The 461,373-nt window shown below is 55.2% G+C and carries 406 protein-coding genes, 5 pseudogenes and 1 riboswitch (2 of these 412 only partly in view); of the genes and pseudogenes, 208 read left to right on the top strand and 203 right to left on the bottom strand.

What is annotated here, in order from left to right:
* Positions 1-795, bottom strand: the beginning of a protein-coding gene (uvrB, locus tag ACJ77P_RS05705; protein WP_408999249.1) for an excinuclease ABC subunit UvrB. The gene continues 1,209 nt to the left of window position 1, outside the view; the window shows 795 of its 2,004 coding nt (coding positions 1-795); it begins with the start codon at positions 793-795; the stop codon falls past the left edge of the window.
* Positions 796-1,096: 301 nt separating this feature from the next.
* Here uvrB and ACJ77P_RS05700 point away from each other — a divergent pair, with 301 nt between their 5' ends.
* From ACJ77P_RS05700 to ACJ77P_RS05685, 4 genes are read left to right on the top strand one after another with little or no spacing between them, the layout of a single operon-like run.
* Positions 1,097-3,847: a bifunctional acetate--CoA ligase family protein/GNAT family N-acetyltransferase gene (locus ACJ77P_RS05700; RefSeq protein WP_408999248.1), complete on the top strand. Its 2,751-nt coding sequence runs from the start codon at positions 1,097-1,099 to the stop codon at positions 3,845-3,847.
* Positions 3,828-4,685, top strand: a complete 858-nt coding sequence (locus tag ACJ77P_RS05695) for a TraB/GumN family protein (protein WP_367360840.1) — start codon at positions 3,828-3,830, stop codon at positions 4,683-4,685. The genes ACJ77P_RS05700 and ACJ77P_RS05695 overlap by 20 nt, the downstream gene beginning before the upstream one ends.
* Positions 4,686-4,710: 25 nt before the next feature.
* Complete coding sequence (locus tag ACJ77P_RS05690) at positions 4,711-5,898, top strand: hypothetical protein (protein ID WP_408999247.1); 1,188 nt, start codon at positions 4,711-4,713, stop codon at positions 5,896-5,898.
* A 26-nt stretch (positions 5,899-5,924) separates the two neighbouring features.
* Positions 5,925-6,791: an amidohydrolase family protein gene (locus ACJ77P_RS05685; RefSeq protein WP_408999246.1), complete on the top strand. Its 867-nt coding sequence runs from the start codon at positions 5,925-5,927 to the stop codon at positions 6,789-6,791.
* Here ACJ77P_RS05685 and ACJ77P_RS05680 read toward each other — a convergent pair.
* Positions 6,754-9,387 carry a cation-translocating P-type ATPase gene (locus ACJ77P_RS05680; RefSeq protein WP_367360837.1) on the bottom strand — a complete coding sequence of 878 codons (2,634 nt, stop codon included), beginning with the start codon at positions 9,385-9,387 and terminating at the stop codon, positions 6,754-6,756. The genes ACJ77P_RS05685 and ACJ77P_RS05680 overlap by 38 nt on opposite strands.
* Positions 9,388-9,396: 9 nt before the next feature.
* Complete coding sequence (locus ACJ77P_RS05675; RefSeq protein ID WP_408999245.1) at positions 9,397-10,767, bottom strand: TolC family protein; 1,371 nt, start codon at positions 10,765-10,767, stop codon at positions 9,397-9,399.
* A gap of 179 nt (positions 10,768-10,946) precedes the next feature.
* On the opposite strand from ACJ77P_RS05675, the gene rpmH reads away from it, so the two are divergent.
* The 6 genes from rpmH to mnmE all read left to right on the top strand — a co-directional run bounded on the left by rpmH (position 10,947) and on the right by mnmE (position 15,676).
* Positions 10,947-11,084, top strand: a complete 138-nt coding sequence (rpmH, locus tag ACJ77P_RS05670; protein WP_367360835.1) for a 50S ribosomal protein L34 — start codon at positions 10,947-10,949, stop codon at positions 11,082-11,084.
* Between the two features lie 61 nt (positions 11,085-11,145).
* Positions 11,146-11,508 carry a ribonuclease P protein component gene (rnpA, locus tag ACJ77P_RS05665; RefSeq protein WP_408999244.1) on the top strand — a complete coding sequence of 121 codons (363 nt, stop codon included), beginning with the start codon at positions 11,146-11,148 and terminating at the stop codon, positions 11,506-11,508.
* A complete protein-coding gene (yidD, locus tag ACJ77P_RS05660; protein ID WP_408999243.1) occupies positions 11,505-11,729 on the top strand; it encodes a membrane protein insertion efficiency factor YidD in 225 nt (74 codons plus the stop codon). Before rnpA ends, yidD begins: the two co-directional genes overlap by 4 nt.
* Positions 11,730-11,784: 55 nt before the next feature.
* Complete coding sequence (gene yidC, locus ACJ77P_RS05655) at positions 11,785-13,425, top strand: membrane protein insertase YidC (protein ID WP_408999242.1); 1,641 nt, start codon at positions 11,785-11,787, stop codon at positions 13,423-13,425.
* 20 nt (positions 13,426-13,445) lie between these two features.
* Positions 13,446-14,261, top strand: a complete 816-nt coding sequence (gene jag, locus ACJ77P_RS05650; RefSeq protein ID WP_408999241.1) for an RNA-binding cell elongation regulator Jag/EloR — start codon at positions 13,446-13,448, stop codon at positions 14,259-14,261.
* Positions 14,262-14,299: 38 nt separating this feature from the next.
* Complete coding sequence (gene mnmE / locus ACJ77P_RS05645) at positions 14,300-15,676, top strand: tRNA uridine-5-carboxymethylaminomethyl(34) synthesis GTPase MnmE (protein WP_408999240.1); 1,377 nt, start codon at positions 14,300-14,302, stop codon at positions 15,674-15,676.
* A 12-nt stretch (positions 15,677-15,688) separates the two neighbouring features.
* Here mnmE and ACJ77P_RS05640 read toward each other — a convergent pair whose 3' ends face one another.
* Both ACJ77P_RS05640 and ACJ77P_RS05635 read right to left on the bottom strand, forming a co-directional pair.
* Positions 15,689-16,435, bottom strand: coding sequence for a histone deacetylase family protein (locus ACJ77P_RS05640; RefSeq protein WP_408999239.1), 747 nt, complete (start codon positions 16,433-16,435; stop codon positions 15,689-15,691).
* A 107-nt stretch (positions 16,436-16,542) separates the two neighbouring features.
* Positions 16,543-16,971 (bottom strand): NUDIX hydrolase, encoded by a 429-nt coding sequence (locus ACJ77P_RS05635; RefSeq protein WP_408999238.1) that lies wholly within the window; start codon positions 16,969-16,971, stop codon positions 16,543-16,545.
* Positions 16,972-17,382: 411 nt separating this feature from the next.
* On the opposite strand from ACJ77P_RS05635, the gene ACJ77P_RS05630 reads away from it, so the two are divergent.
* A complete protein-coding gene (locus ACJ77P_RS05630) occupies positions 17,383-18,036 on the top strand; it encodes a response regulator (protein ID WP_408999237.1) in 654 nt (217 codons plus the stop codon).
* An 8-nt stretch (positions 18,037-18,044) separates the two neighbouring features.
* Here the strand turns inward: ACJ77P_RS05630 and ACJ77P_RS05625 are convergent, their stop codons facing one another.
* Positions 18,045-18,833, bottom strand: coding sequence for an SIR2 family NAD-dependent protein deacylase (locus tag ACJ77P_RS05625; RefSeq protein ID WP_408999236.1), 789 nt, complete (start codon positions 18,831-18,833; stop codon positions 18,045-18,047).
* 513 nt (positions 18,834-19,346) lie between these two features.
* Here ACJ77P_RS05625 and ACJ77P_RS05620 point away from each other — a divergent pair.
* From ACJ77P_RS05620 to ACJ77P_RS05600, 5 genes are all read left to right on the top strand, one after another.
* Positions 19,347-20,135 carry an acyl-CoA dehydratase activase gene (locus ACJ77P_RS05620; protein ID WP_408999235.1) on the top strand — a complete coding sequence of 263 codons (789 nt, stop codon included), beginning with the start codon at positions 19,347-19,349 and terminating at the stop codon, positions 20,133-20,135.
* A 190-nt stretch (positions 20,136-20,325) separates the two neighbouring features.
* Positions 20,326-21,486 carry a 2-hydroxyacyl-CoA dehydratase subunit D gene (locus ACJ77P_RS05615; protein ID WP_408999234.1) on the top strand — a complete coding sequence of 387 codons (1,161 nt, stop codon included), beginning with the start codon at positions 20,326-20,328 and terminating at the stop codon, positions 21,484-21,486.
* 30 nt (positions 21,487-21,516) lie between these two features.
* Positions 21,517-22,920 carry a 2-hydroxyacyl-CoA dehydratase subunit D gene (locus ACJ77P_RS05610; RefSeq protein WP_408999233.1) on the top strand — a complete coding sequence of 468 codons (1,404 nt, stop codon included), beginning with the start codon at positions 21,517-21,519 and terminating at the stop codon, positions 22,918-22,920.
* Positions 22,921-22,938: 18 nt separating this feature from the next.
* Positions 22,939-23,784 carry an acyl-CoA dehydratase activase gene (locus ACJ77P_RS05605; RefSeq protein ID WP_408999232.1) on the top strand — a complete coding sequence of 282 codons (846 nt, stop codon included), beginning with the start codon at positions 22,939-22,941 and terminating at the stop codon, positions 23,782-23,784.
* A gap of 494 nt (positions 23,785-24,278) precedes the next feature.
* Positions 24,279-25,115, top strand: a complete 837-nt coding sequence (locus tag ACJ77P_RS05600) for a LamG domain-containing protein (RefSeq protein ID WP_408999231.1) — start codon at positions 24,279-24,281, stop codon at positions 25,113-25,115.
* 133 nt (positions 25,116-25,248) lie between these two features.
* Here ACJ77P_RS05600 and ACJ77P_RS05595 read toward each other — a convergent pair whose 3' ends face one another.
* Positions 25,249-25,857 (bottom strand): L,D-transpeptidase, encoded by a 609-nt coding sequence (locus ACJ77P_RS05595; RefSeq protein WP_408999230.1) that lies wholly within the window; start codon positions 25,855-25,857, stop codon positions 25,249-25,251.
* A gap of 196 nt (positions 25,858-26,053) precedes the next feature.
* Here ACJ77P_RS05595 and ACJ77P_RS05590 point away from each other — a divergent pair, with 196 nt between their 5' ends.
* Positions 26,054-26,803: an MBL fold metallo-hydrolase gene (locus ACJ77P_RS05590; protein WP_408999229.1), complete on the top strand. Its 750-nt coding sequence runs from the start codon at positions 26,054-26,056 to the stop codon at positions 26,801-26,803.
* Between the two features lie 21 nt (positions 26,804-26,824).
* Here the strand turns inward: ACJ77P_RS05590 and ACJ77P_RS05585 are convergent, their stop codons facing one another.
* Positions 26,825-28,069 (bottom strand): class I SAM-dependent RNA methyltransferase, encoded by a 1,245-nt coding sequence (locus tag ACJ77P_RS05585; protein ID WP_408999228.1) that lies wholly within the window; start codon positions 28,067-28,069, stop codon positions 26,825-26,827.
* Between the two features lie 74 nt (positions 28,070-28,143).
* A complete protein-coding gene (locus ACJ77P_RS05580; RefSeq protein ID WP_408999227.1) occupies positions 28,144-28,329 on the bottom strand; it encodes a hypothetical protein in 186 nt (61 codons plus the stop codon).
* Between ACJ77P_RS05580 and ACJ77P_RS05575 the strand changes: the two genes are divergently transcribed.
* The 4 genes from ACJ77P_RS05575 to ACJ77P_RS05560 all read left to right on the top strand — a co-directional run bounded on the left by ACJ77P_RS05575 (position 28,328) and on the right by ACJ77P_RS05560 (position 31,489).
* Positions 28,328-29,491 (top strand): TraB/GumN family protein, encoded by a 1,164-nt coding sequence (locus tag ACJ77P_RS05575; protein WP_367360817.1) that lies wholly within the window; start codon positions 28,328-28,330, stop codon positions 29,489-29,491. The two genes, ACJ77P_RS05580 and ACJ77P_RS05575, sit on opposite strands and share 2 nt — an antisense overlap.
* Before the next feature lie 22 nt (positions 29,492-29,513).
* On the top strand, positions 29,514-30,359 hold the full coding sequence (locus tag ACJ77P_RS05570) for a rhomboid family intramembrane serine protease (RefSeq protein ID WP_408999226.1): 846 nt from the start codon (positions 29,514-29,516) through the stop codon (positions 30,357-30,359).
* A gap of 110 nt (positions 30,360-30,469) precedes the next feature.
* Positions 30,470-30,895 carry a DUF3568 family protein gene (locus tag ACJ77P_RS05565; protein WP_367360815.1) on the top strand — a complete coding sequence of 142 codons (426 nt, stop codon included), beginning with the start codon at positions 30,470-30,472 and terminating at the stop codon, positions 30,893-30,895.
* Positions 30,896-30,967: 72 nt separating this feature from the next.
* Entirely contained in the window at positions 30,968-31,489 is a 522-nt protein-coding gene (locus ACJ77P_RS05560; RefSeq protein WP_367360814.1) for a LuxR family transcriptional regulator, read from the top strand.
* Between the two features lie 130 nt (positions 31,490-31,619).
* Here the strand turns inward: ACJ77P_RS05560 and ACJ77P_RS05555 are convergent, their stop codons facing one another.
* Both ACJ77P_RS05555 and bcp read right to left on the bottom strand, forming a co-directional pair.
* Positions 31,620-32,486, bottom strand: a complete 867-nt coding sequence (locus ACJ77P_RS05555; RefSeq protein ID WP_408999225.1) for an EamA family transporter — start codon at positions 32,484-32,486, stop codon at positions 31,620-31,622.
* Positions 32,487-32,505: 19 nt separating this feature from the next.
* Positions 32,506-32,973 carry a thioredoxin-dependent thiol peroxidase gene (gene bcp / locus ACJ77P_RS05550; RefSeq protein WP_367360812.1) on the bottom strand — a complete coding sequence of 156 codons (468 nt, stop codon included), beginning with the start codon at positions 32,971-32,973 and terminating at the stop codon, positions 32,506-32,508.
* Between the two features lie 229 nt (positions 32,974-33,202).
* Between bcp and ACJ77P_RS05545 the strand changes: the two genes are divergently transcribed.
* Positions 33,203-34,090, top strand: coding sequence for a patatin-like phospholipase family protein (locus ACJ77P_RS05545; protein ID WP_408999224.1), 888 nt, complete (start codon positions 33,203-33,205; stop codon positions 34,088-34,090).
* Positions 34,091-34,097: 7 nt separating this feature from the next.
* Here the strand turns inward: ACJ77P_RS05545 and ACJ77P_RS05540 are convergent, their stop codons facing one another.
* Together ACJ77P_RS05540 and ACJ77P_RS05535 are read right to left on the bottom strand one after the other, a co-directional pair.
* On the bottom strand, positions 34,098-37,706 hold the full coding sequence (locus ACJ77P_RS05540) for a PocR ligand-binding domain-containing protein (RefSeq protein WP_408999223.1): 3,609 nt from the start codon (positions 37,704-37,706) through the stop codon (positions 34,098-34,100).
* 329 nt (positions 37,707-38,035) lie between these two features.
* Positions 38,036-39,229 carry a class I SAM-dependent rRNA methyltransferase gene (locus ACJ77P_RS05535; protein ID WP_408999222.1) on the bottom strand — a complete coding sequence of 398 codons (1,194 nt, stop codon included), beginning with the start codon at positions 39,227-39,229 and terminating at the stop codon, positions 38,036-38,038.
* A gap of 260 nt (positions 39,230-39,489) precedes the next feature.
* Here ACJ77P_RS05535 and ACJ77P_RS05530 point away from each other — a divergent pair, with 260 nt between their 5' ends.
* The 6 genes from ACJ77P_RS05530 to ACJ77P_RS05505 all read left to right on the top strand — a co-directional run bounded on the left by ACJ77P_RS05530 (position 39,490) and on the right by ACJ77P_RS05505 (position 44,762).
* A complete protein-coding gene (locus ACJ77P_RS05530; protein WP_367360808.1) occupies positions 39,490-40,563 on the top strand; it encodes a mannose-1-phosphate guanylyltransferase in 1,074 nt (357 codons plus the stop codon).
* Between the two features lie 260 nt (positions 40,564-40,823).
* The gene (locus ACJ77P_RS05525) at positions 40,824-41,435 is read left to right on the top strand and encodes a nucleoside triphosphate pyrophosphatase (RefSeq protein WP_367360807.1); all 612 of its coding nucleotides are present in this window, start codon (positions 40,824-40,826) and stop codon (positions 41,433-41,435) included.
* On the top strand, positions 41,425-42,126 hold the full coding sequence (locus tag ACJ77P_RS05520; RefSeq protein WP_408999221.1) for a YggS family pyridoxal phosphate-dependent enzyme: 702 nt from the start codon (positions 41,425-41,427) through the stop codon (positions 42,124-42,126). Before ACJ77P_RS05525 ends, ACJ77P_RS05520 begins: the two co-directional genes overlap by 11 nt.
* Positions 42,127-42,185: 59 nt before the next feature.
* Positions 42,186-43,382, top strand: a complete 1,197-nt coding sequence (locus ACJ77P_RS05515) for an aspartate aminotransferase family protein (protein ID WP_367360805.1) — start codon at positions 42,186-42,188, stop codon at positions 43,380-43,382.
* 4 nt (positions 43,383-43,386) lie between these two features.
* Positions 43,387-43,773, top strand: coding sequence for a DUF2784 domain-containing protein (locus ACJ77P_RS05510; RefSeq protein WP_367360804.1), 387 nt, complete (start codon positions 43,387-43,389; stop codon positions 43,771-43,773).
* Between the two features lie 128 nt (positions 43,774-43,901).
* Positions 43,902-44,762 (top strand): damage-control phosphatase ARMT1 family protein, encoded by an 861-nt coding sequence (locus tag ACJ77P_RS05505; RefSeq protein WP_408999220.1) that lies wholly within the window; start codon positions 43,902-43,904, stop codon positions 44,760-44,762.
* Positions 44,763-44,900: 138 nt separating this feature from the next.
* On the opposite strand, the gene ACJ77P_RS05500 is transcribed toward ACJ77P_RS05505, so the two are convergent.
* The 5 genes from ACJ77P_RS05500 to thiE form a co-directional block, all read right to left on the bottom strand.
* Entirely contained in the window at positions 44,901-47,465 is a 2,565-nt protein-coding gene (locus ACJ77P_RS05500) for a response regulator (RefSeq protein ID WP_408999219.1), read from the bottom strand.
* Positions 47,466-47,762: 297 nt separating this feature from the next.
* Positions 47,763-48,380, bottom strand: coding sequence for a sulfur carrier protein ThiS adenylyltransferase ThiF (gene thiF / locus ACJ77P_RS05495; protein ID WP_367360801.1), 618 nt, complete (start codon positions 48,378-48,380; stop codon positions 47,763-47,765).
* Complete coding sequence (gene thiH, locus ACJ77P_RS05490; protein ID WP_408999218.1) at positions 48,377-49,510, bottom strand: 2-iminoacetate synthase ThiH; 1,134 nt, start codon at positions 49,508-49,510, stop codon at positions 48,377-48,379. The genes thiF and thiH overlap by 4 nt, the downstream gene beginning before the upstream one ends.
* Positions 49,503-50,279: a thiazole synthase gene (locus tag ACJ77P_RS05485; protein WP_367360799.1), complete on the bottom strand. Its 777-nt coding sequence runs from the start codon at positions 50,277-50,279 to the stop codon at positions 49,503-49,505. Before ACJ77P_RS05485 ends, thiH begins: the two co-directional genes overlap by 8 nt.
* A 2-nt stretch (positions 50,280-50,281) precedes the next feature.
* The gene (thiE, locus tag ACJ77P_RS05480; RefSeq protein WP_408999217.1) at positions 50,282-51,145 is read right to left on the bottom strand and encodes a thiamine phosphate synthase; all 864 of its coding nucleotides are present in this window, start codon (positions 51,143-51,145) and stop codon (positions 50,282-50,284) included.
* Positions 51,146-51,198: 53 nt separating this feature from the next.
* Positions 51,199-51,312, bottom strand: a riboswitch (TPP riboswitch).
* Positions 51,313-51,549: 237 nt separating this feature from the next.
* Here thiE and ACJ77P_RS05475 point away from each other — a divergent pair.
* From ACJ77P_RS05475 to ACJ77P_RS05460, 4 genes are all read left to right on the top strand, one after another.
* Positions 51,550-52,641 (top strand): Ldh family oxidoreductase, encoded by a 1,092-nt coding sequence (locus tag ACJ77P_RS05475; protein ID WP_408999216.1) that lies wholly within the window; start codon positions 51,550-51,552, stop codon positions 52,639-52,641.
* 20 nt (positions 52,642-52,661) lie between these two features.
* Entirely contained in the window at positions 52,662-53,156 is a 495-nt protein-coding gene (locus tag ACJ77P_RS05470; protein ID WP_408999215.1) for an alpha/beta hydrolase, read from the top strand.
* Positions 53,157-53,411: 255 nt separating this feature from the next.
* A complete protein-coding gene (locus ACJ77P_RS05465) occupies positions 53,412-54,641 on the top strand; it encodes a MiaB/RimO family radical SAM methylthiotransferase (protein ID WP_408999214.1) in 1,230 nt (409 codons plus the stop codon).
* A gap of 151 nt (positions 54,642-54,792) precedes the next feature.
* Entirely contained in the window at positions 54,793-55,206 is a 414-nt protein-coding gene (locus ACJ77P_RS05460; RefSeq protein ID WP_367360793.1) for a 4Fe-4S binding protein, read from the top strand.
* A gap of 60 nt (positions 55,207-55,266) precedes the next feature.
* Here ACJ77P_RS05460 and ACJ77P_RS05455 read toward each other — a convergent pair whose 3' ends face one another.
* On the bottom strand, positions 55,267-55,617 hold the full coding sequence (locus ACJ77P_RS05455; RefSeq protein WP_367360792.1) for a hypothetical protein: 351 nt from the start codon (positions 55,615-55,617) through the stop codon (positions 55,267-55,269).
* Positions 55,618-55,779: 162 nt separating this feature from the next.
* Between ACJ77P_RS05455 and mtaB the strand changes: the two genes are divergently transcribed.
* From mtaB to ACJ77P_RS05440, 3 genes are read left to right on the top strand one after another with little or no spacing between them, the layout of a single operon-like run.
* Positions 55,780-57,108, top strand: coding sequence for a tRNA (N(6)-L-threonylcarbamoyladenosine(37)-C(2))-methylthiotransferase MtaB (mtaB, locus tag ACJ77P_RS05450; protein ID WP_408999213.1), 1,329 nt, complete (start codon positions 55,780-55,782; stop codon positions 57,106-57,108).
* Positions 57,105-57,827, top strand: coding sequence for a ribonuclease III (rnc, locus tag ACJ77P_RS05445; RefSeq protein WP_408999212.1), 723 nt, complete (start codon positions 57,105-57,107; stop codon positions 57,825-57,827). Before mtaB ends, rnc begins: the two co-directional genes overlap by 4 nt.
* 5 nt (positions 57,828-57,832) lie before the next feature.
* A complete protein-coding gene (locus ACJ77P_RS05440; RefSeq protein ID WP_408999211.1) occupies positions 57,833-58,903 on the top strand; it encodes an elongator complex protein 3 in 1,071 nt (356 codons plus the stop codon).
* Here the strand turns inward: ACJ77P_RS05440 and ACJ77P_RS05435 are convergent.
* A complete protein-coding gene (locus ACJ77P_RS05435; protein WP_408999210.1) occupies positions 58,898-59,464 on the bottom strand; it encodes a phospholipase D family protein in 567 nt (188 codons plus the stop codon). The two genes, ACJ77P_RS05440 and ACJ77P_RS05435, sit on opposite strands and share 6 nt — an antisense overlap.
* Positions 59,465-59,946: 482 nt before the next feature.
* Here ACJ77P_RS05435 and ACJ77P_RS05430 point away from each other — a divergent pair, with 482 nt between their 5' ends.
* From ACJ77P_RS05430 to prsR, 50 genes are all read left to right on the top strand, one after another.
* Positions 59,947-60,147, top strand: coding sequence for a transposase (locus ACJ77P_RS05430; RefSeq protein WP_408999209.1), 201 nt, complete (start codon positions 59,947-59,949; stop codon positions 60,145-60,147).
* A gap of 442 nt (positions 60,148-60,589) precedes the next feature.
* Complete coding sequence (locus ACJ77P_RS05425) at positions 60,590-61,270, top strand: PEP-CTERM sorting domain-containing protein (protein ID WP_367360786.1); 681 nt, start codon at positions 60,590-60,592, stop codon at positions 61,268-61,270.
* A 200-nt stretch (positions 61,271-61,470) separates the two neighbouring features.
* Positions 61,471-62,358 carry a GTPase Era gene (gene era / locus ACJ77P_RS05420; RefSeq protein WP_408999208.1) on the top strand — a complete coding sequence of 296 codons (888 nt, stop codon included), beginning with the start codon at positions 61,471-61,473 and terminating at the stop codon, positions 62,356-62,358.
* Positions 62,359-62,481: 123 nt separating this feature from the next.
* On the top strand, positions 62,482-63,165 hold the full coding sequence (locus ACJ77P_RS05415; protein ID WP_408999207.1) for a thiol:disulfide interchange protein DsbA/DsbL: 684 nt from the start codon (positions 62,482-62,484) through the stop codon (positions 63,163-63,165).
* A gap of 38 nt (positions 63,166-63,203) precedes the next feature.
* Positions 63,204-63,842 carry a protein-disulfide oxidoreductase DsbI gene (dsbI, locus tag ACJ77P_RS05410; RefSeq protein WP_367360783.1) on the top strand — a complete coding sequence of 213 codons (639 nt, stop codon included), beginning with the start codon at positions 63,204-63,206 and terminating at the stop codon, positions 63,840-63,842.
* A gap of 257 nt (positions 63,843-64,099) precedes the next feature.
* Entirely contained in the window at positions 64,100-65,449 is a 1,350-nt protein-coding gene (der, locus tag ACJ77P_RS05405; RefSeq protein ID WP_367360782.1) for a ribosome biogenesis GTPase Der, read from the top strand.
* 121 nt (positions 65,450-65,570) lie between these two features.
* Positions 65,571-66,758, top strand: coding sequence for a branched-chain amino acid ABC transporter substrate-binding protein (locus ACJ77P_RS05400; RefSeq protein WP_408999206.1), 1,188 nt, complete (start codon positions 65,571-65,573; stop codon positions 66,756-66,758).
* Between the two features lie 6 nt (positions 66,759-66,764).
* Positions 66,765-67,667, top strand: a complete 903-nt coding sequence (locus ACJ77P_RS05395) for a branched-chain amino acid ABC transporter permease (RefSeq protein ID WP_408999205.1) — start codon at positions 66,765-66,767, stop codon at positions 67,665-67,667.
* A 2-nt stretch (positions 67,668-67,669) separates the two neighbouring features.
* Positions 67,670-68,866: an ABC transporter permease subunit gene (locus tag ACJ77P_RS05390; protein WP_408999204.1), complete on the top strand. Its 1,197-nt coding sequence runs from the start codon at positions 67,670-67,672 to the stop codon at positions 68,864-68,866.
* Positions 68,867-68,910: 44 nt separating this feature from the next.
* The gene (locus ACJ77P_RS05385; protein WP_408999397.1) at positions 68,911-69,660 is read left to right on the top strand and encodes an ABC transporter ATP-binding protein; all 750 of its coding nucleotides are present in this window, start codon (positions 68,911-68,913) and stop codon (positions 69,658-69,660) included.
* 2 nt (positions 69,661-69,662) lie between these two features.
* On the top strand, positions 69,663-70,370 hold the full coding sequence (locus ACJ77P_RS05380; protein WP_408999203.1) for an ABC transporter ATP-binding protein: 708 nt from the start codon (positions 69,663-69,665) through the stop codon (positions 70,368-70,370).
* A gap of 129 nt (positions 70,371-70,499) precedes the next feature.
* On the top strand, positions 70,500-72,452 hold the full coding sequence (locus ACJ77P_RS05375; protein ID WP_367360777.1) for a tetratricopeptide repeat protein: 1,953 nt from the start codon (positions 70,500-70,502) through the stop codon (positions 72,450-72,452).
* Positions 72,453-72,632: 180 nt separating this feature from the next.
* On the top strand, positions 72,633-73,208 hold the full coding sequence (locus tag ACJ77P_RS05370; RefSeq protein WP_408999202.1) for a polysaccharide biosynthesis/export family protein: 576 nt from the start codon (positions 72,633-72,635) through the stop codon (positions 73,206-73,208).
* Between the two features lie 45 nt (positions 73,209-73,253).
* Positions 73,254-74,447 carry an outer membrane beta-barrel protein gene (locus ACJ77P_RS05365; protein ID WP_408999201.1) on the top strand — a complete coding sequence of 398 codons (1,194 nt, stop codon included), beginning with the start codon at positions 73,254-73,256 and terminating at the stop codon, positions 74,445-74,447.
* A gap of 47 nt (positions 74,448-74,494) precedes the next feature.
* Positions 74,495-76,150, top strand: a complete 1,656-nt coding sequence (locus ACJ77P_RS05360; protein WP_408999200.1) for an XrtA system polysaccharide chain length determinant — start codon at positions 74,495-74,497, stop codon at positions 76,148-76,150.
* Positions 76,151-76,201: 51 nt separating this feature from the next.
* Positions 76,202-77,026 (top strand): polysaccharide biosynthesis tyrosine autokinase, encoded by an 825-nt coding sequence (locus ACJ77P_RS05355; protein WP_367360773.1) that lies wholly within the window; start codon positions 76,202-76,204, stop codon positions 77,024-77,026.
* 14 nt (positions 77,027-77,040) lie between these two features.
* Positions 77,041-78,135 (top strand): ExeA family protein, encoded by a 1,095-nt coding sequence (locus ACJ77P_RS05350; protein ID WP_408999199.1) that lies wholly within the window; start codon positions 77,041-77,043, stop codon positions 78,133-78,135.
* A 407-nt stretch (positions 78,136-78,542) separates the two neighbouring features.
* Positions 78,543-79,727: a sugar transferase gene (locus tag ACJ77P_RS05345; RefSeq protein ID WP_408999198.1), complete on the top strand. Its 1,185-nt coding sequence runs from the start codon at positions 78,543-78,545 to the stop codon at positions 79,725-79,727.
* Between the two features lie 74 nt (positions 79,728-79,801).
* Positions 79,802-80,803: a Gfo/Idh/MocA family protein gene (locus ACJ77P_RS05340; protein ID WP_408999197.1), complete on the top strand. Its 1,002-nt coding sequence runs from the start codon at positions 79,802-79,804 to the stop codon at positions 80,801-80,803.
* Positions 80,800-81,273 (top strand): acyltransferase, encoded by a 474-nt coding sequence (locus ACJ77P_RS05335; protein WP_367360769.1) that lies wholly within the window; start codon positions 80,800-80,802, stop codon positions 81,271-81,273. Before ACJ77P_RS05340 ends, ACJ77P_RS05335 begins: the two co-directional genes overlap by 4 nt.
* A gap of 41 nt (positions 81,274-81,314) precedes the next feature.
* Positions 81,315-82,424, top strand: a complete 1,110-nt coding sequence (locus tag ACJ77P_RS05330) for a DegT/DnrJ/EryC1/StrS family aminotransferase (RefSeq protein ID WP_408999196.1) — start codon at positions 81,315-81,317, stop codon at positions 82,422-82,424.
* Between the two features lie 270 nt (positions 82,425-82,694).
* A complete protein-coding gene (locus ACJ77P_RS05325) occupies positions 82,695-83,735 on the top strand; it encodes a lipid II:glycine glycyltransferase FemX (RefSeq protein WP_408999195.1) in 1,041 nt (346 codons plus the stop codon).
* Positions 83,736-83,797: 62 nt separating this feature from the next.
* Positions 83,798-84,865, top strand: coding sequence for a GNAT family N-acetyltransferase (locus ACJ77P_RS05320; protein WP_408999194.1), 1,068 nt, complete (start codon positions 83,798-83,800; stop codon positions 84,863-84,865).
* Positions 84,866-84,907: 42 nt separating this feature from the next.
* On the top strand, positions 84,908-85,426 hold the full coding sequence (locus ACJ77P_RS05315; RefSeq protein WP_408999193.1) for a hypothetical protein: 519 nt from the start codon (positions 84,908-84,910) through the stop codon (positions 85,424-85,426).
* A gap of 23 nt (positions 85,427-85,449) precedes the next feature.
* On the top strand, positions 85,450-87,432 hold the full coding sequence (locus tag ACJ77P_RS05310) for a DUF354 domain-containing protein (protein ID WP_408999192.1): 1,983 nt from the start codon (positions 85,450-85,452) through the stop codon (positions 87,430-87,432).
* A gap of 79 nt (positions 87,433-87,511) precedes the next feature.
* The gene (locus tag ACJ77P_RS05305) at positions 87,512-88,696 is read left to right on the top strand and encodes a hypothetical protein (protein ID WP_408999191.1); all 1,185 of its coding nucleotides are present in this window, start codon (positions 87,512-87,514) and stop codon (positions 88,694-88,696) included.
* Positions 88,697-88,713: 17 nt separating this feature from the next.
* Positions 88,714-89,691, top strand: coding sequence for a hypothetical protein (locus ACJ77P_RS05300; protein WP_408999190.1), 978 nt, complete (start codon positions 88,714-88,716; stop codon positions 89,689-89,691).
* Entirely contained in the window at positions 89,688-90,560 is an 873-nt protein-coding gene (locus tag ACJ77P_RS05295; protein WP_408999189.1) for a glycosyltransferase, read from the top strand. The genes ACJ77P_RS05300 and ACJ77P_RS05295 overlap by 4 nt, the downstream gene beginning before the upstream one ends.
* A 43-nt stretch (positions 90,561-90,603) precedes the next feature.
* On the top strand, positions 90,604-91,578 hold the full coding sequence (locus ACJ77P_RS05290) for a lipid II:glycine glycyltransferase FemX (RefSeq protein ID WP_408999188.1): 975 nt from the start codon (positions 90,604-90,606) through the stop codon (positions 91,576-91,578).
* A gap of 148 nt (positions 91,579-91,726) precedes the next feature.
* Positions 91,727-92,776, top strand: a complete 1,050-nt coding sequence (locus tag ACJ77P_RS05285; protein WP_408999187.1) for an NAD-dependent epimerase/dehydratase family protein — start codon at positions 91,727-91,729, stop codon at positions 92,774-92,776.
* 1 nt (position 92,777) lies between these two features.
* Positions 92,778-93,902, top strand: coding sequence for a Gfo/Idh/MocA family protein (locus tag ACJ77P_RS05280; RefSeq protein WP_408999186.1), 1,125 nt, complete (start codon positions 92,778-92,780; stop codon positions 93,900-93,902).
* A complete protein-coding gene (locus ACJ77P_RS05275; protein ID WP_408999185.1) occupies positions 93,892-95,085 on the top strand; it encodes a DegT/DnrJ/EryC1/StrS family aminotransferase in 1,194 nt (397 codons plus the stop codon). The genes ACJ77P_RS05280 and ACJ77P_RS05275 overlap by 11 nt, the downstream gene beginning before the upstream one ends.
* Complete coding sequence (locus ACJ77P_RS05270; protein WP_408999184.1) at positions 95,063-95,824, top strand: ChbG/HpnK family deacetylase; 762 nt, start codon at positions 95,063-95,065, stop codon at positions 95,822-95,824. Before ACJ77P_RS05275 ends, ACJ77P_RS05270 begins: the two co-directional genes overlap by 23 nt.
* On the top strand, positions 95,821-96,912 hold the full coding sequence (locus ACJ77P_RS05265; RefSeq protein WP_408999183.1) for a lipid II:glycine glycyltransferase FemX: 1,092 nt from the start codon (positions 95,821-95,823) through the stop codon (positions 96,910-96,912). The genes ACJ77P_RS05270 and ACJ77P_RS05265 overlap by 4 nt, the downstream gene beginning before the upstream one ends.
* Before the next feature lies 1 nt (position 96,913).
* A complete protein-coding gene (locus ACJ77P_RS05260) occupies positions 96,914-98,557 on the top strand; it encodes an MBOAT family O-acyltransferase (protein WP_408999182.1) in 1,644 nt (547 codons plus the stop codon).
* A gap of 21 nt (positions 98,558-98,578) precedes the next feature.
* Positions 98,579-99,739, top strand: coding sequence for a hypothetical protein (locus tag ACJ77P_RS05255; protein WP_408999181.1), 1,161 nt, complete (start codon positions 98,579-98,581; stop codon positions 99,737-99,739).
* A 74-nt stretch (positions 99,740-99,813) separates the two neighbouring features.
* Entirely contained in the window at positions 99,814-101,106 is a 1,293-nt protein-coding gene (locus tag ACJ77P_RS05250; RefSeq protein WP_408999180.1) for an O-antigen ligase family protein, read from the top strand.
* Positions 101,107-101,232: 126 nt separating this feature from the next.
* Positions 101,233-102,621, top strand: coding sequence for a transposase (locus tag ACJ77P_RS05245; protein ID WP_273697206.1), 1,389 nt, complete (start codon positions 101,233-101,235; stop codon positions 102,619-102,621).
* A 58-nt stretch (positions 102,622-102,679) separates the two neighbouring features.
* Positions 102,680-103,636 (top strand): acyltransferase family protein, encoded by a 957-nt coding sequence (locus ACJ77P_RS05240; protein ID WP_408999179.1) that lies wholly within the window; start codon positions 102,680-102,682, stop codon positions 103,634-103,636.
* Between the two features lie 16 nt (positions 103,637-103,652).
* Positions 103,653-104,564, top strand: coding sequence for a glycosyltransferase family 2 protein (locus ACJ77P_RS05235; protein ID WP_408999178.1), 912 nt, complete (start codon positions 103,653-103,655; stop codon positions 104,562-104,564).
* 14 nt (positions 104,565-104,578) lie between these two features.
* Entirely contained in the window at positions 104,579-104,878 is a 300-nt protein-coding gene (locus ACJ77P_RS05230; protein ID WP_408999177.1) for an ATP-grasp fold amidoligase family protein, read from the top strand.
* A 26-nt stretch (positions 104,879-104,904) separates the two neighbouring features.
* Positions 104,905-105,981 carry a hypothetical protein gene (locus ACJ77P_RS05225; protein WP_408999176.1) on the top strand — a complete coding sequence of 359 codons (1,077 nt, stop codon included), beginning with the start codon at positions 104,905-104,907 and terminating at the stop codon, positions 105,979-105,981.
* A gap of 54 nt (positions 105,982-106,035) precedes the next feature.
* On the top strand, positions 106,036-107,376 hold the full coding sequence (locus ACJ77P_RS05220; RefSeq protein ID WP_408999175.1) for an oligosaccharide flippase family protein: 1,341 nt from the start codon (positions 106,036-106,038) through the stop codon (positions 107,374-107,376).
* A 6-nt stretch (positions 107,377-107,382) separates the two neighbouring features.
* Complete coding sequence (locus tag ACJ77P_RS05215; protein ID WP_408999174.1) at positions 107,383-108,510, top strand: CapA family protein; 1,128 nt, start codon at positions 107,383-107,385, stop codon at positions 108,508-108,510.
* Between the two features lie 44 nt (positions 108,511-108,554).
* On the top strand, positions 108,555-109,505 hold the full coding sequence (locus ACJ77P_RS05210; RefSeq protein WP_408999173.1) for an ATP-grasp fold amidoligase family protein: 951 nt from the start codon (positions 108,555-108,557) through the stop codon (positions 109,503-109,505).
* A 100-nt stretch (positions 109,506-109,605) separates the two neighbouring features.
* Positions 109,606-111,252, top strand: coding sequence for an asparagine synthase-related protein (locus ACJ77P_RS05205; protein ID WP_408999172.1), 1,647 nt, complete (start codon positions 109,606-109,608; stop codon positions 111,250-111,252).
* Positions 111,253-111,348: 96 nt separating this feature from the next.
* Positions 111,349-112,770 carry a hypothetical protein gene (locus tag ACJ77P_RS05200; protein ID WP_408999171.1) on the top strand — a complete coding sequence of 474 codons (1,422 nt, stop codon included), beginning with the start codon at positions 111,349-111,351 and terminating at the stop codon, positions 112,768-112,770.
* A gap of 250 nt (positions 112,771-113,020) precedes the next feature.
* Positions 113,021-113,896, top strand: coding sequence for an exosortase/archaeosortase family protein (locus tag ACJ77P_RS05195; protein WP_408999170.1), 876 nt, complete (start codon positions 113,021-113,023; stop codon positions 113,894-113,896).
* Between the two features lie 43 nt (positions 113,897-113,939).
* Positions 113,940-116,057: an XrtA/PEP-CTERM system histidine kinase PrsK gene (prsK, locus tag ACJ77P_RS05190; protein WP_408999169.1), complete on the top strand. Its 2,118-nt coding sequence runs from the start codon at positions 113,940-113,942 to the stop codon at positions 116,055-116,057.
* Between the two features lie 34 nt (positions 116,058-116,091).
* Complete coding sequence (gene prsR / locus ACJ77P_RS05185; protein ID WP_408999168.1) at positions 116,092-117,447, top strand: PEP-CTERM-box response regulator transcription factor; 1,356 nt, start codon at positions 116,092-116,094, stop codon at positions 117,445-117,447.
* A gap of 113 nt (positions 117,448-117,560) precedes the next feature.
* On the opposite strand, the gene ACJ77P_RS05180 is transcribed toward prsR, so the two are convergent.
* The gene (locus tag ACJ77P_RS05180; RefSeq protein WP_408999167.1) at positions 117,561-118,283 is read right to left on the bottom strand and encodes a DUF4114 domain-containing protein; all 723 of its coding nucleotides are present in this window, start codon (positions 118,281-118,283) and stop codon (positions 117,561-117,563) included.
* A gap of 1,028 nt (positions 118,284-119,311) precedes the next feature.
* Between ACJ77P_RS05180 and ACJ77P_RS05175 the strand changes: the two genes are divergently transcribed.
* Positions 119,312-119,908: a PEP-CTERM sorting domain-containing protein gene (locus tag ACJ77P_RS05175; RefSeq protein WP_367361397.1), complete on the top strand. Its 597-nt coding sequence runs from the start codon at positions 119,312-119,314 to the stop codon at positions 119,906-119,908.
* A 206-nt stretch (positions 119,909-120,114) separates the two neighbouring features.
* Here the strand turns inward: ACJ77P_RS05175 and istB are convergent, their stop codons facing one another.
* A complete protein-coding gene (gene istB / locus ACJ77P_RS05170; protein WP_408998266.1) occupies positions 120,115-120,888 on the bottom strand; it encodes an IS21-like element helper ATPase IstB in 774 nt (257 codons plus the stop codon).
* 11 nt (positions 120,889-120,899) lie between these two features.
* Positions 120,900-122,531 (bottom strand): IS21 family transposase, encoded by a 1,632-nt coding sequence (gene istA / locus ACJ77P_RS05165; RefSeq protein WP_408998265.1) that lies wholly within the window; start codon positions 122,529-122,531, stop codon positions 120,900-120,902.
* 560 nt (positions 122,532-123,091) lie between these two features.
* Between istA (ACJ77P_RS05165) and ACJ77P_RS05160 the strand changes: the two genes are divergently transcribed.
* A complete protein-coding gene (locus ACJ77P_RS05160) occupies positions 123,092-124,339 on the top strand; it encodes an ATP-binding protein (RefSeq protein WP_367361396.1) in 1,248 nt (415 codons plus the stop codon).
* 52 nt (positions 124,340-124,391) lie between these two features.
* Here ACJ77P_RS05160 and ACJ77P_RS05155 read toward each other — a convergent pair whose 3' ends face one another.
* On the bottom strand, positions 124,392-125,741 hold the full coding sequence (locus tag ACJ77P_RS05155; protein WP_408999166.1) for an MBL fold metallo-hydrolase: 1,350 nt from the start codon (positions 125,739-125,741) through the stop codon (positions 124,392-124,394).
* A 568-nt stretch (positions 125,742-126,309) separates the two neighbouring features.
* Between ACJ77P_RS05155 and ACJ77P_RS05150 the strand changes: the two genes are divergently transcribed.
* The 4 genes from ACJ77P_RS05150 to ACJ77P_RS05135 all read left to right on the top strand — a co-directional run bounded on the left by ACJ77P_RS05150 (position 126,310) and on the right by ACJ77P_RS05135 (position 130,118).
* Positions 126,310-127,629, top strand: a complete 1,320-nt coding sequence (locus ACJ77P_RS05150) for a histidine kinase (RefSeq protein ID WP_367361394.1) — start codon at positions 126,310-126,312, stop codon at positions 127,627-127,629.
* Positions 127,630-127,643: 14 nt separating this feature from the next.
* Positions 127,644-128,297 (top strand): response regulator transcription factor, encoded by a 654-nt coding sequence (locus ACJ77P_RS05145; RefSeq protein ID WP_367361393.1) that lies wholly within the window; start codon positions 127,644-127,646, stop codon positions 128,295-128,297.
* 98 nt (positions 128,298-128,395) lie between these two features.
* Complete coding sequence (locus tag ACJ77P_RS05140; RefSeq protein ID WP_408999396.1) at positions 128,396-129,331, top strand: ABC transporter ATP-binding protein; 936 nt, start codon at positions 128,396-128,398, stop codon at positions 129,329-129,331.
* A gap of 4 nt (positions 129,332-129,335) precedes the next feature.
* Positions 129,336-130,118: an ABC transporter permease gene (locus ACJ77P_RS05135; protein ID WP_367361392.1), complete on the top strand. Its 783-nt coding sequence runs from the start codon at positions 129,336-129,338 to the stop codon at positions 130,116-130,118.
* Between the two features lie 48 nt (positions 130,119-130,166).
* On the opposite strand, the gene ACJ77P_RS05130 is transcribed toward ACJ77P_RS05135, so the two are convergent.
* The 16 genes from ACJ77P_RS05130 to waaF all read right to left on the bottom strand — a co-directional run bounded on the left by ACJ77P_RS05130 (position 130,167) and on the right by waaF (position 148,906).
* Complete coding sequence (locus tag ACJ77P_RS05130; RefSeq protein WP_367361391.1) at positions 130,167-130,535, bottom strand: YraN family protein; 369 nt, start codon at positions 130,533-130,535, stop codon at positions 130,167-130,169.
* 7 nt (positions 130,536-130,542) lie between these two features.
* The gene (locus tag ACJ77P_RS05125) at positions 130,543-131,169 is read right to left on the bottom strand and encodes a ribonuclease HII (RefSeq protein ID WP_367361390.1); all 627 of its coding nucleotides are present in this window, start codon (positions 131,167-131,169) and stop codon (positions 130,543-130,545) included.
* A 27-nt stretch (positions 131,170-131,196) separates the two neighbouring features.
* A complete protein-coding gene (gene rplS / locus ACJ77P_RS05120) occupies positions 131,197-131,544 on the bottom strand; it encodes a 50S ribosomal protein L19 (RefSeq protein ID WP_367361389.1) in 348 nt (115 codons plus the stop codon).
* 119 nt (positions 131,545-131,663) lie between these two features.
* On the bottom strand, positions 131,664-132,248 hold the full coding sequence (locus ACJ77P_RS05115) for an RNA methyltransferase (protein WP_408999165.1): 585 nt from the start codon (positions 132,246-132,248) through the stop codon (positions 131,664-131,666).
* On the bottom strand, positions 132,245-132,997 hold the full coding sequence (gene trmD, locus ACJ77P_RS05110) for a tRNA (guanosine(37)-N1)-methyltransferase TrmD (RefSeq protein WP_367361387.1): 753 nt from the start codon (positions 132,995-132,997) through the stop codon (positions 132,245-132,247). The genes ACJ77P_RS05115 and trmD overlap by 4 nt, the downstream gene beginning before the upstream one ends.
* A gap of 11 nt (positions 132,998-133,008) precedes the next feature.
* On the bottom strand, positions 133,009-133,509 hold the full coding sequence (gene rimM, locus ACJ77P_RS05105; RefSeq protein ID WP_367361386.1) for a ribosome maturation factor RimM: 501 nt from the start codon (positions 133,507-133,509) through the stop codon (positions 133,009-133,011).
* A gap of 7 nt (positions 133,510-133,516) precedes the next feature.
* The gene (locus ACJ77P_RS05100; protein WP_041585032.1) at positions 133,517-133,747 is read right to left on the bottom strand and encodes a KH domain-containing protein; all 231 of its coding nucleotides are present in this window, start codon (positions 133,745-133,747) and stop codon (positions 133,517-133,519) included.
* Between the two features lie 176 nt (positions 133,748-133,923).
* Positions 133,924-134,175 (bottom strand): 30S ribosomal protein S16, encoded by a 252-nt coding sequence (gene rpsP / locus ACJ77P_RS05095; protein ID WP_367361385.1) that lies wholly within the window; start codon positions 134,173-134,175, stop codon positions 133,924-133,926.
* Positions 134,176-134,251: 76 nt separating this feature from the next.
* Positions 134,252-135,586 carry a signal recognition particle protein gene (gene ffh, locus ACJ77P_RS05090; protein WP_367361384.1) on the bottom strand — a complete coding sequence of 445 codons (1,335 nt, stop codon included), beginning with the start codon at positions 135,584-135,586 and terminating at the stop codon, positions 134,252-134,254.
* A 107-nt stretch (positions 135,587-135,693) separates the two neighbouring features.
* Positions 135,694-136,686 (bottom strand): SPOR domain-containing protein, encoded by a 993-nt coding sequence (locus ACJ77P_RS05085; RefSeq protein ID WP_367361383.1) that lies wholly within the window; start codon positions 136,684-136,686, stop codon positions 135,694-135,696.
* A 39-nt stretch (positions 136,687-136,725) separates the two neighbouring features.
* A complete protein-coding gene (gene argS / locus ACJ77P_RS05080; RefSeq protein WP_367361382.1) occupies positions 136,726-138,405 on the bottom strand; it encodes an arginine--tRNA ligase in 1,680 nt (559 codons plus the stop codon).
* Between the two features lie 187 nt (positions 138,406-138,592).
* The gene (locus ACJ77P_RS05075; protein ID WP_367361381.1) at positions 138,593-138,763 is read right to left on the bottom strand and encodes a hypothetical protein; all 171 of its coding nucleotides are present in this window, start codon (positions 138,761-138,763) and stop codon (positions 138,593-138,595) included.
* A 326-nt stretch (positions 138,764-139,089) separates the two neighbouring features.
* Positions 139,090-143,976 (bottom strand): calcium-binding protein, encoded by a 4,887-nt coding sequence (locus tag ACJ77P_RS05070; protein ID WP_408999164.1) that lies wholly within the window; start codon positions 143,974-143,976, stop codon positions 139,090-139,092.
* A complete protein-coding gene (locus ACJ77P_RS05065) occupies positions 143,973-145,151 on the bottom strand; it encodes a hypothetical protein (protein WP_408999163.1) in 1,179 nt (392 codons plus the stop codon). Before ACJ77P_RS05065 ends, ACJ77P_RS05070 begins: the two co-directional genes overlap by 4 nt.
* Before the next feature lie 685 nt (positions 145,152-145,836).
* The gene (locus ACJ77P_RS05060) at positions 145,837-147,282 is read right to left on the bottom strand and encodes a tryptophanase (RefSeq protein ID WP_367361378.1); all 1,446 of its coding nucleotides are present in this window, start codon (positions 147,280-147,282) and stop codon (positions 145,837-145,839) included.
* Positions 147,283-147,772: 490 nt separating this feature from the next.
* On the bottom strand, positions 147,773-148,906 hold the full coding sequence (waaF, locus tag ACJ77P_RS05055; protein ID WP_408999162.1) for a lipopolysaccharide heptosyltransferase II: 1,134 nt from the start codon (positions 148,904-148,906) through the stop codon (positions 147,773-147,775).
* 521 nt (positions 148,907-149,427) lie between these two features.
* Here waaF and ACJ77P_RS05050 point away from each other — a divergent pair.
* The 4 genes from ACJ77P_RS05050 (at position 149,428) to ACJ77P_RS05035 (ending at position 152,271) form a co-directional block, all read left to right on the top strand.
* Entirely contained in the window at positions 149,428-150,075 is a 648-nt protein-coding gene (locus ACJ77P_RS05050) for a lysophospholipid acyltransferase family protein (protein ID WP_367361376.1), read from the top strand.
* A 257-nt stretch (positions 150,076-150,332) separates the two neighbouring features.
* Positions 150,333-150,533, top strand: a complete 201-nt coding sequence (locus ACJ77P_RS05045) for a cold-shock protein (protein WP_367361375.1) — start codon at positions 150,333-150,335, stop codon at positions 150,531-150,533.
* A gap of 198 nt (positions 150,534-150,731) precedes the next feature.
* Positions 150,732-150,899, top strand: a complete 168-nt coding sequence (locus ACJ77P_RS05040; protein WP_367361374.1) for a hypothetical protein — start codon at positions 150,732-150,734, stop codon at positions 150,897-150,899.
* Between the two features lie 100 nt (positions 150,900-150,999).
* Positions 151,000-152,271: a DEAD/DEAH box helicase gene (locus ACJ77P_RS05035; RefSeq protein WP_367361373.1), complete on the top strand. Its 1,272-nt coding sequence runs from the start codon at positions 151,000-151,002 to the stop codon at positions 152,269-152,271.
* Between the two features lie 154 nt (positions 152,272-152,425).
* On the opposite strand, the gene ACJ77P_RS05030 is transcribed toward ACJ77P_RS05035, so the two are convergent.
* Positions 152,426-152,743 carry a hypothetical protein gene (locus tag ACJ77P_RS05030; protein WP_408999161.1) on the bottom strand — a complete coding sequence of 106 codons (318 nt, stop codon included), beginning with the start codon at positions 152,741-152,743 and terminating at the stop codon, positions 152,426-152,428.
* A 533-nt stretch (positions 152,744-153,276) separates the two neighbouring features.
* On the opposite strand from ACJ77P_RS05030, the gene minC reads away from it, so the two are divergent.
* The 7 genes from minC (at position 153,277) to ACJ77P_RS04995 (ending at position 158,961) form a co-directional block, all read left to right on the top strand.
* On the top strand, positions 153,277-153,984 hold the full coding sequence (gene minC / locus ACJ77P_RS05025) for a septum site-determining protein MinC (RefSeq protein WP_367361371.1): 708 nt from the start codon (positions 153,277-153,279) through the stop codon (positions 153,982-153,984).
* Positions 153,985-154,094: 110 nt separating this feature from the next.
* Positions 154,095-154,898 (top strand): septum site-determining protein MinD, encoded by an 804-nt coding sequence (gene minD / locus ACJ77P_RS05020; protein ID WP_408999160.1) that lies wholly within the window; start codon positions 154,095-154,097, stop codon positions 154,896-154,898.
* A 1-nt stretch (position 154,899) separates the two neighbouring features.
* On the top strand, positions 154,900-155,181 hold the full coding sequence (gene minE, locus ACJ77P_RS05015) for a cell division topological specificity factor MinE (RefSeq protein ID WP_408999159.1): 282 nt from the start codon (positions 154,900-154,902) through the stop codon (positions 155,179-155,181).
* 94 nt (positions 155,182-155,275) lie between these two features.
* Positions 155,276-156,259, top strand: a complete 984-nt coding sequence (locus ACJ77P_RS05010) for a hypothetical protein (RefSeq protein ID WP_408999158.1) — start codon at positions 155,276-155,278, stop codon at positions 156,257-156,259.
* Between the two features lie 33 nt (positions 156,260-156,292).
* Positions 156,293-157,231, top strand: coding sequence for a methionyl-tRNA formyltransferase (gene fmt, locus ACJ77P_RS05005; protein ID WP_408999157.1), 939 nt, complete (start codon positions 156,293-156,295; stop codon positions 157,229-157,231).
* A gap of 1 nt (position 157,232) precedes the next feature.
* Entirely contained in the window at positions 157,233-158,588 is a 1,356-nt protein-coding gene (gene rsmB, locus ACJ77P_RS05000; RefSeq protein ID WP_367361402.1) for a 16S rRNA (cytosine(967)-C(5))-methyltransferase RsmB, read from the top strand.
* Between the two features lie 118 nt (positions 158,589-158,706).
* On the top strand, positions 158,707-158,961 hold the full coding sequence (locus ACJ77P_RS04995) for a hypothetical protein (RefSeq protein ID WP_367361366.1): 255 nt from the start codon (positions 158,707-158,709) through the stop codon (positions 158,959-158,961).
* A gap of 82 nt (positions 158,962-159,043) precedes the next feature.
* On the opposite strand, the gene ACJ77P_RS04990 is transcribed toward ACJ77P_RS04995, so the two are convergent.
* The 5 genes from ACJ77P_RS04990 to ACJ77P_RS04970 all read right to left on the bottom strand — a co-directional run bounded on the left by ACJ77P_RS04990 (position 159,044) and on the right by ACJ77P_RS04970 (position 167,070).
* Positions 159,044-159,931 (bottom strand): alpha/beta hydrolase, encoded by an 888-nt coding sequence (locus tag ACJ77P_RS04990; protein WP_408999156.1) that lies wholly within the window; start codon positions 159,929-159,931, stop codon positions 159,044-159,046.
* Positions 159,928-161,682, bottom strand: a complete 1,755-nt coding sequence (locus tag ACJ77P_RS04985; RefSeq protein WP_408999155.1) for a caspase domain-containing protein — start codon at positions 161,680-161,682, stop codon at positions 159,928-159,930. The genes ACJ77P_RS04990 and ACJ77P_RS04985 overlap by 4 nt, the downstream gene beginning before the upstream one ends.
* 47 nt (positions 161,683-161,729) lie before the next feature.
* Positions 161,730-162,428, bottom strand: coding sequence for a S8 family peptidase (locus tag ACJ77P_RS04980; protein ID WP_408999154.1), 699 nt, complete (start codon positions 162,426-162,428; stop codon positions 161,730-161,732).
* Positions 162,429-162,799: 371 nt separating this feature from the next.
* Positions 162,800-165,916: an efflux RND transporter permease subunit gene (locus ACJ77P_RS04975; protein WP_408999153.1), complete on the bottom strand. Its 3,117-nt coding sequence runs from the start codon at positions 165,914-165,916 to the stop codon at positions 162,800-162,802.
* Positions 165,913-167,070, bottom strand: coding sequence for an efflux RND transporter periplasmic adaptor subunit (locus ACJ77P_RS04970; RefSeq protein ID WP_408999152.1), 1,158 nt, complete (start codon positions 167,068-167,070; stop codon positions 165,913-165,915). Before ACJ77P_RS04970 ends, ACJ77P_RS04975 begins: the two co-directional genes overlap by 4 nt.
* Positions 167,071-167,471: 401 nt before the next feature.
* Between ACJ77P_RS04970 and ACJ77P_RS04965 the strand changes: the two genes are divergently transcribed.
* Positions 167,472-168,086, top strand: coding sequence for a pyridoxamine 5'-phosphate oxidase family protein (locus tag ACJ77P_RS04965; protein ID WP_408999151.1), 615 nt, complete (start codon positions 167,472-167,474; stop codon positions 168,084-168,086).
* Between the two features lie 66 nt (positions 168,087-168,152).
* Here ACJ77P_RS04965 and ACJ77P_RS04960 read toward each other — a convergent pair whose 3' ends face one another.
* On the bottom strand, positions 168,153-168,383 hold the full coding sequence (locus ACJ77P_RS04960; protein WP_367361359.1) for a hypothetical protein: 231 nt from the start codon (positions 168,381-168,383) through the stop codon (positions 168,153-168,155).
* An 879-nt stretch (positions 168,384-169,262) separates the two neighbouring features.
* Between ACJ77P_RS04960 and ACJ77P_RS04955 the strand changes: the two genes are divergently transcribed.
* The 3 genes from ACJ77P_RS04955 (at position 169,263) to ACJ77P_RS04945 (ending at position 171,344) form a co-directional block, all read left to right on the top strand.
* Entirely contained in the window at positions 169,263-169,856 is a 594-nt protein-coding gene (locus ACJ77P_RS04955) for a VOC family protein (protein ID WP_367361263.1), read from the top strand.
* Between the two features lie 497 nt (positions 169,857-170,353).
* Positions 170,354-170,911, top strand: coding sequence for a hypothetical protein (locus ACJ77P_RS04950; protein WP_408999150.1), 558 nt, complete (start codon positions 170,354-170,356; stop codon positions 170,909-170,911).
* 187 nt (positions 170,912-171,098) lie between these two features.
* Entirely contained in the window at positions 171,099-171,344 is a 246-nt protein-coding gene (locus ACJ77P_RS04945; RefSeq protein ID WP_367361261.1) for a hypothetical protein, read from the top strand.
* A 66-nt stretch (positions 171,345-171,410) separates the two neighbouring features.
* Here the strand turns inward: ACJ77P_RS04945 and ACJ77P_RS04940 are convergent, their stop codons facing one another.
* Positions 171,411-171,677: a rhodanese-like domain-containing protein gene (locus ACJ77P_RS04940; RefSeq protein ID WP_367361260.1), complete on the bottom strand. Its 267-nt coding sequence runs from the start codon at positions 171,675-171,677 to the stop codon at positions 171,411-171,413.
* Positions 171,678-172,115: 438 nt separating this feature from the next.
* Between ACJ77P_RS04940 and glgP the strand changes: the two genes are divergently transcribed.
* From glgP to ACJ77P_RS04905, 7 genes are all read left to right on the top strand, one after another.
* Positions 172,116-174,683 (top strand): alpha-glucan family phosphorylase, encoded by a 2,568-nt coding sequence (gene glgP / locus ACJ77P_RS04935; protein ID WP_367361259.1) that lies wholly within the window; start codon positions 172,116-172,118, stop codon positions 174,681-174,683.
* Positions 174,684-174,735: 52 nt separating this feature from the next.
* Entirely contained in the window at positions 174,736-176,640 is a 1,905-nt protein-coding gene (locus tag ACJ77P_RS04930; RefSeq protein WP_367361258.1) for a DUF4914 family protein, read from the top strand.
* A 332-nt stretch (positions 176,641-176,972) separates the two neighbouring features.
* Positions 176,973-177,179, top strand: coding sequence for a cytoplasmic protein (locus ACJ77P_RS04925; protein WP_367361257.1), 207 nt, complete (start codon positions 176,973-176,975; stop codon positions 177,177-177,179).
* Positions 177,180-177,278: 99 nt separating this feature from the next.
* Entirely contained in the window at positions 177,279-178,154 is an 876-nt protein-coding gene (locus tag ACJ77P_RS04920) for a thiamine pyrophosphate-dependent enzyme (protein ID WP_408999149.1), read from the top strand.
* Positions 178,151-179,263 (top strand): pyruvate ferredoxin oxidoreductase, encoded by a 1,113-nt coding sequence (gene porA / locus ACJ77P_RS04915; protein ID WP_408999148.1) that lies wholly within the window; start codon positions 178,151-178,153, stop codon positions 179,261-179,263. The genes ACJ77P_RS04920 and porA overlap by 4 nt, the downstream gene beginning before the upstream one ends.
* Positions 179,256-179,783, top strand: a complete 528-nt coding sequence (locus ACJ77P_RS04910) for a 2-oxoacid:acceptor oxidoreductase family protein (RefSeq protein ID WP_367361254.1) — start codon at positions 179,256-179,258, stop codon at positions 179,781-179,783. The genes porA and ACJ77P_RS04910 overlap by 8 nt, the downstream gene beginning before the upstream one ends.
* On the top strand, positions 179,780-180,028 hold the full coding sequence (locus ACJ77P_RS04905; protein WP_408999147.1) for a 4Fe-4S binding protein: 249 nt from the start codon (positions 179,780-179,782) through the stop codon (positions 180,026-180,028). The genes ACJ77P_RS04910 and ACJ77P_RS04905 overlap by 4 nt, the downstream gene beginning before the upstream one ends.
* A 7-nt stretch (positions 180,029-180,035) precedes the next feature.
* On the opposite strand, the gene ACJ77P_RS04900 is transcribed toward ACJ77P_RS04905, so the two are convergent.
* The 3 genes from ACJ77P_RS04900 to ACJ77P_RS04890 all read right to left on the bottom strand — a co-directional run bounded on the left by ACJ77P_RS04900 (position 180,036) and on the right by ACJ77P_RS04890 (position 183,236).
* Positions 180,036-180,791 (bottom strand): OmpA family protein, encoded by a 756-nt coding sequence (locus tag ACJ77P_RS04900; RefSeq protein ID WP_367361252.1) that lies wholly within the window; start codon positions 180,789-180,791, stop codon positions 180,036-180,038.
* Positions 180,788-181,621 carry a motility protein A gene (locus ACJ77P_RS04895; RefSeq protein WP_367361251.1) on the bottom strand — a complete coding sequence of 278 codons (834 nt, stop codon included), beginning with the start codon at positions 181,619-181,621 and terminating at the stop codon, positions 180,788-180,790. The genes ACJ77P_RS04900 and ACJ77P_RS04895 overlap by 4 nt, the downstream gene beginning before the upstream one ends.
* 163 nt (positions 181,622-181,784) lie before the next feature.
* Positions 181,785-183,236: a sodium:alanine symporter family protein gene (locus tag ACJ77P_RS04890; protein WP_367361250.1), complete on the bottom strand. Its 1,452-nt coding sequence runs from the start codon at positions 183,234-183,236 to the stop codon at positions 181,785-181,787.
* A gap of 231 nt (positions 183,237-183,467) precedes the next feature.
* Between ACJ77P_RS04890 and ACJ77P_RS04885 the strand changes: the two genes are divergently transcribed.
* Positions 183,468-184,256 (top strand): thioesterase family protein, encoded by a 789-nt coding sequence (locus ACJ77P_RS04885; protein WP_408999146.1) that lies wholly within the window; start codon positions 183,468-183,470, stop codon positions 184,254-184,256.
* Positions 184,257-184,335: 79 nt separating this feature from the next.
* Here ACJ77P_RS04885 and ACJ77P_RS04880 read toward each other — a convergent pair whose 3' ends face one another.
* From ACJ77P_RS04880 to ACJ77P_RS04785, 20 genes are all read right to left on the bottom strand, one after another.
* Positions 184,336-184,941, bottom strand: a complete 606-nt coding sequence (locus ACJ77P_RS04880; RefSeq protein WP_367361248.1) for a DUF2238 domain-containing protein — start codon at positions 184,939-184,941, stop codon at positions 184,336-184,338.
* A gap of 224 nt (positions 184,942-185,165) precedes the next feature.
* Entirely contained in the window at positions 185,166-186,221 is a 1,056-nt protein-coding gene (locus ACJ77P_RS04875; protein ID WP_367361247.1) for a DUF5675 family protein, read from the bottom strand.
* A 374-nt stretch (positions 186,222-186,595) separates the two neighbouring features.
* The gene (locus tag ACJ77P_RS04870; protein WP_408999145.1) at positions 186,596-188,473 is read right to left on the bottom strand and encodes a DUF4157 domain-containing protein; all 1,878 of its coding nucleotides are present in this window, start codon (positions 188,471-188,473) and stop codon (positions 186,596-186,598) included.
* A gap of 104 nt (positions 188,474-188,577) precedes the next feature.
* Positions 188,578-191,217: a hypothetical protein gene (locus tag ACJ77P_RS04865; protein WP_408999144.1), complete on the bottom strand. Its 2,640-nt coding sequence runs from the start codon at positions 191,215-191,217 to the stop codon at positions 188,578-188,580.
* A 90-nt stretch (positions 191,218-191,307) separates the two neighbouring features.
* Positions 191,308-194,361, bottom strand: coding sequence for a DUF6519 domain-containing protein (locus ACJ77P_RS04860; protein WP_408999143.1), 3,054 nt, complete (start codon positions 194,359-194,361; stop codon positions 191,308-191,310).
* A gap of 23 nt (positions 194,362-194,384) precedes the next feature.
* Positions 194,385-195,893 carry a phage tail protein gene (locus ACJ77P_RS04855; RefSeq protein ID WP_408999142.1) on the bottom strand — a complete coding sequence of 503 codons (1,509 nt, stop codon included), beginning with the start codon at positions 195,891-195,893 and terminating at the stop codon, positions 194,385-194,387.
* 131 nt (positions 195,894-196,024) lie between these two features.
* Complete coding sequence (locus ACJ77P_RS04850) at positions 196,025-198,862, bottom strand: hypothetical protein (RefSeq protein ID WP_408999141.1); 2,838 nt, start codon at positions 198,860-198,862, stop codon at positions 196,025-196,027.
* Positions 198,859-200,034, bottom strand: a complete 1,176-nt coding sequence (locus ACJ77P_RS04845; protein WP_367361241.1) for a hypothetical protein — start codon at positions 200,032-200,034, stop codon at positions 198,859-198,861. The genes ACJ77P_RS04850 and ACJ77P_RS04845 overlap by 4 nt, the downstream gene beginning before the upstream one ends.
* 4 nt (positions 200,035-200,038) lie before the next feature.
* Positions 200,039-200,413, bottom strand: a complete 375-nt coding sequence (locus ACJ77P_RS04840) for a GPW/gp25 family protein (RefSeq protein ID WP_367361240.1) — start codon at positions 200,411-200,413, stop codon at positions 200,039-200,041.
* A gap of 11 nt (positions 200,414-200,424) precedes the next feature.
* A complete protein-coding gene (locus ACJ77P_RS04835) occupies positions 200,425-201,237 on the bottom strand; it encodes a phage baseplate assembly protein V (RefSeq protein WP_408999140.1) in 813 nt (270 codons plus the stop codon).
* Positions 201,238-202,383, bottom strand: coding sequence for a phage late control D family protein (locus ACJ77P_RS04830; RefSeq protein WP_408999139.1), 1,146 nt, complete (start codon positions 202,381-202,383; stop codon positions 201,238-201,240).
* A gap of 3 nt (positions 202,384-202,386) precedes the next feature.
* Positions 202,387-202,677, bottom strand: coding sequence for a LysM peptidoglycan-binding domain-containing protein (locus ACJ77P_RS04825; protein ID WP_367361237.1), 291 nt, complete (start codon positions 202,675-202,677; stop codon positions 202,387-202,389).
* 1 nt (position 202,678) lies between these two features.
* A complete protein-coding gene (locus ACJ77P_RS04820) occupies positions 202,679-203,329 on the bottom strand; it encodes a hypothetical protein (RefSeq protein WP_408999138.1) in 651 nt (216 codons plus the stop codon).
* A gap of 3 nt (positions 203,330-203,332) precedes the next feature.
* Positions 203,333-203,566 (bottom strand): hypothetical protein, encoded by a 234-nt coding sequence (locus ACJ77P_RS04815; RefSeq protein WP_367361235.1) that lies wholly within the window; start codon positions 203,564-203,566, stop codon positions 203,333-203,335.
* Positions 203,560-204,897 carry an ATP-binding protein gene (locus tag ACJ77P_RS04810; protein WP_408999137.1) on the bottom strand — a complete coding sequence of 446 codons (1,338 nt, stop codon included), beginning with the start codon at positions 204,895-204,897 and terminating at the stop codon, positions 203,560-203,562. Before ACJ77P_RS04810 ends, ACJ77P_RS04815 begins: the two co-directional genes overlap by 7 nt.
* The gene (locus ACJ77P_RS04805; protein WP_408999136.1) at positions 204,897-205,928 is read right to left on the bottom strand and encodes a DUF4255 domain-containing protein; all 1,032 of its coding nucleotides are present in this window, start codon (positions 205,926-205,928) and stop codon (positions 204,897-204,899) included. The genes ACJ77P_RS04810 and ACJ77P_RS04805 overlap by 1 nt, the downstream gene beginning before the upstream one ends.
* A gap of 2 nt (positions 205,929-205,930) precedes the next feature.
* Entirely contained in the window at positions 205,931-207,232 is a 1,302-nt protein-coding gene (locus ACJ77P_RS04800) for a hypothetical protein (protein ID WP_408999135.1), read from the bottom strand.
* Positions 207,229-208,077: a hypothetical protein gene (locus ACJ77P_RS04795; RefSeq protein WP_367361231.1), complete on the bottom strand. Its 849-nt coding sequence runs from the start codon at positions 208,075-208,077 to the stop codon at positions 207,229-207,231. Before ACJ77P_RS04795 ends, ACJ77P_RS04800 begins: the two co-directional genes overlap by 4 nt.
* Complete coding sequence (locus ACJ77P_RS04790; RefSeq protein ID WP_367361230.1) at positions 208,077-208,586, bottom strand: phage tail protein; 510 nt, start codon at positions 208,584-208,586, stop codon at positions 208,077-208,079. The genes ACJ77P_RS04795 and ACJ77P_RS04790 overlap by 1 nt, the downstream gene beginning before the upstream one ends.
* A gap of 36 nt (positions 208,587-208,622) precedes the next feature.
* A complete protein-coding gene (locus ACJ77P_RS04785) occupies positions 208,623-210,539 on the bottom strand; it encodes a phage tail sheath C-terminal domain-containing protein (RefSeq protein ID WP_408999134.1) in 1,917 nt (638 codons plus the stop codon).
* Positions 210,540-211,315: 776 nt separating this feature from the next.
* On the opposite strand from ACJ77P_RS04785, the gene ACJ77P_RS04780 reads away from it, so the two are divergent.
* Positions 211,316-212,614 carry a radical SAM protein gene (locus tag ACJ77P_RS04780; RefSeq protein ID WP_408999133.1) on the top strand — a complete coding sequence of 433 codons (1,299 nt, stop codon included), beginning with the start codon at positions 211,316-211,318 and terminating at the stop codon, positions 212,612-212,614.
* A gap of 35 nt (positions 212,615-212,649) precedes the next feature.
* Here ACJ77P_RS04780 and ACJ77P_RS04775 read toward each other — a convergent pair whose 3' ends face one another.
* The gene (locus tag ACJ77P_RS04775; protein WP_367361226.1) at positions 212,650-213,861 is read right to left on the bottom strand and encodes a PP2C family protein-serine/threonine phosphatase; all 1,212 of its coding nucleotides are present in this window, start codon (positions 213,859-213,861) and stop codon (positions 212,650-212,652) included.
* Positions 213,862-214,428: 567 nt separating this feature from the next.
* On the opposite strand from ACJ77P_RS04775, the gene ACJ77P_RS04770 reads away from it, so the two are divergent.
* The gene (locus tag ACJ77P_RS04770; RefSeq protein ID WP_408999132.1) at positions 214,429-215,085 is read left to right on the top strand and encodes a hypothetical protein; all 657 of its coding nucleotides are present in this window, start codon (positions 214,429-214,431) and stop codon (positions 215,083-215,085) included.
* An 83-nt stretch (positions 215,086-215,168) separates the two neighbouring features.
* Positions 215,169-215,699, top strand: coding sequence for an NUDIX domain-containing protein (locus ACJ77P_RS04765; RefSeq protein WP_408999395.1), 531 nt, complete (start codon positions 215,169-215,171; stop codon positions 215,697-215,699).
* Here the strand turns inward: ACJ77P_RS04765 and ACJ77P_RS04760 are convergent.
* From ACJ77P_RS04760 to ACJ77P_RS04745, 4 genes are read right to left on the bottom strand one after another with little or no spacing between them, the layout of a single operon-like run.
* Entirely contained in the window at positions 215,696-215,875 is a 180-nt protein-coding gene (locus tag ACJ77P_RS04760; protein WP_408999131.1) for a helix-turn-helix domain-containing protein, read from the bottom strand. The genes ACJ77P_RS04765 and ACJ77P_RS04760 overlap by 4 nt on opposite strands.
* Before the next feature lie 48 nt (positions 215,876-215,923).
* Positions 215,924-216,688 carry a DUF169 domain-containing protein gene (locus ACJ77P_RS04755; RefSeq protein ID WP_408999130.1) on the bottom strand — a complete coding sequence of 255 codons (765 nt, stop codon included), beginning with the start codon at positions 216,686-216,688 and terminating at the stop codon, positions 215,924-215,926.
* A gap of 10 nt (positions 216,689-216,698) precedes the next feature.
* Positions 216,699-217,325, bottom strand: a complete 627-nt coding sequence (locus tag ACJ77P_RS04750) for an SOS response-associated peptidase (RefSeq protein ID WP_408999129.1) — start codon at positions 217,323-217,325, stop codon at positions 216,699-216,701.
* Between the two features lie 56 nt (positions 217,326-217,381).
* Positions 217,382-217,549, bottom strand: a complete 168-nt coding sequence (locus ACJ77P_RS04745) for a hypothetical protein (protein WP_408999128.1) — start codon at positions 217,547-217,549, stop codon at positions 217,382-217,384.
* Positions 217,550-217,797: 248 nt separating this feature from the next.
* Here ACJ77P_RS04745 and hisF point away from each other — a divergent pair, with 248 nt between their 5' ends.
* The 3 genes from hisF to ACJ77P_RS04730 all read left to right on the top strand — a co-directional run bounded on the left by hisF (position 217,798) and on the right by ACJ77P_RS04730 (position 220,002).
* Positions 217,798-218,562: an imidazole glycerol phosphate synthase subunit HisF gene (hisF, locus tag ACJ77P_RS04740; RefSeq protein WP_408999127.1), complete on the top strand. Its 765-nt coding sequence runs from the start codon at positions 217,798-217,800 to the stop codon at positions 218,560-218,562.
* 18 nt (positions 218,563-218,580) lie between these two features.
* Positions 218,581-219,123 carry a hypothetical protein gene (locus tag ACJ77P_RS04735; protein WP_408999126.1) on the top strand — a complete coding sequence of 181 codons (543 nt, stop codon included), beginning with the start codon at positions 218,581-218,583 and terminating at the stop codon, positions 219,121-219,123.
* A gap of 90 nt (positions 219,124-219,213) precedes the next feature.
* Positions 219,214-220,002, top strand: a complete 789-nt coding sequence (locus ACJ77P_RS04730) for an alpha/beta hydrolase (protein WP_408999125.1) — start codon at positions 219,214-219,216, stop codon at positions 220,000-220,002.
* A gap of 295 nt (positions 220,003-220,297) precedes the next feature.
* Here the strand turns inward: ACJ77P_RS04730 and ACJ77P_RS04725 are convergent, their stop codons facing one another.
* Positions 220,298-220,603 (bottom strand): PilZ domain-containing protein, encoded by a 306-nt coding sequence (locus ACJ77P_RS04725; protein WP_408999124.1) that lies wholly within the window; start codon positions 220,601-220,603, stop codon positions 220,298-220,300.
* Between the two features lie 319 nt (positions 220,604-220,922).
* On the opposite strand from ACJ77P_RS04725, the gene ACJ77P_RS04720 reads away from it, so the two are divergent.
* From ACJ77P_RS04720 to ACJ77P_RS04695, 6 genes are all read left to right on the top strand, one after another.
* Positions 220,923-221,990 (top strand): 3-isopropylmalate dehydrogenase, encoded by a 1,068-nt coding sequence (locus ACJ77P_RS04720; RefSeq protein WP_408999123.1) that lies wholly within the window; start codon positions 220,923-220,925, stop codon positions 221,988-221,990.
* 260 nt (positions 221,991-222,250) lie between these two features.
* A complete protein-coding gene (locus ACJ77P_RS04715) occupies positions 222,251-223,801 on the top strand; it encodes a 2-isopropylmalate synthase (protein ID WP_367361214.1) in 1,551 nt (516 codons plus the stop codon).
* A gap of 82 nt (positions 223,802-223,883) precedes the next feature.
* Positions 223,884-225,146 (top strand): 3-isopropylmalate dehydratase large subunit, encoded by a 1,263-nt coding sequence (leuC, locus tag ACJ77P_RS04710; protein WP_367361213.1) that lies wholly within the window; start codon positions 223,884-223,886, stop codon positions 225,144-225,146.
* Between the two features lie 87 nt (positions 225,147-225,233).
* The gene (locus tag ACJ77P_RS04705; protein ID WP_367361212.1) at positions 225,234-225,731 is read left to right on the top strand and encodes a 3-isopropylmalate dehydratase small subunit; all 498 of its coding nucleotides are present in this window, start codon (positions 225,234-225,236) and stop codon (positions 225,729-225,731) included.
* Positions 225,732-225,783: 52 nt separating this feature from the next.
* Positions 225,784-226,863: an RNA 3'-terminal phosphate cyclase gene (gene rtcA / locus ACJ77P_RS04700; protein ID WP_367361211.1), complete on the top strand. Its 1,080-nt coding sequence runs from the start codon at positions 225,784-225,786 to the stop codon at positions 226,861-226,863.
* Positions 226,864-226,879: 16 nt separating this feature from the next.
* Positions 226,880-227,542 carry a hypothetical protein gene (locus ACJ77P_RS04695; RefSeq protein WP_367361210.1) on the top strand — a complete coding sequence of 221 codons (663 nt, stop codon included), beginning with the start codon at positions 226,880-226,882 and terminating at the stop codon, positions 227,540-227,542.
* A 45-nt stretch (positions 227,543-227,587) separates the two neighbouring features.
* Here ACJ77P_RS04695 and ACJ77P_RS04690 read toward each other — a convergent pair whose 3' ends face one another.
* Positions 227,588-228,043 (bottom strand): ferritin family protein, encoded by a 456-nt coding sequence (locus ACJ77P_RS04690; protein ID WP_367361209.1) that lies wholly within the window; start codon positions 228,041-228,043, stop codon positions 227,588-227,590.
* 614 nt (positions 228,044-228,657) lie between these two features.
* Here ACJ77P_RS04690 and ACJ77P_RS04685 point away from each other — a divergent pair.
* The 4 genes from ACJ77P_RS04685 to truA (ACJ77P_RS04670) all read left to right on the top strand — a co-directional run bounded on the left by ACJ77P_RS04685 (position 228,658) and on the right by truA (ACJ77P_RS04670) (position 233,569).
* Positions 228,658-231,093, top strand: coding sequence for a homocysteine S-methyltransferase family protein (locus tag ACJ77P_RS04685; protein WP_367361208.1), 2,436 nt, complete (start codon positions 228,658-228,660; stop codon positions 231,091-231,093).
* 65 nt (positions 231,094-231,158) lie between these two features.
* The gene (gene pyrE / locus ACJ77P_RS04680) at positions 231,159-231,746 is read left to right on the top strand and encodes an orotate phosphoribosyltransferase (protein WP_367361207.1); all 588 of its coding nucleotides are present in this window, start codon (positions 231,159-231,161) and stop codon (positions 231,744-231,746) included.
* A gap of 98 nt (positions 231,747-231,844) precedes the next feature.
* The gene (locus ACJ77P_RS04675) at positions 231,845-232,564 is read left to right on the top strand and encodes a DUF3047 domain-containing protein (RefSeq protein WP_367361206.1); all 720 of its coding nucleotides are present in this window, start codon (positions 231,845-231,847) and stop codon (positions 232,562-232,564) included.
* 126 nt (positions 232,565-232,690) lie between these two features.
* The gene (gene truA / locus ACJ77P_RS04670) at positions 232,691-233,569 is read left to right on the top strand and encodes a tRNA pseudouridine(38-40) synthase TruA (RefSeq protein WP_367361205.1); all 879 of its coding nucleotides are present in this window, start codon (positions 232,691-232,693) and stop codon (positions 233,567-233,569) included.
* An 88-nt stretch (positions 233,570-233,657) separates the two neighbouring features.
* Here truA (ACJ77P_RS04670) and ACJ77P_RS04665 read toward each other — a convergent pair whose 3' ends face one another.
* Positions 233,658-234,662 carry an HD-GYP domain-containing protein gene (locus ACJ77P_RS04665; RefSeq protein ID WP_367361204.1) on the bottom strand — a complete coding sequence of 335 codons (1,005 nt, stop codon included), beginning with the start codon at positions 234,660-234,662 and terminating at the stop codon, positions 233,658-233,660.
* Between the two features lie 156 nt (positions 234,663-234,818).
* Positions 234,819-235,688 carry a ribonuclease D gene (locus tag ACJ77P_RS04660; protein ID WP_367361203.1) on the bottom strand — a complete coding sequence of 290 codons (870 nt, stop codon included), beginning with the start codon at positions 235,686-235,688 and terminating at the stop codon, positions 234,819-234,821.
* Between the two features lie 230 nt (positions 235,689-235,918).
* On the opposite strand from ACJ77P_RS04660, the gene ACJ77P_RS04655 reads away from it, so the two are divergent.
* Both ACJ77P_RS04655 and ACJ77P_RS04650 read left to right on the top strand, forming a co-directional pair.
* On the top strand, positions 235,919-237,229 hold the full coding sequence (locus tag ACJ77P_RS04655; protein WP_367361202.1) for a pyridoxal phosphate-dependent aminotransferase: 1,311 nt from the start codon (positions 235,919-235,921) through the stop codon (positions 237,227-237,229).
* 148 nt (positions 237,230-237,377) lie between these two features.
* Entirely contained in the window at positions 237,378-238,064 is a 687-nt protein-coding gene (locus tag ACJ77P_RS04650; RefSeq protein WP_408999122.1) for a PilZ domain-containing protein, read from the top strand.
* A 40-nt stretch (positions 238,065-238,104) separates the two neighbouring features.
* Here the strand turns inward: ACJ77P_RS04650 and ACJ77P_RS04645 are convergent, their stop codons facing one another.
* The 18 genes from ACJ77P_RS04645 to ACJ77P_RS04560 all read right to left on the bottom strand — a co-directional run bounded on the left by ACJ77P_RS04645 (position 238,105) and on the right by ACJ77P_RS04560 (position 261,439).
* Complete coding sequence (locus ACJ77P_RS04645) at positions 238,105-239,721, bottom strand: capsule assembly Wzi family protein (protein WP_408999121.1); 1,617 nt, start codon at positions 239,719-239,721, stop codon at positions 238,105-238,107.
* A gap of 59 nt (positions 239,722-239,780) precedes the next feature.
* Positions 239,781-243,161, bottom strand: coding sequence for an SLBB domain-containing protein (locus ACJ77P_RS04640; RefSeq protein ID WP_408999120.1), 3,381 nt, complete (start codon positions 243,159-243,161; stop codon positions 239,781-239,783).
* Positions 243,158-244,186, bottom strand: coding sequence for a Wzz/FepE/Etk N-terminal domain-containing protein (locus ACJ77P_RS04635; protein WP_408999119.1), 1,029 nt, complete (start codon positions 244,184-244,186; stop codon positions 243,158-243,160). Before ACJ77P_RS04635 ends, ACJ77P_RS04640 begins: the two co-directional genes overlap by 4 nt.
* Positions 244,187-244,498: 312 nt before the next feature.
* Positions 244,499-246,409: a polysaccharide biosynthesis protein gene (locus tag ACJ77P_RS04630; RefSeq protein WP_408999118.1), complete on the bottom strand. Its 1,911-nt coding sequence runs from the start codon at positions 246,407-246,409 to the stop codon at positions 244,499-244,501.
* Positions 246,410-246,462: 53 nt separating this feature from the next.
* The gene (locus ACJ77P_RS04625) at positions 246,463-247,650 is read right to left on the bottom strand and encodes a DegT/DnrJ/EryC1/StrS family aminotransferase (RefSeq protein WP_408999117.1); all 1,188 of its coding nucleotides are present in this window, start codon (positions 247,648-247,650) and stop codon (positions 246,463-246,465) included.
* 179 nt (positions 247,651-247,829) lie between these two features.
* Complete coding sequence (locus ACJ77P_RS04620; protein ID WP_408999116.1) at positions 247,830-248,786, bottom strand: DapH/DapD/GlmU-related protein; 957 nt, start codon at positions 248,784-248,786, stop codon at positions 247,830-247,832.
* A 2-nt stretch (positions 248,787-248,788) separates the two neighbouring features.
* The gene (locus tag ACJ77P_RS04615) at positions 248,789-249,436 is read right to left on the bottom strand and encodes a sugar transferase (protein WP_408999115.1); all 648 of its coding nucleotides are present in this window, start codon (positions 249,434-249,436) and stop codon (positions 248,789-248,791) included.
* Positions 249,437-249,441: 5 nt separating this feature from the next.
* A complete protein-coding gene (locus ACJ77P_RS04610) occupies positions 249,442-250,701 on the bottom strand; it encodes a glycosyltransferase family 4 protein (protein ID WP_408999114.1) in 1,260 nt (419 codons plus the stop codon).
* 69 nt (positions 250,702-250,770) lie between these two features.
* Positions 250,771-251,688 carry an LpxD N-terminal domain-containing protein gene (locus ACJ77P_RS04605; protein WP_408999113.1) on the bottom strand — a complete coding sequence of 306 codons (918 nt, stop codon included), beginning with the start codon at positions 251,686-251,688 and terminating at the stop codon, positions 250,771-250,773.
* A gap of 29 nt (positions 251,689-251,717) precedes the next feature.
* Positions 251,718-252,353: a PIG-L deacetylase family protein gene (locus ACJ77P_RS04600; protein ID WP_408999112.1), complete on the bottom strand. Its 636-nt coding sequence runs from the start codon at positions 252,351-252,353 to the stop codon at positions 251,718-251,720.
* A 114-nt stretch (positions 252,354-252,467) separates the two neighbouring features.
* Positions 252,468-253,346: a hypothetical protein gene (locus ACJ77P_RS04595; protein WP_408999111.1), complete on the bottom strand. Its 879-nt coding sequence runs from the start codon at positions 253,344-253,346 to the stop codon at positions 252,468-252,470.
* Between the two features lie 100 nt (positions 253,347-253,446).
* Positions 253,447-254,793, bottom strand: coding sequence for an O-antigen ligase family protein (locus ACJ77P_RS04590; protein WP_408999110.1), 1,347 nt, complete (start codon positions 254,791-254,793; stop codon positions 253,447-253,449).
* Between the two features lie 78 nt (positions 254,794-254,871).
* Positions 254,872-256,164 (bottom strand): hypothetical protein, encoded by a 1,293-nt coding sequence (locus tag ACJ77P_RS04585; protein ID WP_408999109.1) that lies wholly within the window; start codon positions 256,162-256,164, stop codon positions 254,872-254,874.
* 130 nt (positions 256,165-256,294) lie between these two features.
* On the bottom strand, positions 256,295-257,434 hold the full coding sequence (locus ACJ77P_RS04580; protein WP_408999108.1) for a glycosyltransferase family 4 protein: 1,140 nt from the start codon (positions 257,432-257,434) through the stop codon (positions 256,295-256,297).
* A 34-nt stretch (positions 257,435-257,468) separates the two neighbouring features.
* A complete protein-coding gene (locus tag ACJ77P_RS04575; protein ID WP_408999107.1) occupies positions 257,469-257,651 on the bottom strand; it encodes a hypothetical protein in 183 nt (60 codons plus the stop codon).
* A gap of 85 nt (positions 257,652-257,736) precedes the next feature.
* On the bottom strand, positions 257,737-258,900 hold the full coding sequence (locus ACJ77P_RS04570) for a DUF7033 domain-containing protein (RefSeq protein ID WP_408999106.1): 1,164 nt from the start codon (positions 258,898-258,900) through the stop codon (positions 257,737-257,739).
* A complete protein-coding gene (locus tag ACJ77P_RS04565; protein ID WP_408999105.1) occupies positions 258,894-260,216 on the bottom strand; it encodes an oligosaccharide flippase family protein in 1,323 nt (440 codons plus the stop codon). The genes ACJ77P_RS04570 and ACJ77P_RS04565 overlap by 7 nt, the downstream gene beginning before the upstream one ends.
* A 62-nt stretch (positions 260,217-260,278) precedes the next feature.
* The gene (locus tag ACJ77P_RS04560) at positions 260,279-261,439 is read right to left on the bottom strand and encodes a glycosyltransferase (protein WP_408999104.1); all 1,161 of its coding nucleotides are present in this window, start codon (positions 261,437-261,439) and stop codon (positions 260,279-260,281) included.
* A gap of 254 nt (positions 261,440-261,693) precedes the next feature.
* On the opposite strand from ACJ77P_RS04560, the gene ACJ77P_RS04555 reads away from it, so the two are divergent.
* Positions 261,694-261,921, top strand: coding sequence for a hypothetical protein (locus ACJ77P_RS04555; RefSeq protein WP_408999103.1), 228 nt, complete (start codon positions 261,694-261,696; stop codon positions 261,919-261,921).
* A gap of 139 nt (positions 261,922-262,060) precedes the next feature.
* Here ACJ77P_RS04555 and ACJ77P_RS04550 read toward each other — a convergent pair whose 3' ends face one another.
* The 9 genes from ACJ77P_RS04550 to istA (ACJ77P_RS04510) form a co-directional block, all read right to left on the bottom strand.
* Positions 262,061-263,419 (bottom strand): IS1182 family transposase, encoded by a 1,359-nt coding sequence (locus ACJ77P_RS04550; RefSeq protein ID WP_408999102.1) that lies wholly within the window; start codon positions 263,417-263,419, stop codon positions 262,061-262,063.
* Positions 263,420-263,638: 219 nt separating this feature from the next.
* Positions 263,639-264,118 (bottom strand): transposase, encoded by a 480-nt coding sequence (locus tag ACJ77P_RS04545; protein ID WP_408999101.1) that lies wholly within the window; start codon positions 264,116-264,118, stop codon positions 263,639-263,641.
* Between the two features lie 116 nt (positions 264,119-264,234).
* Positions 264,235-265,641 carry a polysaccharide deacetylase family protein gene (locus ACJ77P_RS04540; protein WP_408999100.1) on the bottom strand — a complete coding sequence of 469 codons (1,407 nt, stop codon included), beginning with the start codon at positions 265,639-265,641 and terminating at the stop codon, positions 264,235-264,237.
* A gap of 366 nt (positions 265,642-266,007) precedes the next feature.
* Complete coding sequence (locus ACJ77P_RS04535) at positions 266,008-267,099, bottom strand: N-acetyltransferase family protein (protein WP_408999099.1); 1,092 nt, start codon at positions 267,097-267,099, stop codon at positions 266,008-266,010.
* Positions 267,100-267,826: 727 nt separating this feature from the next.
* Positions 267,827-268,993 carry an IS4 family transposase gene (locus ACJ77P_RS04530; protein ID WP_408999098.1) on the bottom strand — a complete coding sequence of 389 codons (1,167 nt, stop codon included), beginning with the start codon at positions 268,991-268,993 and terminating at the stop codon, positions 267,827-267,829.
* A 278-nt stretch (positions 268,994-269,271) separates the two neighbouring features.
* Complete coding sequence (locus tag ACJ77P_RS04525) at positions 269,272-269,730, bottom strand: transposase (RefSeq protein WP_408999394.1); 459 nt, start codon at positions 269,728-269,730, stop codon at positions 269,272-269,274.
* Between the two features lie 135 nt (positions 269,731-269,865).
* Positions 269,866-271,155, bottom strand: a complete 1,290-nt coding sequence (locus ACJ77P_RS04520; protein ID WP_408997908.1) for an IS701 family transposase — start codon at positions 271,153-271,155, stop codon at positions 269,866-269,868.
* A 68-nt stretch (positions 271,156-271,223) separates the two neighbouring features.
* The gene (locus ACJ77P_RS04515; protein ID WP_408999097.1) at positions 271,224-271,481 is read right to left on the bottom strand and encodes an ATP-binding protein; all 258 of its coding nucleotides are present in this window, start codon (positions 271,479-271,481) and stop codon (positions 271,224-271,226) included.
* Between the two features lie 11 nt (positions 271,482-271,492).
* Positions 271,493-273,124, bottom strand: a complete 1,632-nt coding sequence (istA, locus tag ACJ77P_RS04510) for an IS21 family transposase (protein WP_408999096.1) — start codon at positions 273,122-273,124, stop codon at positions 271,493-271,495.
* A gap of 134 nt (positions 273,125-273,258) precedes the next feature.
* On the opposite strand from istA (ACJ77P_RS04510), the gene ACJ77P_RS04505 reads away from it, so the two are divergent.
* Entirely contained in the window at positions 273,259-273,738 is a 480-nt protein-coding gene (locus ACJ77P_RS04505) for a hypothetical protein (RefSeq protein ID WP_408999095.1), read from the top strand.
* 126 nt (positions 273,739-273,864) lie between these two features.
* On the opposite strand, the gene ACJ77P_RS04500 is transcribed toward ACJ77P_RS04505, so the two are convergent.
* The 3 genes and pseudogenes from ACJ77P_RS04500 to ACJ77P_RS04490 all read right to left on the bottom strand — a co-directional run bounded on the left by ACJ77P_RS04500 (position 273,865) and on the right by ACJ77P_RS04490 (position 276,551).
* Positions 273,865-275,154 carry an IS701 family transposase gene (locus ACJ77P_RS04500; protein WP_408997908.1) on the bottom strand — a complete coding sequence of 430 codons (1,290 nt, stop codon included), beginning with the start codon at positions 275,152-275,154 and terminating at the stop codon, positions 273,865-273,867.
* A gap of 85 nt (positions 275,155-275,239) precedes the next feature.
* Positions 275,240-276,160: pseudogene (locus ACJ77P_RS04495) on the bottom strand (transposase); the annotation flags it as partial.
* Positions 276,161-276,191: 31 nt separating this feature from the next.
* Entirely contained in the window at positions 276,192-276,551 is a 360-nt protein-coding gene (locus tag ACJ77P_RS04490; protein ID WP_408999094.1) for a transposase, read from the bottom strand.
* A gap of 112 nt (positions 276,552-276,663) precedes the next feature.
* Here ACJ77P_RS04490 and ACJ77P_RS04485 point away from each other — a divergent pair, with 112 nt between their 5' ends.
* Positions 276,664-277,878, top strand: coding sequence for an ISL3 family transposase (locus ACJ77P_RS04485; protein WP_408998692.1), 1,215 nt, complete (start codon positions 276,664-276,666; stop codon positions 277,876-277,878).
* On the opposite strand, the gene ACJ77P_RS04480 is transcribed toward ACJ77P_RS04485, so the two are convergent.
* The 12 genes from ACJ77P_RS04480 to ACJ77P_RS04425 all read right to left on the bottom strand — a co-directional run bounded on the left by ACJ77P_RS04480 (position 277,838) and on the right by ACJ77P_RS04425 (position 291,744).
* Complete coding sequence (locus tag ACJ77P_RS04480) at positions 277,838-278,635, bottom strand: transposase (protein ID WP_408999093.1); 798 nt, start codon at positions 278,633-278,635, stop codon at positions 277,838-277,840. The genes ACJ77P_RS04485 and ACJ77P_RS04480 overlap by 41 nt on opposite strands.
* Positions 278,636-278,872: 237 nt before the next feature.
* Complete coding sequence (locus ACJ77P_RS04475; protein ID WP_408999092.1) at positions 278,873-280,012, bottom strand: GNAT family N-acetyltransferase; 1,140 nt, start codon at positions 280,010-280,012, stop codon at positions 278,873-278,875.
* 23 nt (positions 280,013-280,035) lie between these two features.
* Positions 280,036-280,638: a hypothetical protein gene (locus tag ACJ77P_RS04470; RefSeq protein WP_367359467.1), complete on the bottom strand. Its 603-nt coding sequence runs from the start codon at positions 280,636-280,638 to the stop codon at positions 280,036-280,038.
* 53 nt (positions 280,639-280,691) lie between these two features.
* Entirely contained in the window at positions 280,692-281,516 is an 825-nt protein-coding gene (locus ACJ77P_RS04465; protein ID WP_408999091.1) for an amidohydrolase family protein, read from the bottom strand.
* On the bottom strand, positions 281,513-282,781 hold the full coding sequence (locus ACJ77P_RS04460) for a (Fe-S)-binding protein (protein ID WP_408999090.1): 1,269 nt from the start codon (positions 282,779-282,781) through the stop codon (positions 281,513-281,515). The genes ACJ77P_RS04465 and ACJ77P_RS04460 overlap by 4 nt, the downstream gene beginning before the upstream one ends.
* A 12-nt stretch (positions 282,782-282,793) precedes the next feature.
* Positions 282,794-283,849 carry an FAD-dependent oxidoreductase gene (locus ACJ77P_RS04455; RefSeq protein ID WP_408999089.1) on the bottom strand — a complete coding sequence of 352 codons (1,056 nt, stop codon included), beginning with the start codon at positions 283,847-283,849 and terminating at the stop codon, positions 282,794-282,796.
* Positions 283,842-284,939: a heterodisulfide reductase-related iron-sulfur binding cluster gene (locus ACJ77P_RS04450; protein ID WP_367359471.1), complete on the bottom strand. Its 1,098-nt coding sequence runs from the start codon at positions 284,937-284,939 to the stop codon at positions 283,842-283,844. Before ACJ77P_RS04450 ends, ACJ77P_RS04455 begins: the two co-directional genes overlap by 8 nt.
* Positions 284,940-284,943: 4 nt before the next feature.
* The gene (locus ACJ77P_RS04445; RefSeq protein WP_408999088.1) at positions 284,944-285,999 is read right to left on the bottom strand and encodes a 4Fe-4S dicluster domain-containing protein; all 1,056 of its coding nucleotides are present in this window, start codon (positions 285,997-285,999) and stop codon (positions 284,944-284,946) included.
* 575 nt (positions 286,000-286,574) lie between these two features.
* On the bottom strand, positions 286,575-288,182 hold the full coding sequence (locus ACJ77P_RS04440; protein ID WP_408999087.1) for a Gfo/Idh/MocA family oxidoreductase: 1,608 nt from the start codon (positions 288,180-288,182) through the stop codon (positions 286,575-286,577).
* Between the two features lie 18 nt (positions 288,183-288,200).
* The gene (locus tag ACJ77P_RS04435; protein ID WP_408999086.1) at positions 288,201-289,364 is read right to left on the bottom strand and encodes a DegT/DnrJ/EryC1/StrS family aminotransferase; all 1,164 of its coding nucleotides are present in this window, start codon (positions 289,362-289,364) and stop codon (positions 288,201-288,203) included.
* A gap of 284 nt (positions 289,365-289,648) precedes the next feature.
* Positions 289,649-291,298, bottom strand: a complete 1,650-nt coding sequence (locus ACJ77P_RS04430) for a nucleotide sugar dehydrogenase (RefSeq protein ID WP_367359475.1) — start codon at positions 291,296-291,298, stop codon at positions 289,649-289,651.
* 167 nt (positions 291,299-291,465) lie between these two features.
* The gene (locus ACJ77P_RS04425) at positions 291,466-291,744 is read right to left on the bottom strand and encodes a hypothetical protein (protein WP_367359476.1); all 279 of its coding nucleotides are present in this window, start codon (positions 291,742-291,744) and stop codon (positions 291,466-291,468) included.
* A 628-nt stretch (positions 291,745-292,372) separates the two neighbouring features.
* On the opposite strand from ACJ77P_RS04425, the gene ACJ77P_RS04420 reads away from it, so the two are divergent.
* Complete coding sequence (locus tag ACJ77P_RS04420; protein ID WP_408999085.1) at positions 292,373-292,822, top strand: hypothetical protein; 450 nt, start codon at positions 292,373-292,375, stop codon at positions 292,820-292,822.
* A 1-nt stretch (position 292,823) separates the two neighbouring features.
* Here ACJ77P_RS04420 and ACJ77P_RS04415 read toward each other — a convergent pair whose 3' ends face one another.
* The 9 genes from ACJ77P_RS04415 to ACJ77P_RS04375 form a co-directional block, all read right to left on the bottom strand.
* Positions 292,824-293,306: a flavodoxin family protein gene (locus ACJ77P_RS04415; RefSeq protein WP_408999084.1), complete on the bottom strand. Its 483-nt coding sequence runs from the start codon at positions 293,304-293,306 to the stop codon at positions 292,824-292,826.
* 86 nt (positions 293,307-293,392) lie between these two features.
* Entirely contained in the window at positions 293,393-294,670 is a 1,278-nt protein-coding gene (locus ACJ77P_RS04410; protein ID WP_408999083.1) for an amidohydrolase, read from the bottom strand.
* A 31-nt stretch (positions 294,671-294,701) separates the two neighbouring features.
* Positions 294,702-294,920 (bottom strand): hypothetical protein, encoded by a 219-nt coding sequence (locus tag ACJ77P_RS04405; RefSeq protein WP_367359480.1) that lies wholly within the window; start codon positions 294,918-294,920, stop codon positions 294,702-294,704.
* Between the two features lie 10 nt (positions 294,921-294,930).
* Positions 294,931-295,182: a DUF6868 family protein gene (locus tag ACJ77P_RS04400; RefSeq protein WP_367359481.1), complete on the bottom strand. Its 252-nt coding sequence runs from the start codon at positions 295,180-295,182 to the stop codon at positions 294,931-294,933.
* Positions 295,183-295,287: 105 nt separating this feature from the next.
* Positions 295,288-295,821: a sulfite exporter TauE/SafE family protein gene (locus ACJ77P_RS04395; RefSeq protein WP_367359482.1), complete on the bottom strand. Its 534-nt coding sequence runs from the start codon at positions 295,819-295,821 to the stop codon at positions 295,288-295,290.
* 214 nt (positions 295,822-296,035) lie between these two features.
* Positions 296,036-296,881, bottom strand: a complete 846-nt coding sequence (locus ACJ77P_RS04390) for a metal ABC transporter permease (RefSeq protein ID WP_367359483.1) — start codon at positions 296,879-296,881, stop codon at positions 296,036-296,038.
* A gap of 14 nt (positions 296,882-296,895) precedes the next feature.
* The gene (locus tag ACJ77P_RS04385) at positions 296,896-297,639 is read right to left on the bottom strand and encodes a metal ABC transporter ATP-binding protein (protein WP_408999082.1); all 744 of its coding nucleotides are present in this window, start codon (positions 297,637-297,639) and stop codon (positions 296,896-296,898) included.
* An 8-nt stretch (positions 297,640-297,647) separates the two neighbouring features.
* Positions 297,648-298,550 (bottom strand): metal ABC transporter solute-binding protein, Zn/Mn family, encoded by a 903-nt coding sequence (locus tag ACJ77P_RS04380; RefSeq protein ID WP_367359485.1) that lies wholly within the window; start codon positions 298,548-298,550, stop codon positions 297,648-297,650.
* Positions 298,551-298,642: 92 nt separating this feature from the next.
* The gene (locus ACJ77P_RS04375) at positions 298,643-298,906 is read right to left on the bottom strand and encodes a ribbon-helix-helix domain-containing protein (protein WP_367359486.1); all 264 of its coding nucleotides are present in this window, start codon (positions 298,904-298,906) and stop codon (positions 298,643-298,645) included.
* 250 nt (positions 298,907-299,156) lie between these two features.
* Here ACJ77P_RS04375 and ACJ77P_RS04370 point away from each other — a divergent pair, with 250 nt between their 5' ends.
* The 7 genes from ACJ77P_RS04370 to ACJ77P_RS04340 all read left to right on the top strand — a co-directional run bounded on the left by ACJ77P_RS04370 (position 299,157) and on the right by ACJ77P_RS04340 (position 305,132).
* Positions 299,157-300,602 (top strand): sigma-54 interaction domain-containing protein, encoded by a 1,446-nt coding sequence (locus ACJ77P_RS04370; protein ID WP_408999081.1) that lies wholly within the window; start codon positions 299,157-299,159, stop codon positions 300,600-300,602.
* A gap of 351 nt (positions 300,603-300,953) precedes the next feature.
* Positions 300,954-301,805, top strand: a complete 852-nt coding sequence (locus ACJ77P_RS04365; protein ID WP_367359720.1) for an ATP-binding protein — start codon at positions 300,954-300,956, stop codon at positions 301,803-301,805.
* Positions 301,802-302,677 carry a 4Fe-4S binding protein gene (locus tag ACJ77P_RS04360; protein WP_408999080.1) on the top strand — a complete coding sequence of 292 codons (876 nt, stop codon included), beginning with the start codon at positions 301,802-301,804 and terminating at the stop codon, positions 302,675-302,677. The genes ACJ77P_RS04365 and ACJ77P_RS04360 overlap by 4 nt, the downstream gene beginning before the upstream one ends.
* A 125-nt stretch (positions 302,678-302,802) precedes the next feature.
* Positions 302,803-303,186, top strand: a complete 384-nt coding sequence (locus tag ACJ77P_RS04355) for a NifB/NifX family molybdenum-iron cluster-binding protein (RefSeq protein ID WP_367359489.1) — start codon at positions 302,803-302,805, stop codon at positions 303,184-303,186.
* Between the two features lie 17 nt (positions 303,187-303,203).
* Positions 303,204-303,563 (top strand): NifB/NifX family molybdenum-iron cluster-binding protein, encoded by a 360-nt coding sequence (locus ACJ77P_RS04350; protein ID WP_367359490.1) that lies wholly within the window; start codon positions 303,204-303,206, stop codon positions 303,561-303,563.
* A gap of 122 nt (positions 303,564-303,685) precedes the next feature.
* A complete protein-coding gene (locus ACJ77P_RS04345) occupies positions 303,686-304,063 on the top strand; it encodes a response regulator transcription factor (RefSeq protein ID WP_367359491.1) in 378 nt (125 codons plus the stop codon).
* Positions 304,064-304,154: 91 nt separating this feature from the next.
* The gene (locus ACJ77P_RS04340; RefSeq protein WP_408999079.1) at positions 304,155-305,132 is read left to right on the top strand and encodes an arsenic resistance protein; all 978 of its coding nucleotides are present in this window, start codon (positions 304,155-304,157) and stop codon (positions 305,130-305,132) included.
* A 69-nt stretch (positions 305,133-305,201) separates the two neighbouring features.
* Here the strand turns inward: ACJ77P_RS04340 and ACJ77P_RS04335 are convergent, their stop codons facing one another.
* The 7 genes from ACJ77P_RS04335 to ACJ77P_RS04305 all read right to left on the bottom strand — a co-directional run bounded on the left by ACJ77P_RS04335 (position 305,202) and on the right by ACJ77P_RS04305 (position 310,172).
* Complete coding sequence (locus ACJ77P_RS04335; RefSeq protein ID WP_408999078.1) at positions 305,202-305,861, bottom strand: iron-sulfur cluster assembly scaffold protein; 660 nt, start codon at positions 305,859-305,861, stop codon at positions 305,202-305,204.
* A gap of 166 nt (positions 305,862-306,027) precedes the next feature.
* Positions 306,028-306,732: a putative Se/S carrier-like protein gene (locus ACJ77P_RS04330; RefSeq protein ID WP_408999077.1), complete on the bottom strand. Its 705-nt coding sequence runs from the start codon at positions 306,730-306,732 to the stop codon at positions 306,028-306,030.
* Positions 306,733-306,882: 150 nt separating this feature from the next.
* Positions 306,883-307,428 (bottom strand): pyruvoyl-dependent arginine decarboxylase, encoded by a 546-nt coding sequence (locus tag ACJ77P_RS04325; protein ID WP_367359494.1) that lies wholly within the window; start codon positions 307,426-307,428, stop codon positions 306,883-306,885.
* Positions 307,429-307,560: 132 nt separating this feature from the next.
* Positions 307,561-308,280, bottom strand: coding sequence for an MBL fold metallo-hydrolase (locus ACJ77P_RS04320; protein WP_408999076.1), 720 nt, complete (start codon positions 308,278-308,280; stop codon positions 307,561-307,563).
* A gap of 58 nt (positions 308,281-308,338) precedes the next feature.
* The gene (locus ACJ77P_RS04315; RefSeq protein WP_408999075.1) at positions 308,339-309,211 is read right to left on the bottom strand and encodes a P-loop NTPase; all 873 of its coding nucleotides are present in this window, start codon (positions 309,209-309,211) and stop codon (positions 308,339-308,341) included.
* Between the two features lie 185 nt (positions 309,212-309,396).
* A complete protein-coding gene (locus ACJ77P_RS04310) occupies positions 309,397-309,765 on the bottom strand; it encodes a NifB/NifX family molybdenum-iron cluster-binding protein (protein WP_367359497.1) in 369 nt (122 codons plus the stop codon).
* Positions 309,762-310,172 carry a NifB/NifX family molybdenum-iron cluster-binding protein gene (locus ACJ77P_RS04305; RefSeq protein WP_367359498.1) on the bottom strand — a complete coding sequence of 137 codons (411 nt, stop codon included), beginning with the start codon at positions 310,170-310,172 and terminating at the stop codon, positions 309,762-309,764. Before ACJ77P_RS04305 ends, ACJ77P_RS04310 begins: the two co-directional genes overlap by 4 nt.
* A gap of 334 nt (positions 310,173-310,506) precedes the next feature.
* Here ACJ77P_RS04305 and ACJ77P_RS04300 point away from each other — a divergent pair, with 334 nt between their 5' ends.
* Both ACJ77P_RS04300 and ACJ77P_RS04295 read left to right on the top strand, forming a co-directional pair.
* Positions 310,507-310,761, top strand: a complete 255-nt coding sequence (locus ACJ77P_RS04300; protein ID WP_367359499.1) for a cytoplasmic protein — start codon at positions 310,507-310,509, stop codon at positions 310,759-310,761.
* A gap of 94 nt (positions 310,762-310,855) precedes the next feature.
* A complete protein-coding gene (locus tag ACJ77P_RS04295) occupies positions 310,856-311,128 on the top strand; it encodes a hypothetical protein (RefSeq protein ID WP_367359500.1) in 273 nt (90 codons plus the stop codon).
* Between the two features lie 168 nt (positions 311,129-311,296).
* Here ACJ77P_RS04295 and ACJ77P_RS04290 read toward each other — a convergent pair whose 3' ends face one another.
* From ACJ77P_RS04290 to ACJ77P_RS04265, 6 genes are all read right to left on the bottom strand, one after another.
* Entirely contained in the window at positions 311,297-311,635 is a 339-nt protein-coding gene (locus ACJ77P_RS04290; protein WP_367359502.1) for a cytoplasmic protein, read from the bottom strand.
* Positions 311,636-311,687: 52 nt separating this feature from the next.
* Positions 311,688-313,061: a sigma-54-dependent Fis family transcriptional regulator gene (locus ACJ77P_RS04285; protein ID WP_367359503.1), complete on the bottom strand. Its 1,374-nt coding sequence runs from the start codon at positions 313,059-313,061 to the stop codon at positions 311,688-311,690.
* Positions 313,062-313,221: 160 nt separating this feature from the next.
* Positions 313,222-314,259 carry an ABC transporter ATP-binding protein gene (locus tag ACJ77P_RS04280; protein ID WP_367359504.1) on the bottom strand — a complete coding sequence of 346 codons (1,038 nt, stop codon included), beginning with the start codon at positions 314,257-314,259 and terminating at the stop codon, positions 313,222-313,224.
* Positions 314,256-315,041 (bottom strand): ABC transporter permease, encoded by a 786-nt coding sequence (locus ACJ77P_RS04275; protein WP_367359505.1) that lies wholly within the window; start codon positions 315,039-315,041, stop codon positions 314,256-314,258. Before ACJ77P_RS04275 ends, ACJ77P_RS04280 begins: the two co-directional genes overlap by 4 nt.
* Positions 315,042-315,054: 13 nt before the next feature.
* A complete protein-coding gene (gene wtpA, locus ACJ77P_RS04270) occupies positions 315,055-316,044 on the bottom strand; it encodes a tungstate ABC transporter substrate-binding protein WtpA (RefSeq protein ID WP_408999074.1) in 990 nt (329 codons plus the stop codon).
* Positions 316,045-316,341: 297 nt separating this feature from the next.
* The gene (locus ACJ77P_RS04265; protein WP_367359507.1) at positions 316,342-317,385 is read right to left on the bottom strand and encodes an Mrp/NBP35 family ATP-binding protein; all 1,044 of its coding nucleotides are present in this window, start codon (positions 317,383-317,385) and stop codon (positions 316,342-316,344) included.
* 449 nt (positions 317,386-317,834) lie between these two features.
* Between ACJ77P_RS04265 and ACJ77P_RS04260 the strand changes: the two genes are divergently transcribed.
* Positions 317,835-318,572 carry a DUF6125 family protein gene (locus tag ACJ77P_RS04260; RefSeq protein WP_367359508.1) on the top strand — a complete coding sequence of 246 codons (738 nt, stop codon included), beginning with the start codon at positions 317,835-317,837 and terminating at the stop codon, positions 318,570-318,572.
* Here ACJ77P_RS04260 and ACJ77P_RS04255 read toward each other — a convergent pair.
* The 14 genes from ACJ77P_RS04255 to ACJ77P_RS04190 all read right to left on the bottom strand — a co-directional run bounded on the left by ACJ77P_RS04255 (position 318,559) and on the right by ACJ77P_RS04190 (position 332,526).
* Complete coding sequence (locus ACJ77P_RS04255) at positions 318,559-319,824, bottom strand: cation diffusion facilitator family transporter (RefSeq protein WP_367359509.1); 1,266 nt, start codon at positions 319,822-319,824, stop codon at positions 318,559-318,561. The two genes, ACJ77P_RS04260 and ACJ77P_RS04255, sit on opposite strands and share 14 nt — an antisense overlap.
* Complete coding sequence (locus ACJ77P_RS04250) at positions 319,821-320,807, bottom strand: radical SAM protein (RefSeq protein WP_367359510.1); 987 nt, start codon at positions 320,805-320,807, stop codon at positions 319,821-319,823. Before ACJ77P_RS04250 ends, ACJ77P_RS04255 begins: the two co-directional genes overlap by 4 nt.
* On the bottom strand, positions 320,804-321,055 hold the full coding sequence (locus ACJ77P_RS04245) for an FmdB family zinc ribbon protein (RefSeq protein ID WP_408999073.1): 252 nt from the start codon (positions 321,053-321,055) through the stop codon (positions 320,804-320,806). The genes ACJ77P_RS04250 and ACJ77P_RS04245 overlap by 4 nt, the downstream gene beginning before the upstream one ends.
* Before the next feature lie 15 nt (positions 321,056-321,070).
* The gene (tsaA, locus tag ACJ77P_RS04240) at positions 321,071-321,622 is read right to left on the bottom strand and encodes a tRNA (N6-threonylcarbamoyladenosine(37)-N6)-methyltransferase TrmO (protein WP_408999072.1); all 552 of its coding nucleotides are present in this window, start codon (positions 321,620-321,622) and stop codon (positions 321,071-321,073) included.
* 33 nt (positions 321,623-321,655) lie between these two features.
* Positions 321,656-322,405: a DUF364 domain-containing protein gene (locus ACJ77P_RS04235; RefSeq protein WP_367359513.1), complete on the bottom strand. Its 750-nt coding sequence runs from the start codon at positions 322,403-322,405 to the stop codon at positions 321,656-321,658.
* Positions 322,406-322,478: 73 nt separating this feature from the next.
* A complete protein-coding gene (locus tag ACJ77P_RS04230; RefSeq protein WP_408999071.1) occupies positions 322,479-323,639 on the bottom strand; it encodes a (Fe-S)-binding protein in 1,161 nt (386 codons plus the stop codon).
* Positions 323,640-325,022, bottom strand: a complete 1,383-nt coding sequence (locus ACJ77P_RS04225) for an FAD-binding oxidoreductase (RefSeq protein WP_408999070.1) — start codon at positions 325,020-325,022, stop codon at positions 323,640-323,642.
* Position 325,023: 1 nt separating this feature from the next.
* Complete coding sequence (locus ACJ77P_RS04220) at positions 325,024-326,052, bottom strand: heterodisulfide reductase-related iron-sulfur binding cluster (protein ID WP_408999069.1); 1,029 nt, start codon at positions 326,050-326,052, stop codon at positions 325,024-325,026.
* A 49-nt stretch (positions 326,053-326,101) separates the two neighbouring features.
* On the bottom strand, positions 326,102-326,626 hold the full coding sequence (locus ACJ77P_RS04215) for a gamma carbonic anhydrase family protein (protein WP_408999068.1): 525 nt from the start codon (positions 326,624-326,626) through the stop codon (positions 326,102-326,104).
* A gap of 47 nt (positions 326,627-326,673) precedes the next feature.
* On the bottom strand, positions 326,674-327,675 hold the full coding sequence (gene moaA, locus ACJ77P_RS04210; RefSeq protein WP_408999067.1) for a GTP 3',8-cyclase MoaA: 1,002 nt from the start codon (positions 327,673-327,675) through the stop codon (positions 326,674-326,676).
* A gap of 159 nt (positions 327,676-327,834) precedes the next feature.
* Complete coding sequence (locus ACJ77P_RS04205) at positions 327,835-328,188, bottom strand: DUF5320 domain-containing protein (RefSeq protein WP_367359519.1); 354 nt, start codon at positions 328,186-328,188, stop codon at positions 327,835-327,837.
* 641 nt (positions 328,189-328,829) lie between these two features.
* Positions 328,830-329,294 carry a PaaI family thioesterase gene (locus tag ACJ77P_RS04200; protein WP_367359520.1) on the bottom strand — a complete coding sequence of 155 codons (465 nt, stop codon included), beginning with the start codon at positions 329,292-329,294 and terminating at the stop codon, positions 328,830-328,832.
* Between the two features lie 26 nt (positions 329,295-329,320).
* A complete protein-coding gene (locus ACJ77P_RS04195; protein WP_408999066.1) occupies positions 329,321-330,910 on the bottom strand; it encodes a peptide chain release factor 3 in 1,590 nt (529 codons plus the stop codon).
* A gap of 416 nt (positions 330,911-331,326) precedes the next feature.
* A complete protein-coding gene (locus ACJ77P_RS04190) occupies positions 331,327-332,526 on the bottom strand; it encodes a TIGR03790 family protein (protein ID WP_408999065.1) in 1,200 nt (399 codons plus the stop codon).
* A 360-nt stretch (positions 332,527-332,886) separates the two neighbouring features.
* Here ACJ77P_RS04190 and ACJ77P_RS04185 point away from each other — a divergent pair, with 360 nt between their 5' ends.
* The 7 genes from ACJ77P_RS04185 (at position 332,887) to ACJ77P_RS04155 (ending at position 341,512) form a co-directional block, all read left to right on the top strand.
* Positions 332,887-333,597 carry a CerR family C-terminal domain-containing protein gene (locus ACJ77P_RS04185; RefSeq protein WP_408999064.1) on the top strand — a complete coding sequence of 237 codons (711 nt, stop codon included), beginning with the start codon at positions 332,887-332,889 and terminating at the stop codon, positions 333,595-333,597.
* Positions 333,594-335,057, top strand: a complete 1,464-nt coding sequence (locus ACJ77P_RS04180; RefSeq protein WP_408999063.1) for an efflux transporter outer membrane subunit — start codon at positions 333,594-333,596, stop codon at positions 335,055-335,057. Before ACJ77P_RS04185 ends, ACJ77P_RS04180 begins: the two co-directional genes overlap by 4 nt.
* Positions 335,058-335,081: 24 nt before the next feature.
* A complete protein-coding gene (locus ACJ77P_RS04175; RefSeq protein ID WP_408999062.1) occupies positions 335,082-336,392 on the top strand; it encodes an efflux RND transporter periplasmic adaptor subunit in 1,311 nt (436 codons plus the stop codon).
* A complete protein-coding gene (locus ACJ77P_RS04170) occupies positions 336,389-337,102 on the top strand; it encodes an ABC transporter ATP-binding protein (protein WP_408999061.1) in 714 nt (237 codons plus the stop codon). Before ACJ77P_RS04175 ends, ACJ77P_RS04170 begins: the two co-directional genes overlap by 4 nt.
* Positions 337,102-338,307, top strand: a complete 1,206-nt coding sequence (locus tag ACJ77P_RS04165; RefSeq protein ID WP_367359527.1) for an ABC transporter permease — start codon at positions 337,102-337,104, stop codon at positions 338,305-338,307. Before ACJ77P_RS04170 ends, ACJ77P_RS04165 begins: the two co-directional genes overlap by 1 nt.
* Positions 338,308-338,531: 224 nt before the next feature.
* The gene (gene htpG / locus ACJ77P_RS04160) at positions 338,532-340,445 is read left to right on the top strand and encodes a molecular chaperone HtpG (RefSeq protein WP_408999060.1); all 1,914 of its coding nucleotides are present in this window, start codon (positions 338,532-338,534) and stop codon (positions 340,443-340,445) included.
* A gap of 254 nt (positions 340,446-340,699) precedes the next feature.
* A complete protein-coding gene (locus ACJ77P_RS04155; protein ID WP_408999059.1) occupies positions 340,700-341,512 on the top strand; it encodes a DnaJ domain-containing protein in 813 nt (270 codons plus the stop codon).
* Positions 341,513-341,801: 289 nt separating this feature from the next.
* On the opposite strand, the gene ACJ77P_RS04150 is transcribed toward ACJ77P_RS04155, so the two are convergent.
* The 3 genes from ACJ77P_RS04150 to ACJ77P_RS04140 all read right to left on the bottom strand — a co-directional run bounded on the left by ACJ77P_RS04150 (position 341,802) and on the right by ACJ77P_RS04140 (position 344,082).
* Positions 341,802-342,812: a histidinol-phosphate transaminase gene (locus tag ACJ77P_RS04150; protein ID WP_367359530.1), complete on the bottom strand. Its 1,011-nt coding sequence runs from the start codon at positions 342,810-342,812 to the stop codon at positions 341,802-341,804.
* A gap of 115 nt (positions 342,813-342,927) precedes the next feature.
* Entirely contained in the window at positions 342,928-343,377 is a 450-nt protein-coding gene (locus ACJ77P_RS04145) for an iron-sulfur cluster assembly scaffold protein (protein WP_408999058.1), read from the bottom strand.
* Between the two features lie 63 nt (positions 343,378-343,440).
* Positions 343,441-344,082: an MBL fold metallo-hydrolase gene (locus ACJ77P_RS04140; protein WP_408999057.1), complete on the bottom strand. Its 642-nt coding sequence runs from the start codon at positions 344,080-344,082 to the stop codon at positions 343,441-343,443.
* A gap of 506 nt (positions 344,083-344,588) precedes the next feature.
* On the opposite strand from ACJ77P_RS04140, the gene ACJ77P_RS04135 reads away from it, so the two are divergent.
* The 3 genes from ACJ77P_RS04135 to ACJ77P_RS04125 all read left to right on the top strand — a co-directional run bounded on the left by ACJ77P_RS04135 (position 344,589) and on the right by ACJ77P_RS04125 (position 347,712).
* On the top strand, positions 344,589-345,068 hold the full coding sequence (locus ACJ77P_RS04135; protein ID WP_408999056.1) for a flavin reductase family protein: 480 nt from the start codon (positions 344,589-344,591) through the stop codon (positions 345,066-345,068).
* Positions 345,069-345,161: 93 nt separating this feature from the next.
* On the top strand, positions 345,162-345,791 hold the full coding sequence (locus tag ACJ77P_RS04130) for an NAD(P)H-dependent oxidoreductase (RefSeq protein WP_408999055.1): 630 nt from the start codon (positions 345,162-345,164) through the stop codon (positions 345,789-345,791).
* Entirely contained in the window at positions 345,769-347,712 is a 1,944-nt protein-coding gene (locus ACJ77P_RS04125; RefSeq protein WP_408999054.1) for a monovalent cation:proton antiporter-2 (CPA2) family protein, read from the top strand. Before ACJ77P_RS04130 ends, ACJ77P_RS04125 begins: the two co-directional genes overlap by 23 nt.
* A gap of 90 nt (positions 347,713-347,802) precedes the next feature.
* Here ACJ77P_RS04125 and ACJ77P_RS04120 read toward each other — a convergent pair whose 3' ends face one another.
* Positions 347,803-349,449 (bottom strand): HDOD domain-containing protein, encoded by a 1,647-nt coding sequence (locus tag ACJ77P_RS04120; protein WP_408999053.1) that lies wholly within the window; start codon positions 349,447-349,449, stop codon positions 347,803-347,805.
* A 22-nt stretch (positions 349,450-349,471) separates the two neighbouring features.
* On the bottom strand, positions 349,472-350,530 hold the full coding sequence (locus tag ACJ77P_RS04115; RefSeq protein WP_408999052.1) for a diguanylate cyclase domain-containing protein: 1,059 nt from the start codon (positions 350,528-350,530) through the stop codon (positions 349,472-349,474).
* On the opposite strand from ACJ77P_RS04115, the gene ACJ77P_RS04110 reads away from it, so the two are divergent.
* The 3 genes from ACJ77P_RS04110 to ACJ77P_RS04100 all read left to right on the top strand — a co-directional run bounded on the left by ACJ77P_RS04110 (position 350,529) and on the right by ACJ77P_RS04100 (position 354,101).
* A complete protein-coding gene (locus tag ACJ77P_RS04110; RefSeq protein ID WP_408999051.1) occupies positions 350,529-350,798 on the top strand; it encodes a hypothetical protein in 270 nt (89 codons plus the stop codon). The two genes, ACJ77P_RS04115 and ACJ77P_RS04110, sit on opposite strands and share 2 nt — an antisense overlap.
* Before the next feature lie 81 nt (positions 350,799-350,879).
* Positions 350,880-352,112: a gephyrin-like molybdotransferase Glp gene (gene glp / locus ACJ77P_RS04105; RefSeq protein ID WP_408999050.1), complete on the top strand. Its 1,233-nt coding sequence runs from the start codon at positions 350,880-350,882 to the stop codon at positions 352,110-352,112.
* Between the two features lie 30 nt (positions 352,113-352,142).
* A complete protein-coding gene (locus ACJ77P_RS04100; RefSeq protein WP_408999049.1) occupies positions 352,143-354,101 on the top strand; it encodes a molybdopterin biosynthesis protein in 1,959 nt (652 codons plus the stop codon).
* Between the two features lie 139 nt (positions 354,102-354,240).
* On the opposite strand, the gene ACJ77P_RS04095 is transcribed toward ACJ77P_RS04100, so the two are convergent.
* Complete coding sequence (locus ACJ77P_RS04095) at positions 354,241-355,362, bottom strand: putative sulfate/molybdate transporter (protein ID WP_367359540.1); 1,122 nt, start codon at positions 355,360-355,362, stop codon at positions 354,241-354,243.
* A 265-nt stretch (positions 355,363-355,627) separates the two neighbouring features.
* Between ACJ77P_RS04095 and ACJ77P_RS04090 the strand changes: the two genes are divergently transcribed.
* The 3 genes from ACJ77P_RS04090 (at position 355,628) to arcC (ending at position 359,694) form a co-directional block, all read left to right on the top strand.
* Entirely contained in the window at positions 355,628-357,379 is a 1,752-nt protein-coding gene (locus ACJ77P_RS04090) for a TrkA family potassium uptake protein (protein ID WP_367359541.1), read from the top strand.
* Positions 357,380-357,461: 82 nt separating this feature from the next.
* Positions 357,462-358,763 (top strand): cyclic 2,3-diphosphoglycerate synthase, encoded by a 1,302-nt coding sequence (locus ACJ77P_RS04085; protein ID WP_408999393.1) that lies wholly within the window; start codon positions 357,462-357,464, stop codon positions 358,761-358,763.
* Complete coding sequence (gene arcC, locus ACJ77P_RS04080; RefSeq protein WP_367359543.1) at positions 358,753-359,694, top strand: carbamate kinase; 942 nt, start codon at positions 358,753-358,755, stop codon at positions 359,692-359,694. Before ACJ77P_RS04085 ends, arcC begins: the two co-directional genes overlap by 11 nt.
* Positions 359,695-359,871: 177 nt before the next feature.
* On the opposite strand, the gene ACJ77P_RS04075 is transcribed toward arcC, so the two are convergent.
* Positions 359,872-360,489 carry a hypothetical protein gene (locus tag ACJ77P_RS04075; RefSeq protein ID WP_408999048.1) on the bottom strand — a complete coding sequence of 206 codons (618 nt, stop codon included), beginning with the start codon at positions 360,487-360,489 and terminating at the stop codon, positions 359,872-359,874.
* A 377-nt stretch (positions 360,490-360,866) separates the two neighbouring features.
* Positions 360,867-361,451 carry a M15 family metallopeptidase gene (locus ACJ77P_RS04070; protein WP_367359545.1) on the bottom strand — a complete coding sequence of 195 codons (585 nt, stop codon included), beginning with the start codon at positions 361,449-361,451 and terminating at the stop codon, positions 360,867-360,869.
* A gap of 346 nt (positions 361,452-361,797) precedes the next feature.
* Here ACJ77P_RS04070 and ACJ77P_RS04065 point away from each other — a divergent pair, with 346 nt between their 5' ends.
* The 3 genes from ACJ77P_RS04065 to flaF all read left to right on the top strand — a co-directional run bounded on the left by ACJ77P_RS04065 (position 361,798) and on the right by flaF (position 364,294).
* On the top strand, positions 361,798-362,949 hold the full coding sequence (locus tag ACJ77P_RS04065) for a hypothetical protein (RefSeq protein WP_367359546.1): 1,152 nt from the start codon (positions 361,798-361,800) through the stop codon (positions 362,947-362,949).
* A 582-nt stretch (positions 362,950-363,531) separates the two neighbouring features.
* Positions 363,532-363,933, top strand: coding sequence for a flagellar biosynthesis repressor FlbT (locus ACJ77P_RS04060; RefSeq protein ID WP_367359547.1), 402 nt, complete (start codon positions 363,532-363,534; stop codon positions 363,931-363,933).
* Complete coding sequence (gene flaF, locus ACJ77P_RS04055; RefSeq protein WP_408999047.1) at positions 363,914-364,294, top strand: flagellar biosynthesis regulator FlaF; 381 nt, start codon at positions 363,914-363,916, stop codon at positions 364,292-364,294. Before ACJ77P_RS04060 ends, flaF begins: the two co-directional genes overlap by 20 nt.
* Before the next feature lie 12 nt (positions 364,295-364,306).
* Here the strand turns inward: flaF and ACJ77P_RS04050 are convergent, their stop codons facing one another.
* The 18 genes from ACJ77P_RS04050 to rfbG form a co-directional block, all read right to left on the bottom strand.
* Entirely contained in the window at positions 364,307-370,210 is a 5,904-nt protein-coding gene (locus ACJ77P_RS04050) for a glycosyltransferase (RefSeq protein ID WP_408999046.1), read from the bottom strand.
* Between the two features lie 61 nt (positions 370,211-370,271).
* Positions 370,272-371,408, bottom strand: a complete 1,137-nt coding sequence (locus ACJ77P_RS04045; protein WP_367359550.1) for a methyltransferase domain-containing protein — start codon at positions 371,406-371,408, stop codon at positions 370,272-370,274.
* 17 nt (positions 371,409-371,425) lie between these two features.
* Positions 371,426-372,544, bottom strand: a complete 1,119-nt coding sequence (locus ACJ77P_RS04040) for a radical SAM/SPASM domain-containing protein (protein ID WP_367359551.1) — start codon at positions 372,542-372,544, stop codon at positions 371,426-371,428.
* 13 nt (positions 372,545-372,557) lie between these two features.
* Positions 372,558-373,607: a radical SAM/SPASM domain-containing protein gene (locus tag ACJ77P_RS04035; RefSeq protein WP_408999045.1), complete on the bottom strand. Its 1,050-nt coding sequence runs from the start codon at positions 373,605-373,607 to the stop codon at positions 372,558-372,560.
* Between the two features lie 20 nt (positions 373,608-373,627).
* The gene (locus ACJ77P_RS04030) at positions 373,628-374,830 is read right to left on the bottom strand and encodes an FkbM family methyltransferase (protein ID WP_408999044.1); all 1,203 of its coding nucleotides are present in this window, start codon (positions 374,828-374,830) and stop codon (positions 373,628-373,630) included.
* A 29-nt stretch (positions 374,831-374,859) separates the two neighbouring features.
* Positions 374,860-376,050, bottom strand: coding sequence for an FkbM family methyltransferase (locus ACJ77P_RS04025; RefSeq protein WP_408999043.1), 1,191 nt, complete (start codon positions 376,048-376,050; stop codon positions 374,860-374,862).
* A gap of 15 nt (positions 376,051-376,065) precedes the next feature.
* A complete protein-coding gene (locus tag ACJ77P_RS04020; protein ID WP_408999042.1) occupies positions 376,066-377,232 on the bottom strand; it encodes an FkbM family methyltransferase in 1,167 nt (388 codons plus the stop codon).
* A gap of 15 nt (positions 377,233-377,247) precedes the next feature.
* Positions 377,248-378,423, bottom strand: coding sequence for an FkbM family methyltransferase (locus ACJ77P_RS04015; protein WP_367359556.1), 1,176 nt, complete (start codon positions 378,421-378,423; stop codon positions 377,248-377,250).
* 104 nt (positions 378,424-378,527) lie between these two features.
* On the bottom strand, positions 378,528-378,863 hold the full coding sequence (locus ACJ77P_RS04010; RefSeq protein WP_367359557.1) for a hypothetical protein: 336 nt from the start codon (positions 378,861-378,863) through the stop codon (positions 378,528-378,530).
* Positions 378,850-380,688 carry a carbamoyltransferase gene (locus ACJ77P_RS04005; RefSeq protein ID WP_367359558.1) on the bottom strand — a complete coding sequence of 613 codons (1,839 nt, stop codon included), beginning with the start codon at positions 380,686-380,688 and terminating at the stop codon, positions 378,850-378,852. Before ACJ77P_RS04005 ends, ACJ77P_RS04010 begins: the two co-directional genes overlap by 14 nt.
* Positions 380,685-381,932 carry an SGNH/GDSL hydrolase family protein gene (locus tag ACJ77P_RS04000; protein ID WP_408999041.1) on the bottom strand — a complete coding sequence of 416 codons (1,248 nt, stop codon included), beginning with the start codon at positions 381,930-381,932 and terminating at the stop codon, positions 380,685-380,687. Before ACJ77P_RS04000 ends, ACJ77P_RS04005 begins: the two co-directional genes overlap by 4 nt.
* Positions 381,933-381,958: 26 nt before the next feature.
* Positions 381,959-383,758, bottom strand: a complete 1,800-nt coding sequence (locus ACJ77P_RS03995; RefSeq protein ID WP_367359560.1) for a thiamine pyrophosphate-binding protein — start codon at positions 383,756-383,758, stop codon at positions 381,959-381,961.
* Positions 383,755-384,237 (bottom strand): KdsC family phosphatase, encoded by a 483-nt coding sequence (locus tag ACJ77P_RS03990; RefSeq protein ID WP_408999040.1) that lies wholly within the window; start codon positions 384,235-384,237, stop codon positions 383,755-383,757. Before ACJ77P_RS03990 ends, ACJ77P_RS03995 begins: the two co-directional genes overlap by 4 nt.
* A complete protein-coding gene (locus tag ACJ77P_RS03985; RefSeq protein ID WP_408999039.1) occupies positions 384,230-385,108 on the bottom strand; it encodes an N-acetylneuraminate synthase family protein in 879 nt (292 codons plus the stop codon). The genes ACJ77P_RS03990 and ACJ77P_RS03985 overlap by 8 nt, the downstream gene beginning before the upstream one ends.
* A gap of 12 nt (positions 385,109-385,120) precedes the next feature.
* On the bottom strand, positions 385,121-386,224 hold the full coding sequence (locus tag ACJ77P_RS03980) for an NAD-dependent epimerase/dehydratase family protein (RefSeq protein WP_408999038.1): 1,104 nt from the start codon (positions 386,222-386,224) through the stop codon (positions 385,121-385,123).
* A 1-nt stretch (position 386,225) separates the two neighbouring features.
* Positions 386,226-386,993: a glucose-1-phosphate cytidylyltransferase gene (gene rfbF, locus ACJ77P_RS03975; protein ID WP_367359564.1), complete on the bottom strand. Its 768-nt coding sequence runs from the start codon at positions 386,991-386,993 to the stop codon at positions 386,226-386,228.
* A 115-nt stretch (positions 386,994-387,108) separates the two neighbouring features.
* Positions 387,109-388,431 carry a lipopolysaccharide biosynthesis protein RfbH gene (gene rfbH, locus ACJ77P_RS03970; RefSeq protein WP_367359565.1) on the bottom strand — a complete coding sequence of 441 codons (1,323 nt, stop codon included), beginning with the start codon at positions 388,429-388,431 and terminating at the stop codon, positions 387,109-387,111.
* Entirely contained in the window at positions 388,428-389,567 is a 1,140-nt protein-coding gene (gene rfbG / locus ACJ77P_RS03965) for a CDP-glucose 4,6-dehydratase (protein ID WP_408999037.1), read from the bottom strand. The genes rfbH and rfbG overlap by 4 nt, the downstream gene beginning before the upstream one ends.
* Before the next feature lie 176 nt (positions 389,568-389,743).
* Between rfbG and ACJ77P_RS03960 the strand changes: the two genes are divergently transcribed.
* From ACJ77P_RS03960 to ACJ77P_RS03940, 5 genes are all read left to right on the top strand, one after another.
* Positions 389,744-390,952 (top strand): tetratricopeptide repeat protein, encoded by a 1,209-nt coding sequence (locus ACJ77P_RS03960; protein ID WP_408999036.1) that lies wholly within the window; start codon positions 389,744-389,746, stop codon positions 390,950-390,952.
* Between the two features lie 442 nt (positions 390,953-391,394).
* Entirely contained in the window at positions 391,395-391,808 is a 414-nt protein-coding gene (locus tag ACJ77P_RS03955; RefSeq protein ID WP_367359568.1) for a flagellar hook capping FlgD N-terminal domain-containing protein, read from the top strand.
* 56 nt (positions 391,809-391,864) lie between these two features.
* Positions 391,865-393,052: a flagellar hook protein FlgE gene (locus tag ACJ77P_RS03950; RefSeq protein WP_408999035.1), complete on the top strand. Its 1,188-nt coding sequence runs from the start codon at positions 391,865-391,867 to the stop codon at positions 393,050-393,052.
* Between the two features lie 52 nt (positions 393,053-393,104).
* Positions 393,105-394,478, top strand: a complete 1,374-nt coding sequence (flgK, locus tag ACJ77P_RS03945; protein ID WP_408999034.1) for a flagellar hook-associated protein FlgK — start codon at positions 393,105-393,107, stop codon at positions 394,476-394,478.
* A gap of 95 nt (positions 394,479-394,573) precedes the next feature.
* Positions 394,574-395,683: a FlgD immunoglobulin-like domain containing protein gene (locus tag ACJ77P_RS03940; RefSeq protein ID WP_408999033.1), complete on the top strand. Its 1,110-nt coding sequence runs from the start codon at positions 394,574-394,576 to the stop codon at positions 395,681-395,683.
* A gap of 3 nt (positions 395,684-395,686) precedes the next feature.
* Here the strand turns inward: ACJ77P_RS03940 and ACJ77P_RS03935 are convergent, their stop codons facing one another.
* Positions 395,687-397,804 carry an acetate--CoA ligase family protein gene (locus tag ACJ77P_RS03935; protein WP_408999032.1) on the bottom strand — a complete coding sequence of 706 codons (2,118 nt, stop codon included), beginning with the start codon at positions 397,802-397,804 and terminating at the stop codon, positions 395,687-395,689.
* A 239-nt stretch (positions 397,805-398,043) separates the two neighbouring features.
* Here ACJ77P_RS03935 and ACJ77P_RS03930 point away from each other — a divergent pair, with 239 nt between their 5' ends.
* Complete coding sequence (locus ACJ77P_RS03930; protein WP_367359573.1) at positions 398,044-398,856, top strand: N-acetylmuramoyl-L-alanine amidase-like domain-containing protein; 813 nt, start codon at positions 398,044-398,046, stop codon at positions 398,854-398,856.
* A 65-nt stretch (positions 398,857-398,921) separates the two neighbouring features.
* Here the strand turns inward: ACJ77P_RS03930 and ACJ77P_RS03925 are convergent, their stop codons facing one another.
* From ACJ77P_RS03925 to ACJ77P_RS03910, 4 genes are all read right to left on the bottom strand, one after another.
* Positions 398,922-399,263: a cupin domain-containing protein gene (locus ACJ77P_RS03925; protein ID WP_408999031.1), complete on the bottom strand. Its 342-nt coding sequence runs from the start codon at positions 399,261-399,263 to the stop codon at positions 398,922-398,924.
* Between the two features lie 94 nt (positions 399,264-399,357).
* Positions 399,358-400,050, bottom strand: a complete 693-nt coding sequence (locus ACJ77P_RS03920) for an ATP-binding protein (RefSeq protein WP_367359574.1) — start codon at positions 400,048-400,050, stop codon at positions 399,358-399,360.
* A gap of 4 nt (positions 400,051-400,054) precedes the next feature.
* Positions 400,055-401,701 carry a hydroxylamine reductase gene (hcp, locus tag ACJ77P_RS03915; protein WP_408999030.1) on the bottom strand — a complete coding sequence of 549 codons (1,647 nt, stop codon included), beginning with the start codon at positions 401,699-401,701 and terminating at the stop codon, positions 400,055-400,057.
* A 231-nt stretch (positions 401,702-401,932) separates the two neighbouring features.
* Positions 401,933-403,120 carry an anaerobic nitric oxide reductase flavorubredoxin gene (locus ACJ77P_RS03910; protein ID WP_408999029.1) on the bottom strand — a complete coding sequence of 396 codons (1,188 nt, stop codon included), beginning with the start codon at positions 403,118-403,120 and terminating at the stop codon, positions 401,933-401,935.
* Positions 403,121-403,273: 153 nt separating this feature from the next.
* Between ACJ77P_RS03910 and ACJ77P_RS03905 the strand changes: the two genes are divergently transcribed.
* Positions 403,274-403,984, top strand: coding sequence for a Crp/Fnr family transcriptional regulator (locus ACJ77P_RS03905; protein WP_367359577.1), 711 nt, complete (start codon positions 403,274-403,276; stop codon positions 403,982-403,984).
* Here ACJ77P_RS03905 and ACJ77P_RS03900 read toward each other — a convergent pair.
* Together ACJ77P_RS03900 and ACJ77P_RS03895 are read right to left on the bottom strand one after the other, a co-directional pair.
* Positions 403,960-404,979: a DUF4922 domain-containing protein gene (locus ACJ77P_RS03900; RefSeq protein ID WP_408999028.1), complete on the bottom strand. Its 1,020-nt coding sequence runs from the start codon at positions 404,977-404,979 to the stop codon at positions 403,960-403,962. The two genes, ACJ77P_RS03905 and ACJ77P_RS03900, sit on opposite strands and share 25 nt — an antisense overlap.
* Positions 404,980-405,024: 45 nt before the next feature.
* Positions 405,025-406,506: a glycosyltransferase family 2 protein gene (locus ACJ77P_RS03895; protein ID WP_408999027.1), complete on the bottom strand. Its 1,482-nt coding sequence runs from the start codon at positions 406,504-406,506 to the stop codon at positions 405,025-405,027.
* A gap of 279 nt (positions 406,507-406,785) precedes the next feature.
* On the opposite strand from ACJ77P_RS03895, the pseudogene ACJ77P_RS03890 reads away from it, so the two are divergent.
* The 11 genes and pseudogenes from ACJ77P_RS03890 to ACJ77P_RS03840 all read left to right on the top strand — a co-directional run.
* A pseudogene (locus ACJ77P_RS03890) lies at positions 406,786-407,778 on the top strand (DEAD/DEAH box helicase family protein); the annotation flags it as partial.
* A gap of 261 nt (positions 407,779-408,039) precedes the next feature.
* The gene (locus tag ACJ77P_RS03885) at positions 408,040-408,201 is read left to right on the top strand and encodes a hypothetical protein (protein ID WP_408999026.1); all 162 of its coding nucleotides are present in this window, start codon (positions 408,040-408,042) and stop codon (positions 408,199-408,201) included.
* Positions 408,188-409,609 carry an RNA-binding domain-containing protein gene (locus tag ACJ77P_RS03880; RefSeq protein WP_408999025.1) on the top strand — a complete coding sequence of 474 codons (1,422 nt, stop codon included), beginning with the start codon at positions 408,188-408,190 and terminating at the stop codon, positions 409,607-409,609. Before ACJ77P_RS03885 ends, ACJ77P_RS03880 begins: the two co-directional genes overlap by 14 nt.
* 410 nt (positions 409,610-410,019) lie before the next feature.
* Positions 410,020-410,874, top strand: a complete 855-nt coding sequence (locus tag ACJ77P_RS03875) for an HNH endonuclease (RefSeq protein ID WP_408999024.1) — start codon at positions 410,020-410,022, stop codon at positions 410,872-410,874.
* Positions 410,875-410,889: 15 nt separating this feature from the next.
* On the top strand, positions 410,890-411,237 hold the full coding sequence (locus tag ACJ77P_RS03870; protein ID WP_408999023.1) for a nucleotide pyrophosphohydrolase: 348 nt from the start codon (positions 410,890-410,892) through the stop codon (positions 411,235-411,237).
* Between the two features lie 18 nt (positions 411,238-411,255).
* Positions 411,256-412,542, top strand: a pseudogene (locus ACJ77P_RS03865) (3'-5' exonuclease); the annotation flags it as partial.
* Between the two features lie 527 nt (positions 412,543-413,069).
* A complete protein-coding gene (locus tag ACJ77P_RS03860; protein ID WP_408999022.1) occupies positions 413,070-413,873 on the top strand; it encodes a transporter in 804 nt (267 codons plus the stop codon).
* Between the two features lies 1 nt (position 413,874).
* On the top strand, positions 413,875-414,561 hold the full coding sequence (gene cbiM, locus ACJ77P_RS03855; protein ID WP_367359585.1) for a cobalt transporter CbiM: 687 nt from the start codon (positions 413,875-413,877) through the stop codon (positions 414,559-414,561).
* Position 414,562: 1 nt separating this feature from the next.
* Positions 414,563-414,898: a PDGLE domain-containing protein gene (locus ACJ77P_RS03850; protein WP_367359586.1), complete on the top strand. Its 336-nt coding sequence runs from the start codon at positions 414,563-414,565 to the stop codon at positions 414,896-414,898.
* Complete coding sequence (locus ACJ77P_RS03845; protein ID WP_408999021.1) at positions 414,888-415,817, top strand: energy-coupling factor transporter transmembrane component T family protein; 930 nt, start codon at positions 414,888-414,890, stop codon at positions 415,815-415,817. The genes ACJ77P_RS03850 and ACJ77P_RS03845 overlap by 11 nt, the downstream gene beginning before the upstream one ends.
* A gap of 9 nt (positions 415,818-415,826) precedes the next feature.
* Positions 415,827-416,651, top strand: coding sequence for an energy-coupling factor ABC transporter ATP-binding protein (locus tag ACJ77P_RS03840; RefSeq protein ID WP_408999020.1), 825 nt, complete (start codon positions 415,827-415,829; stop codon positions 416,649-416,651).
* Between the two features lie 141 nt (positions 416,652-416,792).
* Here ACJ77P_RS03840 and ACJ77P_RS03835 read toward each other — a convergent pair whose 3' ends face one another.
* From ACJ77P_RS03835 to ACJ77P_RS03800, 8 genes are all read right to left on the bottom strand, one after another.
* Complete coding sequence (locus tag ACJ77P_RS03835) at positions 416,793-417,911, bottom strand: SPASM domain-containing protein (RefSeq protein WP_408999019.1); 1,119 nt, start codon at positions 417,909-417,911, stop codon at positions 416,793-416,795.
* Between the two features lie 53 nt (positions 417,912-417,964).
* The gene (locus tag ACJ77P_RS03830) at positions 417,965-419,092 is read right to left on the bottom strand and encodes an argininosuccinate synthase domain-containing protein (RefSeq protein WP_408999018.1); all 1,128 of its coding nucleotides are present in this window, start codon (positions 419,090-419,092) and stop codon (positions 417,965-417,967) included.
* Positions 419,089-419,652: a cysteine hydrolase family protein gene (locus tag ACJ77P_RS03825; protein WP_408999017.1), complete on the bottom strand. Its 564-nt coding sequence runs from the start codon at positions 419,650-419,652 to the stop codon at positions 419,089-419,091. Before ACJ77P_RS03825 ends, ACJ77P_RS03830 begins: the two co-directional genes overlap by 4 nt.
* Positions 419,653-419,910: 258 nt before the next feature.
* Entirely contained in the window at positions 419,911-420,747 is an 837-nt protein-coding gene (locus ACJ77P_RS03820) for a hydrogenase iron-sulfur subunit (protein ID WP_367359592.1), read from the bottom strand.
* Between the two features lie 102 nt (positions 420,748-420,849).
* A complete protein-coding gene (locus ACJ77P_RS03815) occupies positions 420,850-423,921 on the bottom strand; it encodes an FAD-dependent oxidoreductase (RefSeq protein WP_367359593.1) in 3,072 nt (1,023 codons plus the stop codon).
* Positions 423,922-423,980: 59 nt separating this feature from the next.
* Positions 423,981-425,132 (bottom strand): (Fe-S)-binding protein, encoded by a 1,152-nt coding sequence (locus tag ACJ77P_RS03810; protein ID WP_367359594.1) that lies wholly within the window; start codon positions 425,130-425,132, stop codon positions 423,981-423,983.
* A gap of 139 nt (positions 425,133-425,271) precedes the next feature.
* Positions 425,272-425,811, bottom strand: coding sequence for a (4Fe-4S)-binding protein (locus tag ACJ77P_RS03805; protein ID WP_408999016.1), 540 nt, complete (start codon positions 425,809-425,811; stop codon positions 425,272-425,274).
* Positions 425,795-427,786 carry an aldehyde ferredoxin oxidoreductase N-terminal domain-containing protein gene (locus ACJ77P_RS03800; protein WP_367359596.1) on the bottom strand — a complete coding sequence of 664 codons (1,992 nt, stop codon included), beginning with the start codon at positions 427,784-427,786 and terminating at the stop codon, positions 425,795-425,797. The genes ACJ77P_RS03805 and ACJ77P_RS03800 overlap by 17 nt, the downstream gene beginning before the upstream one ends.
* 443 nt (positions 427,787-428,229) lie before the next feature.
* On the opposite strand from ACJ77P_RS03800, the gene ACJ77P_RS03795 reads away from it, so the two are divergent.
* The 3 genes from ACJ77P_RS03795 (at position 428,230) to glp (ACJ77P_RS03785) (ending at position 431,359) form a co-directional block, all read left to right on the top strand.
* On the top strand, positions 428,230-428,667 hold the full coding sequence (locus ACJ77P_RS03795) for a hypothetical protein (protein ID WP_408999015.1): 438 nt from the start codon (positions 428,230-428,232) through the stop codon (positions 428,665-428,667).
* Between the two features lie 461 nt (positions 428,668-429,128).
* On the top strand, positions 429,129-429,335 hold the full coding sequence (locus tag ACJ77P_RS03790; RefSeq protein WP_367359598.1) for a hypothetical protein: 207 nt from the start codon (positions 429,129-429,131) through the stop codon (positions 429,333-429,335).
* Positions 429,336-430,147: 812 nt separating this feature from the next.
* Complete coding sequence (gene glp / locus ACJ77P_RS03785; RefSeq protein ID WP_408999014.1) at positions 430,148-431,359, top strand: gephyrin-like molybdotransferase Glp; 1,212 nt, start codon at positions 430,148-430,150, stop codon at positions 431,357-431,359.
* 12 nt (positions 431,360-431,371) lie between these two features.
* On the opposite strand, the gene ACJ77P_RS03780 is transcribed toward glp (ACJ77P_RS03785), so the two are convergent.
* Entirely contained in the window at positions 431,372-431,815 is a 444-nt protein-coding gene (locus tag ACJ77P_RS03780) for an HIT family protein (RefSeq protein ID WP_408999013.1), read from the bottom strand.
* A 578-nt stretch (positions 431,816-432,393) separates the two neighbouring features.
* Complete coding sequence (locus ACJ77P_RS03775) at positions 432,394-433,965, bottom strand: acyl-CoA carboxylase subunit beta (RefSeq protein WP_408999012.1); 1,572 nt, start codon at positions 433,963-433,965, stop codon at positions 432,394-432,396.
* A gap of 134 nt (positions 433,966-434,099) precedes the next feature.
* Here ACJ77P_RS03775 and truA (ACJ77P_RS03770) point away from each other — a divergent pair, with 134 nt between their 5' ends.
* The 8 genes from truA (ACJ77P_RS03770) to ACJ77P_RS03735 all read left to right on the top strand — a co-directional run bounded on the left by truA (ACJ77P_RS03770) (position 434,100) and on the right by ACJ77P_RS03735 (position 444,065).
* A complete protein-coding gene (gene truA, locus ACJ77P_RS03770) occupies positions 434,100-434,840 on the top strand; it encodes a tRNA pseudouridine(38-40) synthase TruA (protein WP_367359602.1) in 741 nt (246 codons plus the stop codon).
* A gap of 67 nt (positions 434,841-434,907) precedes the next feature.
* Complete coding sequence (locus ACJ77P_RS03765; RefSeq protein WP_408999011.1) at positions 434,908-435,741, top strand: MBL fold metallo-hydrolase; 834 nt, start codon at positions 434,908-434,910, stop codon at positions 435,739-435,741.
* A gap of 144 nt (positions 435,742-435,885) precedes the next feature.
* A complete protein-coding gene (gene mutL / locus ACJ77P_RS03760) occupies positions 435,886-437,766 on the top strand; it encodes a DNA mismatch repair endonuclease MutL (RefSeq protein WP_408999010.1) in 1,881 nt (626 codons plus the stop codon).
* A 23-nt stretch (positions 437,767-437,789) separates the two neighbouring features.
* Positions 437,790-438,779, top strand: a complete 990-nt coding sequence (miaA, locus tag ACJ77P_RS03755; RefSeq protein ID WP_408999009.1) for a tRNA (adenosine(37)-N6)-dimethylallyltransferase MiaA — start codon at positions 437,790-437,792, stop codon at positions 438,777-438,779.
* 156 nt (positions 438,780-438,935) lie between these two features.
* Positions 438,936-441,599, top strand: coding sequence for a valine--tRNA ligase (locus ACJ77P_RS03750; protein ID WP_408999008.1), 2,664 nt, complete (start codon positions 438,936-438,938; stop codon positions 441,597-441,599).
* 9 nt (positions 441,600-441,608) lie between these two features.
* Positions 441,609-442,460, top strand: coding sequence for a carboxylating nicotinate-nucleotide diphosphorylase (gene nadC / locus ACJ77P_RS03745; protein ID WP_367359608.1), 852 nt, complete (start codon positions 441,609-441,611; stop codon positions 442,458-442,460).
* 3 nt (positions 442,461-442,463) lie between these two features.
* The gene (locus tag ACJ77P_RS03740) at positions 442,464-443,288 is read left to right on the top strand and encodes a biotin--[acetyl-CoA-carboxylase] ligase (protein WP_408999007.1); all 825 of its coding nucleotides are present in this window, start codon (positions 442,464-442,466) and stop codon (positions 443,286-443,288) included.
* A gap of 12 nt (positions 443,289-443,300) precedes the next feature.
* Positions 443,301-444,065, top strand: a complete 765-nt coding sequence (locus tag ACJ77P_RS03735; RefSeq protein WP_367359610.1) for a type III pantothenate kinase — start codon at positions 443,301-443,303, stop codon at positions 444,063-444,065.
* A 250-nt stretch (positions 444,066-444,315) separates the two neighbouring features.
* On the opposite strand, the gene ACJ77P_RS03730 is transcribed toward ACJ77P_RS03735, so the two are convergent.
* Entirely contained in the window at positions 444,316-444,711 is a 396-nt protein-coding gene (locus ACJ77P_RS03730; RefSeq protein ID WP_408999006.1) for a lectin-like protein, read from the bottom strand.
* Positions 444,712-445,218: 507 nt separating this feature from the next.
* On the opposite strand from ACJ77P_RS03730, the gene ACJ77P_RS03725 reads away from it, so the two are divergent.
* The 13 genes and pseudogenes from ACJ77P_RS03725 (at position 445,219) to ACJ77P_RS03665 (ending at position 460,347) form a co-directional block, all read left to right on the top strand.
* Positions 445,219-445,743 carry a Slp family lipoprotein gene (locus ACJ77P_RS03725; protein ID WP_367359612.1) on the top strand — a complete coding sequence of 175 codons (525 nt, stop codon included), beginning with the start codon at positions 445,219-445,221 and terminating at the stop codon, positions 445,741-445,743.
* Complete coding sequence (locus ACJ77P_RS03720) at positions 445,740-446,255, top strand: Slp family lipoprotein (RefSeq protein ID WP_367359613.1); 516 nt, start codon at positions 445,740-445,742, stop codon at positions 446,253-446,255. The genes ACJ77P_RS03725 and ACJ77P_RS03720 overlap by 4 nt, the downstream gene beginning before the upstream one ends.
* A 394-nt stretch (positions 446,256-446,649) precedes the next feature.
* Positions 446,650-446,874, top strand: a complete 225-nt coding sequence (locus tag ACJ77P_RS03715) for a hypothetical protein (RefSeq protein WP_408999005.1) — start codon at positions 446,650-446,652, stop codon at positions 446,872-446,874.
* 487 nt (positions 446,875-447,361) lie between these two features.
* Positions 447,362-448,051 (top strand): flavodoxin family protein, encoded by a 690-nt coding sequence (locus tag ACJ77P_RS03710; protein ID WP_367359615.1) that lies wholly within the window; start codon positions 447,362-447,364, stop codon positions 448,049-448,051.
* 26 nt (positions 448,052-448,077) lie between these two features.
* Complete coding sequence (locus tag ACJ77P_RS03705; protein ID WP_367359616.1) at positions 448,078-448,836, top strand: SagB/ThcOx family dehydrogenase; 759 nt, start codon at positions 448,078-448,080, stop codon at positions 448,834-448,836.
* Between the two features lie 58 nt (positions 448,837-448,894).
* A complete protein-coding gene (locus tag ACJ77P_RS03700) occupies positions 448,895-450,289 on the top strand; it encodes an aspartate ammonia-lyase (RefSeq protein WP_367359617.1) in 1,395 nt (464 codons plus the stop codon).
* 341 nt (positions 450,290-450,630) lie between these two features.
* The gene (locus ACJ77P_RS03695; RefSeq protein WP_367359618.1) at positions 450,631-450,882 is read left to right on the top strand and encodes a TM1266 family iron-only hydrogenase system putative regulator; all 252 of its coding nucleotides are present in this window, start codon (positions 450,631-450,633) and stop codon (positions 450,880-450,882) included.
* Positions 450,883-450,901: 19 nt separating this feature from the next.
* Positions 450,902-452,296: a [FeFe] hydrogenase H-cluster radical SAM maturase HydG gene (gene hydG, locus ACJ77P_RS03690; RefSeq protein ID WP_408999004.1), complete on the top strand. Its 1,395-nt coding sequence runs from the start codon at positions 450,902-450,904 to the stop codon at positions 452,294-452,296.
* A gap of 40 nt (positions 452,297-452,336) precedes the next feature.
* On the top strand, positions 452,337-453,365 hold the full coding sequence (hydE, locus tag ACJ77P_RS03685) for a [FeFe] hydrogenase H-cluster radical SAM maturase HydE (RefSeq protein WP_367359620.1): 1,029 nt from the start codon (positions 452,337-452,339) through the stop codon (positions 453,363-453,365).
* An 87-nt stretch (positions 453,366-453,452) separates the two neighbouring features.
* Positions 453,453-454,309, top strand: a pseudogene (locus tag ACJ77P_RS03680) (IS630 family transposase).
* A gap of 121 nt (positions 454,310-454,430) precedes the next feature.
* Positions 454,431-456,039: pseudogene (locus ACJ77P_RS03675) on the top strand (IS1634 family transposase).
* Positions 456,040-456,208: 169 nt separating this feature from the next.
* Complete coding sequence (gene fdhF, locus ACJ77P_RS03670) at positions 456,209-458,896, top strand: formate dehydrogenase subunit alpha (RefSeq protein ID WP_367359623.1); 2,688 nt, start codon at positions 456,209-456,211, stop codon at positions 458,894-458,896.
* 215 nt (positions 458,897-459,111) lie between these two features.
* Positions 459,112-460,347, top strand: a complete 1,236-nt coding sequence (locus ACJ77P_RS03665) for an OFA family MFS transporter (RefSeq protein WP_367359624.1) — start codon at positions 459,112-459,114, stop codon at positions 460,345-460,347.
* A 132-nt stretch (positions 460,348-460,479) separates the two neighbouring features.
* On the opposite strand, the gene ACJ77P_RS03660 is transcribed toward ACJ77P_RS03665, so the two are convergent.
* A complete protein-coding gene (locus tag ACJ77P_RS03660) occupies positions 460,480-460,872 on the bottom strand; it encodes a pyridoxamine 5'-phosphate oxidase family protein (RefSeq protein ID WP_408999003.1) in 393 nt (130 codons plus the stop codon).
* A 319-nt stretch (positions 460,873-461,191) separates the two neighbouring features.
* On the opposite strand from ACJ77P_RS03660, the gene ACJ77P_RS03655 reads away from it, so the two are divergent.
* Positions 461,192-461,373, top strand: the start of a protein-coding gene (locus tag ACJ77P_RS03655; protein WP_408999002.1) for a hypothetical protein. 334 nt of this gene lie beyond the right edge of the window; 182 of the gene's 516 nt are visible here — the first part of the coding sequence; its start codon is at positions 461,192-461,194; its stop codon lies off the right edge, out of view.

The following is a 461,373-nucleotide window of genomic DNA, read 5'->3' as shown; positions in this document are numbered from 1 at the left end:
CTCCTCCCGGATCGCGGCAATGGCCCGGTTGAGGTTGTCCCGGGTGGTCACATAGTGGCTCCCGGGATAAACGGCGATCCGCTCCAGGGCCTGCAGCTTTCTCCCCCGCAGCGGGTCCACGAACGACAGGGCCTCGACGGTATCGCCGAAAAATTCCACGCGAATGGCCCGCTCTTCCTCGTAAGGGGGAAAAATCTCCACCACATCGCCCCGCACGCGGAAGGTTCCCCGGTGAAAGTCCACATCGTTCCGTTCGTACTGAATATCGACGAGACGCCTCAGCATCGCCTCCCGGGACAGATCCCCGCCGGCTTCCAGCTCAAGGAGCAGGCCCTGGTAAGCCTCGGGGGAGCCCAGACCGTAGATGCAGGAGACGCTGGCCACGATGATCACATCCCGCCGTTCAAGGAGGGAATGGGTCGCCGAATGACGGAGCTTGTCGATTTCCTCGTTAATCGAGGAGTCTTTCTCGATGTAGGTATCCGTGCTTGGGATGTAGGCCTCGGGCTGGTAGTAATCGTAATAGCTGACAAAATATTCAACGGCATTCCCGGGGAAAAGGCTTTTGAATTCCCCGTAAAGCTGGGCCGCCAGGGTTTTGTTGTGGGCAATGACCAGGGCGGGCCTCTGAACCGCCTCGATCACCTTGGCAACGGTAAAGGTCTTTCCCGATCCCGTAACCCCCATCAGCACCTGATGAGGGAGCCCCCGCCGCAGCCCCTCCACCAGCTTCTCGATCGCCTGGGGCTGATCCCCCCGGGGTTCGAAGTCCGTCGTTATGCGAAAGGGTGTCATCTCTCTTCTCCAGCAGGCTCCCCTGAGGATGGAAGCCAGCTTACTGCATAGCACCAATCCGCCGCCATGACTACCTCAACTTTCGGGAGGGAAAACCCCGCCGCCGCAGGACAGGGCACCCTGGAGATGTCTACGCCAGGGCCATGACGGGGGCAGGGAACAGCAAAAAAAAAGCATTGAGAACTTGCGGATTCTTCCCTAGAATTCATGAAGTTCATCTCCTCCCGGAAGACTGTGCCGGATCCCCCGGCCAAGGGGAAAGCCGGAAACCGGGAACACGGCAGGAAAACAGAGGTCAGAAATGGCAACCCTTTCCAGCGTTTTCGACCCCCGGAGCATTGCCCTGATCGGCGCGTCAGATCAGGAGGGCTCCGTGGGCCGGATCATCCTCGACAACCTCCTGAAGGCGAAGGGCAGGAAGATCTTTCCCGTCAATCCGAGGAAGGATACCCTGCTGGATCTCCAATGCTACCCTGATATCGGCAGCGTTCCCGAACACGTGGATCTCGCGGTGATCGCCATCCCGGCCGGGGCCGTCCCCGAAGGGGTGGAAGCCTGCGGCAAAGCCGGCGTGGGCGGCGCTGTGATCATTTCCGCCGGATTCCGGGAAACCGGCGCCGAGGGGGCGCTTCTGGAAAAGCGCCTGTCCGATGCCCGGAAGCGCTACGGCATGCGGATCCTCGGCCCCAACTGCCTCGGTTTTGTGAGGCCGGACTCAGGACTCAAGGCCACATTCGTGGAGGAAATGCCCCCGCCGGGAAATATCGCCTTCATCTCCGAAAGCAACGCTCTGACCAGCGCCATCCTGAGCTGGGGACTGTACGCCGATATCGGCTTCAGCATGGTTGCCTCCCTGGGTTCAATGATCGATATCGGTTTCGGCGATCTCATTGACTTCCTCAGCAACGACTGGAAGACGACGAGTATCCTCATGTACATGGAGAGCGTGGGGAACGCGAAAAAATTCATGAGCGCGGCCCGTTCCTTCGCGCTCCGCAAGCCCATCGTCGTCCTCAAGCCGGGCAGATTTATCGACAGGACAAGCCTGGAAAGGTCGTCAACCCTTTTTGTTCCGTCCGGCAACGACGCCGTCTACGAGGCGGCCTTCAAGCGGGCCGGAGTGATGCGGGTCCGGGACATCGCAGGCTTGTTTCACGCCGCCGGGGTTCTAGATTCCAGGAAGCTTCCCAGGGGGCCGAGGCTGGCCATCGTGACCGCTGCGGGCCTGGAGTTTGCCTACGCAGGCGCCGGACTCATGGCGACAGACGCCCTGATCGAATTTGGCGGTGAACCGGCCAGATTGTCCCCGGAAACGATCAGGACGCTGAAGAACTCCCTCCCGCCTCAATGGAGCGAAGGCAATCCCGTGGATCTGCTCAGCAACACCGATACCGCCGGCTACGTGGAGGCCATCACCGCCTGCCTCAATGACCCCGGTGTCGACGGCGTCCTGGTCATCTATGTCCCCATGAACACCGCCGGGCCTGAAGTGGTTGCCCGGGCCGTCATCGAGAGCGCAGGAAAATCCTGGAAGCCGATCATTGCCGCCTGGATCGGGGGGAGCCAGGTGAGAAAAGCCCGGGATATCCTCCTTTCCGGCAATATTCCCACCTACTCGACGCCCGAAGAGGGCGTGCGGGCCTATGTCAACATGTTCAAGTACCGGAGAAGCCTGGATCTGCTCCATGAAACCCCCTCGGAATTGCCGGAGCGCCATGCCCTCTCCAGGCAGAAGCTGGTCAGCCTCATCCACAAGGCCCTTGCGGAGGGAAGAACGTCTTTGAACGATCGGGAGTCGAAAGAATTTTTCGACGGGTACGCCATCCCCTCGACGCCTTCCCGGACGGTACACACTGTTGAAGAGGCCCTTCACGAAGCGGGGGAAATCGGATACCCCGTCGTCGTTAAAGTCGTGTCTTCCCAGATCCCCTCCCCGAAGGACGCAGGCGGAGTGGTGACGGACATTGCGTCGGATGAGCGTCTCAGGGAGGCCTGGACAAAAATGCTGAAGCGGGTGAAGGAGCGCGCACCCGGAATCGCCATCGAGGGAATCGCCCTTCAGAAGATGATCGAACCTGTGGATTACAAGCTCGTTCTGGGCTCCAGAAGAGACCGGGATTTCGGCACCTTTATCTTTTTCGGGATGGGGGGGATCAACGCGGACCTCATCCGGGATTTCTCCATCGGACTGCCTCCCCTGAACAGGACGCTTGCGAAGAGGCTCATGGAAGAGACGAAGGCCTACCGGCTTATCCAGGGCTTCCGGGGCAGGCCTCCGGCGGATCTTGATTCCCTCGAGGAACTCCTCGTGAATTTCTCTCATCTCATTGCAGATTTCCCCGAGATTTCGGGAATCGAAATCAATCCCCTCGTCATCTCCAGCGGCAGGGCCCATGCCCGCGATGTCCGCATCCTTCTGGAAACATCCCCCGTTGACGACGGGCTGATCATCAATTATCATTCGCCATATCCGCACCTGATCATTTCTCCGTATCCGGGCCATCTCGTTGAAGACTGGAAGTTCAGGGACGGAACCGCCGTCGTGCTGAGGCCGATAAAGCCGGAAGACGAACCCCTGGCGCGGGAGTTTCTCTCCACCCTTTCTGAAGAGACCCTCCGGACGAGATTCTTCTCGTCCTCGACGAACATCGACCACGAATGGCTTGTCCTGATGTGCGACACGGATTATGACCGGCACCTGGCCATTGTGGCGGAGATTTCCGAAGGCGGGCGAAGGCGGATCATCGGCGTGGGTTCGCTCCATGTGGACCCGGAAAGCAATTCAGGAGAATTCGCCCTTCTCGTTCATGATGATTTTCAGAGAAAGGGGCTGGCTTCCAAGCTTCTGCGGCTGATCATCAGCAACGGCATCAAGAAGGGCCTCAACGAAATTGAAGGACAGATCATGAGTGAAAACGAAAAGATGATCGCTCTTGCCAAAAAACTGGGGTTTTCAAAAAAATGGGAGCGCGAGGGCACTCAGGTTGTCGCTCTTTCCTTAAAAGACAGGCGGGTTCACTCCGGAGCTGGACATGAAACGGATCGTACTTGAAATTTTTCTGGCCATACTGCTTTGTTCAACGGCATCCGCGCAGACCTCTGTGTGGAAGATCGAAAAGGGGCCGACCGTTTTTTTCCTGGGAGGAACCTGCCACCTGCTGCGCCCTTCGGATTTTCCCCTTCCTCCGGAATTTGACAGGGCATACCGGGCCTCCGATCTCCTGGTCTTCGAAACGGATCTCCGGCAGCTCAACAGCCCAGAAACACAGCGGAAGCTGATGTCAAAGGCGCTTTATACAGACGGCTCCACACTGGATCAGCACCTGTCGCCCCGAACCTATGAGCGGCTGAAGCGCTACTGCGGGGACAACGGCATCCCTGTCGAGCTGCTCAGAAAGTTCAAGCCCTCCATTCTCGCAGTCATGATGGAGGCTGCCGAGCTGGCCAAGCTCAACGCCACCAGCGAAGGCGTTGACCTTCACTTCTACCGCCAGGCAAAGCGGGACGGAAAGGCCGTGAAGGGACTGGAGACGGTCGATGAGCAGATCGCATTTCTCGCGGATATGGGGCGGGAAGATGAAGACGGATTTGTCCGTCATGCCCTGCAGGAAGTGGCATCGATGGGACCTTTCTACGAAAGCCTCGTGGCGGCCTGGAAACAGGGTGATACGGAACGGCTCCATGAACTCCTGATCGCCGACTTTCAGAAAACGCCGGAGCTCTACAAGAGCTTGCTGACGGACCGCAACGAGAATTGGCTGCCCAAAATCGATGCCTATGGGCAGACCCCGCAGAAGGAATTTTTCCTTGTCGGGATCGGCCACCTGGTGGGTCCCGACGGAATACTTGCGTCGCTCCGGCGGAAGGGATATAAGGTCGAAACGTTTTAAGCTCAAAGGTAAAGGAGGACTCGGCTTGACCGAGCACGAAAAACCCATGACGAAAAAAAGCAATCCCGGGCCGGCTTCCGGCATCCGAAGATCCACCACGATTCTGGCCCTTTTCCTGGTAACCCTCGTTCTTCATGCTCCGACCCAGGCTGCCCCCCTCTCGGAGGCATCCAACCCCGTTCCCGCCGCGGCCATGAAGCTCGTTCAATCCTGCATGGACCCCAAGGTCGCCCTGGACTCCCAGGCTATCGCCACCCTTGTGGATTACGTGCTCGAACCCAAGCCGAAACGGGAAGCGGATCTTCCGAAACTCTGGAAAGCCTCGGGGGCCTATTACGAATTCGACACGAGGATCGACTTTCCGAGCTTTCTAAAATACTCCTTCAGCCGGCAGATTCCATCGGTCCTCACAAGCCCGTCGTCGCTTCGGTACTCCCAATGGATCGACCAGGGGAATTCGAGAAGAATCTCGAACATTTCCGACCTGAGCCCCTCGGAAGGCCAGCCCATTGTTCTCCGGGGGCTGGAGCATGTGGGGATCACCCCGGACCTCAACACCGGGGTGTACTATCAATACGATCTCAAGAAGACCCTGATCCTTCTCAAGCACAAAGGGCGGCAGGTCCTTGTTTCCGTTTCCAAGCAGGCGGACATATCCGATGTGGGGAAAAAGGGCTTCATCCTGGGAAAGGACGACGACTGGAATTACCATTATTCCGGAGAGCCGGGTTCGGCCAAAGCCGGCCTGGGCTGGGTCAAGTCCTACATCTATGACTATTTTTCCGTCGGCGTCTACGTCTCGACGGGCTCTTCGCCGCCAGCAGTCCGATCCGGCTTTTTTTCCTGGATCCGCGCCGGATGGTCCGGCGTCAATTTCGCCGAACCCAGACACGTCCTCAAGGGACTTCAGCGCCACGCCAGAAGCTCAAAAAGCGTCCTGGAATCGCCTCGATTGCCCGCACCCAGCCAGGTGGCCTCGTCGTACCTGAAACTTTCAGCCTTGCCCCGGAATGTCCTGGCTGACCGGTACGCCGCCCTGCAGCAGGCAAGGCAGCAGCTGGCCGCCCGGAAGGGCAATGCCGGAAATGCTTCGGCAAACCGGGCAGAAACCGTTGCAAACATCCCCAGGGAGCAGATCCTTTCGGAATTGATGCTGGAATATTTCAAGACAACCCTGGGCAAGCCATCCCTGCTTGAAAGCAGGGGCATATAAAACAGGACGGGGAGGAGGACAGGAGCATGACAGACAAATCGGTCGTTGTGGATTTTCACATGCATCCCATATCCTACGAAAGCTTCCAGCCCTCGGCGCAGGGATGGATAGCAAAGATTGTCGGCCAGACGTGCAATTATGAGGAATATGCCAGGCGGTACAGTGACCCGGAAGCCTTTGTCGGCCTCCTGAAGGAAAGCGGCATCGACTACGGGGTGGTCATGGCGGAGCTGTGCCCCATCACCACAGGCATCTGCACCAATGAGTATGTCGAGGACTTCTGTTCGGGAAGACCGGAACTGATTCCCTTTGCCAGCATCAACCCCGCAACGGACCTGGCCCCGGCGGAAAGGCTGGAGGACCTGATCACCCGGCACGGCTTCCGGGGGCTGAAGCTCTATCCGACCTATCAGCAGTTCTATCCCAACGAAAGCAGGCTTTATCCTCTGTATTCCGTGGCCCAGGCGAGAGACATCCCCATCATGTTTCACACGGGGAGTTCCGTTTTCGAGGGCGCCCGCCTGAAATACGGCGATCCCCTCCACCTCGACGACGTCGCCGTGGATTTTCCCCGGCTGAAGATTCTTCTTGTCCACGGCGGACGCGGCTTCTGGTACGACCGGGCCTATTTTCTGGCCAAAATGCACGGAAACGTATTCCTGGAAATCGCGGGGCTCCCACCCCACAATCTTCTCAAATACTTCCCTGAACTGGGGAGGATTGCCCATAAGGTCATTTATGGATCGGACTGGCCGGGTGTGGCCGACCTCGCTGAAAACCTCGAGGCCGTCCGGAGCCTTCCCCTGACGCCGGAACAGAAAGACCTGATTCTGGGCGTCAACGCCCGCCGCCTCCTCAAGCTGCCGGAGCAGTGTCCGACATCCGCCGCCTGAAGAATTTTTCAATCTCCACGGCGAAAAAGACCACGGAGGACACGGCAAGAGTCAGGAGCAGCTCCTGCAGGGTCAGCGGCGTCGTCTTGAAGACGGAATTGAGAACGGGCAGGTAGACCGTCGCCATCTGCAGCAGAAAGGTGAGCAGAACCGCGCCGAGAAGGTACCGGTTGGAGAACAGCCCGATCCTGAAGAGAGACTCCCGCTCGGATCGAATGGCGAGGACGTGACCCAGCTGGGTGATGCAAAGCATCGTGAACACCATGGTCTGCCAATGCTCATTCCCGGTCCGGATCGACCAGACCTGGATACAGAGGACCAGTGCCGCCATCAGCAGACCGATCGCGATGGCATGAATTCCCAGCCCTCCGGCAAAGATGCTTTCCTTGGGGTGCCTGGGAGGCCGGTTCATGACATTTCCCTCGGGAGGCTCGACGGACAGGGCCAGGGCGGGAAGGCCGTCGGTAACGAGATTGATCCAGAGAATCTGAATGGGCAGCAGCGGAATCGGCAGCCCCAGCACCGGCGCCAGGAAAAGGGTCCAGATCTCGCCGGAGTTGGTCGTCAGGAGATACTTGATGAATTTCCGGATGTTGTCGAAGATCTTCCGGCCTTCTCTCACGGCGTTCACGATGGACGCGAAATTATCGTCCAGGAGGATCATGGAGGCCGCCTCCTTTGAAACGTCCGTTCCGGTAATTCCCATGGCGATGCCGATGTCCGCCCGCTTGAGCGCCGGCGCGTCGTTGACCCCGTCGCCGGTCATGGCGACATACTGCCCCCGGTCCTGCAGTGCTTTGACGATCTTCAGCTTCTGCTCAGGGGCCACCCGGGCGTAGACCCGGATGTGCTCGACCCGTTCCGCGAATTCCTCCGGTGAGAGCCCTTCCAATTCCCGCCCCGTAAGGACGGCGCTTCCGTCTCCGTCAAGGATCCCCAGCTTCCCGGCAATCGCCCGTGCCGTAGCGGGGTGATCACCCGTGATCATGACCGTTTTGATGCCGGCGCTGCGGCACAGGGCGACCGCCTCTCCCGCCTCTTCCCGGGGGGGGTCGATCATTCCAACCAGGCCGATCAGGGTCATCCCCTTTTCGACGTTCTCCGGAGACAGATCGTCGGGAACCCGGTCCCATCGTCTCATGGCGAAGCAGAGCACCCGCATGCCGTCTGCGGCCATCGCCTCGTTGACCCCTTTAATCTCCAGGTCATCCACGGCGGCTCGCCCTGCAGGCGCCATCACCTCGATGGATCTTTCAACGAGAACGTCGACGGCGCCCTTGGTGAAGGAAACAAACCCTCCCTCCCACTCGTGAAACGTCGTCATGCACTTCCGGTCGGAGTCGAAAGGAATTTCCGCCACCCGCCGATGCGTTGTTTCCAGGGCCCCCTTATCAAACCCGTTTTTTCTCGCGATGTCGAACAAGGCGGTTTCCGTCGGATCTCCCAGGAGGGTGTCCCCGCCGTCCCCCGACTGTGCGTCGTTGCTCAAAGCCAGGGCGCTCATAAAAATCGAGGCGGTTTCTTCATCACCCAAGCCGTCCTTGAAGTCCCTCGAACGAACCATGCAGCCGTTGAAGAACAATGATTCCACGGTCATCTTGTTCAAGGTCAGGGTGCCTGTCTTGTCCGAGCAGATATAGGTCACCGACCCGAGGGTTTCCACGGCGGGAAGTTTCCGGATCAGGGCCTTGAGATTGATGAGCTTCCTCGCCCCGAGGGCCAGGGAAATCGTGATGACGGCGGGAAGAGCCTCCGGAATGGCGGCAACGGCCAGGGAGATGGCCGTCAGGAGCATCAGCATGGGCGGCTCGCCTCTCAGAATGCCGATCCCCAGGACGACGGCGCAGATCACCAGGACCGCAACGGCCAGCTTCCGGCCGAAAACCGCCAGCCTCTTCTGGAGGGGGGTCTTCACCTCCTCCTCGTTCTGGAGCATGGCGGCGATCTTTCCGAACTCGGTCTTCATCGCCGTTTCCGCCACAACCCCGACACCCCGGCCGTACGTGACAAAGGTGCCCTTATAGGCCATGTTGTTCCGGTCCCCCAGCGGGACTTCCTCCGCCAGGGCCTCGGTCTTTTTTTCTACCGGAACCGATTCGCCGGTCAGGGCGGCTTCCTCCACCTTCAGCTGCGCCGTCTCGATAAGCCGCATGTCGGCGGGCACGATTCTTCCCGCCTCCAGGACGACCAGATCCCCGGGCACCAGTTCGGAAGCGGGAGCCGTCCCCGGTTGTCCGTCCCGAATGACCGTCGCCGTGGGGGCCGCCATCTTCTTCAGGGCCTCCATGGCCTTTTCAGCCCGGTACTCCTGAATGAAGCCGATGACGGCATTGACGATCACGATCACGACGATGGCGATCGTGTCGGAAAGATCCCCGATGAACCCCGCAATAACGGCGGCGGCAATCAGGATCAGGATCATGAAGTCCAGGAACTGATCCAGGAACATTCGGAAGGGGGACTTCTTCTTCTTTTCGGTCAGTTCGTTCGGACCCAGCCGCTTCAGCCGCTCAGCGGCCTCCCCCGAGGAGAGCCCCCGGGAGGAAGTCTTCAATTCGTTGAAAATACGGGATAAATCTTTTCGGTACCAGCCCATCGCCTCCCCCTACTCCTCATCGTACGCCGCTCCCATCGCCCGCTTCAGGCCGGCCAAAGAAATCAGGTAGTCGCTCAGAGCCCGGGTATGGTCCGAGTTCGCCCGTGTCAGCAGGGCCTGTGCGTCGATCACGTCCGTGGCGGTGGAAACCTGCTCCCGGTATCGCTCCGTAGTGATCCGATAATTTTCTTCAGCCTGAACAACGGCCTTCCGGGTAACCGATATCTGCTGTTCCGCCTCCTTGAGAAACAGCCAGGCGTTTTTCAGCTCCAGGGAAACGGCATCACGCACGTTCTCCAGCGCATCGCTCGCCTGGCGTTCCCGGCTGAGACTGGCGTCCACCCGGTATTTCGTTTTCCCCCACTCCCAGAAGTTCCAGTTGGCCATGGCCATGACATACCAGCTTTCCGAGTCCTGGTAGCGGCTGCCCGACACCCCGGGTTCGTCTCCATAGCGGGAATAATTGCCCACGAGATTGACCGACGGGTAATAGTCGCTCCTGGCCAGCTGGACGGATTTCTGGGCCTGCTCCACCCTGAGGGCATGGGTTTTGATCTCCGTTCTCCTTTCCAGGGCCGTGTTCAGGCATTCGCCGAATTCCTTTTCGTAAGGCCGGTAAGCCAGGATGTCCTCGACGGCCACCGGCGATTCCATGTTCCGCCTCAGCAGCGTGTTGAATTTCGCCTTCGCCATGTCCAAACCGTTTTCAGCACGGAGGAGCGCCTGCCGGCCGTTGGCCAGTTCCACCTCGGCATAGAGGAGATCGTTCCGCGGCACCATGCCCACTTCATAAAAATGCCGGGTCATGTCCCGATGGGCGGAGAGACGCTCCACGGACGACAGGGCCACCTCCCGCAGTTTTTCCGCCTTGACGATATTCAGGTAGGCCGTCTGGACCTCCAGAACCAGGTCTAGAACGGCGGTCCGCTCCTCCTGGCGGACGGCTTGCAGGTTGGTCCGGTACGCCTGGTAGTTTGCCAGGATTCCCCCACCGGCAAAGAGGGGCTGGTGAACTTCAACCCCCCAGTTGTAGTTGTCCTTCGTCCCGGACTGCGTTGCAAGCGGCGTGAGGCCGAGCTGTATCAGGATGGGAAGTGTGAATTCGGGAGCTTCATTCAGGCGTTTGTAGCTGTAGGACGTGCTGAACCTCGGCAGAAAGGAGGTGAAGGCCTCTCTGCGCTGCGATTCCGCCACCTGCACACCCTCCCTGGCGGAATGGAGCGTTGGGCTCTTCCTCAGAGCCTCCTCTATGCTCTCCTTCAGACTGATGGTTCCCCGGGGTTCTCCGGAAACAAGCGGCGGACATCCTATTCCTGCCGCCAGGATTCCGACGAAAAGCAACTCCCGCAGTCGAATCCGTTTCGTCGTTCTTTTTCTCATAGTGCACCACCCGCAAGGGGATCATCATCCCCGCCTTGAACTGCCTGCTATAGAATGAAGACTATGCGCTGGTTTGTCAATATAAAAACAGCCGGATACTGCTGGGGATTTTAATCTTGACAATCAACCGCCTCTATGATTTATGGATGGGCTCACAAACTTGCTCACGGGATGAACTTATGAAAATCAATTTAAGAAATACAAGCAATCTGAAGAGAAAAAGGACCCACGGGTTTCGCACCCGGATGTCCACACGGGGCGGCAGGCTTGTTTTAAGCCGAAGAAGAGCCAAGGGCAGGAAACGCCTGACGGTTTGATCTTCCCGGGAAAACAGGGAATGCCTGCGAACGCCCAGGAATGGAACCCGGTCTGCGGCAGATGAAAAAGCTGACCCTGAAAAGAAACGAGCGGATCAGGAAGAGGAAAAGATATCTTCAGATCTATCAGCGTGGAAGGCGGAGTTATTCAAAGCATTTCACCATCGTTGTCTCCGGTAATGAACTGGGAATTCCAAGGCTTGGAATCGCTGCAACCAAGAAGATCGGCAATGCCGTCACAAGAAACAGAATCAAGCGGCTGATTCGAGAATTTTTCAGACTGAATAAAGACAGGTTTAAAGCATCTTCTCAGGATATCGTTATCATTGCCAAGGGTAATACATCGTCAATGAATTATGCTGACGTCTGCAGGGAGCTGGGTGTATTGCTGACAGAAAAACCTCGGAATGTTCCTCAAGAATGACCAGGAAATTTTTCACAAAGATCTTTATTTTCCTGATCTGCATGTATCAGGTATTGATATCCCCCCTGTTTGCCCCCTGTTGCCGTTTTTATCCATCCTGTTCCGAATATGCGGTTCTCGCGCTTCGGAGACATGGTCCCCTGAAAGGTTCCTGGCTTGCGCTGCGCCGCCTGCTTAAATGCCATCCATTCCACCCGGGCGGCTACGACCCGGTTCGTTAAAAAGCGGCCGGGACATGCCGGCATACCGTAACTACGAAATTCACGGAGGTTCTTAATGGACAAAAAGGCGGTACTGGCCCTCGTCCTTTCCGCGGCGGTACTTTTGCTCTATCAGATATTTTTCTACAAACCGGTGCAGCCCTCAAAATCTCAGCCCCCCACCCAGGAGAACGGCGCAACGGCTGTTGTCCAGCCGGAATCCACGGTTACGCCCCGAGCGACCGTCAGCACCCTACCGGAATCCGGCGATCCTTCCGCCCGGAAGGACGCGCCTCTCGCCCCGAACAGCGAGGAGAAGGAGCGGGAAGTTTCCGTCGATACCCCTTTGTACAATGCCGTATTCACCACCAGGGGAGGGGCGCTTAAATCCTTTTCCCTGAAGAACTACCGCGAAACCATCGATGCCGGTTCAAAACGGATTGAACTGGTTGACGTCAAGGAGGGCATGCCCTACCCGTTGAGCATTTCCTTTCCGGCTTCCAGCATTGACGTTTCCCCGTCCTCGCTTTTTTCGGCCGATACCGTCGCCCTGGATCTGAAGTCGGCCTCGGAGCCCCGCCGTTTGACCTTTGTTCAAACCTGGCCCGGCAAGATCAAGATTGAAAAGATTTATACTTTTCATCCCCGGAAGTACGCCATCGAGCTGGAAATCCGCGCCTACAACCTTTCCAGTGTCCCCTTGAGCCAGGAAATCGCCCTCTTCTGGAACCAGTATGTCGATCCGGAAGCCAAGGAGGACAGCTACGGGCACACCGGCCCGGTATCCTACGTGGGCAAGAGCGTCGAACGGGAAAACGTGAAGAAAATGGAGGCATCCAAACTCCTGGGCCCGGATGTCTCCTGGGGCGGCTTCGAAAGCAAATACTTCCTTGCCGCCATGATCCCCCAGAACCCTTCCCTGACGAGCATGATGCTCTCCAAGGGAAGCAGCAACATGGTTTCCACGGGCCTGAAGGGGCCGAAAAACATCATACCCCCCGGTCAGGCGGGATTTTTCGGCTACACGCTCTTCCTGGGACCCAAGGATTACAATATCCTCAAGACCCTGGGAACCGACCTTGAGAACGCCATCGATTTCGGCTCATGGATGAAATGGCTGGCCATGCCGCTTCTGCTGTGCCTGAAATTTCTTTACTCCTACGTCCACAACTACGGCATCGCCATCATCATCCTGACGATCCTGATCAAAATCCTCTTCTGGCCCTTGGGAAACAAGAGTTACAAGTCCATGAAGGAAATGCAGAAACTTCAGCCGAAAATGCTGGAGCTGAGGGAAAAGTACAAGAACGACAAGCAGAGGCTGAGCCAGGAGACCATGGCCCTTTACAAGGCCTACAAAGTCAATCCCATGGGCGGGTGCCTGCCGATGATCATCCAGATCCCCGTCTTTTTCGGCCTTTACAAGACCCTTCTTTACGCCATCGAACTGCGCCACTCTCCCTTTTTCTGGTGGATTCAGGATCTGTCCGAAAAAGATCCCTATTACATCACGCCTTTAATCATGGGGGCCACGATGTTCATTCAACAGAAAATGACGCCTGTCTCTGGCGATCCCACCCAGGCGAAGATCATGCTCTGGATGCCGGTCATCTTCACCTTCCTGTTTCTGAACTTCCCGTCCGGACTCGTCATCTACTGGCTGTTCAACAACATCCTCAGCATCGGACAACAATACTACATCAATAAACGAGCATAACCAAAAGTTAGGGTACGAACATGGATACCATTGAAATTGAAGCCAAGACCATTGATGAAGCCATCGAGAAGGCCTGCGGGGAATTTAACGTCTCTCGAGAAAAACTGAATATTGAAATCATATCGGAAGGTTCATCCGGATTCCTCGGGCTGGGCTCCAAAAAGGCGAAGATCAAGGCCAGCAGATTGTCTCTTGACATTGACCTGGACGCGCCCTTTGAACTTTTAAAGGAAGAGGCGGAGCCTGCACCCCCTGTCCGCGAAGAACCGTCGGCGACTACGCCTGCGCCTGCGCCCGAACCAGCTCCCGCCGTCTCTCCAGCCCCGGAAGTTTCCGAAGCCCCCGCGGGAAAGGAAGAGCATGAACCGCTGGCACAGAGGGCGAAGAGCATCCTGGAGGGCGTCCTGCAGAGGATGCATCTTGACTTCACCGTGAGCGTCGAAGAGACCCCGGATACGATCGTTCTCACCATCAACGGCGACGGGGGCGGCCTTCTCATCGGCAAGCGGGGGCAGAATCTGGATGCCATCCAGTACATCGTCAACAAGGCGGCCACGAAAATCCGTGATGAACGCAAATTGATCATCGTGGACACGGAATCCTACCGGCAGCGGCGGGAGGACTCTCTCAACGCCCTGGCCAGGGAATTTGCCGAAAAGGTCCGGAAGACAAGAAAGCCGGTCACCGTCGGCCACATGAACGCCCACGACCGCCGGATCATTCACCTGGCGCTTCAGAATGACGACACCATCGTCACCAAGAGCAGGGGCGAGGGTGAATACCGCAAAATCGTGATTCTTCCGGCAAGGATCGCCAACCGGGAACCACGGACATAAACGGGAAACCGTTCCCTTAGTTACGCCTGAATGCCGCCATGCCGACAGACGACACCATAGCCGCCATTGCCACGCCCGCCGGCAGCGGCGGGATCGGCATCATCCGGATCAGTGGGCCCGAGGCGGAAAACATCCTGCTCCGTCTTTTTCAGCCCTCCCATCCTCTTGTCATCTTTCAGCCGCGACGCCTTTATCATGGAGATCTCGTCTGCCCGGAAACAGGGCGGGCCCTGGACGAGGTCCTGATCACCCTGATGAAGGGACCGCACTCCTTCTCCGGTGAGGACACCCTGGAGATATTCTGCCATGGGGGCATCCTGATTCTTGAATCCGTCCTCTCGTCCGTGCTCAAGGCCGGAGCCCGCCTTGCCGAACCAGGAGAATTTACCCGGCGGGCCTTTCTTCACGACAGGATTGATCTGACCCAGGCGGAAGCCATTGGCGACATGATCTCCGCCCGGACGTCCCGGGGCCTGGAAACGGCCGTCTCGCAACTGAAAGGGAAATTGAAGGGAAAAATCGATGTTCTGCGGGAGAAGCTGATCGATATTCTGGCCCGGCTGGAAACTGAGATCGATTTTTCCGAGGATGTGGCATCCCAATCCTCTTCGGAAGTCTCTTCGCAGCTCCAATCCCTTTCCGAAGATCTTGCCGCCCTGCTGCGGAGCTATGAACAGGGCAAAATCGACCGCCATGGCGCCTCGGTGGTCATCGCCGGCAAGCCCAATACGGGAAAATCAAGTCTGCTGAACGTGCTTCTGGAGGAGGAGAGGGCCATTGTCACTCCGATACCGGGGACGACCCGCGATTTTATCGAGGAGGCGGTGAACATCCGGGGGATGTCGATCCGGCTTACCGACACCGCCGGCATCCATCCCACGGAGGATATCATCGAGCAAAAGGGGATTCAGAAGGTCTGGGAAAAACTGGCCGACGCCGATGGCGTCATCCTCCTTTTCGACGGCAGCCGCCCACTGACGGACGAAGACAGGGGGATCCTGACGCGGCTTGCGGATTGCAGGGTTCTGCCGGTCATCAATAAAACCGACCTGGATCATCGCCTGGAAGAGGAGGAGATTTCCGACGCGCTCCAGGGAACGACTCCGATCTGGATATCCGCCAAATTTGGAGAAGGTATTCCGGTCCTGAAAGAGGAAATCAGCCGGTTGGTCATGGAAAGGGCTGGAATTCAGGACGGGGAAATCGTGATTTCCAGCCTGAGGCAGAAAATGGCCCTGGAGAGGACCCTCCAATTTGTAGACCAGACCCTCGCCGGTCTCCGGGAGGGCTTATCCCCGGAGTTTGCCGCACTGGACATCCGGGATGCCCTGGAAGCCCTGGGTGAAATCGGCGGGGAAACGGCCACGGAACAGATCCTGGACCGCATCTTCACGACCTTCTGCATCGGGAAATAAAGGGGAAACACTTCAGCCCCCCTCCATTCCTTCAAGAAACGCCAGGACATTTTCACCCAGAACCCGGTGGTTGTACCCCCCTTCAAGAACGGCAAAGCATCCGCATCGCTTCTTCTGCCCAGTCTCCCAGACCATGTGCCCGATGGTTTTATAATCCTCCGTCGTCAGAAGCCCGCCCCAGTCTTCCTTATGGTTGTCGAATCCGGCGGAAACGCCGATGATGTCGAAAGACGCGGAAGAAAGGCCCCTCTCGATGCCCCGGAGATACTCGTTCCTGTCAGAGGAGGAAGGGTTGTGAATGGTGACATAGCCTTTTCTTTCCATGATGTTGACCGTGCCATCTCCGAAATGGAGGTCGAAGTCCAAAAGAAAGGCCTTGACGATTTTCCGCTCCCTCTTCAACCTCTCCAGGGCGATGGCCATGTTGTTGAAATAACAGAAGCCCCAGGCGCTTCCAGCGGATGCATGGTGGCCGGGGGGACGGATCAGTGCAAAGGCCGGCTCGCTCATCCCGATTTCGGCGGCCATGATGGCCCCGCCGGCAGCGAGCGCGGCGATGTCATAGAGCCCCTCCCGTTCAACCAGAGCGATATGAGACTCGGTGTGAACATCGGAAATATCCGACTCCCCTGCAGGCTTTGCCTGAATGAAGTCGACCCGGCCGCTGATCGCCTTCACAACGGCTTCCATTCTCCCGTGAGCGGCTGCCGGATCCGTCGTGTAGCATTGACAAAAATCATCATGATAAATGACTTTCATGACGTTCGCCACCTCCTGACATCGTTCTCAAAATACGGATGATGATCAAAAACGGCAGACCACAGCCACGATTCCGCCGCGCCTGTTCCGATCCTTACAAAAACACACTACCCGTGAAATTTGATGTGCCGGAGAATTCTGACCGTACTGGCTGACAAATCGACCGTTTCCAGGTCCGCAGGAGAAAGCCACCGGACGTCAAGGGCGTCGTCGGCGGCCTTCAGATCGCCGCGGACGTAATCGGCCAGCAGATCCACAATGACGAAGTGAAAACGGATCTTTCCCTCACGGTCCTTTTCGAAGAAGTCGAAGGCATAGACGGGATGCCTTGCATGAACGACAATTCCCGTTTCTTCGAGGACTTCCCGCTCCGCTCCTTCCTTCAAGGTTTCTCCCAACTCCAGGGAGCCTCCCGGGATGGCCCACAACCCCCTGTTCGGCTCCGCGGCGCGCTGTACAAGGAGAATTCTGCCGTCCTTGACGACAACGGCGCCAACACCCACACGAGGAGAATCCGGATATTCGCGTTTCGCCATAAAATGAAAAACCTGCCTGGAAAAATAAGAGCGAATATAGCATTTTATCTCAATCGTTACAATAAGTTCTTAGCCCGAAACTTGCGAGATGCCGCCTTAGTGTTTTACTCATCCATTGGTTGAATCCAATTTCAGTAATTTTTTCCCAGGTAATAAGGCTTTCCCCTTATTGGAATAACCGTCAGACTGTAATAGAAAAAGAAATCGAGATTGTGATAAACTTCACCTTAGATGAGATCGTGACAAGTCCTGTCACCCTGTTTCCGATGGGCACCCTTTTTCCCTCAAAAGGTGGCTTTCGTTTTCCGGATTTGCCGGTCCATTTTTGTAAGCGGAAACGACGTGCGAGGATGTGATGTTTCCGTCGCGTCCGAAAAAAGAACGATAGCCAAGAATTAGGAGAAAGGGAAAATGTCTGTCAATGTTCTGCTTGCCGACGATCACAAGATTGTCCGGGACGGCCTGCGTATCCTCATTGAAAACCATGGGAATATGAACGTTGTCGCGGAGGCGGAAAATGGACAAAGGGCAATCAATCTGGCCAGAGAACTCCATCCCGAGGTCATTATCATGGACATCTCCATGCCGGACATCAACGGCATCGATGCCACAAGAAAAATCACCTCAGACTTTCCAGGAATCAAAGTCATCGCCCTGTCCATGCACACCGACCGCCATTTTGTCGTCGGCATGCTGGAAGCGGGGGCGGCAGGCTACCTTTTAAAGGACTGCGCCTTTGAAGAACTCGTCAGCGCCATTCATACCGTCCTGGACAACCACACCTATCTGAGTCCCACCATTACCGATATCGTCGTCAGAAATTATGTCAAAAAGGCGTCGAAAACCTCGGCGGTCTCCTCTGCGGAACTGACGGCCCGGGAGCGGGAACTGCTCCAGCTGCTCGCAGAAGGAATGACGGCCAAGCAGATTGCCAAGACGCTCCGTGTCAGCGTCAAAACCGTGGAGACTCACCGGCGCAGCATCGCCCAGAAACTTGGAGCCGGCTCTGTGGCCGAGTTGATTAAATATGCCATCAGGGAGGGTCTGACAACGCTGGACTCTTGAAGGATCCTCTAAGGCCGGAATCCGATTTGATTCTTTACCTCCGCCAGGATTCTCGTCATCACCTCACCGGCCGCACCCTGGAGCAGAATGTCCGCCTCTGAATCGTAAGGCGTCTCCTCTTTGTTGATGATCACCAGCCTGGCGCCGACATCCTTGGCATACCGGGGCATGAAAGCCGCCGGATAAACCACCAGGGATGAGCCGATGACCAGCATCAGATCGCAGTTGGATGCTTCGTAAGTCGCATCCCGCAGGGTCTCCTCCGGAAGGGCCTCTCCAAAAAAAATCACGTCCGGTTTCATCAGGCCCCGGCACTGCTCACAGAAGGGAAATCCCTCCATCTCTTTCAACGCCGTTTTCATGAGCATATCGGGAACGGAAATCCTCTCGCCGCAGCTCAGGCATCTCAGCCAGCGCATGTTTCCATGGAGCTCATATACCTTTTCCGGCGCATTTCCCGCCTTCTGATGAAGATTGTCAATGTTCTGGGTAATGACGCACCGCAGCTTCCCTATCTTTTCCAGTTCGGCAACGGCCAGATGCGCGCGGTTGGGCTGCGCTTCGGCGAAGGCTCCCCCTTCGATCAGGATCCTCCACTGTTTTCGCCTCGTTTTTGCACTTCGCAGAAACTTCTGGATGGTGAAGTCATCGGGATCGAACCGGTCCCATAACCCTCCCGGGCTGCGAAAATCTGGAATGCCCGATTCGGTGCTTACACCCGCCCCCGTAAAGACGACGATCCTTGCCGCCTTGCAGATCATTTCTGAGGCGGCCTTGATTTTCTCCTCTATCGTCATGTCCTTCACTTTTCTTGCCTCGCTGATTACACGGTGCTGTATGCTTCATCCTTTCCAGGATGCACTCCTTTTGTTCAGGAAAATACCTACAATAAATTATTCCCAATGACCAGATGAAACGTTCCCCGATCTCGCCGCTTCCCTTCCCGTTTCAATCCAAGGGGAAGGGGAACGGCCGGGGCGGATGTTCTCCTCCCCTGCTTTCTCACAGGGGCTGGTCTGCCTTTTTTCTATTGACACTCCCTATACTTTGTTCTAAGTCACTGCCTTATCCGCGTTTCCTGTGAACCTCAGGTAAACGTCCCTGTTGTGCTATCCAGGAAAGGCAGAGGCAGATCCGTCAGATCCCTGATAGAGTAGAGCTGAAGCAAAGCGCCTGCCGCAAACAGCGCGCGTGCACCAGATAACATTTCCCGGTAACGAAGACGGCTTTCCCATGATCCTGCTTCGGAAGAAGCACCGCAGAGCGTTTCAGGCAGCACAAACATCATAACATCACCCTGGGCAAAGACGATGGCCTTTTTTCTGGGAATCGATATCGGATCTTTTTCAGCGAAGGGAATCCTGCTGCGGGATCGATCCGTTCAGGCATCCTTTTCCTGCCTTTCCGGCGGAGATTACCGAGGCACCGCGCAGAAGGTCCGGGATGCCCTGCTGAGCGGGGCCGGGCTGAGCCCTTCGGAAATATCCCATGTCACAGCCACAGGTTATGGGGCCAAACAGGTCCTTTTTGCCGACGAGGAAAAGCCGGATATTATCTGTCAGGGCAGAGGGGTAGCCTTCCTTCTTCCCTCGGCCAGAACGGTTATCGACGTCGGCGACCTGTACAGCAAGGTTCTGCGCATGGACAGTGCCGGCCATGTCCACAACTTCATTCTCAGCGGCAAATGTGCCGGAGGCAGTGGTCGGCTGCTGCAGATCATGGCCAAGGTCCTTCGGGTCAATCTCGAAGACATCGGCCCGCTGTCCTTGAACTCCCGCAACAAAGTGGACTTCAGCACGGGGTGCGTCGTCTTTTCGGAATCCGAGGCCGTATCCCTGATTGCAGAAGGCGTTTCCCGGGAAGACCTCCTGGCGGGCGTGCATCGGGCCCTGGCGGCCCAGATTCACAGCCTGGCGGAGCGGGTGGGAATCGAAGAGGATCTGGTTCTCACAGGCGGAGGGGCAACCGATGCCGGGCTGATCATGGCACTGGAGGACAGCCTGAAGATCCCGGTTCGAGTCCCGCCGGAGCCCCTGTTTACAGCCGCCCTCGGCGCAGCGCTGCTGGCCCGGGAGAAATCCCTGACCCAAGGCGCCTGAAAAAAAAAGACAATTCCGATCCCGGACGGCTTCGGAAGGGCGACAGCAGAAGGGGGCTCCAAAAGGATTTCTTCCAGCGACGGGAACGCAACCGCGGCCGAACGCCGAAGCGAGACGGCCGGGATCGGTTAGGAAAGTACAGGCTTTGGAATTCCAAGGCCTCTTTTTGAAAAAAAGAGGAGGAAGTTTCATGAGCGACAAAGAAAAAAGCATCATGGCAGAGGTGGAAAGACAGTACGGAAATTATGGCGTTCGCACCAGGGAACTTTGCGCCGAAGGCGCAAAGGCGATCGGCTATATCTGCTCTTTTGTTCCTCTGGAATTTATTACCGCCGCCGGATGCATCCCCTTCCGAATCCGAGGGGATATCCGGGAACCCATCACCAGGGGGGATTCTCTTCTGGAGACGATCGTCTGCCCCTTTGTCCGGAGTTGCTTTGACCTCTGCGTCAAGGACCGGTACGACTTTCTGTCCGGCATCGTGATCCCCCACGGCTGCGACAGCATGGTGAGAAGCTACAGCGTTTGGAGCTATTCCCTGAATTTTCCCTACTTCCACTTTGTCAATACACCAACGGTGGTCAAGGAATCTTCCCATGAATTTTTCAAGGAAGAGCTCCGGTCCTATCAGAAGAGCCTGGAGGATTTTACAGGGAAAGCCATCACCGCGGAGGATCTTCAGAAGGCTGTCAGGCTGCATAACGATAACCGCCTCAAGACCAAAGCCCTCTACGAATTTCGCAAGGCCGATCCCCCCATCGTTTCCGCCGCGGAGCTCCACAAAATCCTCACCGTCGGCGCGAGCCTCCCCGTTGCCGAGGCCAACGCCCTCCTTGATGAAGTCCTGGCCGAACTGGGCAGACGGACGGAAGCACCGGTCAAAAAAGGCCCCAGGATCCTCCTGGACGGCGCCTGTGTGGACCATTCCGCCATTGCCGACATTGTCGCCGAAAGCGGCGGTGAAGTGGTGGTTGACACAACCTGCATGGGAACGAGGGACCTGTGGCCCCTTGCCGACGAAGACGGCGATCCCGTGGCCTCACTGGCGCGCCGCTACCTGGACCGGCTCAATTGCCCCAAGACCTACCGGGAAAACACAACGGGAACCTTCGCCGGTGATGCAGAGGCGCGCTTCGGCGACATCGGGGCGCGGGCAAAGGAGTTTACCGTAAACGGGGCCATCCTGTACCTTTACAAATACTGCGACCCCTTCGGCTTCGAGGTCCCGGCAAGAAAAGCCTACTACGAATCCCTCGACATCCCGCTTCTGTGTCTGGAAGACACCTATTCAGCGGGAACGGTCGGACAGTTGAAAACACGCATCCAGGCTTTCCTGGAAATGATCGGCTAGCGGCCTTGCCGGCATAAGGAGGACAGAACAATGACGGAAGAGAAGAAAGAAAAAAAACCGCATAAGAGAATGACCGCAACCAGGGCGGCCGCCTCCATCGGCCCCATGGTCAAGGAATTTATCGCCGGAACGAATCGGGCAAGGAAGGAAGGCACCCACAAACTGGCTTACACGTTCATCGTCTGCCACCACGAGGAAATTCTCCGCGCCATGGATGTCCTGCCGGTCTGGACCGAAAATTTCGCCGGCGTCTGCGGAGCGAAGCGTGATGCAGAACGCTTCCTGCAGCGGGCGGAATCGCTTGGGCTCTCCCGCTCCCTGTGCACCTACGCCCTGTGCGGAATCGGCTACGATCAGTGGAGAGAGGAGCTGGGGGAGACGCCCCCCGACGCGCCCTGGGGCGGCCAGGCCAGGCCCGACTTCATGATCGAAACGGGCCAGATCCTGTGCGATCCCAGGTCCAAGTGGTATCAGGCTTCGCAGCAGTTCATGCCGGACATCCCGATCTACAACATGGATCTCCCCTATCCCCTCTTCCAGAGGGACAGGGATCACAGGGAAGTTCTGGGCTATTACCACCGCTACATCGTCAAGGAGCTGCGCGGCCTCATCGCCTTCCTGGAACAGCAGACGGGGAAAAAGATGAATTACGACCGCCTGAGTGAGCTCGTGGATCTGAGCGACCGCATCTGGAACCTGGTCCACGAGACCTACGAACTGCGCCGGGCAAAGCCCAGCCCCATGGGCACCGGCGACGCGATGAACACCATGGTTCCCATGAATTTCATGATGGCCACCCAGGAATGCTATAATTTCTTCTCCGATCTCAAAAAGGAGCTGGAAGAAAAAATCGCCGGGGGAGAAGGCGAGGTCGATGAGGAAAAGTACCGGCTGATGTGGGGCGGTGGACTCCCAGCCTGGTACGCCCTGAACGATTTCAACTACTTCAACAGCAAGGGAGCGTCCTTCCCCGTGGAGACCACCTACCGCATGGTCATGCCCCTGGATGAGATGGATCTCCCCAGGACCAACGATCCCGTGGAACATCTCGCCTGGCGGTGGCTGGGCTACTGGACCTTCTGGTACGACAAGGCCCGCAGGCGCCCCGGATCCGAGCCCGACGTGGAGCGCCTGATCAACTGGGTCGAGGACTACGACATCGACGGCATCGTCGTCCATCAGGCTTTTTCCTGCCGGACCTGGCACGTGGGCCTCATCTGGCAGCTGAATCAGCTGGCGAAGATCTACAAGCCCATCCCGGTTCTGATGATCGGCACAGCAGGGCAGAAGGAAAAGACGAACCGCGAGGTGCCCTCCCTGATCCTGGAAAGCGACATCATCGATATCACGTCCTACTCTGAAATCGATACGCGCAACAAGATCGACGCCTTCATTGAAACCCTGGAATCGGTCCGGGCCAATCGGGCTGCATGATCCCGCTTCTTTCAAAAGATGGCTGAATACTTTGCAGGCATTGATATCGGTTCAACCATGACCAAGGCGGTGATCCTCGGCGAGGGGATTGCCGCCTCGGTCATCGGACCGACGGGGGCGGAACAGCGCAGGCTGGCCAATAAAGTGATGGAGGAAGCGCTCGCCCGGGCCGGCCTAGCCTTCGAGGCCATCGCCTACGTTGTCGCCACGGGTTACGGACGCATCAACGTCCCCTTTGCCGACCGACAGATCACGGAAATCACCTGCCATGCCCGGGGAATTCATTTTCTCTTTCCCGAGGCCCGGACGGTGATCGACGTGGGGGGCCAGGACAGCAAGGCCATCCGGATCGACAGCCAGGGGCGCCCTCATCACTTCATCATGAACGACAAATGCGCCGCCGGAAGCGGCCGCTTCATCGAAATCATCGCCGACACGATGAACATTTCCCTGGATGCCGTCGGCGATCTTTCCCTCCAGAGCACCTCCCCGGCAACGATCAGCAGCGTCTGCACCATCTGGGCCCAGCAGGAAGTGGCCTCGGGCCTGGCCGAGGGCATCCCCGTCCCCGATCTCCTGGCCGGGGTACACCGCTCTCTTGCGGATCGCATCAGCCGAATGGCCCACCGGCTCCGCCTGGAAAAACCCGTCGTTCTCACCGGCGGAGGATGCAAAAACAGGGGGCTCATCGCCGCACTGGAGGAGTATCTCGACTGCGAACTGCTGATCCCCGAGAACCCTCTGATTACCGGTGCTCTCGGCGCCGCGCTCATGGGGCGGGATATCGTGGAAAAGGCCCGCCAGAACAGTCTCCCCCTGGAGCCCCGCCCCCGTGTGCTGGAAGCCATCCATCTTCTCGGCTGATCCATCGAGGCTTTTTTTTCAACGAAATTCGTCGGCGGACGGAGACCCTGCAACACTTCCGCGCTTCTGTTCCGTCTGGCCATCCCCTGCGTCCGCTTCGCGGCTGCGGCCTCTTCGGGCTTCGGGCGGCGTTCTTCCGTAATCGCCTAAACCATCCCCCCCCTGGAACATCAGGCGGACGTTCGCAATCAGGTTATTGGAATCATAAAATGAGAGATTTCCTGATTGTCCTGGTTATCATAACCCGTTATTACAGGCAGAAAATACCAGGATTTCCATTTGAAAATTCCTTCCGGAAAGGACGGCGAAGGGTTCACGCACGATGCCCTTTTCCGGGACGAACGTCTTGTCTGTTTTTTTTTCAATCACGGATGTCCGCGCCGGTGACTTCCTGCTGGAAGGACGTTTGACCAAGGGGAGGTGATGTGTCGAAGACCATGTAGGAACAACTTGCAACCCGTCAAAAACAATTCAAGGATGAAGGAGATTGTCAGATGAAAAGAAGAAGGTTCTCGGAATTATTAACTTTGATAAAAAGGATTAAAGGCCGGATGGCCGCTTTCGCCGTTTTCGCGGTGTTCCCGGTCCTTGCTTTCAATGCACCCGCATACGCGGTTCTAGTCGGCAGTTACGCCTTTGAAGAGGGCTCCGGCACGATCATCCAGGACGCTTCCGGCCGCGGCAACAATGGCGCCCTGGTCAATGGGAAAGAAACCTCCTGGACGACCGGGCACTCCGGCCTCGGCCTCTACTTCCCCGGCGTCACCGGTTCCGGTTCCACGCACGTCAACCTGGGAAATCCTGCTGATTTCCAACTCTCGAACGCCTTAACCTTCACGGCCTGGGTCTATTCTGAAAACCCCAACAGCGATGCACCCATCCTCGCCAAGGAAGGCAACGGCGTCCTTTCCTACTGGTTTGGCGTGTTCCATAACCAGTTTGGTGTGCTTCTTGATCACACGGGCAACTACGCCTGGGATCTCGAACGACGCAACGTCGGTACCGTTCCCGCAAAGGAATGGCATCACCTTGCAGCCACCTGGGACGGCAGCGTCGTCCATTATTTCTTCGATGGTGTCCAGCTGGCCGAATCCGCCAACTACTCCCACACCCTGTTTAACGGAAACGCGAACCTCACCATCGGCGTCAACTCGGACTTCAACTTTACCGCGTTTCAGGGAACGCTGGATGATATCCACATCTACAACAACGCCCTCAATGCGGATCAAATCAAAGCGGATATGAATCCCGTTCCGATTCCCGGCGCCGCCTGGCTCCTCGGTTCGGGGCTGCTCGGCCTCATGGGGCTAAAGAGAAGGCTTCTCGGCTAAGGGGCAAATCCGCGGTACAGCAAGGTTCAAAGGCAGGATGATCTCACCGGTTCCTTCGGTGATCCTGCCTTTGCCGTTTTTACCGCTGTCGCCAGAACGACCGGATGAGCCCCCCGAATTTTGAGCGGAACGTTCAGGGCAGGATCATGACCTCCGTCCCAACGGAGATCGTCCTGGCCAGTTCCCGCACATCGTCATTGTACATGACAAAGCATCCCCCCGTCACCCGCCGGCCGACACGCCCCGGATTGTTGTTGCCGTGGATGCGGTAGATGGCCCCTTTCCTCGTCCGATGGGAAAGGGAGATCTTGACGGGTCCCATGTAGTTCAGGGGATGGCCCGGGGGTACAACGGGAGGCAGATGGATGCCCCTCTTGCGAAAAATCTCCCGGCAGTAAGGCGTCGGGTGCCACGAGGGATTGAAGGAAATGGCCGTCACCCGGCCCCGCCCCAGGGGATAGACATCAAGACCCCGGACAGCCGTTCCCACCCGGTATTGGCGCCGGAAGAGGCGCAGATTTTCTCCGTTGTGCTCATAGAGATTCAGAACATTCCGGCTGATGCTCACCTCAATGGCATAGCGCCTGTCCCTGGACGGGGCGGGGGATTGCTGAGATCCGGAGGCTTCAAACCGCGAACCGGCAAAAGCCATCACACAGCAGACCAGAACAAACGCCATTCCCCAGGGGCGGTGAAACCTCATTCTTGAACGCAACGGATGATCCGGTTCTTGCTGACCCACGTTTTCCCTCTTGATGCCTTCCTGTTCATACAACTCATTTCGACCTTGTCATTACAGCCCTTTGGCGGTACAAATCAAGCTTCAGATTGAACCGCAGGGAAACCGGACTGCCCGTTACCCCCCCGTTCACGAAGGGGGAATAGTCCCTGTGCCTTCATTGCCGGACAGGTTTCCTGATGAACGAGAGAGGACCCTTATGAAAGTCATTTTTCTGGGCACGAACGGCTGGTACGATACGGACACGGGAAACACCATCTGTACCCTTCTCCGTGCCGAATCCTTCGATCTGGTTCTGGATGCAGGAAACGGCTTCCACAAGCTGGACCACTTTATACACCCTGATGACGGAAAGCCCCTGTACCTCTTCCTCAGCCATTTTCACCTGGACCACATCATCGGGCTGCACACCCTCAACAAATTCTCCTTCTCCCGGGGGCTGGTGATCCTGGGGCCTGCGGACAGCCGGAAACTTCTGACCCTGTTTGTCAACCGTCCCTTTACCGCGGCGCTGTCCTCCCTGCCCTTCCCCGTGGAGATTCTCGAACTGCCCGCCTCCCTTTCCAGGCTTCCCTTCCATGTGGAGGCCCTCCCATTGAAACATCCCGTCCTCACCCTGGGTTATCGGATTTCCCTCGATGACAGGGTCGTCAGTTCCTGCACGGACACGGGCTATTGTCAAAACGCCGTGACGCTTGCCCGTTCAGCCGACCTGCTCATTTCGGAATGCGCCTACAGGCAGGGGCAGTTCAGCGATTCCTGGCCGCACCTCAATCCGGAAGCGGCCGCCCGGATTGCCTCGGAAGCCCGGGTGAAACGGCTTGCCCTGACGCACTTCGATGCCCGCCTGTACTCCAAATGGGAAGACAGGAAAGAATCCGAAACATTCGCCCGGAAGATCTTTCCCCATGCCTTCGCTGCCCGTGACGGCCTGGAAGTGGATCTATAGGATCCGCTTTTTCCCTCGGCCTCACCTCTCCAGAATGCCTACAACCTCGATATGTTTTGTCTGGGGAAACATGTCCATGGGTTGCAGCTCCGTCAACCGATAGCCGCCGTCGAGAAGACGGCGCATATCCCGGGCCTGGGTGGCGGGGTTGCAGGAAATATAGACGATCCGCAAAGGGTTCAGGCCAAGGAGACCGTCGAGGACATCCGGGCTGCAGCCGATTCGCGGAGGGTCCAGAACGGCGATATCGACCGTGTTTTTTCTTTCCAGGAAAAAGGCCCTTAACCATTCGCCGACGTCGCCGGCGAAGAACTCCCCGTTCGGCACGCCCTCTTCCCGGAGATTCTCTTCGGCGCAGCGGATGGCCTCCCGGTCCGCTTCCACCCCGAAGAGCCGCTCCACCCGCGGCGCCAGAAAAAGGGAGAAGAGGCCGGAACCGCAGTAGGCATCCAGGAGCGTTTCGGCTCCCGAAGGCGCACTGGCCTGGACCACCGCATCAACCATCGTGTCCACAAGGGTTGAGTTGGCCTGAAAAAATCCCGTAGCAGGCACACGCAGGATCTTTCCCTTGACGGAACGTAAGACCCGATTCCCGGGGGCCTGGGAGCGGCCGAATCCGGGGATTGCCTCTTCCGCACCGGACCACAGGGTTACCCTTTCCTCCTGCCTCCCGCCTCTGCCGGAGGGGGGAGAAGAATTCTCCAGGTCCTTCCGCAGCGTTGCCAGGGAGCGGTTGATGGACTCGTCGACAATTTCACACCGCGTCACCGGAACGATCCGGCTGTCCGCCGCCTCCTTGTAACCGACCAGGGGGGGCCTTCCCGGTGCGAGGCGGACATGGAAGTCCGCTTTGCACCGATAGCCATAAGGCATCGGTGAAGGGATGGGTTCACGCACGGGGGGATCCGGCACCCTTCCGAGCCGCACGAAGGTTTCCGCAACCTGCCGCCTTTTAATTTCCAGCTGGTGGCCGTAGGCGATGTGCTGATACTGGCAGCCTCCGCAGCGCCCGTAATAAGAGCATGCGGCAGCGGTCCGGAAGGGCGACGGCTCCAACATCCGGCATATGCGCCCTGTGGCGTACGCCCGCCGCACAGAGGCAATTTCAATCTCAACCGTGTCCCCATCCGCGGCGAAGGGAACAAAGATGACCAGGCGGCCGACCCTGCCGACCCCCAGACCGCCGAAGGCGACGCTGTCTATCGCCACTTCCAGACGGTCCCCGATCCCGATCTTGACCTCCCGGGTTGATTTCCTTCCCTTCAATCGATCCCCCTCATTTTTTTTCAGTCTCTGCGGATTTCAAAGATTTCCCAGGGGACCATGCCGCCATTTCCCCTTCAAAAAAATGGGCTGAAATCTCCGCAAGCCCTTTCCTCAAGCTTGAATTTTGCTTTCTTTTTTACAGGAAAAATCAGAAATCCCGAACCGGCTCCGGAAATGTCCCCCACGGCATTTCCCTTTACAAGCCCATAAAATACTGATAGGAATCTCTGCATGATCACAGAAACAAGAGTAAATACCATGCAGGACCGAAATGTCCATCATTTGTTTACCGGGGGAAAGGAAATCATCCTGGTAGGCACAGCCCACGTGTCTCGGGAAAGCGCGGACCTGGTGGAGCGGGTCATTTCCGAGGAGCATCCGGACACGGTGTGCATTGAGCTGTGCCAGGCCCGTTTTGACGCCCTGAAGAAAAAGGACCAATGGCAGGAAATGGACATTGTGAAGGTCATCAGGGATAAACGGACCTCCCTGCTCCTATCCCAGCTTCTGATGATGTCCTTCCAGAAGAAAATCGCCGAAAAATTCAATATCCATCCCGGCGAGGAAATGCTTAGGGCCATTGCCATGGCGGAAAAGCAGGGGGCAGGCATCGTTCTCGCCGATCGGGAAATCCGGGTAACGCTTCTGCGCACCTGGAGGCGGATGGGGTTCTTCAGCAAAGTCCGGCTGGCCGCGGAAATGTTTCTTTCCCTTTTCATGACGGAGGACATCGATGAACAGGACATCGAAAAGCTCAAGGAGCATGATGTCCTGGACATGACTCTCCGCCAGTTCGGGGAAAAAATGCCGGACCTGAAAACAACGCTGATTGACGAACGGGACCAGTATCTGGCCGCCTCCATTCGCTCCGCCGGCGGGGACAAGGTGGTCGCCGTCGTCGGCGCCGGTCACATTCCGGGCATTGTCCGCACTCTCGAGCAGAATCAGGAGGTCGACAAGGAGGCCATTTCGGTGATTCCTCCTCCCGGCCTCTGGGGCCAGGTGTTCGCCTGGGGATTTTCCCTGGGAATCGTAGGGATCTTTATCGCCGGATTTTTCAGTTCCGGCTTTTCAGCCAGCATGGCCATGATTTTTTCCTGGTCGGCCATCACGGCGGTCTGTGCGGCAGCGGGGGCGCTTCTTCTCCTGGCCCATCCCTTGACCATCGCCGCAGCCGCCTGTTCGGCACCCATCGCCACCCTTCACCCCCTGATCGCCACGGGCTGGGTTGCAGGCCTGACCGAGGCAACGATCCGCAAACCGAAGGTCAAGGACTTTTTGAGCCTGAAGGATGACATCCTCTCCGTTCGAGGATTTCTGAAGAACAAGATCACCCGCATCCTTCTTCTGATCGCCATCGTGAACCTGACGACCTCCATTGGTACGTTCGCCGCCATACCGGTCATGATGAGATACTTTTAACGGATCTTCCTGTTGGCAGGCCATGGTTTCTTCCGGAAAAACTTCCCTTCTCTGTCCCCGCTGCCGCAAGCTCATCAGTGCTGATGAGCCCCAGTGCCCGCACTGCGGATTGAGAAGTCCGGGATCACGCTGGCTTTCCGGATTTGTGTGGCGGCTCAACAGCGGAAGCCTCGACCCGATTCGCATCCTGATTTACTTAAACGCAGCGTTTTACCTGCTTTCACTCCTTCTGAACCTGTCCGGTACGCGAATATCCTCTAATCCCCTGGCCCTTCTTTCCCCATCCAACAGCAGCCTTTTTTCCCTGGGCGCGACAGGGGCCATCCCGATCGCCCAGTACGGGCGCTGGTGGACCCTGATCTCAGCCTCTTTTCTTCATGGAGGCATTCTCCACATTTTCTTCAACATGGCCGCTCTTTCCCAGCTTGGCTATTTCGTCCTTCGAGAATACGGATTTAACCGCTTTATCCTGATTTACGTCGCTTCGGGCATCGCCGGCTTTCTGATTTCGAGCCTGGTGGGGGTCATTTTTACTATCGGCGCCTCCGCCAGTCTGTGCGGCCTGATCGGAGCGATCCTGTTCTACGGCAAAAGCCGCGGGGGGTTTTACGGCGAGGCGATTTACCGTCAGTCTCTCGGCTGGATCGTGGGGCTGGTGATCTTCGGCCTGCTGGTGCCGGGCATCAACAACTGGGCGCACGGCGGAGGTCTCGTCGCCGGCATTCTCCTGGGATTTTTTCTGGGATATGAAGACCAGTCCGAGGAGAAGCCTCTCCATCAAGTCCTGGGAACCGGCTGCATCTTTCTGACGGCATTGATCCTCTTCTGGGCGGCCCTTCATTCCCTCTTCGCCTTTTTTGTCTCATAACCTGTAATTCTTATTGACTTAATCTCTGCTTGTTTATATGGAAAACCCATGTTCAGGAAAAAGAACCGGCACCTGGATCAGCAATAACAAAGACAAGGAGAAGACCCTTTATGCATGTGTTCAGATATTACGGACTTACCGTCGCGCTGTCGAGCCTGCTGTTCCTTTCCGGCTGTGATACCGCCGTAGTAACCAATGGAAATATCATGGGCATCCAGTCCGGCCAGTTTCTCTATACAAACGGCTACCTGCAGGCAGACTATCTCACGAACCTCGACAGCGTCTGGCAGGCCTGCGAACAGACCCTTCAGGACCTCAAGGCGACAAACATACGCAAGGACCGCAAAATCGCATCGGGAACTCTGAAGGCAGACGTCTATGACGACAAGATTGTTATAGAAATTGTCTACTCGGAAAGGGACAGGGTCACCGTTTCCGTGCTGGCAGGCATAGGCGGCAGCCAGCTGGCGGCACGGCTCATCCACGAGAGAATCGGGAAGGCGCTGCATGCAATGGGGGCAATCAAATCCTCATAAGGACTCGGTGCCTTCTTTAATCCACCCGATGATCACGAGACCACACTATTAAAAAAAGAGGGGACAAACACCATGGCTAAAGAAAATCAGGGGTCAATCGCAACCAGGGGCGAGCAGCTCCTAGAGGACCAAATCGACCTGAGCCGGGAAGCCGAGCTGGAAGCCAGCATCCAGCGCCTGGAGGAGTTGAACTCGGCCCTCAAATCCCTGCTTCGACACCGGGATCAGGACAGGCGGGATGTGGAGGAGCGGTTTCTTTCCAACGTCAAGGAGCTCGTCCTTCCCTACATCCAGAAGCTCAAGGAGACGGAGCTCGTCGGCATGCAGGCCACGTACGTGGAAATTGCAGAATCCAATCTCAACGACATCATGTCGCCCTTCCTGCAGAAGATCACCTCGCGATACCGGAACTTTACACCCAAGGAAATTCAGGTCGCCAGCCTGATCAAGGAAGGCAGGCGGACCAAGGAAATCGCCCAGATCCTGGGAATCTCGAAAAGCGCCATCGACCTTCACCGGAACAGCATCCGCAACAAGCTGGGATTGATCAATAAAAAAACAAATCTCCGCTCCTATCTGATGTCTCTTTTCTGATCCTTCCCAAGAACGGGGTGGCGCACGGCACCGTTCCAGGGATGTTCCAGCAGCCACCCCGCAGCTTGCCGCCCGGAAGGATTTGCCCGAAGCCCACATAGCCGGCAGCGCGGCATGGCATGCGGCCAGTTCAGGACTGCCCGATCTTCAGCAGAAAGAGGGACAGGACCGTCATCAGTATTCCCGTCGTATTCAACAGCGTCAGTTTTTCCCGGTAGACCAGGGCGGCAAGAACATTGGCCAGGACGAAATTCATCCCCACCACGGGAACGATGATAGACAGGGGACCTGTTTTCATGGCCGAAAGCAGGGTAAAAAAAGCCGCAAAATTGAGCAGCCCCACCGCGAAGCCGATCAAAAGGGCTTCTCCATAGTTCTTATTCGCCCCTCCCTTTTCAAATGGCCTCTGAAGCCCCAGGGAAAAGAGCATGCTGAGAGAGTAGGTCAAGGCAATGAAGGCCATGGTATTGGTGTACAGCGCGGCGAATTTGCTGGAAACCGCCGCCACGGCGCCCGTCAGGACGGCCATGACGATCAGAAAATACCCCTTGCGGGCATGCCGGTTTTCCTTTTGCTCCTCCTTGGAGAAGCGTGTCAGAGTGAGGATGACGCCGATGGCGAGAGCGATGCCGGCAGTCTGATACCCGTTCAGAGAATCCCTGAAATAGACCACGGAGAAGATGACCACCAGCACGGCGCTCATCCGGGTCATCGGATAGACGATCGTCGTGGGCAGATAGCGGAGCGCCTCAATGGTCACGACCGTATCGACAAAAAATGTCAGGCTGTTGATGAGGGCAAGGGCCAGCAGCCAGTTCAGGTTTTTCAGGGCTTCATCGGAGGAGAACCACCAGATCGAACTGAGAATTGCCACGGTGCCCATGAAGGACAGGGTGGTCCAGGCGGTATTGCAGTTCCGCTGCGCCGACACCTTGTAGAGGAAGCGCTGGATCCCGTAGAGGACGAAACAGACCATCGTCAGGAAAAACCAGTTCATGAGTCTTCCCCGGCCCGTTTCACGAAATCCCGAGAGCTCCCAGCGCCTTGGGAACCGTGTTCCCGGGGCTTACCTTGTACCAGGCCTCCAGGATCCGGCCGTCCTCATCAATCAGGAAGGATGAGCGGAGAATTCCGAAATATTTTTTTCCATAGAGAGATTTCTCACCCCAGACGCCATAGGCCTCCGCCACGGAGTGGTCCGGGTCCGACAGCAGAGGAAAGGACAGTTGAAGCTTGTCGCTGAACTTTTTTTGCAGGGCTGTTGAATCGGGGCTGATGCCCAGGGCGTCCACCCCGATTTCCTTCATTGCGGAGAGGGCATCCCTCACGGCCTCCGTCTGCCTGGTGCAACCGGAGGTTCCGGCCTTGGGGTAGAAATACAACAAGAGTTTTCTGCCCTTGAAACCGTCGAGCGTTACCGTTTTTCCGAACTGGTCGATCAGGGCGAAGCCGGGCGCCTGATCCCCTCCCTTCAATTTGTCCACCTGGCACCTCCTGAAAAGTTTCCGGTCCCGCTTTCCTTCGGCGTTCGCATCCGCATCCTCCCGTTCCGGCGGAAGAGCGGAACTTGAGAGCCACAACACCTTGGTTACTCTAGTATGACCTCCCGTGTTTTTCAACATCAGATACAAAGAAATCATCGACAAAGGGAAAATATTTCTGTAGGTTTTCTCCCGGCTGTGGCCTTTTATCAAGGAAGGGACGGAAAAAGAGATGAAAAGCAAAAGGTTCCTTTACGCCTGGATATGGATCGTCTGCATACTGCCCCTGGCGGGATGCCTGCCGAAGGAAATTCCCCCTCCACCCAGGCCCGCCACCATTGCCGTCGTGCTGGGGGCCGGCGCATCCCGGGGGTTCGCCCACGTGGGTGTCCTCAAGGTTCTGGAGAGCAGGAAGATTCCCATCTCCCTGATCGTCGGAACGAGCGCGGGAAGTTTCGTCGGATCCCTCTATGCTTCCGGAATGAGCACCTTTGAACTGCAGCGGATTGCCCTGACCCTGGAAAAAAATGACGTGGCCGATCTGATTTTCCCCGACAACGGCTTCATTCGCGGAGAAAAGCTTGAAAGCTACGTTAACCGCTCGGTCCGCCAAACATCCATCGAAAAGCTGGCGATTCCCTTTCGGGCGGTGGCAACGAACCTTCAGGACGGCTCGGAAATCGTTTTCGGGTCGGGAAACACGGGAAGGGCCGTCCGGGCAAGCTGCTCCATTCCCGGCATCTTTCAGCCGGTATGGATCGGGGGGAAGCCTTACGTCGACGGGGGCGTTGTAAGCCCCGTTCCCGTTCTGGCCGCGAAGCGGTCGGGCGCCGATGTCGTCATCGCCGTGGACATCTCCGCGGGGGTGGGGGGAGCGGTCCCCCGGGGGATAATGGACACGATCCTCCAGTCCATCGACATCATGTACAACAAGATGGCGGCGTCCCAGATCGCCTATGCCGACGTGGTCATTGCCCCCAGGGTGAGCTATATCGGCTCAGGCGACTTCGATAAGCGCCATGAGGCCATCCTCGAAGGCGAAAAGGCGGCTACCCTGGCTCTGCCCCGCATTCAGCAGATTCTGGCCCGGCTTCGCCAGGAGGGAAGGCTGCCCCGGTAATCTGACATCAGCCCAGCGCGCTTTTCAGCACACGGCTCAGATTCGCCACGCTGTAAGGCTTTTGAATAAAGCCGGCCAGTCCCTTTCCCGCGAAGCGCTGCGTCACTTCCTGTTCATTGAAGCCGCTGGACAGGATCACGGGCAAATCGTCCTGCAGATTGCGCAGTTCCTGGAAAGTCTCCTCGCCGCCCATCTCGGGCATCATGAGATCAAGGAGCACACAGGCGATCTCTCCTCTGTGGGTGCGGAACACCTGCAGGCCCTCACGGCCATTGACCGCGGTCAGGACTTCAAAGCCCAGCTTTTCCAGCATCGCCGATGCCACGGCCATGACAAAGGGGTCGTCGTCAATGACCAGGACGGTGCCCCCACCCTTCAGCGGCTCGCCCTGCTCCACCGTCCCCTGAACCGCGCCCGACTCCCGTGTTGCGGCAGGCAGCAGGATCCGGAAGGTTGTCCCCTTCCCCACCTCGCTGGAAACCTTGATGACTCCCCGATGGCCGCGCACGATGCCGAGCACCGCCGCCAGTCCCAGCCCCCTGCCGACGAACTTCGTGGTGAAGAAGGGATCAAAAATCTTTCCCTGGGTTGCGGAATCCATCCCGCATCCCGTATCCGACACCTCGATGTAGACATAGAGCCCCCCGGGGGGGTGATCGGGCAGATAGCTTTCGGACAGGTAGGCCTCATCACACTCAAGGCACCCCGTCGTAACCGTAATGACGCCTCCCGCACCTCCCAGGGCATCGGATGCGTTCGTAATCAAATTCATGATCACCTGACGGATCTGCGTTACATCCGACTCCACCTCCGGGAGATGATCAGCAAGGACATAGCGCACCGCCGATTTCTTGGACACCGAGACATCGAGTATTTTTCCCATTTCCCGGACGACTTCAGAGAGGTCGCAGCGGCTGACCACGAAGCGCCCTTTTCCGAAATAGGCGAGCATCTGCCGGCACAGATCCGCCGCCCGGTGCGAGGCCCGCATGATCTCCTCAATGTGCTGGCAGACGGGGGACGCCGGAGAGAGCGCGAGAAGGGCCAGGTCGGCGTACCCGAGGATGGCCATGAGCAGGTTGTTGAAATCGTGGGCAATTCCTCCTGCAAGGACGCCCAGGCTCTCGAGTTTCTGAACTTCCCGCATATGGGCATCAAACCTGAGGCGCTCCTCCTCCATCTGCTTCCGCTCCGTCAGATCGTTGAAGACGGCAAGGGTCTTGTTACCCATGAACGTTCGAAACAGCTCGATATTCCGAACGGATCCATCCCGGCACGTCACGTCCATCTCAATGCCGCAGGTGCTGCTTTCAAGCCTGTCAACCGTCCTTCGCAGACGCTCCACCGTCCTGCTCCGGTAGAGCGGATCGGGAAAGGCGCAGCGGAACCATTTCCCCAAGGTGGGAATGTCGTCGATCGTATAGCCGAACTTCTCGCTGAATTTCGGGTTGACGTACTCGACCCGCCCGTTCCTGTTCGCAAAGCCGATGGGCAGCGGAGAAGACTCCACCACCATCCGGAACCGTGCCTCGCTTTCAAGAAGCGCCTCCTCGGCCTGCTTGAGCTCGGTGATGTCCTGCACCGTCCCGATGCCTTTCAGGGGACGGCCTTCCGGATCAAATTCGTTCCGGCCGATTTCATGGACCCACTTGATCCGCCCGTCCTTCATCAACAGCCGGTGAGAGATTTCGTAGGCGGCCCTGTCCTCCACGCATTCGGCAAAAAGGTGTTGGACCATCTCCCGGTCGTCGGGATGGATTTGCTTCAGGAAAGCCTCGAACGAAGCGTCAAACTCGTCGGGGTCGATTTCAAAGATCTCATAAGTACCGTCGGACCATTGCAGGGTGTTTGTGATCAGATCCAGCTCCCAGTTTCCCAGTCGCGCGATATGCTGCGCCTCTCGGAGCTTTCTTTCGCTTTTCCTCAGTGCATCCTCTACCCGCTTGCGTTCCGTTATGAAGCGCGCCTGCTGGATGTTCTGATAGGCTGTCGTTGAAAGCTGGTTGGCAAGGGCAAACAGGGCGTGGGCGATCTGCTCGAACTTCTCCTGCGGCATGAAGGGCACCTGGCGATAGGCCTCGCAGAATTCCTTCTCGTCGAGACCCAGTTCGCGGCAGTATTCAAGGATTTTCTCTTCGTCCTGTCTTTCGTTGCGGACCTGACCGATCAGCCAGCTGGCGATGTGGCGGCCGCCGACGGTGATGCTGGCGCCTGCACCGCACAGCCCGGCGCTCAGGCAGGTCTGAACAACCGGTCCGGAGGGATCATACCTTCCGAGCGTCGCATCGGATATCATACATTTTCGTTTCCCCTTTTCGGTACTCCGGATGAACGTGCTGCAGAACCTGGTGAAGCTGCTCGGTTTCGTAATGGCCGTTCCGTCGGGACGTGTGATCAGCGCCGAAACGCCCCAGGTTTCCGCAAGAAGATCCTGAAGTCGTTGAAGGTCCGAAAGGTTAAAGAGGTCCTCGAAGGCGACGGTTCCGATATTTTCCAGGGGCTCCGTCAACGCGACGATTCGCCTTTCCAGCGCGTCCTCGGCCTGCTTGCGCCTGCTGATGTCCCGGCAGACGGCCAGAACGACTTTTGACCCGGCCAATTCGAGATGCTGCAGGGACACTTCCATCGGGATCAACGTTCCGTCCCGCTTCCGGTTCAGAGTCTCAAAGAGAACGTAGCCTTTCCGCCTGAGCGCCTTCATCCGCTCGTCATGTTCCGCCACCGCAGAAATGTCGATGTCCAGCGGCCTCATGGCCATAAGCTCCTCGCGGCTGTAGCCCAGGGTCTCCAGGGCGGCCTTGTTTGCATCCAGAAGGCGCTCTTCCTGGTCGAAGAGGTAAATGGCATCCTTGGCGAGATGGAACACGGCATGGAATTTCTCTTCGCTGCGCCTCAGGGCCGACTCCACCTGTTTTTGCGTCACGATTTCCCCTATGACCCTGGCGGTGGTAGCAAGGCGTTTCCTTGCAAGCTCAATCATCAGGGACGGACGGGGTTCACAGGCTTCCGCCTGCCGGCGGAGCTCCTCCAGGGGAACTCCGTAAGCCTCCGCCAGGTCGCGCAGTTTTTCCCCGTCGCGGGGAGGATCGCCATAGCCGATGGCGAGGCTTCCAACCACTTCGTCGCCGGCAAAGACCGGAACGGCAAAAATCCGGATTCCTCCACGGCAGGGCAGCTCCACGGGCTGTTTTGTTTCAATGGAGACAAGGGCAGCATCATTCCGGCAGGATTCGAAACAGGGCCCCTCGCCGGACGCCATGGCCTTCCGGCTGTCCGCTGCCCCGCAGAGCCGCCTCGATGCCTGATTCAGAAACCGGCACCAGTTGGAGGAGATGAACTTCAGCGCACAATCGCCGTTTTTTTCACAGACGGTAACGGAGGTGTCAACGAGACAGGCCAGGTCTTCGACAAGCTCGGAAAGGAGAGATTCGCCGACGAGGTCACGAATGTATCTGGAGTCCTTCAGAAAGACCAGATCGTCATAGGCCGGGATCGGTTCTTCCCGCGGCCCGGACCGGACGGCTCCCCCCGTCGAGATCCCGTTCAGTATTCCCTTGAGAGGCTGAACTGTATCTTCTTTTCCCTTCAGATTCCACACAGGCATCTTGCCGGCCATTCCGCACTCCTCAATCCATGCTTTCCGCTCGGTACTCCGGGGCGAACCTCTTTCGCCAATAGTCAGACCGGCCGGCTTCCATCCCGAAGGGGATAAAACGTTACAGAAAAAGGAGGAAAAGGAGGCTGCTTCTTGATTCCCGCGGCTCTTTTCCTCCACGTCTATATGGAAGGAACATTTTTCCTAAGGTATGGAAGTATAAAGATAAACGCTAATGGATGTCAACAAAAAAGGAGGAGCGCCCCCGGGAGGGAAACATCCCGTCAGAAGGGAAGTCCATTCTCTAATGAGGCGGTAAAGATCATTTTCAAATGCGGGTGATGGATGGTTCAGGGAAAAACCCTCAGGAGCAGGCCTTTGAGATAGCGCCCTTCCAGATGGGCAAGGCTCGTGGGATGGTCGGGACCGGGCCCGAGCACCTTCAGCAGCTGGACCTGTCTGCCCGCATCGCGGGCGGCGCCGAGCACGACCTTCTGAAAGAGCGCCTCATCCATGAAGTTCGAGCAGGAGAACGTCCACAGCAGCCCTCCGCCGCGAAGACGCTTCATGGCCTGGAGGTTGATGTCCTTGTATCCCCGCGCGGAACGGGCGACATCCTTGCGGGATTTGGCAAAGGCCGGAGGATCCAGGATGACGGCATCGAAAATCTCTTCCGTTTCCCGCAGCCATGAAAAGACATCCGCCCGAATCACCGGGTGCCGGTCCGGCGAAAAACCGTTTTTCTCCAGGTGAAAGCGCGCCATGGCATTGGCCCCTTCCGAAACATCGACGGAAATCACCTGCCGGGCTCCGCCCCCGGCGGCATAAACGGAGAAGGCCCCCGTATAGGAGAAGCAGTTCAGCACCTTGAGCCCCCGGCAAAGGGAGGCCACCCCTTCCCTGTTCGGCCTCTGATCCAGGAAAAACCCCGTCTTCTGCCCGCCGACCGCGTCCACTTCAAAGAAAAGGCCATTTTCCCTGACGGGGATCCGTCTGTCCGCCTCCATGCCGCCGTAAATCCAGCCGCTGCGCTCCTCAAGGCCCTCCAGCTTCCTGGCCCGGCCCTCGCTGCGCTCATAGATTCCCGCAGGATGGAAAAGTTCATGCAGCCCATCCAGCAGGTGATGACGATTCTTCTCCATGCCCGCCGTGGCCATCGAGCAGACCAGGTAATTCTCGTACTGGTCCACGATCAGGCCGGGCATCAGGTCCCCCTCGGCATTGACAAGACGGCAGGCCGTCGTATCCCGGGGAATGATCTGACGCCGCAGATCGGCGGCAAACCGGAGCCTTTCCCGCCAGAAGCAGGCATCCAGCCGAAGGCCGGCGTCCGCCGTGAGCAGGCGGAAGCGGATGTCTGAATGGGGGTTGAAAAAACCGAGCCCTAACGGCCTTTGTGCGAAATCCACTGCGGCCACGATGTCTCCCGGTCCGGGACGCCCTTCAACGGAAGCCACGGCCCCGGAAAAAAGCCAGGGATGGCCGTTCAGAAGAGACTTTTCCCGTCCGGGTTTGAGAAAGAGGCGGGGATAGAACGTTTTCATGGGAAATTCGGAACCCTCAGCGCTGAAGTTCCCCTGAATCTATCGATTTGCGGAAGAAAATACAAGCCCCATTGTGCGCTTTCACATCCACGACGGCGTTCCGCCCCGGCATCGCCGGCAATCTGCCGGTGTGGTACATCAATGCTTCTCCTTCCGGCCGCCGGTCCATCCTTTATAAATCACTATGGCGTTGACACGCTGGAGCGTTATCCTATACTCTATCGGCAAAGATCAACGCCTCATCTCAAGGAGAACATCCCATGTATGCCGTTATCATGGCCGGAGGAAAGGGGTCCAGATTCTGGCCGCGAAGCCGCAGGAGCAAACCGAAGCATCTCTTGGACATTGCGGGGCCGGAGACGATCATCCAGGAGACGGTCAAGCGCATCTCTCCCCTGGTCCCCCCGGATCGCACCCTGATCGTTACGGGCGCCACCCATGCCCGGGAGCTGCAGAGGCAGCTCCCGGAGATCCCCCCGGACAATATCCTGGTGGAACCCGTCGGCCGCAATACCGCCCCCTGCATCGGCCTTGCGGCAATCCACATCCGTCGGATCGCCGGAGACGCCGTCATGGCCGTTCTGCCGTCCGACCACCTGATCTCCGACAGCCGTCAATTTCTGGATACCCTGGCCATTGCCGCCGAAGCCGCCGAACGCGAGGACGTCCTGGTGACGATCGGCATCCGTCCGACCGGACCGGAAACGGGCTACGGGTATCTCGAACGGGGAAATCCCGTTGAATCGATAGGGGGCAGACTTCTTTACGATGTCTGGTCGATCCGGGAGAAGCCGCCTCTCGAACAGGCCGCCCTGTTTCTTGAGCAGGGCAACTTTTACTGGAACAGCGGCATGTTCGTCTGGAAGGCCTCTACGATTCTTCAGGCCATGGCGGCCCACCTTCCCGATCTGCACGAGGGGCTGCTCAAAATCGAAGAGGCCCTGGGGACGGGGGAGTATGAATCCGTGCTGAAAGAGGTTTACGGAGAGGCCCCTTCCGTTTCCATCGATTACGGCGTGATGGAAAAGGCGGACAAGGTCCTGCTGATTCCCGGCGACTTCGGCTGGTCGGATGTGGGCAGTTGGGACGCCCTCTGGGAGGTCTCGGAGAAAGACCCGGCCGGAATCGCCTTCCGCGGCCCGGTCGTCGCCGTCGATTCAGCCGATTCCCTCGTCCACAGTCCCCACAAACTGGTCGCCCTGGTAGGCGTCAGGGACCTGATCGTCGTGGAAACCCGGGATGCCCTGTTGATCTGCCGCAGGGGAGAATCCCAGAACGTCAAACGGATCGTTGACATCCTGGAGGAAAGGAACCTGGAGACGTATCTTGAATAGCAGCACGCCGTGGCAGAGCCTCACGGTTCGGCGAAAGCCGGCCTGCCGACCGGGGGAGTATGCCCCCTGATCCGGAAGTTCCGCCACGGGCTTCAGGCCGGCTTGACATCCTCTCCCCAATTTTCTATAAGCGTTCCACGCCCCCCGGGGCGGTGCGTTACAAAGCAGATGGATCGAACAGACTCAGAAGCCTTCAGATCGATTCGAGCTTGCAGCCTCCGTCCATGGCCTGCGAGCGGAAAGGGAGCCGCTTTTTTTTCATGTGTATCCGCCTGACGGAAAAACTCATCCTGGCCTCCGCATCGCCCCGGCGGGCCGAACTCCTCCGTCTCCTGGGTCTTGACTTTGACGTCATCCCCAGCCATATGGATGAAGCCTCGATTCATGGAGAAACGCCGCCTGAGCAGGTTCTGCGCCTTTCCCGGGAAAAAGCCGGCCGAATCGCCGACCTTTTTCCCGAGGCCATGGTGCTCGGGGCGGATACCGTCGTGGTCATTGGCGGCCGGGTGCTGGGCAAGCCGGGCACCGTGGAGGATGCGCGGGAAATGCTCGAAGCGCTCAGCGGCCGGGAGCACATTGTTTTCACCGGCTTTTCGCTGATTTCGCGGCGGTTGGAACTTCAGGTTTCCCAGGTGGTGCAATCCGCCGTCCTTTTCAAGGAAATCCCCGAAGATGAGATCTCCTGGTATGTCCATTCCGAGGAGCCCTATGACAAGGCCGGGGGCTACGCCGTCCAGGGAATGGGGGCTTTTTTCATCCGCGAGATCCGGGGCTCCTACACCAATGTCATGGGCCTTCCGCTCAGTGAAGTCGTGGAGACCTTGAAGGACCTTGGAACCCTCACCTTTTCAGGAGATTCTCATGACCGATGACGGCATAAAAAGCAAGATCCAGATCGTCCGCAGCCGCATTGCCGAGGCGGCGGCCCGGTCCGGCCGCCGGCCCTCAGAGATCCGTCTCATGGCCGTCACCAAGACGGTGGAGGAAAACCGGATCCGGCAGGCCCTTGAGGCCGGCATCGACCTGTGCGGGGAGAATTACATCCAGGAGAGCAGGATCAAGATCGAATCCATCGGACATCCTCCGCAGTGGCACATGATCGGCCATCTCCAGACCAACAAGGCCAAGTACGCCGTCCGGCTTTTCGACATGGTGGAATCCGTGGACCGCTTCGAGCTGGCGGTGGAGCTGGACCGCCGCGCCGGAGGGGCGGGACGGGTGTTGCCGATCCTGATCGAAGTGAACAGCGGCGGAGAGCTGACGAAAAGCGGTATTCCCCCGGAGGAGGCCATCGACCTGATCCGCAGGATCGCGCCCCTGGAGCATCTCGCCATATCGGGATTGATGACCATGCCGCCCTGGTTTGACGATCCTGAGGAGGCCCGGCCCTTCTTTTCCGCCCTGCGGACCCTGCGGGACCGGATTGCGGCGGAGGAATTCGACCGCGTTGCCATGACGGAGCTTTCCATGGGCATGACGGATGATTTCGAAGTGGCCGTTGAGGAAGGCGCCACCATCGTCCGCGTCGGCCGGGGAATCTTCGGGGAGCGCACCGGCCGTTGACCAAAACCGTGTTCTTTCGTTGAAATCGAATTCAGACCAGAAACCAGGAGGAGCCCCCCATGACAACGGAAAAAACCATCCAGGCGGAAGATCGGCGGATGCCGAGCTTTTTCAAAAAAATCCCCGTCTCCATCGAACGCGGAGAAGGGGTTGTCGTGTGGGATGAAGAGGACAGGCGCTTTCTCGATTTCACGGCAGGCTGGGGCGTGACCTGCCTGGGGCATGCCTCCCCGGTCATCTGCCAGGCGCTCCTGGAACAGAGCGGGAAAATTCTCCAGGGCCCCAATTCAGGACTCACCTATTCTCCCGTCCGCGCCCGGCTCCTGTCCCTGATGGCTTCGATCCTGCCGGAAAACCTGACCCGCATCTTCTTCTCCAACAGCGGTGCGGAATCCAACGATGCGGCTATCAAGCTCGCCCGCAAGGTGACGGGAAGGCCGGACATCGTCTCCGCCCTGGCGGGGTTTCATGGCCGCTTGGCCAGCACGGCGTCAGCCACCTCCCAGGCCGCCCGCCGGGAGCCGTCCGCCCCGCCTGCCCCAGGTTCCCGCTTTGTCCCCTATGGCGATATCTCCGCCCTGGAGGCGTGCCTGGACAGCCGGGTGGCGGCGGTCCTCCTGGAGCCGATCCAGAGTGAAGCGGGCGTCCGGATTCCTCCAGATTCCTACCTGAAAGAAGCGGCCCGGCTCTGCCGCGCCAATGGAGCCCTCCTGATCGTCGATGAAGTGACGACGGGATTCTGCCGCACCGGACCGATGTTCGCCATCGAACCGCTGCAGGTTGAAGTCGATTTTCTGACCATGGCCAAGGGCATTGCCGGGGGGTTCCCCTTCGGGGCCTTCGCCCTGACGGAAGCCGTCGCCTCCCGCCTCGAATACGGCGATCACGGCGGCACCTACTGCGGCAATCCCCTGGGGTGCGCCGTGGCCGCCGCGGTCATTTCCCATCTCCTGGAGGCCGACATCTCCGCCAACGTCACGGCGATGGGAGCGCTGGCCATGGCCCGGATGGGGCAATGGAAACATGCCTGGCCGGAGGCCCTTGTGGATGTCCGCGGCCGAGGCCTGCTGCTGGCCATGGAATTCCGGCAGGAGGCCATGGCCGACCGCATTTCCGATGCCTGCCTCGCCCGGGGGCTTTTCGTGCGGCCTACCCAGGGAAACATTCTCCGGATCTTCCCGGCCCTCAACATTCGGAGGGAAGAAATGGAAGAGGGCCTGGCCGTCATCGAGAAGGCCCTGGAAACCTGCCTCTAGAGAGATGATCTACCGAATCCTCGCCGATGCCGTGGTGACCCTCCACTTCGGGTTCATTCTGTTCGTCGTTTTCGGAGGGCTGCTGGCGGTCCGGAGACGCTGGATTCTCCTGCTCCATCTGCCTGCCGCAATCTGGGGCGCCTTGATCGAGTTTCAGGGGTGGCTCTGTCCCCTGACAACCCTTGAATGGAGGCTTCGCCAGGCGGGAGGGGAAGCCGCTTATGGCCGGGGCTTTATCGAACACTACCTCGTCCCCATCGTTTACCCCGACAGGCTTACTCCCGAGCTGCAGGCCGTTCTGGGGGCCGCGGTTCTCCTTATCAACGGGGCCGTGTACGGCTGGCTTTTCCGGCGCCGGAAACGCATGGATGGCGATCGCGGCATCGGGTAGCCCTTTTTCCGGACGCCGTTCGACGGCAGCCGGACAGAAGTTACCTTATTCAGCCCATTCCCCCTTCGCCGGGAATCGCGGGGATGGAACCCTCATCGTGAAGCAGAAAGGAACAGGTTCATCGGCCCATGAAGACATCCCTGGATTGCATCCCCTGCTTTCTTCGGCAGGCATTGGACGTGGCGAGGCTCTCAACGGCGGATGCCTCCATTCACGAGAGGATTCTCCGCGACGTCCTACAGTGGGCCGGTGGGATCAATCTCGATCAGCCGCCCCCACTGCTGGCTCAGCGCATTCACCGCCGCCTGCGCGAACTCACCGGGATGGAAGATCCCTACAGAGCGGCAAAAAACCGCCATAACGCCATGGCCTTGAAAATGCTTCCCCGGCTGAGGGCCGAAATAGCATCGGCATCGGATCCCCTGATCATGGCGGTCCGCCTGTCCATCGCCGGAAACATCATCGACATGGGGGTTAACGGCGGCTTTACCGAAACCGACCTACGGCGCTCTCTCGATGAGGCCCTGACCGAACCTTTCAGCGGAGATACCGACGGATTTCACCGATCCGTTGCACAGGCCGCCAACATCCTCTACCTGGCCGACAACGCCGGTGAAATTGCCTTCGACCGCCTGCTGATCGAACAGCTTCCGGCAGAGAACGTGACCGTGGCCGTGCGGGGCGCACCCGTCATCAACGATGCAACGATGGCCGACGCCCTGGCTTTGGGCCTGCAGGAGATCGCCGAAGTCATCGACAACGGCTCGGATGCCCCGGGCACGGTCCTCGCCGATTGCAGCCGGGAATTCAATCGGCATTTTGACGAGGCCGACCTCATCCTTGCCAAGGGGCAGGGCAACTTCGAAACGCTCAGCGATGAAAACCGGAACATCTATTTTCTTCTCAAGGCCAAATGCCCTGTTATCGCCTCCCACATCGGGCTGCCCATGGGGACTCACATCCTGAAGAGAGTCCGGTCGTCCGGATGATCAGTCTTTGCGAAAGCAGTCTCTGAATGCGAGCAGAAAACCGGTCCTGGAACGGTGGCGCCGACCCCCGCTTTTTTCAGACCGGACCGGAAATAATTCGCTCGAAGCGGCGGAATCCGGTTCGCAAAAAGCGGCCTGTTATCGGGAAGCGGCATATTCCGCGATGGCCTCCAGAAGCCCCGCTTTTTTGACGGGCTTGACGAGGTGCCCGTTGCAACCGGCTTCAAGGCTCTTCTGCCTGTCCTCTTTATAGGCATAGGCTGTCAGCGCGATGATCGGCGTTTCCTTGAGGCGATGCTCCCTTTCCCATGCTCGAATCTCCCGGGTCGCCGTATAGCCGTCCATCACCGGCATCTGGATGTCCATGAGGACAAGGTCGTATGTCCCCTCCCTGAACTTCTTCACGGCCACCGCCCCGTTTTCTGCGATATCCACCTGGTAAGGACACTTTTTGAGATAGGACAGCAGCAGCAGGCGGTTGTCGTCCGAGTCCTCGGCCAGGAGAATTCGGAGGGCCCTGGGCTCTCCAGGGACGGTCGGTAACGAGGCCGCGGGTTTTCGGGATGCGGCTTTTGACTTTCCCACGGCGGCCAGGATCACATTTTTAAGATCGGCCCGCTTGACCGGCTTGGTGAGGTAGGCCGCTATGCCCAGTTCGTGAAACCGCTTCGGGTCTCCCCTCCCCAGGTCCGAGGTGAGCATGACAATCGTGGCATCCTTTATCTCCGGGTCTTCCTTGACGCGCTTCGCCACATCAAAACCGTCAAGAAGGGGCATGCGGTAATCGATGAGCAGGAGATCAACGGGCGTCCCGGATTTCCCGGCCCGTTTCAGTTCAGCGATTCCCGATTCCCCGTCTTCCGCCTCCGCGGTCAGGGCGCCCCATCCGGCAAGGATCTCCCGCAAAATCATCCGGTTGGTGGCATTGTCATCGACAATGAGGGTTCGAAGCCCCTTGATCTCCACCTCCAGCTTTTCGGCCGGTTTCTTCTGCTCCTCCTGGAAGCCGAATGTCGCCGTAAAAGAGACCCGGGTCCCCCTGCCCATTTCGCTCTCAATCCAGATCCGCCCCCCCATCAGTTCGATGAGGCGCTTCGATATGGACAGCCCGAGCCCGGTGCCCCCGTACTTGCGGGTCGTGGACGAATCAACCTGGGTGAACTTTTCAAAGATCAGATCTATTTTTTCTTTGGGGATGCCGATTCCCGTATCGGAGATCCGGAACAGCAATTCCGTGTTATCGCCGTCTTCCTGCCTGTAGGCCTCAGGCTCCCCCCTGCTCACCTCGACGAGAATCTCGCCTCTCTCCGTGAATTTAACGGCATTTCCAATCAGGTTGATCAGGATCTGCCGCAGACGGATCGGATCCCCGATCAGGTTGACCGGTACATCGGGCAGGATGTGGCAGATCAGCTCAATCCCCTTGTCATGGGCGCGGATGGCCAGCACTTCACCAGTCTTTTCAACGAGTTCGGCAAGATCGAACTCCTCATACTCGAGTTCAAGATGTCCGGCCTCCACTTTTGACAGGTCAAGAATGTCGTTGATGACGTTCAGGAGGTTTTCTCCCGCATTCTGGAACACCTCGACATACTTCTCCTGCTCGGGAGTAAGCGGCGTCTCCGACAGGAGCTCCGCCATGCCGAGAATGGCATGCATCGGCGTGCGGATTTCATGGCTCATGCTGGCCAGAAAATCGCTCTTGGCGCGGTTTGCAGCTTCGGCCTCTTCCTTGGCCTTCCGTAATGCCTCCTCGGCATTTTTTCGCTCGGTGATGTCCTCTATGACCCCATCGACCCACTTGACCCTGCCGTCGGCATCATACAGCGCCTTTGCCGTGGCTGAAGCCCAGATCGGCGTGCCGTCCTTTTTCCTCAGCTGAAGCTCCTCATCCTTCACAAAGCCGCATTGCCGGATTTTTCTTCCAAACCGGCGCATCTCCTCCGGGTCCTGGTAGGCTTGCGAAACGGGCAGCTCCATAAAGTCGCTCATGGAGTCATAGCCAAAAATCTTCACGATGGCAGGGTTCACCTGGACAAAACGCCCCTGCTGCCCGGCTGTGACCCTGTACACGCCGATATTGACATTTTCGACGAGCGTTCGATACCTCTCTTCACTTTCCTGGAGCGCCGCCTCCCGCTCGGACAGCTTTTTCAATATTTCGTTGATTGCCTTGAGCTGCCGGGTGCGCTCCGCAATTCTCTCCCGAAGCTGCTCATTGAGCTTGTAGACCTCCCGTTCGGCCTGCTTGCGTTCCGATATGTCCATGAAGGATAGAACGCTCTTTGTTGTTCCTGGAATGATGGCGACCGTCATGAAGATGTCCCTGAGCTGACCCGCCCTGTTTTGAAACCGGATTTCATAATTCCTCGGGGCCGCGTCGGGATCGAGAATCCGCAGTGCGGAATAGCGCCTCATCTTTTTTTCATCGTTTTTCTCGATGAAGCCGATCCAGCTTCTCCTGCCCTCCAGTTCCCCCCTGCCATAGCCCGAAAGCTTTTCAAATTCCGCATTTGCCAGGGAGATGGTGAAGTCCTCCCCGCCTATGATCGTGGCGCAGCCGGTATTCTCGAAGATGGTCCGGTATTCGGCCTCCGATGCCCCCGTCAGGCCCCCTTCCCCGGCCTCCCGCTCAGCCGCCTTCCGGCGCAATTCCCTGAGCTCGGAAAGGAGCTGCTCTCTGGTTTTATCCTCATCGTTCATGCGACAATCCACTCATCACGGGGAATCCTGCAGAGTCGGATTTCGGCCGATCCTGCCGGGGAGAACATCCTTCAGCGCCTCTTCATGGAAGCCGCCAGAGCCGGATCGCTTCACTTCCCGAAAGTCCGAAAGGTTCGGCCGCTCCCGGGCCGCCGGACGTGCCCCGGGAAAGGCGGCGGGGGAGTTTCATCTGGAGATTTTCAGAAAAGGCTTGGATTTACGTAGGGAAAGTATAGGGAAACGGCGGGTTCCTGTCAACGGATTAGCGGATGCGGGGGCCGGCAAAGCCCTGTCCCTTCAATCCCCGGACAGCACGTGCTCCAGGATCACGTCGGCCTGCTTGGCGGCGGCAATGGAAACCCTCGGGGAAATCGCGGGCCGGAAGGCGATATCGGATTGCAGATCCCCGATGAGGACGAAGTTCTCCCGGACGGGATGCAGCCGGATGGCATCGCTTGATCCGTAGCCGCCAAGCCCGGAAACCGCCACCACGAATTTCTTCAGCATGAGCAGTTCGGAAACGAGGAGGCTTTTGTCTTCGGGGCGGTCCAGGCACTCCGCCACCACGGCGCAATCGGAGAACAGGGCGCCTACCGAATCTTTCTCGATTTTCCGGTCCTCGATCTCCAGTTCCAGGTCGGAGGCGATCCGAAGGAGGTTCTGGCGGAGGGCCTCGACCTTCCGCATCCCCACCTGGTCGGCGAAGTAAAACTGGCGGTCCAGGTTTCCCGCCTCGACCACGTCGAAATCAACCAGCTTCAGGCTGCGGAATCCGACCCGCACGAGGTGGGCGGCACAGTTCGACCCCAGGCCGCCGGCCCCGGCGATGCCGACCCGGATCGTCCGGAGCCGGTCGAATTTTTCCCGGCCGATCTTCCCGATGAGATGCTCGTGAAACGCTTCGATAATCGTCATAATCCAAAAATCCAGTCCTTTAACACCGGATCGTAGCCCTTTTCGCGAAGCCGGGCCATCATCTCCGGAATGCTCCGTGAATCGGCAATCTCGAACTGCGCAAAGGCGTCTTCCGCCTCGTCCGGAACGGTGTAGCCGCCGACGCTGGTGCAGGAGCCGGCCGACATCCGGGTAATGCCCAGGGGAATCAGGGAATCGCGGAAACAGGAGTCCTCCCGGGTGGAAAGGGCGATGCCCAGCCGGGGCAGAAAGAGCCGCAGGGCCAGAATCGCCTGAACGATGTTCCGGTCGCCGACTTCGCACGAGCCCTGAAAGGCGCCGGCAAAGGGCCTCAGCCTTGGCACGGAGGCCCCGATCTCGACCTCGGGGAACCGGTCCTGGAGGTAACGGGCGTGGAGCCCGACCATCAGGATCTCCCTTCGCCAATCCGCCAGTCCGAGAAGAGCCCCGATATTGACCTGCCTCATCCGGGCCGCGGCGCCCCGCTCCGGCGCCTCCAGGCGATAGCGGAAATTCCGCTTCGGCCCAGCGGGGTGGAGAACCCGGTACAGACTTTCGTCATAGGTTTCCTGGTAAAGGGTCAAGCCGTCGACGCCCTCCGCCACCAGGCCGGCATAGTCTTCCTCCGACAGGGGGTAAACCTCGATGGCCACCGAAGAAAAATGCCTTCTGAGAACATTCACGCAATCCCGGAGATAACCCACAGGGCTTTCCTTCTTCGATTCCCCCGTCAGCAGAAGAATGTGCTGCAACCCCGTGCCGGCAATAAAGGCCGCCTCGCGATCGATCTCCTCCAGGCTCAGTTTTTTCCGTTTGCGCCGGTTTCTCGAACTGAAGCTGCAGTAGAGGCAGGAGTTTTCGCAGTAATCCGACACGTAGATGGGCGCGTACAGCTGGATCGTCCGTCCGAAATACCTCAGCGTCAGCGCCCGGGCCTTCTGCGCCATCGACTCCAGGTGGGCTTCGGCGGCCGGGGAAAGGAGGGCGAGAAAATCGGAAAAGGAAAGATGCACCCGCCGAAGGGCCTGTTCGACATCCGCCCCGGAAGCGGCGGCAAGGGCTTCGCCCCAGTCCCGTTCCCGGCAAGCAAGGTAGGTATCGTAAAAGCTTTTTGACAGAAACTCAGTCATGATCCCTCAAAAAACCCGTCAGGGGTGAAGAGGCCCTGGCCTCGGCGGCGCTTCCGGGCATCCCGGTCCGGTAGGCCAGTCTGCCCGCCTTCACCGCCAGGCTGAAGGCCCTGGCGAATTCCACGGGATCCGGGGCAACGGCAACGGCGGTATTGACCATCACGGCGGCGCATCCCATCTCCATGCACTGGCATGCGTCGGAGGGCTTCCCCAGCCCCGCATCGACGATAATCGGCACCGAAATCTCCCGGATCAGAATTTCCACCAGTTCCCGGGTCCTCACCCCCCGGTTCGTGCCGATGGGCGAGCCCAGGGGCATCACGGCCGCCGCGCCGCAGTCGGCCATCCGCCGGGCCATGGAGAGGTCCGGGCTCATGTAGGGAAAGGTGATAAAGCCTTCCTTGACGAGAGTTTCCGTCGCTTTCAGGGTTTCCAGATTGTCGGGAAGGAGATACCTGCTGTCGGCGATGACCTCGATCTTGATCCAGTCTCCCGCCCCGGAGGCCCTGGCCAGCCGGGCGATGCGAACCGCTTCGGCGGCATTCCGGGCGCCGGAGGTGTTGATCATGACGGTGCAGGACGGCGGAATATAATCAAGGATGCTCTCCGCCATCGCACCGCTCTCCACCCTTCGCAGGGCGACGGTGACCACATCGGCCTGCGCGGCCAGCAGGGCCTCGCGCATCTGCGCGTTGCCGGCGTATTTGCCCGTCCCCAGGAAAAGGCGGCAGGCGATCTTCTTTCCTCCGATCTCCAGCAGATCTTCCATTCCTATCCCCCTCCGACAAAGCTGACCAGTTCCACCGAATCCTCCGCCTGCAGGGAGACCGTCGGCCAGTGTTCGCGGGGGATGACTTCGAGGTTCAGCTCGACCACAACCCGCTCCGGAACCAACCCCCGGGTCTCCACCAGCTCCTGCAGCGTCACGTTCCCATCCGGAAGGCTCTCCTCCCGACCGTTGACTCTCACCTTCACGCGCCCCCTCCCTGCGCCCTTTTTCAGGCGATCCTTGTACCACCGCGTCCGGGACGCGACATCCTCCGCCTGCATGATGTCGCGGATCAGAGCGACGGAAGAGGCCCCTTCCGACAGCAGGAGATCCAGGTTGGACGTATTGACGCCCCCGATCAAGACCACGGGTGTCGAAGCGATGCGCAGGACTTCCGCCACGTCCCCCGTCCCGATGGAATAGTCCTTGGTCCGGGTGGGAAAGATGGGGCCGAAGGCGAGATAATCGGCGTCCAGTTCACAGGCCCGGCGGAACTGCTCAAGGGAATGGGTGGAAAGGCCGAGAATCCGATCCTTTCCGATGATTTTCCGCGCCGTGTCCACGGAATACGTCTGAAGATCCTCCTGCCCCAGGTGGACCCCGTCGGCGTCCAGTTCAGCGGCAAGGAAGGGATCGTCGTTGACGATGAAGGTCACCCCGCTCTTCCGGCAGAGCGCGGCTAGTCCGCTTCCCAGTTGGAGAAGATCGGATCGCGGCCTGGATTTCTCCCGCATCTGGAGGATATCGACCCCCCCGGCTATCGCCTCTTCGGCAACGGACATCAGGGGCCTGCCGGTTCCGTACTCCTCGGTGAGGACAAGATAGAGATGGCGATCCGTCAGATCGCGCGTGTTTCTTCCGTTCATGTTCAGCCTCGAATAAAAAAGCCCTTATGCTTGAAAATCGAGGCATAAGGGCTCCATGTTCTCTTGCACTCCCTCCGCCGGCATTACCCGGATCAGGTTGTGAGGGTCTTCCGCTCTGCACCTGCGGAACTCTCAGGCCGAAGTTACGGCCTCCCCTTATGCGCTATGAATGGACAAGGATGAAATCACATTATCCCGTTTCTGTCAAGGCGTGAAGCGTTGAAGGTTCGACTTCTCCGGGGTGCCTGAATCCACTTGATAATATCCGAAATCTCAGGTAGTTTGACGGGCAATTTTCCTGAAGACCGCTTCTTCGTTTCCGGCCCCCGGCCGGTAATCCGCGAGATCCAGCAGGAAACCGGGGAGACGGACAGAAGCCGAAAAAAAATGAAGAGGATTCCCCAATGACCCGATATGTCAACGATTCGGACTTGCTGCAATTCGTTCAGGATGTGTTCTCCAGCTTCGGAATCAGCCGGGAGAATGCCCTCATCTGCGCCGACAACCTCGTCCTCGCCGATCTGCGAGGCGTTTCATCCCATGGCGTGGCGCGCCTTCGCCGTTATGTGGACGGCATGACCAACGGCACCATCCTGCCCCACAGCGAGCCCTGGGTGGTGCGCGAAGCCCCGTCCACCGCCACGGTCGACGGCCGGGCGGGCCTGGGGCAGATCACAGGGCATTTCTCAACCGGGATGGCGATTGAAAAAGCCAAAAAAACCGGCGTCGGCATTGTCGCGGTGCGCAATTCAAATCACTACGGCATCGCGGGCTACTATACGCAGATGATGCTGGAAGCAGGCCTCCTGGGAATCTCCATGACCAATACGGCGCCCCTGGTCGTGCCGACCTTCGGGAGGAAGATGATCATCGGCACGAATCCCATCAGCCTCACCGCACCGACGAAGCGCAACCGGCCCTTTTTCCTGGACATGGCCACCTCGGTGGTGCCCCGCGGAAAGCTGGAGGTCTACGACCGGATGGACAGGGACATGCCCGCGGGATGGGCCGTGGACTCCAGAGGCCTGACGACGACGGATGCCACGGAGGTTTTGAAGAATATGGTCGCCCGCCTGGGCGGGGGCATTCTTCCCCTCGGCGGCGAAGGGGAGCTTTACGGAGGCCACAAGGGGTACGGAATCGCCCTTCTGGTGGACATTCTCTGCGGCGTCCTTTCAGGGGGTGCCTATGCCGACATGGTCGACGTCAAAGGTCCCGGCGGCAAAGGTCAGCCTGCCCGGGTCGCTCACTTCTTCATGGCCCTGAACATCGAGAATTTCGTGGAACTGGACGTTTTTCAGGAAAAAATGGACGACCTCATCGACCGCCTCAAGGAATCGGAAAAGGCCGAAGGCCAGGAGCGGATCTATATCCACGGAGAGAAGGAATACGAACTCTACGAAAAACACAAATCATCGGGCGTCCCTCTGGAAGAACCTGTATTCGACAGCCTGAAGGCTATCGCCCTGGAGCGCGGAGTGCCCTTCGAACTCTGAGGTGGAAAGGAAAATCCGTCATGACGCGCGTTTTTATCCACGGCCTGGAAAGCAGCAGCCAGGGTGACAAAGGCCGCTATTTCCGGGAACGTTATCCCGACATGATCATTGAAGATTATTTCGGGTCCCTGGAGGAACGAATGGAGACCCTGAGGAAGCGGCTGGAAGGAAAAGCGGACCTGATCCTGGTGGGATCGAGTTACGGCGGGCTGATGGCCACGATCTTCGCCTGCGAACAGGAGGAGCGGGTTCGTAAGCTCGTCCTGCTGGCGCCGGCCCTGAGTCTTCCCGGATTTGCCCCTTACCTGAACCGGCGCCTCTGTGTCCCGACGGCCCTCTTTCACGGCAGCGGGGACGACGTCGTCCCCCCGGAACCGGTGCGGGAGATCGCCGAACAGGTTTTTCTCAACCTGAGTTATAACCGGGTTGTTGACGACCATTCCCTCCATGAGACCTTCTCTTCCATGGCCTGGGATTCCCTGATCAACATCAAACAGGATGGCACGTATCAATAAGGATGGTCATGGTAAAGCCCGCGATGACACCGTCCATGGAGCGTCTTTGGTGACCGGTCACGTATGGACAGATGCGGCTTTCAAAATCCAATTTAAATGACTCTATTATGGTTCGACTACGTTTGGTGGCTTAAAATATGCTAATGCACTTCATGATTGGGCATTGTTCCGCCGTTTGTTGATCCGGCCAGATTTTCCTGCCCTAATCAGGACATAACTCTCCCATATTTAAAACTCATTCTGATAAAAGTGATTATGAACGACAAAGATCAATCTACCAGAAGTGCAGTGTTTTTAACAAACGGGTGCCCTGAAAATCGGCTTGACGCTGCCAGTATGCTGGAATTGTGGCGCAGTCAAGGTCGGGATGTTTCTTCAGATGTCTCCAATGCCGATTTAATCCTTTTCAACGCTTGCGGCCTGACGGATGCCAACGAAATGACATCTCTAGAAATCATCAAAGATATAAGAAAGAAAAAGAAGAAAAGTTGTCGTCTTATTGTCTGCGGCTGCCTTCCAAGAATTAACCCCGCAGCTCTTGAAGGGATCTATGAGGATATTACGTTCGGATCGGATGATATTAAATCTTTTTCAAAATTGATAAATGCCGATCAATCAAGGAATTATCCTTGTGCTAATTATTTGCTTCCAATCACCACCTATGAAAATATCAGTATCAAAAGTATTAATCGATTCAATAAGCTAATTGATCCATATTTTACGTTGTATCATCTTTTGCTTAATAAACGATATTCCAGGTATGGGCGTGAAAGAGATATCTCCAATCCCCGCCATTATTTCATCAAAATCGCTACAGGTTGCGTACATCGTTGCTCCTACTGCGCCGTGAGACTATCACGAGGGCCTATTCACAGCAAGCCGATAGAAAACATTTTACAGGAGGTAAGAAAGGGCTTGATGGATGGCTACTCAGATATTGCGCTTCTAGCAACGGATTCGGGCAGCTATGGTGTTGATCGTAACGCCACGTTTGTGGATCTCTTGAATGAAATTCTTTCCATCCCCGGAGACTTTCGTATTCGGCTTAGAAATGTCCATCCGCAGTTCTTGACGTTCAAGTTGCCAGACTTGGTTTCCATTTTTAAAACAGGCAGAATTGTACATATGACTTCGGCGATTCAATCCGGTAACAACAGAATTCTAAAACTGATGAATAGAAATTATACAGTCGAATCCTGTTGTGCCGCCTATGATGCGCTTAAGAAGGCATGTCCCTCTCTACAGATTCGATCCCAGATCATTGTGGGTTTTCCAGGTGAGACAGAAGCCGAATTTCAAGATAGTCTCAAAGTGATAGATACAGGATTATTTGATTTTATGGAGGTTTACCAATTCTCTCCCCGAATAAACACACCGGCTGCAGCGTTGGCAAACAATTTGTCATCGAGTGTTGTATCGAATCGTTACTATCGCCTGGTGAAAAAAATTGTGGAACAGATCGAGAGCGGAAGGAAAACTCGGTGATTAACATTCACGTAGATTGATGTGCCTCAGTCGAAACCGGCCTTATCAATCTCAAATTTTACATGCCGTAAGGCCATGCATTTCTTGACAAGCCGAAGAAAGTAGTCGATAAGAAAGGCCTTGTATCACATTCGGAAAGAGGCTTGAAAGCATGTATTCCAAAAAGGTCATTGTCCACTATTCCGCCGGCATTGTCGAACAGCCGATCATCTACCAGCTGGTCAAAAAGTATGATCTGATCTTCAACATCCTCAAGGCCAGGATCTTCCCCCGGCGGGAAGGCGTCATCGTCCTGGAGCTGAGCGGTGAAAAGGACAACTTTGATGCGGGGGTCCGCTTTCTCCAGGAAAAGGGCCTGCGGGTCGAACCCCTGTCCAAGAGTGTCAGTCACAACACGGAAAAATGCGTGCACTGCGGCGCCTGCACCTCCTTCTGCCCCACCGGCGCCCTGTCCATGGACCCGGTCACCATGAAGGTCTCCTTCGATCCGGAAGTCTGCAACGGCTGCGGCCTCTGTGTGACCGCCTGCCCGGCGAGGGCGATGGAGATCAACCTGGGGTTCTGACCGGGGACCGGAACGTCCCCCCCCCCGACGAATGCCCGCCGCGGCTTGAGACGTTCTCATTTACCTGCTCGGCTGTTTCTCTTTCTCCTTTCCCGTCAGGGAATCCATGCCCTCGGTAAACTTCCTCCCCTTCTCGTAGACAACCTTTCCCGTTTCGTACGTTTTTTTGCCGGTCTCCACGATTTTTTCCGCCTTCACCCTGGTCTTCTGCCAGAATTCCCCCACGTCCTTCGAAGACCGGCCCGGCTCCTTCAGGTAGTGATATCCTGCGATGGCCAGAACGATAAGGACGCAGAACAGGGCGAGCTTGATCAGCCGATTGAAGATGAAGTAGCAGATCAGAACCGCCGCGGCAAGAATCAGCATCAAGGCGGTATGATGGGACGAAAGGTAAGCTAACAGGGAATCCATGGCCATCTCCAAAAGCAGAATCGCTTCATCTTAAAAGTTCTCCTTGATCCTCGCATTGTGATTACCGCGCTTTTGTAATAAAATCCAGCTCTCCTTTCGTCTTGACAAACTCTTTCAGGATGATAAGAGTCCATCCGGATCGAATCCGGAAAGGAGCAGGAATTGAAATCGGAACGCCCGTTGTCCAGGGTCGCAATCGCCACACTGGGCTGCAAAGTGAACCAGTACGAATCGGCGGGAATCGGGGAGGCCCTGGCGCGTTCAGGCCATGCCCTCGTCCCCTTTTCGGAAACAGCGGATTGCTACATCATCAACACCTGCACCGTAACGGCCCGGACCAACTACCAGTCCCGGCAGATCATCCGGCAGGCGATCCGGAAAAATCCCGAGGCCCTCATCGTGGTCACCGGATGCTACGCCCAGACCGCGCCGGGTGAAATTGCCGAAATCCCCGGCGTTTCCCTGATTGCAGGTCATGGAGAGAAGGATCGGATCCCCGATCTGCTCGGCAGCCTGGAAAAAAACGGCCGGGAAATCCGTGTCGGGGACATTTCTCCGGTCCGGCCCTTTGCTTCCCTGCCTGTGAGCCGCTTTCAGGATCACACCCGGGCCTTCCTGAAGATCCAGGACGGCTGCAACGCCTGGTGCCGCTACTGCATCATTCCATCCGCCAGGGGAAGAAGCCGGAGCCTCTCGCAGGACGGGGTCCTGGAGCAGCTGAATCTCCTCGGCCGGGCGGGATACCGGGAGGCCGTCCTGACTGGAATTCACCTCGGGGCTTACGGGCAGGATCTCTCGCCGGAAACCTCCCTTGTCGACCTTCTGAAGCGGATCGTAGGGGAAAGGCCGGTGGAGCGCCTCCGCCTGAGTTCCATTGAGCCCACCGAAATTTCGGATGACCTCATTTCGCTGCTGCGGGAATCCACCCTGATCTGCCCCCATCTCCACATCCCGCTCCAGAGCGGCGACGACGCCATCCTCTCCGGGATGGGACGCCAGTATTCCGCCGCCTTCTATAAAGCCCTGCTGGTGGATCTCGAAGGGGCGATCCCCGATCTGGCCATCGGCATCGACGTCATCGCCGGCTTTCCCGGAGAGGATCGGGCGTCCTTCGAAAACACCCTGGAGCTGATCGAATCCCTGCCCGTGGCCTATCTCCATGTCTTCCCCTATTCGCCCCGTCCGGGGACCCCCGCTGCGGATATGCCCGATCAGGTCCCCCCGGACGAGAAGAAAAGGCGCGCGGAAATGCTGCGCGACCTTGGAGCACGGAAGCGGGAAGCCTTTGCCCGGCGTTTCCAGGGGCGCACCCTCCAGGTTCTCGTAGAGGAGCGGATTGACCGCATCAGCGGCCTGAGAAAGGGGTTTTCCGGCAACTATCTTCCGGTCCACCTGATCAACAGCAGGGCCTCCCAGGTCAACTCCCTGGTCACGGTCCGGCTTGAAGGCTTCGAGGGCACAAGAATCCTGGGGAGGGTCCTTCCGCCATGACCGAAGAGCGCCATCAAGCCCTGAAGAACCTGGGAACGGCTCTTTCCCACCCCTTCGCCGACCTTTCCCTGCTGGATCATGCCCTCGTCCACCGCTCCTATGTCAACGAGAATCCGGCATGCTCCTTCGGCGACAACGAACGGATGGAATTTCTGGGGGATGCCGTTCTCGAACTGTGCATCACCGATCTGCTGATGAAAACCTTCCCGGACTATTCGGAGGGTCAGCTGTCCAAACTGCGGGCCTCCGTCGTCAACGAGCAGCCCCTGGCCGATCTCGCCAGGAAACTCGAGATCGGTCGCTACCTCCTCCTGGGCAAAGGGGAGGAAAGCTCCGGCGGCCGCTCCAAAACCTCCATCCTGGCCGATACCCTTGAAGCCGTCATCGCCGCCGTTTACCTGGATGGGGGCTTTGACCGGGCCTGCGAAGTGGTCCGCGGACTTTTCAGCCTCCTGATCGTAGAAGGAAGCCGCAACCTGACCTACCGGGACTACAAGACGGCCCTCCAGGAGTACAGCCAGAACCGGTTCAAGGACATTCCCAGCTATGCGCTCATCGGGGAATATGGCCCGGACCATGACAAAATCTTCGAGAGCCGCCTTTCCCTTTCCGGGATCCTGGAAACAACGGGCAGGGGGAAAAGCAAAAAGGAGGCGGAACAGAACGCCGCCCATGCCGCCCTGGATGCCCTGATGCAGAATTCCGATGAGCAAGGCTGAGCTTCATGGCCGCCCCCCGGATCATTCCGATCTTTCTGCCCTACCAGGGATGTCGCCAACGCTGCATCTACTGCAACGAAAGGATCGCGACGGGCGTGGCGCCGGGAGCCCTCTCCGAAGAGACTCTGCAAAAGATCATGGCGCTTTCCTCCGGCCGCTCAAAACCGGACCGCCGGCCGGTTCAGATCGCCTTCTACGGAGGGACCTTCACCGGAATGGCGGCAGAGGAACAGACCCGCCTGCTGAGGATGGTCCAGCCCTTTCTGCGGGAAGGCCGGGTCGACAGCCTCCGGATTTCCACGAGGCCCGACGAGATTGACGAGGATAACCTCGATCTCCTGCGCCGTCATGGCGTAAAGACCGTGGAAATCGGCGCCCAGTCTCTCGTTGAGGACGTCCTTCGCCGATCCCGGAGGGGCCACACCGTGGAAGATGTGCTCTCCGCCGTGAAACGCCTGCGCCGGAAAGGATTCGAGATCGGAATACACCTGATGGCCGGCCTTCCGGGCGACAGCCGGCAGTCCTTCGCCACCACCATCGACCGAACCTGCATCCTCCAACCGGACACGGTCCGGCTCCATCCGACTCTGGTCTTCAAGGACACGGCCCTCGAGACCCTGTATAATGAAGGGCGCTATTCGCCCCTTTCCCTCTCCGAAGCCGTCCGGCAGTCCCGCTATGCCCTGCTCCGACTGGAAAAGGCGGGCATCGCGGTCATCCGGATCGGCCTGCAGACGACTCCGGAAATGGAGATCCCGGGCAATGTCGTCGCCGGCCCTTTTTCCCCGGCGCTGCGGTCTCTCGCCAATGCCGGAATCTTCCGGGATATGGCCTCGCTCCAGCTTTCCGCCGTCGCGGCCGAGGGCCGGACCGTGGCGTTTCTTCTCTCCCAGCGGGATCTCTCGGATTTCCGGGGCAAGAAAAACGAAAACCTCGCGTTTCTCACCGAGCGGTTCGGACTGCAAGGAATCCGGATCGCCGGAAGCCCCGATTATCCCAGAGGCTGGCTGACGCTCCGGAGCGACGGCCGAACCGTCGTTCTCCATCGGACAGGCCTCCTTACCACTCTGTCATGACGGTTCGGACGGCTTCTGGTAGGCGTGGGAGTGGGCCCTGTGCGCCTCCCAGTTTTTCAGATACAGCCCGGCGATCGCCCCGTCCCGGATAATGAGCAGATTTTCCGCATTTTTCTCCTCGGCGGCCCTGGTAAAATTGAAGCTGCCGGTAATAACCGTCTGCTGATCGATCACCATGACCTTATTGTGCGCAATGGCGTGCTGATCGTCGATGAACGTCGGGATTCCCCGGTTGGTCATAAAATTCGCCGTCCCGTATTTGGTCGTTTCGGCATTGGATTTGTCCAGGATGACGTCGATCTTTACGCCCCGTTTCCGGGCATCGAGCAGCGCCCTGGCGATCGGGCGCGACGTAAAGGAATAGGCCTGCACCTTGATTTCCGAGGTCGCCCGGTTCAGCTCCTGAACGATCGCCTCGGTGCAGCCGCCGCTAGGGCTGAAGCAGACGCGGATGGCCGCCCTGTCCACGGCCTGCCCCCTCTCCTGCTGCTCACAGGCGCAGATCCCGATCAGAAGGACCGCAACAAGAAGCAGCCCCGTATAGATTCCCCTGTTTTTCACTGCTTGTAAAACCTCCCACAAGAGCCTGTCATGTCCTGTTCAGGCGCAATAAAAAGCTCCTTCTACATCCCTTTACGCCCTTTCGTCAAGAGCTGGTCAGGAAAAACTGGACAGCATAAGGGATTAAGCTGTTCTATAATTCCCCAAAGGAGGAGCAAGATATGGGCGAAAGACGCCTTTCCTGCTTCCGCCTCAATTGAAGACTGGTTGCCTGAAGGTCACCTTGCCCGCTTTGTGGTTGAAATTGTTTTTACCACTCAACCTTCGTTCTTGAAGAGACTCCTATGCCGGTCTCAGCTCGCAACCATACAACCCGGTGATGCCGACAGCGGATATTTCAGCAAGACGAAAGTCGGTGCCTGTGAGAGGCAAGGATTCACACCTTACATTGCCGTCGATCGAGAGGACGACAATGAACCCTTATGGAGCCGATTCCAGGAGCCGCCGCTGCTGCCGGACAATGACGATGCCGGTACTTAAGGATGAAACACCGGCTCCGGACATCGGCAGGAAAAGCCGTCTCTGGATTACGCAATACAACCTCGGATCCGATTTTCGGCATCATCAAGTCAGTCGTGGGATTTCGAACTTTTTCGATGCGCGGTTTTGCAAAGGCACAAGGGGAATGGATTCTTGCCTGCAAAGCCTGGATCATCAAAAGGCTGCATGCCCTGACCCGATAGATTGAAAAAGAAGATGGTTTCTCCAAGGAATAAACAGAGAATATTCAAGCCGCCTCCGATTATTATCTGAAAGAGCCAGAACAATCCGCATAAAATTGTTTTAATCTTTTACAATTCCTGAATTAATAATAAATCATAGCGATTATGAAACATTAAATCAAAATTTTTCATCTGGCATCAAATATGTTCGTCGGAAATGTTTACAACTTTCATTTAAATAAATTTTATAAATTACACATTCCACATATAAATCAAGATCTTACGTGCAAGGCACAATTAATGCTCATGCGTATAATGAAATGATGCTTAAATGGAATTGTTGGAAGTGAGAAAATATTTTAACTGGTTATGGAGCTGCGAGGACGTGGCTTTCGTTTATGTTGATAAGTGCTTATTGCAGGAAGATTTATAAAATACTACGAAAAATAGAAAGGAGAACGTAATGAAAAAGTTAATTGCACTTATGATTGTAATGGTTGCGAGTCTTATGTTATGCGGTGTCGTCATGGCGGTCCCCATAACATCCACGGTAACGGCAGGCGATAAAGATTGGGGCGCAACTCGCAGTGCCTATGATGACACGACAAACATGGACTGGTATGTTTTCAAGGCTGGAAGTGAGGTATCGGGTGCTGCAACGAACAGCAAAGGGCTCATTTCCTGGACATACAACCTGCCTTACCAGATTACGACGGCGATTTCTGGAAGTATGACGGCTAGGGTATGGGATATCGATCCGAGTGATATCATGACGGTTTATTTTGACTTTGGAAATGGGAACATTGTTAATGCTGGCCTCTTAACCGGCAGTGATGGCGGAAATATTACTACCTGGGAAACTGCTGTCGCCAATGGCACCACTGCTTCACTTGGCGGCTGGTCGACGACCACCTTTGCTCTTGATTCCGTTGCATTAGCAGCGCTTTCTGGAACGACGGGATTTAATCTTCTTCTCGCGGTAGAGAACACTGCAACTTCTTGGGCTGCAGTTATTGACTATGCCGATTTCACCCTGACCTATGAACCAGGCGCCCCCAATCCGGTTCCCGAACCCACCACGATGATGCTTCTTGGTTTTGGTTTGATCGGCTTGGCTGGAGCCTTTAGACGGTTTAGAAACTAACGAAACACACGATAAGTTTATATCGAAAGGCAGGGTCAGAAATGGTCCTGCCTTTTTTCTTGTCTTTTGATCAATGCTCTTCATTCCCCCATAAAATATCCTCCTGTTTCAGCCCTCCTGATCTGTTAGGACGTCGTTCCGGTTGCAGGGCCGATTTTTCCATGGTATGGAAAAACAAATGCAAGGGGGAATTTTCCGTCATGTTCAAATCCGGCTTTATCGGAATCATCGGCAGGCCCAATGTGGGAAAATCAACGCTGCTCAACGGCATCCTGGGCGAAAAGCTGGCCATCATCACCTCCAAACCCCAGACCACCCGGAACCGGATCCTGGGCATCTTCAACCGGGAAGACGCCCAGTTTGTCTTTGTGGATACGCCGGGAATCCACTCGCCCCGAACGCCGCTGAACCGGGCCATGGTCCGCGCAGCGACGGACACCTTCGCCGATTCCGATGTTCTTCTGCTCGTCGTGGAAGCGGGGCAGGAGATCGGCCCCGACGATCGGCTCATCCTCGAATCCCTGCAGGGGAACGCCACCCCCAAGTTCCTGGTCCTGAACAAGATCGACCTGATCCGCAGGGAGCAGCTTCTGCCGCAGATGGAGGCCTTCCGCCACCGGCATCCCTTCGCTGAAATGATCCCGGTATCCGCGCTGACCGGCGAGGGCATTCCCCTGCTTCTCGATGAGCTCTGGAAATACCTGCCGGAGGGCCCCCGGTATTTCCCGGAGGAGATGATGACGGACTCCAGCGAGCGATTCGTCGCCGCGGAAATGATCCGGGAAAAGATTCTGCTGTTGACCCATAAGGAAATCCCCTATTCCGCGGCCGTCGTCGTCGATTCCTTCAAGGAGGACGAGGCAAAAAATCTCATCCGCATCTCGGCCACGATCAACGTGGAAAAGGAATCGCAGAAGGGGATCCTCATCGGAAAGAAAGGCTCCATGCTGAAGGAAATCGGTTCAAGAGCCCGGGTGGACATGGAGAAGTTCTTTGCGGCCCGGATTTTCCTGGAGCTCTTCGTGCGGGTGAGAAAGGACTGGACGAAGGACGCCAAAAGGCTCCGTGAATTCGGCTACAGCGAATGAGCAGGGTCCGGCCCCTGTTTTTTTCCATGGGGAATCCGGTGAAAAAAAAGCCGCCTCGGGCAAAAAGGCGGTTTTGGAATTGCATTTATTTCCGAGAACAAACACAAGGGGGAAGGAAAGCTTATGACAACGTTGACGGGAAGAAAAAGGCTTTTGGCGCTCATCACGGCCATGTCTCTTCTTCTGGCGTTTTCCTTTGCGGCGCCGGCGCTGCACGCGGCCGTTCGAGAGGGCGTTGACTATGTGACCCTGGCGAAGCCCGTTGCCGGCATGGACCGGGCCGTGATCGAAGTCTTCAGCTACGACTGCACCTTCTGCTACAAGCACGACCAGATGGTCATCCCCAGCCTGGCAAAGGTCCTGGCCAGAGACGGCATCCGGTTTGTCCCCTGGCATCTCAAAACCCGGGGCCGATACGGCTCCCAGGCAAGCGAACTCTTCGCATCGCTCATGACCAGGGACGAGAAGGCCGGCTTAGGCCTTTTCGACGACCGGGCTTCCTTCAAAAAGGCCAAGTTCGCCTACTACAGAGCCTATCACGACAGCAGGGAGCGATGGGACAGGGGACCGGAGAGCTTTCTGAAAACAGGCCTGGACGCCGCCGGGATTTCCGGCGGGGAATTTCAGAAGCTTCTTCGGGAGCCGGCCACCCAGGCCCGCCTCAAAGACTGGGATGGTGCGTATGAAATCGCCAGGATCCAGGGAATTCCGGCCTTTGTCGTAAAGGGAAAATACCTGCTCTCCATGAAAAACCTCCGGTCGCTGGACGACATGGCGGCCAAGATCAGGGAACTGATGGCAAAATAGCCCTCCGCCGGGGCCATCTTCCGGTTTCATGAGAAGGCATGATGAATTGGATCGAAAAAATAGCCGCCTTGCAGGACCGCCGGATTTTATGGGTCCTGATGGCGATCATCGGCATCGGCCTTGCCCTCACCTCGTTTCTCGTCTTCCAGAGGTGGCTCTACCTGAGGCCGTGCGAACAGTGCGTCTACATCCGCTTCGCCATGGCCTGTATCGCCGTCGGCGGCGCTGTCGGCGCCGTCAATCCCAGGGTTCTCGTGCTGAAGCTTGCCGGTTACGGCGCGGCGGTCTATGGCGCGACTAAGGGGATCGACTACTCTCTGACGCTGATCCGGATCGGCGAGGCGTACCGCAGCGGCAATCTTTTCGGTGTCCAGGGCTGCAGTGCGGAGCCGGCGTTTCCCTTTCACCTGCCCTTGCACTCGTGGTTTCCCGCCACCTTTCTACCCACGGAAGACTGCGGCGTCAGCTATCCGATCATTCCCGAAGGCGCCGTTTTAAGCCCCATGCAGAAATACTTTACGGACCTGTACCGCGACGGCTGGTACCTGATCCCCTCCCGCCAGTTCATGACCATGGAGCAGTGCACGCTGCTGTGCTTCAGCCTGATCCTCACCGCCCTCCTGATTTGCCTGATTTGCTGGACGATTGTCCAGGCAGGAAACAGACGTCGCCCCTGAGAATTCAAGAAACCCTTTTTTCCCTGACGGCGGACCGGGCTGCCCGGGAAGCCCGTATTTTCCTGTTGCCCTCTTTTCCCTTGAACTGTCCGGCAAGATGTGCCAAATATCCCCTCAATTCCATGTGCGGAAATGAAGGGAATCATCCGATTTTTCGCTTTTATCTTCCTGCACGGCCCATTCTTCCGGAAGCTCCTCTTCTCCATGTCACACCGGCCGGGAAGAACAGTCTTCACCATATCAATAAGGGGTAGGTTTTGGAAAGAAACACCATTGTCGCCATCGTCGGAAGGCCCAACGTGGGCAAATCCACGCTGTTCAACCGGCTGTCCCATAAAAGCAAGGCCATCGTCATCGATGTGCCGGGAGCCACGCGGGACCGGAACTACGCGGACTGCAGCTGGTACGGACGCCGGTATACCCTGATCGACACGGGAGGCTTCGAACCCGCTTCCACGGAGACCATCCTCATCCAGATGCGCGAACAGACCCATCTGGCCATTGAAGAGGCCGACCTCGTGATCTTTCTCATGGATGGGCGGGACGGCCTGACCCCCGCCGACATCGAAATTTCGGCGATGCTGCGGGAAGCGGGGAAAACCGTCTTTTACGCCGTCAACAAGGTTGACGGCCCCCGCCATGAAGGCTTCCTGCCCGAATTCTACCGCCTCGGAGCGCCCCGGATCCATGACATCTCCGCACAGCATGGCCTGGGCATCGACGAACTGATGGATGACCTGGCGGAATATCTTCCTCCGGCAAGAAAGCCTCCCGAAGAAGGCGAAGAGGAAAAAGCGGGGGAGCGGATCCGGATCGCCCTGATCGGGAAACCCAACGTGGGCAAATCGTCCCTGCTGAATAAGATTCTCGGTTATGAGCGGACCATCGCCAACCCCACACCGGGAACGACCCGGGACGCCATCGATACCCCCTTTACCTTCAGCGGCCGGAACTATCTGCTCGTCGACACGGCCGGCATCCGGAAGAAGAGCCGCATCAGCCTTCAGCTCGAAAAGTACAGCGTCGTCCAGGCCCTGAAGACCCTGGACCGCTGCGAAATCGCCCTGCTGCTCATCGACGCGGAGGAGGGAATCACGGACCAGGACACCAAGATTGCGGGGCTCGCCTTCGAAAAGGGCCGGGCGGTCATTGTCGTGGTGAACAAATGGGATAAGATCGCCAAGGACAACAGCACGGTGGGCCGCTACGTCGAGGACATCCACGACCGGCTGAAATTCATGGATTTCGCCCCCATCATCTTCGTCTCCGCCCTGAGCGGCCAGCGTGTCATGCGGATTTTTTCCCAGGTGGAGGAGGTGTACCGGCAGTACACGGCCAGGATCGGCACGGGGGAGCTGAACCGGAAGATGACGGAGATTGTCACCCGCAATCCGCCGCCCCAGTACGCGAAAAAGGGGCACCCCTTCAACTACGTCACCCAGGTGGCCGTCAAACCGCCCACCTTCGCCTTCTTTGTCGCCAAGCCCGCGGAAATCCATTTTTCCTATGAGCGATTCCTGATCAATTCCCTGCGGGAGTCTTTCGGGTTTACAGAAGTCCCCATCCGGATCGTTTTTCGCAGGAAGCACCGGGACACCGGCTCCTGAAGGCTTGATTTCGCCTTGACTCCCTCCGACTTTTTCAGTAGTAATGCTGGGTTTTAAATTTCGGATTACCCTGTCATTTGCGCGGGATAACAAATTTACAAGCGCCCTTCAGGAGGTTGCCATGAAGCGTTTTTTACATCGTTCTTCTTCGAGCCTGATCTTTTCAGGATTCTTGATCCTGCTGCTCCTCGCATCCCTTGCCGGCTGCGCCGGGGAGGAGGGGAAATCGCCCGCCGGCGGAGAGAAAAAGGAAGCCGCTGCGGCAAACGACATCCGGATCGGCGTCGCCGGGGCTCACAGCGGCGATCTGGCCTCTTACGGACTGCCCACGGTCAAGGCGGCGGAACTGGTGGTCAAGGACATCAACGCCAAGGGGGGCATTCTGGGGCGGCAGGTCAAACTTCTTGTTGAAGACGATGCCTGCAAGCCGGAAATGGCCGCCAACACCGCGGCCAAGCTCGTCTCGGCCAAGGTCCATGCCGTCATCGGCCATATCTGCAGCGGCGCGACGAAAGCGGCCATAGGGATCTACAAGGATGCCGGGATCGTCGCGATCACCCCGTCGGCGACGAATCCCGAGCTGACCCAGAGCGGCCGGTACCCCAATTTCTTCCGGACCATCGCCCCCGATGACGCCCAGGCGAAGATGCAGGTGGATTTCGCCCTCAACCGCCTCAACGCCCGCAGGATCGCCGTTCTCCATGACAAGGGCGATTATGGGAAGGGCCTGGCTGAATTCGCCAAAAAGTTCGTTGAAGCGTCCGGAGCGGCCGAGGTCGTCCTCTTTGAAGGGGTGACGCCGGGCGCCGTGGACTATTCGGCGGTCGTCCAGAAGATCAGGGGGGCCAACGCCGATGCCGTCATTTACGGCGGCTATCATCCCGAGGCTTCCTCCATCGTCATGCAGATGCGCAAGAAGGGCATGAAAACCGCCTTCCTCTCCGATGACGGCGTCAAGGACACCACCTTCATCAAGGTTGCCGGCCCCTACGCGGAAGGCGTCTATGCCACAGGTCCCAGAGACACATCCTCCAACCCCATCGCCATAGCCGCCAATGAGGCCCACAAGAAGGCCTATGGATCCGAACCCGGCGCCTTCTTCCTGAACGCCTATGCCGCAACACAGGCGCTTCTCAACGCCATCGAAAAGGCCGGATCCACGGATTATGAAAAGGTCCGGCAGGCCCTGCGCTCCCAGGAAGTGGAAACCCCCCTTGGAAAGATCCATTTTGACGAAAAGGGCGAGGCCGTCGGAGTGGGCTTTGCCATGTACCAGGTGAAAAAGGGTGTCTACACCGAGGTTGAGTAAGACGGGATGGAGTATTTTCTGGAGCTTTTCGTCGGGGGATTGACACGGGGCAGCATCTATGCCCTCATCGCCCTCGGCTACACCATGGTGTACGGCATCATCGAACTGATCAATTTCGCCCACGGCGAGATTTACATGATTGGGGCCTTCACCGCCCTGATCGTCGCAAGCGTCCTGACCCTGAGCGGCTTCTCGGGGGTGTCCGTTCTGATCCTTGCGGCGGTTTTCGCCGTGGTGTATGCCTCCGCCTACGGCTTTACCGTGGAGAAGATCGCCTACAAACCCCTGCGCCAGGCGCCGCGCCTTTCCCCCTTGATCAGCGCCATCGGGATGTCCATCTTTCTTCAGAATTACGTGCTCCTCGCCCAGACCTCCGATTTCCTCCCCTTCCCCAATCTGCTGCCGCAGTTCGATTTCCTGGCCCCCTACGCCGCCGTCATCGGCTCGACGGAGCTCTTCATCATCGCCACCACGGCCGTTGTCATGGTTCTTCTAACCGTCCTGATCAAGTTCACCCGCATGGGCAAGGCGATGCGCGCCACCGCCCAGGACCGCACCATGGCCATGCTCACCGGCGTCAACGTCAACCGGGTGATTTCAAACACCTTCATCCTGGGTTCCGCCCTGGCCGCCCTGGGAGGAGTGCTCATCGCCTCCCACACCGGCCGGATCAACTTCTACATCGGATTTCTCGCCGGTATCAAGGCCTTCACGGCAGCCGTGCTCGGCGGCATAGGGAGCATTCCGGGCGCCGTCCTCGGCGGCCTGCTCCTGGGCTGGACGGAGAGCTTCGCTACCGGCTACGTTTCCAGCGATTACGAGGACGTCTTCGCTTTTCTGCTGCTGGTGCTCGTCCTGATCTTCCGCCCGGCGGGGCTCCTGGGCCGGACCCCTACCGGAAAGGTGTAGCCATGCTGAAAAAAGCGGCTCTCACCTCCCTCTGGTTCCTGTTTCTCACCTTTCCTCTCCTCGTCATCCGGGTGAACACGATCGAACATCTCGTGGAATGGCGCTGGAAAAACATGCTCTACGTGGGGATCGGCAGCTTCGTGCTGTCCCTTCTGTGGCAGTACCTGCTGGCCCGCCAGGCCTCGGCCCGCGGGCCCGGCGAAGGGGGAGGCTCACCGATGCGTTCCCTGTACCGCAGGATCCTGGACGATCGCCGGGTCCGGTACCCTCTTCTGGCGGCCTGCGGAGTCTTCGCCCTGGCCTTCCCCTTTCTTTTTCCCAGTTATCAGACCAGCATTCTGACGACGGCCCTGCTATACATCGTCCTCGGGCTGGGCCTGAACATCGTGGTGGGGCTTGCGGGACTCCTCAATCTGGGCTACATCGCCTTCGCCGCCGTGGGCGCCTATGCCTACGCCCTCCTGAATGTCCATTTCGGGCTGGGCTTCTGGGCGGCCCTGCCCATCGGCGCCCTGCTCGCCGCCCTCTTCGGAATTCTCCTGGGATTCCCCGTCCTGCGGCTCCGCGGCGATTACCTGGCCATCGTCACCCTGGGATTCGGCGAGATCATCCGCCTGGTCCTTGAAAACTGGAACGACTTCTCCTTCGGCCCCAGCGGCATTTCCAACATCCCCCGTCCGGGGCTGTTAGGGGTCGAACTCAACCTCCAGCAGGCTACGTCCTATACCTACTATCTCATGATCGCCCTGTGCCTCCTCACCATCCTTGTAGTCAACCGCCTCCAGGATTCGCGCATCGGCCGCGCCTGGATCGCCCTGAGGGAGGATGAACTGGCCTGCGAGGCCATGGGCGTTGACAAGACCATGGCCAAGCTGACCGCCTTCGCCCTGGGGGCCACCTGGGCGGGCATGGCCGGGGTGGTCCTGGCCGCCAAGACGACCTTCATCAACCCGGCGAGCTTCACCTTCCTCGAATCGGCCATGATTCTGTCCATCGTCGTGCTGGGGGGGATGGGCTCCATCCCCGGCGTGATCCTCGGGGCCCTGCTGCTGATGCTTCTTCCGGAATACCTGCGGGTTTTCCAGGATTACCGGATGCTCCTCTTCGGAGCCACCATGGTCCTGATGATGGTCTTCCGCCCCCAGGGCATGGTTCCCGCCATCCGGCGGTCCTATCAATACAGGAGGGATGAGCCGTGACCGTAACGGAAGCCTCCCCCGCCCTGGACGTCCAGAAACTGACCATGGACTTCGGCGGTCTGCGGGCGCTCAACGGCGCTTCCCTTCAGGTGAAGGAGGGAGACATCGTCGCCCTCATCGGCCCCAACGGCGCCGGCAAGACGACCTTCTTCAACTGCATCACCGGGCTGTACCGGCCAACGGGAGGAGACATCTTCATTTCCCCGCCCGGCGGGAAGAAGGAGCGGATATCCGGGCTGAAGGTCCATGACGTCACGAAAAGGGGGCTGGCGCGCACCTTCCAGAACATCCGCCTCTTCTCGAACATGACGGTCCTGGAAAACGTCATGCTGGGCCGCCACTGCCGCAGTTCCGCAGGCATCCTGGGAGCCGTTCTCCGCGGACCGAAAACGCGCCGGGAGGAGAAGGACATCGCCCGCCGCAGCTATGCCATCCTGGAAAAGATGGGACTGGCCGACGTGGTCAATCTGCCGGCCAAGAACCTTCCCTACGGGGCGCAGCGGCGCCTCGAGATTGCCCGGGCCCTGGCGACGGAGCCCTTTCTTCTGCTCCTGGACGAGCCGGCCGCCGGAATGAATCCCCAGGAGACCCGTGAGCTTGAAAGCCTGATCCGGCGGATCCGGGATGAGGAGCATATTTCCATCCTCCTGATCGAACATGACATGAAGCTGGTCATGAGCCTCTGCGACCGGGTCACCGTCCTGGATTACGGGCAGAAGATCGCCGAGGGCACGCCGCGGGAAATCCGGGAAAATCCCGTCGTCATCAAGGCCTACCTGGGAGAGGACATCTGAACATGCTCGAATTGAGGCAGGTTGAAACCTGGTACGGAAACATCCAGGCCCTCAAAGGGATTGACATTTCGGTCCGCCCGGGAGAGATCATCACCCTGATCGGAGCCAACGGCGCCGGGAAAAGCACGACCCTCATGACGATCTCCGGACTGGTTCCGCCCCGGAGGGGCGAGATCCTCTTCGAGGGAAAGTCCATCCATGAACGGGCGCCCGATGCCATCGTGGCCCTGGGAATCTGCCAGGTCCCGGAAGGGAGACACATCTTCCCGTCGCTGACCGTCGCCGAAAATCTCGACATGGGGGCCTTTCTGCGGCGGGACAGGCTGGCGATCCGCAACGACCTGGACTACGTCTTCGACCTCTTCCCGATCCTCGCCGAACGCCGCCACCAGCCCGGCGGAACCCTCAGCGGCGGCGAACAGCAGATGCTGGCGATTTCCCGGGCGCTCATGGCCCGGCCCAAGCTCCTTCTCCTCGACGAGCCCTCCCTGGGCCTCGCCCCCCTGGTCGTCCGCCTGATCTTCCAGATCATCCGCAAGATCAACTCGGAAAACGAGACGACCATCTTTCTCGTGGAGCAGAACGCCCACATGGCCCTCCAGGTGGCCCACCGGGGCTACGTCCTGGAAAACGGGGAGATCCTCATGGAGGGGACGGCGGACACGCTTCTCCACAACGAAGCGGTCCGCCAGGCCTACCTGGGGCTGTGAGAAAAACCGCTTTCAAGAAATGCCCTTTACAAAATTCCCGGAAAAGTTATAATCCCGCAATTGTTAAAAGATGTCGGCTCAGAGATTGCTTGTCTCATCAGCACCGGGCAATTCATGATGTTTTCATAAATGAAGGATGATTCGGCGGCTCTTAAAAAAATTATGGGAAAGGACAATGTAGAGAGGACCATGATGAAGGCGAAACGAATCGGTACAGCTGTTCTCGTGATGATGTTCCTGTGCGTTTGTCTTTCGGCCTGCGGCAGTCCTGAAGAGCGGAAGGCCAAATTTTTCAAGAACGGGGAGGAGCTTTACAAAAAGGGGGAATACGCCAAGGCGATCATCAATTATCAGAATGCCGTCAAGATCGATCCCCGCTTTGCCCTGGCCCACCAGATGATCGGCCTTTCCAATTTCCGGCTGAAGCGCTTTCAGCCGGCTTACGCCTCTCTCAATCGCGCCGTGGAGCTGAACCCGCAGCTCTGGGAGTCGCAGGTCACCCTGGGAAGCCTCCTGTTCGCGGCGGGGAAGAAAGCCGAGGCGCATGAAAAGGCGGATCTTGTCCTGGCAAAGATACCGGAGCATGAAGAAGCCCTGATGCTCAAAGTCCTCTGCCTCCTGGCGGATTCGAAGACCGAAGAAGGCGAGTCCATCCTGAAATCCCTGATCGCCCGCAACCCGAAGAAAGAAGAGCCCTACCTGCTGCTGGCGGGCCTGAAGAACCGGCAGAACCTTGGCGCCGATGCGCAGGCGATCCTGAAAAATCTCATTGCCCAGAACCCGCAGAGCAAAAAAGCCCGGCTCATGCTCATTGCAATGCTGGAAAGGCAGAAGGCCTGGCCGGAAGCGGAGAACGAATACAAGGCGCTGGCAGCCCTCGATCCGGCAGCCGATGACCCGAAGCTTCTCCTGGCGAGCTTCTATCAGCGGACAGGGCGGCCCTCGGCGGCCGAAACCATCCTGCTGGACCTGGTCAAGGGCCATCCCGACAAGCTGAACCCCCGGATCCAGCTCGCCCAGTTCTACGCGGCGGGGAAACAGTACGATTCCATGGTGGCCGTCCTTCAGAAGGCCATCCAGGATTTTCCCAAGGAGCTGGCGCCCTATGACATCCTGGCCCGGTATTACCTGACGGTCAACAACTCGAAACAGTCCATCGCCCTGCTCGAACAGTACCTGGACAAGGCGGGGAGCGCTCCCGCCGCCCTCAAGGCCAAACTCCTGCTGGCCGGCATTCTTTATCCCTCAGGGAACAAGGAAAGGGCCGAGAAGCTGGTGGAGGAAGTCATCAAGGAAAACCCCCAGGATGAGGCAGCCCATGTCATGAAAGGCGACATCCTGGCGGACAGAAAGGATTACGTCACCGCCATCGCCGAATACCGCTCCGTCCTCAAGTCGTCGCCCAATTCGATTCCCGTCCTCCTCAGGCTTGCCCGGGTTCACTCGCTGAACAAGGAGGATAAACTGGCTGAAGACACCTACAAGACCATTCTCAACCTGCAACCCAAGTCCGAAAGCGCCCTCTTCGGGCTCGCCCTGCTGGAGGAATCCCGGAAGCGGCCGGAGCAGGCACTGGCCTATTATGAAAAGATCCGCGGGTTCTACCCGCACAACGCCGGAGCGGCGATCGGCATCACCCGTATCCTGGAGGGCCGGGGAGAAATCTCCAAGGCCCGGGTCATTCATGAAGAGATGGTGTCCCGTTACCCCAACTCTCCCCTGCTCGTCAACAATCTGGCGTTCCATCTGGCCGAGTACGCGCCGACACCGGCCAACCTGAACCGGGCGGACAAGCTCCTGGCCCCCTTCATGAAAACCTACGGAAAGAATTATCACTTCGCGGATACGGCGGCCTGGATCGCATACCGGCAGGGGCGCTACGCCCAGGCCAGAGAGCTGCTGGCAGGGCTGGATGCGCAGACGCTCCGGAATCCCGCGATCAGCTACCACCTGGGCATGGTTTATCTCGCCCTGGGAAACACCGCCGAAGCCCGCTCGTACCTGAACGTTGCAGCGGCAAGCCGCGAGCCGTTCCCCGGGGACAGGGAAGCCAGGGAGGCCTTGAAAAAACTGGCCCCTTAAAGAGGCGCCGGGAATCTCTTCCCGCGCCTGGGCAAACGCCCCGCTCGGGGAGAAAAGCAAAAAATAAGGGTTTTGGAGGGGACAAATCAGGGTTTTCCTGATGGATGATCTGCGGATGTTCGCTTATGGTATCCTGCGAAGTCCGCCGACCCCAATAGATCGATTTTTGTGGAGGGAAAAATGAAAAGAATCGGAACACCCGTCATCCTTTGTCTTCTGTGCCTCCTGCTTGCCGTGACGCTTGGGGAAGCCTTCGCACAGAGCGCACAGAGCAGCTCATACCGAATCGGCGCCGGCGATGCGCTGGAGATTTCCGTGTGGAAGGATCAGAGCCTGACCCGGGAGATCGTCGTCCCGCCCGACGGCGTCATTACCTTCCCCCTCATCCAGGAGGTGAAGGTTTCCGATCTCACCGTTGCGGAACTTCGCGACATCGTGACGAAGAAAATCTCCGCCTATGTCCCTGACGCCAACGTCACGGTCATCCTGCTGCGAACCCCCAGCATGACGGCCTCCGTTGTGGGCAAGGTCAACAAGCCCGGCCAGTTTCCCATCACGCAGGAAACCGATGTCATGCAGATCCTGGCGATGGCCGGCGACCTCAACCCCTTTGCCGCCGGGGGCAGAATCCTCATCCTGCGGAAGGAAAACGGCAAGGATATAAAAATCCCCTTCGATTACAATGAAGTCAAGAAAGGGGAAAATCTCCAGCAGAATATTTTCCTCAAGCGCGGCGATGTGGTCGTGGTCCCCTGATTGAATGAAAATTTCCATGACAATTCCCCGGAAAGGAGGGACTTCATGAACGAAAACAAGCGGCTGCCGTACGTTGTTTTTTCCCTGTTGCTGCTCTTGTGCCCTTTTTTTCTTCCGTCGTCCCAGGCGGCGGAAATCACGCTCACGCCGTCGGTCGGGCTTCGAACCGAGTACGATGACAACATCGATTTCGAGCACAACGATCGGAAGCGGGACGATTTCGTCTTCACGGTCAGTCCTGGACTCCGGCTGGACTACAAAACGGAGCGGACCTACCTGGGGGCCACGGCAAAGCTGAACGTGCTGAGGTATGCGGATTACAGCGATGAAGATGTCACCAACCAGTATTACGGGCTGAACCTCTCGCACCGGCTCCTGGAAAAGCTGAGCGTCCGGGCCAACGCCGGCTACAGCCGGGACACCACCAAGGATACGTATTTCGAGGAAACCGGCCTGGTCACGAGAAAATCCGACGTGCACCGCTATTCCGGCGGCGCGGGCCTCTCCTACACCTTGAGCGAGGTTTCGGACCTGGGCTTGAATTACTCCCACTCCCAGACCGATTACACCTCTGAGGACGATGAAGACACCACCAGCGATTCCGTGAGCCTGACGTACAGCCGCGCCTTTTATGACCGCCGCTACATCCTGTCGCTCTCCCCCCTCTACACCCACTACGACTCGGACAACAGCACCGTGGATAACTACGGGCTCTCCCTGGGAGTTTCCTACCGTTTCCGGGAAACCCTGACGATCAACGCTTCGGCGGGAGCCCGGTACTCCGACGCACAATACCACAAGTCGAGATACCGCCTGCGGGAAGAAACGGACACCAACTGGAACTGGACAGCCAACGTCTCCGCGACAAAATCCTGGGAAACGGCCTCCGCCACCGTCGGCTATTCGAGAGATATGAATTTCACGAGCGAGGGCGAACCGATCAACGTCGACCGCTTTTATGCCAACGCCAGCAGAAAAATCACCGAAAAATTCGGCGCGGCTGTGAGCGGTGCGCTGTCGTTCACCAAATCGGACGATACGAAATATGAGGCCTCCGAGGAAGATTCCCGATACTATTCGATTTCACCGAGCCTCTATTACACCTTCACCAAGGATTACCGGCTGGATGTCGGGTACACCTATGCCAACGACTACGACAAAACCCTGGATCGCTACAGGACCATCGATCGCAACCGGTTCTGGATCCTTCTGACCTTTAATTTCCCCTACACCTGGTAAGGGGATGTCGTTTTACAGGACGACAGCAAACGGAGAGCATCACGATTATGGAACAGGGGCGAGTGGCCATGCAGCCGCAAAAGCAAATGGATTTCCATGAACTCAGGCAGTTGGTCAGGCGACTGCTGAGGAAACGGGGAAAAATGTTCCTGGTCACGTTTTTATCCCTTCTGCCTCTGGGGATTCTTACGGCCTTTGTCCTGCCCCCCGTTTATGTCTCCAAATCCACGATCCTCATTGAAACGCAGCAGATTCCCCAGGAGTATGTCCGGACATCGGTCACGAGCTACGCGGAGGAGCGCCTTTCAACCATTACCCAGCAGATCCTCAGCCGCGCCAGGCTTATCGAAATCATCAACCGCTTCAACCTCTATCCGGAAATGCGCAACATCTTCGCCATGGAGGAAGTGATCGCCAACATGAGGGACGACATTGCCCTGGAAACGATCAGCACGAGCGATTTCGGCAAAAGCAGGCGCCCGTCGGGAAAGGAAACGACGGTCGCCTTCACCCTCTCTTACAGTGGAAAAGATCCGGCCACGGTGCAGAAGATCGCCAATATCCTGTCCTCTCTTTACCTGGAGGAGAATTTCAAGAAGCGGGAAGAGCGGGCCGCGGGAACGGCGGAATTCCTCAATTCCCAGCTCCTTGAGCTCAAGAAGCAGATGGACGGCTATGCCAACCAGATCAGCGCCATGAAAAGCGCCCATATGGGAGAGCTGCCGGAACACGGCGTGAGCAACATGCAGGCCCTTGACCAGCTCCGCCGCGACCTTGACCAGGCCAACGCCCAGATCCGCATTGCCCAGGAAAGAAAGGTCTACCTGGAGAGCCAGCTGGCGACGGTGGATCAGTACATTACCGACAAGGGGATGGGAGACGTGGAACAGAGCCCCGCGGTCCGGCTGGAGGCCCTGCGCAGCGAGTTGATCAATCGCCAGACGACCCTGAGCGACAGGCACCCGGACATCATCCGCCTGAAGAGGGAAATCCGGGAGCTGGAGAAGCGGCTGGCCGAGGGGCACAAGGCGGGAGGCAGGGGAACCCAGCCGACGGGAAGGTCGAACATCAATCCGGCCTACACCTCCCTGAAAACCCAGCTTGAAACGGCGGCGCTGGATATCCGCTCCCTGCAGCAGCAGGCGGCCCAGATCCGGGGCCAGATGGGCGCCTACCAGGGCAAGCTGACCCGCGCCCCGATGATTGAAGCGGAATACAAGGGCCTTCTGGGCGATTACGAAAACGCCAAGAACAAATACAACGACATCATGAACAAACTCCTGGAGGCCAAAGTCGCCCAGGGGATGGAGGAAGCACAGAAGGCGGAGCGATTCACCATCATCGAACCGGCCGCTTTCCCGGAAAAGCCGGCGAAGCCGGACCGGCCCAAGATTCTCCTGGCCGGATTTTTCCTGTCTCTGTTTGCCGGGATCGCCCTGGTCGCCGCCCAGGAGTCCCTGGACCGGTCCGTCAAGACGGAGACGGATCTGAACTCGCTGGCCGGTGTTCCCGTGCTCTCGGTGATGCCTTTCATGAGCCACGCTGAAGAGAAAAAAAGCTGGAAGCTGGACCGGAAAATGCTGATGATCCTGGCGGCTTGCGCCGTTGCCGGAGTCGTGCTGCTCGTCCTGGTCCATTTCTTCCTCATACCGCTGGACATTCTCTGGATTCGCCTGCAGAGGAAATTGTTGCTGATGTTTTAAAGACGGGCCGTAAACAGGATAGGAAAACTTCATGATGAAACAGGGTATGCCATGAGCAAGATACAGAAAGCGCTGGAAAAGGCCAAGGAAATGCGGGGCGATTTCTTCGACAGGTTCACCCGTGCTCCGGAAGCCCCCGAAGACGCGGAGAGCATCCAGGGCCGCCGGCGAAGGGACAGGCGGGAGGAGGCGCAGGCGCCCGTTTACCTCCACACGCGCACCGTTTCCGCGGATTTTGAGCACCTTCTCCAGAATCACATCATCCCCGATTGCAAGGGCAGCTCGGCGGCCAACCGGGTCAAAATGCTCCGCACCCACATTCTGTCCAAAATGGCCAACGAAGGGAAAAACGCCCTGCTGATCACCAGCGCCAATCCCGGTGAAGGAAAGACGCTGACGGCCATCAACCTGGCCATCAGCATTTCCCAGGAGATGGACCGCACCACCCTGCTGGTGGATTCCGATCTCCGCAAGCCCTCCGTGCACAGCTATTTCGGCTTTGAAGCCAACCAGGGACTTTCCGACTATCTCCGCAAAGACATTCCCCTCAGCGCCCTACTGGTCTCACCCGGCATCGAAAAACTGGTCATCCTGCCCGGCGGAAGGCCTCTGACCAACTCGTCGGAGCTGCTGGGATCGCCGAAAATGGAATCCCTGGTGATGGAGCTCAAGGAGCGTTATTCGAACCGTTTCATTATCTTCGACAGCTGCTCCCTCCTGGAGTTCGCCGACCCCCTCGTCCTTGCCCGGTTTATCGACGGCATCCTGCTCGTGGTGGAAGCGGAAAAAACGACCAGGAACGATCTGAAGCGGGCCTTTGAACTGCTCAAGGACAGGCCCGTTATCGGCACCCTTCTGAACAAACTCAGAGATTAAGGAAAAAAACGCCCATGTACGAATCATTCTACGGATTGAAGGAAAACCCCTTTAACCTGACTCCGGACCCCTCCTATCTCTTCATGAGCAAAGTCCATGAGGACGCCTACACCCACCTGGAATACGCCATTGTGGAAAGCAAAGGATTCGTCGTCATCACGGGGGAAATCGGCTCCGGAAAGACGACTCTGATCAATCTGCTTCTGAACAAGATCCAACAGAACATCCAGGTGGGCGTAATCAACCAGACCCTGGTTTCCCCGACCCAGTTCCTCAAAATGGTCTGCCAGGAATTCGAGCTGCCGACGGACTCCCGGGACAAAGCGGAGCTTCTCGATCTCATTCACTCGTTTCTTCTGAAGCAGTTCTCTCGCAGAAAGCGGGTGACCCTGATCATCGATGAAGCCCAGAACCTGCCGGACAACACCGTGGAGGAGATCCGCATGCTTTCGAACCTGGAATCGGAAAAGCACCACCTCATCCAGATGATCCTCGTCGGCCAGCCGGAGCTGAAGTACAAGCTGCAGCAGAAGCGGCTGGAGCAGTTTGTTCAGCGCGTGACGGTCTACTGCCATTTGAGCGGTCTCGACCGCGATGAAGCAGCCAGCTATATCCGCCATCGCCTGTCCATTGCCGGTGCGGAGAATCCCGAGCTCTTCACGGCGGAGGCCATTGACGCCATCCACCGCTATGCCCGGGGAATTCCCCGGCTGATCAACATCCTGTGCGATGCGGCCCTTGTTTACGGCTTTGCCGATGAACTCCGCACCATCGACAAAATCGTCATTGACGAAGTCATTGCGGAAAGGAAAATCGGAGGCATCTTCCCGGAGCAGGGCGCGGAACAGGAGGCCGATCTGCCTTTGATGCCCGAGTACGGGGAACGACGGACCCCGGGGATGGAGCAGCAGTTTTCGTCCATCGAGAGCCGCCTCCAGCTTCTTGAAAGCCTCGTGGCCGACATGAACTCCCGCCTGGGAATCCTTTTCGAACGGAAAGAGCAGCAGGATGAGCGGGTGCTGCAGCTGCTGAACATGCTGAAGGAAAGCAATGAAAGCAGGGTGGCGCTGATGGCGGAGATTGCCGTCCTCAAGCAGCAGGCGGGCTGACAGATTTCAGAGCATTATTCCGAATTCTTAACCGAACTTCCCCCACGATCCCAGGATTGTACAACATTTTTTTGCCTGAACAACGAGAGACAGGAATCTTTACGACAAAGCCAAAGCATGGTATAAAGATATCAGTGGCAACGCTGATTCTCATCCGATTTATCCATGTTCCAACCTCCGTGACCGTACCTTTCCGTAGCCTGGGGACGAAACGATTCAGGTTTTTGGAAGGGGCAAATCAGGGTTTTCCCCTATTGTCGAGTTAAACCGTTTTTTCTATAACGTGTTCATCGCACAGAGGAAAGGCGCAGAACAAAGTTGTCAGGCACATTAAACTTGGATCAATGCCTGCGGTTACGTCAACGGCTTCTTGATCCATTTTTTCCGGCCACCGGCAGGGGATCATCATGACAAAGATATCAGAAGCCGAAGAGAAATCAGAATACCGTTCCTCCTCAAGCTCCGTCCGATTCTTCTCCCCGCCATCCCCGGCTGAAGAATTCTGCAGCGAAGCCGTCTTTCAGGAAAAGCTGCTCCGGGAGAGGCAGCGTACCGACCGCACGGGCCGGCCCTTCCTGCTCATGCAGATCGGTCTGGAATCCCTCCTGAAAAAAGAATCGACCAAGAGCACCAAAGACCTTGAACATCTTGAGCGCAGGCTCATCGCGGGAGTCTGCTCACCCATCCGTCAGACGGACATTGCGGGATGGTTTGCCTCCTGCTCCGTTATCGGTGTCATCTACACGGAAATCGACAAGGAAAAGCGCTTTGAGATCCGGGAAAAGCTGCTGACGCGGGTCAGGAAGCAACTGGCCGAGATCCTCGGACCGGAATTAAGCGCGGTTCACATTTCCTTTCAATGTTATCCCATGGACTTTGACCCCGAACAGGAATCGTCCTTCAAGCTCTATTTCTCCCCGGAGGCCAAACGAGAAAAAGGCGGGAAATCCCTCTCCCTGATGATCAAGCGAGTCTTTGACATTGTCGGGAGCCTCGGTGGGCTGCTGTTCTTTCTGCCGTGCTTTTTCGTTCTTCCCATCCTCATCAAGAAGACCTCCCCGGGCCCCGTATTCTTTCGCCAGACGAGACTGGGGCTGAACGGAAAGCCCTTTGTCTTCCTGAAATTCCGAAGCATGAGGGTGGACAACGACCCCACCATCCACCAGGAATTTATCAAGGCGCTCATTGAAAAGGATCCCGCCTCTTCCGATACATCCTCAATGGAACAGGAGCAGGTCTACAAGATTCAGAGCGACCCCCGCGTTACGCCGATCGGGCACTTCCTGAGGAAGACGAGCCTGGACGAAATCCCGCAGTTTCTCAACGTCCTGCGGGGCGAAATGTCCCTCATCGGCCCCAGGCCCCCGATCCCCTACGAACTGGAACATTATCAGTCCTGGCATCGTCGCAGGATTATGGAAGTCAAACCCGGAATTACCGGTCTCTGGCAGGTCAAAGGCCGCAGTTCCTGCAGTTTTGACGAAATGGTGCGGCTTGATCTTCAGTACAGCCGGGAGTGGTCTCTCTGGCTCGACCTCAAGATTCTCCTTCAAACGCCATGGGTCATGATTGCAGGGAAAGGCGCCTATTAACATTTAACCGGAACTACAACAGGCGGCAGTCCCGGGATGGACATCCGGAACTGCAGGCGGAGAGGAGATTTTGCGTGATTCGAATCGGCGTTATCGGATATGGTTACTGGGGACCCAACATTGTGCGGAATTTCAATTCGATCGAAGGGGCATGCGTGGCGGCCGTCTGCGACATGAACCCCAATGCCCTGAAGAAGGTCAACGCCGCCTGGCCGAACATCAGAACAACCACGGAAAGTACTGAAATCATTGCTGCGGGAGACATCGACGCCATCGCCGTCGTCACCCCCGTCTACACCCACTACGAACTGGCCAGGAAGGCCCTCCAGGAGGGCAAACACGTCTTCGTCGAAAAGCCCTTCACCTCCACGTCCGCCCAGGCGGCGGAGCTGAATGAACTGGCGGCCCGGAAGAATCTCACCATCATGGTGGATCATACCTTCCTCTTTACCGGGGCCGTCCGAAAGATCAAGGAACTGATGGATGAGGGAACGCTCGGCAACCTGTACTACTTCGATTCCATGCGGGTCAACCTGGGCCTCTTTCAGCATGACATCAACGTGATCTGGGATCTTGCGCCCCACGATCTTTCCATCATGGACTATCTCGTGCAGGACGCGCCCCAGGCGATTGTGGCGACCGGCACATCCCACTTCAACGGATTGGAGGATGTCGCCTACGTTTCATGCTACTTTTCCAACAACATGATCGCCCACTTCAACGTCAACTGGCTTTCCCCCGTCAAGGTGCGGACGATGCTCATCGGCGGCGACAAAAAGATGCTGGTCTGGAATGACCTGGAGGCCGACGAAAAGATCAAGATCTATGACAAGGGAGCGGACGTGCAGAACCGCGAAGGCGTTTACAATCTCCTCATCAACTACCGCTCCGGGGATGTGTGGATGCCCAAGGTGGAAGTGACGGAAGCGCTGAAGCTGGAGGCCAACTACTTTGTTGACTGCGTCTCCCACAACACCGCCCCCATCAACGACGGCCACGCGGGGATGCGGGTCGTCAAGATCCTGGAAGCCGCCAATCATTCCCTGCTGAACAAAGGAGCCATGACCTACCTATGAGCCAGTACCTGTGCATCGCCGATGACGTCCGGCTGGGAGAGAACGTCAAGTTATCGAAATTCATCAACGCCTATGGCTGCACCATCGGCGACAACACAAAAATCGGCGCCTTTGTGGAAATTCAGAAAAACGCCACCATCGGCAGGAACTGCAAGATTTCCAGCCACACCTTCATCTGCGAGGGCGTCACCATCGAGGATGAGGTCTTTGTTGGCCACAATGTTGCATTCATCAATGACACCTATCCCCGGGCGACAACGGCGGACGGCGGTCTGCAGACGGAGGCGGACTGGCAGGTGGAGCCCACCCGGGTGAAAAAGGGGGCGTCCATCGGTTCCGGCTCGACGATCCTCAGCCGGGTCACCATCGGGGAGAACGCCCTGATCGGAGCCGGCAGCGTCGTGACCCGCGACGTTCCCGATAACGCCATCGTGGCCGGCAATCCGGCAGCGTATATCAGGGACATTTGATCGACGGTATGTCGACTTTTCACAGACAGGGAGATATTCTCATGCAGGTTCCTTTTCTCGATTTGAAAGCGCAGTACAGAAGCATCAAGGAAGAAATCGATGCGGCCATGCAGGCCGTCGTGGATCAGACCGCCTTCGCCGGCGGGCCCTTTGTCGCCCGCTTCGAGGAGGCCTTTGCCAAGTTCTGCGGGTGCAAATATGCCGTCGGCGCTGGAAGCGGCACGGACGCCCTCTGGATGGCGCTGATCGCCTCCGGGGTCGGTCCGGGCGATGAAGTCATCACCGTTCCCGACACGTTTATCGCCACGGCGGAAGCCATTTCGTTCTGCGGTGCCAAGCCCGTCTTCGTGGATGTGGTGGAAAGCACCTGCAATATGGATCCGGAAAAGCTCGAAAGCGCCATTACGGAACGGACCAAGGCGGTCATCCCCGTTCACCTCTTCGGCCAGCCGGCGGACATGGATCCCATCCTGGAAATCGCCCGCAGACACGGGCTTCTGGTGATCGAAGACGCCTGCCAGGCCCATGGTTCCCAGTACAAGGGCAGGATGGCAGGCTCTCTCGGCGATGCCGGCTGCTTCAGCTTCTATCCGGGCAAAAACCTCGGGGCTTATGGGGAAGCGGGCGCTGTCGTGACCAACAGCGAGGCTCTGGCGGAAAAGATGCGCATGTTCCGGGATCATGGGCAGGCGCGCAAGTACGAACATGAAATGATCGGCTGGAACGCCCGCATGGATGGTCTGCAGGGCGCCGTCTTGTCGGTCAAGCTGAATCACCTGGAAGACTGGAACGACGCCCGGCGGCAGAATGCCCATTTCTACGATGAGCTTCTCCAAGGGGTGCCCGGCATCATTGTCCCCACGGAGGCGGACTATGCCCGCCATGTCTATCACATCTACGCCATCCGCGTGAAAAACCGCGACAAACTGATTCCCCAGTTGGCGGAGCACCAGATCTTCTGTGGAATACACTATCCGATCCCGCTTCATCTTCAGAAGGCTTATGAATCCCAGGCGATTCCGGCAGGCCGCTTCCCCATGGCAGAGCAATGCGCCTCGGAGTTTCTCTCGCTCCCCATGTACCCGGAACTGACCAGAGAGCAGATCGAGTTTGTCTGCACAACGCTCAAGACCCTGATTCCCTTGGAATAAACCTCTTGACAAAGACTGTTGTGCCTGTTTGCGGAAATATCCCTTATGCTTTAAAAATAAGGGATATTCTTTAATCCTTGTGGTAATGTAGCGTATCTTTTTTCATCATTTCATTGTAAATCCATTCCTTAATATGTGGGTTTGCCGGCGTATCCATGCAGGATTCCGATTTATACGTTTTTTTTAGCGGGTTCTGTAACTCAGGGGGCGGAGCTGTGCTCAAGGGCCGATCCGGGATCGAGAGTTCGCAGAAGGCATTAACCTGTCGTCATGAGTGAGGAAATCCGGATTGTTAACCCGCTGGACAATCCGCACTGGGACGATCTCATCCTTTCTAATCCGGCATCCTCTTTTTTCCATTCCGCAGCCTGGGCAAGGGTGCTTGTTGAATCCTATGGATACAAGCCGCTCTATTTCGCGTCCTTTTCTTCGGAACGGCTTTGCGCCTTAATGCCTGTCATGGAGGTAAACAGTTCTTTAACGGGAAACAAAGGGGTTTCCTTGCCCTTCACCGATTACAGCAATCCCATCATTGATGGAGCTGTTCAGCCCCAGGTGTTTTTAAATCGAGCGCTTGAGCATGGCCGGCAACGTCGCTGGAAGTATCTGGAACTGAGGGCGGCAAATCTGATCTTACCATCCACTCCACCCTCGCTGACTTACATAGGCCATACCCTGGATCTCAACGGAACATTGGATCGGATTTATTCTCGTTTTCGAGGCAGCACCAGGAGAAACGTCAAGAAGGCCCTGCGGGAAGGAGTGGAGATTAACATTGGCACCTCCCCGGATTTCGTAAAGGAGTTTTACCGTCTCAATTGTTTGACGAGGAGAGAACATGGTCTGCCGCCGCAGCCCTATGAATTTTTCAAGAGCATCCACAGGCATGTCCTCCTGAAAGACCTCGGATCCGTCATCCTTGCATCTTATCGAGGAAAGCCCATCGCCGGCTCAGTTTTTTTTCACTTCGGCAGGAAAGCGCTTTACAAATACGGTGCATCCGACCACACGCACCAATGGCTCCGGGCAAACAACCTCGTCATGTGGGAAGGAATAAAAGCTTATGCTGAAAAGGGATATGAAAGTATTTGCTTCGGCAGGACAGAGACGGAAAATCAGGGTCTTCTGCAGTTCAAGTCCGGATGGGGAACGAGCGAACATCTGATTCGTTATTACCGTTACGATTTCGGAAGGCAGACCTTTGTCCGTACTTCTTCAAAGGTGACGGGGTTCCACAATAAAATTTTCAAGAAAATGCCTCTCCTTCTGCTGAAAAAGTTGGGGAATGTTCTTTACCGGCATATGGGTTAAACGAATAACAGAGCGGTCAGAAACCAAGACAGGATATTTCCTGTCTGATAACGGAGATGTTTTTGGGAACGATAGCATTTATTAACCCTGAAGAGGACACCCGATGGGATCATTTCGTGGAGAACCACCCCTACGGATGGATCTGTCATCTTTCAGGATGGAAACAGGTTCTGGAAAAAAGTTTCAGCCATATGAAAGGATACTACCCGGTTCTTCTGGATGAAACGACCCTGCAAATCAAGGCGGCCATGCCGGTTTTTGCGGTAAAAAGCTGGCTGACCGGAAAAAGACTCGTCAGTATTCCTTTTGCAACCCTTTGTGATCCCTTGATTGCATCCAGCGAAGAAATGCATCAACTCTTTGATGCCGTATTGAATCTCTTCAATAAGATAGGTGCAAACTACCTTGAAATCAGAACCTTATCCTCTTCCCATCTCATTCAAAATGATCAATTGGGAAGCAGCCTCTTTTATAAGCATCATTACCTGTTACTGAATAATGAGCCGGAACTGTTGAAGAAGAAATTTCATCGCTCCTGCGTCAGGCAGAGGATTTCAAGGGCTTACGAGAGTAAGCTGACCTTGAAGACAGGCGATCACGCATCCGACCTTGATACTTTTTATCAGCTTCATATCAAAACCAGAATGAGACTTTCTCTTCCTCCACAGCCGTATGCCTTCTTCAAATCGCTCTGGGAAACTTTTTCCCCTTCGAAGAAGCTTTCTCTCCTCATCGCGGAAAAAGACGGAACAGCACTGGCCAGCCTGATCCTTTTTAAATTCCGTGATCGCGTTTCAGCCGAATTTGCCGCATCTGATGAAACCTATAGAGATCTGAGCCCGAATCATTTTCTTTTCTGGGAGGCCATCACGTCCGCTTACGAAGGTGGGTACAAGATTTTTGATTTCGGCAGGACATCACCGGACAATAAAAGTTTAATGGATTTTAAAAGACATTGGGGAACGACTCTTATCGACTTGCCTCAGTATTATTACCCAAGGCATGCAGCAGAAAAACTCGCTAATGTAGAAGAATCGCTGAGTTACAAACTAGTTAAAAAACTTTGCGAAAAGGTGCCTGACTTTGCCCTCAAGCAGATTGGGAATCTCTGTTACAAGCATTTGGGATAGCAACCCGACACGCAACCTTTAGCTATATTCAGCGGAAGAGAAATGGAAAAGGAGCAAAACAGAAATAAGCCGGCATGCCAATTGATATCCCTTCCCGAATTGAGCGAACCAACACCCCGACAGGATATATTCTGGCAGCGCCGTAATCGTGTCAAACGTATTATAAAGAGACGTTGGATTTATCTAAGAAATTTGTTCAGGGAAATGATCAATCCAAAATCTTTGCCGCTGGAGCGTGTCAATGAAATGCCCATTAAAAGAGACTTAGAACCGGGAGACAGGGTGAAGGTGCGCTCTAAGGAGGAGATACAGAAAACACTCAATCGCTGGAACCAGTTGAAGGGGTGTTCATTTATGGAAGAAATGTGGTCCTATTGTGGCAGCGAACAAATTGTGCTGAAAAAGGTGGAAAGATTTCTGGATGAGCGGGACTATCTTCTGAAAAAATGTAAAAACTTGGTCATCCTTGATGGGGTTATGTGCCAAGGAACAATTGACTTTGGATCCTGTGACCGCTCTTGTTATTTCTTCTGGCGGGAAGAGTGGCTCGAAAAAATTTAATAGACTTATCAGATATATTATCTATGTTCCGGAACAAAATTTACCCTAAATTCAGGTTCCTGATCCCCAGGCAGCTGCAGATTCAGTTGCGGAGACATTATGTTAATTCGATAAGATCTAAATATGAGAAAGATTGGCCGATCGACTATAATGCGAGCAAACCACAGGCAGGATGGACTGGATGGCCGGATGGAAAAAAATTCGCCCTCGTCCTTACACACGATGTGGAAAAAGCTGTAGGTATCAGCAAGTGCTCTTCATTGGCAGAGATCGAAGAACGTCTCGGTTTCCGGTCTTCTTTTAATTTCGTTGCTGGGGATTATCCTGTGCCGGAAGCATTGCGCCAAGACCTGATGGATCGCGGATTTGAGATCGGTGTACATGGTCTGCATCATGATCGAAACCCTTTCCAAGATGTATCAATTTTTAAAAAGCAAGCCATTGAAATAAACCGTACCCTGAAAGAATGGGGTGCCGTCGGTTTCCGCAGCCCCTGCATGTACCACGATCTCGAATTAATTCATGACCTCGATATTGAATACGACTCATCCACCTTTGATACGGATCCTTTTGAACCGCAGCCGGATGGTATGGGAACCATCTTTCCTTTTTGGGTTGCCAACGAGAACCCTCAAAAAGGATATGTCGAACTTCCTTACACCCTTCCTCAGGATTTTCTCCTCTTCATCCTCATGCAGGAGGAAAGCATCGCCATCTGGAAAAAGAAACTGGACTGGATCGCCGATCAGGGCGGTATGGTCCTGCTTGACACCCATCCGGATTATATGAGTTTTGATAAAAAACCCAACCACGAAGAGTACCCGGCAAAACATTATGAAGCATTCCTTGAATACATCAAATCAAATTATGAGGGTCAATACTGGCATGTATTGCCCAGAGATATGGCACGTTTTTGGGCAGGCCACTACGGGAGAACAGTTGAGATGGTGCGTGATTCGCTGACGAAACCCAAAAAGAAAATATGGATCGATCTGGATAATTCGCCGCATGTTCCGTTTTTCAAGCCCATCCTCGATGATTTACATAAGCGTGGCTACGACACTCTGGTGACGGCACGTGATTGCTTCCAGGTCTGCGGCCTTGCGGACCTCATCCATTTGAAATACCAGAAAATCGGCCATCATTACGGTAAGAATGTCCTCATGAAGGTGGCAGGATTATTGATAAGAGCCCTTCAGCTGATGCCCATGATCATGAAAGAAAAACCTGATCTTGCCGTGTCTCATGGTTCAAGATCCCAGGTGCTGATTGCGACGCTCCTGAATATCCCCACCGTGGTCATTGCAGACTATGAATTCACCCAGACGGTGACGAAACCCACCTATGTCATTGTTCCGGAAATGATCCCCGACAATGACGTAAAAGGCTATTCCGAATCCTTCTTCAAGTATCCTGGAATCAAGGAAGATGTCTACGTACCGGACTTCAAGCCGGATCCATCCATCTTTGAGGAATTGGGCATCAGTGAAAGCGAATTGATCGTGACCATCCGACCCCCGGCAACGGAGGCGCATTACCACAATCCGGAAAGCGAACTGCTCTTTGAGGCAACGATCAACTTTCTGGGGAAGCAGGACAATACCCGTTTGGTCATCCTGCCCAGGAACGAAAAGAAGCAGACGGCCTGGGTGAAGAACACCTGGCCTGAGTGGTGCTCTTCCCGGAAGATTATCTTCCCGGAACATGTTGTAGATGGCCTCAATCTCATCTGGCATTCCGACCTGGTGATCAGCGGAGGTGGAACGATGAATCGGGAAGCCGCCGCATTGGGCGTTCCCGTGTACAGCATCTTTAGGGGTAAAATTGGTGCAGTGGATCGATACCTGTCAGACAACGGACGACTGACGCTATTGGAAACCGTTGAAGATGTTCAGTCAAAGATTTTGCTGAACAAGAGACATCGATCCGATCAACTTGATCATTCCGACCGCACGGCCCTTGGCAAAATTGTGGACCATATTGAAAAAATAAACGCCGTGATGTAAACCGTATCACACGCAGCATAGATACCAAGTGCCCTTTATCCCCCAAAAACAATTTCCGCTTCAGGAAACAACCTTTAACTTGCTGGACTATTGCCGCCGCAACAACTGGGCTGGCTATGACCCCTTTGATGGATTAAACAGCCGCATCTTCACCAACCTGCCCCTTCTTCACAATCGGATCTCAAGACTCATTCTGACCCAGGGCATGAAACGATTCCCGATAAACTTTCGCCGCCTCCTTCTGGTGCCGAAGGGCGAAAACCCCAAGGGACTCGCCGTATTTCTTTCGGCGCTCCTGCTTCTATCCAACATGGGCTTGCTCAAGAATGATGACGATATTCATCACTTAATAAAGCGTTTGATCGAGCTAAGAAGTCCAAACACGTCCCATTTCTGCTGGGGCTATCATTTCGATTGGCAGGGGCGGGCGTTCTTTCTTCCCAAGTTTGTTCCCAATATCATCTGTACAACCTTTGCGGGCAATGCCCTGCTCGACGCTTATGCCAAATTTGGTGATGCCAACTACCTGAACATGGCCAGAAGCGCCGGGGACTTCCTTCTGGAAGGCTTGAATCTCACCAAAAGCGGGGATGAAATCTGTTTCAGCTATACCCCGATGGACAGCGGTCAGGTTCATAACGCAAACCTTCTCGGTGCCGCTTATCTATCGAGACTTTACAGCATAACAAGCGCTAAGAAATTTCTTGATCCCGCTGTCAGCGCTGTCCGCTATTCAACGCGCCGACAGAATGAAGACGGCTCCTGGGCCTACGGGGAAGACAAAACTCAGGCTTGGATTGACAATTTTCACACGGGCTACAACCTCTGCGCTTTAAGAAAAATCGGCCAGTACATGAATATGGAAGAATTTGAGCCCCATGTCCGTCTCGGTTTCGAATTTTACCGGACACACTTTTTCCGGGAAGACGGGGCGCCCAAATATTTTCATAACCGCGTCTACCCCATCGATATTCACAGTATCGCTCAAAGCATTATAACGCTTATCACCTTCATCGATCTTGATGCGAATAACAGAACTTTGGCGGATACCATTTTTCAATGGGCAATATCCAATATGTGGGATGAACACGGCTTTTTCTACTACCAGATAACTCCCTATTACAAAAATAAGATATCATACATGCGCTGGTCCCAGGCCTGGATGCTGCTGGCACTGGCAACACTTCTCAAGCATTGCAACCAGGCTGCGGCTACGTTGCCGGTCAGCTCTTCACAAATTCCTCTGCGTTTAATTTCAGCATGATTGAATGCATCTTTACCTTGGACTATGAGATTTCAGGAAACGGGGAAGGTTCACTCAAGGAACTCGTCTACGAGCCTGCGGAGAGGTTGAAGACCCTCTTTGAGAAATGGAATGCGCGTTTTGTGGCTTTTCTTGAAGTGGCTGAACTGGAGATGATTGATATCCATGACTCGGATGCTGACATCCATCTGGTAAAAAATCAGATCCGTGATTTCTACAGAAAAGGCTTTGAATTAGGACTGCATCTGCATCCTCAGTGGTACGGAGGTCGATACGAAAATGGGAAGTGGCTGCTCGATTACAGCGAATATAATCTGTGCACGCTGCCCCGGACAAGAATCGATCAAATTGCGGAGAGATCCATATCATATTTCCGAGAGATATTAGGCGTAGAAGACTTCACTCCTTTTTCCTTCCGGGCGGGCAATTGGCTGTTTAAGCCCACACAACCTGCGGCGGGTGTGCTGGTTGAACGAGGCATAAAGGTGGATTCATCGGTCTTCAAGGGGGGGCTTCGACATCAGCACCGATTGGATTACCGCCGGGCGCTTAAAAGCGGTAACTTTTGGGCATTTTCAGACCACGTAGATGTCCCTGATCCTGATGGGTCCCTGCTGGAAATTCCCATCCATACTCAGATGGTTCCTTTTTGGAAAATGATTAAACCAAAGCGCATTAACGCCCAACACATAGGTATGGGAGGTGGTCAATCCTGGCGAGATAAGCTACCGCGCCTTTTGGACTTCCTGCGCTTCTGGCACCCGTTGAAGCTCGATTTTTGTTGTATGACAATAAAAGAACTCACAGATATGGTGGATGCCGCAATCAAGAAGGACCAGCAGAATCCCACATCATTCTGGCCTGTCGTGGCAATAGGACACACAAAGGAACTTGTTGATTTCGAAACAGTCGATGCGTTCCTGTCCTACTTGAAGGATAACGGCATTGCCATAACAACACTTGAAGTGGCCGGCAAAAAAGCAAGACAACCATGATTTATGTATTAATCACACCGGCCAGAAATGAAGCTGCATTTATTGAGTTGACGATCAAATCAATGATTGCTCAAACTCACAAGCCTCTTCAGTGGATTATTGTGAGCGATGGCTCTACGGATGGCACAGATGACATTGTTAAGGATTATATTCGCAGTTATCCCTGGATTGAACTTTTGCGCAAACATGAGCGGCCTGAACGGAACTTCGCAGGTAAGGTGTTCGCTTTCAATGCCGGTTACGATAGAGTCAAGGCCGCAAAGTACGATATAATCGGAAATCTGGATGCCGACATTACCTTTGACGAAGACTACATGGAATTTTTGCTGCATCGATTCGTTGAAAACCCCCAGTTGGGGGTCGCCGGCACACCCTTCAGGGAAGATAACCAGCAATATGACTATCGATTTGCCAGTACTGATCACGTATCAGGTGCTTGTCAACTATTCCGCCGTGAATGCTTCGAAGCCATAGGAGGCTATACTCCTCTCAAAGCAGGGGGCATTGACTTAGCGGCAGTTTTAACTGCAAGGATGAAAGGGTGGCAAGCCAGAACTTTTACAGAAAAAACGAGCATTCATCATAAAAAAACCCAGACTGGAAACCATGCGAGTCTCAAAGCATTATTCCATAGCGGCTATCACGATTATATCATGGGTAGTCATCCATTGTGGCAAGTGTCTCGCTCTATATACCACATGAGCAAAAAACCTTACTTGCTAGTTGGAGCATCGCTTCTCACAGGCTATATCTGGGCGATGATAGCGAGGGCCGAACGTACGGTACCCCCTGAACTTGCTGCTTTCAGGGGCAAGGACCAAATGCGAAGGCTAAAGAATATGGTTCTGAAATATTTCGAATCAAACTAGCTGGAATCCACGACTTTGCATTAAAATAAAACGCTGTACTGATATGTTAGCAAAAAAAATAGCTATTAACTGGCATCCAGAGCTTTCAATTTATGCATCGGAACCATTTCTTAAAGCTGTCGGAGATGAATATGGCTGGCTCGGTGGTTTTGATGAAGATCAAAAACTCAGATGCATTCTTCCATATACAATTATTAAAAAGGCTTTTTTCCGTATGGTCCGTTTCCGGGTTGAAACCATTCCAATTGGTGAAGATATTTCAATTGACCAGGAAAAGGCTTTTTTGAACAGTGTAGTGGATTACTTTAGAAACCTTGGCGCTGATATGATTATCCCGGCAACTACTAACTCCATTTTCCGTACCTACCCTGACGGATCGATTGCGGCGCCTTACGGGACGTTCATCATCGACTTAACACAGCCAGAAGAAATCCTTCTTCGTTGTTTTAACTCAACACATCGCCGAAAAGTTCGTCAGGCAGCAAAACAAGGTGTTCAAATTCATAATGGAATAGAATTTCTAGAAAAGTCATATGAGCTTGTACGGGATACGTTCAAAAGATCAAATATGGGATTTATGAGCTATGAAGAATTCCGAAGTTATGTTTTCAGCCTCGACAGGAACGTTCAAATTATGGTTGCCGATTATCAGGGAATTATCCAGGGATGTATTGTGGTTCCTTTCAGTTTGCATACTGCTTATTACGTCTATGGTGGCAGCATTCAGCAGCCGCAGACTGGTGCAACCAATTTGCTTCATTGGGAAGCCATGAAGCAATTTCGCAAGTTAGGTGTCAAGCGTTATGATTTTGTTGGCGTGAGAATTAATCCGAAAGAAGGAACACGACAAGAAGGCCTGTATGCATACAAGCAGCGATTCGGCGGAAAACTCATTCAAGGCTATATGTGGAAGTATCCGATTCGTCCTTTAAAATACTTTGCATATGCACAAGCAGTTCGTTTTCAACGAGGTGGCGACATCGTTGATCAAGAACGCCATAAATTTGGAACTATCTGATTATTTTTCTTCATGTCGCTGGTTCTCATAAAAAAACGATCTCTTGTTAATGAGCAGGCACATATTAAGATGTCAATATTAACGATGGGAAAACAATCTGATTTTAATTTATTTAACGTTGTTACTATTAAAATAAAGCGAATGACAAATGCCAGCAGAAAATTGGATCATTGATAAATCAGAGCAGGTTTTGATTACAGGGGCCACTGGTTTTATTGGCCCCAGCGTGCTGGAAATGCTGCTGAACCGAGGCTTTACAAATATTTGCTGCCTCGTAAGATCCAATCGGAATCTTCAAATCCTGCATCAGGTCGCAAATACCTCAAAAGCAGATGTAGCGCTTATTCAGGGGAACCTCTTCTCCCAAGATGACTGCATCAATGCCACGAGGGATGCGGCTGTTGTATATCATCTTGCAATAGGGTCTGGAGGAAAGTCATTTCCAAATTCATTTTTAAATGCTGTCATTCCTACAAGGAACCTCCTTGAAGCTTGTTTGCTCAGCAAATCACTCAAACGATTCGTCAATGTGAGTTCTTTTGCGGTGTATTCAAACCAAGCCAATCGTTATTGGCGTTTATTGGATGAATCATGCCCGATTGAAGAACATCCGGAACTTCGAGGCGATGCCTACGGTTTCGCAAAGTTAAAGCAAGATCAACTTGTTATTGATTACGGCAATAAATGCGGTATCCCATATGTTTTAGTCCGCCCCAGTTATGTTTACGGACCGGGCAAAGAAGCCATTCCTGGTAGGGTTGGCATCGACACGTTTGGAATATTCATGCATTTAGGAGGATCGAATAAAATCGCCTTAACTTATGTCGATAATTGCGCAGAAGCAATTGTTCTGGCCGGCCTTGTCAAAGGTATAGAAGGCGAAACATTTAACATCGTCGATGACGACCTTCCATCCAGCAGGCAGTTCCTAAGTTTATACAAAAATCATGTGAAGCGCTTCAAAAGTATTTACATCCCTCATGCCATAAGTTATGTGCTGTGTTACTTTTGGGAAAAATACGCTCACATATCGAATAATCAATTGCCGCCCGTTTTTTCTCGAAAGGAATGGCATGCCTATTGGAAAAAAACAAGCTACAGTAATGAAAAAATTAAAAACCGGTTGGGATGGCAGATGAAAGTTCCAACAAAAGAAGCCCTACAGAAATATTTCGATTACTGCAGAACAAGAGAATAGAATGCTGAAAATTGCCATAGTAGGATGTGGAAAAATCGCCGACTCACACGCATCGGAGATTCAAAAAATCCCAGGTTGTAAAATCATCGCCGTATGCGACACTGAATTGCTCATGGCAAAGCAACTTTATGATAGATTCCCAGTCAAGCATTATTTCAGTGATCTTAACAAGCTTATTCATGAGACACAGCCTGACGTCGTTCATATCACAACGCCACCCCAAACTCATTTCAAACTTGGCATGCAATGCCTGGAAGCAGGATGCCATCTCTACATTGAAAAACCATTCACGCTTAATACTGCCGAGGCAGAAAAGTTGATTGCCTTTGCCAATCAGGCCAGCCTCAAAGTCACAGTCGGCCATGACGCACAGTTTAGCATCGTTGCTCAGCAGATGCGCAAACTTGTGCAGGATGGCTATTTAGGTGGCCCTTCTGTGCACCTTGAAAGTTCATGGTGCTATGACTTGGGAGACGAAACCTACGCTAAGACATTGCTCGAAGATAAGCAACACTGGGCACGCACCCTACCTGGCGGATTATTGCACAACATCATAAGCCACGGCGTATCCAAAATCGCAGAGTTCTTTACCAGCGACTCACCCCATGTAACAGCGTATGGCTTCGTAAGCCCCTTTCTCAGAAAATTGGGAGAAAACGTTCTTGTCGATGAGCTTCGGGCCATTATCAGCGAAGAAGGAGGTACGACAGCCTACTTTACATTCTCTTCACAAATGCAGCCATGTCTCCATCAATTCCGCATCTATGGTCCCAAGAACGGCATTATGATCGATGAGGACAAAAGGATTCTGATTAAATTGCAAGGCGGCAACTACAAGAGCTATGCTGAGCATTTTATTCCACCCATCAGTTTTGCCAAGCAGTATCTATCGAATTTTGTCCATAACGCCCGCCTATTCCTGGCAATGGACTTCCACATGGACGTAGGTAAGAAATATCTTATTGAATCGTTTTACCGTGCGATTACCGAAGGTTCACCCTTGCCCATACCATATCGCGAGATACTCTTGACATCCAGAATCATGGACGCCATTTTTGACCAAATCGGCACGAAAGAACCAGATCCTCCATATCGCACTTCGGGGAATTTATGCCGTGTCCGTTAAGTTCCTTTCCTGTAATGGCATCGGGCTCAGTCCACTCGATATCCTGGCCAGCTTCTTCCAATCCTCCCCCCAACTGCCGGATGGTTATGGCTTTACGGACCGCCAGGCCATCTTCACCTACCAGGGCCGTTACGCGGTTCATTTCATCTGTCGACTATTAAATATTGGACCGGGCGCGGAAGTGCTTGCACCAGCCTACAATTGCGGAGCGGAAATCGATCCCTTTGTCTGGGCCGGAGCAAAAGTGGTTTTTTACCGGGTCGATGAGCGGGGTGCCATAGACACGCAGGATATCATCCGACGGGTCACTGCATCGACAAAGCTGGTTTATGTTTCACATTTCTTTGGATGGCCTCAGGATATTGAAGCCCTTTCCCGCTGGTGCCGGGGAAATAAGCTTTTCCTTTTGGAAGATTGCGCACTCTGCCTCTTCAGCGAAGGCCCCCAAAAGACCATCGGCCGTATAGGCGATGCCGCGATTTACAGTTTTGTGAAGTCACTTCCTGTGCCGGACGGCGGCGCCCTGGTATTAAAAAACAAAGACGCCTGGAAGGGAAAAACACCATTTCGGCCGCCGCCCTTTCGTAACATTCTGCTGAACAGTTTACCACTTCTGAAAAAATGGTTCATGAACGCCAATCCGCTCTGGCAGAAGTATGACTTGACGCGCCAGCTTCTCAATAAAAGTTGGCTGAAAAAACCGATGAACCAGGACCAAGAGATCGAACGTGAAATGCCACAAAGCAATTATTTTGATCCGCAGAAAATCGAATGGTCGATTTCTCGATTGTCCAAAAGGATACTAAGCAAGACAAGCCCTCAGGAAATCATCGAGGCTAGAAGGCGCAATTATCAATACTTACATGACGCGTTGCGGAATGTCCCCTCCATAAGATTGCTGTTTGATGCACTGCCCGATGGTGTATGCCCTTTATCGTTTCCGATTTATGTAAATGACCGCAACTGCTGGGCTCAAGCCCTGGAAAATCATGGAATTCTCGTGGGCGGCTGGCCCTCGTACCACCGAGGTTTCAGTTGGAAGGATTTCCCCGAAGCCCGACATTTGAAGAATGATCTGTTGACACTCCCGCTTCATCAAGGCTTAGCGCTTCATCAGATGGCATACATTGCAGAATGCGTTCAATCGATTGCCAAGGACCATGGTCATCATTACAGCCGATGATTTCGGCAAAACCGGACATGCAACCGAAAGCATCCTTAAATGCTTTTTCAAACGGCGCATTACGTCGACCAGCGCCATGGTGTTTATGGAAGACTCGGAGCGCGCTGCCTCATTGGCCTCTCAGACCAGCCTGGAAGTCGGTCTCCATATCAATTTTACCATGCCTTTCAGCGCAGAGAGGGTATCCCCTGAGATTCTGAAACATCACAAGAGAGTTGTCTCCTATCTGACCAAAAACAAACTGGCCCAGGTAATATACAATCCCTTGCTGGCCGATTCATTTCACCATCTTTTTTCATCGCAGCAGAAAGAGTTTATTCGCCTTTATGGAAGACTTCCCGACTTTTACAATGGCCACCATCATATGCATCTCTGCGCTAATATGCTGTTAGGCAGGGTTCTTCCGGAAGGCGGACGCATACGCCGGACGTTTACCTTCGATGCAGGCGAAAAGGATTTTTTTAATCGGCTCTATCGATACGCCCTGGATGCACTTGTTGATGGGAGATTCCTTTCAACCGACAGTTTCTTCAGCATCTTACCCATTGAAGACCACAAGCGACTTCAGAATATCTTGCATCGATCTGCCCGGAGCAATGTGGAGATTGAAGTGCACCCGGAAAATGCCGACGAAGTGGAGTTTCTTTTTAGCGATCGATTCCGGCAATTAATAGCTTCCGTTCATATGGGCACTTTTCAAGATTTAAATATTCGGAGGCAATTGAAAAATCGTTTATGAGCGCCAAACCCACCCCTCTCGATAGCGGATACACCGCGGAATTCGACACTGTCACTGAAAAGCAATGGGAGGAAATTCTCACGCATTTCACGGATGCAAATATCTATCAAACCTGGCCATATGATGCGGTTCGCTGCGGAGAAAAAAATCTGGGGCACCTCGTCTTACGATTCGATGGTCAGGTTGTTTCTGTGGCTCAGGTGCGGCTCGTGCGCATTCCAGGTCTTGGAGTGGGTGCGGCGTATCTCCGCTGGGGTCCCCTCTGGCAGGGTTGGAACCAGGAACCGGAGCCTTCTGTTTTCAGATTGGCACTGCGTTCACTAAGAAATGAGTATGTCTGCCGGCGAGGTCTGATACTGCGCATCTTTCCCCTCGTATATGATGATAACTCCAATTTCTTTTCTGATATTTTGCTGCAGGAGGGATATTCACCCGTACCCGAAGAAAGCCGAGGCCGTACGCTGGTCATGGATATCAGCCAGCCGCTGGATGAGGTGAGAAAAAAATTCGACCAGAAGTGGCGCAATTGCCTCAACAAGTCGGAACGGAATAATCTGGAAGTCATAGAAGGGACAGATGACCGTCTTTTTGCTGAGTTCATTGGACTCTACCATGCCTTGCTGGAAAGGAAACAATTTCAAGAGCCAAATGATATCAATGAATTCAGGATGATCCAGCAATCACTGACCAATGAATATAAAATGCGGATTTTTCTGTGCCGGGAGAACGGCCTTAATTCCGCTGGTGCTATCTGCGCGGCCATTGGTGATACGGGCGTCTACATATTCGGGGCAACAAATAATGAAGGAATGAAAAATAAAGGTTCTTATTTGCTCCAATGGAAAGCAATTCAATGGATGAAGGAAAGTGGATGCCTGTACTATAATTTAAACGGCATTAATCCAGAGAAAAATCCAGGTGGATATCATTTCAAGGCAGGACTTTCAGGAAAAAACGGCAGGGATGTTTACTATCTTGGAAGGTTCGATTGTTATTCCAACGCACTTACGGCCAAACTTGCCCTTTCTGCCGATGCCTTGCTCCCGTCGATGAAAAAGATACTTGGCAAGATAGCCGCACCGAGATGATATGCAGCTCAACTCGCTGACCTATATTGCATTTTTCCTCCTCACTTATCTGGCTTACAGGACGGCGCCGCACCGGTTTCAGAACAGGCTGCTTCTGATAGCCAGTTACATATTTTATGCCTGGTGGGACGTTCGATTTCTGTTCCTCATTCTCCTCTCGACGGTCATGAACTATGGTTGCGGGATTGTTCTCCGGGAAGGTGTAATCAGCGCCCGGCAACGATTCTTTTTTTCTGTATGGATCATTATCGCTTACTTCCTTACCATTGTCATTCAATGGCAGCATTTCGCCCCATTCCAGAGCACATCAGCTTCCAGTACCAACTGGCATGCTCTGGTTTCAGGTCAGCCAGATACCTGGCTGTTTTTTGTGGCGTTTGGAATTGGCGTTTCCCTTTTTAACCTGGTTTATCCCAGGATTGCATCACTGAGTGAAGAAAGAAAAAGAGGCCTTTTTGTTCTTCTCGGCGTGTCCGTCAATCTCGTTTTATTAGGATTTTTCAAATATTATAATTTTTTCATCGAAAACATCGAATGGCTTCTTTCGGGTTTGAATATGAACCCGCCAAGGCTTCATCTCAACATCATCCTTCCCATCGGGATCTCTTTTTATACCTTCAAAGGTATCAGTTATGTGGTCGATTCCTACCGGGGCAAAGTTAAAATCCCGCATTCCTTTTCCGATTTTTCCCTCTTCATGGCGTTTTTCCCATCCATATTAGCGGGACCAATCGACAGGGCCTCTTCTTTTCTGCAACAAATCTGTGAAAGGCGAAACCTGAGCTGGGAACAGTCTATCCGAGGGATTCATCTCTTTTTGTATGGCTTGTTCAAAAAAGTTGTTATTGCGGATGGCGTGGTCCGATCCGTTGCCTCCGTCTTTGATTCGACCGGTCAGGCGAGCTGGATCGATGTTGTGCTCGCCACCTTGCTGTTTACGATTCAAATCTATTGCGACTTTTCCGGATATACGGATATGGCAAGAGGATCAGCGAAACTGTTGGGCATCGATCTGATGGTCAACTTCAAGCTGCCGTATTTCTCAAAAAATCCTCAGGAGTTCTGGTCTCGATGGCATATCAGCCTGTCCACCTGGCTGCGGGACTATCTCTACATTCCCTTGGGCGGCAACCGGACCGGCCAGGCAAAAACATACCGCAATTTGATTATTACGATGATTCTTGGCGGGCTATGGCACGGTGCCGCCTGGAATTTCGTGTTGTGGGGATTGTATCATGGCATTGCGCTCAGCATTCACAGGGCAATCCTTTCAATCAGGACAGCAGCGCGTCAACGTAAAGGCCTTTTTTACGATATTGCCAAGATCACAGTCTGTCTTATGATTGTTTGCTATGGATGGCTGCTCTTTCGCGCGCCGACACTGGAGAAGATATTGACCCTTACCTCAACCCTGATTTTTGATTTCGGTAACTTGGATCTCGGTATTGCCTGGCCGAGATTGGCCGCCGCCATAGGCATCCCAATTTTATTTATTGTAGAGCTTACTGAGAAAGCCGGTGAAGAAAAACCATTTTATAAAAAAATGCCGGTACCTGCCTGGACTTCATTATATGCCGCATTCATCTTTTGCATGGCGATGGGAATATCAACCGAATCGACACAATTCATTTACATGGTCTTTTAGCCAATAGATGAATCGGTTTTCATGAAAAATATTAAGATCGTTCTTTGGATACTATTTTATCTGATTCTCATTGACCTGAGTGTGAACATAGTATTCCGTTATCCGAAAGACCCTCATAACGTCAGTCCGTCATTTCTGCAAAGCTATTTTGATTATGGCCGTTCGGTTGAAGGCAAGCTGCAGTGGATGACCCGTCCCACAACGGCCGAATCCGCGCCAAGGGTTAGCGGCGGCTGGCTAAAAAGCGAAAAATATCTTTCGCTGCCTGCAAAGACTACCAGGAAGGATGAAGTCCTCATCGCCTTGTATGGCATGTCGCATACAGAACAACTTTGGAAGGCCATTCAAAAAACGGACAACAAATATCTAGTTCGTGGATTTATGGCCGCCGGCGCTACACCGAACTGGTCTTACGCATCTTATGAATTCGATATGGGGAGACATAAAGCGGATGCGGTCGTACTCGGAATTTTAACGGACAGTGTCCCCCCCATTACATCAACTACAGGCATGACCGCCTTCTTTGATTCCAGCTTCCCATACACATTCCCACGATATACTGTAAAAGATGGGAAACTCCGAATTGCACACCCACCTTTTTATGATGCAAAAGGATATATTGATCATTTTTATAACCCATCAAAATGGAAGGCATATCGTGGCTGGCTTGCAAAGAATGACAAATACTATGATCCTCTTTTATTCCAAAGGTCAATCCTTGATCATTCCGCCTTTTTCAGACTGCTGCGGCGGGCATATTCAGAAAGAGAAAAGCAGGAACGCACTAAGTCTGTTCATACAAAAACAGGATTTATCGAGACGAGTGAAGAGATTGTCATTTTGAGAACAATCGTCAAAACATTTGCAGAATCAGCGAGGAGAGACGATATCATACCGGTAGTTTATATAGTCAACAGCAAAGGTACTGGCGATCATCTCTTCAGAATTTTGAAACCAACACTTGACGAATACAACATCCCTCATCTGAGTACGCATCTAATTTGTCCGCCGGATGATCCGAATGTATACCTGACCGAAAATTCTCATTTTATCCCATCAAAGGATATGGAGTTGGCTGGCAAAATGATTAAAATCATCAAAAAAGAAATAGCAAAGAAAAAGACATCAAAATCTAGACAGGTGGCTGTGCAAGTACCTGAAAACTTGCGCCCTGCATATTAAGCCGTTAACAATAACCGATAATATACACAATGCGTTCAATAGCTTTACTCATCTGCACAATATTTGTGCTCTTCATGCTTAGGCTTGATCGAAAGCAGTCGCCTGAAGTTACCTTTGCCTTTTGGATACCCACGATCTGGTTTCTGGTAGTTTCGAGTAAACCTGTTGCTCTCTGGTTTCAGTCAACCGGCGCAACAATAGAAGAAGGTAATCCATTGGATCGCCTTTTTCTGATCGTTATACTCTGCCTTGGATTGGCCATGCTGATTAAAAGAAAGTTCAATTGGTCAGATATTATAAAGGAAAATATTTGGTTACTGATTCTTTTGAGTTACATGCTTTTCAGTTGCCTTTGGACTGATGCGCCATTTATATCCTTCAAGCGTTGGACACGAGAGCTGATTACGATCGTTATGGTCTTTGTTATGATAAGTGAACCACAACCCTGGAAGTCTTTGGAAAGTCTGTTACGAAGAACCATATATATACTCATTCCATTCTCATACTTACTTATAAACTATTTTCCTGAATATGGCCGTCTGTATCTTCATCATTCAGGTGATCTCATGTGGATCGGCGCGACCCTGCATAAAAACAGCCTTGCCATGCTATGTGTAACCGCTATTTTTTTTCTCATCTGGACATTTATCAGAAGACGGGAGGAAAGTATCAACCCCGTTCCCCGGTATAAAAATTATTTTGAAGCATTAATCCTCATTTTGGCATTATGGCTCCTGGGAGGGCCAAATCATAGTTTCAATTATTCGGCAACTGCAACCATTGCAGGTACTATAGGTTTAGTCATGCTTATCGGTTTTTATTGGTTAAAAAAACGAGGAATAATTCTCAGTCCAATTATACTAACAGCCCTAATTGCTGTTATTTTTATTTATGGAACCATCACCCCAATGATCGGCAAGCTATCATTGATCGATGTATCATCAGTCACTGGCCGGGAAAAGACGTTGACGGGAAGAACACAAGTCTGGGAACAGCTTGTACCGGTAGCAATGAAACGCCCTCTTATTGGCTATGGGCACGGCGGTTTTTGGACGACTGATGCCCGAGCAGACTTTGACATTACCGGATCTCATAATGGATTCCTTGATATTATTCTAAGTTTAGGATTTGTCGGTTTGGTACTATACAGCATATTTTTCCTATCCAATATTCGAAAGGCTCAAAAAGTGATTCTACGGAATTTTGATTGGGGAGTATTCTGGATATGCTCCTTGGTAATATTCCTTCTAAGCAATATAACAGAGTCGTCAGTTGCCTCATTCATGTCATCAGATTTTGTGGTCATTCTATGTATAACCTTTACCTCTGTAGCCAATTCTTCATCTGCCTCTGACTTTACATCTTAAAGATCTCAACTTTCGCAGGTGCAAATGACTCTTAACATATTGTAATTATTAATTGTATAGCGTCACAACGTGTAATATATGGGTTTTGTTCGCCAACAATAACCCTTTACAACACGAGGTGACGCTATGAGCAAAATTGTAACAGACATCGTTTCCTGTGAAAACCAGATTCATCAATTCTTTCAAAATCAGAGAATCAGTAGCCTGCTGAAGCGCAGCAACATCGATAAGGAAAAAGGGATTGCTCCTGTCACTTTATTCCGGATGCTGTTCACACTGGTCTTTACCGGCAAGAACCTGTACCGCACCCTCGAAGGAGGTGGAAACTGCGGTATGGCCAAGGACACGGTGTATCGCTTCCTCAATTCGGTTCATACCCATTGGAGAAGGTTCCTTCTATTGTTAAGCTCCCGGCTGATCCGAGAGGAGCTGAGGCAACTAACTGGCGCTGGCAATATGAAGGTGTTGATCGCCGATGATACTCTTTACCGGCGCAATCGGAGCCGGCAAGTCGAGTTGCTATCGCGGGTTTTTGACCATACCGACCATCGGTATTATCGCGGATTCAGAATGCTCACCCTGGGTTGGTCCGACGGTAACAGTTTTCTGCCTGTTTCCTGTGCTCTGCTGGCTTCCAGCAGTGAAAAGAATCGTCTGGTTCCCATGCATTCAGATCTTGACCGTCGCACCAACGGAGCGAAGCGACGCCGGGAAGCGATCCGCAAGGCAACCGATGTCCTGGTCGAGATGGTCGCCGAGGCCACGGCAAGTGGGATCGAGGTCCGTCACCTTCTGTTCGATAGCTGGTTCGCTTATCCCACAATCATGAGGAAGTTGCTTGCCCAGGGGATGCATACCCTCTGTATGCTCAAGGTTACGGAAAAGATCTTCTATCGCTACCAGGGGGAAGATATCCATCTGGCAGCCCTCTACCGGAAGATCCGCAAGCGGCGAGGCCGCGCAAAGATTCTCGCTTCGGTCAGAATCGAGATTGGCAAGGACGACAAGGGCGTTCCGATTCCGGCGAAGATCGTCTTTGTGCGGGACCGCCGCGCAAAAAAGTGGCTGGCCCTGCTTTCCACCGATACAGCCCTGAGTGACGAAGAGATCATCACGACCTATAAGCGCCGCTGGGACATTGAGGTGTTTTTTAAAATGGCGAAATCGTTCCTCAATCTCGCCAAGGAGTGCCAGAGTCGGTCTTATGACGCTCTTGTTGCTCAGGCCCATGTGGTGTGCTGCCGATACATCATGCTGGCCCTTGCCAAGCGGACGAACCAAGATCCCCGAACTTTTGGGACCCTGTTTCACGCCTGCTGTGAAGAACTTGAGCAGGTGACTTTTGCGGAAGCGCTGGCCATTTTACTGATACTCTTAAAGCAGGCATTGGAAACCGTTCCCGAAATGACCAGGGATCTGATTCGATCCATGATCGAACGGTTTCTTAGGGAACTTCCGCCAATTTATGGGGCACGCTGGCTACTAGACTGGCAAAAGAACGCTGTTTCTTGTTAATGAACAAGCACTTAAGGACATTTAACCTTGTGCGAAAGTTGAGTTAAAGATCTATAAAATGAAAAATCCAGACACACAATTTCTACGGGCACTGGCAATTTCCTTAGTAATAAATTCGCATCTCGATAGTTATTATCCTATCCCTTACATCGGAACCGGTGGCGCTATCGGCAATTCCATCTTCTTTTTTCTTTCAGCCGTTGGCTTGTACTTAAGCCAACAAGGAAAAAATAAAAATTTCACGGAATGGTTTACAAACAGAATAAGTCGTATTTATCCTTCACTATGGATTGTATTAATCTCACTTTTGATGCCTGTGCTGATTTGGCAAGGCAAATTATCTTACAGTACAACAACAATTTTCATTGGTTATTTTTTCAACCCGCCTTTTTGGTTTCTTCAGGCACTGTTAGTCTATTGTTTATTGGCCTTTCCTCTCATCAAGAATTTATGGAAAACAAATATATTAGTCATCTTGGGCATATTGGGACTTATATATATAGGCTGTTACATCTCCATCGTCGACCTTTCGAAATGGTCCATTGAGGAGTCGCCATTCGATTTAATCCATTATTTCATGGTGTTCTTATTCGGAATCTATATCGCAAAGAAAAACAAAGATGTCTCTTACGCAGGACTTAGGGATTATCTTTATCTTTTTTCCATTGTCGGCCTGATGTATACGCAAAAGTTTCTTATGCTGAAGGGGCTTTCTCTTGAGTATCAGTTCTTGCAGCAATTATTGATATATCCCCTCGTCTATTATTTACTGAAGATCAGCAGAAGTCCGTTCATCGCCAATAAATTGATGGGTTCACCATACATATCCCGTGTGGTGGATTTTGTCGCCAATAACACATTGGAAATATACATGGTGCATCAAACCATAAGCATTCCGATTCAATATATGAAAATGTCTTTTCCTATTAATATAATCGTTTTTCTTATCCTGACATTGTTTCTATCCGCAATAGTGAACAGATTGGCAAATACTATCAGGAACAAAATCATATAAACTACCCCTGTGACTTATGAAAGATCACATCTCAATTTGTATTTGCACCTATCGACGAAATCGGATGCTGGAACGCCTTCTCCGTAAACTGGCTCTTCAGGAAACAGATGAACATTTTGATTATTCCATCGTTGTGGTGGACAATGACGCCTTAGGTCCTGCCAGAGAAACGGTAATGAGATTGAAAGATGAACTGGGTTTGGACATCACTTACGGCATAGAACCGATACAAACAATATCGGCCGCCAGAAACCATTCAATACGATTGGCAAAAGGTAATTACATAGGCATTATTGATGATGATGAATTCCCACCGACACATTGGCTAGTCACGATGTATAGAGCAATCCTAACTTTTGACGTGGATGGCGCATTGGCCCCTGTTCATCCATTTTTCGAGAAAGAACCACCCGCCTGGCTGGTAAAAAGCAAATTCTGTGAACGCCCGGTACACCGAACAGGTACGCTTTTGATGTGGGACCAGACTCGGACGGGAAATGTTCTACTCAAAAAAGATGTTTTTGATGAACATCAACTCTGTTTCGATTTAAAGTATAAGACCAGCGGGTCTGACAAAGAATTCTTCAGAGAGGCAATGGCCATGGGTTACCGGTTTATTGCCGTTGAGGAAGCGCCGGTTTACGAGGTTGTACCACCTGAGCGTCAGACCAAAAGCTATTATCTGAGACGTGCCGTTCTTCAAGCCTCCAATGAAAGAAGATACAGGGCGCCTTTACTGCGTGGCCTTTCAAAAGTTTCGGCGCCGATGAAAGCGATGGCCGCATTAATGGTTTACACTCTCATACTACCTTTTAGCGCCTTTAAAGGAAGTCATTCTGCTATGAAATATGCAGAAAAAGCTGCATACCATGCAAGCTGGCTGCTGGCCATGCTGGGGATTGATTTGGCAAGGAAGCGGAGCTTTTAGGTGGGAAACAATATTTGCACTACCTAGAACAATATCACAAACCATACCATCTGCCATCGAACATAGATGAAATGATTACATTGGCAGAATCATTGGCGGCTGGTTTCGAATTTATCCGGGTGGTCCTGTACCAGCAGGGGCACAACATTTATTTTGGCGAGTTAACACCAACACCTTATCCTGCGGGGATAAGCACCTTCGCTGGATTCGATATAAATAATCTTGACTCCGCTCTTGGGGAAAATGGAAGAAACACTGATATACTTTTGCAGCAAGCGCATGCATGGACGATATTCTCAAAATACCATATCTGAGCACGAATTTTATCTAGGGGGAAACAATGAGCCAGATTGAACGTTGTAACCGATGCATCTTGCCTACTAGCTTGCCGAGTGTAAAGTTGGATGAGCAGGGAATCTGTAATCATTGTCGCGAATATGAGCATTCTAAGACGAGTTGGGTTGCCAAAAAGGAAAAGGAGTACAAAAAATGGGAGGCAATCATTGCCGCTGCGAAGAAGAAAAACCGGAGGTACGACTGCTTGATCCCATTGAGTGGTGGTAAGGACAGTGCATATGCTCTGTACGTGTGCGCAAAGATGCATGGGTTGAAATGCCTCGCTGTAACTTTTGATAATGGCTACTTGACCCAGCATGCCCAGGAGAATATTCGCAGTTCTATAGATGCCTGTGATGCAGATCATATGACCTTCCGACTCAGCCGTCCCACACAACTCCTGCTTTATAGAATGTATCTGTCCCGCTGCGGGTCGTTCTGTCCCGCTTGTATGAGAGGGATATTTGAAAGTATTGAAATCGCTTCCCGTACATTCAAAATTCCCCTTGTTGTTTTGGGCGGCGGGTGGCGCGTTACATATCTGTCCATGCTCACGGAAATATTCCAAGGCGGTGATCAGTGGGTATTTTCAAGGGTCGCAGATCAGCAACCAAGAATCGAAGCAGCTCATCGGCTAGGAGCTGCTTCACGGTTTGCTCGGATGCCGAAACTATTTTTCCGAATCGAAAGAAAACTTCGGCACTGGCGCGGTCCGAAAGAAGTCGATATCTATGACTATATGGATACAGACCGCAGTGATGTACTGAAGATTATAACTAAAGAACTTGGTTGGAAGCAAACGAGTTCAGATTTTGAACACACGGACTGCGGGCTGCATCCTGTGGTGGGTTATATCCATGGGCTTCGTTTTCCGGCATTGAGTCCTGAGACTGCCCATCACGCCGGACAGATCAGATTCGGTGAATTAACCAGAGAAGAAGCAATAAAACTGGACGAGGAACTGCTAAATAATCGTAGAATTCCTCAAGCACTTGAGGAATTTCTTGAAGATATAGGAATGCCAAAGGAAGAATTTGATCGGCATGCTTCTGATTGGCGGTCTGCAGAGCTGTTCCGTTGAGCAAAAATCCTCACTATCAAGGGTGCTGAATTCCAAAATACAGAAAAGCCATCTGTGAGAATTAAAAATATAAAGCTGAATTTGAAGAACATTGTTATCTGGTTTAAGAATTCCATTTTTATAAAAAACATGCTCATCGTCATGTCAGGAACAGCTTTGGCGCAGATAATCGGTTTTGCATTGACACCGATCATCAGTCGTTTATTCACACCAGCTGATTTTGGAATTTTTGGATCATTCAATGCTGTTAGCGGAGTTATTGCAGCAGGTGTTACACTGGAATACAGTCAAGCAATTATGCTGCCTAAAGAAAAGCGTGATGCCTTTGATGTCCTCTTTATTTCATGTATCGCAACATTAATCATCTCTTTATTGTGTGCATTGATCTGTCTGGTTACACCGACCTATATGATGGAAATCATGAACGCACCTGGGAGATGGGTACTCGCTCTTCTTGTTTTTACCGTTCTGATTACTGGTTTTAATATTACGATGCAGTCTTGGTGTGTGAGGGTTAAAGCCTTTAAACAAACATCGGCATCACAAGTCATTCGGAGCGTTTCATCCAACGCTATGCAGATAGGTCTTGGCTTGTTCAAGACAGGATCAGTCGGCTTAGTTATCAGCAGTGTTTTGGCTGATTTATTCGCAAGCATCAACCTTCTTTGTGTATTCTGGGTTGATTTCAAAACATCGGCACATCAAATCAATTGGTATCGGATAAAACAACTTGCTAGGGATTACATTGATTTTCCCATATATACTGCATCTGGTAACGTTATTAATGCGTTATCCATGGGATTGCCTGTTTTACTGTTGGCAAATTATTTTGGAATTATAGTCGCTGGTGCTTTCGCATTTGCTGAACGGATTCTTTCCGCACCCATGGGGCTTGTCCTGCGAGCGCTTCGGCAGGTACTTTTCCAGAAAGCGGCGGAAACCGATCATCACGGTGGAAGCTTACTGGCTCTTTATATTAAGGTAACAGCAGGGCTGTTCGCTTTATCTGTTATTCCTTCTGTAATTTTATTTATCTGGGCACCTCAGATCTTCGCCTTAATCTTCGGCCATAAATGGCTTATCGCGGGTGAATTTGCAAGCTATCTCGTCATTTGGCTAACATTTATGTTTTGCAACCTCCCTTCCTTATTGTTTGCGAGAATACTTCGTCTTCAGAGACAGCTTTTTATCTTTGGTATCATTTTACTTTCCGTGCGAACCATGGCGCTTGTTATTGGCGGTATGCATATGACAGCCTCCTTCACCGTTTTTTTATTTTCTGTCGTAGGTGCAATCATGAATGTCATTTACATTGTAATCGTTGGGCTTGTATTGATGAAAAAAGAAGGAAAAGACACTTGGAAGGACCTAGCCCATTTAATGAAAGAAGGTTGATCTGTCATGATAACCGTTGTTATTGGCGGCGATATATATCCCTCCGGAAACATACAAAAACCTTTCATCGATGGTAATGCAGAAGAAATATTTCATGATTTGCTGGACGACATTACGTCCGCCGATTTGTCTGTCGTTAATCTGGAGGCGCCCATAGTCTCAAAAGAAACGCCTATTAAAAAGCCAGGAGGCACTTTGGGAGCCCCTATTAATACAATTAATGGATTTATTGCTGCTCGTTGGAACGTTTTGAATTTGGCCAATAATCACAGTTTTGATCAAGGTGTTCAAGGACTACTGGAAACATTTCGTACCATCAAAAAAGCCGGACTTTCTTATGTCGGTGCAGGAGCAAACATTGAGGAAGCCCAAAAACCGTTCATAAAAGAAATTAATGGTGAGAGAATTATTATATATTCTATGGCGGAACGTGAGTTTTCCGTTGCCGACGAAAACATGCCCGGAGCAAACCCTCTTGACATAATCAATTTTCTGGATGCAGTCCAAAAGTACAAAAAAAACGGCATTTTTATTGCTCTTGTCCACGGTGGAAAAGAATATTATCCTTACCCGACACCGGAAATGGTCAGGCGCTGCCGCTTCATGGTGGATGCGGGGGCAGATGCGGTCGTCTGTTGTCATACCCACTGCCCGCTCCCGTGGGAAATTTATGCTAACCGGCCTATCATTTATGGTCTGGGAAATCTGGTTTTTGAACCACTACACGAGACTCTGTCTTCCTGGCATGAAGGATATCTTGCCAGACTGACTGTTGAAAATAGGCGTGTCCATTTTGAACCGATTCCTTATCTTCAATCGAAAGCTATCACTGGCGTTCGAAAAATGGATGATACTTCAAGACAAAGTTTTCTTGACGACATGGAAAAGAAAAACATTCAGATAAAAGATAGCATATTTCTTAAAGATCAGTGGGTACAGTACTGTCGGCAGCAGAAGGACAGCTATTTTTCCATGCTTTTCGGTTATAATAAGATTATGAGTAAGTTAAGGCATCTGTTGCTTCACTTCCTACACTCGAAAGATGAAAGACAGAGGGCGCTGCTTTTAGTGCAATGCGAGACACATCAGGAAATACTGAACACCATATTTAAAGACGAGAGAGTGACCAGATGATCACTTCTCTTAAACTTCAATGAAGAGAACAAACACTGACATCTATGCTGACTTTGGAGGTGACACGTTTAGTGGGATTTACGAACTCGAAATTAATATCCGCATTTTTTAAAGTGTTTTATTGGCCAATGTGCCGGGGCTATGGTCGTTATATAATTGGGAATAAGCCTGCAGGTGAATTTTATAGGAAACTATGTAGTTTTCAATTTTACTTAATTCACCGATATTGGCCAAATTTCTCACAGCCAAGGAGCTTTAACGAAAAATTATGGAGTCGCATGCTGCATGATAGAAACCCAATACTCACGTTGATATCCGACAAATTACTGGTGCGTGAATTCGTATTGAAAAAGATAGGAAAAGAATTCCTAATCCCACTTCTTTGGCAGGGTGCAAATCCGGACGAAATTCCGTTTAATAAATTACCAGCGCGATTTGTGGTCAAAACAAATCATGGGTGTGGCTATGTCATCATTGTGGATGATAGGATGGAGCTTGACAAGAAGAATATAATACGACAGTTGAAGAAGTGGCTTGGCACGAACTTTGGTCAGGACACATACCTTGGCATAGGATGGGCCTACAAGAATATAAAACCTAAAATTATGATTGAAGCATTCATGGATGATGAGGGAAAGCCTCCGGTGGATTATAAGTTCTACTGTTTTTCCGGGCGAGTTGAGTTCCTGACCGTACACTACGATCGGTTCGGGAATCATAAGACCAGGTCGTTCGATAGAAATTTCGAGCCGTATGATTTTAGATATGACTTTGCACAGTGGGAAGGTGAATGTCTGCGGCCGAAGAATTTTGAGAAAATGATTTGCCTATCGGAGGCTTTATCCGAAGACTTTGATTTTATGAGAGTCGATCTATATAACATAAATAACAGCATTTACTTTAGCGAATTAACCCCTTATCCGGGTGGAGTCAGCACAAAGTTTCTGCCTTTAAATCGGGATTATATCCTAGGAGAAAAATGGCAAGAAAAATGAGAGTTGTTCCAGTGTCCTAAAGTTATCCATGTGGTTCCCAATCATAGGCTACAGTGTGTTGATAAAGAATGTAAGGGCGTGTTGGGCTGGAGGAAAATAAATGGCAGATATGCTCATAAGGCTTAATGGTACCGATAATATTTCCGAACATTGGGATGAACTCTGTAAGATATTGAGTTTAGACTCAAAGGGCCAATGTTTTATCTATGGTAAAATAGGAACATTCTGCGTGATTCGTGAGGGTGTAGATGTAATTGCCTCCATAGGCTATGTTTGTCATGTAGGCGGAGATTCGGTTCAGGCCACATTGTCAAAAATTTTGCGTTCCTTTGATGAGACACAGATAGGCACACTGAAGAAGACACTGGTTGGCCAGTATGTGTTGCTGATCAAAAAGGGCGATAGTATTTACCTCTTTTCCGATTTCATGGGAACGCGAAACATCTTTTATTCCGATGATGGAAAGGTCATATCAACTTCATTCTCAGAACTTGAAAATATTTTGGGGACAAGTGCGAATGATCTCGATACTTATAAGGTATTCGAGTTTCTTGCCATGCGTCATATATGTTACCCCTCTTGGCTTGGCCGCTCGACAGAGCACAGACGGATAAAGTGGCTGCTTCCGCATGAATATCTCGTGGTGGATACGGCAAATTCAAGCTACAGGCTTGGTTCAGTTGTCTATTCGATCGATAACAAGAAGCAGTCCGATTGTTCCTTTTTAGCCGACGAGCTTCTGTCCCGCTTAAAAGCAATTATAAATCGCAGAGAGTTCAAGGATGTTCCCGTAGCAGCATCACTGACGGGAGGACGTGACAGTCGGCTGGTTGCCGCCATAGCTGCTGAACAGTTCCGCAATATCCGTTTTCGTACGGCTGTTTCGTTGGAGAGGGTTAGCTCATCAAAGGATTTGGAGGTTGCAGACAGAATTGCTAAGCTTAGAGGAATCCCTCTTGATATTTACACTTTCCAGGCTGGTCGAGATGACAAAAGATTCATTGAGCTTACAGAAGGATTCACACCTGCCTTCAACCATTCCATTTCGCCACTGATAGATAATGCGGGATCCTATTCGTTGGGTTTAGGAGGCGTTTATGGAACCGAACTCTTCATAGCGATACCATGGAACAAAATTGACGGCTATATTCAACAGAAAGTTGAGAACGCGAAACAATCGCTTAAGGTGGAGGATAGTTTCTGGAACAATTTTTGCGGGACGCTCCATGATGAGTTTAGAAGAACAAAAGAACACTTTCAATTAAGCGATGGCGATGAACGAGATTATATTCGCCTGTTCAATTTACTCAACACCGTGCGTTATAGTTCATTCATTTTGTCAGCCTTCAATCGCGCTGGGTATCAGCTTGAACCGTACGGCAATTATGCCATACTGGAATTGGCGCTGCGTGTGGCGCCAGCACTATGGGGAAATCATAGAAGATTGGGTGGCGACGCACTGGTTCAAAAGGCCGCCATGGCCAATTTGGACCCGCGGCTCGCAAAAATAATGACGTATAGCAGCTTCCGGCCGATGACGCCCTTTTCATTACCTTCCGTCCCATTTTATCTGATGGGATTTACGATTCAAGTGGCTTATTGGCTGAGAGAAAGGTTTGAGGGCATCAAGAAGAAGCCAATAAGAACCGTCTTACCGGAAGGGTATTATATCTCGGATGGTTGGGAGAAACACTTTATAGATCGCACGGTGAAGAAGTATGGATTGTCTGTCCAGTCTTCGAGGTGAATTTGGTTGGAATTTAGGGCAGTAGATGATCTCTCACACAAAAATTTAAACTACTATTATCACAGCAAATACTTACAAATATTAGGAGTATAAAAAATGAGAACAAAGAAGGCATTTGATTTATTGTTTGTTTCTTTATTTTGCTTTTGGGCCTATTGCCTGATGCCACTATTTTCTTGGGCTGCTTGCACTGGTTCAAGTCCTAATTGGATAAGTACGGCTGACTATTCCTCTGTGAAGAGTTGCGTTTCACAAGCTGCACCTGGAGATGTAATTACCGTTTCTGGCAATGCCACATGGACAAGTACATTGGAAGTTACACGAGGGGTTCAATTAATTGGTTCGGGGAATCCGACAATAACAGGGGGACTGACACTGATATACTGGATACCGAATGCGGCAGCACAAACAGTGCATGACACTCTGACTATTAGTGGGTTTACCTTCGACGCAAACAATTCAAGCTTAGGGGGGGCTGGAATCATAAGGGTTTATAATAACTCCACATATGGGCATGTTAATTTAATTGTTACAAACAATACAATTCGTAATGCTTCACGTAGTGCGAGAGGCTTATACCTTGGTGGGGCGGTATGGGGTGTGGCGTCTTCAAATATATTTGATCGTATTCCTATTCTATTTGGTATCTACGGCAATGATTTTAACTCATGGAACAATTTAACACAGGCTTATGGTGTGGCCGAGAATTTTTATGTAGAAGACAACACTATCCAATTTTCATCCTCTTTTCCATCTGGTTACTCGGGGTGGACTGAATCAGGTCAAGGCGGTCGGGTTGTCGTAAGGTATAATACGTGGGATTACACAAATGCCGATGCACCCGGAGAGTTTTGGGACATTCACGGACTACAAACGCCTCTCATTGCGAATCCACCAGAAAGCTGCCAGAATTATTCAACGATGGTGTCTGAATATTATGGCAATAAGATTATTAACCAAGTGGGTGCCTACCGATGGATGGCTCATAGGGGGGGCTGGATGTTGATGTTTAACAATACCCTTGCGGGCAATACGAGCCCTTATAACGGTATTACTCAGTATTATTGTAATTCATGCCAGCAAATGGGAAGTTTCAATCAGAAGGCAGACAATACTTATGCATGGAGAAATCTTGCTAATGGAACGGAGAAACCGCTAACTGTTTACAGTCCCGGGGCAGCGCCATATGGTTGCGCATCTGATCCGATCATTGAGAATGCTGATTTCTTTAATTATAATGCCATATTTAATGGAAGCACTGGAGTCGGATGTGGTCCGCTTGCGGCTCGTCCTTCCACCTGTACAACCGGTGTAGCATATTGGGCGACGAATCAATCATGCTCAGATTTATCCGGCATGGTAGGTAAAAACCCGATAATGCCAATTTCCGGCACTCTTTATAAGTGTACTGCAACAAATACATGGACAGCCTATTATACACCGTACCAATATCCTCATCCCATGCGAGAATCTTCCACTCCGATTTCTATTTCTGCTCCGAGGAACTTGCGTTATTAGCTAATCACAGTAATATCCGATAGGATAGAGACGCCCCCTCTGGACTCAGACTGTTTGCCACTGGTGGTATAGATGATGTGTTATCCGACCAAATGGGCCACCTCTGTGACCTTTCCCTTGTCGATTTTCATTCTTCCATTTATCAACTACCTGCATCTTCACATAGTTCGATGGAGCGGAAGGGTGCAGAAGCTTTTCCAGTTATGATAACCAGGGTTTCCCGTATCAACAAGGAAGGAATCAGGACCGCATGAAAATCCCCAAGGCAGACATAATGCGGCATGGAATCTTCCTTGTTGGTGTTTTATCAGCGACAGCTATGGCATATTGGCCTTTGACTGCTCTCCTTGGTTCTCGGCTCGCCAGGGATTATCATTCCTTGATCCCTTTCATACCGATCATCAGCATTTATCTCCTCTACCTGAAAAGAAAGGAGCTACTTAAAGGAATTGGATATTCATTCTTAATTGGTCCCGCAATTCTTATCGCCGGTCTTGCTTTTTTTACAGCTTGTACTACCTTCGGCGGGAGCCTAAATCTTAATGATAATGCGACCGTTATAACAGCATCTTCACTGCTTGTGATCTGGGGGACTTTTATATTTGCGTATGGGACAAAGGCCTTTACATCCGCCCTTTTCCCACTCTTGTTTCTTGTTTTCATGATCCCCTTCCCGTATGAAGTGATGGAGTGGCTCATTACATTTCTGCAGAAGGGTTCGACAGAATTTGCCAACTTTTTGCTCTGGCTTTCACAGGTGCCGTATTATCGGGAAGGATTTGTCTTTCACACGATCGGCATTGATGTAGAAGTAGCGCCGGAGTGCAGTGGTATACGGTCGGGACTGGCGCTTCTCATCACGGCGCTGCTGGCGGGTTATCTGTTTCTCAATTCCTGGTGGCGGCGGGCCATATTGGCCCTCTGCGTGATTCCGATCACGATGCTCAAGAACGGCATTCGCATCACCACATTGACCTTGTTGAGCACCTATGTGGACCCGCGAATCCTGCAAAGCCCCCTGCACAGAGAGGGCGGCATCCCCTTTTTTATTCTGGCGTTGCTTTTGATGGCGCCGATCCTTTACTTTCTGAGGAAAAGAGAAGAGAAAGTAAATCACAGAGAGTGACGGGTATGGATTATGAGTTATCATCTGGATATGTCATTCCGACATGAATTCTGATTTTTTGATCTTTTTTGCCGGTGCGCTCTTCTGCATCCTTCTGGCGGGATTTACTGTTTTTCAGAACTGGCGGGATTTTGTAACTCGGATCTTTGCTTTGGGCATGCTGCTGCTGGCGGCCGATTCGACATTATCAGCGTTAAGCCTGTTGACAGATTCCTCATTGACCGCGCTGCGACTGCAGCATCTCCGCCTTGTTGCCGCGAGTTTCCTGCCGGGCATCTGGCTTGTATTCAGTCTCTCTTTTGCCAGGAGCAACTACAAGATATTTCTCCAGGCCTGGAAATGGCCGATTCTCTGCGTTTTTATCCTGCCTGTCATCCTGCCTACCCTCTTCGGCGGCAAATTTTTTCAACAGCCGGTGCTATTTCTATCCAGTCAAGAAATATGGATTCTGCGGCTGGGATGGTCCGGCTATCTCTATCATATCCTGTCTCTTCTCGGCGCAGTGCTGGTCCTGATCAATCTGGAAAAGACCCTTCGGACATCCGTCGGCCATATCCGCTGGCAGATTAAATTTCTCATCCTGGGCGTGGGCAGCCTTTTTGGTGTCAGGATTTTTACCGACAGCCAGGCCATCCTGTATCATACACTGGACACGTCCCTGCTGGCCGTCAACGGCATTGCCCTTCTTGTGGCCTGCCCCTTGATGCTTTTTTCTCTCTACCGATCAAAAACGCTGGCCGTTCGTTTTTATCTCTCCCATTCCTTCCTTTACGCCTCCTTCACCCTTCTTTTCATCGGCCTCTACCTGATCGCCGTCGCCCTGATCGCAAAGGCGGCGCCTTTTCTTACCGGCAGACATACCGTTCCTTCCCAGGCATTCCTCATCTTTCTTCTTTTCCTGGGTCTGGCCATCTTCCTGTTTTCCGATCGGCTTCGGCGGCGCCTGAAAAGATTTGTCAGTCTGCACTTCAGTCGCCCCTTTTACGATTACCGGAAGGAATGGCAGACCTTTACCCACACGACAGGGTCTGTTCTGGATCTTGCCCCGTTATGCCAGGCCATTGCCGGAATGGTTTCCCGCACGCTGGACGTCCTGTCCGTCAGTCTCTGGGTAACCGATGAATCAGAGAAACGACTGGTTCTTTTGGGGTCGACGGCCTTGTCAAAAAGCGACATACCGGATGCGGAATCCGCGGAAGAGGATCTTTTTCAACTGGCCAAGGCTATCAGGGAGGAAAAAATTCCCCTTGATTATGATTTCAGAAGGGATAAACAAAAAATCCTGGAGAATCTGCAAAACCGGGATCTCTGCTCGTCTTTGAAGATTGATTATGCCCTTCCGCTGGTTTCCGGAGATCAACTGGCCGGTTTGATGACCGTTGGTGAGCGCATCGGCCATGATCCCCTTTCCCTTGAAGATTTGGAGCTGCTCAGCACCCTTGCCGACCAGGCCGCCGGCAGTCTTCTGACTGTCAAACTTTCAGAGAAGATGAGAAAGGTTAAGGAGGAGGAAGCCTTCCGGACGATGTCCGCCTTTTTTATCCATGATCTTAAAAATCTGGCGTCAAAACTATCCCTGACCATGGAAAATCTTCCGGTCCATTTCGACAACGAGGAATTTAGAAACGATACGATACAGATGATGTCGCAAAGCGTTGACAAGATTAAAATCATGTGCAATCGTCTTTCGTCCCTCGGGGAAAAGATCGATCTTCAGAAGACCCAGGTGGATCTGAATGAGCTGGTGAAAACAACTCTCGCCGGGTTTAACGGCGCCTTGAAAGCGCGGGTGACTCAAGATCTGAAGCCGCTGCCGAACCTCGATGCCGATCCGGAACAGCTTCAGAAGGTTCTGGTCAATCTTCTGCTCAATGCCAATGATGCCGTTGCCTCTTCCAGCGACCCTCTTATCCAGGTTTCGTCGGGATTGCACGGGAACTGGATCGAAATTTGCTTCAGCGACAATGGTCAGGGGATGTCCAGGGAGTTTATTGAGAAGTCTCTGTTCCACCCTTTCAAGACCACCAAAAAAAGCGGCATGGGAATAGGACTCTTTCACAGTAAAATGATTGTCGAAGCTCATCGGGGAAGACTTGAAGCGGAAAGCATTGAAGGAGAAAAAACGACCTTCCGTATTCTCCTCCCCGTCACCGGCCTCTGAAAACCTCAGCAGGAGTTAAGTTTCGGAAAATCCAATGGAAAAAGACAAGCTTCTTATTGTTGAAGATGATGAAGATGTCCGCAAGCAGATGAAATGGGCGCTGAACAAGGATTATCAGGTGCTGCTGGCTGAAGACCGGTCAAGCGCCATGTCCCTGGTCAAACAGGAATCTCCTTCCGTCATCACCCTTGATCTCGGTCTCCCACCTTATCCGGCCGATACCCAGGAGGGCTTTGCCACGCTGTCGGAAATCCAGGAACATGCCAAGGCCAAAGTCATCGTCATCACCGGGCGTGTCGAAAAGGAACATGCCCTTCGCGCCATCGGCCTTGGCGCTTACGACTATTTTTACAAGCCCATCCAGATTGATGAACTCAAGGTTGTTCTGCAGCGTGCCTTCCATATTCATCGTCTTGAAGAAGAACAGCTCAATCTCCAGAAAAAACTTCAGAATGAAGATTCCTTTGAAGGAATGCTTGGGGCGAGTCCTCAGATTCAAGAGGTTTTCGCCGTCATCCGCAAGGTGGCCACAACGGATGTTTCCATTTTGATCACGGGAGAAAGCGGCACCGGCAAGGAGCTGGTCGCCCGGGCCATGCACCGGCTGAGCTCCCGAAAGGACGAACCCTTTGTCGTGATCAACTGCGGCGCGATCCCGGAAAATCTTCTGGAAAGCGAACTATTCGGCCATGAAAAAGGCGCCTTCACCGGCGCCCACATGCAGAAGAAGGGACGGGTCGAGGCAGCACAGGGCGGCACCCTGTTTCTTGATGAAATCGGTGAGCTGCCCATGGCCCTCCAGGTCAAGCTGCTCCGTTTTCTCCAGGAGCAGAAGTTCGAACGGGTTGGAGGCCGTAAGCAGATCAGCATCGATGTCCGTGTGCTGGCGGCAACCAACCGCGATCTGAAGCAAAGGATGGAAGAAGGACGCTTCAGGGAGGATTTGTATCACCGGATCAGTGTAGTCACCATCGCTCTGCCGCCCCTTAGAGAACGCGAGGGCGATATCCTGCTCCTGGCGAATGCCTTTTTGCAGAAGTTTTCTCATGAACTCAATAAAAAGGTTTCGGGATTTTCACAGCCTGCCGTCAATGCGCTGCTGAGCCATTCCTGGACGGGAAACATCCGAGAGCTGGAAAATTCCATCAAGCGCGCCGTCATTATGGCCGAGGGAAGAAAGATATCACCCGCGGATCTGGAAATAAGCGGCAATCATAACGGCAATGGAAACCTGACCCTCAAAGAAGCTCGGGAGCAGATCGAAAGAGCTCTTATCATCGAAACCCTTGCCCTCTGCAAAGACAACATCACCAAGACCTCTAAAAAGCTTGGGATCAGCCGTCCCACGCTTTATGAATTGATGGATAAACTGGGGATTTCGAAAAAATAGCTCATTAAAATTAATTATGGCTATAGTAGGCGTTTACAATAAAAAAAGACAAGAAAGGCTAAATACCTGACCCTTCTTGTCTTTAATAGAAGCGTTCCTTTTAGCGTTTAATACTACGCATCATCCCTCTTGCGGCGAGCGAATGCCAATCCCATCAAACCTGCACCAAGAAGCGTCAAGGTAGTTGGCTCAGGAACATTTGTCACCGACTCAACCATCACCACCATGTCGTTATAATCCCAATCACTTCCTGTGCTAAGATCCTCAAATGCTAAGGCGTATTCATTGTTCGTCCACAGGCCTGGCGCCCATTGACCAATCTGAATAGTATCTACATTCTTGCCTTGGAACGCCAGCATATGATCTTCTCCGTTATTCAACAAATTATCAGAATAAAATGTCTCGCCGTTCCCTGTGGTAATGTAAAATCCAAAGCGATTAGCGGCAAAATTAACACCGCTATACTCACCTTTGACATATACTTGACCAATCGTGGTAATCCCCAAGGTTACCTGACTACCCGTTGTCGCCGCCCCAGAAAATAGCTCCACTTTCTTATTCGAGTTTGACATGTCATAGACGCCAAAACCATTTTGCGCTGCCAAACCAGCCACCTCGATAATCATTGTGGATAATGAACCACCACTTCCGGTGATGCTCCAGTATGAGTCATTAGCCATCCTATCCGTCTCCACATTAACAGAGCTTTTGCCTGCAATGGGACCTACAGTAATATTGTTTAAGATTTCCTGCAGTGTGGGACTGTCTGCCATTGCAGTACTGGACAGCATCATACAAGCAATTAATGCCATCATAAGAATCCCTAGTTTTTTCACCCTCGTCTCTCCTTCCTCAACTTATTTTTTTAAAACGTTAAACCCCACTTCTTTCGGTACAGAATGTACTGCCGGCATTCTGACTCAGTACCTTACGCGACTTGATGGGGCAAGCAATGTGCCAGGCAGAAAATAGGAAAGTTATTCTCATCATTGTCAACTGGCAACAGGTTAATATTGCTTAATATTTATAGCATTTTTAATTGGGTCGACAAATTCAGATCTCAAATTGTGTGATATTAATGATTCTTTACGATTGTAAAGTTACACAACACTATTTGGAATAATTTTAACCAGCGACTGAAGAATAATAATATATACAGTACATTATGACACACCTTTAGTCTTGTGTTTATTTGTAAGATATTCCGACAATAAAAACTGTGCTATTTCATGAGATGCAAGTTTAGCACAAAAGCTTGATAATCCATCCATTTCAGGAAACAAAAAATCCAGGAAGCCTGGTAACCATCCTTGTCCAGGAAATCGCGTATCGTCTGGTAGTCGGGCGACAGAATGGATTTTCCCCGGTTTTGTCGTTAGTGCAGATGATAAATGCCTATCCATTAAGTCCTCGCTGGAAATAATCGGCAACTCCTCCTGTCCTTAAGGAGATGGTACCACAATTAAAGCTTCCAGGTGGCAGACTTGTCAATACTGACCGTCTCAGAGAACGGACAAGTGAGCTTACCACTGGTATCAGATCACGGTGAACGATGATGCAAAAACTAACTTGGTAACAGCATGTGCAAATCTGACTACCAATAAGTGGTCAGACCGCTATGAAAAGTGTAAATAAACATTACGTTTTTAAACAGAAGCAAGAACATCCATAAGTAATTAATATTTATATATTTATTTTTTATTGTGTCAGGTTAAACTTTTTTTGACACGTACAGTTTCTTTACACAATCAATTATCACGATAAGCCCTAAAAAATCATATCAATCAATCGAATCAATGACATATAATTCTGGCCCCAATCTTGATATCTGAACCGTAACAAATAAACAAGGAGGTTAGATAACGTGAAAAAAATATTATTTTGTGCGATTATTTTTACGTTAATTTGTGCAGGTACCGCAATCGCGAACCCAGTAACTGTAACCCAAATTACTTTTGGTTCGGGCAACTCGGCAAACGTAAACTTACCCAATGGCAGCGGCAATTATTATACAGAATACTATTTAACAACAAACGAATACGGTGTACTTGACGCGTTTTGCGTTGAAGCTGTGACCGCTGGGACGGGGTTGGCTGAGCTGCAGCCTGTCCCCCTTGATTTGAAAAATGCTGCTTGGGTGGCAGAACAATATTATAATGGCTGGTCATATGGTAAAGAGGAGACACAACTTATTATTTGGGAGAAATTATGGGGAACTAATTTTACGTATATTTCCGGTGCTTCTTTTGCCAATGCTGCAGCACTTGAGGCAGTCGTCTCTGGATTAACCTTTGGCGAACCAAGCTCCAATGTATCCCTTGTTCATACTCCGCCGCCCAATGGTGGTGTTAATACTCAAGACTTCTTGGTGCACCGGTCTGTTCCTGAACCGAACGTTCTAATGCTCCTTGGTTTTGGATTGCTTGGATTGACAGGACTTAGAAAAAAGTTTCAAAAGTAACGGAAGTAAACACAATCGGTTTATTACAGAAATGCAGAGTCAGAATTGGCTCTGCATTTTTTATGAACAACCTGGCTCATCGAAAATCAGCCTGGAAGGTGTTTTTTTGGTAACCCCGACGTAAACCCCGGATGGCCACTTGAAAATCCCCCACCTGTGGCCGGGTCAAAATCCCCCACCCCAAGGTCGGCAGAACAGGTGTTAAGCTAGTTATTTTTCTTTTCTAACGCAAGTCTTTTAGAAGCCTCCTTGAGCCGGTAACTCTTTCCTTCAAATTTCAGCAGATGCCCGCGGTGCAACAGACGGTCCAGAATGGCCGAAGCTGTAGCATTGTCGCCGAGGAGCTTTCCCCAGTCCTCAATCGGCCGGTTTGAAGTGATCATCGTGCTTCTTCGGTGGCGATAGCGCTCCAGAATCACATCCAGCAGATCATCAGCGGCGGCCTGCGGCAGACGTTTTTTCAGAAACAGATCATCAATCACCAAAAGATCGGCGCCGCAGAACAGCTTGAACAGCTTTTTGCGCTTTCCTGTTTGCGTGGCTTCAAAGATGTCTTCAAAGAAGCATTGCGCTTCCCGGTAGGCCACCTGATAACCGGCCTGGATCGCGGCATGCGCAACCGCTTTGGCAATGTGGCTTTTACCAGTGCCGGGGTGGCCGATCAAAAGCGCATCGGCGGCAGATTGCACAAACTTTACGCTGATCAGCTCAAGAATCTCCTGTCTGGGGAGACGGGGATTATAAGACCAGTCAAAATCCTGCATCATCTTTCGTTCATCCAGCCCGGAGCTGTGAAAACGTCGCTCAATCAATCGTGATTGCCGGCAGTCCAATTCATCTTGAACAAGCTCTGTCAGGACATCCAGAACACTCATTGATCCGTTTTGTTGTGCCTGCAGACAGCGGGCTTGAAGGGTCTGGGCCATGCCGTGCAAGTGCAACGATCGGAGGTGTTTCTCAACTTCTTCAATCGTTCTCATGATTCCTCCTTTCACTGAAGTATACGGGGATGACGACCGTTGCCGGCTGCGTGGGTTTCAAAAAAAAGCGCATAGTCCTGTGGGGAACGAATGAGACTGTGCTCCCGGGTCAATTCGTCGGAAGACTTCTCCGGGGTGGTTGCTTTGTCTAAATCCTCAACCAGCTTTCGAATGATTCTGGAGGAAGAAAGCCCCCGTTCAAGGGCCATCCGGGCAACCTGCTCAATATGAGCAGCACAATGTTTGCGGGCAAGCGCAACAATGCCCTGCATGCGGCGGTGCCCCTGCCGGCCCTCCCCTTCAAACAGTTGCTTGCACAGTTTTTCCGTAATAGGACCGATCGCCGCGGCCTGAGCCAATAAATAACACGTCTGTCGGGAAGGATTGAAGATCCGGTCTTTTTCCTCAATCACGACCATCCCCTTGCGGGTGCCTTTTGGATGCCGCCGCAAAACAGTCAGCGTTTGAGGATCAATGATTTCAATCTCGCAGTCGTAAATGCGCACCATCACTTTGGTATGCAGCCGGGCGGGCAATGCGGCGTAATAGCAGTCGTGGACCTGGATGGTGCCGTCATCCTGAACCGTGCGGGTTTCCTGGGAAAAGTAGGAGAAGCTGCTCAATGGAAGAGCCTGGAGAAACGGTTTTTCTTCCTCAAACATCTCCTGGACCTGCCGTTTCATCCGGCCGTGAATCCGTACGGAGGCCCAGCGTTCTTCCCAGTGCATAAGCCACTGGTTTTGTTCTTCGATGCTTTCAAACCGGCGGCCTTTCAGGGCTGTGTCCTGGGTGTGCTGGATCGCGTTTTCAACGCTGCCCTTGCGATCGGGATCTGCTACGCGGGCAGGATCCGCCACAACGCCGTAATGAGCCAAGACAGAGGCATAAACCGGGTTTAACCCCGGTTCATAGAGATCGGGCTTTATGACCCCCTCCTTCAAGTTATCAAGAACCACATATCGCGTAGCCCCGCCAAAATACCGGAAGGCCTCTTCATGCAGTTTGGCCCATACCACCTGACTTGATGTCCAGACAACCTTCCGGAAACAGCGGCGGGAATACTTCAGCGTCATGACAAACAATCGGGGACGGCGGTATGTGTTTGTGCCTGGTTTACGTGTGAGAGCGCCGAGACCGTAGTCCACCTGCGCCTCCTCGCCAGGTGGAAACTCCAGCCGGTCATACTGGACAGGATCTTTTCTGCGCAGTCCACGGCAAAACCGTTTCACGCTGTTGTATTTGTGCTCGAAGGCAAATCGTTCAACCAGGTCCTGATAAATGGAGACGGCATTGCGCCCCAGGCGTACCTGTTCCTCAATCCATAAACGGTGAGGATCACAGGCTGAGCGGGCATGGGCCGACATGGGATACTCATCCTCTGACGACTCAGATGCGGATACTGACGCCTCCTGAACCGGTGGCCGGGGTGGGGGATTTTGATCAACACCCTCTCCGGAGTCGATGGCCACTTCGGGGGATTTTGAGTTACCTTCGCCAATCGGCTTGTTGCTTCCCACCATACGGGCATATTTACGGATGGTTTTGCGATCCACGCGCACTTTGCGCTCGATTTCGCGCTGACTGATGCCATTGGTAAGTAATGTAATTATTGCTGCTTTCTTGTCCGGCTGCAAAACGTTCATCCTTTCTCTTCCTCCCAGGTATATAAAATGGGAGTCTGTAACGTTCTGCCAACCGTTTGTGAAGGTGCTTTTGAAAACCTGGTTTTCAGGTCTTAAAAACAACCGCTGGGTGGGGGATTTTCAAGTGGCCACAGGTGGGGGATTTTGGGTGGCCACCCGGGCGTAAACCTCCCCCTGTAGCAACAGTTCGATAGTCCCCCTTGCCTCATTCTTTTTCTTCCCTCAAGAGAAAACCTTTTTTATTACCTTGTTCTTCCTCTTGTTCTTTTGATTCCTCTGTTTATTCTGATTCCTTTGGTTGCCATTATGCGTTGCTGAAGATCCTGGCATTGGGCAGCCGTCAAATCGAGGCAGGCAAAGTGGAATCCGCCGCCGCTGTGATCCAGCGTCCACCCCCGGTTTCTCAGGACACAGGCATAATGAGCAATATTAGAAATATAAGCATTAAATATTATTAAAATTTTTTACAATCGCGAAGTGGCAAAGACTTTTGCTTGACACTGGACACAAATCACCTATGATGCATAAAAATCCAGTTTTTTATGCATCATAGGTGATTTGTGTTAAGAGATATCATTCTTGTTCAAAAAAGAGAGCTGGGAAACCGTCTTCAGGAGTCCTATTTTGAGCGGAAGCTGTCCGTTTCTCTGGATCCGGAAGATGATCGGATCAAGGTCATCACGGGGCCGCGACGAGCTGGAAAATCGTTTTATGCCGTTCATCTGATTTCAAAGACCGGTTCCTTTGGTTATGTCAATTTTGATGATGAGCGATTGACCATCACCGGAGATTACGACGAAATCATCAGCGCCGTAAACACGGTCTACAATAATCCGCGTTATCTCCTGTTTGACGAAATACAGAATCTTCCCCGTTGGGAAATGTTTGTAAATCGCTTGCAAAGACAGGATTTTCGACTTCTCATTACCGGCAGCAACGCCAACCTGCTCAGTTCGGAGCTGGCCACACATCTCACAGGACGCCACGCCAACTATGTTCTGTTTCCATTTTCTTTCGGCGAGTACCTGTCGACCTTGAACAATCAGAGAACGGAGATTGAGAAAAGAGAAGCACTGGAGACTTACGCGGAACAGGGAGGGTATCCGGAACCTCTTCTCAAGAAGATCGACCGCCGCGACTACCTGCGCACGCTTCTGCATTCCACCCTGTACAAGGACATCGTCAAGAGGTTCAGAATTCGTTCGGTGCAGGGGATCGAAGACTTGACCCTTTATTTGATGTCGAACCTTGCCCGGGAGTGTTCCTTCAATGTCCTTTCCCGAGTGACGAGATGCCGCAGTGTTCATACCGTCGATCGTTATGTTCACCATCTGCTGGAAGCGTACCTTTTTTTCCTGATTCCCCGTTTCTCCTTCAAAGTAAAAGATCAGACGGGGCGCAACAAGAAAGTCTACTGCACCGACAACGGACTGGCCGTGTCGGCAGGTTTTAGCTTCAGCGAAGACCGGGGAGCGCTTTACGAAAATCTTGTGGCGATCGCCCTGAAAAAAGAAGAAATTGCCGGAAGAATTTCCCTGTTCTCCTGGAAAAGCTCCCAGAATGAGGAAGTGGATTTTGTCGTCAAAGAAGGTTTGCACATTTCACAGTTGATTCAGGTCTGCACGGACATTTCGCATCCGAAGACCCTGAAAAGAGAAATGCGGGCGCTGATCAAGGCTTCACAGGAATTGCATTGCGATGACCTTTTGCTTCTCAATGACACGGTCGACCGGATGGAAACCTTCAAATGGCAGGATGCCGAGCGTCCGATCCGCCTGATGCCGCTGTGGCAATGGCTTGAAAAATAGGATTCCCTTTTTTTGCCCATAGGCACGTGACCTGTTTATGGACAAAAAAAAGTCACACCACCTCATACCCCCGGCTCCTCAGAACATCCCCCAAAACCTCCCTTGCCCCCGCCTCCCCATGGACCAGCTTGATGGCCTTGGGCTTCTCCGGCATCGATTCCACCCACTCGACCAATTCCTTCTGGTCCGCATGGGCCGAATATCCTCCCAGCACGTGAATTTTTGCCCGGATGGAGCGGCGCTCCCCGTCCAGTTCCACATATCCCCCGGGCTTCCCGGCATATTCCTGAATATAACGCCCCGGCGTGCCGTGGGCCTGGTAGCCCACAAAGACGATGTCGTTTCTGGGGTCTTCGATGCCTTCCTTGAGATGATCCAAAATACGCCCGCCCGTGCACATGCCGCTTCCCGCGAGAATCACCATCGGCCCCTTCGATTCCAGGAGCCTTCGGTGGTCCTTGGAGTTGGTCACGGCATAGAGGCGATCGAAATTCAGGGGATGGTCGCCCCGCCTCAATTGGGCCTTCGCCTCCCGGTCCCAGTATGCGGAAAGGCTCGACGCGATCTTCGCCAATTCAAGTCCGAGGGGCGTATCCACCATGACCGGGATGCGCTGAAGTTTTGCCAGCTGGGGGAATTTCTCCTTCAGAACGTCGTCCGTGCGGAGCCGATTCAGCTCATAGAGCAGCTCCTGGACTCTTCCCAGGGCGAAAGCCGGGATGAAGACCTTGCCGCCGTCGGAAAAGGCCCGCACCAGGGCCTGACCCAGCCGTTCAACACGGTCCGAACGGCTCTCATGGAGACGGTTTCCGTAGGTGGATTCCATGACCAGCAGATCGCAGGCCGGCGCAGGGTCGGGATCGGGAAGAATGGGCGTGTTCTTTACACCCAGGTCGCCGGAAAACAGGATGGACGACCGCGGGCTTTCCGATTCCAGGAGGACAGAGGCGGAACCCAGGATGTGCCCCGCCCGGTGGAAGGTAAAGCGGAGGCCGTTCTTCAAGGCAAAGGGCTCCCCGTATTCAAAGCCCCAACTGATCGCTTCGATCCTGCGGACCGTTGCCGATGTCTCCTCTTCCCCCCAATCGGAAAAGCTCAGGGCGTCCCGGAGCATGGGAATCAGGAGGGCCTTGGTCGGGTGGGTGGCGAGGATCTCTCCGCGGAACCCCTTGCGAACAAGCTCCGGCAGCCGCCCGATATGGTCGATATGGGCGTGGGTCAGAAGGACGCAATGGATCTGCCCGGGGCTGACCGGCCAGTTTTCCATGGACAGACCCCGGTCCTCCCCCTGCACCATTCCGCAGTCGACAAGAAAATTCTGTCCGCCGGCCTGCACCAGATGGCATGAACCGGTGACACAGTGCTCCCCACCGAGATGGGTTAACTTGAAAGGCGTAAGCATTTTCCCTGAACCTCCTGGTCCTTTTTCTCTACCATTATCTTACAATCTAAGATCAAAAAAGACCTATTGTGCGAAATATTTCTAAAATTTATCTTGATTATAAATCATTTTAGAGTACAATATTTCACCTAAGTCATGGATCTTTTGAATGTAATCAACGAGAATTAAAACCCTGTCAGTAATTTGTCGTACGCGATATGTCAGGGTTTTTCCTTACAACAGCAAGTTTGGGACCGCGAGTCCCCCTGTTTCATTTAGCACGATGGCGCCGCAATCGATTGAAGGTCGCAACGGTCTGCTGCTGAATGACCGTCAGGTCCTTGCCATCTTTTCTACCTTTTTTAACCCGTCGCTTTGACTCTACCCAATCTCCTTGCCAGAAGCGGCATTATTTTTCAGAGTTATTTCAGATATGAGTATTTTACGGCATGAATATTGACTCAGGCATGTTTAATAACTGGTTTTTCCTGGAAACACACCCGTTATTTTGAATCGGAAGAACCCGACAGGGTCGACAGCTCCACCGGACGCCCCGTAAGGCCAAATTTCAATAAACCCCGAACAAGCGATGATAAAAAATTCCCGAATATCCAAGACAGCAGCTTCAGCCGACGCCTACTCCCTGTTGTGCCTGCGCGAACCCCTGCCGAATGCGCCGCGGGAGAACAGGCTAGAGCCGTTCAGCGGATCCGCGGCGCAACTATGCGTCACAGAGAACCCCGGCATACAGGTGCCGGAAAAGTTTTTTGATTGCATGCCCATCGGCTGCATGCTCATCGATGAGGCGGCGCGCATCCTCCAGATCAACCCGGCGGGTGCTGCCCTGCTGGGCAAAGGGGACAAAGATCTTCTCCCGGGGCAGTCCTTCCTCCGCTTCGTCTCCAGGGACTCTCAGCACAATTTTTTGACGCATTTAACGGCCTGCGCTGCAGATAAAACGAATCAGGGCATCGAAATCCGGCTGAAGATTCCCAAGGCGGCATCGGTTTTCCCGATCCGTCTCGATACGGCATTCTATGAAACGTCAACCGGGAATGCCCCTCTTCTTCTCTCCGTTCTCACCGATCTTCGCGAACAGAAACAGTCGGAAGAGGCCCTGCAGCAGGAGCTGAAGAAGAATGTCTCCCAGCGGACGGCTGAACTGGCCAGCATCAACAAGGCGCTGCGGAGAAAAATCGCGGAACACCGGGAGACGCAGAAGAATATCTGCTCCGACCATGAGCAGCTCCGGGCGCTGACATCGGCCCTTATCACCACGGAGGAGCGCGAACGGCGCCGAATCGCCACGGAGCTTCACGATCACATCGGCCAGACCCTGGCGATCACGCGGATCAAGCTGGAAATGCTCCATGCCCTGGCTTCCTACAGCGGCTTCGCCGAAGCGCTTGAAGAGATACAGGGCTTCGTCAAGCAGGCCATCAAAGAAACCCGTTCCCTGATGACCAAGTTAAGCCCCCCGGTATTTCACGAACTGGGTTTGAACGCAGCGTTGGAATGGTTAATGCAATACTTTGCAGAACAACATAACCTCAGGATTATCTACAAGGGAAAAGATCATTCCGTATCCATTGATGAGGACCTTCAGATCTTTCTCCTGCAGGCGACCAGGGAACTTCTCATGAACGTTGTCAAGCATGCCGGGGTGGAAGAAGCGGAGCTCATCCTTAGAACGAACCGCAAGCAGATTAAAATTGAGGTTATCGACCACGGCGCCGGATTCGAAGTATCGAAAATCGGAACCCCCCTGGACTGGCGGGGAGGATTCGGCCTTTTCAGCATTCATGAACGGCTGAAGAATCTCGGCGGCCAGCTTCAGATCCGCTCCAAACGGGGGGAAGGAACGCATTTTACCCTCATTGCGCCCCATGGGACAAAAGAGGGTCGTTAAAGGGAGAGCTCAACATGGCAATCACCGTCATACTCGCCGATGATCACAAAATCATCAGGGACGGACTTAAAACGCTCATTGAATCCCAACCCGGGATGAAGGTCATTGCAGAGGCTGAAAACGGCAGGGAAACCATCAAACTGGCGAAGGAACTCAAGCCCAGCGTCGTGATCATGGACATTTCCATGCCGGATCTCAACGGCATCGATGCCACCAGGGAAATTGTGAACAGCATCCCCGGAGTCAAGGTCATTGCTCTCTCCATGCACTCGGATCGGCGGTTTGTTTCAGGCATGCTCTCCTCCGGCGCTTCCGGATACCTCTTGAAGGACTGCGCCTTCGAAGAGCTCGCCAAGGCCATCAAAACCGTCGTCTCCGACCATACCTACCTGAGCCCGATGATTTCAGACATCGTCGTTAAAAGCTACATCACCAAATCCAACTCCCAGGATGCGACCCAGGACAGCGCCCCGTCTTTGACGGCGCGGGAGCGCGAGATGCTGCAGCTCATGGCGGAGGGGATGACCGCCAAGGAAATTGCCTCCCATCTTTTTGTCAGCGTGAAGACCGTGGAGACTCATCGGCGGAACATCGCCCAGAAACTGAACATAAGCCGGTCGGCGGAATTGATCAAATACGCCATTCGTGAAGGCCTTGTAACCCTTTAAAAAGACGCCCTTCACATCTTTGTCTTTCCTGTTTTCCTCCGTTGCTGTATATTTCAAGCATATCCGATCAGCCGTCCACCAGTGATTTTATTGTGAGTATGGATACCCGGACCGTTTCCCCTTCCCCACCGATTCTCGAGGCGTTCCATCTGCGGAAGAGCTATGGCTCCTTCACCGCTGTGGACGATGTGTCCTTTGCCGTTCCGGCCGGGCAATGCTTCGGCATCCTGGGGCCAAATGGCGCCGGCAAGACAACGGCCATCCGCATGCTCTACGGCTTTTCCCCCATGACCGGGGGCGCGCTGCGGATCTTCGGAATGGATGTGCGGGACAATCTGCGCTCCATCAAAGCCCGAATCGGCGTCTGCCAGCAGGAGAACAACCTGGACCCCGATCTGACGGTTTTTCAGAACATGGAGATCTTCGCCGGCTACTTCAATCTGCCCCGGCCGCTTGCCCGGGAGAGGGCCGAGAAGCTTCTCTCCTTTGTCGCGCTGAAGAACCGGCGGGATGACAAGGTGATGGAGCTTTCCGGAGGAATGATGCGCCGCCTGGTCCTTGCAAGGGCCTTGATCAACGACCCCGACCTTCTGATTCTCGATGAGCCCACAACGGGCCTCGATCCCCAGTCGCGGCACTCCGTCTGGCAGCAGCTGGAAGAGCTGAAAAAAGGCGGGCTGACCATTCTCCTCACCACTCACTACATGGACGAGGCCTCACGGCTGTGCGACCGGCTGATGATCATGGACAGGGGGCGCATCCTCGTGGAGGGAATCCCTTCAGATTTGATAAGGACCTACGTCGGGCATAATGTCATTGAAGTGGCCGAACCGGAGCCCGCACTCCTGGATTTCGTGGCAGAAAAGGGGTTGGCATACGAAAATCTCGGGCTTCGCGTGATGATCTACGGAGAAAACAGGAATACGCTCTATCAGGAAATCTCTTCCCGCTGCAGCAACGACGGCTGCATTCTGCGCATGGCCACCCTGGAGGATGTCTTCCTGAAGCTGACGGGCAGAGAGCTGAGGGATTAAGCCCATGAGAGCCTGCAACATCACCCGGCGCTTCTGGAAAGTGTGGTATCGGAACCTCGTAGTCAACCGACAGAATTGGAAGGTGAGCTTTCTCCCTCCCCTGCTGGAGCCTCTTTTTTACCTCCTCGCCTTTGGAGTGGGCCTCAGCAGCCTCGTCGGCAGAATCGACTACGGCGGCTCGCAGGTGACCTATGTCCAGTTTATCGCCCCGGCGCTTCTGGCCATCAACATCATGAACAACGCATTCTTCGAAAATACCTACAGTTCCTATGTCCGAATGTACTACCAGAAAACGTTCGACGCCATGATGGCCACCCCGCTGACCCTTGAAGAGATCATCACCGGAGAAATTTTCTGGGGAGCGACGAAATCCTTTCTGGCCACCCTCATCATGCTTTCCGTCATCAGCCTCTTCGGCCTGGTCAGCTATCCTTCCGCCCTGCTGATCCTTCCCCTCTCCTTTCTCGGCGGCATCGCCTTCGGATCGCTGGGCATGGTTTTCACGGGCAAGGTCAAAACCATCGACCTCTTCAATCTCCCGATCTTTCTCTTCATTACCCCCATGTACCTCTTCAGCGGGACGTTTTTCCCCCTGGAGGCCCTGCCCTCGTGGGCCCGTCTTCTGGCCTACACCCTGCCCCTGACCCACCTGGTCGACATGACCCGCTCCCTCGGTGCCGGCCGATTGGACGCCTCCCTGCTCTGGGGGCTCCTCTATCTTTCCCTGTTCTGCGCCGTCTTTTTCCCTCTTGCCGTCACCGCCATGCACAAGCGGCTGATAGCATGAGCCGCGAACAGGCCCCGGCACACGTCAAAGGCCTCCACCGGGAAACGGCTATCGCCCGTAGGCCAGTTCGAAGGCGTCCTTGATCAGTTCAATGGAGGTTTTTTCCGGCCGCAGGAGGATGGCGACCACATCAAAGCGCACGCTGGCGGGATCCAGTCGACGGCTCTGGAGGTAGTAAAGGGAGATCTTGGAGATCCGCCGCTGCTTTCCGGGACCGACGGCAAGCTGGGGCAGGCCGTAGTTTTCGGAACGCCGGCTTTTTACTTCCACGAAGACGAGGGTATCGCCCTCCAGCGCGATCAGGTCGATTTCACCGAGGGGGCAGCGGTAATTCCGCTCCACGATGCGGTATCCGGCTGCTTCCAGGTAGGCCGCCGCCATGTCTTCGCCGATTTTTCCCGTTGAAAGATTCCCCATGGCCGCATCAGTCAAAAAGATCGGCGGTCTGCAGAAGGGGTTGTTTTGGAGGGGTTGTTTTGAACGATCTCCGGTGGATTTTGCAGGGACCGTGGGCAAGGATGGCCGCTCGATGCTCCTTCGTCCCGTAGCCCTTGTTTTTCAGGAAGTTGTACTGGGGAAACTGCCGGTGATAAATCTCCATGATCTGATCCCGCGAGACTTTGGCGATGATCGAAGCGGAGGCAATGGAGACACTCAGCGTGTCTCCTTTCACAATGGTCTTCTGGGAGATGTCGAGAGGAACGCGGTGAAGCCCGTCGACGAGAAGATAATCGGGCGGCAGGAAAAGGTCTTCCACCGCTTCCGCCATTGCCAGGAGGGTTGCCCGGAGGATGTTGATTTCATCGATCCGGTGGGGCTCAACCACGCCGACCCCCACGGCCAGGGCCTCTTTTTTGATCACCCCGTAAAGCCGCTCCCGTTTCTTCGCTGAGAGCCTCTTGGAATCCGTGATTTCTGAATGGCAATATCCAAGGGGAAGAATCACCGCGGCAGCGACAACCGGGCCTGCCAGAGGCCCCCTGCCCGCTTCATCAATTCCGGCAATGACCCGATAGCCGTTCTGATAAGCTTCCTGCTCGAAATGGTTCATCCCCGATGTTCAAGTTTTAGAAAAGGATCAGACTTTCCTCAGCTCTTTAATCCGCGCCTTCTTGCCCTGGAGACCTCTCAGGTAATAAAGACGGGCCCTGCGCACGCGCCCGCGGGTGACCACATCGATCCGGTCGATCGAGGGGGAATGGATGAGAAACGTTTTCTCCACACCGATCCCATAGGAAATCTTTCTTACCGTAAAATTGGCGTTTGACAGACCGCCCTTTTTGCGGATGACGACCCCTTCAAAAGCCTGGATTCGCTGCTTCTGACCTTCAATAATGCGGACATAGACGCGGATCGTATCCCCGGGCCGAAAATCGGGAATATCTCCGCGCATCTGCTCTCTTTCCAACATATCGATTACTTCCATTAGGATCTTTCCTCCTTGATTCTTATCCTTGTTTTTTCAATCTCCCTGCCCGTACGGACCCGGCGCCCGATTCGCATTCCGGCGCCTTGTTATCATTTTTGATCCTTCCCGTCCACATATTATCGTCCCCACAACCGGTCCAGCACAATGGAGACGGCGGAGCGCACGGAAAGGTGATTATAGTCCGAAACCCCTTTCACCGCCGCAAGGCGGTAATCGGCGCGATCCAGAACTTCCGCTGCGAGCCCCCACCCGGTGCCGAAAACGAGGGCATAAGCATCCTCTTCGCGCAACATCATGTCCCTGAGCGTTTCGCAGGAAAGGGCATTATTTGACAGACCGGCACCCGTAACCACCAGGCGGACCCTTTTTCCCGACCGGCGGGCCATGTCCTCCAGAGCGTCGTCCAGGGCCGTCTTCACATCGACCCGCTGAAAGGCTTCCCGTCTCGAGGGATTGAACTCGGCCCCATAGCCTTCCTGCCAGTGGGCAAGGATCTTCTCCACCAGCCTGACCTGAGCCGCCAGCGGCGTTACAATATAATAGCGCTGAACGCCATATGTCCTGGCGGCCCGCGCTATGTCATGCACATCCATGTTGGCGACGGCGGTTGTTACCACATCGCCGTTTTTATTGCAAACGGGGAAATGCAGGAGAACCAGGTAATAGGGAGGCGGATAGCCTGCCCTGGCCTCTCCGGTCAACGGTCGCCACCTTCCGGATCGCCCTGCATCACTTCACGGAGAAGCTTCCGGTCTTCCTCCGTCAGATCCAATTTTTCAATCAGGTCCGGTCTGCGCAGCCAGGTCCGCTTCAGCGCCTCTTTCCGGCGCCACGAAGTAATCAGCTTGTGATGACCCGACAGAAGGACTTCCGGGACGCCCCACCCCCGATATTCACTCGGCCGGGTGTATTGGGGATATTCCAAAAGTCCGAAAGAAAGAGAATCCGCCGACGCCGATTCGGCATTTCCCAGAACGCCGGGAACAAGGCGCGAAACGGCATCCACAAGGACCATGGCCGGCAGCTCTCCGCCGGTCAATACATAATCCCCGATGGAGATTTCCCGGTTGGCGAGCTTCGTCCGGATCCTCTCATCGACCCCTTCATAGTGCCCGCAGAGAAGGACGATGCGGGAATGTGCTGAAAGCTCTTCCGCAACGCCTTGATTGAAGACCTGCCCCTGGGGGGTTAACAGGATGATCGGAACCGCTTCTCGATCCGCGCCGATCTCCCGGAGGGCTTTATCGACGGGCTCAACCTTCATCAACATTCCACCGCCGCCTCCGTAAGGGGCATCGTCCGTCATCCGGTGGCGGTCCTCCGTGTAGTCGCGGATATTGTGCAGGCGGATTTGAACCAGCCCCTTCTCCTGCGCCTTCTTCAGAAGGCTGGAGCCGAAGGGGGAATCAAACATCTCAGGAAAGGTGGAAAGAATATCGAACCGGATCACGGGACTCTTTCCTAAAGCCCTTTCAGCAGCCGCACGACCATTTCCTGCTTCTCAAGATCAATCTTCAGAATCACCTCTGAAATCGCAGGCAGAAGAATTTCCCGCTCCCCTCCGCTGCAGACGTAGACGTCGTTGCTTCCCGTAGCAAAGATGCTGTCGATGGAGCCCAGGCGGGTTCCCTCTTCCGTCAGAACGCTCAGGCCGATCAGATCACGCCAGTAATACTCGTCCGCCGCCAGCTGGGCATGCGCATCCTCCGGGATCAAAACCCGGCTTCCCACGAGATTCCGGGCGTCCTCGATGGTATTGACCGTTTCAAGCTCCAGGAAGAAAAAGGTCACGCGAGGTTCGATTCTTCTAACCGCATAGGTTGTAGCTTCGCCGTCCCCCCTGCCGATCAGGACCTCGCGCAGGGAGGAAAGGTCTTCCTCTGCGCCGGCATAGGATTTAACCTTCATGCGACCCTTCAAACCATGAACTTTTACAATTTTTCCAATTTCAAAGAACTTCATTAAAAAGTTACTCTATGATCTCCAGGACGGCCCGCTTGCGCAGCTTGGTCGAGGCCGCGCTCAGAATCGTTCTCATTGCCTTTGCGGTTCTGCCTTGTTTGCCGATCACCTTACCCAGGTCTTCCTTTGCCACTCGAAGTTCGATCACAGATGTCTGTTCACCGACAACCTCGGAAACCTCGACTGCATCGGTGTTGTCTACCAACGCTTGAGCAATGTACTTGATCAAATCTTTCATCGTCGTAACCTCCACGGAATCATCCTCAATAAAACCTTCTGTAGATATCGACTTTTTACGGCATCCCCTTCCAGCACAACGTTCTTTCTAACAGACAAATCGAAGCCGCGAGGGACGGAATCTTCCCGGCGGATCGCTTTTTCACCTTTCAAGGATTCAAAGATCCGTTTCGGCTGCTACGCCCCGACTTTGATCCCTTTTTTCTGAAGGAGCTGAGAAACCGTCAGCGTCGGTTTTGCTCCCTTGGAAAGCCACTCCTGGAGTCTGCTTTCCTGGATATTCACTTCGGCAGGATCCTTTCCCGGATCGTAATTGCCGACAATTTCCAGAAACCTTCCATCACGGGGGGATTCGGAATCAGATATCACAATTCTGTAAAACGGTTTCTTCTTTGCCCCCATACGCGCTAATCTTATTTTGACTGCCATTCTCTTTGCTAAATACCTCCCGATGATATAATTTTAGAATGATTATGCACTATTTTGTAACACAGCTTTTGCTTTTTTAAAAGCGGAAATTGCCTCGGCGCAGCGCTTTCATGCCGCCCTTGGAGGTGAAACGCTTCATCATCTTCTTGATTTCAGCATAATTTTTCAGAAGCTGATTGACGTCCTGGACGGAAGTGCCGCTGCCCAAGGCAATCCGCTTTCTTCTTCGCCCATCGATGATCAGATAATTGTTGCGCTCCTTTTTGGTCATGGAATCTATGATGGCGACGATCTTGAACAGTTCCCTCTCGTCCGGCGCAGCCTGCTTCAGGGATTTTATCTTGCTGAAGCCGGGGATCATCCCGAGGATGTCCTGAAGAGAGCCCATTTTCTTAATCTGCAGCAGCTGCTCCTTGAAATCCTCAAGGGTGAACTCATTCTTCCGGATTCTCTGCTCCAGCTCACGGGCCTTTTTCTCGTCAACCACCGTCTGGGCTTTTTCAACAAGGCTGAGAATATCGCCCATCCCCAGGATGCGTGAGGCCATGCGCTCCGGGTGAAAGACCTCCAGGGCGTCGATTTTCTCCCCCACCCCCACATACTTCAGGGGCTTGCCGATGACCGCCTTGAGCGACAGGGCCGCACCGCCGCGGGCATCACCGTCCATCTTGGTCATGATGACGCCGTCGATTCCCAGCAGCTCGTTGAATTTAGCGGCGACGTTGACGGCATCCTGGCCGGTCATGGCATCGGCGACAAAGAGGATTTCCGAAGGATTCACGGCGCTTTTAATCTGCTTGAGCTCCTCCATCATTTCGGTGTCGATGTGCAGGCGGCCGGCGGTGTCCAGGATCAGGACCTCGTAGCCCCTCCGCTTCGCCTCCTCAACGGCCTCGACGCAGATCTTTACGGGACTCTGGCTGCTGTCGGCACGGATGACCGGGGCGCCGATCTTCTCCCCCATCACCCTCAACTGCTCCATGGCTGCAGGGCGGTACACGTCGGCGGAGACCAGGCCGACCCTCTTGCCGCTTTTGGCGAGAACACGAGCCAGCTTTACGGACGTGGTCGTCTTCCCGCATCCCTGAAGTCCGACGAGCATGATCGGCGCGGGAAACCGGTGGCCGAATTTCAGCTGGCTGCTCGTCCCCCCCAGGAGCTCGACCAGCCGGTCATGCACTATCTTCACGATCTGCTGGCCGGGTGTGATGCTGTCCAGGACATCCTGTCCGACCGCCCTGGAACGGACATCCTCGATAAAATCCTTCACGACTTTAAAGTTGACATCCGCCTCCAGCAGGGCCATGCGGATTTCCTTCAGGGCCTCCTTGACGTTTTCCTCATCGAGGCGCCCCCGTCCCTTCAGTCTTTTAAATACCCCTTCGAGTTTTTCCGCTAAGTTTTCAAACATAAAGAAATTCCCCACTCCTGATCTGCAGAGTGCCGGGTCCGCATCCCCTTACCTTCTGTCGATTTCGTTTATTCCAGGATCCCCGGAATGAAAGACGAGTCTTCCGCCTATTTCTTTTTCACGGGGCTGGACGGCTCCGCCGCTTTTGCCTCCCCCTCCGGGCGGATAAATCCCCTGGAGCCCGTGCTCTTTGCCGCGTTCGTTACGGCTTCGGCTGCTTTTTCCCGGCTCGGAAAACCGCCGATCGTCAGCCGGTACCATTTTCCCTGACCCGGCAACTCCATGGGAGCGACTCTCGGGGCATAGCCCAGGGCCTTCATTTTTGCGGCAACCTGGTCTGCTTTCGCTTTATCCCGGTAAGACCCGACCTGGACCATGAAGGTCTGCGTGGCCGGCTTGATTTCCTTTTTGACCTGGCTCCTGTCGGCCGCGATGATTTTCTCTATTTTCCCATCGGCCTTCTTTTCAGCGGCGACCGCCTTCTCCGGTTTCGGTTCGGCCTTCTTTACCTCCGGGGGGGCTTTTGCTTCCCGAACTTTTTCGGGAACGGCCTTGACGACGGCTTTCTCTTCCGTTCTTTGCTGAGATGAAACCTCTGCCTTTCTTGGGACAGGAGGCGCTGTCTTTTCCTCTTTTTTCACTTCCGCCGGCTTACTCGCCGCCGGAGAACCTGCCGCCGGAGCGGGTGGAGCCGCGGTAGCAGCCGCCTTCTGTTCCGGAACAACGGCCGGCGTCCCGGGGACCGCCTCGACGGCCCCATTCCCGGAGGGCTGTTTCCTCAGGTTGTTGCTCTTTTTCGACAGCGTGTCGTAAAAGGAAAGGTCATATTCAGACTTCTCGCTCGGCAGATTCTCTTTTCCAGCCTCACGAACCGCGATGACGGTCCTGTCGCTCTTCCGCGGGCAGGGCTTAGCTGTGGTTTCCCCTATCTTGTTCAACATCCCCCAGGAGTATTTCTCCGGGTTGACATCCATGTCCTTCCCCACCTTGATCCCGAACAGAAAAGACGAAAACAGCAGCAGGGACATGGCGAAGACAAAGAGGGTAAGTCCCCACTTTCCCAGTCGAAACTCAAAACGTTTGATATTGTCGGCAGCCATGTTTCACCAAAATGTCTGAACGGAAATCCGCAACGAGAGCTACATCTTTTCCGGGGCGGACACCCCCAGCAGCAACAGTGCATTGTTCAACACGATGGCGATGCATTTCATGAGAAAAAGCCTTGCCTTCGTCACCGCCTCGTCTTCGGAAATCACCTTGTATTTGTTGTAGTAGCTGTGAAACAGCCCGGCCAGGTCGTTGAGATAAAAGGTGATCCGGTGAGGTTCCAGCGTCCGGGCGCTCCCCTCGACGATCTCCGGGAAACGGATCAGGGCCTTGATCAGGGCGATCTCTTCCGGAATCCTCAAAAGCTGCGGATCCACATCCGCCGATGCGGGCATTCCGATCCCCCGATCCTGGGCCATCCGCAGGATGCTGCAGATCCGGGCGTGTGCGTACTGGACATAATAGACCGGGTTTTCATTGGACTGCCTCTTGGCCACTTCCAGGTCGAAGTCCAGGTGACTGTCCGACCGGCGCATGAGAAAATTGTACCGGGCGGCATCCCGTCCCACTTCCTCAACCACTTCCCTCATCGTGACAAATTCGCCGGACCGCGTGGACATCGCCACCGGCTTGCCGTCGCGCAGGAGATTGACCAGCTGCACCAGGACGACGCGCAGGGTTTCCCTGGAGTGCCCCAGGGCCTGGATCCCGGCGTGCATCCTGGGGATATAGCCGTGATGGTCCGCCCCCCAGATGTCGATGATCGTGTCGAATCCTCGTTCGTACTTGTTCTTGTGGTAGGCGATATCCGCGGCAAAGTAAGTGGGCTCGCCGTTTTTGCGGACCACGACCCGGTCCTTGTCATCCCCGAAATCCGTCGTTTTGAACCACAGGGTTTCCTCTTCGCGGTAGATAAAGCCCTTTTCCTCCAGGTCGGCCAGCAGCCCTGCTACCCCATCATTCACGTAGAGGACTCGTTCGCTGAAATACCGGTCAAAGACGATGCCAAACTCTTTCAGATCCTCCTTGATGCCTTCGAGAATGATCCCGGCGGCATAATCGGTAAAGGCTCGAATCGTCTCTCCTTCATCCTTCGCCAGATAAAGGTCGCCGTCCTTCTTCAGAATGTCTCCGGCAATGTCCCGGATGTAATCCCCCTGATAGCAGGTGTCGGGAAACTCGACGGATTTCCCCAGCAGTTCGAGATAGCGGTACCAGACCGATTTTCCCAGGTTGTTCATCTGGTTGCCCGCGTCGTTGATGTAGTATTCCCGGAAGATGTCATAGCCGGACATCGCCAGGATATTGGCGACCACATCACCCACCACCGCGCCCCGGGCATGTCCGATGTGCAGCGGCCCCGTGGGATTGGCGCTGACGAACTCCACCTGGATTTTCCTGCCCCGCCCCGTATCGGTCGATCCGTAGCTCTTCCCAAGGCGTTCAATGTCCTTCAGCTCCTCCGCCCAGACCTGCTCCCGGACAAAAAAATTGATGAACCCCGGGCCGGCAATCTCGCTCTTCTCAAGGATATTCCTTTCATCCCGAAGATGGCCGGTAATCATTTCGGCAATCTTCCGGGGACTCATTCGTGCGGGAGACGCCAGGATCATGGCCAGGTTTGTGGCATAATCCCCGTGAGCCGCTTCCTTCGTCATTTCCATCTCCACGGGGGGGAGATTCTCCAGCTTCAGCAGGCCTTCCGCAATGCAGGCACCTGCCGCTTCCTCAACGAGCGCCGTCAATCGATGCTTTATGGATCCGTCAACCATACAATACCTGACCTTAACTATGCCTTTTCATGAAGGCAGCCTTTTCCTGGCGGATGCTTCGAACATTAAAAAAAGTTGGCCTTCGAGGCCAACTTTCCGGAATGCGGGCAACAACCCCAATGCCACCTGCACTTTCATATCTTACGTCGAATGGAATGTTCCCCGTGCCGCGCCCTGCCCTTCCTTTTCAGGAACTGCGATCCTTCTTCTCCGCCTCATCAATGTCCCTATCCTTGATGGACAGATCACGGCTGTAATCCGGGCAGCGGACATTTCCCATGGAATCGGTAACCACGTTGAATCGCTTCTGGCAATTGGCTCTCCATGCACAAATGGCACAGATCTTTCTCTCCGACATCTAAGAACCCTCCCGCTCCAGTTGACAACTTTGTTATTCCTACGGAAAAACAGAAGAATCGTGTCTATTGATCAGAAAATAACGAATTTGAAGAGTCTTTTTACCGGATCAGACCCCGCGATGCCGACCAGGGGGAAAGCCGGATAAAACGCCTTCAAATTTGCGGTTACACTATATTTATGTCTCCGTGAAGTCAAGATATTTTATAATTCGAACAGCCCCCACCCTTCGCACCTTCCCGTGGGATTTCCGCCTGGGATCATGCCTGCTTCCACCGTCTGCCGGGGGCAGGCCCCGGCCCATAACCCGTCCCGACTTGGGCCGTTTCAGAGCTGCCAGCTCTGGGCCATTGTGCCGATGTAGGTCAGATCGACCTGCATGGCATTGTACTTCTGGAGGGCATCCATGCCGGGATCGCTGTTGATGGCGCTCATCGTATTGACGATGTTCTCAAGATCCGGTCTCGCCAGGTAATAACCGTCGGCGACTTCCACGCGCTCCACGCCATGATCCCCATTCAAAAACTGGTCTTCAATCACGACATAATTCGATTCATCGAGGAACAGGTAGAGATCGTCGCTCTGCTTCACAATGACGGGATCGTTCCGCCCGATGCCGCCCGTCAACCGCAGTGTATCAACATCCTCCCGCAGCGTGCTGCAGTCCTGAATGACATCCCGGCCGTCACCGGGGCGAAACAGGTACGTGTCGCTGCCTGTGCCGCCGTCCAGCACATCGTTCCCGGCACGCCCATTGAGGGTGTCGCTTCCTGCGCCTGCACTTAAAAGGTTGATCTTACCGTTGCCGGTCAAAACATTCTTCCAAGCATTACCGGTTCCATTGATCGCAGCACTGCCCGTCAGAGTCAACTTCTCAACATGGCTTCCCAGGCTGTAGGAAATCGAGCTCCGGACCGTATCGGTTCCTTCGTTTGCGTCTTCAAAAATGTAATCCTTCAGGTTGTCAACCACATAGACATCATTCCCTGCATTGCCGAACATGGAATCCGCACCCGGGCCGCCATCCAATCGATCATTTCCCGCACCGCCTTTGAGGATGTCGTTGCCCTCATAGCCGTACATTTTGTCATGGGACGTCGATCCGCTGCGATTGTCATCATATGTCGTGCCGTAAACAGTGTATCCTTCCTCCTCCAGTTGCGCCGCTGTCAGGATCTCCCCATCCGAAAATTGGAAGCGGTCCAAGCGGTAGTTCGCATCGGAAGAAAACCAGCGATTGATAGAGATCGCGTCACCCGTATCCTTGATCCGGACATTCAGTTCATTGCCGGCCGTCATGATGAACTCCACATCGCCTCGGTTGACTCCTCCCGTAAACTGAAGGGTGTCAACACCGGCATCGCCGTCATCCGGGTTTACGATCCGGTCCTCACCATATCCCCGCGTAAACCGATACGTATCGCTGCCCTCATTCCCCTCAAGATTATCTCTGCCTGCGCCGCCGTTCAAAATATCATTTCCCGAACCGCCCGTAAGGTTGTCATCTCCCGGACCGCCCTGTAAGGTGTCGTTTCCTGCACCGCCCCTGAGGATGTCGTTGCCTTCATAGCCGTACATTTTGTCGTTGGATGACGATCCATTGCGATTGTCATGATACGACGTGCCGTAAACAGTGTATCCCTTCGCTTCCAGTTGCGACGTTGTCAGGATCTCCCCATCCGAAAATTGGAAGCGGTCCAGGCGGTAGTTCGCATCGGTAGAAAACCAGCGATGAATAAAAATCGAGTCAACCGTATCCTTGATCCGGACATTCAGTTCATTGCCGGCCGTCATGATGAACTCCACATCTCTGCGGTTGACCCCTCCCGTGAACTGCAGGGTGTCAACACCGGCATCGCCGTCATCCGGGTTCACAATTCGGTCTTCACCACATCCCCGCGTAAACCGATACGTATCGCTGCCCTCATTCCCCTCAAGATTATCTCTGCCTGCGCCGCCAATCAACATGTCATTTCCCGAACCGCCCGTAAGGTTGTCATCTCCCGGACCGCCCTGCAAGGTGTCATTTCCTGCACCGCCCCGGAGGATGTCGTTGCCTTCATAGCCGTACATTTTGTCGTTGGATGACGATCCACTGCGATTGTCATCATACGTCGTGCCGTAAAGAGTGTATCCCTTCGCTTCCAGTTGCGACGCTGTCAGGATCTCACCATCTGAAAATTGGAAGCGGTCCAGACGGTAGTTCGCATCGGACAAAAACCAGCGATGAATAAAAATCGAGTCAGCCGTATCCTTGATCCGGACATTCAGTTCATTGCCGGCCGTCATGATGAACTCCACATCTCTGCGGTTGACCCCTCTCGTGAACTGCAGGGTGTCAACACCGGCATCGCCGTCATCCGGGTTCACGATCCGGTCTTCACCATATCCCCGCGTAAACCGATACGTATCGCTGCCCTCATTCCCCTGCAGATAATCGTTTCCTGGGCCGCCGTTCAAAATATCATTTCCCGAACCGCCCGCAAGGCTGTCATCTCCCGGCCCCCCCTGCAAAATATCACTGCCGGAACCACCGTTAAGTGAATCGTTCCCTTCACCTCCATCGATCTTATCATTGTTCCTTCCACCCAGGAGATTATCATCCCCACCATACCCATAGATCAGATCCTTTAAACCACTTTCCGGTATTGAGTCATTGCCTGTTCCCAGGAAAATCACGTTTCTGCCTGCTTCTTCAATAATCTGAATCAGTTCCTCACCCTGGGAGGCAAAGGCATCACAAAAGGAAGAAAAATTAGTCTGTTCATCTGCATTCATCCCCCTCAGGGTTCTTACGAATTCAGCCAGGATCTGCTTTCCCGAATCAAGATCCCCATCCAGTTCATTCCGGATATATGTGATTGCACCACTGAGGTCGCCTCTGATGGACGAATCGTCCACGTCCCAGTAATAGGTGATTTGTGAGTAAACATCCTTGAGATGTGTCTGAGCCATGAGGGAGCCATATAGGGATTCCTCCAAGATCGTGTATGCATCATCAAGAGGATGAATCGCCCCTGGCCCCGGATCCGGATTGGCACCTTGAAGAAAATCCTCGCCAATCATCTGTTCCAAAACCGCCAGTTTTCGTGCATCGAAAAAGGGGCCACGGCTGGTAGGAGAGACGCCGTCGCTTCCCGTCCATTTGAAAAGGATCTGGTCCATCAGCCCGGTCCGGACAACCGGTTCGGCTGCATCGATAAACTGCTGGATGAGAAGTTTCAGCGTCCCGCTGGAATCCCTCACCATAGCCTCATGCAGATCATAAACATTGCCGGAACCTCGCAAATGAGGCAAAACGGCGATATCCGCCGGGATATCCGGCGTTTCGGCAGCCATCGTAAACATTTTATCCGCCAGGAACCAGACGTCAGCGGCGATTCCCGTTGTGCCGTCAGCTTTTTGATAGGAGCCAACCTGCCTATGGGCATTGCCACTGCCATCAACCACCGTGGAATCCGTAAAACCGGTATCGATCGAGACGATGCCCATCTCGGAGAGGCTTTTAAGTTCCCCCAGATTTGAATAACCATCTCGGTCCAGATCCTGCCATATCTTCAAGTTCCCGTAGGCGGCATCGTTTGCATCGATTTTCCCGTCCGCATTCCCGTCAAGTTCAGCCAATGCCTGGAAGCCATTGGCGGCTCTGCTTCCACTTGCCAGCAAGGTCTGACTGCCGAAAAGCTCCCGGCCACTATCGATGGCCCCGTTTCCGTTTCTGTCGAGGACAAGCAGCCCATCGTCAGGCTTTGCCCATCCCGTCTGTTCAGCAAAACCGTTCGCGTCGTGATCGAAGTAAACACCGGCCTTCACCCCGGTCGTCTCCACCCCATCCCCATCCAGATCCAACACAATCGGACTGATTACGGCTTCTGCGGCGTTGAAAAGGCTGCGGAGCAGTGCTGCGCCAAGACTATTGCAATCGACTATTTCAAGAAAAACATTGATTACTCCCATTGCATTGTTGCTGAAAAACAGAAGTTGATCATTTATCCAAGAGACAACCTGTTTACCTAACACTTGAATTTCACTCCAGTTGCTGGAGTTATAATCAACTGCATTACTGTACATGCTGAGTAAATCAGCTATTCTTGCCACGGCGAAATTAAAAGTCGTGGTATATAGTTCGGCGGTGATTTCGATTGAATCCGAGGCTGTTTCAATTGCTTCCTCCCAAGCAGCTTGAAGTATTTTGTTCGCTTCCTCCATTGCCATTACGGTATCCTTAATGGCCTGGACCGTCATCTCCTGAACATTTGTTGCAAGATGGATGATTTGACCATCGTTAAATGCTTTAAGTCCGAGTATTGCAAAGCTGAGACGTGCAAGAAGTGGTAGCTCTCTAACCTGATTACTGTCTGCGATAAAGTGGCTTGTATTCAATGCATTGAAAATTTCATTAAGCTCAGAATCGGACAACAAACTAAAAGCAATCAGCACACCGCCTGCCGCTTTAAACCAGCCCTCCAAGTCTGCCATCTTTCCGTCTGATCCCAGGTATGTAACGATCTCAGCGATCTTCTGGGCCCTTGGGATGTGGATATAATCAGGAGAGGTGGTGACTTCGGGTATCGTAAGGTTGAAGAAATCATTCCAGGCTTGGTGAATGGTCACTAAACCCGCCTTGAGTGTGGTCATCTTTATTTCGTAAGTATTCCCGCCCAGATGCCCTCCGCCGAGGCGTGAAACAATATCAGAGGTGCCAGAGGAGGATGCGAAAAAGTGAGCGGACTCGATTTGACGGACAATCTTGTCAAAGGTACCAGAAGAAAAATCATCAGAGTACATTTTAGCAAGCCCGTCCTTGCCACCTAACCCATTGAAAGTGCACAATTTGACGTCAGCATGATTATTCGGATTACGGCGTATATAATCATATGCAGCATACTGTGCAATTGCCCCACCCAAGCTATGACCAGTAAAGGAAATATTGATGGCCTGAAGGTCTTTCAGACTGTCAAGAACACGAAGCCTTGCCGCTTTCCACTGCTCTGTTCCTAAAGCTACATCCGCCGCAACATCCTGCCCGTCCTTGGTGCCTGCAAAAGCAACAATAAATTCATTTGTTCCAATTTTACGATATATCGTACAGTCAAAACCTGTTTTTGATTCATTAATATGTCTTTCGATCTGGTACTGATTATTCGCTACCAAATTGTCATAGGATGCATGGCCTGCCTTCGACAGGATTCTTGCTTCTTCCGACGTGATCATGGCTTATTCTCTCCTTCACAGAAATCGATGACCTTGACTGTGCGATAGGGGTTCTTCTGGGAGAAATATTCTTTGATATTCTTTGCGTGGATAAAGGCTGCTCTACAGCCATCAGGTGAAACAGCTACGGAACCCATGTCGCCGACAATCAGGCGGACGGATTTTTCACCATCAATGAGCCAAAGGCCACGATCATCGGAACCGGCTCCTTTTTTCTGATCCTGGGAATAACGGGCCAGATACCCTCTTTTTAAAGGATAGATATTTTCCACAGCCCCCTTCAACAGGGACTGCGGATAGGGTATGCTTTTCAACTGACCGCTACGCTCCAGTATCCAGAATGACCGGGTGTCGGGTTTTGGATAAACAGAATGCTTATCTCCAACAATGACATACGCATCCAGAAATTCGCTGTAGGAAATGTGATACGCCAGAGAGAGATAAAAGGGCAAAGGGATACCTTTTGTTCCCGGCTTTTCATGGTAAATCATTTTTCCCTGGGATGAGTTACTGGGAAGTTCTGTAAACTCGATATAATTTTTGTCCTTCAATTTGTATGTGTGAGGGGCCCGGACGGGCGCTCTTCCAAAACTTTCCCCAGGCACCCAATCGCAGTCAAATGAACTGTCGATTTCCATACTCGGCCTCGGGGCAGGGTGCTCCTTAGGATTTTTCACATTGCCACGATATATTGTCGACTCCCATTTTGTTGCTTTCGAATTTGAGCCACTGTTTTCCCAAAAGAACACATTTCCCTTGCGCACGCACTGAAAGCCGAAAGCTTGATGATAAAAATCAACCTTCCCGGAATCCGGATTCCAGACGGTCAAAAACTTGGCCATGGGGATGCTTCCGCTTGGTTTCAATGTCTTATTCGTGATGAACAAAACGTGTTCGTTATCAATCCAACCGGTTGATTCAATTCCTGCTTCCTCAGCCCATATTCCCGAGTCGAGTATCTTGTAAGGCAAGGCGGATTCTTGGTCCCGACATCCAAGAATAACGAACAAGAAGGCAAAGAACAGGCAGGCCATGAACGACATCGCAATGCCGGGAAGAGGATCCCTGCCCTTGACAATGGGCGGATTCCCGTTCCAAGCCCCCCCGTGGCAGCGCCCTTTTTTTAAGATGAGGTTCCGAAGCGACTTACCTGGATAGTTTACTGAACTGCTCATGCTGAACCCTCCTGAATACGGTCCCGAAGCAAAGCTCGCCACTGATAAAGTGTACTGATCAAGGGCGGCATACCACGTAACGACATGTTTGTGGATTTACATCTTTCATTCCCACTCCCTCATAAATGTTTATAAAATTCACCTTCGATGAAGCATTTAATTGGAAGGGGCAACAGCGTGTCCATGAGCACTTCCGCCCTCATTTAAACCATTGGGAATTTCTGGCCTGAATCGGCGGATCGTCCGACGAGAAGATTACAGAGTCGGTCGCGCAATGGAACCCCGGAAACAAATTGGGAATGCGCTGAAAGATACGATTAAGACGTTGAAAAGCCATGGGAAGCGGATCGAATCAGTGATCGTCCGTTGCAGGTCAGGGGATGGGTGAATGCTTTTTCCCTTCAGCAGAGTCGAAACGCTGCGTCAAGGAAGTATACCTTCGCTTTTGTCTTTCTGACTGGGCAGAAAGACCACGACCTGTTGAATTTTCACGGTTAAGCGGAACGATACGACCGGCCGTGTCACGGCTGCAGTCACGCTGAAGAAACCAGCGGGTTTTGATCGAGGCGGCTGAACGGCCAACAGGAAGCAGAAATCCTGCTTTTTGGGCGGAAAGCTAAAAGACAGGTTTTCCGGGCATTCGGAGTTTAGCCGGGTGCCCGAAAAACCTTTGTCTGTGATAATCTTACAGGTCCGGACCGAAATCTTTTTTGAAGGCCTCGACAAGATTTGCGCCCCAGTTGTCAATGGCCCTCATCTTGCCGAAGAAGAAGCGCAGGATGGGCGGCTCTTCGTAAAAGATCAGCCCTTTGATCAGATCCCGGTGACTTAAGAGCCAGCAAACCCGGTCAACGACGTAATCGATCTGCGAGATGGTGTAAGTCCGGCGCGGTACGGCAAGCCTCAGGAGCTCCAGGTTTGAAAAGACCTCGGTACCGTCGGGTTCCCGCTGCTCCGACACGGTGCCACGCTCCATTCCCCTCGCGCCGGATACAAGATAGACAGCCGCGGCCAGGGAACCGGCGATGTATTTGTCGGGGGACAGGTCGGGCAGAAAACGGGTTGCGTCAATATGGCAGGCCAGCCCACCCGGAGGGGTCACCACGGGAATGCCCCGCTCCTTTAACCGTTCGGCAAAATACTGGATCATATCCGCCGAACTGCTCGCAACGCTGTACTGGGTCATTTCCCGGACGCCCACGGCCATGGCCTCGATCTCTTTCGTGGACATGCCGCCATAGGTTGCAAATCCTTCGTAGACGGGAAGCCAGGGAAGAATGAGATCATAGATTTCCTTGGTGTTGGTGGCGATAAACCCGCCCCGGACGGCACAGCTCTTCCTTCCGGAGAGGTAAACGATATCCGCCAAGTCCGCCAGCTCCCTGATAATTTCCGCAACGGAGCGGTTCTCGTAACCGGGTTCCCGCTGTTTGATGAAATAGGCCTGCTCGGAGATCAGGCTGGCGTCCAGGACGAATTTCACCTTGTTTTCCGCGGCGATTTCCTTGATCCTTTTGTAATTTGCCATGGAAAAGGGCTGTCCGCCCAGCAGGTTGGTTGTGGCTTCCATCCGGACGAAGGAAATGTGCTCCGGCCCATAGGTCTTGATGACATCGAGAAATTTATTCTCATCGATATTGCCTTTGAAAGGCTCTTTGCTGTCCGTCTTCAGGGCTTCATCGGTGAAAATCTCCAGGACGGTTCCCCCGGCCAGGGTGAAATGGGCCTTGGTGGTCGTAAAGTGATAGTTCATGGGAACCACGTCGCCAGGCTTGACCAAAACCTTGGCCAGGAGGTGCTCAGCGGCCCGCCCCTGATGCACCGGGAGCAGGTACTGGGTTCCGAACACGTCCCTGACGGAATCCTCCAGTTTGTAAAAGCTTTCGCTTCCGGCATAGGCGTCATCGGCCACCATCATGGCGCCCAGCTGGTTGTCGCTCATGGCGTTGGTGCCGCTGTCCGTCAACATATCCAGGAAAACGTTCCGGGTTCGAAGCAGGAAGGTGTTGTAGCCCGCCTCCTCCATGGCCTTCAACCGCTCATCGGCGCTTGGCAGCCGTGTTTGCTGAATGATCTTGATCTTGTGCATTTCCACTGGGAGCACTTTCCCATTGGACAGTTTGATATTCATAAATCCTCCTTTATAAAGGTTAGCAGTTTATTGTTTGTTTCTGCTTACAGCGCACAGAAGGGCCAGGTTCGTTCGTACAAACAAACCGGCAGCAGCGCTGTCCGTCCAAAATTTAAAAGGCCATGGGCTTTGCGCCCATGGCCTTTTTTAACTACCGCGAAAAGGCACACAAGCGCATTCCACCGTAATAATAATAATAAAAATAACAGATGCTGGAAATTCTGCTTGTGTCTGCCTGAACTAGATGACTCAGATTGGTCGCCATGAAAAAAAAGGTCCTGTTGCCCTGCGCAGCTCCGAATACCCGGAAGGCTGAACGGATGGATCAGAAATGCACGTTTAAAGAATGTCCTGGAAGCACGCAGGGAAATAACTCCGTTACCCCAAGTGATTGTGTCCCCTAGCATATGAGGACAACCCTGTCAAAGCATTTTTATTCCTCTTTTTGACTCCCTGATACCTCCCAGGAAGAAGGACTGGCCAAACGCCCCTACGCCTCCATCATGGCTCTGGCCGCCTGGTACACATCCTCCACGCCGATGGATTTCATGCACCGGAAATCCGTCGGGCAGACTTTTTTCAGGCATGGGCTGCAGTCGGCTTTACCCCGAACCACGATGGTTTTTGTGCCCATCGGGGAGGTAGCCGCAGGATTTGTGGATCCGAAGATGGCCACAGTGGGAACTCCCAGGGCGCCGGCTACATGCATCAAGCCGGAATCGTTGGAAACAAAGAGACCGCAGCGGGAAATGAGGACAATCGCCTCCCGCAGGGAGGTTTGTCCGGCCAGATCGAGGAGGGGGACGCTCGAACTCCGCTGGACGTCCTCAATGGCTTTTCGGTCCCCGGAGCTGCCAAACAGGAGAATCCGTGCGTTGAACTGCGAGGCAAACCGGTCGGCCACCGCGGCAAAACGTTCGGGAAACCACATTTTTGCCGGTCCATAGGCCGCGCCGGGTGCGATTCCCACGAGGAAGGCCCCCTTTTCCAGGGAATGATGTGCCATCAGCCGATCCGCAAGCTCCTGGTCCTCTGCTCTCGGCCGCAGCATCACCCCGGACTCCACCAGATCGCAGCCAAGGGCATGCACCATGGCGCGATAATATTCCACCTGGTGGATCTGGCGCACGTCCCTGGTCCGCCGGACAGCATGGGTCAGCAGGGCTCCACGGGCGTCGCTGTTGTACCCGGCCCGGATCGGAATCCCCGCCATGCGGGTCAGAATAGCCGCCTCGATGGCGTTCTGCAGCAGGATCGCCGCGTCGAAATGACGCTCCCGCAGCTCCCCGGCCAAACGGACCTTCCCCTTCAGCCCTGCGTGAATGCCCGGGCTTCTGTAGAGCAGAATTTCGTCCACATCGGGACAAAGGCGAAGGACGTCGGCCACCCAGGGTTTGACGAGAATCGCGATGTGCGCATTGGGAAAGGTCCGGCGGATGCACGCGATGGCCGGAAGGGTCATCACCACGTCCCCGATCCAGTTGGTGCCCCGGATCAGGAGATTACGTATTCCTTCACGCCGGAGCCGCTTCCCGCCGCGGACGCTCAACAGAGGAATCTCCGACGACGAACCGCTGCCCTCTCGATCCGGAAGATCAGCAAATTGTTCCCGCTTTCTGGACATATTCGGTGTTCCCCCCTGGCGTCAAAGGTCGGACAAAATGAAGCATGCCCTACTCACATCGATCTCCGGCAATGCCCGGCACCGCCTCCGGTGCTCGTTAACCGGCCTCATTTCGACCCGCCTGTTCTTATAGGAAAACGGAAAAATAATCCACCGGCAGTGCACCTCCCATGAAAAAATACTTGAGGGCTTTTCTGTCCGCCCTGCCGAATTCACCGGCCCGCATTTCCCTTTCCCGGTCTTCCCGGAAGTCTTGCTCCGTAAATATGCACCCCTTCATATGCGGATCAGGAGGGCTTGCTGCGGGCCGGCGGCAGCCTGGCGGCATATCCCCCGGGATCCGGGAATGCCAGATTCAAAAACAAAACAGTTGACACAACCCGGCGGATGGTGCTTTACCTGTGAAGCTCGATGGCCGGGATGCGAATGGCTGTTTATTCGATCACCACACGGGCAAAGCTGCGGTTTTCTACAGCACTCGTTCATAAACGCTTGTATGTTCAACTATCGGAGACAGTTCCGTGCTGAAAGAATACCGGTATCCTCTCATAGGCCTTATTCAGAATTCCCTTTATTACCTTGTCCGATGCTACAGCCGGACCTTCCGGGTTCAGATCGAAAACGAGAAGCCCTGGATGGATCACCTGGAAGGCGGTGGCAGGGTTCTTCTATGTGGATGGCACCAGCAGTTTTTCGCGGCAATCTATCATTTCAAAACCTACGCCGTTTACCACCCGTCCCTCATGATCAGCCGCAGCAGGGACGGCGATATTATCGCCCGGATTGCCGAGAAGTCCGGCTGGCTTGCCGTAAGAGGGTCCTCTTCCCGCAGCGGCGGCAGGGCATTGCGCGAGATGGTGGAACGGCTGGAAATCTCAGGCCTTGCCGCCCACATTGTGGACGGCCCACGAGGCCCGGCCGGGGTCATCAAGGCGGGCGCTCTGAGCCTGGCGCGTTCGGCTGGGGCCGTCATTGTCCCCTTCTACACGTGCTCCGACCGGACCCTGTATTTCCAGAGCTGGGACCGCTTCATGCTTCCAAAGCCCTTCGCGAAGGTGCGCCTTCGATTCGGCGATTTGCTGGATGTTACAGCCGGGGAGGATGACGAGGCCTTCGAAGAGCATCGGCTCCATCTTCAGCAGATCATGTTGCCCAACCTGGTCTGCTGACTGTCCGCTCCATTTTTTTAAGGGCCATTTCATTTTTCTGAGAAAATCCTTAGAAAAACGGTTGCATTTTCAATAAAAATCCGTTATCGGTATTTCCATCACAAGTGCAGTACTTGATTGTAGTTAACAAAATACGAAAAACGAACCGCACAAACCAGATTTAGGGATGTGCGGTTTTTTTTAAACGCTTCAAGTCGAGTGGCTGGACAGTTTCACAAAGGTTCCTGGGTGGAACCGAATATAAAGGAGAGAGAAAAATGCCGGAAGGAACAGTAAAATGGTTCAACGATTCAAAGGGATTTGGCTTTATTGAAAAAGACGGGGGCAACGATGTTTTTGTACATCATTCCGCCATCCTTGGTGAAGGGTTCAAATCCTTGTCAGAGGGTGACAGGGTCAGCTTCGATGTCGTTGAAGGAAAAAAAGGACCTGCGGCGGGAAATGTCCGCAAGCTTTAAAACCCGCCCATCGCGCTGCATTTAAAAGCCCCGATCTTTTTGGGCCTCAAAAGTGCATTGTCATCAATTTTTTGATTTGGTTTTGGCTGTTCATTCCACCCCGGAGCCTGTTAAAAATAAGGTTTCCGGGGTTGTTTCTTTTTCGAAGAGGCATCTTTCAGGAACGAGGCATCCATACCGAAAAGCAGTGGAGAAGTTATGGCACGGAAAAACCCGCAGCAATTTATCAAGCGGCAGAAGGAAATGGAGCGCGCGCAAAAAGCCAGAGAGAAAATGGCAAAGCGCCATCGTGAAAAGAAAGACGAAGAGCTACAGGAAGACACGGCAAACGGACATTCCGAGGAAACGCTTCCCTCGGAATCCTGACAGGTTTTCGCAAGACAAGGATTTATCAATCATCACGTCCCCTGAAGGGACAACCATGCCGGGGATGATCCCGGCAAATTATCATGAAAAAGGAATTTCAATGAGTTTTACAAAGTTTAATTTTCACCCCCGGATCCAGGGCGGCATCCAGGCCATGGGTTACACGACACCGACCCCTATCCAGCAGAAATCCATTCCGGTAATACTCCAAGGCAGGGATGTCATGGGGCTCGCACAGACCGGAACGGGTAAAACAGCGGCGTTTGTGCTGCCCATCATGCAGCACCTGATCGACAGCCCGCGCAGAGGGACCCGTGCGTTAATCGTTGCGCCAACGCGGGAACTGGCGGAGCAGATTCATGAGTCCATCGAGGAACTGGGCAGGAAGACAACGTTGAGAAGTGTCGCTGTTTATGGCGGAGTCAATAAAAATCCGCAGATTTCAAAGCTCCGGGAGGGAGCTGAAATCGTTGTCGCCTGTCCGGGTCGCCTGCTCGATCTGATGGACCAGGGAGCCGCCGACCTGTCCGGGATCGAAATCCTCGTTCTGGACGAAGCGGACCGCATGTTCGATATGGGTTTTCTGCCGGATATCCGGAAGATCACCAAGAGGACGCCGGAAAAGCGTCAGACGCTGCTGTTCTCTGCCACGATGCCCTCGGATATCCGCCTCCTCGCAAGGGAAGTGCTTCGCGATCCCGTGATTCTCAGGGTCGGCGATGACGCTCCTGCGTCGACGGTGTCCCATGCCCTGTATCCCGTTGAACAGCACCTCAAGACAGCCCTGCTGATGAAGCTTCTGCGGGAAACGCAGACAGAATCGGTTCTCATATTCACGCGCACCAAGCATCGAACGACACGGGTTGCGATGCAGATGAAAACAGCCGGTTTCCCCGTGGCATCCCTGCAGGGCGATCTATCTCAGAGCCGGCGCCAGGACGCTCTCAGCGGCTTTCGGAACGGAAGGTATCAGATCCTGGTCGCCACGGACATCGCCGCCAGAGGGATCGATGTTACCCGGATCTCCCATGTGATCAATTATGACATGCCCGACACGGTCGATGCCTATACCCATCGCATCGGCCGTACAGGCCGGGCGGAACAGGAGGGAGATGCCTTTTCCTTTGTGACCCCTGAGGAGCGGGATCTGGTGGGAAACATCGAGCATGTCCTGGGAGAGCGAATCGAACGGCGCACCCTGGAAGGTTTTGATTACGCGCTGCCTGCTCCTGCAGGAAGCGGCGGAGGTCGGCGCTCCAGCGTCAGCCACACGAGACGCGAACTCCCCGCCGAGTTCCTGAGCGCCGTTCCGGCGAAAAAACCTTCCTCTCATCATTTTTCGCCACGAGCATCGGGCCGCCGAGGCCGATAGCCCTGCAGAGCCGTCCCGTCAAGGGCGCGCGCTTCGTTTTTGGATTCCCCCGATCCGTCACGGTCCGGGGGAATTTTTCGCTGACCGCATGGACGCCCGCCTTTTCAGGGGGCCATCGGGACTGGCCTGATCCGTCACCGGACGGGACGGGTCATCAGGAAGAGATTTCTCCCTCGCTGATGATCTTGATTTTTTTAGACCACCCGTATTTCCCTGTCCTCACATTTCTGCATTCCGATTGATATTGGAGCGTGAAAACGACATCGCCCCTGTGCTGGCCGTCCTGCTCGACCCGGTAGCCCGTTATGACCCCCCCGAAAAAAGACGGCTCCTGCAGCTTTTTGTGGAAATAGATTTCACCGCCGACCAACCCTTTCGCCTTGTCTTCTTCAAGGCTCCACCAGCCGCTTTCCCATTCATCACCCTGCAGCTTCACAAAATGATTCAACGGTTCCAAAATGTGTATGTTCATATCGTTCTCCGTCCATAAAAAAATTCATTGATCACATCCCCTGAGGGATTTCTGCCATAAAAAAAGCCCCGCCTCACTGTAATGGGCAGGACTTCGTTAGCTCTTTCTTTTCCCCTTGCCGAAGGGAGATTTACGGATCAGCAGATGTCAATTACATGAAGATCTTCAGGATAGGCTCAATGATGAATAAGTCAAGACAATTTTACCCGATCCGCCGGCCGGCGGTTGGCCGTTGCTGAAATCACGCGCATCGTTCACCAGGGAGAACCTGCCGGGTGCGAACAGGACTCGTTTCTCTGCATCCTTCATAATTCCAGAATGTTAGACAATCCGGACAAATTTTCCCCGCTCCATTCTAATTTCCTTGACACAAACCAGCCTTCCATTTATAGTTCCTCAACTTGAAAAATATCGGCCATCACAAGCTGCCATCCGTATCCAGGGAACCGGTTCGACCACGTTGCCCTTGCCGAAGCAGAAAAGCTGACAAGAGATTCCAGAACCATCGGCCCGCGGGATGTTTACAGGATAACATGTCCTCATCTGTCGCACATACACCAGTCCTAGAGTTGAAAGGCAACCTTTTGTCTCTGATGGTGCTTTACCTTTACGACAGCGACAGGGAGCGCATTGAGCAGCAGTTCGCCGAGAAAATCGGCAAGGCAAAGAATTTTTTCCAGAGCGCCCCCCTCGTGCTCGATCTGAATGCGCTGCAGAATGTGGATGCTCCGCTTGATGTTCCGCACCTGGTCGATCTGGTGAGGAAACACGGGCTGGTGCCGGTCGGAATCCGGGGAGGAAGCCCTCAGATGCGTCAGGTGGCGCTGAGCCTGTCCCTGGGGATTCTTCCCGACACCAAACCCATGATCTCCCGGACCGAACCGCAGGAGGAGCGGACACTCCCGGCAACGAAGGACAAGATCGTATCCCAGCCCGTCCGCTCCGGACAGCAGGTGGCGGCCCTCCAGGGCGATCTCGTGGTGTTGTCGGCGGTCAATCCCGGGGCGGAAGTTCTGGCGGGAAAAAGCATCCACGTATACGGAGCCCTTCGGGGGCGGGCCGTCGCAGGCATACACGGCTATTCCGAAGCCCGGATTTTCTGCCGGAATTTCGATGCGGAACTGGTTTCCATCGCGGGCCAGTACAAGCTGAATGAAGACTTTGACGATTCGGTAAGAGGCAGGGCCGTTCAGATTTATCTCGAACAGGATCGTCTGGTGATCCAGCCCTTTGCAGGATAGCCACGATCAAGGCCATGCAGGGGTCCAGGATCTTGTGTGACCCTTTTTGTTTTTAATGTCAGAGACGTTGCTTTTTATAAGATTGCATTTTGTTTTAAGGAGATTTTCCCTTGGCTAGAGTCATTGTTGTTACCTCCGGAAAGGGTGGCGTGGGAAAGACCACGACCAGCGCCGCTTTTGCTACAGGTCTCGCCATGCGCGGACATAAAACGGTCGTCATCGATTTTGACATCGGATTGCGTAATCTGGATCTCATCATGGGATGTGAACGCCGCGTCGTCTACGATTTCGTCAATGTCATCAGGGGGGAGGGGAATCTCAATCAGGCGTTGATCAAGGACAAGCGCGTCGACGACCTCTATATCCTCCCCGCATCCCAGACCCGGGACAAGGATACGTTGACCGTGGAAGGAATCGAGCAGGTTTTTGAAGAGCTCAAGGAGCGTTTTGATTTCATCGTGTGCGACTCACCGGCCGGAATCGAACACGGGGCGATCATGGCCATGTACTTCGCCGACGAAGCCATTATTGTGACCAACCCGGAAGTTTCATCCGTCCGCGATTCAGACCGGATCATCGGCATCCTGGCGAGCAAAACCAAGCGGGCGCAGAATGGAGACGCGCCGGTCCGGGAACATCTGCTGGTAACGCGTTACTTCGCCAAGCGGGTCAACACCGGGGACATGATGAGCGCCAAGGATATCCAGGAAATCCTGGCGATCCCACTGCTGGGCATTATCCCAGAGTCCCCTTCGGTTCTGCAGGCCTCCAATTCCGGAATTCCCGTTGCGCTGGACAAGAACAGCGACGCCGGACAGGCCTATCTCGATGTCGTTGCGCGTTTTCTCGGCGAAGATCGTCCGCACCGTTTTTTGAACAAAAGAAGTTTTTTTGCTCGTTTATTTGGGAATTAACATGAATATTTTTAGCTATTTCAGTTTCCTGAAGCAACGAAAAAGCGCGGCGATCGCGAAGGAGCGTCTCCAGATTATCGTGGCCCATGAGCGCAATGCGCTTTATCGCGGTTCTTTTGATTTCATTCCCCTTCTTCAGAAGGAACTGCTGGACGTCGTCAGGAAGTATGTCAACGTGTCCGATGATCAGATCAAGGTCAACGTGGAAAAGAACGGCAATTATGAAGTCCTGGAAGTCAATATCGCCTTGGCCGATGCAGAAGGCCGTTTCAGTCTTCCATAATCCGCCTCCTTTCCTTACAAATAAGGACTGATTCAACAAAAAACAGGCCTCTGCGGCAAGCGGAGGCCTTCTTCTTGGGGATGTCCGCAACGTCATGAGCCCGAAAGCCCATCCTGTTTTTGAACAGATTTCCCTGTTCGATGATGCCTATACCCTGCTCAACAGCGGCCTCGCCGATCTCATGTCACTGGACCTGCAGTCAGCCAAGAATTCCATTGAGCATTATGGGGCAATCTACCGGGCGCGGGAGCAGGTTGAACATTTCCTTCAAATCATCGATTTCCTGGAGGAAAAGTTGATGCAGGCTCCCGACGGCATCGAGGAACCTGTTTACCTTTACAACCTCGTGAATGCCCTTGAAGCTGATGCCGGCATAGTTGCCTGCATCTCAAAGGACATCCTGGACGGAATCCGCTCCTCTCTTCAGAAAAGGATTCTGAAGGCGATCGAAGATCATCACCTGGCCGGCACCCCTTATCTTTCCAATGCGGTCCCCACGGGGTTTATTTATCTGCAGGCCGGTCGACCGGACGAGGCCATCGCGGCCCTGCAGGTCTGCCTTCCTCTTTCGCCGAGAAATGCCCTTATTTACGGCTATCTCGGTGATGCCTACCTGATGCGCCATGAGTTCGCGCAGGCTCGGCAATGCTACCTGAATGCCTGTCTGAACGACCCGAAGGCACTGGATTGGGAATTTCTGAAGGATTCAAATCTTCTATCCCTGAGGGATCAACTCGTGGAACGATATGGGGATGAATCCCTTGCCCTGGCATGGCTTCCGGTCCATGCCGTGCTTCGTGACCTTTTCAAACCCGGGTTGCTGGGTCTGTATGAAGGCTTGAAGGAACTCGTGGAGGACTATCTTGCCCTGCAGAGGAAATTCCGGCAAACGCCTGAGCCCGGCCTCGAGGCAGGACTTTTTCTGCGCGCGCTCCTGCTCTGCGAACAGGAGCCCCATCTGAAATTTATAAAAACCGTGAATTTTATCGATCTTCGCAAAACGATGAAGAGCCTTGACCCGTCGCTTTTCGCAGGCTATTTGACATGGATCGAAAGGAGACATGCCGGCTTGAAATAACCATTCGGCTGGAATGACAGGAGATTTTCCAAAATGGCGCAACCAACCATACTGTTCATGGGGACCCCCGAATTTGCCCTGCCGTCGCTGGAAAAGCTGGTTGAAAGGGGTTATGAAATCGCCGCCGTTGTCACGCAGCCGGACCGCCCGAAAGGACGGGGAAAGCACCTGGTGGCGCCGCCGGTCAAAGTCGCGGCGGCCCGCTGGAGCATCCCGGTTCTCCAGCCCCAGAAGGTCAGAGATCCCTCCTTTCTGGAGATCCTGAAGCAGTTCCCGGCGGACCTGATCGCCGTTGCCGCGTTCGGTCAGATCCTGCCCAGGGAGGTCCTGGATTTTCCGCCCCTGGGCTGCATCAATGTCCATCCCTCCCTGCTCCCCAGATATCGCGGGGCAGCGCCGCTCAACTGGACCCTGATCAACGGGGAAACCCGCACCGGCGTCACCATCATGTACATGGATGAGGGGCTGGATACAGGGGATCTTCTTCTTCAGGAAGAAACCCCGATCGGCCCGGAGGAGACCTTCGGCCAGCTTCATGACCGCCTGGCGGCCCTTGGAGCGGATCTGCTTGTTCAGGCGGTTCAACTGCTCGAGAGCCACCAGGCGCCCAGGATCCCCCAGGATAACTCGTTGAGCTCCTATGCGCCGATGCTGAAAAAAGAGCACGGACGTATTCGCTGGGACCAGGAGGTTTCCGCAATCGTCAATCAGATCCGGGGCCTGTCCCCTGCCCCCTGCGCTTACACGTTCCTGGACGGCAAGACCCTGAAGATCTTTGCGGCCAGGGGAATCGAGCAGCCCGTATCGGGAAAACCCGGTCAGGTAGGAAGCGGAACGAAGGAAGGATTGCCGGTGACCGCAAAAAACGGCTATGTTATCTTGAAGGACATTCAGATGGAAAACCGCAAGCGCATGAACGCGTCGGATTTTCTCCGGGGCTACGAGCTGCTTCCCGACACGGTTCTTGGCTGAAATGATTCCCTCCCCACGCAGCCTGGCCGTAGATCTCCTTGATCGCATCGACCGAACGGGGGCGTTCGCCGAGCCCCTCCTCGACGCCTGTCTCCGCCGTCATGCCCTCGCCAATGCCGCGGACCGCCATCTCCTCACCTCCCTGGTTTACGGCACACTGAGGATGAGGGGGCATCTCGACTGGATCATTGAGCGGCTTTACAAGGGAAAGTTCGCATCCATGCAGGATGGGATCAAAAACATTCTGAGGACGGCCCTCTATCAGTTTCTGTTTCTGGAGCGGATCCCCGATTTTGCCCTGGTCAATGAAGCTGTCGAGCTGACGAGGAACCGCTACCCCGGCCGGGAACATCTGGTGAACGCCCTGCTGAGAAACGCCGTGCGCAGGGGACGGAACCACGATTTTCCCTACCCGGATATGGGAAAAAATCCGGAAGAGCATATCTCCGTTGTCTGCTCCCATCCGCTCTGGCTGGTGCGCCGCTGGAGCAGGATGTACGGTCCGGAGCGGACCCTGTCCCTCTGCCGCGCCAACAACCAGGTCCCGCCCGTGACCCTTCGAGTCAACACCCTCAAATCGTCGCGTCCCCTTTTAAAGGCACTGCTGGAGGAGGAGGGATTCTCCGTCACCGAGTCGCATTTCTCCCCGGACGGATTGCAATTGAACGGCCCCTCCGATGATCTCCGGTCATCTTCCGCGGGCCGCCAGGGTCTTTTCCTTCTCCAGGACGAGGCTTCCCAGTTGATTGCCCGCCTGGTCTCACCGGAGCCGGGAGAGGAAATCCTCGACCTGTGCTGCGGCGTCGGCGTTAAGACGACCCACCTGGCCGCCCTGATGAAGAATGGGGGCCGCGTTCTGGCGGTGGATCTCTATCCGGGCAAGCTGGACGCCCTGAATCGCCTGGCGGCGAAGATGGGCATTACCATGGTTGAGACCCTCCAGGCGGATGCTTCGACGAAATGGGGGGAATTGCTCCAGGGAACATTCGACCGCGTTCTCGTCGACGCACCCTGTTCAGGTCTGGGAACCCTGCGGAGAAATCCGGAAATCAAATGGCGCCTGAAGCCTCAGGACCCTTCTTCCCACGGCCGCCTTCAGGCCGGCATCATGGATCGCGCCGCCGCTCTTCTCCGCCGCGGCGGACGTCTCGTTTACAGCACCTGCACGATCCTTCCCGAAGAAAACGAGCTTCTCATCGGAAACTTTCTCTCCCGTCACGGGGAGTTTTCCATCCGTTCATCTCCCGGAGCTTCTTCGGAGGCCTCCACCCTGATCGGGGAGGATGGGTTTTTCCGGACGGCTCCCGACACGTCCGGCATGGATGGATTTTTTGCGGCCATTCTCGTCAAGCACTGATTTCCGTTGCCCGGCCTGCTTGCGCCCTTCCGGCGGAAAACGCGGCATTGCCTTCAAGGCCGAAGTCGTATAGGATCCCGGTTCAATTGCATCACAATCATCGCCAAGGAGAGTTGGAATGAAAAAAACGATCATATGGGTGATTGCCTGCCTGATGGTGAGCGGCTGCGCCGTCTCCGAAAAGTACGCCCGGATGTCATCGACCGTCATCGACTGCAAGGCTGACCAGATCGAAATTGAAAACGCGCCTCTGATCGGCTTCCTGGGTACGCAGAGCTGGGAGGCAATCTGCAAGGGGAAAAGATACATCTGCAGTCATGATCCCCAGACGGGCGTAAGCTGCACAGAGATGATCAACCCCTTCGCCCCGTAAGGCAACGGCTCCGGACAGCGGCGCGCTGAGCGGATCGGGAACTCTTCATCCGGATGCTGCTTCGTGAAACATGCCCCCTGCGTCACGGCTGAACAAGCGCATCGTAAATGCGCCTGGCCACCTCCTTGTCGTTCAGGTACCCCGCAATCCCGTGACGGTTCTCCGTATGATTCCGCACATCCGTCTTGTTTTCCACGGCAGGATTCAATGGAAAATTTTCCTTGTCCAGGGGGTACAGGGCGACGACGTCGCGCTCGTCCATCGCGTTGAACCACTTCCCGACGCATGCCGGATGCTTGTTCGGTGCGAGAGATTTCCGGATCGCCGTGATCGCCAGCGGAGAGCCGACCGTCACAAACAGCGGGACGTTCCAGCGGAGCTCCTTCCCTTCACGGCGGAGGAGGCTGTAGGAAACAACGGTACCCAGTGAATGTGAGACAACCACCGTCGGAACGTCCGGAAGCATGGCTTTCCGGATTCCCGTTTCAATCTCGTCCCGGATGCCGATATTGTAAAGATACTGGTACACGTCATTCGTGGCGATGGCGATGCTGGCCCCGCTCGCTCCCGGCACGAAGCGGTCGATCGCCTTCAGCACACCCTGGAGCCATTCCCAGTTGAGCGGCCCCTTTGCGATGACGTCCGCTCCGGCCGCCTCGGCGAGCATGGCGTCACTGATTCCCGCCCGCTGCTGCACCTCCTGGATCACGGCCCGCATGAAAGTCCTCTCCTCATCGTCGGCGTTGTCCCCCTTGACAATGACCTCCGCCACCTTCTCCGGCGGCAGTCCGCTCACGAGGCCATGGAGGGTTTCGCCATAATAGGGAAACCGGATGGCATCCTCGGAAATCGGCATTGAAAGACCATTCTTTTCAAGCCCCTCACGAAATGCGGCAATCCACTGCATCTTGAGCTCGGCGGCATCCTTGTGCTCCTGCGCACGACCGTGTATGAACACCAGCTGTTTCATCGTTCTATTCCTCCTGAGAGAATTGCTTTTCGAAGCATGGCGACACCCTTCCCGTTGAACATCGTCCAGAGCGAGGGAACCCGGCATTGCTCGATTCCGTGAAGTGATGGCGGCAACTGCGCCCGGTAGGCGGAAAGAAGGGCCCACCCCTGGGAAAGCATTGGAAAAGGCGGGACAAAACGCCCCATGATCGGCGCCCTTGAAAGAAGCGCGACATCGAAGAAGACAAGGCCGAGATCGCCTTCCATGTAAGAGCGCATTTCGTCAATGAGGTCGCGCCGCTGCAGGCTGTCATAGACGTAGGCCGCGTAGAGCGCCAGGGACGGATCGACCCCTTTGGCGTATTGCATGCGCCTCGCCAGGGCGAGGCCGCCCTCCTCGTTGAGGCGGAATACGCCCAGGGCGGCCGATGCCGCGATCGTCGCCCGCAGGGAACGCAGCTCGTTGACCGCATGGGCATACTCGCCCCAGCGCCACGTGTTTTCCGAAGGTTCATAGCTCACATCCACCAGCTGCCCCCCTTCGAAGCTGAGGGCGGCGATGAAATCCGGCAGTGCGGGAACCGCGACTCCGCATCCGTTTTCGAGGACGAGGAGCACGTTCGCCCCCGGCGCCGTCAGCCCCCCGACCCGGACAGTGTCTCCCGCCGTTCCCAGAAGTTCGACGTCCACATCGCGCTGGACCGTGTCAACGATCCGCGCGCCCCGGATCTTGAACCCGCACTGGGTTTCGAAATGCATCGGGCCGAAGGGCTCCGCCTGGGTGGCCACCGCCTCGAGCAGCCCCCTTTCGCGGCCGCCTGATTCCAGGCTGAGCAGTTCCTTCCATTTGCGCTGGTCGCCCTCGAGGGACGCGGATACCAGTCCCTCGGAAACCGTAAAGGGCGTAACCGGCGGCGGCTCGCGCGCGGGAATGCCGGGGGAAAAGGTCCGGGAGAGAAGCCTGCCCTTGAAGGGCATGCGCGCGATCCATGCATCCTCCGTATGGCGGCTGATCCGGTCGTCCGGTAGCTGGTTGAGCTTCGGGTCGATCTTCATGGCAGCCAGTCGGGCCGGCACGTCCCTCTTGAGGCAGTCTGCCAGCTCTCCCAGGCGGAGTTCTGCGACGACCCTGCCGTCCTCTTCAACGGGATGCAGGGTCTCCTGGTGCCGCCCGGTAAGGTAGTCCAGCAGCACCTCCGTGTACAGCGCCGAATAGCGCTTGGCCGCTTCAGCCGCCGCCGCGGCCGGATCGACAATTTCCAGGGAGGGTTTCCCGCGGGCGCACGAAAAGAGGATGTCAACAGGCTTCTCCGTCCCGCTGACGGGCTCGTTGGGAAACACTTCGCCGCCCTTGATCTGCAGGGCCAGGAGGCCTTCCGCGGCACTCCTGCAGGCATCGGATATCAGGACGACATGGCTGATGCCGCAATACCGGGCAAGGCGCACGCTTCCCTCGACGTTGACGGCCTCGTTGACGTTTTTCGGAGCACCGGAAAGAAGCCAGAATTCGCTGTCGATGTTGATTCCGTGTCCGGAAAAATAGACGATAAGCTGCTCCACCGAGGCCCGGTCGACAAGGGCAGTGATCGCCGAATGGACCTGCTCAACGGTTACGGGATTCTTCTCGTCCGTCAGGACCTGCAGGTGCCCTTCATCGATTCCCTGCCTGCGCGCCCAGTCCGTCATGCGCTGGACGCTCGGCGTTACCGCCTGGAGCTCGGGCAGATTGCCCGTTTTGCTGACACCGATAAGAACGGCGGCCCTCTCCATATCAGAACCTCCTTCTGTGGATCTGCTTCAGTGCTGCCTCGACAGCCTTACGGTTCAAGAGGCTTCAGGGTGACCGTTCCCGGAGCCTGGATGTCGCCTTTCCCGGACCAATCGTCCGTCGTTCCCACAGAGATTATATTGGCCGCCCCATCCTGGGCGCATGCCGCGGGATACACCCTGACATCCGGTCCGTAGTTGCCGGCAGCCGCCACAAAGAGCACTTCGGGATGCTTCGTGATGGCGGAACACAGATCGCTGTAATCGTCCGTCCCTTCGATAAACCCCAGGCTGAGATTGACGACTCCGGCTCCACGGGAGGCGGCCCAGTCGATTGCTGAAATCACGGCGTGCTTGTCTACCGTGCCGTCGGCATCCGCCACCTTCGCCACAAGAATCCTCGGAGAGGGCAGGTTCTGGAATTCCGGAGGCGCTGCACTCCGGGCCTGCAGTGTCAGAATGGCCACAATCGTGCCGTGTCCGATCCTGTCTTCCGGACCCTCCCCGGTAAAATCCTCCTGCTCGGCAATCAGTCCCCTGATCTGCGGATGATCGGCCAGGATCCCGGAATCGATGACGGCTATCGTCGCGGAGCGATCGGTATAAAGTGGCGGATACAGGGGAATGCCCTGAACGACATGCCAGTTTCCCCTCTCGTCGCGCAGCCTGATGTCGCCCTCCTGCGGGCCGTTCGCCCCGGTTCCGGCGGGCCCTCCCAGCAAAAAGCCTTTTCCTTTCTTCTCCTGCATTTTCTCCCTCCCCACCTGTTGACCCCCTGGCGTTCCCCGCACCATTTTCTCAGTACCGATAAAAACGTGCCTCGCCACGCAGGAAAAGTATATAAGCCCCAGCGGCGAGTGTCAAAAAAAAATACGGCGGCAACAGCCGGCGGCATCTTGCTGCATATCACCTTGAGGAACTCTGACGGTTCCGGATTTCCGGATTATTTCCGCCTTTCACCATCACAGCGCAGCGCAGCCATGTGCAACGCCCGCGGAGTTACACTATGCGGACGGAACCCGGAGACGCCACCAGGATCTCTTCTCCTGCGGCAGGGTCCTTTTCGTTCAGCCAATGGGATGCATTCCGGCGTTCGTTTTTTTGTGGATGTCTTGATCGATCAGGGCTCCGCCCCCGTCGCGGAGTCTTGTTTCCGATGGCCGCTGGCGATCCGGCTCCGCAATTTTTCCATCGCTACATAGAACACCGGCGTCACATACAGGGTCAGCGTCTGCGAAAAGAGCAGGCCGCCGACGACGGCCAGCCCCAGGGGGCGCCGGGATTCGGCCCCTGCGCCGTATCCCAGGGCGATGGGCAGCCCGGCCATGAGGGCGGCCATCGTCGTCATCATGATCGGGCGGAAACGGACGAGGCAGGCCTCGTAGACGGCGTCATGCGGATTTTTCCCCTGTCTGCGCTGCGCCTCGATGGCGAAGTCCACCATCATGATTCCGTTCTTCTTCACGAGGCCGACCAGCATGACTATGCCCACGAAGGCATAGATGGAAAGGTCATGGCGGAAGGCCATAAGGGCCAGCAGCGCCCCGAAACCGGCGAAAGGCAGGGCGGAGAGGATGGTGACGGGATGATAGAAACTTTCATAGAGGATCCCCAGAATGATGTAAATCACCACGATGGCCAGAATCAACAGAATCCCCATACTGGCAAGGGATGACTGGAAGGCCTTCGCGGTTCCCTGAAATTCGAACGTCATCCCGGAGGGCATGGAGGCGGCCGTCATGGCCTGGATCCTCTCCACCGCCTGGCCGAGCGAATAGCCGGGCTTGAGGTTGAACGAAATGGTCACCGAGGGCAGCTGTCCGGAATGGCTGATGGTCAGCGGGCCGATATCCTCCCGCAGCGTCGTGATCGCCCTCAGGGGGACCAGCTGCCCGGTGGAAGACCGGACATGAAGCATGGACAGCACGGAAGGATCGGTCCGGTACTGAGGCAGCAGTTCCATGATGACCTGATAATCGTTGTTCGGGGTGTAGATCGTCGAAATCTGGCGCGACCCGTAGGCGCTGTAAAGGGCGTTTTCAATCTGCATCGGCGTGACGTTCAGGATGAACGCCTGATCGCGGTCGATATCGATGTGCACCTCGGGATTCTTCAGCTGCAGGTCGCTGCTCACATCCTGCAGCTCCTCCATCCGGCGCATCCGATCCTCCATTTCAGCGCCGTAGCGGAACAGCTCCTTCGTTTCAATCCCCTGGAATGTCACCTGATAGAGACTTTTGGTCACACGTCCGCCGATGTTGATCGGGGGCGGATTGGTCGGAAAGGCCCTGATGCCCGGAACGGAGGCGAGCTTTGGCCGGAGCCTGTCGATCACCTGATCCGCACTGAGTTCCCTTTCACGGCGGGGCTTGAGGACGATGAACATGCTCCCGGTATTCGTGGCGCTCTGGCCGCCTCCTGAGGCCACGCTGCACATGAAGCGGTCGACGTTGGGGTCCTTCTGCACGATATCGAGCAGAGCCAGCTGATGCTGAACCATGGAATCGAAGGAGATGTTCTCTGCCGCCTCCGTCCTGATCGAGATCTGGTCCCGGTCTTCCGAGGGGATGAAGCCCTTGGGAATGGCGTAAAACAGGAAGACCGTTGCGGCAAGAAGGGCGGCGGAAAAGATCAGGGTTGCGCGCTCGCGGGAAAGGACCCAAAGCAGGGTGCTGCGGTAAAAGCTGAGCATCGCATCAAACCCCGACTCCACCATGAGGTAGACCCGCCCATGCCGTTCTCTCCCCGGGGCGCGGATGAACCGGCTGGCGAGCATGGGGGTCAGGCTCAGGGAGACGAAGCCGCTGATCAGAACGGCCACGGCAATGGTGATGGAAAACTCCCGGAAGAGGCGTCCCACGATGCCCCCCATGAAGAGGACGGGGATGAACACGGCGGCCAGCGAGAGGGTCATGGATACGATGGTGAAGCCGATTTCCCGGGCCCCTTCCAGGGCCGCCTTCATCCGCGGTTTTCCCATCTCGATATGCCTCATGATATTTTCCAGCATGACGATGGCGTCATCGACGACGAACCCCACAGACAGGGTCAGGGCCATGAGGGACAGGTTGTCGATGCTGTAATCCAGAAGGTACATGACGGCAAAGGTTCCGATAAGGGAGACGGGAAGGGTCAAGCTCGGAATGACCGTTGCGGACAGATTGCGAAGGAAGAGAAAGATGACCAGGACGACGAGGACCAGGGTCAGATACAGGGTGAACTGCACATCCCTTGCCGAGTCCTTGATGGGAATGCTGCTGTCGCGCAGGACGACCAGGGATACGGATGCCGGCAGCTTTTCGCGGAAGGCGGGCAGCAGGGCCTTGATGGCGTCGGCGACCTGGATCGTGTTGGTTCCGGGCTGCCGCTGAATGGCCAGGATGATGGCGCGGCTGCGGGTTGTCGGCGTGGCGAACCATGCCGCTACCCTGTCATTTTCAACGCTGTCCCGAACGTTCCCCAGCTCCTGAAGGCGCACGGGCTGGCCGTCGCGGTAGGCCACGACGAGAGGCAGGTACAGGCCGGCCTTCATCAGCTGGTTTTCAGACTGCAGCGTGGCCAGGGTCTGCGCGCCGGTGAGGGTACCCAGGGGATTGTTGACGTTGTAATGACCGATAACCGAGGACACCTCGTCGATGCCGATGCCGCGGGAGGCCAGGGCATGGGGGTCCAGCTCGATGCGGACGGCGTACTTCTGCGAGCCGTAGACGGACACCTGCGCCACGCCGGTCACCCTCGATATCTGCTGCGCAAGCTGCGTCTCCCCGTACTCGTTGAGCACATACATTGGAAGGGTTGGGCTGGTCAGGGCCAGGTACAGAATCGGCTGGTCGGCGGGATTGACCTTTCGGAAGGACGGCGGGGTCGGCAGATCCTCAGGTAGACGACGGCTGGCGCGCGAGATGGCGGACTGCACATCCTGGGCCGCCGCATCGATATTGCGATTCAGGTCAAATTGCAGGGTGATGCGGGTCGACCCCTGAGAGCTGGTGGAGATCATGGAGTCGAGGCCGGCAATGGTCGTGAATTCCTTTTCAAGAGGGGTCGCCACTGTTGAGGCCATGGTTTCCGGATTTGCACCGGGCAGGGAGGCGGAAACGCTGATCGTGGGAAAGTCCACCGCGGGCAGATCGCTCACCGGCAGGAGGCGATAACCGATCAGACCGGCAAGGACGATGCTCAGCATGCACAGCATCGTCATGACAGGGCGGCGGATGAAGGGCTCCGAAAGAATCACGGACGCGCCCCCGGCGTTTTTGCGGGCTCTTTATCGGCGGCAGCCCTGATCTCGACCCGGGCGCCCGGGACGAGTTCCAGGTGGCCGTCGGTTACAACACGCTCGCCGGCCCCCAGACCCCTGTCGATGACCGCCTCAACCCCGGTGGCCATCTGGACGGCAACCGGCCTGAGTTCAACCGTCTGGTCCTCTTTGACGACAAAGACAAATTTGCCATCCTGGCCCGCCTGAACCGACTCCGCCGGCACGACCAGGGCGTCCTTCCGGATCCCGAGCACCAGGGTCACGGTGACGTACTGGCCCGGCCAGAGCACCTCCCGGTCGTTGCTGAACACCCCGGCAAGACGCACCGTTCCGGTTCCTTGATTGATCGAATTGTCGATAAAAAAGAGGTCGCCCTCCTCCGGAGGCCTGCTGTCGCCCGGCAATCCGGCCCTGACTCTCAGGATTCCTCCGGCCATCGCACTGCGGATCGCGGGCAGATCGGCCTGGGGGACGCTGAAAAAAACCTCGATGGGCCGGATCTGGTTGATCGTCACCATGGTGGCCTCCCTGGCCCTGATCAAGGACCCTTCCGCGGTGAGAAGGTCTCCGGCCCGCCCGGTGATCGGACTGTAGATGGAACAGCGTCCGACCTGGAGCCCCGCCGTGGCTTCCGCCGCCCGGTCGGCTCGAACCGTTGCCGTCAGGGCGGCCGCTTCCGCCTGGGCCTTGTCGTTGTCGCTGCGGGAAATCAATTCCCTCTTGAAGAGCTCTCGAAAACGTGCCGCCGTGAGGAGGGCATGTTCTTCCATGGCCCGATCCCTGAGGAGGTTGGCCCTGGCCCGATCCAGCTCCGCCTGGTAGGATCGGGAATCGATGGTAAAGAGGAGATCTCCCCTCCGGATCGTCTGCCCCTTGCTGAAGTGCACTTTGGCGAGAATGCCGTCAACCTCCGACTTGATCTGGATACTCGAACGGGCCTGAACATTCCCGAACGTTTTGATTTCTATCGGAATTTCTTTGAGTACCGCCTTGGCGGCGGTGACAGGAATCTGTCTGTCCCGGCTTGTTTTTTCCGGAGCGGCATCCCGGGAACTTTCCGAACAGGCGGTGATCAGAAAAAACGATATCACGAGGGTGGCAGCGGCCAGACAGGCAAAGCGCTTTTTCATGAAGAACGACCTTTCCGCACACGGCATGGGAAGAAAATATGGGGAAAAATAGGCCATACGAAAAGCACCGTCAAGATTTAATTGGAGCGCCCCGGTTTTTACCGCCTTCTCATTGGCATGGAGAAGAAGCGGCCTGCCTCGACCAGTCCACGAATACGCGCGTCCTCCTCCTTTCGCCGCAGTAAACGAGATCAGGTCCTGCACGCCTCCCGCCGTGATTTCCACCGTCCTTTCAGGCCTTCTTCCCTGTAAAGTCACGGAACATCAGGCTCTTGCCGATCATGATATGTATTTCCTGAAGATTGTGATATGAAAGGGAATAATTTGTTGGCTGTAACTTCTTTTCAGGGAAGGCGTGCCCAGAAGCTGACAAGCTGTCTGCACGGCCTGCGGGAATGTCTATGGTATTTGGGAAAAAAGAAACGATTTCAACACTGGATGAAGTTCTCGAATCAAGCTGGAGACAACTCCATAACGGCGTCCAAAACTTCAGGGACCCCTTTCACCAGGCCATCCTGACCACCATGGATGGCCGCAGGCCCCAGGTGCGGATCGTGATCCTGAGGGAGTTTTCAGAAAGGGACCGGGCCTTGGTCTGTCACTGCGATGCCCGGGGTTCAAAGGTCCCGCAGATCCGGGACAATCCCAATGTGAGCTGGCTGTTCTATCATCCTGAAAAATGGCTGCAGCTGCGCATTTCAGGAACCGCTTCGGTCCACACCGATGACGAGGTGGCGGAAGCGCAGTGGGACCAGGTGCGCCTGCATCACCGCATCAACTACTGCGCAGAAATTCCGCCGGGGTCGCCCACGGAGAATCCGAGTTCGGGTCTTCCGGGTTTTCTCCTGGAAAAGGCGCCAAAATTATTTGATATTCCCGAAGCCCGGAAAAACTTTGCCGCCATTGTCTGCCGGTTTGATGAAATGGACTGGCTGCTGCTGAAATTGACCGGCCATATCCGGGCAAAATTCTCGTGGAAAGAAAGCCGGATGGACGCCTCCTGGGTGATCCCCTGACGTTCTGACGACGGCCGCCGGAACGATGGGCCTTTCCTGAAGCCACCGTCGCCGGTCCTGACTCATTTACCAGAAAAACGAGAGGGGTATTTTCATCGCCCCATGGACATCGTGCTGGATGACGACAAAGTCATCCTGAACATCGATGAGATGGGCATTCCGATGGGAAAGGTTTGATTCGTTGAAGCGGAGCTTGTAATAGGAACTGTTTTCAAGCACACCACAGGAGCCCTTTTCCGGAAAGTCCAGTGTCCCTCTCCTGCCGATCAATGTTTTCAGGTATTGTTGGTAATTCATAGCTCTTCCCTTACAGTCCGTCCGGCATGTCATGCTTCGTTGAAGCATCTTTCCAGGCGGCAAAAAAATGGATTCTCTCTAAGAAGAAAGCCCCCTTTTCCTTTCAGCATTCGGATTCGGACAAGGGGTCACGCGGCCAGGATCAGATCAAAGACGGCTTTTCCTGGAACTCCGCCGGCCGAATCGCCAAAGCGCTGTAATAGTGCCACAATTTAAGACAAACTCAATACGGATCGATTACGGAACATATACCAGCATAAAACTGGCAGAGTCGATACATCCCTATTACAACCCTCTATCCGGACAACCTCATGAATATTTTTTGACGCTCGCGTAGCAAGGCGCTAACGGCCCCCTTCAAGGGGTCAACTCCATCCGTTCACTTTTTGGTTTTTTTTCGATCCCTCCGCGGACAGGAATGCCTGGCTTTGCAGGGTTTGGATGACAGGAGTGTCGGCCTGGTCCGGCGGCATGCGCGGACCAGGCCGACAAGAAGATGAACATTGCTTGACGTATGGTAAAGCAAGTACGGTGCCAGCACATCCTTCTCGGACTATTTTTGACCGATGGGGCCTGAAAACCGGTTGATCCCATGACGCATCATCCATCGATTCCTCGAGAAATTTCTGCCTTGAACCAGTTGACCGGCAGGACTCATGCCCAGAAACAATTGGGAATCACGCGGGAAAATGCCTCTAAACTTTCATGCTTCCCTTTAGCCCCGGTTCCTGTATATAAATCGGCAGTCCATCCCTGTCCGCCGCGGGAGGCGGCCGAAGGGAAATGGAGAACAGAGAGGGACCGTCAGAAAGCCGTTGTGATATCGTCGGAAGTGGCCTCGCACGGTCCTCGAAATAATGGTGACTGGGAGGAACGGTTTTGATTTCGAGAATAGACCATGTATCGCTTGCGGTAAGAGACCAGAAAAGAGCGGAACACTTTTTCCGAGACGTATTGGGGGCTGTTGCCTGCGTCGGCTCCATGGGGAGCCCCCAGATGAAGTACTTCTGGCAGATCTTTTCCCTGGGCGATCTGTCCCGGCTGGAGATCATCTCACCTACGGGAAAGGGAAGCTATCTTGAGGGGTTTCTGAAGCACAGGGAAGGCGGCGTCCACCACATCACGCTCCAGACACCGGATCTCCGCAGAACGATGAAGCATCTCGAGGAAAAGGGCATCCCCTTTTTTGGATACAACGAGTATTACGGCGCTGTGTGGAAGGAGATTTTCATCCATCCCCGCCATGCCTTCGGGGTCCTGATACAAATTGCGGAGTTTGACCCGGATGACTGGCTGTCGGAAGCGGTCAAGCTCCCCCGGGAAAAAAGGTGGCAGATTGAAAAAACGGACATGGGGGCAACCCTCATTTTTTCACATCCCGGGGGCGGCAGAGTCCGGCTGACCTTTGATCGTGACGAACTGAAGGAACTGACAGCGGAACTTGAAACGGCAGTCTCGAAGGATTCCCCCTGATGTTACAGGGAGCTACTGAAAAGGCGCAGACCTGCCGGCTGTCCGTATAACCATTACGGACAAAACCTGAGGGCCAAACGTCATTTCCCGCGCCGGAACGTAAAGTAAAGGCCAAGAGGCTCAAGCTGCGTAAGAGTTTTGGCCTTTGAAAATTCAGGGTAAACCCGATTGCATCGGGCTTCAATATCGTTTAAAGTTAAAACAGCGTTTATTGATTCCCGGTTTCCGGGCTCCCCCGCAGGGGGCACAGGATGGAAACCAACACGACCCTGTTCTCATCGATCATTTTTCCATTCCGTTGCCGAGTCTGCAGGGATCCGGACTGGCAGACAAGGGGGGAGGTGATTTCTCGCACCAGACGAACGTTCGATACAACTCGGGGAAAGGGTTTTTACAGCATCGCTCAACAGTTCTTCCAAGATGATACCAGGCATCCTCGAGCAGGGGAAACCGTTCCGAACACAGGAAATGAACCGACGGATGCAGAGGAGGAAACCATGAAAAAAGTTTTTATCTTGTCTTTCTGTTTGCTTTTCGGCCTGTTCGCTTTTGCAACCAACAGTGTTGCCGACCAGTGGCTGGATGAGGTTGTGTCATTCGACCGACCGGCGGGATCCTCGAGTGCAGGCGGCCCGGCCGAGTATGCCCTGGGCCCCAACGACGGAAATCACGTTTCCATTGACATCCCGGAAACCCTTATCCTTGCCTTTACAGACAATACAGCCTACGACGGAGCCGGCAACGACCTCAAAATCTATCAGGTGATAGGTGGCGATTCGAATGTCGACATCTACGCAAGCAAGGACAACATCGCCTATGTTTACCTGGGTCGGACCGCCTACGATGTGGAGTATGACTTGAGCAGCTACTCCGGCCTTCCGTATGTGAATTATCTGAAATTCGTAGGGCTGGACAATGGAGGAGCCGTTGCGGGCTTTGATCTGGACGCGGTGGAAGCCCTCAATTCAGGCGCACCTGTACCCCTTCCGCCTGCCGTGCTCCTGCTCGGTTCAGGCCTGGTCGGCCTTATCGGGTTGAGAAGCAGAAAGTCTTGATCCTGCACATGAACAGGGAAATCCGGATTCAGGAGGATGGCCTCGTCTTCTAAGGGGGTGTCATCTCCAGGAGGCCGTTCTTTGCCGATGGGGGACTGAGTTCTCCGAAAATAATCACTGCAAAAACAAGAAAGGCGCATTTTCATGCGCCTTTCTTGACGTTGATTTCCTAGGAGGTTTGCCGGTCATGCCGAATCACGACAGAGAAAAAATAAAATCCATCATCGCAGAGCCTCCCGCCAGCATCTCCGATTTCATGGACGCCTTCGACATTGTAACCGACGGCATCGATTACGCCCTGCAATCCTTCCTGACCACCGAGGACGAAAAAGCCTTTCTGCGCCGGTTGTTGAGCCGTCTTCATGGCGACCGTGACCGCCTCATCATCGAACATTATATCCTCAGCTCGACCTCCCCGGGCTGTTTCTCCTGATCTCACTCCGACACTCCGGTGCAGGCGCGCCCAATTTCCCGCCGGATCGGGGATGGCGGATGCGGTTCACTTCACGATTCTGATCTTGAGGACCCTGGCGGCATTTTCCATGGAACCCAGATTGACAACATCGCTGTATCCCAGCTTTTCGAGGGTTTCCTTGGCGATCTGCACCCGCCTTCCGGTTCTGCAGTAGAGATAGATTTTCTGTGATTTGTCTCCGGACACGGACGCTATTTTTTCAGCAATCCGCCCATAGGGGATCCATACGGCGCCTTCAAGATGGCCGTTGTTCCATTCCGCCTCCGTCCGCACATCGACAACGGCACTCACGACCGCACCGAGGCGCGCAAAGGCCGCGATAAAGAACCGGGGGCCATCGGGATCGTCAATGCCGGGCAGCTTATCCTTTTCATGCGTTCCTCATCATTTCGGCACGGCACCGGCAGAAGAATTATACCGGCAGCGGCTTTCAGTGATCCAATGCCGTCGCAAAGACGGACAGTAGAAATTTGCGAACCTGAAAGCAAATTCTTCTTGACACACCATCCTGTTTCCGGTAAAGGCGCTACAACTATAGCCTTAATCATATCTATTCAACATCAATTCTCTCCTTGACCGGAATCAAGGAATCCGTAGCGGAGCTCAATTATCTTTTTCAATATTTCATTTGACTGAGCAGTTGGCAAGGCTTTATTCCTCTCATTACACGAGGAGTAACCTGAAGGAAATCTTCAGCAGGCCGCTGACATCTCAGAAAGGAAGAGTCCTATGCACCCAGGCACACCCTTTGTTATCGAGGTCAATCCTCACATTCCGCAACGCCTGTCCCGGCTTACCGAACTGGCGGACAACCTCTGGTACAGCTGGGATCAGCCCACCCGCACCCTTTTTGCCCGCCTCCACTCGGGCCTCTGGGACAAGGTGAAGCACAATCCAAAGGCCTTCCTCAAACGGGTGGACGAAGAACGGCTGAACGCAGCGGCGGATGACCATATTTTCCGGAGCAACTACAATCGCGTCCTCTCGGCTTTCGACACGTACATGAGGGAGCCTCAATGCCTGGACATGTCCCTTGACCTCAAGCCGGATGATCTGATCGCCTATTTCTGTGCAGAGTTCGGCTTTCACGAGAGCTTTCCCGTCTATTCAGGGGGGCTGGGCATCCTGGCCGGCGACCATTGCAAGTCCGCTTCCGATCTGCGTCTGCCTTTCGTTGCCGTAGGGCTGCTGTATCGCCAGGGCTACTTTTCCCAGCATATCGACAGCGACGGGCACCAGATCGCCACCTACACCGATTCCGATTTCGAAGATTTGCCCGTTAATCCCGCTCTGACTGAAGATGGCAGGGAGCTTCATGTTACCATCGAACTGCCTGGCCGCAACGTCGAAGTGAAGGTCTGGGAAGCGCAGGTCGGCCATGTGCGCCTGTGCCTCCTTGATACCGATCTGCCCGGAAACTGGTCCGAGGACCGCAACATCACCCATCGGCTCTACGGCGGAGATCTGCACACGCGCATTCAGCAGGAGATCGTGCTGGGCATCGGAGGCGCACGCGCTTTGGAGCAGCTTGGTTTGAAACCGACCGTTTACCACATCAACGAAGGGCATGCCGCCTTTCTCGTCGTGGAGCGCATCCGCCGCAAGATGAAAGCAGCCGGACTCTCCTTCCATGCCGCCCTTGAGATCGTGGCGGCCAGCACGGTGTTTACCACCCATACTCCGGTTCCAGCCGGCCATGACCACTTCGCAGAGGACATGATCTGGGACTACTTCCGGGAAACCTGCAACGACCTGGGCCTGCAGCGCGAAGAATTTCTGAAGCTCGGCGGCGCAGGTTACGGCCAGGAGTTCAACATGACCAAACTGGCGCTCAGCGGATCACGCTTCCATAACGGTGTTTCCCGGATCCACGGGCAGGTTTCCTCGCGCATCCTTTCCGACATGTGGCCGCAGGTGCTCCCCGAGGAGTCGCCCATGGACTACATTACCAACGGCGTCCACGTTTCCACCTTCCTGGCCCAGGAATGGCAGGATCTTTTCGACAGCCAGCTTGGTTACGAATGGCGCCGGCTCCGAATGGATGCGGATTTCGACAACGCTTTCTGGGAGAAGGTGGCGGACATACCGGACCATCTCTTCTGGGCCGCGCACCAGACGCTGAAGGCCAAGATGCTGTCTTCCGTGCGCGATGTCGTGACCAACCAGCATATGCGCATTTTCGGGTCCGTAGCCCGCCTGGAACGCATGCTCAAGTTCACCAATCCTCTCGACCCCAACGTGCTGACCATCGGCTTTGCCCGCCGCTTCGCCACATACAAGCGCGCCACGCTGCTCTTTGAGAACATGGACTGGCTTCGTTCCACGCTCAAGAATGACGACCGGCCCGTCCTCTTCATCTTTGCCGGCAAGGCCCACCCCGACGACAAGCCCGCCCAGGAACTCATCCGCCGCATCTACGACATATCGCGCTGGCCGGAATTCGAAGGGAACCTGCTCATGGTGGAAGGCTACAACCTGAGCCTGGCCCGCCGCCTCGTTGCCGGCTGTGACGTGTGGCTGAACAATCCCATCTACCCGATGGAAGCCTCGGGAACCTCCGGTATCAAGGCTGCCATGAACGGCGTGATCAACCTGTCGGTTACCGACGGCTGGTGGGACGAGGGCTATGACGGAAGCAATGGGTGGGCCATCAAGCCCGCCCCGGAATACTTCGACGACACCCGACGCGATCAGGAGGACAGCCGCGACCTCTACGAAGTGCTGCAGGACCAGGTCATCCCCATGTACTATCGCCGCAATGAACTGGGCTTCTCCAACGAATGGGTGCGCATGGCCAAACTCTCCATTATCACCCTCCTGCCGAGTTTCAGTTCGACCCGGATGGTCATGGAATACGTAAACAAGTTCTACGGACCCGCCTCACGCCAGTGGCGGCGTTATTCCGCGGGCATCTTCTCCGTGGCACAGAATCTCGCCGACTGGAAGGCCAAAGTGAGGCAGGCATGGAGCGGCGTCCGTATCCGCCGTCTCAGTGATCCCCAGAGGCGCATCCTCTTCGGGGAAAGCGCGCCCCTCAAGATCTCGGCAGACTTGAACGGGCTGGCACCGGAAGACGTCAAGGTGGAGGTGCTCCTGGGCCGCGCATCCAAGAACGGCAGGGACAAAAAGTTGCAGACCATGTGCATGAAACCGCTGGAGCGGATAGGTCAGGAATGGGTGTTCCATCTGGAGCTGAACCCGGAGATGTGCGGCAAGCTGCTCTACCGGGTCCGGATCTATCCCTACAATCAGTACCTGACACACCCCTTCGAAACAGGATTGATGGTCTGGCTGTAAAACCGAGCAGCGGGGGACATTCGTTTCCCGGGAATGATACCGGAAGAGAGAGATGCCTGAACGGACAAAACATGCGATGTTAGACCGGCTGAAGCTGCCTGAAGAAGTGGCTGAAATCCTGGCAGGCTGCAGAAGCCTTTTGTGGGTGAACGCCATCGAAGATTTTCAGACCTTTTTTGCCGCCCTGAAGGATAAACAGCAGGCGGTCGAATACGATGTGCCCGGCAGGGGCACTGTGCAGGAGGCATTTGTCTGCAGGGTCAAGAACGGCATCTCGGTGAATTACCGCGAATCCTACATGCGCAGGCGGGATCCCGACAGCATGCTCATCGGCGACGAACTTCCGACCGACAAAGTGAGGTTCCAGGATGTTTATTCCCGGGATTTCTCACCAATCAGGGAAGAAACATTCCGCTGGTTGAGGCGGCAGGATCTGGCGGCCTTCGCCTTTCTTGCCGGGCAGAAGGAGTGTGGCATCCCTTCGATCGCCCTCGTACCCGCCAATGCCTGGTTTTTCGCCTTCGGGCTGGCCATGCTCCAGGGGATCGTCGACCTTTCAAAAGCCGAGAAGAAATTTGCACCGAGGTGTTTTCTCTATGTCGCACCGCCCTTCCGGCATCTCCATTTCGACGGGAAACAGAGGGTCGTGCACCGCCGAACCCGCAGCACCTACGAGATCTTCAGCTACAACCTCTACCCGGGCCCCAGCGCCAAGAAGGGCGTTTACGGGGCCCTGCTCCATTTCGGCGAGCGGGAGGGCTGGGTCACCGCCCATGCGTCCGTCGTCCAGGTCGTAACGCCGTACAACATCAAAGTGACCATCATGCACGAGGGGGCAAGCGGCAGCGGCAAGAGCGAAATGAACGAGCACATTCACCGGGAATACGACGGATCGATTTTATTCGGCAGCAACATCGTCACCGGGGAGAGCATGCACTTCGTGATTCCGAAAGGCTGCAATCTTCGGCCCGTTACGGACGACATGGCCCTGTGCCATCCCGCCATTCAGAAAGGCAACGGCAAGCTGACGGTTGCCGACGCTGAACATTCCTGGTTTATCCGCGTTGATCACATCAAGGAATACGGAACGGACCCGGATATCGAGGCGCGCTCCATTCGTCCCAGTGAACCGCTCCTGTTCATCAATATCGATGCCCAGCCGAACAGCACCGCCCTGCTGTGGGACCATATTCTCGATGAAGGATCGAGGCCCTGCCCCAATCCCCGCTTTATCCTGCCCCGCAGTATCGTTCCCGATGTCACGAACCAGCCTGTCAGCATCGACATCAGGAGCTTCGGCGTGCGCACTCCGCCGTGCACGCGGGAAAAACCCAGCTATGGGATTATCGGCGTGTTCCATATCCTGCCCCCGGCAGTCGCCTGGCTGTGGAGGCTGGTTTCGCCGCGGGGGTACGACAACCCCAGCATCACGGATACGGAGGGACTCGGCTCCGAGGGAGTCGGCTCATTCTGGCCCTTTGCGGCAGGCTTGCAGACCCGGTTCGCCAATCTTCTTCTGAGGCAGTTCGTGGATTCGCCGAAAGTGCAGTACATCCTCTGCCCCGTCCAGCACATCGGCTCCTGGAGAGTGGGGTTTGTTCCGGAATGGATTGCCCGGGAATACCTGGCCCGGCGCGGCGGGGCGCGTTTTGCATCCGACGAGATCAGCGAGTCTTCGTTGCCCCTCCTGGGTTACCAACTGGAGAAGCTCATTATCGAGGGATTTTCCTTTCCGAAATCCTTTTTGGATCCCTCCCTTCAGCCCCAGGTCGGAAGGGAAGCCTTCGATGAAGGGGCTGGAATTCTGAGGGACTACTTTACCCGGGAGCTGAAGCCCTTTATTTCAGATGACCTTGATCCCCTGGGGCGAAGAATCATCGACTGTTTTCTTTCGGGAGGCGGCACCGCGGACTTCGAAGGCCTCATCGAGCATGAAAGCCTGTTGACTGAAGACTGACCCCGGATCTGCAGTCAGGTGTTTTTTCCTCAATCCGCCGGCAAGGGGAGGGCCTCTTTCAAACTTCCCCAAACGCGACCCGCCCCGATCAAGGATTCCCTGGGAGGTTCCGAAGTCTCATCTTTCCTTTTCCGTGAGCCCCTCCCCCTGCCGTAACCTTCTGTTGAACCGCCTCTCTGCATTCTTCTCTTTTTCATCGCGCCGATCCGGAGCTTGGAATCTGCTCGCGTCCACGTCTCCTTCTGGACAGTGAAATATATGACAAAAAAACTTTTAACATTTCGAATAATCGGCATATACTACAGAAAAAGAAACGTGATGGGAGCATAAAAATGAAATTGAATTTGACACGAGAAATGAAAGATTACGTGAAAATCACTTACGATACAGATCACTTCAACGTTATGTTCGGCAAGAACAATCCCCTTTCAAGAAAGTACTATTCCGTTGACGACATGCTGAAGGAATTCCACGAAAATAAAATTGAAAGCGCCGATTTCGACGATGAAGCGCATGAAATCTTCAAGCAGGCATTTTGACCCCCTTTTTTAAATTCGGTTTTGAACGCCCATGGGCAACGGGACCTGAGCGAAAAAGATCTTTCGCACCCCTTTTGTAGGCAGAGGAGGGATTTCGCCGTGAAAATCCCCGAAGAGGAATACCTGCTGAAATGCACCGCCGCCTGCGCGGGATGCAGCGATTCGCTGACCCTGCGTTACGTGCTCAAGGCGGCGGGGCCCGACACGGTCCTGGTCGTACCTGCATGCTGCACGAGCGTGATCCAGGGGGCCTACCCGTACACGGCCTTCAATCTTCCCGTAGTGAACATCGCCTTCGCCGCTGCCGCCGCCTGCGCCTCCGGCATGTCGGAGGCGTTGCGCGCCCTGGGCAGAAAAACCCATGTCATCGTCTACGCCGGGGACGGCGGGACCCTCGACATCGGCATCCAGTCCCTGTCCGGGGCCTTCGAACGGGGCACCGATTTCCTTTACATCTGCTATGATAACGAGGCGTACGGGAATACCGGCATGCAACGGTCCGGCGGAACCCCCCTCGGAGCCCGCACAACCACGACACCCATGGGCAAAAGACATCAAAAGAAGGACATCGATGCGATTGTCGCGGCCCACGACCCGCCCTTCATGGCCACCGCCTGCCCCGCCTATCCCCGGGATCTCTTCCAGAAAGTCCGAAATGCCCTCACGTTCCGGGGCCCCTCCTTTATTCACGTCCTCGCCCCCTGCCCTCCCGGCTGGCGCTTCCCCCCTGAAAAATCCGTTGAGATGGGAAAGCTGGCGGTGAAAACAGGGATGTGGGTCCTCTATGAACGCCGGCATGGAAAGCTGTCCCTCTCGGCACCATCCAAAACAGCCTTGAAGAATCCGGCGCCCCTGGAAGAGTACCTGTCCCCGCAAGGCCGGTTTGAAGGGATGGACGGGGCCGACATTGAAGCGCTTAAGCGGCATATCTCAGAGAACCTGCTGAAGCTGGCTTCCGAGGAGGCGAAAGGATGAAGACCATCGCAACGGGAAACAAGGCCGTCGCCGAAGCCGTCCAACAGGCCCGGCCGGCGGTGATCGCCGCCTACCCGATCACACCCCAGACGGCCATCATCGAACAGATCGCCAAGGCGGTGTCTTCAGGAACGCTGAACAGCCGTTTCATCTCCGTGGAAAGCGAGCATTCCGCCATGGCGGCGTGCATCGGCGCGAGCCTCACGGGCGTCCGGACCTTTACGGCCACCAGCTCCCAGGGCCTCCTGTACATGCATGAAATGACAAACTGGGCTGCAGGTTCGCGGCTTCCCATTGTCATGGCCAATGTAAACCGCGCCGTAGCTCCGGGATGGAACATCTGGGCGGACCATACCGATGCGCTTCAGGAACGGGACACCGGCTGGCTTCAGGTCTATGCGGGCTCCGTGCAGGAGGCCTACGATGCCGTTCTGATGGCTTTTCCAATCGCCGAGCACGAGGATGTCCTTCTTCCCGTCATGGTCAATCTCGACGGATTCGCCTTGAGCCATATTTTTCAGCTGCTGGAAACGGTGGAGGTGGGAGATTTTATCGCCCCCCTGCATCTCCCCCATGCCATAGACACCCGGGACCCAGCCGGCTACGGGGTTCTGACCGGCCCCGAATCGTATTTCAAATTCCGCTGGGACATCGAGCGCTCCATGCGCGACTCGGTCAACGTCATCCAATCCGTCCAGGAGGACTTTTCCCGCCGCTTCGGCCGGAGCTACGGCTTTACGGAGGATTATCTCTGCAGCGACGCCGAGGTGGTCGTGATGGCCATGGGGACGCTGGGGAAGGAGGCCGAGATCGCCGTGGATCTGCTCCGCGTAGAAGGGATCAAGGCCGGTTCGATGCGCCTGCGCTGGCTGCGCCCCTTCCCGGAATTGAATCTCGCCGGCAGGGAGGTTGTCGTCATCGACCGCAGTTACTCCTTCGGGTTTGGAGGCGTTCTCGCCACATCCGTCCGCTCCCGGATAAAAAGAGAGGTTTACAGCGTCATCGCCGGTCTCGGCGGGCAGGAAGTGTCCTATGAAGACATCGCCGGTTTTGTCCGCAGGCGCTGCATCGGCCGGGAAGACTGGTTCGGGGTGAACGGCCATGTTTGAGATCCGCATTCATTCCAGAGGCGGTCAGGGCGGGGTAACGGCCTCACGGCTTGTTGCCCTGGCCGCGATCCATGACGGGAAGTATGCGACCGCCTGCGTGTTTTACAGCCCCCAGCGCCGCGGAGCCCCGGTCATTTCCTTCGTCCGGATAGACGATTTCCCCGTCAGGATCTACAGCCACATCCAGAACCCCGATCTCGTCGTGATCCTCGACAAGGGCCTTTTGGAGACCGTCGATGTCTTCCAGAAATTAAAAAAGGGCGGAAAAATTTTGATCAACAGCAGCGAGGGGAAAATTTTTCCGGGGTTTTCCTCCAGCCATGCCGATCTGACCCAAATCGCCCACAGGGAACGTCTCGTTGTCGCCGGTTACCTGATTTTGAACACGCCGCTGCTGGGGGCTCTTGCGCGAATGGGCGTCGTCTCCCTGGATTCGGCAAGAAAGGCGATCCGGGAGATGTTCCCCGATCCGCGCAATATCCGGGCTGCGGAAGCGGCCTATCGGGAGATGAGCCCATGAGCCGGGATCGTCAGCGCCTAGCCATAAGCAGGCCGAAACAGGGGGCTGCCGGAAAGACCGGCGCCTGGCGGGTCTTCAAGCCGGTCCGGGACGAGGGGAAATGCAATCGGTGCGGCATCTGCGCGCTGTACTGCCCCGATTCCGTCATCGATGAGGATCTTGAGATTGACCTGGAATTCTGCAAAGGCTGCGGCATCTGCGCCAACGAATGCCCGAAAAAGGCGATCACCATGGTCCGGGATTAACGATGCTTCAGCGGGAATTTGTCGTCGGCAGGATAAACTGGATCTCCACGCGGCGGTTTTTCAGGCGATTCTCATCCCGATTATTGGCATAAAGGGGACGATACTCGCCAAAGCCCTTCACGGACAGACGGGATGGAGCAACCCCCAGGCCGATGAGCGCCCTGGCCACCTGGGTGGCCCGATCGACGGAGAGTTCCCAATTGGAAGGATAGCGGGTGTTGCGGATCGGCTGATCGTCTGTGTGACCCTGTACCTCCAGCACAAGATCCGGCCGCTCCTGTACGAAAGAGGCCACCGTTTCCAGCGTCGCCCGGCTCGAGGACTTCAGTCGGGCATATCCCGGATCAAAGACAATTTCCTCGGGAAAGGTCAGCGTGACCAGGTCGGCTTCCCGCTTTACGGATACGTCACGCTGGCGTTGCTCCCGGTTCAGCAGGGCGGCCAGCTCCTTTTCAAGAGACTCTGACCGTCCGTGCCGGGATGGAACCGTGTCGGCCGCCGTGTCGCTTCCGCTCCGCATCCCGCTGGTTTCCGGTCCGGGGGAAAGCTTCGGAACGCGCTTCTGAAGTTCCATGCTGAAAAGAATCACAAAAAAAATCACGAGAAGCAAAAGCAGATCGCTGAGCGTAATCAGCCAGATATCGGTCCCCCTGTTCGTCTCCCCACGGTAGTCGGAACCGAGGGGTTTCAGGGTCGTTCTCTTCAGGGGCAGCGGTTCGCTTCCATCCCTCCGCGGCGGGGCGCCAGCCCGGGCGGTCCTCATGACGAGGCGCCGGCCACCTGGATTTCAGGGGCTCTCAGAACAACCATCTCGGGCCGGGAGAAAATGGGGGCGGATTGCAGAACGCCTTGGGACGAAGAGGAAAGGGACTCCAGTTTATACTTGATGGCGACGGGATTTTCCATGTCGTAAAGATCCAGGATGCCCTCCTGGATCAGGTCGAGACGGGCCGCCTCCTGATCCATGAATTCCCGGAGCCTGTTGGACAAGGGAAGCAGGCAGAGGTTAGCCAGGACGACACCGTAGAAGGTGCTGAGAAGGGCAATGGCCATGTACCCGACCAGGTTATGCGCATCGGCGATGTGCCCGAAGGTGCGGATCAGGCTGACGATCGTCCCCGTCAGTCCAAGCGCCGGGGCAAGCCGCGCCATGCTGCAGACCATCTTGTCGGAGGCTTCATACTGGCTGTACAGGATCTGGGCCTCCTTCTTCAGGATCTGCTCAACCTCTGCTCTGGAATACCGGTAGCTGATGTATCCCACGGCTGTTTTCAGATAGCCCTCGGGAAGACGATCGCCCATCTGCTCCAGGGCTCGAATCCCCCTTTTCTGATAGGTGCGGGCCAGGGTCACAATGGTATTGCGCGTCCAATCGTTCTCACTTCCCGATGAAAAGGCCTTTTTCAGGAGCATGGCGGTCCACAGCAGCCTTCTCCAGGGATAGGCGAGCAGAGTGGCGGCAAGCGTTCCCAGGCAGACAATTCCCAGGGCGCTGAGGTTGGAGGCGATTCCCACGGTTTCCAGCTCAAGATGAAAGGCCGCGAAGAAGAGGGCAATGGAAATAAGAATCGAAAGGATCATTTGTGGAATCATGGATAACCTCCGGACTGCTGTATTTTGACCCATAAATAGCAAAATACCTGCCATGCGTTCCGGCCGTCATCCGCAAACACAACCATTCAGGATAATTATAGAATTATTATTTCACTCCTCCGGATATCCAGCGGCCCGAACGGGCGACCCGGCATTATTTTCCTCAGGGAGCATCATCCCACGGCTTCCGCACCGGTTCCGGCAAGGGATCACGTTCGGCCGGCAGAGGTCCATCCGGCCTGTCCAGCTCCATGATCGCCTCCGGCGCATAATCATCCAGACGATTTTCCCAGAGATACCTGCGGGTCTCAGCTACGATGACGCCGTTCAGGAGGAAAAGTGAAACCAGGTTCGGAATCGCCATCAGGGCGTTCATCGCATCGGCCAGATCCCATACCAGCGGTACGGTGGACACGGACCCCAAAAACACGGCGATCACCCAGAGGCAGCGATAAGGCCGCACACCGATTTTGCCGAAGAGATATTCCACCGCCTTTTCACCGTAATAAGACCAGCCCAGGATTGTTGAAAAGACAAACGTCAGCAGCCCGCCCATCAGGATCATGGGACCGGCCACGGGGATAAGAGCGAAGGCCGCCTTCGTCAGGCTGGCGCCGTTTAAGCCCTCCATGCCCGCCGGCATGCGGACAATGCTGCTTACCACGACCAGCCCCGTCAAGGCGCAGACCACGACGGTGTCCCAGAAGGTCCCCGTGGCGGAAACCAGCGCCTGGCGGACCGGATTGCGGGTCTGCGCCGCAGCCGCCACGATGGGCGCCGAACCCAGACCGGATTCATTGGAGAAAAGCCCCCGGGCAATGCCGTAGCGCGCGGCCATCATCACCGTCGCCCCGGCAAACCCGCCGCCCGCCGCCTTGGCCGCAAAGGCATGATGAAAAATCAAGGACACAGCCTGCCCCAGGTAGGACGCGTTGATCACCAGGATGACCACGCAGCCGAGAATGTAGAAAACCGCCATAAACGGTACCAGCAGCATACACACCCGGGCGATGGAGGTAATGCCGCCGAGAATGACCATGGCCGTGATGGCCGCCATGGCCAGGCCCGATACGGCGGGGGGCACGTTCATCGTTTCCTTTGCAAGGGAGGCAATGGAATTGGCCTGGACCATGTTGCCGATGCCGAAGGCGGCCAGGGCGGTAAAGACGCAGAACACCACCGCCAGCCATTTCATGTTCAACCCGTTCTCCAGGGCGTACATCGGCCCCCCCAGCATGCTGCCGTCGGAAGTTTTCACCCGGTACTTCACCGCCAGAAGGGCTTCCGAATACTTGGTGGCAATGCCGAACAGCCCTGTCAGCCACATCCACAGGACCGCCCCGGGGCCTCCCAGGGCAATCGCCGTGGCGACGCCCACGATGTTTCCCGTCCCTATGGTCGCCGCCAGGGCCGTGGACAGGGCTCCAAACTGGCTGACATCACCGGCCCCCTTCCGGTCCCTGCTGAAGGACAGCTTGATGGCTCTGCCGATGTGGCGCTGGAGAAAGCGCAACCGGTACGTCAGAAACAGGTGGGTGCCGAAGAGCAGCACCAGCATGGGCGGCCCCCAGAGATAACCGTTCAGCCAGCCAATAAAGGTATGAAAAAGCTCCATGAGTACAACCCCTCCCCGGACCCGGAATGAAGAAATGTTTTGTCTGCCCCCTTTATCATCTTATCGTCCGGATTTGCCAGAATAAGTATCGCAGCCCCTTGAATCCGGAACATTTCCATTGATGAAAGGAAACGATGATGTAAAATGACGATTGATCACGGAAGAGTTCCCGGAAACCGAACGACAGAGCTTCCGGGAATCAGGCCGTTCGGGAGGATCAAGGGGGAGAGGATGACGGAATTGCCGACCGCATTTTACAAGCAGCTGTCCGAAGGAGAATTTGAACCCACTGTCGCCACCCAGGGCCCCTGGTCTCCGGATTTTCAGCATGGAGGACCGCCATCGTCACTGTTGACGCACGCCCTGCGGATACACCCCGCAGCGTGTCCTTTCAGAATCATCAGGATCACGATTGAAATATTGAACGCGGTTCCGGTAACGCCCTGTGAGATCACGGTGGAGGTTGTTCGGGGCGGCAGAAGAATCGATCTTCTCAGGGGAGAGTACCGGTCAGGGGGCAAGACGTACCTGATCGCCCACGCATGGCGCGTCTTTTCCGAGGTCGGCCTGACCATGGCCACACCGGATGCCTATAGCGTGCCGTTACTCCCCGAGGCTCAGGCCCATGACCTCTATTCCATGTTCGGCAATTTCCCCTATGTTGAGGCCCTGGAGTGGAGATTTTCCAAGGGAGGATTTGATGCGCTGGGCCCTGCGACGGTCTGGACTCGACCGCGAATCCCTTTGATTGAGGACCAGGAAGTTGACGGGCTGGAAGCTCTTGTCCTGATGATTGATTCCGCTAACGGCATCAGCGCGGAGCTCGATTTCGACCAATGGACCTACGTCCCGGTGGATATGACGGTGGGAATCCTTCGCCCGCCGGAAGGGCCGTGGTTTGGAATGGAGGCACGGACAGCCATTGGAGACGATGGAAGCGGCCAAACGACCACCGTCGCATTCGACAGAAGGGGCACAGTGGGGCGCAGCTTACATACGCTGTTCATAAGGCCGAGATGATACCCGCCCTTTGCCGAATGTCCCGGTCACCCGAGGACTTCGGAGGTGCTGTCTCCGTTTTCCGTACAGATTTTTTGCATCACCGCTTCATCATTTTATCGTGCAGATCGGCCAGGGCGAGTATGGCCGCTCCCGCACCGACGAGGCAAAGAAACATATCGGACTGCGTGTCCCAGACATAGCCCTGGGTTCCCAGAAAGGCGTCCCCCTTGCTGCCACTCGACAGTGAAACCCACCATTCAACGAATTCATAGACCGCACTCGCCGCCAGGACGACTGAAACAGAAAGAAAATTGGTCCATGCCCTCCCGTTGACAACCGAGTTCCGGATCAGGACTTCCCTGGCAACGAGAACCGGAACGAAGCCCTGCATGAAATGCCCGATCTTGTCATAATTGTTCCGGCCGAAGATTCCCATGTCTCTCAGCCAGTTGAACCAGGGGACTTCGGCGTAGGTCCAGTGTCCGCCGATCATGAGAACCAGGGAATGTACCAGGAGAAGAAAATAAATGAGATGTGTGAACCGGAATTTTCGATATGTGACGGCCAGGATGCCAAAAGCGATCACGGCCGGCAGGATTTCCAGGAGCCAGGTCAACCTGTCCCTCGGGGATATTCCCGAGATCACGAGGGCCAGGAAAAAGATGACGACGTAGATGACAAGCGTCCGGTTCTCTTTCTGCATCCTTTTTTCTCGCAGGGCTGCGGCATCGCATCATGAGCCTGGCCCTTACTGATTGGCCAGACAGGCTATTTGCCTTTTTGGATGAGGGATTGTTCACCGGCGACCCAAGCGGGGGTTTCAACCTGTCTGGATCGAGCCGTGGGGAAGATAGCACCATGACGGCCGAAAATGCAAGCATCGCCGACGAGCCGCTTGGAAGGATGCAGGAATAAACTGAAAGATCATCACGGCGTTGTTTCTGTCGCCGGCGGATCAGTGATGTTGACTTCTATTCTCGCACCGGGGCCGGCGTTCTCTACTTCCTGTCGAATGATATCTCTGGCATCCCTGCTGTTGTTTACACGATCCACGCCCTCCGTCGTTCCGGGCAAAATGCATCCCGTGGTGTCCTCAGGAGTGTTCCCAGCATGGATCTGAATGTTGCCTCTTCCTGGAACCCCTTCAAGTTCGAGTCTCCACCCAAGAGGGCCGTCGGTTCTTACATGCGCCTGGTACGTACCCGCTGGGATCCTGCCTGCAGTGGCACTGTCGTTGGTGCTGGCATTTTCGCGGTCCGGCAGTTCCAGCGCCCGAAGGGTCTGAGTACCAACCTGAAGCTCGCCTTGAGTAGACTGTTCCGTTTCAAACTGCCTGTTGATATTGATGGTTACCGTCGCCGGCGGTGCCGGTGCTGCTTCCGGTGGCGGAACTTGCCTGTATAATGTCTGTGCCGCAGAAGAGTCCTGCATCATGGCAACCAGGTCCCGGGACGCCGTTGACCCGCCCTGCTGGACCACATGGGTAAGCTCGTGGGCCAGGAGCCGTCTCCCTTCTTCCGTACCGGGGGAGTATCGCCCCGCTCCGAAAGCGATGTCGGCCCCCAGGGTAAAGGCCTGGGCATTAAGCAGCCGGGCCGTTTCTCCAGCTGCGGAACCCGTGTGGACCCGCACCTGGCTGAAGTCGGCACCGAAGCGGGGCTCGAAAAAAGCCCGTTCCCCTTCGCCGAGGGGATCCCCGCCCCCCTCCAGGGAGCGCACCCGGTCCGTCAGTTCGTCGGATAGAGGGACTTCCCCTCCCTCCTCCGCCTTGAGACTGACGAGCTGTTCCTCTTCCTCCTCGGGAAGCTCGCCGTCGAACGGTTCGGTCTCCCCAGCCGGCATCGCCCGGACAGCGACGTCATCATGGATGATCGGCCCCGAGAGAGCCGCCCCGGGGGGTATTCGCATCATTTCATCAGCGACTCGATCGGCCTCCCGTTCGAAGACGTCCCGGGTTGCCCCGACCACCAGCCTGTTCCCCATCTCCGGCCTGCGGAGAATCTGCCGGATTTCCAGCCGGCCTGTACAAGGAGGGCTCCAGAAGGGTTCGCACGCCTGTCGAGTCCTTCGAACCGCGCCATGATGCCTATGCAAATTTTCGGAAAATGTTTTCATAGTTCTTCCCCTGCCATGGATTCTCTTCTGTCTGCGGACCGCACATCCCTTTCAAGACGGCCCAATCCAGGTCCCGGAACCGTCACCAGCCCCCCGATAGAAATGTCCCGTTCATCTTGACGGGAAAATCCGGATGCATTGCGAAAGGGTGCGCAACATCGCGCCGTGTTCGTGGTGCATCACCCGGAAGGTGCAGAGGCCGGGGCGGCAAAGTCAGAGAAATCTTCCTGTTTATCAATCCTCTACGGGGGCTCAAGACTCCATCGGTCGGTTCCTCCGGCCGATTCCAGGACAATCTTCCGCAATTGACTTCGCGGAGCGTCAAATTGAGTCGTGAAAGGAACATCACCGGAGATTCCCGAGGCCTCCCATATGGAGAATGGAACCGTCGCTACCTGCGCCGCCGGGTCTCCACAGTTTCCCGGACAAAAATCAACGGTATCTATTATTTCGATCCGGAGTGTTGGAGTAAATTCCAATCGAATTCCACCACCAGGCAGGGTGGTCCTGCTCACATCAACATAGCCCGTCGCAATGCGTGCATCATTTATGTGAGACGGAATCGCTCCCACCCTGGTTGTCAGCTGGGTCTTTCCCACACCCCCGGCAAGCAGGCCAGGCGCATTTCCCGCCCCGCAATAAACCAGCTCATGGGGGTTTCCAGGCGTGTCGATGTCCGCAACAGCTGTCGCCGCAAGAGCACTCAAGGGTATTCTATGAGCGACAGTCGATGACGGATAGCGCCCCCAGATCGCGTTTACGATTGCGTTCATAATGTGATGGGTGGCTACCTCTGTCTGGCATATGTTCGCGAATTCGGCCCTCAGTGTCGGTGACAGAGTCAATAAACCGGCCCGGCCGCCCCAGACAAACTGACTGTAAATGACCCCAACCTCAATTCCGCCGAGTGCCGTAATGACGCCTATCAGCGCATTTGCCTGTGCGGCGCGCATAGCGATTGCCAGGGGACGGGATATCGCCCCACAGTAGCTGGAGGGACAGGAGGGGGTGGCTGCCGGGCAGGGACAACTGGGGACGGGGATAGAAGGTGGAGGCGGAACAGGTTCCGGCGTCTGCGGTTCCGGTGGCGGTGGTGGTCCTGGAAGATGAATAGCGATATCCACGGCGCGGAAATTGACATCATTGTCTGTCCCCGGCACCGCACCGGTGGCTTCCACCAGAGCAACCTGGCTCGCCTTTCCCGCAGCCACAAAAACACCCAGCGCGGCGTCGGCCCGGTGACAGGCAAGGCTTTCGTTGAAATCGGGCCTGCCATCGGAGCTTGCCATGCCCAGGATATCAACCGTCGCACCGACAGGCAGCGATCTGGCAACCCTGTTCAGTCGGTCTCTTTGCCCGACATCGAAGTCGTCGCACCCGCGTCGAAACAAATAACGTGTGCCGGCCGGGGACTTCGTAACCAGATTGCAGTGGCTCGGTTTCGGGCCAATCGCCCTGTAGCCGCAGGCGCGTTGCACGGTCACGGGCGCATCGCTTTCCGGTTGCCTGTTGCCTGATGTCCCACGGGACGATATTACGGGAAGGCCCCTGTTTTCAAAACGAGGAGTCGATCCGCCATGTTGTTGAACAACATGTGTCAGCTCATGAGCAAGAAGCCGTTTGCCTGAGGAGGTCTCGTTAGAGTCGCGATCCTCGGCAAAACAGATGTTCCTGCCGAGAGTGAAAGCCCTTGCGCCGATGGATCGGCACAGTTCAGCACCTCGCGCATCCCTGTGCACCCGCACCCCGCCGAAGTCATATCCAAATCGCGGCTCGAAAAATGAACGGGCCGAACTCGATAAGGGTTGCCCGCCACCTTTCAGGGCATTCATGCCGGACTCGATATCAGAACCGACTTCCGCGCCTTCAGCCTTGCACGAAATCCACGGAGTGACCCCTTCCGGCTTTTCGGGAGCTTCCGCATCTTCCCCGCACGGAGGACCTTTTGACGTCTGTCCGGTTGATCCGGTCTGAACCAGGGGATCCGGCATGCGCATGATCAGCTCCGCCACCCGGTCCGCCTCCCTCTCCTGGACATCATCCTCAGACCCGACTGCGAGTTTCGGTTGGATGTTCGATTCTCGAAGCACCTGCCGGATCGCCTGACGATTTCTGCTCACTTGGCTGCACGAAGACGGGTCCGGGGGGTGCCATGGCCGGACGGTACCGCTTGGACACCTTGTTTTATCGGCAAATTTTTTCATCTCTGTCCCTCACTCAGATTTCAATCCATGGGGATCAGAAATCCTTCCCTGGAAGAAAAGGGCGGCCTGATATCCCTTCCCTGATCCAGATTTTTCAAATGCTTGATGAGGTCTTGCCGCCAGTAATACTCAAAAAGCAGCGAGGAGCGCCCACCCTGAACGATCCGTTTCGATGCCACGGGACTCGGTCTGTGTGTTGACAAAAGATCTCCCATCTCTTTCTTGATGCTCAAGAGCCGCTGGTAGGCTTCCTCGACCGGGCTTGCCAGCGCCAGGAGCTTCTCTCGATAGTCCTTTGCCGATTGCCTGTAGGCGGCGCTGTTCGGGGCTTCAGGGCTGAGCAGCCTTTCCCTGTATTCCTGCCAGAGCTTGTGTGCCGCGACGTTCCAGAAGGGAAGCAGAATGGAATTGTGGAAGGCCTTGTAGTCCTCCAGCATTTTCAAATACTGCAGATGAAGCTGGTAAATGTCGCTGGAGGATTTCTTCGTTTCGGCACTGAAGAGTTCTCTGGACAGCAAAGCCCGGTATTGCCGCCACAACGCTCCTTTGATTCCGGCCTCGCCCTTGGCTTCGGCATAGGCCGAGGCAGGAATGTCTTTCGCGGCGCCGGGCATGGTGACGTGGGAAAGAAAATAGCTTCCGGCCAGCTCGAGGATGAATTGATCGTAGTCTTTGGGCCCCGGAATGCGGTCGTCCCGTGTCTTCGAATCCCAGAGTTTTTTAAGTTCGTCCAGGGTTACGTAGTCCTCCCGGAAGAATGCCGTGCGAGTCTCAGCGGCAAGCGACTTCAGCTGTGCGCTCTCAGGCAGGGGCGTGATCTCGTTGTTATGGGCAATGACGGTGGGAACGCTGTCCCCTGCCAGGATTAATCCCACATGATCAGGAAAAAACACGAACCGGATTTTCAGGCGGAGGCGTTCGCTGATGAGGGAAAGCATATACACAATCCTGAGTGCGTAGACGCCGCAGTCATGGATGATCTGACCCGTCAGGGCCCGCGGCAGCGGCGCCGTCAGCAGATTCCGGCCATAATCATCAATATTGAATGGGGTGGAGATCGTGAAAGCCTTCAGATAGCGGGAGAGCAGATCGAGGATTCGCAGGAAAGCTTCAGAAGCGGAGAGCTTCTGTTGACCGACCATCCGGTCGTACTTCGCCGCAAGGAACTTTCTCCAATCGTCGATGCTGTCGAGGCGGAATTTCTCACCTCCCAGCGCCTGGGCAAGAAGCGCCTTATTTTCCTCTCCTTCCCGTTTCGCCTTCGGTTCCCGGGTCTCCAGCCCGTAGATCTCCCGGACGAACTTGATCTGGTCCTGGCGGATCTGGCAGATCCGCTGCAGCGTCAACTGCTTTTCCTTTCCCGTTTCCTGTCGGACATCGTAGTACTCGATCTTCACCCGGGGCCCCTTGCCGGCGCCGAAAAACTCCTCGTGAGTCCCTCCTTTTTTCCTGAAGGTCGAACGCGTCACCTCCGGCGCGAGCGCTCCCACGAACAAAGAGGCTTTCCCCGCGCCGCGGATGTCCGTCAGCGCCTGGACCTGGATGTCCTTGAGGAGCGCCTCAGCCTTGTCCAACGCGGCCGATGTGCCGGTGGTCTGCACCTCGGAGATGGCATCGTCCATCCTTTTCTGAAGGATTTGCTGCAATGCGGTGTGCAGCCGCTTCAAATGCACGACGAGCGCTTCAAGGTACAGGCCGATGGAGAAGAATCCCAGCGAGCCCTCATCCGCCGACGAAAAAATGGAACGCATTTTCTGGAGGTCAGCCCCGGCTTCCTCCAGGTTGAGTTTTGAAATCCCCTGCATGACGAGGGCGAGCGCCTTGAAAATCCGGTCGGACGATGCGGTTAGGGCCGCCGCGCTGCTCAGATCGATGCTCTCGGCGGCGGTGGACGTGATCACCTCGTAGTAGCCGGATTGCTCCTCCAGGGGCCACCGGCCGACACCTGTCCGTTTCGCAAAGACCCGCATCTCGTCGGCCTGGCCGGCGAGGCCGAGAAGCGCAAGCCGCGCTGCGATATGCTCCGCCAAGGAAGGAGAAAGCACGAGCTGGTACCTGGCGGTGGTGTAGTCGAAACCCTCCTGCGACCATTCGGCCAGACGAAATTCGGGTTTGAAGCCTGCCATGGCAGAAACGAATTCCCTCACCGCTTTTGCGATTTCGGCAAGATCCTTCCGGCTTTTCCCCTGCGCATCGGCAGCTTCGATGGCCTCCACGATTTCGAGCAATTTCTTGCGCAGTTCAGCGCCTGGCGCAGATGAACGCCCGCTCAGGTCCCTGCGGACATCTTCCCGCAGATCGCTGTAATAGGGCTGTTCTTCCGCAGGCCCCGGCGGCGGGGGCGACTTTCGGCGGAGAACAGACGGGCGAGGGGCTGGGAACCCGTTCGATTGCCGATGTTCCTGCTTCTGATCAGCAGTACCGGGGTCCATCCGGTTTTCGTCGGGCATTCGCAAAACGGCCTCCGCCACTTCGTCCGCCTCACGCTCGAAGATGTCGTCAGCGGGGCCCACATGGAGCTGCGATTGCAGGCCCTCCCCGCGCAAAGCCTTCCGCACGCGGGCAGGATTGGCGGTATCCGGAGGATCCGGCGAGGCTGGGGAAATGAATGTCTGCACCGGAACAGCCCGTCTGATCGCCTTGTGAATGCGACCCTGCATCGCCGGTCTCCTTTCTTCTCTGCACCACTCAGGAAGACGTTGACATGGTCCCCGGCATTCGCCTCCGGGGTTAAAAAACAAGGAAGAGAGTTACCCCGTAATAATCAGCCCCAGGTTGGCGGCCCGTTCAGAGCGCCCCTGGGGCGTAATGTCCAGAATGGCCGCTTCCCCTTCCCCGCGATTGCCGACGTAGATGGTCGAGTTTCCCACCACCACGGCGGCGCGGGCGGAACTCACCTCGAAAACCGACGAAGAGAGGCTCGTGTTCAGGAACGTCATCTGGTTGTCCTCGCGCAGGAGGGTCAGGTCGCCCAGGATGGCGGAGGAGAAAAGGGCGGGGAGGGTCCCACCCTGCTTTTCGATGATGTCCGCAAGCCGTTTCTGTATGACTGTGCTGACGTCCATCCGGGTCAAGCGGCAGCCGGTGGCCCGGAATGTTGTTCCGAGACCTCCAAAGCTCACCCGTCCTTCCTTCACCAGATGTTCCAGGTTTTTCGTCAAATCCGCCGGAAGCGGTCCTGCGGTTTGAAAACCGTAGAGGGTAACGATGCCGAGGATATCGCAGTCACCGATGTTCCAGTCGGATCGTGCATCGGCAATGCCCAGAGCAACAGCGGGATTCTCCCGGACAGCCTCCAGTCGAATCTTCCCGAGCACGCCCTCCATCTCCGCCGGAGCCACGCTGGTCTGGCGCAGAAGAGCAACCAGCTCCACATAGCTCTGACGTTCCCGGTCTGAAAGGGTCTCCATCACCCTCACCCGCCCGCTGATGCCTTCGGCCAGGGTTCGGCGATCCTGCTGGGGAAGATCGGCGACAACCTGAGCCACCACGGCCGCCTTCCGATCGAAGAAGGTCCGGTCGGCAACCTGATAGAGGTCAAAGAGGGCGTTATTGAGATCAAACAGCTTGGCGGGGACCTCCAGACTGTTCGATCCCGATGCCTCCAGCTCCAAGCCATGCATCGTGACGGTCCGGGCATTGCGGACTCCCACCAGAAAGTCGTCCGCGACGACCCCGTAGACCGCCATCCCTTTCAGGGAGATGTCACGGCAGCGGTCGAAGAGAAAGGCCCCGACCGGCGATTCGCGCGTAACCACCGCCATATCCGAGAGGCATACCGACGCAAATCCCCTGAAGTGAGCCGGTTCCTTCACCAGATAGAGCTGCGTGCCGCGGCCACACCCGGTCAGGCACAGGTTGACGCCCTCGTGCTTCGGCTCGATCAGCCTGCCGGTAAATTCATGCTCCCCCGGCAGGAGACAGAGACAGATATCCCGCCGCTCCTCTTTTTCAAGGAGAATCTCGAGGGCATCCTCCAGGGAGGCAAAGAGCCCGCCTTCCGGGCCCACGGTCATCCGGCAGCCTCCGCCGGCGGGACGGGCACAGAGGGTGTCCAGGGCCTCCTGGACCGTGTCGATTCCAGGCTGGTTGAGAAAGGTGCAGGAACCGCCCGGCCTGTACGAAATCTGTCCCGCCTGGATATCGCAGAGGAGATTCAGGGCATCCTCCACGGTATCGAGCGTCTTCCCCTGGTAGATGCTTGTGTTGCACGGTTTGGCGAATCCGATCTGCCCCGCCGTGACATTGCAGAGGAGTTTCAGGGCGTCTTCCACCGTGGCGATGGCGGTCCCCTGGTAGATGCTCGTGTTGCAGGGTTTGGCGAAGCCAATCTGGGAGGCCTGGATCTCGCAGATCATGTCGAGGGCCTGCTTCACGGTGCCGGAGAAACCGGCGTAGAGGCCCTTTGCGCAGGTGGCGGTATAGGCGATATGCTCGGCGGCCAGCTGGCAGAGGCGGTTCAGGGCCTTCTCCACGTTGTCGTGGGTGGCATCGAAGAGGCCGCTGGCGCAGGTGGTCTGGTATCCCACGTCGTGGGCAGAGAGGTCCGTGAGGGGGGGAAAGCGGTGCCGCCGCTTGTCGGCGTCGTTGTCGAAGGGGGCCACCTTGCCATCCATGACGCGGGCCAGGCGGAGGTAGTGGTGGACGATGCCCTGAGGTTCGGAGCCGGTCAGCACGGCATCGCCCGGATCGAGAACCGCCTCTCGGACCGGGGCGAGCCAGAAGTCACCGGCAAGAAAGGTTTTCCCGGAAAGGTCGAGGGAAAGTTGCAGGGCCTCCAGGTTGATCTGGATACTCGAACCCAGGGTGACGTGGCCCGGGGCACTGGAAGAACCCTCCGTGGTCAGCGCAATTCCCCGATCGACACCGGTTTCGAGCGACCAGACGGCGCCTGTGTACGTCAACTCGCAGAAGCCGTCCCAGCGGCGGACGAAGTCCCTGGGGGAAGTTGTGGGAAGCTCGTAAGCGGTCTTGATGACGCCGCGGGTCGGCGCGAAGTCTGGGCCCAGGAAGAGCCCCAGATGCTTTTCCGTGGTGAGGTCGTGAAACTCATAGGCATATTTTGATGAAACGAAGCCCGGAGGCATCTTCTCCACGGCCAGGGTTTCGTATTGCTCGGCCCCGTTTTCACTGGACCACTTGAGGATGAGCCGGGTGGGATTTGCGGCGGCCCCCTCCACGGCATGGACCTCCAGCCGGAAGAGATAGTTGCCGATCCGCCCTTTTCCCGCGGAGATGAGGCCGGCACAGGGGTCGCAGGGGTCGCCCGACTCCAGGTTCGTGTGGAGGGTCAACGAGAGGGTGGCATTCCCCCGCCGGGGAATCCCCGTCTCCGGATCGATCTTCTCGCGGCAGATCTTAACCTGCAGCATGGTCTGGGTTCGGGTGCAGGTGTCGGCCCCATGGAGCCCCGGGTCCCGCAGCCGATTGTCCTCCAGGGAGGTGACGGTCCGGTCCCAGACATCGGCATAGACGGTGTAAATCCCCGTGGCGGGCAGTGCGGGGTAGCCCGGAAGGTCAGGCTGGTCGCTGGCCGCCAGGGGTATTTCCCCTGGAATCTCCGCCCGGATGCCGTTCACGTACAGGTCGCCGGGCTGGATCTTCCGGTCGCCCGTGATGGACACGGCGCCGGTTCGGGGCGAGCCGTTGCCGACCACATCGACGAGGGCCTGGGTGAGTTGTTCCCGGCAGATGGCCACCAGTTCGTTCCAGTCGGAGTCGGTGATCATCCGTCCCTGCTGCTGATGGATGCCGGAGTAGCGTTTGTCCGGCTGGAAACTGTCGCGTGAGATTTGCGTTTTCATGGGTTACTCCTGAAGTATGGAAATCAATTCGTGTCGCATGGCGGAAACGGGAGCCGGTGCAATCGGAGATCCGGCACGATGACCGCCTCCATCCCCACCGGGAGGAACTCCTTCAGTTTGTCCAGTACCGCCGCCAGAAGGAGGCTGTAACGCCATCCGTGGTGGGCTCCCATTTCACCGCCGTCCTCGGCCCCGAAACGGACCGCCTCCGGGGTGGCGGGATGGAGAACGGCGCATCCCGGCTCTCCGAACCGGGCGGTTCGGCGGACGACCTCCCCTCCCTCGTCGAACTCGAAGGCATGGAAAACCGGCTTCTCGGTGGTGTTGCGGTGGGTCAGGAGCGTTGTCAAGACTCCCGGCGGAATCCGGGAGAAGCGGATGCAGTGGGGATATTTCACCAGTCCGGGATCCAGCTCCAGTTCCCCGGCGAAGAGGCAATCGCTGGCCTGGAGCCTGCCGGTTTTGCAGTTGCCCAGCACGGTGCAGTATTCGAGGCGGGCCAGGCCCTGCACATCCATCTTTTCAAAGAGGCACTCCAGCGCATCCACCACCGGCTCGTCCATAGTCGCGGCGGGGACGTCGACTTCAAGGGCCCGGATCGCGCACCGCCTGAGCCTCACCCTCCCGGCTTTCACCGTTAGGGTGCCGTCTATGATGAGGTCCTCCAACAGATGCTCCTTTTTTTCGTCAAGGGTCCTATCTCCCTTATGGACGGGGAAGAGCCCGGGTGAGAAGAAGCCCAAGGGGGGCGGCGCATGGAGGATCACCCGCTTGGGGTGGCTGTACCCCTGCCGCCAGTCGGGGGTGCGGAGATCGACGGTGCGGCGGGAAACGTCGTCGAAACTCTCAGGGAAACAGGGCGCACCGTGGGGATTTACCTGGCGCCACCAGACAGGCACTCCGGCAAAGGTGGTCAGCTTCGCGGCGGGGTTTGAGGGAAATTCACCGGCGGCCATGGCCACTTCCATGGCCCGGGCTGGGTAGCGCAAATCCGGCGTGGCCGTTGGGAGGTCGGGATGCCGGGCTGCCCAGAGGGGATGCCGCTGAAAATCATCAAAGGCGGGTTCTTCCCCCAACGCCCCGGCCGGAAGCCGCGGCATGCCGATGCGGGGAGTGGCGGCGGTCCGCCGCCACCCCTCCCCGACCTCCGCCTCCATCTGCCCCACCGCTTCGGCGATCTGTTCGATGACCGTGAGAGTCCCCTTCCGCTGGCGCCACGCCACGGCATTGGCCACCTCGTCGCGCCGTCCCTTTTCGTCCGGTGAGACGAGGCGTACATCCAACAGCTGGGCAAAGTAGGGGATCAGCCAGGGCTGGCATGCGGTCCCCGCCGGCGGGTTGTCGGGAAAAGAGTCGGCCAGCCGCTGGTCCAGGCTGGCTCGGATCCGGTCAAGGAGCTCTCCGCAGGCGTCGAGAAACCGCGCCAGATCCTCCTGTCCTCCGGTCTCTTCGCCGTCTCGGGTCCGGTAGACCTCGGGGAGGACGCGGTAGAGCTGCTTGCCGATGGCAGTTGTCAGTTTGTCCGTGGCCATATCGTCGTCTCCTGTTCTTTCACCTCGCTCAAGACCTCCCGCCGGGCCGAATGCGGCGGAGACTCCTCATCCAAGACGGTCCTCGGGTTGCGAAATTTCGCTTTCCGCGCGTTCCCCGTCCCGGTAGCCGCTCACAGAGAGGGGGTGGCTGCAGACTCGCTTGCAACCGTGACCACGAGTTTGTCCAGTGTAAGGACCTCCCGGTCGCCGGAAGCCACCCGCCTGGCCGTCCTGTCATCATTGATGATTGCGACCGAGTGTTCCACGCCCGTCACCCCTTCCGCCACCTGGTAAACCTCGCTCAGGAAGAGATCCTGCCCAAGTTTCCGTTTCCGGAGGGAAAAGGCGTCCTGGACGGCGCTTTTCACGGCGGCAGCCACCGTATCGGGATTGTAGGCGACGGCATTCACGGTCAGGAGCAGCTCCAGATCAAAGGTGCGGGATTCGAAGGGCAGCACCGTCACCTCCACCTCCGGCACGGCGTGGGCCGTGAGGAAGCCGGTAAGGGCCTCGGCGAGGGGCCCCAGTTCCCCGCCCCCCGCGGGAACCACGACCACCTCCACCTTGTCGCTTCGACCGAGTCCCGTGGGACGACAGAAGGCCCGGGCCTGCCAGACGCTGCTCTGGGCCATGGCCAGCCAGGCGAAATCGTCGAGGGAGACGGCCCGCTCCAGGGTAAGGAGCGTTGCCGGGGCATTTTCCCGCAGGGACTCCACACCTTCCCGGTCATTTCCGCCGGTGGCGGGAAGGGGCTGGCACACCTTTTCCACCAAGCGGTGGGGTTTGGCTGGTTTGAAGGGGCTTCCGGCGGGGAGATTCCCCCCCAGTCCCGTCCCGGAGCGGAAGGTGAGGCGCACGTTGTTCGTGCCGGTGGGCAGGCGGCGGCCCCGCACTCCATCTCCGAAAGCGAACAGGAGATGCCCCGCTTCCGTCATGCGGACCGTGTAATGGTGGTCGCTGGGTCCTGAAGAGGCAAAGTTCCCAACCTGCTCCCAGACCCGCCCGGCCACGGAAAGGCTGATGGCGGCCCTCACCCCGGCAGGCTGCGTTGAATCGGCCACGAAGGATACCCCTGCCTCGGCGAGGACGAAGGATTGGCTCGATCGAGTGGCGTCACCGCTGCCCAGGACCTTTTCCCCTTTGCTCTCCCCGTGGCCTGACAGGACCACGTTTCCCGAGACGATTGTGTTTCCCCGGGAAAAACCGGCAGACAGGTCCTGTGCCAGAACCAGAGTTTTCCCCTCCATCTTCGTCACCTTCGTAAAGAAAGCGGATGCAGGGCTGTCGGTTCGCTCCACCATAAGGACACGCCCCTTCTCCAGGGCCATTGGCACCTCTGAAAGGGGGATGCGGGCTCCAGAGAGGGGCTGAGTGTTCTCCCGCCAGGAAACGATGCGGAGCTCGTCCTTGAAGTGGGCGTAAACCCTCGTCTCCGCGAGGAAGAAATCCCCGCCTCCCCGGTCTTTCCATGTCCCTTCCGCCGTGAGTGTCGCCTCCTCCCGCTCCAGGTCGACACTCACCGAGGCGAGCCGCGCCCAGGCGGTCTGGCGCCCCATGACGACCACTGCCAGGTCGCCGGCCGTGGTCTTTTTCGGCTTCCCCGTAATGACGGAGGCCGGGAGGTGCCCATCCTTCTTCTCCAGGTAGGTGTCGGTTCTCCATGGCCCGGCCCCCGCCGGAGGCGCCAGGAGTGTCTGGGGGTTGTTCAGGGGGAAGGGATGGTCGCTCTTGTTCCACGAAAGGGTCAGGATGGTATATCCCCCGCGGGGATCCTCGCTGTCGACCAGGTGGTAGCGGGCCGCCGTTACCGAATAGAAGGGGAGATGCTTGTGCTTCTTCTTGTTGATGACGGCGACGGTCTCCTGGGCGACCCGCCGGTCGGCGAGCCGCGACCAGTCCCCGGCCACCCGGAGGGCGTAGATGACGGCGTCCGGGTTGTCCACGGGACGCTCCTCCTGGGCGATCACCGACAGGGTGACCGGATAGCCGATCCGGGCCGTGTCGAGGCGCAGGGGGCCCACATCGGCGTCAAGGACGAGCCGCTTCCCCCGCACGGAAAAAACCCGGCGGTAGAGGTCTTCGGCCCCATCGCCGAGATAGATGACCATTCCGGGGAGGAGCCCCTCCGGTTCTTCGGTGAGGCGCAGAACCCGCTCCAACTCGGCCCCCTTGGCGGCAGGGCCGATGGGGACAAGCCTCTCGGCCGGCCTGGCGTGGATGAGGGTGTACCCCTTCCGGAGCCGTTGGGAGAGCCGGGGAGAAACACGCACCTCGGTATTTCCTTCGACAAGCCGGGTCCCCACGATAAGGTAGGCCCGGAGAATTTTACTCTCCGTGTCCTCTAGGACCAGGGGTTCACCCGTTTTGAGGTCCTCCACCTCCCCTTCCAGCAGGAGGAGTTCGCCCTCGAGACGCTCCGGGTTCCGGTTGTATTCAGCGGGACGGAGACTGTTGAGCAGCGGGTCCACCTTCAGTTCCTCCAGGGTCTCGAAGACCACCGGGGCACTCCCGTCGGCAGGGGTATGCTTCGCGGCGAAGCCCGCCGGAAGGGTTCCCGCCTCCTTTGCGTCGATAACGAGCCGGGTGGAGGCCGAGGCCGGCGGGGCCGGGTGGTAGTCGATCATCTCCACCAGCCGCCGCACCGTGTCCCACTGGGTAGCGGTGCCCAGAAACCCCTCGTTGGCGTAAGCGTCCAGGTGCTCGGTCAGGACATGAGAGGCGCGGGCCAGAACCCGGACGATTTCCCAGGCCCAGTCCCGGCGCGGAGAATGATACTGCTCCAGCATCCGCTCCTGGCGCTCGACTTCCGTTTCCGTGGAAGGAAGGGCTTTAACCTCCTGCCAGTCGGGAAAGCGGCTTGCAAGCTCAGCCCGAAGCAGCTCCAGGAAGGTGACGGCATTGCCGTCCACGTATCTGAAGCGGTTCAGGCCGGCGCGGTTCCATCGGGTGAGGTCGGTTCCGTTACTCATCCTCGGCGCCCTCCGGTCAGTGTAAGGTTGATGTAGCCCATCTCGGGTCGGCCCGGATCGTTGACGCAGACGGCGATTTCGAGCCCTTCGAGGGGAATGCGTCCCGTGTCGGTCTGGTCCGGGTACTGATCGCCGAGCCGCTTGAAGCGGTTGAGGCAGACGTTTTCGACCCCGTCCAGGGACATGAGGGTCTGGAAGACGTCGCTGGCGAAGAGATCTTGCCCGAAGCCGAGGCGCCCCGGTTCAAAGAATCCTCCCGGACCGGTGCCGAGGGCCTGGCGGACGGCGTTGCGGACTTCGGACTGGAAGTAGTTCTCCCGCACCCGGATGGAGATGAACATCTTGATCGCCACCGGCACCGCATCCTCCAGCACCACCTCCTGGCCCGCCATGCGCCATGCCTCCAGATAGGGATGGAGGATGGTCCGGATGGTGGGGGGATCGCTTCCCCAGGCCGGCTGCCAGATCCGGCGCTCCTGGTGAAACGCTTCAACCCGTCCCCGCAGGTCGTCTGGATAGGAGAGTCCCTCTTCGTCGAGGAGATGGTCGCTCCAGAGGACCGTGGCAATGCGGACCGTGGGCCACGATCCGGTCCAGGCGCTCCAGGCGCTGGCCCGCAGAACGAGGGGGTGATCGGCAAGCCGGTCGGCATAATCGGCCACGGTCACCATCCGCCGCTGGGTGTGGATAGATCGAGGCCCTTCGAGGCGGGCCGGGTCCATAAGATGAGAATTTCGGCGCCAGAGCTCATCGAGCTTTTCACAGCGGGTCTTGCCGCCCGGAGTCGCGGGGGGATCGTCCTCCAGGCCGGCGGCCGTGGCCGCATCGTAGCCGATGAGTGAGAGGAGCCTCCGCACCGATTCGGGGCGCCTCGCCGTCTCCAGATACGCCTCCGTCGCCACCCGGTCGGCCATGTCCGAAAGCTGGTCAAGGACCGCAGCCAGAACCTCCACGAGGACCACTTCCAGATCTCCCGCGGTCCAGCGCGTTCTCTCCGGGAAGCGTCCCGCCAGTTCTTCGAGCATGAGGCGGCGGAAGCTGTCGTAGTCCCGCGCGAGCCAGTCAAAGTCGTCCCCCGGGCCGGGAAGGGGCTGGGGAAACTCTACCCGCCGCTCGGCGCAGTCGGGGCAGTAGCCTTCAAAGGTCAGTATGCTCTTCGGATTCTCGGCCATGGCCTCACACCAGGAATTCGTGCCGCTCCCCGTGGCCGATGGCGGCCAGGGTGTAGGACACGGTAATCAGGAGTTTCTCCCCTTCCCCCCTCACCACCACCTCCAGGCTCTTGGGGTCGACCTCTCCCCGGAGGGCTTCGCCAAGGGACGAGGAGATCCGTTTGCGGGTGATCTCCCAGAGGACCGAGGCGTTGGGCTCGAAGACGAGTTGCTTAAGCCCGGCCCCGAATTCCGGGCGGAAGATCCGCTCGTTCGGGTTTGTGAAGAGAACCTGCTCGATCTGCTGCCGCACATGGGACCGGCGGTCTGCCACGACGGCTCCGTGGTCTCCGATGCGAAGCGGAAAGGACATATAGGGGGGATCGGCCATTCGGTTCATCAGAGATGCTCCTAACTTGTTTTTACCTTCATGGACAGCGTACTCATCTCTCCCTGGGGAATCGGCGGGCCCGTGGGACCCATGGCACTCGGATGGACGTGAGTGGCGAAAAGGGTGAGGAAGCTCTGTCCCTTGATGATCGGCTCTCCTCCCTGTCCCGCCAGCATCACCATCTGCCCCTCCACCACCACCTGCTGACCCTTGACGGTGATTCCCGAGGCGGCCATCTCTACCTTGTTGCCGTTGGCGTCCTCGATGGTGGCGCCACTGGACGACAGGGTGATGGAATTGCCGTTGGCGTCCTCCACGATCACCTGGCCGGCATCGGCGTCAAGTGTCAGGGTGTTCCCCTTGGCGTCGGCCACGATGACCGTCCCTTTTTCATCCACGGTCATCTCGGTTCCGGCCGGGTGGGCAAGGCGGAACTTCTCCTTGCCGGATTCGTCGTCGAATTGGAGGACATGTCCCGACGGGGTCTTCAGCAACCGGGTCGTCGGGGGTGATTTGTCGGCCTCCGCCGGCGGGTCGCCGCCCGCCTGCCAGAAGGTGCCGGTCCAGATGGGAAGGTCCACGTTTCCCGCCTCAAACTCCACCCAGACCTGGGCATCCACCTCGGGAACCACGAAGAGTCCCTGGTCGGCTAGGCCGCCGAAGGGCAGGCTCGGAAGCGCCCAACCGGTCGGGGTCTCGCCGAGAACCGACGGCACCAGAAGGCGAAGCCGCCCCCGTTTCTCCGGATCGTCGTTGTCGGTCACAAACCCCCGGTACTTGCCGTAGTAGCGGTTTCGGTACTGCCGCGCCAGTTCCAGAAGCAGGTCTTCCATCTATCCCCCCAAAACGCCGGCCAGCAGTCCGCCGGCGCCGCTCCCCAGGTTGTCGCCATAGGCATTGCGCAGCAGGTTGAAGCTCTGACGGTAGCCTTCGGTGCTGAAACGGTGCCTGACGGTATCCACGAACCAGATGCCGCCGTACCGTTCCCCCACACCGTCCACCCCGACGGGCTCCCCCACCCGGAGCACATGGCCGTAAAGAGAACCGTCCAGTTCCCCCTCCCCCTTCACCCGGAGGGAGAGGTCGTTGGCCCGGCGCTGGGCCCGGGCCCGCCATTCGTCTTCACTCATCTCCCCCTGGCGGCTCATGCGCCAGGCGAAGTCCGGAAGGCCGCTGCCGGCCCCCGTGGCCGCCTCGTTCCCAAGAAGCGGCAGATCCGGATCCACCGTCTCGGAGACGGTTCCGCTCCCTGCGGTCTCGGCCCGGTCAAAGGAAACGCGGTCGGCCTGATGGCCGTCGTCGCGGACCGAAAAGCGGTAGGCGCTGGTATCTTCGCCGGCGTACACCATGATCGTCGCCTGGGGTTCCGCGTCAAGACGCATGGGACCGAAATAGGCCATCCCCTCCCGGAAGATGAGGTCGTAGCCGTTGGCCTCGGCCCGCCGCCGGAGAAACTCGATGTCCGTCCCGTCCTGGTTGATGACGAGACCCGTCTGGCCGCTGTCGTTGGCCGGGTCCGGAGAGAGGCCGTACTTGCCGAGAATCGCGGGAACGATCACCTGGTCGGTCGTGGGGGCGTCCCCTCCCCAGACCATCCGGACATGCTCCCGGTCCAGGGCCAGGGAGTCATCCCTGCACTCCACCGTCACCCGGGCGCTCCCGGCGTCTTCCGGGTAGTCGGCCCGAACCTCCCGGATGTACCCCCGCATGACCTCCTCGGTGGCGCTGCCGAAGGCCGCTTCGAGAACGATGGGCTCCCAGGGGGCCAGACGCCCGTCGTCCTGGACGAGCCACTTCCCCTCTTCGTCGCGGCGGCTTTCGAAGGTGATCACCGCCACCGCCGGCTCGGCCCGGCCGGCATCCACCGTCACCTCCGTAAGAAAGGGATAAAGGTCGGGAATCTCAAGACCCGCGCTCCCCACACGGATGATGCACTCGGCCGGCTCGCGGCGTTTTGACGTAAAGAGATCCAGGATCATGCCCTACTCCTTCGCCTTCGGGATCAGGATCACCCGTCCTTCCATCTCCTCCAGCATCATGTCGCCGCCATAAAAGAAGTCCGGATTGGCGTCGACAATCCGCCACCAGAGGCGATCGTCGTTGTAATAGTGGCGCGCCAGGAGGTCCAACCGGTCGCCGGCTTTCACCACATGCTCCACGACGCCGGTGGCGGACCCGATGGTCCGGGGGCGGATTCCCGCGAAAACCGTAACCCCGTTGGAGGACGGCTTGAAGGTCTGGCTTTTCTCGTAGCGGCTCCCCTTCTGGAACATGTCAGAAAATCCCTCCGATCACGGTGCGTCCCGAGTTAAGTGCCGCCCCAATCACCTGCCTCACCTTCTCGACCTGGTAGAAGGGGTTGTTCCCTTCGATGACCTGCATGGTGAGATTGGCCCGGGCCCGATAGGGAACCAGGGAGGGGAGATGGGCCTCTTCGGTTATGCGGATGCTGGTGAGAAACACGGGCAGGATATGGGTTCCCCATACCAGCAGCAGCACCGATGCGGATTCGCTCCGCTGGAAGGCCCGCTGGCCGCCGAGATCGAGGCTCGCCAGGGTCTGGAAACCGCCGGGCCCCTGGGCCTTGGGCTCCACCATGGTGCGCAGCGTATCCAGCTCCGGCTCGATGCCGAATTGGCAGGCAATGGAATAATCGGGGTGATTCGGGTCGCTCATCCGGTCGGTGGCGTCCAGGAGGATATCCAGAGAAAAGCTTTCCGGCTGCACGGTGACCCCCTGGGCCACCCGCGCCGTCTCCGTGGGAAGCGCAAAGTCGTATCCCCCCCGGGTGCCGGGGGCGCTTCCGGTCCGCAGGGTGAGCGTGCGGGTGCGGGTGAGGGACTGGGGGTTGAAGTCGAAGACCAGCACCAGCGGCGGAATCGAGAGGGCGTATTCGATCAGCATTCCCTTGACGGTGTTGAGCATCTCTTACCTCGTTTCGTTCCGTATTCCGGTATAAACCGATGTCGCTACAGCCCTGGCCACATCCCGGTCGGTGGCCAGGGAAGAAACCTCCACCGGCGGCACCGTCAGCCGGTCCAGCTGCAGGTCGGCCGTCATCGGGACCGCTGCCAGTTCCTCCGCCACCAGGCGGGCGATCTCCCCGGCCCGGTCCCGGAAGGCGTGGGGCAACTGCAGGCGCAGGCGTTCGATGGTCAGCATGGCACCTCCCCGGGGAGGAAGGGTGCCATGGGTCCCAGGTCCGTGGGGGAAAGTTCCCGGCCGTCCTTGCCCAGCTCCCGCCAGATCGCCAGGGCCACGTGGCCGAGGCTCAGGGGCCTCCCCGCACCGGCGGCCAGGTAGGCCGCGTGGAGGGCGGCATTGCGGATGCTCCCGCCGGTCAGGTTAACGGCGGCACCAAGAAAGGCGGGGTTCACCCCTGGCTCCCTCGGCATCCTGGGCGGCAGGAGCCGCTGCCAGAGCCGTGTCCGGGCCTCGGCGTCGGGGCGGGGAAAATCCACCACCACCTGGAAGCGGCGGGCAAAGGCCGGATCCAGGTGCTTGCGGAGATTGGTGGTGAGAATCACCGGCCCCGAGTGGGACTCGATGCGGGCCAGCAGGTGGCTCACCTCCATGTTGGCGTAGCGATCCCGGGCCTCCCTCACCTCTCCCCGCTTGCTGAAGAGGCTGTCTGCTTCGTCGAACTGCAGGATCATCGGCTGGCCGTGGGCTGCATCAAAAAGGCGGTTCAGGTTCTTTTCCGTTTCACCGATGTACTTGCTCACCAGCCGCCCAAGATCGACCCGGTAGAGGGGCCAACCCAGTCTGGCGGCGAGGACCGCGGCGGCAAAGGTCTTTCCCGTCCCCGACGGGCCGGAGAAGAGCCCAACGGGACCGCCGCAATCGCTGCCTCCCCATTCTCCGACCACGATGGCCTTGTGGGTGATCCAGAGGAGAAACTCCCGGAGCATGGCAACCCGGTCCTGCGGCAGCACAAGATCTTCCCACCGGGCCGGAGTTTTCACCAGGACCGCCCCCGGCAGATCCCCGGTGACGGCAGGACGACCCAGAAGCCGGGCTGTCACACCCGCTGCCGGACGGAGCGGCTGGAAGGGGTCTCCCCCCTCCACTTCAATGAGGCCATTGATGCGCAGGGGGGATGCCTCGGAAAGGGCGCCGTAGAGAAGCGCCGTTTCCTCGGGTGCCACGGCCAGGATCTCCTGGAGGAGGGCCGGCGTCGGGTAAGGAGTCGGCGCTCCGGGCTGCAGCGCCTGAAAGAGCCACCCAAGCCGCGGTTCCGCCTCGGGTGCCACCGCACAGGCGAGGACGTCGAACTCCAGAGAAGAGAGTCCCGAGGGCGTCACCGCGTCCCATCTCCCCTCCTCCCGGCGAAAGGCCTCCACCTGCTGCTGCAACGTCCGAAGTCGATCCAGCTCACCCTGGGACGCCGATCGCCCCTGACGGGACTCAGCCAGGATGTGGGCCAGCAGGCTTATCCTCTCCCATTCGGATGCGAAGCACGCCTCTCCCCTGGTCCGCACGGTGGATTCCATCACGGCCCTCCGTAGACGGTGACCAGGAGGGGATTGCTCCGCACCTTCAGCGTCACTCCGTCCGCCCCCCGCACCCAGCTCCGCTCGGCATAGAGGACCGCCTGGCCTCCGCCGGAGACAAGATCCACGGGAAGGGCGACTTCAACGGTCTGTGCGTCAGAGCCCATTTCGGGATCGAGGGTCAGGTCCGTCGCCGAAGTGTCCATCCTGTCCGCCACATCCTGCCAGCCTCCTGTGCTCGTCCATCGCTGCCAGGCAAGGGTGACGGCGGCTCCCGGCTCCCCGGCCACCCAGACGGCGGGAACGAAATCGGTCAGTTCCTGACTCCCCAGGGCGAAGAGAAGACTGCTGGCACACACCCCCTCTGCCACGAAACAGATGGCGGGTGCCCAGTCCGGCCGCGAGGTGTCCACCGTCGACCGGAGAACCGGCGGCGCGGCGGCCGCCCCGGAAAAGGGTGCGGTGCGGGCTGCGGAAACGGCGCGGACTTCGGAACCGATCCGCCCCACCAGAGGGCTTTCGGGACGAGGCTCCCGGGGGAGCACCGGAGCCAGGGCCATTTCGTAGGCAATGGAGGGTCGGTAGCTCACGTCACCCTGGGTCGACCAGATGTGATTCAGGTCATCGGCGCCCAGGGGGAAAAAGACCATCTGGAGCCGGAACGTCTCGTCGTCCACCGTGAGCGCGGACAGCACCGGCGTCTCGTGGAGGAGCCGCATCACCTCGCCGAGGAGGCGCAGGTCGTTCTCTCCGGCGCTCACCTGTTCCTCCTCGATGCCGAAACCGGTGATGAGGCAGTGGAGCCGCACCCACCAGGGATCGCCGGGAGTGTCGCCAGTAAAGAAACCCGCCGGTTCGATCCGGTAGAAGAAGAGGTTCACCCGGTGGGTCGTGTCGGTTACGGCCGGCGCGGCGCTGGCCGGAGAGCCGATCATGACCTGGATCGAATTGGCGCTGGCGTCGAGCCCCACGCTGACGAAGTCGGCAATGGCGCGACAGACGCGGGAAAGTGATGAACGCGGGAGGGCCATATTCAGAAATTCCTCAAATAGTGGCGGCTGGCCAGATCCGGCCGGGAGCGCTCCCCGCTCCGGGGCAAGCGATCTGCAGGCGCCGGGACAACCACCACGACCTCGATGGCGCCGATCCGGACCTGGGGTTCCGGGGGCGGAAGGGAACGGCCGGACCCTTTTTCTTCGCTGTCCTTCGGGATCGGAGGCAGTGGACGGACGGCCGGCCGCTGGAACCGCTCCACACTTTTGGAATCAGGAGTCGAAGACGGGGCGGCGGCCGGCATACCGCCGTGATGAAGTTCCTCCTGCACCGTGTCCGCAGGAACTTCCCCTGCCGCCGATGGAAAAGTCTTCCCCTGCAGCCCGGCGGCCTGCTCCATACCATGATTCTCCTTCATTGTTTCTGCCGATTGATCAGAAGGGGTGATGGTGCCCGCACGGTTCAATCCCGCTTGCCGTCTCCCCTGCGTTTCCGCAGACACTTTCCCGGTTCGTGACGCCGCATCTCCGGACGAAGATTCCCGTACGGATGAATCCCTCGCGTCCACTGGAACCAGAGGAGCATCGATAGAATCACCGTCGTGAAACGACTTCATCGACTCAACGCGGAACCTGTCCGATTCCGTTCGGGCGCTTTCGCGACCTGCCTGCTTTCGTGCCGCAGGATTGGGAAGGCTTACGCCTTTCATCGTCACCTCCGGAATTCCCGAACCCGGGGTGTATTCCGAAAGTGAAGGGCCCACCACCCGGCGGGTGACGGCTCCACCATCCTGCAGGGTTCCTGACCCCGCATTCACCGGCGGACCGCCGCCCTCCTCCCGAAGTCTTATCTCCGCTGTATCGCTCTCCATGCTCACGGCAGGCAAACCGGAAGCCTCCTCATCCTCCTCGGCCGGACCACCCGTCTGCTCCGCCGTGTGCCCCTCGACCCGTGGCTCCTCAAATCGTTCGCCGATTCGAGACAGCGCCTCTCCAGGCGAAGATTCCCCCATGAAGGAATCGCTTATGACCGCCCGGGCGCTTCCACAATCTCCCTGCTCCCCTGTTCCAGGATCGTGAAGGTCTGCGCCTTCCGTTGTCATCCCGTGCCGTCCCGCAATCAAGGTCTGTTCCGTGGGTACAGGGTCCAGGACCCTGCGGGCGGAAGACCCGTCCTGAACCGGCGTCTGCCCCGCATACATCGGCTGGCCGCCGCTCTCTTCCCGGAGCCGCACTCCCGTTGTGCCGCTCCAGCTGCCTGCGGCAGGCGCCGCGGCGGATACGCGGGCGGCTGTGCCCCCCCTGCGGCTGTCGCGTAGAATATCCGCAAAAAATCCCATCATGTTCCTCTTCCGGAACGCGTCATTCCCCGCGCCTCGTCGATCAGATCAAGGTAGCGCCTGCGCCGGTGCAGGGAAAGCCCCAGGATTTCCGCCTCGCTCCAGTGGTAGGTGGAGGCGAGGATATGGATTTCCCGAAGGAGTCCCTCCCCGAGCCGGTTATATAGAATCCGGTAGGGATCCACATCGATCCCGTGGGCTGTGCCGCAGGCGGGACAGGCGGCCTGCACGGACACGGCCACCTCCGGCGCTGCCTCCTCCAGGGCCGCCTCGATCCTGGCCACGTCGCCGGGGGAAAAGGCCTCCATCCTGTCACCAGAAGGGAGGGGATCTTCCACCCGCCGGCCGGCAAGTGCCACCAGGCAGCATTTCACAAGACACGGGATGGCCGCACGGTCATCGGCAAGGCCCGCAAGGATTTCCTGGTCGGCCCCGCTGGGCACGCGGAATCGGCATCTTCCGAGGCTCGTCTCCACCTCGGCGAAAGGATACCCGGGCCCCGCCTCCTTCACCGGCAGATTCCGGTAGTCCACGGCAAAATCGAACCGTTCGCCGCACCTGCGGCAAGGGGCCGTGAACCAGGTTTCCCCCAGGCCGAACTCCACGGCCAGCCTCGCCATGAGGAACTGGCGGTCGCCCACGGAAAGCGCCGCCACGGTGGCCGGCAAGGGGAGCTCCCCCCCTACGTGCTCCAGGGCGGCGGCCAGGGCCTTCGTCACCCTGGCCGGCATGGGGGAGTTTTCCTCGGCCGCCTCGGCCAGGACCAGTTCCACCACCCCGGTCAGGGGGCGGAAGGCAAAATCCCGGCGCCGGACGCCATCACGGAGGATTCCGCCGGGGAGCCGCATCAGGACTCAGCCGGCTCGGCAACACTGGTATCCCGCTCCCACCCCTCGTGTTGCAGGGTGATGGACTGGATGCCGACGGTGTTCATGTTCCCGGCATCGAGATCCGGCAGCGCCTGGTAGTCGGATACCCAGGCCCGGTAGAGTTTGTAGGATATGGCCACCTTCCCCTGGAGGTTCAGGACGTTAATGATGATGTCCTTGCGGTAGTTCTTCAGGGACAGGGCGGCGTCCCCCTGGATGTTGTTGACGAGGTTCGCCCAGTTCTCGAAGACCGGGTCGTGGGTAAGCCCCTGCTCCAGGTTCACGGGATCGTAGCTGGTTCCCCCAGGCATGATCCGCTCGTGGGACGGATCGTTGGAGGCGCGCCACTTCACCGGCGTCGTCTTCTTCTTGAGGGCCCCCATTTTTTTCAGTCCCGCCACAACCTTGCCGTCGATGACGACCTGGAACTTGAAGGTGCGGTAGGGATCGTACCGATGTGTGTTGACTGGAAAGAGCGGTGCTGCCATCACAAGCCTCCTTTGATTCGGCTGTTGAAAAGAAATTTATTGTTCAGCAACCTTCTGCTGGATGCGGACAATGACGAATTCGGCGGGCTTCAAGGGGGCGAAACCGACAATGACGATCACCTGGCCCCGGTCGATGTCCCCCTGATTCATGGTGTCCCCGAGGCCGCAGCGGACGAAGTAGGCATCGTTGGCCTTTTCGCCCTGGAAGGCCCCGGCCCGGAAGAGACCGTCCATGAAGGACCCGATGTTGGCCCGCAGAGAGGCCCAGAGGTTATGGTTGTTGGGCTCGAAGACCGCCCACTGGATGCCGTTGTAGATGCTCTGCTCGATCATGATGGCGGTGCGCCGGATGGGAACGTAGCGCCACTCGGGGTCGGCCTTGGTGGCGAGAGTGCGGCTCCCCCAGATGACAGGCCCGTAGCCCGGCATCTTCCGCAGGCAGTTGATGCCCAGGGGATTCAGGGAGTCCTGCTCCCCGTCTTCCACCGGGTACTCCATGCCGGCCACGCCCAGAAGCGACGTTTCGACCCCCGCCGGGGCCTTCCAGACGCCGCGGCGGCCGTCGATCTTGGCCCACATGCCGGCGGCAAGACCACTGGGCGCCACCAGCAGGGTGGACGGCACACCGGGATTCCTCTCGGCGCTGTAGAAGGGGTTGGCCACCTTGACCCAGGGATAGTAGACCACCGAGTAGGTCTTGGGCTTGAATCCCAGGTCGTTGACCGCCTTTTCGGTCTTGAGCTCCACCCCCCGGGGGGGATCGATGATGACCATGCGGCTCTTCATCTTCTCGGCATGGGCCACGGCGGCGTCGATGACCCCCTGCTCGGCGGTGGTGTTCCAGGTCTGGCCCGGCAGGCAGAGGATGCTCACGTCACGCACCTTTTCGAAGGCGGCAAAGATGTCGTCGTAGGCGTCCTGATCGGGAAGACTGCCATTGGTTCCTCCGCCCAGGGAGACCTGGCCGGCGATTCCGGAAAGAAGCGCGTCCAGGGACTGCTGCCCGGTCCGCTGGGTGCCTTCGTTGGCCAATCCCAGCAGCAGAACCGTCGAGGCATCGGTGGCGTCTCCGGGACCGGTCACCACCACCGCTGAGGTGATGAGGCGGGTACCGGAAGTGAGGACAAGCCGGCTGCCTTCCGCGGCGCAGCTGAAATCGCGCACCGCCGGGTTGGCTACGACGGATCCCCTCACCAGGGTCTGAATGCTTCCCGCCACATCGGCCAGAGTGCTCGCGGCGCTGAATTCGCCGGCGCCGAAGTTCACCGTCCGGGCGGTCCCGTCCACAGCGACGGTCATGGTCCGGCTGTTCAGGACGCTGAAGTCGGCAACGGCAGCAAGATCCCGGCTGATGCTCACTCCCAGCAGGTACTGGCTGACATCCTGCATCTCCACGTTGATCAGAGTCGAGGCGTCATTCACCTTGCTCTCAATGTAATCGGGAGCGCTGTCGTCTACCACGGTCAGGTCGCTGAAACGCTCCCACTCCTTGAACTCGCTTCCATCCATGACGCCGACCTTCAAGGTGTAGTAGCCGGGTGCATCCGTCTTGGCCTCGAACCGGATCTGCAGTTCACTGCCCCACTCCCCCGGATTTACCGCCGAAAAGCGGAGGATCCGGGTGGAATCGGCAGGATTGACCAGGAATCCCTCGGCCGTGTCTGCGCTCTCTGCCAGGATGGCCCGAACGATGTAGGCGGCGGTCCCTCCATTTTGAAAAAAGCTGTAGACCGCGAACCCCATGGGGTCGCCTGCGGCCAATTTCCCCAGATCGCGGATTCCGCCGAACTGCTCCTCATAGTCGCTCCACTTGAACAGAAGCGTCGGCTCTGCGACCGGCCCCTTCGTGGTGAAGCCGACAAACGCCGCTGTGGATGTACTGACCCCTTCAATCGGCTTGGAGCCACTCGGGATTTCTTCCACATATACGCCCGGGTGAAGATACGTAGGCATCGCTTAGACTCCTTTCTTCAGAATGTATGTACGGCAAAATATGGAACTGTTGCTGGCACTGTGGCTTTCATTGCGAGAGGCCGCTTCGGGAGAAATACGGCAAGAAATCCGCGTCTCGCATTGTTGGACCTCTTCAATACGCCTGCTGACCCCTCCCTTTGCTGGAGAACATGTTAACGAGTTCATCTCTGGACAATCAATATGCGCCGTTTCAAAGGAAGTTTAAGGAAGGATAATTTGGTAACCTACTGTACTAAAAAATAGCCCTAAAACATTTACAATGTAAATACGGAAAGAATTACGCATAATTACCAGTTAAAACCTGGCATGAAGAACGGTGGGAGCGGAAAGGTCGCTCAGGGTTATGCTGTGGAAGAATAAGGGTTGATGATTCCGGTACGGACGATTCTCGGCCGGGGCAGCCCATAACATCGCAATGCGCTATGCTGTCTCCGCTCCGGCGCACCCCGAAGGCAGGGTACGGGCAGTTGCCACATCCCTGAGCGATAGTCCTTGACAGTGTCCGGGAAAAGGGGAAAATAGGGCGAATTGTCCTTCGCAGAGAGGATTTCGATTTGCCTGCCGCCACTGCTCAGCCGGATCGGACGGGAAGGGTCCAAGGTCGTCCGACGTTGCGAGCCGATGGACGGCAGCACCTGCCAGAGCAGCTTCGGTAAGAGAAGGCGCCATGGAAGTGAGATCTCGAGCGAAATTCCTTCCCCACTCCGGGATTATTTAAGGATGGGCATCGACGCAAGCAAGAAAGGTTTGAGCGTATGAACGAGAAGAATCCAGGCGGCCTGGAGCCCTTCGAGATCTGTTCGATCCGGCCTCCCACGGAAAACAGCAGCCTGACCTTTCGGCTGACACGTAACTGCTATTGGAACAAGTGCGCATTCTGCCCGGTCTACAAAATGGGGGCCCGTTTTTCCCGTCGTTCACTCGATGAAATCCGCAGAGACATCGATAGGGCCAGGCAGCTCGATGATTGGATGCTGGCCGGCGGAATCGGCATGAACGGGTATACCCGGGCCGATTACGGAAAGCTTCCCGGACTGGCCGAGGAGATCCGCCGGACCGGAAGGAAAGCGCATCATGAAGCCCGGACGCAGAAGGCAGCCGCGGAGATTCCGGAAGATGTCGATCCTCGCCTGGCCTGGTTTATCTCCTGGTTCAACGACCAGCCTTCCCTTGAGGACAGCCTTGCCCATCTGCTGAGCTGGCGGATGGCCGGAGGGGAAACCTGTTTTCTCGGTGATGCGGACGGGCTGATCCTGAAGCCGGAATTCCTGGCCACGGTCCTGGGCGAAATCAAATCCCGGTTTCCGTCCCTTCAACGCTTCACCGTTTACGGGCGGACCCGGACGGCGGCCAGGCAGCGGAGCCTCGCCGATCTGCGGTCCATGGCCGCAGCCGGGCTGAACCGGGTGCATTTCGGCATTGAAAGCGGAAGCGACCAGGTCCTGGCCTTCGTGAACAAAGGGGAATGCAGCGCGGATCACATCGAGGGCTGCCTGAAAACGAAAGAAGCCGGCCTCTCCTGCTCGGTTTACATCATGCCCGGCCTCGGCGGCACCGCACGTTCAGAGGAGCATGCCCTGGAAACGGCCCGGGTCATCAATGCCGCCGCCCCGGATTTTGTCCGCCTCCGGACGCTGGAAATTTTTCCCCAGACGCCCCTGGAGCAGGCGGTGAAAGAGGGCAGCTTCACGGAGTGCCCGGAAGAGCAGGTCGTCCGAGAGCTGAGGATCCTGATCAGCCGTATTGATGCGGAAACCGAACTCCTGAGCGACAGCGCCTCCAATCTCCTGGATTTGTATGGAAAGCTTCCCCATGACCGCAGCCGGCTTCTGAAGATCATCGATGGCTACCTGGACCTGCCGGAACAAAGCAAGCGGATCTTCAGTCTCCATGCGCGGCTCCGCTCCTTTCTCGGCCAATACGGAGGGCTTCCGGAGGATCTGTATGAGATCCTCAGCCCCTATGCCAGGGACGGGGAGCTCGACATGAGCCGCTGCCCCAATGACACCCTGGAAGGCATCACCCGTACGATCCGCTCCCGGTTGATGCCCTGAAAAAGGGAAAATCGCCGGCTCCGGATCTCCCCTGGTCAGGCCGCGGGAATCCGTTTCTTAAACTCAAGCCCCAGGATGCTCACATCATCCCTGAGCTTTTCTCCCTGAGCGAAGCCCTCGATGGCCCGGACGATCTCATCCAGCATGGCACCGATGTCCAGTCCATGCAGGCTCTTCACAAGGGCGTGAAACCTTTCCTCCCCGAACAATTCCCCTTTGTCGTTCGTAAATTCAAACACTCCGTCCGTATAAATAATGATTTTATCCCCCGCTGAAAAGGCCTTATCCTCCTCCTCGAAGGGCAGGACCCCCCCCAGACCGATAATGGTCCCCCCCTTTTCCAGCAGTTCGAAGGTCCCATCGGCATGAAGAAGAATGGGAGGGGGATGGGCGGCGTTGCTGTAGACCAGATGGCCATGATGGATATCGACGATGAGATAGATGACGGTCAGAAACTTTTCAAAGCGCTCCCAGGGGTATTCCAGGTCCAGGGCCGTGAGCACTTCTCCCGGGGAGACAATTTCATAATCCGGCGTGCAGCCGGGCTTCTTCCTGATGGTGCATCCCATGTGGGGCTGAAGGGTCTGGGAAAGGGAAAACGTCACCAGGGCCGGGGGCACCCCATGTCCGCTGACGTCGATCATGTAAAACCCGAGGTGATCCTCGTCGAGGTGGATCACGTTGAAGATGTCGCCCCCGATCGTTTCGGAAGGCGTAAACTTCCACTCGATCTCCAGGTCTTCGTCCTTCCGGCTCTTTTCCTGCCTCTGCGGCAGAAGGCACTGCTGAATCCCGGCGGCCGCCTGGAGGTCTTCATCAAGTTTCTTCTGCTTTTCAAGAAGTTTGGCATTGGCCATATTCAAAAAATAGTCGCTGAACGCGAAGATGGTCCGGCTCAAACAGGCATTGAGGCTTTGCAGCGCCTCCAGCAGGGCATCGCCCGTCAACTCTTTCGCAAGGATCGGAATCAGGATCGTCCGGTAGATTTCAAAAGCCTTCTGGACTTCCGAAAGAGAAAAGCCGCCTTCCAGGCGCAGTTTGCAGACCTTGACGATGAAGGCGTCTACTTTTGAGAAGTCCCCCCGGACCATCGCGGCGTAGTTTGCTTCGCTGGCCTGTGATGTCGTTTGAAGAAGCTCTTCCAACGGGCGCCTGGCGTACCCGGAACTGACCTCTTCATGAAGGCGATGCGCCCACTTCAGGGCGATGTGATCTCTGTATTTTTGAAGTATATCGGCAAGGTTCATGATGCGTGACATGCCTCCGGTGGTCGATGAAGGTTGGCCCGCCGGCCGCTGCCTTGCGCCGCGACGCTTTCATGAAAGCGGGAAACCGGACCGGGCAGGTGGCGCCATATCCGAAAGGTCAGCGATGGTGCGAAAGCCGGGGCCGCCGTAAAAAGAAAGTGTTCCCGCAAAATGCGGGGCCTGTTTCCGCTGGAGGAAAAATCCCATTCCGGCTGATCGATGGAAAACGTGCAGACAACAGGGGTAAGAGGGTCATGAACCGGTGCACGTAATGGGGAGGTTATATTTATATGGAATTTTGAGCCTGCATGCAACAAAAACATGGGAAATTGCTTCCCGGCTGACCTTGGAGAACCGGTAATTTCCCGCCTGCAAGCCCTGCCATTCAGTTAATTGCCGATGTATTTTTTTCAGCGATTCTGATATGGGGGAACCATTCAACAATCAGATCGGATGCGCGCCGGGTTGATTCCTCCGCATACAGGACGGCGGGATTTGAAGAAGGGAGCGCCAAGGCGGGCTCCGGCTGCCGGCCGGAAGCCTTTCCGGCGGGGAGAGGACAGGAACATGCGCCAGGATGAAAAAAAGTATCGCGTTCTGATGATGGCTGCCATCTTCGGTCTGGTCGCCCTTCTCGCCTCCGTCCAGTTACTGGATCAACAAGCACTGAGGAGCCTCGTCAGGGAAAACGGGCCCATCGAAATAGCGTCTGCCGCCGGTTATGTTCTCGTCCTTTTGATCATGATCTTGAAGGGAGGCTGGGACTTTTTCAGGAAACACGCCTATCTGTTCGTTCTGGTCGCCGCCTTCGGCCTCAGGGAACTGGACTTCCATACGAGGTTCACAACCATGGGCATCTTCAAATCCAAGTTTTACCTGAGCCCATCGGTTCCCCTGCCCGAAAAGATGATCGGCGCCCTTGTCTGCCTGGCTCTTCTTGCCTGCCTGATCCTCTGCCTCCGGAAGCACTTGAAAACATTTCCCGCGAAGGTCAGAGAAGAGACGTCATCCATGAGCATCGGGGTCGCCCTGCTCTTCATGGCCGTCTCAAAGGGCGTTGATGGGCTGTCGGCCAAATTGAGCCGCCTGGGCATGGAATTAACGGCAGCTCTTTCCCTGTCCTTCAGAAGCATGGAGGAGATCCTTGAATTGGGCATTCCGGTGATGCTGATCGTTTCTGCGCTGGCTTATTTCCGGAAAAGATCCGCTCCCCCGAGGCCGTAAGGGAAAAACCGGCACCTTGCATTTTGCGGATCAGGTCATAGAAAATTCCGGGATGAAACGAAAGGAGAAGCTTGCGGCGAGGCATGGCGATCCACAACAGGAAACAAAGCGCGGGACTCCTTCTGTACCGGTACCGGAACTCCAGGCTGGAAGTGTTTCTCGTGCACCCGGGGGGACCGTATTGGGCAAAAAAAGATGAAGGGAGCTGGTCCATTCCCAAGGGCGAATACTTCGAGGATGAGGATCCCCTGACGGCCGCAAAACGGGAGTTCAGAGAGGAAACCGGCTGTGAAGCTGAGGGCCGCTTTTTATGCTTAACGCCGAAACGTCAGGCCGGCGGAAAAATCGTCAGCGCATGGGCCTTCGAAGGCGACCTTGACGCAGGGGCCGTCCAAAGCAACACCTTCACGATGGAATGGCCTCCAAAATCCGGAAGACGGTCCGCATTTCCTGAAGTGGATCGCGCCGGGTGGTTCCCCGTCCCTCTTGCAAAGAAAAAACTCCTGCAAGGTCAAAGAGGGTTCATCGACGAACTGTGCAGCATCCTGAACCATGACCTTTCCGGGGAGGATGAGCCCGACGGCAGCAAGGGCCTTGCCCAGCCGGCTTCTTAAGCGGGCGCGTAGAAACACCGCTTCGGCGATGAGATTTTCCCTTCCTTCCTGAGCTTTGCAAGAATCCTGGACACTTCCTCCTTGTCCATCGCGGCTTTCTCTGCGATGTCGCCGGGCCGCATGGGCTTTCCCTCCTGTGTCATCGCATTCAGAACAGCTTTTTCCTTTGTATCCATGAATATTTCTCCTACAGGGCTTTAGAGGACATCTCCAGCAACGTCCGATCAGGGGCGATTCCCGGCCTTTTTGATTCTTCTGCGCACGTTGTTCCATGAACCGGTGATCAGGAAGCTCTCCTCCATGTTGTCCACCATGCGGACGAATTTGGGCCAGGGGACGGAAAAACTCAGCACATTGGAAGGCACATAAGGGCGTGCCGAGACATCAAACATTCCCAGAACGGGCCGGGGTTCGGGAGATTGAAGTTCCTGGCAGGGATAGTCCACAATCGTGGCGCAGCCGGCGCCGAAAGGAGCAAAAACGCCGCAGGGGTCCGCCTGGTCGAAATTGGCCAGGGTGAACAGGCCGGAAAGGACATCCGGACAGGCAAAAAAAATAATCACAAGGGGTTGATCCTCTTCCCCCATCATGTCGAACCTTTTGAAGTGGATATAGTCTCCAGGGGCCTTCCACGGTTTCTGATGCCGAAGATGCTCTTTAACAAGATCCGGAGACTTCTTGTATCGCTCCCCCTCCAGTTTGCCGGGAATGCCGCAGGATAGAAAATATTCAAAATCCGGGGCCAATGCGCTTTCAAAGCCGAGGTATCGCTTTCCCCCGAAGCAGCCGATGGTGCCTGCATCGAAGCACAAGGGCCTTCCCATGCGGACTTTCGCTAAATCTCCGATGATGCAGCGATGCCCCCTGGGAATTCTTGCCCTGTTTCTCCGATCTGGGGTATCGGAATAATAAAACCCGATGGGCAATTCCGCACCGGCAAAATATCTGGTCCATTTCTCCAAAAAGCGGTCTTGAAAGTTCCTGTCCATGAATAACCTCCTATCGGGCCAGTTTCATCACGCCCTCCTCCACGGTCATTTCCTCCGCGGGAAAGGGCTTCAGCAGGGGCAGCAGCTGCTCCCCGTTCTGATTTTCAGGGTCAAGCCAGATCGAAGCGCCGTCCCTGCCCAGGATCACCGGCATCCGGTCATGAATCGGCGCTATCAATTCATTGGAGACGGTTGTGATGATCGTGCAGGTCTGAATCCGCTCCCTCTCTGGAGACAGCCAGCTTTCGTAAAGACCGGCAAATCCGAAGGGTCTTCCTGATTGAAGGCTGAAATAAAAGGGCTTTTTTGCCCTGTTGAGCTTTTGCCATTCATAGAATCCATCGGCGACGATCACGCAGCGCCTCTTCTGAAACGCGCCCCTGAAGCTGGGCTTCTCAGATACGGTTTCCGCCCGGGCATTGAACATCCGTCTGCCGATCGACGGGTCCTTCGCCCAGGGGGGGATCAATCCCCAGCGAAAATTGACGAGCCGGTTTTTTCCATGGCGAACGACAGCGGTCACCAGCTGGCCGGGAGAGATGTCCCTGCCCGTCCTTACGTCGCCCGATACTTCCTGAATATCGAAATCTCCGGCGATTTCGGAAAAATCAGCAAGGAGGACGAAGCGACCGCACATGGGTTATCCTCAATGTCCAGAGAATGAGTTGAAAGGATTGCGATTCGGCTGTTTCTTCAACAATCGGGCCAGCCGCCGATGACCACGATCCGCTTCGGCCCGGCTGTTCCCGGAAAGCCGTCGGCATAGGGGGAATTGGTTTCCGTCGCCGCGTGGTTGATCCGGTTTCTGGTCGCCAGCTTCGCGATCCGGCCGGCGGCAAAGAGATGCGGGGAGGGTCCCATCTCGAGTTTCTTCCTTGCTTCAGGCGCCTCCGGATCACGGGCCGGAACAGAGATGCTTCGTTGCCACTCCAAACTTGTCTTCCCGATCGAATCGCATCACCCCGGCTTTCATCTTCGGAATGCTACTATAAATTTCGGCAGATCTCAATTTTTCAAAACGTGAATCGTAGTATTTGATAAAAGAGGGATCACCGTGCTATGAAAATTTTTCGATCACCATAAAAGACATTGCGGGAGAAAGGAATAAAATGGAAACGATCAAGATTATGCCATGCCTCGACATGAAGGAAGGCCGCGTCGTCAAGGGGGTAAACTTCGTAGGGTTGAAGGATGCCGGCGACCCGGTGGAGAATGCGGAATTCTACCAGAGCGAGGGGGCCGACGAACTGGCCATGCTCGATATTGCCGCAACCCTCGAAAACAGGAAAACGCGCCTGGAGTGGGTAACGAATGTGGCCTCGGTTATTTCCATACCCCTGACGGTCGGAGGCGGCATCGCAAGCCTTGACGATATCAGGCTGACCCTTGCAGCAGGCGCTTCGAAGGTGTCGATGAACAGCGCCGCCGTTCAGGACCCGTCCCTGGTAAAAAAGGCGGCGCTGGAGTTCGGCAAGGAGCGGATCACCGTGGCCGTTGACGCCCGTAGAAACAGGGAGATGCCGTCGGGGTTCGAGCTGGTGGTTTCCGGCGGAACAAAACCCGTCGGAAAGGATGCCATTGCCTGGGCCAGGGAGTGCCAGGATCTGGGAGCCGGGACCATTCTGCCGACCAGCATGGACGGTGACGGAACGCTCAAAGGTTATGACCTGGAATTCACGAGGGCCATCGCCGACGCGGTCTCCCTGCCGGTCGTCGCATCAGGCGGCGCAGGGACGCTGGAGCATTTTTACGAAGGAGTGGTAAAAGGCGGGGCGCAAATCCTTCTCGCCGCCTCGGTGTTTCATTTCCGGACATTCCGCATACGGGAAGTCAAGGAGTACCTGCGCAGCAGGGGATTGAATGTGAACCTTTAAAAATTTGCGGTGATACCTATGATGGAAAAGTCAATCGAAGCAAAATCCGGCATCGAGCGGGCAGCGGAAGACCTCTTCAATTTCGCCGTGGACAGGGAAGACGTCAAGGCGCTGATGGCCGATCTTCACGAGGCGGCCGACATCAAGCGCGATACCGTCGAATACGAGCTGCACATTCTGAAAATCATCAGCGTGGGATGGGCCATCCCCTACTGCCTGGGAAACGCCCCGCAAAAGGACGTGATCGGCGCATGCTACTGGCAGGCTGTTCAGAATTTTTCTTCGAGCCTGTCCGAAACCTTTGGACTGGTGGTCGGCCAGCCCATCGATTATTTTCAGATCCTCAAGGACCGCCTGGAGACCTACCTGAACGCCCTGCAGGAGCGGCCCGACGCCCCGGAACCGGCGGTGGTCATCGGACCGGAATTTGCCGGCGCCTGCGGCAATCGAAACGACGTCTTCACGGTCATGACGGGCTCCAGGATGTTTCTCGCCACCATCGCCAGCGTGAAGACATACCTTGAATCCCTGAACTGGAATGACAACATCGTATGCCATTGAACGGCCCCTTCCGGTCCCCATAAGCCGGAGCGGATCCAACGATTCGGCCGGGTGGGACGAAGGCCGCGAATTCGCCCCGGGTGAGGAATCATGAGCTCCATCGACATCCTCTCGGATTTTCATTCCCCCCCCGAGGAAAAGGGCCGCACCCTCCGCATTTACACCCCGGACGCCTGCGACGGCGATCCCGATGGGCGGTTTCCCGTTCTCTATATGCTGGATGGGCAAAACGTCTTCAACCATCCCGCATCGGCCCTTTACCACACCTGGTGCGCCAACAGCGCCATGGATCGCCTCATCGCCGAAGGCAGCCTGCGGCCCTGGATCATCGTAGCCGTAGATTCCTCGCCGGACCGGTTCTCCGAGTATTCTCCCTGGGATGAACCGGCGGTCGGCGCATCGGGACGGGGCTGGCTCTTTGCCGATTTCCTGGCCCATCACCTCAAGCCCTTCATCGACAGGACCTACCGGACCCTGCCGGAGCCCCACTGGACAGGGGTGATGGGATCAAGCATGGGCGGGCTCATGAGCCTTTTCCTGGGAAAGGCGTTTCCCGGCGTTTTCGGCAGGATCGGCGCCGTCTCCCCGACGATCATGTGGGCCGGCGGGGAAATCTTCCGGCTCTGGGACGCCCCGACAGGCCGCTGGATCAAGCTCTACATGGACACAGGGGATCAGGAACGGTACTGGCATGACAGTATGTTCCTGGATTACGTGGATGCCGCCGGACGCTTCCACAACCATCTCAAAGGGATCGGGATGCAGGAACACGAACTGCGCTACGTGGTGGAGCCGGGCGCTTTTCACAACGAGCAGGCCTGGCAGGCGCGACTGCCGCGCATCTTCTCCTGGCTGCTCGAGGATGCCCGCGGAATCTGATGCCGGGAGTTTTTCGAGTTCGGGAGGAATCCTTCGAAACGAGCAGCCGTGAAGGGGGCCTCGAGCCTGGACCATTTCCATGAATCCGCCCGGGAATCGGTGGGATATACAATTTACGGGGTCGCCGTCCGTTCCTGTGGGAAGGCCGCAACATCCGGAGGGCCGGATCTGAACGATTGCGTGGCAGGAGAATGCAAACCGGGGCGGTTTCGATCTTACGGACGGAAGGATGCGGGCGGTCATCTTGAGCAGGGTACTGTTCTTTTTCAAAACAGCCCCGGTTCTGGACTGGATTCTAGGGTTTACGCATGGGAGGGGTTTTATAATTGCCTGACAGATCAACCGCCACCGACCAGAAGGTTCCCTCCGGCACCACCCGAACCACTCTGCCGGTCAGGTCGATCCGGCCTCCTTTTGCAAAGTTGGCGAAAACGGATACAATGTCCCCCACTGCGTGAGATTGCCCCGAAATAACGCACAAGCCGCCCACGGAAAAATCCACCAGACGCACAGACACTCCGTCGAGCTTGATTTCATCCTGCAGATGTCTGCTTTCTTCGTTACTGATCGTGTAACGTTGATAAATGCGCTTTTCCTTCAAATCACACCCGCTAGACAAACATACCGATAGAACAATCCCTATCGAGGAGCAGAGTATAGGGGTGAAGGGAGGGGATGTCAAGCCGGATTTCCCGCAGAAAACAGCTTCGAAGAGCGGATGGACCGAGGAGAGGACCCCTTTGAGCTGAACGGCCCGGGGCAGGATGGTTCATCCCGCAGCAAAACGCTTTCAGGCAATCGATAGTCTTGATGATTCCCCACGTTGTCCTTGCCCGGTCCACCGGCCCGGTCATTAAAATTCTCTTGACATCGGACGGTAAGCCGTTTAACGAAATCAGTAAAAATTCGAGGAGGATTCCATGGGTACAGAATATCATGTCGGCGTGATTCCGGGCGACGGAACGGGACCGGAAGTCGTTGCAGAAGGCATCAAGGTGCTCAATGCCGCCGCCGATCGGTTCGGTTTCGGCCTTAAATATACCACCTATGACCTGGGCGGAGAACGCTACAAAAGAACCGGGGAAACCCTTCCGGACAGCGTGATCCGGGAGCTGAAGCAGCACCGGGCCATCTTTCTGGGCGCAATCGGCCATCCGGAAGTTGCACCGGGTATTCTGGAAAAGGGCATCCTGCTGAAGGCCCGCTTCGAACTGGACCAGTACATCAACCTGAGACCTGTAAAACTCTATGAGGGTGTGGATACGCCCCTGAAAAACAAGGGCCCCGCGGAGATCGATTTTGTCGTCGTCCGGGAAAACACCGAAGGGCTCTACGCGGGAGCAGGCGGCTTCCTGAAGAAGGGAACCGCCGACGAGATCGCCATCCAGGAATCCATCAATACCCGCAAGGGCGCTGAACGCTGCATCCGATACGCCTTCGACGTCACCCGCAAGCGCAACAAGGGAAAGAAGCTGACCCTGTGCGGCAAGACCAACGTCCTGACCTTTGCCTTTGACCTCTGGGAAAGGACCTTTTACGAAGTGGCCAAGGAGTATCCGGATATCGCGACGGATTACGCCCATGTGGACGCTACCTGCATGTGGATGATCAAGAATCCGGAATGGTTCGATGTGATTGTCACGGACAACATGTTCGGTGACATCATCACCGACCTGGGCGCCATGATCCAGGGAGGCATGGGCATCGCCAGCGGAGGCAACATCAATCCCGAGGGCGTTTCCATGTTTGAACCCATCGGCGGTTCCGCACCCAAATACACGGGGCAAAACGTCATCAACCCCCTGGCCGCCATCATGGCCGGCGCCATGATGCTCGATTTTCTCGGCGAGGAGCAGGCCGCGGCCTGCATTGAAGCAGCGGCCCAGAAGGCCATCACAAAAGATCTCCCCTCCCTCGAGGCGGGAAAGATGGGCCGTGGCACACGGGAAGTGGGCGACCTCGTTTGCCGGTACGTTCTGGAACAGTAAGAGCATTCATTCCTTGACAACGGCGGCTTTTTATTTTACAAGAGCAGCTACCATTTTTGAAAGGGCTTAAAGACGTTGGAAGATAGAAGAAAAGCCGATATCCTTTTAGACAGCCTGCTGCTTTTGGGCCTCGCCCTTCTGCGCCTTTCTTTCAATCGCCCCTTGTTTTTAGGTCATCCGTAAACGAAAAAAAAAGAACAAACCTAAAGGCCATGGGCGGCAAGCTCATGGCCTTTTTTAATTTCAGGAAAGGAGTCTTTATGGAATCGACAGGGAAGAGAATCTATATTTTTGACACCACGCTGCGCGATGGGGAACAGTCCCCCGGATCCAGCATGAACCCCACGGAAAAGCTCCGGATCGCCCGGCAGCTGGAAAAGATGGGGGTGGATATCATCGAGGCCGGCTTTCCCATCGCGTCCGAAGGCGATTTTCTTTCCGTCCAGCAGATCGCACGGGAAATCCGGGGCGCACAGATCGCCGGTCTTGCCAGGGCGAACAACGAGGACATCGACCGGGCATGGGCGGCCATTCAGGATGGCGCCAATCCCCGCATTCACACCTTCATCTCGTCTTCGGACATCCACCTGAAATATCAGCTCCGGAAGTCGCGGGAACAGGTTCTGAAAGAGGCGATTGCAGCCGTGGAGAGGGCGCGGGGCTACACGCCCAACGTGGAGTTTTCCCCCATGGATGCCACCCGGACGGAACGAAGCTATCTCTGTGAAATGGTCGAGGCGGTCATCGCCGCCGGGGCGGCGACCGTCAACATCCCCGATACGGTCGGATACGCCGTCCCCAGTGAATTCGGGGCTTTGATTGCCCATCTTTTTGAAAAGGTCCCCAATATTTCCCGGGCGGTCATCTCCGTGCACTGCCACAACGACCTCGGCCTGGCCGTGGCCAACTCCCTGGCCGCCATCCTGAACGGAGCCCGCCAGGTCGAATGCACCATCAACGGCATCGGGGAACGGGCGGGAAACACGGCCATGGAGGAAGTGGTCATGGCCCTCCGGACCCGGAAAGACCTCTTCGGTTTCACGACGGGGATCAACACGGAAAAAATCTACCAGTCCTCCCGCCTTCTGACCCAGATTACAGGCATCCCCGTGCAGCCGAACAAGGCCATCGTGGGGGCAAACGCGTTTGCGCACGAATCCGGCATTCACCAGGACGGGCTGATCAAGGAAAAGATCACCTACGAGATCATGACACCCCAATCCGTCGGCATTTCCGACTCCCACATCGTGCTCGGCAAGCACTCCGGACGCCATGCCGTCCAGGAGCACCTGAAGAAGCTGGGCTTCAACCTCACCGATACGGAGCTGAACAAGGTGTTCGTCCGTTTCAAGGAGCTGGCCGACGCCAAGAAAAACGTTTTCGATGAAGACCTGGAGGCCATCGTCTACGAAGAACTCTACAGGGCCGAGGATAAGTACAAGCTCATTTATCTCAGTGTCGTCAGCGGCAACATCGCCATCCCCACCGCCACGATGCAGATGGAGGTCGACAAGGAGATCGTCCAGGATGCAGGCTTCGGCGTCGGCGCCGTGGATGCGACCTTTGATGCGATCCGGAAAATCACTCGGACCAACTACGATCTGCTCCGCTACGCCGTCAACGCCATTTCCGGCGGTACGGACGCCCAGGGCGAGGTGACGGTCCAGCTCAAGTTCAACGGCCGCAACGTCGTGGGTCACGGGGCCGATCTTGATGTCATCGTAGCTTCCGCCAGGGCCTACATCAATGCCCTGAACCGCCTGGAGTTCCTCAAGCGGGACCCCGACAAGATCAAGCCGGAATACGAGTAGGAGACATTTGTTCGGCTTGAATTAAGCAGCGTTTTGCGATATCAGGATAAACTCAAAATCCTTCAACTGGAGAGAGAAAATCATGGGAATGACCATCACGGAGAAGATCCTTTGCCGGCATACCGGCCTTGATGAGCTGCACCCCGGAATGCTGATCAATGCAAAGGTGGATATCGCCCTCGGAAATGACGTCACGGCCCCGCTTGCAATTGAGGAATTCCGCAAGGCTGGCGGAAAGAAGGTGTTCGATGAGGACAAGGTGGTCCTCATTCCGGATCACTTTACCCCCAACAAGGACATCAATTCCGCCGCCCAGTGCAAGATCATGCGCGACTTTGCCCGGGAGCAGGAAATTACCCACTACTACGAAGTCGGGGAAGTGGGCGTGGAACACGCCCTTCTTCCGGAAAAGGGCATCGTCCTGCCCGGTGACCTCGTCATCGGGGCGGACAGCCATACCTGCACCTATGGCGCCCTCGGGGCCTTCGCGACCGGCGTGGGCAGCACGGATCTGGCCGCGGCCATGCTCACGGGGGAAGCCTGGTTCAAGGTCCCGGAAACGATCAAGTTTGTTCTTTCCGGATCGCTCAATCCCTGGGTCTCGGGAAAGGACCTGATCCTCTACATCATCGGACAGATCGGAGTGGACGGCGCCCTCTACAGGGCCATGGAGTTCACAGGCGAAACCGTCGCCTCCCTGACCATGGCGGACCGCTTTACCATTGCCAACATGGCTATTGAAGCGGGCGGGAAAAACGGCATCTTTGCCCCCGACGACATCACGGAAGCGTACGTTCAGCCCAGGGCCAAGCGCCCCTACACCGTTTATGCCTCCGACGCCGACGCGTCTTACGCCCAGGTGATGGAGATCGATGTCGGCAGGATAGAGCCCCAGGTAGCCTTTCCCCATCTGCCGTCCAACACGCGGGGAATCAGCGAAGTGGGCCATGTGCCCATCGATCAGGTCGTCATCGGATCGTGCACCAACGGCCGCATTGAAGACCTGAGGACGGCGGCCGCCGTGCTGAAAGGGCGCCGGGCCGATCCGCGGGTCCGGCTGATCGTCATTCCCGCCACCCAGGAGGTCTACAGAGCGGCCATGAAGGAAGGGCTCTTCGACATTTTCCTTGATGCCCATGCCGCGGTGAGCACCCCGACCTGCGGCCCCTGCCTGGGAGGCCACATGGGGATCCTTGCAGCGGGAGAACGGGCCGTCGCCACAACCAACCGCAATTTCGTAGGACGCATGGGACACCCCCGCAGCGAGGTCTATCTGAGCAATCCCGCCGTAGCCGCCGCATCGGCGGTTCTGGGAAGGATTGCCGGCCCCGACGAATTGACCTGAAATCATCTCATCCTCGGGAAGCCCCGCCCAAGCTCTTCCGGTTAGAGGCTTCCGGAAACGATTCAAGACCCTGGAAGGATAACGCCAATGAAATTTCAAGGAAAAGTATGGAAATTCGGGGATAATATCGATACGGACGCCATCATTCCGGCCCGTTATCTGAACACCTTTGATCCGCAGGCCCTTGCCGCCCACTGCATGGAGGATGCCGATCCCGACTTTCCCCGGAAGGTGAGGCCAGGAGACATCATCGTCGCCGGCGAGAATTTCGGTTGCGGTTCCTCCCGTGAACACGCCCCCATCGCTATCAAGGCAGCCGGCATCTCCTGCGTGATCGCCAAGAGCTTCGCCCGGATTTTCTATCGGAATGCCTTCAACATGGGGCTGCCTATTTTCGAGTCCCCGGAGCTTTATGACCGGATCGCTGAAGGCCGGTCCGTGACCGTCGACGGAGATTCCGGAGTCATTCTCATGGAAGGAGCGGAAGCGTCGCCGCTTTCCATCGAACCGATTCCTCCGTTCATGCAGGAGCTGATTGCCGACGGGGGACTCATGCAGCACCTCGCCCGCAAAAGCAGAGGTTAAGCGCCTTTCTGCCGGGCCGCAAGCGCCAGGTTCTGAAAAAGAGCAGCATACGATGATCGAGATCGACGGCAGTCGGAAATCGGGATCAGGAACCATCGTGCGGGACGCCGTTTCCCTTTCCGCCCTCGTCATGGAGGACCTCTCCCTGATCAACATCCGGGCGAAGCGGCTGCCGAAACCGGGTTTGAGAGCGCAGCATCTCCGGGCCATCGAAGCCATGGCCGAGCTCTGCCGGGGCCGCCTGGAAGGGGCGTCGCTCGGGGCCGGGGAAATCCGATTCTTTCCGGGGCGGACGATTCGAGGAGGCTCATACGACTGGAACATCGGCACCGCCGGTTCCACCACCATGCTCTTCCTGGGCGTCCTTCCCCTTGCCCTGTACGCCGACCGACCGTCCCGTTTCCGGATAACGGGGGGACTCTTTCAGGACTTCGCACCGTCCGTCTATTCCCTGCAGCATGTCCTGATCCCCTTGCTGAAACGGATGGGAGCGGACATTGATCTGCGCATTCTCCGCCCCGGTTACGTCCCCAGAGGGCAGGGGGAGATTGCCGTCGACGTGAAGCCGCTGAGGCGCCCTCTTGCCCCGCTGACCCTCACCGAACCGGGAAAGCCCACGGCTTTTCAAGGCGTCGCCTTGTCTTCTCTGCTCCAGGAGCGCCGAGTCTCGGACAGGATGGCGGATGAATGCCGGAAGAACCTGGAGGCCCGAGAATATTCAGTGCGAATAGACCCCCTTTACGATACGGAGGCATCCCCTGCCTATGAACAACCGGCCGTCCAGGGGGGAGCAGCCCTGGCGCTCTGGGCGGAAACCGACACGGGATGCCTGCTCGGCGCCGATTGCGCTGGAGCCCCGCGCCGCAGTTCGGAGTTCATCGGCAGGAAAGTCGCCCGGACGCTGATGGAAACCCTGAAGTCCGGAGCCACGGTCGATGTTCACGTAGCGGATCAGATCATCCCCTTTGCAGCCCTGGCCGAAGGCTGGAGCTCCTTCAGAATTCCGGAGGTCACCGATCACATTGATTCCCGACTCTGGATGGTGGAGACATTTCTGGGGGCCCGGACGGAACGTTCAAACCGCACCCTGCGGATCCGGGGAATCGGGTACCGGCGATCCTCAGCTTCATGAAAGGAGCCCCAATTTCGTGTCCGCGAAAGAACATGCCCCCCTTCGGAATGATGGGCTGCGTATCGACTTTGAAACCATCCGGATCGACCTGCCCAGGGAATCGATCTACCGGCGGCTGGGCTACCGGCGTGATGCCACCCGGATCTCTCCTCAGCAGTCCGCGGAAATCGAGAGTTACATGGAAGAGGCGCGGTCCCTCATCTGTCTGAAAGGGACCGTTCTGCGTCTTCCAATAGCTGAAATCTCACCGTCCCGGGTCGTTCTAAAGGGTGGAGTGGCATTTGAGAGCCGTCACCTGGCCAGATTTTTTGACCGTTGTCGGGAGGCGGCCCTCCTGGGGGCTACCGCCGGTTCGGCGATCATGGAGGCTATTGCCGATGACGCCGCCGGGCGTAATGTGACCCGGGCCGTCGTTCTGGACGCCACGGCCAGCGAGATGACCGATGCCGCACTGGACTGGATCCTGGGGTCTCTGCGCCCTTCTCTGCGCCGGGAAAACAAGATGTTCCTTCCCCGGCGCTATTCCGCAGGTTACGGAGACTTTGCCCTGGAGAATCAGAGGACGATTTATCGCCTGCTGCAGTTGAACCGGTTCGGCGTCATCCTCACCGAAAGCTGCCTCCTCGTCCCCGAAAAATCCGTAACGGCCCTCACGGGCATCCGGGACGTCGCCCCGTGAGGGCGGACGGCGGCCGCACACCTTTCAGGGCAGGGGCACCGTTCCTTACCACACCTCGGGGAAAGCCATATTGGTATAGAGGTCTTCCAGCTTCGCCTTGTGGGATTGTTCCATCGACGCCAGGTTGTCAAAAATATTTTTCTGCCCTGCGTCATCGCTGGCCCGGGAGAATCCGAGGTACATGTTCATGGCGTCCTCTTCCTTTTTCATGGCCAGCGCAATGGCGTCAACAGGCTTCATCTCCATGGATAATTTCGGCCTCTCGACGGTTTCGGACACTTTGTAGTCCGGGCCGGATTTGAACTTCATGGTCCGCGACTCATCGGTGAGAAAACCCTCCAGCAAGGCGCGGTGCCCACGTTCCTCAGCAGCCAGATGACCGAAAATGGTCTTCAGATTGCCGTCCGCCGTTTTGTCGCACACGTCCTGATAAAACGTCGCCGCCTCTATTTCCCTCTCTATCGCCATGTTTAAAATCTTCTTGTAGACCTCTGATTCCATGCTCTTCTCCTTGTGCTTTTTTAATTTCCACTCAATCACCCCATTCAATTCCAGCCGGCGCTCCCGGCAGCGATTCGAACAGTCCCTGCCATCAAGGTCAGGGATGGGCCGGCATCTCCAACAACTCGTCAATCCTCTGGACGGCTGACACTCCTCCGTCCGCCCCCCCGATTTTGCAGGCACAAATATAGACGCATCGGGCGGTTGTGTCAATCCAATGCTGATCCGAAAATCTGCCCGATAAAAAATAGGGTGATTGCCGGGATTCGAATATGCTATAACCACTGTCACGCCTGCATTGGTTCCGGTTGATGCCGCAGGGATCAACGCCCATTGCTCGCTTTGCCGCGGTACCGCGCCGCTTGGCGGCTGGGAAGGAAAGGCAGACGGGCACGGAAGGGTTGTTCCGACGGGGGTGTTGCCACTTACCCTCCTGCCGGAACATATGCGGCACACCGGATGCGTTCGATCAGGAAATATCTTTCTCTGGAATCCTTTTCTCATCGTTCACAAGGACAAAAGGTTATTGACAGGGCCTTCCCCGGCAGGCTAAATACAAACCCCTGAAAGATGACAGAATTCAGCATACGACCTCTACTCTGGAACGTAACCTCATGAAATCCAAAGAAGCAATCCGCCGCCTTTTAAAAAAGAAGATCCTCATCCTCGACGGCGCCACGGGAACGGAGCTGCAGAAACGGGGTATGCCCCCCGGTGCCTGCCCTGAATTGTGGTGCCTGGAACATCCGGAGACCCTGTCGGAAATCCATAAGGCGTATGGAGAGGCCGGTGCGGACGTGGTCTACACGGGCACCTTCGGAGCAAACCGCTATAAGCTTGCCCAATATGGAAACGCCCATCGCGTCCGGGAAATCAACCGGGAGCTGGCCGGGATCGCCAGGCGCGCCGTCGGCCCCGGGGTCCTTCTCGCCGGCGATATCAGTTCAACCGGCCATTTTGTGGAGCCATTCGGCGATCTCCCCTTTGAAGAGGCGGTCGCCGCCTTTTCGGAACAGATCCTGGGCCTGGCGGAGGGCGGAGTCGACCTTTTCATCATTGAAACCATGATGGACATTCAGGAAGCGCGCGCCGCACTCCTGGCCGTCAAGGAGACCTGTCCGGCCTTTACGATGGTTACCCTGACCTATGAAAACGGGGGCCGCACCCTCAACGGCACCGATCCGGTCTCCGCCCTGATCACCCTGCAGAGCCTTGGGGCCGATGCCGTGGGCTGCAACTGCTCCACCGGACCGGAAGACATGCTCCCCTTGATCGAGGCCATGAAACCTTACGCAACGGTACCCCTGGCGGCCAAGCCCAACGCGGGTCTCCCCCGGCTCGAAGGGGAAGACGCCTTCTTCGATATGGACGCCGCAACCTTCGCCGGTCACGGCCCGGCCTTCGCCGCCGCGGGCGTCAATCTGCTCGGCGGCTGCTGCGGGACGACACCCGATCATATCCAGCGACTGGCCGAATCGCTGAAATCCACCCAGCCCCGTCCCCCGGTTCGCAAAGCTTTGAGCGCCGTGAGCTCAGCCCGGAGATACCGGCTCCTGGAGAGCGGCACGCCCCTGGTCATCGTCGGCGAACGCCTTAACCCTACAGGGAAGAAAGCCCTGCAACAGGAGCTCCTCGCAGGCCGTATGTCCCTGGTCCGGCAGATGACCCGCGAGCAGGAGCAGCTGGGGGCCGATCTGCTGGATGTCAACGTCGGCGTTCCCGGCATCGATGAAGAAAAAACAATCCGGAACGTCCTCGCCCTGCTGTCCATGGCGACGGAGCTGCCGCTGGTCATCGATTCGGCAAGGGTGGAAATCGTGGAGACGGCACTGCGCCTTTACCCGGGACGGGCCCTGATCAATTCCATCTCCGGGGAAAAGGAAAAAATGCAGCGCCTCCTGCCCCTGGCCGCCCATTACGGAGCCATGTTCATCCTCCTGCCCCTGGCCGACGGAGAAGTACCCGAAAGCGCCGACCGGCGGATCGCCATCGTCCGGGACGTCTACAGAAAGGCGCGGTGCCTGGGTTTTTCAAAGGAGGACATGGTCGTCGACGGCCTGGTCATGACGGCCGCCACCAATGCCAATGCGCCGGTGGAGACGCTCAAGACCATCGCCTGGGTGACCAGCCGCTTCAAAGCCAAGACCATCCTTGGCATCTCCAATGTGTCGTTCGGCCTGCCGGAGCGCAAATGGCTCAACGCCTCTTTCCTGGCCATGGCTCAGCTGTCCGGACTGACGATGGCCATCGCCAATCCGTCCATGGAAGAACTCATGTCCATCAAGCGGGCCGCCGATGTCCTGACAGGCGTGGACGCCCAGGCCGCACGCTATATCGCCCATTCCGCCAGGGCGGCGGAAGTCCGGGAACCGGAACCCTCGACGGCTCCAACGCCCCGGACACCGGAGGAAAAGCTCCGGACAGCCGTTCTGGACGGCAACCGCGACGACATCGCGGATCTGGCGGAAACGGCCCTCACCGCAGGCTTGGAAGCCCGAAGCATCGTCGATGACCTGCTCATTCCGGCCATTGTCGAGGTGGGAGACCTTTTTGACCGGAAGATTTATTTCCTGCCCCAACTGATCGCCAGCGCCGAGGCGATGAAGAAGGCCCTGGAGGTCCTGGAGCCGAGGCTGCAGGGAAGCGGAACCTCTGCAGGGTCCAAGGGAACGATCGTCATGGCCACGGTTCAGGGCGACATCCATGATATCGGGAAAAACATCGTCGTCCTGATGCTTAAAAATCACGGATACCAGGTTCTCGATCTCGGCAAGGACGTTTCCACGGAAAGGCTCCTGGAGACGATCCGGACAAAAACCCCGGATGTCGTGGGACTGTCCGCCCTGATGACCACCACCATGGGCTCCATGAAAACGGCCATCGAGCAGGCAAGAAAGGAAGGGCTGACCTGCCCCTTTCTCATCGGAGGGGCCGTGGTCACCCGCTCATATGCGGAGAACATCGGAGCGGCGTACGCCAGGGACGGCGTCGAGGCGGTCCGGGTTGTCGAGCGGCTCCTGAAGAATGCAAAGCAGGAGATTTTGACATAGGGCCGGGTCGGACCGGTTTCTTCAACCAAGGACAACACGGCACAAATCTGCCGGGAGAGGAAGACATGAGCACACCGGAAGCCAGAAAACAGCGCCTCATTGAAATCATTCTGGAAAAATCTTTCAAGTACAGCGACGATCCCCCCTTTACCCTGGCCTCCGGGAGAAAGAGCGCGTATTACTTCAACTGCAAACCCACGACGCTCAACCCGGAGGGCATGAACCTCATCGGCAGTCTGCTGGCGGATATGCTGACTGATGCGAAGGTCACCGCTGCCGGAGGGCTGACCCTGGGAGCCGATCCCCTGGCCGCCGCCCTGGCCGTCATTTCCCACCAGAGGGGAAAGCCCATCAAGGCCTTCATCGTCCGCAAGGATGCCAAGGGGCACGGGACGAAGAGCGCCCTGGAAGGGGATGTTCAAGAGGGAGAACGGGTTGTCATTCTCGACGACGTGATCACGACGGGGGGCTCCACCATCACCGCCATCGAGCGCGCCCGCGAGGCCGGACTGGTCGTCGAGCGGGTCATTGCCCTGATTGACCGCGAGGAAGGAGGCCGCGCCAACATCGAAGCCCTTGTTCCCCGGGTCGATGCGGTCCTGACCCGCACAGAAATCATGGAACAGTATTCAGGAAAATCATCCGTCTCCTGAGCCGGTTCAGCCCCGGTCGGCCGCAGGCGACTTTTCAAGAAGACACTCGGTCCATCGTAAGAGATGGTTCCACCTTCTTTGCAGACAGGAAGTTCTTATTGAAATTCAAAAAAACCACGGGCATTCTCTGCCTGCTTGTTGCCATGGTGTTTGTCCTCACCGGATCGGATCCGGTCAGGTCGGAAAAAACAGGGTATATCGCTGCCGCCCGCTTCACCGGCCTTCCGGTGAAACCAGGCGTGCCTCCCGGGTGGATTCTCGACAAAACAGCCGGGCGCCCGGCCCTCGGTCTCAGGAAGAACGGGGATGCGGTCTTTCTTCATCTCGTCAGCGAAGGACATTCCTCATTCGGCATTAAGAAGGAAGTTCAGGTTGATATCCGCCAATACCCCTACCTGACCTGGCGCTGGAGGGCAAAGCGGCTCCCGAAAGGCGGTGACGTCCGGCAAGGCAGCCGAGATGACCAGGCCCTTCAACTTTACATCGCTTTTCAGCCCCTGGGATTTCCGGCAAAACTCACAACACCCGTTATCGGCTATATCTGGGACAATGAAGCCCCGAAGGGCTGGATGGGCAAAAGTCCCAAGTTCGGCGCAGACAAGGTTCGCTATATCGTAAGCCGCAATGGAACCGACGCGCTGGGTACGTGGTATACAGAAAAACGCAATATCTATGAAGATTACCAACACCTTTTCAGGGACATCGCGGCAGAAAAACCCATGGGACTGACCCGGGGGATCGGCCTGTACATTGATTCTCAGGACACGAGAAGCCGCGCAGAGGGAGAGATCGGGGAAATCTATTTTTCAAAACGCTGAGTGTTTTTACAGGCGAGTGATAGCCGGGGCCTTTTCAGAGAATCGACATCGGTTTGAAAAGGGATTTGGGGAAGCCGGAAAAAGGCGGCCGGGGGATCTTCCCGTCCGGCGGAAAGAGAAAAGACGTTGCGGAAGGGAAAATCATCGGCAGAACGGAACGGCAGGGGAACAACCCCGGCAAAATACAAGCTGGTTCTGGAATATGACGGAACGGGATACAGCGGCTGGCAGATGCAGAAAAATGCGCGGAGCATCCAGGAAACCTTAATTCGCGCTGCCGAAAAGATCCTCGGAACCCGCGTCGACATACAGGGTGCAGGCCGAACGGACGCCGGTGTTCATGCTCTCGCCCAGGTCGCTCATCTGGAAACCGCCCGGAAAATGCCTCCAAGGAAGCTCCTGGAAAATCTCAACGACGCCCTTCCTTCCAGCATCAACATCCTGCAGGTTGAGGAGGCCGGCCCCCTTTTCCATGCCCGGCACTCCGCCCAACTCCGGAGCTACCTTTACGTTCTTTCCGGTCATCGCACCGCCTTCGGAAAGCGCTACGTCTGGTGGATCCGGGATCATCTGGACCTGAAGAAGATGCAGGCCACAAGCCAACTTTTTACCGGATTCCAGGATTTCGCATCCTTTGCCGACAAGCGTCTCGACCGGCAGACGTCCACGCAGGTCAAAATCCATGCCCTGGAGCTGCAGGCGCTGGGAGACCTCGTCTTCTTCCGGGTGACCGGTTCCCATTTTCTCTGGAAAATGGTCCGTCGGATGGTTGGCGTTCTGGTGGAGGTGGGGCGGGGGAATCTTTCCCTCCAGGATGTCCGGCAGATGCTGCAAAGCCCATCGGATGAACCGGCCCGTTTGACGGCGCCGCCCTCCGGCCTTTTTCTGGAACAGATCTTCTACGAGGGGGACACCCCGAAACCTCTTGCTCTCCCATTGACGCCCTGGTTTGCCATCGGTCGCCGTCCATCAAGGGGATCCGACGATGTCTCATCCCCCGGTTAGGCCGGATTTCAAGGCGCCCGGAACAAGGGGCAAGACGAACGGCAGGAGGCGATGGGGAGCTGTTTCCCGGTTTTAGTCCCCTGTTCGTTCAGCAGAACATCCGGACGAATTTTTCAAACAGTTCGGGTTGAAAATGGCCGAGCATCTCCTCCTTCATCACTTTCAGCGCAGGAAAAGGTGCGATGGGCTTCTTGTAGGAACGCCCCGAGGTCAGAGCGTCGTACACGTCGGCAATGGAGCAGATCCGCGCGTAAACATGGATCTTGTCCTCCCGCAGTGCCGCCGGATACCCGCTCCCGTCAGCCCGCTCATGATGCTCCAGGACCACGAGCTTGCATTCCTCGCTCAGTTCATGCGCTTCATTGAGAATATCAAACCCATAAACCGGGTGGTTCATCATCTGCCGCATCTCCTCGTCCGTCAGTTTGCCCGGTTTGTTGATGTAGCTGGAGTCGATGCGGACCTTGCCGAGGTCGTGAAGAAAAAAGGCCGCACCGAGCTCACGCATATTGTGGTCGCTCGACCGGCCGAAAACGGCCTTGCACAGGGAAACCGACAGCATGCCGACATTGACGGAATGGGTGTACGTGTAATAGTCGTGGGAGGTAATCTCAAGAAGATGCTGCAGCAGATCCTCTTCCGAAGTCATCAGGTCGACCACATCATAGATGGCCCCTTTTGCCGTGTGGATGTTTTCCGCCGTCGGGCTCTCCAGGAGACGCTCCATCAGGATGAGACAGGATTTTCGCACAATGCCGGCCTTTTCCCGGGGGGAAATCCGGGAATTGCCGATCGCCTCCTTCAGTTCGGCAGGGATCAGGGGTCCGTCATTCCAGGCCGGCTGGCCGGATACGACCTTTTCCGGATGTTCAGGGAACTCAGGCTCCTCCGCTGCGACTGGAGCGGGCGGTTGCACCTCACACAAAGCCATATCCACGACAACTTCGTCAATGCCCGCGTTAAGAATGCGCAGGATATCCCCTTCGGAAGAAAGGACAAAGGAGTTTCTGAAAAAAGGATGCTGATGCCAGGGCATATCGAGAATGACGTGCATCCCGACCTTCAGATCCCGTGCTTTTACCCGCTTGCGCATCTTTTTCCCTGGAGTCGGGTTTCAGTGTGTCGTTTCATTCCGCTCCGCATCATCCCCATGGACTCATCGGCACTGCTTCCAGCGGCCCTGGCACCTGTATGCCGTGGCGACGCGACTTCGTTCCCTCGTGCTGCCTTCCGAAAAGACAAACCGGCGTCAGCCGTCGGCGTAAAGAGTTTTTCCCAGTTCGCTGCCATAAAGACTGGCCTTGTCCGAAGGCAGAAGATTGGCGGACTGCAGTTCCTCCCCGGATTGCCAGTCGGCTCTGCTCAGGGATAGGATCTCCTGGTCGGACAGAATCAGGAACATCGCCCGATTGGTCTGTTTTGCCTTTTTAAAACGCCAACGGTAAAGCCTTTTCAAGCGTTCCTGCTGCCCCTTCGTCAGGGTGTCAAACCCTTTGATTTTCCGATGTCCAAGCATATCAAGGGTCTTTTCCCGCCAACTGACGGCCGTCATCCCGTCAAACGCCTTCTGGGCCTGATCCCTCATGCCCTGCCGGCAAAGTTTCTCATCCAGCTGCCGGTACAGATCAGCCAGAAAAATGGTATCCTGAACCGCATACTTCAATTGACTTTCCGAAAGGGGCCGTATTTCCCATTTCGACCGCTGCATTTCCTTTGATTTTTTGATTTCAACGCCCAGGTAATGCCCCACGATATGCGACAGGGCCAGATACCGGCAGCCCAGGATATGGGCCGCACGCTGGGTATCAAACAGGTTATTGAATTCGAAGCCGTAATCCCGCTTTAAAATCCGGATGTCGTTATCACCGGCATGCGTAATCTTGAGCAGACGGGGGTTGGCCAAATACGGCCGAAGGAACGAAAGGTCAATTCCGTTGAGAGGATCAAGGACATAGGTCCGTTTTGCCGCCCGGATCTGAACCAGGCAGAGTTTCTCCCGGAAATAGTGGAGGGAATCATATTCCGTATCCAGGGCGATCAGCGACGATTGGTCCATATCGGCCATCGCTTCTGCCACCTTGGCGACGCTGTCTACCCAAAGCCAGGAATCCCCCTTCATAACCCAACAACCCCTTGTCTTTTCAACGCCCGTGCCATCCAGAATCCTTTGTCCATCTCGAAATCGGCTGAAGTTTATTGACTATAAAACACAATTAACCAAAAAGTGCAATAAAATCATAAACTACTGCAGAGGAAAAAGCACAAAAAAAATGTGGATATTTTTTCCGAAGTATAATAACCATAAACCTTTCATTTTTAATAGAATTCTTGGAAAGAGAAGGTGTGTTTATGAGACTGGATATTGCCAAAGGCGGGACCGGCTTGGTTTATGAAATCCGCAATATCGTCAACGTAGCCAACCGGCTGAAGGAATACGGAATAGAAGTCATCTGGGAAAATATCGGTGATCCTATCCAGAAGGGGGAACAGATTCCTGAATGGATGAAGCAAACCCTCACGGAAATCATGCAGGACGACCTTTCCTACGGTTACTCGCCGACAAAAGGCATGCTTGAAACCCGCAGGTTTCTGGCCGAGCGGACCAATCAGCGCGGGAAAATACAGATCACTCCGGAAGACATCATTTTCTTCAACGGACTGGGTGATGCGATCGCCCGCTCCTACAGCGCCATCCGGGTTGACGCCCGGATCATCATGCCGGAGCCCACCTACTCCACCCATTTTCTGGCTGAGGTGCTCCATGCATCCTTTCCGCCCAACACCTACCGGATGAATCCCTACCAGCACTGGCATCCGGACATCAAGGAACTGGAACAGAAGGTCAAAAGCTACCGGTCCATTGTGGGAATCCTCGTGATCAACCCCGATAATCCCACCGGGTTCGTCTATCCGGAAGAGGCCCTCCGGGAGATTGTGGAGATCGCCAGAAAATACGACCTCTTTCTCATTGTCGATGAGACGTACCACAACATCGTTTATAACGGCAAGGAAACCGTCCCTCTGTCGGACATCATCGGGGATGTTCCGGGTGTCAGCCTGAAGGGAATTTCAAAGGAATTTCCCTGGCCGGGATCCCGGTGCGGCTGGATGGAAATCTACAATGCGGACAAGGATGAACGTTTCGCCAGTTATATGGGGGCCATTCTGGATCAGAAGATGTCTGAAGTCTGCTCCACCACGCTCCCCCAGATTTCGATCCCCAAAATCATGACGCATCCGGAATACCAGGGATATCTGAACCAGCGGCTCCGCCATTACGAACGATTTTCCAATCTGGCATACGAGCTGTTGAAGGATGTTCCCTACATCATGGTCAATAAGCCCAATGGAGCCTTTTATCTCACGGTCGTTTTCAATGAGGCGGTTCTGAACGGTCGGCAGAAGCTCAAGATCGAAAATACGGACATTCGCCGGTTCATTGAAACGATGGTGTCCGAACCCATCGAATTCGACAAGCGCTTTGTCTACTATCTCCTGGGAGCGACAGGGATCTGCGTCGTACCTTTGACGTCCTTCTTTACCTCCCTTCCCGGCTTCCGGATGACCCTGTTGAGCCAGGACGAAGCCCAGTTCGAATATACCGTCCGAACGGTTGCCCAGAAGGTTGTGGAATACATCGAGTCGATAAAACTGGGCTAGACGGGGGCTGCACGTTTATTTGAAAGGATTGAGGGGCGGCGGCGGAAAGGGGCCGGGACAGGCTGGGGCATGCAGCTGAGCAGCGCGAGCCGTCAAGGCATGCTGGATAGCGGCGGATTGGGATAAAGGCGGGAAAAGGATTGGAAGCGTGAGGGCAGGATCCCAGCTCGATGTCGTTCTGGAAAGTGATATATACAAGGAGCAGGTTGTCGCGAGAAAAGCGATGGTCTATGACGTTCAGGACCAGCGGATCATCATCTCCCAGACATCCCCTCCCCTCTATCGAAGGCATATCGGCGTTCGCGTCAACGCCAGCTATCTTCTCAAGGTCGGAGCCCCGGAAAGCAGGCCGGCCATCCGAATGGGGATCCCTGCCACCATCGTGGAATACCAGGAGGCCTATCCCCTCTCTTCATCAAACGTCGTACCTGCCTTCGTTCTGAAACAGACGGGCGAACCGGCGGAAATCAACCTTCGGACCCACTACCGGGTGCGGCCGCCATCCAGCAGTGATCTCCTCCTCCTTGTCAACGGAGAGCGAGTGAACCTGATCAATCTCTCCCTGGGCGGCATACAGTACAGCCATCGGCGGGGGAATCCACCCACGGAATATGGAAATGTCACCCTGACACTCCAGTCCGGCGGCAGGGTATTCAAAACGGATGGGAAGGTCGTCCGGATCAGCTCTCCCGTTGCAGCGGCCGTCCATGCCCAGGAGATGGAATACGTCACGGTCAGATTCCTGGGAAACAATCGCGACCTGGAATTCTTTCTCGGGAAAAAGATCCTGATGATTGAACGGCAATTGATTTCAGAGGGCAAGATCGTCGATTAACGCATTCCAGACCGGCATGGGCAGCAGGAATATTCGTTCTTTAAAAAGAAAAGAAGGCCTCGATCCCAAGGAAATGGTTATTCCTGCTGTCATCCTCTTCATAGTCGACGTGATCGACCTTTTCATAGGCGTAAGACAGCCGGATGTCTGAATGATCGTTGAGCCGGTAACCCACCTCTCCAAAAAACTGATTTTTGGTCTGCGTATGGTCCCTGGTCTGAATGCCGCTCCTTTCCCGATCGAAACCCAGTTTGTAATAGAATTTCTCAAAATCCTGAGACCACTCGATGAAGAGGTCATCGGCGTCACTGCCGGCGTGATGGCCAAACACGCTGTCCTTGTAATACATTGGATAGTACGGGTGGTTATACCAACTTCCGGGGACACTGCTGGGAGACATCCTGGCATATTCTACGTGCAGTGCGGTCCTTTCAAGATCAAAGAGCTTGTAAAGCGCCAGACCGGTGACATAAGCCCTTCTGTCCGGCGGTAACCCTGTATCCTCGCCGCCCCATTCAACGTACAACTTCAGACCGTCAGCCAGGAGCAGATACTTTTTGATGTTCGGTATGGTGAGGGCCGCGTCAACGGCGAACTCCTGATTGCTGTCCGTCTTCTTGTTGTCTTGATTTTCGTTTCCGTAAAGGATGTTGAACACGTCGTTCAAGCTCAGGTCACGGCGCCCCTCACCGCTGAACATGACCAGGTGGGACGCACCGAGCTCCAGATAGGGATGAGGTTTGAAGCCCAGACGCCCGCCGTACAGATAGGGATTTTTCAACTGCTTTCCTTCCCGGTCATCCTTGAGTTCAGAAAAAATCAGGTTGAACTGCACAGGCCCCAGGCAGGAAAAAATCCACGGCAGCAAGACCGGCTCCGGGTTGGATAATTTCACCATGTCAAAAGGATGGGCATTGTTGGACATGAGCAAGGCACCGTGATAGGCAGGTCCCCACCAGAGGGAATCTCTTCCCACAAGCAGTTCAACATTGAAAAGGGTCAGCTTTCCATATCCCTTGTGCAGACGGACGTCGAAATTGCTGCTTTCGTCATCGGACCAGCCATTGGGCGGTGCAGAGGAGGGATTCGGATTCGGCTGAATACTGTGGAAGCCGGACTTCTGATTGTACAGGACCATGGGCTGCACAAAGAAGGAAAAGGCGCGCCAGAGTCTGGCCTGAGATTGAAACTGGATCATCGCGTTGTGGCCGTCGCTGTAGTGCAGCCCCTCCTGGTTGTATACGGAGAACGGACCGTCCAGGTACCGGTAGGAAAGGGAAAAGGTTTCCACGGGCTTCAGAAAGGTGTTGTTCCTGTGATCCGGAAAACGCGCCTCCTCGACATCCCCCTGGAAAAGCTTTGCATAATGCCCCGCAATACGTCTGCATGTTGGAGAGGCCGATTTTTTTGCATCGCATCTGTCCAGCGCCGCAGCGATCTGGCTGCCCACCTCGCTGCCGGCAAAGGGCCGGAAGGAATTCAACTGGCTTTCGATGAGGCCCTCCGCCGCCCAGAATTCCATATCGGAATAGAGAGCGCGCTCCAGCGAAACATTGACCGAAGAGGCGGCGCAAACCGGGGAAGACGATATCAATGTGAACAGCAGTGCGAGCAGGACAATCGCCGCGCCCATTGGAAATGTTTTGTGATTGGACATGTTATCTGATCTCTCAATTCCTGACCGATCGTCCAGCCAGAATAGCTTGTTTACGCTCCCTAGAAGACCTTGACGACAACCCCGGCCGTGACGGCCAGCTGCATGAGAATGGCCGTTATGTCACGAAATTCCCGCAGCCAGGCAATCCGCTCGGTCTGCTCCGGCACCACGATCTGGTCTCCAGGCTCAATCCCCCCGACGTTGCCATGCTGCCAGCGTGATTTCATGTCGTTCCAGTACAGGAAGCCGCTGTCCACCTTCCGGGCGCTTCCATCCACCTTCAGGACATAGACATTTTTCTTGTCGGCATATTGTGAGTATCCCCCTGTCATGGCGATGTAATCCTCGTAACCATTTCTGCTTTCATAGACGAAGCTTCCGTTCGTCATTACCGAGCCGACAACCGTCACCACTTTGTTGACCTCGGGGATGAAAAGGCTGTCCCCGTCCTCAAGTTCAATGTCATACTCACTTCCCTGCAGCTGCATCAGATCCGCGCGGATTGTCATCCGCCCCGTCGCTTTCAGCTCTTTCAAAGACTGGACAAACTTGCGCTTCTGCTCAAATTCAGCCTGTTTTGCCTGAACTTCCGCGGTTGAAAGGGCCGTGGCGACTTCTTTCGATCCTCCGGTCAGCAGATCCCGTTCCAGGCGCGACGTCAAATCCTGAAGCCCCTTCTGTTGAAGCTCCCGGACTCGATCCCGCGTGAAAAACGCCCCACGGAGATAGGCCTTATCGGTAAAACCTCCTGCCCTCTCAATGAGAGAGGACAGCTTTTCTCCCTTGCTGACGATGTATCGCCCGGGAAAGCGGAATTCACCGGAAAGGGTCACGTAGCGCTCCACATTCCAGTCGGAGATACGCTTTACAAAGAGCCGATCGCGATTTTTCAACGGGATGTTGTGTTGTGGATCCCCGGCCAGGGCCCTTCTCAGGCTGATGGGTCTCTTTTCCAATCGGGCTCGCTTACCCCCATCGACAACGACGGTGGACAATTCGGCTTCATCCAGATAAGCCGAGTCCATCAATTGGCCGGCGCGGAAGACAAGGTCCCTCACCGTCATTTCATCGGTGTAGAGATAGGTCCCCGGTTTCTTGACCTCGCCTTCAATGGAAACGCTTTTTTCTTCCACGTGTTCCCAGACGGAGTGAAGAACGACTCTGTCCCGGTTTTGAAGGGCCAGATTTTCCAGGGGATCATTGGCCATTGCTTTTGCCACATTAAAATGCAGCGTCCTGTAAACCCGCCCCTCTTCAATCCGGATAATTTCACCACGATCCGGATAAGCTTCCAGGGTCGGACCGCCAGCCTTCAGGATCGCGTCACGAACCCTCATATTTTCGCTCATCGGGACCCTGCACTCCGTCCTTAACGTCTCGGCGGCTTCCCTGACCTGATCGGCGAGACCATAAAGATTCCTTCTCTTCAACTCCTCCTGAAGCTCCAGGATTTCCCGGGTTGCCGTCCGTTGATTCTGGCTCAGCGTTTCCTTGATGAACCGTATTTTTTCGAGCAGGGCATAGGCATCATGGTCACTCAACTGCAGCCTGTTCTTCTGCAGGGATAGGTCCCTTCCCGCTTGCATCTGCTCTTCTCCTCCCGGAGGGACCTGGACCTGAGCCCTTGAACTCTGAATCTGCTCATTCTGACCCGCCTTCAACTCATTCTCGACAGCCGTAAATTGTGAGAGCGCCTGATCGACATTGTCCTTGCGGACCTCACAAGCCGTTGCTGTCGTCTTCAGCTGATCGGTTGCTCCGGCCTCCTGAAGGACCGGTGCCTGGACCGCCATACCGGCACTGCTCCAACCGCTTCTGAAAAGATTGGATTGATAACTTCCACTATATGGGAGCTGATTTTTCTCTCCTTCAGGGGCCATACCTGCCGAATTCTCCGGGAAGGCCATGACCCCCCTGATTTCACCCTCTACGGTAACATAGGGCTTATCCATAAAAAGCCAGCGGGAAAAAACGTAAATGCGATCCTCCGGTCGCAGTTCCACATTATGGACAGGATCCTGACGCATGAGCATTTTCCCGAGGTTGAAAGGAATCAGTTCCTCCTTCCGGTCGGGAGGCACAATCCGTTTGATGAGCGCGTAGTCCATGTAGGATTGATCCAGCAGATCTGAAGAACTCTTAATGAGATCGCCAGCGCGCATGCCGGCCTTGTACTGGTATTTCCCCGAGCGTTTCACATTCCCTTCCAGATAAACGGCATTCCGGTCCCGATCCACAATGCTGAAGACTTTGACGAGATCCCCGTCCTGGAGCTTCACTTTTCGAGAGCCCTTCAGGCTTTTATCATCGACATCGACCACGATGTGCCGTTCGTTCCTTTGAATGCGCGACAGCTGAATCTGCTGGGTATCCGCCGTGGGCAGAATACCCCCCGCCAGTTCGAAGAGCCCATCCAGGTCATGACGGTCCTTCAACTCATAGATGGCAGGCCGCTTCACATTGCCTGCAATGCCCACCTGAGGGCCGGTCACCGGGACAAAGACGACATCCCCCGCCTGAAGAATAAGATCCCTGGATCTGTCCCCTTTCAGGAGAAGACTGTAGAGATCGAAGGTTGCCACCAGGCGGCCGTTCCGCTTGAGCTGCACATTCCGCATGGATCCGATATCGCTGGGTCCCCCGGAAAGAAGGAGGGCATCGGTTATCGTCGCAAAGGACCCGACGGTGAAGGAGCCGGGCCGCCGCACATCGCCAAGAACGAAGATCGGCGTGGTCTTGAGGGTCCCCATGGCAATGTCGATATTGGCACCGACCATCTGCTCCGTCATGCCGATGATCTGCCTGGACATCTGCTCAAAGGTCATCCCGGCAACGGAAACAGGGCCAATCTGAGGGATGGTGATTCTCCCATCCCGATCCACGATCAGGTTGTACTGGCTGTTGACGCGCCCCCACAGCATGATCCGGACTTCATCTCCCGGGCCGACAACGTAATTCATGGGGACAGGGATATCCTTCCGGCCCGAAAACACCTGCACGGAGGTTTCCTGGAAAAACTCGTAACCGAAGGGGCGAAGATTCGTTGAAATATCCTGGTACTTCCCAGCCTTTCGAAGGCGATCAAACATGGAGTTCCCATTGGCTTCTTCGCTGCTCAAAGCGCTTTGAGGAATCCGGAAAGCAGGTGACTCGGGTTTGTTCCATGGCGAGGAGATGACTCCCCTTTCCAAAAGATCTCTTCTCTGCTGGTTTTCCATGGGCCTCGCGGAAGAATCCAATTCCTGGCTTTTCACCCCGGCGTCCATGGGCCCGGGAGCAACCTGGCCACCCGACGCCGACAATCTGGCCTTCAATTGCTGGCACTGTTCGGGGGTAAGATTTTTCTGCTGGCAGATTTCATCCACGGTCAAGGAATGTCCAATCCCTGTAGAAAGCATGAGAAAAATCGACCAGATAACAAAGATGAACCTTCCCTTCATGACCCTTCCCCCCTTCCTGTTTCCACGTCCTCTCCTCGACCGCTCCTTTGAACTCTTTCCAGATACTCCATAAAAAATGCGATAAAAACGCCCATAAAAAGGGCGGCGGCAAGGGAAAGCACCGCCATGAGCGCCCGTTTCGGCTTGACTTTCCTGTCTGGTATTTTAGGGGGGTCGATCACCTTGAAGGCAAAATTCTCTTTGACTTCCGCCATCATGGCTGTTTCCAGCTGCTGGGCGATGAGGTTGTAGATTTTCTGCCGGATGAGAGGATCCGCCGTCGTCTGCAGCTGCTGCTCCAGATAGGTCCTGTTGATCAGGGCCACGCGCTTCGCTTCGGAGCTCATGTGCTCCGTCAGCGTGTCAAGAAAGTATGTCGCGAGTTTCGCCGCCAGCTCCGGATCTCTGTTTTCCACCGTCAAGACGATCGTGTTATCCTTGGCGCTGCTGTTGACCTGGACGATCCCCTTCAAAAGGCGCAGGGCATCCCACATCTTCGGAACCCCCTCCTCTTCCTTCCCGCCGGCAGCTTTCGGATCGGATGGACCAGCGGCTTTTACAAGGCTCATCAGCCATTTCAAAGGGTTCAGGCTGATGCCCTCATCGCGCTTCCATTGTCCTTTCCGGCTGTCCCACCGCTCATAAAAGAGAACGGGCATCAAACGATGCCGATCAACAACCTTCTCCCGCAGGATATTGGAATTCAGGAGACTGATGATCTCCGAAGAGGAAGACGATCCGGGCAGGGAAACACCCGCCACACCGCCGAACTGCGAGGCCAGGGCGGACAACGCTCCGCCCCCTCCGCTGTCTTTAGCGGTGATCGGTATAATAACGGCCCTGGCCTGATAGATGTTGTCCATAAAGAGCGACACACCTATTGTAGCAACGACAACGGAAAACGCCAGCAGCGCGATAAACTTCCGCCGTTTCCAGACCACCCGCCATAAATCCGGCAGGTGAATTCCCTCCTCCTCACCCACAGAGGTCGAACGCCTCAAGTTCGGTAACGGTTCAGTCATCATGACTCTCCTGTTGCCCGCAGCATATCTTTTCGATAGCGATCTCCGCAATCACTGTTCAGCAGCACCTCATGTCTTTGGCCGACGATCGGCCCATTTCTGTATATCTTGTCATGGACGGCACGATTATGGGACGCGCTGCCGCCAGCCTTTCACCTTGAAATCCTATGAGGCTGAAAAACAGGAGCGCGGCTGAAGCCTGAAGATAAGAGAGAAACTTGAAAGCGACAAATACATACCCGATCCATTTTATGCAAGCACTATTTGGCCGGATTTCCGGTGCAGAAAGCTCCTCCCCCAGTCTTCGAAACGGCATCAGGCTCTTCCGTGCTCGTCATAATGCTTGACATAGCTCCGAAGCAGTTTCCGGACGCCACCGTCATCATACAAACCCGGTGTCTCCACTGCATCGCGGAATTCCCCCAGGATTTTTTCGATTTCCTCCAGGGAATATTTTTCTTCGTTGCGGGCGACAAAGATCTTTTCATGGCGGCTGGCTTCGGTTCCCTCCTCCGCCGTGAGAATTTCTTCAAAGAGTTTCTCACCGGGGCGCAGGCCCGTTACCTTGATGTCAATGTCCCGATAGGGCTCCAGGCCGTGAATCCGGATCAGCCGCTCCGCAAGATCCATGATCTTCGCCGGCTCGCCCATGTCCAGCACGAGCACCTCACCTCCGCGGCCGATTACCGAAGCCTGAAGCACCAGGGTGACCGCCTCGGGAATGGTCATGAAGTAGCGCTTCATGTCCCGGTGGGTCACGGTAAGGGATTGTCCGTGCTTCAGCTGATCCAGAAAAAGGGGAAGAACACTGCCCCGGCTTCCCAGGACATTGCCGAAACGCACGGAAACGAACTGCGTAGGCCCATCCCCCAGGCCGTCACAGGCCCGGCACAGATACTCAGCCATGCGCTTTGTGGCCCCCATGACACTTGTGGGCCTGACAGCCTTATCCGTCGAGATCATGACAAATTTCAACACCCCGTATTGTACGGCCGTTCTGACCAGGTTCCAGGTCCCGAAGATGTTCACCTTGACGGCCTCTTTGGGATTGTACTCCATCATCGGCACATGTTTATACGCCGCCGCATGGAAAACGATCTCAGGCCGGAGCTCCGCAAAGACCTCCCGGAGACGGAGTGCATCCCTCACATCCCCGGTTATGAAGTGAATCGCTTCCTGCAAGGTTGGGAAGAGCCTGTTCAGCGTCAGGGCCAGGTTGTGGAGCTCCGTTTCGTCAATGTCAAAAAGAATGATCTTGCGGGGCCGAAAAGCACACACCTGCCTCACGATCTCCGAACCGATGGAACCGCCGGCCCCCGTCACCAGCACCGACCGGTTCTGCAGAAACTGCCCGATCTCCCGGAAATCGACGGTCACCGCCTGCCTTCCCATCAGGTCTTCGATGCGGATATCCTCCAGGGCCTTCAGGTTGATCTCCGGCTGATCAAACGAGTAGATCCTGGGAACGACCTTGATGGTTTTGACTCCGGCCCTGCAGGCGGTTTCGTAGAGCATGGTCAGCTTTTTGTGATTCAGCGATGTAATGGCAATGATCACGGCATCCACCGAGTGGCGATTGATCATGTCCGCCATCAGCTCCGTCCCCCCGAGGACCCGCACGCCATGGATGTACCGCCCCGCCAGGTGAGGGCTGTCATCCAGGAAACCGATCGGGTAGAAATCGGCAAAGCGCAGGCGCATCATATCCCGAAGGATCATCTCGCCCGTATTTCCCGCACCCACAATCAGGGTCGTTTTTCCCTGAGAGACACGGCCCTGGCGGCTGAGAATTTCCAGGTAGAACCGCTTGGAAATTCTTAATCCCATCAGCAGAAGCAGGGAAATCAGACCGTCCAGAAAAATGATCCGTTTCGGAAGGCTGTTGATCGCCAGCTCGGAGGGAAGGACAGGGGGCAGACTCAAGACCGCCAGCAGCAGCTCCGCCAGAACCAGCGCCATCGTAAGGTTGACCAGATCCCCCATTCCCACGTAGCGCCACGTGATCCCGTAAACCCGGAACATGAAGAGGAAGACCAGCTTAACGGCAACAAAAAAGGGAAGGACCTCCCCGACCAGGACCGGATAGTTGATGGTGGCCGAGAAATCGAACTGGAAAAGAAAGGCGAGGTACAGGGCCAGGGTGAACAGGATCACATCGAAGAGAAGAAAGAAGAGGAAGCGTTTCTGTGACGTCGGGGCCATCACGCCACCGGCAAGCCTCCGCATAAGCGGTGATTCCCCCTGCTCATGACCATCTGGTCTCCTGGGACTTTGAGGAATCATTGACTGGCTTCCTCCATAACTTTTTCCACGACGTCCGCAACCATGGTCATATCCTCCGGAGAAAGGCCGGGATGAACGAGAAACATGAGACTCGTATCCCCAAGTTCCCTGGCGACGGGCAGCCGATCGTGCTGCTTGAAACCGCTCCGACTGAAGGCCTTCTCCCGGTAAATCTCACCGCAGCTCCCGCTGAAGCAGGGAACGCCCTCTGCAGCAATCCGATTCATGACCCGGTCTCGATTCCACCCTGTCTTCAAACGCTCCGGACGGACAAACACGTAGAATTTATAATAGGAATGAAAAATTTCCGCAGGCGGGATCGTCAGTCGCAGGGCATCCAGTGTTTCAAACCGGCTGGTCAGAATCGCTGCATTGCTGCGGCGAATCCGGACCCAGTGCATTAATTTCTCCAGCTGAACACGCCCGATGGCCGCCTGCATCTCCGTCATGCGCCAGTTGGTTCCGAAGCTGTCGTGAAGCCAGCGGAATCCCGGTGGGTGTTCCTTTTGATAAACGCTTTCGTAGTTCTTGCCGTGATCCTTGTATGACCAAACCCTGGCCCAGAGATCGCCGTCATCGGTGAGGAGCATCCCCCCTTCGCCGCCGGTTGTCATGATCTTATCCTGACAAAAAGAGAACGCCGAAGCATGGCCGAATGAACCCACCGCTTTTCCCCTGTATTTTGCTCCATGGGCCTGGGCGCAATCTTCAACCACCTTGAGACCATGCTGGAGGGCCACATCCAGAATCCCGTCCATCTCACAGGGCCATCCGGCAAGATGGACAGCGACAATGGCCTTTGTCCTTGGAGACAAAACCTTCCGGATCGACTCCACCGAAATGTTCTGGCTGTTCCTGTCCACGTCGGCAAAGACGGGTTTCGCGCCCCGCATCACCACGCAGCTCGCCGACGCAATGAAGGTCCGCGGCGTCACGATGACTTCGTCACCCGGACCGATACCCAGGGCGTACAAGGCCGCTTCCAGGGCAACGGTTCCGTTCGCCATGGCCACGGCATGGGACACTCCGACCCAATCGGCAAACTCCCGCTCAAAACGCCGCCCCTCCTCTCCGGTCCAATAATTGACCCGCCCGGATTGGAGAACACGCGTCACAGCCTCCACTTCATCCGGCGAAAAAAAAGGCCAAGGAGGAAATTCTTTTACGCGCCCCGCAATCTCCACTTCAAACTCCCCGTCCTGCTCTGTTTTTCCTGTTCAATCCAGCTATTGGCCATAAACTTTCCATCCACATTACCGCCGAAAAGGTATCGGGGCTCCGGGAATTCGCAAATCGGAAAGAGAATGGCCTTGGTTTCCTTCCCCGGCACAGAGATAGGGGGCATGGGAGAACAGCGGTTTCCTCATCGGATGGCATTGGGCTTGACGGGAAACCCTGTAAGCTTTTCGCCCAAGTGGGCTCTCTTTATGATCTTTGCGGGTACCCCGGCAAGAACGGCGCCTTCATCGGGAAAACTCTCGATGACAACCGCACCCACCCCCACGGTGACATTGTCCCCCAGGCGGATGCCGGGGCGGTATCGTGATCCGGACCCCAGAAAGCAATATTTTCCAGTCGTCACAGCGCCGGCAATCGCTACGCCATTGGAAACAAACGTTTCCCTCCCGAAATGACAGTTGTGCCCGATCATCGACCCGTGGGCAATCCTGCAGCCTCTCTCCAGTATGGTATCCTGCAGGGCCCCCCTGACAATCGACACATTGGATCCGATAAAGCAGTCGTCTTCGACGACCACCCCTCCCAATTGAGGCATGATCCACTTCCTGCCCCGTTTGTCCCAGGCCCAGACCTGACCGGTGGCGCCGACATAAGTCCCCGTTTCGACCTGGACGTTTTTCCCGATGCGGGTGTTCTCTCCGATGCGGACATGAGACTGAATATGCGTCCCCTCACCGATCACGCATTTATCGATGAGGCAGAACGGTCCAATAGAGGCGGATAGGTGGACCCTCGCCTCGGGATGAAGAATGGCCGTGGGGTGCACGCCCGTTGGAGGCGGTTCAGGCATGAATTTCTGCGCCGCGATGTAAAAGGCCAGTTTTGGATCCTCTGTAAAAAGGCTTGTGACGGTCTCATTCTCGGGCTTTACCCCGGGCAGACAGAGCACGGAACATTCTTTCAGATGATCCAGCGCCATCGGGTCCCTGCCTATGTAAAACGTGAGAGAGCGGTCATCGGCCAGCTCGATGTTTTTAAGATGCTCCACGACCCTGTTCGCCGATCCGGCAATCTCCACCGCTATCCCCTCGCTTCGGAGATCCTCCGCAATTTCACTGATGACGAATGAACGATTCCCCATAATCATTCCTGCTTTCTTAAATCGTCAACCTGCTCGGGATTGCGGTCCAGCACAATTCCCTCACGGAGCAGAACCACCTTGATCGTCCTGAACAGGATGTTAAGATCCAGCCACAGGGAATAATGCTCAATGTACTGCAGGTCGTATTCGATCCTTTTTGACCATTTCAGGAGGTTCCTGCCATTCACCTGCGCCAGCCCCGTTATTCCCGGCTTCATGAGAAATCTCTTCTTCTGTTCCTCCGTATACCGGCTCATGTGTTCCCACAGCGCGGGGCGCGGTCCGATGAAGGACATCTCCCCCGACACGATGTTGATAATCTGCGGAAGCTCGTCCAGGCTCATATAACGCAATACCTTACCCGTCTTCGTTACCCGGTTGATATCGGGGTTGACTCGCTGCCCTTCAAGCAAGGCGTCGGCATTGGGAACCATGGTTCGAAACTTCCAGATGTAAAAAGGCCTTCCGTGTAGTCCGGGGCGCTTCTGCCTGAAAAATACCGGGCCTCCGTCTTCAATTTTTATCGCAAGGGAAATGGGAAGAAAGAACATTGCGAAGGCGAGGGAAAGCAGGACGCCGAAAACTCTATCTAAAAAATATTTTATAGATATCTGGAGCTTACGATGACTCACAGGTCCGCCTCCCGTCATCCGCTTCAGGATCTCTCATTAAGAAGAGATCGGCACAGAACTTCATAGCGGTGCCCCAGAACGGACCATTCGAGATTCTCCAACGCGTATTGTCTCCCCCGTGCACCCATCCGTTTTCTATCTTCCTCCCCCATTGAGATGAACTTTCTGAGCGAATCATCCAATTCTTCAGGATTGTACGGTTCCGTTGATATGCCGGCGGCCGCTTCTGACACCGGATCATTGCCCGCCCATACGGCATGGAGCACCGGTTTGCCGGCCATGAAGTAGTCTCCCAGTTTATTCGGACTGATGCCGTATTGGTAAATTGGTTTCTTTTGCCAACCGATGAAGCAGCAGTCTGCCTGCAGGAGGGCCGTCAGGATCTGCCTTTTGGGAATTCGGGGAAGAAAGGTGATAAACGGAATGGTCTCTTTCTTCGCCCTGTCCTCCAGGGAAGCCTTACTGGTTCCGTCGCCGATGAAAATGAAATGATACGGAACATCTTCATCTCCAACAACATGTTTCAAATCAAGCACCTGATCCAGGGCGTTGGGGGGCCCATGGGCACCGGCATACACAACGACCAGTTTTCCCTTTCGGCGACAGTCATCAAACACCTTCTGGTGACGCTCCGGCATTGGATCATAGGGCGGATTCCATTCTCTTTCGTCAACTCCATTGGGTACGTAAAAAAAATTTTTTCGCCTTAATCCCAGGGGTTCCATATGCTTATAAGCTTTCGGAACAAGGCTGACAACGGCGTCCGCTGTTCGGTAGGCCTTCTTCTCAATATGGGACATCCAGTGGACAATGGGATGCCATTTCGGAACTCCGGCCAGTTCCGTAAGGCTCAATGGCCAGATATCCCGAACCTCGAAAATGATTTTTGCGCCCGTTTTCCGCGCAAGACGATAAGCCGGCGGATACACGAAAATGTGGACGGAAGAGGCGATGATGACATCCGGCTTTTGAATCCGGCCCTTCTGGATTTTAAGAGCCAGCTTGTCTATGCCATGGACATAGTCCATCATGTTCATGATTCTTGACAGGCCGTTTCCCTGGTAAGGTCTGGCGGGCAGCTGCAGATAGTCGGCGCCGTCATAGGTTCGAATCTGCTCTATGTCCTCAGCCGGGGCCGGCTGTATGCGGGTATGATGATGTGATGCCGATATGATCAAGAGGTCATGACCGTGTTGTCGAAAATAGCTGCTCAAATAAAACGGCCTTCCAGGAGTGCCGTAAGCGGCCGGCTTGGCATAATGATTGAGATAAAAGACGTTCACGCTTGGACCCTATTCAACGGGCATGGGAAAATGGCCGAAGAGCTCAGAAACTGCCTGTTCTTCAATTTTTTATTTTTTGGCTACCCGGGACGGAACGCCCACTACGGTCAATCCGTCAGGAACATCCGTAACGACGACAGACCCCAATCCAACCGTAACATTCCGTCCGACAAAAACCTTGTTTCTGATGCAGCATTTCGGAGCCAGCCAGGAACAGTCTCCGACCTGGGCACTTCCGCAAACAATGGCGCCCGCGGAGATGAATACATGCCTTCCGATTTCTGCATTGTGCCCGATATTGACATGATGGCCGATCTTGGATCCCCGGCCTATTTTCGTTGCAGACAGGGTGCCGCGAATAATGGTCGTATTCGCACCGATCTCCACATCGTCCTCAATGACAACGTTACCAAGCTGGGGAAACTTTTCAAATTCACCCGTAGCGGTTCTTTCAAATCCCTGACCTTCACAGCCGATCACCGCACCAACCTGAATATAGACATTTTTGCCGATTCGTGTGTTCGGGGCAATGTAAACCCGGTCTTCTATGACGGCCCCTTCCCCTAAGCGGACGCCGGAACAGAGATGCGCCATCGGACCGATATAAACGCCGTCTGGAACAGGGACATCTTTCTCGATGATTGCTGTGGGATGGATGCCCACCGGCCTTTCAGGTGCAAAAAATTTCTGCAGGCATTTCATGAATGACAATCTTGGATTGGGAACAGTAAAGATGCAATTTAGAATCTCTTTTTTCTCCAGGTTTGGAAGATCATCCCGGCACAGGACAATCCCCCCCCGTGAGCGCGCAATTGCCGCAAGCGCCTTCTCCCCGGTCTGCGTGCAAAAAGTAATGTGGTTGCTCTGCGCCGTGTCAAGGGCGGCCGGGGATGTGACAGACCGGACCGGATGCCCGAAAATCCGGATGGGATTTATAAAATCCTTCAAGCTGTCGTACGGGATGGCGGAAGATGACGATTCGCCCATGGATGGTTTCCTGCTCTCTGGAAATTGGATTAAAGGATCAGTCGAACCACCTCAAATGCCTCGGCATATTGCGCGCCGGCACTGACCCCCCTGGCTTTTGCCAACCCGCAGACCAGTTCCTTGCTTGCATAAGGCCTTGCAGACTGGCTTTTATACTCTTTTAACGCTTCGAGTTTGATGTCCATATGCTGCTGTTCCAGTTTGACATAGGCCTGTGTGGAGAAGGTTATATTATTCCAGGGCATTTCGTAGGCCAGAATGGTGGTCTGCTTGAATGCCCGGATCCCCTCCATGGCGACCGTGTGGTGGTCCTGATGAAGGTCGTTGACGGAAGGAAGAAAAACCAGATCGGGCTTCAGATCTTTCTGGTATTTCACCAGGTCTTCCAGTATCTCCTGGCGATGATGGGCAAACTTTCTGACGGGATAATCATGGATATGCAGATCATGAGGTGCGATCCCGAGAATTTTTGTGGCGGCCTTGACTTCATGAATCAGGATATCGTTTGGAAATCCTTCCGGTACGGAAGCCTGGCAAGATGAAAAGGCAACGTAATGCACTTCCGACTGAGCCTTTATCAATTTTACGATCGCACCGCCACAGCCAAATTCGCCGTCATCCGTATGAGGCGCTAACACTAAAACCCTTTTTTTCTCCAGATTCATCGTTCACCTGTCGACGTTTGATAAACATTTAATTGAAACGATCCCACGCGGCGCCCAGATTTAACAATCCCGCACATCATAACCGCAAGGAGATCCCCGGGGGGTCAACTTTTCTCAAAATCCTCTCTGGAACAACTGCTCATTGATTTTCCTGCTCATAAACCGAAAAGCCTTTTCCTCATTTTCCTGCATGCTCCTTCCACTGAGAACACCGTCATCGTTTCCCAGGCTTCCCGGATAGAATTCAATGCCGCCAGCAGCCTTCCGTTTTACCATTGCGAAACAGACGTTGAGCTGCTTCATGAACAGATCCATCTCCTCCTTTTCCGAACTCTTCAACCGCTTTTCATATTCACGCCGGTCTGTTCTATACACCCCGAGAATAATTTTTGCCGAGGGGAAATGATATTTGATTTTTTGAATGTACTGGTCGTAGTTATTCAAACGGTCACGCTTGTGGAGATAGAAGTGAACGACGTCAACATGTTTTCCCAGGAAATTCAACTCATCCGCTGTCAATCGCGTCAAATCATCCTCATAGAGGGTCGCTCCATACTGAAGATTCGGATTCCCTTTTTTTATCGCATCTTTTACCGACAGAATGATGCCCCTATCCTTCTTGTAGTATTTCTGCCACCAGCGACCGAAGTCATCCTGTGCCAGCTCCGCAATGCACCGATATCGCGTTGAAAGATTCGCCCACTCCCTGACACCGGCGAGAAATTCATCTTTCGCCAGCAGTTGGCCTGTACTTTTCGCCTTAAGGTTGACCGTTGTATGAAATTTTTTGGAGCAAATATTCCGAGCGTTGCTTTCCGTCGGTTCGTACACGACTCTGGCATAGTTTACCCTGTTCTTTTGAGCATATCCACTTTCGGCAAATCCCCAGCCACCGATCAAAAGGGATTCCCCCTGCTGTGCGTAGAGTTCGCACGCACCCGCAGCAGTAAAGAGAGCAGCCACCAACAACCTCGTCCAGACGTTTCCGTTCATAACTTTTTCCCTCACTTCGTCTTTTATTCCTTGCAAGAACAAGAAGATCCCTGACTGGCCTATCCGCTTCTTCACTCCATGAAATCCCATCGTCACCTGCCTATTGATTGTGATGGATCAATGTTTCCTTGACTCTGTAATCCAAAGCCAGGAGAAGAGCTGTCAGGAAATACACAATCCGATGGCCCGTCAACTCTCCGATAAACAATGTGTACAGCCAAGCAGCGATGGTCATGAAGCAGAAACTGAAAAAAATTCCAAAAGAATCTTTATCATGGTTATAAGCGATTTTCATTGAAGATACCATTCGAAAAAGGAAGATCAGAAAGAAACAGAGGAACAGGAATAATCCGAGGACACCTGATTCCAGGGTGATTTCCAGAAGCAGGTTATGTGGGTAGGACTCCATGTACGAGTAAAAACCGCTGATTCCTCCACCGAGAAAGGGGGCATCGTTTATCAGATCCAGGCTCTTCTTATACAATTCCACTCTTGGATTTGTCTCAATCACTTCAGAGGTTTGTGAAAATAAATTGACGATGCGCAGGCTCAGGTTCTCCGGCAGATAATTCACCGTCAGAAAGAGAGAGAAACCGACCAGGGTGACGAACAGCAGGAAATAAAACGTGTATTTTCTCAGAAGCAAAAACCTGCTCAGGTATTCATGAAGGAGAAACATCATACAGAGGGACACAAAAAAGATGACGACGGAACTCCTGCTCCCTGCAATCACGATCATTCCTAAAGCCGCTGCGGTAAAAATGGCCGTAAATAAAAAAGAGGCCAGCTTCCTTTTTGCAAAAAGAGACAGGCTCAAAAGAGCCATGACGGCAACCATAATCGCCCTCCCATAGGAATTTGCGCTGAATGGGGTGACTCGCTGCGCCGTCCTTTCCGAAAGCTGCCCAATCAGAATGATGTCGCCGATGTGAGTGTACATGAACGTCATCAGGGCAATGGTTCCGGCCACATAAACCGCTATAAACATTTTGTATTCGAAGAGGGAAGCTTTCCGGAACACCAGGTATCCCATGGTGCAGACTCCCATGATCAAGAGCAGTTCTCTCAGTTTGTCCGCTGCCAGTTCCTGATTCGCTGTCCAGAGGAAGGAAAGTGCATAGAAGACAATCCATAAAGCAAAAAAGACCCAGAGAGGATCTTCATTCAATTTCCTCCAGCTTGAAAGACGCAGGGCATTAAAAACAAAGGAGAAGGAAAAAAGAAGAAAGGACAGGCGCGTTAACGTAATGGTTCTGACCTCGGACACAAAGCCTCCCTCCAGTGCGGAAGAGGCGACAAACACCATGAACAGGAAGGCGGGATATTTGATGACCAGGCAAAGACCGAAGAGCAGGAACGGAAGCAGCAGAAAGGCAAGGAATTTGGGATTCCACATGGAAAGGGGAATCAGGATGATGATCGCACAAGCGGCAAGCCACTGAATCACGGACTCCTGTGAATTCGGGAAAATCGGTTGCAAAAGCTGTTTATAATGGACCATTGACCCGTTTCCCTGCATGGCTTATTATTCCCGGCTTGAGGGAATGATGGACTTCCTGACGATTTCCAATAATGCGGAATAACCGGTGAGGCTTCGACGAAAGCGGTTGCCGGAATCAAATTCCGGCAGATGCCCGTCCGCTTCATATCCGCCTTCCGTGATCTGCTGAGGAGACGGAAGATATCCGTGGACCTCATTGACGTATCCAGTAAACGACCAATCTTCCGTTTCAGGACATTGGCCGACGATCCACTTGCGCAATCCCTGGGTTGCTTCCATGCCGATACTCAGAAAATGAATGTTGCCCAACAGGATCTTGATGATGGATACAGATCCGCTCGAAGCATTCTCCAGAAACCGCTCCAGGGGGATGCTGTCAGTCGTCAATTCCATCCGCGATGGGATCTCCCTGGAGAGCCTGTCCGAACGTAAAAGCATCCCTGTCACGGTATCCGCCAGACGCTTTGCCCAGCCGAACCACTCACCGCACGATACGCCCGGAAACTTCGGGCCGAAGAGAATACGGAAAAGCATCGAGTGCTTTTTGTGCCTGGATGTAGTGGGCCAGGGCCTTACATCACCGGAAAATCCCTGAAAAAAACAAACCGGCGAAGCCGGCTTATTCAGCATCTCCTGAATCCTGTTTCTGACATAACCAGGGTATTCAGACGACAGTTCATCAGGAACAGGATAATTGACGGGATGACAGGAAAAACTCCCGATGATTGCCAGCAATTCATCCGTTTCGAGAGAATGCAGACCGATCAATCGAATGCGCTTGTCGATGTCTACCGTTTCATCAGGCGCAAGCCTTATGCCGGGGGGATTCATTTTGTATCGGCCAAGGCTGAAGTGCGAACAGTGCTTTCTCCTGTAGACGACCTCATCAAAGATCTGAGGCCGGTGGTGAACGATGGCAAAGGGAGTCTGATCGTTCCGGAACAGCGTTTCACAGGCTGAAACGATGCGGCGGGTGACATCCTGCAAATAAGCGTCGTCGACCGACCGGTTGAAATTCTTCGCAATGTCCGTCTGCGGTGCGAAATGTGTGTGCGATGCAAAGACTGCGACTGCGACGTCTTTCTGCAAGGCGTGCTCGGTGAGCCATTCCAGCAATGACCGATATAACCCCTGTGTTCCATAGAGCCAGTCAACCGACACCAGGAGATGACAGGACGTCTCGCGACTGATCAAAAGGATGTTGGCCTCAAGTTTCAGTCCGATTTTATCAACGGGACGCTTATATTTGGCAAAACCGGATAAGACCTGAGGGGTCACAGGGGAGATATCAACGGTGGCACAACGTATTTTCAGCACCGGCGGCCCCCAATCAGCGAGACGAAAAGGACCGCTCGGTGCAAAGCAATCGCCGCTTCAGTGCACTCAGCCGCCCCCCTGAGAAGTCCATACGGTCCTACTGCCCGGATCGTCTTCTGACCCTTCAACCTCAGCATGAAGGGTTCTTCAGAATTCTCTCATACAAAGAGCTCAAGCTTTTGAATTCATTTTCCCAGGAATAGTTGTTTCGGACATAAGCGCGCCCTGAAATGCCCATTTCCTTGCGCTTGTTTTCATTCATATACAGATCATAGAGAGCCGAGGCAATTTCTTCCGGATTGTCGCCATCCACCATGATGCCGAAGCGTCCTTCAGCGAGCATCTTTTCAAAAAACGGTTTTCTGGAGATAACAACAGGAATACCAGCGGATAGATATTCGAACAATTTCATCGGATAGGCCTCTCTGACCGAATCCTTCTGAAAAAATGTGATGAGAATGCCAACCTGTGCGCTGCTCTGCTCCCGTACGACATCACTCCAGGGCAGCATGCCGGACACATCAACAGACCCGATCTGCCTTGCCCTCTCTCTGAACTGCGCCTCTTCTTCGGCTTTGTTGAACCCTCCGATCATCTTCAATCTTGCGGCAGGGCATTTCTTTTTAAAGCGTTCAAATCCATCCAGTATCTGCCAGCAGCCCCGCACGGATGAAATCCCTCCGGTGTAAATGACCGTGAAGGCATCCGTCACCGGTTCCCCCCCCGACGCCTTGTACCAATCGATGGGAGGGAAATTCCGGACAAGGACGGTATTCTCATTGTAGTCCTTGAATTTTCCAGCAATTTCTTCGGAGACGACGACAATGCCGGAAAAGAGTCCCGCCGCCCTCTTCTCGATAAAATCGACGATCCGTGAAGCCGGCCCGCGCAGGATCTTCGGGATGTATTTCCTTTTGGTCACGAGGACCGCCTTGAAGTCTTCATGGACATCCATGACAACCCTCTTTCCGGATAACGCCAGGAACATTCCGCAGGGAATGAGGTCCGGATCATGAAAATGGTAAATATCCGCTTTCAAGGGAAGGATCTTGAATGGAAAAATAAAGGAGGGCAATATTTTATTGAACAGTCTGTTTTTGTATCGGCCCACAGCATGAACCTGGATGCCCTCAATCCGGCTATCTTCAGGGTGATATCCCACAACATGAACGTCATAACCTTCCCTGGCAAGAGAGACCGCCTGCCGGAAAAAAATCCGGGCATCCATCGCCCTGTGCTGGGAAGTAAAAATGCATACTTTCTTTCTCATCTTCTCACATGCCCCTTCCGCAGCGACCGGTTGATCAAACCACCAATTCCCTGTAGATGCTTCGCGCTTCTTTGCGCCCCAACCTGCTGCCATGCCAGAGCAGAGTAAAATTACCTCCGAATTTCCGAACCTGCTCTTTCAGTTCACCCATGAGATCCGCCGCCGAATCGGTGCAGCCCATGCCCAGATACCGTTCCTCAAGAACAGAACACTCCATGAGAATCAGGGGGGTATTGCCATAGTTGAAGCGGCCTTCCTTCGATTAAATCATACAAGGGATATTCAAAGCACGTGCCGCATCGTTATCCGGGCTGGTCGGCAAAACCGAGGGTCGTATCATAGCTGATACCGGCCTTTTCAAGATTGGAGGCCGTTTCCGGCGTACTCCAGCGGAGGTAATGCTGGCGGTTTCCCAGTTCGGCCTGCCGGATTCCTTCCGCCTCCATGACAGCCCGCAGAATTCCCGCCTCCTTTGAACACTGAAGCTCATCGAGATAGGTGCCGAAACTCCCATGAAGTCCGATCTCATGCCCACGGGCGCTAATGCGCCTCATCAGCGCACGAATGCGGGGCTCGTGAATGCTGTAGTTGCCGTCCATTTTCGGAACGGACAGATCGGCGAAGAAATAGAAGGCCACGCGATTGCCGGCCTTTTCGTTTGTATCCATGATCCAGTCGAAGTTGTCCATCGGATCAAAGCCGTAGTACCCGCAGGAAGAGCAGACGGTATTGAGCCCCGTCCTGAGGGCTGCAACGGCGCTCCGGCGCTTCAGAACATCTCCCGCCATGTTTCGCAGGGTCATGCGCAAACTTTTCACATTCCGGGCATAGGGATGATCCACATCACAACTGACCATGGTCCGAAACTGGCGGGGTTTCCGCATCACGGAGCGTCTGTCGCCAATCTTCCCGTCTGAACCAGCCTTGCCGTAACTCAGGCACGACCAGAGGATTTCAGCATACTCGTTCACGATCGGACGCCTCAGAAATCCTTCCTGATAGGCAAGCGATGCTTCCGCCGGGAAACGTCCGAAGACATCCCGCTCTTTCAGGACGGCTTCCTCATAGCGTGAGAGCATGAAGAAGGCGGAACCCAGGATGTCGATGGGCAGTTCAATAATCCGGTGCCCGGCTGTCTGAACGGGTGCTAGATGTTTTTGGGTTGCCGATCCGTAGATGACAGGAATCCGGAAATCGGTCAAGGTGCAGTTCCCGCCGAGGGAACCCGCATCCCATATGCTCAACGGCTTTTTGGGCAGTGAGTCCGCAGTCAGCCATTTTTCTCTCGAACATTGAAACAGGACGTCCGGAAGAATGACGCTGTTGAGATGATCCGACGAAATCAGCGTATCCGAGCGGTTCTCTATCTCCGTTTGACAGTCCAGTCCGAGAAACAGCTTGAAGATCACATCAATGATATAAGCCCGCTCCTTGGGATAGGATGGCGGAACCTTGATTTTCAGCATGTTGTTTCCCGCTGGACAATCATTTGTCTGACGACGTAATCCCACATGATATATTTGATGATGTAAGAAACGATCATCGCCACGGCAAAGCATACAACCGCCCAGAAATCCGATAACCCGAACCATGCCGCGGAAAGAATGCCGATCACGACAAGGGAAAGGCGCATGAGTGCCCATGAGAAGGAGAATCCCTGCCTCTCGATAATCGAAAAATTGATGACGGAATCCGTTGTCAGTTTGAACAGGAATACGAAAGCCATCACCTGAACGTATACGCCGCTCTGCACCCATTTCGCCCCGAAAACAAAGGTGAAGATCCACTGCCCGGCAACCGCAAGCAAGATGCTGGGCACAATACCGAGCAGGAACAGACGGCGATTCATATCTCTGAACAATTTCTTAAGTTTACGTGGTTCCTTGGCCAGCCTTGCCGCTTCTCCGAGAAAGGCCTTGGAGACGGAAGCCCCTACCAGGGAAATCGGCTTGGCAAGCACCTTCTGGGTCAGATAGAACCATCCGGCCACCTCAACGCCGTAATAGGCGGCAAACAGCAATGGCGGAACCTGCAAACCGGCGCTGTTCAAAAGAGACGCACTTGTCTGGTACATGGGGAAGTCTTTGTACCGGCGTGCCGCGGCACGAAGATTGGCCATGGACACGGAACGGAGGCAATGCTTGTTCTTTTTCCAGAACAGCTTGGCCAGCGTCCCCAAACCGGCACATTCACCCACAATCTGGCCCAGAAGAAGCCCCAAAGGCCCAAAACTGATAAAACCTAATCCCAACTGGGTTAGAGTTCCAGAAATCCCCTGAGAAATTCGTGTCCTCGCGATAACAGGGTACATGCGTTCCCGCACAGCCCAGTAATTGAAGACGTTATAGACGCCGGCCAGAAATAAGCCAACAGGCAGAACCCACAGATAGGGTTCGAGTACGCTGAAACGCTCCACCTGAATAAGTTTGGGAGAAAATAACCAGACGCCAAGGACGGCCAGCAACGCCGTAATAAAGACCAATCCAATGCATAGACTCAAGACATCGATCGCCGTCTGATTATCTTCCGGTATGGGAATCGCAAACTCATACCTCAGAGAGGTAAAATTCAGAGACATGGTCAGAAGGGATGCATAGACGACCAGGATTCCAAAGTCATTGGGGGTATACAAGCGGGTCAGAACGGGAGAAAAGATGATGGCTAGACCCTGGGCAAGGCTGGTTCCCCCGGCAAGGATCATGGCACTGCGGATAAAATGGTCCTTGGGAAGGATCTTCTTCGTTTTTCTTGCTATCGTTTCCCAAAGTGCCTCAGTAGTCAAGGAGATCGGCCACCCTTTCCGGGACAATCAAAGCATTAGCAAAAAGCCTGCTTCTATGGAAATCACGGGATCTTTGATCCGGCGAGTCCGGCATATAAATCGACAAGCTTTTTTTCTTCATTGTCCCAGTTGAACTCCGCCGCCGCCTTCGCAACACGGGCTCTGTATTCCCGGTAATGTTCCTCATTGTCAAACATGCGGTTTATTTCTTCCGCCATGGCTTCGGGGTTTCCGGTATCAATTACAATGCCGATTCCGTATTTCTTCAGAATCTGTCTCAATACTGGACGTTCAGGGACAGCCACAGGAATTCCGGCGGCAACATAATGGAAGAACTTGTTCCCGAGACTCAAGAAATAACTTTCCGATGTATTTGCTGACGGGATGATCCCGAGATCTGTCGTTGACAGATACCGGGAAACGTCGCGGTAGGGAACCGCTGGAACCAGGAAGACCTTTCCCGAAAGATGATCCTTTTCGATCAGCGCCTGAAGATTGGGAAGAAAGGGACCTTCCCCCATGATGATGACCACACTGTTCTTCAGATAAGGGACCATTTTCAAGAGGTTGACCAGCCCTCTTCCCGCGAACAGTCTTCCTGCATAGACAATGATTTTCACTTCTTTCGGAATTGATAATTTTTCTCTCAGGGTCATCCCGTTTTCACCGGGCAGTGCGCCTAGATCAGCCCTGCGGTCCGCATTGAGTATACAGGAAACATCCCGGCCCAGAATGGACTGAAGGCGCAAGGCGATTTCCTCGTTTACGGTGATGATGATATCCGCTCTTTTAGCAAGCAGATTTTCTATCAGGCCGCTAGAAAGGTTCATGAATCGCCCCTGAGCGTCTCTGCCGCGATGAAATTCATGGGAATCATAGATGATTTGCCTTGCACGAGAAAGAACGCCGACCGGAAGCGCATTCAAATCATGACAATGAATGATTGCCGGTGAATATTCTCTGGCAAAACGCACCGCCCGAAACAGGTACTCCATGTATTTTAAGTACTGTAAAAGCCTTACTTTCGGGAGCTTTTTCGTACTCAACTTGATCCTGGTTATTTTAAAAAAAGGGTGCGCTTCCACGGCAGGAAGATCCCCCGCATCATTCTGAACTCCCAGCACTGTGACTTGGTATCCGTTCCTGCCCAGTGATTCCACTTCCTTAAGGACTCTTGTGTCTTTTGTAACCTGATTGAGAACCACGTGAAGCACTTTTGTCATACGATACTCCTACGGAATGGATAAAAAAGGCGAATCTTTTGGGTTCATCCGGTTAATAAGCACCTCTGAGTATGTAGGTGATAGAGGCGGAGTTTGAAGTGCTCCATGAAACGTTTGCATAACTGCGGATTTCTCATTCGAGGGAAATTCGCAATTCGGAATATTCAGTATATTTAGCTGATTGCGTTTACCCATTTTGAGTATTCAAATAAATTGCTTACTTATGCAAACGTTTAGGTATGGGTGACGGAATCATGCGAAAGAACCAGATTAACGCAACCCTTACAGAAAATGAGATCAAGCAGAACAAGAAAATCTCCAAAGTTCGGTACAAGATCGAGCAGTATTTCGGGATCACCGAAAAATACCATGGGGCGGGAAAGGCCCGCTTTACCTCTCTCTTCAAGGAGGGCTGGGATCACCTCTGCGGGGCCATGGCCTTCAATATCAAAAGAGTGGTTCTAGGAGTCTGTCGGACTTGACGGTTCAGCTACTTTATTGATGAAAAGTCCGAGATTATTTTGTTCATTTAAATAGAGGTTGGCATCCATGACGGCTTGATGCTCGGATGCATTATGAATGTTTCCTTAATACCTCAGGGAAACCATGTTCTTTTTCAATCTATGTGGTCAGGGTATGCAGTCTTTTGATGTTCCAGGCTATGCAGGCAAGATTCCATTCCCCTTGTGCCTTCTCAAAACCACGCATCGAGAAACTTCGAAATCCCATGACTGCCTTGATGATGCCAAAGACGGGTTCCGATGTCGTCTTTCGTAATGCGTAGATAGCCTTTCCCGCTGTAGTCTTAAGCCGGTGCTTCATTCTTGTTACTGCATCTGCGGCTTCCGGCAGCGGCGGCGGTTCCTGGAATCGGTCCCAAAGGGGTTCATTGTGTTCTTTCCGACCGGCGGCGATATAAGGAGTCAATCCCTGCTTTTCGCAGGCAGTGACATTTGCCTCGCTGAAGTAACCACTGTCGGCGATCAAATCAGTCACAGCTCCCAGTTCCTCCGGCAATGCCGCCAAGTGTTCCAACGTCGGCTCGATTTCCTGCTTGTCATTAGGGTGCTGTGTGACATGAGCGGAAATGATGAGTTTGGATGTCGTGTCGGCAACCGCCTGGGCATTGTATCCCTGCTCGAATCCTCCACCGGAAGCGGGCATGATCCGGGATTCTTCGTCGGTCAGATTGACCTGATCACTGGAACGCGGGCCGGACACCGGCGGCTTTGGCTGTTTGCCTCGGGGTTTCTTGCCGGTTTCCTGTTCCTTCTTGATGCGCCGGGCAATCTTTTCCTCGTAGGCGGCTTGCTCACGCGCATGACGCTCTGCCGCGCGCCGTTCGATTTCTGCCTTGGCCGCAGCAATGGCCGCCAGGCGTTTTCCCCGGCGCTCAAGCTCCTCGGGAATGCTCAGTCCATCGGGAAGGTCGGAACGATCCGCAGCTTCCGCCTTCTTGAGCAGTTCAGCGACTTCGGCTTTAATCTGTGCCTCCAGCTTGCAGGCGTGACCATAGCTCAATGCCCGATGCCGGGAAGCGTTCGCTTTGATCTTGCTGCCGTCAAGACTGACTTTCCCGAGTTTAAGCACGCCCATCTGGCGGGCAATCATCAGGATCTGAACGAACAGTTCGGACAATTCTTTCAGAAAGCGTCGCCGAAAACTGGCAATCGTATCATGGTCCGGATGCGTGTTGGCTGCTATGTACCGGAAAGCCACCGAATCATAGGTGCTGCGCTCCAGTTTGCGGCTGGAGAAAACACCTGTGGCATAACCGTAAAATAAAAGTGCTGTCAGCATTGCCGGACTGTGCGCTTGTGAACCGCGACCGGCATAGGAATCCCTCAAAGAACGAAGGTTGAGCTGGGCTACAATCTCAACCACAAACCGGGCAAGGTGACCGTCAGGAAGCCAGTCATCAATTGACGGCGGAAGCAAAAAAGACGTCCTTCGATCACATTGAATAAAATTGGCGCTCATCCGTTATACTCCTGCATTCAAAGATGAGCGATTATACCATATTACGTCGGAAAGTCCGACAGACTCCTAGGCATCAGAAAACAGGGGATAGCTGTAACGGTATAATAACATTGCAGATAATTATGCAAAGAAACACTCCCTGGGATCACCTCGGGTGCTGAAAGCTTGTTAAAGAGCAGTTTTAAAGCCAAACAGGTGGTCGGAAACGTTCGTTTCCAGTCAAAATATTGAAAAAATTACGCCCAAAATGAGGGCAAAAGAAAAAACTGTATTATGCAAACCTCTCAGTGCATCGAGGCGCTCCTTATGGTCCGGCTTCAGGGAATCATAATTGCGTAAAAGGAGAAAGCGGTTTCCCGTGAGGGTTTGCTTCCCGATATCATCAAGTTCTTTCTGTTGATCTCTGCGTAAGTTTTCGATGCCTTGGTTCATCAGAGCCATAATATGGTAACGGTCGAAGACAATATCTATATTGGGAAGGACTTCCCGTACGGCAGAGAAGAAGGGAATTCCCATGTCCATTGCAACCGCTCGCAGTTTTTTCCCTTTGCGTGCCAGTTTTTTCAGGAAGAGCAAAATCCCTTCTTTGCCCTTTCCCTCAGCGGCAAAAAGGATCCGCCCTTCAGAGAGATCCATCACCGTGGTCATGTACTCGTGACCCTTCCGGATACTGAATTCATCGATGCCGATATACCTCACTTTATGAAAAAGACAAACGGTCGGTCAGAAACGTTCGTTCCCAAACAAAAATTGAATAAATAACGCCCAAAATGAAGGCAAAAGAAAAAACTGAATTATGCAAATCTCTCTTCAAATCATAGTATTGAATCAATTGTGGAAAGATACAATTTTCTTTGCCTTCGTGAAGCTACTTTTCCGTTATGCCAGAGCAATGTAAAATCGCCAGAAAATTTTTTGCAAATATCATTCAGATGGAATATCTTTCCCCACAATATGTTTGTAATCGTTCCGTCACGATCAGTAACGGTGCCGTCCATGACCATCAGTGATCGTTCCCTCAAATTAAGTTTCTTTCTTTCTTGCAGGTTAAAAACTGGATATTCGTAACAACATCCTGTTCTAAATCCGATTAGATCGGCAAAACCTAACGTACTGTCATAATTGAGACCTGCTTCTTCCCAGTGTTGCCATGTTGTGGGATTTTGCCATCTCAAGTAATGTTGGCGGCCACCCCATTCATTCTGTTCTGCCCCCTCTTCTTCAGCCGCCATTTTTAACCGAAGGAACTCGCTCTTTGTTCTCTCCGCATTTAAATAACTTCCATATGTAGGATGAAATCCGATGAGATGACCGCGTTGAACAATTCGTCGAAGACAATGGCGAGCCCAAGGATGATCTATGTTATAGCGCTGGTCATACTTGGTATGTCCCAAGTCGGTCATGAAGTTGAACGTGCTTGAAACACCATTCTTCTCACTTAAATCCATGATGAAGTCAAATGTATTGAAGGGATCTTTTTCGGCGCAACCCAGCCAAGCAGCCTGCATATTCCTTAAGACCATGATCAGATCGCGTCTGACTATTAAATCACCGCCTATTCTCCGGATAACTTGTTTCAATGGTTTCCCGACTACAGATAAGATGTCATCCACGTCGTGGCTAAGAAGCAATCGATATTCACGCTTTTTTCTTATGAGCGACGGCCACACCCTTTTCAGCCCTGACCATAAAATTTCGATGTACTCATTGACAATGGGCCTTTCGATAAATCCTTCCTGGTGTGCAAGCATCGCTTTTGGAGGAAACCTGTTGTGTTCATCTCTATCTGTTTTAACCAGTTCCTCATATCTCGTGAGCATGAAAAAACAGGCGCCAAAGATGTCGATCGGTAGCCAGAATTCTTGACCATTAGGTGTATTCTGCGCATGATTTGGCCCATCAAGATGGGATTTAAGATCACCATAAATGACTGGTAAAGATGGAAACCCAAGGGCGTTGTCAAAGCCAAATAGCCGATGGTCCAAAACGTTGAGGGGTTGTTTGGGAAGTGACTTATTGGTCAGCCATTGCTCCTCCGAGATTGCAAATAGGCAGTCCGCAATTATGAGTCGACGCCTGTTATCCTTATCAGAAATACAGACATTTGCTCTCCCTGTTCTCTGGATAACATAATCTAATCCAAGGAACTCTTTAAGGATGACGGAAATAATATAGTCTCTTTCGGCTGGGTATGATTGTGGAATTGTAACGATGATTTCCATTATGAAACCTTTGTACAACTCTAAAAGTAGAGTTTTGAAATTTCTGGTCAAAAAAGCATCTATAAATTTAAATAACTACTCGATAATAGTAAAGAATCAGCGCCAACAGGACGCGGCTTTAAGTTCAGCCCCCCATAGGGGGGCATTGCATCGCTTTATTTTAATTTGGGCCGCTCAAGCTTAAACCACCGCAATACTTGGTCTGTACCAACGAGACATTTTGGTTATACGGCCAATAGGCCATGCCCAGACGGAACCGGCATAGACAACCTCTCGCTCTTATCTCCGTCCTATAGAAGACTTATTCCATTACTCGTTACACTTTCTCGGAAACTCAGGATAAATCAACTAAATGGAATCAGTGTATCATATGCCCTGTGTAAAAATCTCCGTGATGAACCATTTTTCTATTTCCTGTTCTCCTCCGACAAGACTATCGCCAATCGTTTTCAAAACCATTGGAATCATGTTTTTGAATTGCATGTATGAATAAAACTTGAAATACTTCCTATATTTCTGATTTTCCTTTGATTCTTTATCGAAAAAACGAACACACCAGCATTTACTTATCAACCCATGACGCAACGCTCTGCTAAGCAACATTGGGAATACTCTATCAAGTGTGCAGTAATAATCCGTTATCACCAGAATACCGTTTCTAACATAGTATATTATAAAACCTTTTGCCTCGTTATCAGAATACATACTAATTTTATAATCAATGAATGGATTATCAAATATCCTCCAGTTCATATAACTCATGTCTTTATTTATGGTTATGACCCTATTTTTTTGATGTTGGCCATTCATCATAGACAACAACTCGTTAAATTCACTATCAGCTTTTGACAATTCACGCACTTTCTTAGAATGGGAATGATATTTCATCCCGGAATAGATGAGCCAAGCCGATAGATGGAGCCTTTTAATTAAGAGGTATATCATCAAAGGGAGCGCAACCAAATATGATATGTTACCATGATACTTTTTTAACTTCTCTAAGAAAAATTTAAAGCTTTTAGTAATATCGAGAGAAATGTAACCAAGCGATAGACGGACTGGTAAGGTAAAATCCAATTTCACAAAAGCTTTAGTTGCCTTCGTAAATCCCCAGATAATAATAATCCTCCGTTGCGCAGCAATCTCAAATATTTTCGAGTACATTTCTTCGAAGATACCCTGGCCCCTGTACTGTTTGCTAATTAATGTGCTTTCACTCTTTGCGGAGAGGAATACCCTTTTATTTCCAATCATCCGAATAGGGATCAACCCCTGCGAGCCAATGATGCGGCCATTCTTCTCCGCAATAACCAAACATGTCCCATACTCTTTTCTATTAAAATAGACCCATTCTAAAACATCTTGGTTAACGGGCAAGTTCGACTCCGTTTCATATAACTCTACTATGTTGGGGATATCCTTCTCAGTTGCTTCTCTAATTATTACGTCATTATTCATTTTGTTGGTTTCTTGATGTTTCATATGGGTAGGTTGAACCTATAAGCATTAAAGCACAGAAACCTCTGCACAACAACAGCCAGTGAAATCTAAGATTTTAGTGGTTAAAAAACGAACATTAATATACTCAACTTTCGCAGGAGCGAAATATTCGTAACATATTGAAAGCTTTGCACAACTCCAAAAGTAGGTTTTGAAATTTCTGGTCAAAAAATCAGCATCAAAATTAAATTAACTATCCAATAATACTTGATTAATTACGTATTTCTGCTAATTTGCCGGTTAAAGTCAATCGTTGGAAGGAGACCGGCATGTCATTCAAAAAGTACAATTCTCAACCCACTTTTTCCGATCTGGAACTGAAGCAATCCTTCGGATATTCAAGAAGAAATGTTTGCATAACTTGGAATTTTAATTTAACTGCCAGAACAGGAAATGAGAGGTTTGCATAATACAGTTTTTTCTTTTGCCCTCATTTTGGGCGTAATTTTTTCAATATTTTGACTGGAAACGAACGTTTCCGACCACCTGTTTGGCTTAAAAACTGCTCTTTAACAAGCTTTCAGTACCCGAGGTGATCCCAGGGAGTGTTTCTTTGCATAATTATCTGCAATGTTATTATACCGTTACAGCTATCCCCTGTTTTCTGATGCCTAGGAGTCTGTCGGACTTGACGGTTCAGCTACTTTATTGATGAAAAGTCCGAGATTATTTCAGTAATGTCCGGTTAAGAACTTGCGCGTAATTGACCTCTGCTTGGCGGTTTATAGCGCCAAGTACCTGTTTCATTTACAATATCCTCGATACTCATTTCGTTTCGGATATTAATGGATATTTCTCTGAGACGTTTGACGGAAACCTTTTCCTGATGTTGGTCATGGCAGTAGATGACCAGAAGGATATAAGTAATCAATCCTGCCAGCATTTGGACCATCAGTCCATATTGGCTTCTTGAAATCAGGTGATAGACTTTAAGATGGCGTTTCCACCAGGCGAAGAAAATCTCGATGTTCCACCTGAGCTTGTAGGCAAAGGCAATCTGTTCGGCGGTGAGATCGTGGCGATCTGTGGCTATCCAATAATTGACATTCTCAACCTGATAACCGACCAGACGGACTTCCCTTTCCGTACGATTGGTGCCTTGGGTGCCAAGAAGAACCACCGCATCATAAAAGACGATGTTTCCGGGTTGGATGTCATTCATTCTGATAACAGTCTTTTCAGTGGATGCTTTGATCCGGCAGATAAAATGCTTTTCATCGGCCTGCCAGACATCAAAAAGCTTGTGACTCTGGTAGCCGCGATCCATGACGCCCGTTTCCCCCGGGGCCAGGATCTTTTCCACGAAGGACCGTTCCGCTTCCTTGCCGTCGCTGAGAAAGATTTTTTTGGGAATGCCAAGATTGAGATCAAAGCCTACATGAACCTTGGCCTTTTTCGATCCCTTACGGTAGTCGGCCCAGTACATGGATAAAACAGCATCAATCAGGGAGCCGTCGATAAGAACCAGATTTCCCAGTTCGGCATGTCCCCTGGGCAAATGTTTTGCGGCCGATGCATAGAGCTTTCCGAACATCTCCATCATCTGTGGGAGCCCACGTGAGCTGATATCCTCGAAGAAGCTGCTCTTTTCAATACCGCCCTCGGGAGCGATGTGCTGCCGGGCAAAATGTTCTTCCTTCAAAACCTGCAGAAGATGACGTCCTGAGCGGTGTTCTTCCAGATGGTAATACACCAGGATGTTAAGTTGATCTTCAAAGGACATTTTCAGGGGCCGATTACAACCCGAGAGCAACGGGGTGATATCGGGAAATACGCTGTTAACAGGTGCCATAAGGTTTACGTGAGTCTTGTGTTTTTGCTTTGTTTTTCCAGGGATCCAAGTGTAGGGCATTCGATAATTCTCCGTAATATTATATATTTACGAAATATCGCCCCGCTAAATGCTTGATTTGTCAAGTAAAATATTCAATTGGATCCAAATTATTTTTCACCAAAACCAAAAAATGAAGATGGCCATAATTCTCAATCGCTTACGCAAAATTCTAACCGGACATTACTGAGATTATTTTGTTCATTTAAATATAGAGGTTGGCATCCATGACGGCTTGATGCTCGGATGCATTATGAATGTTTCCTTAATACCTCAGGGAAACCATGTTCTTTTTCAATCTATGTGGTCAGGGTATGCAGTCTTTTGATGTTCCAGGCTATGCAGGCAAGATTCCATTCCCCTTGTGCCTTCTCAAAACCACGCATCGAGAAACTTCGAAATCCCATGACTGCCTTGATGATGCCAAAGACGGGTTCCGATGTCGTCTTTCGTAATGCGTAGATAGCCTTTCCCGCTGTAGTCTTAAGCCGGTGCTTCATTCTTGTTACTGCATCTGCGGCTTCCGGCAGCGGCGGCGGTTCCTGGAATCGGTCCCAAAGGGGTTCATTGTGTTCTTTCCGACCGGCGGCGATATAAGGAGTCAATCCCTGCTTTTCGCAGGCAGTGACATTTGCCTCGCTGAAGTAACCACTGTCGGCGATCAAATCAGTCACAGCTCCCAGTTCCTCCGGCAATGCCGCCAAGTGTTCCAACGTCGGCTCGATTTCCTGCTTGTCATTAGCCCTACAACGACAAATGAAAGTTAATGGAATTGCTTTTTCTTTCTATGAGACAAATAGGCACGATGATTTCGCCTTTGTATTCCGGCCACTAAAGAAATGGCGCTGTCAACATCAAATTTTCGGAGGGGAAGCACGACCTCCAATAAGATCCTAAGCTGCGATAGCGTAACAGAGGGTGCTTTTTTTCCCCAACCTGATCTTGAGGTGCCAGAGAAAAAAGTGAGCCAGCATACAGGTCAATATGTGATGATGCCATCCGGAGAATTTCCTGACCTCGTACTGATCAAGCCCCAATTCCGACTTGGCTTCTTCAAAACATTGTTCGATCGCCCATCGAACGCCGCTGAGCCAGACAAAAACCGGCAGGCGGGTGCTTCTGGGAGCATTGCTGATGAAGTAAGAATAAACGGGCTCCGCACCAAGGGTTCTTTTGACAATCAGCCACACGGATTTACAGGGCAGGCCATCTCGGTGCAGAAAGATCTTTCTCCTCATAAATTCGTAAGCAATCGGCCCTTTCGCGCCCTCGGCAACGATTCTCCTGTACCAGAAGTAGTTGTTCAAATTCCGGGCAAAAGCTTCCACCGTCACCGGGGCTTTTTCAGTTTCCGAAAGAACGGTCCGAGAGCGCTGCTCTCCTTTGTAAGTGTAGGCCTTCTTGTGGGTAACGGGAGAGGTGAGCCAACAAAGCGTGTCACAGGGCACCGCAAGAAGGTAAGTCTTTCCCGGATGTTTCTCAATGGCCTCGATAAACTCGATGCTTCTACCATAGGCCGTATCGGCAACCACGTATCGAAAGGGAAGAAGTTCCTCCTTCTGGACATGATCAAGCATCTCGATGGCCAGTTCCACCTTGGTCTTAAACGTTTCGCTATCGGGCAATCGGCACTTCGACCGCCTGTCTTTGTAAGGTTCGGAAAACCACTTCTCCGGAATAAACAATCGCTTGTCCAGAAGGGCATAGCCATGAGGAGAGGCATAGGCTGCAAAAACTCCGACCTGGCAGTTTTCCACTTTTCCCAGAGAGCCGCAGTATTGACGGGAAACACCGATGGAATCATTGCCCTTCTTGACAAACGATGTCTCATCAAAAATCAAAATGCCATCGCCATGCGCCATATCATCCCCGATCAATTGATGATAACGCTTCGCGATCAGGTCTTCGTCCCATTGGGCATCGCTGATCATCCGCTGCATGGAACGGACGGTCCCACCTTCGACCGTCAATGCAATAGGCTCTATCGATTTCCTGTCCAGTTCGCTGAATTGTCCAACCATGTAATGAAAGAAATTCTCGCGAGTTTCGCTACGCGTAAAGCAACTCTGAAAGGTGCTATGAAATCCTCTCAATTCATCCATGAACCCTTCAACGTCAGTCTTTTCTACAGCGAACTTTGGTATGCTAAAAATCTCTGTTTCACTGAAATTGTTAAAGATCATGCTGTCCTCCTTCTGGATAATTGATCCTTCAGGAGGATTATTGTTCATTTAATTTTTGTTGTCAAATATTATATGTCGTTGTAGTGATAAGACCAGTCAAAATCCTGTATAATCTTTCGTTCATCCAGCCCGGAGCTGTGAAAACGCCGCTCAATCAATCGTGATTGCCGGCAGTCCAATTCATCCTGAACAAGCTCTGTCAGGACATCCAGAACACTCATGGATCCGTTTTGTTGTGCCTGCAGACAGCGGGCTTGAAGGGTCTGGGCCATGCCGTGCAAGTGCAACGATCGGAGGTGTTTCTCAACTTCTTCAATCGTTCTCATGATTCCTCCTTTCACTGAAGTATACGGGGATGACGACCGTTGCCGGCTGCGTGGGTTTCAAAAAACAGCGCATAGTCCTGTGGGGAACGAATGAGACTGTGCTCCCGGGTCAATTCGTCGGAAGACTTCTCCGGGGTGGTTGCTTTGTCTAAATCCTCAACCAGCTTTCGAATGATTCTGGAGGAAGAAAGCCCCCGTTCAAGGGCCATCCGGGCAGCCTGCTCAATATGAGCAGCACAATGTTTGCGGGCAAGCGCAACAATGCCCTGCATGCGGCGGTGCCCCTGCCGGCCCTCCCCTTCAAACAGTTGCTTGCACAGTTTTTCCGTAATAGGACCGATCGCCGCGGCCTGAGCCAATAAATAACACGTCTGTCGGGAAGGATTGAAGATCCGGTCTTTTTCCTCAATCACGACCATCCCCTTGCGGGTGCCTTTTGGATGCCGCCGCAAAACAGTCAGCGTTTGAGGATCAATGATTTCAATCTCGCAGTCGTAAATGCGCACCATCACTTTGGTATGCAGCCGGGCGGGCAATGCGGCGTAATAGCAGTCGTGGACCTGGATGGTGCCGTCATCCTGAACCGTGCGGGTTTCCTGGGAAAAGTAGGAGAAGCTGCTCAATGGAAGAGCCTGGAGAAACGGTTTTTCTTCCTCAAACATCTCCTGGACCTGCCGTTTCATCCGGCCGTGAATCCGTACGGAGGCCCAGCGTTCTTCCCAGTGCATAAGCCACTGGTTTTGTTCTTCGATGCTTTCAAACCGGCGGCCTTTCAGGGCTGTGTCCTGGGTGTGCTGGATCGCGTTTTCAACACTGCCCTTGCGATCGGGATCTGCTACGCGGGCAGGATCCGCCACAACGCCGTAATGAGCCAAGACAGAGGCATAAACCGGGTTTAACCCCGGTTCATAGAGATCGGGCTTTATGACCCCCTCCTTCAAGTTATCAAGAACCACATATCGCGTAGCCCCGCCAAAATACCGGAAGGCCTCTTCATGCAGTTTGGCCCATACCACCTGACTTGATGTCCAGACAACCTTCCGGAAACAGCGGCGGGAATACTTCAGCGTCATGACAAACAATCGGGGACGGCGGTATGTGTTTGTGCCTGGTTTACGTGTGAGAGCGCCGAGACCGTAGTCCACCTGCGCCTCCTCGCCAGGTGGAAACTCCAGCCGGTCATACTGGACAGGATCTCTTCTGCGCAGTCCACGGCAAAACCGTTTCACGCTGTTGTATTTGTGCTCGAAGGCAAATCGTTCAACCAGGTCCTGATAAATGGAGACGGCATTGCGCCCCAGGCGTACCTGTTCCTCAATCCATAAACGGTGAGGATCACAGGCTGAGCGGGCATGGGCCGACATGGGATACTCATCCTCTGACGACTCAGATGCGGATACTGACGCCTCCTGAACCGGTGGCCGGGGTGGGGGATTTTGATCAACACCCTCTCCGGAGTCGATGGCCACTTCGGGGGATTTTGAGTTACCTTCGCCAATCGGCTTGTTGCTTCCCACCATACGGGCATATTTACGGATGGTTTTGCGATCCACGCGCACTTTGCGCTCGATTTCGCGCTGACTGATGCCATTGGTAAGTAATGTAATTATTGCTGCTTTCTTGTCCGGCTGCAAAACGTTCATCCTTTCTCTTCCTCCCAGGTATATAAAATGGGAGTCTGTAACGTTCTGCCAACCGTTTGTGAAGGTGCTTTTGAAAACCTGGTTTTCAGGTCTTAAAAACAACCGCTGGGTGGGGGATTTTCAAGTGGCCACAGGTGGGGGATTTTGGGTGGCCACCCGGGATAACGAAAGACCCGCAGACAGCGATTAAAGCGGGCGTTACAATAACCGACACGCCGGAAGCGGCGATACAGAAAATCGCTAATTATTCGGCCGATACTCCGACTGGGGCTGATTTTACATCGACCGAAAATAAAAAGCTCGAACAAGCAGGTCTATTGGATTCTGACCGACAAGCGCAACTTGATTATTTATACGGTAAAAAAACCATTGCTAAAAAGTCAAGCAGCGGATCATCGTCAGTGGTAACCACATCGCAAGCCAAATTAACACCAACGGAAAAGAAAAAATTGGAACAGGCTGGATTATTAAACACTGATAGACAGTCTCAGCTTGACTATCTTTATGGTGATAGAAAAACAGCCACCGCCACTGCTAAGGTCAATGCCGCTCAGAAAGAAATGATATCACAATTAGATACTGTCGATAACCCTACAACGACAAATGAAAGTTAATGGAATTGCTTTTTCTTTCTATGAGACAAATAGGCACGATGATTTCGCCTTTGTATTCCGGCCACTAAAGAAATGGCGCTGTCAACATCAAATTTTCGGAGGGGAAGCACGACCTCCAATAAGATCCTAAGCTGCGATAGCGTAACAGAGGGTGCTTTTTTTCCCCAACCTGATCTTGAGGTGCCAGAGAAAAAAGTGAGCCAGCATACAGGTCAATATGTGATGATGCCATCCGGAGAATTTCCTGACCTCGTACTGATCAAGCCCCAATTCCGACTTGGCTTCTTCAAAACATTGTTCGATCGCCCATCGAACGCCGCTGAGCCAGACAAAAACCGGCAGGCGGGTGCTTCTGGGAGCATTGCTGATGAAGTAAGAATAAACGGGCTCCGCACCAAGGGTTCTTTTGACAATCAGCCACACGGATTTACAGGGCAGGCCATCTCGGTGCAGAAAGATCTTTCTCCTCATAAATTCGTAAGCAATCGGCCCTTTCGCGCCCTCGGCAACGATTCTCCTGTACCAGAAGTAGTTGTTCAAATTCCGGGCAAAAGCTTCCACCGTCACCGGGGCTTTTTCAGTTTCCGAAAGAACGGTCCGAGAGCGCTGCTCTCCTTTGTAAGTGTAGGCCTTCTTGTGGGTAACGGGAGAGGTGAGCCAACAAAGCGTGTCACAGGGCACCGCAAGAAGGTAAGTCTTTCCCGGATGTTTCTCAATGGCCTCGATAAACTCGATGCTTCTACCATAGGCCGTATCGGCAACCACGTATCGAAAGGGAAGAAGTTCCTCCTTCTGGACATGATCAAGCATCTCGATGGCCAGTTCCACCTTGGTCTTAAACGTTTCGCTATCGGGCAATCGGCACTTCGACCGCCTGTCTTTGTAAGGTTCGGAAAACCACTTCTCCGGAATAAACAATCGCTTGTCCAGAAGGGCATAGCCATGAGGAGAGGCATAGGCTGCAAAAACTCCGACCTGGCAGTTTTCCACTTTTCCCAGAGAGCCGCAGTATTGACGGGAAACACCGATGGAATCATTGCCCTTCTTGACAAACGATGTCTCATCAAAAATCAAAATGCCATCGCCATGCGCCATATCATCCCCGATCAATTGATGATAACGCTTCGCGATCAGGTCTTCGTCCCATTGGGCATCGCTGATCATCCGCTGCATGGAACGGACGGTCCCACCTTCGACCGTCAATGCAATAGGCTCTATCGATTTCCTGTCCAGTTCGCTGAATTGTCCAACCATGTAATGAAAGAAATTCTCGCGAGTTTCGCTACGCGTAAAGCAACTCTGAAAGGTGCTATGAAATCCTCTCAATTCATCCATGAACCCTTCAACGTCAGTCTTTTCTACAGCGAACTTTGGTATGCTAAAAATCTCTGTTTCACTGAAATTGTTAAAGATCATGCTGTCCTCCTTCTGGATAATTGATCCTTCAGGAGGATTATTGTTCATTTAATTTTTGTTGTCAAATATTATATGTCGTTGTAGTGTTAGGGTGCTGTGTGACATGAGCGGAAATGATGAGTTTGGATGTCGTGTCGGCAACCGCCTGGGCATTGTATCCCTGCTCGAATCCTCCACCGGAAGCGGGCATGATCCGGGATTCTTCGTCGGTCAGATTGACCTGATCACTGGAACGCGGGCCGGACACCGGCGGCTTTGGCTGTTTGCCTCGGGGTTTCTTGCCGGTTTCCTGTTCCTTCTTGATGCGCCGGGCAATCTTTTCCTCGTAGGCGGCTTGCTCACGCGCATGACGCTCTGCCGCGCGCCGTTCGATTTCTGCCTTGGCCGCAGCAATGGCCGCCAGGCGTTTTCCCCGGCGCTCAAGCTCCTCGGGAATGCTCAGTCCATCGGGAAGGTCGGAACGATCCGCAGCTTCCGCCTTCTTGAGCAGTTCAGCGACTTCGGCTTTAATCTGTGCCTCCAGCTTGCAGGCGTGACCATAGCTCAATGCCCGATGCCGGGAAGCGTTCGCTTTGATCTTGCTGCCGTCAAGACTGACTTTCCCGAGTTTAAGCACGCCCATCTGGCGGGCAATCATCAGGATCTGAACGAACATTTCGGACAATTCTTTCAGAAAGCGTCGCCGAAAACTGGCAATCGTATCATGGTCCGGATGCGTGTTGGCTGCTATGTACCGGAAAGCCACCGAATCATAGGTGCTGCGCTCCAGTTTGCGGCTGGAGAAAACACCTGTGGCATAACCGTAAAATAAAAGTGCTGTCAGCATTGCCGGACTGTGCGCTTGTGAACCGCGACCGGCATAGGAATCCCTCAAAGAACGAAGGTTGAGCTGGGCTACAATCTCAACCACAAACCGGGCAAGGTGACCGTCAGGAAGCCAGTCATCAATTGACGGCGGAAGCAAAAAAAACGTCCTTCGATCACATTGAATAAAATTGGCGCTCATCCGTTATACTCCTGCATTCAAAGATGAGCGATTATATCATATTACGTCGGAAAGTCCGACAGACTCCTAGAACCACTCTTTTGATATTGAAGGCCATGGCCCCGCAGAGGTGATCCCAGCCCTCCTTGAAGAGAGAGGTAAAGCGGGCCTTTCCCGCCCCATGGTATTTTTCGGTGATCCCGAAATACTGCTCGATCTTGTACCGAACTTTGGAGATTTTCTTGTTCCGCTTGATCTCATTTTCTGTAAGGGTTGCGTTAATCTGGTTCTTTCGCATGATTCCGTCACCCATACCATTCATGTTCAGGAAGTCGCGATTTGCCTCGCTGCAATATCCTTTGTCGGCGTAAACATTTGGAGAATATTCCTTTCCATGAAGGCTTTTGAACACAACATAAGAGAAATGTGGTTCATCCGGTCGATGCGTACATTCATATTGAAAAAAATGGACATACACCCCATGAGGAAATTGTTCGAAGATTTCCAATTAACGGAGGGGAAGCATGTCCACGAGTCTTCTTTACCATGGATTCGGCCTTATCGGCTACGATTATGTCAGGACGCGATATGAGGGAAGAAGTATCACGTTCACCATACGCCACAAAAGGAGCAAACTTCGTTGTCCGGTCTGTAGAAGCAGGAAGGTCATCATGCGGGGAACGACAAGGAGACGGTTCCGAAGCATTCCTATCGGTTTCAAAAACGTGTTTTTCGATCTTGATGTTCAGCGTGTAGGGTGCCTTCGTTGCGGTACTATTCGTCAAGTGTCGCTGGGATTTGCTGATCCCCGGTTTTCTTGCACCCGTGCTTTTGAGCGATATGCCTTGGAATTGTCGAAACACATGACGATCCGGGATGTAGCTGGACATCTGTCGGTATCCTGGGACGTGATCAAGGAAATTCAGAAACGAGATTTGATGAAGAGGTTTTCCAGACCCTGCCTGAAGGATCTTCGGAGAATTGCCATCGATGAGATCTCGATTCGCAAGGGGCATCGGTATCTGACCGTTGTTTTGGATATGACCAAAGGGACGATCGTCTATGCCGGTGATGGCAAGGGAGCCGATGCGCTTGACTCTTTCTGGAAAAAGGTCAAACGTGCCAAAGCCAAGATTGAAGCCGTTGCCATGGATATGTCTCCCGCTTATATCAGCGCTGTATCGACTCATCTTCAGAAAGCGACGATTGTTTTCGACCATTTTCATGTCATCAAGCTCTTCAACGACAAATTGTCCGGGCTAAGAAGAGACCTTTATCGGGAGGCAAAAGATCTCCTTCAGAAGAAAGTCCTGAAGGGTACCCGCTGGCTTCTCCTGAAAAATCCGGAAAATCTTTCTTCATCCAAAGGTGAAAGGGCCCGCTTGAACGATGCCCTTCAGCTAAACCAGCCCCTTTCATGCGCCTATTACCTGAAAGAAGATCTCCGACAGGTCTGGTTCCAGCCAACCAAGGAAAAAGCACGGCTTGTATTGGTTGATTGGATCAAGAGGGCGGAAACTTCCGGGATCAAAATGTTGAAAAAGTTTGCAAAGTCACTTGCTGCATTTCAATCCGGTATCCTCTCTTATTATGATTACCGCATCTCGTCGGCTCCATTGGAAGGCACAAACAACAAAATCAAAACCATGAAACGGATGGCCTATGGGTTCCGGGATATCGAATTCTTCAAACTTAAAATCATGGCCATTCATGAAGCCAAGTATGCTTTAGTCGGATGAACCTGAAATGTTTCGTATCATTATCGGAGGCTTTGGAAACGGAGGCGGACAAGACAAGGCCGCTTCCCACATCGATGGAGGCATGCTCTTTCATCCCGAAGAAAGGCTTCTTGTTCTTCACCGTCCAGTCGGATTCAAGATCCCGCTGGAAGCGGGGTTTCTTTTGGGACTTTCCACGTTTATCCTTCAACTCGTTGAGTTTGTTGTTGCTAACGGGACGGCTGGCCGAACGGATAATCCGGGCATCCACGGCCATCCCGGATTCGATGGAAAAGCCCAAATGATTGAATTGTTCCATAAGTTCATGGAAAATATTTTCCAGCCCTGCTTTTCCGATCCTTTCCCGGAATCGGCAGATTATCGAATGATCGGGGGAAGGTTCACTGAAAGGTAAGCCGATAAAGGCTTTGAAGGACAGGCGATCGTTGATCTGGTTTTCCAATTCAGGATCTGATTTGATTCCAAACCATTTTTGCAGGAGAAGCGCTTTCATCAACATTAAAGGGTGGTAGGCCTTGTTTCCAAATTCCGACTTGCCCACCGGATAGTGTTCAGTCAAAATGGCGCTGACGGGTTTCCAGTTGATTGCATCCATTACTTCGATGAGAAATTTTTGTGTTCTTGAATTTCCGAAGGATTGCTTTAATTCCAGGTCGAAAAACGAGGGTTGAGAATCATACTTCTTGAATGACATGCCGGTCTCCTTCAAAGGATTGAATTTAACCGGTGAATTAGCATAAATATCGGTAATATTCAAGTATTATCGAGTAGTTATTTAAATTTATAAGTGCTTTTTTTACCAGAAATTTCAAAACTTACTTTTTGAGTTGTGCAAAGGTTTCGAAATCAGAATGATCCGAATTCGCTGGACATTTGAAAAAAAAGATATTCATCATATACATCAAGTTGCATTTATGCAAACGATTCAAGAAGTTTCTTGTTCCCGGCGCATCTGCCGCTCTTGCGAAGTGTCTCGGAACCCTCTCCTTATCAGTTATCGTATCCTGCCTTCCTTGATCAGATCCGTTATGTACCAGTTGGACGGTTTGAAAATTCGATCCTGAGATTGGAGCTCTTCCGAAATAAAGACATTGAAGGGGTCGCTTTTCCGGCTTTCGAACACTTTTTTGTACTCGGAATTGTCCGGGAGAAAACCGTTTCGGCGAAAAACCTTCCTCAGCAACCTGTTTCCCCTTGTGGTCGTACATTTAACGGCATCGGCCTTCTGCTCTCTCGCGTAAATGGTAAGGGAGCGTAGCAGATCAGCGAATATCCTTTCGTCTTTGCTATCAGCCAGAATATCAAGAATGCGGATCACTTTATTCTTAGCCCGGAAAAAGATGATGTACCCCGCAAGATTTCCGCTTTCGTACGCACAGAGGTAAAAATGTTCATAGTAGGGATTGTTGTTGACGCGCCATTCAAGATAGGCAGGAGACCGGTCAATGCTGACGCCGTATGATGCTTTGTTGCGCGTCCAGAGGCGTTCAATATCCGCAAGCGGAGCGTCTTCTTTTCCGTACCATCGTATGTCATGGCGTACGACTCTGTTCGAATGCAGAGCGAAATAGGCGTAAACAAACCGTGAGACGGCCGATGACAGAGTTTTCAGGAAGTTCGAGTCCGGGGGGAGATACTTTTTAAGTCGGGTCTGGACCGTCTTTTCGAGATAGGCTCTGTTTGTGGCATAAGCAAACTGGACCCAGGAATCGAAGGCGATGTAGCCGAGTTTGCGCCTTACCGCGCCCGGCGCACCTTTCGTCGCATTTCCCGCGGTCGTGAAAAAGAGCTGAAATCTCTGCCGGGCCTCTTCGAAGGATTTTTTTTCATGGGGGAAATAAATCCCCTTCCCCCGGTAATCGGGATGGCACATGCAATTTTCAGTTTTTCCGGCAAGGAAGGGTTTTCCCCAGACGCTGAAGGGCGTGGGGATCAGGCTGTACTGGGCCACCAGTTGATCCCCCTCCGCTCGGTCCTCGTCAAACATGAGCCTGACAAAACCCGGACCATCCCACGTATGGATCCACTCCCAGTCATATTCGGATTGATTCCGGTCTATATTCGCGACGAGTTTATACAATTTATTGATGTTGTGTTCGTCGCCGCGCTGATACTCCCGCGTCTTCAGCTTCATTGTTCCAGAATGACGCTCCCCCCCTAAACTTTCAGGTACTGCAGATACTTGTTGATGTCGTCAGGGGAAAACATATAGGGCGCCGACTCGCCCGGGACAAAATAACCTTCCGGTAATTCAGCTGTTTTTACGGCTGGATAGCCCATGTACACCCCCGGCTCCATCAGATCCTTCACGACAACGGCACCGGCGCCGACAATCGCATTCGCGCAGATTGTCATGCCGGCTCTTATGGATACCGTACTGCCTATAATCGAGGCGTATCCAATGCGTGTAAGCAGAAAGACCTTTGCGATGCTCCTCTGGTGCCCAACGTTCCGGGTATGATTCGTCATGATTCCGGGGCCGATGAAGGCCTTGTCTTCAACGATCACCGACTTGGAAATCGTTGCGCCGGTTCTGACATTCACGTTGTTCCCGATGATGCACAGTCCCGTTGTTTTGCAGTAATCCGCAAAATCGATCTGGTTCTTGAACCGCGTCCCACTTTTAAGGACGACGTGATTCCCCAGCTTCACATCATCCCCGACAACAACATCCGGTTCGATACACACAAAGGAGCCGCACTTGAAATGTTCGCCATGAATAAAATCTTCCGCGATGTCGCAGTATTTTCCTGTTTCCATCTCTACCTCCGTCAGGATTACTATGATCCCGGTTTCCCTGTCCCCGTCGATGTTCAGAAGGGAACCGGTTCGCCGTATAATGCATCCAGAACATTCTGGTGGAAAAATAGCTCCTGCGTCCTCTCCTGGAGCACTTTCTTCCAGCGCTGAACAGCCACTTCAAAGTCAACCAGGGGATAATCCGTCCCGAACAGGCATTTGCCGCGCAGATAGGAGTTGGCTGCATACAGGAACTCCGGCGCCATGTAGATGGGATTGAGGGCGCTGAATTCCAGGTAGATATTGGGGTGCCTTTGAGCGACAGCCAGCATGGGAGGGCCAAAACCGTTTCCCCCGTGGGAGACGATCATTTTCAGTTCAGGGAAATCCACGGCCACTTCATCGATGTACTGCGGCTGGCCATGCCACATATAGGAGCCGCGCCAGAAATGAACAGAGCCATGCACGATGACAGGAATCTTCATCAGTTCACAAAGGCCGTAGACGGGATACATATGCCGGTCGTGGACATCCCTCTTATGGATGTGCGGTGTGACCTGGATGGCGGCAATCCCCTGCTCCTTGTATTTGCTGATATCTCTCAACGCGTGGCGGATACCGATCTCCACGCTGACACCGGCCACGGGAATAACCCTGTCGTACCTTCTGGATAATTCCAGGACGTGTTCATTTTCAGCGTCACCCATCCCGCAAACCACCATGCGTTCAATTCCGGCACGCTCCGCATAGGAAAATTGCTCCTCAACCGGCATGACACTCAGCCTGGATTTCATTTTGTAAAGGGAAACATAATCCCGGTAATAGGGCTTCAACTCCGTCGTCCACGGCTTGAGCATCAGGTCCGTGCGCATCCTTACCCTGGCATCGATGATTTTCATGAAAACACCCCTTCTCTCAGCAGTTCACAAAGATCCATCACTTTAAGATCCTGATACCTTTCTTCCCCCCTGGCGCTTTCTTCCAGCATGGCCAGACAGTAAGGGCACGCCGTTGCCAGAATGTCCGCACCCGTCTTCAAGGCCTCTTCCAGCCTGATTTCCGCAAGCCGCTCACCCCTGGCGGTATCCCGCCAGACTCCGCCTCCTCCTCCGCCGCAGCAAAAGCTCTTTTCCCCGGAATGCTCCATCTCAACGAGCTCTATCCCCGGGATATTCCGCAGGACCTCTCTGGGCTCTGTGATGATGGAGTGATGCTTGCTGAAGAGGCAGGGATCGTGGTAGGCAACCCGCTTATGAACTCCGTTCCGGACCGGCAGGGCACCCTTTGAAATCAATTCGTGCAGAAGGATGACGAAGGGATAAACCTGGCATCCGCCCGTTTCAAGGCCATCGTACCTGTTTTTCATGACGTCATAACAATGGGGTGAAAGGGTATAAATCCGCTTCGCTCCCCCCTTAGCCAGGTTCCTTGTATTGATCGCCTTCAGGCGCTCAAACGTCCCCTGATCGCCTGCCCGCAATGCGGACTCTCCGCAACAGACTTCGGCCTCACCGAGGATATCGAATGTCACTCCGGCCCGTTGAAGAAGTTCCGCCGCCGCCCTTGCGATCTTTTGAGCACGCTTGTCATAGGATGGCAAACAGCCGACAAAAAGCATGACCGCATCCTGCCGTCCCGAAGTGTTTCCGGAACGATCGCGATCGGCATGCCACTCTCCACGCTGGCTCTGGTCTTCTTTCCAGGGGTTCCCAGCCGAGGACAAAGAGGACAGAACGCCCTTGATCGATGCCGGGACATAGCCGGCTCCCTGCTCCACCACCAGGCTCCGCAGGCTGATCATGACATCGAGAAAGGGGATTTCATAAGGGCAGATCAGTTTGCACTGCCCGCACTGGGTACACAGCCACAAATCCTCGCCGGAAAGGTCCAGCAGGCCCAACCGGGCTTTCTGAATGAAGGAACGGGGCGAAAACCTGGCATTTGTCTCGAGCTTCGTGTGCGGACAGCCTTCCGTACAGATTCCACACTGGAGACAGCGGTCCAGGGCAAAATATTCCATGCTCATCTGGCGCAGCGCCCGCTCCATCAAATGAGAGGATTCATCCATTTGGACAGATCGGTCTTCACAGAGACGCACGATCTTTCCCTGAAATCTCCATCCGTAATCGGGCTGGCCTTTTTCCCCGCTCCCCGTCTTCGCCATTACATCCCCTGGTTATCCCCTGCCCTGATGTAATCGCTGCAGGTACAGGGCGACCTCTCCGCCGGCGGAGAAGCCGTCTGACAGGCAATCCCGGATCGGCTTCAGCCCCGAGATGCTGCCTGCCAGAAAAACCCCTTCCTGATGGGTTTCGTAAGGGGACAGATAGTCGTCCTTCGCCTGGAAAAATCCATAGGGATCGAGCTCCAGACCGAGCCAGGCCGCAATCTGGGCCCCATCGGAACAGGGGGCCATTCCCACAGACAAGGAAACCACATCAAAGGCCCCTTGAACAGGCCTGCACATGAGGGTATTTTCCGCGCGAACCTGAATGTCCCCGTTGGGCAGGGCACTGCACTCGGATACCCTTCCCCGGACGTATTTCACGCCCAGTTCCTGGGCATACTGGTACATCTCTTCGAATCCCCTGCCGTAAGTCCTGATATCCATGTAAAAGCAGGTTACATTTGCGTCCGGGTGTCTCTCCATGATTTCGATGGCCTGCTTGGTGCTGTATGAACAGCAGATGCGGGAGCAGTAGGGATTTCCCAGCCGCTTGTTCCGTGACCCCACGCAGAAAACGATGGCCACCCTCTGGGCCGGCTGGCCGTCCGACGGGCGAAGAAGCTTTCCCTTCGTCGGCCCCTCCGGATCCAGAAAAAGCTCCAATTCCGGGGCGGTGATGACATTCGGATACACCCCGTATCCGTACTCGCCCTGCTTTCGTGCATCGAATACCTCGAATCCGCAGGTGAGGATCACGGCGTCCGCACAGACGGCATCACCGCTCGTCATGGCAAGTTCAAACCGTCCGTCTTGACGCGCCATGGTCCGGATGGACGCATTCGTCAACACCTTGATGCGCGGCGACCTCCTGGCCTTGTCGATCAATTCCGCAACCAGCGCCTTGCCGTCCTTGAAGTCGGGAAACAGCTGGGCGTATCCTGTCACCTTGCCGCCGAGATTCGGCGATTTCTCGATGATGATGGATTCAATCCCGTATCGATCCAGGGAAAGGGCAGCGCCCAAGCCGGCCACTCCGCCTCCGATAATGGCCACCCGTTTATCCATTGCCGCTCTCACCTGCGGAAACCAGTTCCATCTCTGCCGCAGCCTCCAGAGGCCGGCCGTCCAGACCGACCCAGGCCTTTGACGGGTCATAGGGGATCCCGATCTTGTCCAGAAGCGGCTCCACGGGAACCGTATGAAATTGGATCCCCGCGGTATTGTAAGGATCCCAGCCCATCAGCAGACCGGCCAATTCCTGATAGGTAAGCACCGGAACAAAATATTCTTCCCCCGTCATTTCATAAATGGCCCATTGCTCCTTATCGAGAAAAACCTGGCAGCCGGGGCAGTTTGTAAGGATCAAATCCGGCTGAAAGGGAGCCATGCTTTTCATTTTCTTGTAGACACTTGCCATCGTAGCTCCCCTGTTCGGAGAAATCATGCATTGGCGGAATCCCATGCCGCAGCAATGGCGCCTCTCCGGGTATTCCACGTTTTCCCCGCCCCATGCCTTCGCCATCCCGGACAGAACCTCACAATAATCGACACCACCCATGGCATGCTTTTCCGGGAACAATTTGCTGTAATGGCAGCCGACATGATCCACCACCCGCAGGGGACGGCCCGTTTTTTCCTCCACGAGCTGAAACTTCATGAATTCATCCCGGATCCGGTTTCGGTAGCGGTAGTAGACATCACTGGTATGCACCAGGTATTTCGGAATTTCGAATTCGCGCCCGCAGGATTCCTTAAGCAGCCTGTCCATTTTTTTCTTCAAGCCCGGTTCATGCTCATAGAGATCCTTGCATTCGCAGTAAGCCCCGAAAGAGGTTACGCAGGTGGGCGTGACAGCGTCCATCCCCGCTTCCTGTGCGATCGACCACAGCCGGGCGATGGTCAGAAGGGTTGCCTCGATGGGCACAATGTCGCCATGGTAGCCAATCGCGGAGCAGCAGGTCCATCCGGATTGCGCATCGGTGCTTGTCCCCCAGTTGAGCCCGAGCAGGTCATAAAGTTTGGGAACCATGGCCTCCGATCCGGGATAAAGAGTCCCCAGAATACAGCTCAATGTCAGGAAATAATTATTGTCCGGAATATCCTTGACATACCGTTGCCATGCGGATTCGCGCCCCTCATGATGAATGACGTTCATGATTCTAACCCTCGCTTTTCACTTTTTCATGATACGAGTCCAGGGAGATTCCCAGCTCCTCGGCCTGCCTTCTGGCCGCCTCCTCGATGCGCTCCCACAAATACAGCACTCCCCCCGCCTGCCACAATTTTCGCACCTCATCGAGGGTATCCGGATGAACCTTTCTTCCCGAAAGGGAGCCGTCCATATCCGGGCAGGCGCCAATCCGTCTGAACATCTCTTCCTTGTGCTTGAAATAAAGGGCAAACCGCGGCCCGAAATCTCGATGGGCAATGGGCTCCGGATTGCGGAAATAAAGCGTGCAGGCGCGGTTCCAGAGGTTGCCCCCCCACAGGTGGCGTGCGGCAAACTGCTGCCTGCCCCGGACGCTTTCCACATGGTACCCTTTAATCTGGCTGAGCTGCCTCAGCGAGGAAATCATCCCGAAGGGGCTGTTCCCCCGTGGGCATTTGGGCTTGCACGATCCGCACTGGTGGCAGTACCAGATGGTGTCCGATTTCAGCAATTCAATGATTTCCGCCTCATCTTTCTCCTGAACGATCGTCATGATCATCCGTGGACTGAAATCATAAAACTCCGCCGCCGGGCAGAGGGCCGTGCAGGCGCCGCAGCTCATGCAACTGCTTATTGAATGCCGGGAAATAATGTGATTTTCAATCCACCAGACGCATGATTTCTCTTTTGCCTCCTCATACCAGCGGGTCACTTCCCGTTGCTGCTGAGAGTTTTCTCTCCAGAGCTGCTGTTCCCGATAATCCTTCTCCCTTTCAAAGGCAGTCCCGAAGAGGTATTGAATGTTGGGGTAGAAAAAGCCTTTCTCCCATTCTATCTTTTCGTCACGAAGGGCCTCATACAATCCAATCACTTCCTCATCCGGGAGGTCCGACAGATAGTTTCGAAATGTCTCCTCCTCGTCCACCGAAGTCTTTGAACGCTTTAAAAAAGCGATGAACTCCCCATGCTTTTTTAAAACGGCGTCTTCCGGAATACGATCTGTCTCAAAGCCTGCGCCTTCCCTGTGGCCGGGATAATTCTCATTTTTTAAGTCAAAGGGCCTCATGGTCATTTCTTCACCGATTGCTTTTAAAAGTCATGGCGGCCTGCAGGAACATAAAATCCCCGAAAGCCTTCCCGAAAAAACCTCTGTCAGGAGGGGAAATCAAGCGGAACGTTCAGGATAAACCGCTCAATCTCCACTAAAAAAGGCTGAAAGTCCTGTCCGGAACCATGCGATGCCAAAGACATCCCCATCTTCCGGAAATCGCTGACGGCTCACCCGCCACCGCCGCTCACATTCTCTACCTAAATAGTAGACAATAAAAAAAGCTGCCTGTCAATTAAAATTAGCGGGACTTGTCTCGCTTTTTCCATGCTGGCGGGATCGGTGAGGATGCACTGGCTTGTTTCTTTACCGCTGCACCATATCGGGGAGGGATAACGATCAGTAGGAATTGAATTTTGGAATAGTCGCTGCCCATTGCGGGCATAAGCCATGGACCGAGGGCGGATGAGAAAAGGGCCTGCTTGAAAAGCTCTCGACATAAGCGGAGCGGATGTTCTTAAAGCAGATAGCGCTTATCCGCTTCCCCGGCCCGGTGGACGGGCATCTTTGATGGCTGAAATGGACGTCACCCCCTATTCGACGGGCGAAACGCGCCGGGTCCCCTCTTCCTTTTCCTTGGACAACCGGTACCGTTTTCCGCACTCGCGGCATTGTCCCTTGCTGTCGTGAAAATCAATCCGGTTACCGCATTCGCACATCCACCCCTTGATCTTTGCCGGGTTGCCCGCCACCATGGCATAGTCGGGCACGTCCTTCTTCACCACGGCACCGGCCCCCACAAAGGCATAGCGGCCCACGGTGTTTCCGCAGACAACGGTGCAGTTAGCCCCCAGACTGGCCCCCTTGCGAACCAGCGTCGGCCGGACCTCCTTCATCCGGGAGATGGGGGAACGGGGATTATAGACATTCGTAAAGACCATGGAAGGGCCGCAGAACACGTCATCTTCCAGGGTGACCCCTTCATAGACGGAAACGTTATTTTGAATTTTTACACCGCTGCCGACGGTTACCTCGGGCGAGACCACCACGTTCTGCCCGATGTTGCACTTTTCCCCGATCCTCGCCCCGTTCATGATATGCGAAAAATGCCAGATCTTCGTCCCCTCACCAATCGAGGTCCCGTCATCGACAACCGCTGACGGGTGCACAAAATAGGAAGGGGAAGGAGGGGCTTCGACTGGCGGCTTCACCTGGTCGGCGGCTTTTTCCTTTTCCTCCAGGGAATGCTGGCTGATCTCCAGGATGCGGAGCACCCGCAGCCCTTCTTCGCCGGAGGTCAAGGGCGGCTGCCCGGTCTCCATGGCGCTCAGGAAAGCCCGGCATTCCGCTCTCAGGGGCTCTTCCCAGATCGCGGACAGGTCGATGGACTGACTGTCCGCCTTCACCGGCACCGGTGCGCCGTCCTTCCAGTTGATCGTGTGGGGATAAAGAACGAGTTTTTCCTCGACGGAAAGGGTATCATCAAAAACCAGCATCCCTTCGCTGCCCACGACGACCAGGCGCTGCTCCTTAAAGGGATTCAACCAGCTTACAAAAATGTGAGCCCCGATCCCGGAGGGAAATTTCAGATTGGTCATGGTCACATCTGGGATCCGCGCATGGAGAAAATTGTTTCCCACGGAATCGACATAGACGGGCTCTTCGCCTACAATACCCAGAACGACGGAGATGTCATGGGGGGCAAAGGACCAGAGGATGTTCTCCTCGCGCCGGATCTTTCCCAGGCTCAGCCGGCGGGAATAGATGTACTGCAGCCTGCCGATCTTTCCTTCATTGATCATGGCCTTCATCTGGATGACGGCCGGGTGGTAGTTCAGGATGTGCCCCACAAAAAGGGCCCTGCCTTGCTCCGCCGCAAGGCGGACCAAGGCGTCGCCGTCGTTGTAAGTCAGGGACAGGGGCTTCTCCACGAAGACGTGCTTCCCCGCATTGAGGGCCGCACGGGCCAGATGAAAATGCTGCGCCGCCGGTGCGGCGATAACCACCCCTTCAATATCCGGATCGTTCAGGGTGGCACGAAAATCATCGGCGACAGCCACATCCGGGTAATCCTCCAGGATCTGCTGACGCGTCTGCGGCTCCGCATCGCAGACCGTTTTCAAGACTCCCAACTGCGAAAAATTCCGTACGAGGTTCTTTCCCCAATAACCGGCGCCGACAACGGCGATATTCCTTGTCATCCCTGCTGATTTCCTCCTCTATATCCTGTTGATCACATCGGCAATTTTTTTCTGATCCCCTTCCTTCAGGTAAGGATGCATGGGAAGGCTGAAGATACGCTCCGCACAGTCGGCGCTGACCGGAAAATCCCCCGGTCTGTAGTCCAGGGCGGCAAAAGCGGTCTGGACATGCAGGGGTTTTGGATAATAAATCGCCGTCGGGATTCCTTCCTTCTGCAGGGCACCCTGAATGGCGGATCGCTGAGATCCGTTGCGGGCCAGAAGAGAGTATTGAGCCCAGACGGACAGGAAGCCTTGGGGGATATAGGGGACCACGATGGACCCATTCCCCGCCAGCAGGGACGAATAGCGCTCGGCAACCTGCTGCCGGAGGGTCACTTCTTCGGGAAAGAGGGAAAATTTAGCCAGGAGCACGGCTGCCTGAAACGTGTCGAGCCGGCCGTTGATCCCTACCCTGATGTTGTCGTATTTGTCGCTGCCCTTTCCATGGATCCGGACGGAAATCATGAAATCCGCCAGGGCGTCGCCATCGGTAAAACACATGCCGCCGTCGCCGTACCCCCCCAGGGGCTTTGCCGGAAAGAAAGAGGTGCAGGCGATATCGGCCAGCGAGCCGGCCTTTTTCCCGTGGTATTCCGCGCCGAAGGCTTGAGCCGCATCCTCAACGACAAAAAGGTCATGCTCCTTGGCGATGGCCTTTATCCGGTCGTAATCCGCCGGCAGTCCGAAAAGATCGACGGGAATAATTCCCCGGGGTGTCAGTGGCTGCGCATGCTTGTTTGCCGGCAGGGGGTAGAGTTGGGGATTGTTCTGTTTCACGGCTGAAATGGCCGCTTCGAGCTTCTCCGGGTCGATGTTGTACGTTCTGGGATCGATATCGACAAAAACCGGAGTGGCACCCAGCAAAGCAACCACTTCCGCCGTCGCGATAAACGTAAAGGGGGATGTGAAAATCGCATCCCCCGGACCGACCCCGTAAGCCATCAGCGCCATCAAAAGAGCGTCCGTCCCCGATGAACAGGAAATGGCATGCTTCACCCCGGTGAAGCCCGCCAGGTTGTCCTCCAGGGCCTTGACTTCCGGCCCCATGATGTACTGACCGTGATCCATGACTTTCAGGACATTTTCTTCCAATAGGTTGCGGATTCGCTGCTGCTGGGCAGCCAGATCAATAAAATCCATGAGATACCTTTCCCCGGTTCTTTTTAAAATGGTTTAAATAATCGATGATTGTAAGGATAAAGCTCCGCATTCTCGATTACAGAAAGCAATCTTTGCGAACTCTCCAATCAAGGCCTTCCGGCATATCTTTCCGCGCTCTTTACCTTGACCACTCAATTATATACCGTTTATAAAAAATGGTTCGGCAAAAAACAACAAGCGGAGCTTATACATGATCTTCCGGAAAAATTCAACTGTTTGGGGAATCCAACCGACCTCGTTTCTGCCGGCAGCGCAAACTTTCTTCAGATCTTTCGTATCTGATCCTTCAGCCGTTTGATATGTCCGCGCCCCAACCCCTTGACCTCGCAGCCGAGAGAGAGGTAGCGGCAGATCCGGCTGTCATCGAGGATACCGAAGCAATCCACGACGGCACAGGGCTTCCCCACTTTATCCAGCAGCTCATCCGGTGAAAGAGACAGGTACGTTTGATGGCGGACGGCCAGAACCACGGCGTCGGCACCCTTGAGCGCCTCCCCCAGATCCTGCTGAATGCGGAGTTCCGTGAGCTTTTCCTGATTCCGGAAAAAGCGCGACCATGAATGCCCCGGCGCCGGATAGGTGTCCTGCTTTTCGAACTCCCACCAGTGCTGGACATAAGGATCGTGGACGGAAATTTCCCCCCCCATTTCCGTCAGTTTGCGCACGAGCATTTCGGAACCGCTGTAGCGCGTATCACCCACATCCTCGCGGTAGGAAGCGCCCAGAACGGCGATTTTTGATGCGGCAACGATCTTTCCCATATTGCGCAGGGCATCGCGGACCAGTTCCGCAGCATGGAGCGCCCGGGTGTCGTTGATGTCGATGGCCATGGGCGTCAGCTTGAAAATCTCATCGTCAAACCCCATGAGGGTCCGGTAGGCCCAGACACCCAGTCCGCCGTCCTTGGGAAGACAGTAACCGCCGATGCCGGGACCGGGGAAGATCATGTTCGAGTGGGTGGGACGCACCTTGATCGCCTGGATCACCTTGATGAGATCCACGCCGTTACGTTCGGCAAAGAGGCTCCACTCGTCGAGAAAAGCCAGCAGGGTGGCCCGGAAGGAGTTTTCTACGATCTTGCAGGTCTCACTCTCAATAGGCCGGTCCAGCACCGTCAGGGGGAATTTCTCCACATTCAGGATGTCTGAAAGGAATCGCGTCACACGCTGGCGGGCCGTTTCGTTCACCCCGCTGCAGACGCGCCAGAAATCGCGGATGGAAGCCACGTATTCCCGGCCAGGCATGACCCGCTCAAAGGAGTGTGCCAGCAGAGGTTCGGCGGAATTCAGGCCCCGCCTTTCCAAGGCTTTCTTGACGATGGGATAGGCGATGTATTCCGTTGTGCCGGGGGGAACGGTCGTTTCGATCAGGACGAGGCATTCCGGCCGGATCTTGTCGCCGATGATCCGCAGGCTCTCCTCCAGAGCGGCAATCTCCGCATGGCCTGTCTGGACGTCCCCCAGGTCTTCCTTGAAATAATCGCACTGCACGTCCACAACGACCACATCGGCCAGGGAAAGGGCATCTTCGGAAAAGGTCGCCATCAGCGTCTTCTTCTCTGTGACGCAACGGCGAATGAGCGGGACGACCTCTGGATCTTCCGCCTCCACGGGGGAAATGCCCCGGTTAAACAAGGGGATCTTCCAGAAAGACCGGACCGAGGGCCTCTGCATGCCAATGACGAACTTGTTGGGTTTGCCTGTCGCTTTGTCGACGGCGTCGGCCACGACACCGGCCATCACCGCACCGACAAAACCGAGCCCCATCACGACGACGATTTCCCGACCCAGGTCCCGCTGTGCATTCACCACCTGCTGCAGTCGTTCCAATTCTCCCGGATAGTCTTCCGGCAGAGGCAGGCTGAAGCTTTCGCCGCCCGGGCTTACTGAGAGCAATCTTTCCTCAGGATTCATAGACCTTCCTTTCTTCAACAGAAATTTATTGATTTCATGATTCACAGCGATCCATTTTCAGGGATGCCCTTCAGGACCTATCTCCGGACATGCGGAGGGACCGTTCAGCCTTCCCGTCCACAATAGAGGATCCGCCGACAGATCACAGCAAAAGACAGGCCACAGCATCATCCCGAATGCCCGATGCAAAGCGGAACGTATTGATAAGGATGAGGGCGGCCGGCCTGCACCGATGCAATGCCCCATGCGTTCGCGACACGAGCGGCGGTCCATTCATCAGCAGCTTTGGGATTGTTTTGATCGCGCAGCCATGGGATCGCCTTTTTTTTCAAAGCTCCATGACGCTGTCCCGGATCATGCCGGGCCGGGGGGAGGCCTTTTAAAAGTTGCAGGGCTTGAAGGTTTTGATCAACATGGCCGTCATCGGAAAAGGCAGCTGGTTTCATGAGGGTAACATCCGGCATCAAGAGCAGCGCTAACTGGGAAAAAAAGACGGCCCGGACCGGTCACAGCCAATAGTCGGAAAAAGCAGGTCAACCCGATTCACAAGCCGAAAACCAAGATCACATATCCTGAAAGGATGAGCCATCCTCCTGGAGATAAAAACGACGGCAGACCTTATTAAAAACCTTCCGGAAAGTCAATCTTTTTTAACCGTTCCGTGTGCCTGTTTCTCCGTAAAACGTCGTTGTTTTTTTCGCAAGATAAGTTGAATAAACCCTTTACAGACCGGATTATGAATCGGGGAAGCAGGACACGTCTCCGTCGGGAAAAAGAATGGGCTCAACGGATCCATTCCCCTCCCGAGGCAAAAATGCTTTTCTTTGACCTTCCCGATGTGATAAGCGCAGTTCTATCAAGGGACGGAGTGCAGCCTGTTGTCCACAGCATCCTGATCCGATGAGGCGCGCTGACCGCGTTGAATCGCATGGACCTTCAGCAACCGGGGAATCATTCCCCCCTGAGGTCTTCTCCCTAAGCGGAAGCCTTTCGTCTTCTTGAGAAAAAGAGCCCCCGAGAGTGGCGCCCCCCTTCGGGCATATCCCGGAAATAGACTGATTGTAAGGAGTTTCCATGCTTTCCGTTGGCGATCTCATTGATGCCTATTGTCTGCGCTGCAGACTGACCCTCTCCCACGTTATCCTCTACGAGGTGGGCGGAACCATTGACAAGGTCAAATGCAGGACCTGCGGTGCGGAGCACAAGTATCGCGGAATGAAGCCGGAAAGCCAGCGCGGCGCCGGCCTTCTGAAACGGGCTGAAGGAAGGCGGGGGACATCTGCAAGCCCCTCTTCGAAGGCCGAAAAGGCAAAACCGGTGCTCAGGGAATGGGCTCAAAAGCTTGAAGATCTCAAGAATGCAGGAGGAATCCGAACTTATTCCATCAGCGGAGCCTATTCTCCTGGAGAGGCAATCCGCCATCCGAACTTCGGAATTGGATTTGTGGAAAAGGTCATTTCCGAAACCCGGATGGATGTCCTTTTTCAGGATGCCCTGCGCCGAATGGCCATGAACATGCCCTGACCTATCCCTTGAGTTTTTTCACCAGCTCCGCCACCCTTTTTCCCAGTTTGGCTCCATTGGCCCTGGTGACTGCATCGGGCGCTCCGGCACAGGAGACGCCGTAATGTCCCGTGGCGTCCATGGGGTCTCCCACAACAATCATTCCGTAGATCAAAAGGACCTGGAGCAGGGCGATCAGGGTCGTTTCCTTGCCGCCGGAAAGGTCTCCCGACGTGGCAAAGGCGGCGCCGACCTTATCGGCCATTTTCGGGCGGACCCCTACGAAGGAATCCAGCATGGCCTTCATCTCCCCGGCCATCCCGCCAAAGTAGACGGGGGAGCCGATGATGATTCCATCAGAGTGGAGAAAGTCCTCTTTCGTCACCTCGGCGATCGGCTTCAGCAGACAGTCCACGGAATCCACCTCCTGAACGCCCCGGGCCACCTCCCCGGCCAACTCTTTCGTGTGACCTGTCCGGGAAAAATACGTAACCAGAACCTGCATCTTGACACCTCCTGATGTATAAATGAATGGACCTGTGCGGCAACGGATTTGTCTCGGGAATCTCTTCCGCCACCCTTCCGCCGCCGCTATTTCTCCTGGCCCGGAACCTTTGTTAACTCCAGGACAGCTGATGTCATGGCGGCAATCCCGCTCTGAATCGTCGGTTTCGGAACGGGCGCCAGATAGGGGCTGTGCAGGGGGGGCATGTTTCCCCTGGGATCCGCCATGCCCAGCCCGAAAAAGCAAAGGGGGATCCGCGGCTCTGTCAGGCCGAAATGGGCGAAATCCTCCGACACCGTTAACACGGGCATTTCAAGAACCCTGGAACGCCCGAAGGTCCGCCGGAATCGGCGAGCAAGCCTGCGGGTGAGCCTGGGATCGTTGTAAAGCGCCGGCGTGTAACCCCGGAGAGAAAGCCGTGGGAAACGGTTTTCTGGAATTCCGGCAGCCCAGGCAATTCCGTCAGCGGTCCGTTTAATGGAGCTGATGATCCGGTCGTGCTGTTCACGGCTCAGGGCCCGGATGCTGATCTGGAAGAAGGCCTTTTCCGGGATGATATTGTCCCTCGCGCCGGCGTGAATGGAGGAGACGGTGAGGACCACCGGTTCCGAGGGATCGGTTTCGCGGCTGATCAGGGTCTGAAAGGCCATGATCATCTGAGCCGACAGGACGATGGGATCAATGGCCTCATGGGGCCGGGCGGCATGCCCTCCCTTTCCGAACACGGTGAGCTCCACCGCTGTCGAACCGGCAAACCAGTAGCCTTCGCGGTAAAAGAGGGTTCCCACCGGTTCAGGCAGTACGTGAAGACCAAGGATAAAGGCGGGGCGGGGAAATCGGGAAAAGAGGCCATCGGCGATCATGGCCGCTGCGCCGCTGGCGTTCTCTTCCGCCGGCTGGGCAACCAGGACCAGGGTTCCCCGCCAGAGATCCCGGGCCTGCCCAAGCCATCGAGCCGTTCCGATAAGAACGGTCATGTGGACATCATGGCCGCAGGCGTGCATGACGCCGACGTTCTGACCCGCCTCCGTAAGCGTCCTGATCCGGCTCGCATAGGGAAGCCCGGTTTTTTCCGTAACCGGCAGAGCGTCGAGATCCGCCCGGATCATCACCACCGGCCCGGGACCGTTTTCCAGGACCCCCACCACGCCATAACCGCCAATCCGCGACGAAGTCCGGAAACCGGCCTTTTCCATCTCGGCCGCCATCCGGCGCGACGTTTGTTCCTCCTTTCCGGAAAGCTCCGGAAAACGGTGGAGATCCTGGTACAGGCTCTCCAGGAGGGGATATTCCTCATTCTGGCAGGCCATGATCGCGTTGAGCAGGCCATTCCTTTCGAGATCGGGACGTTTTCCGGAACGCATGCAACTTCCTTCTAAAATTTCAGTCTCTTCTTCATTCCCCGCATGGCGGCCATCCGCATTTTCCGGCATCCTGCAGGAATTTAAAGAGGCTGTCAGCGGCGGTCCTTCCGGCATTGAGGCATTCCGTGCCCCGGTTGCCGCCGGCGGAAGCGGTCTTTTCAGGGACTTCAAAATCCGCAACGATCCGGGGATCGATTTCTTCCGCTTTACTTGAGCCTTGAACACGACCCCGCATCTCTTTTGACTGCACCGGGCTGATTTCATTTTTTGCCGCCGGCAATGTGCAGGGCCAGCCAGGGAGCCAGGTTGAAGAGCCACGTTCCTGCTTTGAACAGGGCCATGCCAGTATAGTGAATCGCATCAAACGTCTCAACAGATATTTGAAACCATCGCCCATGAAGGCGATACATCCAGTCGTGAGCTAGAGCAAAAAACAGAAACCAGACGAGCAGAAGGCACAGGTTGATCAGGGTGCACCAGCCCAGAGCATTCCGAATATCCCTCAAAGCCATGACGTTTCCTCCTTGAAGAGATCGGGTCGACTGCGGCGGAAGGGGAGATCGGCCTCTCCCCCCGTCGCCCGGATCTTCTTCTGTCCAGTCCTTCCATGACCGCCTTCAGGGCAGCTGGCGCACCGCACTGTATACAAGATAGACGCCCAACCCCATGACAAAAACCCCGAAGGCCAGCTTCAGATGGGGGCCGCTGAGGCGGTTGGAAAGGATCGCACCGAGCCAGCCGCCCACAAACAGGGCGGCGGCAACGATGAGGGCGGCCTTCAGGTTGACCTGCCCGTGGCGGTAATATTCCAGCACGGCGGCAAGCCCCACGGGGGGGAGCAGGACGGCAAGGCTGGTTCCGATCGCGGAATGGGTGGAAAACCCGGCCAGATAGATCAGAGCGGGAACGATGAGCACCCCACCACCGATTCCGAACAAGCCGGCGGCGATTCCGGAAAAAAGCCCGATCAGGGTCAGTAGAATCAGCGAAGCGGGATGCATGGAAAAGATCCCCATGGTTCCGGGCATGACGGATATGTGAAGAGGGAAAGAGGAATTTTCATCGGAACCGATTTTTTCTTCCGGAAAATGGCCAACGGACCGGGGCCAATCCGGGGAATCAATAGAATTGACGAGTAATTTCAGACACATTCTGCCACAGGGCCCTGCCTGTGTCAAACAAAAACGGCAGAAACCACCAGAGGCGAAACACCGGGGCGGAGTTCCGAACAGTAGAACAGCCTCAGGGATTTGAGCTCCCCGTAACAGTCCGCCTGGATTCAGGCGGGTTCGCCCCTCAGGGGCCGGATCGGCCGTTTGCCATCAAGCCGCTGCAGGGCAGACAGCCCGGAATGAGAGGGCGGCGTCACCGGCGCAGCCTGAAAACCCTTACGCTTAAAACAACCAGGAGGTAAACCATGCCGGCAATGATGATCGTGGTGGCGCCCGCCGGAAGATCCGGCCCGTAGCTGACGGCCAGGCCGGCCGCAGTAAAAAGGGCGGTGAGCAGCGTGGAGAGAGCCATCATGTGCCACAGCCTGTTTGTCAGCTCCCCGGCCACGGCGGCGGGCAGGGTTATCAGCGCAATGACCATGACGATGCCGACCACCGTTACCAGAAGGACCACCGTCAGAGCCGTCAGGCACAGAAGCACCAGGTAGAACCATTCTACACGGATGCCCCGGAGCCGGGCGAATTCCTCGTCGAAGCACAGGGCGAGAAACTGGTTGTAGAAAAGCACACCGATCATCACGACCAGGACATCGAGTCCAGCGATCATCCAGATGTCCCGGGGCGAAACCATGAGGATGCTCCCGAAGAGATAACTCATGAGATCTTCGCTATAGCCCGGGGTCCTGTAAATGAAAAGGATTCCCGCAGCCATGCCGATGGCCCAGAGAGAGCCGATCACCGTATCCTCCCGCTGGCGCGCCCTCATGCTCACGACACCGATGATCACCGCGGACGCAAGGGCTGCGAAGACGGCGCCGTAGAGAGGATGCAACCAGTCCATGCCATAGACCGTCTGGCAGTAGCGTGCGGCGCCGAGGCCGCCAAGAACGGTGTGGGCAATGCTTCCGGCAATATAGGTGATGCGCTTGGTCACGACATAGCTGCCGATAATTCCACAGGCAACGCTCACCAGCAGACCGGTGAGAAGAGCGTACTGGAGAAAGGGGTATCGAGGAAGATCCGTCAGGAAAGCAGTCATTTTCCAGCCCTTTGTCAACCTTTGAGATTGTGCCGCACCATGCGGACATCGGAACCGTACAGATCAGCAATGACCTCACCGGTGACGGCCGTCGTGGGATGCACCTTGACCCGGCGGTTGACACAGATGACGCTCTCCACATACTGGGACACAAACCCCAGGTCATGGCTGACAACAACAACGGCAATGCTCTCGCTCATGGCATGGAGAAGCTCAAAAAGCTCCGTTTCCACCGCCATATCCACGTTGGAAGTCGGCTCATCCAGGAGGAGCAGTTCCGGTTCGGCGGCCATGGCCCTGGCAATGAGGACCCGCTGGCGCTGACCCCCGGAAAGGGCACTGAAGGGGCGATGACAGGCGTTATCCATTTCCAGCCTGCGCAGTGCTTCAAGGGCCATGGCCCTGTCCGCTTTGCCGTATGGGCCGAATCGCAGGCTTTTTCCTACACCGAGCCGGCCCATGAGGACAACATCCAGCACGCTGACGGGAAAATCCGGGTCAAACTGAACATATTGTGGCATGTACCCGATACGGGTCCGGGCCTTTTCGGGGGGTAGCCCAAAGACCTCGATCGTCCCCCGGGAAGGTTTGAGAAGCCCGAGCATGAGCTTCAGCAGCGTGGATTTTCCTCCGGCATTGGGACCGACAATGGACATGAAGGTCCGCTCCTGAATCGTGAAGTTCACATCTTCCAGGATCGGCGCCCCGCCATAGGAAAAGCTGACATTTTGAAAGGTGACAACAGAATTTTCGGCCATGGTTGCTTTCAGCGAAGCCCCTTTTCAACCTCGATTGCAATTTTCTCCATATTTTCAAGGTAATCCGGCGCCAGGGGATTGATGGGAACCACGACTCCCCCGATGGCCTTTGCGATAATTTCCGCACCCTTTCTTGAGAACTGCGGCTGTACAAACATGACTTTGACCTTGTCCCTCTTCGCCCGATCGATCAGATCAGCCAACTGCCTCGCACTGGGCTGCTTGCCTTCAACTTCGATCGGAATCTGCTTCAGGCCGTAAGCTTCGGCAAAGTAGCCAAAGGCCGGATGATAAACATACATCCTGCCGCCCCTGAAGGGCGCAAGGGAACGGGCAATCCGCGCATCCACCCGGTCCAGATCCGCCAGGAAGGCCTTCAGATTGGCCTCATATTCCTGCCTGTGAAGGGGGTCCAGCTGCTGAAGGGCCATCTGGATGTTCCGGGCCTGGATCTTCACAAGCTTTGGATCCATCCAGATGTGTGGATCAGGTTCTTTCCCCCCCTGTACCGCAGACCTCTTCTCATGCCCCTGCCCATGATCGTCGTGGCGTTCGTCAAGATATCGGAAAGGAACCCCCCTGTGGGTCTCCACGATCAAGAGATTCCTGTGTATTTGCCTGATTTTTCTCATAACCCCCTTTTCAGCGGGTACGCCTATGGAGAAAAAAGCCCTTGCCGCAGCAAGTTTCGCCATCTGCTTCGGCGTCGGTTCATAACTGTGGGGCGACTGCCCCTCTCCGATGAGAACGGTCACATCCACGCGATTTCCGCCCAAGCGCTCCAGGAAGAAGGCCTGAGGCACAATGCTCACAAATACTGGGATTCCGGGCTGTACCGCCTGCCCCCCGGCCAATGGCAACCACACGATCAACACGAACAGAAGCACGACAACGGTGCCAATTTTTTTCACTGAAACGATCTCCCTTTTCTTCTTTTTACACGCGCCCGATTGTTGGATTCTTTCTGCAAAAGGCCCCGACGCCGGTGCGGTTCTTCCGTCGGCTACTCATTCTCTTTCCTCGAACACTCGATGAAAAGCTCATGGCAGTCCTCGCACGTTTTGACGGTGTGATGCTCCGCAAATATCTCCCAGTGTTCTTTCTGCTTAGGAGTCAGGATGCCTGTTCCCCGGCACAGGGGGCATACATTATCGAGGGCCGACATAACGGCCGCCCTGATAAACTCCGATCGATTGGGGATATTTTTTATAACCCCCAAAAGATCATCATCCACCTTGAAGGTGATGATCCCTTCCTTTTTCTTCATCGCCGCACTCCCGGAGCTGATGCTTAAGTATTATTTAGTAATACCGGGGTGTCAAGGGTTATTCGCGGAATGAGACGATTTTACCCGGCAGGAATGCCGGTCAGCGATGACCTGCCCGGCCATTTCAACCGCCGTTGGCCTCCGTGACGGACTTGACGCCACATCCCCCTGTCATTGGGGGGGGACCCCCTCGGAAGGCCGGGGTCCGAGCGATGAAAACCGGAGCGGGCCTACCGAAGAAAGGGTGGCAATGCAGCGCACTTTAGTGGTAAGGGAAGCATGCGAAGCCCAACAGGGAACAGCCCACAACAATATGACGGTTCAGGCAATGAGGAACGACCGGGAAAATCAGACGCAGATTATTCTTGACAGCATCGAAGACGGTGTCTTCACCGTCGATTCCGAATGGAAGATCACATCCTTCAATCGCGCCGCCGAGAAAATTACAGGCATACCGAAAGAGGAGGCCCTGGGGAAGAAATGCCGCGAGGTTTTCAGGACCAGCATCTGCGATACGTCGTGCTCTCTCAGGCATACCGTCGAAACGGGGCAATCCGTTGTCAACCAGCCCATATTCATCGAAAATGCCGAAGGACGGCGCGTCCCCATCAGCATCTCCACCGCCCTCCTTAAAAACAAAAAGGGACAGGCCGTCGGCGGGGTCGAGACCTTCAGGGATCTCAGCCTGGTGGAAAATCTCCGCAAGGAGTTGTACAACCGCCAGTCCTTCCACGACATCATCAGCAAGAACAAAGAGATGCATCGTCTTTTCCACATTGTGGAACAGCTGTCCGACAGCGACGCCACGGTTATCATCTCAGGCGAAAGCGGAACCGGCAAGGAATTGTTTGCAAAGGCCATTCATTCCATGAGTTCGAGAAAGGACGGCCCTCTGATCACGATCAACTGCGGAGCCCTGCCGGACAATCTCCTTGAATCGGAATTGTTCGGCTACAAGGCCGGGGCCTTTACAGACGCCAAGAAAGACAAGCCCGGACGCATCACCCTGGCCCATGGTGGAACCCTGTTCCTGGACGAAATCGGAGACATCTCGCCGGCCATGCAGGTCAGGCTCCTCCGCGTTCTTCAGGAAAAGGTTTTTGAGCCACTTGGAGGAACCAAATCGGAAAAGGTGGATGTGCGGATCATTGTGGCAACCAATAAAGATCTGGAAAAGCTTGTCAGAGAAGGGGCCTTCCGGACGGACTTCTACTACAGGATCAATGTGGTCAACCTTTATCTCCCCCCTTTGAGGGAACGGAAGGAGGACATTCCCCTCCTGGCGGAACACTTCATTGGAAAATTCAACCGCCGCAAGGGAAAAGACATTCAGGGCTTTCAGCCGGAGGCGCTGGCGGTTCTCATGTCCCACGATTATCCCGGCAATATCCGGGAGTTGGAGAACATCATCGAATATGCGATGGTCGTCTGCAGAAACGGCCTGATCGACAGAAAACACCTTCCCGATTACCTCCTTCAGGGATCCGGCCGAGCAGACCCAAAGGATCTGTCTTCCGAACCAGGAACGATTTCCATGAAGGGGCAGGAAAAGGAGTTTATTTACAGTGCCCTGGCCGAAAACAACTGGTCCAGGAAACGCACGGCAGCCAGACTGGGCATTCACCCCGCAACCCTGTGGCGAAAAATCAAGCGGCTGAATATCGAGCTTCCCAGACAGGACGGACGATCCAAATAACCCGATTCCGCCTTTGTGATCCCGGCAGGGCATCTCCAGGCGGTATTGCATCGTTGCACTTGTGCAAAGAAGAGATTGCATTATTGCAATTGCGCCTCCATCTCCTGATCGCCCCCATCAAAGAATTTTCATCCATTTCGTTTGATTAACCAGGTAGATACATGACACGCCCCTGCCGGTGTTTTGTAATGGCATGGTCCATGCCATTACAAAACACCGGCAGGCATCCCTCTGACGGAGGTTCCGGTAAAGGGTGATGAGGTTCACCCGAAAAGCACCTGATGCGAACAAGGCGGGAACGGTCTGGCGATACGTTGGATGGATGTATTTTCAAGCAAACAGGAGATGATGATGATCATCAGCGTGGCAAGCGGAAAAGGCGGAACGGGAAAGACAACGGTGGCGACCAATCTGGCCGCTTCCGTGGGCGGGAAGGTCCTCCTCATGGACTGCGATGTGGAAGAGCCCAATGCCCATCTGTTTCTCAATCCGGTCTTTGAATCCACCCGCACGGTTACGACACCGGTCCCTGAAATTGATGAAGAAAAATGCACCCGCTGCGGGAAATGCGCCGAAATCTGCCAGTTTCGGGCACTGGTCGTCCTGGGCCAGACGGTGTTGTCCTTCGAAAATCTCTGTCACAGCTGCGGAGGCTGCGAAATGGTGTGCCCCGTTAAGGCCATCCGGTGGAAGGAGCGGGGACTGGGAACCATCCGGAAGGGGCGACGCAATGGGCTTGAATTCGTGGACGGACAATTAAGAATCGGAGAGGCGATGTCTCCCCCTCTCATAAGAGAAGTCCGCGCCCAGACGGCAGCGGAGGGACTGACGATCATTGACGCGCCGCCGGGCACATCCTGTCCCGTCATCGCGGCCATGAAGGGAGCCGATTTCGTTCTTCTGGTCACGGAGCCGACCCCCTTCGGCCTCCATGACCTGAAACTGGCGCTCGGGGCGGTCAGAATGCTCGGCATCCCCTGCGGCCTGGTCATCAACCGCTCCGACATAGGGTATGGGAAGGTGAAGGAATACGCCAGGGAGGAATCGCTCCCGGTTCTGATGGAAATCCCCTTCGATCGAGGCATTGCCGAGGCCTATTCCCGGGGTGAACTTCTGTCTGAAAACATGCCGGGATGGAAGGAAAAGTTTATGGAGTTATACCGGCGCATCGACTCTCTTGTGAAACGGGAAAAGTCCTCATGAAAGAACTGGTTGTTATAAGCGGAAAAGGGGGAACGGGAAAGACAAGCCTCACCGCGGCTTTCGCATCGCTCGCGAAGGGCATGGTCCTCTGTGATGCCGATGTGGACGCTGCGGATCTACACCTGCTCATGGCGCCGGAAATCATCGAACGGCATGATTTTCAGGGCGGCCATAAAGCGATCATCAATCCGGAGAAATGCCTGAGATGCGGCCTCTGCCGCGATCTATGCCGCTGGAGCGCCATTGATGAGGATTTTATTGTCTCGCACCTAGACTGCGAAGGCTGTGGAGTTTGCGTGTATTTCTGCCCGGAAGAGGCCATCGACTTCCCGTTGAGCACATGCGGTGAATGGTTTATTTCCCGGACACGTTTTGGCCCCATGGTCCACGCCAGGCTGGGAATTGCGGAGGAGAACTCAGGAAGGCTGGTGACCGTCGTGAGGCAGCAGGCGGCAAAGCTGGCTGAAGAGCAGAAACTGGATCTGATCTTGACAGACGGACCGCCCGGGATAGGGTGTCCCGTCATTGCATCCATCGGAACGGCCAGCGCCGTGCTCATTGTGGTGGAGCCCACCTTATCGGGAAAGCACGATATGATGAGGGTTGCCGAGCTGGCTGGGCAGTTCAGAATCCCGGCCATGGTCTGCGTCAACAAATCCGACCTGAACCCGGATGAAACCGGGGCCATAGAGGACATGGCAAGGGGAAAGGGCATTGAAGTCCTTCCGGGGGTCCCCTTTGACCCGGTCTTCACGAAGGCCATGGTTCAAGGTCAAACCCTGCTTGAGTATGATCCCCGGTCCGAGGCCGCGCTCAGGGTCAGTCGAATCTGGGAAAGGATTGCGGAAAGGCTGCAGATCAACCAGGCCTGACCGGGCAGTTTTCAAGAGGGCGCCCTTCCAGGCCACGGCCGGGAATTGGAAATCCTGCCATTGCCAGGTGTCCGAAGAAGAGAAGATAAAAACGATTAGATCGTAATTTAAGGAGGATATGAAAAATGAAGGATGGAAGAATCGCTATTCCGTCAATGGAAACCGGCGGCCTCGATGGCCACAGATCAGGCCATTTCGGCCATTGCGACGTCTTTACCCTGGTGGACGTTAAAGGCGGCGAAATCGAAAACGTAAGCACGATTGCAAATCAGAGCCACGTCCAGGGGGGGTGCATGGTGCCTGTTAACCTGCTGGCACAGCACAATGTGAATGCGCTGGTCGTCGGCGGGATCGGGTTGAGGCCCCTGATGGGTTTCCGCCAGGTCGGCATCAATGTGTACTATGATGTGACGCGGCCTGAAATCAGGCCCGTTGTTGAAGACCTCATCGCAGGGAAACTGCCCATGATCGAGGATGACCAGGTCTGCGGCGGTGGTGGCGGAAGATAGGAGGGAGGAGACCCGTAATGAAAATTGCCGTCACATCTCAGGGCAGGGAACTTGATTCCCAGGTCGATCCCCGCTTCGGCAGGGCGGCCTATATCCTTATCGTGGATTCGGAAACCATGGCGTTCGAGGTTCTGGACAACAGGGAGAATGTGAATTCTCTTAAAGGGGCGGGCATCCAGGCTGCGGCCGACGTCCACAACAAGGGCGCGGCAGTCCTGCTCACCGGCTTCTGCGGACCCAACGCCTTCAAAACCCTCAATGCCGCCGGCGTAAAGGTTGCGAATGACGCCTCCGGCACGGTAAGAGAAGCCGTTCAGGCGTTTCTGGACGGAAAGCTGACTTTTGCAGACAAGGAGAATGTGGAAGGTAACTGGTAACTCAATAACGAAAAGCCATAAAAGCGGGACAGGGCCGACGGCGAGGGGCAGGATCAGCAAACCGCCGGCAATCCCTGTCCTTTTTTAGCTGCGGCTCGCGGATGACGATTCAGGGGGATGTCATGCTGAAAATATTGTTGGTGAGGCGGGATGCCGATTCGTTGAGCAGCCTGTCATCCGCCCTGGGCGGATACAAAGAGGTTGAACTGGAGACGGCTTCATCGGGAGAAGAGGCCTTGACGCTGCTTTCAGGCCGCACGGCGGATCTCGTCGTGGCCGACGAAAACCTGGGGGACATGACGGGCATTGAACTGTCACGGAGACTTGTGAACGTCAACCCCATGATCAATTGTGCGGTCGTGAGCTCTCTGTCGCCGGAGGAATTCCATGAGGCCACCGAGGGACTGGGAATCATGTCCCAGTTGCCGGAACATTCAACGGCACATGATGCTGAAATAGTGATAAGCACCTTGAAGTGCATCAAGGGGATTCTGGATTAGGCGATCCGGCTCACCCGCTGATCAAGGGGCTCCACTGTCTCATGGCCCGGCATGATCGCAGCGGATCCCCTCCTGGAGAAAACATCGCGCCATGTGGTCTCTTCTTTCGTCCATCAACAAGAATCTGGTCATCGCCATCCTCCTTTTGATGGCGGCCGGATTTTGTTACGGCTTGGTCACCGATGCCGGGTGGGTCAAGTCCCTGATCGTCCCCTTCACCTTCCTGATGGTCTATCCCATGATGGTGACCCTCAGGATAAAGAAGGTGCTGGAGGGGGGCGACGGCAGAGCCCAGCTCCTAACCCAGCTCATCAATTTCGCGGTCATTCCCTTCGCCGCCTTCGGTTTGGGAAAAATATTCTTCCCCGAAAGCCACTTCATGGCCCTGGGCCTGCTCCTGGCTTCCCTGGTTCCCACAAGCGGGATGACCATTTCCTGGACAGGCTTTGCCAAGGGCAATCTTGAGGCGGCCGTGAAAATGACGGTGATAGGCCTCATCCTCGGATCGCTGGCCACGCCCTTTTACGTGCAATGGCTCCTGGGAACCCAGGTCACCGTCGATACGGCGGCCGTCATGACGCAGATCGCCTTCATCGTCTTTCTTCCCATGGCCGCGGGCTTTGCCACCCAGCAGGCCCTGGTGGCGAAGGTGGGACAGAAGGGCTTCCAGGACATCTGGGCGCCCCGCTTTCCGGCCCTGTCCACCATCGGCGTTCTGGGAATCGTATTCATCGCCATCGCTGTAAAGGCCCGGGCGGTTGCCGAACAGCCTCAGCAGCTGATCGGCATCTTTGTGCCTCTTTTGCTTCTCTATCTTTTCAATTACAGCCTGAGCACGATAACGGGAAAAAGCCTGCTTCCCAGGGGAGACGCCATCGCCCTGGTCTACGGCACCGTGATGCGCAACCTTTCCATCGCCCTGGCCATCGCCATGAACGCCTTCGGCCCCCGGGGGTCTGAAGCGGCTCTGGTCATCGCCCTGGCCTACATCATCCAGGTCCAATCCGCCGCCTGGTACGTGAAGCTGACGGATCGGATCTTCGGGCCGGCAGCTCCGGCGAAGCCCTGATCCCTCACGAAACACCGCAAATCCCGGGCAGGACCGCTCTTCTCGACAGGGGTCCCCCCCAGCCGCCCGTCAGCCCGCTCCCTGGCATGTATCCCCTTTCACGTCCAGGCCTTCTGCAACAGCCGGAAATTTCCCGATCTGCACCAATTTCTGACCGCGAGGCTTGCGGGCTTCGGCGCGCACCCAACCGAGAATCCTCTGGATCTTCCCATGGCAGCTTCCGCAGCCGCCCCCCGCCTTCGTGTAGTTCGTCACGTCTTCCAGGGCATCCAGACCATTTTCTGAAACGGCCTTCAGAATTTCCTGATCCGTCACGCCGAAGCATTCACAGATAATCTCTTCTGCTTCGGTTTCCCCCGGCTGCCCTCTATAGTAGGCAATCGCTTTTTCGAGAACCTGCTCCCCAAGAACGGAACAGTGCATCTTCTGCGGAGGCAGCCCCCCGAGGGAAGCGGCGATGTCCTGATTTGTGATCTTTTCAGCCTCTTCCACGGTCAAGCCCTTGAGCATCTCCGTCAAGGCCGACGCCGCCGCAATCGCACTGGCGCAGCCGAATGTTTTGAATTTCGCCTCCGTGATCCTTTTGTTTTCATCCACTTTGAACGTCAGGCGCAGTACGTCGCCGCAGGCAATGGAACCGACTTCCCCCACACCGTCTGGATCGGCGATTTCCCCTACATTGCGGGGTTTCCAGAAGTGCTCCATGACCTTATCCGTATATTCCCACATTGCTGCAACTATTTCCTTTTCATCAGAGATGGATGTCTCCGGCAAAAGACATCTTCGAGGTTTTTCAGGACACGCCCTTTCAACCTTTAAAAAACTGCCGTTTCGAAACAGATCCGTCAAACGTCGCTCACGGCTTCAGATCCTCCTTCAGGATCCTTATTTCTTTTCAGAGGGCAGCCAGGTGCTCCCAGGGAACCTTTTCCCGCAGGACCTCACCGACCCGCTCCTGCTGATCCCGGCTGATCCGCAGGCAAACGCCGCAGTCGGAACTGAGATGGCGGGGAACGGGAATGATCTTGTAGCTTATCCCGAGTCCCTTGAGGATTTTTTCCGCCTTCATGACGTAGTTGGCAGAAGGAAAAAGGTAGACCACATAGCCCGCTCCCACCGTCCTGGAAACGCCTTCCGGGATGCCCCGATCACCCGTTGCAGGGCCGGCCCCACTGCCCTCTCCTCCACGGAAGTTCCCCCCGGGGTTCTTCTGCCTGTAATCGGAGAGAGCCTTCTTCAAGGTCGTCTCGGCCAGAACAGCGCAGTGCATGTGCGTGTCCGGCAGCTTCCCGACCCGCTCCAGGATGGCCGTCGTATCGATGGTGTTCAACTCCGGAAACGTCTTGCCGCGGGCAAGCATCCCCACCGTCTCCACGCACATCTTGCTGATCGCGCAGCCATCGGTCCAGCAATGAACATCCTCGACCTTCGGTCCGTTGAACTTCAGGGCGATCTCCATGGTGTCACCGCATGAACCGGTCACCTTCGCAATCCCGTCGGGATTCTCCATGAGAGAATTCAGATAATAGTGAAGAACGAACCACAGAAGGGCCACCCCTGTGATCGCCAACACCGTCATCAGCAGATTGAAGACCGTCATTCCCATTCTCCGGTTGGTGCGGATCCATATCACGGCCCTGCCTCGAGGGCCTGACAAGAGCTCCTAAATATCACCCTGACGTTGGAATTGGAATAATTTCTTTTCGACGGCTTCCCTGCAAGGACGGTCGCCTTCCCCTTGCGCGAATCTTCAGGAAAACACGAATACGGCGGCCGCCAGGACGGTCGTGTAATCCGTGCCTTTTACGATACTGGACTGAGTGACGTTTCTGGTGCCCACAATCTTTCCGCTGATTTTAAAAATCTCCTTTTTTTCATCCCAGCTTTCTTCAATGTTAAAATCGATTCCCAGGGTGGACGCCAGCATCGCCGCCGCCAGATCTTCCGCATACTCTCCGGCCTGCCTTTCCGTCTGCCCGAAGGCGTGATGTTCGCTGATGTAACCGTAAGTGGTCTTATCCGCCGGGATGGCGCAGCCGACAGAGGCCGCCAGCAGCCTTCTGGGTTCATTGCTGGCGCAGCGGCTCATGACGCAGTAGGTTATTGAGCCGGGTTTCAAAAAACGCAGGCCTTCCGTTCTCGAAATCACCCGGCAGCCGGGAGGCATGATGCTGGACACCTGCACCAGATTGCACTTTTCGATTCCCGCATCCCGAAGGGCCAGTTCAAAGGAGTGCAGCTCCGCCCGATGAGTCCCAACGCCTTTCGTGAAGAAAATTTTATTTGGTAAAAACATGTTATTCCGTTTCCCTTATGCGTAATGCCCGGAGTTGAGAATCCCGGACCGTTTTTATTTTTGATGGAACAGGCGGAAGCGGCGGGTTATTTGCCCGATGTTCCGCGCCTTCCGCAGGTTTCAGGGCCATCTTCAATCCGATTGCGTATTGATCAGGCCGCCCTCCTCCACATCGAGAAAGCGGTTCCCGAAGGCATCGCGCAGCATCTGGACAGCAAGTTCCCCCGTACAATGCGTTGGAGCGACCCGCTGAACGCCGAACATCCGCAAAGCGGCAATTTCCACCGATATCTCTTCCCTGGAGCTGTTCAGCAGGTGAAAACCGCCCATCAACAGGGTAACCGGGTCGGGAAACCGTCTCCGCACGCACTGAAGGATCGGGGAAAGGCCCGGATGAGCGCATCCCGTCAGAACGGAAAGCCCCGGCGGCTCCTGAATCACCATAAACTGCTCCCACAGGGGATTCCCGCTCCACGTTCCGGCGATTTCGCCCGACAGGAAAACACCCTTTTCAATTTCGAGCCAATCGGCCACTTCCACCACCGGCATTCCCAACCCCTTGATCCAGGCCTTTACCGAACGTTCCGTGGAGGGGCAGATATAGACGGTGGCCTTTGGATTCTGCTCTGCAAGCGCCACCAGACCGTCCACATGGTCCCAATGCTCGTGAGAGAGGACGACATGCCGGATCCGGGAAACGTCTTCAGCCGTGCGGCAGAGGTTCTCCCGGAACACGGACGGCATGCCGAAGGTATCAAGAAGCACGGAGTTCCCGAGGAGGAGTGACAGACCCCATCGCCTCTCTCTGTGCTCCCGGGGGGTCGACCCTGTCGCCACGACTCGAATGTTCATGGCGTCACCGTGGACGTTCCGCGCTTCATCCTTTTATCCAATTCCCTCATTTCCTTCATCAGAGATCGAGCAGCGGTTCGACGATCCGCTTGAACGCTGCCGCGGCCTCGGTATTCTGATGGTAGTAGATGAAGGGCTTTCCCTCATCCGAGGATGTCACGATCTGGGGATCGAGGGGAACCCTGCCCAGAAAGGGCACCTCCATCCGCCTGGCCATTGCCTCACCGCCTCCCTGTTTGAAGAGGTCGATCACCTTCGAGCAGTGCGGACAGATCAGGCCGCTCATGTTTTCGATGACGCCGAGGACAGGGATGTTCAGCTGCCGGCAGAACGTCACGGATTTGCTGACATCGATCGTCGATACATCCTGGGGCGTTGTCACGACCACCGCCCCATCCGCCTCCGGTATGGTCTGGGCCACGGTGAGCGGTTCGTCTCCCGTGCCGGGAGGAAAATCGATGACGAGATAGTCCAGCTCCCCCCATTCAACGTCTCCGAGCAGCTGCTTGATGGCATGGATTTTCAGAGGCCCGCGCCAGATGACGGCATCTTCCGGCTTTGCCAGCAGAAATCCCAGGGACATCACCTTCATTCCGCCCTGAATCAAAATGGGAAGCAGCCCCGTTTCCGTTGCCTGCGGCCTCCTCCCCTCCAGGTGAAGAAGCGTTGGAATGCTTGGGCCATGGAAATCCACATCCAGAAGCCCAACGCGCTTTCCTTCGAGGGCGAGGGCAATCGCCAGATTGACGGCGACGGTGCTTTTGCCGACACCGCCTTTTCCTGACAGCACCAGGATTTTATGGGCAATGCGCTGCATGTTTCTCTTCACTTTCTCATCATCGCTGAGATTCTCCATCGATCTGTCCGGCTGTCCCCCCTCCACTGGACACTCGCCGTTCTCCGGGGAATGATCTGTATCCTTTGAACTCATAACGCCTTTCTCCTTTTCCTTAGTGATTGCTGTATATTCGACAGAAATTTTTTGGGAGCACCTTAATTGTTCGCCCCGTCTGATGTTATTCCTCTGCCGGAAGACGATGCATGGGAAACAGGCCGTTTCCATTCGATTACGGCAGGTCGGTTGTTCCTGCTTAAGGAGTTCTCTCCTGCCTGCCTTCAGGCTCGATGGCCCTTGTTCGTCGCTCCCGCCGCTTCGGAAAATTCGCCGGCCTTCCAACCCTGGAGAACCTCCGCCACACTTTTGCGATCCTTGCCGAAGAGAAAAATCCTTATCCCCGCAGCCTTAAGCGTCCGGAACGCGTTGGGCCCGATATTGCCCGTCAGCACCACGTCGGCACCGAAATCCGCCACTCGTTGTGCGGCCTGGATTCCCGCACCATGGGCCGCCTCGACATTATCCGAATTTTCGCGGGCTTCAAACCGCCCCGTGTCCTCGTCGTAAAAGATGAACCATTTCGCCCGCCCGAAGCTCATATCCGGTTGACTGTCCTTCTCCCTGCCGCAAGATGTAATCGCTATGTTCATTTCGGTGCCTTCCTTCCTCGACGGTTTCGAAACCATCCTTGAGATCCTCGGCAGATGCGCCCGTCCGGCAGGACACGTCTTCCCGGCATAAAGAATCGCCGATCTTCGAGACGATTCCCGCAATAGGCATCAAACACCTCCATCGCCTCTCCCCGTACAAAGGGAATGATGGCAATCCCCATCGCTTCAATCATTCGCTGCAGAGGACACGAAATAGCCCCGCAGATCAGCAGATCCACATCAAGAGATTTGAGCTGGTTCGCTCTGTCGATCATCGTTTTTCCAGAACAGCGCAACCGCTCCTCTTTGAGGAATCCCTTTTCCCCATCTTCGATAAGAAGCAGGAAATCCGCATCATCAAAAACCAGTGCAATGTCCTGCCCGCAAACCGGAATGGCTGATTTCATATTTTGCGCTCCCCACTGTCCCTCATCATCACGAAGCATGCCAGAAGCAACAAGAGACTTTTTAAGTTGTAATCCATTAAGATTTAAAGAGCTTTCAATCTAATCATGAAGCAGTGGCAGGATGAAGCATTGCAATAATGGAACATTGTCCGAGAGAGAAAGTTGCATTTCTGCGCATCATTCTTTTAGTCCTTTCACGACGCCCACCGGGCAAAGGGACGGGATAGACATCGCCATGATTCCTTTTGCCATGATCTGGTTGATATCTTCCCCCAGATTTGATTTATTGAACATCGTAACATAATGAAACCAGAAAAGGGGCTGACACACTGTTATGATAAAACACACCCACCGATTTGTGGAAACCTATGAGGGGCTTGTAGGCTATGGCCTGGACAGGCAGACCGATGAAGACACCGTTCAGTTGTACCTGCAAAAATTTTCCGATGACTCTTTGATGAAAACGATCCTGAAACGGATGAGCGATGAAGATTTAGCGGAGGTATTCGATGTGATGGGAAAAATGCTGAAGAGATATCTGACCGAATCGGAATATCACCTGCTGTTCCTCAAGGAGGAAGAGATATGAAATTCCCGGAACATTTTCCGGAAAATACCCCGCGCTCATTTCAAACCTCACACGGCGACCGGTTGCCGGAAAACAGGAAAGAAGAAAATCAACCATGTTAATGGATCTTGTGTTCGCACTTTTTATCGGGTTTCTTATCGCGGAGATCTTCGCTCTTCGGCGCTGGAGAGGCTTCTGGAGGCTTGCGGCGCTCATTCCCCTGATTATTGTGGGCTTTGTACTGGGACGGATCGCGGTCGATCCGTCCCAGTATTATCTGCTGGCGTTCGAAGCCCTGGTCTGGTGCTCCTTGGCATTGGCCTTTCTCGGACTGCTGGCGGCCATCCGCTGGGGTGTAGAGGCTGCGCACCGTCGCCGCGCCGGATAACGGGACTTCATTCCCCCGGTGGAAAACAGCCGAAAAAATGGCCGACGGGCGGCGCGCTTCTCCTGATGCCGAAAATAACGCGTAGAAAGCAGAACAACAAATCCTGCCCCACCAGAATGGAGCCGTGGCCCGGAAATCGCTGCCAGGCTCTTTTGACAGGGGCGCGGCTTAAAGCGTAATAACCTGATGGCCTTTTTCGATATAGGATGAAAAGGAGGGATGTCCCGTCATGTCGCCTCCCAGTGGGATTCCCACGGTCGCGTTATACTCGAGCACGCCCATTTTCGAAGAGCAGGCCCTGCAGATGCAGTCAATCAACCCCTTCTCCTTTGCCTTTCTGTAGAGAGGGTTCCCCGACGTTTCCATTTCCTCGACCAGCTTCACGGCTTCACCCTCGATGACAATCTTCCCGCCCATCCCTTTGCTTTCCAGATCCAGGGCATTCAGGAGCACATGAACAAAGCACATCGGGTTTCCGTTAAAAGCAAAAATAACGAACTGGTTCATTTCAAACCCTCCTTCGAACATCACGAGATTTTTTTAAAAAGCAACCCTGCACTCACGATTCCCCCTTTTCCGTCACCCTGCCCGGCGACTGGATGCCCAGCGCCTTAAGTTTTCGAAAAAGCGTACTTTTGTGTATTCCGAGTTCCTGGGCCGTGCGGTTCTTGTTCCATGAGTTCCGCCGGAGTACATTGGTCAGAAAAATCGCTTCCATGTCCCGGAAGGACATGGCGTCCAACGCCGGCATTTCCGGGGAACCGGCGATGCCGCAAACCGGCTCCGGAAGATGGACCCGGTCTATCATCCCCGATTTGCAGAGAATGAAGGCCCGTTCAATGATATTCTCAAGCTCCCGGATATTGCCGGGATATGTGTAGGTCATCAGGCAGGCCAAGGCCTCATCGGTTACGCCGGAAATTTCCTTGCCCTGGAGGACATTGAAATGCTCGATGAAATGGTCCACCAGGAGAGGGACGTCCTCCATTCTCTCCCGCAAGGGGGGAAGCTCCAGTCTCACGATATTGATCCGATAGTAGAGATCCTCCCGGAATTTCTCCTCCTTGACCAGATCCCAGAGCTTCTTGTTTGTCGCCGCGATGATCCGGACATCGTGGCGGATGCTTTCCACCGCACCCAGAGGCTCATAGGTCTTTTCCTGAAGAACGCGGAGCAGACGAACCTGCATGGCCGGAGAAATATCCCCGATTTCATCGAGGAAAAGGGTCCCTTTATCCGCCAGTTTGAAGCGGCCCGGCTTGTCCTTCCGGGCATCCGTAAAGGCCCCGGCCTTGTATCCGAAGAGTTCCGATTCCAGAAGCGTATCCGGCAAAGCGGCACAATTGACCGCAATAAAGGGCCTGCTTTTCCGCGGACTGAGGTTATGAATGGCCTTGGCGATGAGTTCCTTTCCCGTTCCGCTCTCTCCTTCGATCAGGACCGTACTGGAGCTGTTCGCCATATCCGGCAGGATGCTGAACAGTTCGTGCATCCGATGATTCCGGGAGATAATGTCCTCGAAGGAATAGCGCCCCTCGATTTTCTTGCGGAGCTGCTCTTCCAGGCTGAGATCCCGGAAGGTTTCCACCGCTCCGATGATCCGGTCCTCTTCATCGCGCAGCAGCGCCGTAGAAATGCTGATGGGCATCCGACGACCTTCGGCATTGACGATGTAGACCGTGCGGTTGACCACCGGTTTTCCCGTCTGCATGGTTTTTTTCAGAAGGCAGCCGCGGTCGCAGATCTCCGCTTTCAGCACATCCTTGCACCGCTGCCCGATGGCGTCCTCGTAAGGAACACCGGTAATCCTTTCCGCCGCGCGGTTGAAGGACGTGATGTGCCATTGATCATCCACGGAAAAGACGCCATCGGCAATGGAGTCGAGAATAATGTCCCTTTCCCGGGGAGCGGTTTTTTTGTTCTGTTCACTCATTGCTGCTGTTGGGATCCCTTTCTCGACCGGGTTCAGTTCCCTAAAGAGCCGGAATCCATTCCTTTCCTGCAGGACCGTCACGATGCTGCAGCCGATACGGTTGAAGTATAGGCAGCGGAGGTTTATATGTCAACGGCCGATCAGACATCTTCCGCCATGGTCAGAAGACGTGAACAGCCGAGGCCTTGAAGAAAATGTGCACGCCCGCACCGATATCCAGAGCCAGATCAATGGCCGCTCCCTTGGTTACGAGCGACTTGAAGACTACGGCCCGTACGCGGATGTGGACCTCGTAAAGAAAGCCCTGATCGATCATTCCGCAGATCATGCCGGGAAACGCGTTGCGGATGCTTGATTCGAACGGTTGAAGACTGATCACGATATCTTCCGGCCTGACGGCGATGTAGCCTGTGGAATGATGGTGCGGCTGAGGCACCTCGATGGTGAGACTGTCCACACAGGCCTGGTTGCCGTTGAATTGAGCTGAAAAGACGTTCTTCATTCCTACGAAAGACGCCACAAAGGTGGATGCAGGCTTCGAAAAGAGATCACGGATCGATCCGGTCTGGGCAATGGCCCCCTCGCACATGATGGCTGCCTTGGTGGCAAGAGTCAGGGCTTCGGAAAAGTCATGAGTCACCATGAAAAAGGTGATGTGGGAGCTTCGGTTTATCTTCTTGAGCAGCAGACGGATTTCTTCTCTGAAATTTTGATCCAGCGCCGACAGAGGCTCGTCAAGAAGAATGATCCCGGGCTCCACCATGAGAGCCCTCGCCAGCGCCACCCGCTGAAGCTCCCCTCCACTAAGGGTTTCCGGGTAGCGCTTCAGCAGGTGGCCGATGCCGAGGTCATCCACCAACCGCCCGAAACGCTTCTGTGCTGTTTCTTTATCAAGGCGGTGATAGCGCAGACCGTATTTGATGTTCCGGACAATCGTCAGGTGGGGGAACAGGGCGTAATCCTGGTACATGATGCCGATGCCCCGCTCTTCCGGCGGCATTCGGGTGACATCGCGGCCGCCGATGAAGATGTTTCCCCCGAGAACGGGGACCAGTCCGGCAACAGCCTCAAGGAGCACGGTCTTCCCGGCACCGGTTGGTCCCATGAGCACGAAGAATTCTCCCGGATCAATGGAAAGGCTGACGTCCCTGAGGCGGAATTCACCGAGATGAACGTTGAGGTTCCTGATATCGATCATGATACCTTTTTCTGCGGAAGAGCGAGAAGTCTGAGAGCAAGAAAAAGCGACAGGCATACAAGGACAAGCCAGACCGCCACAGGTTGTGAGTACTGGAGCCCGTATCCTTCATAACGTTCATAAATAAGGACCGGCGCAATCATGGGATGATAGGCCACCACGACAACGGCCCCGAACTCGCTGATGGAGCGGGCGCAGCACATGATCAAACCCACCAGGACGCTCCGCCACGCAAGGGGAAAGGTGACCCGGACGAAGGTACTCCACATGGAGGCGCCGAGGCTCCGGGAAACGTTTTCCAGCCGGGGGGAAATGGCCTCGAAGCCGGCCTTGAGGGCGTTAATGTAAAAGGGCATGCCCACAAAGGTCAGCACGGTAATAATGCCTGTCGTACTTCCCATGATCCGGATACCGAACTCCTGCAGATACTGCCCCAGCCAGTGGTTCTTTCCGGCAACGCCCAGGATGGCAATGCCCACCACGGGATGGGGAATCACGATTGGCAGGTCGATCACGCTCTCGATGAGATGCTTGCCCCGGAACTGCGAGCGTGCGAGAAGATAAGCCAGCGGGGTCCCGACCAGAAAGGAGATCCCCGCGGCAGAGGCGGCCGTATAGATGCTCAGCCAGATGGATCGGATGACATTCCTGTCCTGAAGAGTTTCCCTGAGCATGGCTCCGGAGGGGGCCGTCAGCATTTCAACGAGCGGCAGGAGAATAAACGTCAGCACCATGATGCCGCATGAAAACGAGACCCAGAAGAACGACCCCTTCCTTCCCATGACGGACGTCCTGTCAATCCTTTACCGTAACGTGCTTTTTCAGCTTTTCCGGCAGCATGGATTTCATCTGTTCCGTCGGCACACGGCAGGGGATAAAGGGGGGCTGCCCCTGATCCTTCAGGATTTTCAAACCTCCTTTGGGATCAAGCATGTAGTCGAGAAAGGCAATCGCCGCTTCCCTGTTCGGGGAATCTTTGATTAAAGTAACCCCGTAAGTGACGGACTCCCCTTTCATGTCCATATATTCCCCGGGCTTTTTGCCGGTCACTTTCACCACGGCCTGGGAATAGAAGGGATCCTCCTTGTAATTCCCCAGGTTGATCTTGTCGGGAAGCACAACGTATTTCAGCCCATGCTGAACGGCAACGGAGAGATACTCCCACGCATAGTCCATGTTCCCCGTCTGAAGCAGGGACACCAGCTCGACTGACTTGGGCCGGATATTTTCCAGAGGCCGGTTTGCAAGAAGCCTGTCGTACAAACCGGGCTTCCGGTAGTATTTCTCCGCCAGTTGGAGCACCATCAGGGCGCGGTATCCGCAGGGGTCCAGATTCGGATCGGAGTGGCCCCAGACCACGCCTTTGCGCTGCAGAATTTCATACCAGTTCCGGGCGTTCACCTGATCTGCATACCGGCTCTTCTCGGTGTAGCAGAGAACGAGCTGATTGGTGGCGAACCGGATGTTCCAGTCTGCAAATTTGGGAATCAGAAGCTTATCGATGACTTTGAAATCAGCTGATGCCATGATATCGCAGGGTTTGTTCAAATCGGTAACCTTCCGTGCCGCGGCCTGGCTTCCGCTGGCCTCGCGCTGAAGATCCACCCCGGGGTACTTCGTCTCGAATGCCTTTTCCATGGCCTCAAAGGGCATGGTCAGACTGCCGGCATGAAACATGACAACGGTCCCTTTCGGTTCGGCAAAGGCCCGGGGCAGCGATAGAAATGCGGTAATGCCTATGATGAAAAAAACGATGAATCCTCTCCCAGCAAAAGATCTTCCCATGATTCTCTCCTCCTTGCGCAAAAATGTGACCGCTTCTCCGGCAGGGAATCGGCCGATTCAGTCCGGGGTGATGCAAGCAGATCTTGAATTGGGTAAAAGGGACATCATAAAGCATGCCATATATGGCATATTTAAATTTCATCGAATAATCGGGTAGTTCAATAGTTTATCGGTTCAAAAGATCGGAAGTGGCTTAAAAAGAGTCGCGATATTGCAACTGCTGTCATTTTGAAAGGCCACAGAATCGCCCCGCAGGAAATCCGGGAGCCTCGATCCGGTTCGTCCGACGGCTTTCCCCTATCCGCTTGCAGCCACGATCCTGTCCGCAATGCCTTGGAAGACACGGCCGGTTTCGGAATCGGGCGATGAGACCATCAGGGGCACGCCGGAGTCGCCGCCTCTTCCAATGGCGAGATCGATGGGAATCTTACCCAGCAGGGGAAGCCCGAATTCCTCGCTTAATTTTTCTCCTCCACCTTCGCCGAAAATCGCAATCGGTTTCCCGGAATGATCGGGCTGGAAATAGGACATGTTCTCCACCAGACCGACGATGACCATCCCGAATTTCCGGAACAGGTCGATGGACCTGCGGACATCGGCCAAGGCGACCTCCTGGGGCGTCGTCACCATCAGAATGGCGGCATGAGGAATAGATTGCGCGATGGTAATGGAAGGATCCCCGGTTCCAGGCGGGAGATCCAAGACAAGATAATCCAGGTCGCCCCACATGACCTGCCCCAGCAATTGTTTGATGGCCTTGGCAACCAGCGGCCCCCTCCAGACAATGGGCTGGCCCTTTGCCGTCAGCATGCCCAGCGACATAATCCGGAGGCCGAACTTTTCCGCTGGAAGAATCGCCTCGTTTTCCTCTTCCGGCTGCACCCCCTCGAGCGACAGCATGACAGGAACGCTGGGCCCGTAAACATCGGCGTCGAGAAGCCCCACCCTGCGCCCCCTCCCGGCCAGCGCCAAGGCGACATTAACGGCTATGGTGGTTTTTCCCACGCCGCCCTTGCCGCTTGCAACGGCCAGCACATGGCGGACCTTTTCCAGACCGACCAGGGGATGTTTCGGAAACAGTTTTTCGAGCTCCTCGTGGCTCAATGTCGCCAGTCGGACATCCACCCCGGCGACTCCCGGCAGTTTCCCCAGCACCCCCTTGATCTCCTCAACCATGGCGTCCTTCCTGGGGCATCTTGCCGTCGAAAGCGCCAGGGTCAGCCAAACCTGACCATTTTCCACATGAATATCGCGAATCATCCCCAGATCCAGCAGGCTTTTTTTCAACTCCGGATCCAGAACAGACTTGACAGCCTCTCTGATTTTGAACTCGTCTATCATGGCGACTCCACCTTTCCGTTTTTCCCGACATGAACGTCATTTCCCCGACAGGGGCACAAAACATACCAGAATGGATACAAGGTTGCCATACGAATTCATGCGCAGCAATTTGGACCACCTGCATGATCAAGGGGGCTTTTCCGCAGCGGATATGCGCAGAAATGCAAACGTGAACACAGGGAGATCGTCGCAATATTGCAATACTCGGATGATGACTGACTCGGAAACCCCTCCCGGAAAAAAGCACTGTCCGGGCGCATGCCGGGATGAAAAGCCGTCTCGTGCGTTGCCTTCATCCGGTCCCGGCAGCCTGGCGGGGCCGCCGGGGGTTGTTTTGCGGACGTCCTTGCTGGAATGGCACACTTCTCGAAGGAGCTGCGGAAGCTGAAAGGAGCCCGACGTTTCTGTCGAAGCGCACGACGCACATGAGAACGGTAAAGGATGAGGATATGAAAGAAAACGCGGCAGCGGAACATAAGGAAAAACTGATTCTGCAGATTGTCGACAGCCTGAGACTGACTCTCCTCCACTACGGATTATGGTTCAAAGAGGTTGAATATCAGCTTGGTTTGCATACCGCCATGGAGTTGGATGAAGCGACCTGGCAGACCCTGTTCCCCATCGCCATGAAGCGTATGGGGCGTGTTCTCGGATTTGAAGCCGATGCCAGGGGCATTCCGAAACAGCTGTTCGAAAAATCCGACGATGAGCTTCTGGAAATCCTTTCCGCCCTTTCGATCAACTGGCTGGCAGCCGATGGGGTCTGGTTTCAGAGCGTTGAAAAGAGCTTCGATCTTGATACGGCCAAAAGATCCAACGACATCTGCTGGAGCCGCTTCTCCCCGCTTGAGGCCTTTCACATCAAAACCCTGATCGGTCTTCCGGAAAGAGGCGGCCTGGAAGCCCTGGAGGCGGCGCTGAAACATCGTCTCTATGCAAACATCAATGAGCACTCCTTCGAATGGCCGGATGAACGGACGCTGATTTACAGGATGATTCGCTGCCGGGTGCAGGACATCCGGAACCGCAAGGGCATGGAGGACTACCCCTGCAAGTCGGGAGGGATCATCGAATACTCAACCTTTGCCCGGACGATAGACCCGGCCATCGTCACGCAGTGCGTCGCCTGCCCTCCCGATCCGCATCCCGCGGACTGGTTCTGCTCCTGGAAATTCACTCTTCCTTGATAGCGGCGACAATTTCCTCCAGGGTTTCCGCATCGGTCCTCTGCGCATCAACGCCGGCGTTGCTGAAAACGTAGCTTGGGCCTTTGTGCGAAAAATCCTCGGCCATGAAAACCTGATCCACCTTCTGTTCGACGAGCCACTCCGCCACGCGGATGCCTTTGGCCGTTTCGACGTCCTTATGGGGATTTTCCATAATCTCCTTCTGCTGAAGAGCATGATCGGCGAGGCGAAGCGTCAGGACGGCGAAGAAGGGGGACTCGCCGAAATGACGGCTGACAGTCCCTGAGCGATCCGACAGGGGAACTGCAAAACGGAGGTGGGAACGGGGACGGGGCTCATAAGAAATGGTTACATGCTCCACATGCGGGATTTGTTTACGGATGCTGCGTTCGAGGGAAAGGCTGATCTGATGGGCTTTTTCAAGATCTCCCGTCCTTAGGATGACATTGGCCTGAAGAAATCGGAAACGGCCCGCGTTTCGTCCTGACAGCGATTGGACAGTCACAACCAAGGGATGGCTCCTCAGGATGCTTCGGGCCATGTCAAGGGTTTCGAAATCCAGGGAGGCGTCCAGCAGGACCCTCATACCGTTGGAGAGCAATTCCCAACCGGCACGGACAATGAAAACCAGGACGGCTCCCGCGGCGATCTGATCGATGGAGAGGCCCCACAGCGAGATATGCCATCCAAAATAGTCCGGCAGGACGGAAACCAGCACGACGAGGGAAGAAAGGACATCAACCTGCCGGTGTCGGCCTTCGGCAACCAGAGTCGGAGATTCCGTCTGTCTGCCGATCCTGATGGCGTACTGGCCAAACAGGTAGGTTGCCGCCACGCCTACCACAAGCAGGGTGACGACGCCCAGTGAAATCTGCGGCGACAGAGCGTCTCGGGTAAACAGCTCCCGTGCGATTTCAAAACCGGCAAAAAAGATGGACAGTGCAACAAAGACGGAGAGAAGGTTTTCGACTTTGTAAAGCCCCGACGGAAAGGAAGGCGTCCTTCTGGTGGAAAGCTTTAGCCCCCCGTAGAGGGCAAGGGAAGCAAAGGAATCGGTTGCGGAATCGATGGCCCCCGCCGTGACGGCGAGGCTGTTTGAACAAAGCGCAAGCGCACCTTTCATGACCGCCAGGCCGAGATTCAACAGGAAGGCATACAGGGCGACCCTGCCGATCAATTTCGTCTCTGGATCGTCATGGGCATCCGACCGGAAGGGAGACAGAATCCCACTGCCGACCGCGGGTTTCTTCATGGATCCCCTTCTTCCTCTTCCATCTTCAGGGCCGATTGTACGCCCTTTGCAATGTAGAAGTTCCGTCCGCCTGATACGATGGAGTTCACCTTTCCAAGGTCCACCAGGATGTTCAGGCGCTTGAGAGCCTCCGTTACATGGATGCCGAGGCCGTCCGCGATGTCCTCGGAGGTGCAGGGACGCCTCCGCAGCAGGGCCAGGACTTCCTCTTCCCTGCCTTCGGAAAAAGCCGAAGCTTCAAAATGACCCGAACCCTCCTCGCGGATGATTTCCACTTTTCCAGGGAACAGCTCTTTCATGGAAAGCAGCTCCTCGAGAGAAAGAGGAAAGGCGAATTCCTCTGCGGGTGGACGGCAGACCGTATTGAGTTGAACGCGGTCCGGTGCAATGCGCTTTACCAGGGCGGCAATCTTTTCGACATGGGAGGACAAGCCGGTCACACCTTTCAGCAGCAAGACTTCAAGCCACACCTGCCCTGGGAACCGCCGGGTAAACTCGATGAGCCCGTTCACCACCTGATCGAAGGAAAGATCTCCGTGGGGCCGGTTCACATACTTGAACAGTTTTTCATCCCCGGCGTCCAAAGAGGGGATGACAAGATCGGCCGCCATCAGATCCTCCTGAACCTCCTTCATCCACAACAGGGAGCCGTTGGTCAGAACGGCGACAGGAATGTTCGTCATGGCCTTGACCTCACGGATCAGGTCTCCGATCCGGCTGTTCAGCGTCGGCTCTCCGGATCCTGAAAAAGTAATGTAATCCGGGAGGTCCCTTTCCACAAGTTTCCGTTTTACTTCCTCCAGAATGGCCTCGGCGGGAAGATACTCCCTCCTTTCCATCGTCTTGTTGGTGGTCCGGCCAATCTGGCAGTACACGCAATCAAACGTGCAGGCCTTGAAAGGGACCAGATCCAGCCCCAGCGAGCGGCCCAGACGACGCGACGGGACAGGTCCGTAAACATACTGAAAAGTGCTTTTTTTCATGAATTTTCTCCGCATGATGCATTCCCGCAGCGCTCTTCCCGGCCACAGCAGGTCCTTCCCGTTCTTTCCAGAGAGCATCCCTCCCGGCCCCGGCCCGAAACCTTGAAGAGGAATCCTGTTCCGCCGCTGATCAACCGCCGGACCGCTCCCCGGCACTCAGGACATTCCGACAGGGGGCCCTCAGAAATCGCCTGCTGACGCTCGAACTTCAAACCGCAGAGTTCACATTCGTATTCATAGGTGGGCATTGCTTTCTCCTCCGATCACTTGGAATAGTCCCGCTTTCCCCGCTGCCTGGCCGTTTCCTCGTCCACCTCGTCCTGCCAACCGTTGCGCGTGGTCTGAACGAAGTCGAACTTGGCCGTATAGGGTTTGATGTCCAGGAGGGGCGTGCCGTTCAGTATGTCCACTCCATCGAGATGAAGCACATTCCCTTCACGGCGGATCAACTCAACAATGCTCAACCCGATGGCATTGGGGCGGCGGGGCGCCCGGGTTGAAAAAATGCCGCGCATCACATCCTGGAGAAAGGGTTTGATCATCAACTGCGGCGATTCCGCCCGGTGAAAATGGTAAATCAGGTAAAGGTGTGAAAAACCGTCCAGATCGCTCAATCCCTCATCAAATTCCGGATATATTTTCACCTCTCCTTTACATCCGCGAGCGTATACCGGCTGGATGGGTGTCTTTTCCGGGATGGTATGTTCGCTGTAGATGACCCCGATGGGCCGATAGATGACGACCGCTTCCTCCATGCCCGACTTGATTAACGACCCCCTCGTGCTATTCCTGTCTTCAGATTTTATTTCTTTCATTCTTTGCTCCTCCAAAAATCGGCGCGGCACAGATCACGTTAAAGAAAGATAGGATTTTCGGCTGAACCTCTGGATGACCCTAGTCCCCACACCATGACGGACGGCTTTGAGCACCTTATCCTTGTCAATCGGGACCGTACCGGCCAGCATGTGCACCGGAAGGTGGGAAAAGACTTCCGCAATCATGGGCGTACTGGGGCCAAGGAGAACGGTCTTCACCTCACTGCCGGTATGCTGGAAGATTTCCTCCGTCGTGTTGTTCAGGATCGAAGTCGAAGTCAGAACCATCACCTGAGCCCAGTCCCTGAGCTTGCCATAAAAATCTTCCCTGCTCCCAATACCCCTGGCGATATCGATGACCTCCACAAGCGCCCCCTTCTCCTTCAGAATCCTGGCCACGGGCGCGAAATCACCGACCATGGCCACCCGCGTCTTTTCCCCGATCCGAAAGCTTTCGAAAAGAACCTTGTTTTCCCTGTCCTCCGGCAGGGAAAGGGCATGCCGGTAGTTGAGGGCATTCACAAGGGCGACAGCCATGGTCTTTTCAAGAGGGTGAGGACTTTTGATCTTTTCCAGGAGTTCCAGCGCGGGTTTTCCCTCGAAATCTTCATACCTGTTGACGAAGGTACAGCTGCCCTTGTTGGTGAAGTAGGTGTAGGCGATGCCGATCCCCCCGTCGGAGGTGGTCACGGCCGTATAGCCAAGTCCCAGGGTTACCTGTTCAACGAGAACGTCCTGGGCTTTTGCCTCAAAAAAGCGGTACATCCGATCATCCAATTCCATACAAACCTCTCAAAAAAATACCGTTCAGGAAAAACCAAGGCGGCGAAGACAGCATGCCGGAAGTCGCCCTCCTTTAATGCGCGCGGAGGCTGGCATCCAGAAGTTCCCCGGCATCTGCGACCGTCAGCCTGCCGTCCAACCCTTCCGCCTTGATGGCGTCTTCGAGCATTTTGGCGCACTGCGGGCAGGAAACGACCAGGATTTCCGCTCCGGTTTCCAGGGCCTGCCTGACCCGGATTCTGCTGGGACTGTCCCCTTCCCCGCCCAGAATATCCGTGAAGAAATTTCCTCCCCCGCCACCGCAGCAGAGGGTGTTTGCCCGATTCTGGCGCATTTCCACCAGTTCGACACCGGGAATGGCCCTGAGAATGTTGCGTGGGGCTTCGTACTCACCTCCATGCCTGCCGAGGTAACAGGCGTCATGAAACGTCACCCGGGCAGCAAAGTTCCCCGGTTTCAGGTTCCCCGATTCGATCAGCCGACTGAATACCTGGGAATAATGAAGGACCTCAAAATCTCCCCCAAAGGCGGGATACTCTTTTCGAAAGGCGTTGAAGGCATGGGGATCCAGGGTGATGATCTTCCGAACGCCCAGCTGACGGAAGAGGGCGATGTTGGTTTCCGCGAGATATTCAAAAAGCCCCGATTCGCCCAGAACGCGAACTTCATTGCCGTCGCAGGGTTCCCGCTCTCCAAGGATTCCGAAGGAGACACCCGCCCGGATGAGATTCCGGCTCACCGCCTGCGCGATCTTCCGGCCCCGCTCATCGTAGGACCCCACACAACCGACATAGAACAGGTACTCCTGGCCGTCATAGGGCTGTACGGGAAGGTCCGCGGCCCAGGAGGACCGTTGGGCCGCCGGCAGATTGTAGGGGTTTCCGTGGATCGAGATAGCCTTGAAGTAATCCCTTACGGGGGGGGGAATCCGCCCTCCATTGACCATTTCTTCCCTGGCGGCGATGAAGATGTCGACCAGGTTTTCCCGAAACGTAAAGGCGCAATGCTCGACACAGTTTCCGCAGGTGGCGCAGGAATAGAGAATTTCCTGAAAGCGTTCGCTGTTTTCGATCTCACCGTCGAGCCAGGCGCGGATCAGCCACATCCTCCCGCCCGGGGCAAAGGTGTCGAACCGGTATTTCCGATAGGGGGGACAGTTGAAATTCTCGTAGTCCAGGGTAAATTTGCAGTACCCGCAACGGAAACAGCGATGAAGGATCTCGGCGTATTTCATTTAGATGCCCTCCCAGTTTCCCGGATTCATGATTCCCTGAGGGTCAAGCTCCTCCTTGATCCTCTTCATGAGCCTGGCGGTCTGAGGATCCATCTTTTCCAGGGCGATCCGCTGCTCATCCAGCGTCGGCTTCCAGAAGAGTCCGCCGATGGACAGGGCGTACTCGCTCGCTTCGGAAAGGGCCATCCGGGTCCGGTTCAGCATGTCCGCATCCGCCCGGTTGAAGGTAAAGGAAAAGGCAAACATCATGGCGTGCCCCTTGTCGATGATCCTGGCCGTTGCGTGATACTTGAGGTCATATTTAACGGCCAGTTCATCGAGTTTCCGGGAGCACTGGGGATACCGGTCGATGGGGACGATCGGCCCGGAATATTCGAAGCCGCCTCCCTTGGTCACATCCGCAAAGGTCGTGGCGCTGCGCTGCGGCATGTCCAGGAGCGTTTTTTTCATCCCTTCGCCGACGGTCATGAACCCGCCGTCCTTGTTTTTAATGAACCCATCCAGGGCGTGAAAGAGGGTCCTCTTCTTGAACTCCATCTCCTCCGCGCTGTCTCCCGTGAAATAGATCACGATATGGTGATTGCCGCTGAAGATCAACGGCAGGGGCTGGGCGAAGATGTTGATGTCCTCCGCCATCTCCGTGTGTGTGAGTTCGTAAAGGATCCCCGGCACGAAGTCCGGACTGTCGGTAATAAAGATCTCCACATCCCGCATTTTTTTCCGAGGATACAGCTTGATCCCCACCTTGGTGAGAATCCCCGTCGCCCCGAACCAGCCGAGAAACAGCCCGGAGAGATCCGGCAGGGGGGGGCCTTTGGAAAACCAGTCGTCGGACAGGGCGCAGGAACCGATCCGGCACAGCTCACCCGACGGGAGGACAACCTCGAGGCCGGAAACCATGTCGGAATTGAATCCCTGCTGCTGGGTCAGGCGCCCCTGCCCGTGAATCATCACATTGGCGGCCACCGTTGCGGCGGCGGGCGAATCGGGAGTGCTGAACCGAAGCCGGGGGTAGTACCGGTTGAGGTGGGCATGCAGCTTACCCGTGGAGGTGCCGCCTTCCACCACGGCATAGCGGGCGGCTTCGTTGACCTTCAGAATTCCGTCCATGCGCTTCATGTCCAGAACGATCCCCCCCCTCTGGGGAATAACAAGACCGCTCAGGGACATCCCCGCCCCCATGGGAACCAGGGGAATCTTCTCCCGCCCCGCAAGTCTGACGATCGCCTGAATTTCCTCGACGGACCGGGGCAGGACGACGTAATCGGGCGCATGAGGGGGCATCAGCCCGGGGTCCCTTCCATAGAAATACCGCTCTTCCGCGCAGTCGGAAACATAAGGCTTTCCCACGATCCCGGCAAGGGTCTGGACAATGTGATCCATATCACCGCCCTCCTTCCGGCTTTTCACCGATGGCCATCCGGCACAGATCGATCAGGTGCAGGGGGGTCATTCCCCTAGCGGCCACCAGGGGGCTCAGGGCGTTCATGCACCCGTGGCAGTTGAAGATGCAGTATTCGGCGCCGCTTTTCGCCATATCCTCCAGGTTCCGGCCCTGGACATCGGCCATCAGGTCATAGCCGTACATGGCCCGGAAGATGCTGCCGCAGCACAGGGCGGTTTCATCCTGGTAAGTCCTCTGCACCAGGGTTGCACCGATCCGATCCATGATCTTCTGCACAAACAGATGACTGTCCCCGCAGAGCCGATTGGAGCAGGGGCGCTGGTAGACCACCTTCACATTTAAGGGCCTGATCAGATCCTTAAGCGCCGTTAAGCGGTTGTACAGGTATTCAAAGTAATGCACCGATTTGAAAGGGACCTCCATGCCGTAGGCGGGTGCGAGGGAAGTAAAGGCGGCATAGCACTCGTCATGGAGAAAGACCACCTCTTCAACACCCAGTTTATGGATATTTTCGATCACCATGGGGAGGCGCTCCTTGAACACGTCCGTATTGGCAAAATGGATATAGACGACGTTGCAGAAAAATTCCTGCCCGAAGAAGTAGGAGGGCATCACATCTTCGAAGAGTCTGCCCTTCGTGATCTCCTTCAACTGTGGCATGAATCCGAAGGAAAGGGCGATCTTTCCGATCCTGCCCAGTTCATACTTCCCCTTGGGCTCGCCGATATGGATCCACTGCCGCGTGATGGCGCGAGGGGCTGTCAGGATTCCCTTGTCCTCTCTCCTCTCGTTGATCAGGTAAAAGGGATGATTGCCCCGCTTGCAGTACTCCTCACAGGCATAACAGGTGACGCAGTCCTGCAGCACCGGGGAATCTTCACCCCGGAAGATTTTGACCATCTCTTTCCTGGCCGAGTCGGCTTCATATTTCAGGTACTGGCACTGAACCAGACAGGCCCCGTCCGGGCAGGCCAGACACCGCTTTTCATCGAACTTGAGCTGATACATCAAGACCTCCTTTCAAAGGCCCTCTTCTTTTTGCTCCTGGAAAGAAAAATCAATCCAGTCGTTTGAGCTTTTCCGGATAGGATCGGGCAAGATCCACATAGAGCTGCTTGCCCCAGGTCCAGAATTCCTTGTGCCTCGGTTGAACATCTCCAACCACCTTTGCCGGCACGCCGGCAACGAATTTTCCCGACTCGACCCGGGTCTTGCTGGGAAGAACCGATCCTTCCGCAACAATGGCCCATTTCCCGACGGTCACTTTCAGACTGAGCACCGAACCCATGCCGATCACGGCGAAATCATCAATCCGATCGGCATGGAGAATCGCCCCGTGGCCGACGGTAACCCGTTCCCCGAAGATGCTCAGCCCGTCCGGCTCGATGTGAACCACGGCATTTTCCTCAATGGCGGTTCCCGGCCCGATCCGGATACTTCCGTAATCACCGCGTAAGATGACCCCGTGACCGATGTAGCAACCATCCCCGATTTCGACATCTCCGATCACCCGGGCGGAATCACTGATGTAAACATCCTTTCCGATTCTGGGTACCCGGTCACCGAATGAATAAATCGCCATACGATGGACTCGCTCCTTTCTTCCTGCAGATCTTTGCCATAATTTCGTTACCCGCCGATACGGCTCATCGGCCGAACGCATTTGCGGGGGTTGTTCAAGTCGAGGTCGTGGCCCCTGGGTTTGTTTAAGATCGCATCCCGGATCAGCGCAGACAGGTAAGGGCCTTCCCGACCCTCCCGCAGCGGGGTCTTGAGGTCCGTTTCCCGGTCTGAAAAGAGGCATCCCCGCAGCTGCCCGTCCGCCGTCAGGCGGAGCCGATTGCAGGTCTCGCAGAAATGGTGGCTCAATGCCCCGATCAATCCGATCCTACCCCTGGCGCCTTCGAGGATGTACATTTCCGCCGGGCCTGCCATCGATTCGGATTCCACGCGCCGGACAGGCCCCAGGGTTGAAATCCGCTCCAGAATTTCCCCGCTGGAAATAAACCCTTTCATCCGGGCGTCGGCCGCCCCGATGGGCATCATTTCGATGAAACGCACATGATAGGGTTTCCGGTAGGTAAGGCGCGCGAAATCCAGGATTTCATCGTCGTTGAAGCCTTTCATGGCAACCACATTGAGTTTGATGGGAGCCATCCCCACCGATTCGGCCTCTTCAATCCCCTCCCAGACCTTCTCGAAGAAAGGCCGCCGGGTAATGGCATTGAATTTCTCAGGCTTCAGGGTATCCATGCTCACATTGATCCGGCAGATGCCGTATTTCCGGAGGTCACGGGCAAACTCTTTCAGGAGGACGCCGTTGGTCGTCAGGGTGATTTCTTTCAGGTTTTCTATCCTGTTGAGCCTGTCAATAAAGGAGATAATGCCCCTGCGCACCAGGGGTTCGCCCCCGGTCAGCCGGATCTTTCGGATTCCATTGGCGACACAGAGTTCGACAAGATGCAGCATTTCCTCGTAGGTCAGGATTTCCCTGTGGGGAATAAAGGTCATCCCTTCGTCAGGCATGCAGTAGACACATCTCAGATTGCAGCGATCCGTTACGGAAAGACGCAGGTAGTTGATGGTCCGGTGGTGTCTGTCCGTCAAATCGGCCTTTTGTTCCAGAGCCATCCGGGAATACCGACCTTCAAAAGATTTTTGGCTCTCCTTTATCATGTTGATCAGGAAGTCTCCATAGCTACTTGAGTCTTTTTTGCCCGGATGTCCCGCATGGCGGCCGCGCGGAAAGAATAATCCGTGCGGCCGCCATGGTAATGATCGCCGCGGTTTTTATTCCGCAGCCTTTGCGGATTCCAACTCGTCCAGGCGCTTCTGGAGATCGCTCAGTTCCGCTTTCAGGGCGTCGGCCTCTCTTTTGAGCATCTGCTTTTCCATCTCCGGATCAGGGATTTGATATGGTGCGCCATACCCGGCGGGCCTCATCCATCCCCAAAATCCTGATGCGAAAAATCGATTTCTCCAGCCTCGACCTCCGCTCCGGAACCCGCGTCCCCGGCCGTAACCCAGCCCGAAGGCCGGCGGAGCATCCGTGTAACCCGGCGCTCCCAGCCATGAGCAGAATCCCGCTCTACGCCCCGTCATCGGACCTCTTCCCATGGGTCCCGTTCCATCTCCTCTCGGCATGATGGCATCCTCCTTTATTAATTTGATCGTTAAACATTTTTCATCCCAAAAACCTACTCCCTGGCCATTGTGCTTCCGCATTGCGGGCATTTCTGCTCGGCGCAGGGAACTCCGAGCCTATGTGGCTCCCGGTGACCGCATTGCGGACAAACACAGTATCCGCCGGGTCCAGCCGCAAGGGGTCCACCCATCCGGCCCAACCCACGGCCGCCACGCCCTCGACCTGGCCTGCCGCCTCCTCCCATGGGTCCCGTTCCATCTCCTCTCGGCATAATTCTGCCCTCCCTTACTTATTGAATCCTTCTTATCAAAGGCTTCGACGTTGATCTTTCTACAAACGCACACACCAAGGGAATATAAAATGTCACATTCCGACATTCCCTCTATAAGGTAAAAGGCATTCTCTATGCCAATGTTTTAGTTAAAAGAGGATAAGAACTAACTATTTGAATATAGAAGATAATATGGATGAGAGGGTGGACGGTGAACGATATGGAGTTGCTTATATGCTACTATATTGAGAAGAGACAGGTGCAGATATGCACCTGTCTTTTTCCAGGCATGGCTGTCCAACGGGGGAAATGGCCCCGCCTGTTTTCAGGGGACGAAGGGGACTGCTTTTGGGGGCGCCGCTGCGGCCGTTATCTGTTTTCCGGGATCAGCACCATAATGGCTTCGCCCTTGGCGCGGATCTCGCCTTCGGCGGACAAGGCGGTACTGACAATGATCTTCCGGCCCTTGATCTCGAGGACCCTTGATCTCAACTCGATGGGTTTTCCCATGGGCGTGGGCTTGAGGAAATCAATCTTGAGGGAAGCGGTCACATAGCGGGAAAGGGGTTTATCGCCCAGGCCATGGCCGTCTTCGCGCAGCTTTGCAGCCGACGCCGTAGCTGCGCTGTGGCAGTCGATCAGCGAAGAGATGAGCCCGCCGTAGAAATAGCCGGGAAAACCGCCCGTGAAAAAAGGCTCCGGAACATAGCGGCAGACGCTTTCCTCCCCGTCCCAGTAACTCTTGATCTGCAATCCGTCCTTGTTCAGCCGCCCACATCCGTAGCAATGGGCAAATTCATCCGGGTAGAAATCCTGGAAGGCTTTTTCCTCCATGTTTTACTCCCTCCTGTCCGACTGCATCAACTGAGCCTCTGGCTGTGCTCCATCGTCTTGTGCATGGAAATGTCGGGCCATTCCTCCATGGTGTTGGAGAGGCGCCACTCACTCATGGCCAGATATATCAGATTTCCTTCAGAATCAAGGGCAAGATTATTCCTGTGCTGCTTTTCGAAGATCGCCAGCTTTTCCCGGTCCGCACAGGTGATCCAGCGGGCGGCGGCGTAATCGGCCGGCTCGTAATCCGCATCAACGCCATACTCGCTCAACAGGCGGGCCATGGTCACATCGAATTGAAGAACGCCCACCACGCCCAGGATGTAGTCATTGCTTGAAAGGGGCCGGAAGACCTGGACAATCCCCTCTTCCGAAAGCTGGGTAAGGCCCTTTTGCAGCTGTTTCATCTTCAGGGGGTTCTTCAGCCGGACCCGGCAGAAGTGTTCGGGAGCGAAATTGGGAATTCCCGTAAATTTCAGCTCCTCCCCTTCGGAAAAGGTATCGCCGATCCGGATGGTCCCGTGGTTGTGAATGCCGATGATGTCGCCGGGATAAGCCTCTTCCACCGAGGCGCGATCCTGGGCCATGAAGATCGTCGCATTGGCCAGCGTCACCTCTTTGCCCAGCCGGTTATGGCGGACCTTCATTCCCCGGGTGAATTTCCCCGAGCAGATCCGGACAAAGGCGATCCGGTCGCGGTGTGCGGTGTCCATGTTCGCCTGAATCTTGAAGGCAAAACCGGAAAACTCTTTCTCCGAGGGCAGAACTTCGCGGGTCGTCGCCAGGCGCGGGCGGGGGCTGGGAGCAAGCTCCACGATGGCATCCAGCAGCTCCCGCACGCCGAAATTGTTGATGGCGCTGCCGAAGAAAACCGGCGTCTGGTTCGCCTTGAGAAAATGCTCATAGACAAAGGGATTGGCAGCGCCCTCCATCAGGTCGATGTCCTCGCGAAGCTCGGCGGCTTGGGTTCCCAGCCGTTCGTCCAGCTCCGGATCATCGAGATCGCGGATGACGACAACCTCCCCGCCCCGGCTCGCAGCCCCGGGTTTGAAAAGCTGCAGTTCCCTGCGATACAGGTTGTACACCCCGCGGAAGCTTTTTCCCATTCCAATGGGCCAGGACATGGGGACACACTCGATCTGCAGCTTTTTTTCGATATCGGCTAGAAGTTCCAGGGGTGACAGGACCTCCCGGTCCAGCTTGTTGATGAAGGTGATCACCGGCGTATTGCGGAGGAGGCAGATCTCCATGAGCTTCTCCGTCTGGGGCTCCACGCCCTTGGCCCCGTCGATGACCATGACCGCACTGTCTACGGCGGTGAGAACCCGGTAGGTATCCTCGGAGAAGTCCCGATGCCCCGGCGTATCGAGGAGGTTGATTTCAAAATCCCGGTAATGAAATTTCATCACCGAGGTGGTGACGGAAATGCCTCTTTCCTTTTCAATGGCCATCCAGTCGCTCGTGGCGTGACGGGTGGCCTTGCGGGCCTTGACGGTCCCGGCCAGCTGGATCGCCCCGCCGAAAAGGAGCAGCTTTTCCGTCAGGGTCGTCTTTCCGGCATCCGGATGGCTGATGATGCCGAAGGTCCGGCGCCGTTCAATCTCTTTCTGGTGCATCGTTATTTCTTGAACCCTTTCTTCTGCAAAACAATGAAAAAAAAGCGGGCCTCATTAGGCCCGTTTCACGTTATTTTTATGATAAGGCACTGCTTATATTGGACAGTTCCTATAGATAAAACGAACGTGAATGTCAATTAAATTCTATACCTGTCATGAGGAGGATTCGAACGAACTCCGCCGGCTCCATCGTCAGGAAGCTCCGGGAGAGACGGGGGGTACGGTCAGGCTCCTGACCCGCCTTGGGTGCCTTCACAAAACAGCGTCTGGCGGGGCAAGCGGCCCCGTACCCTCTCCGGGTGCTGCGTTCCTGTTTGCCCCGGGTTTTTCGCCGGCTGATTTTCTCCACTTTAAATTCAGGATGTGGAACATCGCGACGAGGGAGTGCCTCCGGCCCGGATTTCCCTTCTTCCGTCCTAATTCACGGCTGGAAATCCGCGTCTCAGAAATGGGCGATAGAGGGGATCCCCGATCAGGACCTGCTGCCATGACCAGAAGGGATTTGACACGCCGTAACATTCTGCCAGGGCCGCCCGGCCGTCGAGGAGACAGCTGAAAAAGACCTCCGGGGTTGGAAAAGACTGCAGATAAGGTTCCGCCACGGGGCCTACCGTTGCGCAAACGCCCTTCTCGAGCATGGCCTTGCACCAGACCGTTTTGCCCGGCACCTTCAGGGTCGTGCATTCGGAACTGGCCACATGGAATCCCACGGCCCCCCGGACCCAGGTGAAGGCATCCACATATTTCCCAAGGCTGTACCAGCCGCAGTAAAGGGCTGCATCAGGCGCTTCGCCGGGGCCGAAGAGGGTCGGCTTGTCATTGACGACCACATGCAGCTTCCCGCTTTTCCGAACCAAACGCGCCGTGTTGTGGATGGCCAGGTCGTACCGCTCGTAAGCCGACAACGTCTTGCCATCTTTCGGAGCAGCCTTCTCAGGCCGACGCGTGTCAAAATAGGCCCGGCCGGGAAGCCCGTGCACCTCGGCGTACATGCTGTCGTCGATGATGCGGCGGACAATCGAGGGATCCGGTCCGTCCAGGCGGCTTACCAGGACGGGACGCCGGGGCATATTCTTTATTTCCTTTCCCTGAAAATTGAAATAATACCTGTTGGGAAGCCATCCATCCAGCTCGGGGGATTTTTCCCTGACCAGGGCCAGTTCTGAATCGACGGAGGCCCCCCAGTTGGACTTGCTCAGAATCTGAATCTTTCTCCTCAGATCAGCCAGTCTCTCCTGGATTTTCCGGGATTCCTCAGGCTGTTTCTTTCCGGCCAGATTCTTCCGCTGCGTCCATTCCTTCAGAGCAGTCTGAAGATCCTTGAGCTCGGAACCCTCCATCCGGGTTAAAGGCGGCGGCAAAACGCGCAGGGGCATGCCGTAGATGAGGGTGATGCACCTGAACCGCTTTCCCTCAGGGTCGTTTTTTTCCAGGAAGCTTCTCAGCGGCCCGGCGATCTGCTCATCATAGTCTCTCCTGCCCACCGTCTCGCGGGTGGATGTCCTGACCAGGAACAGGTTCGCAGATGGCACCGCACGCCTCTCCATGTAATAGCGGGCAAGCTCCAGACTCTCCGGAACGGCGCTGTTGGCTACGACGAGAAGTTCATCGGCCACGAGTGCATGGCTGTCAGGCCGGCCCAAAAAAAGGAGGAGGAAAAGCAAAAAGAGCTGAAAAAAGAGTACTTTTCCAGTACTCCGGAATAATCCCGTGAAAAACGGCATGGCTCGCATGGTTTCCCCTCCGCCTGACTTTCTTTTCAGCGCCCTTCTCCAAAGTCCATCGCCCTTGCGTCCGGCTCCCGCCGCGAATCCCGGTAACGAATCCGGGCTCTTCAAGCCGATCCATGACATGCCTTATAAATCAATCCGCATCTCTTTACAATTGCCAATTCCCCTCTTCTGAATTTTTCTATTGACTATTTGAAACATTTATTTTAAATGTTCATTCTAACTTCAGCTCATGCGAGGACGGTCATGAAGATTTCGAGGGAAGGGGCTGCAAAGACCCGCCAGAGCCTCCTGACAACGGCCGGTGAAATTTTTGGTGAAAAGGGCTACCGGGAAACCACGATTGCAGAAATCTGCAGGCGGGCTGGAACCAACATTGCAGCGGTGAACTATCACTTCGGCAGCAAGCAGGCCCTGTACATCGAAGCCTGGCGGCATGCCTTTTCCGAATCCATCCAGACCTACCCCCCCTCCGGCGGGGTGAGCGGCGATGCGCCGCCGGAAGAACGCCTTCGAGGCCAGGTCAGGGCGATCCTGAGGCGGATCACGGACCGGAACAACAGGGAGTTTCTGTTCATGCAGCGGGAAATGGCCAATCCCACCGGGTTGCTGGAAGAGGTTCTCCGCGAGGAGATCTCCCCCCTGCAGCAGAGGACGGAAGCCCTTGTCCGCGAGCTTCTCGGCGTCATGATTCCTGAGCAGGAGGCAAAATTCTGCGAACTGAGCATCATCAGCCAGTGCATGAATCCCGTCGTGGCAGGCAGAGGCCTCGGGGGAAAAACCGGCGGGCGGAACGGCCCGCTGGACATTGAAGACCTGGAGGCTTATGCAGACCATGTCGTCAATTTCTCGCTGGCCGGGATTCGGGCCGTGCGTAAAGCATGGGAAGAAAGGAACAGAAGTAAAAAAGCCGGGAGACCGTCCGTCTCCCTCAAAGATGGAAGTCGCAGACCATGAACATCCCTCGGATAACAATCGGCCGCAAGGCGATGACCGCAGCCTTCCGGGCGGCGGTGGCGGGAATCCTCCTGATCCTGGCGGGCTGCGCCACGGTAGGACCCGACTATCTCCCTCCCGGGATGGATCTGCCGGAAAGCTGGAACAGCCCGCTTAAAGGCGGCCTGAGGGACGGGGAAGAACCTCCCGGATCGCTGGCCGGATGGTGGAAGACCCTGAACGATCCGGATCTCTCAAGCCTGACGGAGCGTGCGATGGCAGGCAACCGAGACCTGAAGCAGGCCCAGGCGCGTGTCCGCCAGGCGCGCGCCAACCGGGGCATTATCCGGGCCGGGCTCTTTCCAACGCTGGATGCGTCGGGATCCGCCACCCGGAGCCGCAGCAGCGAAGAGGCGGGAATGGGAACAACCCGGAACTTTTACATGGCGGGGCTTGACGCCGGGTGGGAACTGGACCTCTTCGGCGGCGTCCGGCGCTCCGTGGAGTCGGCTGATGCGGAGCTTGAAGCCAGTCGGGAGGATCTGCGCGACGTGCTGGTTTCCCTTCTCGCCGAGGTGGCTCTCAACTACGTGGATGTCCGCACCTATCAGGCCCGGCTGAGTGTGGCGGAAAGCAATCTGGCAACGCAGGGTGAAACCTTCGACCTGACCTCATGGCGGCAGCAGGCCGGCTTGAGCGACGAGGTGGCCGTTCAGCAGGCCCGCTACAATCTTGAAAGAACCCGTTCGCAGATACCGACCCTGCGGACAGGCCTTGAAGGGGCCAAAAACAACCTGGCCACCCTGCTCGGGGAAACGCCGGGAAAAATACATGCCGAGCTGGAAGAGCGCAAGCCGATCCCGGCCGCCTCTCCCTCCCTTGCCGTGGGCGTTCCGGCGGATGTATTGCGCCAGAGGCCTGACGTGCGCAGGTCTGAGCGTCAGCTGGCGGCTCAAACCGCACGCATCGGCGTGGCTGAGGCGGAGCTCTACCCAAGACTGACCTTGAGCGGCTCCATCGGCTTGGAGTCCCTTTCCTCCAGCAGCCTGTTCTCCTCTGGAAGCCGGACGGCCAGCGGAGGGATCGGGATTTCATGGCGGATCTTCGATGCCGGCGCGATACGGCAAGACATCGAGGTGCAGAGCGCCCTCCAGGAGCAGTCCCTGATGGCCTATGAAGCAGCGGTTCTCAACTCCCTCAAGGAAGTGGAAAACGCCCTCACCGCTTTTGCGGAAGAGGAGGAGCGCCGGCAGGCCCTGGAGGCGGCGGTCCAGGCGGCACGGAAGGCGGCGGAACAGGCCGGCTTCAAGTACCAGACCGGCCTCGCGGATTTCGACAGCGTTCTGGATGCCCAGCGCTCCCTTCTGACCTTTCAGGATGAGCTGGCCCAGAGCAATGGAACGGTTGTTTCGAATCTCATTCGCCTCTACAAGGCCCTGGGCGGCGGATGGATTTCTCTGGACCCCGACAACAAACATTGAAGGCAGATTTAAGGAAGAAAGGAAATGAAAAAGTCCCCTGACTCAGCCGATAAGGCCACAGATACCACCGAAATTTCAAAGGTCCTCGAGATTGACTCCTCTCCGGGGCGCTTTTCGGGATGGAAGAGATGGCGGATTCCGGTCCTGCTGATCGTATTGGTGGCGGCTGTCGCCCTCATCGCCTCCTGGAAGGGACGAAACGCGGCAGAATCGGTGCGCTACGAAACGCAGCAGGTACAACGCGGAAACCTCACCGTGCTTGTCACCGCCACGGGCACCCTCCAGCCCACCAATTCCGTTGAGGTGGGCAGCGAGCTGTCCGGAACCATTCGATCGGTGAAGGTCGACTTCAATGACCATGTAAAAGTCGGCCAGGTTCTGGCCATCCTGGACACCTCCAAGCTGGAGGCAACCATCACCCAGTACCGTGCCGCCCTGGAGTCGGAAAAGGCGAAAGTCCTCCAGGCCGACGCCACCGTTGCGGAAACCCGGGCCAAGCTGGCTCAGTTCAAGCGGGTATGGGAGCTTAGCAACGGCAAGGTTCCTTCGCAGACGGAGATGGATGCCGCAGAAGCGGCCTATTCCCGGGCCAGGGCCAATGCGGCCAGCAGCCGTGCGGCCGTTTCCCAGGCCCAGGCCTCACTTTCCGTCAGTGAAACGGACCTGTCCAAATCGGTGATCCGATCCCCCATCAACGGTATCGTCCTCAACCGCAGCGTCGAGCCCGGCCAGACGGTGGCCGCTTCGATGACCACGCCTGTTCTGTTCAAACTCGCCGAGGATCTGGCGGAGATGGAACTGCAGGTGAATGTCGATGAAGCCGATGTGGGAAAGATCCGGGAAGGGCAGAAGGCCACATTTACCGTAGACGCCTGGCCGGACCGCACCTTCCCGGCCCAGGTCGTTCAGGCCCGATACGGCTCTACGACCACGGAAGGCGTTGTGACCTATACGACCATCCTCAAGGTGGACAATTCGGACCTGTCCCTCCGGCAGGGGATGACCGCTACGGCGAGCATCACGGTCAACAGCGTGGAGAGCGCCATCCTCATTCCCAACAATGCGCTCCGCTTTACGCCGCCAATCCAGGCGGAGAAGAGGCCTTCCGGAGGGCTGGTGGGCATGCTGCTGCCGCGCCCGCCCCGCCTTTCGTCCACACCGCGCGAGAATTCCGCCGGCAAAAAGGGGCAGCAGGTATGGGTTCTGCGGGATGGGCAGCTCAAAGCGGTCCCGGTCACCGTCGGGGCCACCGATGGCGTTATGACGGAAATGCGCTCCGGTGATCTGCGGCCGGGAATGGCGGTGGTAACCGATTCCGTGCTGGGGGTGAAGTGAAGGATCTTTCCGGACAGCCCCTGATCATTCTGAAAGGGGTCACCAAAATCTTCGGTGAAGGGCAGGCGGCGGTAGAGGCCCTGCGCGGCGTTGATCTGCGCATCGATACGGGGGAATTCGTCGCGGTCATGGGGCCCAGCGGGTCCGGCAAGTCCACCTGCATGAACATCCTGGGCTGCCTGGATACGCCCACTGCGGGAAGCTTCCTGTTCAAAGGCGTTGACGTCGGGCAATTAAGCCGGAATTCGCGCGCCCTGCTGCGGCGCCATTACCAGGGCTTCGTCTTCCAGGGCTTCAATCTTCTGAACCGCACCTCTGCCCTGGAAAACGTTGAACTTCCGCTGATCTACCGCGGCATTTCCGCTGCACAGCGGAAGGAGCGCGCCTTGCGGGCCCTGGAAACGGTGGGGCTCAAGGGATGGGAGCGGCTGACCCCCGGCGAGCTGTCGGGGGGCATGCAGCAGCGGGTCGCCATCGCCCGGGCCATAGTGACCGGACCGACGGTGCTGCTGGCCGACGAACCCACGGGAAACCTCGATACGGCCCGCAGCCGGGAGATCATGGACCTCCTCACCCTGCTGAACCGCGATTCGGGAATTACGATCATCATGGTGACCCATGAACCGGACATGGCCACCTATGCAAAGCGCATCATCCACTTTCTCGACGGAACGGTTGCTCTGGATGAAAAAACAGGAGGGAAAAACTGATGCTGGGAAACTCCATTCTGCTGGCCTTTCGTGAAATCCGGCGCAATGTCCTTCGATCCTTTTTAACCATTTTGGGGATTGTCATCGGAGTTGCCGCCGTCATCATCATGGTGACCATCGGCGGAGGGGCGACCGTTCAAGTCTCGCAGCAGATTTCCAACCTGGGCAGCAACCTGCTCATGGTGACGCCGGGGAAACGGCTGGGACCCGGCCAGACGTCCGAAACGGTCCCCTTCAAGATGAGCGATGTCGACGCCATCACCCGGGACGTCTCCTCCATTGCCGCCGTTGCCCCGGTTTCATCCCGGAGCCTGCAGGCCGTCGCCGGCAATTCGAACTGGTCAACAACCGTCACGGGAACGGAAAATTCGTATTTCAAGGTGACCAAACGGTCCATCCGTTCCGGCCGGACCTTCAGTGAAAGCGAACTGCGTTCAGGTTCGGCGGTCTGTATTCTGGGAGACACCGTCCGCAGAAAGCTCTTCGGAAACCAGGATCCCCTGGGTGAAAAGATCCGCCTGGAGAAGCTCTCCTGCAAGGTGATCGGCCTGATGGAGCCTAAAGGACAGAGTACCATGGGAACGGACCAGGACGACCTGGTGGTGATTCCCCTGCGGACCCTGCAGCGACGCGTCACAGGAAGCACGAACATCGGCCTGATCCAGGTTTCGGTCCGCGATGGGGCGTCGACGGAAAAGGTCCAGATGGAAATCGGACAGCTGATGCGGGAGCGTCGTCATCTCGCCCCCGAAGAGGACGATAACTTCAACGTCATGGACATGAAGGAGATCACGAAGATGCTGACCGGAACGACGCAGCTGCTGACGGCCCTGCTGAGCGCCGTGGCGGCGGTCAGCCTGCTCGTGGGCGGCATCGGCATCATGAACATCATGCTGGTGTCGGTCACAGAGCGCACCCATGAAATCGGCATCCGCCTTGCCATCGGCGCCCTGGAACGGGAAGTGCTGATGCAGTTTCTCGTGGAGGCGGTGGTCCTGTCGTCCTTCGGCGGTCTGCTCGGCATCGTGCTGGCCCTGGCCGGATCCGTCTGGCTTTCCGGCCTGCTCCGCGTGCCCTTCGTCTTCAACGCGGGGATCGTGATGATCGCCTTCCTCTTTTCGGCGGCCGTCGGAGTGATCTTCGGCTATTTCCCGGCCCTCAAGGCCGCCCGCCTCGATCCCATCGTGGCCCTGCGGCACGAGTAATTCCGCAGGGCCGGCCGGAACCGCCCCACAGGGCTTGCAGAGACAGCTGCCACGGCATACTCCGCCGGCGGCCCGGACGCTGCCGGCGAGGCAGCGGTTTTCTTCCCATCTGAACAATAGGGCCTTGACAACTGCGAATTGGTTGCCAATTTATCGGCGCAAAACCGTTTTATCCCCATGTCCCTGTGTCAGGGGATGATCCATTACGACGCCACGGAGGATTTATGGAAAGCCGCAAAGAAACGCACTCCTTCAAGACCGAAATCAACCAGCTGATGAATATCATCATTCATTCTCTTTACTCGCACCCTGAAATTTTTCTCAGGGAGCTGATTTCCAATGCATCCGACGCGATCGACAAACTCCGCTTCAAGGCACAGTTGGAGCCCGATATTCTCGGAACGGACACGGAATTCAAAATCGTCGTCAAACCCGATGCCGGCCGGAGAACCCTGGAAGTCTCCGACAACGGGATCGGCATGACCTATGATGAAGTTGCGGAAAATATCGGTACGATCGCCAAAAGCGGTACGGCGGTCTTTGCGGAGGCCATGAACGCCGCGAAAAAAAACGACGCCCTTCTCCCCGAGCTGATCGGTCAGTTCGGTGTGGGCTTCTACAGCTCATTCATCGTTGCCGAAAAGGTCACCCTGGTTACCAAAGCAGCCGGAAGCGACAGGGCCGTCCGTTGGGAATCTTCCGGAGACGGCTCCTACACGATTGAAGAAGCGGAAAAGGCCACCCGGGGAACGTCGGTGATCCTGAAGCTCAAGGAGGCGGAGGAAGACGGGCAGGACTTCACCTCGGAATGGGCCATCCGGGAGATCGTAAAAAAGCATTCGGATTTTGTCGCCTACCCGATTGTCATGGATGTGAAAAAAACAAAGCCCGTTCTTGACGCGGAGGGCAAACCCGATCCCGGCAGGACGGAAACAGTCGTCGAGGAGGAGACCCTGAACTCGATGAAGGCCATCTGGGCCAGGGACAAGTCCGAGGTTTCAGAAGAGGAGTACAACGAATTCTACAGCCACATCAGCCATGACTGGAACCCTCCCCACTCCCGCCTCCATCTCAAGCTTGAAGGCACGACGGAATACAGTGCTCTCCTGTACATCCCCACCAAGCTGCCTTTCGATTTCTTTCTCCACGAAAGGAAGCACGGCATCCATCTGTACAGCCGGCGCGTCTTCATCATGGAAAACTGCACCGACCTGATGCCGCCTTATCTGGGCTTCATCAAGGGCGTCGTCGATGCGCCGGATCTCAACCTGAACGTGAGCCGTGAAATTCTGCAGCAGAATGCCCTGGTGCGGAACATCCGGACGAATCTCGTGAAGAGGCTGCTGGACATGCTCGCCGGCATGGAGAAGGAGAAATACGAATCCTTCTACGGAGAATTCGGCCACGTCCTCAAAAGCGGAATCTCCGCCGATTTCGAAAACCGGGAGAAGATCGCTTCGCTGCTGCGGTACAAGACGACAAAATACGACGGGCAGTGGATCTCCCTGCGGGAGTATGTCAGCCGGATGATGCCCGATCAGAAGGAGATTTACTACATGACCGGTGAGAATCTGACGGTGCTCCTCAACAGCCCCCACCTTGAACAGCTCAAGGAGAAAGGCTACGAGGTCCTGCTGATGACCGACCCCGTCGATGAATGGGTCATCCGTGATCTGCATGAGTTCGAGAAGAAGGGCTTCCGGAGCGCCGAGAAGGGGGACCTGGACATCGGCGAAATCGACGAAAAGAAGAAGGATGTCTATAACGCCCTGTTCGGCTGCATTCAATCCTCCCTGGATGACGTGGTAAAGGACGTGAAACCGTCCACACACCTGAAAGAATCCATCGCCTGCCTTTCGGGCGACCCACACGACATGAGCGCCTTCCTGGAGAAAATCCTCCGTGCAAACGGCCAGGAGGTGCCCCGGACCAAGCGGGTGCTTGAATTGAACATGGACCATCCCCTGCTTTCACGGATGAGAGAAATCTATGAAAAAGACCGGAAGGCGCCGGTGCTGAAAGACTACAGCCAGTTCCTCTATGACATGGCCGTCATCTCCGAGGGCGGCAGGCTGGACAATCCCTCCCGCTTCAGCAAAATGATCGGGGACCTGGCGACAGGCTCCGTTGCCGATTGAAAAAGACGCCTCAACTCCCTGATGGCTCGAATTCCAGCCCCGGCCGCTGGGAAAACCATAATGAATCACAGGGGCCTTCCTTTCCTCATTATTTCCGCGGATCATGAGGAAAGGAAGAAACAACCCCTGAACAGCAATTTAAGAACATATCCTATACTGTGCCTGCCAAACTCTCCACCACCTCCAGCACAGCCTGGTTCGATCTCTACCGGATGAGAAGATTTCAAGGAGGCCTTGACCGGAAACGAAAAACCATGGAACAAAAAGATTACTACAGCATATTGGGACTGGAGAACAATGCCACTCAGAAGGAGATCCGGGACGCATACCGCAGGCTGGCCCTGCTGCACCATCCGGACAGGAACAGGGACAATCCGGAGGCGGCGGACCGGATGAAAGAGATCAACGAGTCCTACGCCGTGCTTTCCGAACCCCGGAAGAGAAGCGAATACGATGCGCTCAGGCAGACCTATGGATCATCGGCTTACGGCCAGTTTCGGCAGACCCATTCCGATCAGGATATCTTCAGGGGCTCGGATATCCAGCAGATCTTCGAGGAGTTCAGCCGTGCCTTCGGATTCAGGGGCTTCGACGACATCTTCCGGGAATCCTACGGCGCGGGATATCGAACCTTTGAATTCAGAAAGCCGGGGGTATTCGGCCGGGTCATTGTGGGCGGCGTCGGAAACAGACAGGGCGCCGGAGGCATTACCTACCCTGGTGGATACCTGGAGAAGCTGATCCGATACGGCCTGAAAAAGAAATGGGGCATTGAACTGCCTGAAAGGGGCAAGGACTTACAGGATTCCATCGTTCTTTCCCCTGAACAGGCCCGGCTTGGCGGAAGGGTGCGATATTCTTCCCAAAGGACGGGAAGGGAGCTTGTCGTAACCATCCCCGCAAACATGAGGACGGGGCAGCAACTGCGCCTCAAGAGAATGGGCGAGGCCGGCCGCGCCGGCGGAGAGGCCGGAGACCTCTATCTGAACATCCGCATTCGAAACCTCTTGATACAGAAGGTAAAAGATTTTATCGCCACCCTCTGGTCTTTTATGAAGCCCGGATAAGGAGTTTAACAGCAGCGTCCTGATTCCGGGTTGAAAAATTTTAGAATCAAGGCCTTCCATGGCATCGATCCCGCGTGCAGTAAGCGCAGGCAGGCATTGCCGGGGAGGGATCCAAACCTGTCGTCACACCCACCGGGATGCAAAACGACCACGTCCAACACCAATCTCTATTCCCAGGTCTTTCCAGGAGCCAAACGGTTGCAAGGTGGGCAATTCTGAAAAGTAAGCAGCCTAATTTCTTTCAAACCGCCCCTCGCATCACAAATGATAAGTCTTGACAGGGCCAGCTTCAGACACCTGCCATAATCTCCCTCAGCGCATCGACAAACCGACGGTTGTCTTCGGGCAATGCCGTGGTGATGCGCATATACCCAGGGCCAAGGGCAGGATCATTAAGCGGCTTGATCAGGATGTTACGGTCGCGAAGTCGGTCCGCAAGTCCTGATGCGTCATAGGGTGAGAAGTCAGCCAGAAAGAAATAGGTCTCGGTTGGAAATGTGCTTACCCCCATACTTCGCAACTGGGCGGCGAGTTCCTCCGTCCAGGCATGCAATTGCGAAGCGCGGGCTTTAATCTTGTCTTCATGCTGAAGAGTGGCCATGGCTGCCGCCTGACTGGGACGAGCAAGCGGGTAGGCATCGTTATGACTGTTCAGGTCATCGGCGACAGCCTCGGGAAATATTCCGTAACCCACACGAAAACCCGCGAGGCTGTGTGCTTTGGACAGGGTGCGGGTCACGAGTAGATTGGGATATTTGGGAACCAGGTGCACAGCAGATTCACCAGCCAATCCTATGAATGCTTCATCAATAAGGAAAAGCGTCTCAGGGTGGCGGCACAGCAGATCGGGCAGAGGAGCCATATCGAAGGTGCCTCCATTTGGATTGTTTGGGTTTACAATAACTGCGAGAGTAGTGCCTGTGGGTATCGCCAGGTTGGCCAGGTCATAGGCAAAACCTTTTTCGGGAGAGAGTCTGGTTTCCGTGTAACGCCCTGCGATTTCGGGAAAAAGGACATAGGTCGGAGTCAGCAGGTGGACCTGCCTGCCAAAGCGGTCGAAGAGCTGACGGAGGATGAGTTCGGAGCCGGCATTTATATGAATAAGACGTTCGGAAATGCCGAGCTGTTCGCTGATGAGCCGGCGCAGCGGCGCCGAATAAGCTTCTGTGTAGTAATTGCTTTGCGCCAACTCTGCCCCGGCTGCCGCGACGGCCTCGTCAATCGGCGGCAGCGGGTTTTCGCAAAGCAGGAGTTTAATGCCATGGAACGTTCCCCCGCCTTTTTCCATTATGATCGTCATGATGGGCCTCCTTCTGAAAAGGCCGCGCTGATTGCCGGCCTCATTTGTCCCGTTTTGTTGCCGGACACGCCTTAGTCATCGACGTGGTGGGCGCCGAAACCTTCTACAGGGGGCATCAGCGCCGTTCGTAATATTTTTTCCAAGGTTCCCTGCGTCGATTCAGGTGGTCGCTGATGGCAAGTTTGAGAGTCGTAGCAGCCAGCAGAGCACAATGTTGATCGTCCTCGGGAAGGCCGCCAAGTTCTCGTAGAACATCGACATCGCTTATTTCCAAGGCCTCCGACCATTTTCTTCCCTTGGCCAGCTCCGTGGTCATGCTGCCGCATGCCGCACTGGTGCCGCAGCCATCGGTGGAAAACCGTACTTCTTTCAAAATGTCCCCTGACATTTTTATCCACATCGACATAGTATCGCCACAGGGACCGGTATATCTTGCCCACCCATCGGCATCCTTCAAGCTTCCCACATTGCGGGGATTCATGGCGTGGTTTATGGTCACCTCCGAGTAAATACGCCGCATATCCTCGTCAATCATTTTCTGCAATTCATCAAATGCGTCATCCATCTCAGCACCTCTCGATTGTTTAGTGTCGAAATATACAAAAAAACTATTCTTGGTTTGCCGTGTTTACCAGTCAATCACCTTTCCCACCCCACCCTGAATAAACTTTTCGGGAAATATCGCCTCTATCTCCGATTTGTACAACGTGCAGTGTGTAGGACAAACAATATCCAGCGTCCGGAGGAGGCCAAATTCTCTAAATCCATGCAATCCCCCGATCAGCGCACTCACTTTCCCGCAGCGAGTTGCCGTCTTCAGAATCTCTCCAACACCGGGATGGGAACATCCGGTTAATACCACCAGGCCCTTTTCCGTTTTCACGATCATTGACTGTTCAATATTTTTCAGCTCACCCGTAGAATAGATATTCTGGTGTATTTCAAGGGCAGGACCTACCTTGACGAACTCACCTGCGCCTGGAACACTTGAGAAAGAAGCAGGTACATAAACCTTGATTTTTCCCCCCCTTGCTCTGAGAACATCAGCAAGTGCACCCGTATGATCCCAATGATCGTGGGAGATAAAAATCTCATCCAGCGATGTGGGATTCACCCCGATCTTTTCCATGTTGCCCAGCAATATGGAACCATTGGCGCCGGTATCGAAGAGAATCCTCCTGCCTTCCACATCCACGATACATGAAAAGCCCCAATCTGGTTTGAGTTCTTTCCTTTGTGTTTCATTATCATAGACGATGGTAATCTTCACAGCCGTTTACCTTCGGATTCCGGCCTTTCCGCTGCTGGACATTTTTTCAATGCCTTGCCTGCTCAAATCGATGAATTCCGCATTTTGTGTGCCACAATGCCGGAACAGCCAGTTTCCAGATAAAGTGATGTTATTTTATCTATTTGAGTTATATATCAGAATAACAACCGTAAGCTAAAATAAAAATTACGGTTGTACAAACGCAACTACAAAAGGAAAAAGACTTTCATATATGCGATTTTTTCTTTCAACCAGGCCCTTGCAGTTATGGTCAATCGGAACGATTGGAGCCAGAACATCACGCGGAAATTCTCCATATCCCAATAGAAATATCACCAGCCTGGAACTCTGACGCCGGACTGGCTTCATGCACGGATCCCGGAACAGGACAGAACGGGGGGGGCGAAATCGATTGCACATTTTAAGAATTGAATTACGACCGTCCCGATGTTAGTTAATAGATTCATAAACGGCTGATTTGCTTGTCCTGATTTGTGGAGGTGAATATGGATAAGGCATGGCAGGATGTACTCGACAGGTTTTCTTACGGAATCTATCTCGTCACAGTTTTATCCCCCGAGGGCTTTAACGGCATGATCGCCTCCTGGGTGACCCAGTGCTCCCATGAGCCGCCGAGGGTTGCCCTGGCCATCCGGAAGAGCAGACTCTGTCACGAACAGATCCGGGAATCGGGAACCTTCTGCATCAATGTCCTCCCCCGCGAATCCGCTGAAAGAATCCGCCAGTTCAAGATCGCGGACTGGCGCAAGAAATTCGATGCGTGCAGCTACAGTCCCTCGCCGTCCGGACTTCCCGTCCTGGACGACTGCATTGGTTATCTGGACTGCACGGTGGATCATACGATCGGCACCGGCGACCATACCCTTTTTATCGGGACGATTCAGTCGGGAGGCATGATCTTGAGCGGCACAACCGCTCCTCTGACAACGGCCGACTACGGTGGCGTGTACCGGGGAGACAAGTAAGCGGATTTTCATCTTTTCACAGCGTTCCCCATAACGCGTCTCTCAGCCCGGGAACGTTTTCTTCGGCAGCCGGAACTCCATGAAAGCTGAACCATGAATCGGATTCTGATCCTTTTTACCCACCCCCGGTTTGAAAAATCGCGCGTCAACCGGGCGCTGTTGAAGGATATCGGCCAACATCCGGCGGTAACGCTTCATGACCTCTATGAACGGTACCCGGACTTCAACATCAACGTGGAACGGGAAAAGGAGTTGCTGCTGGAGCACCAGGTCATTGTCTGGCAGCACCCCATCTACATGTACAGCGCCCCGGCGATGCTCAAGCAGTGGATCGACCTGGTCCTCGAGCACGGATGGGCCCACGGCGAAGGGGGGGACGCCCTGAAGGGCAAATGGATCTTCAACGCCGTCTCGTCGGGCGGAGCGAGAAGCGAGTATGCGGCAAACGGCTTCAACCGTTTTTCCATGGGCGAGATCCTCATTCCCTTTCAGCAGACGGCCACCCTCTGCAGGATGATCTACCTGCCGCCTTTTGCCGTTCAGGGGACTTACCGACTGACGGATGCGGACCTGGAGCATTATGCCGCACGGTATCTCGACCTGCTGAACCGGCTGTCACAGTCCGATCCGGACATCGAATTCATCCGAACCTTTCCTTTTCTCAACGATTGGCTTCTTCTGGAGGCCGGGGAAACACACCATGACCAGCACCCTTCTCCATGACGCCCTCCTCTATCTGGCGGCGGCGATCGTTTTCGTCCCCATTGCCAAGCGAATCGGAATGGGCTCAGTCCTTGGCTATCTGATTGCAGGCATCATCATCGGCCCCTTCTGCCTTTGCCTTGTCGGCGGCGAGGGGAAGGACGTCATGCATTTTGCCGAATTCGGCGTGGTGATGATGCTCTTTCTCATCGGTCTTGAACTGGAGCCCTCCCATTTCTGGAGGATGCGTCAGCTTATCCTGGGGACGGGAATCCTGCAGGTCGGTCTGACAACCCTGCTCTTTGTGGCCCTGTTCCTTCTGCTCGGATTCTCCTGGACGGCGGCCCTGGCCATCGGACTGGCCTTGTCCATGTCGTCCACGGCGATCGTCCTCCAGACGCTGAGGGAAAAGGGGCTGGCGGCGACACAATCGGGAAGGTGCTCCTTCGCCGTGCTCCTGTTCCAGGACATTTCCGTCATCCCCATCCTGGCGCTCCTTCCCCTTCTGGCCGTTTCCGGCGTTCCGGCCCAGGGGGAAGAATCCGCCTCCTTTCTCCAGGGTCTGCCCGGATGGGCCCAGACCATCGCCCTGCTCCTGGCCATCAACCTCGTGGTCGTCAGTGGACGGTTCCTGATCGTCCCCTTCCTGAGGTTTATCGCCCGTCTACACTTTCAGGAATTGTTCACAGCCTCGGCCCTGTTCATCGTGATCGCCACCGCTACCCTTATGAGCCTGGTGGGGCTCAGCCCCGCCCTGGGAACCTTTCTGGCGGGGGTCGTTCTGGCCAACAGCGAATACAGGCATGAGCTGGAAAGCGATATCGCCCCCTTCAAGGGGATCCTTCTCGGCCTGTTCTTTATCTCCGTGGGGACCTCCATCAACTTCAGCCTGATCCTCAACGAGCCCTTGAAGATCCTCGCCCTCGTCTTCATGGTGATTGCCGGAAAGGCCGTCGTTCTCGCTCTCACGGGGAAGCTGGCGCGGCTGAGCTTTGATCAGAATCTGCTCTTCTGCATCGGCCTCGCCCAGGTCGGGGAATTTGCCTTTGTCCTCTTTTCCTTCATCAGCCAGCTTTCCATCCTGTCGCTGGAATGGACGGACACGATGATGGCCGTCACCGCGCTGAGCATGACGGCCACCCCTGTCCTGCTGCTGTTCAATGAGCGCCTGGTTCAACCCCGTTTCGGGACCCTGGAAAAAATCGAACCGGAACCCGAAGACATCGACCTCCACGCCCCGGTCATTATCGCCGGTTTCGGTCATTTCGGCAGTACGGTGGGAAGGTTTCTGAAGGCAAACGGTATCCATGCCACCATTCTCGACAACGATTCCGACCGCGTGGACCTGCTGAGGAGAATGGGGTGCAAGGTTTTCTACGGGGATGCCACGCGCGTGGACATCCTCAAATCCGCCGGAGCCGATCAGGCCAGGATTCTCGTTGCCGCCATCGGTTCTCCGGAAATCAACTCAGATCTCATCGAAAAGACGGGGAAGCTTTTCCCCCATCTGACGATCATGGCACGCGCCGAAAACAACCAGGACGCCTATCATCTGATGGACATGGGGGTATCCCATATTTACCGGGAAACCCTTGACACCGCCGTGCGCCTGGGGGTCGATGCCCTGGTTAAACTGGGCTTCCGAAGGTACAGCGCCACGCGTTCAGGGCAGAATTTTATCCGCTACGACGAAGCAACCTGCCTCAGGCTGGCGCCACACTCCCATGACAAGGACACCTATATAGACAATTTCCGGGAGGAGATTCGCAACCAGGAGGAAATGCTGTCCAGCGACCTGAAATTCGATCACAAGCAGTACGACCACGCCTGGGACAGCGAACCCAACCGGGAAGAATTCGACCGCCGCACAGAATCGGGCCCTGCGGCCAAGTCGGACGGGAGTAAGGACTCTGTTTCGTCCGACTCTTCTGAAGAACGTTAAGGAAAATGCCGCGGAGGAAAAGCCCCGGCTGGAGGTTGAGCCTGTAAAGGGAACAGGCCGTTTTTCGACGCAGGGTGACCGGGACGCCTGTTATGGTCCGCAGCTTATGGCGGAGAGGAATATATCCCGCAACTCCTCCATGAACGTGATGTCCGCCTGGGTGATGACCGGCTCCGGGGTTTTTCTGTCCCCATAGAACATGCCGATGCAACCCTTTGGAGCAATCAGGGGGTAGATGAAAAATGACGGCGCAAGAAAAAAACGCCTGTACCAGTCGGGAAGAATTTTCAAGATGCTGGGGTTGGCGGAATTGTCGATAATGACGCCCTTGCCCTGGGCGATCACAATGTTGAAGAGATCCGAAGACCGACTGACCCGGAAGTGAAAACGCTGAACAATCTCCTCGACACTTTCCCCAAGCCCGAAACGGGCCGCCATCGTTCCCTGTTTCGTGTCCCGCAGGCAAAAGATGACGCGGTTCAATTCGAATCCGCGGTACATGGTTTCAAGAATCATGCAGAGGACATCGTTGAGGCGGTAAGAGCCCTTCATGGCCTCCTTGATCTCCTGCAGGCCATTGGCCAGAACACCACCCCTTGCCTCCAGGCCGGAAGTGGAAGCGCCCGGACACGGATCGCGTCCGCCCGGAAGGGATGGATGTTCCGATTTCCCCGAATTTTTCGCCTTCTGGGTTTCAGGGGGATCGCCAGGTGGAGATTGGAATAACTGTTTGAACCGATCGGCGGCCTGCCTGTTGATCTTGGCCGCATCCGTATAAGGGTTTCCATTCGCAACGGCCGACTCGAGGAGCGATTTCAGTTCATCCGGCTGGATCGGAATTCTCTTCCCGTATCGTTTCAGTACGGTTGCAAGGACCTCGGCCCGCTCGGGGGATGGAGCGTTGATCAAGTTGGAGAGCAATTCGTTGGAATAGCTGGACAGAAGCCGCAGGTTCCCCCATTCCGTTTTCGGCTGATCCAGGTTGTGATCGGACAGGGGCTCCATACTTCGGACAATTTTATCGGGAAAATTCCAGGACCGCGAAATCGCCATTCCCAGATCATTATAGGAAACGCCCAGGACGGATGTGGAGGCCTTGACCTCATCGAGTTCCAGATCGACCATCCGCCTCTTGATCTCTTCATACTTGTCCGGAAAATAGCAGATGACCAGCATCTTCCCCAGATTGAAGAGCATGGAGCAGATAAAAACCTCTTCCTTGTCCGCCATTTTCATCTTCGCTGCGACACTTGCAGCCACAAGACCGCTCATCAGGGACGTCGAGGCAATCTCCTGCAGCTCTTTGACCTGAGAGTTGTTCTCCAGGTGATCAAAGATCATGAGGGTGGCCGCCATGATCCGGATCTTTTCAATGCCGAGGAGAAACATGGCCTTGGAGATGGTGGTAACCTTTCCGGATTGTCCGGCATAAAGGGCTGAGTTCACAATTTTGAGAAGTCTGTTTGTAAGAGAGAAGTCTTTCAGGATGATCTTGGCCAGGTCCCCTGCTGAAGAGAAATTGACCGATGTCAGGGACGAAAGTTTGGTGTTGATTTCGACGATGTGGCTGGAAAAGGCGGGAAGTTCACCCTTGCTGTGTATGATTTTCATCAGAAAATCGGTGGTCCCGCAAGCGGCCTGACCGCTGTCCCCATGCTCCGGGAAACCAGGGCCTTCCCCGGGAATCGGTTCGTTCGCCATGCCTCCGGTATACCGGCCTTCCAAATGAGTGTCCAAGGTTTTCACCCTCTATAAAACGTTATAGGATGTTTCCTTCCCGGCAAGGCTTGAAAACCAGCGATTCCATTTCATGGCGATGTCGCTCCGGCCGATAGCAGGATTCCCGTTCCATTCGATCAATCATCTCATACCGCCGGCTGCTTGATTCCATGTCCTCGGACCCCGCATTCTTCATCACGGACGGGCAGAAGAAGTATTGATTACGGCCCTTCTGCTTTGCCTGATACATGGCGACATCCGCATTCTTGAGAAGCGTTTCCGCATCTTCACCATCTGACGGATATATGGCGACCCCGATGCTGGTCGTCAAAAAATAATCGCGGCCATTGAGCCTGAAGGGATCCCTGAAGCTGTTCAGCATCTTCTCTGCGACCAGCCTGATGGATTCAGCATGCCCTTGATTTGTAATCATGATCACGAACTCATCTCCGCCTATCCTGGCGACGACATCGGATTTTCGCACGATAGCGACCAATCGGTTTGAGACTCCCTTCAGCAGCTGATCTCCCGTGGCATGACCCATCGTGTCGTTGATCATTTTAAACCCGTCCAGGTCCAGAAACATGATCGCGAGCTGTTTCCCCATTCGCCGGGACAGGGACACGGCATGGTCCAGTTCGTCCCTGAAGAGAAGGCGGTTGGCCAATCCCGTCAAATGGTCATGGTAGGCCAGATGCTCGATTCTGTCCTGTATCCGCTTGCGCCTGATCATCTCCTTCTGCAGGGATTCATTGGCCTTTCTGAGCTCCGACTGTATCTGCTTCCGCTGTGAGTTATCCACGATGCTTTCAATAAGATAATTTCTGCCCTCCAGGATCATCGGCACCGCGGTTTTTATGATGGGCAGCCTGGTTCCGTCAGCCCGGATCAGAATCTCTTCCGAGTTCTCCACGGACCGCCCCTCGTCGGTGACCGGACACCTGCCGCCCGCCCCGGGACACAGCACGCCGTGGCATGCGCGGCCGACGAGCATTCCAGCAGGATACCCGCCAATACCATGGATTTTTTGATTCGCATAAACAATGCGGTGGGTGTCGGCATCCACAACGACAACACCGAATCCAAGTGCTTCAAACATGGCGGGTGAAAAGTATCTGATCCCGTTTCCCACTGGGTGGATCACCTGTGGCGAAAAAAAAGAGTTAGTGAAATCCAGGAACCCAGACAAGGCGTCCCCCCTATTCCCTGGGATAAAAATCCCTGCACCCCATGATGCTCTGCTCTCTGAGAATTATTTAACTTTCGCAAAATATATACCAGTAATGAGAAAAGAGGCTGTCGGGAACATTTCTTCAGGAGCGGAACAGCTCTTTGATGCACCGGCTTTTCGAACGTCTTTAAGCTGACCGGAAGGCCTTTTAGTAATGATTGACATGTGTGGAAGATGTCATATAGATTAGGCGTAAATGGATTTGCAAGGAGCCGTTATGCCGGAAATGTTCAAGGTGCTTCCCCCTGGAGAGGCGCTTAAAGCGCTGTTTGACCATCTTGACCCCGAGGTCAGGAGCCAGGATCTCGAAACGGCTGAAGCGCTTGACCGCACACTTTGCGAGAAACTGACCGCTCCGTCTTCCCTTCCGTCATTTCCCCGCAGTACGATGGACGGTTACGCCGTCCGCGCCGAGGACACATTCGGTGCCACCGAATCGCTGCCTGCGTATCTCAGTGTAATCGGTGAAGTGCCGATGGGCCGTATATTCGAAGGGGTCGTCGGCCCGGCTCAGGCCGTGGTCGTTTATACAGGCGGCATGATCCCGCCCGGGGCTGATGCTGTCGTCATGGTGGAACGGACCCAGAAGCTCGATGAGGCAAACATCGAAGTGCTGCGCGCCGTTGCGCCGGGGGAGAACATGATTCAAGTCGGCGAGGATGTGAAAGAGGGCGAGTCCCTGTTTGACGCCGGACATATCCTCCGGCCGCAGGACCTCGGCGGACTGATGGCCCTCGGCATCACCCGCGTGCGGGTGGCAGCCGCTCTACGGGCGGCGATTCTCTCCACTGGCGATGAGGTTGTCTCTCCGGAACAAATACCGGGACCAGGGCAGATAAGGGATGTCAACTCTTACGCCATTGCCGGCCTTATCGCCCGCTCAGGGGGGATTCCACTGCTGAAGGGGATCATCAAAGACACCTACGAGTCGCTGCTTTCCGCGGCGCGCAGCGCATTGAATGCTTCGGATCTTCTGGTCATTTCCGCGGGGTCCTCCGTTTCCACACGCGATCTGACGGCCGATGTCATCAATGCGCTGGGCAAACCGGGCGTCCTGGTGCACGGAGTCGCCGTTCGGCCCGGGAAACCGACGATTCTGGGCGTCTGCAACGGCAAGCCGGCCATCGGACTGCCCGGCAACCCCGTCAGTGCCATGGTGGTTGCCGGGCTCTTCCTGACACCCCTGCTCCGGCGAATGCAGGGAGCGAAAGATCCACCTGCCCGAGGGCGAATCACGGCCAGGCTGACCCACAACATCTCCTCGGTTCCAGGGCGCGAAGACTATATCCAGGTGAGGCTGGAAGAGCGTGAAGGCGATCTCTGGGCGGAGCCGGTTTTCGGCAAATCGAATCTAATCTATACCCTGGTCAAGGCTGAGGGGATGATATGCGTGCCTCTTGATTCCAATGGATTGCACAAGGGTGAACTCGTTGCTGTCGAGCTGTTTTGAAGAATGGACTATGGGAAATTGGAGAAAGGAATGAGCAAGAGCAGAAAATTTTATCTCGAAGATATTCCATTGGATGAGGCCTGGCGCCGATTTATCACGGCCATGGAAAGCTCCGGAGCATGGGCCAGGGTTCCCGGCGAGGAGCTGCCGCTGGAGAAAGCCCTTGGGCGCGTAACAGCGGCGCCCGTATGGGCCGCCCTTTCATCGCCGGGATATCACGCCAGCGCCATGGACGGCTACGCCGTCCGTTCGGCGGACACCCTCGGCGCTACGGAAACGGCGCCGAAGCGGCTCAGGATCGGCCCCGAAAGGCAGGCGGAATACGTCGATACCGGGGACCCGATCCCTTCCTGGGCAGACGCCGTCATCCAAATCGAGCATACACAGAACGTTGACGAAGGCGCAGCCGGAAAATTCATCGAGATCCTGGCCAGCGTCGCACCATGGACTGCCGTCAGGCCCATGGGCGAGGATATGGTCGCCACCGAACTGGTGCTTCCGGCCAATCATCTGCTGAAACCGGTGGATCTGGGGGCCCTTTCCGGTTGCGGGCACGCCACGGTCAGCGTCCGGCGGCGGCCGCGCGTGGCGGTCATCCCGACGGGAACCGAACTGGTGACTGTTGAACAGGCCGCGCAGTCAGGCCTCAAATCCGGCGACATCATCGAATACAACTCCCTCGTACTTGCTTCACAGGTGCGCCAGTGGGGCGGTGAGCCAACGCGTTACCCGATCGTCGTCGACGATTACGAACGCATCAGGGATAAGGTGAGAGAAGCGGCGGCCACTCACGACCTTATCCTCGTCAATGCCGGATCATCGGCAGGCAGCGAAGACTTCACGGCGAGTATTGTCGAGGAACTGGGGACCCTCCTCGTTCACGGCGTGGCGATACGCCCCGGGCATCCCGTCGTGCTCGGCACCGTGACGGACCGCCGGACGCCCATCATCGGCGTGCCCGGCTATCCCGTCTCCTGCGCTCTCACCGGGGAAATATTCGTGGAGCCCTTGATATCGCATTGGCTCGGGTTGCCGCAGCGGGAAAAGCCCGGGCTCAAAGCGGTCATCAGCCGAAAGCTTCTCTCGCCCATGGGTGAAGATGAATGGGTGCGAGTGACCGTCGGACGGGTTGGAAAACGAACCGTGGCTGCGCCCCTGTCCCGTGGAGCAGGCGTCATCACCTCCCTGGTCCGCGCGGACGGGATCGTCCGCATCCCCAGATTTTCGGAAGGCGTCGAGGCCGGGCAGGAGGTTACCGTGGAGCTGTACCGTGATCCGGCCGATATCGACCGCACCATCGTCCACATCGGCAGTCACGATCTCTGCTTGGACATCCTGGCCCAATACCTGGCCGACGACGGACTGCTCTTTTCAAGTGCCAACGCCGGCAGTCTCGGCGGACTGACGGCCCTGCGGAGGGGCGATTCGCATCTGGCCGGTTCACACCTCCTGGATCCGTCAACGGGCGAATACAATATTGCCTATGTCAGGCAGTATCTGCCCAGTACCCCCGTCGTGGTGATGACGTTCATGCATCGAGAGCAGGGGCTCATCGTCGCACCGGGCAATCCAAAGGGAATCAGAGGGCTGGCTGATCTGGCGCGGGACGATGTGCGTTTTGTCAACCGCCAGCGCGGAGCCGGCACCAGGGTTCTGCTCGACTACCACCTCAACAGGCTGGGGATGAAACATGAAGAGGTAAAAGGCTATCGGCGCGAGGAGTACACGCACCTGGCGGTTGCCGTTGCCGTTCAATCGGGCGCAGCGGACTGCGGACTTGGTATTGCCGCCGCGGCGCACGCCCTTGAGCTTGATTTCATCCCCTTTGAGAAGGAGAGATACGACTTGGTCATTCCGCGCATTCACTACGAAAGCCCTCTGTTGAAGCCGCTGTTCGACCTGATCCACGGTCCGGTCCTGCGCAAAGCCATCAGCGATTTGCCGGGCTATGACATAACCGCCATGGGGAACATCGTCATCGAGCTGTAGTCCAGTTCTGATGCGGCAATAATACGTCCGCACCGGACCTCCGGGCAGGGTGCGGGAAGGTTTTGAACTCACAGACCCGGGAGACGAAGCCAGGCGGATCCATGGCGAGCCGGAGCGAACGCTTTTAGCGACGCCGACGTTACCGCCGGTCGGCTCTTTTTCTCTGGGCAGTCGACATCAGGTAATGGCTTGCAAGACCTGCCAGAAAACCGCAAGCCATGTTGGAACCTAAGGAAACCCCCAGGGTAATGCCCAGGGGGATCAGATCCTTTCCAACGCGGACGTCCTTTGCAAACTTCATGAGCTCGATCCCGACCATGAACATCATGGCACCGATGATGGCGCCTGGAAAGACCGAGAAAAGCCCGGCGATGGACACCGAAAGAAACAGGCCAAGGAATATTTCAATGATCCCTTCCAGGATGTTGGCGCCACCGGTCCGTGCGCCGAAGTAGTACTGCCCGGCCAATCCGCCGGCACCGTGGCACATCGGCATCCCCCCCAGAACAGGCACGATCGTGTTCATCATCCCCTGACTCCAGGAAAGCATCCTGACCGATACCGGGCGATCCGGCCAATAGGTTGAAAGGAGGGCGGCGGTGGCGATCGTGGCGTTGGTGACGGTCAACGGGATCTGGGCAAAGCCCGCCAGCAGCAGCGTATCCCAGACCTCCCGGGGTGTGAAGGCCGTCAAAGTCGGCAGGGTGAGCCCGGGAGCGGCAATGTGCCGGAGCTGACCCTTTGCAAACATAACGGCTATTCCAAGGGCCATCAGGACCACCGCAGCTGGAGCGTGGCGGCTTTCCCTCAGGGCAAGAACGATCAGGAGTGAGACCAGGGCAAGAATCCATCCGGTTGACAGCAGCTTGATCGCTTCAATAGCCAGCATCACTCCGAGGGCCGCCTGGATGCCCCGAATAACGGAGGGCGGCGTCCATTTTTCCAGCCGGCCCACCAGGTCCGTGGCCGCAAAAAGAATCCAGACCAGCCCCATGCCGAAGCCCGAGGCGTACACCATGGAAGGCGTCCAGTGCTGCGCAATGGCCACAATGGCCAGCACTTTCATGGGTTCAATGGGCATGGGAAGGCGGTACACAATACCGGTGACGATGTTGGCCAGCCCCATCATGACCAGAAAGCCGGAGGGATTCAGACCGCAAACATAGATATAACCGATGGCGAGGGGGAAGAGGGTCCCAAAATCCCCCATCGCTCCGGCCAGTTCGCGCAGGTTGAATTCAAAGGATTTGATCTTCATCATGAAAATCTTTAGCATATTTCAAGACGAAAGTTCATGTCTTTTTCGATACAACACACCCCGGACCCCGCATCGTTTGACATTTCCGGTCCCACCCCCGGCGTCTTTTGCCATTCTCTTCCATTCCTCCTGACAAGCCATGTCCCCCGGACGTTGCGCCTTGACAGCGTGCCGTTCCTCTTCTATAGTCATTCCTAATGATAAAGGGTGTTTCCATGGGGGGCCCGGAGAGCGAAACCGACGCATCTGAACAGGGTGCCTCCGGCCCGTGGCGGCATCCGAGATTCCTGCCCATGAAACGGAGTACAGACACTACGTCATGAAGTTCAGCCCGGCCATACTGACAACCTATTTTCAGGGCGAAAGCGCAAAAAGCAATATCCGGCTCCTCCTGCGGTTCGTTTTTCTGCTGGTCGCCCTGGTCACTCTATACAGCGTCATCTTCCATTTCCTCATGGCCTATGAAGGGCGGTACCATTCCTGGATTACAGGATTCTACTGGACGCTCACCGTAATGACCACCCTGGGATTCGGCGACATCACCTTCAATTCGGATCTGGGGCGGACCTTTTCCATTCTCGTGCTTCTTTCAGGGGTTTTTCTCTTTCTCACCCTGCTTCCCTTTGTCTTCATCAAGTTTTTTTATGCCCCCTGGATTGAAGCGGAGACGAGGAACCGGGCCCCCAGCCAGTTGCCGCCGGATACGAAAGACCATGTGATCATCACCAGCTACGATCCGGTGACGGTGGCCCTCATTGAAAGGCTGAAGGATCACCGGAAGAGCTATGTCCTCCTCGAGGAGGATTTCGGCCGCGCGCTGCAGCTCTATGATGCAGGCTTTCGCGTCGCCGTGGGGAACATCGATGATCCCGAGACGTATCGCAGGATGCGGGCAGACCGCGCCGCCCTCATCGTTGCGACCAACCGGGACGAGATCAACACGAACATCGCCTTCACAGTTCGAGAGCTGAGCGAGAAGGTTCAGATCGTCACAACCGCCGATTCCCCCTATTCCGAGGACATCCTGGTCATGGCCGGCAGTTCGAGGGTCCTGCAGCTTTACGACATGCTGGGAAATTCCCTGGCGGCCTGGACCATCGGCGGAGAATGCCGGGCCAATATCATCAGCCGGTTCGATGAGCTGATCATCGCCGAGTTTCCCGCTCTGGGCACCCCCCTGGTGGGAAAAACCCTCTCTGAAAGCTGCCTGAGAGAAAATTTTGGAGTGACGGTGGTGGGAATCTGGGAACGGGGCAATTTCGAGATCCCTCATGCGAAAAGCCGGATCAATCCGAACAGCGTTCTGGTTCTCGCCGGATCGGAGGAGAACCTCGCATCCTACAACGAGATTTATTCCTTTTACCACATCTGCCAGCTTTCCGTGAATCCGGTCCTCATCGTCGGAGGGGGCCGTGTCGGACACACCATTGCGGAGCGCTTCAAGGAGCGGGAGATGCCCTACCTCATTATCGAGAAAAACCCCCGCCGGGTTCACGAGGACGCAAAGAACTACGTTGTGGGAGATGCCGCGGACATCCGGACCCTTCAGAGGGCCTGGATCGAGGAGGCCCCGGCGGCCCTGATCACAACCCACGACGACGCCACAAACATCTACCTGACCAAATACATGAGAAGCCTGAGGCCGGATATGCAGCTCCTCAGCAGGGCGAACCTGGACCGCAACGTGTCCTCCCTTCATCGAGCCGGAGCCGACTTCGTGATGTCCTACGCCTCACTGGGGGCCAATGCCATCTTCCATTTTCTCGGCAACGAGGAAACCCTGATGCTGGCGGAGGGCCTGAATATTTTCCGCATCAGGACGCCTTCGTCCCTTGTGGGAAAAAGCCTCGCCCAGTCGGGAATACGGGAGCAGACAGCCTGCTCCGTCGTCGCCATCAAGATGAATGGGAAAATGACGATCAATCCGGATCCCCAGATCCCGCTTCAGAGGGATGCCGAATTGATCCTGATCGGCAACTATGAGGGAGAGCGGAAGTTCCTGTTGTGGAGCGAACAATAGGAGAAGGAGCAGCGAGGCGGCGGCAGGCCGACCAGAAGGAGATGAGGGTACAGTGACCGGAGACAGACAGCGCGTGATCATCATGGGTGCAGCCGGGAGGGACTTCCACAACTTCAACATGGCCTATAGGGATTGTGCCGGATTTGAAGTCATGGCCTTCACCGCCACGCAGATTCCCGCGATCAGCGGCAGAACCTACCCCCCGGAGCTTGCCGGCCCCCTGTATCCCGGAGGGATCCCCATCCGGCCGGAAGAGGAACTGGCGGAGCTCATTCAAAAATTTTCCGTCAGCCAGGTGGTCTTTTCCTACAGCGACGTGTCCCATGAATACGTCATGCACAAGGCCTCGCTCTGCCTCGCCCTGGGGGCGGATTTTCTTCTCCTCGGGCCGGACCGGACGATGCTGTCCTGCTCCCGGCCCGTGATCTCCGTCTGCTCCGTCCGGACCGGGGCCGGAAAAAGCGGGATCACGCGGTACATCGCAGGCATCCTCAAGGGAATGGGAAAAAGGCCGATCGTCCTGCGGCATCCCATGCCCTACCTCGACCTGAAGGAGGGAAGGCTTAAACGATTCGGCAGCCTGGCGGACGAGGAACGCTGCGATTGCACGATCGAGGAGCTCGAAGAATTTGAGCCGCTCATCAGCGCCGGCATGACGGTTTATTCCGGAGTTGATTACGCGGAGGTTGTTCGGCAGGCCGAGGCGGAGGCGGACATCCTGATATGGGACGGGGGGAACAACGATCTGCCTTTTCTGCGGCCGGATCTGGAAATCGTCGTCCTCGATCCCCATCGGGCAGGACACGAGCTTTCCTTTCATCCCGGGGAGGCAAACCTGAGAAGGGCTGAAATCGCCGTCATCAACAAGGTGGATACCGCGGCAGCGGACGCCGTAAAGAGGGTCGAGGCAAATATCCGCCAGGTAAACCCCCGGGCAAAAATCATTTTCACAGCCTCCCCGATTTCTCTTGAGAACGCCGTAAACATCCAGGGAAAGCGCGTCCTGGTCGTTGAGGACGGCCCCACCCTGACCCATGGCGGGATGCCTTACGGAGCCGGGGTCCTAGCCGCAGGCAAAGCCGGCGTCGTGGAGTTCGCCGACCCGAGGCCTTACGCCCGGGGCTCCCTTCGGGAAGTCTTCCGGGAATATCCCCATCTCGGAAATCTCCTGCCGGCCATGGGCTACTCAGGGCAGCAAAGGCAGGAACTGAAGGAAACCATCGAAGCCACCCCCTGCGACGCCGTTGTGATCGCCACGCCGGCGGATCTGCGCAGACTGCTGGACCTGGACAAGCCCTCCGTCCGGGTCACGTACGAGATCCAGGAGGTGGAGGGCAACCTGCTGAAGCAGGCCATCGAGGTCTTTGTAGGCCGTGGAAAATAGCATCAGCATTGTTTCTCTCGGCGGTAACGCAATCCTGAGGCGCGGAGAGGAGGGAACGGTTGAGGAGCAGTTTCACAATGCCGATTCCTGCATGGCCGAAGTGGCCCGGATGCTTTCCTCGGGACACAAAGTGGTCATTACCCACGGGAACGGCCCGATCGTGGGAAATATCGTTCTCCGCGGCGAGTGCGCCCGAAATTCCATCCCCCCCATGCCCCTTTTCTACTCCGACGCCGATTCCGAAGGCGGGATCGGGTTCATGATCCAGCAGACACTGTACAATCGACTCATCATGATCCGTGAAGTCAAGGACGTCGTGACGATCATCACCCAGGTTGTTGTCGACGCCGACGATCCAGCCTTTTCCCGCCCGACGAAACCCATCGGCCCCTATTACCGGAAAGAGGAGATCGAGGCCCTCCAAAGGAATAACGGGTGGGTCATGATCAGGCAGACAGGGGGCTACCGGCGCGTCGTCCCCTCGCCGATGCCGAAACGGATCGTCGAAAAGAACGTCATCCAACGGCTTGCCCTGGAGGGGGTCGTGGTGATCGCTGCCGGCGGAGGGGGCGTCCCCGTTGTGGAAACCGCAGATGGAACCCTGCGGGGCATCGACGCCGTCATCGACAAGGACCTGACAACCAGCGTGCTGGCGACGGAGATCGGGGCGGAACGCATCGTCATCCTCACCGATGTAGACCGGGTCTACCGGGATTTCGGCACGCCGCGGCAGGCCGGTCTGGATCATGTCAGCCTGGCAGAGATCAAGGCCTTCCATGCGGAAGGACATTTCCCACCGGGAAGCATGGGACCGAAGATCATGGCGGCGATCCGGTTTCTTGAAGCCGGGGGGAAACGCGTCATAATCACCCTGCCCGAACTCATGGGAAAAGCCCTTGAGGGAAGAGCCGGGACGACGATTGTCCCCTGAGTTCAAAAATCCCCATGACGTTTGTCTTTAAAAAAAAAGAGACCCGGGCCTTTGACAGCGAGGGTCTCTTCTTCCAATCCAGATTTTCAGCAACACATCACACCGTGATCAAGGATCTGAAAGCGGCGGCCGATCTTTCTTTTTCAACGGGGAAATTTCCCATGCCGCCTTCAGGGTTCACCCCCTGGCGCCCCGTCTTCGAATCCCGATCAGCCCCATCAGGCCGCTCCCAAGGAGCCAGAAGGCGGCGGGAACAGGAACGGGGTTTTGCACGACGTTGGCGTCAAAACTTGACATGGCGCTTCCTTCGTGGATGATGACCGCTTCAATCTCCGTTATGGAACCCGTTGACGTCAGGGATGCGATATCCGTGCTGAATGAAGGAGTGTCGCCGGTATAGGAGGCAACCAGGTTGGAGTCGTTATACAGATTGAATGTCACGGAACCGCCCGTCGTTCCTCCAACATGGAATGAGGAAAGATCGCTGAAATCCGTATCCGTCAAGGTAACCGTCATGGTTCCCCCGGCGCTTGACGATACATTCCCGCTGACCAGGTCCATGAGATTACCGACACTGAACCCACCGGAAAGGTTCATGATCCAATTGCCGATCGCCCCACTGTAGTATACATAGCCATCGTTATCCGTGTCTGCCACCGTGATGACAGGATTGGTGCCATCGTCAAGTGTTAACGTCAGACCCGCCTGCGCCGGCGATTGAACCCCCAGGATCAGCACGGACAAAACAAGCAAGGCAGCAGCCAAAGACCTTGCACCACAAAGATACTTCTTCATCGTTCCGTTCCCCCTTCTAATCAGAAATTTAATATTCTCACGTTAAACTCACCATCTCCATGCCGGCTCCCGACCGGATATCATGGTGTATTGAATGTTCGGACGACCCGCCTACTCCGTGATCATCCCTCCGTTCCCGGCTGACGCGATTCCCCAAGAGCCTGTGCGTTTTATCAAGTAGCACATGGAATCGGCCGTCTATGGCGTTTTGCACCTGCCCCGACAGCTCCTCCTTTTCGAGGCGTTCATGCACAACGTGGGAAGTAAATACAGGATCATCAGGCATCAGACAATCGGGCCGATCCTGATTTATCGGGAGGGAAACCCTTAATGCATCCCTGAAACGCCTTTAAGGGATCTTACGGATGGAATGGATTTTATAAGGGGAATTTTTCAGGCCGCTCAAAGTGGTGATAATCGCGGAAGTTCCGGAAATGCGCGCCCCAGAACCAGCCCCGCTGCAGAAACGCTTCCACGATGGGGGAGGATTCCGCAAGGGCGCCCGGCTGCCCGGGCGAGTAGATTGCACCCGACGGCAGGATTTGACCATTTTCATAGATGACGGGATTCTGGCGCGGATTGAGGTCGACGGCCATTCCGAGGGCGTGGCGGGAAAGCCGGTCCGTCCCGGCGATGAAGCGGTAATTGAACGCCGACGAATTGTTGGCTTCCATGGATGCTTCATCCGACCAGCCGTACCGGACAATGGGGATGACGGAATGCAGGGGAAAGCGTATTTCCAGGATAAGGGCAAAGATTTCCCGCACATCCTGTTCAACGGCGGTGGAAACAACCAGCTGCCCTGTGTGCCGCCTGCCGTCAAATCCGTAATATGCCACCTCAACGAGCCGGAGGTCATCCAGGACGGAACCCGGAGCCGACGAGCCGGAGACCGCCTCGGCGAAAGTCAGGTCGCTGTCGACCATGGCAGAAGATAAGATGTGATTCCCATTTCTTGACACAAGAGTCCCCTTTCCCCAATCCGTTCAGGCAAGGCGCCTGAAAAAAAAGTGATCCACTTCGGCCTCCATGCGGCTGGGACAGCCATGGGCGGACAGGATCTTTCTGTCGCTTCATAACGTTTTCGGGCGCAATCTGCAAGCAGACCCTGCCGAAGATAATTTTTAAATAGCCTTAAAGTTTCTTTTCCAGGGGACCGATAAGAAAAACAAAGGCAGAAAAGAGGCAGCCGGAAAGGAGGATCGCCAGGAAGGGCTGCTCGAAGGTATCCCGCAAAAAACCGATCGAATCGGCGCATAACATTTCGGCAAGAAATGCCGGCAAAAAACCTAGAAAAGGAGAATGACCATGGCACTGAGTGATATTTCATTAACATCCGGAATGAGATCCAACCTTTTAAGTCTCCAGAACACCAGCGAACTTTTAGACCGTACGCAGAACCGCCTGGCCACAGGCAAGAAGGTGAACACCGCCATTGACAGCCCCGTATCCTTCTTCGCGGCACAGTCCCTGAACTCCCGCGCCTCCAAGATCGAAAGTCTGAAGGATTCCATGGGGCAGGCCATCCAGACGGTCACCGCCGCCGACAAGGGAATCTCGGCCATCACTTCCATGATTGAACAGGCCAAAGCCGTTGCCCAGCAGGCCCTGAGCGCGGATAACGCCGCAGGAACGGACGGCGTATCCTTCACCGTAACGGCCGCCTCACTGGAAGCGACGACCGATACCGTCGTGATTGACGGCGTGACGCTGACGGTTGGTGAGGATTTTGAAAAGGCAACGGCCGGGACTGCGGACGAAAACAACGCGGAGACGGCCGAATCTCTGGTGGCAGCCATCAACGCCAGTTCCACGCTGTCCGCCAACGGATGGACGGCCAGCATCGATGAAAACGATAACAATAACGTCGTCATTCGGAAGGCCTGGACGGACCTTGCAACGACGGATGTTACCGCAAGCGCGAATTTCGGCGCAGAAACAAAAGTCGACAAAGAAACGACGGAACTTACCAATCTCCAGGATCAGTACAACGAACTGCGCACCCAGATCACAGAGCTGGCGGAAGATTCCGGGTACAAGGGCAAAAACCTTCTGTCCGAGGATGAACTCGCCGTGAAGTTCGAAGGCAACAGCCTGATGGTGGAGGGCTTCAATGCAAGCGCCACGGGTCTCGGCATGACCGAAGTGGCCGGCACCGCGGAATGGAGAACGCACGGCACCTCCGCGATGGAAGATTCCCTTGACGAACTGGACGATGCCCTGTCGACGCTGGCCATGAACTCATCCAAACTGTCCAGTAATCTGAGCATCATCACCACCCGCGAGGATTTCTCGACCAACATGGTGAACACACTGACCGAAGGTGCGGACAAGCTGACCCTGGCCGACACCAACGAGGAGGGCGCCAACATGCTGATGCTTCAAACCCGTCAGTCTCTGGCCACCACGGCCCTGAGTCTCTCGGCACAGGCGGCCCAGTCGGTTCTGAAACTTTTCTAATAACGGACGACTAACAGACGCGGATTGGCCGGGGAGGAAGAATTCCGCTCCGGCCAACGCCGCCTTTCATGGGTAGCATGATGAATATCCATAGCGTTCATAAACAACAGGGACTGCAGAACGTAGTGAGCCCTGTCGGCGAAGAGAAACCCGGTTTCTCAAGGGGAACCCCTTCCAGGGATGCACCGCGTGTCGGCAAAAGGTTTCCGAATGAGCCGGCTGCCTTCGGACGGCGGCCTCAAGAGGCAAGCCCTCTTGACAACAGCCGCAGAAAAGAGGACCTGGAATCGGATCCAACCGTTGTTCATTATCCCCCTTTTTTCCCGATAGCCACGTACCAGCGCCTTGATCTCATCAAGAAAGCCGGAGGAATGGAAGAGGCCGTCCAGGAACCCTCGCAGGGAAAGAGCACCTCGTCGACGGCCCCCGACAATATCTCGAGGGAGAAGACAACCGCTTCGGAGCTATCTGGAGCCAATGGTGAGATTTTTGCTTTCCATGATCAATCAACCGGGAGGGGACAGCCATCTCTGAAAGGCAAGCAACCCGGTTCAATCCTGGATATAGAGGTATAGACTTCCCATGGCGCTTAAAATACGTCTTAAACCACAAGAGAAAATGATCCTCAACGGCGCGGTCATCACAAACGGGAAGAGCCACTCCGAATTTGTTATTGAAAACCGGGTCATGATTCTGCGGGAAAAGGACATTCTGCGGATTGATGATGCCAAGAGTTATTGCAGCCAGATTTATCTGGCCATTCAGATGATGTACATCGATGGTGGGAAGAACCTGGCGGCATACCACAAAACCTTCTGGGACCTGGTCAGGGAACTCGTCAAGGCCGTACCGAGCACGGCCGAACATGTCGGCGTCATCAGTGAACACCTGCTTAAAAATGAATACTACCAGGCCCTCAAGGCTGCGAGAAAACTAATGGATTATGAACAGGAGGTCTTGAATCGTGTACGCAGCGCAAATTGAAGCATACAGGGCGGCTCAGAAGGAAACTCTTTCCGGACGTGAGATTGAAGCTCTGGCGCTCACAAATGCGGCATTGAAGCTCAGAAAATGCCAGGTCGACTGGGATTCCGAGGACAGGGACGGGAAACGATTGAAGGCGCTTCAGATCAACCAGCGGATCTGGACGATTCTTCAGGGTGAACTTGCAAAGGAGGACAACCCCCTGCCGACACAGTTGAAGAAGGACCTGCTGACTCTGAGCCTTGTTGTCGACAAGCGGACGTTTGAAGTCATGGCGTTCCCGTCACCGGAAAAGCTGGACATGCTCATCAGGATCAACCTGAACATCGCTGCGGGACTTCGCGGCAACCCGGTGGAATGACGGCACCTCTTTTCATGACCCGTTTATTTGAGCGGCCTCAAGGCCATGAGAATTTTTACAGTACGAACCCGAGGCTCCAGCCATCCATTTCAGGATGAGCTCCGCCTCATCCTTTTTCCCGTAAGAGGAAAGTTTTTCACTGATATGTTTCAAGGTGGCTGATAGCGGAATCCCTTTCAGCCTTAACTGCCGGGACAATTCCCGGGCCTGTTCCTCTTTGTCTTCCAGGCAGTGAATAACCGCCATCAGAGACAACGCGGGGGGATAGTCAGGCATGTCCCGGAGCAGCTCTTCCAGCGCTGATGAAGCGGCGTTCAGCGAGCCGGCGATCATTTCACAATAGGCGTAAACATTTACATAGGCTGGCAGCTTGATCCTGGACTCTTTCATGGCTTTGCGTGCAAGCTCCAGCGCCTCGTCGCAACGATCAAGCATGATGTAAGCTGAGGCAAGCTGAATGTAGATCTCCGGCAACGGATCTCCACAGGATATGGCGGCAATGGTTTTATACCCCGCGGACTCCGGGTTTTCCCTCAAGAGATCCAGGAGTTCCAGCCAAAGACGGGCGGCTTCATCATATTTCTTCAGCAGTTGGGCTTGCTTTGCCAACTCGTAGACATATTTCATATTCTTCGGATCACGTTCATACTTCATCCTGCCCAGCAGATAGTACTCTCTGCTTTTCATCCCCTCCCGTTCCGTGTCCAGTTTTCCGTAGTGATGGACGACGATACTGGATCTGAGGATGGGGATCTTTGCTTGATGCAGTGAATACTCCACCAGTTCATGGACGGGGTTGGAGAACCGGATATTGCTTCTTCTTTTGAAAAGCCGCACCTTTGCGCTTGGGATCCATCCCGCTCCCATTTCCTCGGGATATTGTCCGTCATTCGCCGTCCAACCGATGATTCCAAATTTTTCCACATAATTCCTGGTGGTAATCAGATAAGCCGCCGGGGAAGAGGAAGGCGTTTCAATTAATGTACGCAGTTCTTTAAAATCGCGTGGAGAAAGGACCTCATCGGCATCGAGCACAAAAATCCAATCGCCGGTCGCCTGGGCAAGTGAAGCATTGCGGGCCGCCGAAAAATCTCCCGTCCAGGGAACCTCAAATACCTTTGCCCCGAAAACCCTCGCGATCTCCATGGTCCTGTCCGTTGAACCGGTATCCACAACAATCATTTCATCCACGATATCCCGGACGCTCCTCAAACATGCGGCCAGGTGCTTTTCTTCGTTTTTCACAATCATGCAAAGCGACAGCGTGCTTTTCTTTGACGGGTTCTCGATTTTCGATGGGCCGATCTTATCCCGAACAGCCATGGCCGCGCTCAAAATGCCCTCGTCAATGCCGAACAAGGCAAGGGCGTCTTCGATTTTCAGCATGGCCTCCTTGAGCTTTCCCAGTTGGAGAAGAATGTCAATATATAAGAAAGCGAGGTTTTTATTCTGTGGATACAGAGAAACGGCTTCCCGGAATTCAACCTCCGCATTGCGGAACAGCCCCAGGGAAGAGATGGCGGAATAATAAAGGGAGCTCGAATCTGGTACCGTTGGAGATAACATGAACCCCCTGCGCAGACAGGCAAGGCCCTCCTCCTTCTCGTCGATCCCCCAGAGAAGAACGCCCAGGTTTGTAGAGGCCTCCCCATAACCGGGATCCACCTCAACGGCCTTCCGAAAATAATCGACGGCCTCTTCTTTTGCTCCGCTCTTATAGGCCAGAACACCTTTAAGATTCAGCGCCTCCGGGCAACTGCCATTTTGCAGCAGGATTCTCTCCGCATATCCCGCCGCTTCGCTATCCAGCCCTAAGCCTTCCTGGGTGTAACCCGCGTACTGAAGGCCCTTCAGGTCATTTTTCACGGCCTCGGGCATGGTTTCGACAACGTCCCATGCCTCGGAAAACTGTCCGGATTCCATAAAGAGTCTGACCAGTTCAAAATAAACCTCCTTTGAATCGGGAATAAGCTTGATGCAGTTGATGAGCGTATCGACGGCTTGTCCCATCTTCCCCTTCTGGCACAGATCACCAGCCAGCTCAGTGGCCTTCAATACCGCCAGCTTTTTTCCTTCGGGGCTGGCCGGACCCAGTTCCCACTTTTTGTTAAGAATCTGTCTGTCACCATGGGATTTTCCGCCTTCAAGACGGTGGACAAAAACATCGCCGGCAATGTAATTCCGATAATCGGCCAGAGCGGCTCTCAAGCAGTAGTCTTCGTCTTCAAAATGCCCACTCTCAAAAGTTTCATCAAAAAGACCGATCTTTTCAACCACCGAGCGCTTAAACAGCAGACAGAATCCGGCTACGCACCTGCAGGGAATCCGTCGGTGCCGGTATCGCTCCATGAATTTTGCCGCGTATTTATCCAGAAAATCGACAGATCGATAAGAATCGTCCAGGACCTGCTGGATACCGCCGCCGCGATTGGTCATGGGTCCGACGATGCCGGCAGCGGAGCATCTGTTGAGGCATTGCAGCATGGAATCCAGCCATCCCCGGCTGACAAGGGCATCCTGATCCAGAAGCACAATGTATTCGCCTTGGGCGGCATTGATGCCCTGATTGCGTCCTTTTATCAGTCCGACGTTTCCCCTGTTCTCAATGAGACGACAATCTTTATTTTCCTTGACCTGACGTTTCAGCCACTTCATCGTGCTGTCCTTGGAATCGTTGTCTACAAAAACGATCTCGTAGGGCCGGCGCGTGTGCCTGCGGATGCTGTTGACGCACTTTTTGGTAAAATCCAGCCGATTCCGGGTGACGATGACGATGGATACGCTTCCTTTGACGGTTTCGCGCCGCGTCGGGAACGTCGCCGCTCCGTCCGGATTCTCCTGAAACGCTTCGGGATGCCTTTTAAATTGTTCTTCATACCTGGATACGATTTTCTTCACTTCCGGGTTGCCAGGCTGCTTGAAGTTTGCCTGACTCACCGTGTCCGCTGCATTCTGAAAATCGCCCTGTTCAAGAAAAATCCCGGAAAGAAGCACCAGGGAAGGAATGTGGTGAGGATCCGCCTGCAAAGCCCGCCGGGCATGGTCGATCGCCTCCTCCAACCGCCTCTGTTTTACCGCAATCGAAGCAAGCTGATAACAGGCTTCGGCAAAATCCGGGTCTCTGCTAAGATCATCCCGGTAAATGGCGCCGGCCTCCGCGTATTTTTTCTCATCGAGGAGTTGCTCCGGAAGCCGCAGGGCATCATAAGGATGGGCATACCGTGTCCAATCGCCATTGACTTCGAGGCTATTCGCTTTTGCGATGAAATAGCTTTCCCCCCGGATTCGCCTCTGGAAAAACCAGGGCCATTCCTCTTCATTTTCACATCGGGCAAGTGCCATGCGCAGGGGACGGACAACGTTGAGGTTGATGACACATAAGGATAGATCCGCATAAGGGATCCTCTCAACTTCCGGAGCCGAATCCGGTTTGTGCGCATGAGTAAGGGCCCCATAGTTTCCTGTGGGAACCATCACGGCGACATCGGGATAGCACAGGGCGTATTCCGTCAATGCGGAAAGAATTTCCGGAGACGGGGCAAGGCGGGAATCGATCAGCACCAAAAAATCGAATTCATTTTTTTCAAGGGCTTTCAGGATCAGCGCCGAGATCGTTTCGCCGCGGCCCGGGATGATGTCTCCGTTATATTTTCTGGCTAAAGCGGCATAACCATATTCGGCACGTGATTTTCCCCCCCCCCTCCCCTTTTCAACGAAACAGACCCGGGGCGTTCGAATGGCTGTCCGTTCATCAACGGGGATCTCCTCATCCAGCCTGTAGGGTCTCACCTTGATGACCCCATCGGCCCCGACGGAAACCCGGTCGTTTTGCTGAAGCTTCCGGCGATATTTTTCCTTGTTGACATTCTGAGGGGCGCCGAAGAGATCCGGACGATCCTGCCTTGTCGTTACGCTGCCAAAATGATGGATAAAAACATCATTGGCCACGAGCATCCTGTATCCTGCCAATGTGAGCCGCAGGGAAAAATCATCATCGCTGAATCCGTAGCCGCCCTCCCTGCCGTTGGTGGGGAGATCGGGATCAAACCCGCCGATTCGCTCAAGAACAGATTTTTTCAATATATTCGCGACACCAACCACTCGATGAATGACGAAGTTGGACCCCTTGTGCCGTCTGCACCACTCGTCGGCAAATGCATGAAAGGCCTCCACCGTGTCGTACTCCGTCGGCATCATCTGGGGACCACTTACATTGTTCGAACGGGGCCCCACCATGGCTATGTCGGGCGCCGATTCCATCTGCCGAATAAAATTTTCGAGCCAGCCCTCGTGTACGATGGCATCATTGGCCACACATGCGATATATTTCCCACGGGCAAGCGAAAACACATGGATACCGATTTCTTCCACGACCCTGTTCTGAAAATGCCTGATAACACGGGTGTCGGGATGAAAGTCCTTTACCCGCTCAAAGTACTCGAACGTTCCATCAGCAGAACCGTTGTCAACAAGCAACAGTTCGTACGAACCGTTCGTATAGTGCAGAATGCTTTCCACACACTGCCTCGTGTACTCCAGTTTATTGAATGCCAGGACGATGATGCTGGTCTCGATTTCCCTTTCCTCAGGGGTGACGGACTCTTCCGTGCATCCCCTTGGATCGGAACATCCTGGAGACGCCGCCTCTTCGCCCCCCGGGAAATCTGACACGCCGGGGTATGGGTTTCTGGTGCCGGCCGGCGCCGACTCTCCGGGAATGGCGGCAAATCCGAGACACTCGAACATATCCTTCAGCCGATGAGACCAGGTATGTTCGGCCAGGGTGCGTTCATAACCGCGACGGGCGATTTCTTCACGCTCCTTGTCGTGCACCAGATAATAACGGCATTTGTCAATCAATTCCTCCAAAGAGGATGCGACGGCGACCTCTCTGCCGGGTTCATAGTATGCATCCAGATGTCCGGCGGGAATGGTCAAGAGAAAACCTCGGCAGCCCGGAACTTCAAAGGTCCGTTTCTTTATCTGCCTGGCTGCGAAATCACCGATATCGTCCAGGTTCAGGTTGATTCTGGATTGGCGGAAGATTCGCACCATATCCGCTAAAGGCAGGGTCAGATCCTCCTGCCAGTCTGGTCCAAAGGTACCGACAGCCAGGCCGTGTTGCCTCATTTTCCTGATAATTTCTGAGCGATCGCCTTTTGCGGTCCCGCAAAAGCTGATCCCCCGGCTTCTCGGCGAAAACGGCAATGCGTAGGTGAAGGGATTGAATCCCCATTGGGACATCATGATTTTTCTTCCGAAACCTGCGGCGGCATACCGTTGTGCGGAGTCGGGCGACAGGGTGACGATCAGATCCGCACACGCCTCCGAAAGCGCCAACCCGCCCCCCTGCCGTTCCTCTTGATCGTTCATCCAGAGAACGGTCTGCGTATCGGTTGAACCTGTAATCCGCTTTAAACAGGAACGCACAAACTCTGCAAAGCCGTCTGAAGAACCGCCATAGAAGAGGATGTCCGGTTTTTCCTTGAGGACGATGTTTCCCAGTTGCCCGCACATGGCTTCAATACCGCTGCGCCGCGCCTCGGCGGCGCAGTCGTAAAAATGCGCTTCAATATTCTCAAAGCGGTTGAGTGCATCAAAGAGATTCCACCAGACATAGTCGTAGCCCCGTCTCGCACTGCCGGATGCGTATTTGCTGCCGGCGGCCAGTACCCGGATTGCCGGCTTTCTGCCGATCAGGAACGATGTTCCACGGGCCTTCCGGGCATCAGCGGACTTGGAGGAGGCCTCCGTGGACACTCCGCTGATTCTTACCCCTTCATCGGCAGCGGACGCATCGGCGCATGGCTCCACAGGTCTGCCGTTCAGGCGCGCGGCGTCATAGGTTACGGGATTGCCGCCTGAAAGACCGGCGGCCACTGCAGCCGGATGATGAATATCATTGTGATCAGTCATTTCATGAAGTTCCTCATTCAGATCCCGGAGAACACCGGATTGCAAGGCTTGAATGCCGGGATCAAACTCGTTCCAATCCATCACCACGCAACACGGCCACCGGCATCTTCAGGTTACATTCCTGGCGGATCTTCCATGCCACCTCGTCGGAATAACTGCCGGCAATGACAAGAACGGCATCCACAGGATCCTCAAACAGGGCCTCAGGGGCAACAACGGGCAGGTGAGTGGCCGGAGTATACCTTCCCTGTTTGAACGGCGCGGAATCCACTACATACCGGATGCTTCCCGCAATGCCGGTCAGTGCGATCAGGGCCAGTGCCTGATGTCCCGCTCCCCAGACGGCTACGCGTTTTGCGGCGAATGGTTTCAGATAGGTCATCACTTCGGCTGTGATCTTCTCCTGATGCCTGTGGAAATAGGTGATGTCCAATGGCGGACGCTTTTTCACAACGGCGGAAAGGACATAATCATTTCGAAGTTCCTCACAACCTGTCCATTCGAATCCGTTTAGCTGCAGGGTGGACTGCAGAGTCTCCCTCGTAAAGTAAAGAAGGTGATCGCCGATAAATTCCGAGAATAGTCCGTTCTTCAGCACCATGTCGAAATTCGGCACTTCAACCAGGCCGACGGCCTGATCCGTAAGGTTGTCATAAAGGGTCCTCAGTGCCGCATTGGGGTCGGGCATGTGCTCTAAAAACATCAACAGCAGGAACGCGTCAAAGGGCCCGTTTTCCAGCAAACCCGTACACCCGCCGGGATAGCCCCGGGCGACATGCAGGCCGGCCTTGAGACACTCAGCGACGGACGTTTCCGAGAACTCCAGCCCATAGGCCTGAACCTCCAGCGCCGACAGCAGGGAAAGGAACTCACCCCGTCCGCAGCCGATCTCGATCATTTTCTTTCCACGAAGGGAATGCTTTCCGATGAAATCAGCAAACTGCCGTGCCTTCTCCTTTTTTATCGCCTCGGAGACCGCGGCAGCCCGTATCACTTCCCGATAATAGGGGACCGGTTCGCCGCTCAGCTGCACCAACCCGCACCCCATGCACTGACAGACCTCCAGGTCCAGCCCCGTCTCGTCGGCCAGATCCGCCGCCGCCGGGAAGTTCTGCGCGGCCTTCGGCATGTTTTCATACCGGAGCAGGGGTCCTCTGAACAACTCCCGTCCGCACACCCTGCATGCCCGAATTGCCATTTCCTTCTCCCTGATCTTCACACCTGTTTATGATCCGTCGGGAAATCATCGGACGCCGACTCTTCTTCCCCAACGACGTGAGGTGGCTGGTGCCCACAGCCCCGGCCAAAAAATGATCCGCGCAGATTCGCGACAGGAAATCCGTCAATGTTGTCCAGCGTGTAATGGCTGCTCGCGTAGATGTCACACCGAGCACAGGAATAATTCTCATGCTTCCTGTTTTCCAGCTGCATCTTCTGAAACTCATACCAGGGACTGGAGTTCCAGAGCTCCTGCAGACTCCGGTCATTTATATTTCCCAGATTCGTGCCGCCGATAAAGTCCACACAGCAGGGCGAGATGTCGCCGTTGTTGCGGACCGCCATCGTGGTGAACGGCATGGGGCAGGCGACACGGCGCGTCCTGCTGAGCCTGAGATCGGCCATTGCCTGGTCTGCACCGTCGTTATAATAATTCCTGATGAAATCCGCGTTTTCCACTTTGATCCAGGCATGCGGCTTGTCAATGTACGCTTCATCGGCAACATCCCGGTACAGGCGGATAAACCGTTCATTTTCCCCGCTGTAGGAATCAAGCATTTTGCACCCGACAAAGGGCCTTTCGGAATGGCTGGACTGCTTGATTTCCTGCAGGATGCGGAGATTTTCATGAATGGCGCTGACCTTGGCCCCTGATCCGGTAACCGTTTCGTGCCGTTTTTGGTCGCACGCATAGATTGAGACCCTCAGATAGTCCAGTTGGTGCTCCACCAGCTGTTCAGCGATGCCCCGGCTCAGAAGAGAGCCATTGGTGGTGGTTTCAATCCGCTCGGCAATGTCTGCACGGCGCGCGATACTCAGCATGTTCCCGAAGTCCGGGTTGATGAGCGGCTCTCCGTACAGGCTGAGCTTCAAAACCTTGAGCTTCGGCCCCCGCCATGCCTTCAGTTGATTTATGACCTCCTGGAAACGCTCTATCGGCATGTTGCCCCGGATTCCGGTGAAGTAGGAGTCATCCCTGATGCTCTGGAAACACTGGATACACCTGAAATTGCAGAGGCTGGAAGGCTCGATGAGCACGGTAAAAGGCTTCGCAAGGGGCAGCACTTCCATCAGGTTCTGACGATTGGTGCTTTTCAGTTCCGTGTATTTAATCATGCGCGCACCTGCCTCATGACAAAAAGTCCTCCTTTTCAAAGGCTTCGCTCCAGTGAAGCGGCAGGGGTCTGCCATAAAATTTCGTCATGTAGTTTTGAATAAACCCCCTGTTTTCGCCGGACAGACAAAGCCGATTGAACCTGTTGAAAACCTTGATGCTCTGACCGCGACTGATGATGTCCGCAAGACGTTCTTCAAAGATGTTGCCGATGGAAATGTGGATGAACACACAGGGCAGGACATCACCGTACGGCGTCAGGTGCAGCGTGGAATGGACACAGCCGCATCCCTTGTCCATGCCGTACGAGGGAAAGGTGTCGCGGTGCAGAACCGGGTACTCCTCATGGGCCTTCCTGAGAAACTCCGCATCTTCCGGCGTGATCAGCACCTCATGTCTGCCCTCCCACGCACCGATGGCCCGCGCCACCATGACATCGAGAGAAAAGCCGTTTTCCTGCGCGAACCTCGCCATTTGAAGAGTCCTTTCCGTGCTGCAATTCTGGTGAGTCACTACCGTCTGCACCACCACGCTGAGATCCGCATCGCGGGCATTCATCATTGCATCCACGGCCTTCCTGTAGGCCCCGGGATGGTCCCGGTTGGCGTCGTGCAGCTTTTCGTCAAAATCATCCATGCTGATCTTTACCTTGTCCAGGCCGATCGCCTTGAGGTGCCTGGCCATGGCCGGTGTCAGAAAATGGCCGTTGGTACTCATGCTGAGGTGAAATTTGTCCGGTTGAAGTGCAGCGATAACTTCATCGAGATCCTTGAAAATCAGCGGCTCACCGCCGGAGAGGTTGAACTGGCACAGGCCGAGAGCATCCGCCTCATCACTGAGGTTTTTCAAGTCGACAGGGGTCAGTTTGCGCCCTTTATTTTCAAATCTGGCCGCCGAACAATGCCGGCACTTCAGATTGCAGGCATGGCTGTACGCAATATCGATGATGGGTGTGGCAATCCCCTGCGCATGGCGTTCACTGATCCGGATGATTTTCTCATAGACGCCGGGCTTTTCACGGCGCAGTTTGGTTCGCTTGGCTTCTTCGATCGCTTTTTCCTGCATGGATCCTCCACTCCAATCTCTTACGGAACCGCATAACATACGGTCTCATACTCAAGGTTTGTATGGTGCCTCAGAAAGATTCTATATTCGGGCACGAGGCTCTTTAAGTATGAGGGAATTTCCCAAAGGTGTTCCGGCCTGTGATACACGCAGACGGCAAGCTTCGGTTTCTGATTCCTGATGACTTCTTCAGCCCCCAGCAGAGCCTTTAACTCAGAACCTTCAATATCCATTTTGATGAAACTCACCTCGGCATCTCCCGTGATATCGGAGAGCCGGACAGCCCTGCCGCTTTCTCCGGGGGAACCGATCACATTCATACAGGAGCTTTCACTTCCGGCCTCGCCACTTTTGTAGGATATCTCTGTCTGCTCATCCCAAAGACCGCAATTGTACAATGCAATCTTGTTCCTCAGCGCTGGATCCAATTGGCCGCAGGCTCTTTCCAGGTCCGTAAAATTGTTCCTGTCCAACTCAAAGGCGAAGATGGATTTGAATTCCTTCCCGCTTCTGTCCACGAATTCCAGCAGCGTGTCGCCATTATAGGCCCCGGCATCCACAAAGACTTCATCGGGCCGCAACTGTATAATATCAGACGGATAATACTGGTCCCTGGAAAAGATACCGCGGTAGCCGGCACCTTCGATAGAAAAAAGAAACCAGTTGCTGATCAGGACCAATAAAATCCTTCTGGATTGCTCGTCGCTCAACAGATCCACCATCCTGACGGCGTTGCGCCTGATGACTTCAAGGTTTTCCGGGCGCTGGAGGTAGGCTTGATTCAGCAATCGATATTCCGTCATGACATGTATATTGTTCAAACCCCTCTTTTTGAGCTGTTCGTGGATCTCGCGGTACGATTGCGTCGCGATGAGCACGGCAACATCATTGCCGAATCCAGCCAGTTCATCGGGCGAAAGGCATTTCAGATTCTGATGGTAATAGGTTCCCCATTTGGCCGGATCGTTGTCACAGACAAAATCTATTTGGAGCGTCGTGAAATTTCTGATCGCGGCAACGATCGGATGGGATATCGTGCCCAGACCGAAAACGCAGACATATTTTGAACCGTTTATGCGCTCGAGGATCTCCGCCACGGGATCCGGTTTCTGCTCCCCCACTTGGTCCAGCAGCTGTTCAATCTCTTTTTTATAATCTTTCATCCGTTCCTCGGTCTGCCCCGCTGCCCATGCATTTTTTCCAGCGGCCTTCAACTCTCTCATCACCTAAATCCCCGATCATGGAAGCCCTGTTAAATGGTGGCATAGCAAATCGTCTCGCAATCCAAAACGGCATGATGCCTGATGTATATCTTGTACTCAGGCACCAGGCGCTTCAGATAGAGGGGAATCTCCCACAGATGCCGGGGCTTGTGATAAATGGAGATGGCCAGTCTGGGTTTCTGCCGTACAAGCAGCTCCTCGGCCCCGGACAATGCCTCCATTTCAGAGCCTTCGATGTCCATGTTGAGATAGGTGACTTTTCTATCCTTCAACATATCGGAAAGTCTCACGACTTTGGCCACGTTGACGGCGCCGGCGGCTTCGCTGATGCGCGAATCTTCACCCTTGCGATACCCCGCTTCGTAGCCGATCATCTTTTCTTCGTTCCAGACGCCGCAGGGATATAAGTGAATTTTGTCCCTGGTTTGACCGTCCAGGCGGTTCACGGTGCTCTCCAGGGCCTTGAAGTTTCCTTGATCCAATTCGAAGGCATGGATCTCCTCGAACGAGCCCCTGGTTCGATCGATAAATTCCAACAGGGTGTCGCCGTTGTATGCACCGGCATCGACAAAGGATTCCTGATCCGTCAAATCAATAATCCCCATGGGATAATGGGAATCTCCCGTGCAGATGGCTTTCAAAACGGCCCCGGAAAAGTCCGGATCGAACCAGTTTCGGATCAAGACGTTCAGAATGCCTCTGGAGTGGTCATCCTCCAGGATCTCCATCAGGTGCAGAACGTTTTTCCTGATGGCGGGAAGATTGTCCCTGTCGTGGAGAAAGTCGCGGTTGGCCAGCCGGTATTCCCCGAATACATAGATTTGATCAAAATCCATTTCACAAAGCTGCGCATAGATGGGTTCCCAGAAGATCGATGCGACAATGACGGCGACCTCGGCCCGTTGCTTCCGGAGCTCCGCGGGGGAAAGGCAGACAAGGTCCCCGTAAAAACACTTTCCCCATTTCGCCGCATCGTTGTCGCACATGAAGTCGATTCTTAGAGCGAAAAGCGAGCGGAGCAGGAACACGATGCGTTGCGACGTCATGCCGGCACCAAAGACGCAGACATATCTGGACTCCCGAATTCTCTCGATGGCCCGGTCCAGGCGATCCTCCCTTCCGGCCTTCAAGCCGTCCAGATAGGACGCCATTTCTTTTTGATAATCTCTCACGAAGAGATCCCTTTCCGTGATATCGTAATGCCCCTCGCCATCATGCATCCATCAATCCGGAGCTTACGGCACCGCGTAGCATACGGTGTCATATTCGAGAATTCCATGATGCCTCAGGTAAAGCTTATAGTCTGGAACCGTTTTCTTCAGGAATAACGGCACCTCCCACAAGTGTTCAGGCCTGTGATAAACACAGACGGCAAGCTTCGGCCTGTGCCTTCTGATCATCTCCTCAGCTCCGCGCAAGGCTTTCATCTCGAACCCCTCGATATCCATTTTCATGAACGTCACCGCTTCGCCTTTTAAAAGTTCCGACAACCTGGCAATCCGACCGACATTCATTCCACGGCCGCCTTCAATGACGCAGGAATTCAGCCCCTGCCCGCCTCCCTTTTCGTAACGGATCTCCTTTTCTTCATCCGCGAGTCCGACGGGGCACAGCGTTATTTTATCGCGTATCGACGCCTCCAGCTCATCGACGGTATGCTCCAGCCGGAGGAAATTGTCCTTGTCCAGTTCGTACGAGAAGATTTTAGCGAATTTTCCCCCGGTCCTGTCCAAAAATTCCATCAACGTATCGCCATCGTATGCACCGGCATCCACAAAGATCTCCTGCTCGCCCAACGAAATAATCCCCTCGGGATAATAGGGATGGCCGGAACAGATTCCCCCATAGCCGGCATCGTCCATGCTGAAATCGAACCAGTTGTGGACAAGGGTAAGCAGCACTTCCTTCGATTCCTCGTCTTCCAATATCTCGAGCAGCGCCAGGGTTTTTTCCGCTATCGTATCGATATTGCCCTTGCTTTTGAAAAAATCGCCGTAAAGGAGCCGAAAGACCATCAGAACATGTATGGGGTTGAACCCACTGTTTCTCAATTGTTCGTAGATCTCCCCATAATATTGAGTGACTAGAACAACGGCAACCTGCCCCTTGTAGGCTTCGAGATCATGAGGTGACATGCAGATCAAATTCCCGGGATAAGATTTCCCCCATTTGGACGGATCGTTATCTGAGAGCAGGTTGATTTGAACGCCTGCATGATTCCTCAACGTGTCCATCACCGGGTGAAATGTTTTCCCGATGCCGAACAGGCAGACATGTTTTGATCGCCGGAGATCTTGAAGGGCAGCCTCCAGATAATTCCGCCCCTGGTCCCTGACCGTGTCCAGATAGGCGGCAAGATCCTTCCGGTAATCCCTGTTGGCCTTTTCTGAATGCGTACCCATGGTTCTCCGATCTGTTCAGGGGATGAGAAATATGTCCGTATACGTATCCCTGTACCGCGTTGGCAGAAGATCGATCTCCGAAATGCTGTGAACGCTTTCGCCCTGGACATTCAGGTATTCCCGAACATCGACATATCTCGAGAAATGATCCTTGCAGAACCGGCACAGGAGCTCCGTCGTGTTTGTCTCCTCCAGGCCATAAGGCCAGAATTCCATTTGTACGGCCAATTTCCCGAAACGGGATAACAGCCGCTCCGCTCCCCGGAGGACGAAATATTCATAGCCTTGAACATCAATCCACATAAATGCGACATCATCGGCGCAATCTTTCGCCACGTCATCGATCGTTACGGCCACAATCCGTTCCACCTTGGAATCCGGAGCACGAGCCGCACTGTTTCTCACCCGATGATCTCCCGATGAGTCCGGTGACAGGAGCAGATCGACAGGATCATTCGAATTGGAAGCGGCGGCGTGAATGGCTCTGATCTTGCCATGGAGTTTGTTCAGGTAAATGTTGCACTGCAAGAGGGCAAAATTGTCGCTGGATGGCTCGATCGCTATCACATGGGACACATGATCATTTTTTGCCGCTGCCAGACTGGTGGTGCCGATGTTGGCGCCAACGTCCAGGAAAACGCCCCTTCTGGCGCCGAAATATGTTCCGGCCAAACCGAAAAAGGCATCCAGTTCTTTTTGAGAGAACGCTCCGCTGTTGATCAGAGAGGACGCGATGACCGCGTCATGAGACGGAACGAGAAATGTGAAATTATTTTTTTCAACAGGAACAATGGTGCCTTTTGTCACAGTGTATCTCAGGGAAATGCCGGACTGGTCATCAATATAATATTCATAGAGATTGCCTTCATCGTTCTTCATCAAAAAATTGGCAGCTAAAACAATCTTCTCTTTACGGACGCCCAGGCCAAGAAGTTGCCTGACCACCTGCTCCTGGTGAAGGATGATGGTGATGATCACGCTGTCAAAAGCGTAGTTCCGGATTTCTCCGGGATGAACGACCTCTGCGCCGTTAACGAGAACGCCTTGTTTCTGTTCATCGTTATCCATGAGGGCAACGACGTCATAGGTTTCAAACAGATCATCTTTCAAGGTATGGAAAAATTGGCCGATCCCGAAGACAATGACCTTCGATTTGGCCTTTTTTCCCGGGATCATTGGCTGTTCAAACATAAAATTTTCCGTTCTTCGTTCAATTCAAAGCAGGCACGATGAGGCATGGAGGAGACATCATGGATTTTTTCCGTTTCGCAAGCCGTGCTGCCCCGTGAGCAGCTCTAAAATTCATAGATGAAAGCGGAGATCCCTTTTGCCCCTTCCTCATCGGCCGGTGCATGCCGGCATTTAAACGCCGCAGCCGTACAGACCGCCATAAAGTCACGCATGAAGTCCGCATCCTGATATTTCCACATTCCTTCAAGTTCTCCCATCAGTTCCATGGGAGTCTCAAAGGCATATTCAAACATGGGTCGCTCAAAGAGTTTCAAATCAATTCTGTCTCTGAAATAACTATCGGAACCGCCGTCGGCATCGGGAAAGGCATTCGCGATTTTCCCGTTCAGCCGGGATGCGATTTCATGAATTTTCGTTCTTTCCTGATCAGTCAGGCTCATATTCGTTCCTCCAATCCATCCCTTGCAACATCGGGTTTTGATCGCTTTTCAGAATAAGAAAATTCTCCAGAACCAGGACATCCAGATCCGTGTGCATAAAGCACGCATAGGCCTGCTGGGGAGAGCAGACGATGGGTTCACCGCGAACGTTGAATGAGGTGTTCACCAGTACGGAACAGCCAGTGATTCTTTCGAAGGCCTTGATGATGCCGTAATAGAAAGGGTTGTCGTCCTCGCTGATGGTTTGGACTCGTGCCGTAAAATCCACGTGTGTCACCGCCGGAATGGTCGATCTCTCCTTATTCACGATCGGCAGCATGTCATCCCCATTTTCAGCAAACAGCTCTGTCAGGTCAAAGGATCTGCGCAGCCCCTCCTTGACCTCGGCCACCAGAAGCATGTAGGGGCTCTCCTGATCCAGGTCGAAGTATCGGCTGACGGACTCGGAAAGAACCGTCGGGGCAAAGGGCCGGAAGGATTCCCGGAACTTGATCTTGACATTGAGCTTCGACTGCATTCCGCCGGTCATTGGGTTGGCAATGATGCTGCGATTTCCCAGGGCCCGGGGTCCGAACTCCATCCTGCCTGAAAACAGGCCGATGGTGTTGTTGTCGGCGAGCCGTTCGGCGATTTCCGCCGCCAGCGCCTGCTTGTCACCAAACAGGCGATAGGTGATGCCGTTCGAATCGAGATAGTGTTGTATTTCATTCAGGGAGAACCCGGGACCGAGATAGCTGTTTTTCTGCATATCGCGAACTCCGGTTGCGCGCTGCTTCCCTGAGCAGTGATAATAGAAGTACAGAGCACATCCCAGGCTACCGCCGGCATCCCCGGCGGCCGGTTGAATCCAGAGGTCGTCAAAGATCTTTTCCTTGAGCAGCTTCCCGTTGGCCACGCAGTTGAGGGCAACGCCGCCGGCCAGGCACAGCTTGGTTTCTCCGGTTATTTTTTTTGCTGTTTTTGCCATCCTGATGATGACTTCTTCCGTGACGTTCTGAACAGATGCCGCCAGGTCCATTTCGCGCCTGGTAATGGGGGCATCGGCTTCCCGGCGCCGGCCGGCAAAGAGTCCACCGAAATAATCATCCGTCATTGCCGTATCCCTCGTGAAGGCGAAATACGTTGTATTGAGGCGGTATGAGCCATCCTCCTTGATCTCGATTAAATGATCCTTGATCAGGTCGACATATTTTGGCTCTCCATACGGGGCGAGCCCCATCAGCTTATATTCGCCGGAATTGACCTTGAATCCGCAGAAGTATGTCATGGCGCTGTAGAGCAGACCCAGCGAATGCGGATAGCTGATCTGCCTGAGGATCTCCACTTCGTTCTTGTTGCCCACGCCGATGGTTGTCGTAGCCCATTCGCCGACGCCGTCAACGGTCATAATCGCCGCACTCGAAAAAGGTGATGGATAAAATGCTGAACCGGCATGTGAAATATGGTGTTCGCAGACGAAAAGCTTCCCCTTTTTTCCCAGGCAACCGAGCGTCTCGCGGATCGCGTCATGCACCCAAAGCCTTTCGGCAAAGAGACTTGAGAAGGATTTCTCGATTAATTTTTTACTGCCATCCCCCTCCTGGATACAGTTTTTCAGCCACCGATCCAGGGTCAGAAAGGGATTGTCGTAGTAGCAGACAGCGTCAAGATCATGGGGTTTCAATCCGCCGGTTTCCAGGCAGAAATTGATGGCCTGCACCGGGAGACCGTGATCATGCTTTCTTCTGGTAAACCGTTCCTCCTGGGCGGCTGCCACGATCTCTCCATCCCTGATCAGCGAAGCGGCGCTGTCATGATAATAGGCGGATATTCCCAGCACATTCATCTTGCACGCTCTCCTGTAGGCTCCAAATATCCGGAGGAATTGCGCCCCGGGGTAACGGCGAGGTCGCCTGCCTCTGCATCCCCCTGCTCCGGGCCGCATCGGCCTCCATGTGCCTGGTGCGCGAAGTCTTCATCATATCCGACAAATTGAAAGACAAATTGCGCAATGGCTTCGTTTCCTGACTCGCTGTAATGGGCAAAATCCACATATGCGCTGTCTATTCCATCCAGGATGGACGTGGCATCAAGAATGAATCCGGATTGCCTCGCCAGGAGAGCCGCTTCTCCATAAAAACGCTCGATTGCCGATTTTTTTCCGTCGTCTTCCACCCCCTCAGCCTGACGGTACAGCGAGGTCGGCTGCAGAAACGGGAGATATCGAATGTTGAATTCCTGGCAGATCGCCCTGATAATCCTCAGGTTTTGATACCAGCGTTGAGGTCGGTTCCCATGATTTTCACAGCCAAGGGTAACGCCTTTCAATTCATGGTTGATGCTGATGTCGATTCTGGCTGTCGCCTCGAACATGGTGTCGAAAGTCTTTTTACAGTAGGGATGAAAAAGGGGGTACTCCGGTTGCACCTCCAGAACGGCATCGTTGAAACCGTCAAAGGTGATGACGATATCAGGCGAGAGAGTCAGGCAATCCCTGATGCATTTCAGCATTTCCTGCGCGGAAAAGTACCCGGCGATTGCCCCGTTGTAGACGACGGCATCCAAGGAAGATTGAACGCACTGCTCATGGAGATATTCCGGCCATGATTTATAGCCGCCAAAGGACGGATCCGATGTTGAACCGCCCAGCACGACGATTCTTGTTGCCCGGGCGGAATCTTTCCCGAAAATCTTGAAGCCCATGAGGTCGCCCCCCCGGTTGTATCCCAGGAAGGGATCGAGATAGTCCAGAGGGGCATAAAGATCATTAAACATCACCGTCTCAAAGTGGACACCCTCTTTCAACCCAAGTCCGACCAACTGCTCCTTGATTTGAAAAACATGGCAGTCCCGGCAGGCGCTGATCACGACCAGGATGTCGCTGATCTTCTCGTAGAGGATGTCGTAAGGCGAGTTGACGGCCTTTCCGAACATTCGATTTCCCTTTTTATAATTGTCGATAAAATACAGGACCTCGACTCCAGCCCTCTCGAAGAAGCGGTACAGCGCCTGTCCCCCGGTGCCGGCGCCGAAGATGATGATTTTTTTATCGGCATGTCTTTTTAAGAGATCCGCCGTCAAACCATTCATGTCCATAGATCTGCTTCACCGTTATTTCAAAGATCAGCCGGTTGAATGATCATGTTGGAGCGATATTCCTCCCGGCTCAAAAAAGGCCACATATCCTCCAGGGGCCGTGAAGCCATCGAACCATCCGGCTGCTGGACGGAGGTTACCCTCGGCGCACGCTCCTCATCAGGCACAATCATCACATCACACACAACCGGTCCTTCCCTGTTTAGAATGCCTCTGATTTGCTTCCTCAGATCGCTGGGATCAAAAATGCGCACCGCATCGAGACCGTAAGCTCCGGCCACGTCAACGACATCGGGAAGTGTCAAGCCGCTTGGCGCGTCCGCCCCGGTCAGCCGGCCGAAATAACCCTGCTGCGAGGAACGGATGGACCCATAACCCCGGTTGTTCATAACAAAAAACGTGATGGGCAGCTCCAATCGCCTGACAACTTCCAGTTCCTGAATGTTCAACTGAAAGCCGCCATCTCCATCGATGCAGACGGTCGGCCTCTTTCCGCCGGCCAGGCATGCGCCGATGGCGGCAGGCTGGCAAAAACCCATGGCCCCGGTCCCTTTGTTGTGAAAAACGCGCTGCCCTTCCTTGACCTTGAAGGCCGTGAGGAACAGTTCGCTGGAATTGCCGGCATTTCCTGGAAGAACGATATGATCGCCGGAGAGCTCCTCTGAAAGGATGTCGGAAAATGCGTATACGCTGATGCCCTCTGTACCGGCGTGATGCCCGGGAAGAACGAAAGGATAGCGGGCTTTCCATTCCCCGCACCGCCGCTTCCAGTCTTCTGGATTCGGGAAGGTATTCCGACCGGATTGCCGAAGGAATTCCTTGATGAAAAGTCCAGCATCCGTGCGGACGGGAATATCGATGATGTCGTTCACCTTGTTGATCTCAGCGGGATCAATATTGACCATGATCTTTTTTGCCCCTCTGGCAAGGTTCTCAGGCGCATAGGCCATCAGGGCCATGTCCAGCCTTGCTCCCAGGATGAGAAGGCAATCGGAATTCTGGAGGATGAAATTGGATGCGCGGGATGCAATGGAGCCCGGCATGCCGAAACACAGTTCATGAGCGGCAGGGATTAAGTCGACCCCCAGCCTTGTGGTTAAGACAGGCATTCCGAGAAGATCAACCAGTCTCAGGAAATCAGGCTGAACCCCCGAGAGCCTTATCCCGTTCCCGGCCAAAATCACCGGCCGTTTGGACATACTCAGTGCATCGATAACCTGAGAAACCTTGTACTCGAGGGAGTTCTGATCAACGGCCTGATCGGCTTCCTCCGCATCGAATCCATCAACCGCATCCGGGTCAATCCCGGCCGCCTGGACATCCAGCGGGATATCGATCCAGACCGGTCCCGGCCGACCCGATCTGGCCAAGTATGCAGCCTTCTCCAGATGATAGCGGATGGTCGCGGGATCCGTTACGGTCACCGCATATTTGGTGATGGATCGGACAAGGGATACAATGTCGATTTCCTGCACGCCGAACTGCCTGACACCGGAATCTTTTTTCATATCAGCACGCTTGACCTGTCCGGAAAAGAACAGGCAGGGTGTTGAGTCAAGCCAAGCACCGGCCACGCCTGTTAAGGCGTTGGTCCCTCCAGGGCCTGTGGTTACGATGGCGACGCCCAGATTGTTTGTGACGCGCGCATAGGCTTCAGCGGCAATGGCCGCTGACTGCTCGTGGAGCATGCAGACATACCCGATGCCGGGATGGCTTCCGAGGGAATCATTCAAATGCATCGCACCGCCACCGGGAAGCATGAAGACATGCCCGACACCCTGCTTTGCAATAAACTGAATGACATAGTCCGACAGTTTCATGATGTTTCCCCTTCCCTGCTTGACAAGATGAGATCGATCAGCTCTCGAACCGCACCCTGTCCACCTCCATGGCGAGTAACCATTTTTGCCCTTTTTCGGACCGTTTCGTGAGCAGAGCACGGCGCCGCTGCCAGTCCCGCCGATTCCATGGCAGACACGTCGTTGAGGTCGTCACCCATAAAACAAATCTCCTCCAAGGGGATGCCGTTCTTTTGTGCAAAATGGATTAAAGCCGTCTTCTTGTCCTTGCAGCCTTTATAAATGTCGCCGATCCCCATTTTCCGGGCGTACCGGTCAATCAGGGGATTGTCTTCACCGGATATCAAGGCGAAGATCAAACCGGCCCTTCTCCCCATGGAAATGCCCATGACATCAAGAAAGGAGAACTTTTTGTACTCCTCGCCATTCTGTCCCCAGATAAAGGTCCCATCCGTCAATACGCCATCCACATCCAATGCGACCGCTCTTATTCTATGCAAAGACATACTCCTTGCGCCTGAGCTTCCTGAGAATCGGCATTTCTCTTTCAAAAACCTTTTTGGCGCCGTCGCCCATGGCTATTTCCACCAATCGAATGCTGGACACCATTTTTATGATTCCGCTGGGCCCCAGCGATGCCGCCTGATCCGATCCCCACATGGCCCGCTCGAGGGTAATATGACGCTCCACCACACAGGCGCCTAAAGCCGCCGCTGCAACGGATGAGGGGATGCCTGTCTCGTGGCCGGAATATCCGACAGGTACGCCATAGCATTTCTTGAGTCGGGGAATCACCGACAGATTCAACTCTGAATATTCAGCAGGATACGTGCTTGTGGCCTGTAATAGCACCAAGTCCTCCCTGCCGAGCACGTCGACGGCGTGGTCAATCTGCTCCAAACTACTCATCCCTGTTGACAGGATGACCGGTTTTCCTCTGGATCGCGTGTAACGGATGAGATCGTCATCCGTTAAACTGGGAGAGGCGATTTTGTAACAGGGGACATCGAACCGTTCGATAAAATCCACGGAACGTTCGTCCCAGCAGGAGGCAAACCAGGGGATGCGCTTCTCTCTGCAATACCGGTCTATTTCCTCGTATTCTTCAGTCCCGAATTCCAGGCCGTATTTCAAATCGCCGTTTGTCGTTCCAAAGGGACTTTCGCGAGGTTTGGCCAGTTCTTCCGACGTATAGACGATTTCGACGGTGCGCTTTTGAAATTTCACCGCATCGCATCCTGAAAATTTGGCCAGATCGATCAATCTCTTGGCGATATCGATATCGCCGTTGTGGTTGATGCCGATCTCCGCAACGATAAAACAGGGATGACCATCACCGACCAGGGTGTTTCCTATTTTTACCTCTGCCATCTCAGCTCTCCTTTATTTGTCGGTTGCCTTGCTGAAGCAGCCGTCCTTGCATGAATGTTTCCGCTCCTGTCCGATATAATGACTTCTATACCAGCGCATTGTCTTGGTTATCGCTTCAGATAGGGGAATGGTCTGGGATAGTCCGATCTCCGCTTGAGCTCGTGATGTGTCCGGCACATAGTAATCCTGGGCAACACCATCGCTCCATTTTCCCAGCGCAGCCACCTCCAGGGGAGGAATGGATTCCTGGGCTATGCTCTCGGCTATTGACCGGACGGTTATCGGAAACTCGGATCCCACGTTATATGGCCTGCAGGAAACTCCTCTGAACAGAATGGCCCATAACCATATTGCAAGATCGGCCATATAGAGATACGAGCGTACAGCGCTTCCATCGCTTTTGATCGTAATGGATCTTTTTGACAGGGCATCCCGGATGAAATCCGTGACGGCAAAGGATCTTTCGAGCTGCAGGTAAGGTCCGATAAAGGAAAAACACCTGGCGATCTGTACTTCAAAGCGATTTTCTTTCGCATAAAGCACACTTAAGGATTCCGCCATTCGCTTGCCATGATGATAGGCCCAGGAGCTGTCCGCCGGGTCACAGGCATTGGAACAATTTTCCGGAATCGCGGACATATTGGCGGGAATCTCGCCATAAACAGCACCGGTGCTTACCAGAAGCATCTTTTTGATCTTTGCCCGAACACAGAACTCAAGAACCCGTTTCGTGCCGCTTATCATTTCGTCAACCAGGGACAGGCCGCTTGGTTTTTCATGATCGGCCGGCCGGTAGACAGCGCTGTGAATCAGATGAGAGAACGGGCCATCCGGGAAGGCAAAGTCCTTAATGTCTCCCTTCAAGAATTGAACAGCCGGATGGTGATACAGATGCGGTGCCCTTTGTGCAAAGGCCTCCGGATTCCGCGACAGAACCAGCGCCTTAGCGTTCAGCTGGAGCTGATCATTCGCCCAGGTAAAACTTTCCAGAAGCCAGCAGCCGAAAAATCCCGTTCCGCCGGTCACAAAAATCCTCTGATCCCGAAGCTCCTCCCATAGAGGTGCCGTATGGCTGAGAATATGATTTAGATCGTCAGCGATAGGAGAAGATTTCATGTCACCAGCTCTTCCAGGGGGCGCTATTCGCTTTCCACAGTGATTCCAGGTACTGGCGGTCCCGGACCGTGTCCATGCACTGCCAGAATCCCTCGTGTCTGTAAGCGTAGAGTTCCCCATCCTCCGCCAGTTTTTCCATCGGGGCGTGCTCCCACATGACATCTTCATCGATGTAATCCAATGCTTCGATACTCATCACAAAGAAGCCCCCGTTGATCCACCCTTCATGAAGGGTGGATTTTTCCTTGAAATGGCGGATCCTGTCTCCTTCAAATTCCAGGGCGCCGAAGCGGGCCGGGGGCCGCACGGCGGTAAGGGTGACCAGGCCTCTGTGCTCCCGGTGAAAGTTCAGCAGGGCCTCCAGATTTACGTCACTGACACCGTCACCATAGGTCATCATGAAAAGATCCTCATCGATCAGGGAGGCCAGCTGCTTTAGGCGTCCGCCCGTCAGAGTGAACCGCCCTGTGTCGATGAGCCGGACGCTCCAGGATTCGCATCGATTGCTGCCGAGGCTCTGAACGGAACCGTCCGCGAGCGATACGGCAAGATCTCGATTTGAGGTGTAATAATCGAGAAAGTACCGTTTGATCATCTCACCCTTGTAGCCCAGAGCGATGATGAACTCATTGAACCCATACCGGGCATAATGCTTCATGATATGCCACAGGATGGGTCGCTCACCGATTTCGATCATCGGCTTCGGCTTCAAGAGTGATTCTTCACCGATGCGCGTGCCCATGCCGCCGGCTAAAATGACGACTTTCATGGTTTCCACCCCAACATATTTTTTCTGCAGCCCCGGACCCTCTTCCTGAGAAACTCTCCGCTCTCGACTGGCTGCAGGCAGCCCGTATCCGTCAACATTCGAATCATTGGCCTCCTCAAGAGATGCGCTCTCCGGCCATGAAGCGGTCAAACACGGCCTGGATATGACTTAGATGCCTGTCATCGATTCCCGGGTACACACCGATAAAGAAGGTGCTGTTCATGACACGGTCCGTGTTCTTCAGGTCTCCCGCAATGCGGCATGTTACGTTCTCATAGGCGGGGTGACGCAGGAGATTGCCGCTGAAGAGGTTTCGCGTCTCGATGCGGTTGGCTTCCAGAAAGGCCGTCAGGTCGTTTCGGGAAAAGCCGGCTTCATCCTTTACCGTGATGACATACCCGAACCAGGAGGGTTCGGAATTCTCCGTGCCCCTGGGAAGGAACAGGCGATCTCCGTGTTCCTGCAGCCTCCCGGTCAGATTCAGAAAATTCTCTCTGCGCACGGAGACGAACCGGTCAAGTTTCGCGAGCTGCGCACAACCGACGGCGGCCTGCAGATCTGTGGCTTTCAGGTTATAGCCGATGTGGCTGTATACGTATTTATGGTCATAGCCGAAAGGCAGGGAACCAAACCGCCCGCTGAAGCGCCTTCCGCAACGGTTGCTTTCCCCCCCCCCACAGCAGCAATCCCGCCCCCAATCACGGAAGGATTGAACGATGCGGGCGAGGTCATCGTTGTTGGTGGCGACGCACCCCCCTTCGCCCATTGTGATGTGATGGGCCGGGTAGAAGGAGAAGGTGGAGAGGTGACCGAAGGTGCCCGTCAGCTTCCCCCGGTAGGTCGAACCCAGGGCGTCGCAATTGTCTTCAATGAGCCAGAGCCTGTGCTTCTTCACGAGATCCATGACGGCGTCGAGACAAAAGGGGACCCCCAGAGTGTGCGCCATCATAATGGCCCTGGTCTTCGGACCGATCGCCCCGGCAAGTCTTTCGGGGATGGCGGTGTAGTCGCCGAGGTTCACATCGACAAAAACGGGGACCAGTTGATTCTGCACAATGGGGTTGACCGTTGTGGGAAAAGCGCAGGCCGTGGTCAGGACTTCATCTCCCGGCTTCAGGCGGCGATCCTTGAGCCTGGGGGACGTCAGGGCGGTCAGGGCCGCAAGATTGGCCGATGATCCGGAATTCACGAGCAGTGCATGGGACAGCCCCAGATAATCGGCAAACTCTCTCTCGAAGCGTTGAGCATAACGGCCGGCCGTCAGGTAGAAATCCAGGCCGGCATCGACCAGATTCACGATTTCCTCTTCATCGAAAACCCGTCCGGCATAGTGAACCATCTCCTCATCAGGATTGAAGACTTCGGGGGCGAACTTTACCTGATGGTATTCTTTGACAAGGGCCAGAATCTCCGCACGGATTTCTTCGGCATTTCTCATGAATACACCACCGCCCCGGAGAGAATTGCCTCAACGTCCAGATCCAGATGCATCCCGGCGGCCTGATTCATGTAGTCCCGGATCTGTTCAATGCAGAGGGCGGAAAGATCGCGGCCCTGCCCTTGCCGGTAGTAGTTCCGGTACCATTGGACCGTCATCCGGACGCACTTGTCGACGGGAAGAACGTTGTGCCAGCTGAGCTCGGCATGGGCCTTGTCACAATTCAGCCTGAGAAGTTTCGCCTCATGAGGTGATCCGGGATCGGAGATATCCACCCGGACGCCCTCTCCCCAGAATTTGATCAGGAGGTCCGTCAATGCGAGGACTGTCAGATGGCCTGCGTCGTCGGGTCCAAAATTCCAGGCCCCGGAATACTTTTCAGGATTTTTTGAAAGACAGGCGCCAAGAAGAAGATACCCGCCGAGTGCTTCCAGGACATGCTGCCAGGGCCTGACGGAATGTGGGTTGCGGAGAAAGATGGGTTGGTGACGGCTCAAAGAGCGAATGCAGTCGGGAACAAGTCGGTCCACCGCCCAATCCCCTCCCCCGATCACATTGCCCGCACGGACGGAGGCAGCACCGATAGGCCTGTCATGGCCGCCGCCTTTTGAAAAATACGATTTCAAATAGGCATTGAAGACCAGTTCCGCGCAGCCCTTGGAGGCGCTGTAGGGGTCAGGACCGCCCAGCGGGTCAGATTCCCTGTAGCCCCAGACCCGGTCCCTGTCCGCATAGCATTTGTCGCTGGTGACATTGACCAAAACTTTGACGCTGGAGGTGTTGCGGACAGCTTCCAAAAGGTTCACCGTGCCGCCGACATTCGCATCGAATGTCATTTTCGGCTCCCGGTAAGAAAAGCGCACAAGGGGCTGAGCGGCAAGATGAAAGACAAATTCCGGCTGATATCTGGTGAAAGTATCCAATAACCGGTCGAGATCACGGATATCGCCGCGAATATCCGTGATTTTTTCCCGGAGATTCGTCGCCTCGAAATTGTTGGGCTGGCTTGGAGGATCAAGGGAATATCCGACGACATCCGCGCCCAGTTCCCTGAGCCAGAGGGCCAGCCAGGATCCCTTGAAGCCTGTATGGCCAGTGATCAATACGGTTTTGTTTTTGTAAACGTCATGAAACACGTTTTCGTTTCCCCGAGATAGTATGTCTTCAAGAAGATCACGGTTGAAGCAGCCGTTTTAAACCAGGGATTCAACCCTTTATCTGTGAAAAAAGTCACTCTGGTACTGCTGAATTGAGCAATATTGGTGCCATTTTATTTTCTAAAGTTTGCCGGGCTTGTTCCGATAATATCAGCATGGAAATACAAACCGCCGCCACGCAGACCAATGCCGATCTTCTTTTTTCTTCGACCACGCCAACGGCCGCCAATATGGAGTTCATCTCCGGCCAGGCCCTGTCGCGAGGCATTGATGCGTATTCCAGCGGCGACTACAGGAGGGCTGCCCGGGAATTCAAGCTGGCCATTTCTTTTGAGCCCTATTCGTACAACGCGCTCGATGCCTTCCAGTATCTGGGGGTTGCCCTCGAAAGCGACGGCGACGTGCGTGGCGCGATGAGGGCCTATCGCGAGGCCATCGCCTTATTCCCCACGGAAAGCGGGTTCAACGTCAGCCTTGGAAACCTTCTGTTTTCAGAGGGGAAGCACGAGGAGGCGCTGCAGCAGTACAACGACGCCATCAAAAAAAACCCGGCGGACAGCGAGATTCACTATGCCCTGGGTCAGGCCTATCTGACCTTGGAGAAGTTTGATCAGGCGGAGGAGCAGTTTCAAAGGGTCATCCAGATGTCCCCGAAGGAGACCGCCGGCTATTATGCCCTGGGGCAGGCATACCGGCAGCAGGGAAAATTCAAGGAAGCGGAAATGCAGCTGGGAAAGGCCCTGGCCATCGAGCAGGATTTTGCCAATGCCCATTATGAGCTTGGGTTGCTTTATGCTGAGACGAAGCAGATCGACAGGGCAAATGAGGAGCTCGAATTTCTTGCCGCAAACGCGGGAAGGGGTTCCGATTTTTATTCCAACCTGGATTTCACGATCGACGAACATACCGCCCCCAGGTTCATTGCCGCCTACAGCGCTCAGCTCAATCTCGCCTCAGGACCGGGCACCCGGGTGTCAACCCTCGATAACTCCCTTAAAACACCCGGCGAAAGCAAAAATTATACGATATCCTTTGCCTTTGACAAAGAGATGGACACGACCTCCGTCCAGAACATCTCCAACTGGGACATCAGCAGGTCCACCAGTACATCGACCGGCGGTCTCTACAACTGGGGCTTCAAGACGAGTTCCACAGAAATCGACCTGTCCGCAAGGCCCGTCAACGTGATTTACGATTCCAAAACGCTGTCCGCCAAGGTCAGCTTCAAGGTTACCCAGAATGCTTCCGGCAACGGGACAGTCGACCTTTCGCACCTCGTGTTCAAGTTTCAGGGAAAGGACATCTACGGGAATTCCATGGATCCTTCGGCGGATCAATACAACCGTTTGTCGCTGGTCGTATAATGGAAATTTCCCCTCCCACGAGGGAGGTTTCGGAGGGGAAAAATGTGCCTTTCATGGAATATTTTTCCTGCGGGGTCACAACCTGATAATTCTAAAAAGGGGAAAGGAAGGCAGAGTCAAAGGCCGACAAAGGGATTTTCCTACCCCTGAAGAAGTAGGGAAATGTTGAAATCCTTCATAGTGATGAGCTGTTAACACCGTCATCCATTCCATTGAACCTGTCTCGCAGACCGATCTTCGGCTCCTTCCCGAACGGACAATTTATGATGGCATCCCTTTTGCTCAACGCACCTTCAGAACGGATTGAAGGAAAAAAGGAAGAAAAGCGAGAGCCGGCCGGATCCATTCCGTTGTTCTGTTCACGCCAAAAAACTGAAAATCGAGAAGGTCTTCTACGGATAATGACTGCTGCCGTTACGGGAAGATCGCCGAGGAGGAGAAAATGATTACGAGCGCCGTCAGCCCATCGGATTCATCAGCAAAAGAACTCACCAACCGCAATGCCTACGATATGAGAACAGAGGATTTTCTGGGGCTTCTCCTCACCGAGCTCAAGAACCAGGACCCCATGGAACCGGTCAGCACCAGCGAGATGGCCACCCAGTTCGCCACCCTCACCCAGGTGTCGCAATTGAACACGACCAACGGTTATCTGAAAACCCTCAGCCATACCCAGGCCGTTGATTATCTTGGCAAAACAATCACCTATGCCGGCGAAAAAAATGCGGATGGAACCTCTGCGGAAAAAACATCCCTGGTTACCGGCGTCGTCTACAAGGACAGTGTTCCCTACCTCATAACAGAAGGTGGGGATCACGTCGCCGCGGGTTCCGTAACAGGGGTTTCAGAATCATAAAAAGTCACCGGTTCTTAGGACATCAACGTTTCCAGAAAGACGAGAAGGAGAACATCATGAGTTCATTTTATACAACCCTGACGGGATTAAATGCCTTTCATTCCCAGATAGAACAGATCAGCAATAATATGGCCAATGTTGAAACGACGGCATACAAATCGAACAACATATCTTTCAAGGAAGTCCTTACGAATACGATGACGCTGAATTCCGCTTCTTCCGTTGTGGCCGGAAAGGGTGTCAAGATCATGGGAAGTACCACCTGCTGGGAGCAGGGGGATCTGACCGAAACGGGCAACACCAATGATCTTGCCATATCGGGTGAGGGGTTCTTCATCGTTTCTGATGACTACGGGACCTACTACACCAGGGACGGGAGCTTTCAATATGACGAGGACGGCCTGCTGGTGAACAATTACAGGATGGCGGTCCAGGGATACGCCATCAACGAAGACGGGACCCTTGGAAATTTAGGAGATATCCAACTCTCCACCGCGCCCATCCTGCCGACGGCCACTTCGGAAATATCCACGCAGCTCAATCTCAACTCGGGGACCACCGCTACCGAAACATTTGATACGACCGTTTCGGTCTATGATTCCCTTGGGAATAAAATCCCCATGGAAATCACCTTTACCAAAACCGCCACAGCCAACCAGTGGACATGGGCAGCGGGCATCCCGGCAGGATTAGGATCAACCATCTCAGGAGGAACTATTACATTCGATAATAACGGAAACTTAGCCGCCTGTACGAAGACCATCAATTTAACCTTGACCAACGGAGCGACTACTCCACAGGCAATAACCTGGGACATTGCGGCCACCGATCTGACCCAATACGCCTCCGACTCCAGGCTCGCAGCCTCGTCGCAGGACGGGAACGCCACGGGAAACCTGGCTAACGTCACTGTGAACGACGATGGAATCATCACCGGAAACTACTCCAACGGCGAAATCCGCAGTCTGTACCAGGTCGCACTGGCCCTTTTCTCCAATAATGACGGCTTGGATAAGGTGGACAACAGCCTCTACGTCGCGACTGGTTCTTCGGGAGCAGCCGTCATCGGCGCAGCGGGAACGGATCAGTACGGAAGCATTACCCCTGGGGCGCTTGAAGTTTCCAACGTGGACATGGCGGCGGAAATGGCTGATCTGGTCATTGCACAGCGGGCCTACGAGGCCTGTGCAAAACTGATGAAGGCTGAAAGCGAAATCATGCAGACCACCGTAAACATGACCTAACGCCCGCTGAAGGCCTGGGACGTTTCGGAAAGATAGAAGGGGAAGATGAGCAATGAATTCGATATCGGGATCGATCTATTCTGTATTGAGCGCCCTGAACACCTATTCCGCTGCGATTGACGTCACAAGCACGAATATCGCCAATGCCGAATCCGCCGGTTATTCGAGACAGACCGCCGTCATCTCGGAAAAGCTCGCTGCCGACGGAACGGGATACGGCGTGGACGTTTCAACGATCAAACGGGCATACGATTCCTTTTTGACGGCTCAGCTCCGCCGCGCCAGCCAGGATCTCGGGAAATCGAATGTTGAAGTGGAGATGTTCAGAGCCATCGAAGCCGTATTCACGGATTCCGAGAACACCGGCCTTTCCAAGGCCATGAGCCAATTCTGGAACGCCTGGCAAGGCCTGGTCAACGATCCCTCCAGCCCAACGGCGCGTTCCGTTCTAGCCTCCTCTTCCGACACCCTCGCAAAGACCTTCAACAGCACAAGCTCAGACCTGTCGGCAATTTCTTTGAAAATGGACGACGGCATCCATGAAACGGTGGAGGAAATCAACAAACTCACCCGGCAAATTTCGGACACCAACCAGAAGATCATCGCCATGGAGGCCTCCGGTCTCAGCGCCAACAGCGTGCGCGACCATCTGGACAGCCTGGTTCAGGAGCTGTCTTCCCTCGCAGAAATAAACATTTCCACGAATGATGCCGGCCAGATCAATGTTCAGATGGCCAATGGGAAACCCCTTGTGGAAGGGACGAGCACATGGATGTTATCTGCTGAGAAAGACGCAAACACCGGCCTTCTGGATGTCACCTGGCTGGACACGGAAGGGAATTCGATCGTTGTCACGCAATCCGTGACGCGCGGGAAGCTGGCAGGGTATCTGGAGGCGCGAAATGAGCTTGCATCGTACCAGGATCAATTGGACGCATTGGCCGTGAGCATGATGGACCAGATCAATACGCTTCATCAAGGCGGGTATGACCTTTACGGAAGTTCAGGCGCCGCCTTTTTTTCGGGGACCGGTGCGGCTGACATGAAGGTCCAGGCGGCTATCCTGAATGATCCGGAAAAAATCGCCGCAGCATCCGCAGGGGGCGGCACTGGAGGCAGCGCCAACGCGGAAGCAATCGCTGAGCTTCAGACCAGTTTTCTCATGAACGGAACCTCAACCTACAGCGACTATTTCAACGCCATGGTAGGAAACATCGGCTCGGCGGTCCAAGCCGCGGAGATCGACAACGAAGGCCTGTCGAATGCCCAGACTTTTTACACAAATCAATGCCTGTCGGTCTCCGGGGTATCCGTGGACGAAGAGATGGCCAGGCTGGTCCTGTATCAGAACGCTTACGATGCGGCGGCGAAGCTTATGACCGTCTTTGATGAAATGATGCAGACGCTCATCGCCACGATGGATTGATCGAAATCCTGCCATGGGCTGAAGCCGCGGGCATGACGGAGCCGGCGGCTGATCCCGGGAAGGCCGGTGGATGCTGAACAATACGGGAGGGAATCATGAGAATCACCCGCAGCATGATGGTGAACAACATGTTGTACTGGACGGGAAAGCAGATGGGAAGGCTCAACGACCTATCGAACATCGTCGCGTCGGGAAAGCAGATCAACAAGCCGTCGGATGACCCTTCCGCTGCGGGACAGATTCTGTCGGACCGCACGACATTGTCGCTTTTCGGGCAGTATGAGCTGAACATCACCCAGGCAACGACATGGATCAAAACGAGCAGCACAACCCTGGAGACGACCGGCCGTTTTTTAGAAACGGCCCAGGGCATCATGTACTCCCTGTCAACGGCCGATAAGGCCGCAAAAGAGGGGTACCTGGAGGTGCTGGAAGACCTTTACGACCAGGTCGTGGATCTTGCCAATTCGAAATACGGGGGCGGCTACATGTTCAGCGGAAGCTTCAGCGACACCCAGCCCTTTTCACCCGATTTCAGCACAACGGTTACCGCCGGGGTCGGAAAGGACATCGCCTTCGATCTGGCAGATGCCGCTTCCAATGTGACGATAGAAATTACCGATTCCAACGGCACGGTCGTCCAGACCATCACCCCTGCCCAGCCCTGGGTCAAGGGGGCGAACACGGTTTCGTGGACTCCGGCTGTCGGCCTTGACGGCGATTACGGCTTCCGGGTGACGGCTGCCGGCATCGGTGGCGATCCGGTGGCCGCTTTCGCTTCCTACCAGGGAAACGCCATGGAGAAGACCGTCATGGTCGGAGAGGGAAGTTCCATATCCCTCAACAGCAACGGGGAGCAGATTTTCAGCAATGCCCTGTCCGTCCTGAGCCGGGCGATCACAGCCACCCGTGAAGCCATCACGGATCCGGATTACGAAGTGGATCTGGGGGAGAATTTCGCCCTGGCATTCTCAACCCTGGAAGCTGAAGAGGTTTCTCTGGCCAACAGTTCTCTGCAACTGGAGTTTAAATCAGACCGTTTGAAACAACTCATGACGAACGCCAATGACAGGATCTCCGAAAAGGAAGTGGGAAGCACACAAGAAGCGGCGATCAAGCTGCGAACGCAGCAGACTTCCTATGATGTGACCCTGGAGGCTGTGGCGAGCGTATTGAAAATGACCAAACTGTCGGATCTCGTTTAAGGCTCATTCCCGTTTTTTCAGCTGGTTTTCCTCTTCAAGAGCCACAAGAATTCTGGAATCAGCAAGGGAAATTCCGCTGCCGGCGCGATGGACGAAAACCGGATTGAGGTCGATCTCGGCGATCCGGGGGGCATCGACAAGCAGAGCGGCGACGCGGCAGATCAGATCCGCCAGCGCCTCCACGTCCCGGGGCGCCTGCCCCCGGCGGCCCTGGAGAATCGGCCAGGCCTGGAGTCCGCTCAGCATGTCCAGGGCTTCATTTCTTGTCACCGGTGCAATGCGGACGGCCGTGTCCCGGAAGATCTCCAGAAAAATTCCCCCCAGACCGGCCACGACGACCGGTCCGAAAACCGGATCCTGTCGGCCGCCGACAAAAAATTCCTGGCCTTCGGCAACCATTTCCTGAACGAGAAACCCCTCTACGGACACGTCCGGAGCACGCTCCGAAACCGAGGTGCGGATCGCCTCCAGGGCCTTCCCAAGGGCATCCCGGTCAGGCAGGTTCAACCGGACCCCGCCGACATCCGACTTGTGAGACGCCTGGCTCGACAGGAGCTTCACCGCCACGGGGAAAGAAATCGCCCCATCCTCCAGATCCCCGATCTGTTTTATTTTGATGCTCCGGATAAAATTCAAACCAGCCGCCTCCAACAGGTCGATACATTCGTCTGCCAGGGGATGGCGTTTTTCCTCGATCAAGGCGGCCAGGCGTTCCTGCAGGGATGGCGGGGAAAGGGAAAAGCCGCCCCCTTCGCCCCGGGTGTCCCTCAACTCCTTTCGCTCCGCATAGGTTGCCGAAATATGGAGGGCTTTTATGGCCGCCAAGGGGCTGGTGTATACGGGAAAGCTTTTCAGGATTTCCATGGTTTCCGCCGCATCGGTGATGACGGCCACAGCGGCGGGCTTATTGTACTTGCGGACCAGGGAATCCAGCTCCCCCAGGAAGGTGCGCGACATGTCCGACTCGTAATGGGACTGGTAAACGTGATTGAACAGGGCACCATCGACGCAGTCGAGCTTCAGCGCCTCTTCGAGGATCCGGGCGTAGATCCGGTAATCGAATATTTCCCCGAGGTCGAGAGGGTTCTGCGGGGCGATGACCCGCCGCGTGTAGAGGGTATTGAGCCGTTCAAAGAAACTTTCGGGAAAGGGAACGAGATCGAATCCGTATTGGGAACAGGCGTCGGCGGTAATGACGGCATGGCCCCCGGAACGGGAGAGAACCGCCAGCCGCCTGCCCCTCATCAGGGGCTGCTGGAGTATTTTGACGGCGGCAATGGCCTCCTGTTCGTCCTCCACCCGGATCACGGCCGCCTGACGGCACGATCCATCGACCACATCATCGCTGGCCGAAAGGGCGGCCGTGTGGGAGCGGGCAATGCTGGCGCTCAGGGGATTGCGGTTGGATTTCTGGAGGATAATGGGCTTGGAGGCGGACAGGGCGGCCTGGAAGAAATCCCGGCCCCGTTTGAAGCCCTCCAGATAAACGACCACCATATCCGTCGCTTCGTCCCCCAGAAAATACCGCAGAAAATCGGTTTCATCGAGTTGGAGCTTGTTGCCCATGCTGACCATCTTGCCCGGCCGCACGGAGTTTTCCGGAAGGCCCTCCAGGTAGATATGACCAAGCCCCCCGCTCTGGGCGATCATGCCCACGCGCCCACCGGGCAGACTTTGCTTGTAAAGGAGAAAGGGCATGACCAGGTTGAGATCGTAATTGACGATCCCGATGCAGTTGGGACCCACGAAACGAATGCCGTAACGTTCGGCGATTTCCAGGATCTTCGTTTCCAGGGCATCGTTCTCATCGCGGGAAAACTCGCTGAAGCCGCTGGATTCGATCACCGCGCGGCGAATGCCCCGCTTCCCGCATTCCTCGAGCAGATCCGGAATGGCGGCTGCCGGGGTAATGAAGAGGGCCACATCCGGCGTCTCCGGCAAGCTTGCAAATTCCCTGTAAATACGGATGCCGGCAATCTCGCCTTCCTCGGAACTGACCCCGTAGAGCCGGACCTTGCAGCCCAGCCGGACATTGTTCAGAATAATCAGATGCCCCAGATTTTTCTTTCTGGGCGACGCCCCGACTACCACCATGCTCTGCGGATAAAAAAAAGTCCTCATGATCCTCTCCTTCCGTCCTGCCCCGGGTCAACTGCACGAGCGATTCTTCATGAGCGGAAAAGTATTGGAAGAATGGGCTTCAAAGTCAAGCAAAAATCGGCGGAGATCGTTTCCCTTTTGAAGCGGCGACTCGCAGTAAGATTCCGGTTGCGTTCGACGGGTTAAGGGAGATAATAGGTCTCGGGTTAAAAACGGGATTCGGCATGCTCAGAGAAAAGGGACATCATCAGGAAAGGGACATGGAAGGCGGGAAAGAAAGAGAAGGGGCGCTCCTTTATTCCCCGGACGATCTGCTGATTTTCCGGGAAAGGGTCGAGACGCTGCTGCGGGGCCGGGAAGGAATCCTTGCCCCCGGTGCGGGAATGGCCGCTGCAGGCCTTGCCTTCCTGGAATGTCCCTACGGGGAGCACACCCTGGAAGGAGAGGGTCCGGAGCGGCTTGTCATCAATCTGCGCGAACTGGACTGCATGACCTTCCTGGAAAATGCCCTGGTTCTGGAGCGGCTGGTCCGAACCAGTGCGACGGCCTTTGCGGATTACGCCGCAACCCTTCAAAAGGTCCGCTACAGGAAGGGCACGTTAAACGGCTATGCCTCCCGCCTCCACTATTTTTCCGACTGGCTTAGCGATGCACAGGACAAGGGGTTCGTCCGCACGATGACGGAATCCCTCGGAGGGCAGCCTCTGCTGAAGCCGATCTCCTATATGACCCGGCACCGGGAACTTTTCCCCGCCCTGGCGGACCCTGAGACGTTTCGGCAGATGCGGGAAATCGAGGATCTGATCACGGCCAGGCCGCCCTGTTTCATTCCCCGGGAAAAGCTGCGGTCGGTCGAGGACCGGATCCAGGAGGGCGATCTTCTGGCGATCACGACGCGCATGCCCGGCATGGATGTGGCGCACGTGGGAATCGCCCTGCGGCGGAGAGGCAGGATTCACCTCCTCCACGCCTCACGGCTCGCCGGGAAGGTGCTGATCAGCCCCGAAACGCTTTACGGATACCTCATGAAAAAGAAAGAGCGCACCGGGGTCATGGTGGCGCGGGCTGTCTGAACGACATGCTGCTGTCTCCTGCCCCGGGGCACCTGCAAAACGTCGGTCCATCGGAGGGAAAAAGATTATTCCTGCTTTCCCCGGATCATGGCCAGCAGCATTTTGAAAGGCTTTTCCGCAAAAAGGGCGTGGGGAACGCTGGCGGGCATGATCAGCATCTCCCCGGAAGAAACCTTCTGCGGATTGCCTCCGATGGTAATCCTGGCTTCTCCATCAAGGAGGTAGACCATCGCATCAAAAGGGGCGGTATGCTCACTCAACCCCTGGCCGGCATCGAAGGAAAACAGCGTGACCGTTCCGGCAAGGCTGTTCAGCAGGGTTTTGCTGACTACGGAACTATCGGCGTACTCAATCTCCTTTTCCAGGTTGAAGGGAATCCCCTTCTCTTTCACTTTCGGCTTTTCCATGATCCCTCCTTGCAGGATCTCCTGTTTTTTATTCGGTTTACTCATTCCATCCCTCCCCGGCGGAGGGCCGTTAATACCCGTTTCCCCCACTTTATTACAGGCATAAAAGTGTTCTGCCTTCCTGCACCCGTTTTCCCTGGCGGCTGATCACCACGACTTCCAGGGGGATGCTTTGACCGGCAAGCTCCATCCCCCTCCTGACAATTCGCGGCAGTCCGGAACAACAGGGAACCTCCATGATGGCCACGGTAATGCTCCTCACACCGGAACGGCGGAAGATCCCTGCAAACTTCTCCACGTAGAGATCGACCTCATCAAACTTCGGGCACCCCATCAGGATCACCTTTCCCGGAAGAAGCGCCCCGTGAAGATCGGGAAAGGCGACGGGGACGCAGTCGGCTACGATGAGAAGATCGGCGCCCGAAAGGAAGGAAGCACCCTCCGGAACCAACCGGATCTTGACCGGCCAGGAAGAAAGGGCGGAAGGCCGATCTGCCGCGGAAGGGATTTCCGGGGGGATATTCAGAACCACCTGGGAGGAAGGACATCGGCGGGCCATTTCCACGGCATGAGGATCAAAGGCGTCCGCCTCCCGCTCCACGATCTTCAAAGCGCCTGTGGGACAGTCTCCGATGCAGGCGCCAAGCCCATCGCAGAGGTTGTCGGAAACGACCCTGGCCTTGCCGTTCACCAAGGCCAGGGCGCTTTCCGCACACGCCGACACGCACTGTCCGCAACCGTTGCAGAGATCCTCGTCTATTTCGATGATCTTACGGGTCGTTTTCACACTCCTACTGCCCCTTCATCATGGCCGCAATATCATCCTGCACGGTTCCAGTCGGTTTGATGTCGAATTTGTCCACCAGGACCTTGGCTACGTTTGCTGAAAGGAAAGCCGGCAGTGTAGGTCCGAGGCGAATTCCCTTGACTCCGAGAAACAGCAGGGCCAGTAAAACGGCGGCGGCCTTCTGCTCGTACCAGGCGATATCGTAGGAAACGGGCAATTCGTTGATGTCTTTCAGCCCGAAGGCCTCCTTGAGCTTGAGGGCAATCACCGCGAGCGAATAGGAATCATTGCACTGACCGGCATCGAGCACACGGGGAATTCCTCCGATGTCGCCCAGGGGAAGCTTGTTGTAGCGGTATTTGGCGCAGCCGGCCGTGAGGATCACCGTATCTCCGGGCAGGTTCTCGGCCACTTCGGTGAAGTAACTCCGGGCCTTCTGCCTTCCGTCGCAGCCGGCCATGACCACGAAACGCTTGATCGCTCCGGACTTCACTGCTTCGATCACCTTATCCGCCAATGCCAGGACCTGATGATGGGCGAACCCGCCGACAATCTTTCCGGACTCGATCTCCTGGGGCGGCTTGCATGTTTTCGCCTGTGCAATTGCGGGAGCAAAATCCTTCGCCCCGCCTTCCGGCCGGTCTGAAATATATTTAGCGCCTGGATAGTTGACCATGCCGGTGGTATAGAGCCTTTCCAGATAGGTGTTATCCTTCTTCACGGGAATGAGGCAGTTGGTGGTCAGGATAACGGGGCCGTTGAAGGATTCGAATTCCTCGTTCTGGTGCCACCACGAACCCCCATAGTTCCCCACGAAATGGCTGTATTTCTTGAAGGCCGGATAGTAGTTGGCCGGCAGCATTTCCCCGTGGGTATAGACGTCCACGCCTGTTCCTTCGGTCTGTTTGAGCAGCTCCTCCATGTCTTTCAAGTCATGGCCGGAAATCAGGATTCCAGGATTGTTTCCTACCCCGAGGTTGACCTCCGTAATCTCGGGATTTCCATAAGCGGTCGTATTGGCCTGATCCAGAAGAGCCATGGTCTTTACAGCCGTCTCCCCCGCCTTCATGACCAGGGCGATCATCTCATCCACGGAAAGATTCTTCGTGGTGGACGCCAGGGCCTCCATGATGAACCCGTAGATCTCGTCGCTTTCATGGCCGAGGATCTCCGCGTGCTCGGCATAGGCGGCGATTCCTTTGCATCCGATAATGAGCAGCTCTCGAAGGGACCGCACGTCTTCGTTTTCCGTCGCCGTGATGCGCACTTCAGCGGACTTGGCCTTGTCAAGAATGGCGTCCCTGTCCTCTGCAAACCAGGTCGCGCAATCCGGAATCGAACCGGGCAGGGCGGCTCCCACCTTGCTTTTGACGGTGTCCCGAACCTTGAACCCTTCCTTGATCCGGCCGATGATGGCATCGTCGTCCCATGCCGCATTGGTGATGGTCGTAAAAAGCGCCTTGCAGACAAAACGGCCTGCATTCCTGTCAACCGTGCCCATTTCCTTCAGCTTTTCGCCATAGATGGAAATTCCCTTGCACACGTAAATCAGGAGATCCTGAAGATCCGCAGTCTCCTCCGGTTTGCCGCACACGCCCTTGATGGTGCATCCTTGATTTTTGGCCGTTTCCTGACATTGAAAACAAAACATCTGATTCCTCCTTTCACTATGGTCAACCTGAAATTTGTCTTTCACCAGGGCTCTCTAATTGAATGATCCCCTGAATTCCTGGCGCCATTACCTCACAATCAGCAATTCTTCTCCTTGACTTAGATCAAAGAGAGAATTTTTTATTCTGTGATCGATCCGCACCTGTTTTCTTCCTGGATTGCCGGCGGCCGGGAGCTGCCCGGCCTTTCAGCCTGCCTGAACGGCCTCTCGCTAAACCAGTCCGGCCATTTTTCCGCCGAAATCCTCGCAGGCCTTTACGGCTTCTCCGTCGGGGTTCCATTGAGCGCGAAGCCCGTCATCAACGACCTGGAAACCCGCCTCCTGCAGCCGCTGGTTCAGGATTTTTACCGACTCTCCGCTCCAGCCATAGCAGCCGAAGGCCGCCGCTTTTTTCCCCTTGAATTTCAGGCCGCTGATCTCCTCAAGGATTCCAGCCACAGCCGTTAGAATTCCCCGGTTGATCGTCGGGGAGCCCACAAGGATGCCCTTTGACTTGAAGACTTCCGTAATGACGTCATTCTTGTCCGAGTGGGCCACATTGAAAAGCTTCACGTTGACCTGGGTATCCGCCTGCCTGATCCCGCGGGCAATATGCTCCGCCATGATCCGGGTACCGTTCCACATGGTGTCGTACAGGATCGAAATCTGGTTTTCCTGGTAATCGTCCGCCCACTTGAGGTACTGCTCCACAATCCGGGTGGGCTCCCTGCGCCAGATGACACCGTGACTTGTGCAGATGATATCTACGGGAAGTCCCAGGGCAAGTACCTCCTTGATCTTCCGGGCCACCATGACGCTGAAGGGCGTGAGGATATTGGCGTAATACTTGATGCACTCCATCATGAGTTCATTCTGATCCACCAGGTCATTGAACATGTATTCCGACGCGTAGTGCTGGCCGAAGGCATCGTTGCTGAAGAGGATGTTGTCCCCCGTCAGATAGCAGAACATGGTGTCCGGCCAGTGCAGCATGGGGGCCTCAAGAAAGACCAGTTCCTTGCCTCCCAGGCTCAGCCGGTCCCCCGTCTTGACGGCTTGAAAATTCCAGTTCTGATGATAGAGTCCCTTCAACGATTTGATGCCGTTTGCCGTACAGTAGATCGGCCTGTCGGGAATGCGGCGCATCAGCTCCGGCAGGGCGCCGCTGTGATCGCTCTCCCCATGGTTGGCGATGACGTAGTCGATTTTCTCCAGATCGACAACGCTCTCCAGAGCGGACACGTACTCCCCGGCGAAAGGTCCCCAGACCGTGTCGATCAGGGCCGTCTTTTCCTCTTCTACAAGGTAGGAATTATAGGTAGAACCGCGATGGGTCGAATACTCATCGCCGTGAAATCTCCGCAGTTCCCAATCGATCTTACCCACCCAACGAACATTTCCCTTGACCTTAAACGCCATGATTCCCTCCCGTTCCTGATGAAATGTTTTTGTACCCCCAACGAACCTTTTTCATGTTCTCCTTGATTTACGAAGTCATTGCCCAATATGATGCCATTTTACCCCGACAAAGATCAAGGGCAAGGAAAATTTACAGATTACAAGGGACGGACCATGGACAATGTTTTGAAGATGATCGGGGCGATTCCCCTCTTCCAGGGGCTCATCGAAGAGCAGCTTGGCCAGCTCCGGAACATTGCGCGGAACACATCTTTCAATAAGGGGGAAGTGATCTTTTCCGAAGACGATGAAGGAGAAGGGTTCTACGTGGTGGTCGCCGGGCAGGTCAAAATCTACAAGCTTTCCCAGGAAGGAAAGGAGCAGATTCTCCACATCTACGGGCCGGGAAACTCCTTTGGCGAAGTAGCGGTCTTTGCCGGAAAACACTTTCCCGCCAATGCGAAATCCCTGACGAAAAGCCACCTCCTCTTCTTCCCCCGGAAAGACTTCGTGGACCTGATCGCCGGCAATCCGTCCCTGTGCCTGAACCTTCTGGCCGACCTGTCGCTTCGGTTGAGGCAGTTTACGGTGCAGATTGAAAATCTAACCCTTAAAGAGGTCCCCGGACGGCTGGCCTCCTACCTCCTCTATCTCAGCGTTGAAGAAGGACAGGGGGATCATCTGACGCTTTCCATTTCCAAGGGGCAGCTGGCAAGCCTGCTGGGAACGATTCCCGAAACGCTCTCAAGGATCCTTGCCCGAATGAGCGGCGGCGAACTCATCGACGTGAAGGGAAAGGAGATCATGATCCTGGACCGGGTCGGCCTGCAGGAGCTGGCGGACGCGGGCCGACTGAGTGATCAGCGCCCACCGCCTGAAAGCTGATCCGTCCAGCTTTGCAGAAATTCCGGGGCAACCGAAACTTCCCGATAGATATGCCGGACGAGTTCGGCGTTCAGCTTCCGGAAATCCCGTTCGACCGGAACGACCAGCAATCCTCCCATCTCAACGCTGGCCGGGCTGATCAGGATCCGGTCAGAGCCTTCCCGGTCATAAAGATCCGGGCGATTTTTCCCTCGAGGGAACAGCAGAAGCCGCCATGCTCCTCCTTGATAAGCCGCATGGAGGTTCAGCATCGGTTCCGCCCCGGAAACGTCGGCGGCCTTCATAACCGTCAAGACCTTTTTGACGGCCCCTTCCAGGTCGGTTAAATCGGAACCCTTGATCACCAGCACGGCCCGGCCGAGGCGCTCCACCCGACAGACGGAGGCGGAAACGTGCCTGGCGATTACGGGAACGGGGCGGCCGTCATCAATCTGCGCTTCGATGGGCAGGCTGCCTGCCGGACAGGCCTGAAAGTGCAGATGGTCCGGCGCCGAGGCGCCGCAGAAAGGGCCGTTGTAGAAAACCGCCAGGGAGGGAGCGAGGTCTCGAGCCAGCAGAAGAACGGTATCGATCTGCCCTTCCAGGAATTGAGGGCGATGGATTCGATGGCTGATCACAAAATGTTGAGAAAAGATGGGGAAGGGATTGCAGAGAACGAGAAAATCCCGGCGATAGAGGATTCCCCGCTGCTCTCCGGGAAGGTTGGCCGGGCAGAGAAAACATGGGCGCGCCGCGATGGATGCCGGATCCAGGCGGGCGCCGCTGCTGACGATCCGTTGGGGATTGAACTGAAGAACCACGGAGAAATCTCCGCAGTCGATGGTGCGGAATTGAGACTGGGCAACCGCTTTATACCCGTCGGCAAGCCTCGGCCAGTCGATTTTCTGCCGGTTCAGAAGCTCCTCGCACAGATCCGGAAGTCTTGCGCCTGCCTTCATGTCTTCAGGATTGAATTCCGCGAAAATCCTGGAGTCCGACGACATATTCCGTTCCATGGCTTCCTCATCTCCGATCTTTTTTCCCTGCAACCGAAAGGGGCGTCACGGGAGTTCCCGGTTCCTTCGCTGCCGGGCCAGAATTTCCAGGGTCCGGATTCGATCCTTGAAGAGGTCGTTTCGGTTGACCTTCTCAATGGGCAGGGCGGAATCGGTATTGTCCGTCCAGCGGCGGCAGAGATACAGACTTTCGTAAATTCTTCCGATCGAATACTGCCGGGAAAGGCGCAGGGCCAAGGCGTAATCCTCTCCGTATCCAACATTGAGGAAGGGGATCTTTCGGAGCAGCTCCGTACAAAAGGCCCGCGGCGCACCGAGACCGTTGATCCGCAGGGCGTTGTTGCGGCCGTTTTCCCATGTCCATTCCCGATGGTCGATCTTGCCGGGAGGAATTTCCTCAAGTCGTTCATTGACCAGAGTGTAAGCTCCTATGACCATGGCATGGCGACCGGTCCGCAGGAGGTCCACCATCTGCTGCAGGGCATCGGGACGGCTGTAAAGGTCGTCTGAATCGAGCTGGACGGCATAGCGTCCGCACGCAGGATCTCCTATGGCGGCGTTCCAGCAGCCGCCGATGTCCAGATCGAGCCGTTCCGGAAGGCGATGCTTCAGCCCGGGACAATCCTTTGCCCGCTCGGCCAGAAGTTCGCTGGTCCCGTCGGAAGAAAAGTTGTCCATAACAATGACATTAAAAGGAAAATCCGTTTTCTGGGAAAGGGCGCTGTTCACGGCTTCGAGAATGGTCCTCTTCCTGTTGCGCACGGGGATGACGACGCTGGCTTCCACAGGAAAATCCTGAAGGCTCGGGGGTGGCATTTCGAATTCAGGAGCGAGATAAGCACCGAGACCCTTCAGATGGGCCGTCGCCACAGATTCCAATTCCCGCTGTATCTCCTGCTGATCGGCTCGAACGTAATCGAAGAGTTTTTCACCGCTGCTGCGGTCATCGATTTCCGCACGGGTACAGAGAAATTCCTGAAGGTGGAAGAAAGCGGAGTTGAGGGACAGTTTCAACCGAAGGTCGTAGAGCCCTGCCGTATTCAGAGAGGAAATCGCCCCCCGGGAATTCAGGGCCTGGGAAATCGCCGGGACGGAAAAGAGCATCAGTGGGCCGAAATCAAAGGTGTCCCGGATGCTACCCAACTGATAATCCAACAGAGGGTGATCCACCATATGCCCGTCTTTCCTCCGTTCCCGGAAATCCGCATACACCAGACCAGCCCCGGTCAGTCCGCCGACCTCCAGCAGGCGCTCCAGGGACGACGGGGGTATGTCCAAACCCAGGGCATCTGGGATCACAAGAAGCCAGGGGGTATCGATCCTGCTGAGCAGGGAATTCAGGGCATCGCCGGAGTTGAGGTCTTCCCGCGGAGCAGTCCGGCACTTTGGGAAAGCCAATTGCCGACCCGAAGATCGGGAAGAGATCCAGATGGTCTCGACAAGAGGGGACTCGACCAAAAGACGCAGCACCGGTTCGTCCGCATCCCGGATGTCCGGCATTTGAAGAAGAACAGTCAAAACAGCCACCAGGCAATACTCCTCGAGAGAAAAGTCATGATAAAGCATCTGGACAGCGGTTATCCAGAACTCTCAACCTGCGCTTATATCTCATCAGACAGTCTTCAGCAAGACAGGATTCTTCTTCCTCTCTCTTCTTTACCTCTCATGAATTCCGTCGATCACCGAATCTTTTTCATCATAATGCCATGATATCTTGCTAGTTTTTTAGAATTGGTGTATCAAGTGCCATCGATTTCTTCCACTGCTCTTAAAAGAGCGCTATTCCAGGCAGGAGACAGGCTAACCATGGACAATCGATTCTTCGAACAGCCTATTCTCAACTCCCCCTATGCATACCCTTCCCGGCACTGGGAACTTGATGATCAGGGCCAGCCGACCCAGCAGATTATCGAGAGACGCCGGAAGGCGGAATACATCACTCCCATCCCCAAACCCCGGAAACGCAAGGCCGCCGCAGCCCAAGCGGATCTCGTCTTCGACGAAGGCAAAGGACTCTCCACCCAGGACCAGCAGTATGACCCCACGCCGATCATCAATCTCCTCCGAAGCCGCGTGGACGAGTGGTGCAGCCTGCCGAACCCGAACGACTGGCAGGTGACGCCTGAAACCGCCCGTCTGCTCAAGCATTGGCGACATCATCCCTTCAGCAACATCCGCCCTTTTTTCTGCCAGGTGGAGGCAGTCGAGACGGCCATCTGGCTGACGGAGGTCGCCCCCACCGCCGGAAAGGCCGGAAAAAGATTTCTGGATCATCTGGCCGACGCCAATCACAGCGCCAATCCGGACCTGATGCGCCTGGCCCTGAAGCTGGCCACGGGTACGGGCAAGACCGCCGTCATGGCCATGCTGATCGCCTGGCAGACGATCAATGCCGTCCGCCGCCCCAACAGCCGGAAGTTTACCCGCGCCTTTCTGGTTGTCACGCCTGGCCTGACGATCCGCGATCGGCTCCGCGTCCTCCGGCCGAACGATCCGGACAGCTATTACCAGAGCCGCGAACTTGTTCCGGCCGATATGCTGGCCGATCTGGAACGGGCCAAGATTGTGATCACGAACTTCCACGCCTTCAAGCTCCGTGAACGGGTGGAACTCTCGAAAGGCGGCCGCCTGCTCCTCCAGGGGCGGCAGGGCGCGGCACTGGACACGCTGGAAACGGAAGGCCAGATGATTCAGCGGGTCATGCCCGATCTGATGGGAATGAAGAACATCCTCGTCTTCAACGACGAGGCCCATCACTGCTATCGCGCCAAACCCGAAAATGCGGAAGGGGCGGACCTGATCCATACGGGGGATCTTCGCCGCTCCACGCTGCTGTTCCATGTCACCAAGCACCTGCTTTACACCAAGTCCCGCGATCCCGGCGAGGAGCCGAAACTGCATCTCTTCGGCCAGTTGAAGCGGATCACCAAAGATTGGCTGGACAACTGCCTGGTCTGCAAGGGAGGCACTTATCCCGCCCAGTTGCTTTACCCAGGAACTGGCCGACATGGCCTGTGAGCACATCACCGCCGGGAGGACGCCAAAATAAAGAAATCGACCATGGAACCCTACTGGGTGCCCGGCGTCAACCACTCCGGCCGGTATAGCCGGTGGGCCTTCGCCGAATTTTCCGACGTCTATCGGATGGAGACCGACTTCGAGGCCAAGGTCGAGGCCGAGTTCAACCGGATGATCGAAGGCGTAACACATGGGAAAGGGTGAAATGAAGCGTGACGACCTGCTTGCCGGCATAGCCCTGGGAGAAGACAGCTCCCGTCAGTTCAAGGTCACGGTGAAGAATGTCGATTCCCTGGCCTCGGAGATGGCGGCCTTTGCCAATTCGGAAGGCGGGACGATTCTCATCGGCGTGGCAGACGACGGTTCCACGCCCGGTCTGTCGCGTGAGGATATCGTTCGGATCAACCAGCTCATCAGCAATGCGGCCAGCCAGCATGTGCGAAGCCCGCTTACCGTTCAGACGGAAAACATCCAGCTTCCCAATGGGCGACTCATCATTGCGTTAACCGTCCCCAACGGAGTCGACAAACCCTACTTTGATAAAAACGGCGTCATCTGGCTGAAAAACGGCGCCAATAAACGGCGGATCAATTCCAAGGAAGAATTGCGCCGACTCTTCCAGCTCTCCGACCAATGCCATGCCGACGAGCTGCCCACCAAAGCAGGAATAGAGAAAATCGATAAGCTGCGCTTTCGCGACTTTCTGCGCGATTTCTACAAGCTGGACTATCCGGACTCGCCTGCCGAAAGGCTGCGGCTCCTGCAGAACATGAATCTCGCCACCGAGGGAGGCATGCTGAATCTGGCCGGGGTACTCCTCTTTGCCGAACGTCCGGAGTGGATCAAGCCCCAGTTTGTCGTGAAGGCGATCCGTTATCCGGGAAACGAGATCCACGTCAGCGACTACGTCGATACGGAGGATTTTTCCGGCCCCCTGCGCAAGGTGTTCGAGAATTCCCTGGCCTTTGTCATGCGCAACCTGCACAAGGTACAGGGCGGCCGCGGCGTCAATGCCCCGGGACTGCCGGAGATCCCGGAGGCGGTTTTCGAGGAGTTGCTGGTCAACGCCCTGATCCACCGGGACTATCTGGTCAGCGCCACCATTCGCCTTTTCATCTTCGACAACCGCATCGAGATCATCAGCCCCGGTCACCTGCCCAACAACCTTACGGTGGAGAAGATCCGGACAGGGATGTCCAATATCCGCAACCCAATCCTGGTTTCGTTTGTGGCCAAGGGGCTTTTGCCCTATCACGGACTCGGCTCGGGGATCAAACGGGCGCTGGAAGAATGGCCGGATATCGACTTTACCGACGATCGGGAAGGCTGCCTGTTCACCGCCACGGTTCACCGGAAAGCGGTGGCGGGTTCGGAAGAACTCACCGGTCCACCGAAAAGTTCGGGGAAAAGTTCGGGGAAAACAGAGGAACAAATCCTCATCTCTCTTTCAGAAAGGCCAAAAATGACCATTCCGGAACTGGCCGAAGCTCTTGGCATGACGACGAGGGGAGTGGAAAAACAGATTTCGAAGTTACGCCAGGATGGCCTCCTCCGCCGCGTCGGGCCGGCCAAGGGCGGACATTGGGAAGTTATTGAAAAGAGTGAAGGATAAGCACATGGCCAAGAAGGAAAGTGTAAAATCCATCGAATCTATTACCCACGAGGCGGCCCGGCGGAAGAACAGCCCCACCGCCGAATACCAGTCAGTGATGCAAAAGGAGGAATAGAGACCCGTCCGCGTTGCCTATGAGCGCGGCTCCTCCGGACTGGAGCGGGTAAAGGACGGCCGCGACCTCGACCCGCAACTGGTGTGGCGCAGAAAAGGTAGGTCTGGTCCGACTTCGTTGTCCTTGCTTTGATAAAGCAAGTGTTGTTCAAGGGGACAATTTAACTTATTTGTAATTATTCCAACGATTATATGATGTTGACCAATTGAGGTTCTTAAATGAAGTTTTGGGTTGGGGTCACTGATAACAAATGGTATCAATTCCTTTCACAAGCACGTCCGGATGAGGTGAATTTTTGGCAACCAAGCGGTATGCCACCCTTCAAAGGTGCACCATCGGTCTCCCTTTTCTGTTCAAACTCAAACGGCCTCACAACCATATTGCTGGTGGGGGATTTTTTGTTACTTACAGCTCACTACCCCTGAGCTTGGCTTGGGATGTGTTTGGACAGAAGAACGGGTGTCTCTCGCTTGACGAACTTCGCGCACTAATCGCTCCATTGGCTTCTAGTAGACGAAGAGATGATCCAATTGGATGCACTGTTTTGGCAAATCCTTTTTTCATTGAACCAGGTGGATGGATTACAGACCTCCCCGATTGGTCGTCAAATATTGTGCGTGGGAAAATGTATGATACGACCGAAAACGCCGGTGCAACGATATGGCGCAAAGTTCAGCAACACATTTCATTATATCCCTTTGAATCAAGTAAAATCAATACGGTGACTCTGGTTGCAGAGCAGGGTGCAAAATATGGTTCTACGGTTGAAATCAGACCAAGACTCGGACAGTCTTCTTTCCGGGTTTTAGTCACGGATGCCTACCAGCGACGCTGTGCCATTACAGGCGAGAGAACATTAATGGTTTTGGAGGCGGCACACATCGTTCCCTATTCGGAAGAAGGCACACATGACGTCCGTAATGGGCTCCTGCTCCGTGCTGACTTTCATCGGCTTTTTGATGCAGGCCTGGTCAGTGTTACACCAGATCTTCGAGTCAGAGTCAGCCCAAGGATCCGAGAGGAATGGTTTAATGGCAAAGTCTACTATCGTCTCGATAACAGCCCCCTAACCATCGTACCGACACATCCATCGATGCGTCCCGATCCGGATCGCCTAGATTGGCATTATCGGAATAGATTTCAGTCATAATAGAAAGGATGATTCATGATTTCAGCAACACTTCTGGACGCATTGATTACATTTCGCCGAGAAAGAGATTGGGAACAATTTCATACCACCCGCAATCTTAGCTCGGCTTTGTGCGTTGAAGCCGCCGAATTGCTTGATATTTTCCGATGGTCTCGTGATTCCGAAATTGCAAACATCGTTGAGCAGCAAAAAGCTGAAGTCGAGAGCGAAATAGCCGATGTGGCCATATTGCTTATGTATCTGTGTCACGACCTTAACATTTGCGTTGAGGAAGCGGTTCGAAAAAAGCTTGAAATGAATCGGGAGAAATATCCTGTCAAGACTTCAAAAGGGATTTCGACTAAATATAACCGGTTGAAATAAGGGTGGTGATTTTCTCCCCTGCACTTGGCATCTTTATGGCCCAAGTCAATCAAGGATGTCCCTGTTCTGCTCACCACCTTCTCCGAAACCCTGGCTCATGCCCTGAAAACGAAATTGAGGCGTCTGATCCACCACGAACCGCGCCTCGGCGAGCGTCTGGAGATCCATGCCCTGAACGAAATCGGCTTGCGGCTCCACGAGTTGAACATCGGACACCCGCAGATTGCCTCACGGGAAAAGATCCGTCAGTTTCTCGAAGAAGCCGCCGGCGCAGTCGGGGGGCACAAATTTACACGCCATTTTCTGATGATGGAGTGGGAGGACGTGGTTGATGCCTGGCAGCTGGATTCCTGGGAGGCTTACCGCGACGCCCGTCGTCTGGGCCGGAAAACGCGTCTGCCGGAGAAGCAGCGCGCCGTCCTCTGGTCGATTTTCGAAGGAGTGCAATCGTCCCTGAAGAGCGGAAATCTGGTCACGATGGCCGGCATGTTCAACCGTGTCGCCGCCCATTTTGGACACGGTCGGAAACCGCCCTTCGACTTTGTCGTGGTCGATGAGGCTCAGGATATGGGCATCCAACCATTGCGGTTTATCGCCGCCCTCGGAACTGGACGGCCAAACAGCCTTTTCTTCGCCGGCGACCTGGGCCAGCGAATCTTCCAGCAACCCTTTTCCTGGAAGGCGCTGGGCGTCGATATCCGGGGGCGGTCCCGGACCCTGCGGATCAACTACCGGACGTCACACCAGATCCGCATGCAGGCTGACCGCCTCCTTGGACCCGAGTTATCCGACGTGGACGGGAACACGGAAGAGCGGCGCGGTATCGTTTCCGTCTTCAACGGGCCGAAACCGGCCATCACGATCTTCGACAGCCAGGAGGACGAAATCAAAGGGGTCGGGGGATGGATGATCGAGCGGATCGGTGAGGGGATGGCGCCTCATGAAATCGGCGTTTTTGTTCGTTCGGCTGCGGAGTTGGATCGGGGCCGTCGGGCTGTCGAAACGGCTGGGCTGCCATTCAAGATTCTTGATGACAAAGTCGAAACGACGGGTGGCTATGTCTCGATCAGTACGATGCACCTGGCGAAGGGCCTGGAATTCAGGGCCGTTGCCGTGATGGCCTGTGATGACGAAATCGTTCCCCTCCAGGAACGGATTGAGGCAGTGGCCGATGACACGGATCTGGAAGAGGTCTACAACACGGAGCGGCACCTGCTCTATGTCGCCTGCACCCGCGCCCGGGATCATCTCCTCGTGACGAGCGTTGCTCCAGCGTCGGAATTCCTTGATGATCTGAGGATGTGAGTTTTTTGTTGTTTTTGAATTGGGATACCTTGCAGCCGGTTACCCGGGCGGCGCCATTGGCGATATTGGGATTGCAGGGCAAACGGTCGATGCTCTCTCCTTTGTTGTAGGCCGTTATTCTTTTCAGGGAGGTCATTTGATCCTCAGCCATTGATGAAACCCTCCGCCAACTTCCTGGCCAGTTATGCCGCCTCCGAGGTGATCCATCCTTTTTTCGACCAGGATGTATAAAGTTCTCGAATTCATAAAGAGGACATCAAAAAAAGGATTTTCAAAAAATTTGACAATCTCCAAAGAACTTGCTACGTATTACTAAAATTATTATAGTAGCACCAAGACATGTAAAGAAGACTTAAATCATAGGGCAAATGCTGGAGAATTCTCTTGTTGAAACTCAATATATGGCTGCTGGGGCAAAGGAAAAGAAACGTACTCTTGCAGAAATCATAACTGCAGTTTTTTTGATCGACTGGTAGCACTTTTTTCCAGGTCACAACCTTGATAATCACGGACAAGAGAAATGTCTTATGAATGAGCTTCTGCAGGCTTTTTTGCGAATGTCGAATAAATTCTTTCCCCTCTATCTTTTGATCTCACTAACGTACCTGACCGGATTGACGCCAATCGCTTCTGCCGCAATTCCTCTGGTCACCGATGATACGGGCACCCAGGGCAAGGGGAAGTTCCAGCTGGAAGTTCTCGGAGAATACGGTTATGACAAGGACGACGGAGCCAAAGAGAATACGGAGGATTTCACGGCATCCTTCACCTATGGAATTTTCGATCCTGTTGATATTGTGCTTTCCGTTCCTTATGAGTTTGGGAGAGAAAAAGAAGGCGGGTGTACAGAAAAAGAGCAGGGACTCGCCGATCTTTCCCTGGAATTGAAGTGGCGATTTTTCGATAGGGAGGGCTTCAGCCTGGCCCTGAAGCCCGGTTTGACCCTTCCCACCGGTGATGAGGAAAAAGGACTGGGTCCGGGGAGAGCAAACGGTTATCTTTTTCTTCTCACTTCCAGAGAGGCAGCTCCTTGGGCCTTCCATTTGAATCTGGCCTACATCCGGAACGAAAACAAGACGGATGAGAGGAAGAATTTATGGCACGTTTCGCTGGCATCAAGTTATGACATTTTCAAATATTTAAAATTCGTTGGCGATCTAGGTATGGAGAAAAATCCCTACCGCTGTTCCTCCGTCGATCCGGCCTATATCCTCGGTGGCTTCATCTATTCGCCTCGCGAGAATGTTGATATCGGTCTGGGGATCAAAGGCGGCCTGACGGATGCTGAAACGGATATCTCCGTCCGTGGCGGCGTCACCTGGAGGTTTTAAATTGCATATTCCTGACGGATATTTGAGCCCACAGACCTATGTTCCCCTCTGGGGCGTGTCCCTTGCCTTCTGGTCCGTTTCTTTGAAAAAAGTCAAGAAGGAAGTATCGACGAAACAGGTTCCTTACCTGGCCATGGCGGCGGCCTTTTCCTTTCTGATCATGATGTTCAATGTCCCCGTTCCGGGAGGGACCACGGGACATGCCGTGGGAGCCGGGATTATCGCCCTTTTTCTTGGCCCCTGGACGGCGGTGATCGCCGTTTCCGTCGTCCTCATTCTCCAGGCAATTGTCTTCGGCGATGGCGGCATCACGGCCATCGGAGCGAACTGCTTCAACATGGCGGTGATCATGCCCTTTGTTTCCTACGGGATGTTCAAACTGATCAACGGCAAAACAGGCTCCGGGACCCGCACGTCCCTGGCTGCCTTTTTTTCCGGTTACGTGGGGCTTTCGGTGGCCGCAATCGTTACGGCCGTAGAATTCGGCATTCAACCGCTTATCGCTTCCAGCCCGGATGGCAGGCCTCTTTATGCCCCGTACCCATTATCCATTGCCGTTCCGGCGATGGCGCTTGAACATCTGCTTTTGTTCAGTATCATCGAAGGGGTTGTCACGGTGCTGCTCCTTCGATATTTCCTGAAGAATGAACCGGCCCAGATTTACGCCCTGCGTGTAAAGGAGGGTTGACATGGAAAAAGGGCAGAAAAAACTCTGGATCAGCCTGATCGTTCTTGCCTTTCTTTCGCCGATCGGCATTATCCTCCCCGAAACGTTCAACGCCGGGGATGCCTGGGGGGAATGGGGCACGGACACCCTCCGGCAGCTTCTCGGCTATGTACCCGAAGGGCTGCGGAACGATGCGGAGCTATGGAAAGCCCCCATCCCCGACTACAACTTCTGGGGAGATGGAGCGTCTGCGGGCATGCAGATTCTTGCCTACATCCTTTCGGGACTTCTGGGCATCCTTCTGTGCGCTACGGTGATCTATCTCCTTTCCAGGGGGATTTTCCGGCGTGCCAGGTAAACTTCCTCCTTTCCTGCTCAGTCCGCCGCGTCCGTATCCGGCAGACTCTCCCGGAACCAAATCCGCATCTGGGGCGACATTCCTGGACAAAGGGCTAGCGGGCTGCGCCGCCCTCCTTAAAACGACCTTCGTACAGTGGGATACGGCGCGCAGGAAAGGGTTTTTCCAGAAACTGGACGCCCGGGTCAAGTTATTTTTCCTCCTTTTTTTTGTCGTTCTGATAAGCATCAAACAGAGTCTCCTTCCCGAGGTCGGCATCGCCCTTTTGATCCTGATGCTTGCCGGATTGTCCCGTCTTGACCTGTGGTCCTTCTACCGTCGGGTTTTGCTTCTGAGCTTTCTGTTCGGATTCCTCGTGGCCCTGCCCTCGTGCCTGAATGTCATTACGCCCGGCGAGATCCTCCTTCCCCTGGTCGATTTTCCAGAAGAACGCTGTTTTTTCGCCTGGTGCCTTCCGAAAACCGTCGGCATAACCCGGCAGGGACTGGAAGGCACATCGATGCTGACCCTCCGGGTCTTCAATTCTCTCTCCCTGTCCTTTCTGGTTATTTACACGACGCCCTTTTCCGAGATGATTCGTGCCCTGAAGAGCCTGAAGGTGCCGGATCTTTTTCTTCTGATTATAGCCCTTTCCTATCAGTACATTCTCATCTTCGCGAAGGTCATGGAAGATCTCCATCTCGCCAGGAAGAGCAAGCTTATCAACAATGATTCCCGTGAGGCGAGAGACTGGGTGGCGGGACGGATGGCCTTTCTTTTTCGCAGGACGAAAGGACGTTGCGAAGAGGTCTTTTCCGCCATGCTTTCTCGAGGGTTTACCGGAGAGATCAAGCTCTATGCCCCGCGAAAACTTGAGTGCGCCGATCTGGCCTGGACCGTTCTTTTGTTTTTCCCCGGAATGTTACTTCTGATTATTTAAAGATGTGTTATGGGCGATATTCTTGCCGTGAAAAATATCAGCTACCGTTACCAGGATACGATTCCAGCCCTGGTGGACGTCAGTCTCGGCATCAACGGAGGGGGAAGATACGCGGTCATTGGGGCAAACGGCTCTGGAAAGTCGACCCTCCTGCGCATCATGAGCGGCCTCCTTTACCCTGACCGGGGCACCGTAACTTTTCAGGAACGGGAAGTATCGGAAAGAACCCTGAGGAACAGGGATTTCCTTCGTTTTTTCCGGGCAGGGGTGGGATATCTTTTTCAGGATTCCGATGTGCAGCTTTTCTGTCCCACCGTCTTTGACGAGCTGATTTTCGGCCCCATGCAGCTGGGACTTGAAAAAGGAGAATCAAAAGACCGAGCTGACGAGATCATGAAAATGCTCGACCTTGAAGGCCTCAAGGACAGGCCGCCCTACATGCTGTCCGGGGGGGAAAAAAAGCGGGTCGCCTTCGGCTCCGTTCTTACCATGAATCCGCAGGTTCTTCTTCTCGACGAACCAGCCAGCGGTCTCGATCCAAGGACACAGTGCCTTCTGACCGAGCTGATCTTTGAACTCAGCCAGGCGGGCAAAACGATCCTGATCAGTACCCATGATCTGGCCCTTGTTTCTGAATTCCAGCCCACCGTGGCCGTCCTCTCCGAAGATCACCATATCGAAACGATCGGCTTCGCCGATGACATACTCCGGGACGAGGATCTGCTGCTGAAGGTGAATCTCATCCACGAGCACATACACTTCCACGGGAAAACCACGCACATCCACCGCCATTCCCATTATGCCTGGCACAGGCATCCAGAAACAGAAGACTGAATGTTCATATCATATCATGCTGTTGATGAAGAGAGGAGGTAATACGGAGGCATTTGTCCCGGCTTGGGGTGCACCCGGCAGAGATCCCGGGCATAGCGATTCAAGTGCGTCTTGAGATTTCTCTCACAGGCCCCAAAGCACTCAAGCGCAGCCTGACGAAACCCGTTCTCTGCGTAATTGCCTCAAGTGCCTCAGCCTGGGAATAATTTCCCTGTGTATCTCACAGAGAACGGATTTTCCTGCCCTTGTACCGCTCAAGAGCAATTTGTCGTGCGGACATCCTCCCTGGCAGACCGTTTTGAATTCGCACTGCCGGCACTCTCCGGGAATGTCCGGTTCCGAGACGTCGTAGTAATAGAGGGAACATTGGATGGCTTTTAAAGGATCCGGTTCAAAGATGGTCCCCGATATATGGGAATGTTCCCGGATACAGGACGTAACCGTCCCGTCAGGATGGACGGTTACGAGCCTTCTCCCGCAACCGTAAGGAGAAGACTCGATTTCCCATTCCGGAATCAGGAAATCCAGCAGGAAGGTCGTTTTGACATCGTATCCCCTGAGAATGCACTCTTCCAGCAAGTCACACAATTCATGGTATCTCTTTAACAATCTTGCTCTGTATGCCGGGTCCGATCCCCGGAACATATCCCGTTGGTACCGTAAACGGTATCCATTCTCAACGCCGAATCTTGACAGCTCCAGAAGTCTCTCCAGATTGTAATCATCCAATGTAGCAACGACTGTCTGACCAATCACATTGGATCGATCCCCGATGACTTTCATCCTTCGCGACAGTTCCTGGATCGGGGTGTCCGCGGCATTTGTGATCATATACTGGATGTCTTCCAGGTCCGCCCAATCGACGGAATCCACGAGGTCCCCGTTTGTATAGAGAGATGCCTGCATGCCATCCGTCCTTTCAAAGACGGAGTCCATGACTTTCCTGATCCTGTCCGTTCTCAACAGGGGTTCTCCGCCGAGAAAAATAACGGAATTAACCTTGATATTGTTTACCTTCCAGACTTCCGGAATCCACTCCAGCAATCGTGAAAAGGTTTTTTCGTCCATCTCCAGCGGATCTTCATCGCCGACCTGGTTGAAGGCATAACAGTATTCACATCGCCTCGTACACTTATAGGACATGAACAAGTGGAACCAGAAGAGAGGGAATTTCGCCCAGCGGCCGGTTCCCTGCACTCGCCCATTCTTCAGGGAATACATCCTCTCCAATTTTTCGGCATGTTCCGTCTGTTTTCTCATGGTCTTCTTCTTTTCTTCTTGTCCCGGGCCGAAGAACGGATGCTTGAGCCCGATTAATCGTGGCCTGCGATTGCCTGTGGGCCCAGGATCCCGCAGTTTGGAACAACGGCATTCATGATCCGGACGTGTCCGAGGAATACCTCGAGGGTAACATCTCCGGATAATTTGGCCTGGAAGCTGCGGGCAAGACCTGAAAGCTCACGGCGATCCGCATCAAACCATCCCCCCCGGTAAACGATTTCGGCCCATTGCTGATCCATTTGACGCTTCAGCTTCCGCTCAGAGAGCGTGAAGACGGCATCCTCAAGAAACTGGTGGGCGCTGTAAAGAATCGCACTGGCAGGCGATTCGTAAACACCGCGTTCCTTGTATCCCAGTTCCGGGATGGTGTCCTCGAAGACGACGATCCTTCCCACCCCATGCTTCGCACCGGTCAGGGCACAGTGTTCGATCAGTTCGTGCAGGGGCATCGATGTCCCATTGATGGCGACGGGCAGACCTTCGTCAAAACGCAGGGTAATGCGATCGGGCTCAAGAGACGATGACCGAAAATCCTGCGTGACATGAAACACCCCTTTCGCCTCGACATCCTCAAGATCGTTCAGGGGACCGCCTTCCAGGGCCCTTCCCCACAGGTTTTCATCCTCGGCGATTCCGGCGCTCTTTCCGGGAGTCATGCCATAGTGCTGGAGAATTTCTATTTTATCCTGGCGGGTCAAATTCCTGTATTTAAAGGGCGTCACGGCAACAAAATGAGGATGGAGGGTGCAATGTTTCTCGATCCGGTAGCGCGTATTCTGATATCGCGTGCAGCCGTTGATCAAGTATCGCGTTTCACCACCCTCAAACGTGAGGTAAGCCGCCGCCGCCTCAACAATGTATGCCCGGGAGAGTGGCGTGATCAGAGGATATCCCCAGTAGGAGCCGTTCATCCTAATGGCTTCCGATAAAAAATTACGGGCGAAATCGGCCCGGCCGTCAAGGGCGGTGAAGTCCAGGCCCAGGACCTTCGCGCGTTGTTCGGCTCTGCTCTTCCGGTTGACGAACCCTCCTAAATCGACGTAAAGCAGCAGCATCTCTTCCCGTTGGAGGCCAAGATCTTCTAAAGCAAGGAGCGGGGCTACCGTCGAATCGACCCCGCCGGAGTATAAGGCTACAGCACGATATTTTTTCTTGGTCACTTCAGCTCTCCTGTTAATAACGTTATTGCATCATCGGTGCGCAGAACCGTGGAAAACATCCAGCCCTGGATTGCACAAACCACCTGATGGACGACATCTGCCGACAAATCGCCTATTGGAAGCGCTGCCGTGGCGTCGCTCACAAAAACAACTTCATACCCACGGGCGTGAGCCTCGCGGGCCGTTGTATCCACGCACATGAACGAAAGCAGACCGCAGAGGTACAAGCGCGCAATGTTCCGTGACCTCAAATAGACGGCGAGATCCGTGTCATAAAAGGCGCCCGGCTTGGTTTTGGTGATGATGGGCTCGCCTTCCCGGGAAGAGACTTCGTCGGCAAATTCGAGATACCTGCTTCCGGGTGCAAACGTTACGGCTCCAGGCTTCAGGCTGACATGACGGATATGCACTACGGGGATTTCGATTTTCCTGGCCGCCTCAAGCAGCTTGAGGGAATTGGCCAGGGCCGACGCGCCATCGGGCACCCGGAGCGGGCGTCCGGCTTCAAAATATTCCCTCTGAAGGTCAATGCAGAGCAGTGCAGATGATGGCTGTTTCATGATTCCCCCTTATCAGGGCACAGAGTCTTTGCAACGATCGGACGGCTTTGTTGTCCCATGCTTGACCTTGACCATGGCCGCCCTTGCCGTTTCAACGGCCTCCTCCTGAAGAACGGCCAGTCATGATCGCCTTTTCAGACCGGTCCGGCGCCAGGACATAAACAAGAAGGACTTAGCCGTAGAAGACTAAGTCCTTCTTTGAAGATGGGAATGGACAGAATGGATCTGCCGACGCCCGCGACAGATATTTACGGCATGCTACGCTGTCGCTTCCTTGCCCTTTTTGACGATGTCCCTCTGGCCCTCCGGGGGAGGCGGGGGAACAGTCTCACCTACCAGCTTCGTAATCGCGCCGAACTGAGGCGGACAGGCGGCGAAGCAGGCACCACAGCGGATGCATTTATCCTGCTGAATGATATGAACCTGTTTCTTCTCGCTGATAATCGCTTCAACGGGGCACCGGCGCGCACAGGTCATACAGGCCTGACACTTCTGGGGATCGATGTAGTACGACAGCTTCTCGCTGAAGAGCTTCTCGACCTCCTCCGTGGTGAACAGCTTCTCCACTTCCTCGTGGCTGTACACAGGAGTCCCCAGCTTTTCGTTCGTCATCACCTTGATGTAGGGGATCTGCCGGGAAAGTTCCTCCAGCCGGGCATCGAGGTCTTCCTTGGCGATTCCTTCCTTGACGCCGAGTGGACCGATTTCCTTGATCGTCTTGACGAAGGCGTTGACGCAGTCCGCATAAAGGTTCGCTTCCGCGCCGGACATGAAGTTCAGCCGCAGCCGCTCGGGATCCATCCCGATGCGTTCCAGAAGCTTCTTCGCCAGGGCCACCATGTTCTGCGCATGGTAATTGCCGTTCGTGATGTAATTGCACTCCCCGAGGTGGCATCCGCCGACGAACACCCCGTCGCAGCCGTTCATGAAAGCACGAAGCACATGGGTTAAATCTACCCGCCCCGTGCACATGACACGGACCAGCCTCATTTCGTGTGTATATTGCAGTCTGGAAACTCCAGCCAGGTCAGCGGCGCCGTATGCTCACCAGTGGCACACGAAGCCGATGATCCGGGGCTTAAATTTTTCAGCCATTTCTTTCTCCTTCCTGAGAATCTTTCTTCCTGCTTCTATCCCATGTTGCCCTTCAACGGCTAACGGCGTTTACCCCCCAGCCGTTGAAAAGACAACCCGGTTTTATTCGACTTCCACGGCCACCTGTTCCGGAACGATCGCATCGATCTGGGCCATCAGCTCATCTTCCGTATAGTGCTTCAGATAAATCGCTCCCGTCGGACACATGGCGTTACAGAGGCCGTCACCCTTGCAGAGAACGGGATTCATGGTCGCCTTCCGGCCCTGCTTGGTCTCGCGCATCTCGATGGCCCCGTAAGTGCACACCGTCGCGCAGGCACCGCAGCCCATGCACCTCTTCTCATTCACCTCGCAGACGGAACCGGAGGCGGTGACCGTATCACGGGACAGCAGCGTCAGAACCCGGCCGGCACAACCGTAAGCCTGGTTGATCGTTTCCGTGATGTGCTTGGGATACTGAGCCAGACCGCAGAGGAACACGCCGTCGGTGGCGAACTCCACCGGCCGCAGTTTCACGTGGGCTTCCTTGAAGAAGCCGTCCAGGCTCAAAACAACTTTGAACTGCGCCGCCACTTCCTTGGTCGCTTCCGATGGAAGCGTTGCGGCGGACAGGACGAGATAATCGGCGTCCAGGGCCATATACTGACCCAGAATCGGGTCGGGAACGGTCACCCGCAGGACGGGACGCCCTTCCTCGACAACCGGCTCCACCTGGGGGGCATCCGCCGGTTCAAAGCGGATGAATTTCACGTCCTTCTCTGATGCCTCCCGGTAATAATCCTCGGAGAACCCGTAGGTCCTCATATCCCGGAAGAGGATGTAGATATCCATTTCGGGATTCTTTTCCTTCAGCTTCAGGGCATTCTTGATGGCATGGGTGCAGCAGATCCTCGAACAGTAATTCCGGTCCTCGTTTCTGCAGCCTACGCACTGGATCATCACCAGAGACTGGGCATTGCCGATCCCTTCGTCTTCCTTGACGATCTTCTCCTCCAGCTCCAGCTGCGTCATGACCCGTTCATCCTGGCCGTAGAGGTATTCGGTCGGTTTGTATTCCTCCGCACCGATCGCAAGGACGGACGCCCCGTGTTTGATCTCCGTGGTTCCCCGCGGAGACTTTACCGTCGTGACGAAATTCCCGATATAACCGGCAGCCTCTGTAATGGTCGCATCCGTATAGACATGAACCATTGGATTCTGGTAGATTTTCTGCTTCAGATCGCTCAGGTAGGCCTGAACATCCAGCCCTTCCAGGGTGTAATGGACCCGGTTGGCGTTGCCGCCCAGATCCTTCCCCTTTTCGATCAGGTAGACATCGTGCCCCTGTTCGGCGATGGAGAGGGAGCAGACCATCCCGGCGATCCCGCCGCCCACGACCAGGGCGTTGTTGTTCACGGGGAGATCGAATTCCTGCAGGGGCTGCAGCATACGGGCCCGGGCTACGGACATCCGCGTGAGGTCCTTGGCCTTCTGCGTGGCCTCTTCCTTTTCCTTCTGGTGCACCCAGGAGTTGTGCTCCCGGATATTCGCCATTTCATAGTAATACTGGTTGATCCCCGCCTCCCGGACCGTATCCCGGAACAGAGGCTCCAGGGTTCTGGGCGAACAGGCCGAGATGATCACGCGGTTGAGCCCCAGTTCCCTGGTCTTATCGGAGATCTCCTGGGCGGAGTTCGTCGCGCACGAGAACAGCTGCTCCTGGGCGTAGACCACGTTGGGCAGGGTCAGGGCGTATTCGACCACCTCGGGGACATTGACGATCCTGCCGATGTTCGCCCCGCAGTGGCACACAAAGACGCCGATCTTCGGCTCCTCAGCGGACACATCCTTCTCCTCCGGATAGATCCGCTCCGTGGACAGATTGCCCCGGCGGTAGTCGAGAAGCTCGCCGATCTGGGAGCCGGCCCCGCTGGCGCTGAACACAGACTCGGGAATGTCCAGAGGACCCTGGAAGCCGCCGCTGACAAAGATCCCCGGCTTCGTCGTCTGGATCGGATTTGTGAGATCCGTTTTGGCGAAACCGTGCTCATTGAGCTCAATGCCGAATTTTTCCGCCATCTCCAGATAATTCTTGGGCGGCGCCAGGCCGACGGCCAGGACCACCATGTCGAATTCCTCTTCCTTCACCCCTTCGTCGGGGGTGGAGTACCGAAGGATGACATTCTTGGTGACCGGGTCCTCACGGACTATGGAGACATAGCTGCGGATGAACCGGATGCCCTCCAGGGCCTGGGTCCTGTCGACGTAACGCTCGAAGTCCTTCCCATAGGAACGCACATCGTTATGAAAGATCGTGCACTCCGCCGTGGCGTCGTGGTCCTTCGTCAGGATCGCATGCTTCTGGCTGTAGGTGCAGCACACCATGGAGCAGTAGCTGTTCTCCCCTTCGGTCACCCGGCGGGAACCGATGCAGGAAAGCCACGCAAGCTTGTGGGGATGCTTCAGGTCCGAAGCCCGCAGGATCTCGCCGCCGTAGGGACCGGTGGAACCCAGCAGACGCTCGAAGTCCATCCCCGTGACCACGTTGGCAAACTCCCCGTAGTGGTATTCCTCCTTCACCTTGGGATCGAAGGGCTCCATGCCCGCCGCCAGGATGATGGCTCCCACCTTGATGTCCAGAATCTCCTCCGTCTGCTTCAAATCAATGGCGTCCGCCTTGCAGACCGCCTGGCAGATCTTGCACTTCTCTTCCTTCAGATAAAGGCAGCTCTCGTCGATATAGGTGATCAGGGGAATGGCCTGGGCAAAATACACATGGATGGCCTTGTTCTTCGAGATCTCCTGGTTGTATTGATCGGGATAAACGACGGGGCAGTATTCCACGCAAACCGTACAGCCCGTGCACTTGTCCTCGATGATGTATCGGGGTTTCCTCCTCAAGGTGATTGTGAAGTTCCCCGCCTCTCCCTTGACGCGATCCACTTCCGTGTACGTCAGGACCTCTATGTTTGGATGCCGGCCGACCTCGACCAGTTTGGGTGCGAGAATTCACATGGAGCAGTCGTTGGTGGGGAAGGTCTTGTCCAGCTGGGCCATGTGGCCGCCGATGCTGGGCGACGTCTCCACCAGGAATACCCTGAAACCCGCGGTCGCCAGATCCAGCGAGGCCTGAATGCCGCTGATCCCGCCGCCGACGACCATTACGTCTCCAAAATTGTTCTTTTCTTTTTCCATTTATATACCCTCAGCGAATTGATGAATTCGTGAAAAAAAAATATCTCATCCTCTATGTGCTAGATCACTTCCGCAATCACTTCCGAGATCTCCTTGACCTCGATCTTCTCGTCAAACCCCATGGTCACCCGGCTGTCCTCGAAGTTCGTGATGCAGTACGGACACGCCGTCACCAGCACCTCCGCGCCGACGCCCACCGCCTGATCGATCCGAAGGTCGCAGAACCGCTCCCCTTTCACCGTCTCCATCCAGATCCGGCCACCGCCGCCGCCGCAGCACAGGCTGTTGGCGTGGTGCTCCGGAAGCTCCGTGAACTCCGCTCCGGGAACCGCCTGGAGAACCTCCCGGGGCTCGGCGTAGATGCCGTTGTGCCGGCCCAGGTAACAGGGGTCGTGCCACGTCAGCTTCTTGGCGAACTCCCCGCTGAGGGTCAGCTTCCCGTCCCGGATCAATTCGGCCAGGAACTGGGAAATATGGACGATCTCGAAGTTCACCATGAACTCCGGGTACTCGTTCTTGAAGGTGTGGTAGCAATGGGGGGAAGACACCAGGATCTTCTTCACCCCGGCGTCGACAAAGGCCTTGATGTTTTCCTTGGCCAGGCGCCTGAAAACCTCTTCGTCACCCGCCTTGCGGATGCTCTCGCCGCAGCACACTTCCTTCTCGCCCAGGATGCCGAAATTGACCCCCGCCTTCTGCAGAACCTTAGCCGTGGCCACGGCCACCCTCTTCATCCTCGGGTCATAGCAGGCGTAGCAGTCCGGAAAATAGAGGATGTCCATATCCTCGGTGAACTCCGGAACGTTCAGTCCCTTGGCCCAGTCCGCCCTCTTCCCCCGCTCTTCGTTCAGGGGGTTCCCCGAACCCACGAGGCTGCCTCGAATCGACTTGATGGGCAGGACGGAATGGGGAAATACCCCGTATTCCGTGGCGATCCTCCGCAGGGCAACCCCGGATTCGATCTGCTTTACGTCCCTCGGGCACTGCTGGGGACATCTCCCGCAGGTGGTGCAGCGCCACATGTCCTCGCTCTCGATGTCCGTCAGGCCGAAGGTGGCCTCCCGGACCAGCTTGCGCATACTGAAGGTCGTCACCCGGTTCCAGGGGCAGACACTGTCGCACAACCCGCATTGAAAGCATCGCTTGAAGGCGTCTCCACCGTGCGATTTCACTTCGACGATAATCTCTTTGTAAGGAGCTATAGTCTCCATCGATTTCCTTCCTTAAATAATAATCCTGTTTCCGACTTCTTCCTCCGGCGCGGATGCAGGGCCGTCCAACGACCTGCACCCCGCCGGATTCAACCGGATAATTTCACTGGATGTCGTTACGTTACGGAGCGCTAAGCCCTCAGTCCTTCAGCTGCATCCGGGCAAAGGTGTCCTTCATCTTCTCCCAGCCGTACTTGTCCACCAAGGCAGCCAACCCTGTCTCCACATCCTCCATCTCTACGCTCTCGTCGGCCTCTTCTTCCACCTCTTCGTAGGTGAGCACGTCGCTGATGCACCATTCGACACATTTTGGAACTTCCAAAGGGGGATCGCTTTCACACATGTCGCAGCGAAGGGGGAGACCGGAATCCGGCTCTTTGAACCTGTCCCGGGCCGGACAGGCAGCCCGGCAGAAGTCGCAATCACTGTATTCCTTGCCGTCGATTATATACGTTTCCCGGCCCATGCATTCGGCTGCGGTGTACTCACCTGCAAACACTGGAAGCCAGATGTCCGAGGTAGGGTGACGGACAATCTTAATGCGGGATCTAGCCGGATTGATGACACTATATTTCGGGACCGAGTGAAAACCGGCACAAACCATCTCACAACCCCGGCAGCCATTGCACTTATCTGCATCAACCTTGATTCTCTTGATTTTCTTAGTTATTTTCGCCATCTCTCAATATCCCTCTCTTCATTAAGTCTTCCGCGACATAATCCAAATCTAATTCATGGAGTCGTTCTTTCGTGGGAACGCCATCCAGATTCCATCCCTTGTACTGATAGTATGTATCCAGCAACTCTTTCTCCAGTTCGGGATAACGTCTCTTCCAGTGATCTTCCGGCGCGTTCTCATCTTCCCTCCTGAAGCCGTACCTGAGATTCAGTGCCCGGTGCAGGTTCCTGTTGCGATTGACAATTTTCTTCAGCTTTGCTTCATCCATTTCAATCCCTGTCGCCGCCTGGATAACCCTCGGATAGTTGTGGATATGCCAGGGTGGCTTCAGGCAGAAGCCGGACATCCCGCAACAGATGCAGCAGGCGTCATCGATGTTGTGCATCATCTCCATCCAGTCGACAATCTCACTGCACATGTAAGGCGTGGGGAAGAAGGGGATCGATTTTTCTCCCCGGGGTTCCCAATCCAGAACGTACTGTTTGAAGTGATCATCGGGGAGCTGCGGCCAGTCTCTGACGAATTCCTCTCTCATCTCCATGGTGGGGAATGCCGCCTGGGGCCAGTTCCCCTCGATCTGGGTGATGCTGATCTTTTCGTTGGTCGTATACATGAGGAAATAAATGGGATCCAGCGTTCCCAGCTTGAGTGGCAGCTGCTCATGCTTCTTGATCGTATTGTGGTCAAAGGCTTCCGCCCCATTGCCGATCGCTCTGGCCGCCCAGTAGACACCGTCGGCCAGGAGATTGCCGATGCCCTGCCGATAGGCCGTCCGATCCATCAACCAAAGGAACCGCTCCTCGGTCTCTTCCGGGCAGGGTGGGTATTCGTCCGTCCCGACCAGATCTTCCTCGGTCAGAATGCCTGCCTCAATCAGCTCGACACCGAAGGCGAGGATCTGCGGCGTTGAGAAGGAGTCAAATCCATACTCCGTCGCCCGCTGCAGGGCTCTCCAGGACCAATCCAAGCTGTCGACATAAGCCGCCATGGCGTACGTCATCTTCCCGAAACATTTTGCCATGTAACGGGGCGTATCTTTGAAGGCGATCAATGCCCCGCAATGTTGGGGGCAGTTGTAGCAGCTGATCAGCCGTTTGATCCCGGCCAGCTGCGTTTCAGGCCATTCCACGGAAATGTTCTCGTCCCAGAATCCCCTTCTCCGGACGCGTGCATTTCCCCACATGAAATTTTCCGTATGCCACTTCTCATCGGTATGCACCATCTCCTGCGGCGAGCCGATCCCGGCCAGAATGGTCATGACTCCGGGGATGGGGTTGGCGTTCCGGTAATTGATGTAAGCCATCATGTCCATCATCTCTTTCATGAAGGCTTCACCGTCGTACAGGTTGATGTCCTTGGTCCCCCGCACCGCAATGGCCTTGACCTTCTTGTCTCCCATGATGGCGCCACCGCCAAGCCGGCTGGCACTCGACCGGCCCTGTTCCATGGACGCGGTGAAGCACCGATTTTCTCCCGCCGGACCTATGGCGAAGATCTGGGCATCGGGCTCTTTAAGCTCCTCGCGGATAAGATCCTGAGTTTCGTATGCACCCCTTCCCACGAGATGAGAGGCATCACGCAGCTCGACCTTGTCGTTCTTTATCCAGATATAAACCCAGTTGGGCGATTTGTTGTTCAATATTACTTTGTCGTAACCCGCGTACTTGAGTTCCGCGGACCAGAATCCTCCCGAAAACGGATACGCCAGCATCCCCGTCTGGGGGGAAACAAAGGTGACCAAGGTACGATTCGCACTCCAAGCCGGTGTGGCATTAAGAAGACCGGAGCTGAAAATCATCATGTTCCCATCGTCAAAAGCCTTCGTTTCCGGAGGGACTCTATCCCAGTGCAGCTTGACATTGGTGCCCAGCCCTCCAAGATGGGTTTCGACTAGTTTTGGATCAGTTTCGACTCGCTCTATGTTTCCCGTCGCTAAATCAATCTCCAAATTATACCCCGTCTCTGCATACCTCATATCGCTACCCCTTTAAAATATTGGTTACATTGTGACCGTTTCATAGCACAGCCCAACTGATTGTCAAGGAAAATTTGTCATATTTTGTCATTAAATAGATCGAAGTAATTTATAGAAATATTCTTCGCTTTAGGCTATCGATGACATAAGTTGATTTTCTGTTTCCATCCCCGGGAGGCTTCTGCACCCTTAGCCGCATGAAAGGTCAACATCAGGCGAGACATGTTCATTATATTGTAAATATTAATAATATATTTTTATACATCATCATTTTCTCCGTTTTGTCCTGAAATAAAACAGCCCGATCCGCTTTTTTATCCCCGAAATAAATTCTGTTATTCAATGTGAGAAAAACAGATATTTTTCTTGAAATGCGGAGCGGATTCTTATATTGGATAAACCAATTCATAATTAGAAAGATCATGAGCAAGGAGGAACAGGATATGTCTTTAGGAGCAGGAACTGTTAAGACCTACATCACCCCTAAGCCTTTCACACCGCAGAATTTCAAACCCCACCCCGCAAAAGAGACTCTGTTGATCATCAGCGAAACCGTTCGGTTCGCCCTGAAAAACCTGGGCTACTCAGTGGCGGAGGCTCCAGGTTATGACCCGGAAATCATTCGACAGATCCAGGCCGAAGGTGAGGTTATTTCGGACTTTCTGGCCAAGGTTCTGCGGGCCCGGCGGACGGCCGACAGAGATGAGCTCAAGAAGCTTACTGATACGCTGAAGGAACAGGTTTCAGCCATTTTGGCCGCCTCTGACCGGCTCAAGGCCATCGCCGCAAACACCGGCAAACCCGAATGGGTGAATGTCTACTTGCAGACCGTCGTGACCAACCTTGCAGAAGTCGATGCCATTGTAAAAGGACTTCCCTGAACGCAAGGCTCTGCAGTAAACAATCACGGAGTCCGGCAACCGATGAACTGATGGGGCGGGCGCCGCAGCCTTGAACGCGCCGGATGTGTGGAACGGTCTCAGGGAACATCGGTGACGATCGATCTGCTTATAAGCTGCCAGCGAACCCTCCGACAGATCGATGGGGTTGTCCCCGGAGCAACCCGACCTGGGAGGGAAAGAAACAAAGAAGCAACAGGCCGGCTGTATATTACGCTGTCAGGCGGCAGGAAACGCTTCCATCGCCCGTCAACACTTTTGCTCAAGGGATGAATAACTCCTGCAACCACTGCCTGATGCGCTCCTCTAAGTATTGACGGCCGGAAAAACACTTGTCCCGGCCTTGTTGGTGGTTGTCGCACTCTGAGTTTCGGATTGCTGCCCGCTGAATAAATACCTCCGTGGGCAATGATTTTTTAAAAATATTGAAGGGGAGAGATAGAATGGAAGAGATTAGCAAAGATAAACTCAGCTTGAAGGAATTCGAGAAAAAACCGGATGGCACCTGGGTTTGTGTCAGGAATGCGGACATCCAGACCAAATCGGGTAAGGTTATCAGGGTGCTTCCTGGCACCGTTTTCAAAAAAGGTTTCCCCCTCTGGGGTGGTTGTCAAGTTGCGGAAACACTTGACGAAGTGAGTTCGAGTTAAAACATTCCTGGCTGCAAGTTCCAGAGTGCCGGGAAAAACTGTTCATCGAGCGGGAGGATATCGCTCTTGCTTGCTGATGGTTGGCGGTTTCACCATCTGGCCCTTTACGCAGACGGTTTCATAAAAAAGCGGCCAAAATTTTCAACGCTCTCTATAGAATGGCCGGATATGTCTGCTGCGGCTGCTGATCGAAAGCCCGAAGCTAAGCGCCACCGGCTGGCAATTCCCTTGTGCCGAATTGCCAGCCGGTCCCCACCTGTCGTTATGGCGCTGACCAGTTCACCGAATACGGGTCCCCGCGCTTTTTCGCAAGAGACTACCACCGTATCGGCTTTCCAACCACTGGCGGTCCCTTGAGGTGAGGTTTTCCGCTGCAACCTCTAATTTCCTGAGATGGGCTACCCTCTTTTTCAACGTTCACCAGGTTGACAGAACCTGGGAAAACGAACCCCACGGCCCCCCCTTGAATCCCTCACGCCGTCGTCGGATAAGGATCGGGCATACCCTTTTTTTCCATGATTCAGCACCTGGAATAGAGACAAGTCCTTTCCGGCTTCCCGGCCCCCCGGCATGTGAATGCCGATTCTCCGCCATGGACGTCCCCCGATGCCGATGCCGACAGGGGCAGAAGAAGGAGCCGCCCTTTCCGGACTTATCAGGACACCTATCAGGTCAAGCTGGTTTTTTCCCTTCCGGATTGCTGCGGCAGCGACAGGATGCCGGCTCAATCCTAACCGGATGCTTGAAGAAGCATTCGCCTCTCTGGCGGACAGCAGATCAAGTTCCGGTCTCTTTTTCTAAGGAAATGCATTATGAAATCTCTGTCTATTGGTCTTGAAGAGGCTCTGCGATTGACCCTGGAGGGCATTATCCCCCTTTCCGCGGAAAATGTTTCCCTGGTTGAAAGCGTTGATCGCATCGCGGCCCGTGATCTTTTTGCCTTGGTCGATTCCCCCTCCACGGATTCTTCCCGCAAAGACGGCTACGCGGTCCTGGCCCATGAGGTCGCCGGGGCCACAGCCGAAAATCCTGTCCGGTTGAGGCTGCTGGGTTCCATGGCCGCTGGTGGGCAGACGGATATCCAGGTCAGGGAGGGGACGACGGTCAGGGTCTTGACGGGAGCCCGCATCCCGACCGGAGCTGACGCCGTGGTCGCGGAAGAATATGCCCGGAAAGAGCACTCCGATGTGCTGGTGGAAAGCTTTGCCCAGCCCAAGAATGTTCTGAGGCGCGGCAGTGATGTGGCCAAAGGGCAATGGATCCTCCGTGCCGGCCGGCGGATATCGCCTGTCATGGCAGGCCTCCTGGCCGCCGCAGGACATAGCAGTGTCCCCGTCTTCCGTAATCCCGTTGTCGGAATGCTCGGCACCGGCGATGAAATTGTCGAACCGGGGAACCCTCTAACGGATGGGAAACTCTACGCGAGCAACATCACGACCCTGGCCGGATGGTGCAATCGATACCGGATGAAAAGCCGTACGGCCATCGTCAGGGATGATCGTGCTGCCCTGCTGTGCGCATTGAAAAACCTGGCGGACCAAACGGATGCCCTGATCACCAGCGGCGGGGCCTGGGTGGGGGATCATGACTTGGTGGCTCATGTCCTTGAAGAGCTTGGATGGAAGAAGATTTTCCACCGGATCCGCATCGGACCCGGTAAAGCCGTTGGTTTCGGCATGCTGGATCGAAAACCCGTTTTCATCCTGGCCGGTGGCCCCCCATCCAACCTGATGGGATTTCTGCAGATCGCCCTTCCCGGAATCCTTGCCCTTGCCGGTCACACAAACCCAGGCCTGCCGACGATGACTGCCCGGCTTGCCTCGGACCTCAGCGAAGGCGAAACCGATTGGACGGATTTTTTCTTCGGCACCCTCGAAAACCATGAAGAATTACCGGATTTCCGTCCCATGGCGAAACGCAGCCGCTTGAACTCCCTTGCCGAGGCTACGGCAGTGGCCTCCATCCCGGAAGGGAAAAAGGCTCTTCCGGCGGGATCCATCATTTCCGTGCAGCTGTTGACATAGGAAACACATCACTCAGAATAAAAACCGGAATCCATGCCTGTTCACACGATCCCCGTAAGCCGGCACAACGTGCATATGGACATGCTGATATTCCTTCCCGGAATCGGGACCTTCGTTGAACCCCATGGAAAATCCGGAAGGGGCAACGTGCGTCGCTCCGCGGAGAAATTCAATACCGGAATGGCATCTTTCAATGACCCTCGTATCGGATTTTTCCGCCAAAGCAATGTAGTGTTCATACCTTTCAATAAAATTGATTCGGTGAAACTGATTAAAGAGAACCCTCCAGGCAACTTTTCGAAATTGAAGATATTCTTCATTGGTCAACTCGAAGATGCTTTCAACGTGCCTTAACGGTATAATTAAAAAGTGGCCGACATTTTTAGGACAGATCTCGACCAGCGCGGCCAGCAAACGATCGCGGTAAAAAATATTATACGCGTTCGTTTCGATCATTTCGCAAAACTGACAATACCCCATGTTCGATTAATGCCTTTCAGATGCATTCCTGTTGGTGGAGCGCATGCGAGGAAGAAATGCGTCTTTCCGGAGAGTCCATCAAGACGGGAAAGGCCGGGGGAAAAGCATCTCCGGCAAAATGGCCTGATTTCTCTGTCCTGGGGTTACAGCCCCTGGCTCTTCGACGGACGCGTTCATGCTCATATCCAGTCCGCCACATCCGTCACAACCTCCTCTATAGGATCAAAACGGTCGGTGTCAAGAGATATATGTCTTACAGGACACATGCCTTCTGCAGGCTCTTCGTGACGGGAAGACGATTATCTGTGAACGCACCCCCTCTTTTTACACCCGGCGTTAGTAGAGGTTTCAGGAGCCCCTGCCACGAGGAGTTCCGGAACATCGTTCCCAAGAGTGCATGAAGGGTTCGGAATACAGAGGATACTTCAGCGCCTTCGGCTGAGACCTTGATGAGAAGGGCTTCAGACCATGGAGGGGGAGAGAGACGGGATGCGCTCCCGTCTCAAGGTTCATGTTTCGTGCGGCTCTTTTCAGGACATTCGGAATAGATGACTTTACAGTGGGATGTTGTTGTGCTTTTTCGGAAGACGGTGCTCCGACTTTTCCTTCAGGGCCTCCAGCAGAAAGGCAATGCGTTTCCGGGTGTCCATCGGAAGGATGATTTCGTCGATGATGCCCAGGCCCGCGGCAAAGTAAGGATTGTTGAACTGCGCTTCATAGGTTTGGGCCAGCTCTTTGCGTTTGGCTGCGGAATCCTTTGCCTCCTGAATCTCCCGACGGTAAATAATGTTGCAGGCGCCTTCCGCCCCCATGACGGCAATTTCCGCGGAGGGCCAGGCCATGACGTAGTCCGCGCCGAGCTGCTTGCTGCACATGCCGATGTAGGCCCCGCCGTAATCCTTGCGGACCACGATGGTGAGCTTGGGCACCGTGGCCTCCGAATAGGCATGAAGCATCTTTGCCCCATGGGTGATGATCCCCGCCCATTCCTGGCGGGTGCCGGGAAGATATCCGGGAACATCGGCAAAGGTCAGCAGGGGGATGTTGAAGGCATCGCAGAAGCGGATGAAGCGGGCGGCCTTATCCGAAGCGCTCACATCGAGCACGCCGGCCCCGAATCGCGGGTTGTTGGCCACGACCCCCACGGGGCATCCCATAATCCGGATAAACGCGACAATCATGTTTTTAGCCCACAGGGCATGGGGCTCCAGCATCTCATGGTTGTCGGCGATTTCCAGGATGATCCTCTTCATGTCATAACTCTTTGATGGCTTGTCGGGAATGATGCTGTTCAGGTCCGGGCATTCGCGGTCCGGCTTGTCCGACGTCGGCATGATGGGCAGGGGGCTGTGGCAGCTGTCGGGAAGATAGGACAGCAGCGTTCGGATTCTGTTGATGCAATCCCGGTCGTTGTCCATGGCGAAATGGCAGACGCCGCTTTTGGTGGAATGGACCAGGGCCCCCCCCAGGGCTTCGTTGGTCACCTCTTCGCCGATGACGGCTTTGATGACATCCGGTCCCGTAATGCACATGTAACTGCTTCTTTTAACCATGAAGACCCAGTCGGTCAGGGCCGGGGAATAAACGGCCCCGCCGGCGGTGGGTCCCATGGTCGCCGTGATCTGGGGAATGTAGCCGGAGGCCAGGGTGTTTCGATAAAAGATCCCGCCGTAGCCGTCCAGGGCGGGAACACCTTCCTGGATGCGCGCCCCCCCGGAATCGTTGAGGGAAACGAAGGGCTTTTTTGCCGCGATGGCCATGTCCATCACTTTCCATATTTTTTTCGCCTGCATTTCCCCGAGACTGCCCCCGGAACAGGTAAAATCCTGGGCCGCTGCAAAGACGACGCGGCCGTCGACCCGGCCGAATCCGGTAATGACGCCTTCGGCAGGAATGTCTTTCTCTCCGAGGCCGAACAGTGTCGAACGATGCTTGGTGAAGAGCTGCACCTCCTGAAACGTCGCGGTGTCAAAAAGCAGGTCAAGTCGTTCCCTTGCGGTCAGCTTGCCCAGTTCATGCTGCTTTCTGACCATCTCCCTGCCGCCCATCCGCATTAACGTCTTTTTTCGGGATCCGTAATCCCTGATTTTTTCCGATGTGGTATTCGTCGAATTTTCCGTGGCCATAATCCCTCACAGAATGAAGTTAAATAGTTCGGGGAACCTGAAAAACCCCGGTTAAACAGGTTTTTCGAATTGACCATACTTAATTTAAAAAAGTATAATTGTACATAATTTTTTACAAAATCACCGTGGAGACGATGAAACGAAACATAAAACTTGTCCTGGAATATGACGGGACGGCCTATCGAGGCTGGCAGCGCCAGGGGCAGCAGCCGACCATCCAGAAAATTCTTGAGGAGGCCATCGGCAGAATCACGCAGGAATCCATTACACTCTATGGATCGGGACGGACCGACGCCGGGGTTCACGCCCGGCATCAGGTGGCCAACTTCAAAACGGAATCGGGAATTCCGGCGGGAAATCTCCTGCGCGGGATCAACAGCCTCCTTCCCGAAGACATTGCGATCAAGGAGATTCAGGAGGTTGAGGGGGATTTTCATTCCCGTTATTCCGCGAAGAGCAAAAGCTATCTTTACCGGATTTTCAATTCCCCGATCCGTTCCCCGCTGGAGAGACATTCCGCCTGGTTCGTCCGCGCCCCCCTCGAGTTCGATAAAATGGCCCGGGCCTTGTCCCTTCTTCACGGCAGCCATGATTTCACCTCTTTCTGCGCCGCGGGCAGCGACGTGAAATCCTGCGTCCGCACCGTTCTCAGGACGGAGATGCTCCTCGATTCCGGCCGGGTGATCTCGATCTCAATCGAAGCGGACGGCTTTCTGCGGCACATGGTCCGCAACATCGTCGGGACGCTGGTCGAACTGGGTGCGGGGGAAGAGGCCCCGGAGATCATCCAGGACATCCTGGAGGCGAGAGACCGGGGACGGGCTGGAATCACCGCGCCTCCCCAGGGCCTTTTTCTGCAGGAAGTCCGGTATTGACCGCCGCCTTCCGGCGCGGGAATAGGAAAAGAGAGATACGTAGAAAGAGAGAAGGCACCCGACTCCCATGGTCCATGCGATTCCAGATTGCGGCTTTGCACAGGCCTATGTCATCTCCGGAGCAGACGGCCTGATGGTCGTTGACGTGGGCAGCATCGGCGCCGCGAGGGATGTCGAACGGTTTCTTGCCGGCCGTCCGGACCTGTCCATCGAAGATGTCCGGTTTGTTACGGCGACCCATTTTCATATCGACCATATTGGCGGAATGGGAACTTTCCTGGAAAAATGTCCGCCATCGACAGAGATCCTCTTTTCTCCCCTGGTTGGGGAGTACTTCCACGGGAAAAGAAAACTGTCCCTGATCCGGAGCTGGTTCGTCGGTTTTATGCCCGCCTCCCTGTGGTGCAGCCGCTACGTCAGGAGGTTTGACCATCTGCGCGTTGAAAGCCTCTCCGGAATTCCTCTCCCGGGATTGAGAAATCTGATCAAACCGCCCTGCCCGGAAACGCGGATCCGGTACTTCGATCTGGACCTTTTTCCGTCTCGGAATCCGGCCGATGGACGGCGAAAGTGCCCCCAAGCCTGCCCTGTCGGTTTCGGTGATTGGAAAGTCATAGAAACACCGGGCCATACCGAAGATTCCCTCAGCTTTTACAACCCTGTCACGAGGGAGCTGATCTGCGGCGACCTGGTGATCAACACGGTCAAAAACGGTCCGGGCAGGCTGAACACCTTCTGCTGGAGCCGGAAGATAACGAAAAGGACCTATGACAAGCTCCGGACGGGGCTTGTCCCCCGGATTCTTTATCCCGGACATGGGTACAGGATCGCTCACCCCCAGAATGCCCTGGCAGACGTCGAAGTTTCACGGCTGTTCCTGCGGCGGCGGGTGTGCCCTTGAGCCCTTCTCTTCGGCATTGCATCGGGCAATCGTTTCTGATAGCCTCAAGCCCTGGGCAGGGATGCCGGAAAGCCGCGGAAGGCCATCCCACCCGGGCCGCGATGGCCCTTTCCTTAAAAGATCCCAATGAACTGGAGCAACTCTTTGAGCCGCAGAATTCACCTTCTTCCCGAAACGCTGACCCATAGAATCGCCGCCGGCGAAGTCGTGGAAAGACCGGCGTCCATCGTCAAAGAGCTCATGGAAAATGCCCTCGATGCCGGGGCGACGGAGATCACCATTGAACTGGAACAGGGCGGCTGCGGACTGATCCGCATTTCCGACAACGGGAGCGGCATCAGCGCCGAGGATGTTCCGCTGGCCTTTGCCCGTCACGCCACCAGCAAAATTGCGGAGTTCGACGATCTCTACCGGGTGCGGTCCTTCGGCTTCCGCGGGGAAGCCCTGGCAAGCATCGCCTCCATATCCCGGACGGAGCTGGTGACCCGGACCCCGGAGGCGCTGGCGGGTATACGGATCATTGTCGAAGCGGGAAAAATGATCGAAAGAGCAGAGGCGGGCTGCCCCGTCGGGACGACCGTGACGGTGAGCCGGATCTTCGATTCCGTGCCCGTTCGCAAGAAATTCCTCAAATCCGAAAACACGGAGCGGTCGTACTGCCTCGATGTGATTACCCGGCTGGCCCTGGCAAACCCCGAGGTTCGAGTCCGGGTTCTCGCCAAGGGGCGGGAACTCTTCTCCTACCCGGCAACGCCCCGCCTGGCGGAGCGGATCGCCATCGTCCTCGGACAGAGGGACTCCCAACGGATGCGGCCGATTGAGGGCGCCACCGCCGGGCTCAAGGTTTACGGATTTGCCTCCCAGCCCGACCTGACCTGTGCAACGACGAAGCAGATCTACACGTTTGTCAACCGGCGGCACGTCAAGGATTACCTTCTCAACCATGCGGTCATGACGGCCTACCGAAGGGTCATCGAGCCGCGGCGCTACCCGGCGGCGGTTCTCTATATCGATCTGGATCCGGCCGATGTGGATGTGAACGTCCACCCCGCAAAGCTGGAAGTGCGCTTCCGGCAGCCGCGGATCGTCTACGAGGCGGTTGTCGAGGCCCTGTCCCTCATGCTCCGCGGCTTGGCTCAGCCCCCTTCCATCGAGCACTCCCACGGGCCTTCCGGGGCCCTCGAGGAAAGCCCCATGCTGCGGGAGGAATACACATCCCGGGTTTCCGAGGCGTTGCGGCGGTATTCCCTGGCTTCGGGAAGCCGGAAGCTGATGTATGGGAAGGGACACGAGCCAGGAACGGGAATGCAATCGGCTGTCAGCCCCGAGATGGGATTGCAGGCCCGGACGGCTTGGCCGCCGTCCCGGACCCGGAAATCGGAAGGAGATCCTGCAGCGCCTGATCTGTTCGAGCCGGCTCCGCCGCGGAATCTTTCCCGTCCCGTCTTTACCGACCTGGACTGTATCGGCTCTCTCTGGGAGACCTATCTGATTTTCCCCTCCCCCGAAGGAATGATCCTGGTCGACCAGCATGCCGCCCATGAGCGGGTCCTCTTTGAAAAGATCAAAGGCGGGGCCGAGAGGGGAAAGCAGGCCGTTCAAGGGCTTTTGATCCCTGAAGTCCTCAGCCTGTCCAAGGCTGACTTTGAACGGATTTCCGACCTGATCCCTCTGCTTGAGGAGGCCGGTGTCGAAGCGGAGCCCTTCGGCGGCGACTCGGTGGTTGTCAAGGCCCTGCCCGCCCTGTTGGCCCATCTGGAAGCGGGGGCGCTCGCAAAGGATCTGATCTCCGAATTTTCCGAACGGGAGCGGGCTCTTTCCCTTGCAGAAAAGAGGGACAGAATTTACGCCTTCCTGGCCTGCCGGGGAGCGGTCAAGGCCGGTCACCACCTGACCCGTGAAGAAGTGGGGCAGTTGTGCCGGGATCTGGATTCCACCCCCTTTGCCGCCACGTGCCCTCACGGAAGACCGGTCTATGTTCTCTATCCCCAGCGGGAGATCGAACGGATGTTCAAGCGCCGGTAATGCATGGGAGCGGGCAGGATAACATGATCAGGGAGCAAGAAAAGCCCCGCCTCATCGTGGTGATGGGTCCCACCGCCGCAGGCAAAACCCGGACGGCCATCGCCCTGGCGGAGTTCTGCAACGGCGAAATCGTCAGCGCCGATTCCATGCAGGTCTATCGCCATATGGACATCGGAACGGCGAAGCCGACACCCGCCGAACAAGGTCAGGTTCGTCACCATCTCATCGACATCGTGAATCCCGATGAACCCTTCAGTGCAGCCTCCTTCATGGAGCGGGCCAGGGCCGCCATCACCGATCTCCATCGCCGGGGAAAGGGAATCGTCGTGACAGGGGGAACAGGTCTTTATATCCGCGCCCTCCTGGGGGGGCTCTTCGATGGTCCCGGTGCCGATGAGGCACTGCGCCGATCCTATGCCGCCATTCTGGAGCGGGAGGGAAAACCCGGCCTGTACGAGATCCTGAAAACGAAGGACAGTCGCGCCGCAGCGATCATCCATCCCAACGATGTGGCGCGGACAGTCAGGGCCCTGGAGGTCCTGGAACTCACCGGCGTCTCGATCGTGGACCAGCAGCAGGATCATGGTTTTGCCCAGCGGCCCTATTCGGTCCTGAAAATCGGTCTGCGGATGGAACGTCCCCGCCTTTATGAGCGCATCGAAGCCAGGACGGATCAAATGATGGCGCTGGGATTCCTCGAAGAAGTTCAGGGCCTGCTGGATATGGGCTTTTCCGGGGATCTCAAGCCTATGCAGGCCCTGGGCTACCGGCAGTTGGTCAGGGTCCTGAAAGGCACCCTTGGCCTTGAGGAAGCGGTAACTTCGATCAAGCGGGAAACCCGGCGCTACGCCAAGCGCCAGCTGACCTGGTTCGGCGCTGATCCGGAGATTTCCTGGTTTGACGCCGGGGACAGGGAGGGGATTCTTCAGTCTGCCCGACGCCTTCTGGAGAGAAATCCCACCAGCAGATCCCCCCTCCAGAGCGGGGGAACACTGCAAAATCCCTTGACTTAGACAAGGGATAAAGATAAGGATGCGCCTTGAAATAACAAGTTCTTGCATTCGAATAGAAATCTACTCGAAAGGGCGCAGGGCCGACTTCCCGAAGGTGGGACAAGGGAGCATCAGGGCGGCATACCTGCCGCCCTTGTCATTTTTGGAGCACCTGTCATGGACAAAGGGTCTTTAAGCAAAGCGTATGAACCTCGGGAAGTTGAGGAAAGATGGTACCAATACTGGCTGGATGCCGGCTTTTTTCATGCGGAGGACGAAGGGGAAAAACCTCCTTTCGCCATTGTGATCCCGCCGCCCAATGTGACGGGAATCCTCCACATGGGGCATGCCCTGAACAACACGCTTCAGGACATCATCGTCCGCTTCAAGCGCATGCAGGGTTTCAATACCCTCTGGATGCCGGGAATGGATCATGCGGGCATCGCCACACAGAACGTCGTGGAACAGGAACTGGCCCGGGAGGGGTTGACACGCCATGATCTCGGCCGGGAGAAGTTCATCGAGCGGGTCTGGGAGTGGAAGGCCAAGTTCGGCGGGGTCATCATCAATCAGTTGAAGAGGCTGGGATGCTCCTGCGACTGGGAGCGTCAGCGGTTCACCATGGACGACGGGCTGTCCCGTGCCGTCCGGGAAGTTTTTGTCCGCCTCTACAATGAGGATTTGATCTATCAGGGGGATTACATCGTCAACTGGTGCCCCCGCTGCCACACCGCCATCTCCGATCTCGAAGTCGAGTACAAGGAGGAGGCCGGCTCCCTCTGGAACATCCGCTACCCCCTTGCCGACGGCAGCGGTGAGATCACCGTGGCGACCACCCGCCCGGAAACGATGCTGGGAGATACGGCGGTGGCGGTTCACCCCGACGATCCCCGTTACAAGGATCTCGTGGGCAGGAACGTGCTCCTTCCCCTGGTGAACCGCAGAATTCCCATCATTGCCGATGACTACGTGACCATGGATTTCGGTTCCGGGGCGGTAAAAATCACGCCGTCCTCCGACCCCGCCGACTTTGCCATGGCCGAACGGCATTCGCTGGAAATCATCAACATCATGGACGGAAACGCCGCCATCAACGAAAACGGCGGCCCCTACCAGGGTCAGGACCGCTACGAATGCCGGAAGAACGTCGTGGCCGATCTGGAGAAGCAGGGTTTTCTGATCAGCGTTGAGCCGTACATGCATAACGTGGGACAGTGCTACCGCTGCAAAACCGACATCGAACCCGCCGTTTCCAAACAGTGGTTCGTCAAGATCAAGCCCCTGGCCAAATCGGCCATCAGCGCCGTGGTGAAGGGGAAAACCCGCATTGTCCCGCCCATGTGGGAAGCGACCTATTACGAATGGATGAACAACATCCGGGATTGGTGCATCTCCCGGCAGATCTGGTGGGGACACCGCATCCCCGTCTGGTACTGCGATTCCTGCGGGAAGATGATCGTCTCCACGCAGGATCCCGATGCCTGCCCCGATTGCGGGAATGCCTCCCTCCGGCAGGAGGAAGATGTCCTGGATACGTGGTTCAGCTCCGCCCTCTGGCCCTTTTCCACCCTGGGCTGGCCGGACTCGACGCCCGCCCTGAAAACATTTTATCCCACCTCGCTCTTAATCACCGGGTTCGACATCCTCTTCTTCTGGGTGGCCCGGATGATGATGATGGGCAAATACATCATGCATGACGTTCCCTTCCGGGACGTTTATCTCCACGCCCTGGTGCGGGACGAAAAGGGGGAGAAGATGAGCAAGTCCAAGGGGAACAGCATCAACCCCCTGGACATGATCGACAAGTATGGAACCGATGCCTTCCGGTTCACCTTGGCCGCCTTTTCCGCACAGGGAAGGGATGTCCGGATGTCCGAGGAGCGCATCGAAGGCTATAAATTCTTCGTGAACAAGATCTGGAACGCCGCCCGCTTCTCCCTGATGAATCTTGAAGATTATCCGGCTGAAGGAAGTGTTGTCGCCACAGCGGAAAAATCCCTGAAGGATCAATGGATTTTGAGCCGGCTTCAGAAAACTGCCAGCGAGGTTGTCCGCAGCCTCAGCGAATACCGTTTCAACGACGCCGCCGCTGCCGTTTACGCCTTCTTCTGGCATGAGCTCTGCGACTGGTATCTGGAGCTTGCCAAACCCGCCCTGTACGGCAGGGAAACACCGGAAAGGCGCCTGGCGGCCCAGGCCACCCTGAAAGAGGTTCTTCAGGACGGACTGAAGCTTCTCCACCCCTTCATGCCCTTCGTCACGGAAGAGATCTGGCAGAAGCTTTCCCATGACGGGACATCCATCATGGTCAGCACGTTCCCCGAGGCCGATGAAGGAAAAATCGACGATGAGGCGGAACGGCAGATGGGCCTGGTCATGGATGTGATCACCTCCATCCGCAACATCCGGGGCGAGATGGGAATTTCCCCTTCCCGGAAGCTCCGGACCGTTCTTTCCGCTCCTCAGGACGGGGAAAAGGCGCTGATGACGGCGGCGCAGGGCGACATCATCAATCTGGCCGCTCTGGCGGAGCTGGAAATCCAGGGAGACATGGAGGAACCCAGGGGCGTGGCCACCGGCGTGGTCGGCTCCATGCGCGTTTTTGTCCACCTGGAAGGCCTCATCAACATCGCCGAGGAAAAAGCCCGGCTGGAAAAGGAAATGGCAAAACTGGACAAGGACCTGGCACAGGTTTCCCGAAAACTCGCCAACCGTGATTTTCTGGCAAAGGCGGCTGAGGCCGTCATCCGGAAGGAAGAAGAAAAGCACAAGGCCCTGCGGGAAAAGCACGTCCTTTTGAAAGCGGCCTACAAGAAATTTCAGACCATGGAAGAACGTTAGGAGTTTCCCATGATGCTTTCTGTACCGAAATTCATGATGGAGACCCTGATCCGTGCCGCCCTGGCGGAAGACATCGGCTCAGGTGACGTGACCACGGCATCCGTACTGACCGGGCAGGAAAAGGGGCATGCGCGGGTGGTGGCCAAATCGGACCTGGTGGTTGCCGGCGGGGACATCTTTGGCGAGGTTTTTCTCCTGGTCGATGACCGGATCCAAAGAACATCCTGTCTGCCGGACGGTATGCAGGTCCAGCGGGGGCAGGTGGTTGCCGAAATTTCAGGCCCCCTGGCCGGCATTCTGATGGCGGAGCGGGTGGCCCTGAATTTCTTCCAGAGGATGTGCGGCATCGCCACGGCAACCCGGCAATATGTGGAAGCCGTTTCCGGGACGAAGGCAAAGATTCTGGACACCCGGAAAACCGTTCCGGGGCTGCGCATCCTGGACAAATACGCCGTGCGGATCGGCGGAGGAACCAACCACCGCTTCGGCCTCGGCAACTGCATCCTGATCAAGGAGAATCACATTGAGGCGGCGGGCGGCATCGGCGAGGCCGTATCCCGGACCCGGCAGGCGGCGTCCCACACCCTGAAAATCGAAGTGGAAGTGAAAAATTTTCAGGAATTGGACGAAGCCCTCGCCGCAGGGGCCGATATCATCATGCTGGACAACATGAGCGTTGCGGATATGCGGAAGGCTGTCCGAAAGGTCAACGGCAGGGTCCCCCTGGAGGCGTCGGGAAACGTCACGCTGGCAACGGTCCGGCAGATCGCCGAAACGGGTGTGGATTTCATCTCCTCCGGCGCCTTGACGCATTCGGTAAAGGCGGCGGACCTGTCGCTTCTGGTGAGCTCTCAGGGGTGAAGCATGACCGAAAAGACTCTACAAGTCCTGCCATCGGATCTCAATGAAACCGCTTTACGGGAAAGGCTTCAGGGAAGGCGGATCGGGCGGACCGTTCATGTGTATCCGGAGATTGATTCCACCAACAGCGCCGCCTTTTCGCTGGGACATTCCGGGGCGGAAGAAGGGACCGTCGTAATCGCCGATTCGCAGTCGCAGGGACGGGGGCGCCTCCGGAGACCCTGGCAGTCCCCTCCCGGCCGCAACCTGTACACCTCCATTCTCCTCAAACCCCCTATCGAACCCGCTGTCGCGCCTCAACTGACGCTCCTGGCCGGGGTGGCCGTCGCGGATCTCCTGTCGACGTACTGTCCGGGCTCCATTCGACTCAAATGGCCCAATGATGTTCAGATCGAGGGGAAAAAGGTCTGCGGCATCCTGACGGAGATGAGGACTTCCGGTCACGGGATTGACTATGTTGTGGTGGGCATCGGGATCAACGTCAACATCAGGAAGGACGATTTCGACGAGAGCTTCCGGAACCTGGCGACATCCCTCCGGGACGAAACGGGGGGTCGCATGCTCTCACGCCTGGATCTTGCCGTTGGCCTGTATGAGCATGTTGAAAGGCGCTATGCCCGCTATCTGGCCGAAGGCTTCGGCCCTCTGAGGGAAAGCTGGCTTCAGTATGCCCGCATTGTCGGGGAGCCCATCGAGGTGATCTTCCGGGACGAACTCCAGGCTGGAGAAGTGATCGGGCTGGAGGAAAGCGGTGCCCTGCTGCTCCGGGACGACGACGGCAGGGAAGCGCGCGTCCTTGCCGGCGATGCGACGGTTAAGAAAAAATGAAAAGGACGGCCTATGCTTTTAGTCATTGATGTGGGAAACACCAACACGGTTCTCGGCGTGTTCGACGGAGAGGAACTGGTCCATGACTGGAGGATCCGAACCGTTATCGAACACACGGTGGATGAGTACGGCATGCTCATGTACAACCTCTACAAATCCAGCAAGATCAGCTCGAAGGCGATTCAGCACATCATCATCTCCTGCGTTGTGCCGCCGATGCTTCATATCCTGGAACGGGTCTGCGAGAAGTATTTTCAGGTAGAGCCCCTGATCGTCGGCCCGGGGATCAAAACCGGAATGCCTATCTTCTACGACAATCCTCGGGAGGTTGGAGCAGACCGGATCGTCAACGCTGTAGCGGCCTATGAAAAATACCGACAGGAAGCCATCGTCGTCGATTTCGGAACGGCCACCACCTTTGACTATGTTTCCCAGAAGGGCGAGTACATGGGCGGATGCATCGCGCCGGGGATCGTCATCTCCAGTGAAGCCCTTTTCAAACGAGCCTCCAAGCTGCCCAGGGTCGATTTCAGTACGCCGAAATCCATCATCGCCAAGGATACGGTCAGCAGCATGCAGGCGGGGATCATCTTCGGCTACGCCGGCCTCGTGGACGGGATCGTGGCCCGCATGAGAGAGGAGATCCAGTCCAATCCCCTGGTGATTGCCACGGGCGGTCTGGCCAGGGTCGTTCAAAGCGAGGCGAAAAGCATCGGCATCGTGGATGAAATGCTCACCCTGGACGGGCTCCGCCTGATCTACATGAGAAACCGCTGATCAGCAAACGCCTTTTCTCAAGGTCGTCTATCAATACGGTTTCTGTAGAGGAAATGGCCTTCCAGTCGGGAGAGGCGCCTGCTCCGGTCGAATGTCGGTCGACATTCAAGAACCGGCCTGAGGAGCAAATACGGGGGACACGATGGCCTGGTGGTTCTGTGTTTGGAGACAGCCTCTTTTGCTGTCAGGCCATCCTGAAACGAGATGAGAGAGTCGGTCAAAACGGCCAAGCCCTCTCATCCCGAATGGTCTACGAATGACGGAACTTTCTCCTGAGAGCCGCAAGACCTGCCAGGCCGGGTGCAAACAGGAGAAGGGCGGAGGGCAGCGGGACGGGAGCCGTCTCTATGATGCCGCAATAGTTGACTTGACCCCCATTGAGGTCATTCCATTCCCCTTTGCTGTTCCAGTTCATAACGTAATAATCTTCACCACCGAAATCGTTGGGCTCCCCACCAGCCCAGTTCGTGTAGGTAACCGCTTCGCCTGAGATCCATTCCCATGTTCCCTCTGTAACTCGGTCGGTAAAACCGATCCAGAGATTGCTCGCGGCAAACTGTCCTTGCAGCCACGACTGCTCAGCCGCATCGTTGATGGATCCGAGATGGATCCGAATGATCCTCTTGCACTTGTTTCTGGATTCCACCTCCCCTCCGGCACCTGGTCTGAAAAATTCTTGGATCCTCTTGACCAAGGAACTTTTTCTCACCATCCTTTGACGGGAGGCCACTTCGGCTCTCTTTCACGGACGGGAAACAGCCTCCTTTTTTCCGTAACCCGTCTGGATTTCATGAAAATTACAGCTCTTTACACAAGGTGTCAATTGAGGAAATTCCTGATTTATGGCTCAGTTTATAGAGTTCCGTTCATAATGAATTTTACCTAGGCCGTGCTGGTTGAGCGCTGAGAACAAGAGACGGCAACAGCGAACGACTGGCAGAAAAGGCGAAGCAACGGGACATTGCCGCGGGCAGGACCATGTCATTGACGTGACAGACCGGTTCATGTCAGGAGTGAAAGTTCAGCCCGGTTTTGTTCATGGATGATGCAGTGGTGATTGATCTTTGCCCCTTAATCCTTTATAAAATAAGAACGCCTCGAGCAAAACGGGCATGCCGGATTTCTCTTCAAACGGCAGAAAACGGGGGTTGTCATGATTCTCCGAAGACGTTTCCGGATCTTCTTCTTGTTATCCCTGATCGTATTTCCGTTTTACATAACGGGTTGCACTTCCGTTATCTCCAAACCGGTTCGGGACCGCGTGAATCCCGGTATCACCTTCCAGGAGCTGAAGGGCAATCCGGAGCGGCACGCCGGCACGATGGTCCTGCTGGGCGGGGAGATTGTGGCAACGACGGTGAGAAAGGAGGCAAGCTGGATTGAGGTCGTCCAGAAACCTCTCGGCTGGGAGGATCAGCCCAGGACGACCGACCTCAGTCACGGCCGTTTTCTGGTCCTGTTCCAGGGGTTCCTGGACCCGGCGATCTATGCAAGGGGGCGGAAGATCACGGTTGCCGGTGAGGTTCAGGGTACAAAGGTTCTCCCCCTCGGCGAGATCGAATATACCTATCCTGTCATACTTCCGAAAGAACTTCATGTCTGGAAGCCGGTGGAGATCCATGACGGACCGAGGTTTGGCATCGGCATCGGCATTGGAGTGGGAGGCGTCATCCGATGAAAAGATCTTTGATCCTTGCCCTGTTCTCTCTTATCCTGGCAACGGCCTGTGCGCCTTTTCCCCAGAATCTGATGAGGGATGCACAACTCGCCGTATCCGTATCCGATGTCCAGAAGGAACCCGATCGCTACCGTGGGGAAGTGGTCATCTGGGGCGGCGTCGTTATCGACGCCTTGAACCGCCGGGATGAAACCGTCCTTAAGGTCATGCAGACGGATCTCGATTTTCAAAAGCGTCCCACCAATACCGCCAGATCACCTGGGCGATTTCTGGTGCGCTGCAAGGGTTTTCTCGACCCGTACATCTACAGCAAAGGGCGTGAAATAACGATTGCAGGCGTCATCATCGGGAAGGAAGAGCAGAACATTGGAGAGATTCTCTATGCCTATCCCGTCTTGGAAGCCCAGGAAATCCGCCTGTGGGAAGAGAGACAGGATCCCCAGTACTGGGGGCCGCCCTACGGGTGGGGCTATCCCTATCCATGGTGGCCGGGATATCCATACTGGTGGTGAGTATCGAAACCGGAGGTCGCCTGGAGACCGCCTCTTTGTCCTCCCCGTTGCAGGCAAATTTGTGTATGCCGGGTTGCCTTCATGATCGCACCCCCGGGATAGCCCGCCCTTCAAACCCAAGGCATCACAGCCGCATCATTCCTCAAGTTTTGCCCCGACCTGCCGAATAACTTAATATCAACCAAATCATTTTAAAGATGTCGTCCTTCGGGTTTCACGAATAGCGATTATCCCGCCGCCCCTGTTGAACAGCGTCATGGGTTTCAACAGGCCGCAGCGGGTTATATGCCATGCCGTCAAGGGATCATGCATCCTCATCCCTTGCCGGCGCTGAAGATGGAAGGATAACGGACTAATCCCTTGAGGAAGAACAAATAACGGATGAGAGGAACCGATGATGAAAGTGATGGTGATGGCAGCCCCCCCCGCTGGAGATGAAAAAAGAAATCTGGATACAGACCGCTTAATTCACAACGCCCTGAGTTCGCTCGGGGAGGGAATGGGGAAGGCATTGGACGGCCACGCCAGGGAAGATGTTCTTTTGGTTCTGGTGGATGGCGGCAGCGGGAAGCTCCAGGATATGGCCAACCGCATCAAGGAGAGTCTTGAAATCTCATGAACAAAGAAAAGGATTCTGCCGCACTGGTATGAACCAAGCTTCTTCAGGCCAAGCTTCCATAAGGAAGATTCCGGATTTACTGTGGCGATTGCCCCCTGAGACAGACCGGGCACGGCATACGCGTCGTCAGTCCAGAAGGCGAGATGGATCAGATGGACCCCTGTCAGCCCCTCGATGAACGGGAACAGTTCACAGGGGCTTTGTTATGCCCGGAAAGGCTACGCTCAGGAATTACAGAATACCAGAAGGACGGCGTAACATCTTCCCCCGGAATCATGCAATTTAACCCATGGATAGAGCCGGACATTCGGGAACAATTGTTTGCTTCTTCGGGCATAATTTTCTAAATTGCAACAGGTGGTGCTTGAAAGAGCGGCGACAGGAACCGGCTGGACTTTCGCTCCGCAAAGGCGCACTGTTCCGGCCGTTTGCCTTGAAGCGGCTGATCGGAAACGCCAACAGAATAGAACATTGAGGAGGGAAGAGGATGAAGGTATTGGGCATCAACGCCAGCCCCCGCGGATCGAGAAGCCAGACGCTCCGGTTGGTCAAGGCTGTTCTCGATGGGGCGGAATCCAGGGGATTGGACGTGGAGCTGGTGGATCTTGGTCTGTTGGAGATCAATTACTGCAAGGGGTGTTTTGCCTGTTACAGAACGGGAAGATGTCCCCAGAAGGATGACTTTCAGGACCTCTATGCAAAGATGCTGGGCGCTGACGGTTTGGTGATGGGCTCTCCGAACTATATCCGGTCGGTTACCGCCCAGATGAAGAGCCTGTTCGATCGGATGGCCGACACAATCCACTGCCAGCTGTTTTCCGGAAAATATGGCGCGGCCGTCGCAACATCCGGAGGGCTTGGCCAGGATCATCTTGTCCGTGAATATTTGAGTGACGTTCTGTTCTCCTTCGGATCGTTTGTTTCCGGTACCGCTGGAACATCCATGGCAGAGGGGCCGGAGGCTTTCGCGGATGCCGAGAAACGGTCCTTTCAGCTCGGGGAATCCCTGGCCGAGGATCTCAAGACAGGGAAAGGCTACCCGGATCAGCAACAGGCCCTGGCTGAGAGCGCAGCATACTTTCACGCCCTTGTCCAGATGCACAGGGACGAGTGGCTCCACGAGGCTGCCTACTGGGACAGGATCACCAGACAGCCGGGAGAAGGGCGACAAAAATGAGAAGCTGAACAGAAAGGGGAGGAATCATGGACAAGGACCTTTTCAAGGTATACCGATTATTTTTGAAGGACAGCATCCGCAAGGTTGTCGATTTTTCCCAGACCGACCAGAATAGAGGCATCAAACCGCCCCCCTTGGAAAAGCCCTTTGCAGAGGATGCCGTACGAGTCGACCTTCCGCGAAACGTGCAATTCGGGAAGATCGGACAGATCGATCTGGCGGCGGCGATCGGAAACCGGGAAAGCCGCAGGGCCTATCGCCGATCTCCTCTTTCCCTCGATGAGATGTCCTTCCTGCTCTGGGCAACCCAGGGGGTCAAGGAGAAACTCGATCCCGGCCACGCCCTGAGAACCGTACCTTCCGCAGGATGCCGCCACGCCCTGGAAACCTACCTGGTCATTCTCAATGTCTCGGGAATGGAACAGGGCGTTTATCGTTATCTTCCCCTGGAGCATCAGCTCCTCCTTGAATTTACCGAAAAGAACCTGGAGCGGAAAATCGTTCGTGCCGCCCTGGATCAGCCCTATCCGGGCGAGGCTGCCGTCACCTTTGTCTGGACGGCCGTTCCCTATCGGATGGAATGGCGCTACGGACTCGCCGCCCACAAGGTCATTGCTCTTGACGCCGGTCATGTCTGCCAGAATCTCTATCTTGCCTGTGAAGCCATCGGCGCAGGAGCCTGTGCGATCGGCGCCTACGACCAGAGTCGAATGGACAAGCTGCTCCGGGTGGACGGCGAAGAAGAATTTGCGATCTATCTGGCTTCCGTGGGCAGGAGAAATTGATCCGATGATGAAAACAAAGGGGCATTGCATCGAATTTTTCTAAAGAGGCATGAATTTTATGACAGGAATGAGGACGGAAGAAGACCTACTGGGAACACTCGAACTTCCCGCGAACTGCTACTGGGGCATCCACACCCAAAGAGCGCTGAGCAATTTCCCGATCAGCGGAACCCCGGTGAATCCGGCGCTCATCAAGGCACTGGCCCTGGTGAAAAAAGCCTGTTGCCAGGCCAATGCCGGACTGCGTTATCTGCCGACGGACAAGGCGGAGGCCATCCTTGCCGCCTGTGACGACATTGCCGCGGGAAAACCCTCGGATGCTTTTCCCGTTGACGCCCTGCAGGGCGGGGCGGGCACCTCGACCAACATGAACCTCAACGAAGTCATCGCCAACCTGGCCATAGAAAAACTCGGCGGGAAGAAGGGGGATTACCGGCTCGTTCATCCCCTGGATCACGTCAATCTCCATCAGTCCACCAACGACACCTATCCAACGGCCATCCGCATCGCCGGAATCCAGGGTCTGCGGCGTCTGAGTTCGTCCGTTGCCCGCCTTCAGGGAGCCTTTCAGGACAGGGAGAGGGCCTTCGGTGAAATCGTCACGATCAGCCGCACGGAACTGCAGGAGGCCGTTCCCGTCACATTGGGCGCGGAGTTCTCCGCCTTTGCTGAAGCCCTTTCTCGGGACCGCTGGCGCACTTACAAGTGCGAGGAAAGGCTCCGTGTCGTCAATATCGGCGGAACGGCCGTGGGCACGGGGCTGACCGCCCCGCGGGATTACATCTTTCTCGTCATCGAAAAGCTCCGCGAGGTGACGGGGCTGGGGCTGGCCCGCGGCGAGAATCTCATGGGGGAGACGGCCCATGCAGACACCTTCGTGGAGGTTTCCGGCATCCTCAAGGCCCATGCGGCCAACCTGATCAAAATCGCCAACGATCTGAGACTGCTCAACTTCACCGGGGAGATTTCCCTCCCGCCCCTGCAGGCCGGCTCCTCGGTCATGCCCGGAAAAGTCAATCCTGTCCTGATGGAAGCCGCCATGCAGGCGGGCATCAAGGTCATGGCCAACGATGTGATCATTGCCGAGACGGTGAGCCGGGGAACCTGGCAGATCAACGAGTTCCTGCCGCTTCTTTCCCACGCCCTGCTTGAGTCCCTGCATCTTCTGGACAGCATCGACGAGCTGCTGGCGGGCCACATCCTTCGGATTGTCCCCGACAGGGACCGCTGTCAATTCCACCTCGACCGCAGCCCCATGATCCTCACCGCCCTGCTTCCTTTTCTCGGTTATGAACGGGCAACAGAGCTGATTGCGACGTTTCACCGGGAAAAGCATGCCAATGTGCGAGCCTTCCTGGAAGTGAAACTCGGCAGGGAACTGGTCGAAAAACTCCTGTCGCCCTATGCGTTGACCGCGCTGGGCTACCGTAAGGAAACATCCCCCCCGCGTTGAGACCCGTTCCTGGACTTGTGGATGTTGTTTCACCGCCATCCCGGTCAGCCCCCCGGGAAAATGCCGACCCAAAATAGGTTGACAGGATTTTGCCGTTATAGGATAAGAAAAAATCTTTTTTGCTTCCTGTAATACGGCTCTCTCTTTTGATACCTGAGGGGAAGGATGACGTTCTAACCTCGAGGGGGATGAAATATCTTTAGGAAATGCATCTGGAACCTCCCGATTTCGGAAAGACGGATTTGCAGGAAGCAGGGGGATGAGGATACGATCCGGCATTTGCGACTAGAGAGGTTTGATTCCCTGCGGGACTCAAACCTCTTTTTTTATGGAAAAATTCCATGAACAGAAGAATCGGCACCATCAGCATCATCATTACTCAGCGGTCCGCACAGGCCGCTTCGGTCAACAGGATTCTGTCTGAATACGGCGACATTATCATCGGGCGGATGGGCCTTCCCTACCCCCCTTCCGGACTGCACATCCTGTCGCTCATTGTTCATGGCACCACGGACGAGATCGGAGCCATGACGGGAAAGCTGGGGACCCTGACAGGCGTCAAGGTCAAATCGGCGCTTCAGAAAACCTCATAACATCGAAAGGAATGATTTCATGAAAGATTTCATAAGAGATGGGGAAATTGAGGATCTGCTGGTAAAATCGGAATCCCCCGATCACAAGCACGTTCTTGACATCATTGAAAAATCAAAAAAATTAAAGGGGCTGACGGTGGAAGAGACGGCGGTCCTTCTGCAGACCGAGGACCCGGAGCTGCTCCAGGCGATTTTCGAAGCGGCCAGGGAAATCAAGCAAGGCATATACGGCAATCGTCTCGTTCTGTTCGCACCCCTGTATATCGCCAACTACTGTTCAAACAACTGCCTGTACTGCGGCTTCCGTAGAGACAACCAGGATCTCAACCGGGTCGCCCTCACCATGGATCAGATCGCGGAAGAAGTCCGGGCAATCGAGAGAGAGGGACATAAACGCCTTCTGATGCTCTGCGGGGAACATCCCAGCCGCTCCAGCCTTGATTATTTTATCGAGGCCATTGAGACGGCCTATGCCACCCGCACCGACGAGGGTGGCGAAATCCGGCGCATCAACGTGGAGATCGCCCCCATGAGCGCACCCGACTTCAGGCGCTTGAAGGCGGCCAGCATCGGCACCTATGTCCTCTTTCAGGAGACCTATCATCACGAAACCTACAAGACCATGCATCCCAGCGGCCCCAAGGCTGATTTCGCCTGGCGGCTCACGGCGATGCACCGGGCGCAGGAAGGGGGGATCGATGACGTCGGGATAGGTGCCCTTTTCGGATTGTACGATTACCGTTACGAAGTCCTGGGGCTTCTCATTCATGCCCGGACCCTGGAGGCGGACTGCGGCGTCGGCCCCCACACCATTTCCATTCCCAGGCTGGAGCCTGCTTTTAATGCCCCGGCCGCCATTTCCCCACCCTGCCCGGTCAGCGATGATGAGTTTAAAAAGCTCGTGGCCATTATCCGAATGGCGGTTCCTTATACCGGCATGATCCTGAGCACGCGGGAATCGCCTGAAATCCGGACGGCCGTCTTTGAGCTGGGAATTTCTCAGATCAGTGCGGGCTCGAGAACAAATCCCGGAGGCTACACGAAGGATTCCAGCGAAAATTTCCGCGCCGCGCAGTTCAATCTCGGAGACACGAGAACGGCGGACGAGGTCATCCATGACATCGCGATCAGGGGGCATATCCCGAGCTTCTGTACGGCCTGTTACCGCCTCGGACGGACGGGCCGGGATTTCATGGACCTGGCCAAACCCGGCCTGATTCAGCACTTCTGCCGCAGCAACGCCATGATGACCTTCAAGGAATATCTCATGGATTATGCCTCTCCCAGGACCCTGGAGGTGGGAGAGCGCCTGCTGGCCCAGCTTCTGGCGGAGACCGAAAAGCCGGAAACGCGGCGGATTCTTGAGGAGCGTCTCGAAAGAATCGAACAGGGCGAACGGGATCTCTTCATATGAACGGCCTCTCCCTTCGCGGCGGCTCGGGCATAAGAAACCGATGACGTTGACTTCAAAGACGGAAGAATGCCTGGAACGGCTTCAGGAAGCGGGCCCGCCCCGGCGTGAGGATCTCATCGCCCTTCTTTCCCTGCGGGATGAGAAAGCCCTGCAGCCGCTTTTTTTTGCGGCCGATGCCCGAAGAAAAGAAACCGTCGGGGATGTCGTTCATCTTCGCGGCATCGTCGAGTTTTCGAATTATTGTGAGCGGAACTGCCTGTACTGCGGCCTGCGGCAGGCAAACCGGCAGTTGAAGCGCTACCGGATGACCGATCGGGAAATCCTGGAAGCGGCTTTTGCCGTCAAGAGGGCGAACATCGGGACGCTGGTTCTGCAATCCGGAGAAGATCCCTTTTACGACGCGGAAAAGCTCTGCCGCCTGATCGAATCCATCAAAAGGGAGACCGGTCTGGTCATCACCCTTTCCCTTGGGGAACGGCCGCGGGAGGAATACCAGGCATTCCGGCAAGCCGGAGCCGACCGCTATCTGCTCAAACACGAAACGGCTTCGCCGTCCCTGTACCATCGCCTTCGCCCCGGTTCCCGGCTCGAAAACAGGCTGACGTGCCTGGGGTGGCTCAAAGACCTGGGCTTTGAAACGGGTTCGGGAAATATGGTGGGGCTGCCCGGTCAGGATGCCGCCGTTCTGGCTGACGACATTTCCCTGATCGACTCCTTGAATGCGGATATGGCAGGGATCGGCCCTTTCCTCCCTCATCCGCAGACCCCCCTGTCCTCCTGTCCCCCCGGGGAGGTTCTGCCGGTTCTGACCATCCTGGCGCTTGTCCGGCTGACCCGTCCGGTCATCCATCTTCCCGCCACCACCGCCATGTCCGTCCTTCATCCCGAAGGGCGTTTGAAGGCCCTTGCCTCCGGCGCCAACGTGTTCATGCCGGATTTTACCCCGCCGGCATACCGCCGCCTCTATGATCTCTATCCCGGCCGATCGGCCGATTCTGGAGACCCCTTATCCATCCTGAATCTCCTGGAAAAAGAATTGAACCGTTACGGCCGCACGATTCTTCCATAAATACAATAAACTCTGAAGAGATAGAGAATATCATTGCGTCGGCAAATAAATATATAAATTAAATGTGTTCCGCGCTATCCTACAAATATGGAAAAGACAGACGCACGCAAGCATAGCCCAGAGACCCAACATCAGATACGGAAACAGATTATTCGACTTCGTAAGCAGGGTTTTTCCAACCGAGCAGTAGCTGAGGGTGTGGGCATCAGTGAAAGTCATGCCAGCACGATATGGCAGCGCTACAAGAAGGAAGGCGGTAAGGCAATCCAGCTTGGAAGACGCGGTCGCCGCACAGGAGGGCAACGGACACTTTCCTCGGATCAAGAAAGGGAAATTCAAAAGGCATTGATTGACAAGATGCCGGACCAGATGAAAATGCCCTTTGCCCTGTGGACGCGAGATGCCGTGAGATTGTTGATCAAGCGGCTCTATAAAGTCGATATGCCTATCCGGACGGTTGGAGAATATCTCCATCGCTGGGGGTTGACCACACAGAAACCGGTAAAGCGCGCCAACGAGCAGAATACTGAGGCAGTGAAGAAGTGGCTGGATGAGGATTATCCGATCATAGCCACGCGAGCGAAGCAACAGAAGGCAGAAATTCACTGGGGTGATGAGACGGGTGTTCAGACAGGTGCCAATCGTGTCCGGGGTTTTGCCCCCAAAGGAGAAAAACCGGTCATCAGGATGGTAGCTAAAAAGAGCCGTGTCAGCATGATATCGTCCATCACCAATGGCGGCAAAGTTCGTTTCATGATGTACCAAAATGCCATGAATGCCGAGCTTTTGATCAAGTCATGACTCGTCTGATCAAAGGTTCCGACCGGAAGATCTTTCTCATTCTGGGTAATCTTCGTGTTCATCATGGCAAAATTGTCAAGCAATGGCTGGAGGAACATAAGGAACAGGCAGAGGTTTTCTATCTTCCTTCCTATTCACCCTGAGTTCCCGAGAAAGTGTAACGAGCAATAGAGTAAGTCTTCGATAGGACGGAGAGAAGAGCGATTTCTTCTTGCATTGCACATCGTTACAATGCATATAATTGTAACGAGAGGGGGATCGCATATGCCGGCTATCGTCTATCAGACCAACAAAAAGACAGGGGTCACCTACGCATACGAATCGATTTCCTACTGGGACAAGGATAAACGACAGTCTCGGGCGAAGCGCAAATGCATCGGGAGACTGGATCCCCAAACGCAAGAAGTCGTTCCAACCAGAAAAAAAGCACAAGACATCGCCGGAGAAAAAATCAAGCGAGGGCCAGTGCCGATAACAAGGACCGCGCGGAGTTTTTATGGCGCCACCTATCTTTTTGACCGCATCGGAGAGGACACGGGTGTGACGGAAGATCTGAAGACATGCTTCCCCGAGAGTTATCGACAGATCCTGTCCATTGCCTATTACCTGATACTTGAGGATAGAAATCCTCTGAGTCGATTTTCCCGATGGGCCGCAATCCATCGCCACCCTCATGGCGCGGTTATCCTCTCACAGCGGAGCAGCGAACTCTTCGCATCCATTACCGAGGAAGCCCGGCAACGATTTTTCCGGATTCAGGGGAAACGGCGGGTAGAGAGGGAATATCTTGCCTACGACAGTACGTCCGTTTCCAGTTATTCCAAATGTCTCAGGCAGGTGCGTTGCGGGAACAGCAAGAATCACGAACTCCTGGAACAGATCAACCTGGCTTTGCTTTTCGGGCAAGAATCCCGTTTGCCTTTCTATTACCGGAAACTGGCAGGAAACATTCCCGATGTGAAAACCCTGAGAAAAGTTCTGGCCGACATGAACACCCTGGGATATGAGAAGATCAACGTGGTCATGGATCGGGGCTTTTTCAGTGCCGCCAGCATCAACGACCTGTATCGGCATCATATCACGTTTCTGATTGCCGCCAGGTTATCGCTGAAGCTTGTGCAGACCCATTTGGAATCCGTTCGGGATAAAATGCGCAACTGGACCTATTACCATCAGAACTACCAACTTTACGCCTATTCCTTACCGATTACATGGAGCTATGTCCAGGATCGACCCTATCGAGGGGACACGCTCAACGCGGATCGCCGGATGTACCTTCATCTGTATTATTCCCCTGATCGGGCTTTGGAAGATGAAAAAGCCTTCAATAGTCGGTTGGCCAATTTGCAGGCGGAGTTGGAAAGCGATCAGCGCCATCCTGATCACGAGAAGCAGTACGCCCAATATTTTGAGATGAAAACCACACCGGTTCGAGGCATGAAAATCATTGCCAAGGAAGAGGCCATTGCAGAGGCGAAACGCAACTACGGTTACTTCGCTCTGTTGAGCAACGAAATCAAAGACCCTATTGAGGCCCTTTCGACCTACAGGAACAAGGACCTTGTGGAAAAGGCCTTCGAAAATCTGAAAGAACGGCTGAACCTCCACCGCCTGTCTGTTTCCTCAGAACAAAGCTTGGACGGCAAGCTGTTTGTGCAGTTCATCGCCCTCATCTTTCTATCCTACATCAGCCGTAAAATGCAGGAAAACAAACTCTTCAAGGACTATACCCTAACAGGAAGTTTTAGATGAACTCGACAGGATCGAGTGCTTTGAAGTGCCGGGGAAGAAACTACAGCTTGGTGAAACAACGAAACACCAAATGGATCTCTACGCAAAACTGGGCGCCACACCTCCCCCCTCGCTACAATGATCCGGGAATTCAGGAAGCATATGTAAACTTGTGCGAAAGTCGAGTTATTCATCTCCACGCACCGGACATGTAATGATAAATTACAAATAATCTGTCTTGACAAGATCTCCATATTCAATCATATTCCGTGTTGTTTTATTTAGCATAAAAATCAGCATCAGGAGGCTTCATGAAAATTATTATCGACGGAAAGGAAATCGAGTTCAGCCCCGGACAGACGATATACCAGGTAGCCAAGTCTGCCGGTATCCATATCCCCGTATTGTGCCACCAGGAACAGGTTAAACCCGTTGGCGCCTGCCGCGTGTGCGTGGTCGAGATTGAGGGGGCGCGCTCCTTGATGGCCGCCTGTGCGATGCCCGCAGGCGACGGGATGGTTGTGTCCACGAATACCGAGCGGGTGCGGAACGCCCGCAGGATCATCGTGGAGATGCTCATGACCCAGGGCCACCACAACTGCATCACCTGCGAATCGAGCGGTGACTGTGTTCTGCAGGATCTGGCCTATGAACTCGGCCTCGACGCTCCGCGCTTCGATGGGCCTGCGACCCTCCTTCCCGGTGAAACGGGCAATGAAATGATCGTGCGCGACATGAACAAGTGCGTCCTCTGCGGCCTTTGCGTGCGGGCCTGCAACGAGATCCAGGTCAATCTGGTCCTCGATTATATCGGCAGAGGATCGAACTCCAAGGTCGGGCCTCCCTTCGGCCAGCGTTATGAAGAATCGAACTGCGTCTTTTGCGGGGAATGCCTGCGTGTTTGCCCTGTTGGAGCCCTGTACGAAAAGCAGGGGCGTTTCCAGGGCCGAACCAGGGACCTGGAAAAGGTCCGGACCACCTGCAGCTACTGCGGGGTCGGCTGCCAGATGGATGTCCGCGTCAAGAATGGCAAAATCGTCAAGGTAACCACGGACCGTGAAGGGATGCCCGCGCCGAATTTCGGCAGCCTGTGCATCAAGGGACGGTTCGGTTACGATTATGTTCACCATCCCGAACGTTTGACCAAGCCCTTGATTCGAAGGGATGGAGAGCTGAAGGAGGCCTCCTGGGACGAGGCCGCAGGTTTTGTGGGTGAAAAGCTGGCTTCGATCAAACAAGCTCACGGGGCCGATGCCATCGCGGGGCTGTCATCGGCGCGCTGCACCAACGAAGAGAATTACCTGTTCCAGAAGCTCCTTCGCGCGGTGGTCGGCACCAACAATGTGGACCATTGTGCCCGTCTCTGACACAGCTCCACAGTGGCCGGTCTGGCCGCTTCCTTCGGTTCCGGAGCCATGACCAACTCGATCACCGACCTGGGCCAAAGCGACTGCTTTCTGATCACGGGGTCAAATACCACAGAGAATCATCCTGTCATTGCAACAGTCGTCAAACGCGCCATAACCCAGCGGGGCGCCAAGCTCATTCTGGCCGATCCGCGCAACATCGAACTGGCTAAGTTCGCCACAGTGCACCTGCGCCAGAAACCGGGGACGGACATCGCCTGGATCAACGGCCTGATAAACATCATCATCGATGAAGATCTCCTGGACAGTAAATTCGTTTCCGAGCGCACCGAGAATTTTGAGGCCGTCAAGGAGGCTGTGAAAAAATATACACCCGAGTATGTCGAAAGCATTACATCAATACCAGGAGAGGATCTCATCGAAGCCGCCCGGCTCTATGCAAAGGCAGGGGCCGCTTCCATCCTTTACGCTATGGGCATCACACAGCATATCACCGGCACGGATGCGGTGAAATCCCTGGCCAACCTGGCCATGATCACAGGCAATATCGGGAAACCCGGCACAGGAGTCAATCCCCTTCGGGGCCAGAACAATGTTCAGGGAGCCTGCGACATGGGCTGCCTGCCCGGCAATTTCACCGCGTATCTGCAGGTGGCCAACGAGGAACATCGCAGGAAATTCGAGGATGCATGGGGAGTGGAACTGAATCCCAATCCGGGGCTCACCATTCCCAGGATCATCGAGGGGGCAGGAGCAGGAACCATCAAGGCTCTCCTGGTCATGGGCGAAAATCCCATGATGTCCGACCCTGATCTGTCCCATGTCGAACATTGCCTGTCGAAGCTGGATCTGCTGGTTGTGCAGGATATCTTCCTCAACGAAACTGCTTTACTGGCTGATGTCGTTCTGCCTTCATGCACATGGGCCGAAAAGGAAGGCACGTTCACCAATACCGAGCGCCGGGTCCAGATGGTTCGCAAGGCCGTAAGCGCTCCGGGTGAGGCCAGGAATGACTGGGAAATCCTGAAGCTCCTGGCGAACAAAATGGGGGCTGGCTGGAAATACGCAACAGCAAAAGATGTCATGGACGAGATCAACAATGTGACCGCCTCGTACAAGGGCATTACCTACGAGCGCATTGGCAAGACCGGCATTCAGTGGCCCTGTCCCACCCTCGATCACCCCGGCACGCCCATTCTGCACGGAATCACCTTCACGAGAGGAAAGGGCCTCTTCTCGGTCACCGAATACGTTCCGGCCGCCGAGCAGACGGATGAGCAGTTCCCCTTCGTACTGACGACGGGCCGCATCCTGTACCAATACCACACCGCCACCATGAGCCGCCGCTCTCTGGGGCTTGTCTCCCGGACACCGGAGGCCTTTGTGGAAATACACCCCTCTGACGCGAAAGAGCTGGGAATCAAGCCGGGTGACGAGATCGAAGTGTCCTCGCGACGAGGTTCGATTACGCTCAAAGCTGACGTCGGAAAGCGCGTTGAGAAAGGTGTGGTCTTTATTCCCTTCCACTACAGCGAAGCCGCTGTCAACCGGCTGACCATCGCAGCCCTCGACCCGGTGGCCGATATACCGGAGTACAAGGTCTGCGCCGTTAAGCTTAGGAAATGCGCTTAATCAAAAGTTCATCTCCCCCGTTAAGGTATTCAGGAGTAAGACGAGCATAATCGTTTATCTCCTGAATACCTTTCGTTTTTCCTTAAGACGCTCCTTTGGAGACACGCTTGTCATCTGAGGAGATTTTTTTCCTTGAATTTATTTTCAATTGCCTATAAAGGGGGGAGCGTATTTTAGAGTGGGGATTTTATATTGATTCAAGGAGGTATTCATAGGTGAGTAACGAAAATTTAGAGAGCAAGCGTTGGATCATTGCCGGAGCTGCCATCGTCATGCAGCTGTGTCTGGGTACTGTCTATGCCTGGTCAGTTTTCAAAAAACCTCTCATGACCGTTCACGGATGGAGTGAGCCGAGCACCCAGGCCACCATGATGATTCTGATGGCCATGATCGGCATCTCCGCTGCGTTCGGCGGCATGCTGGTGGACAAGAAGGGGCCGAAGTTCGTCGCTACGATCGGCGGTATCCTTTTCGGCCTTGGAACCCTGATAGCCGGCTACGCCGACCAGGTAGGGAGCCTGCCGCTGCTGTGGCTCGGCTTTGGTGTCATAGCCGGCCTGGGTAACGGGTTCGGCTATGTGACCCCGATCGCCACCCTCATCCGCTGGTTTCCTGACAAGCGCGGCCTGGTCACGGGGCTGGCCGTCATGGGCTTCGGCGCCGGCGCGTTTTTCATGGGTAAAATCGCCCCCGGCATGATCCTCTCCATGGGAATGGCTAAAACATTCTACATCTGGGGCGTTATCTTCCTGATTGCCGTAACAGGCGCCGCTCAGTTCTACAAGAACCCGCCCGCAGGATGGCTGCCCAAGGGATTTTCTCCTTCAGCCGGAGGTGGTGTTTCCGCGGCCGATTCCTTCACCTTTAACCAGGCCCTTAAAACTCCCCAGTGGTATTTGCTTTGGGGAATGCTGTTCCTGAACGTCTCCGCCGGACTGGGACTGATTTCCCAGTTGTCCCCCCTGGCGCAGGATGTCATTAAAAAGGCGACGCCGGGGATCACCCCCGAAGCGCTGGCCGTGGCCGGTGGTTCCATTGTCGCGATTTCAGCTATTTTCAACGGCCTGGGCCGTCTCTTCTGGGCCTGGACCTCCGATCTGATCGGGAGGAAAGGGGTTTTCATGACCATGTTCGCCACCCAGGCTGCCCTTTACATTTACCTGCCTCAGATTGCCAATGTGACGATGTATACCATTGCCGCCTGCTACCTTCTCGCCTGTTACGGCGGCGGATTTGCAACCATGCCCGCCTTTGCCGCGGATTCCTTCGGACCCGCCAATATCGGCAGAATCTATGGCATGATGCTGACGGCGTGGGGTTGCGCCGGTGTTGCCGGACCGCTCGTTTTCTCAAGCCCGGCGATCAAGCCTGTTGCACTTTATGTGGCCGCGGGTCTTTTGATTGCCGGTTTTGTTCTGGCACTGATCTACAAGAAGCCTGAAAAGGCCTAAGGAAACCCTTCATCAGGGAAATATCTTATATCTTAAAAGAAGGGCGCCGTTGAAAGAGATGATAAACGGCGCCCTTCTTTGCGTCATCTTCCCGTCCACTTATTCTGGGTCATGCTGCGTTTTCCCCGGCCTTCATGGTTCCTCGTTAACACCCACAAGGGGAAGCTCCTTTTCAAGGGAGAAATAGACGAGGAACCTCTTGCGAGTGTTATTGCCCTCAGAATCCTGGCGATATTTCCGTCTTGACAGGGATTCAATCTTGTCCGGATCGGATTCTTCTTTTGTCTTAAGGAGATACAGCCGCTTCCCTTTCCAGGTCTGACCGGCCTCAATAAACAGATAGACGGCATGCGGATTGGATTGAAGATTCTGATGCGTCAGGCGGTCGGCAGTTATAAAGGCAATCTGTCCATCCTCCAGAATGTGGGGTCTGCTGTATATCGCAGCATCGACTTTCCCGGCTGAGTCCGCCGTAGCCAGGATTCCCGTTCCCTCCGTCTGATCGAAATAAGCTTTCAGATCCATGATGTTCCATCCTTTCTGGTCTGTGTACAACTGTTGGTTTTTATGGCCTTAGCCCTCTTTCGCCGCATCCGTCACAACGCGGTCCATCCCCGGTGGTGCTGATTCAACCTCTGTTCGAGTGAATCTCCTCTATCAAGAATAATAATATTAATCATTTTTCCAAAAAAATAAATTCCAGGTCTTTAAAAAAATGAAGACAATTTATCAAATTTTTTAGCGTGCTGTCTTGCTCGGAAATGAAAACGGAAGAAAACAAAACTCTTGACAGTCGCCGTCGAGATGCCGTAGCAAAAGATCAGAAATCGGAGAGGGGCTGGAAATGGCTGAGATTAAAAGTACGCTGGATCTGATCATGGAAAGGACGAAAGGACTGACCATGACGGAGGAGGAAAAAAAGGCCCTGAATTCCCGTGAACTCGGAGGCAAAGTCAAGGGATGGGTGCAGAAATGCATCGATGGGACCCTGGATCTTGCGCGTCTCAAGGAGGAAATACAACAGGA

The organism is Syntrophus buswellii, from assembly GCF_046097065.1.
Taxonomy (GTDB): Bacteria; Desulfobacterota; Syntrophia; order Syntrophales; family Syntrophaceae; genus Syntrophus; species Syntrophus buswellii.
This window is presented reverse-complemented; position numbering and strand designations above follow the sequence as displayed.

Excerpts from the sequence above, each read along its gene's own strand:
- ACJ77P_RS05700 (WP_408999248.1), top strand. The coding sequence starts at position 1,097 with ATGGCAACCCTTTCCAGCGTTTTCGACCCCCGGAGCATTGCCCTGATC.
- ACJ77P_RS05695 (WP_367360840.1), top strand. The coding sequence starts at position 3,828 with ATGAAACGGATCGTACTTGAAATTTTTCTGGCCATACTGCTTTGTTCA.
- ACJ77P_RS05685 (WP_408999246.1), top strand. The coding sequence starts at position 5,925 with ATGACAGACAAATCGGTCGTTGTGGATTTTCACATGCATCCCATATCC.
- ACJ77P_RS05680 (WP_367360837.1), bottom strand. The coding sequence starts at position 9,387 with ATGGGCTGGTACCGAAAAGATTTATCCCGTATTTTCAACGAATTGAAG.
- ACJ77P_RS05675 (WP_408999245.1), bottom strand. The coding sequence starts at position 10,767 with ATGAGAAAAAGAACGACGAAACGGATTCGACTGCGGGAGTTGCTTTTC.
- rpmH (WP_367360835.1), top strand. The coding sequence starts at position 10,947 with ATGAAAATCAATTTAAGAAATACAAGCAATCTGAAGAGAAAAAGGACC.
- rnpA (WP_408999244.1), top strand. The coding sequence starts at position 11,146 with ATGAAAAAGCTGACCCTGAAAAGAAACGAGCGGATCAGGAAGAGGAAA.
- yidD (WP_408999243.1), top strand. The coding sequence starts at position 11,505 with ATGACCAGGAAATTTTTCACAAAGATCTTTATTTTCCTGATCTGCATG.
- yidC (WP_408999242.1), top strand. The coding sequence starts at position 11,785 with ATGGACAAAAAGGCGGTACTGGCCCTCGTCCTTTCCGCGGCGGTACTT.
- jag (WP_408999241.1), top strand. The coding sequence starts at position 13,446 with ATGGATACCATTGAAATTGAAGCCAAGACCATTGATGAAGCCATCGAG.
- mnmE (WP_408999240.1), top strand. The coding sequence starts at position 14,300 with ATGCCGACAGACGACACCATAGCCGCCATTGCCACGCCCGCCGGCAGC.
- ACJ77P_RS05640 (WP_408999239.1), bottom strand. The coding sequence starts at position 16,435 with ATGAAAGTCATTTATCATGATGATTTTTGTCAATGCTACACGACGGAT.
- ACJ77P_RS05635 (WP_408999238.1), bottom strand. The coding sequence starts at position 16,971 with ATGGCGAAACGCGAATATCCGGATTCTCCTCGTGTGGGTGTTGGCGCC.
- ACJ77P_RS05630 (WP_408999237.1), top strand. The coding sequence starts at position 17,383 with ATGTCTGTCAATGTTCTGCTTGCCGACGATCACAAGATTGTCCGGGAC.
- ACJ77P_RS05625 (WP_408999236.1), bottom strand. The coding sequence starts at position 18,833 with ATGACGATAGAGGAGAAAATCAAGGCCGCCTCAGAAATGATCTGCAAG.
- ACJ77P_RS05620 (WP_408999235.1), top strand. The coding sequence starts at position 19,347 with ATGGCCTTTTTTCTGGGAATCGATATCGGATCTTTTTCAGCGAAGGGA.
- ACJ77P_RS05615 (WP_408999234.1), top strand. The coding sequence starts at position 20,326 with ATGAGCGACAAAGAAAAAAGCATCATGGCAGAGGTGGAAAGACAGTAC.
- ACJ77P_RS05610 (WP_408999233.1), top strand. The coding sequence starts at position 21,517 with ATGACGGAAGAGAAGAAAGAAAAAAAACCGCATAAGAGAATGACCGCA.
- ACJ77P_RS05605 (WP_408999232.1), top strand. The coding sequence starts at position 22,939 with ATGGCTGAATACTTTGCAGGCATTGATATCGGTTCAACCATGACCAAG.
- ACJ77P_RS05600 (WP_408999231.1), top strand. The coding sequence starts at position 24,279 with ATGAAAAGAAGAAGGTTCTCGGAATTATTAACTTTGATAAAAAGGATT.
- ACJ77P_RS05590 (WP_408999229.1), top strand. The coding sequence starts at position 26,054 with ATGAAAGTCATTTTTCTGGGCACGAACGGCTGGTACGATACGGACACG.
- ACJ77P_RS05575 (WP_367360817.1), top strand. The coding sequence starts at position 28,328 with ATGCAGGACCGAAATGTCCATCATTTGTTTACCGGGGGAAAGGAAATC.
- ACJ77P_RS05580 (WP_408999227.1), bottom strand. The coding sequence starts at position 28,329 with ATGGTATTTACTCTTGTTTCTGTGATCATGCAGAGATTCCTATCAGTA.
- ACJ77P_RS05570 (WP_408999226.1), top strand. The coding sequence starts at position 29,514 with ATGGTTTCTTCCGGAAAAACTTCCCTTCTCTGTCCCCGCTGCCGCAAG.
- ACJ77P_RS05565 (WP_367360815.1), top strand. The coding sequence starts at position 30,470 with ATGCATGTGTTCAGATATTACGGACTTACCGTCGCGCTGTCGAGCCTG.
- ACJ77P_RS05560 (WP_367360814.1), top strand. The coding sequence starts at position 30,968 with ATGGCTAAAGAAAATCAGGGGTCAATCGCAACCAGGGGCGAGCAGCTC.
- ACJ77P_RS05555 (WP_408999225.1), bottom strand. The coding sequence starts at position 32,486 with ATGAACTGGTTTTTCCTGACGATGGTCTGTTTCGTCCTCTACGGGATC.
- ACJ77P_RS05545 (WP_408999224.1), top strand. The coding sequence starts at position 33,203 with ATGAAAAGCAAAAGGTTCCTTTACGCCTGGATATGGATCGTCTGCATA.
- ACJ77P_RS05540 (WP_408999223.1), bottom strand. The coding sequence starts at position 37,706 with ATGGCCGGCAAGATGCCTGTGTGGAATCTGAAGGGAAAAGAAGATACA.
- ACJ77P_RS05535 (WP_408999222.1), bottom strand. The coding sequence starts at position 39,229 with ATGAAAACGTTCTATCCCCGCCTCTTTCTCAAACCCGGACGGGAAAAG.
- ACJ77P_RS05530 (WP_367360808.1), top strand. The coding sequence starts at position 39,490 with ATGTATGCCGTTATCATGGCCGGAGGAAAGGGGTCCAGATTCTGGCCG.
- ACJ77P_RS05525 (WP_367360807.1), top strand. The coding sequence starts at position 40,824 with ATGTGTATCCGCCTGACGGAAAAACTCATCCTGGCCTCCGCATCGCCC.
- ACJ77P_RS05520 (WP_408999221.1), top strand. The coding sequence starts at position 41,425 with ATGACCGATGACGGCATAAAAAGCAAGATCCAGATCGTCCGCAGCCGC.
- ACJ77P_RS05515 (WP_367360805.1), top strand. The coding sequence starts at position 42,186 with ATGACAACGGAAAAAACCATCCAGGCGGAAGATCGGCGGATGCCGAGC.
- ACJ77P_RS05510 (WP_367360804.1), top strand. The coding sequence starts at position 43,387 with ATGATCTACCGAATCCTCGCCGATGCCGTGGTGACCCTCCACTTCGGG.
- ACJ77P_RS05505 (WP_408999220.1), top strand. The coding sequence starts at position 43,902 with ATGAAGACATCCCTGGATTGCATCCCCTGCTTTCTTCGGCAGGCATTG.
- ACJ77P_RS05500 (WP_408999219.1), bottom strand. The coding sequence starts at position 47,465 with ATGAACGATGAGGATAAAACCAGAGAGCAGCTCCTTTCCGAGCTCAGG.
- thiF (WP_367360801.1), bottom strand. The coding sequence starts at position 48,380 with ATGACGATTATCGAAGCGTTTCACGAGCATCTCATCGGGAAGATCGGC.
- thiH (WP_408999218.1), bottom strand. The coding sequence starts at position 49,510 with ATGACTGAGTTTCTGTCAAAAAGCTTTTACGATACCTACCTTGCTTGC.
- ACJ77P_RS05485 (WP_367360799.1), bottom strand. The coding sequence starts at position 50,279 with ATGGAAGATCTGCTGGAGATCGGAGGAAAGAAGATCGCCTGCCGCCTT.
- thiE (WP_408999217.1), bottom strand. The coding sequence starts at position 51,145 with ATGAACGGAAGAAACACGCGCGATCTGACGGATCGCCATCTCTATCTT.
- ACJ77P_RS05475 (WP_408999216.1), top strand. The coding sequence starts at position 51,550 with ATGACCCGATATGTCAACGATTCGGACTTGCTGCAATTCGTTCAGGAT.
- ACJ77P_RS05470 (WP_408999215.1), top strand. The coding sequence starts at position 52,662 with ATGACGCGCGTTTTTATCCACGGCCTGGAAAGCAGCAGCCAGGGTGAC.
- ACJ77P_RS05465 (WP_408999214.1), top strand. The coding sequence starts at position 53,412 with ATGAACGACAAAGATCAATCTACCAGAAGTGCAGTGTTTTTAACAAAC.
- ACJ77P_RS05460 (WP_367360793.1), top strand. The coding sequence starts at position 54,793 with ATGTATTCCAAAAAGGTCATTGTCCACTATTCCGCCGGCATTGTCGAA.
- ACJ77P_RS05455 (WP_367360792.1), bottom strand. The coding sequence starts at position 55,617 with ATGGATTCCCTGTTAGCTTACCTTTCGTCCCATCATACCGCCTTGATG.
- rnc (WP_408999212.1), top strand. The coding sequence starts at position 57,105 with ATGACCGAAGAGCGCCATCAAGCCCTGAAGAACCTGGGAACGGCTCTT.
- ACJ77P_RS05440 (WP_408999211.1), top strand. The coding sequence starts at position 57,833 with ATGGCCGCCCCCCGGATCATTCCGATCTTTCTGCCCTACCAGGGATGT.
- ACJ77P_RS05430 (WP_408999209.1), top strand. The coding sequence starts at position 59,947 with ATGAAACACCGGCTCCGGACATCGGCAGGAAAAGCCGTCTCTGGATTA.
- ACJ77P_RS05425 (WP_367360786.1), top strand. The coding sequence starts at position 60,590 with ATGAAAAAGTTAATTGCACTTATGATTGTAATGGTTGCGAGTCTTATG.
- era (WP_408999208.1), top strand. The coding sequence starts at position 61,471 with ATGTTCAAATCCGGCTTTATCGGAATCATCGGCAGGCCCAATGTGGGA.
- ACJ77P_RS05415 (WP_408999207.1), top strand. The coding sequence starts at position 62,482 with ATGACAACGTTGACGGGAAGAAAAAGGCTTTTGGCGCTCATCACGGCC.
- dsbI (WP_367360783.1), top strand. The coding sequence starts at position 63,204 with ATGATGAATTGGATCGAAAAAATAGCCGCCTTGCAGGACCGCCGGATT.
- ACJ77P_RS05400 (WP_408999206.1), top strand. The coding sequence starts at position 65,571 with ATGAAGCGTTTTTTACATCGTTCTTCTTCGAGCCTGATCTTTTCAGGA.
- ACJ77P_RS05395 (WP_408999205.1), top strand. The coding sequence starts at position 66,765 with ATGGAGTATTTTCTGGAGCTTTTCGTCGGGGGATTGACACGGGGCAGC.
- ACJ77P_RS05390 (WP_408999204.1), top strand. The coding sequence starts at position 67,670 with ATGCTGAAAAAAGCGGCTCTCACCTCCCTCTGGTTCCTGTTTCTCACC.
- ACJ77P_RS05385 (WP_408999397.1), top strand. The coding sequence starts at position 68,911 with ATGGACTTCGGCGGTCTGCGGGCGCTCAACGGCGCTTCCCTTCAGGTG.
- ACJ77P_RS05380 (WP_408999203.1), top strand. The coding sequence starts at position 69,663 with ATGCTCGAATTGAGGCAGGTTGAAACCTGGTACGGAAACATCCAGGCC.
- ACJ77P_RS05375 (WP_367360777.1), top strand. The coding sequence starts at position 70,500 with ATGAAGGATGATTCGGCGGCTCTTAAAAAAATTATGGGAAAGGACAAT.
- ACJ77P_RS05370 (WP_408999202.1), top strand. The coding sequence starts at position 72,633 with ATGAAAAGAATCGGAACACCCGTCATCCTTTGTCTTCTGTGCCTCCTG.
- ACJ77P_RS05365 (WP_408999201.1), top strand. The coding sequence starts at position 73,254 with ATGAACGAAAACAAGCGGCTGCCGTACGTTGTTTTTTCCCTGTTGCTG.
- ACJ77P_RS05360 (WP_408999200.1), top strand. The coding sequence starts at position 74,495 with ATGGAACAGGGGCGAGTGGCCATGCAGCCGCAAAAGCAAATGGATTTC.
- ACJ77P_RS05355 (WP_367360773.1), top strand. The coding sequence starts at position 76,202 with ATGAGCAAGATACAGAAAGCGCTGGAAAAGGCCAAGGAAATGCGGGGC.
- ACJ77P_RS05350 (WP_408999199.1), top strand. The coding sequence starts at position 77,041 with ATGTACGAATCATTCTACGGATTGAAGGAAAACCCCTTTAACCTGACT.
- ACJ77P_RS05345 (WP_408999198.1), top strand. The coding sequence starts at position 78,543 with ATGACAAAGATATCAGAAGCCGAAGAGAAATCAGAATACCGTTCCTCC.
- ACJ77P_RS05335 (WP_367360769.1), top strand. The coding sequence starts at position 80,800 with ATGAGCCAGTACCTGTGCATCGCCGATGACGTCCGGCTGGGAGAGAAC.
- ACJ77P_RS05330 (WP_408999196.1), top strand. The coding sequence starts at position 81,315 with ATGCAGGTTCCTTTTCTCGATTTGAAAGCGCAGTACAGAAGCATCAAG.
- ACJ77P_RS05325 (WP_408999195.1), top strand. The coding sequence starts at position 82,695 with ATGAGTGAGGAAATCCGGATTGTTAACCCGCTGGACAATCCGCACTGG.
- ACJ77P_RS05315 (WP_408999193.1), top strand. The coding sequence starts at position 84,908 with ATGGAAAAGGAGCAAAACAGAAATAAGCCGGCATGCCAATTGATATCC.
- ACJ77P_RS05310 (WP_408999192.1), top strand. The coding sequence starts at position 85,450 with ATGTTCCGGAACAAAATTTACCCTAAATTCAGGTTCCTGATCCCCAGG.
- ACJ77P_RS05295 (WP_408999189.1), top strand. The coding sequence starts at position 89,688 with ATGATTTATGTATTAATCACACCGGCCAGAAATGAAGCTGCATTTATT.
- ACJ77P_RS05290 (WP_408999188.1), top strand. The coding sequence starts at position 90,604 with ATGTTAGCAAAAAAAATAGCTATTAACTGGCATCCAGAGCTTTCAATT.
- ACJ77P_RS05285 (WP_408999187.1), top strand. The coding sequence starts at position 91,727 with ATGCCAGCAGAAAATTGGATCATTGATAAATCAGAGCAGGTTTTGATT.
- ACJ77P_RS05280 (WP_408999186.1), top strand. The coding sequence starts at position 92,778 with ATGCTGAAAATTGCCATAGTAGGATGTGGAAAAATCGCCGACTCACAC.
- ACJ77P_RS05270 (WP_408999184.1), top strand. The coding sequence starts at position 95,063 with ATGGTCATCATTACAGCCGATGATTTCGGCAAAACCGGACATGCAACC.
- ACJ77P_RS05265 (WP_408999183.1), top strand. The coding sequence starts at position 95,821 with ATGAGCGCCAAACCCACCCCTCTCGATAGCGGATACACCGCGGAATTC.
- ACJ77P_RS05260 (WP_408999182.1), top strand. The coding sequence starts at position 96,914 with ATGCAGCTCAACTCGCTGACCTATATTGCATTTTTCCTCCTCACTTAT.
- ACJ77P_RS05255 (WP_408999181.1), top strand. The coding sequence starts at position 98,579 with ATGAAAAATATTAAGATCGTTCTTTGGATACTATTTTATCTGATTCTC.
- ACJ77P_RS05250 (WP_408999180.1), top strand. The coding sequence starts at position 99,814 with ATGCTTAGGCTTGATCGAAAGCAGTCGCCTGAAGTTACCTTTGCCTTT.
- ACJ77P_RS05245 (WP_273697206.1), top strand. The coding sequence starts at position 101,233 with ATGAGCAAAATTGTAACAGACATCGTTTCCTGTGAAAACCAGATTCAT.
- ACJ77P_RS05240 (WP_408999179.1), top strand. The coding sequence starts at position 102,680 with ATGAAAAATCCAGACACACAATTTCTACGGGCACTGGCAATTTCCTTA.
- ACJ77P_RS05235 (WP_408999178.1), top strand. The coding sequence starts at position 103,653 with ATGAAAGATCACATCTCAATTTGTATTTGCACCTATCGACGAAATCGG.
- ACJ77P_RS05225 (WP_408999176.1), top strand. The coding sequence starts at position 104,905 with ATGAGCCAGATTGAACGTTGTAACCGATGCATCTTGCCTACTAGCTTG.
- ACJ77P_RS05215 (WP_408999174.1), top strand. The coding sequence starts at position 107,383 with ATGATAACCGTTGTTATTGGCGGCGATATATATCCCTCCGGAAACATA.
- ACJ77P_RS05210 (WP_408999173.1), top strand. The coding sequence starts at position 108,555 with ATGCTGACTTTGGAGGTGACACGTTTAGTGGGATTTACGAACTCGAAA.
- ACJ77P_RS05205 (WP_408999172.1), top strand. The coding sequence starts at position 109,606 with ATGGCAGATATGCTCATAAGGCTTAATGGTACCGATAATATTTCCGAA.
- ACJ77P_RS05200 (WP_408999171.1), top strand. The coding sequence starts at position 111,349 with ATGAGAACAAAGAAGGCATTTGATTTATTGTTTGTTTCTTTATTTTGC.
- ACJ77P_RS05195 (WP_408999170.1), top strand. The coding sequence starts at position 113,021 with ATGAAAATCCCCAAGGCAGACATAATGCGGCATGGAATCTTCCTTGTT.
- prsK (WP_408999169.1), top strand. The coding sequence starts at position 113,940 with ATGAATTCTGATTTTTTGATCTTTTTTGCCGGTGCGCTCTTCTGCATC.
- prsR (WP_408999168.1), top strand. The coding sequence starts at position 116,092 with ATGGAAAAAGACAAGCTTCTTATTGTTGAAGATGATGAAGATGTCCGC.
- istB (WP_408998266.1), bottom strand. The coding sequence starts at position 120,888 with ATGAGAACGATTGAAGAAGTTGAGAAACACCTCCGATCGTTGCACTTG.
- istA (WP_408998265.1), bottom strand. The coding sequence starts at position 122,531 with ATGAACGTTTTGCAGCCGGACAAGAAAGCAGCAATAATTACATTACTT.
- ACJ77P_RS05155 (WP_408999166.1), bottom strand. The coding sequence starts at position 125,741 with ATGCTTACGCCTTTCAAGTTAACCCATCTCGGTGGGGAGCACTGTGTC.
- ACJ77P_RS05150 (WP_367361394.1), top strand. The coding sequence starts at position 126,310 with ATGATAAAAAATTCCCGAATATCCAAGACAGCAGCTTCAGCCGACGCC.
- ACJ77P_RS05145 (WP_367361393.1), top strand. The coding sequence starts at position 127,644 with ATGGCAATCACCGTCATACTCGCCGATGATCACAAAATCATCAGGGAC.
- ACJ77P_RS05140 (WP_408999396.1), top strand. The coding sequence starts at position 128,396 with ATGGATACCCGGACCGTTTCCCCTTCCCCACCGATTCTCGAGGCGTTC.
- ACJ77P_RS05135 (WP_367361392.1), top strand. The coding sequence starts at position 129,336 with ATGAGAGCCTGCAACATCACCCGGCGCTTCTGGAAAGTGTGGTATCGG.
- ACJ77P_RS05130 (WP_367361391.1), bottom strand. The coding sequence starts at position 130,535 with ATGGGGAATCTTTCAACGGGAAAAATCGGCGAAGACATGGCGGCGGCC.
- ACJ77P_RS05125 (WP_367361390.1), bottom strand. The coding sequence starts at position 131,169 with ATGAACCATTTCGAGCAGGAAGCTTATCAGAACGGCTATCGGGTCATT.
- rplS (WP_367361389.1), bottom strand. The coding sequence starts at position 131,544 with ATGGAAGTAATCGATATGTTGGAAAGAGAGCAGATGCGCGGAGATATT.
- rimM (WP_367361386.1), bottom strand. The coding sequence starts at position 133,509 with ATGAAGTTCTTTGAAATTGGAAAAATTGTAAAAGTTCATGGTTTGAAG.
- ACJ77P_RS05100 (WP_041585032.1), bottom strand. The coding sequence starts at position 133,747 with ATGAAAGATTTGATCAAGTACATTGCTCAAGCGTTGGTAGACAACACC.
- rpsP (WP_367361385.1), bottom strand. The coding sequence starts at position 134,175 with ATGGCAGTCAAAATAAGATTAGCGCGTATGGGGGCAAAGAAGAAACCG.
- ffh (WP_367361384.1), bottom strand. The coding sequence starts at position 135,586 with ATGTTTGAAAACTTAGCGGAAAAACTCGAAGGGGTATTTAAAAGACTG.
- ACJ77P_RS05085 (WP_367361383.1), bottom strand. The coding sequence starts at position 136,686 with ATGGCTGCCGACAATATCAAACGTTTTGAGTTTCGACTGGGAAAGTGG.
- argS (WP_367361382.1), bottom strand. The coding sequence starts at position 138,405 with ATGGTTGACGGATCCATAAAGCATCGATTGACGGCGCTCGTTGAGGAA.
- ACJ77P_RS05075 (WP_367361381.1), bottom strand. The coding sequence starts at position 138,763 with ATGTCGGAGAGAAAGATCTGTGCCATTTGTGCATGGAGAGCCAATTGC.
- ACJ77P_RS05070 (WP_408999164.1), bottom strand. The coding sequence starts at position 143,976 with ATGATCACGTCGGAAGAAGCAAGAATCCTGTCGAAGGCAGGCCATGCA.
- ACJ77P_RS05065 (WP_408999163.1), bottom strand. The coding sequence starts at position 145,151 with ATGAGCAGTTCAGTAAACTATCCAGGTAAGTCGCTTCGGAACCTCATC.
- ACJ77P_RS05060 (WP_367361378.1), bottom strand. The coding sequence starts at position 147,282 with ATGAATATCAAACTGTCCAATGGGAAAGTGCTCCCAGTGGAAATGCAC.
- waaF (WP_408999162.1), bottom strand. The coding sequence starts at position 148,906 with ATGTCCAGAAAGCGGGAACAATTTGCTGATCTTCCGGATCGAGAGGGC.
- ACJ77P_RS05045 (WP_367361375.1), top strand. The coding sequence starts at position 150,333 with ATGCCGGAAGGAACAGTAAAATGGTTCAACGATTCAAAGGGATTTGGC.
- ACJ77P_RS05040 (WP_367361374.1), top strand. The coding sequence starts at position 150,732 with ATGGCACGGAAAAACCCGCAGCAATTTATCAAGCGGCAGAAGGAAATG.
- ACJ77P_RS05035 (WP_367361373.1), top strand. The coding sequence starts at position 151,000 with ATGAGTTTTACAAAGTTTAATTTTCACCCCCGGATCCAGGGCGGCATC.
- ACJ77P_RS05030 (WP_408999161.1), bottom strand. The coding sequence starts at position 152,743 with ATGAACATACACATTTTGGAACCGTTGAATCATTTTGTGAAGCTGCAG.
- minC (WP_367361371.1), top strand. The coding sequence starts at position 153,277 with ATGTCCTCATCTGTCGCACATACACCAGTCCTAGAGTTGAAAGGCAAC.
- minE (WP_408999159.1), top strand. The coding sequence starts at position 154,900 with ATGAATATTTTTAGCTATTTCAGTTTCCTGAAGCAACGAAAAAGCGCG.
- ACJ77P_RS05010 (WP_408999158.1), top strand. The coding sequence starts at position 155,276 with ATGAGCCCGAAAGCCCATCCTGTTTTTGAACAGATTTCCCTGTTCGAT.
- fmt (WP_408999157.1), top strand. The coding sequence starts at position 156,293 with ATGGCGCAACCAACCATACTGTTCATGGGGACCCCCGAATTTGCCCTG.
- rsmB (WP_367361402.1), top strand. The coding sequence starts at position 157,233 with ATGATTCCCTCCCCACGCAGCCTGGCCGTAGATCTCCTTGATCGCATC.
- ACJ77P_RS04995 (WP_367361366.1), top strand. The coding sequence starts at position 158,707 with ATGAAAAAAACGATCATATGGGTGATTGCCTGCCTGATGGTGAGCGGC.
- ACJ77P_RS04990 (WP_408999156.1), bottom strand. The coding sequence starts at position 159,931 with ATGAAACAGCTGGTGTTCATACACGGTCGTGCGCAGGAGCACAAGGAT.
- ACJ77P_RS04985 (WP_408999155.1), bottom strand. The coding sequence starts at position 161,682 with ATGGAGAGGGCCGCCGTTCTTATCGGTGTCAGCAAAACGGGCAATCTG.
- ACJ77P_RS04980 (WP_408999154.1), bottom strand. The coding sequence starts at position 162,428 with ATGCAGGAGAAGAAAGGAAAAGGCTTTTTGCTGGGAGGGCCCGCCGGA.
- ACJ77P_RS04970 (WP_408999152.1), bottom strand. The coding sequence starts at position 167,070 with ATGAAAAAGCGCTTTGCCTGTCTGGCCGCTGCCACCCTCGTGATATCG.
- ACJ77P_RS04965 (WP_408999151.1), top strand. The coding sequence starts at position 167,472 with ATGGTATTTGGGAAAAAAGAAACGATTTCAACACTGGATGAAGTTCTC.
- ACJ77P_RS04960 (WP_367361359.1), bottom strand. The coding sequence starts at position 168,383 with ATGAATTACCAACAATACCTGAAAACATTGATCGGCAGGAGAGGGACA.
- ACJ77P_RS04950 (WP_408999150.1), top strand. The coding sequence starts at position 170,354 with ATGAAAAAAGTTTTTATCTTGTCTTTCTGTTTGCTTTTCGGCCTGTTC.
- ACJ77P_RS04945 (WP_367361261.1), top strand. The coding sequence starts at position 171,099 with ATGCCGAATCACGACAGAGAAAAAATAAAATCCATCATCGCAGAGCCT.
- glgP (WP_367361259.1), top strand. The coding sequence starts at position 172,116 with ATGCACCCAGGCACACCCTTTGTTATCGAGGTCAATCCTCACATTCCG.
- ACJ77P_RS04930 (WP_367361258.1), top strand. The coding sequence starts at position 174,736 with ATGCCTGAACGGACAAAACATGCGATGTTAGACCGGCTGAAGCTGCCT.
- ACJ77P_RS04925 (WP_367361257.1), top strand. The coding sequence starts at position 176,973 with ATGAAATTGAATTTGACACGAGAAATGAAAGATTACGTGAAAATCACT.
- porA (WP_408999148.1), top strand. The coding sequence starts at position 178,151 with ATGAAGACCATCGCAACGGGAAACAAGGCCGTCGCCGAAGCCGTCCAA.
- ACJ77P_RS04910 (WP_367361254.1), top strand. The coding sequence starts at position 179,256 with ATGTTTGAGATCCGCATTCATTCCAGAGGCGGTCAGGGCGGGGTAACG.
- ACJ77P_RS04905 (WP_408999147.1), top strand. The coding sequence starts at position 179,780 with ATGAGCCGGGATCGTCAGCGCCTAGCCATAAGCAGGCCGAAACAGGGG.
- ACJ77P_RS04900 (WP_367361252.1), bottom strand. The coding sequence starts at position 180,791 with ATGAGGACCGCCCGGGCTGGCGCCCCGCCGCGGAGGGATGGAAGCGAA.
- ACJ77P_RS04895 (WP_367361251.1), bottom strand. The coding sequence starts at position 181,621 with ATGATTCCACAAATGATCCTTTCGATTCTTATTTCCATTGCCCTCTTC.
- ACJ77P_RS04890 (WP_367361250.1), bottom strand. The coding sequence starts at position 183,236 with ATGGAGCTTTTTCATACCTTTATTGGCTGGCTGAACGGTTATCTCTGG.
- ACJ77P_RS04885 (WP_408999146.1), top strand. The coding sequence starts at position 183,468 with ATGACGGAATTGCCGACCGCATTTTACAAGCAGCTGTCCGAAGGAGAA.
- ACJ77P_RS04880 (WP_367361248.1), bottom strand. The coding sequence starts at position 184,941 with ATGCAGAAAGAGAACCGGACGCTTGTCATCTACGTCGTCATCTTTTTC.
- ACJ77P_RS04875 (WP_367361247.1), bottom strand. The coding sequence starts at position 186,221 with ATGGGGAACAGGCTGGTGGTCGGGGCAACCCGGGACGTCTTCGAACGG.
- ACJ77P_RS04865 (WP_408999144.1), bottom strand. The coding sequence starts at position 191,217 with ATGCAGGGTCGCATTCACAAGGCGATCAGACGGGCTGTTCCGGTGCAG.
- ACJ77P_RS04860 (WP_408999143.1), bottom strand. The coding sequence starts at position 194,361 with ATGAAAACGCAAATCTCACGCGACAGTTTCCAGCCGGACAAACGCTAC.
- ACJ77P_RS04855 (WP_408999142.1), bottom strand. The coding sequence starts at position 195,893 with ATGGCCACGGACAAACTGACAACTGCCATCGGCAAGCAGCTCTACCGC.
- ACJ77P_RS04850 (WP_408999141.1), bottom strand. The coding sequence starts at position 198,862 with ATGAGTAACGGAACCGACCTCACCCGATGGAACCGCGCCGGCCTGAAC.
- ACJ77P_RS04845 (WP_367361241.1), bottom strand. The coding sequence starts at position 200,034 with ATGGCCGAGAATCCGAAGAGCATACTGACCTTTGAAGGCTACTGCCCC.
- ACJ77P_RS04840 (WP_367361240.1), bottom strand. The coding sequence starts at position 200,413 with ATGAACCGAATGGCCGATCCCCCCTATATGTCCTTTCCGCTTCGCATC.
- ACJ77P_RS04835 (WP_408999140.1), bottom strand. The coding sequence starts at position 201,237 with ATGGAAGACCTGCTTCTGGAACTGGCGCGGCAGTACCGAAACCGCTAC.
- ACJ77P_RS04830 (WP_408999139.1), bottom strand. The coding sequence starts at position 202,383 with ATGATCCTGGATCTCTTTACGTCAAAACGCCGCGAGCCGGCCGAGTGC.
- ACJ77P_RS04825 (WP_367361237.1), bottom strand. The coding sequence starts at position 202,677 with ATGTTCCAGAAGGGGAGCCGCTACGAGAAAAGCCAGACCTTCAAGCCG.
- ACJ77P_RS04820 (WP_408999138.1), bottom strand. The coding sequence starts at position 203,329 with ATGCTCAACACCGTCAAGGGAATGCTGATCGAATACGCCCTCTCGATT.
- ACJ77P_RS04815 (WP_367361235.1), bottom strand. The coding sequence starts at position 203,566 with ATGCTGACCATCGAACGCCTGCGCCTGCAGTTGCCCCACGCCTTCCGG.
- ACJ77P_RS04810 (WP_408999137.1), bottom strand. The coding sequence starts at position 204,897 with ATGGAATCCACCGTGCGGACCAGGGGAGAGGCGTGCTTCGCATCCGAA.
- ACJ77P_RS04805 (WP_408999136.1), bottom strand. The coding sequence starts at position 205,928 with ATGGCCCTCCCGCGTTCATCACTTTCCCGCGTCTGTCGCGCCATTGCC.
- ACJ77P_RS04800 (WP_408999135.1), bottom strand. The coding sequence starts at position 207,232 with ATGATGGGATTTTTTGCGGATATTCTACGCGACAGCCGCAGGGGGGGC.
- ACJ77P_RS04795 (WP_367361231.1), bottom strand. The coding sequence starts at position 208,077 with ATGCGGCTCCCCGGCGGAATCCTCCGTGATGGCGTCCGGCGCCGGGAT.
- ACJ77P_RS04790 (WP_367361230.1), bottom strand. The coding sequence starts at position 208,586 with ATGGCAGCACCGCTCTTTCCAGTCAACACACATCGGTACGATCCCTAC.
- ACJ77P_RS04785 (WP_408999134.1), bottom strand. The coding sequence starts at position 210,539 with ATGCCTACGTATCTTCACCCGGGCGTATATGTGGAAGAAATCCCGAGT.
- ACJ77P_RS04780 (WP_408999133.1), top strand. The coding sequence starts at position 211,316 with ATGAACGAGAAGAATCCAGGCGGCCTGGAGCCCTTCGAGATCTGTTCG.
- ACJ77P_RS04775 (WP_367361226.1), bottom strand. The coding sequence starts at position 213,861 with ATGAACCTTGCCGATATACTTCAAAAATACAGAGATCACATCGCCCTG.
- ACJ77P_RS04770 (WP_408999132.1), top strand. The coding sequence starts at position 214,429 with ATGCGCCAGGATGAAAAAAAGTATCGCGTTCTGATGATGGCTGCCATC.
- ACJ77P_RS04765 (WP_408999395.1), top strand. The coding sequence starts at position 215,169 with ATGGCGATCCACAACAGGAAACAAAGCGCGGGACTCCTTCTGTACCGG.
- ACJ77P_RS04760 (WP_408999131.1), bottom strand. The coding sequence starts at position 215,875 with ATGGATACAAAGGAAAAAGCTGTTCTGAATGCGATGACACAGGAGGGA.
- ACJ77P_RS04755 (WP_408999130.1), bottom strand. The coding sequence starts at position 216,688 with ATGGACAGGAACTTTCAAGACCGCTTTTTGGAGAAATGGACCAGATAT.
- ACJ77P_RS04750 (WP_408999129.1), bottom strand. The coding sequence starts at position 217,325 with ATGTGCGGTCGCTTCGTCCTCCTTGCTGATTTTTCCGAAATCGCCGGA.
- ACJ77P_RS04745 (WP_408999128.1), bottom strand. The coding sequence starts at position 217,549 with ATGGGACCCTCCCCGCATCTCTTTGCCGCCGGCCGGATCGCGAAGCTG.
- hisF (WP_408999127.1), top strand. The coding sequence starts at position 217,798 with ATGGAAACGATCAAGATTATGCCATGCCTCGACATGAAGGAAGGCCGC.
- ACJ77P_RS04735 (WP_408999126.1), top strand. The coding sequence starts at position 218,581 with ATGATGGAAAAGTCAATCGAAGCAAAATCCGGCATCGAGCGGGCAGCG.
- ACJ77P_RS04730 (WP_408999125.1), top strand. The coding sequence starts at position 219,214 with ATGAGCTCCATCGACATCCTCTCGGATTTTCATTCCCCCCCCGAGGAA.
- ACJ77P_RS04720 (WP_408999123.1), top strand. The coding sequence starts at position 220,923 with ATGGGTACAGAATATCATGTCGGCGTGATTCCGGGCGACGGAACGGGA.
- ACJ77P_RS04715 (WP_367361214.1), top strand. The coding sequence starts at position 222,251 with ATGGAATCGACAGGGAAGAGAATCTATATTTTTGACACCACGCTGCGC.
- leuC (WP_367361213.1), top strand. The coding sequence starts at position 223,884 with ATGGGAATGACCATCACGGAGAAGATCCTTTGCCGGCATACCGGCCTT.
- ACJ77P_RS04705 (WP_367361212.1), top strand. The coding sequence starts at position 225,234 with ATGAAATTTCAAGGAAAAGTATGGAAATTCGGGGATAATATCGATACG.
- rtcA (WP_367361211.1), top strand. The coding sequence starts at position 225,784 with ATGATCGAGATCGACGGCAGTCGGAAATCGGGATCAGGAACCATCGTG.
- ACJ77P_RS04690 (WP_367361209.1), bottom strand. The coding sequence starts at position 228,043 with ATGGAATCAGAGGTCTACAAGAAGATTTTAAACATGGCGATAGAGAGG.
- ACJ77P_RS04685 (WP_367361208.1), top strand. The coding sequence starts at position 228,658 with ATGAAATCCAAAGAAGCAATCCGCCGCCTTTTAAAAAAGAAGATCCTC.
- pyrE (WP_367361207.1), top strand. The coding sequence starts at position 231,159 with ATGAGCACACCGGAAGCCAGAAAACAGCGCCTCATTGAAATCATTCTG.
- ACJ77P_RS04665 (WP_367361204.1), bottom strand. The coding sequence starts at position 234,662 with ATGCGCAAGCGGGTAAAAGCACGGGATCTGAAGGTCGGGATGCACGTC.
- ACJ77P_RS04660 (WP_367361203.1), bottom strand. The coding sequence starts at position 235,688 with ATGAAGGGGGATTCCTGGCTTTGGGTAGACAGCGTCGCCAAGGTGGCA.
- ACJ77P_RS04655 (WP_367361202.1), top strand. The coding sequence starts at position 235,919 with ATGAGACTGGATATTGCCAAAGGCGGGACCGGCTTGGTTTATGAAATC.
- ACJ77P_RS04645 (WP_408999121.1), bottom strand. The coding sequence starts at position 239,721 with ATGTCCAATCACAAAACATTTCCAATGGGCGCGGCGATTGTCCTGCTC.
- ACJ77P_RS04640 (WP_408999120.1), bottom strand. The coding sequence starts at position 243,161 with ATGAAGGGAAGGTTCATCTTTGTTATCTGGTCGATTTTTCTCATGCTT.
- ACJ77P_RS04635 (WP_408999119.1), bottom strand. The coding sequence starts at position 244,186 with ATGATGACTGAACCGTTACCGAACTTGAGGCGTTCGACCTCTGTGGGT.
- ACJ77P_RS04630 (WP_408999118.1), bottom strand. The coding sequence starts at position 246,409 with ATGCGGAGGCTTGCCGGTGGCGTGATGGCCCCGACGTCACAGAAACGC.
- ACJ77P_RS04620 (WP_408999116.1), bottom strand. The coding sequence starts at position 248,786 with ATGGGGAATCGTTCATTCGTCATCAGTGAAATTGCGGAGGATCTCCGA.
- ACJ77P_RS04615 (WP_408999115.1), bottom strand. The coding sequence starts at position 249,436 with ATGACGGGAGGCGGACCTGTGAGTCATCGTAAGCTCCAGATATCTATA.
- ACJ77P_RS04605 (WP_408999113.1), bottom strand. The coding sequence starts at position 251,688 with ATGGGCGAATCGTCATCTTCCGCCATCCCGTACGACAGCTTGAAGGAT.
- ACJ77P_RS04600 (WP_408999112.1), bottom strand. The coding sequence starts at position 252,353 with ATGAATCTGGAGAAAAAAAGGGTTTTAGTGTTAGCGCCTCATACGGAT.
- ACJ77P_RS04595 (WP_408999111.1), bottom strand. The coding sequence starts at position 253,346 with ATGAACGGAAACGTCTGGACGAGGTTGTTGGTGGCTGCTCTCTTTACT.
- ACJ77P_RS04580 (WP_408999108.1), bottom strand. The coding sequence starts at position 257,434 with ATGAGAAAGAAAGTATGCATTTTTACTTCCCAGCACAGGGCGATGGAT.
- ACJ77P_RS04575 (WP_408999107.1), bottom strand. The coding sequence starts at position 257,651 with ATGGAGTGTTCTGTTCTTGAGGAACGGTATCTGGGCATGGGCTGCACC.
- ACJ77P_RS04570 (WP_408999106.1), bottom strand. The coding sequence starts at position 258,900 with ATGCTGAAAATCAAGGTTCCGCCATCCTATCCCAAGGAGCGGGCTTAT.
- ACJ77P_RS04560 (WP_408999104.1), bottom strand. The coding sequence starts at position 261,439 with ATGACAAAAGTGCTTCACGTGGTTCTCAATCAGGTTACAAAAGACACA.
- ACJ77P_RS04555 (WP_408999103.1), top strand. The coding sequence starts at position 261,694 with ATGCGAAAGAACCAGATTAACGCAACCCTTACAGAAAATGAGATCAAG.
- ACJ77P_RS04550 (WP_408999102.1), bottom strand. The coding sequence starts at position 263,419 with ATGAGCGCCAATTTTATTCAATGTGATCGAAGGACGTCTTTTTTGCTT.
- ACJ77P_RS04540 (WP_408999100.1), bottom strand. The coding sequence starts at position 265,641 with ATGGAAATCATCGTTACAATTCCACAATCATACCCAGCCGAAAGAGAC.
- ACJ77P_RS04535 (WP_408999099.1), bottom strand. The coding sequence starts at position 267,099 with ATGAATAATGACGTAATAATTAGAGAAGCAACTGAGAAGGATATCCCC.
- ACJ77P_RS04530 (WP_408999098.1), bottom strand. The coding sequence starts at position 268,993 with ATGCCCTACACTTGGATCCCTGGAAAAACAAAGCAAAAACACAAGACT.
- ACJ77P_RS04520 (WP_408997908.1), bottom strand. The coding sequence starts at position 271,155 with ATGATCTTTAACAATTTCAGTGAAACAGAGATTTTTAGCATACCAAAG.
- ACJ77P_RS04515 (WP_408999097.1), bottom strand. The coding sequence starts at position 271,481 with ATGAGAACGATTGAAGAAGTTGAGAAACACCTCCGATCGTTGCACTTG.
- istA (WP_408999096.1), bottom strand. The coding sequence starts at position 273,124 with ATGAACGTTTTGCAGCCGGACAAGAAAGCAGCAATAATTACATTACTT.
- ACJ77P_RS04500 (WP_408997908.1), bottom strand. The coding sequence starts at position 275,154 with ATGATCTTTAACAATTTCAGTGAAACAGAGATTTTTAGCATACCAAAG.
- ACJ77P_RS04485 (WP_408998692.1), top strand. The coding sequence starts at position 276,664 with ATGTCCACGAGTCTTCTTTACCATGGATTCGGCCTTATCGGCTACGAT.
- ACJ77P_RS04475 (WP_408999092.1), bottom strand. The coding sequence starts at position 280,012 with ATGAAGCTGAAGACGCGGGAGTATCAGCGCGGCGACGAACACAACATC.
- ACJ77P_RS04470 (WP_367359467.1), bottom strand. The coding sequence starts at position 280,638 with ATGGAAACAGGAAAATACTGCGACATCGCGGAAGATTTTATTCATGGC.
- ACJ77P_RS04465 (WP_408999091.1), bottom strand. The coding sequence starts at position 281,516 with ATGAAAATCATCGATGCCAGGGTAAGGATGCGCACGGACCTGATGCTC.
- ACJ77P_RS04460 (WP_408999090.1), bottom strand. The coding sequence starts at position 282,781 with ATGGCGAAGACGGGGAGCGGGGAAAAAGGCCAGCCCGATTACGGATGG.
- ACJ77P_RS04455 (WP_408999089.1), bottom strand. The coding sequence starts at position 283,849 with ATGGATAAACGGGTGGCCATTATCGGAGGCGGAGTGGCCGGCTTGGGC.
- ACJ77P_RS04450 (WP_367359471.1), bottom strand. The coding sequence starts at position 284,939 with ATGAACGTCATTCATCATGAGGGGCGCGAATCCGCATGGCAACGGTAT.
- ACJ77P_RS04445 (WP_408999088.1), bottom strand. The coding sequence starts at position 285,999 with ATGAGGCCCTTTGACTTAAAAAATGAGAATTATCCCGGCCACAGGGAA.
- ACJ77P_RS04440 (WP_408999087.1), bottom strand. The coding sequence starts at position 288,182 with ATGACAAGGAATATCGCCGTTGTCGGCGCCGGTTATTGGGGAAAGAAC.
- ACJ77P_RS04435 (WP_408999086.1), bottom strand. The coding sequence starts at position 289,364 with ATGGATTTTATTGATCTGGCTGCCCAGCAGCAGCGAATCCGCAACCTA.
- ACJ77P_RS04430 (WP_367359475.1), bottom strand. The coding sequence starts at position 291,298 with ATGAATCCTGAGGAAAGATTGCTCTCAGTAAGCCCGGGCGGCGAAAGC.
- ACJ77P_RS04425 (WP_367359476.1), bottom strand. The coding sequence starts at position 291,744 with ATGAAACCAGCTGCCTTTTCCGATGACGGCCATGTTGATCAAAACCTT.
- ACJ77P_RS04420 (WP_408999085.1), top strand. The coding sequence starts at position 292,373 with ATGCTTTCCGTTGGCGATCTCATTGATGCCTATTGTCTGCGCTGCAGA.
- ACJ77P_RS04415 (WP_408999084.1), bottom strand. The coding sequence starts at position 293,306 with ATGCAGGTTCTGGTTACGTATTTTTCCCGGACAGGTCACACGAAAGAG.
- ACJ77P_RS04410 (WP_408999083.1), bottom strand. The coding sequence starts at position 294,670 with ATGCGTTCCGGAAAACGTCCCGATCTCGAAAGGAATGGCCTGCTCAAC.
- ACJ77P_RS04400 (WP_367359481.1), bottom strand. The coding sequence starts at position 295,182 with ATGGCTTTGAGGGATATTCGGAATGCTCTGGGCTGGTGCACCCTGATC.
- ACJ77P_RS04395 (WP_367359482.1), bottom strand. The coding sequence starts at position 295,821 with ATGTGTCTGAAATTACTCGTCAATTCTATTGATTCCCCGGATTGGCCC.
- ACJ77P_RS04390 (WP_367359483.1), bottom strand. The coding sequence starts at position 296,881 with ATGACTGCTTTCCTGACGGATCTTCCTCGATACCCCTTTCTCCAGTAC.
- ACJ77P_RS04385 (WP_408999082.1), bottom strand. The coding sequence starts at position 297,639 with ATGGCCGAAAATTCTGTTGTCACCTTTCAAAATGTCAGCTTTTCCTAT.
- ACJ77P_RS04375 (WP_367359486.1), bottom strand. The coding sequence starts at position 298,906 with ATGAAGAAAAAGGAAGGGATCATCACCTTCAAGGTGGATGATGATCTT.
- ACJ77P_RS04370 (WP_408999081.1), top strand. The coding sequence starts at position 299,157 with ATGCAGCGCACTTTAGTGGTAAGGGAAGCATGCGAAGCCCAACAGGGA.
- ACJ77P_RS04365 (WP_367359720.1), top strand. The coding sequence starts at position 300,954 with ATGATCATCAGCGTGGCAAGCGGAAAAGGCGGAACGGGAAAGACAACG.
- ACJ77P_RS04360 (WP_408999080.1), top strand. The coding sequence starts at position 301,802 with ATGAAAGAACTGGTTGTTATAAGCGGAAAAGGGGGAACGGGAAAGACA.
- ACJ77P_RS04355 (WP_367359489.1), top strand. The coding sequence starts at position 302,803 with ATGAAGGATGGAAGAATCGCTATTCCGTCAATGGAAACCGGCGGCCTC.
- ACJ77P_RS04350 (WP_367359490.1), top strand. The coding sequence starts at position 303,204 with ATGAAAATTGCCGTCACATCTCAGGGCAGGGAACTTGATTCCCAGGTC.
- ACJ77P_RS04345 (WP_367359491.1), top strand. The coding sequence starts at position 303,686 with ATGCTGAAAATATTGTTGGTGAGGCGGGATGCCGATTCGTTGAGCAGC.
- ACJ77P_RS04340 (WP_408999079.1), top strand. The coding sequence starts at position 304,155 with ATGTGGTCTCTTCTTTCGTCCATCAACAAGAATCTGGTCATCGCCATC.
- ACJ77P_RS04335 (WP_408999078.1), bottom strand. The coding sequence starts at position 305,861 with ATGTGGGAATATACGGATAAGGTCATGGAGCACTTCTGGAAACCCCGC.
- ACJ77P_RS04330 (WP_408999077.1), bottom strand. The coding sequence starts at position 306,732 with ATGACGGTCTTCAATCTGCTGATGACGGTGTTGGCGATCACAGGGGTG.
- ACJ77P_RS04325 (WP_367359494.1), bottom strand. The coding sequence starts at position 307,428 with ATGTTTTTACCAAATAAAATTTTCTTCACGAAAGGCGTTGGGACTCAT.
- ACJ77P_RS04320 (WP_408999076.1), bottom strand. The coding sequence starts at position 308,280 with ATGAACATTCGAGTCGTGGCGACAGGGTCGACCCCCCGGGAGCACAGA.
- ACJ77P_RS04315 (WP_408999075.1), bottom strand. The coding sequence starts at position 309,211 with ATGAGTTCAAAGGATACAGATCATTCCCCGGAGAACGGCGAGTGTCCA.
- ACJ77P_RS04310 (WP_367359497.1), bottom strand. The coding sequence starts at position 309,765 with ATGAACATAGCGATTACATCTTGCGGCAGGGAGAAGGACAGTCAACCG.
- ACJ77P_RS04305 (WP_367359498.1), bottom strand. The coding sequence starts at position 310,172 with ATGAAATCAGCCATTCCGGTTTGCGGGCAGGACATTGCACTGGTTTTT.
- ACJ77P_RS04300 (WP_367359499.1), top strand. The coding sequence starts at position 310,507 with ATGATAAAACACACCCACCGATTTGTGGAAACCTATGAGGGGCTTGTA.
- ACJ77P_RS04295 (WP_367359500.1), top strand. The coding sequence starts at position 310,856 with ATGTTAATGGATCTTGTGTTCGCACTTTTTATCGGGTTTCTTATCGCG.
- ACJ77P_RS04290 (WP_367359502.1), bottom strand. The coding sequence starts at position 311,635 with ATGAACCAGTTCGTTATTTTTGCTTTTAACGGAAACCCGATGTGCTTT.
- ACJ77P_RS04285 (WP_367359503.1), bottom strand. The coding sequence starts at position 313,061 with ATGAGTGAACAGAACAAAAAAACCGCTCCCCGGGAAAGGGACATTATT.
- ACJ77P_RS04280 (WP_367359504.1), bottom strand. The coding sequence starts at position 314,259 with ATGATCGATATCAGGAACCTCAACGTTCATCTCGGTGAATTCCGCCTC.
- ACJ77P_RS04275 (WP_367359505.1), bottom strand. The coding sequence starts at position 315,041 with ATGGGAAGGAAGGGGTCGTTCTTCTGGGTCTCGTTTTCATGCGGCATC.
- wtpA (WP_408999074.1), bottom strand. The coding sequence starts at position 316,044 with ATGGGAAGATCTTTTGCTGGGAGAGGATTCATCGTTTTTTTCATCATA.
- ACJ77P_RS04265 (WP_367359507.1), bottom strand. The coding sequence starts at position 317,385 with ATGATAGACGAGTTCAAAATCAGAGAGGCTGTCAAGTCTGTTCTGGAT.
- ACJ77P_RS04260 (WP_367359508.1), top strand. The coding sequence starts at position 317,835 with ATGAAAGAAAACGCGGCAGCGGAACATAAGGAAAAACTGATTCTGCAG.
- ACJ77P_RS04255 (WP_367359509.1), bottom strand. The coding sequence starts at position 319,824 with ATGAAGAAACCCGCGGTCGGCAGTGGGATTCTGTCTCCCTTCCGGTCG.
- ACJ77P_RS04250 (WP_367359510.1), bottom strand. The coding sequence starts at position 320,807 with ATGAAAAAAAGCACTTTTCAGTATGTTTACGGACCTGTCCCGTCGCGT.
- ACJ77P_RS04245 (WP_408999073.1), bottom strand. The coding sequence starts at position 321,055 with ATGCCCACCTATGAATACGAATGTGAACTCTGCGGTTTGAAGTTCGAG.
- tsaA (WP_408999072.1), bottom strand. The coding sequence starts at position 321,622 with ATGAAAGAAATAAAATCTGAAGACAGGAATAGCACGAGGGGGTCGTTA.
- ACJ77P_RS04235 (WP_367359513.1), bottom strand. The coding sequence starts at position 322,405 with ATGGAATTGGATGATCGGATGTACCGCTTTTTTGAGGCAAAAGCCCAG.
- ACJ77P_RS04230 (WP_408999071.1), bottom strand. The coding sequence starts at position 323,639 with ATGAAATACGCCGAGATCCTTCATCGCTGTTTCCGTTGCGGGTACTGC.
- ACJ77P_RS04225 (WP_408999070.1), bottom strand. The coding sequence starts at position 325,022 with ATGGATCACATTGTCCAGACCCTTGCCGGGATCGTGGGAAAGCCTTAT.
- ACJ77P_RS04220 (WP_408999069.1), bottom strand. The coding sequence starts at position 326,052 with ATGTATCAGCTCAAGTTCGATGAAAAGCGGTGTCTGGCCTGCCCGGAC.
- ACJ77P_RS04215 (WP_408999068.1), bottom strand. The coding sequence starts at position 326,626 with ATGGCGATTTATTCATTCGGTGACCGGGTACCCAGAATCGGAAAGGAT.
- moaA (WP_408999067.1), bottom strand. The coding sequence starts at position 327,675 with ATGGCTCTGGAACAAAAGGCCGATTTGACGGACAGACACCACCGGACC.
- ACJ77P_RS04205 (WP_367359519.1), bottom strand. The coding sequence starts at position 328,188 with ATGCCGAGAGGAGATGGAACGGGACCCATGGGAAGAGGTCCGATGACG.
- ACJ77P_RS04200 (WP_367359520.1), bottom strand. The coding sequence starts at position 329,294 with ATGGAGGAAAAAGCCTTCCAGGATTTCTACCCGGATGAATTTGCCCAT.
- ACJ77P_RS04195 (WP_408999066.1), bottom strand. The coding sequence starts at position 330,910 with ATGCACCAGAAAGAGATTGAACGGCGCCGGACCTTCGGCATCATCAGC.
- ACJ77P_RS04185 (WP_408999064.1), top strand. The coding sequence starts at position 332,887 with ATGAAGATTTCGAGGGAAGGGGCTGCAAAGACCCGCCAGAGCCTCCTG.
- ACJ77P_RS04180 (WP_408999063.1), top strand. The coding sequence starts at position 333,594 with ATGAACATCCCTCGGATAACAATCGGCCGCAAGGCGATGACCGCAGCC.
- ACJ77P_RS04175 (WP_408999062.1), top strand. The coding sequence starts at position 335,082 with ATGAAAAAGTCCCCTGACTCAGCCGATAAGGCCACAGATACCACCGAA.
- ACJ77P_RS04165 (WP_367359527.1), top strand. The coding sequence starts at position 337,102 with ATGCTGGGAAACTCCATTCTGCTGGCCTTTCGTGAAATCCGGCGCAAT.
- htpG (WP_408999060.1), top strand. The coding sequence starts at position 338,532 with ATGGAAAGCCGCAAAGAAACGCACTCCTTCAAGACCGAAATCAACCAG.
- ACJ77P_RS04155 (WP_408999059.1), top strand. The coding sequence starts at position 340,700 with ATGGAACAAAAAGATTACTACAGCATATTGGGACTGGAGAACAATGCC.
- ACJ77P_RS04150 (WP_367359530.1), bottom strand. The coding sequence starts at position 342,812 with ATGACGATCATAATGGAAAAAGGCGGGGGAACGTTCCATGGCATTAAA.
- ACJ77P_RS04145 (WP_408999058.1), bottom strand. The coding sequence starts at position 343,377 with ATGGATGACGCATTTGATGAATTGCAGAAAATGATTGACGAGGATATG.
- ACJ77P_RS04135 (WP_408999056.1), top strand. The coding sequence starts at position 344,589 with ATGGATAAGGCATGGCAGGATGTACTCGACAGGTTTTCTTACGGAATC.
- ACJ77P_RS04130 (WP_408999055.1), top strand. The coding sequence starts at position 345,162 with ATGAATCGGATTCTGATCCTTTTTACCCACCCCCGGTTTGAAAAATCG.
- ACJ77P_RS04125 (WP_408999054.1), top strand. The coding sequence starts at position 345,769 with ATGACCAGCACCCTTCTCCATGACGCCCTCCTCTATCTGGCGGCGGCG.
- ACJ77P_RS04110 (WP_408999051.1), top strand. The coding sequence starts at position 350,529 with ATGGCGGGTGAAAAGTATCTGATCCCGTTTCCCACTGGGTGGATCACC.
- ACJ77P_RS04115 (WP_408999052.1), bottom strand. The coding sequence starts at position 350,530 with ATGTTTGAAGCACTTGGATTCGGTGTTGTCGTTGTGGATGCCGACACC.
- glp (WP_408999050.1), top strand. The coding sequence starts at position 350,880 with ATGCCGGAAATGTTCAAGGTGCTTCCCCCTGGAGAGGCGCTTAAAGCG.
- ACJ77P_RS04100 (WP_408999049.1), top strand. The coding sequence starts at position 352,143 with ATGAGCAAGAGCAGAAAATTTTATCTCGAAGATATTCCATTGGATGAG.
- ACJ77P_RS04095 (WP_367359540.1), bottom strand. The coding sequence starts at position 355,362 with ATGATGAAGATCAAATCCTTTGAATTCAACCTGCGCGAACTGGCCGGA.
- ACJ77P_RS04085 (WP_408999393.1), top strand. The coding sequence starts at position 357,462 with ATGGGTGCAGCCGGGAGGGACTTCCACAACTTCAACATGGCCTATAGG.
- ACJ77P_RS04075 (WP_408999048.1), bottom strand. The coding sequence starts at position 360,489 with ATGAAGAAGTATCTTTGTGGTGCAAGGTCTTTGGCTGCTGCCTTGCTT.
- ACJ77P_RS04065 (WP_367359546.1), top strand. The coding sequence starts at position 361,798 with ATGGCACTGAGTGATATTTCATTAACATCCGGAATGAGATCCAACCTT.
- ACJ77P_RS04060 (WP_367359547.1), top strand. The coding sequence starts at position 363,532 with ATGGCGCTTAAAATACGTCTTAAACCACAAGAGAAAATGATCCTCAAC.
- ACJ77P_RS04050 (WP_408999046.1), bottom strand. The coding sequence starts at position 370,210 with ATGACTGATCACAATGATATTCATCATCCGGCTGCAGTGGCCGCCGGT.
- ACJ77P_RS04045 (WP_367359550.1), bottom strand. The coding sequence starts at position 371,408 with ATGGCAATTCGGGCATGCAGGGTGTGCGGACGGGAGTTGTTCAGAGGA.
- ACJ77P_RS04040 (WP_367359551.1), bottom strand. The coding sequence starts at position 372,544 with ATGATTAAATACACGGAACTGAAAAGCACCAATCGTCAGAACCTGATG.
- ACJ77P_RS04035 (WP_408999045.1), bottom strand. The coding sequence starts at position 373,607 with ATGCAGGAAAAAGCGATCGAAGAAGCCAAGCGAACCAAACTGCGCCGT.
- ACJ77P_RS04030 (WP_408999044.1), bottom strand. The coding sequence starts at position 374,830 with ATGAGAGAGTTGAAGGCCGCTGGAAAAAATGCATGGGCAGCGGGGCAG.
- ACJ77P_RS04025 (WP_408999043.1), bottom strand. The coding sequence starts at position 376,050 with ATGCATGATGGCGAGGGGCATTACGATATCACGGAAAGGGATCTCTTC.
- ACJ77P_RS04020 (WP_408999042.1), bottom strand. The coding sequence starts at position 377,232 with ATGGGTACGCATTCAGAAAAGGCCAACAGGGATTACCGGAAGGATCTT.
- ACJ77P_RS04015 (WP_367359556.1), bottom strand. The coding sequence starts at position 378,423 with ATGTTTGAACAGCCAATGATCCCGGGAAAAAAGGCCAAATCGAAGGTC.
- ACJ77P_RS04010 (WP_367359557.1), bottom strand. The coding sequence starts at position 378,863 with ATGAGCCTGACTGATCAGGAAAGAACGAAAATTCATGAAATCGCATCC.
- ACJ77P_RS04005 (WP_367359558.1), bottom strand. The coding sequence starts at position 380,688 with ATGAATGTGCTGGGAATATCCGCCTATTATCATGACAGCGCCGCTTCG.
- ACJ77P_RS04000 (WP_408999041.1), bottom strand. The coding sequence starts at position 381,932 with ATGAATGGTTTGACGGCGGATCTCTTAAAAAGACATGCCGATAAAAAA.
- ACJ77P_RS03995 (WP_367359560.1), bottom strand. The coding sequence starts at position 383,758 with ATGAAACTGTCGGACTATGTCATTCAGTTTATTGCAAAGCAGGGTGTC.
- ACJ77P_RS03985 (WP_408999039.1), bottom strand. The coding sequence starts at position 385,108 with ATGGCAGAGGTAAAAATAGGAAACACCCTGGTCGGTGATGGTCATCCC.
- ACJ77P_RS03980 (WP_408999038.1), bottom strand. The coding sequence starts at position 386,224 with ATGAAATCTTCTCCTATCGCTGACGATCTAAATCATATTCTCAGCCAT.
- rfbF (WP_367359564.1), bottom strand. The coding sequence starts at position 386,993 with ATGAAAGTCGTCATTTTAGCCGGCGGCATGGGCACGCGCATCGGTGAA.
- rfbH (WP_367359565.1), bottom strand. The coding sequence starts at position 388,431 with ATGAGAAATGCCGAAGAAATCCGTGCGGAGATTCTGGCCCTTGTCAAA.
- ACJ77P_RS03960 (WP_408999036.1), top strand. The coding sequence starts at position 389,744 with ATGGAAATACAAACCGCCGCCACGCAGACCAATGCCGATCTTCTTTTT.
- ACJ77P_RS03955 (WP_367359568.1), top strand. The coding sequence starts at position 391,395 with ATGATTACGAGCGCCGTCAGCCCATCGGATTCATCAGCAAAAGAACTC.
- ACJ77P_RS03950 (WP_408999035.1), top strand. The coding sequence starts at position 391,865 with ATGAGTTCATTTTATACAACCCTGACGGGATTAAATGCCTTTCATTCC.
- flgK (WP_408999034.1), top strand. The coding sequence starts at position 393,105 with ATGAATTCGATATCGGGATCGATCTATTCTGTATTGAGCGCCCTGAAC.
- ACJ77P_RS03940 (WP_408999033.1), top strand. The coding sequence starts at position 394,574 with ATGAGAATCACCCGCAGCATGATGGTGAACAACATGTTGTACTGGACG.
- ACJ77P_RS03935 (WP_408999032.1), bottom strand. The coding sequence starts at position 397,804 with ATGAGGACTTTTTTTTATCCGCAGAGCATGGTGGTAGTCGGGGCGTCG.
- ACJ77P_RS03930 (WP_367359573.1), top strand. The coding sequence starts at position 398,044 with ATGGAAGGCGGGAAAGAAAGAGAAGGGGCGCTCCTTTATTCCCCGGAC.
- ACJ77P_RS03925 (WP_408999031.1), bottom strand. The coding sequence starts at position 399,263 with ATGGAAAAGCCGAAAGTGAAAGAGAAGGGGATTCCCTTCAACCTGGAA.
- hcp (WP_408999030.1), bottom strand. The coding sequence starts at position 401,701 with ATGTTTTGTTTTCAATGTCAGGAAACGGCCAAAAATCAAGGATGCACC.
- ACJ77P_RS03910 (WP_408999029.1), bottom strand. The coding sequence starts at position 403,120 with ATGGCGTTTAAGGTCAAGGGAAATGTTCGTTGGGTGGGTAAGATCGAT.
- ACJ77P_RS03905 (WP_367359577.1), top strand. The coding sequence starts at position 403,274 with ATGGACAATGTTTTGAAGATGATCGGGGCGATTCCCCTCTTCCAGGGG.
- ACJ77P_RS03900 (WP_408999028.1), bottom strand. The coding sequence starts at position 404,979 with ATGGAACGGAATATGTCGTCGGACTCCAGGATTTTCGCGGAATTCAAT.
- ACJ77P_RS03885 (WP_408999026.1), top strand. The coding sequence starts at position 408,040 with ATGGAACCCTACTGGGTGCCCGGCGTCAACCACTCCGGCCGGTATAGC.
- ACJ77P_RS03880 (WP_408999025.1), top strand. The coding sequence starts at position 408,188 with ATGGGAAAGGGTGAAATGAAGCGTGACGACCTGCTTGCCGGCATAGCC.
- ACJ77P_RS03870 (WP_408999023.1), top strand. The coding sequence starts at position 410,890 with ATGATTTCAGCAACACTTCTGGACGCATTGATTACATTTCGCCGAGAA.
- ACJ77P_RS03860 (WP_408999022.1), top strand. The coding sequence starts at position 413,070 with ATGAATGAGCTTCTGCAGGCTTTTTTGCGAATGTCGAATAAATTCTTT.
- ACJ77P_RS03850 (WP_367359586.1), top strand. The coding sequence starts at position 414,563 with ATGGAAAAAGGGCAGAAAAAACTCTGGATCAGCCTGATCGTTCTTGCC.
- ACJ77P_RS03840 (WP_408999020.1), top strand. The coding sequence starts at position 415,827 with ATGGGCGATATTCTTGCCGTGAAAAATATCAGCTACCGTTACCAGGAT.
- ACJ77P_RS03835 (WP_408999019.1), bottom strand. The coding sequence starts at position 417,911 with ATGAGAAAACAGACGGAACATGCCGAAAAATTGGAGAGGATGTATTCC.
- ACJ77P_RS03825 (WP_408999017.1), bottom strand. The coding sequence starts at position 419,652 with ATGAAACAGCCATCATCTGCACTGCTCTGCATTGACCTTCAGAGGGAA.
- ACJ77P_RS03810 (WP_367359594.1), bottom strand. The coding sequence starts at position 425,132 with ATGGAGACTATAGCTCCTTACAAAGAGATTATCGTCGAAGTGAAATCG.
- ACJ77P_RS03805 (WP_408999016.1), bottom strand. The coding sequence starts at position 425,811 with ATGGCGAAAATAACTAAGAAAATCAAGAGAATCAAGGTTGATGCAGAT.
- ACJ77P_RS03800 (WP_367359596.1), bottom strand. The coding sequence starts at position 427,786 with ATGAGGTATGCAGAGACGGGGTATAATTTGGAGATTGATTTAGCGACG.
- ACJ77P_RS03795 (WP_408999015.1), top strand. The coding sequence starts at position 428,230 with ATGTCTTTAGGAGCAGGAACTGTTAAGACCTACATCACCCCTAAGCCT.
- ACJ77P_RS03790 (WP_367359598.1), top strand. The coding sequence starts at position 429,129 with ATGGAAGAGATTAGCAAAGATAAACTCAGCTTGAAGGAATTCGAGAAA.
- glp (WP_408999014.1), top strand. The coding sequence starts at position 430,148 with ATGAAATCTCTGTCTATTGGTCTTGAAGAGGCTCTGCGATTGACCCTG.
- ACJ77P_RS03780 (WP_408999013.1), bottom strand. The coding sequence starts at position 431,815 with ATGATCGAAACGAACGCGTATAATATTTTTTACCGCGATCGTTTGCTG.
- ACJ77P_RS03775 (WP_408999012.1), bottom strand. The coding sequence starts at position 433,965 with ATGGCCACGGAAAATTCGACGAATACCACATCGGAAAAAATCAGGGAT.
- truA (WP_367359602.1), top strand. The coding sequence starts at position 434,100 with ATGAAACGAAACATAAAACTTGTCCTGGAATATGACGGGACGGCCTAT.
- ACJ77P_RS03765 (WP_408999011.1), top strand. The coding sequence starts at position 434,908 with ATGGTCCATGCGATTCCAGATTGCGGCTTTGCACAGGCCTATGTCATC.
- miaA (WP_408999009.1), top strand. The coding sequence starts at position 437,790 with ATGATCAGGGAGCAAGAAAAGCCCCGCCTCATCGTGGTGATGGGTCCC.
- ACJ77P_RS03750 (WP_408999008.1), top strand. The coding sequence starts at position 438,936 with ATGGACAAAGGGTCTTTAAGCAAAGCGTATGAACCTCGGGAAGTTGAG.
- nadC (WP_367359608.1), top strand. The coding sequence starts at position 441,609 with ATGATGCTTTCTGTACCGAAATTCATGATGGAGACCCTGATCCGTGCC.
- ACJ77P_RS03740 (WP_408999007.1), top strand. The coding sequence starts at position 442,464 with ATGACCGAAAAGACTCTACAAGTCCTGCCATCGGATCTCAATGAAACC.
- ACJ77P_RS03735 (WP_367359610.1), top strand. The coding sequence starts at position 443,301 with ATGCTTTTAGTCATTGATGTGGGAAACACCAACACGGTTCTCGGCGTG.
- ACJ77P_RS03725 (WP_367359612.1), top strand. The coding sequence starts at position 445,219 with ATGATTCTCCGAAGACGTTTCCGGATCTTCTTCTTGTTATCCCTGATC.
- ACJ77P_RS03720 (WP_367359613.1), top strand. The coding sequence starts at position 445,740 with ATGAAAAGATCTTTGATCCTTGCCCTGTTCTCTCTTATCCTGGCAACG.
- ACJ77P_RS03715 (WP_408999005.1), top strand. The coding sequence starts at position 446,650 with ATGATGAAAGTGATGGTGATGGCAGCCCCCCCCGCTGGAGATGAAAAA.
- ACJ77P_RS03710 (WP_367359615.1), top strand. The coding sequence starts at position 447,362 with ATGAAGGTATTGGGCATCAACGCCAGCCCCCGCGGATCGAGAAGCCAG.
- ACJ77P_RS03705 (WP_367359616.1), top strand. The coding sequence starts at position 448,078 with ATGGACAAGGACCTTTTCAAGGTATACCGATTATTTTTGAAGGACAGC.
- ACJ77P_RS03700 (WP_367359617.1), top strand. The coding sequence starts at position 448,895 with ATGACAGGAATGAGGACGGAAGAAGACCTACTGGGAACACTCGAACTT.
- ACJ77P_RS03695 (WP_367359618.1), top strand. The coding sequence starts at position 450,631 with ATGAACAGAAGAATCGGCACCATCAGCATCATCATTACTCAGCGGTCC.
- hydG (WP_408999004.1), top strand. The coding sequence starts at position 450,902 with ATGAAAGATTTCATAAGAGATGGGGAAATTGAGGATCTGCTGGTAAAA.
- hydE (WP_367359620.1), top strand. The coding sequence starts at position 452,337 with ATGACGTTGACTTCAAAGACGGAAGAATGCCTGGAACGGCTTCAGGAA.
- ACJ77P_RS03660 (WP_408999003.1), bottom strand. The coding sequence starts at position 460,872 with ATGGATCTGAAAGCTTATTTCGATCAGACGGAGGGAACGGGAATCCTG.